The organism is Motilimonas pumila, assembly GCF_003596335.1.
Classification (GTDB): domain Bacteria; phylum Pseudomonadota; class Gammaproteobacteria; order Enterobacterales; family CBDFNC01; genus Motilimonas; species Motilimonas pumila.
Map to the genome: position 1 here is coordinate 172,547 of NZ_QZCH01000001.1, position 415,937 is coordinate 588,483.

Consider the following 415,937-nt stretch of genomic DNA (forward strand, 5'->3'; position numbering starts at 1 on the left):
CGCGTACAATGTACTTTAAGCTGTTGCCGTTGGGCTAAAGATAACCGCAAGCCTGGCTCAGCCAACGCCACTAATTGTGCAGCAGAACTGTGATTAAGCTGCGACTGCAGTAGCAGATTAAAAAGTTGCCATGAGTCTTCCGAAGCCGGCTGCTGCTGCACTCTCTCAAATACTCTTAGCACTTCTTTTTGTTGTAATGGCAGAGTCATAAAGTCATCGCAACCTAACTGTAAATACTCCAACATTTGCCTTTGATTGAGCCCCTCTTTTAACAAAATAATACTTGGCGCAGGCTCTGCCTCTACCGCCGAAAACCCCGCAACAAGCTGTTTAATCACACTGCTGGCATTTTCAGCCGCAGATACCAACACCACTTTTATAGCCTGCTGCGCCAGTAAAGTGAGCGCCTGATCAACTGACGTGACACACGTCAGCTCGATGCCTAATCCCGCAAATTGCGGCGCATATTCAGCCTGAGTCTGCTTACTGATGAGCATCACTTTATTGAGTCCAGCACTTTGCAGGCGTTGTAACTGACAACTCACGCCATGATCTTTGAGCGAGACATTGTGATGGATTTCGCAATCAAACTCACAGCGAATAATCGCGTCATCCAATTGTTGAAACGTTAATTGACCTGGTAATTGGCTAACCAATTGCTGAGCTTGTTTGATGTGGGGGCTTTGAGGCTTGTAACTGTGCTCTTGATAATGCTGTGAATGCACTAATGATAAAAAGTCTGGCATAGACAAACTAAAGATTAAACTCGAGGCTAACTTCTTGACGGTTAACTCTATGATGCTGCCTTTCGCTTTATTGGGGAAGCTTCGCAGCAGCAATAATAACGCTTGGTGCAGTACTGGCGCTTTCACTTTGATGTTCGTATCTGCAGAAAATAAAATGTTTAACGCTACTGCTCTACCACTCATGGCGATGGTTTTACGGCACACATAAGCCAAATCTACCTGCTGCTTGGGTAAATGCTGACTATTTGAGTCCTGCTCAGATAAAAAGCCTAGCATGTAAGCTAAATTTTGAGCATCTTCTAATTCACTGCAAAGCAACCTTAGCTGAGTAGCCAACAATGGAGAGCGGCACTCTTGCTGAATTTGCTCGAGCTTTGTGGTCCAGCTTTGCATCGGCAAATACACGTACTGCGTCAGCTGATGCCGTAAATGGTTTAACTCTTGCTCGAAGTAATTCATCTGAGAACGGTAATGTTGCATTTTGACCAACCGATTTTGAAGTATTTGCACTTCTTGTTGGCTGCTGGCGGCCTCTTGCGTTTTTTCCTGTAACAAAAAACGCTGGCTTTGCTGCTCTGCTTGATAATGACTTTCGACTTGCTTTAACTTCTGCTTTAATGCGATCTGTTGGCTTTGACTGTTGTTAACACTTTGCCAAGCTTGTTGGTAAAATGATTGCAGCTCAGGGGGCGCATCTATACACCTCTCATCTTGCTTTTGCCAAGCTTGCTGCATTAACGCCACACTGCGCTGAAAGCTATGTTGCATAAGATACTGATTAATGAACAAGCAAATCACCAATGCGAGGCACAACATCAACAACATACTGACCAACAATGGCAAATGAGCGCTTAAATCAACCGCTAACAATGGCAACGCCTTGGCCACCCAGGGTGTGCTAAAGTAGGCGAGCGCTAACGCCATTAGCAAGACAAAGGCACTGTATCCAACTCTTTTCATTGCTCATTCCTGTGACCGTTGAGACAAAACTACCACGTCAATAAGTGTAGGTGCTAATGCTGAGGTGAGAGCAGTTACAAGCAGTAAAAAAGTCTGAAACCGCGGCAAGCAAAGATAAATAATCCCTCCCCTATGCCGATATTTCCGTTAAAATGGCGCAGGCTGGCAAGGAAGCTGGTAAGTTTGCAGATTAAGGAAACGATATGTCTTTGGCACAAAACATCAAAGCGGGCTGGCTTAAAAGCCGCATCTGGGTACTGCGCGGTTTATTACTGCTCGCCAGCGCTACCTTCGCGGCAGGTATTTACTTGCCGATGATAACTATCACAAAACTCATGTTTTTTACCAATGAGTTCTCTATTTTATCGGGCATTGCCGAGCTGTTTCGGGAGCAGAAATACTTCGTATTTATCCTGCTGGCAGGCTTTAGCATTGTGCTACCTGTATTAAAGCTGGCAACCCTTTATCGCTATCTATTTAGCCGTAAAGATTTACAACGCCATTGGGTTATCCATTGGATGCACCGTTTTGGCAAATGGTCCATGCTCGATGTCCTAGTTGTCGCTATCATTATTGTGGTGGTAAAGCTTGGCGCATTAGCCACAGTAGAAGTGCACCAAGGTTTATATTTATTTTCAGTATCGGTTTTTTTGATTATGTTAGTCACCAATCAAACCTTAGCCATTATTGCCAACACGCCAAAGTTAGAGCACAAACTTTCTCCAGCCCATCAGAACGGGTGTTAAGGAACTGGTATGTCGAGTTTTCACACGCTTGAACAACTGGGCTGGTGTCAGCCCTTTTGGCAATTAGACCCGGCACTTTACCGCTTAGCTTCCCCCCAAGGCATCACGCAACCGAAATTAATACACGCCAATGATGACGTTGCTCAGTTAATTGGTTTAGACCCTAATCAGAGCAAACGGGCTGCTTTTTTAAGGTTATTTTCTGGTCATACTTTGCTGAAGAATATGCAGCCTTTGGCTATGAAGTATGCAGGGCACCAATTTGGGGTCTATAACCCAGCGTTGGGTGATGGACGAGGGCTATTACTTGGCCAAGTAAATCACCAACAAAGTGTTTGGGATATACACTTAAAAGGCGCAGGCAAGACGCCATACTCACGACAAGGCGATGGCCGCGCTGTGCTTCGCGCTAGCATTCGGGAGTATTTATGCAGTGAAGCGATGCATCATCTTGGTATTGCAACTACCCGTGCACTCTGTTTGATAGACTCCAGCGAGCCTGTAATGCGCGAAGAAATAGAAAACGCGGCAACTTTGGCTAGGGTCAGCCAGAGCCACGTGCGCTTTGGCCACTTTGAGTATTTGTATCACTCTAATCAACACCATCTGCTCGCGCCCTTGTCTGATACGATCATCAAGCAGCACTTTCCAGAGGTAAGTAACGACTTACACCCTTACCTATCAATGTTTAACGCCGTGGTAGCAAAAACCGCAACCTTGATTGCACAGTGGCAAGCTATCGGCTTCTGTCATGGCGTAATGAATACCGACAACATGTCCATCATAGGCCAAACCCTTGATTACGGACCATTCGCTTTTTTAGACCAGTATCAAGCCGACTATGTTTGTAATGCCTCCGATTACGAAGGTCGATACGCTTTTAATCGCCAACCTGATATAGCACAATGGAATCTGTCCGCTTTAGCTTTAGCGCTTACTCCTTTGGTCTGCAAAAATAAACTCAATCAAGCTTTAGCCGAATTTGAACCGTTATTAATCGCGCACTACCGCCACCTTATGCTAGCGAAGTTGGGCTTGTCGCAAGCGCAAGCAGACGACGGCGATTTGATAAGAGCCGTAATGCGCATTATCGCTGACCAGCGACTCGACTATACCTTGTTTTGGCGCCACCTTAGCCATGCTCATACGGCTAAAGACATGCATTTTATGCTGTCGAACACGGCCGAGTTTGATACTTGGTTTACTCAATACAGCGAGCGCAGTGCGCGTGAGCCCAGTAATAAAAGGCAACAGCAGCAGAGAATGCAAGCTAATAACCCCAAATATATATTGCGAAATCACCTGGTTCAGCGTGCGATTGAATTAGCGCAAACAGGGGATTACAGTGAAGTGGTTAAGTTATTTGACCTTTTGCAACACCCCTACGCCGAACAGCCGGAGTTTGAGCAATACAGCCTCGGCCCCAGTGATGCGCGGCGCCTTGCCCCCCTGAGTTGCTCTTCGTAACGCTCTTTCTTTCATCTATTCTTTTAACATTTTCGAAATTCGCGCTACTACCTTGGCTTTGCTGATACAACTTTTCATGGCGCTACAGCCAAGCTTGCTGAATTGAACCCACTTTACATAAAACAGCTTTACTTAAATCAGGTTTGCTCACTATAGACAACGCAGGCATTCACCCAGTCATTTGTGCCATGCAGTGTGACATTTGACTACCAGTAAAAGGCGCCTAACCGAATGAAATGGTGAACTCACTGTTTTCGGGAATAAATACCAACTAATAGAAATAAATCATGATAAAGCCTACAGAAACACTCCCTACAAAGAAATAAAGTACTGATTTTTAGCCTCAAACATAGAGCTCAAGGCTGAGCCTTGCTATATTTTCTAAGTCATTCTTTTATCGGTTTAGGCACTTTTTGGATAACTTTTTCTTTTTGATCGCGCTGCAGTCTATTTTTATCTATATCATGTTTGCGGTGGTATTTTTTTCTTTGCAGCTAAAAGATAAAGATAATCAATCACTGAGCTACTACAGTGGCTATTACATCATGTTATGCGCCATTTGGGCGGTCAATGTCAGCATGCCGGCGCAAAACTTGTTTGTGTCCTTGATAGCAGCACCTTTTACGTTTTGCCTGCTGTACCTTGGCGGGTTAAAAAGAGATAACCCAGCTGCTAAAACTCACTGGATCTATGCCTGGGTAATCACAGCTACATTTATCGTCACCCTCGACAGGTTTCACCCCTCCTACGATTTAAAACTCTGGGTTGCGCTGTTTTATTACCTCCCTATTACCTTGTTGATTGCTAAGGCTGCTTGGCAACGTCAGATGGCAAACACTGGAGATAAGGCGTATGCCATTACGATCATGGTTCTGGTCTTCACCAGTATTGTATTTTTTAGACATGGCAGCCAAGTCTCTTCCGAGTTCAATATCAACCGCTACTTCTTATCACTTGGCAGCTTTGCGTTTGGATTAGCTTTGGTATTGAGTTATATGCAGGACGCCCAGCAAAAATTGATAGATATAGCCATCAAAGATCCCCTTTCTGGTTTGCTGAATCGCCGCGGGTTTGCAGAAGTCTCTTCCCGGCAATTGGCATTATTGGCACGAAACAACCAACACATGGCGTTAATTGTGATCGATATCGATCATTTTAAGAAAATCAATGACCGCTTTGGCCACGGCGGTGGTGACGAGGCCATTAAAGAGCTGGCCAATATTTTAAAACAAAACACCCGTAAAAATGACATTATCATGCGCTATGGCGGAGAAGAGTTTTGTCTATTACTCAGTGATGCCAGTGAAAGCCAAGGCGCCATGTTGGCAGAAAAGTTGCGACATGCTATTGAACACGCCAGCTTCAACTACCAAAGTCATTGTATTCATTTCACCGCAAGCTTTGGCGTCATCAGTCACAGTGCCAAAGACTTAGATATCGACGCCAGTATCGCCCTCGCCGATAAAGCACTTTATTACGCCAAACAAAATGGACGAAATCGCGTTGCCCTTGCCAGCGAGCTCAATCCCTCCCACTCAGGGTGAATAAAGCCAAGCCCGCTAGCTTTAAATGACCATGATTAAGTTGCTTAAATTGGTGGTAATCACCTAAAATGACGGCAACTTTTTCATCATTATGGAATATCAATGGCACAGTTTATCTATACCATGAATCGCGTGGGCAAAGTGGTTCCACCGAAACGTACTATCCTCAAAGACATTTCTCTGAGCTTTTTCCCTGGCGCTAAAATTGGCGTACTGGGTTTAAACGGCGCAGGTAAATCGACCCTACTTCGGATCATGGCTGGCGTCGACACTGAGATAGAAGGTGAAGCTAGACCCATGCCAGGCATTAACATTGGTTACTTGCCCCAGGAGCCACAGCTTGCTTTAGACAAAACCGTCAGAGAAGTGGTTGAAGAAGCGGTAATTGAAGTCAAAAGCGCTTTGACTCGATTAGATGAAGTGTATAACGAATACGCCTTAGAAGATGCTGACTTTGATGCATTAGCCAAAGAACAAGGTGAGTTGGAAGCCATTATCCAGGCCCATGATGGCCATAACCTAGACAACCAACTAGAGCGCGCCGCAGATGCTTTGCGCCTGCCCGCTTGGGATGCAGTCATCAAGAACCTGTCTGGTGGTGAGCGTCGCCGTGTTGCAATTTGTCGCTTACTACTTGAAAAACCAGACATGCTATTACTGGATGAACCGACTAACCACTTAGACGCAGAGTCGGTAGCATGGTTAGAGCGTTTCTTGCATGACTACGAAGGCACTGTGGTAGCCATTACCCATGACCGATACTTCCTTGATAACGTAGCCGGTTGGATCTTAGAGTTAGACCGAGGCCATGGTATTCCATGGGAAGGCAACTACTCATCTTGGTTAGAGCAAAAAGACGCCCGCTTGCAACAAGAAGCGTCTCAAGAAAAAGCCCGTCAAAAGTCGATTGAAAAAGAATTGGAATGGGTACGCTCCAACGCCAAAGGCCGTCAGTCTAAATCAAAAGCCCGTATGGCGCGCTTTGAAGAGCTTAACAACCAAGATTTTGCCAAGCGTAATGAAACCAACGAGCTATTTATTCCAACGGGTCAACGCTTAGGCGACCAAGTCATAGACGTCACAAACTTAAGTAAGTCATACGATGGTCGAGTACTGATTGACGACTTATCATTCAGCATTCCAAAAGGTGCCATTGTCGGCATTATCGGGGCCAACGGCGCCGGTAAATCGACCCTATTTAGAATGATCAGTGGTCAAGAACAACCAGACTCAGGCTCCATTGCTTTAGGCGACACGGTACAGTTGGCCAGCGTTGACCAGTTCCGTGATGAGATGGACAACAGCAAAACCGTATTTGAAGAAGTTTCCGGCGGTCAAGACATCATGACCGTAGGTAATATTCAAATTCCAAGCCGTGCTTACGTCAGCCGCTTTAACTTTAAAGGCACCGACCAGCAAAAACGTGTTGGAGAGTTATCTGGTGGTGAACGCGGCCGCTTGCACCTGGCTAAACTGCTGCAAACTGGCGGTAACGTCTTGCTACTGGATGAACCAACCAATGACTTAGATATCGAAACGTTACGTGCTCTGGAAGATGCATTATTAGAGTTTGCCGGTTGTGCCATGGTTATTTCCCATGACCGTTGGTTCTTAGACCGAATTGCTACGCACATTCTCGATTATCGCGATGAAGGTCAAGTAAACTTCTACGAAGGTAACTTCACCGATTACGAAGCCTGGCTGAAAAAAACATTTGGCGCAGCAGCTGTAGAGCCGCACCGAATCAAGTACAAACGTATCTCGTAATTTTTCAAAGCGTTAATTACCAAGAATAAAGCCACTGTTGCAGTGGCTTTTTTGTGTTTTTATCAAAGTAAATTATGGTGCGAGTTTATGGTTTCCTTAAATAAAGCTCTCGACTAATGGTGACGCCAGCTATGAGTCTTGCTAGCATAGCCGCCATTAATAGCTGCCAACGTGTGAATGTGAACGATGAATGTGCAAGCCGCAATTTTTGATATGGACGGGTTATTACTCGATACCGAGCGCGTCTGCATGACAGTGTTTAAACAAGCTTGCGATGCTTGTGACGTGCCCTTTTTAGAGCAAACCTACTTGAGTGTGATTGGCTGCAATGCCAAAGGTGTAGAACAAGGGCTGCGCGCAGGTTACGACAGCTTGATTGACTATGACACCTTACACCAAGCATGGCGAGAACGTTATGATGCCGTGGTTAAACATCAGGCCATTCCGGTAAAAGCGGGAGTTATTGCATTACTGACTTGGCTACAACAGCAAAGTATACCTATCGCAGTTGCCACCTCGACCGCTAATGAAGTGGCCAACATCAAATTACGTTTAGCGGGACTAGCGCCTTACTTTGTTAATGTCACTACGGGCTGCGAAGTTGCGCACGGTAAACCTGCACCAGACATTTATTTATTGGCAGCTAAACGTCTTGGCGTGTCACCGCAACATTGCATTGCGTTTGAAGACTCAAACAATGGCGTACGTGCTGCTGTTGCTGCGCAAATGACCACCTTTCAAATTCCCGATTTAGTAGCACCAAATGAGCAAGTACTGGCCCTTGGCCACCAGGTGATGCCCTCTCTGGCGCACGTGCTGACTCATTTGCAACAAACGGGGTAAAACAACTGGCTCCCTCATTTCGGCTCATGAGCCGGCAAACTTAGTGTTGGCGCGAAGGCCCATTTCGAACCAAATCTTTGCCATTGTCATAAACGTGTTGCGATACCCAGCGGCCCAGTAACAGTTGGTGCTTACTATCAAGTACAGCAACAAAAGGCTTGCCGTCAGCATTATTAACGGCTAGGGCAATACCCGCCACGTCTTGTAACTTTAGGCTGCCGCTTTCCACAATCAATAAGAATGTTTCTAGCTCCTCGAGGGAGTCGATGACGTTTGGATCTTGGATCATATATTAACTTCCATAAACAATTTTTTGCCTACTATACGGATTTCAGCCAAAGTTAACATACCCAGCCATGAGTTTAACCATCAAGGTCTGAGGTCTTTCGGGTTTATAATGATAGGCGCGGCGAAATAAAATCAATAAACGCGGATATCCGCTTTGCAACAGCAGAAGAGCGGTAATATACGGCGTTTACCGGCTCTCTGCCTGTATTTGTTAACTTCTGCGGTTCCAGTAAAGCCACTAAACGCCCCGCAGTTAAATCTTGTCGAACCATAAAACCCGATAAACAAGCAATGCCATTAGCGGCGAGTGTCAGCTGACGAATAGTTTCCCCGTTGCTGGCGGCAATATTCGGGGTGATGACTTTCGCGGCGGGGAATGGCCAAATGTTAAGGGTTGGCATATCGGCAAAGCCAATCAAGTCATGTTGTAACAAGCTTTGATAGTCTTTGGGATAACCCTTGTTCGCCAGATACTCTGGCGCGGCGACGATGAATAACTCACTTTTTCCTAATAACCTAGCGTGTAAACTGGAGTCCGAAAGCTGGCCAATGCGGATTGCCACATCAGTGTGTTTTTCAAGTAAATCCGTGAAAGCTTCATTAGAGCTAATTTGCAGTTCAATATCAGGAAAGGCTTGCTTAAAAGAGGCAACCAAAGGCACCAATTGATGCAACACAAAGGGGCTTGCGGCATCGACTCGCAAACGGCCTGCAGGGCGCTCACCACGACTAACTATGTCACTTTCAGCTTGGCTAAGTTGATTTAAGCCGGCTCTCACGCTTGCTACAAACTCGCGGCCTTCTTCGGTGACTTCAATCCGCCGGGTAGTGCGATTTAAAATGCTGGCGCCAAGTTGTTGTTCAACCTTAGTCACCGCTCGAGACACCCTGGCGACTTGAATATTAAGGGTGTTCGCAGCGGCACTAAAGCCGCCGCAATCAACAACAGCCAATAAGATGGCAAGATCATCCGAGCGAGTACGCATACTGAATTACCTTTGTGAATTTCACAATAATATAGCTAACATACTCGCTTTTAGAGCAAAAAACTTTCTGATTATATTAACGAGGAGCCTCAGAGCCCGCCATTTCATAAGTCGGGTAATCAATTAACCCTTGTTCAGCCCCGCCAAATAAGGTGTTGGGATCGTGTTGCGCTAACGGCAAGCCGTGCTCCATTCGTGCAGGGAGATCGGGGTTTGCTACAAAAGGCCGCCCAAAACCAACTAAGTCAGCCAAGCCTTCGTCGATGGCTGCTTGTGCTGAGTCAGCTTGGTACCTGCCCGCATAGATCAAGGTGCCTTTAAATGCTTTGCGCAAAGCTTGTTTAAAGCTTTTCGGAGTGTCGGGAGCATCATCCCAGTCCACTTCAGCAATATGCAAGTAAGCAATACAATGGCGATTTAACAATTCAGCAGCTGCCACATAAGTGGTTTCAGGATCATCATCTACCGTGCCATTGAGGGTCGTCAAAGGCGCCAGCCTCACACCAACACGCTCTGCCCCAACGGCTTCCACTAGTGCCCCAACCACACGGTCGAGAAACCTGAGTCGATTATCCAAACTGCCACCGTATTCGTCGTTGCGATGATTGGCTTGCGAGTCAATGAACTGGTTAATTAAATAACCATTAGCACCATGTAGTTCAACCCCATCAAATCCAGCCCTTATGGCATTTAATGCCGCTTGCTTAAACTCAACAATTACATCATTTATATCATCATGGGTCATGGCTCTGGGCTCGGTCACATCAACAAAGCCAGGCTCTGCACTGCCATTATCAATGAACACCTTGACCCCTTTTGCGGCAACAGCCGAAGACGATATAGGTTGTTCACCACCAATGTTATCTGGATGAGTAACACGGCCAACATGCCAAAGCTGAGCGAACATGACGCCGCCAGCTTGATGAACTGCATTGGTGACTTTGCGCCACCCCGCTATCTGCGCTTCCGTATATATACCAGGAGTCCAAGCATAGCCTTTGGCTGTAGCAGAGATTTGCGTACCTTCTGAGATAATTAGCCCTGCACTCGCACGCTGTGCGTAATAAGTGGCCATCATTTCATTGGCTACATCTCCGGGTTGTGATGCCCTTGAGCGCGTCATGGGTGGCATTACAATGCGATTTTTCAATTCAAAGTTAGCCATTGTGACAGGTTGAAAAAGTGAAAGAGACATGTTGCGACCTCCTGATATTTAGGTCAATTATAGTAGCAAGACAGCCCCCTGTAACGAAGACTGAAAATCACAAATAACTTTTGTCAAAAATAGCTATTATTCGTCTCAATTTATTCACCCAGCATTATCATTCGTCATGATGCCTCGGCTTTACACTTGTGCAGAATTTCACAAGTTATCGTAACATTGAAAACAGAGCATGAAATCCCCGCTTAAAACGGCTAGTCTCAAGGTATTGCTAAAATAACAAAAAGAGACTGAATATGTCGGAGTCAGAGCGCCGTAAGTTTTCGCGAATTTTATACCAAGCCACCGCTCATCTCGTAGCAGGAGAGCAACATTGGTCAACCAATCTATTAGACTTATCTCTGAAAGGAGCATTAGTTGAGACACCCACAGACTGGCCTAGCGAAGCGCCGTCATCACTGCAACTGCAATTTAAGCTGGGCGACAGCGACATTGAACTCAATTTAGCGGTTGCTATGTGCCACCAGCACAAAGACCACTTAGGCTTGAAAAATATCAGCACCGACATCGAAACCGCGAGTCACTTAAAACGCTTAGTACAGTTAAATATTGGCGATGAAAGCTTACTGAACCGGGAGATTGATGAGCTCACTCACCACAATCAAAGCTGATCAACTTTCTGTATTTAGCTTTCTTTGCAAATAAAACGCCCACTCACCTAACCCAGTGAGCGGGCGTTTATATACCTAAAAAAGTGTCCGGAAAAACCAATAAGCCTTATGACACAGCCTCACTTTCATCCAAGCAACATTCATCTTGTAAGAATGCAATAACCTGATTAAGCTCTGCAAATTGTGCCACGCAAAACAGCGTACGGCCTTCTCGTCGTTGTTTAATTAAACCAGCAGAGGCCAAACTTGAAATATGGTGAGATAAAGTAGAGCCAGGAATATCAAGTTCCTGCTGCACTTGGCCCACAGCGATGCCTTGGTGACCCGACTTCACAAGGCGCTTAAAAATTAACAAGCGAGTAGGATGGCCTAACTCTTTTAACGCTTTAGCCACACTTTCTATCTGCATTTACTTCACTCCAATCAATAACATTTCGATATTACCAGAATGATATTCTATTTGTCATATCAGGGAATGCGCACTTCACCTAAGTCTTTTCAGTCGACCCAGCACCGGCTTCATTGTCGTCATCAAAGTCATCAGCGTAGCCTTTTGGTGGCGGCGTCCAGTGGCGGTCTGTACTCGCAAATTTGCCAAACCTGTCCTGTTGCACGGCAGACTTAATATTATCTTCAAGATCCATAAACAGCTGGCGGTAATTATTGTCAAAACGCTCACCTTCACTGTCATCCTGCCAAGCATGGTAAAGCACATCAGAAGCTTTATCGTCTAACTCGTGATAAATATTAATTTGTTTCTCGACAAAAAATGGGTGAAAGCCCAGCTCCCGCAGAGCTTGTCCACCCACCTGCAGCGCAGAATGGTAAGTTTCTGACTCAATATAATCAGCCCCTGCGCTACGCAGTAAATACCCATGCCCACGGTCAAACGCACGGGCCAGCACTTTCAGATGAGGATACGTGTGTTTCAAGTACTTCACCAACTCAATACTCGATTCTCGGCTATCGATGGCCACCACCACCATAGCCGCTTCTTCTACGCCTGCGGTATGGAGTAACTCCGGTCGCAGCGCATCACCGAAATACGCTTTTGCGCCATAGCGTCTGAGAGCATCGACTTGATCTGCCTGATGGTCGAGCACCACGGTATGGATGCCATTAGCCACCAACAAACGGTTAATAATTTGGCCAAAACGACCAATACCGGCAATGATTACCGTGCCTTTCTCTTCTATAGTATCGGCTTCTCGCTCGTTTGAGTTGGCTTCAAACTTTGGCAAAATTACCTTGTCAAACAAGATAAATAAGCCCGGCGTTAAGAACATAGATAACGCCACCACTAACGATAACGTTTGCGCTAATTCTAACGGCAACACGTGCTGCTGCATGCTAAAGCTCAGTAATACAAACCCAAACTCACCCGCTTGCGCCAAACTTAATGCAAATAACCAGCGGTCGCTGCCTTTAATGCCGAAAATAAAGCTCAGAGCCAATAACACTAAGGCTTTGAGTAGCATCACCCCTAAGGTCAGTAAAATGATCACTATCAGCTGTTCGGACAAGATGCCAAAGTCGATACCTGCCCCTACTGTGATAAAAAACAGCCCTAATAATAAACCTTTAAAGGGGTCTATATTCGACTCTAGCTCATGACGAAACTCACTGTTTGCTAGCACAACGCCTGCTAAAAAAGTGCCTAGGGCAGGCGATAGCCCGACCAGGCTCATCAGCGCCGCGATGCCTACCACTAACATCAACGCCGTTGCAGTAAAAATTTCCCTTAAACCTGAGCTCGCCACAAAACGAAATAATGGACGACTTAAGTAATGCCCCCCTGCCACCACTACGGCAATCGACGCTAAAATAACAAGTCCGTAAGCCCAGCCCGGCAGGTGCGCTACCAAGCTAAATTCTTCGTGGTGTTCAGCTGCATTACCCACCGCTTGTTGAGCTTTTTCAACCAACTCAGGCAGTGCTAACAACGGAATAAAAGCCAACATAGGGATCACTGCAATATCTTGAAATAGCAAAACAGAAAAGGCATTTTTACCGCCTTCTGTCTTGGTTAGCCCCTTTTCATTAAAGGTTTGCAGCACAATCGCGGTGGAAGACAATGCGAAAATTAAACCAATGGTTAAAGCGATAGAAACCGGTTGTCCAAACGCCAGCGCTATCGCCATTACAGCGGCAGCGCTGCCTACTACTTGCAAACCACCCAACCCCATCAAACGATTACGCATTGCCCATAGCATTTTAGGCTCAAGCTCTAAGCCAACCAGAAACAGCATCATAACCACGCCAAACTCAGCAAAATGCTGAATGGTGGTAGTTTCATCACCCACTAAGCCCGCCACAGGACCAATAATGACCCCTGCGATCAAATACCCCAAGACCGAGCCAAGGCCCAAGCGTTTGGCAACAGGAACCGCAATGACCGCAGCAACGAGGTAAATGAACGCTTGTAGAAAGTAAATGGTCATAAATCCCCCGCCGCGTCTAACTCGGATAAATAATGATTCAGCTTCTCTGCTTTATAGGCTTTTCGCTGATTAATTTTGCCATCAACCAAGGCTTTAAGAAGCTGTTGCCAACGTGTCACATGGGCGCCAATACGCTCCTCTTCAAGTGCCGTTCTGGCACCAAACAAGGCAAACGGCGGTAAATAGCGCATACCCGTTAAGGCTGCCATTTGCTCTAATGGGTACATCAATTCACGCACGGTAAAATGGTTGTAACCTTGGGTTTGATAGGCATCCTCATGCCCCCCTGCGGTTAACGCACACAAAAACAATTTATCGTTTAATTTGGTTCCCTGGGTACCATAAGCAAAGCCATACTCCAACACCAAGTCTTGCCACTCTTTGAGAATGGCAGGAGTGGAATACCAATACATAGGAAATTGAAAAACCACGACGTCATGCTCTAACAAACGTTGCTGCTCGCGGTCAATGTCAATGTTTAACGTTGGATATTGGTAATATAAATCAATGCAAGTGACGCCCGGCACCTGACAAGCCGCTTCGTATAATGGCAGGTTGACTTCCGAGCGATGATTGGCAGGGTGAGCGTATAACACTAAAACTCGTTGGCTACTCATAACGTCCTCAACATTTCAGCGCGTCGAACGCGCAATAAAGACCAAACTATCATCTTGAAATTAAAGCACAAAGCTCGCCAAAAAGAGCAGTAATTCACTGTTTATCTTTTCTCGGAGCTGTCAGTACGTGATTCAGTTTAAGTTCTCAACCAAGCCCTAATGGGTCGGCGGTGGCAACAGCTTCGCTATCTGCTTCGCGCTAGCCATTGTCGTCCCAGCTAGACTTGCGGTAGCGCCGCCGCAGGCCATTGCATACGTAACTGCAGCAGCTAACTCATCGCCTTCACTTAAGCGCCATACCAAACCTGCTACCATCGCATCTCCAGCCCCAATAGGGTTGGCCTCTTTGACCGTGTGCGCCGGATAATGATCAACAGACTCCGCTGTGACCATGAGCGCCCCGTTTGCGCCAAGTGATACTATCGCTTGGGCTGGCCCCAATGTAAGTAAAGTAGGTGCGATACGTGAAATAGCCTCAATGCTTAGCATTGGCTCGCTATCGGCGTTCAAGCATGCATTTTCAGTGCTGCGAATAAGTGAGTTTGCTTGTCCTTGCCCAAGTAACGTTGTCATTTCAGCCAAGTTAGGTTTGATAAGGTCTGGAGCCGCCTGACAACCAAGGGTCAACGCTTCCCCACTGGTATCCAAAATGACTTGGCTCCCCGCTTGCTTTATCTTTACGATCAATTGAGCATAAAAATCAGGCTCAACCCCAACAGGTAAGCTGCCCGCCAGTACCCACCAATCTCCCGCTTTTAAATGTTTATCTAATAACTGGTGTAGCTGAACCATATCCTCATGTGCAATGGCCTCACCGGCTTGGTTTACTTTGAAGTGCTGTTGTTGTTGCGTATTCACCAAGCTCACATTGGTACGAGTTTCTGACGCGACCTTTAACAAGTCAACCTGTACTCCCTGCTGACACAAGCTCCGTTCTGCTTTAGCGCCATTAAAGCCACCCACGATGCCAAGTGCTGTGTTACTTACGCCAAGCTGCGTCAGCATGCGTGATACATTAAACCCTTTGCCACCCACGTCTACTTGGCTGTATTTCGCGCGAGCAACCTCATTTTGCGGCCAATGGTCAATGTGCATTTCAAGATCAAGGGCGGGGTTCATGGTTAAGGTATAGATCATTAATGTGCACTCTTTTTGGGCTAATAGCTGGCGGTCAGGTGATGGATAACGGTAGTGAAAAGCAGAGTGTAATGACCAAGCAAACTCACGGTATTATCACCGCCCAACCAAGTTAGCTATAGTAAAACTAATGCGGTGTAAGTAAAGCTTTGCAAATAGCTTTGAGCAAAGCGGAATATGCTCAGTACAATCACTCAAACACCCTAGGAAGCGTCATATATGTCAGAACCATCCTTGCCTCTTGTGCTTGCAGGGCCTATTTTACGGCGCATCACCAGCCAACGGCTAACGATATGGCTCGCCACTACTGAACCGGTTGAGGTAGCCTTAAACCTGCAACCCGTTGGTGCAGAGCCTAGTACTATCGACAACGCGGCGATGATGAAAAATAGCCACCAGCTGCGCGCAGGAGAACACCTTTTCTTCTATTTGCTGGATATTCCATTAGCCAGCACTTTACCAACACAAGTATGGATAAATTACGACTTACAACTGACACCTAAAAATCAAGTAACCACGTCGCAAGGTTCGTCATCTGAAGCTAAATCGAGCCAAGGTTGGCAAGATTGGGCTGGGCAGCTCAATTACCCTGAGCAAAATAGCCCAGGCTTTGTCATCGCCCCCAACGTTTCTCATATGTTGCATGGATCTTGCCGAAAGCCGCACTTTGACAGTGGCGACGGTTTAGTGATCGCAGATGACGCATTAACCCAGCTTATTCATCAATGGCAAGCACAACCCTCAGACATAGCGGTACCGCAAGATTGGCCGTCACTACTGATGCAAAGCGGCGATCAGGTTTATGCCGATGATGTCGCCACGCCAATGTTAGTGGCGTGTCATCAGCTCATTCAGCGTTTGGGTATATATGACGAGCGTTTTAATGGCGCCAACGTGCTGGACTCCTGCGAGTTACATGAGCAAAAACAGCACTATTGCCAACGAGCAGACTTGCTGCCCGGCTGCGAACACACGAGCACGCATACCAAAAAAGCGGTTAATGCCTTGTTTCGCTCAGTGGAAAAACCGGTATTCACTTCTGATAACGCCGATAATCACCTTATTTCTCTGGCTGAAGTATTAGCTATGTATCTATTGGTATGGTCACCAAACCCATGGCAGTTGGTTGATATACAGATGCCATCCTCACTCACCTCAGAGCAACAACAACTGTTCAATCAAGAACAAGCAGTCATTCGCCAATTCATTGCTGGCTTACCCCAAGTGCAAAGGGTGATGGCCCACTTGCCTTGCGCCATGATTTTTGATGACCACGACGTTACCGATGATTGGAACCTGACTGCGGGCTGGGAGCTCGCGGCATACGGCCAGGCCTTTTCCAAGCGAATTTTAGGCAACGCCATGATCGGCTACCTATTGTGCCAAGGCTGGGGGAATGCCCCAGAGCACTTTTCAGATGAAGTAATGCAACAACTTGGCGAGACCCTTTCCGCTCCCGGAAAAGATAGCCATGACGCCTTTATTCAGCAGCTGATTCATTTTCATCAATGGCATTATCAATGGCCCACAACGCCAGCGCTTGTGGTGCTCGATACCCGCACCCATCGTTGGCGCTCGGAGCGCAATATTCATTCGCCATCAGGCTTAATGGACTGGGAATCATTGACCGATTTACAGCAAACATTACTGGGTAAAGACGCAGTCATCTTGGTTTCCCCCGCCCCCATATTTGGGGTTAAGCTAATAGAAGTGATTCAAAAAGTATTTACTTGGTGCGGCCAGCCATTAATGATTGACGCCGAAAACTGGATGGCGCACCCCGGCGCCGCCAATACCTTGCTAAACATGTTTCGCCATTCAAAAACGCCGCAAAATTTTGTGATTTTATCCGGCGATGTGCATTACTCATTTGCTTACAGCATTCACCTCAAAGACCAGCAGCAAAGTCCGCATATCTGGCAAATTACCAGCAGTGGCATCAAAAATGAGTTTCCAGGGCCCTTGCTCGAAGTGCTAGACCGCCTTAACCGTTGGCTCTACGCACCCTACTCCCCCTTAAACTGGTTCACCCGGCGCCGGCGTATGCGTATTACTCCACATAAGCCCAGTAAAGGTGCCAGTGGAGAACGCTTGGTGAATGCTTCTGGCATTGGCTATGTCAATCTCAGTGACGACGGCTCGCCGATAAAAGTACAACAATGGACCACCCGAGGCGATAAAATCACGTTTGAAATAAAAGAAGACGAGGGCCGCTGGGAGTGATCCTCCTTACCGCTTTAGGCCCCCAAATAGGTGCTCGATTGCATTCATCCACCCGGCTTGATAATTTGTGGAATCAAGCCGTTAGCATGATGAAAAGAAATGGACTTTAGCTTTAGACTGGCGACAAGCGAAGACGCCGCGGTTATCGCAAAATTAGTGTGCCAACTCACGACTGAGATTGGTGAACGAGCCCAAATTGACCACTTTGACAATGATATTAAGGCCACATGCGAGTGTTGCGAACAATTGCTCAGCCAGGGGCAGCTCAACGTCTTACTAGCAGAAACTGATGGTGTTGTGGTCGCAATGGCCAGCTATGCGACCACGTTTGCCCTTTATGTAAAGGGTGAGATGGGTATTATTCAAGAACTGTATGTCGAACCGACTTATCGCAGCCAGCAACTTGGACAGCAGCTTTTAGTCAAGATAGAACAGATAGCCGACGTTCAAGGTTGGCGTGCCATTGAGCTTTGCACACCGCCGTTGCCAGCGTTTGACAACACACTCGCTTTCTATCAACGTCATCATTATCAAGCGGTGGGTGGGCGCAAAATGCGTAAAATGGTTGCCAACAACTAAAGGGCTTTCACGACTCGCGATGACAGTAACACCGGCTTTTAGCTTCGTTATAAACCCGCTCCCCGCATAGTCATCGGCATAGAACTGTCGTTATTTAAAATGCCATAAAATGGTAGCGAGAGATTAACTAGCCATCATCGACTGACTGTGAGCTACGCTATTAACCATCACCTGCGTAGCGCGTAGTATTGGATGTCGTCATTTAACATGCCTTATAAGCAGTTACGAGATGCTTGAGGGGGTAGCTATATATCACCGACTGACTGTGAGCTACGCTATTAACCATCCCCTGCTTACCCTACGTAGCGGGTTAGCATTGAATCACGTCATATAAATGCCTCGAGATACTTGGGGGGGGGTAGCTGGCCATCACCGACTGACTGTGAGCTAAGCTATTAACCATCCCCTGCTTACCCTACGTAGCGGGTTCGCATTGAATCACGCCATATAAATGCCTCAAGATACTTGGGGGTTAGCTAGCCATCATCGCACTGGCTGTGAGCTACGCTATTAACCACCACCTTTCGCACTGGGTTTGCGTCAGGGTGCGCGTCATTTAAAATATCTTGAAAAAAGGTGGCAAGAGACTTTTGCACCGAACTTTGCACTGTGGCATTTTGCAAATACACGTCCGCCGTCTTTTTAATGGCTTTGTTGGCGTGTAATTGGATCCATTTATCCGCCGCAAGTTGGGTTTTTCTGACCCCACCATTTAGAATTTCCATCAACTTTGGCGATGCATCTGACGTATTCAGTTGAGTGACTAAAGGGGCGTTTAAGGTCACCTCTCCTTTTGCTTGGTCAACCTTAATACACCATTGCCAACCTTGCTTAACATAAAAGCCAAAGTGAAAGTTATAACGCCACTTATACAAGGCTTTCCAACGAGCACTTTTACTGACTTTCATGGCCGTTGCCTTCGCGAGCGCTTTGCCTTTTTGGTCCATCAGGTAAACGTATTCATTACTGATTTTCATGAAGGTAAACTCTGTGGTTTCGGTCAACAGTGTTGAGGTAATGGCAATATCATGCAAGCTTTTCACCTCGTCAATGTCTTCTTGTAGCTGACCATTCTGAAGCCAGAAAAAAACACTCAAGGCAGCTAATCCAATGCAAGTAATAAATAAAAAGATACGGTCCATATCATGACCTCCCGTTCAGGCCTCTAAAATAGAGAAACCATAAGGCTGTCTTGTTAGTTTAGCGCTTATATGACCAAGTAGGATGAAGGGCTGCTATGAGCAGCCCATTTACAACGAGAGGAAAGAGGTAAAGTGAGCGTCTACAACACTTCTAAGGCATCGCTGAGCTTTTTCACGCCAATGACTTCCATGCCTTCAATCGGCTTTTTCGGTACATTAGCCAGTGGCACAATGGCGCGCTTAAAGCCATGCTTCGCCGCTTCAATGATTCGCTCTTGACCACTGGGTACTGGCCGAATTTCGCCCGATAAGCCCACTTCGCCAAACACCACTAAATCTTGCGATAACGCTTGATCGCGAAAACTGGACACTAAAGCCATCAGTAGGGCCAAATCGGCGCTAGTTTCGGTGACTTTTACCCCTCCCACCACGTTCACAAACACGTCCTGATCCGCCATTTGCAAACCGCCGTGTCGATGTAATACCGCCAACAAGATGGATAACCTGTTTTGCTCTGTGCCCGCCGCTACTCGCCTTGGGTTACCAAGCTGAGAATAATCAACCAGCACTTGAATTTCCACCAACAACGGACGGGTACCTTCCCAAATAACCATCACCACTGAACCAGATGTATTCTCTTCACCTCGAGATAAAAAGATGGCCGAAGGGTTACTCACTTCGCGCATGCCTTTGTCTGTCATTGCAAATACGCCTAACTCATTAACCGCGCCAAACCGGTTTTTATGGCCTCGCAAGGTGCGATATCGGGAGTCTGCATCACCGTCAAGCAATACGGAACAATCAATACAGTGCTCTAATACCTTAGGGCCAGCCAGCGAACCGTCTTTTGTGACGTGTCCCACCATGAAAATGGCCACCCCAGTTTGCTTGGCAAAACGGGTTAAATAGGCCGCTGCTTCTCGCACTTGCGACACGCTTCCTGGCGCACTTTGCACTTCAGCAACATGCATCACTTGAATCGAGTCAATGACCATGATTTGCGGTTTTTCCTGCTCGGCCAAATTACAAATATTCTCTACGCTGGTTTCTGACAACATTTTTAATTTGTCATTCGGCAAACCTAAACGCTTAGCGCGCATGGCCACTTGCTGCAATGATTCTTCACCCGTCACGTATAGCGCGCTCATGCTTTGCGCTAAATGACACATGGTTTGCAGTAACAAGGTACTTTTACCCGCGCCAGGGTTACCACCAATCAAAATAGCACTGCCCGGTACTATGCCTCCCCCTAACACTCGGTCAAGCTCTTTAAAGCCACTGCTAAAGCGTGGAAGGTCTTCCAAAGAGATGGTATTTAAGGTTTGTACCTGGGTTTGAGTTGCCCCCGCGTAACCTTGGCGAGTCGGCTGATGGCTGGTTTTGGCTGGCGCTAATCTTATTTCAGAAATAGTATTCCACGCTTTACAATCATTGCACTGACCTTGCCAGCGTGAAAATTCTGAGCCACATTCACTACATACGTATGCTGTTTTCGCTTTCGCCATTTTTGTCTCGTTCAGGTTGGGCACGTTTTTTGTATGATACTACGCAATAATCAAAAAAAGCGACTGTCAGCGCCAGAACAAGCAGGTAAACTGACCTAATACGGCAAAATGTGCTGCCAGTTAAAACAATAACAGCCTTTATTAAAGAGCCCATGGATTTAGAATTATATCGACCACAAATTGAGCAGTTAATCTCCTTGATGACAGAGTCAGACTTCACAGACCTGTTGGATCGAGTGCTATTTGGCGAAAGTACCAACACTAAGTTCTTAATCAAAATGGAGCTCAATCGCTTGGCCTCCCCCTGCGCACGAATTATCGACCTCAGAAATAAACAGCCAAGCGCTGCAGAGTACAAACACGGCAATCAACGCCACTTTCTTGACGCTGTCGCGATCAAAACGTTTGAAAAGCAGTTAAAAAACTATCGCGGCACCTATACCATGGGCGTATATGAAGCGGTTGTGAACCAAAAGCGACAAGCAACAACGGCCGCAGCGCCTGCTGCCCATAAAGACATTTTACAAGCGGCCTATTTAAGTTTCGCCCGAACCCATGCCAGAGGTGCAGAGCGCATGCACTTTGCCATCCCTGTGGTTTTACAGCTGGATAAAGAGCAAACTCTCAAGGCTACCACTTTGGATATTTCTACCACGGGCTTAAGAGTAAAAGTACCACTCGACACAAAAGCGGTCACGGGCTCAGATATTCAGATTGTCTTTAAAGGGTTACAAAAAGAATTCAGCGGGCCAGAAGTAAAAACCCCAGTGCCCTATCGGGTGGTCGGCCAAGATAAAACCAAAGAAGTGCTGATTTTACGGTTATGCCGCACTCAACAAGGCAGCCGTTTTGACAACTTCATTGAAGGTTTTATTCAAGGCAACAAGCACAGGTATAAAATTAATACCGACAACCTCACCAAAAGCGTGGTAATGAAAGGTTATGAGCAGTATTACCTGCCTTTGATGCAGGGCCTGCCTGTGTTTTTTAGCCAGCTGCTTGATATCAAACTTGAAAGCGTTTTATACAATAAAAACAACCTGCATATTATTGAGTACTGGCGTGATGAAAACGCCAAGAATTGTTTAAGCAGGCTGTTGTCTCCTGCGCGCATGGCAGAAGTTTTGGCTTTGCCGGGTGACGTCAAAGAAACCTTGATCTACAGCTTCACTCATCGTACAGAAGATTGTGCCTACTTCTTTTCTGCGACCGCAGATGAACTGTTAGCGGCTAACTTACGCACTTTATTTCTGGCCTATGGCGCGCGTAAAACGTCGTGGCGAGTATACAAGCTCAAAGTCACCGCGGCAGATACGCGTATCCTTGGCCAGCAATTCACCGAAAATAACCCGCAAGACGTTTCTCGTATTGCTCTAGAGAAAGCGCAAGAGGTCGATTTTGTGGGTTTATTGACCGACATAACGGATACCCGTCAGCAAAAAAGTTACCAGCAATTACAACCAGACATTAAAAGCGCCAATAAGCTCAATCGCTTTATTAGCAGCCATGACGACAGATTTGAGCAGTTACCGTTTAAGTTTGTACAGCAGCGCCAAGAAAAGCGCTACCACTACAGCACAGACGTCATTGCCAGCTTTAAAAATCAGCACATGGAGGGCAGTACCCAAGACTTTTCATCTCGAGGCTTAAAAATCGCTTTGGCTCAAGCGCTGCAAGTCGACAAAGGTGACAAGGTGCTCGTGAATTTGCCAAAACTGCAAAAACTGACTAAAACCATGACCCTGGATAAAATGCCTTATCAAGTCGTGGGCTTTAACCCAGCGCGTACTATTTTACACTTGAGCGTTGATCATAAAGAGCAAAGCCATACGGGTACTGAGTTCTTTAACCTTTTGATTGAAAGCAACCCAGGCAAGCTCAGTGAATCAGTAGAAAAGCTGCCTAAACCGGGTCTTGAATTGGCCTTACGCCACTTGTGCTGTCACCACTTTCTATCGTCGGCGGCATTTGTGCGGCGCCAGCAAGGGCATTTTGACATCAGTAAACTTGCCATCACCCCGGCAGGAAATAGCCTTACCCCTCTGTTATCTGTGATGAATACGGGTCGAGGCAGTTTCAACTTAACACCTGTCTTTGGCGATCATCATTTGGATAAAGTGGTGATAAATCGCATTAAAGAAATGGAAGAAGAAGCCAGACCACAACAAGTGGAATTATTTATCAGCTTACAGAAAACCAACAAGGTAGAAGCCAGGCGCGCGCTGAGCAGTGCTTTTGCAGATGATAATGAACGCAAAGCATTTGTAGCCAGCGCAATGAAAAATGGTCACTTTTTCTCAGTGCAAGTGCACATTTCAAAAGTAGGTAAACCAGATATCAGCAGTATTTCCAGAGAGCTCGATTACATCGCTCAATACGCTATTCATAAAGCCAAGAAAATAGAAGAAGAATTGTGGGCCATTAATGCCGTGGTTGAGCTTACCGACACCACGACGGCAACTTTACAACGCTTGGGTTTGACCAACCGTTAACATTACCTCTTAAAGGAAGTGACTTACTGCCCACTATGGTTAGCAGTAAGTCAATGCATCAGATTATGCCCACTGACTCGCAGTGGTCGACGTCAAAATGGCTAACGCCGCTTCCAGATCTAACTGGTTAATCGACACTGCCGCTTGTTGTTGCACAATAGGCTTGGCGTGAATCGCAATGCCCAAGGCCGATTTTTGCATCATTTTAAGGTCGTTAGCGCCATCGCCTATAGCGACCGTTTGGCTTGCATCAATGCCATATTGCTCGGCCAACTCGCCTAAAATGCGCGCTTTTACGCTAGCGTCAACCACTTCACCAAGCACTTTACCTGTTAGCTTATCGCCATTCAGCTCAAGCGTATTGGCAAAAACTTGGTCAAATCCAAGTTGCTGTTGCAGTGCCTGCGCAAAATACGTGAAGCCGCCAGAAGCAATACACACTTTCCAACCCGCCGCTTTCAAGCCTGCAATCAGGTCTTGTAAGCCTGGCATCAAGGGCATTTCCGCTATCACTTTATTCAAAATATCCGTTGGCATACCATCAAGCAGAGCCACACGGCTGTACAAGCTTTCATTAAAGTCCAGCTCACCGTTCATGGCGCGCGCGGTTACCGCCGAAACTTGCTCTCCGACCCCATAAAGACGCGCAATTTCGTCAATACACTCAATTTGAATGGTGGTTGAGTCCATGTCCATTAAGACTAAACCGGGCTGGCTAAAATCGGGTAATTGAGCTTGCATGGCAAAGTCAATATCGTTGGCCTGACAAAAATCAGCAATTAAGGCTTTGCTGTCTGAGTGAACTTGGCTCAAGCTCAAACGAATACACGTCACACCGGCAACATGCTTTGGGGCTGCAGCAAATACGCTATCGATATTGTTTTGTTGTAAAATGCTCGCCAGTTGAATAACGGTACCAGCAGACAAGTGTTTACCAATCAATACCAACTCTTGTTGGCTTTGATAATCGTTGTCGGTCACAGCATGAATGGTTTTATTTTGAAATAATAAGCCATCAAACGGACCAAGCTGCTCAACCAATAACGTCTTCCATTGAATAAGGCTTTCTGGCAATTGTGTCACTTTGACTTCTTGTAACTGTTTCACAATACTTCCCTGCTTTGTTGAAAATTGCTGAAATAGAACGCAAAGATACCATTGCTTTTTGCCTTTGCAAGCCCCAATATGAGTCAGCAGCAGTATCGCGAGGGATGATATGGCGATTAAATTTAGACAAAAACACCTATATATATGGCGTGCAATGCAATTATTGTTAGCCTTAGTATTGTTAGGCTACATCATTTATTTAAATGTCGACTTAAACTACCTCGCGTCGAAAAGCCGCACCGAGCAAACCCAAATGTTTGGTTCAACGCTCACCAGCCGCGCTGCTCAAGACGCCGCTACATTTTTACAAAATGAACAAACCGAAGAGCTTGACCGTTTAGTGGCCAGCCTCGCCGCTGACCCTTTGGTCCGAGACGCGACCATTTATAATCACTTGGGGGAGATCATTCATCAATCGGAAGATCCTGCCTCACTCGACCTAGTACTGCATATTAAACCGGTTAAGTCGTCAAGCGACGCTCGAGAGTCCGCGCACAATCGCATTCCTTACGTGGCAGAGCTATACCAAGAAAAACAGAAAATTGGCTACTTAAGGGTGACCCTTGAACAAGGGAAAATTTTGCAGCAAATAAACAACTACCAAAGTCAAGCTCGCAGCTCCACCAAAACCATGTTGGTACTTGCATTCTTGGTCGGTTTTTTAATTACCCGCAACCTTTCTAAAAAACGTCGCTGGTGGCAACAGGTAATGCATAAAGCAGAAATGGCTCGCAAAAGCCGAGCCATTTAAAGAGTGGTTTGACGCGTCAGTTTACCAGGTGCAAGCGCTCGGCTAAACTGCGGTATTGATCAGAAACGGTGCGACCAAACAGTGGGTCATCCGCAGGATCGTGTTGCCAGTTTTGCTCTAAATGGCGCCAGTCATCAGCGGTTAAACTTGCTTTGATCGCAGGCAACACTTCGGACTCTTCATAGTTCAAATGCGCCAACTGCAGACGCGTGAAGCGCTCTAACGCAGCGATGATATCCGCTTTATCTACGATAGCATCAAGTAACACAGTGTCTATTAGCTCTTTAAGATCTGCGCTGACTTGGCTCAATTGCGCATGCTCTTGATGCAGGCGATTAGCCACGCAGTCATCAACTACTCGGTACTTGAGGTAATAATCGTACATCTTATCTTCAAGGGGGTGGTGAAACTTTCCGGAGTAAGTTTTTAGGTAGTGAACCACATCTCTGATCACACGGTAATCAACTTTTTCGTCATGCTTTAACAACTGCAACTTGTCATCCAGCACTGCAATCAACTTAGCGATGTTTTTGTGATCGTTATGTATAGTTTGTAACACGGCGTTCTCCCTGATGAGTCCAATACACTTAGCATATCAAAACCAACCAGAACAAAGGTTGACTTAAAACATAAGCTATTTCATTAGTGTAGTCAGAGAAAACGTCGACATAATTACACTTGCCAATTAATCGTCTTCTGCCCTTGCTCACTTAATAGTTGATTCGCCTGAGAGAAATGACGACACCCTAAAAAGCCGCGGTGAGCAGACAAAGGCGATGGATGCGGCGCTTTTAAAACATGGTGTTTTGCGGTATCAATCATGGCGCCTTTTTTCTGGGCATGCGCCCCCCATAATAAAAAAATCACCCCTTGCTGCTGCTCGTTTATCGCTGCAACCACTTTATCAGTAAAGGTTTCCCAACCACATTTAGCATGGCTGTGGGCTTTGCCGCCTTCCACCGTTAGTACGGTATTGAGGAGCAATACCCCCTGCTTTGCCCAACTTTCTAAAAAGCCGTGTTGTGGGATGGTGAACCCCTCTATATCGCTTTGCAACTCTTTATAGATATTCACCAATGACGGTGGTGTTTTAATGCCGGGCAGTACAGAGAAGCACAGACCGTGCGCTTGGTTAGGCCCGTGGTATGGGTCTTGCCCTAAGATAACCACTTTAACGTCTGCAAACTCAGTCAGCTTAAAAGCGTTAAAGACCTCATTTTGCGGCGGGTACACCACTTTGCCACTGTCTCGCTCTTGTTGTACAAACTCCATGATTTTGTGAAAGTAAGGCTGTTCTTTTTCTACACCTATCACTTGAGTCCAACTGGGTTGTGCCGTCACTTTTCGCTCCTATGCATTAAACGCAACATTAAACCTATTAATAACCAATAAGATAACTTTAGCAATCAGAATAGCACCTGATGAGCAGATTAAAAACCATGAACAAAAGGTAATTTAATTACATAATTTTATTACAAAATATAAAAACAAGATGCTCAGACTTACTTTTAATGCAACCCATACCAAAAAGCCACATTCATTGACCTAGGTCAATCATTAAGGGGATAAAAGGCATAAATCGGATCTGAGATTGATTTACATCAAGCCGTTGCCTACCTATAATGGTTCACAGATTAAACAGCAAAACAAAGTTACTTAATTTCCATTTTGTACTTTTATTTCACCTTTATTATCTATGGAGCGAGACTATGACTGTTGGTGTACAAATTACTAAAGCGAACAATGCCTCTCTTGTGAATTCTTTCTGGCTACTGGACGAAGCCAAACAAGAAGCACGTTGTTTATGTGTGAAAGACGAAGCTTACGCTGAAGACCAGGTAGTAGCATTAAACGAACTTGGCGAAATCGAATACAAAGAAGTGCCAGTACAAGTGGCTCCGCTACAAGAAGGCGGCCAGCACTTAAACGTAAACGTGCTAAAACGTGAAACGTTAGAAGATGCGATTGCTCACCCAGAAAAGTACCCACAGCTAACCATTCGTGTTTCTGGCTACGCGGTACGTTTCAACTCACTGACGCCAGAACAGCAACGTGACGTAATCACTCGTACTTTTACTGAAAGCCTATAAACTTCCAGTAATACTGCGATACAAAAAAGCCGCTGTGGCAACACAGCGGCTTTTTAATTTCCGGTATCTATTTTGATTCTATTGACGAACTCCTGAGTAATACATCGCCCTAAATTCCGCTAGGTAAGTCATACTAGGGGCGATACTTATCTGCATCGCATCAGTTGGATTTACAGGGTTTAAACCTCGCTCTACTTCCCATTGATCAGGCAGACCATCTAAGTCCATGTCTTGACTAAACATAGTTAAAGTTGGAAATGCATCATCTTGATCCAGCCAACCATCTGAGTCGGTATCAGCTAGAGTCGGGTCAGTTTCTCGTAAATATTCTGTATAGTTAGTCAAACCGTCGTTATCGGTATCAAAGCTAGCATCAAAGCTATTCAAATCACTTAGGCTGAAGTTACTCTCCCATTGCCAAGGCAAGCCGTCAAAATCGCTGTCCAAACCCCTTTCAGGATTTAATGGCTCAACATCTTCACCATCCGCAGCAAAGTCCCCATCGGAGGAGGCAAGTCTTGGGTCAGTTCCCAGCTTGAATTCTTGCAGGTTATTGAGGCCATCTAAATCAGGATCGGTCAAAGCATCAAATGCCAACATATCATTGAAGCCATGTTGTCTTTCCCAACTATCTGGCAAACCATCATTGTCCCTGTCAAACTGATAGCGGCTTTCGGTTGGCGCAACGTCTTCACCGTCTATAACACCATCGCCATCAGAGTCGGCCAACTCGGGGTGTGTGCCCACTTTAAACTCTTCTATATTAGTAAGGCCATCTGAATCAAAGTCAGCATCAGCGTCAGTTGGATTTAAATCATCTAAACTGGCAAATAACAACTCCCACTGCAGCGGTAGGCCATCATTATCAGTATCATCGTTAAACCTAGGATCTAACGGCATAGGGTCTTGGCTATCAGGTGTGCGGTCACCATCTGTATCCATGTTGATAGGCGAAGTACCTAATTCAAACTCTTGATAGTTGCTTAAGCCATCGTTATCCAGATCTGATTGGCTATCAACAGCGTCATAATCTTTTAACCCGTGTTCAAGCTCCCATGCATACGGCAAGCCGTCCAAATCATCATCTATAAAGTACTTAGCATTTAATGGAAAATCATCGATATCATCATTGAAGTTATCCGAGTCCGAGTCAGCGGCGTTTGGGTTAGTGCCTAATTTGAACTCTTGCAGATTGGTTAACTTATCACCGTCATTATTCCAAGAAGCATCATACTTATCTAAGTCTGAGTAGCCATAATGCACTTCCCACTCGAGTGGCAAGCCATCTCCATCTTCATCTTTAGTGAAGGTAGAGTTAGTAGGAGCACTATCTTCAAAGTCCCAAACCCCATCTTTATCTGTATCCACTTCTTGTGGGTGAGTGCCTAAGGCAAACTCTTGTAAGTTAAATAAATTATCACCGTCACTGTCTACAAAAGCATCTATACGGTCATTATCAGATAAACCATATTGTAATTCCCACTCCAATGGCAAGCCATCGCGGTCTTCGTCCTTGGTAAAAGCTGCGTTCATAGGGTCTATATCTTCACCATCCCATGCGCCATCTTGATCCGAGTCCGGGTGACGAGGGTCAGTTCCAGCTTTAAACTCTTGCAAGTTCGTTAACATATCGCCGTCATCATCACCTACAGCATCAGGTGCAAAGGTATCAGACAAGCCAAATTGCAACTCCCACTCTAGTGGGATTCCGTCATTGTCTTCATCTTTGGTATACCTTGGGTTGGTTGGCGCAAAGTCTGTATTGTCTCTAATTCCGTCTCGGTCTGTATCACTATCGAAGGGATTTGTACCTAACTCAAACTCTTGCTTGTTACTGAGCAGATCAGAATCGTAGTCATCTTTAGCATCAAACGCATAATCATCATTTAGGTGATTTAATTCTTCCCATTCAAGGGGCACACCGTCCTTATCATAGTCCAGAGTATATGCAGGATTTAATGGCGCAAAGTCGTTACGGTCAGAAACCCCGTCTCTATCGGTATCTAATTGATGCGGGTTCGTCCCTAGAATAAACTCTTCTTGGTTAGTTAAACCATCCATGTCAAAGTCTTGGCTAGCATCTTGAGCGTACTCATCGCTAAACTTGTATTGCAGCTCCCACACCCAGGGAATACCGTCTTGATCTCGATCCCAGCTATAAAGAGAGTTTGTAGGTTCAATATCTGCGCTATCAATCACACCATCTAAGTCTGAATCTGCTTTTCCAGGGTTAGTGCCAAGCTTAAACTCTTGAAGGTTGGTTAAGCCATCATAATCATCGTCTCGTTGCGCATCAAAGCGGTCAGTATCGAGCAACCCATATTGTTGCTCCCATTCAAGAGGTAAGCCATCAGCGTCATCGTCGAAAGAAAACGCAGAATTTAACGGGAAAGGGTCGTCTTTATCAAGCGCGCCATCTTTATCGCTGTCAGCCTCGCGTGGGTTTGTGCCAAGTTGAAACTCTTGGAGATTCGTTAGACCATCTGCGTCTTCATCGCGCTGACTATCTGTCGGGTCAAAGTCGTTAAAGCCATAAGTAATTTCCCAGCGATAGGGTAATCCATCTCTATCGTAATCTTCGCTATACATAGAGTTTAGTGGGGCAACATCCTCACCATCAAGCACACCATCATTATCGCTGTCCGCAACTTTGGGCTCAGTAGAAAGTTGAAACTCTTGCAAGTTTGTCAGGCCGTCTGCGTCTTCATCACGCAGGCTATCCAGTTTATCATTATCGTTAAAGCCATGCTTCTCTTCCCACTTTTGAGGTAAGCCATCGTTGTCAGCGTCAAGGCTATATTTAGGGTTGAGTGGCATGAAGTCTTGGTCATCGGGGACACCATCGTTATCAGTATCAGCGTCTACTGGGTTGGTACCTAATAAAAACTCTTGCCAATTATTAAGATAATCCCCGTCAGGGTCTTCATGCAGATCATTCCTAAACTCATCAAGTCCATAGCGTATTTCCCACTCGAACGGTAAACCATCTCGATCAGTATCAATCGAATAATCAGGGTTTAATGGTGCAATATCATCATCATCTAAAACACCGTCTTTATCGGAATCAGGATCTCTTGGGTTAGTACCTGTGTCAAATTCTTGCTTATTGGTTAAGCCATCGCCATCGGGGTCATCATGAGCATCATTGGCCACAAAATCGTCAAAACCATGCAGCTCTTCCCATTGGCTAGGTATGCCATCTGCATCTGAATCGTAGCGATAATTTGGGTTAAGTGGCGCAAAGTCTAATAGATCTGAAGCTCTGTCATTGTCGGTATCTGAACTGGTTGGAGAAGTACCTAAGGTAAACTCAATAATATTACTTAGGAAATCATCGTCTAAATCTAGCTGCGAATCAAAATAGATAAAAGGGTTAAGTTGTAATTCCGCTTCAAGTTGATCTGGTAAGCCATCTTGGTCGGAATCAGCAATATATCTTGCGTTTAGTGGAAAAGCGTCCAAACCATCGTCAATACCATCGCCATCACTATCGGCTTTTATGGGATTGGTTCCTGCAATAAATTCTGCCAATAAGCTTAAACCATCATGGTCTTCACCATTTTGATCAAACTCTCTCATGCGAAGGTAAGAATCTTGCCATAAATCAGGCGTGCCATTGCCCGTAGAGTCAAAACGGTATAAAGGATTTAACGGCGCAATATCACTGCCGTCGTCGACCATATCGTAATCTGAATCAGGGTTAACGGGAGATAATTTACTTTTAAATTCCTGCAAGTTGGTTAGGCCATCACCGTCAACGTCTTGCTTCGCATCATCTGGGTTATTTAAATCGAACCCAAACTGCAGCTCCCAAGCGTCCGGCATGCCATCTTTATCTTGGTCAAATCGGTATTTTGCATTCGTCGGAGCAAAGTCTTCACCATCTAACACGCCATCGCTGTCTGAATCAGAACTCTCGGGATCGCTGCCGACTTGAAACTCGGCTAATCGACTTAAACCATCACTATCTGGATCTTGGGGGTCAAATGGATTTAATGGATCACCTAAATAGTAATGCTCTAATATGTTCGGGATACCATCATTATCCCAGTCAGCTGAATGCTGGAGTGCTAACTCAGAAATGACTGCAGGGAAAAAGTCTTGCGAAATATGCTCGGAAGGCTCTAAAAGAAAAATATTACCAAGCTTATTCTTTAAAATATCTGAAAACTTCGTGTCATTGTATAACTTAGCTGAAATGCTTTCCCAAGAGTCACCGGCTTGCACTTCATATCGGCGCTTTAAAGTCTCATCTTGCTCAATAATTTTTAAGTTACGAATAATGGCGTCAGCTTGCTTATTCGCATCATCATCCGCAATGATCAATAAATATTTGAAATGCCCTTGTAAATATTGCCCCACATTAATGGTAAAACGATTAGGTTTATCTGGATCTGGTATGGCGGCGCCGCCAATCCCCCAGTTTTGAGTCCCTGCAACTTTAAATACACTGTTGCTCGATACCGACATGTCGTTATCAAAACCTATGCCGTGAATTTCACCTTCTACATTGATATCAATCTCAAACTGAACTTGTGTATTCTCAGTCACCAGGTAGTCGAATGGTAAGGCTATCCAACGGTTACCGACTAAGTGGATACTGTTACCATTATCCAATACGTTCATGCTACCAATATCTGAATCATTTTGATTATCATGAGGGATAAGTGGATACTGAAGGAAGTCTACCTGAAAGGCACCTTGACTTGAAAGGGCATCTAAATTTAGCCTTGCATTTGCCGCAGTAGGGTTGGTCGCTTGCAATTGCTCTTGTGCATTTGTAAAGCCATCCAGATCATGGTCACTATCTGCAGTTGCTGACAAGTCGCCAAAGTGCAGGAGTTCCCAGCTGTCTTTTAAACCATCTTTATCAGCATCTACTGGCTTAGGCAACATGCCAGTTGTCAATACATCAGGTAAATCGCTAAAAGGAATTTTAGTCGTAGGAGTTAGTTGGTACTTATCTTGTAGCAAAAATTGCAAATGCGGTGCTACATCCATCGAGCCATACAAAGCCAACGCGAGTGTATTCCAGCTTTCTTTTTGTGCAACTTGGTAAACCGGCTCGCCAGCGATACCCTTTTCTTTCAAAGTAACATTAGTGAAGGTGATATCACCACTGCTGCCGTTATCGTTATCAGAGATGAAGACCAGTTTATTAAAATCACCCGTAAAGTGTTGTCCAACGTTGATAGCAATGGTTTTAACCACCCCTAACTCAGTGTATCGGTAGCCACTAATACCCCAATTTTGGCTACCGGCCAGTTTAAAGGCAGAAGACGACGTAGGCGTTAAATCATTTTCAAAAGCGATGCCTTGAATTTCACCCGTAGTGTTCATTAACACGTCAAACTCAAGCACAGTGCCAGCAGTAATACGAAAATCACCTTCAACGTATTGCCAGCGATTCATGCCTAGGCTCAATGACTTCCCATCCGCTGATACGCTCACATTGCCCGTTTTATTATTGTCATTTGGGCCAAAAGACAATAATGTCTGCGCATTAAAATCTACCGTTTGTGAGTATTGCTCATCAACAAGTACTGAGCGATCCAACTCAAAGCTGCTAGGCGTTAATATCGCCTCAGCTTGGGTGACATGGGAAAATAAAAGCGGTAGTAAGCTTAAAGTAATTTTATTTACTTTATTCATTAAACCTTCCTTGAGTGGCATGAAACACTGAAAGTTAACGCCTTGTTAACTCTGCTGCATAAATGGCCGATGACGATATCAACAAAAGGTGAATTCATCAACACAAAGAAGGATGATATGGAGAGAAAATGACAAAAATGCGGCTATTTAAACACTACCGCATTGTTATGGAATTGAGACGGTAATTAACTTGCCTTTTTGCGGATCAAACCTTCTTGAATGGTAGATGCTACCAATACACCTTCACGGTTAAATACCTTGCCGCGAACCAGACCTGTGCCGCCGGCGGCTGCCGGGCTGTCAATTTCGTATAATAGCCAATCATCCAGCCTGAAGTCATGATGAAACCACATTGAATGATCAATCGTCACGACTTGTGTGGTGGGGCATAAGAAGGATTCACCATGAGGATACAATGCCGTAGGCAAAAAGTTAAAATCTGACGCATACGCTAACAAATATTGATGCACGCGCAAATCATCTGGCATTTGACCGTTGGCTTTAAACCATACGCTACGCTTTGGCTCTGCAATATCAGGGTTAATAGGGTTATTAAATTGCACTGGGCGCATTTCAATTGGGCGCTCACAAATAAACTTCTCACGAATAGCTTCAGGCAAAGATTCACGGTGCTGTAAGGCTAAGTCTTGCTCTGACTCAAGCTGCTCAGGGGCAGGTACATTTGGCATTTCATCTTGATGCTCAAAACCTTGCTCAGGTATTTTAAATGACGCCGTCATGTAAAAAATGGCTTTGCCATTTTGGATCGCTTTGATTCGACGAGTAGATAATGAACCACCATCACGTAGGGCTTCAACATCGTAAATAATCGGCTGGCTGACATCGCCGGCCAATAAAAAGTAGCAGTGTAGCGAATGCACTTTTCGACTGGGGTCCACCGTTTCTTTGGCCGCAGACAAAGCTTGCCCCATCACCTGGCCACCAAATACCGCACCAAAGCCCAAATCTTGGCTCTGGCCTCGGTACAACGTATTTTCTATTCGCTCTAAATCTAACTGAGCCAATAAATCTTTCAGCACTTTGCTCATATCGAAACTCTATATTGAAAAGATCAAAAAAGGGGCGAAAGCCCCTTTTGCATTGATTGCTTAAACAGCCAATTAGTTATTTAACAGCAGTTCTCTTAATTGTGCAAAGTCTGCTGGTAATTCTTTTGACAAAAGATCCAGGTCAGCGCGGTCGGCTAACTCTTTTGGCAGGCCAATATCTTTACCTAAGATCTCTTCTACGCTTTCTTTGAACTTAGCAGGGTGCGCAGTACACAAGAACAAACCGGTTTCCCCTGGCTGCAACTGCTTCTCTAGTTGATCAAAGGCAATTGCACCGTGTGGCTCACACAAGTAACCTTTATCATCTAGCTGCTTCAAGGCCACTTCAGTTTCAGCGTCGGTCAACATGCCTGAGCCCAGTTCCGACAATGACTTGCCCTTCACTTTAAATAGCTCTTCAATGCGTGGCCAGTTGTTTGGCTGGCTGACATCCATGGCATTTGACAAAGTAGCAACGGTTTTCTTAGGCGCCCATGAACCATCGGCTAAATAACGAGGTACAGTGTCATTTTCATTGGTTGCGGCAATAAAGCGTTTAATTGGTAAGCCTAGCGCTTGTGCCAGTAAACCGGCAGTTAGGTTGCCAAAGTTGCCGCTTGGCACAGAAACCACAACGTCGTTGCGCTTGTCAGCTGGCAACTGAGAAAATGCTTCAAAATAATAGCAAATTTGCGCTAACAAACGGCTAATATTGATGGAGTTCGCTGAGTTCAGGCCAATCGCTTGCTTCAATTCTTCGTCATCAAAAGAGGCTTTCACTAACGCCTGACAAGCGTCAAAATCATCTTCAATTGATACCGTCGTAATGTTGCCACCTAAAGTACAAAACAACTTTTCTTGCAGCGGGCTAATTTTGCCTTTTGGATACAAGATAACCACTTTAATATTCTCAAGGCCATAAAAAGCATGAGCAACAGCAGCGCCAGTATCACCAGAGGTGGCTGTTAAGATGGTAATAGGCTGGTCGCCACCAAACTTAGCTAAGCACTGCGCCATAAAGCGGCCGCCAAAATCCTTAAATGCCAAGGTTGGGCCGTGAAACAGCTCAAGAGCGTAAATATCGTCTTGCACGGCTTTGATTGGCGCCGTGAAATTAAACGCTTTGCTCACCATGTCTTTAACGTCGGCTGCGCTTAATTCATCGCCAATCAAATGATGCAGAATGGCTGCGCTGCGCGTCACTAAGTCTTGGTTTAATAACTCATCAACGTTCGCCAACGGCGTAATAGTGTCAGGAAAAAACAAACCTTGGTTACGGCCTAAGCCTTGTTTTACGGCCTGTTGAAAGCTGACCTGCTCATCGTTTTCTTTTATATTGTATAAGTTCATAACTCAGTTCCTACCACTCTCGCGCCTTTCTCATCTAATCGGCAAATATGACAGAAACCGTCATCATTTTGCACAAAATTTTGTTCTAACCACAGCTTTAGACGCTGGGCTTGTTCTTGTTGCTTCATTACCACAAACACGGTTGGGCCGGAGCCCGAGATACCTGTGGCTAATGCTCCGCTTTGAGCCGCATAAGTGCGAACCTCTTTAAAGCCCGGAATTAACTGAGCACGGTAAGGTTCAGCAATCACGTCTTTTAGCATCGCCGCGGCTAATTCTGGCTGTTTGCTGTAGCTGGCGTGTACAAACCCCGCTAAATGCCGGCCGTATGCTAACACATCGCTGCGGCGGTATTGTGAAGGTAAAATTGAACGCGCTTCTGAGGTTGAAATAGTAATACCTGGGTAAGCCACTACCCAGTACCAATCTTCAAAGCTTGGGATGCTTTGGCTGATTAGCTCACCTTGCTCCAACATCAACTGCATGCCACCAAGGTAACATGGCGCTACGTTATCATAGTGTACGCTGCCACTGATTTCGCCTTCCAGCTTGCCCATCAGCGCCAGCATTTCCATTTCACCTAACGCATAGTCATGCCAAGCATTAAGGGCTTCTAGCGCCGCAACAATAGAGCTGGCACTAGAGCCGAGTCCACTGCCAACTGGCAAGTTCTTTTCGAGCTCCATTGCCACTGGCAAAATCTCTTTGCCTTTTTCAGATAACGCCGTTTTGTACCCTAAGTAACATTGGTAAACGATATTTTCTTTACCGTCTTTAGGTAATTTGTGGGCGAAGCGACCACTGCATTCTAATGAATACTCATAGTCACCCTTTTTAATCAATACGCGGTCCCCTAATAAAGAACCGTCAATCGGCGCTAACGCGCCGCCTAGCACATCAAAGCCCACGCTCACATTGGCAGTGGAAGCAGGTGCATAAGCTACTACGCTCATAAAATTATTTCCTAATCAATCAAGACAACAAGCTTATACTTCTTGCTTCCAGTTAAGCGTTCTGAGTACGTCAGCAAATACACCTGCCGCCGTCACTTCAGTGCCCGCACCATAACCACGCAATACCATAGGAATAGGCTGATAGTATTGGCTGTAGATGGCTAACGCGTTTTCACCATCTTTTACTTTATTCAGTGGATCAGACTCATCACAAGCGATGATTGACACTTTACACTCGCCGTTCTCAATGGTTCCGGCGTAACGTAATACTTGCCCCTTATCTGCTGCGTCTTGTGAGCGCTTAGCAAAGTACTCATCGGCCTCGGGTAAACGAGCCATAAATTCATCAATGCTACCAGACTCATCGAAGCCAGGTGGTAACGCAGCTTCAATTTCAACGTCATCTAACGTCAATTCCATACCTGCTTCACGAGCCAGGATAAGCAGCTTACGAGCCACATCCACACCGCTTAAGTCATCGCGAGGATCCGGCTCGGTAAAGCCATTTTCACGCGCCACTTTGGTTACTTCAGAAAACGCCATGCCTTCATCAAGCTTGCCAAAGATATAAGATAATGAGCCAGATAAGATACCGTTGAACTTCATCAACTGGTCACCCGCGTTAAGCAGGTTCTGTAAGTTTTCGATAACTGGCAGTCCAGCACCTACGTTAGTTTCGTAAAGGAACTTACGGCGCTTGGCTAATGCCGTTAAACGCAGTTGACGGTAGTAGTCCATGCTTGCAGTATTGGCCTTTTTATTTGCCGCGACTACGTGCAGACCCGCGCCCAAGAAGTTAGCGTATTGCTCTGCGACACCATCATCACTGGTACAATCAACCAATACAGGGTTGATGATGTGAGACTCCGCGACCAGCGCTTCAACACGCTCAAGGCTAAATGCTTGCGTCGCATCTTTAAGCTGTTCGCGCCAGTTAGTTAAATCAATGCCATCAGGGTTGGTGATCATTACGCGACGGTTAGCAATACCACATACACGCATAGTGATGTGCTTGCTGGCGAGTTGTTCTTTTTGACGGTGAATCTGGTCTACAAATGCGCCGCCTACGCCGCCACAGCCGACCAAGAATACGTCAATGAATTGCTGACTACCGAAAAAGTTTTGGTGACACGACTTCACCGCTTCATTGGCTTTTGCTTCAGGGATAACAGCAGAAATAGAACGCTCTGATGAACCTTGTGCGATGGCAACCACGTTTACCGAAGGCTCAGCCAATGCATTAAAGAAGCGCGCCGCAACGCCAAAAGACTTCTTCATGCTGTCGCCAACCAGCGAGATAATCGCTAGATTGCTCTTTTGATCCAATGGCTCAATGAGTTGATTTTCAAGCTCAAGCACAAATTCTTGCTCTAAAGCCTCAATAGCTAATGCGCTTTCATAGCTGTGTACACAGAAGCTTACGCTGTACTCTGATGACGATTGGGTAATCAGTACAATAGAAACACCGGCGCGGGATACCGCTGAGAAAATACGTCCTGCAATGCCCACCATACCTTTCATACCCGGACCCGATACGCTGATCATGGTCATGCCTTTTAGGTCTGAAATAGCTTTAACCTCTAGCTCATCTTCACTTGGCTCTGCGCCAATCAAAGTACCAGGTGCTTGTGGGTTGTTGGTGTTTTTGATCAAGCAAGGGATATGATGTTGCGAGATAGGCGCAATAGTCTTAGGGTGCAACACTTTCGCGCCGAAGTACGACAGCTCCATCGCTTCGGCATAACTCAACGAATCAAGTAACTTAGCGTCAGGGACTAAGCGAGGGTCACAGCTGTATACCCCGTCAACATCGGTCCAAATTTCGCAGCACTCAGCGCTTAAACATGCAGCTAATACCGCTGCAGAGTAATCACTGCCATTGCGACCTAATACTAGCGTTTCACCCGCTTCATTGCCCGCGGTAAAACCAGGCATCAAGTAAATGTGGCCCGGCTTGATCGCGTCTTGCGCAAAACGTTGTTTTGAAGCTTCAATATCGACCACAGCTTCAAGGTAACCACCTTTGAAAGATATCAACTTCTGCTGCGGCACTATCACTTCAACTTGCTGCTCTTTTACCGTCAGCAGCTGCGCCATACATGCAATACTGAGTACTTCACCTTGTGAAAGAATGCGAGCTTCGATACTGTCTGGGCACTGCTCGAGTAAACGAATACCTTCAAGTAGTTGACTTAACTTGGCTAACTCTGAAGTCGTTTTCGCCAATAAGGTTTCAGCGTCAAAGCTTGGATACAGAGCCTTTAAACCGTTAATCAAATCAGTAAAGATAGTCTTGATAGCGGCGATGTTCTGGCTGGCATCTTGACCTTGGCTGGTGGTGGTCACAATGTCTACCAGGTTATTAGTGACACCGGCAGGCGCCGATAAAACTAACGCAACTTGAGATTGTTGCTGGTTATTCACCACGATGTCTGCAGCGCGATTAAATCGCTCTGCATTTGCCAAAGACGTTCCGCCAAACTTAAGTACGCGCATCGTACCTCCCCTGATAAAAATGAAAAAGCCCGCTTCAGCTGAGCGGGCTTAATTGAATTCTGTTTTGCTTATCCATTAGCCCACCCCAGCCTGTATCTCGTGCTGGTTATTGTATGGGTGGTAGTAAAACTCATGGACATAGTGCAACCTTTAAAAAACTGCCAACACTAATACTGGAAAACGGTCTCATTGTCAATTTTTGCCGCTCAAACTCTTCCATAAAGAGAGCGTTAAAAGTTCACCAAAACACCTAAAATCAATATAAAAACTTGCAATAACAAAAAATACAGCAGACACCACCACCCTTACAGCAAGCAGTAAAATGAAACTCCGTTTACACGATTCCCTTGGTGCTTTTCACGTTTTTACAGCTAGTCAAAAACGCGGAAGATCGCAAGCATCAACAAAAGCCCTAATTACAAATTAATCATTATATTTTGTACAAATCGACTTTTGCCAATTTTCTCTCTGTAAACTGAACCGTTCACGGGTCATGTGCGTAATCTCTGATAGAAAAAAGTGCCAATTAATGGTTACTATCCGGCAAAAAATGGAACTTAACATTTTCTTTATTGTCATCGCAGTCCATAATTGCAGATACGAAGAAATTAATAGCAGGGGGAAAAATGAAGTTCTGTCGCATTATCTCATTTTGTATGCCTTTGTTATTAAGCGCGCCCAGCCTTGCAGAAACAGATGTTGAAATAGGACTAGGCACTCAAAGTCAGTTAAAAACCACGACCCACATCAGTTCTGATTGGTACGTTAGCAGCTTTGCGGGACAGCGGTATGATGAAGCCGATCCTAACAGCCAAGATGAATCCGAGAGTTTTGATTTCTACTCCTTTAATGGTGGCTACCAATACCAAATTGTAGACAAGCTAAACCTTTTTATGGAGGCTGGTTTGGCGTCATACGTACCAGAGTCTTCACAATCGGTTGACCGAGGCATCAATGTCGCGACGGGTGTCAATTATAACATTACCGACAACTTCAAAGTGGAAACCCGTTTAAGCCATACCGCTACGCAGGAATCTGATTCTAAGCTTGAATTTTCCGGCTTTTATCGCATTTTGGATACTCTCGACGTCAAAGCCTCTTTTGATATGCAAATGGAAGCCAGTAAGATGCAGCTGGGTTTAGGTTACCGTTTCTAGTAAAGCTGTTTTAATTCTTTGCGCCGCTTATTTACCCTACCCACTTTATTTACCGATGAACTATTCGCCGATTGAACGAGCCCAGTTAAGCCCGAGGCATCGATATTAACACGCTATATAAATACAGCTGATTCTGCGCCACCCAATAGATCGCATTTTGTTGCCAGCGGCGAGCCAACTCTAAGGCATAAGGTAAATCACATGCTACCGCCAAGCTCAACTCTCGATGACTGTTATCGGGAGCACACCCAACAATCGGCGCGAAACGTAGATCACCTAACAACAGTTCTTGTAAAAACTGCTGATGTAGCAGCATATTTTCTTCTGCACAGCAGACATTTCCCCGCGGATTGTGCGCAGTAATAATGGCAAAATCGTCGAAATCTGGCGACGAACTCTGCCATTCAAATACAGTGCTTTGGTAGAGCTGCCATAGGTTTTGTTGTAATTTAGACAAAATTTAAGGACCATTTATTAACCATTAACGACAAATATGTTAACACTTAAAGCTCAAAATCTATCAGAAATAGGCTTTGATTTATGTCAAACGAGCATGAAAAAAGATTAATAGCAGTTGTTATATATGTGTTAACTATCTAGAATGCTGAACCATAGCAGTAGCAAATAAAACCAAGCAAAGCCTTATTCGACCTTACTTTCATGGCATTTTTACTCGTCGTTACTAGACTGTAATAGGAAGTCAAAAGCCTCAACATAACTCAATACAAGGTCAAATGGCGACATACTTTTTCATCACTTCAATGCGTGCTAACTTTAGTAGTAGCCGGGTGAAATTTAACAAACAGACTTGGTCAAAAATGAAATATTTTGAGATTTGTAATTTAGACACTTAGGGCCAAACATTATGACAACAGCAAACATCCTCATCGTGGAAGATGAGTTGGTAACAAGAAATACCTTAAAGAGCATTTTTGAAGCAGAAGGCTACAAGGTACTTGAAGCCACTGACGGTGAAGAGATGAATCAAGTACTGCAAAGCCACGCAGTGCACCTTGTTATCATGGATATAAACTTGCCGGGTAAGAATGGTTTACTACTCGCCCGAGAACTCAGAGACAAGCACAATATCGCCTTGATGTTTCTAACGGGCCGTGACAATGAAGTAGATAAAATTCTTGGTTTAGAAATTGGCGCCGACGATTACATTACTAAACCGTTCAACCCAAGAGAGCTGACCATCCGAGCTCGTAACCTCTTGTCTCGAACTCAGTCAGGGGCGGAAGTAGAAGAAAATATCGCTCAGGTAGAGTCTTATAGTTTTAATGGTTGGCATTTAGAAATTAACAGCCGCTCGTTAGTAAGCCCTGAAGGCATTGTCTTTAAACTGCCTCGCAGTGAGTTCAGAGCCATGTTGCATTTTGTAGAAAATCCGGGACAAATTCAGACTCGCGCAGATTTATTGAAGAAAATGACAGGACGAGAGCTAAAAGCACACGATCGCACTGTTGACGTAACCATTCGTCGAATTCGTAAACACTTTGAAAGCCACGCAGAAACGCCAGAGATCATCGCGACCATTCATGGTGAAGGTTATCGTTTTTGTGGTGAATTGGACGCAAGCTAATCAGAGCCACAAACTGCCAATAAAAAAACCAGCTAAAGCTGGTTTTTTTATGCCTGTATAAGTCTCAACTCACTTGTGTTTATGCCCGCACCCGTACAAGCTAATCAACCCACTTAGGCCAGCATGATTATTGTTTGGCATTTCACTGCCTCAAATACAAAAACCCAGCCGAAGCCGGGTTTTAAATCTCGCACGCTTATGTTTAAAGCGTGATGCCCAGTTTTTCTAGGTCTTTCATTACTACCTTAGCAGGCAGTGGAATGTAACCGTCTTTTGCTACGATTTTTTGACCTGATTGTGACAGCACCATTTTCAAGAACTCACGATCTAGCGGAGCCAAAGGCTTGTTTGGGTGCTTGTTGATGTAAACGTATAGGAAACGTGACAGTGGGTATTCACCGCTTACTGCATTTTCCATTGTTGCATCAATGAACTTGTCACCTTTCTTAGCCAGCGCAACCGCACGTACACCAGACGTTTTGTAACCTATGCCTGAGTAGCCGATAGCGTTAAGCGAAGAAGAAACTGACTGTACAACAGACGCTGAGCCAGGCTGTTCGTTTACGCTGTTTTTGAAGTCACCTTTACATAAGCCTTTTTTCTTGAAGTAACCGTAAGTACCTGAAACTGAGTTACGACCAAAAAGCTGAATGTCTTTGTCAGCCCAAGAGCCGTCTAGACCTACGTCAGACCAGCGCTCAGCTTGCTTGTTACCACCACACTTTAGTGTGCTTGAGAAAATTTGGTCAACTTGCGCAATCGTTAAACCTTCAATTGGGTTATCTTTGTTTACGAAAACAGCTAACGCATCGATCGCTACACGAACAGGAGTAGGCTTGTAACCGTAGCGTTTTTCAAATGCTTCGATTTCTTTTGACTTCATCTTACGGCTCATTGGGCCAAACTGAGAAGTACCTTCTGTCAATGCCGGCGGAGCAGTAGAAGAACCAGCAGCTTGAATTTGGATATTTACGTTAGGGTATTGGCGTTTAAATTCTTCTGCCCAGAATGTCATCATGTTTGCAAGTGTGTCAGAGCCTACTGATGATAGGTTACCTGAAATACCGCTGACTTTTGAGTAGCTTGGAAGGTCAGCATCAATGTTGCCTGCAGCCATAGCAGAACCAGTAAAAATTGTTGCTACGCTGAAGCCGATAGCCGTTACCAAGTTTTTCAATTTCATCTCTCTCTCCGATAGGATGTTTTATTTAATTTCCGCGCCAGTATGGCCAGCGATGATGACAAATATAAGTATTAAAGATGACGCTTTAATGACAGCAGAAATTAATGTGTCATTAAAGCGACATTGAAAAAATGGGAGTTAAGCTATTAAAAATCAGTTAATTAGACTGTGAATTTTGCAATATCAGCAGATACCCCGTCGGCCAATTGTTTGACTTTATGACCCGTTTGTAAAGTTTCTTGGCTGCCACTGCCGGTTTCCTGCGAGACGGCACTGATGTTGACCATAGAGCGCGATACCTCCTCTGCTACAGCCGCTTGCTCAGTAGTCGCCGAGGCAATTTGGTTATTCATGTCATTAACCAAAGCCACTTCTTTCACCACTTGAGCAAGGTTGTCACCCGTTTTACCCGCGGCTATCACACTGTTTTTAGCCGCTTCACGTCCCTTCTCCATCACGTTAGCAGCCGTATTTGCACTGGTTTGCAGCTTTTCTATCATTTGCTGAATTTCTATGGTCGAGTTTTTAGTACTGTGGGCCAAACTTCTTACCTCGTCGGCTACGACCGCAAAACCACGACCGGCCTCACCGGCTCTTGCAGCTTCAATCGCCGCATTTAGCGCGAGTAAATTAGTTTGCTCAGAAATGCCTGAAATGACATTCAGTACTTCGCCAATCTCACTCGAGCCTTGCTCCAGTTCAGTGACCACGCCTGCAGCATTCTCCACCTGTTCAGACACCAGGTTAATGGAGTCCAAGGTATCATTGATTAAGCTGCTCGCTTCTGTCACTACATCATTGGTTTGCTGAGTCGCCTGCGAAGCTAAAGCCGTACTTTGCTCAACTTCCTTTACCGCCAGCGTCATTTGCTCTACGGCACTGACCACGGAGTCTACGTCTAGCATTTGCTTTTGCACGCCTTTATCCGTTTGTTCGGCAATGCTACTAAGAGAGTCAGAAGATTGCTGTAAATCTTCCAACGAACGAGTGACTTGTTGTAAAAAACCCTGAAATGCATCAAGCATCACGTTTAATTCTTGCCCCAACACTCCCATGTCATCTTTAGCTGTCACGCTCACTCTTTGTGTCACGTCACCTTGGGCAATCTTTTTGGTCAAGTCTAAGATATGAGTTAAAGGGCTGGTAATTGAGCGAATAATGATAAATGAGATTGCCACCAGCACCGACAAGATCACTAAAAATGTGATGCCTTTATTGACCAAGCGGGCTTCAAATAATGCGTCTACATCATCGAGGTATACGCCCGTTCCTATGATCAAATCCCAAGCCCTAAATTCACTAGCATAAGACAGTTTCGCGTCCGGTTTACCGCCTGCACGCTTTGGAAAAAAGTATTCTAAATACCCTTGCCCACCGCCATATCGCACTTGTTTTAAGATTTCTTGATAAACGTAAGTGCCATAGCTATCTTGAGTACTTGCGACGTTCTCACCAATTTTTGATGAACCTTTTAAACTGGCTTTGAGGGTATAGTCATCATCAAATACAAAGAAGTAACCGTGCTCGCCATATTGCATCTCGGTTAATTGAGCGATGGCTAGTTGCTGTGCTTGCTCTGCACTCAGCTGACCCGACTCTTGTTGCTGATGATAATACTCAAACACGCCTAAGCTTGTCTCAACTTGATATTTTAACTGGCTTTTTCTTTCCGACAACATCGCTTCTTTAAGTTCAGAAGCGCCAAACCAAGCCATCATCAAAATGGCTAAAGCAGCAATAGTTACCAATAAAGTGATTTTAACTTTGACAGACAGGTCGTAGAAATACTGCATCGATCTTCCTTGCATGTGATAATGGAAACCATTTCCATTTATAGTCTTCACAAAAAATATATCAGATCGATTTGTTGACTAAAACATGACCTCATTTTGCCTTTGATAAAATAAGATATTAATTTGATATTTATTTTCAGGAAATCGTCTAGCACTTAGGAAGTACGGCATTACAACCGCCTGTTCATTCAAAAGTATTAAGATATAAAATCGGTATAAAATTGCGAGCCAGCCATTTTAATAACCAATACATCACTATAACTCTATGAAATAGGTTTCAAGTAAAAGGTTAAACGCAATAAGTCGCAGAAAAGCAGAGAAAAAATGAAAGCGCTAAATGGCACAAACCCAACCATTTAGCACAAGAAAATCACCACGCTAATCGGTACTCACAAATTGTGAGGGTAAAACGAAGCCAAACCGACTACCTTGATTTGGCTCGCTGTCGATCAATAATTCACTTTGGTGGTGACTAAGTGCGTGTTTCACAATCGATAAGCCTAAGCCTGAGCCGCCGGTTTCACGGGAACGGGCTTTATCCACCCGATAAAAACGCTCAGTTAATCGCGACAAATGCTCTGGCGCGATGCCTGGTCCATCATCTTGCACGTAAAACTCTGCACCCTCTCGGCAAGGTTGCCACGACACCACAATATTGCCCTCTGCCGGCGTGTAATACACCGCGTTGTATACTAAGTTGGAAATGGCGCTGCGTAATTGATCGCTATCACCACAGGCAAACAATTCAGTGGCAATATTAAAGCTAAATCCATGTTGCTTATCACCCGAAAGCGCCACAGCTTCAGCTTCAATAATATTGAGCATTGCAGGCACATCGACTCGCTCGTCTAAGCTGACATCGGGCGTTGCTTCAATCCGCGACAAGGTTAATAACTGCTCGACTAAAGAGTCCATACGAGTCGTTTGCTCAGCCATCACGTGGTGCGCTTTACCCATCATCCCTTGGTTGGCATCAGGTACATCTTCCAACATTTCAAGGTAACCTTTTAACACGGTGAGGGGCGTTCTCAATTCATGAGATACGCTAGACACAAAGTTTCGGCGCATCGACTCAAGTTGCCGAATAAGTGTCACATCACGGGCCACCAGCATATTCTGTCCTGAGGTATAAGGCATAATACGCAGTTCCAGTAACTTTTCGGCATCCACCGGAGAAACAATTTCTAGTGGCTCACTAAAGTCGCGGCCTTGCATATACTCAATAAACACAGGGGTGCGGATCAAGTTGCCAATATGCTGACCCGAGTCTTCGGGCCAACGAAAGCCCAAAATGGCTTCGGCTAAGCGATTACACCAAATAATGCTGCCGTCGGTTTTATAGACCACCGCCGCATCTGGCAGTGCCTCTGCACCTTCACGAAAGCGCCGAATAACGTTGGCTAATTCTTTGCGTCTGACTCGGTTACGTTTTTGCATCTTGTAGATGCCATTAAAGACGATTTCCCAACTGCCCTTACCGGAAGGAGGGATCATACTGCGATCGTGCCACAGCCAATCGGCGAGTTTCTTTTGGTTGTTGTAGTGCCAAAACAACAAGACACCCGTCGCAACCAAAAGCAATAAAAGGACTTCTCCGGTGAGCAGGCCTACCACGATAAAGGGTAAGTAAAATAAGGCCAGTCGGCCTGCTAATACCATCCAAGAGAAAGGTTGTAACATTAAGCCTATTCCTTAGGACTTACATTCGGGTAGAGAATCGATATCCTGCACCACGAACGGTTTGAATGAGTTTGTCATGGCCATCTTCCGCAACCGCTTTGCGCAGGCGTCGGATATGCACATCAACGGTCCTGTCTTCAACATAGACGTTGGTGCCCCACACATTATTCAGCAGCTGTTCACGACTGTAAACACGCTCTGGGTGAGTCATAAAAAAGTGTAATAACTTAAATTCGGTTGGCCCCATGTCCAACGGGTTATCATTGGTGCTGACACGATGAGAAACAGGGTCAAGTTTTAAACCTTGTACTTCAATCACGTCATCTAACGACGTTGGAGATACCCGGCGCATCACGGCTTTTAAACGCGCCATTAGTTCTTTAGGCGAGAATGGTTTGGTGATGTAATCATCCGCACCCACTTCTAAACCACGAATTTTGTCTTCTTCTTCGCCTCTAGCGGTCAGCATCACCACTGGAATTTGGCGAGTAATCTCATCTTGCTTTAATTGCTTAATAAGCTGAACACCAGATCCCCCTGGCAACATCCAATCAAGCAAGATCAGATCTGGGTACGGCTCAATGACTTTTTCCAAAGCAGAGTCAAAATCTTCGGCTTCAATGGCTTCATAGCCCTTTTGCTCCAAGACAAATGTTAACATTTCCCTGATTGGCGCTTCATCTTCCACTACAAGTATTCTTCTTGGCATCTTTTTACTCTAACATTTCTCAGATGGTGGCATTATTGGGCGTTTGTATGACACTTATATGACATCAAATAGTTTTTTTACACATTTAAGAAATTGATCATTCGCTGACTAACGCCTAGCCAAAAGAATTAAACCGCTATTGAATTATACGTTTAATTGGTAACAAGTTAACCTTTTATTAATGCTATGTGGCTGCCTTCCATGGTTTTATTAATACTGATCCGGGTTGATATTTGTTCTTTCATTTCAGTCACATGTGAAATAACCCCTATCATTTTACCGCTGCTTTGTAGGTCAACTAAGGTTCTAATCGCTAACTCTAGTGATTCTGAGTCTAAACTACCAAAGCCCTCATCAATAAATAAGGTGTCTAGCTTGATGCCCCCCGCGTACGCTTGCACCACATCGGACAAACCTAAGGCCATGGATAATGCCGCCATAAAGCTTTCACCACCACTTAAAGTGGCCACACTGCGCATTTTTCCGGTGTAAGCATCTTCCACTTCTAGCTCAAGACCCGACGCTTTGTTACCTTTGGCTTTGTCATCTTTTCGTAATAAACGATAGCGCCCTTTACTCATTAAGTGAAGGCGTTGCGTGGCAGCCAGTAATACGTCATCCAGTAAAACGCTGAGTACAAAGCGCTGCAAGCTGATTTTATTGCCTGTTTTACCATTGGCCACGTCAGCTAAAGTACCAATCACTTGGTATTGCGCTTCCAGCTCATTTTGCTGTTTCGTCAAATCTTGCAGTTGTTGTTGCGCTTGACTTAGTTGTTGCAGATCGCTGCATGCTTGCTGCCAAGCATTATCAGCTTGCTGTTTTAACGTTGAAAACGAGGCTACTTGCTGGGTTAATGCTTCAATGTCTGGAGAGCTTTGCCCTGACAGCTTGTCTTGCAGCTGACTCAGTTGCGCAGTGAGTTGTTGCCAGTGAGAGTCAAAGTTTGTCAATTCAGCTTTAATGCTTTCAACGTCGTTGTCCTTGGCTAGTAAGCTTTGCAGTTGCTTAATAGACTCCAGCTGATTGCTTGCAATACTTTGCTCTAATGCTGCTTGGCTCAACTCGGCTTGCTGTTGCACGCTTTTCAGCTGACCTTGATGCGTTTCTAGCTGAGCGGTATATCGCGTATGTACTTGCCGCGCTTGTTCAGCTGCTTGCTGCGCCCGAGTAATCTGCTCTTGTCGCTCAGTAATACCTTGGTTTAAGCGTGCTTGTTGCGATAATAATGTTTGCTCTGAACGATAATTTTCAGGCAATTGCTCGCTCATCTGGCTTTGCTTAGCCATGGCCGAAGTGTGCGCGTGCAGACTCGTTTGTTGAGCTTGTTGTTGCGACTTCAGATTTTGCCTTAGCTCGGCTTCTTGTTGCTGACTAGCTGCGAGTGTTTGCGCTAACTGCTGCGCACTTTGATGCGCTGAACGCGCTTGTTGCAATTCATCTTCTGCCTTTGCAAAAGCTTGTTGTAAAACCTCTAAACTCGAGTTAACAGCATCACCGCATTTATCTTTAAAGCCTTGGTTCTGCGTCGCCTGTTGTTGGCATTGTTGTTGCAAAACTTTGTATTGACTGCGCGCCTCATGCAAAGCCTCTTGGGCCATCTTGGCATTTTTTTCGAGCTCATTGAGTGCTGCTTCAGTAATCGCATTCGCCTTTAATTGTGCCGGCTCAGGGTGTTCAACACTGCCGCACACTGGGCAAGCCAAATCGGCTTGTAAGCTTTGCGCTAAAATTGCAGCCTGGTTTTGATGCCACTCCATTTTACCCAGTTGCCACCGCTGATAACTTTGATCCGCTTGTTGTTTCAACGCTTTACCATCAGCTTTAGCTTGCGAGAGCGTTTGTGCTAACTGCTGGTAGGTTTGCAAACCTTGCTGCCACATCGAAAAGTGCTCAAGTTGCTGGCTTAACGCTGTGACCTTTTGTTGCAAAGGCAATTGCTGTTGCCCATATTCATTTAATTGAACGGCCTGAGCCTGATTTTTCATTCTTTGTTCAAGGCATTTTTCCAGACGTGTTTCGGTCTCTACCACCGCCTTTTTGGCCAGTTCAGCTTGTTGCTGACTATCGGCTATTTGTTGAGATAAACTTTGCCATTGAACAATCAGAGGCTGGTAAGTATTGATTTGCTGCAGCTTTGCTTTGTCTTGATCTAACACTTGTTGCCATGTTGGCACCTGTTCAAGTTGAGCTTGCGCCTTGTTTAATAACGTTTGCAGTTGCGCCAATTTAGCTTGCCATTGTGTTTGAGCCTCTTGTAACTCTGCCAGCTCTTTTTGCTTTAGCTGCCACACCTCTAATTCCGGCTTCACTTTTATGGCAACTTCTAACAAAGAAAGTCGTTCTTGCAGCTGTTGCATTGCACCCTGCTGAGCTTGCAAGGCTTGCTGTTGCGTAAGCTTTTTTCCTAATTCAGTAAAGTCCTGCGCTAATATTTTGCCACCCTCAAGCGCTTTAGTTGCTTGCTGTAACGCTTGTTCTTGCTGCTCTTTGGTTTGCTGGCGCTGTTGCATATCATGTTTAGCTTGCTCTACAACTTCAGCTAACGCCTGTTCGGGGGCAAGCTGCAATGTCTTTTCTACCCCGAGTTGCTGCTGCTTTAGTGCGTCCACCTGCTGCTTTATCTCACTGGCTTGGCTTTTCAGTTTTTCTTCAATCAAGCGGTAACTGTGGGTCTGAAATAGCTGACTAAATATCTTTTCGCGTTGCTTGGAATCAGCCATCAAAAGTTGGCGAAATTTACCTTGAGGAAGCACCATTACTTGACGAAATTGATCTGCGTCCAAGCCGGTTAGCGCCTCTATTTCTTGTGTCGCTTGGGACACTTTGGCCGCTACTATCAATTGCTCAGAGCCATCTTCTAATAAGCGGTAAAGCTGGGCTTCAGGCTTTTGTGTCGTCGTTCCGTCACCACTTTTTTTAACCCTTTGCTGCTCAGGTACTCGGCGAATACGATACCTTTTAGTCGCAAGCTCAAATAAAAACTCTACTTCCGTTAAGGTATCAGCTGAAGCAAGATCACTGCGCATATGCCCAGACTCTCGTTCGTCTCCAGTGCTTTTTCCATACATGGCAAAACACATCGCGTCTAAGATACTGGTTTTACCAGCACCTGTTGGTCCATTAAGAAGAAATAATGGATTCTCACCCAGCGCGGAAAAATCTATCTGCTCTGTTCCGGCAAAGGGGCCAAAAGCAGTCATGGTTAAGGTTATAGGGCGCATGGTTTAATCTTTTGACTCGTGAAGGGATTGAATAAGGTTTTGAACGCAATCTTGTTGTTGCACACTCAACGTACTGCCACTGACTTGCTCAAAAAAGTCACAGAACATATTGAGCTCACCTTTTTGAATATGCTCGCGATTTACTTTCACGCTCTGGTTTTGCTGCATTAAACCCATGCGCTCAAGATGCAACACGTTGGGGTAAGCTTGGCGAACTTTTGCCATCGCATCTAAAATGGCGTGGCTATCCGTTAATCGCACCATCACATAATCTTGATTGGCAGGATCGCTTGGGCCTTCTTCTAACAGCGTAGCTAAGTCCGTTTCGATAATACGTACATCACGCGCAGGTGTAAGCGGCAGCAATTGCCAATCCACACCACCATCGGCGTCAAATTCAACCAAGGTAACGCTTTTGTGTTGGTGTTGCTCACTAAATGAATACTTTAGAATTGAACCGCTGTAACGAACGTGCTTTGCGCCTTTGTACTGTGGCCCATGCAAATGGCCTAACGCAACGTAATCAAAATCTTGCAGCAGTTGTGGTGAGATTTTATCGGCGCCACCAATACTCAAAGGTCGTTCAGACTCTGACTCAGAGCCACCATCTATAAAACAGTGACTGATTAATATATTGCCTGCGGCCGAGTTATCTCGTTGACAATGCTCCAACACCGTAGCCATGGCTTGTTCGTGAGAGGCACATTCTGAGCTAAATACCTGGCGTGCGGTAGCGGGGTCAAAATATGGCAACGCCCAAAAGTGGTATTCTGAACCGCCTTGGCCTGGCAACACGATAGGGCAAATCGTTGCACTTAAAGGGCCAACAATATACAAGCCACTGGCCTGCATTTGCTTGGCTGCAAAACTTAACCTTTCGTGGCCATCGTGATTACCCGCAATCATAATGACTTTTACCTTTAGCTCATCCAGTAAGCGCGTCAATACACGGTCAAGCAGAGCCACTGCTTGTGCAGGTGGCACTGAGCGGTCATAAATATCACCGGCAACGATCACCGCATCAACCTCATGCTCAGCCGCAAAGGCAATAATTTGCTCAAGGACGTGGGCTTGATCTTCCAGTAGTGACTGGTGGTGGAGCTGGCGACCTAAGTGCCAATCGGAGGTATGGATAAATTTCATGGGGCAGTCGAGAACGCTCCGTTAAGTCAATGGCAACATGAATGAAATGTGGCGCAGTTCAGTGATTCAAATGATCGCAACAGAAAAGCCAATGCAAATGGCTGCATCTTATAGAAAATAGTTTATCATGGTTTCACTTCGTGCAAGGCATGCGTTCAACGTATCGCTGATTTTCTCCGTTAGCAAATAAGTGAATCAAAACTATGTGGTTTAAAAACCTGCAAATTTACCGTTTTACTCGTCCATTTGAACACTCTATCGAGGCGTTAGAAACCACTTTAGCGGATTTCACCTTCAGTCCCTGTGGTTCCCAAGATATCTCCAAATTTGGTTGGGTGAATGCCATGGGAAAAATGGGTCAAACCTTAACCCATGGCGCCGATGGTCACATTCTTATTTGCGCTAAAAAAGAAGAAAAAATGCTACCCGGCCCAGTAGTCAAAGACATGGTGGAAGAGCGAGCACTCGCGCAAGAAGAGCAAAATGGCCGTGCCTTAAAGAAAAAAGAAAAGGATGCGCTAAAAGAAGACGTGATCATGGAGCTACTGCCACGGGCCTTTAGCCGAACGTCACAAACTTTCGCTTGGATTGCGCCTAAGTCCAACCTTTTGGTTGTTGATGCCTCTAGCGCTAAAAAAGCCGATGATTTACTGGCATTACTGCGCAAAGCCCTAGGTAGCTTACCTGTGGTGCCTTTGTCTTTAACCACTCCACCTGAGCTCACTATGACCGACTGGCTTAACGAAGGAAATATTCCGGCCGGCTTTAACGTTGAAGATGAAGCCGAGCTGCGCAGCGCCTTAGAGCATGGCGGTATCATTCGTTGTAAGCAACAAGACCTTAGCTCAGACGAAATTAAAGCTCACCTGGATGCAGATAAACTCGTGACCAAGCTCGCGCTAAATTGGCAGGAGAATATTTCCTTTATCTTAGGTGAAGACATGGCCGTGAAGCGCTTGAAGTTTTCAGATGTGTTGCGAGAAGAAAATGAAGACGTTGACGCTGACGACTTTGCAGCCCGTTTTGATGCCGATTTTGCGCTTATGACAGGTGAATTATCCAACTTTATCCCCGCCCTAGTGGAAGCATTAGGCGGCGAAGAAACTAAATAGTCTCAGTGACTGCCTTTAAACGGTCGCCGCTATGCCAGCATAACGGTGACCGTTTAAAGTGTTTGTACGCATTCAACCTAACGACCCACCTCTATACCCTCCATGTTTGCTGCCAAGAATTAAGGGCGACAAGGAATAGCAAAGTCAACGTGATAATGCTCATCGTGGCGCACCCAAGAACGTTTCTTAGAAAACTGAATATGCTGCCTTAAGTAGCTGCCATGAGCCGTATTCATCAGGTTAGGTTGCAGTTGCGGGTCAAAAATCACTCGCCATAAGTTATAACCCCGTTGGCGTGCTTGGCGGTGTAAGGCAACAATGTGGGCCGCCATGGCTTCATAATCTATGGTTAAACCATCGTATTGACCTTGCTGGTCAAACTCAATGTTATAGCCAAACTTATTAAATGCATGGGTGGGCAAATGCACCGACTTTCCTTGGTCATTTTGCACTGGGGTCATAAAGTCTACCGACAAACCATTTTGATGGGTTTTATGGGGACGAAACTTGCCCCCTTGTTGGAAGCCTGTTTCAGCATATTTAAATACCTTTTCAGGTGCAGATTTAGCAAGCTCGTCGTAGGCCGCCAGCATAATTTCGCGCACCTGTGAGTGTACATAAGTACGACCAACCCAGCCTGCAACCCTGCTGTAGCTTTCAAAATTTGCCCCAGAAACAGGTAAAGCAACGCCCCCTTGTAACGAGCCATTACTGGTAGTACCAAAGCACTGGCTAGTTGCAGCATGAGCCTGAGCACTCAACAACAAAGTAATAATAAAAACGTATCGAGTCACCTCCCCCCCCTTTAAAAGCCTACTCGGCCCCAACAATATGAGGGAGAGTACAATAACAAACTTTTCCAGCTCATCGGAGCTAGTAGCAACTGCAATAAACAAAAAAATGACGACTGACTTAACCCCAAATAGAAAGCATGACGTTTGTAAGACCTGTAACAAGTATGCGCTCATTCAAACTTCTTAAAGTCTGGCTGTACATTTAATGATTGGGCAATAGAATCACCAAATAAAAATCAAGTAAAGATGAAACCAAGCTGTCTCATGATAAGGGAAAGCTGATATAACAAGGATGTGAAAATGACTACTAAGCTATTTCAGCTTCTGCTTACGTTGAGCATTGCACTTGCAAGCACTCCTAGCCTAGCAAAAAAGATATACAAATGGGTTGACGAAAATGGCGTCACTCATTACAGCGATAGCACCCCGGTAAATGTAGTAAAAACAAAACAACCAATAGATCATGTCAATATTCAAGAAGACCTGCCGTCTTCCAATTTTCAAGGCGTTTCCCGTCATACCAGTAAAACCCGCGTAACCACTGCGCCTAATACCTCAAAAAAGAAAAAAGGCAAAGATCCCGCGATGCAATGCTACAACGCCATAAAAAACCTTACATCTGCTATGAAGTCACTAAAAGCTAAAGCTAAAAAAACTCATATGGCGCGAGGTATGAAAGAAAATGAGTTTGAGAAAAAATATAGCGACGCAATGAAAAAAATTCCTCAAGCTAAAGCGAATTGCGTAAAAGAATATAACTCAGGGAGCAGTTTTGAGATTGATTGCCTCGCAAATCTCAGCGAGCCTGAGGATATGAGATATTGTATGTATAGCCGTCGCATGAGCGGAATGTCAGGATTTTAAGCATGACAGATAAGCAATTTTTATCCTACCTAAAAAAGGTCAAACTCCCTCTTCTTTTGGTTCACACATTGCTATTGATTGGTGTTACAGGGTGTGTCAATTCGTTGTATTTCTCAATACAAGAAAAAGCGGCTTCCTGGCCACTTTATTGTGTGGCAATTGCACTAATTTGTTGGGTATTGCTGCAATATAAGGTCGAAAAAAGCCATGACTAAACAATATGCGCTTAGCTGCAAAGGTGAAATTGTTAAAGGGAAGGATAAAGGGGACGTCATTTTTGCTTTAATGGACAAGCTCAATTTAGCCCAAGATAAGGCCGAACGACTGCTGTCCAACAAGGCAGTAACAATCCTTCGTGCAAGTGAAATGACTCAGTTAAAAGTGACTCAAGAAAGGCTATTAAAGCTCGGCCTCATAACACATATTAGCCTACAACCAACTTCCAACTATCTTCAGGCCCACTTAAGAGATACCAGCAGCCTAGAAGATAATATTTTAAAAAAAGTGCACCAAGCTAAGTACTCCCTCAGTAATGAAGGCTTCAATCAACTCATTTTTAATTCTAAAGCCGAATTTGATGTTAGTTCAGAGCCTCGGAAAAAGGAGCTCTCCTTTAAACTACTACGTAAGACAGCATTTTTCAGTCAAAGCGCGGCTGGGCTTCTCGCCATGCTCTCAAGCTACTTCATTATGCAGCACTTGCTGAAAACATCTATTACGACCATTTTGCCTGCACACATAGCGACCATGATCGGCCTATTATCTCTTGGTACCGTCTTTTTAGTGATTAACGCATTATTCAATGCCAACCATGTGTATGTTAGCAACCATCGCTCAGGTATATGGTGCCGCTCAACTTTTTGGAGCTCCCCACTGCATATGGTTTATCAAGTGTACGACCAAGATGGTGATATTTTGGGCCAGATACGCCATGGTTATGGCCTTAAAACTTGGACTTTTTGTGATGAAACCGGAGTTGAGCTTTATCGCTGTGAATATGAATGGGGCCATGATGAAAAAGTCTCAGAACTGGCTGAAGAAATGCGTGATGAACTTATTGACTTTGACTACTTTACACAATTAGCTGACATCGGGCGACGCTTATTACGCATGGCCGGAATTAATCTAAAAGACGAGCAAGAAAGCAAGGCTGCTTGGGTCGTTCGCGACATAGCAGGCTCAGAGCTTGGTAAGTGGTCTGGACAAGAGGATATTACCATCGAAGCAGGTTGCCTTAACCAACAAGAGCTACACCTGGTTGTTTTTTTTCAGTTACTGATGGCAGGTAAAACAGTATGACCGACGCTAACGACAACCACTTTTGTGTCTTAGCAAGTGGTGAATGCTTACCGGGTAAAACGACTCAAAACGTGCGCCAAAAATTACTGAGCCAATGGCAACTATCAGAGCAAGAGTGTGATCATTGGTTAGAGCAAAAACAAGTATTCTTCCGTCAGGGGCTGACTGAGGATGAAGCTAAAATCCTCCAAAATACATTGGAAAATATAGGCCTACAAAGTGAACGAGTGAGTCAAAGAGAGGTAGATATTGAAGCTCCTCAAGGAAATCAAGACGGACTGCTTGCTCAAAGATATTTATCTATCGCGACCACCTTATTATTACTGACTTATATCATCGATAATACCTTGCTAAAAGCGGCTCTTCCTGGAATTGAAAACTTAGATTTTGGCTTTTTTCCGTACCTCTTTAGCATAGCTCTGATGTGTAAAGGGCTTTACCATTTTGCTCATGTCAAAGGCTATTCTGGTTATCTAGGGCTGCTTGGTTTAACTGGGTTATTTGGCTTAGCCATTACATTATTACTGCCTCATCGAGAACTTAGCAGTCGACGAAAAATATTCCAATCATCAACCATTTTTGCATTTTGCTGCCTAGGTTTTGGCGCCATGAGTTTACACAGTTTATTAGGCCATTACCTCTATCAGGATGAATACGTAGCTATCAGTCGCCAATTAGAAACAGGAAGGAATCAATTTCCAAGTCAACAGTTAGATCAACAAGCAACTATTTTTAATACCGAGTGGCAAGAGCTACAGCTTTTTATCGATACTGGGCTAGATAAAATCAGTAGTGAACAGATGCGCCCTCGTTACCAAGCAGCGATGCTCGAGGCCATTGGTGAAGAGGTTGACCATTTATTTATATGGATAAACTACCAAGAATTTTTACATCAAAAAGTTAAAGTGAGTCAATTCCCTTTACCAGAAAAACAGATCAATAAATGGAAACAAGATGTATTTGATAAACTGTGGGCTTTCAGAGAGAACTTTAAGCCAGGTGAGCAAGTTTACACCAGCTTGAGTAAATATTTAGGCCAAGGTGGAGTTCGTTATGAAGACGTAGAAGCCGCCTCTAGCGTTGGGCAGTATTTGGGGAATACTTACAAAGCTATGCAACAAGCAAGCCTCAATTACCTTGTCAAGCATCAACAGTCAGAACAACCAGAGCCCATTTGGCCACTAGACCTAAAAGAGGTTGCATCTCATCAACAAAGGGCCGATGGCCTCAACATTGAAGTTCACCAAGACTCCTTGACGTTCACTTTTACCAAAGGTCCGCTTGCAGGTTTTGCTCCGCTTCATATTGCCGTCATACACCAATATCGCCCAGCTACAAAATGGCAACGAGCTTACAGTTCATATCAATTTAGACAAATAAGTTCAGGTTTTCCTAACCATTTACTCCACTCGTTTGGAGTGCGAACACTCGATAAGCAAATAAACCTAAAACTGGAAGAAAGAAGATACCGACGATGAGGCATTGTGATAATCACGAAAAGGCATTCCGCCTTTTCGTGATTACTGTGGGCTGGAGATATTAACGACACCTTGACGCTCGCTTTTTGAAAACAGCAACACAGCATTGTGCTCGGGCGCTTCTCCAAAAATAATAGCCACATTCATGCCAGGCCAAGTGCTCTGCTCTATATTCTTCAGCGTTTCAGCCAAAGCAAGAGGTTCACCATCATTCAAGGTCAGCGTAGCAAGGCAGTGACTGGTTTTGCAATCGATTCCAAACAAGGTCAAATTTACTTCGCTAAAATCCAGTTCGGTTCGCAAAGTTTCAGCTAGCTCATAACCATCAAGGTGCGGCTCTTGGTAGACATACTGTTTAAAGTGTTGATAAAACGCTTCATCGCCGTGGTGTTGCATAAGCGTCAGAAAATCTTCAGAAAGATCATCGTAATCTTGGTAAAGAGCAAGGTAGCCGTTGCTGCCGGCAACATCATCCTGAGTAAACTCACTGCCATAAATAGGAGCATTTTGATGGTTATTGGGATGCGCAAGGTCAGAATCGGAGGGCAGACGTTCTAACAACTGAGAGAAACTCATTTGACCTGAATATTGCTCCGCATTAGCGGCAAGTAATTGCTGTTCGCTGATAGCAGTACTGGCACTTAGTTGCAACTGAGTATCAACTACCAGGTAGATACAAGCAGACAACACACTCAGACTATAGAACCACTTCATGGGCGTTAGTTACATCCTTGACCAAATAATACTCAATCCTTGTGAGCATAAGGATATGATAACAAATAATTGATAACTTTATGGCTTATTTGATACAAACCCGTCGTGATTTAGGTCAAGTTTTATTGACTCACTGATTCATTACAAAGTATGCGATAGCGCTCATCATTGAAATGATTTAGTGGGATAAAATACTCAGGTCTTGCGCGGCAGGCTTTATCACTATATTTAGCCTGCGAGTTACGCCTCAAACTATCAGCGACGCAGGCCAGGTAATCACTAAGCTCGTACTACGAAGTCATTCATCTCGCGATGTTTTTGATGCCGCCTGCGCCGACTTAACACTGTGTTTAATTTCAAAACCGCGCACTATCACATACGCTATCAGAGCAAAGATAAATACGATTAAGTACATCCAAGCAATACTTTGCAGCGTTTCAATAATGGTGCGATAGACTTCAATCATCCAGCGCTCCGGGGTGAGTGTTAACAGCTTTTGGTCTTTATTATGAGCCGTAATATAGCGCTCTAACTGATAAATCCTTACGCCCCCTGAGATACCAACAACAAAAGTCGCAAACAGGATGTACTTTTGCCAAGCACTGCTAATGGCGTCTTGAATAATACGTTGAAAAATCGCTTTAAGAGGTCGATAAAAGGCCCATGCCACTAACCCCGATACCAGCGAAGCTAGGCCAAAGGTAACCAAAAGTAAAGTGTAAAACATGCGTGAATATGCTCAATAAGATATTGGTATGTCTCGACTTTAGCGCAGGTTTAGAGACTACGCACGCTTTATTTATCTTATCCAAAACGTCAAATATTACGTATCTTAGGGGCTAATAAGCCCCTAACCGTTACCCCAATACGTAACCTTCAATTACTTCGTCATTCGCGCTAACTCGTAATATTGATGGTTATTAAATTCAAACTCTTGGATAACATCAAGCCCCACCTTACCGGTATGGGCGGAATACGATCTCGGATTTACTTTATTAATAAAAGTCACCAAAATGGGGTATCGCAAGGCCATTTGCGACAGCGAATAATTAAAAACCGTCTCAAATACCCCACTGCCCCGCACGGACTTATCAACGCAAACAGGGCCATAGTGATAACTGTTATCAGTCGTCAGTGTTTGCCCTTGATATTCGAGTTGCGGCAGTTGCTGCATCATTTGTGCAAACATCGGCCAACGCGCCCAAAACTCCCAAGATGCAGCCATGGCGTAGGCCACAATTTTTTTGTCTTTGAGTGCAATAAAGATGCCATTCTCAGCCTCAATTAGCTCCATCAAATGCTCATGATCAAAGGCGGTTGAAATAAAACCGTCTTTTTTGTCTTCTTCATCGATGGTATTCGCCTGATAACGAAAGTGTAAGGTTAAGATTTCATCTATTTCTTCAGTGCGGGCGGTACGGTATTCAATACTCATTGTCTATTTCCAAACCTGTTATTGTCTCTGGCTACAACGAGATGGCCAGTCGTCAAACTGGCAATCAAAACCACTGATATGTTGTTATTCACCACGAATATCGGTTGCTTAAAACTGCTTAGCAGCCCCGCGGCAGGTCCATTGGACAAATAATAGTCAACAAAATGGACTGGATAAACATGATATAGATCAATAAAAAAAGCTGAAAACTATCCCTAATAAGAAAGTTACTTAAGTTTAAATAGGTTACGAATTGCAAGGCGGTAAGATTAATATCAATTATTGTTTAAAATATCATTAAGGAACTCACCTAAAATTTTACCTCACTCAATCGCAATTATGGTTGCTGTATAAACATCAGCGACTTAGCCTTCTCGCTTTAACCCCCCTCACCACCTGCCCTCATACAAACCCCAAGCAAGGGATTCAGTAAAAGGTGATAGAGGTAATGAACATGACCTTAAAAATGACGATTATTTCATCTAGCAGAAAGCGTGACCTAGCTAACGGTTACAGCAATGCATCCGATGTTGCATGCCATGACTGAGAGCAAAATAAACACGAATAGATATACAAAAGAGGGCGTCGTGATAGGTTGAGCAAAAGTGGAGAGCCTGTAGCGCAAATTTATCGCACGGCAGTTTGCAGCAGAGACAATAAAAAAGCCCTGAGCATCAGATGCTCAGGGCTTTTAGCGTAAACCATACTAAAACGAGGTTTAAAGATGATTTAAATGTACTCTACTTCGATGATTTCAAACTCTACCGTACCACCTGGCGTTTGAATATTAGCCACATCATCAAGCTCTTTGCCGATAAGACCACGCGCGATAGGAGAGTTAACCGAAATTTGGTTCTTTTTGATGTCGGCTTCATCATCACCCACGATACGATAGGTCACTTCATCATCGGTTTCAGTATTTAAAATGGTCACTGTGCTGCCAAATATCACCTTGCCATTGTTGGCCATTTTCGTGACATCAATAATTTGCACATTCGACAACTTAGCTTCAATTTCTTGAATACGCCCCTCACAAAACCCCTGCTCTTCACGAGCGGCATGATATTCGGCATTTTCTTTTAAATCGCCATGTTCACGGGCTTCTGCAATGGCTTCTATGATTGCAGGACGTTTAACTGTTTTTAACTGCTCCAGTTCATCACGAAGAAGCTCAGCACCGCGGGCAGTCATAGGAAATTGGTTCATAGTTTACAGCCTATATTTTTAGTAAATTTGTTCTGCTGACAACAAATAAAAAGCTCAGCAAGGCGGGGATTGTAATGCAATTGAGAGAATTTTTCACCCTTGTAAATCAAAAAACAGTACCTTACTGGGGGCATGGATTATAAGAAGCCCGTATAGGGTTATGTGCCCACGGCAACTCCTAAGCAGCAACAGCTCAATACTGTAAAGCAACCACCTGAGGGTGAGATCTTAGTCATTAGATCAGTTTTAAACCTCAAAGGTTGCTCATCTCAGAAATTTACTGCAACAGCCAAAAGGCTTATGTAGTTTTCATCAGTTTTTTGATATTTTTCACCTCAATAAAATCAATTTATTATAAATTAAATATGAAGATCATCATTTTTATCGCCATCATCGCCGCCACTTTTTACCTTCACAAAAATGGCTACCTTTTTAAAGAAGAAGTTCAATTCAGCAATTACAATGAATTACTCGCGAAAGTTGAAGAGCAACCTGTAACCATGGAAGAGGTAAAAAAAGGCTCCAACATGTTGGCAACACGTTTATGTAACGATGAGCACTTCCAAGAGACTGGTGGAAGTTCTGTAAAAAAGTGCTTAAAAACCTACCAAAACTTCAAAGGAATGTGTGAGGAGCGTATTTTCACTGAGTTAGAACAACTCATTACGACCAAGGATGAAATAATGAGAATTGCAAAACGCTACGTAGCTTGTGTCGGTATTGAATAAAAGCCATAAAGTACAAGCAACCGCCAAGTCAGTTTTATCTTGAATAAAAAAACCCGAACCTAGGTTCGGGTTTTTGCAGTTAAACGTTTAACGAGATAACTTAACCGTTAATGCGCTTATGCAGCTCTTGTACAGAAGTAACCGTGCCTCTGTCATCAGCCGTGTGCGCTTGACAGGTCGCAAACGCGCCATTGATCGTAGTGGTGTAGTTAACACCGCCACGCAGTGCTGCACGGCGAAGCTGTCGAGAATCTTCTATCGCCTGACGGCCTTCGGTCGTGTTGACGATATAGGTGTACTCGTCATTCTTGATGCGGTCTAAGATATGAGGGCGACCCTCAGATACCTTGTTGACCAAACGAGGGTTAATGCCCGCTTCACCCAGAACCACAGCAGTACCATGAGTCGCATCAATCTCGTAACCCAACTCAATCAGTTTAGCGGCCAGTTTAGCCACCTTCTTCTTGTCTGAGTTACGAACTGAAAGTAACGCACGACCGGACTTAGGCACATCTTTGATTGAACCAAGTTCAGCTTTAGCATAAGCTTCCGCAAACGTGTTACCCACCCCCATTACCTCACCGGTAGAGCGCATTTCAGGGCCTAAGATAGGGTCTACGCCAGGGAATTTGTTAAACGGCAATACCACTTCTTTCACAGAGTAATATGGCGGGATAACTTCTTGGCTAATGCCTTGTGATGCCAAGCTTTGGCCCGTCATTACACGTGCAGCCACTTTTGCTAGCGGTACACCGGTCGCTTTTGAAACAAACGGTACAGTACGAGCAGCACGAGGGTTTACTTCAATCAGGTAAACTTCGTTATCTTTTACTGCGAACTGAATGTTCATCAAACCAACAACACCAAGTTCAAATGCAAGCTTCTTAGCTTGTTCACGCATCTCATCTTGGATTTCAGCGCTTAGCGTGTAAGGAGGCAATGAACATGCAGAGTCACCAGAGTGAACACCTGCTTGCTCAATGTGTTCCATAATGCCGCCGATAACAAAATCGGTGCCATCACAAATCGCATCTACGTCAACTTCAGTAGCATCATCTAAGAAGCGATCAAGCAGTACAGGAGATTCGTTTGAAACAGATACCGCTTCGTTGAAGTAGCGACGTAAATCTTGCTCATCGTATACAATTTCCATTGCACGACCACCAAGTACATAAGATGGACGAACAACCAATGGATAACCAATGCGTTCAGCAGAAGCAACCGCTGACTCAACAGTTGTTACCGTATCATTTTCTGGCTGCTTAAGGCCTAAACGTTCAACTGCTTTTTGGAAACGCTCACGGTCTTCAGCACGGTCAATTGCATCAGGTGAAGTACCAATTACAGGCACACCTGCAGCTTCTAACGCACGCGCCAGTTTAAGCGGGGTTTGACCACCGTACTGCACGATCACACCTTTCGGTTTTTCTACGTGCACAATTTCAAGTACATCTTCAAGCGTAATAGGTTCGAAGTACAAACGGTCTGAAGTGTCGTAATCCGTTGAAACTGTCTCTGGGTTACAGTTCACCATGATGGTTTCATACCCGTCTTCACGAGCAGCAAATGCCGCGTGAACACAACAGTAGTCGAATTCTATACCTTGACCGATACGGTTAGGGCCACCGCCAATAACCATGATTTTATCTTTGTCTGATGGCTGCGCTTCACACTCGTCATCGTATGAAGAATACATGTAAGCGGTAGACGTCGAGAACTCTGCCGCACAGGTATCCACACGTTTATAGACAGGGTGCAGGTTAAACTTATGACGTACTTTGCGCACTTCTGATTCAGAAACGTCGAGAATTTTCGCCAAGCGTTCATCGGCAAAGCCTTTACGTTTCAGGCGGTATAGCGTATCTGCGTCAAGCGCCGCAAAGCCGCCTTCAGCCAGTGCTTTTTCTTCGTTAACTATGTCTTCAATTTGCACTAAGAACCACAGATCAATCTTAGTTAAATCAAATACGTCTTGCGAAGTCAGGCCTAAACGCATCGCATCCGCTACGTACCAAATACGCTCAGCACCGGCATCTTGTAGCTCATGCTTTACTTTGTTAAGCGCTTCAGGATCGTTGAGGTCAACCATAGAGTCGAAGCCTGTCGCACCTACTTCTAAGCCACGTAACGCTTTTTGCATGGATTCTTGTTGGTTACGACCAATCGCCATGACCTCACCTACCGACTTCATTTGTGTCGTTAGACGATCATTAGAGCCAGCAAATTTTTCAAAGTTAAAGCGTGGGATCTTAGTTACAACGTAGTCGATAGCAGGCTCAAACGAAGCTGGCGTAGCGCCACCTGTAATATCGTTTTGAAGCTCATCTAAGGTGTAACCAACGGCGAGTTTGGCTGCGATTTTAGCAATTGGGAAACCCGTTGCTTTAGAAGCCAGTGCCGAAGAGCGAGATACACGAGGGTTCATTTCAATGATAACCATACGGCCATCTTCCGGGTTAATACCGAACTGTACGTTAGAGCCACCCGTTTCTACGCCAATTTCACGCAATACCGCACAAGATGCATTTCGCATCAGTTGGTATTCTTTATCCGTTAGCGTCTGTGCTGGAGCCACTGTGATAGAGTCACCAGTGTGAATACCCATAGGGTCGAAGTTTTCAATTGAACAAACAATGATACAGTTATCATTTTTGTCACGTACCACTTCCATTTCGTACTCTTTCCAACCGATCAAGGATTCATCGATTAAAAGCTCACTAGTAGGAGATAGATCTAAGCCTCGGGTACAAATTTCTTCAAATTCTTCTTTGTTGTAAGCAATACCGCCGCCGGTTCCGCCCATGGTAAATGAAGGGCGAATAATACATGGAAAGCCTACTTGGTCTAATACACCGTAAGCCTCTTCCATATTGTGAGCAATACCAGCACGAGGACACTCAAGGCCGATCGATTTCATTGCTTTGTCGAAGCGGCTACGATCTTCAGCTTTATCAATCGCGTCAGCCGTTGCGCCAATCATTTCAACATTGTACTTCTCAAGTACGCCTTTGCTTTCGAGCTCCAGGGCACAGTTCAATGCTGTTTGGCCACCCATAGTCGGTAAAACCGCATCTGGGCGCTCTTTCTCAATAATTTTTTCAACTACTTCCCAGTGAATCGGCTCGATGTAGGTTGCATCTGCCATTTCAGGATCTGTCATGATCGTTGCTGGGTTAGAGTTCACGAGAATAACTCGGTAACCTTCTTCTCGAAGTGCTTTACACGCTTGCGCACCAGAGTAGTCGAACTCACAAGCCTGACCAATTACGATTGGTCCAGCACCTATGATTAATATACTTTTAATATCAGTACGTTTTGCCATCTGACTTATTACCCTTCCAGTTACGCTTTATATTTTTCAATGAGTTCAATGAAGTGATCAAACAACGGCGCTGCATCGTGTGGACCAGGGCTTGCTTCAGGGTGCCCTTGGAAGCTAAATGCTGGCTTATCAGTGCGATGGATACCTTGTAGCGAGCCATCAAACAATGAATTATGAGTGGCTTTTAGGCTCTCAGGCAAGGTTGCTTCATCTACCGCAAAACCGTGGTTTTGGCTGGTAATCATGACCACATCGCGCTCTTGGTCTTTCACTGGGTGGTTCGCACCGTGGTGACCAAATTTCATTTTCACTGTCTTAGCACCACTTGCTAGCGCAAGTAATTGGTGTCCTAAACAAATGCCAAATACTGGAATGTCTGTTTTCAGAATTTCTTGAATTGCTTCGATGGCATAAGTACAAGGCTCTGGGTCACCAGGGCCATTGGATAAAAACACGCCATCCGGGTTCATTGCTAATACTTCAGCAGCCGGAGTTTGTGCTGGTACCACTGTCAAGCGACAACCACGGTCAACCAACATACGCAGGATGTTGCGCTTGGCACCGAAGTCATACGCAACTACGTGGAAGCGTAAATCGGTCGCGTCAGCAGGTAAGCCGCCGGTAAGGGTCCAGCTGCCTTGTTTCCATTCATGTTGCGCGTCACAAGTAACTTCTTTTGCTAAATCCATGCCTTTCAGACCAGGGAAGGCTTGCGCTTGTTCTAGCGCTTTCGCTTCGTCTAAGTCGGCACCGGCAATGATACAGCCAGCTTGCGCGCCTTTTTCGCGTAAAATACGAGTCAGCTTGCGCGTATCGATATCAGCAATACCGACAACGCCACGGCTGCTTAAATATTCACTGAGTGATTGTTGATTTCGGAAGTTGCTGGCAAGTAGAGGCAGGTCTCGGATGATCAAACCACAAGCGTGGATTTGAGTAGACTCTTCATCTTCGTTATTGGTACCCGTGTTACCAATGTGTGGGTATGTAAGGGTTACCATTTGACGAGCATAAGATGGATCCGTAAGGATTTCTTGATAACCTGTCATTGAAGTATTAAATACAACTTCACCCACTGAGCTACCTTCGGCGCCGATAGAAACGCCCTTAAATACTGTTCCATCTTCAAGAACCAGTATGGCGGAATTACTCAAGATGACCTCCATAAAGCAATAAGTAACAGAAAAACACAAACTTTAAGCTGCAAAAACACCAACTTGATGTGAATATTCATGCAAAATAAAAAATTTGGCAAATTGCGCGCATTTTACAGCGTATCACCTTTGATGGCTAATTAAATTTGAAGGTTTTTATAGAAATTCAAATCAGGGTTAAATTTCGGAGTGAAAATCTCAATTTCGGGGGTAAATCAAGACAAAAGGCTGCGCAGTAAGTGCCTGTTTGGCGAATGGCGTTTTAAGAGATAGAAAAAAGCCGTTATTTTTGAGTAAAAAAAGCGCCAAGCAAGATAAAAAAACAATAGTTTATAGCTACTTTTAACTACTACAAACAAAAAAGGCGCCTAAAGCGCCATTTTAATAAAAATCAGGCCTAACCGAATATTTTTACCAAGCTCAGGGTCAAGGGCAAAGTTGGAATGCCTAATGCTAAGATAAAACCGAAAAAATATTTAATGTTGTAGACTTCTTTGAAGTTCTGATCTGCCATGACTTGCTTCCCTTTTTTGATCTAAATCAATTTTCGAGCGCATATTAGCAAATAATGCTCAGAAAAAAAGCCAAATTTTAGCCAAGTTAATCAGGCTATCGCACCAATCTTTTATTACCTTACTTAGCAAAACGTTCATCTTAGCGTACAAAATTCAGTCCTTGCGCTCATTTTTCAGCCTTCAAAAACACAAAGTGTTTACATAAATGAAACAAACGGACAGAATAACAGATCGGTTGAGATAATTTTGATTATTGACATACCGCGTTTTAGTTAGCCGCTAGAACGAATCCAGCCAAAAATTAACGTAACTAAAGGATATAGTTATGAACATGAAAAAAGGGATGCTTCATGCGTCCGTAATTGCTGCCCTTGGTGCAATACTTCTCCCTACTAGCGCGATGGCGCACGGTAGCATGGAAAAACCATTAAGCCGTGTATATGGTTGTGCCCAAGGTGATATTGAAAATCTAAAAGATGAAGCGTGTTTAGCTGCTTCTCAAGTCAGTGGTAAATCAACTTTTTACGATTGGAGTGGTGTAGCTCAAGGTGGCGCTGATAGCAATCACCTAGCAGTAGTACCCGATGGTAAATTGTGTAGTGGTGGTAACAGCTACTACGACGGTCTTGATCTTGTTCGTGATGACTGGACTGCTACTCCTATCTATGCTGACGCTCAAGGTAACTTTGAGTTTGTCTTTAACGGTGAGCCTGCTCCACACCAAACTAAAGATTGGATCTTCTATGTTACTAAACCTAACTACAACCCACTTGAACCATTAAAGTGGAGTGACCTTGAAGAGTTTTGTCGCTTAGGTAACGTGCCTACCGATGAAAACAAACGCTACAACCTAACATGTCCATTGCCAGAGCGTGACGGCAAACACGTTATCTATAACGTATGGCAACGTAGCGATAGCCCAGAAGCTTTCTACACTTGTATTGACGTAGAATTTGTTACGCCAGTAACCGGTTGGGAGAACTTAGGTAAACTGGTTGCCAACACAACGCTAGAAGCAGGTGACTACGTTAACTTCCGCCTATTCGACGCAAATTTCAGCGATGCTGAGACTATTCGCGTTGATATTACAGCTGCCAACGTGAACCCTGCCCAGTGGGCTTACGACCTAGCAAACGCGATCAACGCACAATCACAATATGCTAAAGCGGGTGTTCCTGATGCTCAAGGCAACATTGTGGCTGTTGAAGGCGCCAATGCTAACAGCGTTTACATTGCTGAAGGTTCACAGCTGTCGTTCAAGATCGACAAAAGAAAAAGCGGCGAACCAACACAAAAACCATGGAACACAGGCTTAGTTTACAACAAAGGTGACATCGTAAGTCACAACGGTAAGCTATATGAAAGCCAGTGGTGGAACCAAGGCAATGAGCCGGGTGCATCACAATGGGGTCCATGGAAAGAAGTGGATGGTGGTACAACTCCTACTCAACCACCAGTAACGCAGCCTCCTGTGACTGAGCCGCCGGTAACACAACCACCTGTATCTCAGCCTCCAGTAACCCAGCCTCCAGTTACTCAACCACCTGTGACTGAGCCACCTGTGACTCAACCGCCTGTGACTGAGCCGCCTGTGACTCAACCACCAGTAACTGACGCTCCTAGCTTACCAGCTTGGGATGCATCAGCTGTTTATACTGGCGGTGATCAAGTGTCTTTCCAAGGCCAAAGCTACCAAGCTAAATGGTGGACACAAGGTGATGATCCAGCTAAGTCTGGTCAATGGGGTGTGTGGAAAAAGCTATAAGCTAGTTCCCAAACTAACCAATTGATAAAAAGCCCTGCTTAGCAGGGCTTTTTTTGTTAATTGAGCCAAGTAATAATCACTCGACACAAAAAAACCAGCCTGAGCTGGTTTTAATAATGCTTAATTGAAGGAGCAAACCTTCAATTCGAAAGTTTGCAATTAAGCAACAATCTCAAGTAGTTCAACTTCAAACACTAGGGTGCTGTATGGACCAATTGCACCGCCCGCACCGCGCTCGCCGTAAGCAAGGCTGTATGGAATAGTCAATTTGTATTTAGAACCTACTGGCATTAGTTGCAGTGCTTCTGTCCAACCAGCGATTACGCCGTTTACTGGGAACTCAGCCGGCTCACCGCGTTGTACTGAGCTATCAAACACAGTGCCATCAATCAGCTGACCGTGGTAGTGAGTACGAACAGTAGAAGCAGCGGTCGGTTTCTCGCCTGTGCCTTGAGTGATCACTTCATATTGAAGACCTGACTCAGTCACAACTACGCCGTCTTTCTTAGCATTTTCAGCTAGGAATGCTTCGCCTTCTTTTGATAATTCTTTTGCTTGCTCAGCTTGCTTCTCTTGGATTTGCGCCGCAATGATTTGGAATGCTTCACCCAGAGCTTGCTCATCTACTTGGCTCGCTTGACCGCCAAACGCGTCTGCAACGCCTTCTTGAACCGCTTCAATAACTAAACCGTCAAATGGGTTTGCAGCCAGTTGCTCGCCTAGCTGACGACCAATACCGTAACTTACTTTAGCTTCAGTTGAAGCAAATTTATTATCAGACATATCTCTTCTCAGATGATGAAAAAAGGCGAGTCTATCAAAATCCGTAAGTGATAGCGACCGCCAGCCCAGGCTATTAAGTTAAGGCCTTCACCACGGCGCGAATTTGCGTTTCACTGGTCACATTCAAATTCATATCATCTGCACTGCCCATACTGGGCTGCTGCCCTGAAACTGTCATGTAACTTTGTCGCTGACTTTTGCCGGAAAGGTGAACTTCATGCACGCCTGAGATATCGACGATCTGTTTAACGTTAGTACCTGAAACCCCCGCCCCTGCCATAATGCTAATCCGATTATTTGCTTGCACCACCATTTGCTTAAGCGTGTTAACACCAGCAAGCGCAGTTTGCTCTTGACCCGAAGTTAGCACTCGCTCACAGCCTGCTGCAATGATGGTTTCCAAGGCATCTTCCACATTGGCAACAAGATCAATTGCGCGGTGAAACGTCACCCCCATTTGACCCGCTTCAGCCACCAAGGACTTGAGTACTTGGCGGTCTATGTTGGCTTGCTTATCGAGTACACCCAACACCACACCTTGAGCCCCGGCTCTGCGCGCCGCATAAATGTCGCTGAGCATAATCGCCACTTCGTCTTCACTGTAAAAAAAATCACCACTGCGCGGGCGGATCATGACATAAACGGGAATACTGGCGTGCTGGCAGGCTGCTTTAATTAAGCCATAATTAGGCGTAATTCCACCTAAGGCCAACGCGCCGCATAACTCGATACGGTTAGCGCCACCACGCTGTGCGCTGTTAAGAGATTCAAAATTATCAATGCATACTTCTACGTTCATAGCTTTCCCCAGAAAAAAGAAAGGGAGCCATAGGCTCCCTGTTAAACTTGATAATCCCTATCGAGTGTCATCTTAGCTCAATTGCATTCAATCGAACTTATCTTTACTTATCATTACGTAACGATAGTAGTGAATAAATGCCGTGAGCAACACTGCTATTATTGACGGTAATTTAATAATGCCGCGCCGCGCACTCCGCCGGCGCCACCAAACTGTGCTTTACTGATTTTAGGCAATTGCACGTTTGGAATAAGTTTCGCGGGTAATCGCTTTGGCAATTCGCTATAAATATCTTCAAATGCTGCTAATCCCCCACCAAAAACGATGGCTTCTGGATCAAGCACCATAATAGATGTCGACAAACCCGCTGCTAATACTTCTAAATAAATATCTACAGCTTTAAGGGCTACGTCATCTTTTTCACGATACAGCGCAAGGATTTCAGGGCCCTTTTTAGGCTCATCGGCAAAATGGTTGTAAATATTTGCTAATCCAGTGCCTGAAGAATACGTTTCCAGTGACCCTTTATGACCAAGGCCTGAAACAAATAAAGGAAGATCAGGGTACTTCTCAGTCATCGTAGCAGGAATACAGTAATGACCTATTTCACCGGCAAAAAAGTTCAACCCAGAAACCACATTACCATTAACGAATAACGCGCCACCAACCCCGGTGCCCAAGGTTACGCCTAATACATTCGAGCAACCATCAGCCGCGCCGCCGTAACATTCAGAGATCAAAAAACAGTTTGCATCATTTTGAATCGCTACGCGGCGATCAATCAACTGCTCCAAATCTTTTTGCAGCGGTTTACCGTTCATGCCGGGTAAATTTGCACAAATTAAAGTGTCATCTTTGGGGTTAATCGCCCCTGGGAAGCCAATGCCTACCATGCCGCGGCAACCAAACTCTTCATCTGCCTTAAGCACAGTGTCGGTAAATATCTTTAAAAATGCTTGATAATCGTCAGCAGGAGTTTCCACGCGCTGGTTTGCCAGCAGGTTAAGCTTCTGATCATAGACAGAGAATTCAATTTTCGTTCCGCCTAGGTCAAATCCGTACAACATATATCACTCCTGGTTGATTCTAATTTTTTATTGCAAAAGGTCAGCAGCCACAAGGAAACTGCTTCCATAGGGCAATCAAACTGCGCATATTGTATTGATTTACGGCTAAAATAAAAGTGACCTATTTCTAGCTTAAGTCGAAAAATATAGTACGCGCTGGCAATTATGTTGTATTTTTACTAATGTTTTATTTGATATAAATCTATTTTGCTCAATTCAAAGCATGAAATCCCTAAATTTGTTAGAAATAAACCTACCAAGCAAGGCGTTCCCCCTCCCAATGCTTGCTCACACCGCTATAAAAGCAAGTAGCGCTTCTCGTTGATACATCACATTTCCGATTAAAAAAGACTGATTTTTTTTTAACCACCCCAAGTTATTCTTTCTTAGTGACTTTCACTAAACAAAAACACTATCTCAGTGAAGATGTATGGATATGCTTAACTGGCTTGTCAAATTCTCTTACGACAAAAGTCTGGTTCATTATTATTTGATTTACTATTAAATAAAGGCCTGTAAAATAAGAGAAATAAAAAATTAATAAAGCCACCCTCACAGGTGGCTTTTCTATGCAGCAATATTGAGCCTGTGTAAAATTGATACCGTTAACGCTATTACAAGGAATGAAAGTGTTTAAGAAGTTGTTTAATGCAAGCCTCGCAATAGTGCTTGCCTGCAGTGCTTTACTGCCACAAGTAGCGGTCGCCAATGCGACTTCGCTGACCATAGTTTCGGAGCTGCGCCCCGCTTGGAAGCGTAATTTTAACCCATTTAACTCTTCCCACCGACTGCCGACTACAATGCAGTTTATATACGAGCCATTGATCGTATTTAACGAGCTGCAAGGCGGGAAGCCGGTTTACCGCCTAGCCACTGATCATTGGTTTTCAAAGGATCTGAAAACACTGACCTTTGTGATTAGAGAAAATGTAACTTGGTCTGATGGCGAACCTTTCACTGCAGATGATGTTATTTTTTCAATGCGACTTGCAATGCGCAATAAAGCATTGGACGTTCGAGGTATCGCTGAAGACATCGAGAGTGTAAGTCGTGTTGGGCGTCACAAGGTCGAAATTAAGCTGAACAAGGTAGATGCAGGTTTAGATATTCGTATCGTGCGTGCGCCCATCGTCCCTAAGCATATTTTCTCTAAGATAAAGCCCGAAGATATACCTTCATTTGATAATCCGCACCCAGTGGGTACAGGCCCTTTTACGGAAGTGACCATGTTTAACTGGTCTGTTTACGTTCAGTGTCGCAACCCTTATTACTATGACAACAAAGAGTTAGACATAGATTGCTTAAAGAGCCCGGTAGTTAACAACAACGCCGAATTGCTCAAAGCCGCCATTAAAGGTCGCTTAGATTGGACTTCATCGTTTATTCCTGATATCGAAGACGTCTTGCTAAGCAAAAACCAAAGCACAAAATACTGGTTTCCTGCAGCCGGTACTGCTTCATTCATGGTGAACTTTAAAACCCCTAATGCTAACAACCGTAAAGCGTTTAATAACATTAACTTTCGCCGCGCTTTCTCGATGGCAATTGATCGTGAGCGAGTCGTGCAAGAAGCTGGCTCAGGTTACTGGTCGGTCAACCGTTACCCAAGTGGTTTAGGGGATCAGTTTAAACCGTGGGCTAACGGTACAACCCAAAACTTTTATAAAAAGTACAATACTTATGACATCACTGGGGCAAAGCTGCTACTAGCAGAAGCCGGCTTTCGGGATTTTGATGGCGACGGATTTGTAGAAAACCCAGACGGCAGCGCTATTAAGTTTGATATTTTGGTACCAAACGGTTGGTCTGACCACGTAGCCGCAACCGAAATTGGTATTGAAGGCCTTCGCAGCATTGGTATCAATGCCGGCATCGCACTGCCAGAGTTTGGTGAGCTGACTGACTTGGTGAAAGAAGCAGACTACGACGCCCAGTTTACTAACTACTTTGCCGGCGCGACGCCACATCATTATTATCACTCTGGCTTTCACTCAAGCCAAATGAATAAAGCCCGTTTTGCAGGTCACCATAACGTTGACCTCATGCTTGACAAACTGATTGACGCCTTTAACCGCACCACAGACCAGAACAAGCGCGAAGAAGTAATGCACCGTATTCAAGAGCGCATTGGTTCACAGCAAGTGATAATGCCGGTAATTAGCTCTAACTTTAATTACCAATATGATGACATTAGCTTCACAGGCTGGTTTAACGCAGAAAATCCGGGGGGTATTCCAGTTATTCACCCTGATATTCCAGAGCGTCTGTTACACGTACTGTCCTTAAAGCCGGTACCAAAAGAAGAGCAAAGCAAGAAAATCTAATTGAGTTTGCGATAAGACATAAAAGCTGAGCGTATAGCTCAGCTTTTTTTTGCTTTAAATTCTTCCTGCTTGCTCTTCTGTTGGTGTGTGGCTGTGGGCTATCGCAGCGATGTAGGCATCCTAGGAAGGTGTGGATTTACTTGCAGATTAAGCAGCAGCACTCATTAAACAATGGTTGTGGTTAAAAAACATCCAGACATAAAAAAAGCCACTGTCAGCAGTGGCTTTTAACTTGATGAATATAAACGTTACTTAGTCAGGTCATCAAAGAACTTTTTCACGCCGTCGAAGAAACCTTCTTCTTTTGGCTTGTGTTTGTTACCCTTCGAGCCTTGCATGGTTTCATTAAACTCTTTCAGTAAGCTCTTTTGCTTGTCAGACAGCTTGATCGGCGTTTCAACGTAAACTTTACATACCAAGTCACCCACGGCACCACCACGCACAGACTTAACACCTTTACCGCGCATGCGGAACATGCGGCCAGTTTGCGTTTCTTCTGGTATCTTGAGCTTCACCCGACCGTCCAAAGTAGGCACTTCAATTTCACCGCCTAGAGCTGCTTCAACAAAACCGATTGGCACTTCACAATATAAGTTACTGCCATCACGAACAAAGATATCATGTTCTTTAACATGTACTTGTACGTATAGGTCACCGGCTTGCGCGCCACTGTCACCCGCTTCACCTTCGCCAGACAAACGAATACGATCGCCCGTATCTACGCCAGCTGGGATTTTAACGGATAACGTCTTGGTCTTCTCGTAACGACCTTCACCGTGACACTTGCTACAAGGGTCTTTAATCACTTTGCCTTTACCGCGACAGGTAGGACAAGCTTGCTGCACTGCGAAGAAACCTTGGCGCATTTGCACTTGGCCTTGACCATGACAAGTACCACAAGTGGTTGCTTTAGTGCCAGGTTTAGCGCCTGAGCCATTACACTGTTCACAGTGCACTAACGCGGGAATTTTAATTTCTTTAGAAATACCTTTAACCGCTTCTTCAAGGGTTAATTCCATGTTGTAACGTAAGTCTGCTCCACGTTGCGGGCGCTGAGCACCACCACCGCGACGACCACCGCCACCAAAGATATCACCAAAGACATCACCAAAGATGTCACCGAAATCTTGTGCGCCACCATGGCCACCACGATTTGGATCAACACCTGCATGTCCGAATTGATCGTACGCGGCTTTTTTCTGAGCATCACTCAGTACTTCGTAAGCTTCTTTAACTTCTTTAAACTTGTCTTCCGAATCTTTATCACCTTTTGTACGGTCAGGGTGATACTTCATCGCTAGACGTTTATAAGCTTTTTTAATTTCACGCTCGCCGGCATCTTTGCCTAGGCCCAGTACTTCATAATAATCGCGTTTAGACATGATTTTTTCTACTTCCTAGATAAACACATACGGGCGAAGGTTTCCCTTCGCCCGCCATAATCAGTTTGAGTGACGCCTAACTAATTATTTTTTGTCGTCTTTGACTTCTTCGAACTCAGCGTCAACAACGTCGTCGTCTGCAGCTTGTTGCTGCTGCGCACCTGCGTCAGCGCCCGGCGCCCCCTGTTGGGCTTGCGCTTGTTGCTGAGCAATTTCCATCAGCTTTTGAGACGCTTCCATCAGTGCTTGAGATTTTGCATCAATGGCTTCTTTGTCTTCGCCTTTAGTTGCTTCTTCAAGCTCTTTTACTGCCGCTTCGATTTTTTCTTTGTCTTCAGCTGGTAGCGCGTCGCCTGCTTCTTCAACTTGCTTACGTGTACCATGTACCAAAGCATCGCCTTGGTTACGCGCTTGAACAAGTTCTTCGAACTTCTTATCAGACTCAGCATTTGCTTCCGCTTCTGCTACCATCTTGTTGATTTCATCATCAGATAGACCTGAGCTTGCCTGAATCGTAATCTTCTGTTCTTTACCTGTGTCTTTATCTTTAGCAGACACGTGCAAGATACCGTCAGCATCAAGGTCAAAAGTCACTTCGATTTGTGGCACACCGCGTTGCGCTGGACGAATACCTTCTAGGTTAAATTGACCCAGAGATTTGTTGTCTGCAGCACGTTTACGCTCACCTTGAATAACATGAACCGTTACCGCACTTTGGTTGTCGTCAGCAGTAGAGAACACTTGTGAGCCCTTCGTTGGGATAGTGGTGTTCTTTTCAACTACCGGCGTCATCACGCCACCCATAGTTTCGATACCCAGAGACAGAGGTGTAACGTCTAATAGCAATACGTCAGTCTTGTCACCTGATAATACGCCACCTTGGATAGCCGCGCCCATAGCAACCGCTTCATCAGGGTTAACGTCTTTACGAGCTTCTTTACCAAAGAACTCGGCCACTTTAGTCTGCACAAGTGGCATACGCGTTTGGCCACCCACCAAGATAACGTCATTTACGTCGTTAACCGATAGATCAGCGTCTTGTAGTGCAATGCGTAATGGTTCAAGAGTTGCTTCAACCATGTCTTCAACCAATGACTCTAACTTAGCACGAGTTAGCTTGATGTTTAGGTGCTTAGGACCTGTTGCATCAGCTGTGATGTAAGGCAGGTTTACATCTGTTTGTTGCGCAGAAGATAGCTCAATTTTTGCTTTTTCAGCCGCTTCTTTTAAACGCTGCATCGCCAGTGGATCTGTTGTTAAGTCAAAGCTTTGTTCTTTCTTGAACTCGTCAACCAAGTAGTTGATAACACGGTTATCGAAGTCTTCACCACCTAAGTGAGTGTCACCGTTAGTCGCTAGTACTTCAAACGTCTTCTCGCCGTCTACTTCATCAATTTCGATGATAGAAATATCAAATGTACCGCCACCTAAGTCATAAACGGCAACAACATTGTCACCTTTTACGCTGTTCACACCGTATGCAAATGCTGCGGCTGTTGGCTCATTGATGATACGTTTTACGTCTAAACCAGCAATACGACCAGCATCTTTTGTTGCTTGGCGCTGAGAGTCATTGAAGTACGCAGGCACTGTGATAACGGCTTCAGTGATAGTTTCACCGAGGTAATCTTCCGCCGTTTTCTTCATTTTCTTAAGTACTTCTGCAGACACTTGTGGCGGAGCCATTTTCTTGTCTTTAGCACTTACCCAAGCATCACCGTTGTCAGCTTTAACGATTTTGAATGGCATGATTTTGATATCACGCTGAACTTCTTCATCTTCAAAACGACGACCGATTAGACGCTTGATTGCAAAAAGCGTATTTTCAGGGTTAGTAACAGACTGACGTTTAGCAGGTTGACCAACTAACGTTTCACCATCATCCGCGTAAGCGATGATAGAAGGTGTTGTACGATGACCTTCAGCATTCTCGATAACTTTAGCTGAATCGCCATCTAAGATAGCAACACAAGAGTTAGTAGTACCTAAGTCAATACCTATGATTTTACCCATTTGGCTTTCTCCAAAATTGATTCTTTTATTTACCTTGGACAAACATTGAGGCATTTTTGATGCCGTTGTCCGTCTATGCTTCTTATATGGGGCTTAGAAATAAGGCTTCAAGGGTAAAAAATAAAAAAGTTTCATTTTTTATTGCATCTCGGTGACGAAGATGCTCAAGATCGAAATGAGAATTAACTACACAAATGAAATTGCAGTGAGCAATATTGAGCCTCGAACTGCCGCCCACTTGATGTGGCTGCAAGCAGTTTTGGTTTACCCACAAAAAAGCCCGCTATGAACAAGCGGGCTTAAGGCATTTTTTCGCACTCGTGCTACGCGAAGCGCGAAAATTAAGCTTTGGTGTCTACAGCAGGTTCTGCGCTCGCTTTCGATACCATTACCATTGCTGGGCGAATCACACGTCCATTAAGTTCGTAGCCTTTTTGCATAACAGCAATAACAGTGTTAGCCGGTACGCCCGGCACTTCTTGCATGCTCATTGCTTGATGCTTATCAGGATCAAAGCTTTCATCTTTTGGATCAATAGCAAGTACGCCAAATTTTTCTACCGAGCTCAGCATGGATTTTAGCGTTAACTCTACGCCTTCAATCATTGGCTTCAGAGCTTCATCTTCTCTATCTGCGTGGCTAAGAGCTAATTCCATATTATCAATAACCGGTAATAACTCAGCGGCGAACTTATCCAATGCAAACTTGTGCGCTTTCTCTACGTCTTGGGCACTGCGACGGCGCATATTGTCTATTTCAGCGGCAGCACGTACTACAGAGTCTTTTTGATCTGCAATTTTATCTTCTGCTGCAGCTAACTTAGCTTCCAGCTCAGCAATACGGCTTGCTTCTTCAGAAACAATCTCACCTTCCACCGCTTGCGCTTCAACTTCTTGCTCTACGGCTTCATTTACCGCTTGCTCATCAGGCGCGATATCTTTTTGTTCGCTGCTCATGTTTACTCCAATTATTCGTTTAACTAACAATTCATCTGCCTATTATGGGGATCACAGAGTCAGATTCAACCCGGCAAAGGAAAAGCTTTAATTGCAGTTATAATAAATAGTTATAAAATGCCTAAAATACCGGCGAACTGTTTCGCTAAAACATAGAGTTATAAATATGAGCACAACCTTCTCGCGGATTGGACTAATTGGTAAGCCAGATCACTTAGGGGCGAACCAAACGCTCAAAGCTCTTTATCAATACCTCACGGCGCAAGATTACAGCGTAGTGATTGAGACTCAAGTGGCGCAAGAACTGGCGATTGCCGGTGCACGGGCGCAGCCTTTGGTCGAACTTGGCAGTCAAGTCGATTTGGTAATTGTGGTCGGTGGTGACGGTAATATGCTAGGAGCTGCACGTGTATTGTCACGCTTTGACGTCGCCGTCATTGGCGTTAACCGCGGTAACTTAGGCTTTCTTACCGATTTAGACCCCGACTCTTTCGAACAACAACTGTGTGATGTGTTAGCCGGTAAGTACCGCACAGAGCATAGGTTTTTACTACAGGCCGAAGTCTACCGCCATGGCGAGCTCAAAAGTACTAATACAGCAATGAACGAAGCGGTTTTGCATCCTGACAAAATTGCGCACATGATTGAGTTTGAAGTCTTTGTTAACGGAGAATACATGCTGCACCAAAGAGCAGACGGCATGATAGTCTCAACACCAACAGGATCAACCGCCTACTCCTTATCAGGCGGAGGACCCATTCTGACTCCTAATCTCGATGCCATTAGCTTAGTGCCTATGTTTCCCCATACCTTGGGCAGCCGCCCTATAGTGCTTGATGGTAACTCTGAAGTACGACTGGTTGTCGCAACCAGTAATAAAGCCAATATGCTGGTCAGTTGTGACGGCCATGTCTCTTTGCCTGTCATGCCTGGCGATGAGGTGCTGATCAAAAAACACGACAACAAACTGAAACTCATTCATCCACTCGATTACAACTATTTCAATGTGTTGCAGCAAAAGCTCGGGTGGGAGAAAAAGCCGTTTTAAAAAATTCATTCAACGCCACTTTACTGTATAAAAAAACAGTTTATACTGACTTTATATACAGTAATTATGACTTGGATGATTATGCTTACTCAACTCACCGTTAGTAATTTTGCAATTGTTAAATTTCTTGAGCTCGAATTTGCTCATGGCATGACCAGTATTACAGGGGAAACCGGCGCTGGTAAATCGATAGCTATCGATGCGCTGGGGCTATGCTTGGGTGACCGTTGTGATGCCAACATGGTACGCCCCGGTGAGAAAAAAGCCGAGATAACCGCCCGCTTCAATGTAGAAAACATACCTAACGCTCTCAAATGGCTGCAAGAAAACGCCTTAGATAATGACAACGAGTGCATCATACGTCGCACCATTACCCAAGAGGGGCGCTCACGAGCATACATCAACAGCATTCCAGTCCCCTTATCTCAACTTAAAAATATCGGTCAATTACTGGTGCATATTCACGGCCAGCATGCCCACCAAACATTACTGCGCAGTGATGTGCAGTTACAATTACTGGATCAATATGCCGGCCACAAAGCACTACTTCGAAAAGTTAAAGACTGCTATCAAGGCTGGCACTTTCTCAAAAAAGAACTCAACAATGCACTAGCCTTGCAGTCCGAACACGATGCACGCAAGCAATTGTTGGAATATCAGGTACAAGAACTGGACGACTTTGCATTACAACCTGAAGAGTTTGAACAAATTGAGCAAGAACATAAACGCTTAGCCAACAGCGGCACTTTAATATCAGAAAGCCAAGCAAGCCTCACCTTACTAGCTGAAGGCGACGAAGTGAATGCCATCAGTCTGTTACAAGCTTGCTGTTCTAAATTAGAACAGCAAGCAGACAGTGATGAATCTCTGAATGCGATTACTAGCATATTGCACGAAGCCATCATTCAAGCTGAAGAAGCCAGCAGCGAATTGCGCCACTATTGCGACAGTTTAGAAATGGACCCTGAACAGTTTCAGTACCTTGATGAACGATTGGGCATGGCATTACAGCTAGCACGTAAGCACCATGTTGCACCGGAAGAGCTGCCTAAAAAGCACGCCAGTTTGCAAAAAGAACTTAATAATATTTCAGGCACGCAAGCGCGAATAGAAAAGCTGACGCTGGAACTAACACAAGCCCGAGACAGCTATCTAAACGAAGCGCAGAAACTCAGTAAAAGTCGCGGCCGTTACGCCCAAGATTTAGGTAAAAAAATCACCCAAAGCATGCACCAATTAAGCATGCCAGACGGTAAGTTTGACATCGTATTACAAACGGACGAAACACCCGAGATCAATGCCATGGGCATCGACCATATCGACTTTAGAGTCTCTGCCAACCCAGGTCAGCCAATCCAAGCTTTAGGAAAAGTGGCTTCAGGGGGTGAGTTGTCTCGAATCAGCTTGGCGATTCAAGTCATTACATCGCAAAAAGCGTCAACCCCCACCATGATTTTTGATGAGGTAGACGTAGGTATCAGTGGCCCAACAGCTGCCGTAGTCGGTAAGTTACTGCGCCAACTTGGTCAAACCACACAAGTATTTTGTGTGACTCACTTGCCGCAAGTCGCTGGGCATGGCCATCAGCAGATGTTTGTTAATAAACAAACAGATGGTAAAACTACAGAAACTTCCATGTTTCAACTTAAGCAAGAAGATCGCCTACACGAACTGGCGCGCCTATTAGGAGGCAATGAGATAACCGCCACCACTTTGGCCAACGCCAAAGAGCTACTCATCAACTAAAAAATTGTTATCGAAAATGGATTTTTGATGAACTGCTTTTACTTCACCCGCAAGACTGGGTATGATTTGCAACAGTGATGCATTTAAATGAAATGGAAATATGCGATTAAAGAGCTTTTTAACAGCCGGTATACTTGCCTTCTCGTTATCCGGTTGTAGTGCCGCTTATGACGCCATCGTGTTCCAAATTGATGTGGGCCAAGGCAACTTTGTTGAAGAAAAACAAGTACAACAATTAACCTTAGGCATGAACCGAGAACAAGTTAGCTATATCATGGGCTCGCCTATGATGATAGATACCTTCGACGCCGATAAATGGTACTACCTGTATTACTTTAAGCCCGGCGGTGAAAAGGTTGAGCAAAAACAAATTGAATTGGTGTTTAAAGACGAAAAACTGATTCAAGTAAAAGGCGATGACACCTTAACTTCACTCGTTAAAAAGTAGCCACTTGTAATTATTTACCTTGAAGATAAAGCGGAGCTAAGCCTTCGCTTTATTTGTTTTTGCTCGCCCCCCCGTAATTTTATCTGCTCGCCCCTCTTGTTTGGCTTTTTCTGCCCGGAGTTTGCGCATTTCTTTAGGGTCGGCAATCAGCGGACGATAAATCTCTATTCTGTCATGTTCACGAATGGTATCAGAGAGCTTAGCGGGTCGGCTAAACACGCCCACTTTGGCTTTTTCAACATCAATTTCTGGAAACACACTTTCAATGTGTGAACGAATAATGATGTCTTTGATGGTCAAGCCAGGCTCTACGTCTAACGCAATAATTTTTTGCTTCTCGGGGGTCGCGTAAGCTACCTCAACCTTGATCATTTCATCAGCCACGATAAACCTCTTTGGCGCGTTCAGAAAAAGCTTTTATCATAGAGTTACATAGTTCGTGGAACACGCGACCAAATGCCATTTCTACCAGTTTGCTGCTGAATTCAAATTCTAAATCTAACGCAACTTTACAGGCTTTGTCATCGAGAGCAGTAAATGTCCACCCGCCTTGCAAGTGTTTAAAGGGGCCATCAACGAGTTTCATGATAATTTGCTGACCATGTACCAAAGTATTCTCGGTCGTAAAGGTTTTTTTAATGCCCGCTTTTGCGACTGCCACTGAGGCCATCATGGCTGAAGATTCGTGGGATAACACTTTGGTTTCTTCACAACCGGGCAAAAACTCGGGGTAAGCATGAACGTCGTTTACCAACTCATACATCTCTTGAGCGCTAAACATCACCAAAGCAGAACGGGAAATCTGTGCCATTTACTCTCTCACACGCAAACAAAAGAAACATTTTATCACTTTTTATGACAATGTTCAGTCCTCTTAAACGAGCCTTAACATTGTTAGTTAACGCTTAAACTGCAACAAATCCGTCACGTTATTTTCATCCAACTGTCACCTGGCAAAGTCAATATGACGCCGTTTTCTAAGAAACATCACAGATTATAAATAAAGGGTTACGGAAGATGAAAAAAACAATTCTAGCGACGACGGTTTTTGCCGCTTTATCTGCACCAGCAATGGCTATGGAACCTTGGGAACTTTACGGTACAGCTAACATTTCTATCGGCCAAAATAGTGCTGATAGCTACACTGACGCTGACGGCAACAAAGTAGGCAGTGAAGACGAAATGCGTGTTGAGTCTCACACTTCGAAATTTGGTCTTAAAGGTGGCGTTGAAATCAGTGAAGCCCTTGCTGCTATCTACAAGCTTGAATTTGGCATCGATACCACTAATGGCTCAAAAGACAACATCAAAGGCCGTAACCAATACGCAGGCCTGCAAGGCAACTTTGGCCAAGTAGTCATTGGTCGTAACGACACTGCGTTTAAAACAGCTAAAGGTAAAATTGACCTGTTCAGTGACTACGAAGGTGACATGAAGCACACCTTTAAAGGTAACCAACGCGCTGACCAAACGCTAACTTACGCTCTGCCTAAGCTAAGCGGCTTCTTCGGTAAAGCCACTTATGTTGCAGAGCAAGACGAAGATCAAGACGGCGAAAACGGCTTCGCACTTAACATCGGTTACGGTGATGCAAAACTGAAGAAAACAAACTTCTACCTAGCCGCTGCCTACCAAGACAAAATTGCCGGTTACGACGGTTGGCGTTTAGCAGCTGCTGGCTCGCTATACAACTTCAAGTTAGGTGCTATCTACCAACAACTTGAAGATCAAGACAAGGTAGACCGTGATTCATGGTTGCTCAGCGCCGGTTACTCTGCGGGTAACTGGTTCCCAAAAATTCAGTACAGCGTACAAGAAGTTGGTGGTAATGACTACAATGACGTTTTCTCTGTTGGCGTAGATTATAAGCTACACAAGAAGACCAAATTATTCGCATACTGGACAGGCAATGATTTTGATAGCAATGGCAAAAGTGACCTATCTACGATTGCTTTAGGCATTAAACACAGTTTCTAATCCGCCTTCTTAAACAGATTTGTTATTAAAGCCTCCAAATATGGAGGCTTTTTTGATGCTGGCTATTTCTTTCTGAGAGCAGCGGCATATAATAGTTGGCTATGGCTAAAAAGAAATCTAAATCTAAAGTTGGCTCAAATACTATCGCCCTTAATAAAAAGGCGCGACACGACTTTCATTTGAGCGACAAAATTGAAGCTGGCCTTGAACTCCAAGGTTGGGAAGTAAAATCGCTGCGCGCGGGCAAAGTAAACATCGCGGACAGTTATGTTTTTTTGAAAAATGGCGAAGCTTATTTACTTGCTGCGACCATCACACCGTTGGACAAAGCCAGTACTCACAGTATTTGCGAGCCCATGAGAAGTCGCAAGTTGCTGCTTAAGCGAAAAGAGCTGGAAACCTTAATTGGTAAAGTTGAGCGCCAAGGTTTCACCCTAGTTGCTACTGCAATGTATTGGAAAAAGAACTGGGTAAAACTTGAGATTGCTTTGGGTAAAGGTAAGAAAGAACACGATAAACGTTCCGATATTAAAGATCGCGAATGGCAAGTACAAAAAGAGCGCGCCATGAAACATAAGGTTCGTTAATTGATAATCGCAGTTTTAAAACGCTTTATTGCTGTTACAAAATAAAGTACACTGCCAACCATATCTTGGGGCTGATTTAGGATTCGACGGGATTCACGAAACCCAAGGTGCATGCCGAGGTGCGGCTGGCCTCGTAAAAAGCCGCAAAGTTATAGTTGCAAACGACGATAACTACGCTCTAGCAGCTTAGGCTAGCTAGCCTTCCTCCCACGTCTCTTCTATGGGCAGGGTTCAGGAAGGTCATCAACATAGAATAGCGAGGGAAACTTGTCTGAGGTTGAACCGCGAAACAGTATCAGGCTCGCCATCTTAAATCCTGTTAGTCGGAGTTAAGCTGGTTAACCAAAAGACTAACTAAGCATGTAGTACCTAGGATGTAGGCTTTTCGGACGGGGGTTCAAATCCCCCCAGCTCCACCACATCCAAGATAGAAAAGACGCCCATGGGCGTCTTTTTTTTGCCCTCATTTTGACACATGTCTCTGCCACAAGCCTTACAGCAAAAGCTAAACGGTCAGTTTAGAGCCATCTAGGCCGAGCTTTACTATGGCTGCTCCTGGTTTGGCGTAACTTAGGCGGCAGATCCTGTCGCTAGTGTGGTAACTATCTAAACCAGAGACAGTTGCAATTTGCAGTGACTCTAAATCAAGGTACCCGTCAGTTTGCAATGCTTGTGAGGGAACATGAAGCAACTCTATTTCACCTACAATTAACTGCGTCTGATTGCTATTAATGGTGATTTTTTCAACAAGTTTCAAGCCTATTTTAATTGGGCTTTGCGCAACAAAAGGGGCATGAAAGCCATCCAAGTAAATCTCGTTTATGCCTTCCAATTCAAACTCTGATTGCGCTTTGTCAAAGCGTGCCGAAGTTTGGTGCGCAGGGGCTACTAAATCAGCAGTTACCGCGTTAATACTGTAATATTGCGTCGCCAATATATTCTCAAGGGTATGCCTTGCAACTTGGTGGGGTCGCATAATAAATCCAAGCAAAGCAGGATCTGAGCCTAAATGCATCACTGAACTGACAATAGCTAAATTCGTTTGGCCATTGTTGTCACACGTGCCAATCATATTGGCACTCTTAAACCCTGAAACGCTGTTTATCAAACGGGCACGCTGGCGGGTCTCCATTTGCTTGATATCTTGATGTGCAAAGTGTGTTGTTTTATTGCCGTTATTAGCCATGCTGCTGACGCCTCTTTTTGATAGACAATACGTAACTCTTCAATCGCTAGATCATCTAAATCATTGATTTAAAGTCAGGGAATTATAGCGAGAGCCAATGCCTATGAACTTAGCCACTGGCATGTAATAAGGCCAAGATATGCCCAAACTCAAGCAAACTGCCAACTGATAATAAATATCATTAGCAAAATTAAAATTGTTATGTTATAACACACTCATCTTTTATTAATCGATTTAATACCCATGATCAGCACACGCCTCGACAAATTCGCCATCAGCCTTTCTGGCTTATGCCTTGCACACTGTTTACTATTGCCTATCGCACTGACTTTTATTCCTGCACTGACTAGCTTAGGGTTGGCAGACGAGCGTTTCCACCAGCTGCTATTACTGTTTGTCATTCCAACCAGTTTGGTTGCATTAACTCTAGGTTGTAAAAAGCATCAGAGTAAAGTGCCATTTGCGTGGGGGTTGGCGGGCTTAAGTTTATTGATAGCAGGTGCAGTCCTTGGCCATGACCTTGGTGAAATAGCAGAGAAAGGTTTAACTTTTGCGGGTGCCTGCATCATGGCATTTAGCCACTTTAAGAATTATCGCTTATGTCAAAAGCATGACGATTGTAAGTGTCACTCGCAAACAGATTGCTAATTTCTCAGTCATGATGGAAGCGTTGCTTTATCGCTTTTGCTTGCTCTGATAGAAAATAAAAATGCCTAGCTTTGCTAGGCATTTTTATTTCATAAGCACACGAAAAAACATCTAGACCAAAGAGTCCAGAGTCATTACTATCATATCATTAAACGTAGTTTGCCTTTCATCTGAGGTGGTTTGCTCCCCGGTACGAATATGATCTGACACTGTGACTACGCATAGAGCATTTGCGCCAAATTCGGCAGCTACGCCATATAAACCTGCGGCTTCCATCTCTACCCCGAGTACCCCCATCTTTTCCATTACATCAAACATATCAGGGTCTGGTGTATAGAATAGGTCAGCTGAAAATACATTGCCTACTTTAACGGGTATATTAGCAGCGCCAGCTGCGTCTACCGCTTTGCGCAATAATTCATAACTGCCAATGGCAGCAAAGTCATGGCCTTTGAAGCGCATACGGTTAACTTGAGAGTCAGTACAGGCACCCATGGCAACGATAACGTCCCGCACCTTCACCGACTCACTCACGGCGCCACAACTGCCAACTCGTATCAGGTTTTTAACGCCATACTCGGTGATCAGCTCTTTAGCGTATATCGAGCAAGATGGTATCCCCATGCCTGACCCCATAACAGAAACCCGCTTGCCTTTGTAGGTCCCCGTAAAACCAAGCATATTTCGTACATCAGTGACTTGCACCACGTCTTGTAAGAAGGTTTCAGCAATGTACTTAGCCCTCAGCGGATCACCTGGAAATAACACTGTTTCTGCAAAATCACCGGCTGCGGCATTGATATGGGGAGTTGCCATTTTGTTTACCTCAATCACTCAATAAAAAGGAAAATGAACATAATTTATAACTAATAATCGGATTTAATCGTCTTTGTTTCAACACCGATAACCGCCAGCAAATCGCCTAATAAACTAGACGCACCAAATCTAAAGTGGCGACTATTAAGCCAGTTTGGTCCCATTAATCGCTCTGCTAACAGCAAATACTGCTGAGCTTGCTGGGCCGTTTTAACGCCGCCAGCCGCTTTAAAGCCTACATCCTTGCCGCTGGATTTGATAGCATTCAGCATGATTTCAGCAGACTCTAAAGTTGCGTTCACCGCCACTTTTCCTGTGCTGGTTTTAATAAAATCTGCCCCCGCGGCAATGGCAATGTCACTCGCTTGTTGAATAAGCAAAGACGTGTCTAGCTCACCGCTTTCGATAATAACTTTTAGTGCTACAGCTTCGCCACAGGCTTTTTTACACTCGGCCACCAGCTGATAACCAACCTCAACGTCCCCTCTCTGTAAGGCTTTATAGGGAAACACCACATCGACTTCATCTGCACCATAAGCAACAGCAGCTCGCGTCTCTGCCACTGCAATATCAATATCGTCGCCACCTTGGGGGAAGTTGGTTACGGTGGCCACTAAAACTTCCTTGGCTCCCATGTTAGCCAAGGTTTTTTTAGCAATCGGGACAAACCTTGGGTAAACGCACACGGCTGCGGTTGCTCCAACCGCAGTGCTCGCTTGATGACACAAGGCAACGACAATGTCTTCAGTATCATTGTCGTTTAACGTAGTAAGATCCATCAAACCCAGCGCTTGCTGGGCATAGGGTAATAACTCAGACATTTACGCCCACCTTATTGAATAAAAGCTGCATTTAGCTCGCACCTAATGCCATAAATAAACCCGCCAGCGTCGCACTCATAAAATTAGACAAAGAGCCCGCGATGACAGCTCGAATGCCAAACTTGGCGATGTCTGGACGACGGCTTGGCGCAATGGTGCCTAAGCCGCCGAGTAAAATCGCAATTGAAGAAAAGTTAGCAAAGCCACACAATGCAAAAGTCATAATCACTTGAGTCTGGCCAGACAACCCTTCACGAATATCTACGAAGCTAAAATAAGCCACAAACTCATTCAATACCATCTTCTGGCCAATCAAACTGCCTGCTTGAATAACTTCGCCGGCGGGCACGCCCATGACAAAAGCTAAAGGCGAAAAAATATACCCCAAAATGAGTTCTATAGTGATGTCTTGGTAGCCAACTAAGCCTCCGGTCCAACCAACTAAATTATTCAGCAAAGCGATTAAGCCAATAAAAGCCAGCAACATCGCGCCGACATTCAAAGCAAGCTGTAAACCAGAAGAAGCACCCGTGGCGGCAGCATCAATCACGTTAATGGGCTTAGCTTGGTCACCGCCCGCCTCTGCATCGGTTAAATTTTCAATCGGTTTACCGGTTTCAGGCACCATAATTTTGGCCATTAACAAACCACCAGGAGCAGCCATAAACGAAGCTGCGATCAGGTATTTAATCTCAACACCTATGCCTGCTAGCGCGGCCAGTATTGAGCCCGCCACCGAAGCAAGCCCTCCAACCATCACCGCAAACAGCTCTGACTGGGTCATCTTCGCAACAAAAGGGCGCACCACTAAAGGCGCTTCAGTTTGACCAACAAAGATATTCGCCGTAGCAGAAAGTGACTCAGCACGGCTTGTTCCCAACATTTTTTCTAAGGCACCGCCAAAAATTTTGATGACCCACTGCATGATTCCCAGGTAATAAAGCACTGCCATAAAGGCAGAGAAAAAGATAATGACAGGCAGTACCCTAAAGGCAAAAATGAATCCGCCACCGCCAAACAGTTCAAACATTTTATCGCTGACTAAGCCTGCAAATACAAAGTCCATACCGGCTTGAGCGCTGTCGATAACGCTTTGTACCAGGTTAGAAATAGCTTCAAGTACTTGTTGACCAAATGGCACATACAAGACAAACGCGCCAAGGGCCAATTGAATAGCAAAAGCACCGCCTACGGTTCTCAGATTAATAGCCGAACGGTTGGTCGATAATGCCAAGGCGATGGCTAACAACACCACAATGCCAACTAAGCCCATAAATATTTCCATAATGCACCCTATCTGTCAGAAATTGCGCCTCAAGTTAAGCGCTTAACTGATGCTTAGTATAGGCAGCATCTGCTGGGCTTGCCGTGGCAAGCAAGCAAAAAGTAAACATATTTGATCATAAGCAAATTGTTCACAAACAAATACTTATCCGTGAAAGATATGAATTAAAGCATTACAGTAAGGATTTAAGACGCGGAAAAGCGGCGAGCGTATTTTGCCAAAGCGCCTCGCGTATCACAGCTTCCGGCTCAGGTCGTAAGCCACACAAACAGGAAACAATATTGGCCAAACGCTCCGGGCTATTTGCTTGCCCTTGAAACCCATTGACCGGCATATCTGGCGCGTCCGTTTCAAGCACCAGGGCATCTAATGGCAGGGATGCAACCGCTTGGCGCGTTTTATTTGCCCTTGGGTAAGTAATCACTCCGCCAATGCCTACCTTAAAGCCACGATCAATAAAGCTGCATGCCAATTCTTTTGACCCAGAGAAACCATGTAATACACCGCCAAGTTCAAAGCCTTTTAACGCTTGCAATAATTGATGCGCTGTTTTGCGCTGATGCAAGATAACCGGCAACTGAAATTCACTGGCAAGGTCTAATTGTCGTTGGAATATGACTTGTTGTAACGCCATGTCTATATCGATGGCCGCGTCTAAGCCAATTTCGCCAACCGCAATTAAGGTGTTTGTTTTATTCGCAAGGTGCTGACGTAACACATCCAAATCATCGCTTTGCAAACGAGCAAGAAAATAGGGGTGCAAACCGAGGGCATAAAACACTTCAGGGTAGCGCTGGGATAACGTTTTAACTTGCTGCCATCGGCTTCGCTCAGTTCCTGGCACCACTATGGCTGCGAGGGGTAAAGCTTGGCAACGACGTAAAATATTCGTGCGCGCATGATCAAACTCTGCAAAATCAAAGTGGCAGTGGCTATCAATCAGTGCTTTCATTGAACCACCTTTCACCTTATTTAACCTGAACTCGGGATGATGAGTGTCGTAATTATATGATAAATAATAAAACTTTAATTAAGTACAAACTTACCACTCCCGAAATAACCTAATTTTGCCACAATACTGATAGTTTGGTTCCTGTCAAGGCGGAGCCACATGTCCAATAGCCCGCTATTGGCAGTGGCGACAACGCAGAAAGGGACCCAAATAGCTGTGTTGTGAGGCGCTGCTTATCCCGAGTTCAGGTTATTTACACATGGCTATCGCCATCAGGTATTGACCAGATGACCAAAACCTTCGCTTTTCTACTGGCGACCTCGCTTTCAAGCGCGGCACAAAGCGCCGAGCTCACGCTGATTATCAATAATGTCACCGACAACAGTCCATTGTCGATCACTTTTTACGACAATGAAGCTGACTTCTTATCCGACAACGTCGTACACCATTATTATCAAGCAGGCCAAAAAGGTACCACTAAAATAACATTCAACAATCTGCCTGATAACAAACTTGCCTTCACCGTTTTTGCGGACCTAAATCGTAATAATCAGCTAGACCGTTCTTTTTTGGGGATTCCACAAGAGCCTTATGCCTTCTCAAATAATGCCACTGGTACCATGGGACCAGCAGAGTTTAAAGACGCAAAATTTGACCCTAACGCCATGGCAAGCATGACGATCAACTTAATTGACTAGCGCTTTATGATTGCGAGCGCTTAGTAAGGTATAGCCTGCTAAGTACCATTCATAGTACTGGGGTTAAAGCTTTTTACATATGCCCTATTTCGCCTGACCATTCGGCGGATTCATCTTGTGTCTGCCACCTCACTTGAGGGCAGAAACCGTCATAAAACACTCGTTCACCCCATTCTACAGCCGCGCACTCAGCCACGTCGTTTCACCCATCGGCGAAGGCATTGCCTCGACGGGCACTGAAAGCGGTGTTACCTGACCGTCTAGCCAAGGTAGTTCCAAACGTCTGCCCCTCTCATAATCACCACCATCATTACGCTAGCCTGCGAAAGGAAGCGACTAGCCCTGGCTGCAGATTAGAGCGCCAAGACCAATAAAAATGGAGGTCAAGCTAGCCACTTATAGGGTGTTTCACTGTACACACTTGGGTTCTGTGTTTTCCAAAAAGGCTAGCCTTTACAGGTAATGCCCAGACCCTCGCAGCACAACCAGGTGTTAAACTTTGCTGTCAACTACACGCCTCTGGCAAGACAGTTCATTGTTAGGCGCAGTTTTTCAATGCATCCAGAAATAATCCGGATAAAAAAATAGCGCCTTCAAGGCGCTATTAATTTGTTTAACTCTCGGGAATTAATGTTCCCGCGTTTTCCTAAACTCAACGTCAGGATAACGCTCTGTGGCTAGGTTCAAGTTCACCATGGTCGGCGCGATATACGTCAAATTATCACCGCCATCCAAAGCGAGGTTGTCATAGGCTTTTTTCTCAAACTCATTCATCTTGGTGGTGTTTTCGCTGCCCACCCAACGCGCTGTTGCCACGCTAATACTTTCGTATATAGCTTCCACCTTGTACTCAGTTTTAAGACGCGCTGTCACCACTTCAAACTGCAGCACACCTACTGCGCCAACGATTAAATCATTATTTCGCAGCGGCCTAAATACCTGTACAGCCCCCTCTTCAGACAACTGCACTAAACCTTTCAAAAGCTGCTTTTGTTTAAGCGGATCTTTCAGACGAATACGACGGAACATTTCCGGCGCAAAGTTAGGTATACCAGTAAATTTGAGCTCTTCGCCTTGGCTAAAGGTATCACCAATTTGAATGGTTCCGTGGTTATGCAAACCGATAATATCACCGGCAAAAGCTTCCTCTGCCGCGCTGCGGTCGCCCGCCATAAAAGTCACCGCATCAGAAACAGCAATGTCTTTGCCTAGACGTACGTGGCGCATTTTCATGCCTTTTTGGTATTTACCGGACACAATACGCATAAACGCAATGCGGTCGCGATGTTTAGGGTCCATATTTGCTTGAATTTTAAATACGAAACCGGTGAACTTTTCTTCGCTAGCCGCGACTTCACGATCTTTGCTGGCGCGAGACATCGGCGCTGGCGCCCATTCGGTTAAACCTTCCAGCATATGATCTACGCCAAAGTTACCTAACGCAGTACCAAAGTATACCGGCGTTAGCTCGCCGCTTAAAAATAACTCTAGGTCAAACTCACTGGAGGCTCCTTGCACTAGCTCCACTTCATCACGTAAAGTGGCAGCGAGTTCATCGCCTACAGCAGCATCAATCTCTGGGTTATCAATCCCTTTGATGGTTTTGACGTCTTGAATGGTATGACCTTGACCCGTTTGATACAGAATCACTTCGTCGCGGTGCAGGTGATACACGCCTTTAAATTCTTTACCACAACCAATCGGCCAAGTGATAGGCGCACAAAGCATATTAAGCTCAGTTTCAACCTCATCCATCACTTCCATTGGGTCGCGGATGTCACGGTCCAATTTGTTCATAAAGGTCACAATGGGCGTGTCTCTTAATCGTGTCACTTCCATTAGCTTACGAGTGCGGTCCTCGACACCTTTGGCAGCGTCAATGACCATCAAACATGAATCAACCGCGGTCAGGGTACGATAGGTATCTTCCGAGAAATCTTCGTGTCCAGGGGTATCAAGTAGATTAACCAGTCGGTCGTTAAAAGGAAATTGCATCACCGAAGTGGTTACCGAAATACCCCGCTCCTTTTCCATTTCCATCCAGTCAGACTTAGCGTGTTGCGCGCTGCCTCGGCCTTTTACCGTACCCGCAGTTTGGATCGCGCGGCCAAATAATAAGACCTTTTCAGTAATCGTGGTTTTACCCGCATCCGGGTGAGAGATGATAGCAAAGGTTCTTCGCTTATTGATTTCATTAAGAAAATCTTGGTTTGCCATGTATAAATTCTTTTAGTTTGTACACGGATTTGTACACACTTTTGGAAGTACTCTCTTTTCAGTTCTTCGCTTGTCAAATCCGTCGTGTTAATCGTAATTGGCCGCTATTTTCGCTGATCTTGACTTTATAAACAATCAATGGTTATCTAATCGGTTACCATTTACTCTCAGCGTGCGCCAATGCTCAGTTGTAGCTGTTTGCAATCGTTGCTTCTTCAGCTCATGAACAACTGTGGCTAAACCACAAATTCCTTCGCTACCAGAAATCGATGATAGCTTGTCGTACTACACCGATGATGGTGCAGTTGCCGTTGATCGGTATTGCAGGGTATTGCGGGTTCAAAGGTTTTAGGTACTTCTGTTCACCATCAATAACTAACTGCTTAAAGGTTGCTTCTTTCGAATCATCCAAACGCGCAACAACCAATGAACCTGAAGAGTACGGTAACTCAGGATCAACAACGATCACTGCCCCCTCAGGTATGGATTTTTTTCCGCTTGGATTTTCCATACTGTCGCCTTTTACGCGAAGTGCGAAACAACCCTCATGTGCTTTCCCAGTGACTTCACGCCACTCCTCAGCATCTTCATGGGCAAATCCCTCCGCTATTTCAGTCCAATCACCGGCCTGAACCCAGTTAATGAGAGGAATTCTTCCCTTAATATCAGGCCCGACTTCTACATTACCGACCCCCAAGCCAATCTCGCCATCACCTGTGGCGAGCCAATGAGCATTCACGCGAAGCGCCTCCGCGATCTGCATGGTGTAACGAGACCTAGCCGATTTACCAGAGCAAATCTGGCTGATCGACTGCTGTTTGATACCAATGCGACGAGCCAACTCAGACTGAGTCACCCCAGTAAGCTGCAAGGCATGGTTTAGTCGTTCGGATAAAGTTTTCATAAGCCCGTATTCTACAAATAAAACTGTAGCCTTTCAACAATTTTAACTGTTGACTTACCTACAGTTTAAACTGTAACATTCGATCTTGTAACAGTTATTATTGTAACAGGAGACGGTATGGAAGTGTTCAACACGACACAAAAACATCTCCGCCGTGCCATTGACTTGGTCGGCGGGCAATCAGCATTAGCACGAGCCATCAACTCAAAACAGCAAAACGTCTGGTTTTGGTTGAATAAATCAGGGCGTGTTCCCGCTGAATTCGTTTTACCCATCGAACAAGCTACGCAAGGACAGGTAACCCGATCCCAGTTAAGACCGGACATCTATCCCGAATGCCCAAGCGAGCTGAAAGCCAGTAACCAGTAGGATTAAGGGCAAATAATGGTCAGCATTTTACGTAAACACAAAAGCGAGTACCTCCATGCGTGATTATGGCAAGGTCTATACCCGCTTTTGGCTAAAGCAAAACGTTTTGTCCTGGAGTGACTCAGCGAAGTTGCTAGGACTGTATTTGCTTACATGCCCACATTGTAATTTGCTTGGCTGCTTTCGATTGCCGATTGGTTACGTTGCTTCTGACTTGAACTGGGATGAGCAACAGGTTGCCAAGGCTCTTAATGAGTTAGAACAAGATCAGTTCCTCATTCGTTGCGAGGAATCCGGTTGGACTTTGATTCGGAGCTTTCTGAAGCACAACCCAATCGAAAACCCAAACCAAGGTAAAGCAGCCTTTCGGTTGCTTAAAGATGTACCTGCCGACTTCATTGGTATGGCATCGCTTTTGAAATCTCTTGCCGCTTTTCAAGCTCGGCTACCAGAAGAATTTTCATCATTGTTTATGCCTGATGGCAACCCGGTAAGGGACTCTCAACGGTCGGATGACTCTGAGAGAAGCAATAAACCAACAGTTAAAACTGTTGACCAGATACAGTTTGAAGACTTCTGGGATGTACAAATACGCAAAGAAAAAAAAGCAAAAGCCAAAGAAGAATGGCTACGCATGGGCCTCAATGAAGACCATGAACTCGCCTTGGAAGTGCTAACACGCTGGAAAGAGCAACGAGACAACCGATTGCAGTATCAAGATCGGACTAAGACCCCTATGCCACATAACTGGCTTTTAAACCGGCAATGGGAAGACGAGTACGTTCGCATTGATGAAGTACAGCAATCATCGACGAGCCTAAAGGGCAGCAATCACCAATTGAATATTGAAGAAAGCAATCGCCGCATTGCTGAAAGCTGGGCCGGACCAGGTATTCGGGAGGTTCGTTCAAGTGCAGGAGGTTGATAAACGCGAGTTTGCTGAAGTTTGGGGAGCTGCTTGGGCCATGTATGGCAAAAGCGTATCACCACAATTGCTATCCATCGCATTTGAAGCCCTTCGTGCTTATAGCATTGAAGCAGTGAGAATCGGTCTGACTCGGCATATTCAATCACCGGATACTGGGCAATTTTTTCCAAAGCCCGCTGACGTCATCAAGCATATCGATGGCAACTCGGGTTCAAGAGCCATGGTTGCTTGGAACAAAGTTGACAAGGCTGTTCGTCAGGTTGGCGCTTGGACATCCGTGATGTTTGACGATGCGCTTATTCACCGCGTGATTTCAGACATGGGGGGATGGGTTGAACTCTGCAAGGTTGACGACAGGGAATACCCCTTTAAGCAAAAAGAGTTTTTAACACGCTACCAGGCTTACTTACTGCGGGACGAAGTGGGTGAATACCCAAGGCTATTACAGGGTATTGCAGACCATCAGAACCAGCAAAAAGGATTTGATATGCAAGCGCCGGTTGCCGTGGGCGACTGGTCAAAAGCAGCACAAGTTTATACAAGAGGCATCACCGACTTTAGCGCAGTGCCTTTGAAAAGAATAAGCCCGAAAGCCATTCAGGCGCTTCTCGGGAATCAATTAGAGGACAAAAATGAAAACGATTAAAACAAAAACCATTGCCCTAGTGATAGCCATGTCCGCAAGCACTTCAGTCTATGCGTTTCCGGGCTATCAGTGGGAAAAAGCAGCACAAAGCGTTGGTATTGATCCAGTCATGCTCTACGCCGTTGCCTTGGCTGAGTCGGCCTCACATCGTGGTCTCAACATGACCAGTCCATGGCCATACGCAATTCGCAATGGTTCAAACGCAACCTACGCCAAATCTAAGACAGAAGCAGAGCAACTGTTAAACCAGGCACTGCAAGAGAGTGAAAAATATCAGCTCGATATTGGCCTTATGCAAATCAATTTGCATTGGCATGGGCATCGGGTGAGCTCAGCAGCGGAACTGCTAGACCCCATCACCAACCTTACGGTCGGCTCCAGTATTCTGGCCGAAGCAATCAAGTCTTCACCAAATGATTTAGAGCTTGGCATAGGCCGCTATCACAGTTGGAACGAAGAGCGTGCACGCTGGTATGGGCAAAGAGTGCTTTCTATCTATCGCAATATTTTACATGAACTGGAGGTCCGTCAATGACAACCAATCAACAAGACTTCTATCAATTAAATTTGGCGTACCTACACGCAGCACGAGAATTAGCGCGAATTGATCCGCAAGAGGCCGTCTTGCGTTTTGGACTTACACGCGATGTGGTTGATGCACTGATTAATGCCGGTGTTGACGACCTGCAACGAGTGGCGACCTCATCATTCATGCTGTTTCAACCAAGGGGTAACCAAAGCCAACTGATTGAGATGGTGAAGAGCAAAGGCACAGGTATCCCAAGAATCGCTTATTTATTATCAACCCTAAACAACAAGGGGGATGCATGATTGATAACCTGTCCAAAAGTGAGCTGTTTACCCGAGCCTCGCTGCTTATTAAGTACGGATTTCGAACGACCATTATCGCCCTCGATACAGGTTTGCCAATCCACATTATCAGAAGGCTGCACAAAGAAGTCACTGGCAAGTCACCTTGTCCTGGTCAATTGCCAGAATCTGATGCCATCGTTAAAAGTAGAAGAGCCTTGGTTGAAGGCTCCCTGCTGATGGCGCTTTATGTCAATATTGGTGGTGACAATGTCTACAAGCAATTAAATATTGATGCTTTGATGAAGGCTTACGATGCGTACTTGGTTGCAAGAGAAGAAGCAGATCTTCCAGCTGAGATCCCCTGGAAAAAACTAACCATCAATGAAGGTTGGGTTCTAGCTCGTGATTTAAGATCACAGCTTGCATCCTTACACCGGTGTCGATGCGGTAGTCTGTATTTGACGGTATCTCAACAGCGCATTCAGCTTAAATGTCCTGTGTGCGAAATTATGGCCGAGCAAACCACTAGAGCACTTTTTGAGAACTAACATGCTGATACATGATTTGATTGTGCACCGACCGTGCACTTTGAGAGTACTAAGATGACAAACTTACTTAAATCTTTACCAGCACGCTGCTGGGTTATATCACTGGGGCTTTTTCTGGCGACTTTGGCTGCGGCTCATTTTTTTCCATCAGAAATATTAACGGCATCTGCCAAGTTAGCGGCTCTGCCATTTCTGTTCTGCACCGTCGTTTTTTTCAGCTACTTGGGATTCAAAGCGACCTGCAACCCCATCGGCCTTATAGCCATCACCACTATGTTTTTAGCAATCGCATATTGGCAAGCGAGTTGGACAATTGTTGGTTTGGGACTCTTTTTCTTAGCTATTTGTACTGGAATTAGATTCTTGAGTAGCCAAGTTAAAGATTCGGGTAGAACTTTGAGCATTGAAGAAAAATGGTATTGGTATAAGCTCCATTCGTTTTTTGATGGCTTTTATCCAAGGTATCCCAAAAAGCCAAAAAAATAGCCAGCCAACCACAAGCTGGCTACCTTCTATTTTCAGTTCCTTCCTGATGCCTGGTTATAGGCCCTAATATCGATCAAGTTGTTCTGAGCATAATCTCCCGCAAGCGATGCATTTGAGATCACCGCTATCTGCTTATGCACAAATGCTTTATCTTCTTCGGACACACTGTCAGGAATGTAAGCGCCACTCTCATCCTTTTGACGATACTCATTTAGCATTTGCTCCCTTAGACCTAGCATTTCAGGCGACCAACTCGATGAGTCTTCAGAATTGAATACGCGCCCCGCCAAACCTTCATTGAAAGCTTGAGCAAACACTTGACTTTGAATCGGGGTCAATCCCATTCTCTGCCCTTCGCTGTATGCTTCCTGTTTAAAATCATCGGCGTACTGTTCTAAGAACTCACCGTATCGATTGTTAACTGCCGCACCGAATGCCCCAGCCAACATGGCTTCAGACTTAGTGCCCCAGTTAACTTCGGAGGCATACTGCGAACTCGATCCACTGTATGCATCATTAAACGCCGTCAAAGGATTTTCCAAAGAGGTTCCGGCATCAACGGCTGCTTTTAACCCATCCCATGTTGATTTGCTGGCCACAGTTGCATTGTGCAAGAAACCTCGTGAGCCAGGTTCTGCAAGGGCTTGCTCCTTGTAACTCTCATAGTCTTCGCCAAAATGATTCAAGGTATGCAATGCTGCATCAGTATGCTTGCCACTGAAATCACCAATAGCACTGGCGCTGTTGAAGAACATTTCAGCACCAGAGACTCCGCTATCATCAGCCATAATGCGAGATCGCCACTGAGAGCCAGCTTCACTGTTTAGTCCAGATTGATAGGTACTTGTGTCAGAAGCTACGGCCTGCTGGGCTTGTTGCTGATGCGCATTCAGCTGTCCATCTACACCAGAAAGATTGGTTTGGTAAGCGGATTGAGCCGAATTGAACTGCGTTTGAACTGTTGCAGCATCCTCATAGCCTCCCAGAACACCGGATTCAACTTGGCTTTGAGTGCCACCAAAAGTAGGTGCAGTTGATGACAAGCCTTCATTAGAGCGTGGCTGAATAGATCGTAAATCGGCTCCGGTAGCCATGGCCATAACAGTCATTGCTGCTTGATAGTCATTGTCTCGTTCAGCGGGCGTCGAGGAGTTGCTATAGGTTAAAGACTCCATAGCTGCGGCCACGTACGCCTGATTATCATCAGGTAGCAAGCGCTGATACATTGGAAGGTTTTCACGTAATCGGTTACCTGCTTCAACATGCTGGTTCATATAGCGACCTAAATAATCCATGACTTCAGGATTATCCGCTGCTAATCGAGTTAACGTCGCACCATCCGTGTTCCTTTGTCCTGATAGACTGTAGCTGGCCTGATCAAGCTCACTAAAGCGGTTTGATGCCGTGATAACGTCTTGTGCTGAACTCTGAAGTGACTGATAGTCTTGATTAGACAACGACATCTCAACGCCAGAGCGTCTTGAGTCTGAAAGGTCCTTAACCATCGCATCGCGAAACTCAGCACGTCGTGAATCACTTGATCCCAAGCTTTGCATCTCCCCAGTGAGCGTATTTGCGGTCGTAGATCGAGAACTGCCCTCTGATGACTCAACTTGGCCACTAAAGTTACCACCTAAATCCAAGCCTGCTCGTACCCTTGATAGTTTTGGTACACGAGATGAGTCTGGCTTATCGACTCCTGGCAAGTTGCCCTGTGGAGAATCATTGCCGCCAGTACCAAGAAGCCTTCCAAGAAAACCCTTATCAGCAACTTCTTTCTCACCGGGATTAGTAATAGTTCCATCGCCACCGACCCTTAGGCCTCCCGATAGCACGCCCGATACCAAGCCACGTACAGCGTCTTTTTTATCGTCTCCGAAACCATACCGTGTTTGAAGGTCATCAGTGACCTGATTAACAACGGCGCTAGATGCGGAATTAGAAGAACCGATTTGACGTCCAACCGAAGACAGGTTGTCGTAACTTAGCTTTTCACCAAAAGTTCGACTCATGGTATTGCCAACTTGACGGCTAAAGGCTTGAGTTGCCTGAGTCATGGATTCTTTTGCAGAACCGACCATTGAACCCACCGCATTTCCGACAGAGAAACTGCTTAGTAAGTTTGACGCACCGGTCATTGCAGAACCTGTGAGGGCTGAATTTTGGAACATTGACTGTGATTGCATCACCGGGGCATTTTTCGCGACATCTGGACTTGCCATCTTTTCATCAATGGCATCACCGTTTTGAAGACGTCCAGCCAAGTGGGTAGCGGTTATTGCTGAGCCATACACGAGCATGAGCGAAATCGCCGGAACACTCGACGCCAACATGCCGCCAGTAGCTATCCAGGTTTGCAGCACTGAATCCATCTGCATCATCCCAGCAAAAGATGGCACTTCTGTACCTGCAAAGGCATCAAGAGCCGACATTTTCCCAGCAACGGTTAAATGGATATATAGGTTAATGATGGCCATGACAGGCATCCAAAGTTGAATCCAAAGCAGGATTAACAAGTACTTCCCGGCCATTCGCATCCCGATTTGGCCAAGGGCAATCACAAAGGCCATCAATGGGGTGATGGCGTAAATGAAACCCTCAAAAAACGTCATCATCGGACGAACGATACTTTGGAACAGGGTCTGCTCCGCCGCCCATTGTGTATTGCGCTGCTCAATCGCTTGGTTAACCATGACGGCTGCGGTGAAAGCTTGATCATCCATATACTTGCCCGTCACGCTTTGCTCATAAATAGGCAAAAGCACCGACGCGGTCATGTACTCTTGGGTGTTTACTGAAGCCAAACCAAGGTTATTCAGTGCATTTCGGATAACGTCATCAGTGTCCGTTGCAGACGAAGTCCCCAATGAGGCTGACAGAACCTGTTTAAGCCTTGGAATGAAGGTTGATTCTGTCATGAGTTTCAGCTGGCTATAGGCATCGGTGCAGTCCAGATCGCTACTGCTACCACTGAGCATGATGCGCGTGCCATAAATGCGCGAATCAAACCTAATCGCAGTCATCGGGTTGGGGTCACTCAGCACCTGATCGAGGTTCTTTTGTCCAATGTCGATACCAATCAAGGTGCACTCTTTGATGTAGTTAAACCACGATTGCTCGATGTCCGAACCGGCGACACTATTTGCATCACCCAAACCAGAGCGATCCATCACCTGTTTTCTCACTTTAATCAGTGACTGTAAACTGGATGCAAAGCCGTATTCCGTCATGGCGGGAGTTGAGAACGCCGTTTCAAACAATCGCGTGATTTGAAAGCCAACAGTCGAAATCGTACTGCCTGCGGCAGCAACACCGATGGGCACATTATCAACCACTCGAACTTGTCCCGTGTACGCATCCTCAATGCTCACTCGGGTACTGGGTCCAAACATGGTTGCAAAGACTAGCCATGAGACTAAAACGTGTTGAAAGTTAATCCCACGACCGCCTTGCATTAAGGCCTGGACAGAGACCATCAATACCCCAATGAGCAAGCCAATGCGAACCATTGAAGTAAAATCGCCTGTACCAGTGATCATCGCGACAGCGTTCAGGACCTGCTCTAAAAAAGCCGAATCCCCGATGGAATAGATTTCCCACATGACCTATTCCCCCAGCGCCGTAGATTTAACGGTGTAATAACGCTGTTTGCGAATGGTCTGAATCACCTGGTTAAAATGTGCCAGCAACTCTTGCTCTGAGCCGTATCTTCGCTGCAACGCGGCGTACTCCTCATTGATTTGGCGACGTGCACGTTCAAGGTCTTCCGTTAATAACTTCGCATAGGCATGATCTTCCACACCGGAGGTACTTCTAGCTGCATTGAGCATGTCTTCAACCAATGCTCGGGCCATCTCAACAGCAATAAATGGTGCCGCTCGTGAAGCAAACGACCTAGCGGCCCCTTCATTTAATGCAGAAAGAGTTCGAATCATGCCGCCAATGCTCGCGGGAGCCGAGGTCATAAAAGCCTTTTCGGTGGTGCTAGCAGCCCCTGTATTTCGAGCAAACTTAAAAATAATACCGTTACTGGAACCTGTACCAAGAAGTATATTTTCTACCTGGGTTGATAACCCGGTTAGGGTCACGTTAGTGATTGTCGGATTCAGACATCCGTCTTGTGTCACTGTGTCACATCGGTACATAGCGACGTTACCGCCATGAATTAGATGCTCAATAATCACTTTATTGCCATTCAGTCTGGTCAGTTTTGGGGCTTTACCTTGGCCATCAGCGGCATTAGCAAGATCACCAACAATGATCGAACCAGTCACCGACATAACCGCTTCAAGAAAACGGTCATCCCCCGAAGCAAACCAGCTTGATGCCGAGTGACGTTTCAGTGCTCGCCAAACCAAATTACCTTTAATCGTTTTGTTCACATCAGTTGCCGCGACACTCGAAGCGTTCTCATATGGGTTCTTACCATTGGATTCACTCCAACTGGTAAAAACGTCTCCAGCCCCTTTAAGTGAGCTCAACATGCTGGCTTCTGTTTGCCCCTTTTTACCAAAAGCAGCCAGGGTATCGTTCACGACCCCCTGAGCCATTTGACAGGAATTGCCAAAATACTCGTTCAACTGCTGGATTTTCTTTTGCAGTGTCTCCATGTGCTGAGAGCATTTCTCACACATAGCACTGAGCGCTAATTGGAATGCGTATCCCTTGGCGTTTGCAGCAACAGAGCGAAGTAATTGAACAAACTGATCCGCGTTAACAAATGACAAACTTCCAGCGAACATATCAATGCCGCCACAACCAGCTTGGAATGACGGAGGCACCATAGAGACGAGGTTCTCGTTCATGATCCTGTTACGGACAACAACGCTTCCGCCAGATATAACGCCACGCCGCTGACTCTCGAATACACCAGGCGCAGTGGTGTTGGTCATTGAACCAAACAACTGATTCATCTCCTGTTGCAAGCTTGCTTGGCTCATAGATGAAAAACCAATCGCACAGGCGATTAGCGATACTTGGAATACTTTTTTCATCGTTATAACCCTCCTTGTGCACGCAGATAGCGAACAAGGAACTCAGGGTCCTGTAATATCTTCTCGTTAAGCTCTTGGGCTGACATCGCGAGTGACACGCCGGGCTGAACAGGTCTGGTGGCATAGTAAGTTTGATCGTCAATCCAACCGGCTTGATGGGCTGCGAGAATGATTCGATTATTGAGCTCATCAAGGCTCATTGCACCTTGGCCAATTGGAGTAATAACATTAGGCGGGTCTACTAAGAACACAGCTGGAACAGTCGTAACGGACAGGGATTGAGCTTGTCCTGAATCGACTTTGTAGTTTGGAAATTCTCCACCAGGTAAAGGCAAGCCGTCGACAGCAATAGCAAACACCTCGAAACCGTAGTTCAAAGCCATGGACTCAATAATTGGTGCTTGAGCATGGCAGTAAGGGCAATCCGAACGATAAAAGAAGAACAAGCCTGCTCGCTTTGCTACTTCACCTAAAGCTACATCACGTTGAGCGCCAGCTTCTCGATCCATCCGATTGGCGGCATAAGTCGCCAATGGTCTACGACTGATTTCATCCAAAACAGGATCGCCCATGACCACCTGCTGACTAACATCAGCAAACTGTGAACCCTTATCCATCATGACGCGCTGAAGATACAGATAAGCCCTGACATTCTCATTCGTCGGCTCATCAATTGCCTTGTCCATGAACGACTGCATGTGCTCACGAAACCAGGCAGCACTGAAAGGCTTTAGCCCGCTCTGACTCGACTCTGCCGCACCAGATTCCGGCTTTATAAGCTCTTCATCCTCCGCTGGCTCAGGAATGACCTGATACCAAAACCAGCCTTCCTGACCACGCTGATAGAATTGCCCATCACTAGCATGGGCGGGCAAGATGAATAGAAAGAAAATAATGATTGGGATGGTCACCCATAGGATAAACCAAGGTAACAAAGGCGTTCTCATTGTCAGCTCCAGAAAATTTCATAGAGCTAACATGCTAAAGATCCACATTAGAGCGATTGAACAGATAGATGAAGGAATTGTGAGTGTTTCTGACTATCCTGTGTGTTCGACAAAAATAGGTAAAACCTTTAAATTACTTTAATTTGAATCATGGATGAAATTGATGATGATTTTTCTGTGAGGAGCAAATTTCGGACGTTTACCTCAAAAAATCGAATGTAGGCATCACCTGAGTACCAACATTCGATTTTAAACATCAGTCTATCAAAATTATACCCTTGCTAAACAACAGAGTTTTCGTAAGTTAAGGTATTGATAGAGTAACTTTTCCTTTTACATGAGTTATCGACAGCTTAGCCCTCATTTCGTCGCCATCGAAGTCATATACAAGAAGTGCAGGCTGATAGAGATCTAAGGCTTGCCCAACGAATACGCAAGCAGCGTTAGACGCGCAGATCAGCAAGTGAACACGCTTAACAGCAAATTGGTCATGAAGTTTTTGTAGTATTGCGTGAAGCTCGCTCTTTAATTCCAACCCGTTTTCCGGATGTGGGATCGCGGCATTACCCATTTGCTTGGCTATGATTTCTATCTCAGGGTAACCGAGAGCTGTTGCAGTGCCTTTCATTGCTCCAGGAAATTGAGTTAATGCAATAGAGATCGTCACCTCTGATGATTGTCCTATTTCGTTCTTCCAGTTTACCTCGTAAGGTCTTTCAGACCGAGAATCCTGAGGCCAAATCCAGCAGTTTCCATCTCGATATCTGAGCATTGGGGTTATTTCAGATTTATTCCCCAGACTCGCTCCTAATCCTACCAAAGCAGGCATTGGCCCAAATGCGAATAGCGCCGCTCGATATCCATAATTTTTTGTTTGATTGATTATGGTTTCTGCTTCCTCTGTGACAATTTCATCCATTTCTTTGGCAAACCGTTCAGGTTTGGCTCTGTATCGGCGTTCATTGTCACTAAGATTATTCAATGACCCTCTAATACGAGTTCTCAACCTGGATAAGCTTCCTGCAATGTCTCTTGATTCAGGGGGAGAAACAACCTGACCACCTACCGGCCAAAGAACTGAAAATACAGGTATAGGCAGGAAACTCAGTCCTTCGAGTAATTTCTCAACATTGATTGAAAATTCAGATCGCATGTGAGTAAGTCTGGATGCAGGGTAATCAGCACGCGCAACTCGATCTATTAATCGGTGATGTTTGTCGCACAGAAGCAGGATGTTAGCTGGTTCATTAGAAAGTTCTTCGGATAGATAAGGTATACCTCTTGGGCCACTCTCGGAGGACGCAACATTGTGAGCTAAATATGAATAGTTACCAGATTCCCCCGTCAGATCATCAATATCCAACCTATCACCGCAGCCTTCAAACATACAGTAACCATGACTATCACGAATCACTTGATTAATTGTGGGCTGCGTGAATTCTTTACCACGACCTTTATTAAGTCGCTGTTCGATATTCCTGGAGATATAGTCGGCAACGTCATTGACCGACAAGTTTATAGATTGGCCAATACAGGAGTTCCATATCTCGAGTAGTGACTCTATTGTTCCATATTCATCTTGAGTAAGGTTTCGGCCCTGGAGGTGACGAACCTCAATATTGTCCCCACAACCTATTAACGTTAGAGCATTCTTAATCTCTTCATCAGATAGGTTAAGCCGGAAACTGGCTTGGAACTCCTGTGATGACAGTATATATATCTGATTTTTCACACGCTCGTCGGTAAGTAATCCAACATGCTCCCACGCAAAAGAAGTCTTAATACTAGATAAAAACTCTTTGAGCTTGTCTAATGACTCTATGGGATAAAAACATGCTTGATGGAAATGTAATCGCTCGTCAGTCATCAATTTTTTCCTTAAAAATCCGTTTAAATGACCCGTTAATTTCCCGAAAGATACAGACATCTTTTTGACCAACAATCACAAAGATTAACTGTCTGTCAGGGTTACGTTTTATGCATTTCTTCCAATCAGTAATATCAATATTCGATGGGGTAGGTGTTGGTTCGGGATGTGTGTGCCATGTGCCCAAGTAGCCTAGCTTGCCATGCGAACTTTCATAATAAGAATCAACTGATTTTTGGTGGTGAGGGGCACGCATATTAAAGTTAACTCTGGTAGCTGAATCTTCTTTCTGTGGGGTAGTACAGTGTTCCAGCCAAAACTCGTTAGCATCAGCGGACTGAGAGCCAATTAGTGCTCCAAAAGCTTCACTTCTATCACGCGACACCTGTCTGTATGAATACCAAAGAGCAATTAGCTGTTCTGAAAGGTAAATTTTCGTATCTTTGATGCCAGTGTCTTGTTCAATGAGTGCAGACATCGCAGTCCTCATCAACTAAAGGTAAGTATTCAAGCGAACTGCTGAAATTGTAGTAGCGATGAGTCAGCCTGATGCCCTCTGCCATTGCATCTTCATCTAAACCTTTCCAACTGACTTTGCAGGATTTAGTTTGTTTGCCTTCCAAATACCGAATGGCCAAATTTGCTGCCATGACACCAGTTTGAGCCGAACTTGCTGCGCCATATGAAATAAATTGTTCTCCACAGCCAGCAACGCTTTTCATGGTTACCTGGTCAGGTTCGATAAAATTCATATTCGACACCAGACCTCTGCAACCTGTTTCCTGGCAAACGTAAGAGCACAATAGGCAACCCTTAGCATTGGAAATATCCAATGTTGCATGGCCACCTACACCATAACCTTCCAACCAACTGTTAATTACTGCAACTTTTGAGTTGGTATCCAAAAGGTATTGTTTAAACAATCGTTCCTGGGTCGGATTGCCTATAGCAATAACGATCAGGTCAAAATCATTCATACGGCTACTTCGAGCAAACTCCATCAGTTTATCTAGTTTCCATTGTGCACAAGACCAGGGAAATTGTCGTTGAAGAGCTACACTTAAGGCTACGGTTTTAGGTGCTCCCACCCAATGCTGTTCTAAAATATGGCGATATAGATTATTGATTTCATATAAGTCAGGATCTACTAATGTTAAATGCCTAATACCGGCAGCAGACAACTTATGCGCAATTTCACTGCCTACTGAACCAACACCTATCACAGCTACCTTTTTGCCTGCTAACGTCAGAATACCACCACCACGTTCCACAGTATTTTCTTGATTGAAGAGCCGTATAGGTAAAGCTTCTAATTTCCAGTTTTTTAGCTTTTCATCTGATAGTGGTAGCGCTTTTTTGGCTTTACCGCTAAGTTTCAGTGCGAACCAAGTACGTTCATCATTAACAGTCTTGGCGGTAAATACGACCCAATAAGCAGTTTCACGCCATTGACCGTATTTTTGTTGTAATTCAGTTCTAACCTTTATCGGTAGCGAAGATATTGTATGTAAATACCATTCATCGAGAGCATCTGAATGTTTAGGTGCAGGAGTAAGTGTCTCGATTGGAATCACAACCGCTTTTCCTGCTATGCGTCGATTATCTTTCTGTATAGACAGCTGAATATCACTGATACCCGAAAGCGAATCATCAGCCGGGTGAACCATATAGTGGCTTTCGATGCCAAATTGTTTGCCATTTACCGGGCTATATACCGATAACGTTTGTAGGACTGGTCTTGCGATATTTGCCAACAAGGGTTTAAAGCTATCTGGATCACAGATTCGCAACCAGTCACTGTAGAACTCACGAAGCAATTCACTATGGTTCCAATCTGGATTCGTTATGCACTTCTCTAACAATGAGATATGTCTGCGAAGCGATTCCTCTACAACTAATAGTGGTTGTTCGAAATTGACTGATAGGGACTCTGGTGCATTAACACAAACAGCGCCAATCTGAATCCCCGCATATTCATGAACAGATACATGAGCCAGCCTGCCTAAGAAATCAGGGTTAATTAAGAAAAATCCGGGTAGGCTATAGTAAGGAGGATCTTCTACCATCATCAATTGTATGGAGTGATTAAGGATCGTTGTTTCCACTACGATCCTCTCTCCTGCACCTGCTTCAATGGTTGTGCAGTTGAAGCCCTGCTTGATAAGGTGCTGTTTTATTTCGCTTAGCAAATTATGCTCCCTGTGACGTTCCAACTACCCCAGCACTGCTATAAGCCACTTTCTTGGCATTACTGTCTTGCTCCTTTTCTGGCACTTCAAAATCGCCACCGAAAAGCCCCTGCAAAATTTCACATTGTTTACGCAAAGAGTCCTCGTTCAATGCCTGATCAAGTTTAGTCAGCATCGCATTCAGCTTATTATAGAGCTGTGTTCCAGTGTCAATGCTACTGTTTTCAAACACATTTCTGTATGGTTGAACCGGTAACCGCACATTGACTTTGTACTTAGCATCTTCAACCCACTGGAAATAATTGGCATTCAAAATTGCTGAAACAGTGTCGCGCAGCGATTGCAAGTCACTGACTTTGCCGTCATCGCTGATAGATGGACAAAACTTGTCTTTCAGCATTAGTGTAAGTCCAATTGAAAACACTTTTTTGCCAACATTTTGGCCGAACTTTTCGTCGCGCCAGCGTTTTACGTATCTGACCAAGCGTTTAACCTGTCTGATTTTCAGGTCTGCTGATCCAATGTACTGGCTGCTGTCATTAACATGTTGTATCAGTTTTTTTGGCTCGGAAGGAGACCACACGCGGTTTTCTGCATTTGAGTTTAATTTACCCACTGCCAGTTCATACCGCTCATCTCGTTTCCGGTATATGACAATGTCGATATGCAGGTTTAAATTCATGTAGTCAGCAGTGACACAAGGCTTTTTGATTTTTGCATTTTTAAAGCCGCGCTTTTCCAAAACTTTTAGCACAAGCTTTTTAACTTCAACTGGATCATCAGGAGCACTGTCTGCATCAATAACCACTGCTCTATCGATATCAAAGTCAGCTTCAGGGTGTTTTATGCCTGTATACATGCTTAAAGAACCCTGAATAAATGTTTCTATTATTGGATAACCCGCGTTTTTAAATTCGGTTTTGAGTTCGTCCAAGATACTATTATCCTTGGCTCTGGCTTCCCGATAGGCTTCATCCTCTCTGCCGAGTTTTATCTTGTCATGAAATTTTATGAACTTGTTTTGCACAGACATACTTAGATATCTCCAGTTGAAACATTCTAAAGCTTGCCGAAAACTGGCAGACTTCTCGGTGTCGTAGCATCTAGCATCAGGTGGCTTAAATATCCCACAGCAGCGCACAGTGCTAACAGACGGATAGCTTTTTCAGTTCGGTCTTCCGGCTTCCAGTCATATACTTTCTTCAGGCCATACCCAACTAAACCCACAAAGGCCAGACTATGAAAGAACTGCCTGTGATTTGGATTTTTAAATGCAGGCTCGACAATGTCTGGCAGTTTCCCGAACAACGAACCAGCCACCGGGGCGGCCAAAAGTAGTTCGGGCTTATCTTTTATCGCTTCTTTTTCCAATAGCGCGATTGCTAATCCAGATGTAGCGCCTGTTAATGCATGTGCAAAACCATTCAATTTACTTCTCCTTTCTTACACCTTTGAACGGGCGCTTATCAGATGTTTTAACATCCATAAATTGGCCGGTGTCAGCATCTCGTTTTACCCAATGGCCACTATGGGTTTGAGTTTGCGAGCGACTTTTCACCGCACCTATGCGACGGCCATCACCAACAGGGGCATTTTTTGCCATTAGACACCTCATTAACTCTGGTTTAGATTTCAACAACTGTTAATATGCTACATCTTATAGCGAAACAGATCAACAGCTGTTAATATATAAATCAACGGAGGGATATTTTATGGCTGACAAAATTCAACAAGCCGCACTTATCAGTAAAAACATAAAACACATGCGAGAGTTACTTGGTTGGACACAGTCAAGGCTGGCTAGCGAGGCTGGGATAACAGCAGCAGCACTGAGCAAAATAGAAAAAGACGAAGGCCGAATGCCAACTATTGTTGTGCTAAGAAAGATCGCTTCGGCACTAGGTGTAAAGCCCTATGAAATAACCGGAGAAGATGCTCCGGAAGATTCAGGAGATAAAACCACTGAATTCTATCGAAAGTGGGGAGAACTTGATAAGCTGCCAGAACAGGATCAGCGTATATTACGAGAAATGATGGAACGCTTCACCAAGAAGTAAGGAGTTGGTATGGAAGAACAAAAAGGAGCAAAGGAGGCCGAATCTTTACTTGAAGATCTGGGTTTTGATCATTTACCTATAAATGTAAATCAATTTATTAATGCTATTTCGGACGAGAGCTTCCCTGTTAGCATAGAATTCTTTGCTTTTGAATCTGATCAGTTTTTAGGTAAGGCTGTAGGCAATGAAAATGGGGCAGGCATTATTATCAATAGTAATATTCCTGATTCTCGACGACTAAACTTCACTGCGGCACATGAAATAGGACATGTCTGCATGCACATCATGCAAGGCTCTTCTCAGAATTTTGCGTGTGGCAACTCTGAGATGGGTGATTACTTTAAAGATCCACTCGAACGCCAAGCGAATGGCTTTGCATCTGGATTATTAATGCCTAGGCGGTTAGTTAAGCCTTTGACTGATGGCGAAGTAAATTGGCATAACATCAAGCAAATATCTGATTTCTGCAACACATCTTTGGAAGCTGTTTTTAGAAGATTAGCATGGCTTGAGAAAGCGCCAGTAGCAATGGTAATCCACCAAAACAAGCAGTTTAAGCGTTTTGTTCCTACTGCGCATTTTGATTTTTATATTCAAAAGACCAACCTATCTACCGATCAATTAGCTTCTTGTGTAGATGTAAATTACCAAGCTTATCCAAATAAATATGATGTTGTAGATCCTATAGATTGGGTCGTACCTAAGCGTAATGGAATTCTATTAACCGAGTTATACGCCAGCTCAATTCTGTTGAAGGATGGGTTTATTTATACTTTATTAAGCTACGATGATGACTGCTTGGAAGAAGTTGAAGATTTAGATAATCTGGAAATGGAGCACTCTCAACATTTTGGTCGAAAATGAATGAAATAGATCTTTTTAAGTTTTTGACATATAGAGAACATTTTCTATCTGCTAGTTCCAAATATTCTCACTTAGCTACGAAGACAGTAACCAACGTTTTTATTAAACCATTTGGCACAACAACGAAGTGCATATTGCTACCAACATGCTGCCAGAACTCGGCCTCTTGTGCATATTTTTTTGATTTTTGGATAGCGACGCGTCCTGGTAACTGTGCTTTAGTTAGCCCTGAGCATAGCAGCTTTGTGCACAAAGCCTTCCAAGGATGCTTAGGTACACCGTCTGAAAGCCTTTCCACGAATCTTTCTAGCGCGTGACGAGTCACCACGACAGGTCCAATGTTCGGAACGTTGATGACCTCATCGATTTCTCTCACTGAAACATTATCGACGCTGTATTCTTCGAAGGAATGTGAGAGCCAATCTTCCCGTTTTTCTACCGAGATCTGTGCTTCTTGGTAACGGGTGAGCAAAAACCTAGTCAGGCTGTAAAGTGAATGCTGAGTTGAGCGTTGTTTCTGTAACTTTTTGATGGCTCCTTTACTGACTCGGATTTGAAGCCCATTGCCGCTTCGGTTAATGCCCATCACCTCTTTCACTGACAGTAGGTGGTGAATTGCATAGAGCTCAGCGGCAATTGGCTTTTGCTGCTCAGGTAGCATGTCGTATTGCTCACCTAAATCGACCTTTAGCTCACCACCTCTTCGAAGGCCGGTCTTCCAGTAAACCGTAAACTCACCATCAGTCTGCTTTGTTAACAGGGTTAATACCATCATGTTTGTTTCTCCTATTGGTTATCTATTTTTCATTCTCCATGTTTTTTCAAATATGCAAGGCGCAAAAAAAGGGGCCGAAGCCCCTTGGATCAGATATGAACTTTCGGAAAGCCCATGGCACCGTAAACATTCAGCACATCATTCCAATCCCAACTTTTCACGCCAAGTGACGTTGGTATCGGGGGGATCAACACTTGCGTCAGAATGCCTTTCTGCCAGGCTTTTTTCTTGAGTTCATTCGCTGCATTCAGGCCGGTCTCAGAGAGATCGTGGTCTGCCCAGATGTACAGCATTTTCACATTACTTGGTGGTTCAAACCTAGCCAGTAGGGTTGCATTCACAACCGACCAACATGTTTGCCCCGTAGCTCTGGTAACCGCTAAAGCTGTTTCGATGCCTTCAGAAACACCTAATACCTCACCAGGCTCACCTATAGGAATGGCACCACCAGTGATTGTTCTGTCACTGGGTATGGGCATCATCTTTTTTGGCTTTTCAACCGGCGCTTTGAATCCATCTTCACTTAGGTAGATCCGATGGAACGTGGCCGAACGCCCTTGCTGAGTAACGATTTTACCTAGCAGCGCTGGGTAGCTATCGATAAACAGACCATCTTCATCATGGTAAGGCAAGTTTGGATGAAACCTCAGCACCGAATCCCATTCAGGACGAAGCCGCGTAACAATGCCACGACGATGCAAGTAGTTCCAAACTGGTTGCGCACGAGTATCTGCAAGAGATAGCGTTTCTCCCCAGGTTTGATTCAAGCGATGGATAATCGCTTTGTCCTCTTCCTGCTTTTTAGTCTTCCAGTCAACAGCGTTACTCGGTATTACCCGAGTTGGTACTTGTCCGGGTTGAATACCTAGAACTTGACCGATTGCTTCAATAGACTGAGCAAAGTTCCATCCATTAATCCAAGACAACAGTTCAAAGCCATCATGAAAGATACCGCAGGTATTACAAACGCCCCCACCGGTATATTCAGCATCTTTGAACAGCCTAAAGCCATCACGACCGCCATGAACAGGACAAGCCACATGACGGCCTTTTCGAGCAATAGCGGCATCAAGTTCTGGCACCAAAGCCGCAAGTATTTGAAGCCATTGGCCATTAAGATATGGCCTTACTGTTTCAATCTGTAAAGGTAACGCCATATAACCTCCTTAAGTAAAAAGCCGACTATTACCACTGGTGGTAAAAGCCAGCTTGGGTCCTGCATTGAGCCGTTTGGTTAATGCAGGAACGTTAGTCAAGCTGGATACCATGTCGTCTTAATAGCCACATGATGGAATCACGAAGCACATCAGGATCGACAACCGCAGCCATTGCGCAAACACGAAAGCAAAATGGCGTTAATTCGTCATTTTGAATCCACGACAACACATCCTTGCGCAACCGAGTACTAACACGACCGTCCAGCAATACACGGATCGCATCCAATAGAATGCCTTCGCGTAACTGCCAGATTTCCGTGTCAGACCAAGTGACAGGGGCATCATCAAACTCAAATAGAAATTCGAGCTGTAATGACGTGTGTTGATGGGACTGCTTTTGTGATGAAGGAGAATGGGCAATGCGCCCATTCATTAAAGATAACCGCGTTCGGCAAGCGAAACGCAGCCCTCGGATGCGACCACGACATGGTCAAGCGTTCGAATATCAACAAGTGACAAGGCGTCACGGAGTCGATGAGTGATGCGTTTATCAGCTTCACTGGGCTCAGGATCACCCGATGGATGGTTATGAACCAGTATCACTGCTGCCGCATTAAGCTCTAGCGCACGCTTTGTTACTTCCCTTGGATACACGCTCGCCGCATCTAAAGTGCCTTTGAACAGCTCTTCAAATCGAATAACGCGATGCTTTGTATCAAGAAACAGCACGCCAAAGACTTCGTGCTCATACTCGTGCATCAGTGTTTGCAGGTATGAGAACGCCGACGATGGCTGTTCAATTTTGCGACCTTTACTCAATCGACCACGAGCAAGCTTGAGCGCCATATCTAATATATCCGCTTCGGTCACCTGCTCAGGAACGATGTAAGTACCGGCTTCTTCGCCAGCTAAGAACTTTCTGTTTTTCATAGGAGTCTCCAAAAAAAAGCGGAGACGAACCCATGCCCTGACGGAGACGGAATCGTCCCCGCAGGGTGGTAAAATTGATGTGGTTACTGAATTAACAGTTTTTGTGTTACTTCGAATAACTCACGCTTTAGATCTTTGACGTCATTAATCACAATGCTTTGAGGAAAGAATTTTTCAACACTGCGTGTTTGAATCCCGATCCCCAGCAGCTCAAAGCCACTGCGTCTGCACCGGTCAACAATGTCATGCGTGGCAGTCCAATCATCTGGGTCACCATCCGTTAGCACTATCATTAGCTTTCGCTTCTGTTTTTGCGCTAACAAACTGTTTGCCGCAAACCACATCGCTTGCGCCATAGGCGTACAACCTCGTGGTTTTTGGTCAAAACAGGCGGCCCGATGTCGAACCGATTGCTTGGGCAATAACGCGATAGAAACTTCCTGATGAATACCAGGAAAATAACTGACCGCAGGTACAACACCCGGTATGCCTTCCAGTGCCATGGCCAAAGCCAAAGCGGCTTCATTGGCAACATGAAAGTACTTTCGATTACCTTCTCCAATGGGTTTACCCATTGAACCCGATATATCGACCAGCAAGTGCACAGCAGCATTAGGCGCAATGCGAGGTTGCCTTTGAATAAACAATCTCGACTCACCTGCTTGTGAAGCGGCAAGACGATGGGTTGCAACTCGAAGACCGTGCCTCTTGGCATGATTCCGATTGTCCTGACTGGACTGAACCATACCTCTAAGTCGGGCTCGAATTTGAGCGGACTCAGACGCCGACAAGGTCAAGATGGCCTCGTCACCCAACATAGCTTGCTCTGCTTGGGGCAAACTGAGTGGAGTGACGCCCTGATGTCCTTCAGCTTGTTCCGACAACACTTCTGCCACTTGTGCAAAGGTATCGGGTTCAAACTGAGCGGCACTGGCCTCTAGGGCTTGTCGCAAATTGTCAGCTTGATCAGAGTGATCTGAATCACCTGTTTCAGCAACATCCCCCGTTGCAGACGAGTCTGTTTCTGGGGTTTGACTATCACTACTGTTATTGCTGTCATTACTCGCATCTTGTCCAATGTCATCACCGCCATCAGCATCAGACTCATCCTGTGGTGGACGAGATTCTTCTTCCAACATGGCAACGATGGCATCGACAAGTTTCAGCACTTCACCTGTAGACCCTAAGCTAGGCACTGCTGTCAGCATGGCGCTTAACCGGCTCATCGCTGCGGCAGGAAAGAGTTGTCTCACTCTTTCATCAACTGCTTGATACAAAGGCGTCAGCGCTTTCTGGCCCAGAAAATGGCATCTCAAGCGGAACAACAACCAGGCTTGCAAGTTAGATGCAGGCTCAAGCTGTTCAGGTACACACATTTGCTGAGTGTCTACCATGTACTCAATCACTTGCGAAATACTGCGCCGGGTTCCGGGGTAATCCTTTGCCAATTCGTTTTCAATGCGAACGTCCTCAATGATATTGAGAAGTGCCTTACGGATCGGTTTGGACGACGCCTTCTGCACCATGTCAAAATTGGTATGCCGAATATGCGCCGCTTCATGAGCCAGATAACCCCAAGCTATCTGTTGATAGTGTGGGTCGTCTGGGTTTGCTGTTGGGATCACAATCCGCTCACCATCGGTAAACGCATCTTGTCCTTGAATAAGCACCTTCACACCAAACTTTTCGCCATAAGCGGCGGCAACGATTGGCAGTGCATTTTTTAATTGATGATTCATGGGAGTCTCCTAATCATTAGGGGGAATACTCCCTCAGCGGGAGCGTTTCCCCGCTGGGAATATGGATGTTTAAACCTGTGCTTTTAGCTTATCCAGGTCGTATTTTTGACCTAACCAAGCCACCAATTGAGCTGGACTCTCGTGCTGCTCAAATGACGTTTTAAGCTGGTCTAAACTCAGGATGTCATCCAATGTCAGACCGTACTGATCTTGTAACTGAGTAGACACCTCGTGTTGATATTGCAGCCAGTCCCGCTCAAAAGCGGTTTGCTGCAATGCCATGTTTGGAACAAACACCATGGCCGTTACCCAAGCTCCTTGTGCGTCCGCATCTGCGATCAGCACAGGGTTCTTTGGGATCACGACACTATGTGTTGAGTACGACCGTTGTACTAACGTTCGACAACACGCCACTTCTGGTATCGATTCACTTTCAACCGCATCAGTCACACCACGAAAATGTGCTTCAAACTGCTTCAGTTGGCTGGGGTTATGGATGGTTGATTGCATAATTTCCTCTTACATAGTTCAGAGGACATGCGCCCTTCAGGGCAACATGCCCTCAAGGACGTTAAAAATAAAATGAGTTTGGTACAGTCGAACCAAGGTTTGGTCTGACGGTTGGTTGTGGTATTGCACGTAAGTTATCTGGCTGAGCAGATACTGGCTGTGCGGGTTTAGGTTCAGGTTTGGGCATCAGTTGTCTGATATCCAATTGACCTTCACCGTGCATTCTCATCTTGTCTGGATCAGACAAAATTAAAATGGTCGCCATCAGTTCGTGATAGAGATTGTCTGTCACAGGGCCGGTCTTCGGCAGACGAACAAATAAATTGTCCATCGCTTCGACCATCGGCTGGACTCGATGATCCAGGAATGACAAACCATCCAACTTGTCTCTTAACCGCTTCAGAGGATTAAGGGCTCGCTGGCTGATTTGATTCTTACCTGCAACGGAACGCTCAAACAGTTCATTGGCATCACGAGCCACCTCCCTAAAGAGGGTGTGTCCCATGCCATTGACCTTGTCATCTAAGCCACCAGCTTGTTCAGCCGGTTGCATTCGATAGATGGCATAATCGAACTGAAGCCGTTGTTCCACATCTTCAATGGGTGACAGCGCACGCCGGATTGCATCTGCAAATTCCGGGTGTTTTGCAACCCAGTCAAACGTCACCTGATCATAGTTGTCCAAGAACAACTGCTTGCACTGCGCAAACTCCTGACCGATCCGGTCAAGCTCTGGAACAATCTGATCAATTCGGTCCTCAGGGACGGCATAGCCACCTAAAAACCGCACACCGACTTGCTCACACAAGCGCTGCGCTTCTTTCTTAAGCCTTTCAAAGTTCGCCAATGCCTCAGGGTCGCAAATTTTTTTACTCCCTAAGCTGGCAACATCCTTCGGTGGAAGTTGGCTGCCATTGGCTAGTCTGAAATCTTCAGGCCTTAGTTTTTTTCTACCGCTCCAGATGGAACAGTCGATGTGACAAATCAAAAGTTTGTCGAGGGTTTGAATACTCATAGTGCATCCTCATGCGAGATGGGGACGCACCACTCCCAACAGGAGCAATGGCCCCCGTTTGGGTGGTAGTAGTTGACGCGCTAATGGCAATACCACTATCAGAAATAGTAATTTTGCGAATCAGGCGACGATTGGTTGAGATCGATTTTCGCAGGCATTAAGTCCAGTGCTTCAGCTATCGGGCGAACCCGCTCTAAATCACTGCCTAGCAACCGCAATACATCTTTTTCCAACTTCAGTTGGTCTGATACTTCTATCCCTTCAGGACTCGCTACTGTGAGCGAACACAGAGGTGGTAATTGACGCTTAAAGGCCAGTAACAGCAACAATGGCCACGGGCCATCATCCGTGTTAACAATGCCAGCGCCTTCACCTGACACCATGCTGATTTGATTGGTACTAGGTAATCCGCTTTTGCAAAACCCTAATGACCATTCTCCAATCCTGACCTGGTTATCATCAATAACAGCCAAGCCATAGGCTTCAAGCAGCTTTGCCATATCGAATAACGCTTTTTGCGCCAGCGAAATTTGGCCATTGACGTCCTTGCGAGTACGAAACTCCCAACTGACGTTATTGGCGCACGCGACGCTATCTAGCGCATTTGAGAGTTCAAATGGCCGCCCTTGATGATCAATACCGACATGTCCAACAAATCGGTAACCCTTGTTGATTTTCTCATTGATTCGTCGGTCTGCTTCAGCGTTAGGAGCAGTCGAGTCAATCAATCGCTGCTGCGACAATTGACCGGCTTTTCCAAACCGAACTTCAATCTCCTGGTTATCTGATCCAACATAAATGGCCCATTCTTTGGCTGTCCCATCAGAATGACTGTAACGGTAAAGAGCAAAGCACTTTTCCATCATCAATCCTCCCAATGGTCACCGAAGACATCAGCGGCAATACGGTGAATGGCTTCTCGTTGCTCCAACTCAGCACGAGCCGTCAAAGACCGAACCAGTGCATACTCCACTGCGTTAGGAGCACCTTTAAAAGCAAGTGTTAACTTTGCCCAGCGCACCAAGGTCCGAGTGGACATGGTGATACTAAGCTCCGCACCGCCATCCGCGCCCCCAATAAAAAGGCGACGAATGTCACCAGCCACCTTCACCATTTTTTGGCGAAAGACTTCTGGCAAGCCCGGCGCAACGTTCTCCAGAATGGCTTCCTCTACAGATGGCTCTGCATAGGTCGCTTCAATGATTCTAAAGCGATCAAGGAAAGCCAAATTCTGTTGAAGCACGCCTTGATACAAGCCCGTTTGATCACCGCTGCCCGCACTGTTGCCGGTTGCGATAAAACGAAACTTGTTATGTGGCATGATGATCTCACCGCCATTTTGTGCGATGACCAACGGGGCACCTTCCAAAATGTCATTGAGCCCAGCCAGTTCAGCAGGCTCAGCAAGATCCATTTCATTAATGATCAGCAAATGGCCATGCTTTACAGCCAGTGCCAGCGGTCCATACACAAAGGTCATGTTGCCATTAACCAGCGTGTGGTGACCGATAAGATCGGACAACTCCAATCGACCGTGCGCAGTAATTTGCTGAACAGGCCAATTCAATCGAGAAGCAACTTGGCAAATTAGCGAGGTCTTACCGCATCCAGTGGGGCCTGTAATATACAAACCGTCACCGTCTGGGTTAGACAAAAACGCCAATACGTCACGTAAGTCTTCTTTTCTAAAAACATACTCGTCCTTGCGAACGGGAATGTTTGGATGGGTAGTGTCGGCACTAAATCCTTCCAGAACGAAAGCATCAGGAGCCGGGACATTAAACGCTTGATTCAGTTGAACCAAAAATGGAGATTGTTCAGTCATGGTAAACCTCATCTGTTTTGACGAGGCCCCATGCCCCAACAGGGAATGAAGTCCCCGTCGGGTGGTGTGTTGATTGTGGTATGGCTGTGTATGTAAGAGTTCAGCTCGCTCTATCATTCGTACCCAGCATTGGCTACGAGTGAAACTGCTTTCTGATGCACTCGATGTAAGCGCATGAGAAAGGAGCCGAAATCGGCTCCAAGTGAACGTTAAAAATAAAATGAGCTCGGCGAGTCACCTGGCAGAACCAAGTTCTCTTGCTCAAGGCTGATTTTGATTGGTGTTTCAACGGGCTGATCTGGCTTATTGGTGCTGATGCGCAACCGCTCTTGTGGCGCTTTTCGGTAAGCGGCTAAAACCTGTTCATCCAGCTCGCCTAACTTATCGGTGGCCAATTGCTTATAGTCCACCGTGCCCGCCATCATGTAGCGGCTGAGTTTGACCCCAGCATAATCCGCATGAGCGTAGTTACCCATCATGGCGACCAATTTTGACTGAGCGTCTCGCATTTCCTCTTTCAAAGATTTAATGTGATTTTCCAGTCGGACCACTTCGGCATGTGCTGAGCAATACTGTCGAGACAGCGATGTCCAACGGTATTGGGCTTCACCCTTGGGAACAAAACAATCTTGCTCAGGGCATTTTGACGGTTCTTTTTTGGTCTGTACTAACTCCCAAAACTGTAGCGCTGTTTCTTGCAACTCAGTTAAGAACGCCGCGTCTCGTTGTATTTCAAACTCAATCAGTTGATCCTCAAAATAGAATACCAACCAACCACGCGTGCTATTGGCGACCAGTATTTGATGCTGTACTTGTACCCAATACAACTGGTACGCCTCGCTTTGTTCTCGGTGAGCTTGCACATCCTCAAAAACTGACTGGCAAGGACATTTCAGTTCAACGGGTTCGCCCGCATCGTTGATGCCATCAAAGCTGGCTCGAAAGATTGCGTTATGATCGGCTTCTGCACATAACGGCAGAAGAAAGTCATTATGCGCATTCTCAAATGCTCGCCTTGCTTGAGGCTCCAACCGTATACCGCGAAGCACATTTGGATTATTCGACAGGTCTTCCGGTAATACGAATCCAGTTTTTTCTGCCCATAATCGCCAAGGTGTTTTGTAGGGTGAACGCCCCATAATAATTGGGGCTTCAGATGCCGTAACCCCTGCAATGCGCCACTGGTGCCATGCAGGAGTACGTTGTGATAGGTCGATAACCTTCATATTGTCTCCTTTGAGGGGGAGACTCCCCCGAAGGAGAGAACTCCCCTTCAGGGTTAAGTGGTTACTTTGCAGCTTGTGCTAACGCTGTTTGGTGCTGAACAACACTTGCTTGAACCGAATCAATTGCCGCTTTACCGGCTTGAATCGAACCTACGACAAGGGCAACAACCAATACCAAGCGAAAAAGTGAGGCTGATTTAGTCATGGAAGATCTCCAAAAAAAAGACGAGACCTTCCCCCTGACGGGAGAATAATCCCGCCAGGGTTAGTAAAATGAATGCGTGGCGCTAAGAAGCTAAAGGCTGTGTGAGCGCTTTGGCTGCTTGTTGTTGTGCATTAAATATTTCTTGTTTCGCAAACGTCAGTTCAACACCCTGAAAATGTTCATTGGCATATTCCAATGCACTATTCCAAGCGTTTGAAGCTTCTGCCCGCTCGATAAGCTTGTAAACAAGCCCTCGGGTTCGATCATCAACTTGCTCGGGTGGAATCACTGATGGCTCAACAACGTGTGTTGCTTGGCCTTCGATAATTCGCTCCGCTTCGTCTTGATCGAAAATTCCCACAAAGCCAAACGCAATGCGGGAACACTGGATCATGGATTTATGTCTTAGCATTCGCTTAGTGTGCGTCTGCCATGGACCATCTACACGATAAGGGCCATTTTTGCCGTTACCTTCAAAAGGCGGTCGATAGACTTCATCCAGATACTCAGTGATTTTGACTGGGTGCGAACGGTCGCGCCGATAGATGATGCATTCCATCCATTCAGGGCATTCTTTCGCGCCATCCAGTGAGACTTTGTTTTCTGAAGTCTTAAACTCCATGCCATCAAACTGGTCGTGTTGATTGATGATGCGAGACCATCCATCGACACCTACCACTGGAATAATTCCAGCTTGCTTATCAGGGAACGCAAAAATCTCTTTGGTGAAAGGGTTCAAGCCGTACTGATCTGCAACCACCAAGAGCGCCATCATCTGCTCATTGGTCGGTGCACTACCGTCACGTTGCTTGAATGCTGTTGCTTTTAGGGTATCGAACAACTTGTTTGGATCGACACTAAAGCGCTCAGCAAAGCGTTGGATTAGCTTTGGTTTTTCCATTGTGGACTCCGACAATCAAAGTGGGAGTCTGACCCTGACGGGAAAGTACTCCCGGCTGGGTTAAAGCGTTTTCGCTCGGTTAAAAATCTGGTTCAGGATAAGTTTGTGCCCAATTAGTTTGGGAGCCTGCATCATCCGCCGGTGATGGCTCAGATGCTTTGTTCACATTATCAAGAAGCAGAAACTCGTCCGCGTCCACTTCGGTCAATCGATGCTTAATGCCATCTTTCTCCCATGAGCGCGTGCGCTGAGGCCCTTGAACAAAAAGCTTCGCTCCTTTTTGGATTAAATCTTTTGCCCTGAGCCCTAACTTAAATCCACCACGATCTCGAAAAACGACCCGATGCCATTCCGTATGCTCTTTGAGCTCATTGGATTGACGGTCGCGCCATTTCTCAGAAGTGGCCAGCGAAATGCTGGTCACCAAATCACCTGATGGATAGGCTCGCGTCTCTGGCTCAGCGCCAACGTAGCCTATGAGTGTTACTTGGTTTTTCATGATGTTCTCCTCGTCTTAGTTGAACTCTGTGCACACAGTCGTTTCTGCCCGGTTAGGCAAAGAAGACTGACGGCGCAGATAGGTTGGTATTTCGAGTAAAGCCATGTCGTACTGATGTGGCTCTTTGTAAAACGCAGGTGTCAAACGGGGCATACCAGGAGCTTTAGGCACCGCCATTGGACGACGTTTTGGTGTTGGTGTGAGCAATCGCTTGATTTGAGTAAGTACAAATCGAAACGGGCGCACGCTTTGACGAGCAACCAATCGCAAAAGCGACCAGCTCAGTTTTGCAAGCAACATAATGCCTGTGACTTGGATAATAAATCCGAAGATATATTCCATTGGTGACTCCTTAATTAGGTTGTGAAGGAGTCACCCCCAACTGGGGAAAACTCCCCCAGTTGGGTGGTGAAAAGGCGAACCGCAAGGAACGCATGGTTGAGCATGTAAAAACATGCAGGCTATTTGTTTAAGGAGGCTAGCTACCTCTTAGTACCACTGAGAAAACTCAGCGGAGGGCTTCCTTTGAGCTCATGCTCTTAGGCGCAGATATCACTGAAACAGATCAGCAATATTTGATAGTCAGTGTAACCGTCTTATCCAGACAGGATAGTTAGAAAGATGCTCAATTCTTCCACCTAGCTGAAAGGCCATTACCTCACAGAGGATTAGGCTAGGGACTGATTATTGTCATATCAGGAGCAAACTTATGGCCCAAGCAAAACCCAATTACTCAAAACCCATCTTTGAACAATCATTCACAATTAACAGCTTACAGGCGCAACGTGTCGTTGACCGTGTTTTTAGACGGACGGTAAGTGCGCTTTACGGAATCGATGTCATCCTGCGCATCATTGGCGATGAGAACGAAATTGATGAAGTGGAACAGATCATTAGCCAGTTGATCGAAGATTGCGCTAAGGCGGTAGACAGCGAACAAGCTCGTTTGGACAAACTGATGGAGTCCAACGGCATCGATGAAGTACCTGACTACACCGACCCAATTACCTTCAACGCCAAAATAAGCTCGCCCCAAGTTGGCCAGTTTGTTGGCTTAGTGCGCAAACTCGATGCGTTGATGATCTCAATGGACACACTCTGGCTGTCTAGCGTGCTTAGCAACAAGCAACGTGTTGATGGTAACTACGCATGGCAACAGCGCATCATCAAACTGGCTCGACGCATTATTGATATCGAAATTCGAGCTCGAAAATCAGCCCAAGCGAAGGGTAAAGAAGCAGAGGTTGAACAAGCGGCGCCTTCAACCGATGACGATATCACTGAAGAGGAAACAGATACCCCCGCCAACTAGCCAGCTAGGCTCCCATCACACAGCCCCTCTCGAAGGGGCTATTGAAATTTAGTGTTGTGGATTTTGAAACACAGTTTTGGACATAAATGAGTCGCGGTTTCGCCTAATTAGCAGTTAACAATTTAGCAACGGTATCACAAAAAACCAAATGGGGTGGCCAAATTCACTATGACACTACACTTGGTGGAATCACATACTCCTGAACACCAGCGGCTTCCAACAATGCATAGAAGTCTGCGACATTCGCTCTTTGTCCTCTTTGCTGACAATAGGAAAATATTGCTCTTTGTTTTGCACGAGACAGTGCTACAAAAAATGTCGATAACCCTTCGGAATCGCCAGGTCGATAGGACCACCAAGCATTATCATCGATCCCCATGAAAATAGTTGTATCGAATTCCAGTCCCTTGCTTTTATGGATAGTCATCAGAGGAATCTGATTTGTACCTTCAAATTCTTCCAGGAAATTTTCCCAGGAACTCTGGGTATCAACACAGTTTGTAAAAAACTCTTCAAGCGCTGTCAGATTAATTTCAAGCAGATCTCCAGTAGCATAACGAGCGAATGTTTTCCGAAGATCATTCAAATCAATAAAGGTAATAATTCGTTCAAAAACGAGACGAGCATTGTCTGGTGTAAGCGATTGTCGCATCAACTCCTTGAGTTCAGAAATAAATAATGCTAATCGGCGTTCAACCTGTCTCAGTGCTTTGTCATCTTCTGGTGTTGTGTTACGAAGCAGCTGTACATCTGCTGATAATTGATTCCAAACTTGCGCATTTCGATGCCCAAGTCCCAGCCTTAGAAGATTAGTAAACAAAATAGTCAGCTCCTCAGCAAGTAAATCCTGAAGAGTAGTTTTACCTATTTTTACACTTTCATTTCTCAAGCGAAGCCCGTACTGAGTTAAATATGAAGACAGCTGCTCTTCGTAATCCTCAGGTCTTTGACGCACCAGAACGGAATAGTCCCTTGGATTCAATGATCTGCTTCGCATGTCACTCGCAATCCACTGCGCCAAGTAACTGGCCTCATGATCTACGTTACGACTAAAACAAATCCAAGCTGCATCACCAGAGACCTGACTGTGGTTACTTGTTTGAACCTCTCTAACCTCATGGTCAATAGCTTGTGCAATAACATGTTGTATCCTGACCAGTTCAGGAGAAGAGCGGTGATTAAGCAACAGCGAATATCGTTGTGCCGAAAAATCGGCCTCAAACTGATGAAACGCATCACCTCGGGCTCCTGCCCAACCCATGATCCTCTGCTTATAATCCCCCACAACCGTTACAGTTGTTTCACTATAACCGAAGGCTGACAACAGGAAATCATATTGACCATAAGTCGTATCTTGGAATTCATCCACAAAGACATATGGATACGTTGCTCTCAGAGCTCGCCGCACATGGTCATTGGTACGAATTATATATTCAGCCAGCCGATTTATTGTCATAAATGTCAGCTGTGATGGCTCTTCATCTCCGCAACTTACTTGTTCGGATAACCAATTATCATAAAGAGTCCGTTCCCCTATGTCGTTCGAAGCTAGACCAAGTCTCCTTGAGCCAACAAATGTAGACTCAAAAGTTATTGGGTTTATTCTGGCTATAGCATTCAACAATCCAGAGATATGACTATTTTTTTGCCGCTCTCTACCTAAAAAACAGGTTATCTGCTGGCGAGTTGCAAAAGTGACATCATATGGTTTTGTTGGTCTCCATTGTGGTGGCAACGCCATACGAAAACGGTCAACTATATTTTTAGAAAAAGCGTCGAAAGTCATCGAAACAAATCGACTACCTAGCTCTTCTGGACACCGTTTTTCCACCCTATCTGCGAGAATTTTTGCAGCGTCGGTCTTGAATGATATGGCTAGAATTTTCTTGTTTGGTGGGCATAGGCCTGTCTCAAGTAGATATGCAGCCTTTTGCGCTAAAAACTCTGTCTTTCCCGCTCCAGGTCCAGCTATGACGCTTATGGATTCTCTTCGCCTTAGTGCTTGCCATGCATTTGGCTCAAGATCATCGATCCCCTGGGGCTGCCAGTGCTCAGATTGAATAAACTTCACTTTCCCCCCCTATCTCTGAAGGGCTGCGTGAATAGACTGAACCAAAGACCGCAATTCTTCTGGCGCGTTCTGAGCCAACTGAACTGACGGAATAGATCCAAGCACTCGGATGTGCGTGCTAGGCTTACCTCTTCCTAAAAACAGGTACCTGTACCAGCGCAAATTTTGCAGATCATCTGCATAAAATTCAGGACTTCCCTCGTCCCCCATAACTGCATTCCCAGGCTCACCACGATTAGATGGCCCGGTAGAACTTTCGTCTGGAGCAACGCAATATTGGTCAGGAAATGCCTTCAACATCGAATAATCAATATCTAATGGGCTTGAGAAGTAAACACCATAGTGCCTGAGTGCGTTAACCCAAGAGCTAATGCTAGTCCAATCAGCAGCAGACCCGGTATCAAATGCAGCAAGATTATGCTGGTATCCTAACGGGTTGAGGTATTGCCCAAATATCTCACTTGGGTCTACCCCATACTCTATCAACTTGGAGACTGCGTTCTTAATCCTACCCCAGCCACCGCCGTGCCGCCCCCAATCCAGATCGAGTAATGTAATAAAAGGAATCTGTAAATCTGTTAGTAGACGCCACATGTGGTTTACATGGCGGCCCCCTAATGGAACCATGGCAACAAAAGACTTATCAATTGGTATTCCCATCGCTTCTGATATAGCAGGAAGAATTACCTCTTCTGAAGCCCCCTCCCCGAGAACCACGACCTTAGCAAAATACAATTCTGGATAGGCTCTCACCGCCTGCTGAATATACTTTGCAGCTTCATTCTCTTCATCGGGTAAAGTAAGTTGACGAACAACAGTGGTGTTTGATTCTGTTGCTAGCCTGAAGTGTCTTACTTGCGTTGGTTGGATCCTGGCGAGAATACTCGGCGAATGGCTAGATAGTACTGCTTGAGCTCTTAAGCCATGCACTAGGCTGCTGATCTGGCTTATAATTCGAGATAGATAGTATGGGGCTAGGTTATTCTCCGGCTCCTCAAGTGCCAAAATAGTCAATGAGGGCAAGGGCAAGTCTGCACCCAGAAAATCTTCACTCTCTGGTTGGGCTAAGATCTCGGTTTCAACATCAAGAGTGGCTGAAGTCATGGCGATGTGAAACAACGAACTTTGGCCATCACTTAGCTCATCAATGCTCCGATCGCGACCACTTTCATCAGGGTGCAGCAGTACCTCTACCTTACGAACAAATTCTTCAAAACGTAGGTCGACCGGACGAAACTTCGGTGTACTATCAGTTCCAGCAGAATGCAGCTCCTGCCAGCGGCCTGTGAGCTTTTCAGTAACGATACTAATCGCATTTTCACCCTCAAAGGATTCATTCAGCTCTGTAGCCTTTTGAGTAAAAGATGACCGTACTTGTTCTGACCAGTTAATAGCTTTCCAAAGCCGACCTTTCAGAAAGGCTGATACCTGGGAAGCTGCACATCGTGTGGCAGGTACGTAAATTAATTGGATTCGAGAACGATCCGCTGGGCGCACATTGTGAAAATCAGCATCTTCTGGCTCACCCCAGGTTGTAACCGCGCGGAACTGGCTCGTGATGTACCCATCTATTGAACCATCATCTTCCCATTCTGCGTCCAAACGCAAACGGCATTTCAGCTTGCCCCCCTCATCAGTCACGCTCATATGGTGAAAGAAGTCTGGTATCACGGAGTGGTCTCCGTCTTCATCATCCAGTTCAGGAAAGGCGACAATGGCTTCAAGCGTTAGAGTCCGCTTACTGGGGCTATCTTCTTCAGAAGAGGGAATGTGAAAATCCTGACGGCGAATCGTCCGTTGTTCATTTGAGATGCCAAACATGCGCTGTAAGGCCTGCATCAAGACCGTTTTCCCAGCACCATTTGCTCCAACCAAGGTGGTTAGATCCGGATCGACAGCTATGCTCTGGACCTCTGGTCCGAAGCTTCTAAAGTTCTGTAGTTTTATCCTCTCGATATGCACAGCAGATCCTCTCTCCTAAATACCCATATATTAGATGGGGTTTCTATTGCAAACTTTCAACTGACAAAGCACGGCCATGTGATCGCATATGGGTTACTGGATCAAATACGTCCACCTAACCTAGGGAAGACTATAATGAAAGCAACGTTGAAGTCGCTTCTAAGCAGTGTTATCAGGTGAGTTATGTCCCTGACAGCTGTTTGCAAACTTTATGAGAATCATCTTCAGATATCGAAGCACTGACATCGTATGCCAAGCCATCACACTAGCTCTCTCCTAATGGCTTTATCTAGAATTGGCGGCATCAACGCTTCTAGCTTAAATGAAGCGAACATGGGCACCATATTCTTCTCACCAAATATTAGAAAAAGTAAGGCAGACTGCCTAACGCTGTTTGAGAGGTTATGCCTTGCTGGCACGGAATGGGGCAAAAGCGCGTTAGCTGAAATATGTTCGATCTGTGATCACAAAGTGCAAAAATGGTTACTTTAAAGCGGAAAAACACATTAAAGTAACCAATATGGAACATTATTGGCGCAGCTATTTTAGAAGGACGTGCTCAATTATTCCCCGAAATTTCTTCCGTCGCCTCCTGACGCAGTTTCTGGGCATCCATTCCGTTTAGCCGTTCAATGGCTCTGTCTGCGGCACTTTGACGGTTTCCATCCACGTTTAGCGTACTTCCTGAGCCTGTGAGTCGTTCCAGATCCAGTGACGGTACTTCGGGTAGGTTGCCTGTTATTGACAAGATACCTATCCATTCATCCAGATTGACTTGGCTCCAATCTACCTGGTTTAACTGACTCGCGGTCAAACCTTCACAGTTTGGTGACTTCGCACTGCCCCAACCAAGGCCCAATTGTGGACGCACTTGTTCTTGAATGATCCGTGAAAGCGGCGAAGTAAAGCAGCAATATGACTGCCGTTTTTCAACACAGGCACCTAAGAATTTAGACTTGCAGTAAGAACCTACATAGTGGCAACTCTTCAATACCCGCTTGGCGTTCATTTCAAACTCACTCTGCTCACATTTCCAGATAAGCTGAATGAGGATCATGGTGACTGAATAAATCATGTAGGCCGTCATAACCGTACTCAGAACCGCGCCCGCAGCGCCACCCAGCGCAAAGTTACCACCCGAAACGACACCATCGGCTCCAACTGCGCCACCAACGTTACTAAACAGTGCCGATTGCGCCCCTGAACCAAAGGTCGTACCTACCCATTCAGCCGTTTTGTTGGTCAACACCTGCATGAAGCCAGTCGCAGCTTGCTCCGCTCCCGCGCCAGCAGCCGTTGATGGCCCAGCCCCCATGAGAGAGTCCCATGCAGACACAAAGGGCTCTTTGACCGCACTCCAAGTACTGGTGATTGGTTCCCTGAGCGTATTCCACGAACCATAGATTGCCGAAGACGGATTCATAGCCATGACTGCCGTATCAAGCTTGTTAACCGCTACTATCATCGTGATGTAGTCCGATAACGACACGCCACTTGGCTTTTCACAGCAATCCACTATGCCGCCAACGGCTTTTTTGCACTGGCCAGCATTACCTTTAAAGACCGTACACTCGACGTTGTCTTGGCCATCAGCTCCCGTGCATGACATATCATTGGTCATAAACTGCGCCGCATTAAGCATCGCTGCGGCTTCTGCAAAGTTAGCCTGCTTGATTGACTCTGGCTCTAAACAATCTGTGCCCATGCAACGAACTGGCCCCTCACAGTTGTATTGAGTTTCCATTCGTGCATTTTGCACTTCAACGCTTTGTCCGCAGTCATACACCAAACTTTGGATATAGCAGAAACCTTCATGACCAGCCCCACCTTCAGTGCATTCGGTTCTGACATACTGGCAGGCCGGGTTTTGCTCCAGCGCGGAACACGTATTGGTGGTCGTGTTTTGTCCGCTATTGACGATAGTTTGAGTATTACCATTGGCATCTACCCAGCTATCTGAGCTGCCCATGTTGAACTCAGGATGAGCAGTCGAAGCATTGTAGGTCGCTCTTGCCCTCCAGCATGAGAGTCCCAGTCCATCAGAACTGCCGCGACTGGTTAAATGAGCAGGAGACGAAACAACCGCCGGATAAAGGCTTCCAAGATTGGCCAACTCGCCACTACCAACCGTTAACCCGTCGATTCGTTTTGTGCCCGTATCCAAACACTGCCACTGAACCGCAGTAAACTGATCCGTTTGCATCAAGCATTGGTCTATGCCCGGATCACTTGATTGATGAACAATGTCTTGCTCTAAGTATTTGCCAGAGAAGGCCAATGAAGCGCTCAGTTTCGCAGGAGCCAAACACTTCTGAACTTCTCGGCTACAGGTATCAAAATCGACTTTGTTCCAGCCGGATTCACATCTGGAACGAGTGACTTCCTGAGGTTCATGCCACGAAATAATCGAACCATTGACGACTTTACACAATGAGCCAACCAAGGTTCCTTTTGGACAGGTCATTTCAGGGTATTTAATGGACGGTTTCGTCTCAGTCACCGTCTCCTTATTGCCCGTCAATGAGAGTGTCGTTTTCCAACCATTTGCCTTTGACGGCGACTCGGTAATTTTTATCTCAGTATTTTGATTATCAAAAATCCTCAGTGTCGCGTTTCCAGTTTGCATAGTACTGCTGTGCTGTGGAACAAAACTGAGCGTTTCAGAGCTAAAGCAACCGCGCTCAATGGACCAGCTTTGTTGATGGGTTTCAGCGGATACGCGTCGCTCTAACTGACACTGAGTAAGCGTGCTGATCTTCTCGCACACCTGGTAATCCGGTACATGCTTGGTTTCAGTAAATGGCGTAATCGTCTGAGTAGGCTCACAGGCCTCAAAACTACTCGGCATAAGATTGGATACCACGCACTTTGGATCGCTGGTTTGTAATCCACAGTCATAGGTATCGGTAAAACGAATGCATTCACCTTTATCATTGGTCTCGGCACATTCTGACGACATGAAGCCACAGTAAGGGTTTGCTTCAAGCACTTGGCAGGCCTGATTTTCAATCCCCTTATAGCTTTCATCATCCACACTCACTTGTACACGCCGACACAAAGGCGATATGCCAGCCACAGGGCTTGAGGCAAAGTAGGATTCACAAACTGAAACACCATTGACCACCGTACATCCGTTGGTTGAAGAAGGCTGATCCGCGCATTGAATGCTGTAGTCAGAAAACTTAGTCGAGATATCCGCTGCTTGTTCGATACAGGACTGTGGTGACCAACTATCATTCATCACCACTTTGGTTGGATCAAAGCGTACCTTGATGCGTGCATACCCCTCACCACTACCCGTTACCGATACGCGAATTTTTACTGGCACTTCTAAACCAGGCTCTACCGCTTTTAGCTTAGCGGTTAAGTCAGTATTAGGATTGCGTTCCCAACTGGTACTAAGCTCGCAGCGACCTGCCGTTTCTGGTGGAAAGTTATTGTTCGGCCCAGACCAGACTTTCTGATCACCAAGCCACACTTGCATGTAGTCATCCCATTTGGCGTACTCAAGTACGGCTGAGGTAATCGCATCGGGATTCACGACTTTGAGTGTGATGGCCTGTTCAAACACTTTACAACGGCCACTCCAGTAGTTGTCGCCAATACGTCCTATCCAAACTTCAAGACACCCCTCACCACAAGAGCGAAGGTTCATCGGTCCTGAAACATGCTCAATAATGCCTGCCGTGTAATCGTGAGTAATAGTGCAGCTGTTAACCGCTGTATTGAGCCTGTCACATTGCTGATAGTTTGGGCTGCCTTCACCTTGAGACTCACAGCCTGGGAAGCTTTGCGTTAATAGATTGGGGTCAGTTTGAACCGCATCAGTTAATGCCCAAAGCGGATCATTGACCATATCTGGCCGAGACCTGTCTTTGATTTGCTGTAGCGAACGAAATGCTTCACCCGTAGCGCCACTTTCGGATGCCATGCTCTCTTGGCGCTGTGTCCCCAATTGATTCATACTGGCATCAGAGCCATAAACGCCCGTTAAGACATCCAATGAGCCCTGATCCATACCAGGGAAAAGCTCTTGCAAGTTAATCGTCTCATTACCACTGCCATTCGGCACCGACAATGTATTGCCATTGAGTGCGGGCATCGTCCAGTTTTGCAGCAATTGCTTACCTTCTTGTTGTCCGCTTAAGCCGGATTGGCGCTGCACATCAGCGGCGACACCATGTAGGGGCAAGCACGCCATAGTGATTGATAAGACACCCGCTAAAACTCGGGTAAAAAGTGTTGGTTTCATAGTTAACCTCCCGAGTTACAGCAGTCTTGCCAGCGCCACAAAATGTAGAGCGCATCTTCACCGGCACCTGGGATTGTTCGCCACTCTCCCCATTTCATGGTGCTTTCACCGATGACATGCGCACTTTCAGTTTCTGGTACAGGGAAGAACATACTCATCTTGTATTGGGATTTCGGTAGCATGGGTTCGATAACAGGTCGGCATAGCGCACTGTTCCCCATTGTTCGCCTTGCAAGACCACGCCTGTGTTGAGCCGCGATTGCACGCGCCGCTAAATGGCTGGTGTTTTCTGCTAATGAGCCAAAGGCTAAGGTGTGGCCAGATAACGGGTAGAGATGGCCCCAACTGCCAGCACACCAAAACAACTGGTCGATGGGTTTACCAAGCGTTGATGAAGCAGCGTCAGCGGTACAAGCAGATATAGCCAATGGATTGGCAACGGCAGCCGCTTCAGGCTGAGTAAAAAAGGCCAGTTCATCGTTCAGCCATGTTGGGTCCAATTCCGACAAATACATCAAGTCAAAGTCCATGTATCCATCGGCATTGCAATTGCCATCCATGAACAAATCGAGCATGACCAAAAGCGGAAAGGCGTAATAATGGTAATGGTAGAAAGCAAGATCACCGGTATCGTATTCACCCTCGCCATGACCACCTTGCAGTCGTCTATCACCTAACGGTAAACGAATCCCTCCCAGGGAAGGCGAACAACCCGGCGTTCTGACCAGTTCAATCAGACGCGCTGGCTCCCACATGCTGGTAACAATACCTGGCCTTGGCACACCTAAGTTGTCTTCACATAAGCAAAACGACTTGTTTGATGCGCCGCTTGGGACATTGCCAGAGCCAAGAGGAAGACCGGCAACCCGGATAGGAAAAATGCATGACCAGCAAACATCCGTCAGCAACTTGCCGGACAATAACCCCGCGTCTGGGCAAGTCAATTCGGCTTTTGCAGGAATAGATGCGCCCAGGACAAGCATGACAACGAGAGTCCGCATCAGACGATACGTATTATTGAGCTTTTTCATGAACAAGCTCCTTTGCTGGAATTTCTTCTATTTCAAACGCGAGCCCCTTTGCCTGAACAAACGATGGGGTGACTTGCAAATCAAAGCGCTGCTTTAGCGAGGCGTTGAGAAGGTAAACCGGACTATCCAATGTCTTTTCGAGCGCATTGAGGCTATTCCAACCTTGAGTACGGTCGAGCTGCGTGGTGATAAGCGTAATGCGGCGCAGTGTCCTATCTTGCGTCTCAAGCCAATGCGCAACTGCGTCCACTTCTTCAGCGTTCGACGCATTAAACACCACAAGCTGCTGAGTAAACGGCAAGGCTTTTAGCGGGTTAATACGCGTTCCTGCTGGGATCAATGTTCGGCCATTGGCATCCAATAGTGGCCGCTGCATGACGATGGTTGGATCAACCGTTCTTATCCGATATTGCGTGGCTTTGGGTAAGTCAGTGAAAGTTTGGCGAGACCAGAATCGCTCAATGGCTTTTTTCTTTAATGCGCCCAGGTCTATCGACTGTAAACGCTGCATCGCCACTTGCATCAAATCCGGTTCTAAAATCGAATGAATAGGACCGCGTTGACCCAATGAACCGGTATTGCCTGTTTCAATTTGACGCTGCAACCAGTCCTTGCTGTAAACCCCTAGTGCACTTGCAGTCACCTTGTCATCTTCTATGCGGAAAATGGCAGGCACGCTAGTCACCCGCCAGTGCACAAAGGCTTTCGGATCGATTCGAACCTGAGGAACAGGATCAAGCCCTGTCATCAGCGTATGCCAATCACGGATAGCCGCCCCCAAGGTCTTTCCTTCAGGAATTCCCCGAAACAACACAATAGCGCCGGTAGCACTGGCCTCTTTAAATAGCTGCTTCAGTGAGGAATCCCCCAGTGAAGACGACGCAAATATCAACCATTCATCGTTGTGTTTGAGCGACGCAGGTTGTTCAATCGGTGAAAAAGGCTCGATAAATTCAGATGAACCATCCACAGCACTTTGTAAAATGCTGCGGCTCATTTCGACGATCTTTTTGTCTTCGTCAGACAACGGATAAGGCTCTTGTGCCCAGGACACTTGAACCCAAGCCAATGGAGCAACCAACAAAAATAAGAGACATTGTCTTTGCATCATCTACCTCCTACCAAAGCGGCCAAGCGCGACCGACAATCTGCTCGCGCTTTACGGCATTCCAATAGCGGGAGTCGAAACTCGTTTCGGCCTCACCGGAAAACCAATATTCGTTTTCTTGCAGCGACAATGAGCGGCTAAATTGTGATTCAGCCACACCAAGACGCTGGGCTAGTGCCATACCGGTTGAGACTTCAGCACCGTTCACCAGCACATGCTCAGGCGTCACATTGACTTCATCCCCTGGCATCCCTGTTAGGCGTTTCAGCATCCGAGTACCGTCGTTATATAATGGAGAGAGTCCTTTTGAGTGGAAGGCATACAGACCATCCTTAACGGGCTCTTTATTCCATAGGTCAATCAGATATACCGTGGTATCAGGCAGGCAGCGCTCTTGCTGGGTATCAATACCTATTCGGTAGCGCATCATGGCGTAGGTGCCTACCAAGGCCATGATTAACGCAAGAATGGTCAGCCGGATGAGATATGGCCGCCAAGGCATTCTTTTACGGAGTATCTGCATGAGACACCTCCTTTGAGCCTACTGGCACGAATACGGAATCATCTGCACCCACCACCGCTTGGGCATCCAGCACGATAAAACCGGCTGCTTTTAACTTTTCAATTTGCTGATTGGTCTGAAGCAACCTGGATTCGATGTCTTGTTCGCTGGCATTGGAGCCCAGTGACAACACCGCCTCCCCAAAATCGACGACTGCAATGGGCGTACTTAACGCCAACTGGCTGTGGATGGGTTCGAGTGTTTTCATTAAGAGCCAGCTCGTCATTAAACCGCTACCAGCAATAGACAAAGTAATAGAGGCCATAAATGGCCAAAGCGTGGTCTTATTCATAGCCTCGCTCCTTCAACAACTGAGAGATGGCATCAGCAACAGAAAGGCCTTTGCGCGTTAACTGTTTAATCGCGTTTACATCTTCTGCACGGGACGAGTACAACAGCTTGTGAAACGGATCGACGATGAGACGGCCAATCCCGGTGCCCATCTCGGTAATAAAGAAAATTTCGGAATAGACACCAGTGACGGTATGAACCGTTTTCAGGTATTCGTAGCCGCCTTCACCTAGTGGCAAGCGGCCTTCTTTTTTAAGCGCGTTGATGGTTTCAGCTTTTTGGCCAAGCAGGTACATATTGGCCGAGTTTTCAGCGATGGCTTTACCTGTAGGGCTGTCATACAAATCGTTGACCGACTGCGTTACCGTTACAGCACTGCCGCCATATTTTCGAAATCGACGGTAACCCGTTTCGATGAACTTACCGACATCACCTTGAGTCAGCAGATCCCAAGCTTCGTCAATGAACACAATCTTGCGACGATCCCGCTCACCTAAGTACATCTCTTGTTGGATTTGGTAGATAAGCTGAAGCAACACCACTTGTTGTAGGTGCTTGCGCCCCTTGAGCTCTTCTAACTCCAAAACAGTGAAACGGTTTTTGAAACGAATATTGTTGTGGCCATTAAAGAAGCGGCCATATTCGCCTAGTGTCGTAAACGGATAGAGCTGCTCACCCACGTCTTGCACACGTCGGTCTTCATGATTTTTCAAAGCCTCTGCCACATCATCAACCAACATGGCACGACCTTTTTTCTCCCACAGTTCACGGGTCTGACGCTTTAGGTTGGCCATCTGAAAATCGGTTAATGACTGCGTAGGTGCGGCCATTGCGGCCAATAACCCAACCAACACATCCGCTTCTTCGTCATAGTCCTCAACGATTTCAAACGGATTCAAGCAAATGCCACTGTCCCGCCCGAACTGTAAGAACTCACCGTCATAGACTTCACACAGCTTTTCATAAGACCGGCCAACATCAATCACCCAGCATTGCCCGCCTTCAGATAAGTAGGAGGAGATGATTTCGTTCACCAGGAATGACTTACCCGACCCTGATTGCGCCGCGATGCAACAGTTGTAATTACTGCCCGAGTCATAAAGGGACACACTCATGATCTGGCCATTACGGGAAACAAAGTTAATCACTGGCGTGCCCGTGCCTTTCCAATCCGCAAACAAAGGCAACAGTGGGATCACATGCCGTGTCGCCATGGTCTTGAATCGAAACAAGTCGTTCATCGCCTGGCGATCAGCACCAAATGGCAGGGCATTCAGAAAAATGGGCAAACAGAAGTACTTGTCTTCCATCAGCTCAAATCCGAGTTCTTTGAAATAAGTTCGAGCATTTGAAACAGAGCTGATGGACGCTTCTTCAGTTGGTGAAAACAGCGTTAAGGTCATGTTTGCCCGAATAGGACGATCACCTTCTTGCAAGGCTTCAAAAAGAACATCAAATCCCTTTTTCTTGGCTGCAAGCACCGGCACAAACTTGAGCATCGGGCCATAGGCCTGATTGACCGCCCATTGACGCTTCGTCTCTAGACGAGATCGCATCGCCTCGGCTGAGGGAAAATGAATGGTGACATTCAGCAAAAAGCTTCCGCGTAAACCGCGACTACCCGTCATCATATCGCCCGCAAAACTTGCGGCATGACCAAACCAGATCCGCTCAGGCAAGCGTTTAAACGATAAGGTTTTAACTCGGTAATCGCCCAGCATTAGACCTTGGCTATCCACCTTGATAGCTCGGTCATAATCCAACACTTGCTCTCGAAGTGGTTTATCAGCCTCACTTCGAATGGGTGATGGATTGCGCCAGGAAGCATCTTTTCCCCAGTTAAGCTGCGCACTTAATGCCGCGAGCCAGTTTCGGTCAGTCATCTCCGTGACGCGAAAACCAACCGTTGCCAACGCCTGTGAGAAAGAAGCCCGCAGTGCGGATGCTCGACTCAACTCACGCTCCGTCGGTATAGGACTTTCCAAAGGCAATTTGCAGGTGACGATCAGTTGAAAGTTGCGTACCTGAGTCTGGGTCGATTCTTCTATCGGTTGAACCGTGCCCCCATCGAGGAAGTCCGCACGTTTGCGTATCGACGCCCTAAGCAATGGATCGGATTGACGATGCCGTAAGCCCATCATGCGCTGAAGGTCGGTTTGAATATCAGGGGATGCGTACAGGCCAAATTGCAGCAAAGTGTCTTTTGGCCAGTCGTTGTTGAGTAGAACATTAACCCTGTCTGCAACAGACTCATCACCACCCGGCAATGGGTCACATAGAAAGCCAAAGCCAACGCTTTGGTCTTCCATGAAAAACAGTTGCTCATCGTCGGAATAGGCCAATACTGGCAAGAGCTCTGAAGCGCGTTGCCCTGAATACAGAGAGGCTTTCATTAACGCCCCTCCAACCAAGCAGAAAGGTCATAGGGACGGCCTCGACTGATGCGGCCATCATTGGCGACGATGAAAGGTACACCTTGAATGCCCAGAATTTGAGCCGTCACCAAAGTACGCTGCATTGGTTCTAAGTTGCAGGCATCATCCTGTTCTAGGTTACCAATCCGGCCATTGAGCAATGCATCGGTGGCCGCTTTCTTGTCACGCGCACAGCCAAGCTGGCGAACCTGACGCTCTGAATCAGGACCAAGCACTGGCACAGGGAGAATTTGGAAGGTGTATTCTTTGGTTAACGGTAAGGCTTGTTTCAAAAGCTCATGGCAGTGCGGGCATCGTGGATCAACAAAGACCACCACTTTCTTTTTGCCTTCGCCCAGCGTCAGTGGGTTCAAATCATCCATTTTTAAGCCAAGACGACTTAAGTCCAGCGTGTTTCCCGCTTCTCGAATTTCTTCAAGACTGGTAAGCGGCTTTTTGGACCAGGCATCATAGAGCGTGCCATCAATGACGAACCGGCCACTGTCTGACATGAAAACAATACGGCCATTGCTTTCGACCGCTTTCATACCCGTGACAGGTAAAGAAACCATGCCGTCAATTTTGCCAACGGGCGACACTTCAGACACAGGTTCAGCTTGAACCAATGGAGACAGCGCAAGCGCCAGAATGATTGGAGATAGTTTTCGCATGAGGAGTCCTCGTTAATGTAAATCGAGGCTCCAGTCTATGCAGTTGTCCTATGTGGACTCGGTTAGATAGATTGAAGAATTTGTCGTCTTGCTAAGCAGCACCAACACCAAATCTTAATGAAAACAATCACACACTAAAATAACTCAATTGTCTCTCATATACTTTTGCAAAGTTTTTTGATCCACCTTCAATGCTTCTGCGGCTTTAACCCATGTACCGAATTGCTTTTTGGCAGCTGTTGCAAATTCCTTATGAAACGCTTTCGTTAACTCATCCTTAGTTGTCTTGGATAAATCACCAAATGCAAACCTTGTGTCAGGACTATCCTCCTGGATAACAGGCTCGCCCAACGCAGCTAATGAGCTAGAGATTGCCGACTCTGTAGTTTGAGAGCTCAAAAACGCACAAGACATGTATGCCAGCTTTTTTAGGTCACGTAAGTTACCTGGTAAATATGCCGAGTTAAAAAACTGGATTAATTCATTTGACACTGGAGCTTCCGCAGGCAGATTGGGGTTAACATTAACTTCCTGCCAGATTCTTTGCCAATCCGACAGAATATCTTCTCTGCATGCACGAAGTGGAGGTATTGTTATTGTGAGCATGGATACACGATCAAAGAAATCAGCATCGAGTATCGTTGCCAATTGCTCAAGTGATTTATTACTCGCACAAACTAGCTCGAAGTCTGATGCTTCCTCAGTGTCACTTCCAACAGGGCGAAAACTGTGATGGTTATCTTGAAGCACTCGAACCAGCTTTCGCTGAACCGAAGTTGGTAAATCTTGTATCTCATCCAAAAACAAAACTTTTCCATTTGCTTCTTTCAAAAGTCCATTGCGATCCTTTTCCGCCCCAGTGAAGGCACCTTTTACGTGGCCGAACAACATACTATCAACCACTTGAGAATCTAGTCCTCCACATGCAAGCGTAACAACCTGCTTTTGCTTTACCTTACCGACAACGGTTTCAATTAGCCTCGTTTTCCCTGTACCACGTTCACCCAGTACAAGTAACGGAGCTTTGGGAACGCAAGAGAACTGCTTTAACGTTTGTAATGCATCCTGCCTTGCTTTTGATTTAGGGTCTAAATCGTAAAGGGCGTAACCGCCCTCTGAACTTGAAATAGCAGAGATCTCTGCCAAATACGTATTTACACTGAAATCAACTTTGGCAATGCTGGTTCTTTTGGTATCGGGGTTATATTGTGATGACCAGAGGATTGTTTCGCGTGGAAAATGCCCCCGAGCATGAAGAATCAACCAAACCGCATGCATCGCCGGAGTTCCCGGCGATACATTGATATGAAGATTCTGTTCAAGCTTTAGCTCTGGAATAATCTCAGACTCTATTGCGTGATAAATTTCGTTGTGATCAGCTGGGTTCTCGATAGCTACACTTCGAAAAGTAATCTGTATATCGCCAAATTCATGCTCTTTGTACAGACTGTTATCCCCAGCTGACTGAGTAAGAACAATTACTTTGCCAACATAAACTTTACGATTCTTAAGCCGCTTTAACGCTTCGTCTAATACCTCAACCCCAGCTCTTTTTGAGTGCCAACAAAGCAGTGTGTTTTTGTTATCCAAAGTTACGCCTCCAATACAATTCGGGCGTTTGGCAATTCACTTTGCTTCAGCCTTTTTGCCATGGCAAGTTCGTATTCTTGACGAACTGTAATAGCTAACTGTTTTTTTGTCAGTCGAACAACCTTTGGCTCATAACTTTTTCTAGGCGCTCCTGAATCCTGCTTCTTAGAAGTTTCACCCTTAGCCGTTAAAGGTTTGAAATACTCTGGACTGGCGTTAGTGATAACTGGCGGCTCTATACGCCATTTATACTCAATCTTGTGCGATGTTTTTTCCCGCCAGTTTGCATTGGGTATTTTTGGGTGCTTATCCATATCAGACAAACAATCTGCTTTTATAGGAGATAACTCAACAATGTCGACTTCGCTGACTGAGTACCTCTTGAATGTATTATTTTCCCAAGCTTCAAAACCACCAGAAATCATCCCTAGACTCATGTCGATGTTCAATTCATTGTGGCTATTAGTTAAAAACATATCTAAGCAGTTCATCAGCTCTTTTACCTGAGTACCGGTGAGTTTTACGCCTAACTCAAAGCCTTGATCCATACCATGCGCTTGAAAATTGGCCGACATCACCATGCCATGCATTCCATCTACTACAATCGCTTTGGCATGTAGCCATTTAAAACACATCACCGATGCACCAGCCTGTTTCATAGCCAACAACGCTGGCATGGCTGCGGGTCTTTGGCGAGATAGAATGGTGACTTTTAGCCCCGACTTCGCACGTTCACATATTGTTTTTACAAGCTGATGGTCCTCTTGCCATCCAAAACTCGATATGATGAGTTCATTTTCCGCTTGATTGATCAACGCTAATGCGTGTTCCCTAATTCGAGCGTCTTCACTCGATGTGACCAGTATTTCAGTTAATTCCCTTGGATATCTGACATTGCCCGGCGACTTATATGCTGAGAATTCACCACGGCTTGTCATATGGTGCTGCGCACTCTCGAAGATTGCCCAACGGAACACATTCACGATCTCAGCTATTTGATGGCGTGAAAGCGAGACCCCCAGCTCTTCATTTCGTAAAAGTGCTTCTTCTGTAAGGTTTGCCGTTAAAAGCAACCCTTTAGCATTACCAGTTTCATGTAATGCGTCTATAACAACGGCTTTTGCGTGGAAATGCGGCGCAGATGCAAAGTGAACATGTCCAGACAATTTGTTTAACATTTCCTTATGCTGCACAAGACACTTCTTACCAAAGTCATCGTCAGGCACATCGCCATCAAGACGAGTCTCACATGCCAATAGTATGTACACACGAACTTTGCGCTTTGCAGCTTTTAGGACAGCAGATTCGACATTCTCATCAGCAAGCAAAAACGTACTAAGAATAACCGAGTGCTCAGCATTATCGATTAATTCGACAACTCTTGATTGCAGCTCATTGCAGAACAAAGAGCTACCAATATGTTGCGGATCAGATACCTTTTTAGGTAAAACAGGCAAAAGCACTGGGGGCAACTTGGTATTTGATTGATCAACAATCTTAGTTTCAGTCTTAGTAAACTTTTCAATTAGATTCATCACTATTATTCCTTATAGGTTCCAATCATGGGCTGCAATGACATGCCAGGTATGCTGATTTTGCTGGTCTTCTTCAGTCCAAAACTGATTTGCCAACTCAGCCCTATCAGGTAGTGTGAAATTCCAACTTTTAAAAGGTTCGAGTGCTTTCTCTCTCCAAATTTGGTATTTGCTATTAGTGGCATACATATTGATATTTTTCTCTAATCTCCATTCAGCCCACTTTTTAGCATCCAATTCAGTCAATGCTGATATAGAAATATTGTGTAACTTCATCGCATCAAACGAGCCCAACTTGTGAACAGATGGTCTTTTTACGCTTACCGAGCGCTTCATATTGATTCGCTCAGATTCAGTAGTATTTTCGAAAACCACTGACAAGATTTCCGTTTGCTCATCCCATTGTTCAAGCAAGCCCTCACTATGCAGAAGTACTTTCAAAACTTGCTGACGACTGATTGGTTCAACCCGACGTGAAAATATAAGATCCTTTCCGCGCTTCACATCGACATTGCCATCAGTCACATTCCACTCGATGTAATACGGTTTTCCTTGAGGTGAGATGCGCTCACCTTTGAGTTCAATTTTGTCAACGCGTACTTCCGAACCTCCACCTATTGGTTCAACCTTCAGGCCACGAACGTCTTTGACTAGTTGAGGAACCTCAACGAGTCGCTTTGCTCTTTCATTTAACTCATTTCTGTTTTTTCCAAGTCCGATCGAAGCTGCACTAGGCTCTGTGTGCGCTTCAATAGTAAGAAGTGGATGAGGCAATAAAGGCTCATGACAAACGCAAAGGCTCCAACACCCATCTACTGGCACTAGGATTTGATCTTTCTCAAGAGCAATCAGTCCTGATTCAGTGAGCCTATATTGGTCTCGATTAGACTCAGCAAGCCCATATAATCGACATATGTTTAGTAACCTATCAGCAACGACACGACGTCCGATTTTGTCCCCAAATAAATGCTCGGAGCACTCAGCAGAACTCGCATTCGGATAATCTTGAAGGAATTGCAGCACGCAGTTAATTTCTGGACGGCTATCTGCCAGCGCGATTTCACCCTGTATGAGCCAACTTTCAGTCTTAATTTCTCGTTTTAGTATGATGTCCTGGCTCATAGTGCCTCCTGTGATTCAGTCTCGATTGTTGTAGACCAGTAAGAATTGCTGGCAAAAGTACCTAACACACCCGATGCCTTTTGCATTGCAGGGCGGTTTCCGTACACAATGAGCTGATGCTTGGCCCTCGTAATTGCCACATTCAAGCGATTCGGGCTTTCAAGAAAACTCGTGGGATGGTTATTTGCGAAACTAAGCATGACAAAATCAGCCTCATGCCCCTGAAAACGGTCTACGGTACATATCTGAATATCAATATACGGTGAGGATTTTTCACCTCGATAGAAATGCCTTACTCCGTGATGATTTCCCGTCCACTTTCGTAAAGCTCGACGTATAGCTCGCTCTTGAGCCCGATAGAATGCCAAAACAGCAACTTCCCAAGGCTTTTGTTGGTTTTTCTCAACATTTGGGTTTGATTTTGCCCAAGAATCAAAGCGACTTAATTCTTTTAATATTTCTTCTACTTCAGCGGTGATTTCACCTTCTTTGCCTTTTCGACCTTTAACATCGTGCCATATACAACGATGTGAGCCGCTTCGGTATCCCCAGTCCCGCTTTTCAGCTTGGCCATCAGGACTTTGCAGTGCTTTTTCATGGTATATATGTACTCGGGAAAACTCGGCAATGTCTGGATGCATTCTGTGCTGGTAACTAAGCCGTATTTGTCGTTGTTCCAAAACACTGGCTGGAAGTCCATCAGACAGAGCGGTGCCTTGTTTCTGATACTCTGTTCGTTCAAATCCTACTTGCAGTGATTCAAGGATAGAAGGCAGTGCGATCCTACGTACCCTGTCTATTGCAGTGAACGTATCTTTTTCTGAGTCAAATGGTAGTAGCGCTTTGATATCTTCCTCTAACTTATTAACAGTTTTAGAACTTCCGTTAGATTCTGTATTTAGGCGCTGTTCGTACATACGAGCCAGTCGCCACGCTAACTGGGATTCCCAGCTATCGGACTCGGTCTTGATTTTTGTACGAGTTAATCTCGAATGCGCTGCAAGTCGCATTTCTAACTTTTCCGGTAACGCAGGCAGCCCCCTTATGGTCGTCAAATCCAGGGGAAGGTGATTAGCATTCTGAGCGATGAACGCTGACGAACCAAGGACTACTGATGCGTAAGGGAGATCTGTCTTCGGACCTTTAGATGATGCAACCAATACATTTTTGGACTTTGCTTGCTGATGATAAAATTCAATTGTCTTTTCATCGTCAGTGCAAACCAAGGATACTTCTCGTTTCTGAATATTGATTTGTCGAGCAGAGAAAATATCTGCGCATGCTTCTCGCTGATAACTATCCTGTAAACATGGCTGCAAATTTACTTCGGTAGCTTCATCATCAACATAAGGTGAAAGCTGTTTTGGGTCTCCCACCATGACCCAACGCTTGGCAAGTACCGCTGGCACCAAAAACTCTTGAAAAGTTGTTTTTGATGCTTCATCAATAATCATCACATCGAAGATTGGCGATGTTGATTGTTTATTTTTGATATCAGGATGCTGAAGCAACCCAATAGTTGTCCCGCAAACTAAATTCGCCGCTTCAAGAACAAGACGCTCAACAATATGTTTACCTTCACCGACCTTACTTTTAAGTAACTTCTGACTAACTGAAATGTGCGGTTGTTGCTGAAGATGTTTTAGCAATCTTGTGCGTTCAGTTTTAACAAACTCTTCCAATTGCCATGGCTTTGCCTTTTGAGAAACGCTTGATTTATCTCCAATCCGTACAGGTAACACCATGTCGCGATAAATATTTTCTTCAGACATCATTCGTTCAAGAACATTGTCAACAGCAACGTGTGTTGATGCACAAAGTAAGATCCGCTTACCTCGCTTTATTAATTGAAGAATCAGTTCGCAAATGGCTGTAGTTTTGCCAGATCCTGGGGGGCCTTCAAGGAAGGCAAAGTCTGGTGTATTGAGTGCAATATTTACAAACTCACGCTGCTGAGATGTTCCCTCTCTTGCTCCATCGGTAAGAACGTAGTAGTCATCGTTAAATAAGTGCTCATCATAAGGAACATTCGGCCACTTAGCATGATCCTTACCTTCAAACAGCCTCAATAGCGGAAGATGGTGAATAGAAGGGGTGTCTTGTAAGCTTTGTAATGCATTAATCTGACACTTTAACTGGTATGTGTTTGGACGAATAACCAAATAGTCGTGGTCAGGTAAACGATCCAATAACAAGCTGTCATGAGGCTGTAGATAACTTTGTGTAACTGCCACCTTTTTAAATAAAGTCCTGTAAGCGGTCTTCGAACTCAATCATAAACCTGTTCAGGGCCGCTTTCCAATTCCTGATAGGCATCGTCCATTTCTTTGAAGCATCCATTATCGCCAGGTAAATCACCTTTCTCGCGGAGTCATCAGTGGGGAAGAGTTTACGCTTTTTAATGGCCTTACGGATGACACTGTTCAGTGACTCGATAGCATTGGTCGTATAAATCGCTTTTCTGATATCAGCCGGGTAAGCGAACAGTGTGTTTAGATTATTCCAGTGATTCCGCCACGAGCGGCTGATTTGAGGGTACTTATCATCCCAGCGAGCACTGAATGATTCCAGGGCCATCAGCGCCTCTTCCTCGGTCGCTGACTGATAGATAAGCTTGAGGTCAGCCGTTACCGCTTTATAGTCTTTCCACGGAACGTATTTCACCGCATTGCGGACCATGTGAACGATACAGAGCTGAATTTTGGTTTCAGGGAATACGGTATTGATGGCATCCGGGAAACCCTTGAGGCCATCCACGCAGGCTATCAGAATATCCTGCACGCCTCGGTTTTGCAGTTCGGTCAGCACATTGAGCCAGAACTTCGCCCCTTCGGTTTCTGACAGCCACATGCCCAGAAGTTCTTTATGGCCTTCGAGGTTAACGCCCAGAGCCAGATAAACAGCCTTGTTAATGACCTGTTTATCCTGACGGATTTTGACCACGATACAGTCCAGGTAAACAATGGGATAGACGGCATCTAACGGCCGGCTTTGCCACTCAACCACGTTAGCAATAACGGCATCTGTGACACGAGAAATGAGCGATGGAGAAACGTCCGCATCGTACATCTCTTTGAAGGTTTCTACGATTTCCCGGGTCGTCATACCCTTCGCGTAAAGGCTGAGGATTTTGTCATCCATGCTCGTAAAACGGGTTTGCTGTTTCTTTACCAGCTGAGGCTCAAAGGTACTGAGACGGTCCCTCGGAGTCTCAATATCGATAGCGCCATCTTCAGTAACAATGGTTTTATTGGAGTAGCCATTTCGGCTGTTTCGAGAAGTGGATTTACCATTTTTACGATAACCCAGATGCTCATCCAGCTCAGCATTGAGGGCCGCCTCAACGGTCACTTTAGTGAGCATCTGGCTGAATTCGTTCAGGTCTTTCTCAGTTTTGAGTGTTTTGGCTGCTTCGCGAGCGAAGGCTTCAAGTTCTTTCTTATTCATAATCTGCCTGTCTATACCAACACGGTATTAATAACAGGCAGTTACACAATTTTTATTACAGTCTCGCTGTCATTCTCTACATTTCTGTCCAGGACTGAAATTGCGTTGGATTTATTGAATCCAACATTGCTTTGTGATTTCCCAGTCAAATGCCAACCATAACCGTCTGGACACTCATACGACGACAGCCCATTGCCTAATTCACTCGCAATTTCGTCCGCGTGCTCCTCAGTTGCATAAGCCATTTTAGGTTTACCGTGACTTCTACAATTTGGGCATTCTCTAGCGGCACTACCCACGGCTTTCCATCTAGCGGGGCTTGCTTCGTATACCGTGTCGGTACTTTCATCTAAAAAGAGCTTTAAGTTCTTTTCGAAATCACCGCAGTTATCGGCAGGCTCAACTAATTGTATCCATACTCCACTTTGAGCATCGTCCAGCTTTTCCCAAGCTATCGCTTTAACAGCCTTCGTACTTTCTAGGTATTTTCGAGTGGTGTCTAAATACTTATAAAAGTCACCAAGACCACTCACTGCTTTACTAAGCAGGATGTCTGGCCTGTGAATTCCTAAGTTTGCGTATCTTAATAACGCCATGTTTCGTCCTTTGATCGAATAAGTTGTTCATCCTAAATATCAAGCATCGTGCCAACAACCTTCGATTTAAAGGCCTTATTAATTGCGCACCATCGAACAAATAAAGGTTTTTATAGGAAGGTATTTTTCACACCCTCTGGGTAAATTTATAACCCATAAGTACCATTTTGTACATCACATAACTCTCATGAAGCCAAGACAATGAAAAGAACCCAAACAACTTTACTTTGGCTACTTCTAATTGAAACGCCGTCATGATAAACGGGTACGGGGTAGGATGACGCCCAAGCCCGCTTGGGCGTTTTTGTTGTTATAAGGAGCCCAGTAAAACGGCGCTGATTGCTGGAACGGTTGTGCCAATGACTTCTTGAGTGCTGGCAACGATAGATAAGGTTGCGGACATAACACTTTTATCGCCTACTAGCGATGACAGAAGCGCCGTTGCTAGCCAACCGGTTTAGCTGAGCCCGTTTTTTTACACCTATGTGGACTCGGTTAGATAGATTGAAGAAATCGCAATCTAACTAGGGGGCTTATAGCTCGTTGAGGTTTGTTGTAAACGAATTACTCGGCTTTTGCGTTAACAAGCCAATTATCAAGCACTTGCTTCAATTTATCTAATTGCTCTTGATGTTTTGCTTGATTCTTTGCCAATTTGTTAATGTTCTGCAACTTCCAACGAATCGCTGGCAAGTCTGCTGCATTAGGATAGTCAAACAATGCCCAGTCAGGTTGCCCTCTTTTGAATGACATAAGGAAAGCATGATCCCTTTCTGTGAAATGTTTTTGCAGTTCAATTAACATCATGGGCCTAACAGAGGCTAAGTCTTCGCATTCAACTTTTTCAAAAGTCATTCCGTCAAATTCTGCCTGAAATTTCTCATTCAGAGGCTGCCAGTTTGGCGACATGACTTCATTAATAGGCCGAGGGTGACTTAATGTATAGGTTAAAAAACCCACCAAAATCTCTCTCGAAATCCCTTCACTGCCAAGTAACATACGCACATCAAATAAGTCGCGAGGATGTTGGCGATCCATTGCAGCACACAATTTCCCACCATACAGATCGGGAAGACTGACTACCTGAATCTCAGCATAACCAAACTCGCCTTCAACAGACTCTTGAACTGGCATTATTTCTGCACTATGCAATGTACCTCTGGCGACGGGCGACACTTCAATTTTGATCGTCGCAACCGGACTTGATACAACTATTCTCAGTTCATCAGCTTTATTATCCTGAAATGCCGCTCTGATATCTGGTTGAGTATTGATTCTGTCTGTAATGCGCTGCAATGCAGCCCTGACATTAATCAAAGCCTCATCTCTTGGTTCAAGTGGAAGATAAGCAAGATCAATATCTACAGATAACCGAGGAAAATCTCTCACAAATAAATTAATGGCGGTGCCACCTTTAAGTGCAAAAACCGTCTCTGTTGCTACCACAGGCAGCATTCTTATGAGCAAGGAAACCTGTTTGTAATATGGGCTATCTTTATCCATTATGTTGTTCACCTTTTTTGACGCTTAATATCTCTGGCACTGTGATTTGATATCGCTCATCAAAACGTCCTTTTTCGACAACCTGCCGCTTTCCTGCACCCAATTTAATTCTTGTTTCATCTATGCGATTGACCCACTGGTGATCGTAGTATCGACCCAGAAATAGAAATATTCGGTTTGCCTGAACAGAGCTGCTTCGTTCAAGAATATCTTGTACTTTTCTAGGGCTAAGATTGACTAAACCCTGAAATAATTCTGCGACATGCTCAAATGAAATCAGCTTTCCAATCGCGTCTACCACTTCATAGGCAGCAAGTTCTGCACAGCTGACAGTGAGTTCTTTCTCTTTAACCGTGATCCTTTTCAAATCTTTCTCGGGATTCACTTCAAGCTTATGGTTTCCACAGTAAAACCAATTCTGATAAGGGAATTCACGAAACCATTTCGGTAAGGACGACTTGTTTTTAACGCAAATCCAAACTTGCTTTTTGTTCAGCTGTAAATAGTGACTCAGTCCTTGGTGAGTTAAGCTGCTCAATCCAGCCAAATGAACTGAAACGCCCAATTGCACATCCAATGCTTGAATGGCATCAACCCAAGTTGGCTTTATATCGCCCTGCGCATTTGGACGATAGTACACACCAGAACTAAGCTTCTTCAGCCAGCCATTCTGAGCATACTTTTGAGCCAGGGAGTAGCTCACGCCGTTTTCAGTCAGCCATTGCTGAAGTACTAGCGCACCAGGAGAAGTATGAGCAACAAGCCAGTTTATTTTAGATGACATTTTAACACCCAAAGTATGAATATCACGAACAGTATAAACCATACAGTTTATTACGATAAGAATTTTAACACTTTAGGTATTAATATGCTAAATACTGTAAACCAAGTTCGTTAATGTGGCGTCGCTGAAATGAAAAGGTCTACACAACATCACCAATAACCCGATGTTGTGTAGACCTAAGTTTGATTGCCTTAAGTGAACTGCCTACTGTGGCTCACATTCAGGTGCCCAGTAAAACGGCGCTGATTGCTGGAACAGTTGTGCCAATAACTTCTTGAGTGCTGGCAACAACAGGTAAGGTTGCAGACATAACACTTTCAACGACTGTTGGTGTGTTGTAGAGACCCATACCGCCACCAATGCCCAAGGCAAAAGCCATCAAGCTTTGGCGAGCGATACCGCCCACAATACCCACCAGAACCATGGCTCCCGCTACGATCCGTCCCAAAGTACCTTGGGTCCAATCTTTTAGGGTATCCCAAACATCGGTGAAAGCATCACCACCGGTGCCCGCAAATGAGGGCTCCGAAATCATTAACGCCATTAAACCAAGCGCACCAATGGTCATTAGGCGCTGAGTTTGAATGGTGCGAACTGCATTTGTCATTCGTTAGTTTCTCCGTAGATACTCAAGTTATCGCGCTTACCATCAACTCCCGCTGAGGCTGAATCGCTTTGAGTCTGAAGTGGACGTAGCACTGGCGAAACCGTTCGAGGTGCTGACACCCCAATATCCCACCGGCGCGGTTCAATTTCGGTAAACACGTAGCTGGATAAATTCAGATCCCCACGATCATCCTCCCAAGGCGCAATCCAAATCCGCATTACCCTTGAAGGAATGCGAATAGGTGCAGATTGCTGCGTTTCGGGTAATGCTGGATGGCTCAGCAGTCCTGTCTCTAAATCAGTTTGTGAATACCCAGAGGGAGAACCAATTCGAGTCGCCACAGCATCAATCGTCTTGGGTGCAGCGCCATTACTGGTAAGCTCATAGACTTCACGAGCGGATAAACAGCGCACACCGTCAGGCATACCTGGGCATCCATATTCACTACTCCCAAGACCCAATGAACTACAGCCAGACAATAAGGTTGAGCCGACTGCCAATAAGAGTAATCCAGCTTTAGACCACTGTTTTGGCTGGTGCTTTGAGTTGTTCTGCATTGATGTCGTCATGGTTAACTCTCCTCTGGATACACATCTTATTGTCTGAAACGGACTTCGATCGGTTAGCAACATGCAGGATTTTTTCATCTTCTTGCACCTCCCCCTTGCGAAGTGGCCAACGACAACGAAGCACCACGAGTGACTATGACTTCAATTTTCCTTGCAGCGTCTACCTCTATGACTGGGAACATATTTTCAGCCATGTCCAAATAGAACTTGGCCACTCGATCCAATGCTTTACCGGTGCCTTTAATCGCAGCACCTTGTAATGCTTCTTGGCTCATGACTTGCTGGTACAACTGAGTATCACCGGCATTACCCGTCTGAATCGTCGGAACAGGATTCACATCAAATGCGCCTGCCAAGCCCTGAAGGAATCCGGCCATCATCGATTTGGCCACCAGCTGGCCTTGTTTCGACACTAATCGGCCACGAATACCAGCTTTGCCGTCTTCACCTACGGCATAAGAATCCAGTCGTGTTTCAATGACGCCACCATCTTCTCTCACACATGAAATGGTCTCGCCTCGCAAATAAGCACGCTCAGAGCTCAAATCACCGTAACCTGCGGCGATCAAGAAACACTCTTTGATATCCGCTCTAAATCGGTTGGGTAAAATGGCTTCCTTTTGAATCCTCAGCAATGCAGGAAAAGGCTCGCGTCTTGCGGACTCGTGAGTAGGTGCATCCAAACCGGTGATCAAAGTACCTGAGATGATGCTGCCCGCCGGTAGATACAAAGGCGGCGCTTCTTGCACAACAACCTCTGGTTCAGCAACCACTTCAGGCTCAATCATACGAATCGTGATTGGCGGCAATGGAACATCTCGTGCTCGTGTACCTTGGCCATTGGCTGGCTGCTGATAGAGCGGATCAGGCAGCGGCGCATTGGCAAAATAGTCGTCTGGGTTAGACGGCAGTGGCTTTTCTTCTTTAGGCAATTCCATGGCAGATAAAGGCACTTCGAAACGGCTATTTGTGCCTTCAACTGCTGCATCACCTCCTGCGCGAACATCATCAAGTTCCGCTCTAAGGCGGGCCAACTCCGCATTGACCTCACTTGGTATAGAAGGCGAACCAGGGCTTAGCCGTCCTGAATCGACGTCACGACGCAAGCGCTCAACTTCACGACGTAACTGTTCATTGCGCTCACTGAGTAGTTTTACGTTCGCAGCCAAACTATCGACCCCAACATCACGAGTATTGGTATCCGTAAGAATGTGCCGGATCGTTTCCTGCCGGTTCCGACTGCTTGAGCCATCGTCAGGATTAGGTGAAAACACCATCACCATAAGAATGAGACCACCAGCAATACCAGCAACCGATAGGCCCCGCTTCATGTTCGGGCTCATTTGTTCCCATTGTGCTTTCATCGTTATTCACCTCCCACAAGAAGTGAAGGTCGCTGACTTTCCACCGCTTCTTGACGATGATTGCGAACAACCACATACAACTCAGTCTTTTCACCCGGCAACAAGATATTGCGAGGCCAGTAAGCGCTTGCCACTATATCTGGTGCATGACAGGCTATTTCACTGGCTTCTATCGGCTCATCGGCAAAGCTTTCAACCAGTCCTACATAGACGGTGAAGTAATGTCCCGTCACAATTTGCCCCTGCTTAAAACCAAACTTTAAGCCAGGCTGAAAACATTTCGGGCTTGTGTCAGTTTGGCCAGCTAAACGGATGTCATAGCCTTGTGGTAACTCATTTAGTGCAAGGCGTCTGAGTAAGTCACGTAGGTTATCGACGTATGGCTGAGCCGTTTCCCAAGTGGCGGCTTTTCGGTTCACGACGCCCTTAATAGGCCACTGCTGACCATCAATAGCTAAGGTGATTTCACGCGGTGGAATACGACGAGGTACTAAGGTAACAGATAATGCGGGCGCTTCCTGACCAGGCGGTGTGATGTAAAGTGAAACCGGTGATTCTTTGTCCGTGGCCACATATACAACATTCCCCTTGATTTGCGTCTGAGCATCACTGGTTGTTCTCACCTGAGGCGATTCAAACGGCGTTACAATCCGATTCAGATGGCCAAGTGCTACAGGGATCAGTTCATTAACACCCGGTGTCATCAGTAGCGTTGTTGGCACATCCGTTGAAACCGTATTGGTTTTAACCGGTGGATTTGCAGTAGCAGACTGCTTCATCACACTGGCTGGCACAATCGGCAATTCCACGTCTGCATACGACGCTTGAGATAACAGGACGCCACTCAAGCTCATTGCGATTAAGCTTGGTGTCATCCATCGACTAATTTTGGTTCGCATCATTCACCCTCCGGTTTTGCTCTTGGGTCAACTTTTCACGAACGCGCTTCGTTCTAGCTTGCCCCTCATACGTATCCATCCAACTGAGCTTTGGACGGTATTGCTCAATATCGATGTCAAACTCATAGGTGCGAGTTTGGCGCTGCTCATCTCCAGATGGTCCAGAGACCAAGGAATAACCGGTCACAAAGACATGGCCGGTTTCATACTCATACTCCACTTGTCTGGGTTGGAATTTGAGCGTGACTCGGTCTTCCCGGATTTGTCTTGCCTGAATCTCCAGTGCATCGACCACTTGCTGGTACACCGCTGGAGAAAGCAGCGGCTCGATAGCAACCCGGATAAAAGACACATTACCCGGTGTCACGTTGCCCATAAGCTCAGCTAGGTAAAGTCCCCAGGACTCCAGGTAAGGTTGAGTGGCTTGGTTTCGTGACACTTCAGCCGTTTCAGACAAGGTTGGCGGTTGAATGGCCACTACGGTATTACGAGAAAATGCCGCAACCGCAAGCAGCAAGTTAGATAGCAGCAGCACTGCAATCAGAAACCGTTGCCATCGGTTCTCTAATTGCGTGCCTTGCCATGATTTTAAAAACACGTCGAACTTCACGGCAGATAGCTCCTGATAAATGGGTTAGGGATCGTCTTGGCTTTGGTTGGCAACAATCCAGCCCAGTAGATGGCGTGAAGAATAAAACCATCTGGGCGACCATCACGAAAACGCCGATAGAGTTTGGTTGTCACCAACCCCAACAGGCATAAAACCAAGGCATTACCGGTAAAAATGCCGATCACTAGCCCCAACAGAATGGGAGCCATCTCATCGGCACTCCAAAGCAGGAAGTGCGGCGGGTCATCGATATAAGACGGAATACTCACAGGTTCCATAGTCACTCCTCGTTGTTTGAATTGAGAAGTGAAGAATGCCCCGAAATAACTCAGGGCTGTGGTCAGGTAGATATCGAATTCTTGAAGGTTTTGAACTACCGAGCGCTAGTTCATCTGTTTTAGGGAGGTGGTTGTCTTAGAAATTGATATTTCTGACATTTGACTTATTGATTTGCTTAGTCAAATCGTAACTGGTTAACTGAGCAACTATCTGCTCTGAAACACCTAAATCGTTTGCAATATCAAAAATCGAAATACCCAAATGCTCGTTAAGCTGATCTATTGCAGCTGATAAAAGCTCTGGCTGTTCCATTGGTATTTGATCATCTAAGTCTTCTGTTTTCGATTGACCCGATTTATTCAAATAAACATTGGCAGTTCTGTACTGTTGCGACGAAATTAACCCAAGATAATTAGCTCGATAAATTATTGCTCTCGCACTAACACGCCATCTAAGTTTCAATGCAAAGATTTTCTCCCACCTGATTCGAACAGGTCCCACACATTGAGGAAACTCTTTCAGAAAAGCCTTACGTGGAAAAAGAAACGCACTTGCAAAAGCATCAGCTTCTCTCTCTGTTTTAGCACACCCAGTTTCTACACCTTGATGCAAAACCAAATGGCCACATTCATGCGCCAAATCAAAGCGCATTCTACAGCAGCTTTCCTTCGCATTATTTCTTACTATGATGGGTCTTTTTCGATTCATTGATAACGCATCAACTTTATCTGAAACACCATCAAAGCAAGTGATTACAGCGCCATTATTCTCCAGTACTCTTACCATGTTTGTAACTGGTGCATCCAAACCCAGACCCCAGTTAATACGACATTGCTCCGCTGCTCTTTCGATAGCCTCCGCACTCAGATCTGATTCTTCAAAATCAATAAAATTGGCAACAGGCAACTCAAGATGATCTTCAATAATCTCAACTAATAGTTCAAAAATGGTGCCGAGAGCCAATACTCGATTTGCAAGTCCAACTGGTGTTGTTTTGCGCTTGCGAAAGTGGCATTGCTCATACTTAACATCATTTTGTGGTTTCTTAAAAAAGAAATCACTTTTCACTTTTAATACTTCAGCCAATGCCAAAAGCAGGTCTTCAGCAGGTGGTTTAACACCTGCTTCAAGCTGATGTATAAACTGACGACTGACCGCAACTAACTCACCAAGTTCTTGTTGAGTAATTCCGGCCATCAATCTCGCCAGTCTTAGTTTTTCACCAAAAAATTCGTTATTCATGATTTACTGCATTTTTCGACTTTTTCTTAATTTTGATTTTAGAAACAGCCGATTCAAGTTCAACACCATGAGAAACATTCTCATCAGTATCTGTTATTAACGTAACCTTAGAATTCATTGGTACTTCCCAGTTGACTACAATTTCACCAACATCGCTATAACCAACGAAAAAGGCGCGATCTACACATTTAGTTTGATCAGTGCTCAGAACAAAAAACCAAATGATCTCTGACGGACTATCTTGTGTAGAAAATAACTCCATTTGCATCATAGCTTCGTGGGAACGTATCAGTTTCCCTGATGGGAGTTTGTCAGGCTGACCTTTCCAGAAACGAACTGGAACGTCAGCGATACTAAACGTAAACCTCCCTTTCGGGGTCAGTATCTTAAGCCAATCAACTTCAAGTGACTTCCTTACTAAATGTGTACAACAACACTCGTAGGACCTTATGCCCAATGATTTGTTGGTGTCACCCAAATCTCTGTTGTGTAAATCTACAACATCTGCTCGAACATCTGCTAAAAGTTGAGCAACTTCAATCAGCTGACTTTCTTTAAAATTAGGGTTTAGTGTCATCGGTGTGTTCAAATTTGTTACCTCAGGTAGTAAAGCAATAGGATTAGATACCACGGACAATAATATGCTAATTTTAAATTTTGTCAACCTACCTTCAACTTGTTAACCCGATACTAAAATGTAAACTAAATCTTCTTCTGCAAGTGGCTTAACGCCAACCCCGCCATCAATGCCAAACCGATGATCAGCGACGGCAACACCACCGGTGGAATAGCCAGCGGGGCGAACAATCCCATAAACAGCAAGATGACGCCTGAACCCAGAATTATCATGCTGTAGCGGTGAATGATAGGGCTCGAAAAATCAAAGGTTGTCTTCTTGATCTTCCAGGTCATCAAACCGTCCCACAACGCCGGTAACATGAGAATAAGCGCAAAGGGCAACCAGACCATCAGTAAAGCAAATCGAGTGAACACTTGGTACAGCACATCAAAAAATGCCTGAATGCGGTCTTCTACCCACACAAACCAAAAGCCTCCCATGTTCTCCATCCCTTTAGAACGCTGTCGTTGCTCTTCAGTGGGGATTAGAAAATCTCGCACAGATTGCTCCATCTGCGTATCCACAACCCATGACTGATACCAGCGATGGCTAGTTTGACCAATCCAATAGCTTGTTTGAGCGCCCAATTGATTTTGGATCATCTGCTTCTCTTTACTAATGACCCGGCCAGTCCAATCACCGGGCACTAACACGCCAATGGCAATAATCTCCAGCATCAGCGCCAGACACAGCAGCCAAACGGACTTATGCTTGCTCATGCCAAACATCCTCTTCTACTCGCTCCAGCATGGCTGCAACGGTTGGCGTCATAATCCGGGCTTTAATCACTTGTTGAAGCCGCTTTGTCGATGTATGGCCACTGACATAACGCACCTCGATGCGTCCTTCAGCCAGATACGCCATCCGATTTGGACGATTACGAATCCAGGTATGGAAATACACACCATCCACGGCGGCCCACTCGAAATGGTCAGGATCACTCAGCCGAATCCCCGTTAAAGCACTGGCGGCAGTCCAGGTCAGTGCCTCAATGAAATGCCAAAGGCGTACACTGTCATCATCACAACTGACTTCTTCATAACTACCCAAGCCATTGCACAGACACAAATCAAAGATGGAATGGCCATCTAACGTGAACGCATCCGTTAAGTAGTCCGCCAAACAGTGCACTGAAGCCAAAGCATGAGGCCAGTCGGTTTCAAGTAGTCTTAAGGTTTCCTTGAACTGGGGGTTATGTTGCTGCCACTGAGCGAGCATTTCTTTACTGGTAATTGTTGTCATTTTCAGACAGACAGAATGATGCATACAGACTCCTTATGCTGCCTGTGTAGAGCTGGTTAAAATAGGAATGCGGCCTTTGATCACGCGGCCGCCTGAAAGCTTGGCGATGTACTCCAGGTTGGGGAGCTGGCCTAATAACTGCGGTGGAAACATATCGCCTTCTTCCTCCATCAAGCGTTCGCCATGATTGCCGGTAAACAACGCGGGGCTGTCCGAGTTGGACGACATACCTTGAGTTTGCATGATGTACTGCAACCGAGTCTTAGGCAGATTATCAGTAATGTACTGCTGCGTTTCGGCGTCCATCACCCGAAGGGCTATCAGGTTGTTGATGTTACCTAACACCTGGCGAGCCTTAGCTTCACTGCCTGTACGAGCTGCAAAGTCAGCAAAGGTCTGAGTAGCAATCACACAACGCATTTTTGCGCCACGGCCTTTGTTGAGCAGTTGAATGAAGGGATCGTTTACGACTTCAGCAGCCTCATCGATGAAGATATTTACGGGGCGATTTTCAACACCATAGTTATAGCGGTCACCGGCCACGGCGGTGAGATCGGATAAAAGCAACGAACCAATGGCGCTACCAACCATGGCGTCGGTCAATGAATCCAACCCGATATAGGCCACTTGGGCATTGTTGATAATACGGCCAGAATCCGTAATTAACCGGCTGTCATCCACATCGTTTGCAATCGGTGATAGCAATGGGCCTAATTCACTTGATGTGAGCATATTGAGCACCGGCATCAATGAGGCCACCATCTTGGAATAGTGGGTTCTGTCATGCTCAAACATGCTCAAAAGGCCTTCCAAATCAGTATTGGCGGCAACGAGCTGAATGCGTTCGTAGTAGAAAAGCAGCATCGCCATGGCCTGTTTAGCCAAGGTGTTGGCCTTTTCAGTAAAGCGCTTAATCTCCACACTAAAGTTCGGATATACCTGCTCACCCCAGGCCGTGACGGCTTTTACTACCAAGCCTTCTGGGCCACCTTCCAAGAATCGTCTCAGTGTTTTCAGATCAGGACGTTGTGACGTAAGCAACAGACCTTGCACTATGTTATTCAGTGCCATTTGGCCAAAGGCTTTAAATGGATCAGCACCGGTTTCAGATGGGATTAATGCCGCAATTCGGCTGGCAATTTCAGTGCCCCGATTAAAGTTTCTCAGGGGATTAAGACGTACTGAATGCTCTGGAAAACCCGGATGAAAATACACAAAGCGCTCAGGACTACCGGCGGCAATACAAGCTCGCTGTGCATTATCCTTAAGTTCCTTGTCTCCCTTGGGGTCAATAATAATCACGGCTTCATTGCGCAAAATGGCCTGAGTGATCATCGCATCAAAGCATCGGGTTTTTCCCGCACCGGTCGTGCCGACAATTAAGGTATGCCCCTCAGTGTGACCAACTGGCTGGTACACATCTTCTTCTTTGGGCTCGACACCATGAATCCAGGTCGAACCCATTTGTTTGCCGTGACCTTGGTTAAGCAAGGTTTGCTTATCCCTTTTTAGAATTTCATAAGCGCGTTGGGCATGACGTTGATCCCACTCAAAGCCATACCCTAACCACAATTCATCAGGATGTTTTGCCATCACCTTTTGCAAATGCGACAGCGCCATAAATGCCAATGGTTTGCCTTTTAGCCCCTTCTGCAACTTATAAAGACGGTAAGCCTCAGGCAGGCGATACAACGCCATGCCCGAGGAAATCCCTGTCATCCACCAAAATGGTTCAGCTGGTAACTCAGTCAGCATTTCTGCGGCAATTGCCCCAGTTGCCCCAACCAGCCAACCTGCTGCTGCCATGGCTTCATAGTTCGTGCGCCAGGGCATCTCATATGCGTTTTCTTTCATTCATGCTCCGCAAAATAACCGTTTGCAATCGCTTAATTTCAAAAGGATTAACGTTTAGCGTGAGCGGTAAACAAAACCGTTTCCCCCTCATCAAACTGGCATTGGTCACTGGCCGAGATCCCCCGAAGCAGCTGCCCGGCTGGAATGCCATGCTCATTGGCGACTTGGCGTAAGGTTTGAATCGTGACGCGAATACCATCGGCACTATGATCCACGTCTGGGTAATCGCCATCGGTCAGTAAGATGGGCAAATCTTTCACAAAATTAACCATCTGTTGCCGCTGCGCGTGTTTGGGGTCGGTACTTGAGTTCGCATTGGCCGCAATCGGCTTTTGCTTTCGCTCCGTTCTTGTGGCGGGTTCTTTTGCTTGGGCATTAGTTGTCTTAGTTCGACTCGGACGCTGTAAAGCCTCTTCGTTCTGAATTGCTGCCGCCGGCTCTGTGTCTTGTTTGGAGATGTCTATCAGTGCAGTAAGCCTTTTAGAAATCGATACCTTCAGAAGTAACCCTTGCTCCTGAACGCCATCATTCGTAGTCACAGTTCTGGCCTTACGAGTCGGGTTTGCGGGATCTAATTCAAGCCAATCTAATCGACTGAGTTCAGCAAGCAGTTTTCGGGGAGCACACCAATGTCTTACGGCATCGGGATAGCGGATCAGTATCTGTTCATCAACCATAACCAACGCACTACAGGCCTCTGGGAGCCATGCCAAAGATTCAGGCAGATTCAATGCTGCTTCGTTTTGCTGGCTTACGTTATTTGAGATAGCGCCATCATATGAATTGTTAGGCTTTTCGCATTCATCACCTGGAGCATTTTCAGTTGCCTGAAGGTGATTAACATCACTGGCAAGACGAAGTTCATCATCTTGGTCGGACGTTTTTGACGATGGCGGCTCAGCCGAATTACTGAGTTCAATTGATGATGACGCTTCAGGCAAGTCTGAATGCTCACTGGAGCGACTCTGTGGCTCTGCTTGTGTTTGCTGTGTTGCTTCCCACTCAGATTTGCTAAACAGTCTCACGCTACTTGGTACATTCGAGCTGAACAATAAATCGGCCTCAGATATATGCAGCATGGGTAACCAGATTGGCTTGTCGTCTTTGATCAGCACTTCAGGGGCAAGGCTTTCATATCGCTCATTTGAGGCGGATTTAATGGCCAATCCTCGCTCAATGAGGATGTCCGCAAGGGTATCGGGATCTCTTGGGATGCCAGGTATCTTGTCTTTGGCCAACAGCTCAATGATGTCCTTAGCCGCGCTTTTCCAGACTAGGTAAAGATTGGTTGATTGATTCGATTTTCGTAACCAGACTCTGGCGTCTCGCTGATTGACCAGCCACTGGGAACTGGCAAGTAATCGCCTCATGGCATCAAGTAGATAGCGTTCGACTGGGACACCAAGGGCATTGTCGTCAACGGAAATTCGTTGAGCTTTCAGGTCTCGCTGTACACTGGTTTGGTCAGCTTCAATAACCAATTTAGACAGGACATGCTCGGGATCGGTATTGCCAATTGCCTCCAGCATGGCTTGCAAAATTTCAGGACCCGGCTGGGTTAACCAGGCGAGCAACTCAGGTGTCATCACCCGGTTTAATACCAAAATTGAAAATTGCTCGTGCCGCTTGCACCGTCCGTCGCGCCAACGAATGAAATAACGTTCAATGCTGTTAGTAGTAGTCCAATGGGATAAGGTTTCTAAAAAAGGGTTCCACTGATAGCGTCCATCTTCGTCTGTGATGGACAGGTCTGAAACGGGCTTACCAATATCATGGAACAAACCGCCTAATGCCGCCGCAACACGCCACCTTGGCTCTAGCTCTTTTTTCTCAACCGGTGTGCCACTGGCAACAAAGATGATCCCTTCAGCTGCTTGTGCCGCCCAGAAAGCAACTTCCAACGAATGACGTAATAAACCACCCGCGCCACTGTGATGATGATGCTCAGAAGCTGGCAACAAATGAACATAAGCAGCCAGATGATCAATGCAGGGCTGAATCAGCCTTTGAAAGTCACGCAGGTTAAAGCCAAGTACCTGCCGCAGTTTGGCAATTAGCTCGTCTTGTGTGGACTGCAAATCCTCGGGGGACGCAGCTGGCAACCCCTTCAGGAATGGCGGGTAGCGTGGGATTTCTACATCGAGTTGAGATGACAGCTCTGGTAGTGCTTTGGTTTGAAAAAATAGGTTTTTGAACATAGTGAACCTCCGACACGATAGTGTGAAGGTTCTTTAGCAACTGAAGATGTTAGATAGCCGAAAGAAATATGCATTTATCTGTAGTTGTTTTCGTTCTAGTGAAAAAACCGACAGTTACATTACAGTGTGGGGTAAGACAGCTTTTCATTGTAAGACTGGGCATCATCTTCCCAAACTAGCCGAACAACATGCTTTCGTTTCGTTTGCATATGAACAGCGGCTATTAGCTCAACGGCTTGATACTTTTCGAGGCTTTCCATTGGAAATTTGTCAGTCACTTCTGATTCAATAACTAAATCGTTACCTTCGGGGAACTCAATTCTGACGTTTCTTGCAGTAGCAGCTCCTTTATTCCAAATCTTAAGCCGATACTTACTGCTGCCAAGTTTTATAATTGATGCACCAAGGTCAGCTTGCTTTCCTTTCAGAGCATCTTCATTTTCTTTTTCCAAGAGAATGGTGTTTAGCTTTTCCTGGCTTTCGACAAGTGACTTCTGCCTCTTATTAAAGCTGACCGTTTGCCATGTTGCGTAGCCAGATAAAAGGAAAGCTAATCCAGCTATCACATCACCTGCATCAATAGTTACTGGCATTACCTAATCCTTATATTCTTGCTACCAGAAAAAGCCTTTTTCAAAGATTTACGTAGTTCGTCTTGAACGTCTTTTAAAACTTCTTCCTTGATTTCAGAAAGGTGCTCATCAATATTTTCGCTATTCTCTTGAATAAGCTCATCTTTATTGAACTCTCTGCCACAAGATGCACAAGTCATTACTTGTATTGTTTCATCGCAACCGTCTTCGTAGGAAAAGTCTGAACAGCCACAAGTCGGGCAAAGCAATCTTATACTTCTATTGTATTTTTCAGGATTCATTCTAACTTCCCGTTATGTTAGCGGCCGTATTTAATCGCATATATTCAAGAACTAAAAAATGCATTTTGGAATTCTCTTGGTGCTTATTAACAGTTAAAGGCCTAAATACCAGCTAGGATCAACTGTTACTTTTTCAACTAACTCTGTTTTAACGCCTAAACTAAGTTCCTTGAGTTTATCGGCTAACTGATCACCATCGACCAAGTCAATCGGAGCAACGCCATCACGGTTGGCTTCTTCAATGGCAGCTTTTGTAAAGCTACCTGTAGTGATAAACATCCCACGATCAGCTCTACCAACGGTTGCGCCCCTAAAATCACGGATCTCGGGAGCCCCAACGGAACCTTTGTACTTTTTACACTGAAAAGCGATATGAAAGCTCATCAAACCGTTGATTCGGGCAATTCCTTTGCCATCGATACCACCATCACCCGTGCGGCCAGTCACTTCAACATGGATAAAACCTGATTCTCTCAATAACCTCTGTGTTAGTCGCTCAAACGCATCCGGGCTCATTTCTTCAATTAGCACATGGTGCAGTTTTTCACGCCATAGCATAGCCTCTTCTGGGGAGTCATCGGACGACAGTTCTGGAGTAGATGTCGTAGCATTAGACTGTTCAGGCTTGCGGTCCAGAGCTCTAACAAAGTTGACAATTTCTCTGCTATCAATTTCCGGTTCCTGTCTGGCTTTATCTGTGAGTGCCCACACACCACGAGAAGAGTTTTCCAGATAGCCTGCTTTTTTAAGATAGGTTCTAGCCCAAGCCAATCGATAGCCAATCTCTGTTTGGCTACTTTTTTCGGGGTTGTGCAGAACAGCCAAAGTACCCTCATCAAACTTCTCAAGCTCGACAACTTCTTCGTAAATCTCGTCGATACTGCCTGAGCCGCCAAGGTTTACTAATGCCTTTATTAGCGGGAGCATAAGTTGATCGAATGTGACCATTATTTTTTCTCCTGGAAACTCTTTTGTAAAAGAACAAGTAGGCGTTCTCTGATTGATATAGCTGACTCACCTAAATTAACAGTGCAAAACCATATTGGATGACCTTGAATTGTTACCATCTCAGCAACTTCTTTATCTACTGTCGGGTGAAGTAACATGCCAATACTTTCAAGTGATTTGGGGTCTGAAGTGTCTTCCTGGCTTCTAAGGTAAGTATACATTTGGTAGATATAACCACTGCGAAGAGTCTCTTCCCTATGCCAGCCTTTAGTGGTCACTGAATTGAATTTTGTGTCGATTACCAAACGCTTGTCTCGTGAACGATTATCGATAATGATGTCTGTTTTCATGCTGGGTAGAATTTCGTCTATCCCTGAGCTTTTATCTGATATCTGCCAATCAAACTGTTTGCCAGCCAATACTCGCCACTCTCTTTTATCTAGTGCTACGGCATAGAAACCCGCTACAGCTTTTTCAAACAATTTTCTAAGCCACTCTTTTCGAGTGTCAGGAGCTGTCAGATGAAATTGACCGTCAAACTCTGTGGGTATAGCGAGTGAAAAAGCCAAATCGGCTGCAGCAACCATCTTCTGATCGCTAATATCATGGCGTCCAAATCTTTCCGACTTTCCGCTGTAATTTATTGGCTTTGCCTTGCTCACGCCTAGACGTTCCAAACTCAGCATTAAGGCTCGGCATTTATGGGCAAGAGTTGGTTTAATATTCAGCTTTGATAAACGTTCTAATGCAGATCTAACATAACGATTACGGGGAGTGTCTACCGTTAACTCATCAAAGCGACAGCATACCTTACCTTTTTCAAGTAGCCTTTGCCGCTCGGTGGTTAGGGTATCTATGCGTCCACGAACTCGACTGATTACAGCAACTTTCGATTCATACCCATAGCTTAAATTTCGCATCATGCGTTCTTCAACTTGATGGCAGAGAATCTCGGCAACCAAATCTGCGATGTCTTCTGGGTTATCTTCTACGTCGACTTTATTGGCACCAAGGTGACGATAAAGATCTGAAGCATAGAGCATCAACAACCACAAATTACGAACAGGAATATTTCCTAATCGTCGCGACGAAGTGATGAGGGTTTGTGCATCGGCAACAGCAGACATTAGATACCCTCAATCAAAGCATCTTTTGATTTGATAGCGCGCTCTATATCATCAAACCAATATTCTTCTAGAAGCGGTCCAATCTCTGTTTCAACCACACCCTGAAACCATGCTGCAGCATCTTCAATCTTTGTATTTAAAGGTGGTGTTACATAACTGTGGCCGATTTTAAACTGAGGGCCCAAGTTGCGATCTTTTGAAATCTCGTTATTTATTGAGACTATGCGCTGTTCAATTAACTGCAAAAAATCGTTATCAATACCAGCCTTACTATGAACCCAATTGCGCCATGCCTCACCGAGCGTTGGCTTAAGATCAAAAAATGCGAATCGGCGACGTAGAGCAAGGTCAACAAGTGCTAATGAGCGGTCGGCAACATTCATAGTGCCAATAACATAAAGGTTAGCAGGAATATGAATTCTTTCGCCTTCAGATCGACGATAACTAAGCTCCAAAGCTTCACTTGGCGTGCGCTTGTCAGCCTCTAATAATGTGAGCATTTCGCCAAAAATCTGAGCAGGGTTTCCTCGGTTAATTTCTTCGATAACGACTACGTGTTTGATGCTCGCATCTTTTTTGGCTTCATTAATCATTTCCAGAAATGGACCATCAACGAGAGTTAATTTTCCTTCGCCTAATGGCCTCCAACCACGCACAAAATCTTCATATGATAGATTGGGGTGGAACTGAACAGCGCGTAGAGAGTTTTCGTCCTTTTGGCCCATTAACGCATATGCAAGTTTCTTTGCGAGCCATGTCTTACCAGTTCCCGGTGGGCCTTGGAGAATAAGGTTTTTCTTATGTCTAAGCTGAGTAATTATTTTTGCGATGCTTTCTCTTTCAAGAAAACAACCATCGGCAATGATGTCGTCAATTGTATAAGGTTCAATAGGCGCAGTCAGAACAGCAACTTCGTCTTCTTCTGCCGATAGCTCCTCGTCATCAAGGTCAGTAGCATTCGGATGAGCGGATGTGTCGGTATCCTTAAATAGCCAGGCCGAGAGCGACAGTTCTGGAAAAGAGTGCACGGGGTAGGCGTCCTCTTGAAATCGTGTTTCTAGATCATCAATCAGACCGAAGTAATCTCTTGAGCTACAGCGACCTTTTTCGCCATTCTTGCCTATTTCTAAACCCAGCTTTTTAGTAATGTATGTCTGTGATTGGCCATCAAGTGTCAGATACTTCCATGGTCTAATCCAATACAGCCCCATTGAGAGGTTCCAGCCGGTTCCCCAGCATTTAGTCGCAGTTTCATAAGCGTCGTAAAGTGCCTCTGCGGTATCAGTTTCTGAGTTATTAGCGTGTTCTATCGCGGCCTCAAAAAGGTTCCATAATGTATCAATGTCATGTTCACCCCGTCGATATTTGTATCCAAAAAACCAAGAGCGTTGATTATTAACAACAGGGATACCTTCAAAGGAATTAGGAACAGGCGTTTCAACTTTCAAAAAAGCAGCAAGCTGGCTTGCGATGGCTATTCGGTTAGCATCGGTAATGCCCCGGTTAAACAGGCCGAAGACGGTAAACGGGCAAATATCACTTAGCAACTCTTTTGTGCCTTCCTTAGGCTGATCTTGAAGGACAGAAATGCTTTCAATTTTGTTCGGTAAATCGTGGATGGCTGACATTAAAGAAGCACGATCATCCTTGTAAGTTAATAGCTTGTCGGCAAACTCTTCGTAAAATTGGGTCCATTTAAAACGCTGTTTATCGACAGGAGTATCACCAAAGCGCTCCTTCCAATAGGGAGCATTGCGAAAACGATCTATATCCTGGGATTTATTATTGAAAGTGAAGCCAATAAGCCCCTCTGTCATCCAATCATCGGGAGAAACGCGCCAAATAGTGCTGCGATTGGTATAGAAATACCATTCATTAACAGGCTCAAAGCGTGGTTGCCATTCAACGTCGACAAACCGGCCATCGCCATGATTACGGGTAATCACACCAATAGCTTTAATCCCCATTACTGAAACAGTCTGGCCTTTAGTATCAAAAGGGAGCTCTCGCTTTCTTGTATATGACGATTTAATGGCAATCTTGTCGCCCGGCTGCATACTACGGACTACATCGAGATATTTATCTTCATAGCCATTTTGCCAAACGCCATCGTTGAGAAAACGCTCCGTTTGGTCTTCACTACCTTTGCCGTAGGATGCACCCACAAACCAGAATGAATTAGATTTATGTGTTGTCATCTATAAAAGCACCCTTTATTTCGTCCATGAATTCGACAATGACTCTGCCTGTTTTAACACAAGCTCTACAGCTTCAGCGGCTTTGTCAGGTGGATATTTGTAACGCTGTAAAGTGCGGCGCACGAGTATTTTTAATTTAGCTCGAACACTGTCACGAACTTGCCAATCAACCGTGGTCGATTTTCTGAGTTTGTCAGTAATTTCGACGGCAATCTTTTTAAGGATCTCATCACCAAGTTCACGTACAGCGCTTTCATTGTTGGCTAGGGCATCATAAAACGCGATTTCATCTGGATTTAACCCCAGTTCAGCCTCGCGCATCATTTCTTCCTGAAAGTCTTTGGCCATTTGAATAAGTTCTTCAATGACCTGAGCTGTTTCAATGGCGCGGTTATTGTACTTTCTAAGCGTTTCTTGCAAGCGGTCTGCGTATTTCTTCTCTTGCACAACGTTATTACGTGTTTTCGCTTTAATGTCATCTTTGAGTAGTTTTTCAAGTAACTCAACGGCGAGGTTGCGCTCTGGCATCTGTCGCACGTCTTCTAAAAACTCATCCGATAGCAAACCAATATTGGGCTTGTCCAAGCCACAAAGTGCGAACACGTCAGCAACGCCTTCGGCGATCACTGCGTTATCTAGGATCTGTTTCAGTGCCGAGTTCTTTTCTTCCTGAGTACGCTTTTTATCAACGCTGGTAAACTTGCTAATAGCGGCCTTAATGGCTGAGTAAAACGCAATTTCTTTTCGTAACTCTTTAGCCTCATCCAAAGTACTACATAGTGAGTAAGATTTCGTCGCTGCCAACACTAAGTCTAAGAAACGCTTTTTACCATCCTCCAAGCCGAGCACATAGTTAGCGGCAGGCACCAAGAGTTTGTGCGCTTGTGATTCATAACCCGATATGTCCAAACCATCGGATTTTGGTGTTTTCCCGAACATGCCACGGATAGCATCAATTTTTTCTAAAAGAATAGAAAACGCTTCTTCTGCATTGAGTGTTGGCTCGCCTTTACCCTTAGAGTCTGTATAGGTTTTTAATGCTTGCTTAAGTTCATTGGCTATACCGATGTAATCAACAACTAGACCGCCTGGCTTATTTTTAAACACGCGGTTAACCCGAGCAATTGCCTGCATCAGGTTATGGCCCTTCATCGGTTTATCGACGTACATTGTATGACAACAAGGCGCATCGAAACCGGTTAGCCACATATCCCTAACAATGACGAGCTTCAGTGGGTCGTTGAGATCCTTAAAGCGCTTTTCTAAGCGTTTTTTGGTTTTTTTGTTATAGATATGGGGTTGCAGAAGTGGCTTGTCCGAAGCAGACCCTGTCATAACAATCTTAATCGCCCCTTTTTCAGGATCATCCGAATGCCATTCAGGACGCAATGCAACAATCTCATTATAAAGATGCGCACAGATATCACGGCTCATGGACACTATCATAGCTTTACCATCCATAGTGGCATTGCGTGTCTCAAAGTGCTCGATCAAGTCAGCCGCAACTTGGCTTAATCTAGGAGTCGCACCAACAAGCTTTTCAAGACGGCTCCATTCCCCCTTAGTTTTCTCACGGTTGCTGACGTCCTCTTCGTCCTCTACCACTTCATCAACTTGATCGGACAACTCAGCGATTTCAGCATGGTTCAAATCAAGCTTTGCCAAGCGCGACTCATAATAAATAGGAACGGTTGCGCCATCATCTACTGCATCTTGAATGTCGTAGATGGACACATAGCCACCAAATACAGCGCGAGTGTCTTTGTCTTCTTGTGAAATGGGTGTACCAGTAAAACCAATAAAGGAAGCAGACGGTAGCGCATCGCGCATATGCTTGGCGTAACCAAACTTATATTGACCATCTGCACTTAAGGTGGCTTTCAGGCCATATTGGCTGCGGTGTGCTTCGTCTGAGATAACAACTATATTGTGACGCTCATTGAGTATTGGATGATGCTTCTCGTCGTCAAGCAGGGCAAACTTTTGCACTGTGGTAAAAATGATGCCGCCAGACTCTCTTTCAGCTAATAACTGTCTTAACGCATCTCTGTCAGATGCTTGAACAGGCGTTTGCTTCAAGAGCTCAACTGCGTTGCAGAACGTGGCATAGAGCTGACCATCTAGATCATTGCGATCAGTAACGACAATCAGCGTTGGGTTATTCATAGCCTTTTGCTGAAGCAACATACCGGCATAGCAACACATTGAAATACTTTTGCCGCTGCCTTGAGTGTGCCAAACCACACCTGCTTTTTTACTACCAGGTACAACCTCATCACCATAGGTTGCCCGCTTCTCTGTTACGCCATCAATTTGCTGAGCCGCAATGACTGTCGCCTTTACCGCTTCTCGCACAGCATGAAACTGGTGATAACCAGCAATCTTCTTAATGATCGTCTCACCGTCTGTTTCAAACAATACAAAAAATCGTATGTAATCCAGCAGTAACTCACGATCAAAAAAACCACGAACCATGGTTTCTAGCTGCCACTCCAGTAGCGGTTTATCGTTTTCACTTTTAATAGTGCGCCAAGGCATAAAACGCTCTTGGTTAGCAGTTAGAGAGCCTACCCGAGCTGTGTAACCATCACTGACTACTAACGCCTCATTGAAGATGAAAAGGTCTGAGACTTCATCTTTATAGGTTTGCAGCTGATTAAAGGCATCCCAAATATCGGCATTTTCATCGCTTGGGCTTTTCAGCTCAAGCACAGCAATCGGTAAGCCGTTGATAAAACAAATGACATCAGGCCGACGTGGCTGTTTAGTGCCAGTAATCGTGAACTGATTGACGACTGAAAAGGTGTTGTTGTTTAGGTTATCGAAATCAATGATAAAAGCATGGTCTGCAATTGGCTCGCCATCGTCTTTTTTATATTCAACAGGCACACCTTCCAATAACAACCGATGAAATGCGCGGTTATTGGTGATTAAATCCAAACTTTCAGGTTTTAAAACAATCGCTTTAAACTGCTCGTAGCAATGCTCAATCTGTACGGCAGGAAGGTGTTTATTGATCGTTTCAAATGCCGTTCTAAGTTGACCATCCAATACCACTTGCGCGTAGTCATTACGAAGTGGGCTGTCGCTATCTGGGGCAATATCAGGGCCATGCAAAACATCCCAACCACCCTCTTGAAACCAGTCTAAGCAGAGATCTTCTAGTTGTTCTTCGTTCATTTTATACTCCTAGACCTTAGCTTTACCGGTCGCGCAAGCGACCGCGAATTTAATCAAATCTTCCAATTGAGAGTGATTTTGCGTGCCGCAATCATCAATGGCAACTTGATACCAAATAGGGTGAATTTTCGCTTTAGCTAACAAGTCTTCTTTCTCAAGCTTTTTCTGGTGATTAGATGGATCCGGTAAAAACGCAAAATGTGCAGGAATATCGAATGCTTCTGAACTGACAACATCAATAAAAAGTTCTAATGTTTTATCCGTCTCTAAGCTACAACCAAGGAACAAAAGAGAATGACTGACAAATATCTGACGAAGAACTTTTGCCAATGGCTTCGTATAATCCAAGCTTTCTTCTCCGTACGCTTGGTCATACTGTGATTTAGAAAAAATATACGTTTCAGGATCACTATAATTCCCATGTAATTTCAATATGCAGCGTTCGCCTTGTATTAGCTTTGATGCAAATTGATTCCGAGACTGAGTACCATGCATATAGCCTTCGATGGATCGATTTTTTCCCGTATATACTCGCTCAATCAAATTGTCAAAATTGGTTGTTATAATGCATCCATCGCTCAGTTGGGGTAATAAATCTAGGACACCAAAGAATTCCAGCACATTCGAGCCATCGAATGTATTGAGTACAAAACTCTCAAACCGAGTCTTATGGTTTTCGTAAATCAATTGTGCCGCTTCTAGATACTTCCACTGACCTAGTAATTCCTTCACATTTTCAAGATACTGAAGTGCCGGAAGCATCGCTCTTTGGTCAGACTTCGAAGCGCCTTCAAGCTTAGTAACCAGCCGTTCTAAAGCTTGCCCCCATAAAGGTAATTTGTAAGGATATGATAAACCTGCACCCACGAATGGGGCGACGCGTCCACGTTTTATTGCCTCAACAAGGCGAGAGAAAGGGTTTAATTGATCGCTATCATCTAAATACTTTCGAATTTCCAGATGCTCATCCAAGACTTTCTGGCCCTTCCAACGCTCTAGTTCATCTAAATAAGCAGTTGGGTCGTGCCAAAAAAGAACATCACTAGGATCAACTAAATACTCGCTTCTTTCACCCTCAGCCCCTAACCCCTTGAAAGTTATGGGCTCTTCGTCATTTATTGCTTCGTGAAATTCCCCATTTTTATTATCTAGTTCTTTTTTAACAGCATCTTTAAATTTATCGACGGCTGAGGCTAAGCCTGCATATTCATTAGACATTCGCCACCTCCGAGGTTAAACCATCACCAGTTAATAATTTTGGAATTAGTACATCTCTAATATCAGCAAGATGGGTTGATTCACTTTTTAGTGAGCTAATTTGATCGAAGATTGGAACAATTATGTCTGAGAATTTTTTGTTAATAGCTTGATCACCAATTAAGACATGTTGAGATTCCATAATCTTTTTTGTTAAATGGGTGAATATCGACCCGGTGCCTGCATTCTTCATTGCCTCAGTTTTTCTAAACATGCTCAGATACAAAAAATACCGGCTTATTACTGATTCGTCTACTTCCATTTTCCATATGTGGTAATGGTAAATGCTTTTTGGACCTCGCCAGATATGAGGGCCGAATGTGGCAGACCAAGCGTAAATAAAGTCTTCCCGAACAATGTACTTTTCAGGTGGTAGCTCTAAATCTGAATAGACGGTCTTTCCTCCATTTGAAAGGTTCTGGATCCTGACTATCGGTGTGCCTTCAGTTTTGAATTCGGTGTTTTTATATGCCCTACCGTTAATTACTTGGCAGATTTCTGAGAGCGGCTTGACTTCCCACCCCTCTGGTATCTCACCAAGTTCGGAGTCTTGCATTGCCGCAGGAAACAGGGCGGCGGTTTGGGCAAGTTTGTTAAATGCCTCTGAATTGCTGGCTTTTAAACCGTTCAGCTCATCAAATGTTTTGGCAGAAATAACACGCATGGCAGCCAGCTCTGCATCATCAGCGCTACCACCCGTTGCCAAAGTTTCAATCTTGGCTTTGACGGGATCAAAATCGACGAACCAGCTTTTGAAGATGGCTTGGGCGAGATGCTCTAAAGTCTGGTTGATTTTGGTATTTGTTTTCAACTTTAAGTCGTACGTTCTTAAAGCTCCACTAACAGCACGTTGAACATTAGGTTCTGGTACGAATACTTTGTATTGCATCATCGCTGCTTTATCGCCTCTGGGCATCTTCGCACCTTTTGAGGTTAAAACAGTGTATTCAGAGAATTTCTTGTCACTGAGTAGATAGAATAGATAAGCTGGTTCTAATACCTTAGGATCCTTTGTTCTAAATACCAATACATCAGGTGAAGCTCCACCTTCAAACTCAGCGAACCATACCTTTCTAAAATAAGTACGAATATTTGAAAACAGAGTGTCTGTAGGTTTGAAGTGATGAAACTTAGTAGCTGAAGGCAATTTTGTTGCTGTCTCAACACCTCCACGATCAGTAATCATATTATCTGTCGAAATGTACGTATCCAGAGAAATTTTAGTGGAGTCTATTTTTTCATTTACAAATTCAACCAAGTCTGAAAGAGGGTACTCTTTGTTAAATACGAAATCAGAACTCATAACCAATCCCCGCTAGATTATCCTTAATCGCTTTTTCTAAGCGGTCAGATTCTTCAAACTGAGATTTTAATTGCGCGGTTAATCGCTGCATTTTTTCGGGGAATGGCTCCGAATCTTCTTCAGCATCGGCTGCGCCAACATAGCGCCCCGGCGTTAATACATAATCATGCTTTTGCATGTCTTCAAGTTTGGCGCTAAAGCAAAAGCCTTTTTCGTCTTCGTAGCCCGTTCCAGATTGCCAAGCGTGGAAAATATCGGCGATTTTGCCAATATCATCATTGGTAAAATCGCGCAGCACACGGTCTTTCATAAAACCGAGGTTACGCGCATCAATAAACAGAGTTTCACCACGGCGATCACGCTTGCCTTTCTGTGTTGGCGACGTACCGCCTTTTTTGTTTTTGGTTAAAAACCAAATACAGGCAGGGATTTGCGTATTGGTGAATAGCTGTCCTGGCAAAGCAACCATACATTCAACTAGATCAGCCTCAATCAATGCTTTACGGATTTCACCTTCGTTGTTGGTATTGGAGCTCATGGAACCATTAGCGAGTAATAAGCCCATTGAGCCGTTATCGTTAAGGTGGTGCAGCATGTGCTGTATCCAACCATAGTTGGCATTACCTTGCGGCGGTGTGCCATATTTCCAGCGAGTATCGCCCTCCAGTTTGGCGTGCCACCAGTCTTTGATATTAAACGGCGGGTTGGCCATTACAAAGTCAGCACGCAGGTCCGGGTGTTGGTCATCTAAGAAGGTATCCGCATTCTTTTTACCAAAGTTAAAGTCGATACCGCGAATAGCCATGTTCATGGCAGCCAACTTCCAAGTAGTCGGGTTGCTTTCTTGACCATAAACGGAAATATGTTTGCGCTGTTCAGCTGCGTTGTAATGTTTATCAGCAGCATGAGCTTCTATGAACTTATCATTGCTCACAAAAAAGCCACCGGCCCCCATTGCAGGGTCATAGACTCGGCCTTGATAAGGCTGGAGCATTTCAACGATAAGCGTAACAATGCTTTTGGGAGTGTAATACTGGCCACCTTGTTTACCTTCTGCTAGGGCAAATTGGCCCAAGAAGTACTCGTAGACATGACCCAAAATATCTTTGCTGTGTAGATCGAGCTTTTCGCCGTTGTACTCGGGGTTACGGAAGCTGGTATCGGAGAAGCGGTTAATCAACTCCGTAAGGTTGTGATTATCTACCTCGTAACGGCTGATGCGAGGCAGAACCCCTTTTAGCTTGGGGTTGGCTAGCTTGTCGTCGATTTTGTAGCTTTCGATTGCTTCTAGGGCATTGTCGATAAGTTTAGAAATTGAGCTAAGTTTAAAGACTTCTTTTTCGCCATTAGGCCCGGCTGCTTGAATCTCAATTTCTGTACCAATAGGCAGCGCCGCTGTACTTTTAAGAAAATCCCAGCGTGACTGTTTTGGCACCCAAAAAACGTTTTGCTCTTGGTAATATTCGTGCAGTTCTAACTCTGAGTTTACTGCTTCGTTGTATTCTTCGTCCGAGTCATAATCTTCACGAGGCATGTAATAAATATTGTCATCGCTATCGTCCTGAGTAAACAACTGACGTAACTCTTGTTGGCGCTCTTCAAAAGCGTCTGACACATACTTTAGAAAGATGATCCCTAGCACGACATGCTTATAGTTGGCGGCATCGAGGTTGTTACGTAACCGATCTGCTGCCGACCACAACTTTACATCGAGTTCTTTTAAAAACTGCTGTTCTGAATTATTCATGTTCTTCCCTATGCTGTGACGCTATCGAAACCAGGCGCAATCGCAAGGTTACCGACACCGTATAAAGTTTGATAATTTTTTAGCCATAAATGGAATTCGGGTGTTTTTAGCTGAGCCTCTTTGGAGCAATCGACGTTCCAAAGCCGAAGCAAGTACCCAGCGGTTGCAGCTCTAATCTCAACCTTCATCACGCCCTCCGTCATGCCATAGTCAAGCTCTATCGCTTCGCTGTGCTTAATACGTGGATGCGGCACTAACTCTAGCTCTACAAAGCGGTTCCATTGCCGGTCTTGGGTTTCGAGCTCGGTTTCAGACAAAGTGGAATCTTCAATCACAACCGCTGCTTTAATTCTGGTCAGTACAAAGTCACGGAACTCACCATGCTTGCGGTCAAAAGCACGAACGTGCCAACGCAGGCCATTGTCTACAAGCGTATGCGGCACAATTTCACGCGTGGTTTCACCGCTCGATAACGATACATAGGTGATACGCAAGGCTTTGCCTTTGTGTATGGCCTCGGTGACTTTCGCCACTATCGATAGATTCGGTTTGTTAAGGTGATAAGGCGCTTCACAAGCCAGCGGTGGTTTTACCTTTCCAGTAAAGCCATCTCCGTACCCTTGGCTAATCGTCGCCAGCGTTCTCACAACGTCGTAGTCGAACAAGGATTCAAATGCTTCACCACGCTTATGCAACTTGAGCTTTTGGTCATACTCAATGTTGCCTGGTGCAAGCTCTCGGTACATTGTGAAGTCTTTCGTTGCTTGTGCAGCGGCTATGCTGAAGCGATCGACTAAATCTGCCCGTACCGCTTCGCCCTTAAACAATAAGGTGAAATCGATATGGGCAATGCGATCCCTGGTTGCTTGTGGCAACTGCGCTATCTGCGAAAGCCTATCTGACTTCGCCACTACCGTTTGTTTCAGACCATCATTTGTCATGCGTCTTGTTTATCCAATTCAACCAGATTCTTAAAACTCTGTTTATAAAATACGGACCGACATCGCGTAATCACATTGAAAAGCGTCACTCAATGCTGCTCTTCATCCGCAATGACTAATCAATCTCTACCGGTTGAAGCTGGACAGATAGCCATAAAACACTGAATACGCCTCAACCTAATTAATTTTATTAGGTATCATCCTATCACAAATTATTTTGTAGGGAAGACTAAGCGGCAACTTTCTGATCTTGATTGCAATTGCCGCTCAGTTATGGGCGTGAAGGCCTTGTTTTGTGTCATTGCTGATAGCCGCTATCAATGCGCCACCTGAACCAGTGGCACCACGATGTTACCGCGATGAGATACCTCTATGTCCGACTCTGTAGACATCAGGGCTCGTTGCTCACTTTCCCGAATGCGCCTAGCAACTTCTGCCTGGGCTGGTAGCAATGGCAGCATCCCTTCAGCAATCGCGTCCGGTGCAGATTCTTGGCCACAGGACATCAAGTGCTTCCATGGATCTTTAAGAAAGCGCTCGAACGTGATGCCAAATTCAATGATGCGGGCAGAGATGAAGATTTCGCCCCAGTATTCAATGTAGGTGTCTTGGTACATGGAAAGATTCCTCTTGTTGGTTAAACCATGAGTTCACTTTCCATTTTCCAGAGGTTTTCAAATATGCAAGGCTTACCTTGTAGAGAGCTACAAAGCTTTAAATCGATTGCGGGCATCTTTGTAGTCATAGTGGGCATGTTCTGAGCCACGATGATACAAATCATCCAGGTAAGTTTGTTCCTGCGGCAACTCGTCTTCGCTGATTTCGCGCCACCAATGTTTGTTGGCACCTTTAACACCGTCATGCCAGCGGTAACCACGCTCTTTTAAATAGTCCTTTACGTCAAATGGCGCACCAAACGCACGAACTAACACAGTTCGCCTGTCTGCTTCAGACAACAAGTTTGCAACGGACTCGGGCAATAAATAGAACAACCAGGCCATCGCCAAACAATCGGTTGCAGCTCGGTGTCCCTCATAGAACCAACCTAAGCGAAGCAGCAGGTACTCAAGCTTTCGACTTTCAAAACCCAACGCCTTCCAATCTATGCCACTGGCTGAACAGGCCCAAGATAGATGGCCTAATGCAGCAAACCGCTTTTCAAAGAAAGGACGATCAAACTGAGCATTATGCGCGACCACCAGCGGATCATCGGATAACCAACTCGCTACCAGAGCATCATCAATGTGCTGGCCTTGCACCATCTCATCGGTGATACCGGTTAACTCGGTAATCAGCTCGGGGATTGGCTTGCCGGGATCTTCATACAGGCTGATCACATCAACAATCGACACAATCCGCTTAGCCGAGGGGCTGTAAAGCACCTTAACCATACCAAGCTCAATAATGGACTCATCATCGGCAGACAGTCCGGTTGTCTCTGTATCGAGCAGCACCATTGGCTGTTCATCACCGACCATAGCAGAAAGTTCAAGTGGCCAGGACTGCGGTTCACGCGTTAAAGGAATACGCTCCAGCAATCTAAAATCTTCTGGTCTGTCTGGGATATCCGCGAGGCGCTCTAGCGGAAATGGCGCAGGGGCTCTTGTCATTGATGGTTCCTCTTCAATTCTGTTGTTCGCTTTGGGTTATTTCACTGTGCCACAGGTTGTACAAAATGCACCTTGGATACCTCAGCGTTTTTTTAATCTTTCTACTGGGTGAACCCATGTATGAAGGCTTTGGCTAAGCCTTTCAGAAAGTCTTAGCTAAACCGTTTAGGTAACCCTTACCGATACCCTTTACGTATGGCTTAGCCAACCCCTTTTCAAACGGTTGCAAAAGGCTTGAACTGAGTTCGACTGAGCATTTTAATGGTGCTCCTAACTTCGCTTTAAGCCAGTAAATTCAATACGAAGCAGAATTTTACTAACTGTTTTTAAACCCTTTGCAAAGGGTTCAACAAGCCTTGTCTGACGGTTACTTGACCCATGCGTTAACCAGTAGCAGTAACAGGATCAGTAACAGAAACAAGAGCAGTAGGCAGAAGCAGTATTGTCCAAGCCTTGCAGGCTTTGACGAGGGCGAGCGATCCCCCACATATAGTTTTTCAACACAAAAAAGAATTCACCCACGACACAACGTCTTACTCGAACAACTACAGTTTTACCTACAATTTTACTTGTAGAAATCAGCATAGCATTAGATACTGTATAAAAAAACAGTATCAATTGTGATTTTTCGAGGTTCGTCATGAGTGTCTCGCTGATAGGCCGTAGCGGCGCACTTGCCTTCATCAAAGCCAAGCGCCTTCGTATTCCATTGTTCATGGAACGTGTTTCCGCTGGTTTTCCCTCCCCAGCGCAGGATTATGTTGAGCAAACGCTCGACCTTAACGAGCTTTGCATCAAGCGACCGGCTGCAACGTTCTTTGTGCGTGTTGAAGGTGATTCAATGATTGATGCCGGTATTTACCCAGATGATATTCTGGTAGTTGATCGCTCTGTCCAAGCAGAACACGGTGACATTGTCATCGCTGGTATTCATGGAGAACTCACGGTAAAGGAGCTTCAACTAAGGCCATGCGTCAAGCTGATCCCAAGAAACCAAGCGTATGAACCCATCCATATTCCCGAAGGGACAGAGTTAGAGATATTTGGTGTGGTCACCAATGTGGTGCGAAACATGCGCCGCAAGTCGTGACTGTCCCATGCCTGTATTTGCCTTGGTGGACTGCAACAACTTTTACGCCAGTTGTGAGAAGCTGTTTCGTCCAGATTTAAAAAATACGCCGGTTGTGGTGCTGTCCAACAATGACGGCTGCGTGGTTGCACGGTCGCGTGAAGCTAAGTTACTCGGTATTAAAATGGGCGTACCCGTCTTTCAGATCAAATCTGAAATGCAGCGCCATGGCATTTTGGCATTCTCGTCTAACTATGCGCTGTATGCGGATTTAAGCAGTCGAGTGATGCGCACTTTGGAAGAGATGGCACCACGAGTAGAGGTTTACTCCATTGACGAAGCGTTTTTGGACTTAACCGGTATTGAGTCTGCCATATCCCTTTTCGAGTTCGGACAACAAGTGCGAGAGCGCATAGGCCACTGGATTGGGATCACCGTCTGTGTAGGCATTGCACCGACTAAAACACTCGCCAAACTGGCAAACCATGCCGCTAAAAAGTATCCAGCCACTCAGGGCGTTGTAGACCTGACCAATCCAGAACGGCAACGTCGATTGCTCGCATTAGTTCCGGTTGATGATGTTTGGGGCGTTGGTAGACGGCTTTCTAAGCGTTTAAATGCGTTGGGTATCACCACAGCCTTAGACCTAGCCAATGCCTCTCCTAGAGCCATCAGAGACCAGTTTTCGGTGGTTTTAGAAAGAACCGTCAGAGAGCTCAATGGTGAGTCGTGCATTGAACTTGAAGAGATCCCGCCAACTAAGAAGCAAATCGTCTGTAGCCGTTCATTTGGCGTAAAAGTAACGCAATTTGAATTGTTACGTGAGGCCGTATGCGAATACGCAACCCGCGCCACTGAGAAGCTTCGCAAAGAACAGCAGCAAGCCAAAGTGCTGACCGTGTTCATACGTACCAGCCCCTTTAAGGACAACGAGCCGCAGTACAGCAACTCTGCATCGGGTGAATTGCTAATCCCCAGTTGCGACACGCGGGATTTTATCGAGCTGGCCAATCACTTACTCAAGCGGATTTGGAAGGATGGTTTTCGTTATGCCAAAGCGGGCGTCATGCTGTCTGACTTTTACGATCCTGGGATGTTTCAACCAGGACTATTCGATGACGTATCGACCCGCTCCAATAGCCAACAGTTAATGTCTGTATTGGACACCATTAATCAAAGCGGTGCCGGAAAGGTTTTCTTTGCTGGACAAGGTACGAAGAAAGATTGGTCGATGAAGCGAGAGCATTTGTCTCCCGCCTACACAACACGCTGGGACCAGTTGCCGCGAGTGAAGTAGCGCAGTTAACTCAATAGGCATTGACTCTGCGACGTAGCATGTTGAGCTTATCAACCTGGCGTCGAACATCACTGAAGAATTCTTCTTTCTCCATGGCCAGCGCTAACTCCCATTCTTTGGCCAAACCTTGGCAGTCCAAAAATGAGTATCTCAGCTTCGTCTTTGAGATACGCAGCCCCTTGCTAAATACCACGCGTTTGCCTCGTTGACCGTGAAAACTGTTGATGTACCACTCGATGCCAAAGCCATACTTAAAGTCTCTGATACGGACACCAAGCAGCCCCCAATCTTTAAAGGGCGCATTTTCGCGAACCTTGTAATGGGTAACCCAAAAGTCATCAACTTCAGCTCGTGCCAGCGCTTTTAGCCTGTCTGTTTCTTGCTGAAGTAAATCTGATACCTCTGCTTTCCATTGTTCATTGACGATTTCTACCAAACCAATTTCCCCATCCAATTAACCCCAAAAGCCAAAACCACTATCCGTTTGGCTTTTGGATCGAAACGCCAAACGTAAAACTGCCGTAACAATCGCTGTTTGGCGTCTCGATATAAATCAACTCGCTCAATCCCATACCTGACAAGGGATACAGGTCGATTTCACTTAAAAACGCCTAAAAAGACGTATTGCCATGAAAATACAAACCGTTTGGCAAGTTCAGGCCAGAATGCAAACGACGTTTGGCGTCTCGATTTTTTTGGCTAGGTTATCCGCCGCCAAACAAAGCCTATTCTCATACTTTTGCGAAAATGCAATAGGCAGATAGATGAAAGGATTTGTCACCTTTCTGCCCACCGCCAGTGCACCGAATCCTGATAATGACATTTGAGTGAACCGCCAGAGCACTTGGAAATGCCCAAGCATGGCCAGTGCGGTTGATTGAAAACCGTTAGAGCACTTTGAGTGCACAGGAGATAAGTATGTTTGTACTAGGCGTAGATATCGGTTACTCAAACCTGAAGCTGGCAATTGGCCAATCAGGCAGTGAACCGAAAACCATTATTCTGCCTGCGGGTGCCGGTCCTGCGGATCGTATGCCAGAGCGTATCGGTGGAGGCGATGATGAAACTTGTTTGTATGTGTCAGTCGATAATGAGCGTTGGGCCGCTGGTGTTCCTGCTGGACGCCTTCAAGGCTGGGAACGAGAGCTTCACCCGGAATATCCCACCACAAAAACCTATAAGGCACTTTTTCATGCCGCCTTGTTAATGGCTGAAACAGAATCCATCGATTTGGTTGTCACTGGATTACCGGTTTCCCAGTTTCATGAACCACAACGTAAGTCTGACCTTGTACAGCGTTTAAAAGGTGTCCATCAAGTGACGCCTAAGCGCAGCATCACAGTTCATGACGTCAAAGTGCTGCCGCAGCCTGCCGGTGCCTATATGGATCTGGTTCAAACAGGTGGAGATTTGGGCTTGATTGAAGAAGGTCGCGTCGTCGTTATAGATCCCGGCTTTTTTTCTGTTGACTGGGTTGCCCTTGAGGCCGGAGAAATTCGCTACAGCTCATCAGGAACCAGTCTTCAGGCAATGTCCGTGCTACTGGAAACCATTGATAAGCTGATTTCGGAAGATCACGGTGCCAAAGTAGGTATGGATCGACTTGAAAAAGCCATGAGAACCGGCGACTTGCAGGTGCTGCTATTTGGAGAGAAAGTCGATATTTCACCTTATCTGAATGCTGCAATGAAAAAGGTAGCGCCTGTTGCTCTTACAGCCATGCGCCAATCCATGCGTGACGAAAGCATTAATGCGGACTTGGTATTGATCGCCGGAGGTGGAGCCATGGCTTATAAGGAAGCGGCCAAGGAGATTTTTTCACGAAGCAAGATCATCGTGCCGGAACAGTCTGTTTTGGCGAACGTCCGAGGCTTCTGGTTTTATGGGGCCTGATCATGAGAGTTGTCGTCAACATTCCCCCAGGGAGCCACCCTGAACTGCTCAAAGAATTAGAAAAGACGCCGCCACGGGAACGCGCTGAGCGTCTGCGGATGCTGGCCACCTTTGGGTTAATTCACATGAGCCAACCCAATCTATCCACGATATCTGTACCGGTGGATGGCATTGCACCAGATGGTGAAGTGACTTCTATGAGTACAGCGCCAGAACCCAAAGCAGAATCACGTAAACAATCATTAAAATCCAAACTAGGGCTGGGCTTATAACATGGCGTTATCAGTTAGCTGGCTCGATGCCAGGTTAAATAAAGAAGCAAAAGAAACCGTAGTAAAAGCCGACCGAGATGGGCTAAGTGCTCGGGTATCGCCCAAGGGCAAAATTGTTTTTCAGTTTCGTTATCGTTTCGATGGCAAGCAACAGCGGGTAGACATAGGTACTTACCCACTTATGAAGCTTGCTGAAGCCAGGAATGAGCTGGATAGGTTAAGGGCGGTACTCGACCAGGGCAGAAACCCCAAGCTCTACCTACAGCAGGAACGGGCCAAGTATTCTGCCAATCAAAGCTTCGAATCGATTTTTCGAGACTGGATAGACTCTGCCGGTAAGCAAGGACTAAAGGAGAAAACGTGGCACTACCAAAAACGCAGCAGTGAAATATATTTGCTGCCCCGACTTGGCAAGTACCCATTAACTGACATCAATGAATTGTCCTTGCGAAACTGTCTTCGTGAGGTTTCGGAGTCGTCCCCTTCAAACACAGAACGTCTGGTGTCTGTGCTGCACAAGTTTTATGACTGGCTGATTGATGAACAAATTTTGGAAATTAACGCTGCCGCTGGGATCACAGCAAAAAAGGTTGGCGGTAAAAAAGGAAAACGAACTCGGGTGCTAAATGACAACGAGATCAGGATACTTTGGCGCTATTTGCACGAGTCAAAAATCACTGAGAAGAATCGCATCTACATAAAACTGCTTCTGCTATTGGGCGGTCGCAAGGGCGAACTCATTCAAGCTGAAAAGCATCACTTTGACTTGCAATCTGCAATGTGGACAGTGCCCATAGAGATCCGCAAACAAGGTGAGAAAATTGGAGCGCCGATCATGCGGCCATTGATAAGGCCTGCTATTGAGCTGATTGAACTAGCGATGCAGATGAGCAAATCAACTTACTTGTTTCCCGCGAACGGACAAGAAGAGCTTGCCACAAATGGCTTTGATACCACTATTCCTAACAATGTGAAAATCTGGGCTCGCAGGTCGCTTGGTATTGAGATGGAACACTGGTCTATGCATGATCTTCGCAGAACGATGCGAACGCGAATGTCTGCCATCACGACGCAAGAAGTTGCCGAGTTGATGATTGGCCACAGCAAAAAAGGGTTGGATGCTATCTACAACCAATATCAGTACCTGGATGAAATGCGTCATGCTTACGACGTTTGGTATCAACAGCTAGAAACCATCATCGAGCCGACAGGCTTTCCATTCAACTGGCGTTTCGGACAGTAAGAATTTGTCGCTACCGATACCCAGGAGATTGGGATTCCTTATTGTGACCACGTCAAAAACCTTCTCAATGTTGTTTTTTGACTGGTCGCTTTAAAACTAGGCTTAAGCCGCATAGCTATCATCAGGGTTTAATCTGGTCATTTTTCAGCCTGAACGCTTGAGTTTTTCAGTTTGAAACCACATTTAATTTGTAGTGCTTTAGGAAGTGAAACCTTGGGTTCCATTGCTGTTCTTGAATGCACCTCCAGTTAGATTCAATTTATTGAGGATTCCAAATGGCGAAAGGTTCAAGTATCAACGGCAATGGCGGTAAAAATGGTGGAAATGATAGCTACACAATTACAGGGCGCGGCGAAGTAAGTCGAAAAACACTGGTTCGTGAAGTTAAGGAAGGTAAACATCCAGACACGCACATTTACCAGCGTAATGGTGTGGAGTACGCCCGAAACAATCCAAATCACGACAAGCCTGACAACATCAACGAATAATATTGTTAAGAGGTTAAGGGCGGTGCTTTGCCCTTAACGCTTTAAACCCTGCTCAAACTTCACTATTCTCATACTCCTCCAAGTCTTCAATGTGCCACAGCTTGTTTCGTGTATTTCGGTTGATACGAGGTTGCGGCAAGCTGCCATCTTTTATTCTTCGCCAGAGCGTCGTATAGCTAATGTGGTAACGAGCCATAACTTCGTAAGACGTTAGAAAAGGGGTTACTTGGTGAGCTACTGCTGTCATCTGCATTCTCCTGAAAATCAATGTAAAGCTATCATCACCTGATTCATCATTTGTTGATGGTCAGAAAGATGCATGATTTGTTCAGAAGATCAGGTCCATACAAATGAACTTTTAGGACAGCAGGAAAAAACCGGTAACCAACTCAACCGGCAAACAATTAGAGATAATCGCGAACGTCTTACCATCATTTCTCGATTTTTCGCATAAAAAATATAGGTAAGTTTTGGCCAGAACCCAGTAACCACAAGGCCTACAGCTAGGTTTGTGTCATGGAATTTGGCTAAAAACGGTAAATATGGTGATTTGTACTCAAGTTTGTACACACTTTCCGAGGTTACGTTTGAACATCATTGAAAAGCAAAGAAACGAGAAATAGACAAAAAGCCTTTAAATTCAGTACGTAGAGATGTGATTGTGGTGTGCAATGAAAGGTGGTTTTAAGCGTTGAAAGGCTGGGCGGCATCAGGGTGAGAGATAATCGCAAAGGTTCTTCGAGAAGCAACCTCTTGCGCTAGAATTGAATTAGACATAATTTTAAACTTGTATAGGTGTAAATAGGTTCAACGCCAGTTGGGCTGAAAATTAAATATGACAGTTACGCAAATGGTCTTATCTACATTGGCTGATACCTAGTTAACGAATTTGGGGTAAAAGTGCTGAGTTTGGCAGTGCATTGTGAGCCCTGAGCTTGTTGATTATTCAAACAACCATTTGCAAGCAAAGGTTATTGGAACCAAACCATAATGACGGCTATTTTCCACGATCTGGCATCAAGACACAATCTTCCCCCTCGTTAAAATCCTATTCCACACTTAAAAAGCCACTTTTTGCCATTGAATTTTAAATCTAGCACCTCTATTCCCACTGTTTGTTCATCAGTTCGTAAAATTTTGCGGCTAATAATAACGTGTGTTTATCCTGTAAGGTTGGAATATGAGCCAGATTACTCATTTGCACGCGCGTCGCGTATTTGCAGTCGCGCCAAAGTATTGCATCGAAATTACAGTACACCTGAGTAAGCAGCCCTCAGTAAGCGCTATGGTTTACCTTGATCTTCAGCCCTGCTTAGGCAAGAGCCAAGTACAATCTGAGTTATCTCGTATCATCAACATTTTAACAGCTGATTTATCAGCTCTTTTAGCCGGTATGGATACACGTCAACAAGCATACATAGACGACATGCTAACGGCGTTTTTACAACAGCAAGCATTACAAAATCACGTTGCCCCCATCGCCTTTGCAATTAGCAGTGCCATCACCAAAGCTGACGCTAAAATCAATGCGTTACCTTTGCCTTCGTACCTGTCTCAGATGATGCCTAAGCGCCCCCCCAGTAAGCAATTTAAGCCCCCGATGGTCATGGTAAACTTGCTGAGCGGCGGTCTTATTCGTCATTGGCGAGGTTGCGATTTTGCAGAAATCCTTGCGGTACCCGTCGGCGCAAAAAGTGTCTTACAAGGCATTACTTGGTGCCAACAAGTACAGCAAGCAGTAACTGAAAATCTGTTCAAAACATCCACTTTCAATAACGGTAGCATTGATGTTGAAACCCTGCTTGATGGCAACTTTCAAGCTCTCGCGTTATGCCAACAGAGCATTTTTGATGCCGGTTTAGATGAGCAAGACATGATGTTGGCAGTCAACGTCGACGCGCCACAGTTTTTTATCAATGGCGAATATGTTTTACGAAACGAACAGCAAACCTTCTCACAAACTGACTTGGTCGCTTATTATCAGCAGATGTTACAGCGCTTTCCGATTATTTATTTGCAAAATGCTTTTGTCGACAATAACGATCTTGGCTGGCAGCAGCTATTACAAGGTGTGAGAAACCGTGTTTGGCCTTTGGCCGCAGCGCATTTAGAACAAGAGGTATGTTCCGCTTCTCAGTTTAAAAAACGCCTCAAACAGCAAACCATCAACACGTTAGTCATCACCCCCAATAAAACCGGCGACCTAGGGCAAATATCGCACTATATATCGCGGGCGCAACAAGCCAACAAACAAGTGGTGATAAACGTCCCTGAGCAGCAGGTATTTGATGAAATGCTGGTAGCGCTGGCAATCGCTTGGCGAGTGCCTTTTATCAAACTGCCGGCTTTAACCAGTGCAGAACACGTGCGCCATTGTAATCAACTGGAACAATATGCGTGCCAAGCTAAAAAAACCGTAGCCAAGCTGCCGCTAAGGTCTTCGAAAAGTGACAACAAGGTTATCGCCTACTTCCTTTAACAAGGTCGATAAGCAATCGCTAAGCTTATTGTTATAAATGGCTTTTTAGCCTTCAACAAAAGCAAATATTGCGGCAAAGTGACAGCGATAAGCGCGTAGAGGAGAGCCGCGTAAGTTCGCGGCGAAACGAGATTATTCTACTAACACCTCATCGATATCAAAGGCGCGAGATAACAACACATTCAAACTATTTTTATCTAACTTAAACTGCTCAGCATGGCGCATTTCTGCAATGTAGTCAGGCAAAGAGTGCGGCGCCGGCACGGCATCATCTTCAGTGTCGTAGCTTAAATCAGCCTTTAAGACGTCGATGCGATCTGGCACCCAATAATACGCCGTCTCCACCGTTTCTTTAAAACCATCTGCAAGAATTCTCAGGCCTTCGCTAACATCCGCTAACACTTCAGTATCAAACTGCTGTTGCTCACCCACATGATCAAGAATATTAGCGGCCAATAAAGACGTATTGAGCAAGCCGTGACGCAGCATTTGTATGAATTCGGTCGCCGCTATCACCAACAAATTAAACTCACGCTTTTGTGCCAACGTATCTGGCATGCCCATATTACGGGTAACATCATTTAAAATCCGAGTGCGCACCTGTAACAACATGGTATCAAGGGGCGATAACTGGGCGTTGTTTCCACGTAAGTTTGAAAGGTGCTGAGACAAGGTCAGGGTCCGTTGATGCAACCTCTGGTTCAGACTATTTACTTGCGCTTCAAGTTTTTGAATGGTGAGATCTTTTTCGGTTAGTTCATTGGTAAGCTCAGCGTTTTCAGGCTGCGGCGTTATTTCCATGGATTAAAAACCTATTTAAATGGCTAGATTGGGTGGCTTCACAAGTATTTTATGAAGTCTATAGCGGTTCAGCCAACTAAATATTATAAAATGTTAGCGGTATCTAACGCTTTTGGTATTTTTGTTAGGTTTTAACTCTGGCAACCTTTCACTACACTTCAATGAGTGGTATTTATTCCTAATTATCTGATAGAAAATCACTTCTATTCAGCTTAGGTTATGGCAGATGGCCTAAAATATAATTTCTGCTAGTACACGAGGTACCAATGAAGATTCTACTTGTCGAAGATGACCAAATTTTACGCCACCATTTAAAAACACAACTGGAAACAGCAGGTAACAAGGTTTACGACGCTGAAGATGCCAAAATGGGCTTATATTATGCTGGCCAGTACCCCATTGACGTAGCCATTGTTGACTTAGGCTTGCCAGATATGGACGGGTTGGATCTGGTCAAAACTTTCCGTACCCAAGAATTAGGTTTTCCAGTACTAATTTTAACGGCTCGCGGTAATTGGCAGGAGAAAGTCGCGGGGCTCGAAGCTGGCGCCGACGATTACGTCGTAAAACCGTTTCAGCAAGATGAGTTATGGGCACGTCTGAACGCCTTAGTTCGCCGCAGCGCCGGTTTTATCAAGCCTCAAATTGAAGCCGGCCCTTACCTGCTAGACCTGGCAAAAAAAGCCTTAACGGTTGACGCTGCGCCAACTGAGTTAACCGCATTTGAATACCAAATTTTAGAATATTTAATGCGTAACCACGGCCAAGTAGTGTCTAAGCAACAATTACTGGATCAGCTCTACAGTGACAGTGAAGGCGATCCGAACGTGATTGAAGTAATGGTCAGTCGTTTGCGCAAAAAAATGGATAAATCGAACGCTTTAAAACCCATCACTACGGTGCGAGGCCAAGGATACATCTTTAATATTCCATGCAAATAATCCACTCCCTGAAGTTCAAACTGCTTTCCACCAGCATTTTAGTCTTGCTAATTGGTGTATTTATCTTTGCTCAATACCAAGTTAGCAACCGCAGAGTTCAATTGGTGCAGCAGAGCCAAAACATATTACAGAATGTGATTGTCGGTTTGTTTTCTGAAGGGAGAATGATTAAAGATAATGTGCGCTTGCCCGCACGGGTATCATTTGCTGAATTAAACCAAAAAGGTTCAGGCTTAGTCGCTGTGGTCTGTGAGGAGCACAGTAAAACCCTCACATGGCGCTCGTTATCTACCACCGGCATTAAACAAATAGACACCGCCTGCGAAAGAATCAATCACTTTTTAACTAAACGCAACGCAGAATTGGTTGTTTTTAATATTGATGGCATTGAGAGCCGCTACGGTGAAGTTGACTTAGGCAATGTACCATTGTTAATGCAAATGCTGCGAATACAACGTTACCATCAAAAACAAAAAAACAGCTACATCATAGTGGTCGCCCAAACCGCGCAAGAACTGGAAAGTCAGCTGAAGGATTATACCAAACAAGTTTACAGCAGCAGCGTGTTGATTTTTTTATTCTTCACCTTGATTTTATACATCACGATTCAGTGGAGTTTATCCAGTTTAACCAAGCTTACCGCTGAGTTACACGATATAAAACAAGGCGAGCGTGATGCACTATCAGACGGTTATGAGCCGGAACTGCAGGGTTTAACATCAACGTTAAACCAGTTACTTCACAGCGAGCGAGAGCAAAAATTTCGTTACCAGCACTCAATGAATGACTTAGCCCACAGCTTAAAAACCCGCTTAGCAATGCTTAAAGCTGTCAGTGATGAGCAAGACACCAAGACCAATGACTTCAAACAAGTGCTCAATGAGCAAGTTAGTCAGATGGATCAAATCGTTCATTACCAACTAAGGCGAGCGGTTTCAGGCCGTCAAAGCATCAGCAGTAAGCCAGTGTTACTGGCAGAAGAAATCAACAAACTGACGAATACACTCACCAAAGTTTATCGTCATAAAAGCATTGAGTTTGAATTACTTGATCCTGATCGCGCGGCATTTTTTGGGCAACAAGACGACCTCATGGAAATGATGGGTAATTTACTCGAAAATGCCTGTAAATTTGCCATCAGCAAAGTCAGAGTACGTTGCAGCGTCGACAAACAACAAGGCCTTTTCATTTCGATTGAAGACGATGGCCCTGGCGTAGACGTCACTATTCGAGACAAAATATTGCAACGAGGCGTACGAGCCGATAGCTCAGGCGGGCAAGGCATTGGCCTAGCGGTCAGTAATGAAATTATAAACTCATACCGCGGCAATATTCGCATCTTTGACAGTGAACTGGGCGGTGCTGGCTTTGCTTTGCACTTTCCATTGGATTAGTGTCTTTAAATAAGAGTGCCATGAAGGAGTAACCATGGTCGACAGCATCACAGATTTTTCCGTGCAAATAGCGGCAGACAAAGCGTTAGTCGCAAAAAAGCAAGCTTGCCAACAGCTGGTTTACCAGTTCAATCAAACCCGTCCAGATCAGGGTAAAGAGCGTAAGCAACTTCTCAAACAACTGTTTGCTCAATACAGTAATACCCACATTGAACCGCCTCTTCGCTGCGACCTTGGCACTAATGTTTATTTTGGAAAAGGAGGTTTTGTTAATTATGGTTTAATCATTCTAGACATCGCTACAGTGACCATAGGTGATTATGTGTTAATTGGCCCAAATGTGCAGTTATGCGCAGCCAGTCACCCCGAGTTACGAGAGCAAAGAATGGCACCCACCGCTTGCGGTGAGCCTATCAGTATAGGGAATCAAGCTTGGATTGGTGCAGGCAGCATAGTGCTCGCAGGGGTCAATATAGGTGAAAACTGCATTATTGGCGCGGGAAGCGTAGTCACGAAAGATGTACCAGCCAACCATGTCGCGGTGGGCAATCCTTGCCGGGTGTTACGTCCTATTCATCAAACTGAGTTAGACGAACTAAACAGCCATCAAAATTAACGTTAACTGATTTGCCTACGGAATTAAATTTTAGGGTTTAATTAAATGGGATGGTGGCGCTTGGTTTGCTTGTAACTCCACTGAGTAAGGCACTTCAGGTTGATTAAAGGCAGCATACAAAACAAATAAAGCCACGAAGACTATGCCTGCTATACTTTTTATAAACCTTACACAATCCATCGGATGCTCCTCTTTTTGTGAGTGGGCCTATAATTAAAGCACATTATGCTTGATGCTGCCTGTTATCTATCGCCTTATGCTACCACTCGTCGGGTGAGACCTTGTAGTATTGACACAGTAGTGCATAAAGTTCGCTATGCCTTTGTTTTAACTCTGATGGTTTTTCAAAAAAAGTTTCTGTTACCACAGCAAAAAACTCTGCAGGCTCACTGGCACCATAATAATCCATAACGCTGTAAAGATGGTGAATTTGCGCTTGCTGCAGCTGAGCAAACTCCGCCGACATCAAATTAGCCCAAGCGCGATAAGCACCTGCAGAAGGCAGCTCTGGCGCACCGTTGGTCGCACCATCTTCTGAATCGAGTTGGTGTGCAAATTCATGCAACACAACATTTTTTCCGTCATTGATATGCTGCGCGCCCTTGGTGACATCATCCCAAGACAGTATCACTCTGCCATTGCCCCAAGACTCTCCAGCAAGTTCTTTAGAGCTAAAGGAAACCAGTCCGTTGGCATCGACTTGCCGATGAGTCGCAATGAACGCTTCAGGGTATACTAAGATTGCTTTAAGCTTACGAAATTCATGGGTCGGGCGATTCAGCAACAATAAGCAAGCTTGTGCGGCAATGGTTAATTGTATCGTGCGAGTAATGACCAAACCTTGGCAACCGTAAAATTTCTTTCGGTGTAAAAAGCTGTTCACTAAGAGGTGCAACTGTTGTTTTAAATCATCGGGTAACTTCTCGTACAAGGGTACTTGCTGAATAAGAATTTGCTTATCTGCATCACTAAATGGGGCAAAGCGCGCCTTCCGGTCTTTGTACCAAGGCATAATAAGCAATAGTCCTACCACCAATACGCCAAAAAAAATAAAAAGAACTTCCACTATATACTCCTACACCTTAGCCAAAGCTTGCTCGAAATCAGCCAACAAATCGACGCTGTCTTCAATGCCAATGGAACAGCGGATCATATTTTCACTAATGCCCATTTGTTGGCGCGCAGCTAAGCCCATTTCAAAATAAATTGTTTGCGCTACCGGTAAAGCTAAAGTTCTATTATCCCCTAAATGGGTGGCGCCAATGACCCATTGCAAATGATTCAGCAAAGCACAACAATCATGACTAGGCGCCAAATCAAAACTTAGAATGGCACCAAAATCTGCAAACAAACCTTGCGCTCTTTGATGCTGAGGATGAGAACTTAATCCAGGGTAATAAACACGACTGACTTTAGGGTGTTGTGCCAACATGTTGGCTAGCGCCATCGCATTCGAGCACTGGCGTTGCATTCGAAGGGCTAAAGTATCTACTCCAGCGGACAACAAGTGGGCAGCATCGCCACTCAAACTGCCACCCATATCTCTAAGCCCTTTCTTCTTGATTTGATTCAGGCCCCACATTTTAGGATCACCTTTTTGATAACCCGCAAAAATGTTTTCGTACTGAGACCAATCAAACAAGCCCGTGTCGGTCACTGCCCCACCCAGCGCATTACCGTGACCACCGAAGTACTTGGACAATGAATTGATGACTAAGCTGGCTTTTACCTTGGTTGGCTGAAATAAATAAGCTGAAGTCATGGTGTTATCAACCGCATACACCAAGCTTTGCTGTTGACACCAATCTCCAATTTCCACCAATGCTGCCACTTGAGTCACTGGGTTAGCGATTGTCTCTACAAACACCATTTTGGTATTCGCTTGCGTAGCCTGCTTTACCTGTTCAATGTCGGTGGCATCAACAAGCGTCACTGCAATACCGTAACCTTGTAATGTAGCCATAACGCTAGAGGTATTGCCAAACACGAAACGACTGCAGATTAGGTGATCGCCTTGTTTAAGCAAGGTTAAAAAAGTGGCGCATATCGCCGCCATGCCAGTGCCAAATACTAAACTTGCATGACCATGTTCTAGCTGAGTGATTTTATGACTTAAACTGTCGGTGGTGGGCGTTGACTGCCGAGCATAAGCATGGCCCGCTTGTTTGCCTTGAAAGACATCTATTAAATCATTTATGTCATCATAACCGTATGGCACAGAATGGTGCACAGGCGCATGAATTGCGCCGTGTTCCAAGTGGCTTAAACGATCGCAATGCACTAATTGGGTGGTAAAGCCTTTTCTTGCCATTTTTTATACCTTTGACAGTGAGTTCATTTTGAGACGGTGATAAACTCGGGTTTTATTATTAAACACCATACTATGGCTCCCATCATAATCTTAGGGACAAGAGCAAGGAAGCGGTTTTGAAATATCAAGTCGTTGCTTTTTTTATTTTATGCTTTGGCGCAGCCTTATCTGGCTGGTCTTGGCATCACTTAAAGCAATACGAATACAATCAGCTGCAAACTGAAGTTGAGAGTCAAAGCAACAACATTGCCAAAGTGATCCGAGTGCAAATTACCGAGCAGGTAGAGTCCTTAGAGCGTATGGCTAAACGTTGGGAGTACAACAACGGCACCCAATTTGATGAGTGGCATTTTGATGCCCTCAACTTTATGAACTATGAAAAAGCCTACCAAAGTATCGCGTGGCTAAAAAAAGACAACCAAGTCGACTGGTTGGTGCCTCTTAAAGCCCGCGAAGAAACCAAAAAATTAATTCGCGAGAGCCAAGAGCAACGGATAAACCTGTTTGACCAAGCGGTAAAACAGCAAAGCGTGGTTATTTCTCAAAGCGTTACCCTAAACACCGGCGACAAAGGCTTTTTAGTTATTTTGCCCTTATTTCCTAATGGCGTTTTCGACGGCTTTTTGGTCGGCGTATTCAGCTTTGATCGCCTGTTTAGTTTGTTTCTTGATACCGGCTACTTCGACACGCCTGTCACCATGATGGAGCGCGGCCAAATTATTTATCAGCAAGTACCCAAAGGTACACGTGTCACCAAAAACATGCTCACTAAAAAGCTGTCTGTGTACGGCAGCGATTGGGATATTTACAACTGGCCTTCAAGCCGTAGCATAGAGAAAAGCCAAAGTATGTTGCCCAACATGGTGCTGACTTTTGGCTTATGTATTTCGTTACTCTTGTCTTTTTCATTTTACTTCGCGCGCCAAGTAGAACGTAAAAAACAAGAGTTAGAACAAAGCTACGAAGAGCTTGAACAAAAAAATCGAGAAATCGCCAACACTCAATCTCAATTAGTGCACTCTACCAAGCTCGCCTCTTTGGGGGAAATGGCCACCGGAATTGCTCACGAACTTAACCAACCACTGCAAGTAATTAGCATGAATGCTGAAATGGGTCCCGAGTATTTAGCGGAAAATAAACATAACCGAGTGGTTAAAGCATTCACCGACATCATGCAGCAAATAGACCGCGCGCAAGCAATCATTAAGCAGTTGCGATGTTTTGGTCGCGATTCCGCTCATGATGAACACCAAGAGATCAGCTCTGAAGAAATGATTAATAGCAGCTTGCTGTTTCTAAAGCGTCAATTTATGAGTAATAACATAGAAGTAAGAGAAAATATCGCACCCGCACTGCCTAATATCCGTTGTAACAAAGTGCAAATAGAACAGGTACTACTCAACCTGCTGGTAAATGCCAGAGACGCAGTTGAGAACTGCCAAGACAAAATTGTCGGCATTAAAGCGTTTCAAAAAGACAAGCAGCTACTGATAGAGATCTACGACTCAGGTGTAGGCATCGGCGCGGATCAGCTGGATAAAATTTTTGACCCCTTTTTCACCACAAAAGATGTAGGCAAGGGCACCGGGCTTGGCCTATCGATCAGTCACGCCATTATTGAGCAACATAAAGGCTCTATCAAAGTAGAAAGTCAAATCAATAAAGGCACGCAATTTCTAGTGACCTTACCCCTTTAACTGTATGAGGTTTGTCCATGCTATTTTATGTTGGTTGTTATAATACGCCAGAGTCTTCGGCGATTGTTTTAGGCCAAATTACCGTTTCGACCCAAGGTTATCAGTTACAGCTCATTCCCAATGATAAAGAGCCACAGTCACAGGCCACTATAGATAACGCCAGTTTCTTATGGGTAGACGCTTCTAACCAACGTCTTTTTGCCGTCAGTGAACTTGAGCAATACCAAGGCCATGCCAGCGGTTTACTCGCCAGTTTTGATATTACTCAACCCCACCAGCCAACCCTGATTAACCAACAACTGAGCCAAGGCATTGCCCCTTGTCACTTATTGCATTGGCAGCAACGATTGATTAGCTGCAATTACGGCGGCAGTATCATTAACCTTGTGGCCGATGAAAACGGCCAGTTACTTAACGAAGGTTCACAACGGCTGCAGCATGAAGGTAAAAGCGTCAATCCAGAACGGCAAACTCAGTCTCACCCCCATAGCTTAACGTTACACCCTCAGTTACACTTGGCTTACTGCGCAGATTTAGGCACAGATACAATTACAACCTACCGCCTTGATGAACAAGGGCAATTAGAACAACTTCATGTTACGCACATTGCTCCTGGCAGTGGGCCTCGCCATGTCGCCGTCGCTCCTAATGGCGCCACACTGTATGCCGCAAATGAACTCAACAATCGTATCGATGTATTTGCCGTTGAGGCTCAAGGCCAGCTACGTTTAGTGCAAAGCATTGCTGCGACTTCACCTTTGGCTGAAGATATAGATGTTAGCTACCCGGCAGAAATAAGTCTCAGTAAAGACGGTAAATATGCGTATTGCTCTAACCGTGGTCAAGACTCTATCAGTTGCTTTGCCGTCGCCAAAGATGGCCACTTATCACTGGTATCGGTTACGCCAACAGGCGGGAAATTCCCACGACACTTTAGCCTTAGCCCGTGTCAGGAGTATGTACTCGTTGCCAACCAGCTCAGTGATAACTTGGTATTGTTCGGTCGTGACACACAAACGGGAGCGTTAAGCGAGCCGCTAGATACAATAAGTCTTACGGGGCCTGTGTGCGTCGCATTTTATGATCACAAATAAAACCAAGATAACCAACCAGCTTGATTTTAAATCGTACCTTAACGGCTTAGCCAGTTGCGGTACACTAACCCTGTCAAACCTCTATCTTACCCACTTTAATTTAGATTTGGCCGAAGTTGTAGAGCAGGAAAACTATGAAAAAATTATTTTTGATAACTGCTTTATCGAAAACCTGTCATTTTTCAAGTTGGAATGGCAATGTGAGATCCAATTTAATGCCAGTGTGATCAAGCAATTTACCGCCCATCAAACTCAATTTTTAAAGCCAGTATCTTTACAAGGTTTTTACGCCAGTAAAGTACACTTAATGCAGTGTGAATTTGTCCTGTTTGACTTATATCAAATACCTCAATTACAAGTGCACACTTGCGAAGGGGATATTCAACTTAGTACTAAGATGCAATCCTCATTGCGCCACCGTATTCAATTAACCGACTATTTCAGTGGCAACCTGCAACTAAATGCAACCCCTCAAGGCACAGAGTTTGAACAACTTACTCTAGCGGGGAAAATTGGCGCTAGCATCGATATCTGCCATGGCATTTTCGAACAACTGACGCTGTCGCAAACGCAAACCGACGGCACGGTGCACTTTGCACAGTGTCAGGTTAAAAACCTGGCTTTTATAAAACACCATAACTTGGTTGGGCAAAACATGGTGTTTCGCCAGCTAACCCCTCTTCCGGGTAGCCGCATATTAATAGAAAACGCCAGCCTTAACGCCATTCAATTTATTAACTGTTGCACCAGTGAGTTTGACCAACTGCAATATGAATCGGGCGATTTATCAAACATTTTATTGGCAAACTCCAGACTGCCAAAAAAGGTAGTTTTCCCGCACAAAAATAGCAGTTTTGAGCGCCAATATTATCAGCAGTACCGCCGAGCAGTGACCAAAATGGGGGATAAATATGAAACAAAACATGCTCGCCGACAAGAATTAAATGCTTTGTTAACACAACGTCCTCGCACCATCACCTGGCCAACCACTTGCAGTTTGTGGGGTTCAAAGCTCAGTGCAAACCACAGTACTAACTGGCTACAACCTGTCATGATCGCTATTTTTTTCAGCGTGATAATTGCGACGACTACTTTGTACTTAAACCCTCATACTGACCTGTCTTTCAATCATGTGTTGCACGACACTTTTCACTGGCTCAACCCGGCTCGAAAAGCCAGCTTGCTCATCAGTTATCAAGGCATGGAGCAGCAAGCTTGGTTTGAAGCTTTTAACGCTTGTAGTCGCTTGCTATTGGGGTACTTGTATTATCAGACGATCAGAGCCTTTCGTTTATTTGATTAACCATGAACCGATCAGCGACTCCCTACCCAAACTGGCTTGAACAAGTGCTGGCACAGGTTGAAGCCCAAATGCCTTATGGTTGCAGCATTGAAGTTCTCGCCAACCGCGTCGGTAAGTCGAAAGCACACCTGCAGCGAGAGTTTAAACAGCACTGTGGGCTAAACCTTGGCTTATATATGCGCTACCGGCGCCTCAGTGAAGCGGCATTGACCATCGCTCAGACCGATAAGCGCTTGTTTGACGTCGCGTTAGACTATGGATTTGAATCGCAAGAAGCTTTTACGCGGGCATTTCGGCGCTTATATGGCATTAACCCTAAGCATTTGAAAGGTAAACCCGCGCGAGCCAAACATATCCAAATACCGGCTATTTCATCGGATTTTTTACATCTTTACCCTCAACTTGCCAGACTAACCGGACAACCCCATAGGTTTGAACGCTGCCACTTATTAGGTATTAAGCGGCAGTTTTATTCAATTCGAGCAGACTCTAAACAGTTTCTCGGCTTGGTGCATCAAATGTGGCATGACTTTGACCATACGATAGCACCTTATCACTTGCCGGAAAGTGAACTGTATACTTTTGAGTATGTGGACGCTTGCTCACTCCATAATGGCCTATTTACCATGATGGCATTAATCCAAGTCGAACAGCCGGCGGTTATTGATAAAATAGTCTGTGATAACTCTGAAGCCCTAATAAGCTTAACCCAACCAGCGCGAGACATGTTGGCCTTTCACTTACCACAAGGCATGGCCATCAACGTATTTTTACAGTACTTGTATATGGTCTATTTACCCAGCCACAATTTGCACGTAGCGCAATACCCTATCATCTGGCACAGCCATAAGAGTGGTCGTATAAGCTGCTACATATCTGCGAGTCAATGGCAACAATATGACCTGCCTGATGCTCTGAAAAATGAAGTTTTCACCCCGCTCAGCCTCAAAACGCTGCCCATTGTTGCAACTTCTCAGACCTTTTCTGTTGCTTCGTATTCTCTTAGGCAACGCTTAATGACCGCGTTACAACAGTGGCGTAACCTGCTAAAAGATATTCATTCTCCTTGTGACATAAATAAAACAGGCTGTTTTATTGCCCTTGGCGATCTGCAGGCAGCGTCCTTGCAAGAAGCCCACTTTACGCCAGCCCATGAATCACAATACCATTTCATTAAAGTTGTCCCTAGCAGCCGCCATGAGCTCATGTCTTCATACTATTTAGCACTGCATCTTTGTGGCGACATCAACGAAATATCTGACGCTGTTGAAATAGTCAAATACACTGTCATCCCTGAATTAAACTATGAATTAACGCCTGGGGTTGAGCTCATCACTCGAGTAGAAAAACAAGCTAACGGGAAGTGGTTACTGGATTATTATTTACCGGTTAAAAAGCGTTAGTGACTCAGGCTATCTAACGGCATTACAGAGAGTAATTACGCAGGTAAAAGTGAGTGTATGCAATCTTGGCTGCTATGCGCAGCCATTATAAGTGCCAAAGCCATCTACTCATTGTAATTAATGAGTACAACATCTACCTGCTCTGCTTGGCGTAATTCAAAACTCAACATCGCAAAGCTGGGAGGCCCCATTAATCGAGGGTTATTAGAAAACCCCAGCGGCTCTTGTGGTATACCGTTTGAACTGATAGCAAATGCAAGATCATCATCCACATTTTGATAGGCGCCTACTGCGTATTCTCCCGTTGCTAAATTATCGAATACCACCTGGTGCTGACTCCGCTCTACTTGTATGACTTGTTGCGTGAAACCGGTACCGGTTAATGGATCTGTTGGGGAATACAGCGCAACCACAACCTCTTTCTTGGCTGGATCTATGTTTTGCACCTGTACCGTCAAAGAATGCGTTTTGCCATCGTCTTGCACAAGTGGGGGCTTGTCACTGCAAGCACTAATAAACAAGCTAGCGGTTATCAATATTAGCATTTTCATTGAGCAATTTCCTTATCTGGGTGAGAGGGTTGAGAAAGGGGTTGTGATTGACTTCTTTGTTGCCATTTCTGGTGGAGATACGCGACAGGTAATAAAGTCGCCGCACAAATCAATAATACTGGTGTATACCAATCAGTACCGAGTAAGGTGTTCAGCAAAGGTGCGGCCAACGTGATCAGCACTAAGTGCCACGCAAAAACTTGCAAACTGTGACGACCGACTAAGCTTAGCCCCGGTATCGCCAACAACTTGGGAAAGTATCGCAACAAGCAAGCTAAAATGTATGCTAGCAACAATAAATTGATCAGCCGAAGCGTTCCTAATTCAGGCTTATCGGCCAAAGCGTAGAGACGTCCTTGGTGCCAACCTAAGTCTAATAAAAAATGATGATGAGCGAGAAAAACCACACCACACAACCCAACGGCTACCCCTAGAGCGACGCGAGAATGAAAAATGTGTAGCTTACCCTGGCGCCTGAGTACCCCTATAATCACGCCAATTACAAATAAAAACTGCCACGCCCAAGGGTCAAAGTAGCCAGGTTGGAAGGGTAAATGATACGTTAACAGGGCTTGAGACAGCCACTCAGATTGGATCCAATTACTGGCGAACCACAAGCTCATACTCAATACTAAGAGCAGAATGATCTTACCCCGTTGACACGCTCGAATCAGCCAAGGCAAAGTTAGCATCATAAGTATATACAAGGGCAAAATATCAAAAAATGCAGGTCGAGCCAGTAAAGAAGCGACCACAATAAAGCTGGCAATAGGTTGTCGCCAAACATCTGCAAGCTGAACCTGATAAAGGCTTTTGGACGTAGGAAATAATTCACATATCACGCTAGCAACCAGAACCACGAGCAACCAAGCAGCAATATGGTATAAATATATTAACCCCGCTCGGCGCCAGGCTTTTTGTTTTAATTCACTTGCCGAGAGTTTGTCACTGCTATATACCAAACCTGCTAAAATACCGGACAATAAGATAAACGCTTCAGCCGCGCCGACCTGCCCAAGAGGTTGCAGGGTCAGCAATTGCAACGCTGACTGCCCACCACTGCTCCAAACTAAATGGTTGATGGTCATAATAAGTAATAACCCACCTCGTAAACCATCTAGACTGTTTATCCTTACCATTGCTAACACTCCTTGAAAAGAGTTCTTAGACTAAAAGGTTTGACATGGCTAAATTTGATAAAAAGTGCTGAACGTAGGAAAAATCGCCTGAATTCACATTTTCTTTACTTTAATAAGACAATAATGTGATCAGAAAAGCGTAATGATTGTTAATTTATTACTCTCCATTTCCTTCTTATTTATTATCGCGTTTTAGGCCTCCAAACTTAATGGAATCATAATGAAAAATAGTATCGCAAGCGCATTACTGCTTAGTTTAGCTATTTACGGCTGTGGTGGGAGCAGCTCATCTTCGAACTCAACATCTAATACTGAGATAATAGAAGAATCTCCTGTCTCGCTTCACCAAAATTACTCCTGGCAAGGAGAAGAGATCACTTCGTCTATTACAGGAATCAATTACAAGATCGATGTGCTTTATCCTGATGATTATGATGTGAATGAGCCATTACCTGTTGTTTATTACACTGATGCCCAATGGCGCTCTGCGGGCTTTTTACCTATTATGGAAGCTTCTGGAAAACGAGCCGTATTTATTGGTGTTCACCAAGGGCCTGATGGGCGAAGAGGCACCGATTTCTTAACCCCTGGAGTGAACGATTACTTTAGCTTTTTCACGACAGAATTATTGCCATTCATCGAAAGTCAATATTCAGTACAAGCAGAGAATAGAAGCTTGTTTGGGCATTCTTACGGAGGAGCTATGGTAATTGCAGCATTTTTGATTGAAGAGCCTGAAACACGTTTCTTTAAAAATTTCATAGCGGCAGATCCTAGTGTAGTAACGCCAGATGGCATTTTAAATTTAGAAGCTAACCGTTATCAGCAAAGCCAACAATTAAACGCTAATCTTATGTTAACAGGTGCCACAGATGGGGGAAATGCTCAAGGGGTAAAAGAAACCTTTAACTTTTTAGACCAGCGCAATTACACTGAGCTTGAATTAACCTACATAGAGCAAGAGATGAACCATGACGAAAGCGCCTATGAAACCTTTGAGGTAGCCTTAGACACTTTCTTACCTTAAATATCAAAATCTTAAGTTAACGCCATTTAGTCTAAGGTTTTTACCGAACTAAACTGGGTCGCAGTGACAACGCCGAGCTGGTTAAACTCCACAACGAGTAAATCTGAGCTCGGCTGCTCTGACTGGCTTTGATCGGCGAGATACACCCAAGAATAACCTTTTTCATTCGCGGCTAGCGGCGGTAAATAGCCACTTTTGGCTTTACCCATTATTTGCTCAACTTCTTGCTGGGTCAAACCTTGCTGCACTTGTTTCACTTTGGTCAAATCAAACAAGGTACTGTCGGCCGCTGCTGAACTAGAGTACTCTTTCCCGACCAATACATCGTCCTTAAAGATAAAACCTTGCTCACGAGTAGCAATGGCGCCGGTAATGGCTGGCTCAGCGTCGGCTAAAATATAAGAATAGTGCAACACTTCAAGCTGCTCGCCATCAATCAAACTGCTGCGCTTTACATCCGGCTCACCCAATACAGTTACAATATCGGCTTTACTGGTTTTGCCTAGCTCAATCAAAGGCGTGGATTTACTCAACATAAAGTTGGCATTCGCAAAACTTGAAAAAGCACAGGCGCTAAGCAGCACTGCGGTGAACCGACTGATTGATTTCATCTCTATCCCTGATTTAACTTTATTCCTGGATTGATTGAATGCCCCTAAAAAAATGCCCGACGCGAAACGTCAGGCAGTGACAAGCACATTCAAAAGGAATCTATACAATAAGGAGCGCGCTCAACCCTGATAATTTGCATCAGTTTGGGTTGATCACTTTTTCAATTTTTTGTGGCCTAAAGCGCGTCGAATGTCGTTGCTTGCGCCCTGTTATCACTAAAAAGATGGTAGCAATCAATTGCAACCCGATAATAAGCAGCATCACAGGCAAGGCTAAAAGTAATAAGCAAGAAATGATGAATAGGCGATAGCCAGCTTGTCGCTTACTGTCAGTCCCTATTGTTTGAGCTCCGACCCAGCCGTTTCTTAACTTCATAAGTTTCCTTTTTGCCATCCGTTTATCTATAAACTAACAAAAAATCCTCTCCATCTTATAACCCTTTTATTAAACCGTTGGTGTTTATAAGATTAACTATCGTTCACAAAGATAAAAATAAACTCAACGGCCGCTGGCGAATTTTGCAAGCTGTGTTATTGAAGCAGGATCGGTTTATTGCTATAAACAACTAATTTTGATTTTAAGCAGACTTTTATTAGATTAAGTCAAGGAACTACATGGAACTGTTTTTTAATACCACTTTTGGCTTCCCAACCATAGTATTCACCTGTGCGGTGATAATGTTTACCTTATATTGGTTGTGTGCAATTTTGGGCATGGTGGAGTTAGAAATATTAGACTTTGACCTTGATGAAACGGCGCTCGACCTCACTGGGTTGATGCAAAAAATGAAACTAGATGGTGTGCCCGTCACGATTGCCCTATCTTTGTTATTTTATTTTTCTTGGGTAGTCAGTATGGCTATCCAGTACCAGCTACTCAATTTTGATCTGAGTGTATTAGCTAATTTGCTGGTGGGCATCGGCGTGATGATCGTGAGTTTGTTCATAGGCGATATGATTGCCAGTCAAGCAGTTCGCCCACTACGTAAAGTCTTTCGAGACCAAGAAGTACTAAGTAAAAAAGACCTTGTTGGTCAAGTAGCCACTGTGCGCAGTCATTCAGTAAGCCAAACGTTCGGCGAAGCCATTTTCAAAGATGGTGCCGCTGGCATCCAAATAAAAATAAGAAGTTACCAAGAAAACCAACTCACTAAAGGCGATCAAGTCATGTTGCTGGAATACCAAAGCCAGCAAGACACTTATACGGTAGCCAAACACTAATCATTACATTTTTAGGGAAATACCATGTTAGATAGCATTCCTGCTTTTGTTCCACTTGTTATTGGCGCTATCGGCGTCATATTCGTGCTGGTTATGGGCTTTGCCCTATTAGTTAAAGCCTTTTACGTTAAGGTACCTCAAGGCACAGCACTGATTGTCAACACCACCAAGTCAGTACCAAAAGTAAGATTTACCGGCGCCATGGTGATCCCTGTGATCCATAAAATGGAGCAAATGCGCATTTCATTGATCACCCTTGAAATTGACCGTCGTGGTCAAGACGGCTTGATTTGTTCTGACAATATCCGCGCTGATATTACCGTCGCTTTTTACTTACGTGTTAACGAAACCGCTGAAGACGTTCTCAAAGTCGCGAAATCTATTGGCGCCGAACGAGCATCTGATAAGATTGCCGTTAACGAGTTGTTTAACGCAAAATTCTCAGAAGCATTAAAAACCGTTGGTAAGAAAATGGAGTTTTTGCAACTGTTTGACGAGCGCGCTTTCTTTCGCGACGAAATCGTAAAAACGATTGGCGATGACCTAAACGGTTACGCTTTAGAAGACGTCGCGATCGACTACCTAGAGCAAACGCCAAAAACAGCCCTTGATGCCAATAACATCATGGACTCGGAAGGTATTCGTAAAATCACAGAGATCACGTCTCAAGAGAACGTTAAAACGAATGAGTTCTTGTGTGATGAAGAGCGAGCTATCACCAAAAAGAACGTGGAAACCCAAGAGCACTTATTGTCGCTAAAACGACAAGAAGAAGAAGCCAAAGCGATTCAGCAACGTGAAGTCGCCAATATTCAAGCCAGAGAGCAAGCAGAGCAGCTCAGAGTTGCCGAAGAAGAGCGCCTAAAAGCCGAAGCAGCCCGCATCAATACAGAACAAGAAATTGCCATTCAAGAAGAAAATAAACAACGTGAAATTGAAGTTGCGCAACAAAACCGCGAACGCGCAATTGGCGTAGAAGAAGAGCGAGTTCAACGCGCTAAAGACTTAGAAGTGGTTTCTCGTGAACGTGAAGTGGCGCTTCAAGAAATAGAAAAAGAACGTGCATTAGAAGTTGAGAAAAAAGAAATAGCCAACGTCATCCGCGAACGTATCGCGGTTGAAAAGACCGTTGCAGAAGAAGAAGAGCACATCAAAGAAGTGCGCCAAGTTTCGGAAGCCGATCGTGACCGTCAAGTCACCATAGTGAAGGCAGAGGCAAATGCGCAAGAAGTTCTAGTGAAGCAGGTGAAGCAGGCTGAAGCCGATGAAATAAAAGCGAAGCATGAAGCGCAACGCATCATTACCTTGTCACAAGCTGATTTAGAAGCTGCCGCGAAAGAAGCCGACGCGAAGAAAAAACTCGCGGAAGGTATCGAGGCGGAAGAGTCTGCACAAGGCCTAGCCGACGCCCGCGTGAAAGAAGCGATGGCGGATGCGATGGAGAAGCAAGGCATCGCAGAAGCGAAAGTAGAGCAAGAGCGCCTGACTGCCAAAGCCCAAGGTGACGAGCAAGTCGGCCTTGCGCAAGCAAGAGTATTAGAAGCACAAGCCGTCGCCAAAGAGAAAGACGGCCTAGCAGATGCCAAAGTGCTAGAAGAAAAACTGGCTGCTCAAGCGAAAGGCGATAAAGAAATTGGCCTAGCGAAAGCCTTAGCAGACAAAGAACAAGGTTTAGCTGAAGCGCTTGCAAGTAAAGAGAAAGGCTTAGCTCAAGCCGTGGCGAGTCAAGAACTCGGCCTGGCAGAAGCCAGCGTATTAGAGAAAAAATTGGCGGCCCAAGCCCAAGGCGAAGAGCAAATTGGTATGGCTGAAGCTCAGGTTATCAGCGCCAAATTGAAAGCCGAAGCAGAAGGCTTAGTTGAGAAATTCAATGCTATGTCAAGCATGTCAACAGAAGCTCGTGACCATGAAGAGTTCCGCATGCGTCTTGAGAAAGAGTTCGAGCAAGCCATGGCATCGATTGACGTTAATAAAGACATTGCTGTGCAGCAAGCTGAAGTACTGGCCAGCGCACTACAAAAAGCCAATATTGATATCGTGGGTGGCCAAGGTGATTACTTTAACACCCTCAGTAAAGCACTTACTGTAGGTAAATCCATTAATGGCTTAGTGGGCAAAAGCCCGTCTGTATCTGCCTTAGTTGACAAGCTACTGGGCTCTGGCGCAAACAAATCTGCCGACGCGGCTGATGTGCTAGGTAACCTGCTAGATGAGAAAGCTCAAGCCAAAGACAACACGCCAGCTTAATCTCATCCCTGAAACGCCGGCTTGACCCTAAGCCGGCCTTTTCTATTGTCTCCAAGGAATAAAGATGTCGGAACAATCTGCAGCAGAAATTAATCCTGATTCAGCTGCCGTTGCCGAAGGCGGCGCGTATCAGGTCATTCGAAGTCGGTTAGAGTCTCAAGGTCAAGCCCTTGAACAAAAAACCCAACAATTAAACCAAGCCCGTTTGAACGAATTTGGTCGCGAAGACATGCACGTGCTTGGCCGTGTTCGCGTTCGCACCGAAAATAACTGCCAAGCCAGAGATATAGTGTGCGTGGGTAAGCACTTGTTGTTTGGTTATAACGTCTTTATTGGCTTAAAAAAAGAAACCAAAATTGAAGATGTCTTTGGCTTATACGGCTTGAGCCAAAACGAAGATGGTTTTGAAATGCTGCCGCAATCCTTGTCCGGCACTTTTTTACAAGATCCCCGCTTTATTCAAGATTTTACCGAGCTTTACACTTATTACAAAGAAACCCACTTACTGCGTTTAAGTGTGAATGACGACAAATTATTAGCCAGCTTTCAAATTGGTAAAAAGCTCTCTGATATTCGGGTTTTTCGGTGGCGCATTGCCAGCGATGGCCAGCAAGTCGAATACATAGATAACCGCGGTGAGCGAGACTTATTAAACCCCGCTCAGTATGACTTTAGCTGGCAAGAATGTGGCCGCGAAAATGAAGTTGCGGGCCGTTTTCCACACATGAACATTTTAGACACCTTGTTTGTAGAAACAACACAAGGCGATCTAACGGTTAAAATTGAAAACAATACCAACTCCGGCTTAGGCATATACGCAGAAGCGGTAGATGATGATAACCAATCTTTGGATGATGCCAGGTTTTGTTTCGCCGAAGTCGGTGCCCTTATCATTCTAAAAATCTTGCCATACCGTGAAGAGAACTGGCGTTATTTGGTCTTTAACCGCAATACCGAAGCAGTGGTACGAATAGATAACATTGCCAACGGCTGCGTTCAATTGCCAGAAAACCATGGTATCATCTTTCCAGGTGGGTATTACCTGCAAAATGGCGAATATAAAACCTTTGATGACGACATCACGGGGTTAGCATACAAACGCACCTTAAAAAGCCCCAACGGGGAAGACGTACTTTACATGTTCTACGAACCTATTGAAGGTAAAGTGGCGCTGTACTCTTACAACCTGATCAATAAAAGTCTTGAAAACCCCATGTTTGGCCATGGCTATGCCACTTTAGAAGATGGTCAACTGGTGTTATTCCATGCTGAGTCTGAGCCTACGCGAGTACACCCAATGCAAATTTGGCAAACGCCATATTGCAGTGACGAGTTCGCCAGTGCCCAGCCCAGCAAGCAAAGTTTTTATGGCAAAATTGGTAACGCCGAATTAGTTCGTGGTATTTCTGAGCTCTTTAGCGTGGTGAAAGCCATTCAAAATCAACAGGTATCCAGCAAATTATACGGCGAGTTAATTAAAAACGTCAGCCGACTATTTGATGCATACCATTGGCTTAGCGCATCACAGACAGACGGCGTACAGACGTTACTGCATCAAATCACACAAACTTCCGAGTTAGTGTTAGATGAGTTTGAAAAAGTAGAAACCATTCGCAAACAAGCAGAAGCGGCCCTCGCGGAAGCTCAAACTCAACAAGGGAGTATTATTTCTGGCTTAACGCCGAACTCCTGGCATAGCCCAGAACAATTTGTTGCCGGCCTAGATGCTCTGCGCCAGCAAAAAGGCCACTTGCTTACTATAAAGTCAATGCGCTACATGGACTTAAGTGCCATAGAAGCCATGTCAGAAAAGTTGAGCGAGCACGAAGATGAGTTAAGCCAAAAAACGGTTAACTTTTTAGCCCAAGAGGCCTCTTTAGCACCTTACAACGACAAGTTAGCCAGCTTTAACCAAGAGCTAGAAGCGGTGAAATCCGTCGCCGACTTGGCACCCGTCGCCGAACAGTTAGAATTAATGGCATCAGGTTTAGATTTACTGTCAGAACTGATGGCCACACTCAAGGTTAATGACGCAACGGTGCGTACCCGCATCATAGATACTATTTCAGAAATATACGGTCGTTTAAATCAAGCCAAAGCAAACGCCAAGCACAAGCAACAAAGCTTGGGAAGCGCCGAGTCTATCGCGCAGTTCTCGGCTCAATTTAAACTTTTTAGTCAAAGCATCACCAACGCCTTAGGCTTGGCCTCCACACCAGAAAAATCGGACGAACAACTGTCACGATTATTGGTCCAACTTGAAGAGCTTGAAAGCCAGTTTAGCGATCAAGAATCGTTTTTGGCCGACATTTTAAGTAAACGTGAAGAGGTGATTGAAACCTTTGAAAGTCACCGCCAACGCATGGTGGAAGCGCGCCAACGTAAAGCCAGCACCCTAAAAGATGCCGCCGACCGCATATTGTCCAGCATGACACGTCGGGTTCAAAGGTTTAGTGAATTAGACGAACTAAATACTTTTTATGCTTCCGACGCGCTGGCGATAAAAATTCATGACTTGGTTGAACAACTGCGTGAGCTGGATGATTCTGTCAAAGCCGACGACGTTGAAGCCCAGTTAAAATCGAGTAAAGATCAGGCTATTCGCTCGTTGCGAGATAAGTCTGAAATCTTTGAAGACGGCGGCAACGTCATTAAATTAGGCCCGAGGCATAAATTTAGCGTCAACACCCAAGAGCTTGATCTCACCTTACTGCCACGTCAAGACAAGCTGGTATTTCACCTAACCGGTACCGATTACTTTGAACCGGCCAGCGATGCTCAGCTCAATACGTGTCAGGATTTTTGGCAACAAGAGCTAGCTTCAGAAACGCAGCACGTATATCGAGCCGAGTATTTAGCTCAGCAAATACTTGATGCAGCCAACAAGGGCGACTTAGGCGTGGATTTAAGCCAACTTCGCCTTGCTGTAAGTGAGCCAGATGAACTGCAAAACATAGTGAAAGAGTTTGCAGCACCGCGTTATAAAGAAGGTTACGAACGCGGCATTCATGACTATGACGCCAGCTTGATTTTAACCCAGCTATTGCCCGCATTAGAGCGTGCCGACGTGCTTAAATACCCGGCCCTAAGTCGCGGTTTCGCGATGATTTTTTGGGCTAATCAGCAGCAACAAAATCAACTTCAAACTTGGCCGGAGCGCGCAAAATCAGCGTTGCAAATGGAGCAGATATTTCATTCAGACAAAGCCAAAATCTTGCTCGAAACAGAAATAGAACAAGCCCAGCAGGGTTTTGCGAAGGAATACAATATCGAGATTTCAGCAACCGCTATTGGCCTAGGCGCACAATACCTGTTGCAAGAATTGGCTAAAGAGCCGGTGGTATTTACCAGCAGTAAATACGCCGATCACCTCGCTCAAGAGTTAAAGCGTGCGATGGACACTTCAGCTTGGCACGCTTACCAACACACCTTGGAAAAGCTCAAAGGTCAAATTGGCGCGCGCTGGCAACTTACCAGCGCATGGCTTGAAGCCTTGGTGGATAAATATGACTTAGGTAATTACCGCGCTTACATACCTGAAGCTGTGGCTATCTTAAACGGTGAAGGTCGAATTAGTCGCCGAGTGCTCGACTTAGAGCTCGAAATTACTGTAACAGACTTGATGGGGCAACACAGCCGAATCACAGACCGAAAATTACATTTGGCCCTGGATGACTTTTTATTGCGTCTGGCGCACCACAAAGAACATGTGATACCGGGTTACAAAGCATTTTTGCAAGTTCGCAGTGACGTAGTTAAACAGCAGAAAAGCCAACTGCGCTTGGAAGAGTTTAAGCCGCGACCATTATCTTCTTTTGTTCGAAACAAGCTGATCAACGACGCCTACTTACCGATCATAGGTGACAACCTGGCAAAACAAATGGGCACGGTAGGTGATAATAAGCGCACCGACTTAATGGGCTTGCTAATGATGATATCGCCCCCAGGTTACGGTAAAACCACCTTGATGGAGTATGTGGCAAGTCGCCTTGGTTTGATTTTCATGAAGATCAACTGTCCCTCTGTCGGTCACGTAGTGGACTCATTAGACCCAGCCCAAGCACCAAATGCCACGGCGCGTTCCGAGCTGCTTAAGTTAAACCTAGCCCTTGAAATGGGTAACAACGTGATGCTGTACCTCGATGATATTCAGCATACTAACCCGGAGTTTTTACAAAAGTTTATTTCTTTATGTGATGGCACCCGTCGCATTGAAGGTATTTGGCAAGACCAACCCAAAACCTATGACTTACGCGGTAAAAAGTTCTGCGTTGTGATGGCGGGCAACCCTTACACAGAGTCTGGTGAAGCGTTCCAAATACCAGACATGCTGGCTAACCGCGCCGACATTTATAACCTGGGTGACATTCTGGGGGGCATGGACGAAGCGTTTGCCCTCAGTTACCTAGAAAACGCCATGACATCGAACCCGGTACTTGCGCCACTGGCGACCCGCTCGCAACAAGATTTTTATAAACTGGTTGATATGGCCAAAGGTCAGCAAGTAGATAGCAACGACTTAGAACACGGCTATAGCGCCGTTGAGCTCAATGAAATCAGCGACGTGCTCAGTAAGCTATTAAGCATTCAAGAAGTGGTATTAGGCGTTAACCAAGCTTATATTGCCTCAGCTGCCCAAGCCGATAAGTACCGCACCGAACCGCCATTTAAACTGCAAGGCAGCTACCGTAATATGAATAAGATGGCGGAAAAAGTGTCTGCGGTGATGAATCAAGACGAGTTGCTGCAGTTAATAGCCGACCACTACTTAGGTGAAGCCCAAATGCTCGCCGCAGGCGCGGAAGAAAACCTACTCAAGCTAGCAGCCATTCGCGGTAATATGACAGCGCAAGAAACGGCGCGCTGGCAGCAAATTCAGCAAGACTTCCTCAAGCACAAAACCATGGGGGGAGACGGTGACTCGAGCCTCAAAGCCATTGGTCAACTGCTTGATATGAACAGCCACCTCGCTGAAATCAATGACACCTTAAGCCAAACTCGTTATCGCTTTAAACGCACAAAAACGGAAACAGGTAAAACCCAAGTCAGCGTCAGCAAAAAACCAAAGGCCACATCATGAACCAACAAGCAATCATTCAAGCGCTTAGTGAGAGTTTAGAAGACAATAAACTGTCAAATGAAGAAAAGCAGCACTTTGCCAGCGTTGCCTGTGAATTAAAGGGACAAACGGATAAAATTAGCTTTGTTCGCAACAAAGCATTTGCCACTTTATTGGCCCATGGCGATTTTAACGAGCAACAATTTCGCAGCATTAAATGGCTAGAGAATTTACTCAAAACCCTCGATAAAAACAGCCAAAGTGAGTTGGTGGACGCGGATGCTTGTTTTAGCCCGGGCACTGATTGTTTAAACCGGATTTTGACTCTCTGTAACAACGCGCGGGCCCACATTGCGGTGTGTGTATTCACGATTTCCTGTAATGAAATCAGCGCCGCCTTACTGGCCGCCCACAAGCGTGGCATTAAGGTTCGAATTATCACAGATAATGACAAACGCAACGATAAGGGCTCAGACGTATACCATTTGGCGGAAGCCGGCATTCCGGTGACGGTAGACAGAACGGATTATCACATGCATCACAAATTTGCTTTATTTGATAATCATACCCTGCTCAGTGGTAGCTTTAATTGGACTCGAAGCGCCACAAAGTACAACCAAGAAAACATTCTAACCACAGATAACCGTGAACTCGTGTCTGCATTCAGCAAAGAGTTTGAACGTTTATGGCAACAACTTAGCTAACCTCAGTAAGAAATCCCTTGCTTTTGTAGCAAAAGCGAGGGATTTCAATTTAACATCAAAAATACCTTTACTTTTTATTTTTCAGACGCAGAATAACTGCCTGCTGTTTAGCAAGGATGCCAAACAATTCGCGGGATGATAAATGCCTCAAACCAGCTGCCAACACCTGATCCGATATTACTTAGCTTGCTATCAAGCTGATAATCGGGATTTAACATTTTTTAACGTGTTTCACCGAAACTGTGAGCAGGTTAAATTTGTTGCGGGCGAAGAACAGTTGATCACCACCCAACTACCTCGCTTACCTTTGCAACGTAAACACGGAGCCAAGTTACTCGATACCCAAACGCTATATAAGCGGGAAAAAACCCTGTTATACGGCAGTTTTTTAGTGACTGGGAAGCTGCCTGCCAGTTATCAAGGTAATCGCAGCGTTTGTGCCCCTTTAATTTACTATCACGCAGCAGTCAGCTTAGATAACGACGAATATTATCTAAACATTGATCACAGTAAGCCTATCGTCAATTGGCCTTTGCTACGCTGGATAATGGCCGATGGCCAAAATTATTCTGAGCCAGATTTTATTCGCAAAGGTATCAGCGCTCGAGACGTAGCAAAATTCAGCCACTGGCTCACTTCTCAGACCAATGCCATTAATTGCTTAGAGCTTTACCTATACCCTAAGCTGCAAAATGAAGGTGACATCAAAGCCAAGTTAAGTGATATCAAAGACGGCGAGTTTAATCTGACCTCCGCCAGTTGCATCAGCGTTTTAAAATATTCCTTGGCTTCCCGCGGTATTTTGCATGACTTAAAAACCATCGCCGCAGAGGATGTGATGCCCGCAGCTTTTACCGAGTTTCTCACGGGTAAAAAGCCGCCAATACAAGAAACGATCAAACCTCACTCTTACGAAACAACAAAAGTGACGTTAAAGCCGGCGCAAACCGAGAATATTCCAGGGCTATTAAGCCAAGCGCAAAGTCAGGCCATTGAAAATGTTGCGCAATACCCTGTTAGCCAAATCATTGGCCCCCCGGGAACAGGCAAGTCTTATACTATTGCCTGCCTAGCGCTAGAGCGATACTTACAAGGGGAGTCAACCCTCATAGTAGGGCAAAACAACGACAGCGTGAACGTCGTTGCGGATAAGCTAGAAGCCTTGCTGGGACAAAAAGACTTCGTAATGAGAGTCGGCAACGCCAGCTACCATAAAAAGCTCAAAGCCTACGTCGATGACTTACTCAACGGCTTTTTTAGCGCCAGCGAAGAGTCGGTGCAACAAAGGGAGCAAATCCAGCAGCAGAAGCGGTTACTGGATAAATTAGAAAAACGCTTTGCGAAACGTTGTCACAAAGCCATCCGTTATGGCAATGCAACATGGCAAGCAAATCAACGAGGCACCTTGTGGAGCAAGATTAAAGCTTGGTCAGCTAAGCGAGCGACGCTGCGACATGATTCCTTGTATGAAATATTTGGCCAAATTACCCAGCAGCATAAAGTGAAAGACAAGCTGCTCAGTTACTATATTAGCCAAAGTAAACGAGAGCGCTTATTTCAGGTATTACAGGATCACAGGCTTCAGCTGCAGCAATTTCAGCGCGCGATAAAAGCGCAAAACTCAGCCAAACAAGCCGCTAACTTTGAAAAAATCGACTTTTCTATTTTACTGCAAGCAATGCCGGTTTGGCTTGGCACTTTAGGGGATTTGCATCGCAGCATTCCTTTACAACAAGAGTTGTTCGACCTTGTGATCATTGATGAAGCAAGTCAATGTGATATTGCCAGCGTATTGCCCGCGATTTATCGCGCCAAACATGTTGTGGTGGTTGGCGACCCTAAACAGCTACGCTTTTTATCCTTTCTATCCAGTCAAAAACAGGCGCAGTTGCAATATCGCCATTATTTAGATGCCACCACAGACGAGCATAATTACCGCACTAAAAGTGCGTTAGATTTAGCCGGCCAACATATCCACCAGCAAAGCGCTATCTCAGTATTAGACGAACATTTTCGCAGTAAATCTGCGCTGATTGATTTCAGTAACCGTAAGTTTTATCACAATCAACTGAAATTAATGCGTCATAAACCTGGCTACCAAGAATCCTCTCCATTGCACCTTCAGTTTGGTGAGGGTCAGTATCAAAATGGCCGTAATCGTGAAGAAGCGATCAGGTTACTCAGCCATCTAAATCAACAACTGAAAGATTATCAGCAAAAGGGCTTATGCCCCAGTATCGGCATTTTATCGCCTTTTCGAGAACAAAGTTTATTGCTGCATAAACTGATTCACCGCAGCATGGACCCACAAGACATTAAACGCTTTAATATCAAAGTCGCGACGGCTTATGGTTTTCAAGGCGATGAGCGTGACGTGATGTACCTTAGCATGTGCGTGGATAAAGCCTGTAAAGGCGCACAATATCGCTATATGAACCGGGAAGACGTGTTTAATGTGGCCATCACAAGGGCGCGAGATGAACAGTTTGTTTTTCTATCAGTGCCTGAGCATAAAATTCACTCCCATTCGTTATTGTTTGACTATGTGCAATCTGCGTTGCGCCAAAATCTTAATGACCTCAATGAGACCTCTAGCTTTGACGCCTTTCAAGGTGAAGTAGAGCGCTTACTGACATTAAAAGGGGTGCAAAGCTGGAAGAACTACCCAATCGCCGGCGCTGAGTTAGACCTGGTATGTCGCTACCAAGACAGGGTGATTGCACTTGATCTCATTGGTTATCCAGGCGAGTCACAAGATTACTTTCACTTATCACGCTACAAGATTTTCCAGCGTGCTGGTGTGCTGGTTTACCCTCTCACTTACACCCGCTGGTATTATCAAAAGCACAGTGTGGTAAAAGAGATCCTTACCTTATTGGCAGCCCAGCAAGTCAATACACCTGAAGAGTTAGTGCAACCTGAAACAGTCGCCATCGAACAGGAAAGTGCAGACGCAACTTCTTCGCCGCAGCCCGCGCGTGAAGAGAAGGCAGCCAATCACCCAAATAACCAGCTGGAATCACAACGCCCAACACCAAATGAACAAAAAGATATGACCGCTAAATTACCGCATGGGTTAACTGGCAGCGTCCCAGGTAAACGGGTGTCGAAGCAACAAGAAAAAGCGGCCGATACAGTCATCGAAAAAGGGACAAATACCCTAGAACCAATCAAAGAAGTAGCAAGGGAAGGTATCATAACGGATGATAATACGGCTTTTACTGAACGAGGTAAGCATAAAAGCCAGCACGAAGTCGCCTCCCCCCAGGTCAATGACGCCCCCACAAGCCTTGGGAAGGCAATGTTAGAAAAGTCTTTAGACAAAAAAGGGCCATAACACTAAGCCCTCCCCTTTCGCGCAAAAAAGGCAACTGACAGTCGCCCTAGCTACCTCAAAGCTTGATTACGTTTTATCTGACGCATACACAACGCCTGTTTGGCGGCGTATCTCGTCCAACACTTTCGCTGTGCGAATTGAGCGTTGCACCCATTCCTCGCGCATGGTGTTAATATCAATGCATGCCGCTAATGCTTGGGCTTCTTCCACCATCGGATTACTGGCTTGAGGATATGAAATATCTAAGTCCTCCCCTACTCTCTGCTTTAACTCAACCTTCTCGCACAAAGATAGGGGATGCGAAATCACCAAACACGCTTCTTCACCTTGAATATCACTGGCCAAATAAGAGTCGCACACTTTCGAATGAGCAATGTTAACGTCAAAACCCTCGTAACTTAAAATCGCGCTGCCATGACCATCCACTCCTGAATCTAGTAAGTAAGCACTAGCTTGAATCGCTTTCGGTTCACCAAATAACGCCACCGCACTGGCAACGCAATAGTAACCAATGTCCATTACCGAACCATTGGCGAAGGCAGGATTAAAAGTATTTGGGTTTTCGCCATCAAGATATTTTTGATACCGAGAAGAATACTGGCAATAGCTAAAGTTTGCTTTGCGCAAAGCGCCGAGTTGACTCAAGTGCTTTTCAAGTTGTTTAAAGTTAGGTCTGTGATGAGTCAAAAATGCTTCAAATAAAACCACATTACAGTCTTTTGCTGTTTGATAAGCGTGCTCAACCTCAAGGGCATTAGCCCCAAGTGGCTTCTCTGCGATAACATGCTTGCCCTGCTGCATTAATGCAACCGCCTGAGCACAATGAAAAGCGTTAGGGCTAGCAATGTAGACGAGGTCGACCTGTTCACATTCACCTAACGCGGTAAGTGAGTCAAAATACAGTGACGCTTGATAAGGCTCTGCAAACACTTCTGCACGTGACAGTTGCCGAGAGTAAACAGCGGTTAATTCAAATAGTCCCGTGCTCAGCGCAGCGTCAACAAATTGTGCGGTTATCCAGTTGGTCCCGACCACAGCTAATCTAATCACACGTTCTCCTTATCCGTTACAATTGAAATACCCAAGGCACTAAATAATAACTTATCACGGTAATAAGAATAATGGCGATAATGTTAAGGGCAAAACCGGCTTTAATCATGTCTTTAATTTGTAATTGACCCGAAGCAAACACCACACTATTAGGCGGTGTGGCCACTGGCATCATAAAAGCGCAGCTGGCCGCTAAAGCGGCTGGGATAGTCAGCAATGCAGGACTTTCTGCCATCGCAATAGCTATTGGTCCGAGCAGGGGTAAAAAGCCTGCCGCAGTCGCAGTATTACTGGTTATTTCGGTTAAAAAAATGATTGCACATGTCACGATAACGATCACCCACAACAAAGGAAAGCCTTGTGCCGCACTCAAATTATCGCCAATAAAGCTGGCTAAACCTGAGCTTTTTATTTGCGCAGCTAAACTTAGTCCCCCGCCAAATAATAATAATACTCCCCAAGGCAAACCTTTGGCTGCAGGCCAGTCCATCACAAATTGATGGCGCTTAATATCCACGGGGATAACAAACAATAACGTCGCAGCAAACATGGCAATGCCCGTATCGGTGATCGCTAGACCCGACCACTTTGCAAGCCAAGGCCGTGTTACCCAACTGATGGCCGTAACAATAAAAACCCAAGCTACCCACTTTTCGCCTTTGCTCATGCGACCTAATTGAGTCAACTGTTGGCTTAGTAAGTTGCGTGAGGCGTGGCACTCTTCGCTAGGCAAACGATAATGCACCTTTGTTAACCAAAACCAGCAAATAACCAACATCACAGCACTTAAAGGAAGACCCACTAACATCCACTGACCAAAGCCAAGTTCGATGTGATAATTCTCAGATAGGTACGCCGCTAATAAGGCATTCGGAGGCGTCCCAATTAACGTTGCTAAACCGCCTATGCTGGCCGAGTAAGCTATCCCCAGTAGTAAAGCACAAGCAAAATCAGAAGGTTGCTCTGGTTTGTCTTTACTCACCAGGTGAATAATGGATAAGCCAATAGGCAGCATCATCACCGCGGTAGCGGTATTGCTCATCCACATAGATAAAAATGCGGTAATGAGCATTAAACCACCAATTTGATGGCTGGGTTTATGGCCTACCGCAAGCATTGCGGTTAAGGCAATACGCTTATGCAGGTGCCACTTTTCCATGGCTAATGACAGTAAAAACCCACCCAAAAACAAAAAGATCAGCGGATGAGCAAAAGATGCCGTTGCGGTTTTGATATCCGCAATGCCCAATAATGGCGATAATACCAAAGGTAAGAATGAAGTCACTGGGATAGGCACCGCTTCACTGACCCACCAAATAGCCATCATAGTGGCAAGCCCTGCGGCATGCCAAGCCGCAACGGGCAAGTCAGTAAAAGGCGGCGGCAATAGCACCACCAAACACATAACAACAGGGCCAAGTAAAAGCCCTGCTAAGCGAGATTGTTCAGTCGCAAGCTGGGAAGTGCTAAGGGGCATAAACGTCTACTATCAATATCACAATACAGATAGCATTGGCGAAAATTGCCAAAATAGACAGTAAGTAAAACTAAAGTCTAATTTCGTCCCTAGGCAAAACAGTGAGGTTATTTGAGCGCCAAAGGAGAAATATCTACCGCGCCCAATTCAGAGCTCACCATCACTTCACCATCTTGAATAGAGACCTGCAACGCCATATTTTTTTGTAATAGCTCAGCCAATGCTTGCGTTTGCTCGTGTGGTAACTGATAAACGCTCAACTTGGCCATATTTTGTAACTTAGCGCCTTGTTGCGACCACCACACCTCTGCAGTGCCGCCTCCATAGGTATACAAAATGACTTGCTGAGATTTTGAACAGGCCTTTTTTAATCGCTTTTCGTCCGGCGTGCCCAACTCAATCCAGAGTTCAATTTCATCGCTCAGGCTGCGACGCCATAACTCAGGCTCGTCATCGGCACACAGCCCTTTGGTAAACGTCAGTTGATCGCTGGCATTCAATGCAAATGCCAATATTCGAATCATTAGACGCTGCGCGGTTTCTGAAGGGTGTTGAGCGATGGTAAGGTTAAAATCTTGATAGACATGGTTATCCATGTCTGCCAATTGCAATTGAGTTTTAATAATTGTGGCGCTAATAGCCATCGTAAAGCCTTATAAAATAAAGCCATGCTAGCATATTTTTTACTGAGGCCAATACACCCTATAAGGTCAACCTCAACCACGGCTTCATGACTGCACTCTGTGTTTGTGAACGCAGATATGATGAGATTTTAGCCTATTGACAAAATCAACCGCTAACAGAATTTACTTTGGTGAATTTTTAACCTTTATAATTGAAAAAATAAAAGATAAAATAGCGGGGTTATTTTCCCGTAGTTTTTGGAGCATATATGCCTGCACTGTTTGTTAGCGATCTCGATGGCACCTTATTACAAGAAGATCATTCTCTAGCCGAAGAGACCATAGCTGCAATTAGGAAGCTACACGATTCAGGACGAACTTTCGCCATCGCCACTGGCCGTCATCAAACCGATGTCGCTGACCTGGCAAAAAAAATTGACCGCCCGATTGGCATGATCAGCAGTAATGGCGGCATGGCAATGGCCCCTTGCGGTACTGTTATTGCCAGTGATTACATCGACATAGCGATTTCTTCAGAAATCGTTCATCACCCTATGCCTGCGGGGGTGTTTTTAAACATGTACACAGACACTCGTTGGTTTGCCACAGAAACCAACCCCAAACTAGAAGCTTACAGCGAAAAAGCCGGTTTTAAATGTGAGCTTGTGGCGCCTCAAGAAATTGAAAATATGCAAGCCATTAAATTTTTCCTATGGGGTGACCGCGCTGGCTTACTGACTTTGCAACAAGAGTTAACCGAAAAGTATGCTGGTAAGCTCGACTGCTTATTTTCGCTACCTCACTGCCTTGAACTCATGCCAACAGGGGTATCAAAAGCCAGTGCTTTGGACGCATTATGTCAGCACTTAGGCCTCAATGAACAGCAAGTAGTGGCTTTTGGTGATGGCGAAAATGACATTGAGATGTTACGTTTTGTGAAGTTTCCTAAAGTGATGGAAAATGCAGCTGAATCCGTTAAAGCGGCGTTGCCTAATGCCGAGATAATTGGCCATGCTCATCAACTTGGCGTAGCAAATTACCTAACGACCAAGGTCTTGAGCTAATCGGTATATCACACCTTATATGTGAGAAGAGCGCTGCGGCGCTCTTTTTTTTCCGTTATCGAGTCGCTATAGTGGCTTTATAACCTGTTAAGTTCACCGATTATGTTGAAATGGACCCTGCGTATTGGCTTGCAGCTACTGCTCGTCTGTTTAGCCTTTAGCTTGCTTATCACTTTACCACTCAAATGGATGAACCCCATTTTCTGGAGCTGGCAACTGCAGCGAGAGTTTTCTCCCCCGCCCGCCTATCCAGAGCAAAGTGCATACCACTGGCGTAACCTAAGTGAGATTTCGGCCCCAATGCAACTGGCTGTCATTGCTGCAGAAGATCAAAAGTTCAGTCAACACCGTGGTATTGATACTGAGTCAATGCAACAAGCCCTTGCCGACATTCGCAGTGGTAAACGGTTTCGCGGTGCCAGTACGATTAGCCAACAAACGGTCAAAAACTTATACCTATGGGCAAGCCCCAGCTATGTCCGTAAAGCGCTTGAGATCTGGCTTACCTTATGGATTGAACAACTCTGGTCGAAAACAAGGATCTTAGAAATTTACCTCAACATTGTTGAATTTGGTCCCGGAGTGTATGGTGTAGAAGCCGCCAGTCAGCACTTTTTTAACCAGCCTGCCAGCAAGTTGACTCAACGCCAAGCAGCGCAACTGGCAAGCGTACTGCCAAACCCCTACAAGTTTGACGTCGCAAACCCTAGCGCTTATCAACATCAGCGCGTGCAATGGATAGAGCGACAAATGCGACAATTAAGTATGAATTATCTCACTCAACTAACTCCAGCAGCAAAGCCTTAGCACATATCGCAGCATTCTTTTATTTTCTAGGAGCAAAGTTTGTCTAACCTTAATAATGCCGAAAAACTGCTGTTTATCGAGCAAGATGAATGGGGCCCGGTAATAGTGACCGAGCACTGCGATACCCGTTATTTGTCGTTTGGCCCTGGCGATGAGCAAAGCCGCCAAAATAAGCACCACCCGGCTCTGCCTGAACATGAATATATCCAAGCCATGTGCTTAATATTATTACTCGTCAAGCCAAAGTCGGCATTAGTCCTTGGCCTTGGTGCAGGCTGTTTGGTATCGGCATTACATCATGCAATTAAAGGCGTACGCATCTCTGCGGTAGAGTTGCGTCCCTTGGTTATAGAGGTAGCAAAACGTTTCTTTCGCCTGCCAAGCAGCAAAAAAATCACGCTTATCCCGCAAAATGCCAATCACTTCATAGCACAAAAACCGGACAGAAAAACGGATATCATTTTTGCCGATATTTACGGTTTTAAAGGCGTCGACTTGTACCAGTTAAGGCCCGAATTTATCGACGATTGCTGCATGCACCTGAAAGAAGGTGGCAGCCTGGTACTGAATTGCTGGTTAGAACACCAAACCCACACCGCCTTATTGCCTTTTCTAAGACGTAAATTCAGCCAAGTATGGCAATGCGAATTGAGTTCAGGAAACTGGGTTATCCTGGCGACCAATACGCCTTTCCTTGGCAATAAAAAACACCTCAAGCAACAAGCGGATGCTTTACAACAAAGCACACAAATTGACCTTTTCCGTGCTTTAAATCAGCTTGAATTGGTTGAATAAAAAAAATTGCGAAAAAAGATCAAAAAGTTTGAACCTTTAGCGAAAAGGTCAGTCTGACCTTATAACTTGCTTAATAGACTCAGCACCTAACAAGCAAATTTAGCTAACAATTTTAGCTCTCTCGTATAGAAAACACTCTGACCATGTCAGATATTTAGGCCTCATTTGAGGCCTTTTTCTTACCTTTTGATCTGCGATAATATACAAACATACCTTTTTCAGGCATATTTCAAGCAATGGGCTTGTAATCTACTTCAGGCTGAACATCATTTTACACAAGGGGAATAGTATGCACCGTTTACGCGTTTGCGCCGCCTTATTATTACTATTACCTTGGGCAAGTTGGGCTGAGCCTCAATTAACTATTCGCTATCGCCATTTTGGCTTTTACGGTCTAAATATCGAAGCTATTCGCGATCAACTCGGTAAGCAAAACCCTGAGTTTGCCATCGACAATATTTTTCATACCGACGTCGACTGGGAGCCTAGTTGGAGCTTGGTTTATCATAATGATGATGCGGGTTGCAAAATCGAGCGTATTCATACCAAACTAAAAATGGAATACCCTCTGCCTCGTTGGCTTAATGAATTTGATGCAGAAGAAGAACTAAGAAGTCGCTGGCAAGACTTTTACCAAGCGTTACTCGAACATTTAGACGGTCATAAGCTGATCGCCATTGACGCACTCAACGAAGTAGAGCGACAAGTATTAACATTGCCCCGTTATGAAAATTGCGAAACTGCAGATATTGAAGCAGAAGAAGTGGCTCAAGCGGTTATTGATGAGTACCAACAGAAACACCAAGAATACGATCAAACTACACGCCTAGGTTTTACTCAGGGCGTACATTTCTAAACTTTTGCGGTAAGCTTATCAGGTAAATAGCGGTCTAGTATTGCCATCGCGATAAATATATACCCCATGGCCGCGCTAATTCGCAGCAAAATTTTGCCTTCCGCATCGTTCATTAACGGACCAAACGACACACCGCACACTACGGTGAATGCCGTCATCGAGGTAGGAGCAAGTGTATTGCCTAACAGTAAGCTCTTAGATAAAGACCCATAAGCCACTAGCAAGAGTAAAATAACCAGCGGTAAAAAAGGCGCTATTACCGTCATTTCATACAAGCAAACGGCCATAACCCCACCGGCAATATTTCCCAACATCGCTTCTTTAATCATGTTTGGGCCATGATTATGACTGGCCGCAAACTGGGTTACCTGCACGGCTAAATAGGTCAACGTAAAAGCATTCACATTATCAGTAATAAACGCAAAGGCTACAAAAGGAAGAAAAGCCAATGACAGTCTCAACCAGCGCCGCTGTGCGTCAAATACCGGTTCCTCTTTTTTGTCACTGCCTTCAGGTTGAGCAACGCCGGGGAAAAGTTTAAACATCAAGCAGCTCACCAGCCAGGCAATCACCAAGTTATGTGGTAACCATAGCGCTAGCTCCCAAGCAACACCTGGATCACTTCGCATTTGCAAAGGGATAAGCAATGCCCCTAACAGCGCCATTACCACCGTTAGAATGTCCTTTCGCGTCACCAAGATGTAATAGCTTAAGCATACGGCGACAAACACTAACAAAAAAGTGACACCAGAATATGGCTTTATGACGGCAAACAGGCACCAGGCGCCAAGCATATAAACATAGGAAGAGATAATTAAGCGTATCGCATACTGCTTAGGAACGGGGTTTGGGCTTAAAACAAACAAGCTGGTGAATACCGCGCCAACGAAAGATAACTTCCAATCAATCAAAAGACCTGCCACAAATACGCACCAAGGCGTAAGTGCAACCCTTAAGCCATAATGAGGCAAGCCAAACCAAGTCCCCTGTCTTGCCTGCAGAGAGGAGCTGCGCTTGCTGTCTTTAACAGTCAAAAGGAGCCGCCTTAGTAAAGGTAACTAAAGTAAGCTAAAGCCCTAATATAGGCCGCACCCAGTATATTCAGCACATTGCTATCGCCAGTGTAAATAATCACATCAGCCTGACCATTAACAAACAGCTTCACGTCATCGCTAGCATCAGCAGAGCGAAAATCGGGTAATACAATGCACACAGGAAAGCGCTGCGGGTCACGTAACCACGTTGTGGCAGGCTGGGGATTCGGTAAGCCATCAGCCCCATTACTATCATGAAAAGCGGCGGAAACCACTGACTCAACTTCCCCCACAAACACTCGCCCAGGGTGAGTATCTAATACCAAATCAACTTTATCGCCCACGTTAATTCGACCAAGATTATTCTCGGTCATATAAGCTTCTACCCTGATGTCTCTACCATCGATAAATGTCATTAAGGTTTTACCTGGCTGAGCTTGCGCGCCAGGGGCGATTAACAGGTTAACCACGCCACCATCAGCTGGCGCAAGGAGCTGAGTGAAGGTTAAATTCAACTCAGCCTCTGCCAGATTAGCCAGCGCTGACTTTATTTTAGGGTTATCTTGACCTTCGTTACCTAGCCGTTGCTTCGCGCTGTCAAATTCAGCTTGCGCCACCTCAACACCACTTTGTGCATCCCGTAACGCTGCTCTGGCCTCGTCTGCCTTGGCTTTAGGTATTAACCTTTTTTGCTCTAACGCCAGCCAACGGGCCGTTTGTACCTTGATATTATCAAGACTGGCTTGTGACCGAATCAATTCAGCTTGCGCCTGTTCAACTTCTGAAGAGCCGGCTCCCACTTCTTGGGTTGCCGCTTCTAACTCTGCTTTGCGCTTTGCGCTTTGCGCTTTGCGCTTTGCAAGTATCAGTTCATAAGGACGAGGATCAATTTGCGCAAGCTTGGCACCCGCAACCACACCTTTGGCGTTAACAGCTTGAACTTCTGTCACCATGCCTGACACTTGCGGCACAATCGGAGTTACCACAGCCTTAACCCTGGCATTAGTAGTAAAAGGCGTGACTCGGTCTGCCACTACGTACCAAACAAACACAATAAGAGCTAAACAAAAAGTAACTCGAACAAATTTATCCATAAGCTAGTTAATCACTAAAAAGCATCCCTTTAAATCATGAAACAGTGAACCAAAACAGCATCTACCAAGAAAAATTAATCTGCACTGTCACTGGATACTTTTTCAGCTTGGCTGACGGCATCGTCGAAAGCGCCCTCCACCCAGGCCATAAACACCTGATAGCCGGCAGACAAAAATGCAGCGCCAATAAACATGCCTAAGATTCCGCCAGACATCATGCCACCAAGGGCACCAATTAATACCACCGGCATCGGGACTTCCAAACCACGACCTAAAACCAATGGCTTTAAGAAGTTATCAATTAAGCTAGCAGCAATCATTAAAATGGTAAAAATCGTATTGTGCACCGCTGAAGCCTCACCAGACCAAAGAAGCGCTGCCGCTACCAAAGCAACAATCGTGACTGGCACCTGACAGATAGCAAAGATCAAAGCGATAATGGTTAACAAAGGCGCCGCGGGTACGCCAGACAGGCTGACCGTTACGCCAAAAACAGCAGCGGTAAGAAATGCAATACCGATAATGCCAATGGCAACCTGACGAATAGTCGCAGTGGTAAGGGTATGCAATTCAGCACCGCTTTTTTCACTGGTGAAGCTGATGAATATTTTGCGGATAGAGTCTGTCGCAGGCTGGGCCCATGCCAACATAATACCCGCAATAATGATGGCACCAATCAACAAGAAGACACTTTTCGCCGCGCCGCTAGCAGCATCAACAAACCACCCTAGCAGCCCCTTAACTTGAAGCTGCCTCGCTTCGATAAAGCTAGCTAAGTCTCGGGTAGCCTCTTGCCATAATGAATACACATTACTGCCAATCAATGGCCAATCTTTTACCGACTCTACAGGCTCAGGTATCACGAGTTTACCCGACTGATACACTTCGTAACCTTCCATAATATTAATGGCAAAAGAGTTTCCTACCATGGCCGTCGGCACGCCTAACAGAAGGACTCCCAATAAAGCAATAAGGGTGGAAGCGCGGGCAGAAGAAAGGCCCGTTTTTGCTTGTAAGAATAACCGTACAGGATACAGCGCTATCGCTAACACTAAGGCCCACAATAAGATGGGTAAGAATGGTAAAAACGCCCAACAACATACCAGCACCATAAAAGAGATAGTAGAAAAACGAATCAGGGAAGTGGTAAAGGCTTTGGTTAATACCTTTTCTAACTCTTCGTTATTATTCAATTTAGTCTTCCTTAGTTAAACCGAGTCCGGCGTTATAGTAGCCAACTTAAATGACACTTAATAGTTAAAAACTACTCTAAGCTCATAAGGTTATAGTTAGCAAGCTCAGTTAAAAGTAGCACAAAATAAATCACCCAGTGAAAGGTTGGCTGGGGGGCTAACAAGATGGTGATGCACTGAATAGGTGACGTCATTTCAGGGGCAGCGTTTAAATAGTCAGCAAGCCTTGCTGACTATTTGTCAAAATAGCAATGATGAGGAGCGGTTAACGCTTAAAGTTATCCAAAATAATGGCGCCGGCCATTGCTACATTTAAAGATTCAGCTTGGCCAAAGTTTGGAATGGTAATTTTGCGATTCACATACCGGGCTACTTCAGGTCGAATACCATGGGACTCGCTGCCTAACACAATAAAGCCTTGCGGGCTTAGTTCAGCGCAGTGAAGATTTTCCCCTTCAAGAAAAGCGCCGTACACAGGCATTGACTGTAAACTGAGAAATTCAGCAAGTCCTGTGTAGTGAATATGCACTCTGGCAAATGATCCCATGCTGGCGCTAATCACTTTCGGATTAAAGCAATCGGCACAATCCTCACTGGCAATTACTTGCTTAATACCGTACCAATCAGCTAGGCGGATTATGGTGCCTAAATTGCCGGGATCAGACACCCCATCTAATACTAACGTCAACTCGCTACCAGAAATAGTCGGCGCTGTTGCATCAGGAGATTTCACTAACGCCAACACGCTATCGTTACTTTGTAATGTCCCTGCTTTTTGCAAGAATTCAGAGGTGGTAATCACACAGTGTTGGTGTTTAAGGGCTTGACTGTGACGCTGATAAAAATCCTCGGTAGCGAAAAGTTGGTGCAACTCAAAGCTCGATTGCAATAATTCCAATACGTTCTTTTCACCTTGCACCAAAAATAAATTATGTTTGCGGCGATATTTTTTTTGGGCCAGAGAATTAATCAGTTTTAACTGATTTTTAGAAATCATCGCGATCGGGTCCTTATGGTATAGATATCAAACGCGAGCATTATACACCACTGCGTAAGGTTAAACCCGACTCCGGAGAAACAACACCTTTTTCAGTGCGTAATACAAAAGGAACAGAGGTCAAAACATTGCTCTCATTGACCTGCACTGCAAAGTGCAAATGAGGGCCAGTACTGAAGCCGGTATTACCAGAAGAGGCGATGTGTTGACCTTGGCTGACTTTTTGGCCCACTCGGACTTTGGCTGAAAGCTTTTGCAAATGGGCATATACCGCCATTGAGCCGTCATCATGAGCAATGCGTACAATGTTGGCCTTTGTTTGAGCGAAATCGGCAATGGCGGCGCCTTGATTATTTTCCACCACTTCAACCACTACCCCACCTCTTGCCGCAAGAATCGGGGTACCTTCAGGCATTGGAATGTCAATCGCGTACTGACTGTAACTGTCTTGATGACTAAAAGTACCATTGAAACTTTGCGAAATACGGTACGCTTTTTCACCGCCGAAAGGCACTATGTAAGGAAAGTCTTTGTCGTAATTAGGGTCTAACTCTCCAGGGGTGTATTGGTATTTTATTTGAAACTGCCAAGGCCCGACATTTTTAGCCGAAATGGTAAAAAGAGGCTCACGACTGTTGGGAGGCAGTGGTAAAAAAGCCGGCACAGGCTCTGAAAAGCGCACATTTTTCTGCTTTGGAAAATCAATGCTAACGGTAACAGGAATATGATAATTGTTGACGCCATAAATCTGCGCTTTTTGATGATCGGCTTGATGGATGATACGAACAGGCTCCACCTTTTCTTCAGCCACGGTGTCAACCATGACGTTTTCTTGTGCAGTAGGCTCTGTACCTGAGAACACCCAGTTACCGTTTTCGTCTTGGTATTTATAAATATCTCTTGCGGCCCAAGCTTGGGAGAAACATAGACTTAATAGAATAACCAACACGGACGCTTTCACTGTATTACACTTCCTTGTCTAAGTAACAACACATGATCACCGCATCTTCTCGGCCATCAGCGCTTGGGTAATAGCCTTTGCGGCGATCAACTTCCACAAAGCCGCCCCCTAAATATGCGGTTATCGCAACTCGGTTGCTCACCCTGACTTCTAACCAAATTTCGTCACATTGCTTATGGCTAGCTTGCTGCTTCAATAACTCAAGCAAACGTTTACCGAGCCCCTTGCCCTGATGCTCAGGGTGTACAGCAATGTTCAATAAAGTGACTTCACCGCCCGCTTCACTGGCAACCATATAGCCTACGATTTGCTCTTGGTAAGTGATCACAGAATTAAAATATCGCTGGCCAAAATTACTGGCAAATAGTTTCACACTCCAAGGGTGGCTGTGACACAAGCGTTCCACTTGGTGCACTTTAGCAATGTCGTCCAAACACATAGTATTAGTAACATAGCCATCAGGCCAAGTGGGAGCATCTTTGTATAGATTTACGTTCGTCATTTCGCCTTTTTAACCTTTTCCATGACCGCCTTACTCCGGCAAACAGCTATTCCCGATAGTAACGCTCAAGCGTCTTTATCATCTTGGATGAACGAAGGCGCCGCATGTCACAATTTGCTTTGCTGGCATATTTGCTGCCACAGGTGCTTTTTTGCTGCGCCATCATTGGCCAAAGCGGACAATGACGGGCTAGTAATCACATGATGGCCAGGCAATTCCGGCAGTTGGCAATCGATGGCCCATAATAGTTTTGGCAACGGACAGGTAAGCTGCTCAAACTGCTCAACCGTAAGCGACTGGCACTGATTGGGTTGAAGATGCATGGCTTTCAAGATGCTATGAAATAAAGTCGAAGCCGGCATAGACTCTGGACGAACGACTAATAATGCAACGTTCGTTAAATCAGGCATGAATGAAGCAATTGGCGGCTGTGCTTGTTGCTGTATCATATCGCCTTGTCGTAATTGCCAAGGTGTGATGCCCATTTCATAGAGATAATTATTGTGCAAATGTTGCATGGAAAAATAAATCAAATAAAGAAAGGATATCAGAAATTGATGCTGCCAGCACGAAAGCTAGAAGAGAAAATGGCAGGGGTGGAGGGACTCGAACCCCCAACCGTCGGTTTTGGAGACCGCCGTTCTACCAATTGGAACTACACCCCTGCTGAAAGCGAGGCGAATAATAGCAAATGTTTTTCAAAGGTAAAGCCTTTTATGAGAAATAATGTTTAACTGCTGAGATATTAACCGACCACCGCTTTTTTCATGATCCAGATCACTTAAAAGTCCACTGCTCTGTGGCTTGATATCTTTCTGTTTATTTTGCAGAAATCAAAAATACGCTAAGATAAACCCGATATTTTTATTTCATGATTAAAAGGGAACACATGACGCCAGCTAACAAACCCATTAACCCCAACTTTTCCTCGGGGCCATGCAGCAAAAGACCTGGTTATGACTTAGCCAAGTTAGATACTCGCACCTTAGGCCGCTCTCATCGTGCAGCTGTCGGTAAAAATGCGCTTAAGAAAGCCATTGATGACACAGCCTCGTTACTAGGGCTACCTGAAGGCTATCGAGTGGGCATAGTGCCAGGTTCGGACACTGGCGCGATGGAAATGATCATGTGGTCAATGTTAGGCCAACGCCCTGTTGACATCGCAGCGTGGGAGTCATTTGGCCAAGAATGGTTTACCGACATCACCAAGCAATTAAAATTAGAACAGGTTAACTCACACCTTGCGGACTACGGCGAACTGCCAAACCTTAACGCTATCAACCAAGATAACGACGTTGTCTTTACATGGAATGGCACCACCTCGGGTGTCAAAGTGCCTAATGGCGATTGGATCAAAGATGATCGAAAAGGCCTTACTATTTGTGACGCGACCTCGGCGGTGTTCGCAATGGAAATGCCGTGGGAGAAACTCGATGTCATTACCTTTAGCTGGCAAAAAGTACTTGGCGGTGAAGGCGCGCATGGCGTCATTATCCTAAGCCCTCGCGCAGTTGAACGACTAGAGAGCTACCAACCAAGCTGGCCCATGCCAAAGATCTTTCGTCTAACAAAAGGCGGTAAGTTAATTGAGGGGATCTTCAGTGGCGCGACCATTAATACCCCGTCGATGCTGTGTGTGGCTGATTATCAAGATGCCCTAGACTGGGTAGCCTCAATTGGCGGCTGTAAAGCTGCAATTGCTAAATCAGCAGCAAATCTGGCCGTGCTATCACAATTTGTGGCAGACAATGATTGGATTGATTTTCTAGCCAAAGATAAGACTACAGTTTCCAATACCAGCGTGTGTTTAACCCTGAAAGCAAGCGAAGATCAGGTTAAACGAGTTATCCGTTTGTTAGCCGAGCAAAACGTTGCTTACGATATAGGTGCTTATCGTGATGCTCCTGCGGGCTTGCGTATTTGGTGTGGCAGTACGGTAGAAGCCAGTGACTTAACGGCATTATTGCCTTGGTTAAGCTGGGCTTGGGCACAAGTGCAATAGTAGCTTTCAAGGCATTACTTTCATAATGACGTTGGTTATCACAAAAATAGCAGCCCATCGGGCTGCTATTTTTTTTTCCACTAGTTTTATAACAGGAGCCTTTAGCAAGTACCGTTTACCAGGAGGGTGAATGTTTAAAATTAGAACGCATAATACCATTGCAACCAGTGGCTTAAGCCAGTTTGATCAACAAAGCTATCAAGTTGAAGCAGAGCTACCCGCTGCCGACGCAGTATTGCTGCGCAGCCACTCGTTACACACAAAACAATTCGAACCAAGCGTCAAAGCCATAGCACGTGCTGGTGCAGGAGTGAATAACATTCCAGTGAACCGCTGCAGTGAACAAGGTATCGTGGTGTTTAACACCCCAGGCGCCAATGCTAACGCGGTAAAAGAGTTGGTCATTTGTGCCTTGCTACTGGCAAGTCGCGGCATAGTGCAAGGCATTGACTATAGCCAGCAGCAAGCTCAAAGTAACGATAACCAAGCTTTGTCGGTATTACTCGAGCAGCAAAAAAAGCAATTTAAAGGCTGTGAAATTAAAGGTAAAACCTTAGGGGTAATAGGTCTTGGCGCGATTGGCGCTTTGGTGGCTAGCGATGCTATAGCTTTGGGTATGAAAGTGGTTGGTTATGACCCCGCAATCTCTGTCGAAGCTGCGTGGCGCTTACCTGCCAGCGTCGAAAAAATGGAGAACATTAACGCCCTGTTAAAACGTTGTGATTACGTCACACTGCACGTGCCCTTCTTACCACAAACAGAAAACCTGATTAACAGTGATAACCTCAGCAAAATGAAACCTGGAGCTTGCTTACTTAACTTTTCCCGCTCTGAAATTGTCGACAGCGATGCTGTGCTGACGGCATTAGAGCATCAAGTGCTGCAACAATACTTGTGCGATTTCCCTGACGTTAATCTCATTAACCACCCCAAAGTCACCATGATGCCCCACCTGGGTGCTAGCACCCGGGAAGCGGAAGCAAATTGTGCAGACATGGCCGTTGCACAGTTAAAAGACTTTTTAGAAAACGGAAACATTAAGCACTCGGTTAACATGCCTGACATAGCCTTAGAGCGTACAACCCAATACAGACTGACGTTTATTAACCACAATGTGCCGGGTGTTTTAGGGGAAGTATTGTCTATCTTAGCCAAAGTGAACGTGAACGTCATTGATATGCTCAACAAGAGCCGTAACGAAGTAGCGTATAACATCTTAGACACAGAACAAGCATTAACAGATGAGACGTTACAACAAATAGAACAACTCGAACATGTTACACAAGTGCGCCAGCTATCATAGCTTAGGTCGACTCCCTAGCGCCCACCGCACTAGCAAGGCTTAAAAAGCAACGGCCACCTACATGGGTGGCCGCTCGATGGTGATTTAGTTGCTGGCTGAAGCAAAGAAGAGTGTTAAAACTGACTTAATGCGCTTTCTTCTTTTCTTCAAACTGAGCAAAGTATTGCGCCAGTACTTCAGGGGTCAGCTCCCCTTTTTCTTCTAACTCTTTCAATTTGGCAGCAATCGCTTTCTGCTCTTCCAAAGACGGCAATGGCACATCACTTTCACTTTCTGGCTCCACTTGAGACAGCATTTCATCTAATTCGCTCATTAATAACTCCTAGAATGAATAATCGCTAATATGACGTATATCATACGCTCAGTTGACGTTTCTCGCTAGCCATGCAAATTGAGAGGAGTTTAGCGGATGCTCATGCTTAAACAACAAACTCACTTCAGTCGTGTCTTCAATACGGCTTGTAAATACTTAACTTCGGGGCACAAAAAAGGCCTGCAAAGCAGGCCTAAAAAGCAACAGCTTGGTTAAACAATAAGCCTTACGAGACTTTGAATTTGTTAATTTGTTGTTCTAAGTTATCGGCTAAATCAATAATGACATTGGTTGAGTCACGGTTTTCACGAGCAAGCTCAGCAGCTTCATGGGAACTCTCAGCAATTGAGTTGATACGATGTGAAATATCATCACCCACTTTAGTCTGCTCGTCTGCAGCACTGGCGATTTGATGATTCATCTCGGTAATCGTACCCAGTGAGTCTGCTATTTGTTGCAATGCTTCGGCAGCTTCTTGAGCGCCGGTCACGGTTTCAACACTTGACGTTTTTGAGCTTTCCATTGAATGCACTGCTTTTTGAGAGCCACTTTGCAAACGTTCAATCATTTGCTGAATTTCAGCAGTGCTGTCTTGGGTACGTTTGGCAAGATTACGAACTTCATCTGCTACCACCGCAAAGCCTCTACCCTGTTCACCAGCACGTGCTGCCTCAATGGCCGCGTTTAACGCCAATAAGTTAGTTTGCTCAGCGATGCCACGGATAACGTCCAATACCGACACTATGTTATCAACATCACGACCTAGCTCACCAATGACCTGCGCCGCTTCATCAATCTGTGTCGCCAGGCCTTCAATAGAGCTAACCGAAGTCAGTACGATATTTTGAGCACGTTGACCTTCTGCATCCGCCTCTTGAGTAGAAGCCGCCGCGCTATTTGCACTTTCCGCTACAGTACGCGCTGAAGAAGACATCTCTGTCATTGATGTCGCAACCATATCGGTTTCAGAGCGCTGGGTATCAGACACGCGGTCAACTTGACTTGAGCGTTGGTCTGCACTGCTCGCTTCACGTCTTAGCTCCTCTGCTGCCGAACTCACGCTGTGCATAATTCCACGCAACGAGGATTGCATCTTAATGACCGAACCATAAATACTGTTTTCATCGACGTCTTCTAACGACAGCGAACCTTCTTTGGACAAATCACCATCAGCCACCGCTCGAACCATCGCCAGTACCTCTTCGGGCTCACCGCCCAGGTCGCTGATAATTTTGCGGATAGTCGTAATAATGAAGAAGCCAATCAGAACCGCCATCACAATACAGATAATTAACTGGTGCCTTGCTGATGACCAAAATCTGGCATCCACTTCTGTCGAGCGAATACCTGTGCCTACCACCCATCCCCAACGTTTAGAGACTTGGGCTATCGATAATAGGTCTGCAATCTCGCCATCAGGGCCCTTAGAAGTCCACTCGTACTCTACGACACCGTTAGGATTCGACGCCACTGCATTTTGCAATATCTGCCCCACGCTTTTGCCGTAGCCATCTTTGAAGTCATGAAAGCTAGTGCCATGTAATTGAGGGTCATGAGGAGCGGCAATGAAGTTCATGTCGCTATCAGCCACATAAACGTATTCAGAATCTTTATATTTATTTTCACGCAGAATTTGCGCGGCTAATTCTTTAGCTTGCTCATCTGTCATTTTGCCATCGGCAACGTATTGCTCAATTTGATTGACAGTTGAGAAGGTACTGCGTAGCAATTGATAAATGCGATCGCGGTTATCTTGGTCACTGGCGGCGCGCATGGTAAACAGCCCCACCAACATCATGCCCAGTAAGGCGGCTAGGGTAAGTGCAGCCATTACCCAGACTTTAAGCTTTAACGTCATTATATATCCTTATTATCCTATATATACAACCGATGATAAGTGTGTTGCGTGCGGTCTACTTACTATAAGTTATAGAGGTCATCGGCGATTTGACCAGTTCCTTGAACAATATATTGATAACGATCAGCAAAACTCTAACTAAGTCACATCAGAGCATTATTTGACTCCGTTTTACGATCATAAAAAAATCAAACAAATAGGAGCATTATTGATAATTTTATTTTAACATTAGGTTCATATTTATATGCGATGGTAATCTTTCAGTAGAAAAGTGCCCGTTTTAACGAACAGGGAGAGCGATTGAACTGATAAGCGTGATAAGTGTAACTAAAACCCAAAAACAATATTGGTTTCATGATATTGCGTACTAAGTGTTATACATCGCACAATAAATATGAAATTTTTGTAGATATTTGTTTGAAATATTTGCATATATGAAATTGCTGGCCTAAAACTTTAAATAGCCAGCTCTTTTTGTCAGAGTGGTGAGATGTCAGTCTGGCTAATAAATGGTTCCAATAAAAAATTTGAAGGGAAATACAATGAAAAAAGTCATCCTAACTGCTGTATCTGTTGCTGTACTTGCTGGTTGTTCTACTGCACGCAGTGTTGAGCCAATCCAACAAACTGTAAACACTTTCGAGTCAAGCAACGAAGGTAAATGTATTATTGCTGTGCACAAAGGTGCTCAAGCGAATGAAAAAGCACATTACCTACTAGACGGTGCGCCAAACGGCAAACTGCGCTCAGCAGACTACGCTGCAGCAGAGCAAGCAGCTAACGATGCTGAAATGTACCGTCAAGAGTACGCAGAAAACTGTACTCCTAACCTAAGCGAGTTCAAAAACGACCTATCAGACATCTACTCTAAAGTTCAGCACATGCCTGGCGTTGTATTCAACGAAGGTTCTGCAGCACTAACTGGTGAGTCAGTAACTATCCTAGAAGCGGTAGCGACTCGTCTAGTACAAAACGACGCAAACATCGAAGTTGCGGGTCACACTTCAAACACAGGTAGCGCAGAATTCAACCAAACTTTGTCTCAACAACGTGCTGAATCTGTTAAAGACTTCCTAATTTCACAAGGTGTTGAAGCACATCGCATCACAGCTGTAGGTTACGGCGAAGACCAACCTATCGCGACCAACGACACTAAAGAAGGTCAGCAAGCAAACAAGCGTGTTGAAATTCGTTACCTAAAATAATCTTACGAGATTAAGGTAACAAAAAGGCCTGCTATTGCAGGCCTTTTTTGTACTTGTCAGTTAATCGCTTAGGCCACTTAAGAGTAAGCCAAATATCCACTTCTACTTATTGGCGAATATGGCCATCACCTAACACAATCCACTTTTGGGAAGTTAGGCCTTCTAGCCCTACAGGGCCACGGGCGTGAATTTTATCGGTTGAGATACCAATTTCAGCGCCTAAACCGTATTCGAAACCGTCAGCAAATCGCGTTGATGCATTTATCATTACTGAGCTTGAGTCAACCTCAGTAATAAAGCGGCGCCCCGTTGAGTAGTTTTGCGTAACGATGGATTCTGAGTGGGCTGAACTGAAGTGCGCAATGTGGGTCATGGCTTCATCAATATCGGCAACAACCTTAATCGATAAAATAGGCGCTAAGTACTCTGTCGCCCAGTCTTCTTCTGTCGCGGATTTACATTGAATAATATTTTGAGTTTGTGCGCAGCCTCTTAGCTCCACGCCTTTTTCACCATATCCCTGTGCTAAACGCGGTAAAATTTGAGCCGCAATGCCTTGATGCACCAGCAAGGTCTCCATCGCATTACAAACACCATAGCGATGGGTTTTTGCATTGATTGCGATATCGTATGCCTTGTCTAAATCCGCTTCGTCATCAAGGTAGACGTGACAAATACCGTCCAGATGCTTAATCACAGTAACTGATGCATCCCGTGAAATTCGCTCAATCAAACTTTTACCGCCCCGAGGTACAATTACATCGACGTAATCTGGCATTGTAATTAACTCGCCTACAGCCGCGCGATCTGTGGTTTTAACCACTTGCACTGTCGCGGCAGGCAAGCCTACCTTAGCAAGCCCCACTTCAATGCATTTTGCCACCGCTTGATTAGAGTGAATGGCTTCACTGCCCCCGCGTAAAATCGTAGCGTTGCCAGATTTCAAACATAGGCTGGCAGCATCAATCGTAACGTTAGGACGTGACTCGTAAATAATACCAATCACCCCAAGAGGAACACGCATCTTACCCACTTGAATCCCCGAGGGCATGTATTTTAAATCTGTGGTTTCACCACAAGGATCTGGCAATGCCGCAACCTGACGCAGGCCTTCAATCATGCCATCGATACCCGCATGAGTAAGCGCCAACCTATCGACCATGGCATCGTCTAAGCCTTTTTCTTTTCCCGCAATAAGATCTTTGCTGTTTTCAGCAATCAAATAATCACGGGTTTCATCCAAGGCTTTTGCGATTTCAAGTAGCGCTTGGTTTTTTACTCCAGAGCTTGCCGCTGCGATATGGCGAGCTGCTTGGCGGGCTTGCTGACCCAAGGTTTGCATGTATTCAGATACATTCATTGCCAAACTAGTCCTTTCGTTAGTTGCAACACGTGTAACAAGACGTGCTTTTTGGCAGAATAATGAATAAAGCCAAGGAGAGCAAGTGAACACTCACAATTGCTTACTTAGCTTATTTATCCCAGTTGAATAACGAGGTCATTTATGCATTTTTCTCTTCCCAAAACCGCAAATAGCTCTTTGGATCTGTTAATTGATCAAATGTTTGAAATAATAGAAAGTGGGCAAGAAATAGACCAAATAGTATTGAAAAAAATCTTAGATCAAGCGTTCTCTCAAGGTGAGTCGCTTGATAAGATAGAGCAAGCATTAGGCGTTGAGGTCGATATGTTGGAATCATCCTCTACAAACGGAGTCAAAAATTTACTCAATTTGTTAGCTAAACGTGAATAAAAGATAAAGCAAAAATACACGGCGAAGCCTTTATTTGCTAGAGCTCACATAGCGCTAGGCTGACTCTAGGCATTATCTATTGGTCATGTTATGCTCCCCCAACTTAAAAGGACACTCTTAATTAACTCATAGTGAAGTCGCTGTTTATTAAGAGATTATCCATACTTGGTAGTTTATATAAGGAAGTCAAATAATGCTGTTGCGCGATTTGGGTAAATATCGCGGCATTGTTGCTGCAATTGCTCTATTTCTTGTCTTGGACGTCTGTGTATTAGCACTTAACTTCATAGTTTCTAAAGAGATCCAGTCAGAAACAGAAAGTGTTAACTTAGCCGGCCGACAAGGGATGTTAACTCAGCGATTACTGAAATCGCTATACGAATTACAAGACGATTTAGCCGTAAACCTTGAGCCACAAGAAAACTTCAAAGAGTTTGTTGATACTTACGAGTTATTCGACGTTACCTTGATGGCGTTTAAAGAAGGCGGCGAAGTGCCAAAAAATAACGAAGGCGACCTAATGACAGTATCGCCTGTATCATCAGAAGCGGGTATGGCTGCGGTTGATGCTGGTTTGACAATTTGGCAACAATATCGTGAAACTTTGGGCCCAATTATTCAAAATGGGGATGAAGATGTATCGCTTCTCGATATTCACGAATCTATCGCTATCGTAAAAGAGACTAACAGCTTTCTGCAAAAAACCATGGATGACTTGACTAACTTCATGGAAAAACAAGCGAACGAAAAGACGCAGATGCTACAGTATGTGGAATCTGGCGCGACACTTGCCGCACTACTTAACTTCTTCGTTATCATCTTTATCTTCATTCGAAGCCTAAAATCGAACGATGAACAGTTAGAATTAGCACAAAAAGAAAATGCTGAAATCCTAGGTACAGTAAAAGAAGGCCTGTTCCTACTGGATGAAAAACTGATCATTGGTTCGCAATACTCTTCAGAGCTGGTTAGCATTTTTGGCCGTGAAGATTTAGACGGCAAAAAGTTAGCGGTACTATTGAAAGACATGGTTTCAGACAATGAACTACAACTTTCGGAAGACTACATCGCCCTTCTATTTAAAGAGCACGTTAACGAGAACTTAATTGACAGCTTAAACCCTCTTAAGCAGATCGAAGTTAACCTTCTTGGTAGCACTGGCTTATTTGAAACCAAATATCTATCCTTCCAATTCAACCGTGTACGCGTTAACAAGCAAGTATCTCACGTACTGGTAACGGTAATGGATCGTACTATTGAGGTTGAGCTAGAGAACCAACTTGAAGAAGCGAAGACAAAAGCAAAAGGTGAAGTAGATAGCCTAGTGAGCATCTTGAGCATAGATAAGTCTTCTTTCAACGACTTCCTTGATAAAGCCAATGACGGTATTAACTTGATTAACGAAGAATTAAAGTCTTCAAATCAAGACCACAAGGCTTACATGAATAATGTACTGCAGTTCCAACGTATTATTCACTCAATCAAGGGTGATGCAGCCGCACTAGACGTTACGCCGATTGAGAAAAAATCCCATGAAATGGAAGACGTACTGACGGACATCCGTAACAGTGATGAAATCACAGGTAACAGCTTCCTACCGTTTACCGTAAAACTGGATGAATTGATTACGCAAATCAGCAGTCTAAGAACACTGAGCGAGCAAATAGCCAACATCAGTGGTCAGCACGGTGAAGCGGCTTCTAGTAACAATAACGAGATGCAATCATTCTCTGAAATCTCAACATTGGTTAAACGTGTTGCCGATGATGAAGAGAAAATGGTTAACCTTGTTATGCAAGGCCTGGATAGCCACACAGTACCACCGGCTTATACTCGTAAGATCCGCGAAGTTGCAGTGCAACTGGTACGTAACGCTGTAGTACACGGTATTGAGCAACCGAGCCAACGTGTTGAGCTTGGTAAGTCGCCACAAGGTACTGTGAAAGTCAGCTTTAACCAAACTGATGCTGGTCACTACTCACTGGTTATCATTGATGACGGTGCCGGTTTATCGGTTAATAAGATCAAGCGCCACGTTGTGCAAAACGACTTGATGTCAGCTGAAGAAGTTGAAGCTCTATCAAGCGGCGAGATCTTAAACTTAATCTTCCACCCTGGCTTCTCTACAGCTGGCAGCGTTTCGATGCATGCGGGTCGTGGTGTAGGCCTAGATGTTATCAAGCAGTCGGTTATCGATGCTGGCGGTAAGATGAAGTTAAGCTACAAACAAAACAAAGGTTGTCGTTTTGAAATTATCTTACCAGGTAAGGTAACTTCGACGACTAAGACATATTCTGAAGACAAGATTGGAGCAGATCAGGTTGAGCATGAAGTTGTTAATAGTTGATGATTCTAATATCATTCGTCGCAAAATAAGACGCAGCAATAAAGTTGGCGATCTTGATGTAGTAGGCAGCGCTTGTAATGGCCTTGAGGCTGTAGAATTAGTTAAACAGACTCAGCCTGACTTAGTGACAATGGATTTAACCATGCCAGAAATGGATGGTATCGAGAGTATTGAAAAAATTCTGGAAGTAAAGCCAGATACTCGTATTTTAGTTGTTTCGGCCCTTGCTGATAAAGCCACTGCTATTAAGGCCTTAACAATCGGTGCTAGAGGATTCATTTGTAAACCATTTACGGAAGATGAACTCAATAATGCATTTGAACAATTGCTAGAGGATATTTAATTAGGATGAAAGAAGAACAGTTACAGGTATTTATTGAAGGCACTAAATATTTCTTTAGCACATTTGCGGGCCAACAAGTGGATGTTGGCGTACCGTACCTTATCGAAAACAACACCAAAGTTGCTTTTGATTACACGGGTATTATCGGTATCGCGGGCGCTCGTAAAGGTTGTGTTTACTTCTCTGCGCCAGGCCGCCTGTTAGCAAAATTGCTACAAGCGCTGGGAGAAGATGATTTAGAAGACGACAACCTATGTGACGTAGTAGGTGAAGTAGCTAACACAGTATCTGGTAACGCTCGTCGTGATCTAGGTCCTGAGTTTGTTATCTCGGTACCTGTTATTGTCAAAGGTCAGCTTGAAGATATTAAACTGCCAAAAGATATCCGATCTTTTGTTATCCCTATCACATGGGGACAAGATAAAGCAGCATTGGTTATCTGTTTAGAGTAATCTAAACCAAGTCAAAAAAAGCACAGCACATGCTGTGCTTTTTTTTCCTTTGTAGATACTTAAATGACGATATGAGGCGCTGATGTTAAATATTGAATTTAAAGCTCTTCCTCACACAGATCCCAAGCCACTAAAAAGTCTTATTGCCGACTTGCATCGGATGCATTGCCAAGCCAAACTTTTGACTTACTGCCCGACCGGCGTGTTAGCTCGACTTGACTGGCTACTGCCTACCGGCGTGACGATGGAACTCATTAAACCCTTTTATGAAACCCAAGTAGAAAGCAGCGATGAAGCTTTTGTGCAGGCATTTCGTGGTTGGGTAGAAGAGCAACTATATCAAGTCATGATAAAAGCTGAGACGCCGTTTCAGCTAATGAACAAAGATGGCACGCCAAAGCATACTATTTTCACCATGCATTGCAGCGTGGTGTATACCCTTAAACGCGGGGACGACAGTATCAGGCTCAAGCTGATGTTGCCCATGGATTGCACAGCGCAATATTTTAGTGAAGCGATTTTCTCATTTATGCAGATGCTCGAAGACATCTACTTAGCGCAATCAGAAGCGGTATTTTTTGACATGCTCAAGAAAACCTGTAATCAAGGCTACGGCACACGTGTTCTCTGGTATAACCAAGACATTGGACGCACTGAGTTTGTCGATGTTGAAAAAAGTCAGAAAACCAATACTGTCATTAAACAGCAAATAGCTTAACCACCGTAATGACCTCAAATAAAAAGCCAAGCATTGCTTGGCTTTTTGATAATGACAATTTGGCTGATATAAAATATTAATTTAAGTCGATTGACGCTAAATTTTTCTTAAGGATATCAGCTGATTGGCGAAGCTTTTTCAGTTCGTCTTTCGACAGGTTAAGTTCCACTAACTGTTCAACGCCACCGATACCAATTTTAGCTGGCACGCTGATGCAAACGTCTTCAATACCATACTCACCTTGTAAACGCACGCTAATAGGGTGAATGGATGCGCGATCTGAGAACAATACTTGTACAATTTTAGCGATGACAACGCCAATGGCCCAATTGGTATAGCCTTTACCTGCAATGATCTTATAGGCAGCATCTTTCACTTCGTGATAAAGCGTTTCAATGACTTGTTGGTCATACGCTTTGCCCAGCACCTCATTGCCCACCACTGGCACGCCACCAATATTAATGGTACTCCAAGCTGCAAATTCAGAGTCACCGTGTTCACCTAAGATATAACCATGAATAGACGTTGGATCAACGTCATAATGTTCACCCAGCAAGGTTTTTAAGCGGCTGGTATCCAGCACAGTGCCGGTACCAATGACTTTGGAATGAGGTCGTGAGGATAACTGCTGGAAAATATAAGTGATCACATCCACCGGGTTAGACGCTATCACTATCACAGCATTAGGAGCATGTTGATCTAACTCTGCGGTGATAGTTTTGAAAATGGCGGCGTTTTTATTTAGCAGATCTAAACGCGTTTCACCCGGTTTTTGCGCCGCCCCTGCGGTCACGACAATAACGTCACAAAGCGCTAAATCAGCAAACTCACCGGCTTTTACTTTTACTCGTCCCGTCACACCCTGGCCATGCATTAGGTCTAACGCCTCGCCTTCCGCTCGCGCTTTATCCAGGTCTACCAATACAATCTCACTGCACAGCTGTTGCAAATAAATCGCAAACGCCCCTGCAACACCGACGTTCCCCGCCCCTACTATGCCTACAGATTTCCGTTTCATACATTCGCCTTAAAGTTAATTAACTATTTGTTCGGTATAACCTAAATCTCTTAATGCTAAATAAGATTGCCAAGCATTTGAAGGAATTTCTAACGCCATTTGATGGCCTAGTTCAGGATACAGTTTCATGCGCTGCATATCCCCGACTAAAGTATGCAGAAACAGTTCACGACTGATAATAGCATTGGGGTAAGTTTGGTAAGTGAGACTCGGCCCTGTCACCATCACTTCAATGCCATCAAAATGTTGTTTAAAGGTAGCGTAAGCACGTTTGGTGGCGAAATTCTTATGTACCAAAATAACGCTATCAACGGCAATGCCCTTCTCCGCTAACAATGCCATTGCAAATTTCACATTCTCACCAGTATTGGTGGCCTTAGGTTCAATCAATACCTGACTGGGATCTACGCCAAGAGAGACGGCTTTTTCGGCAAACAGCTCGGCCTCTGTTTGCTGAAAAAGTCCTTCGGTATTACGACCACAATTACCTGAAAACACAACCACGGGCGCCAAGCCTGATAACATACACTGCGCAGCTCGTTCAGCGGTGCGAGTGTCAATGGAGCCCATCACTATGATACAACTGGCAGGTTTGAGCTCACTTTCTTCGGATAAAAAGTCCCATAAAATCTGACCGTGTTGGTCTACTGTTTGAGTCATCTGGTACCTCGGTTACTCGACAAGCAGTTATGCTGCTTGATTACGCCTGTTTACAAGCCTATCTAAACCATAAACCGGCGTTGCTTGAGCAATAAAAATATAAAAAATGGAGCACCAATTAAACCCGTGATTACCCCTACAGGTAATTCCGCCGGCGCAATCACAACACGAGCAGCTACGTCGGCTAATAGTAATAAGCAAGCTCCCAACAAAGCAGAAAGTGGAAGTAAGTAACGATGATCCGCGCCTAGCCAAAGCCTGATTAAATGTGGAATAACTAAGCCAATAAAACCGATCATGCCACTGGTAGCCACTGCGATACCAACCGCTAAAGCCGTTATAATAATTAAGCGTGTTTTCACTTGTTGCACGTTTACCCCTAAATGACGAGCTTCCGACTCCCCCAGTAAAATGGCATTTAACGCTTTCGCGCTATAGGGCACGCTAAGCAACAATAATAAACTCGCAAAACCACTTAGCAGCACCATTTGCCAATTCGCCCCGGCAATACTGCCCAATTGCCAAAAGGTAATATTTCGCAGCAAAGCGTCGTCGGCTAAGTAAGTCAGAATGGCAATGCCTGCAGCAGCCAGCGCGGCAATAGCAACCCCCGCAAGCAACATCACCACCACCGAAGTGCCATTGGCGCCGGTTCCAATTCGGTATACCGCAAAAGTGGCCAAACACCCTCCTGTAAATGCAAAGCTGGCCACCCAGTACTCTTGCCATAAAGGAGTCAACTGTGGCACAACAATGCCCGCCAGAAACATGGCAATAGCGGCGCCAAAGGCGGCCCCACCTGAAACACCAATAATGCTCGGGTCGGCAAGGGGGTTACGCAGTAACCCCTGTAATAAAGCGCCGCACAAAGCCAAATTGGCTCCCACAAATACGGCTAACAAAGCTCTCGGCAGGCGCAGGTTCTGCAGCACCATTAATTGCATATTAGAAAGATCGCCAAATTGCCAAGGGGTCAGTAGCGTTGCTAAACCTTGGCCGCTTTGCCATAAGCTCAAACTCATAGAACCAACGGAAAGCGCAGCAAGAAAGCTGAAAAATAAGCAGAGACTGGCCGCCAAAATTAACCATTTAGGCTGCTGTAGGCGTGGCATGTACCATCCTGTAAGATTACGGAATTTAGAGTGCTATCATAGCATTAAGGAATGAGTTTTGTTGATGTTGCGGCAGTATGCGGTAAGCAACTCCCTTCCGTGGGAGTAGTGGGGTGCCCCCGAAGTGAAAAAAAGAGCCGCTTAACCAGCGGCTGGGTTAATCTCTCTCACTGCTTACCCTAAACCCAGTGAAATTTCGGACACGAACTTACACGCAACTATAAGCAATTTTTTAGATGCCTTGGCTTCAACCGGGACTTAACTTTAACTCAGTTAATCGTTTTAGATTGTGCACTTTGCACAATCTGCTTTAATAAAGCATAAAAATAGCTATTTTATGATAAAGCTGTGATAACTTGCGGCTCGACGTTAACCAGCTTTTTTAGCTACAAGAGTCCGAGGTTTGATAAATAAAGTCTTGGCTATCAGCAAACTGCAACAATTTATTCGGCTCTAAAATCTCAATGGTGCCATATCGGCTCAAAATCCAACCAGAAGCAATAAAAGGCTTTAATTCACGCTGTACTTTAAATCGCGACACCCCTAACAAGTCAGCAAGATTTTGCTGGCTGAGCTTCACTTCTGCCACCCCAGCACTGTTTTTAACCGCGAGGCTAACCAGTTGTAAAGCTAATTGCTGTGGCAGGCTGGTTAATCGACTGGTCGCTACCTGGTTAAAACAAGTACGTAGCCGTCGCGCCATAATCTTAGTCATAAACACTGCAAAGTCATGCTCTTGTTGTAGCAGTAACTGAATATTTTTAGCCGGCAAAAAGGCCACTCTGGCAGTTTCAAGGCACAAACAAGTATGTGCCTGAGGCAAGCCATCATGCACACCGAGATCCCCAAACCAGCTACCTACACCTAAGCTGTTAATGGAAGAATGCGCGCCATTCGCCGACTGCACTGACAATGAAAGTAATCCCGACAATACAAAGTATAAGCCTGTACAGCTGTCTCCCTGACGATACAGTGTGGTGTTTTCAACAACATGACACACTTGAAACTGCGGTATCAATAAAGGACCTAAAGCTTGAGGCAAAGCCAGCTGCTTAATCTCATGCACCGCTAATCCTGCTTTCATTCAAGGCTCTCGACTGGTTAATTTATAGACTAAAATGCTACCAATTAATGAAAATCAATAAATCCAAACTCTATCAAATATATATAAAATATCAGTCTTTACTACTACTTTCCATTATACAGATCAAATTAAAGTATTAGTTATATTTTACCAAGCCAAAATTTCATCTCGCAATATCAACTTTCGCGTCAAGAATCCACTCTTTACCAATCTTGTTAAGGAGTCGTTCAGCTTGCTTATCTATGATCTAGCGTTACCTGGGGCAATTTAGCCTTGATCATTTAAGCGCTGCACTGGGTTTTTTTATGCTTACTTTTGGAGCGTGTTATGAAAAAGTGGTACGTATTCTCTGTACTCTTGTGCGTCTTATTATTTGGTAGCGTGTTTGGCTTTCACCTTTTTAAACAGCAAAAAATTGCAGAATTTATGGCGCAGCGCGAACTGCCTGCTTTACCCGTTGAAGTGACCCAGATCAATCCCCAGAGCTGGACTCCACAAATACCCGCCATCGGTTTTATAGAACCCTATCAAGGGGTCACGGTCGCGACTCAGGTATCAGGGATCGTCGACAAAATCCACTTTGCTTCCGGTGATACTATCGAGCAAGGCCAATTACTGCTGGAACTGGAAACCAAGGTAGAAAAAGCGAACTTAGCTGCCGCTGAAGCAAAATTACCGGCAATCAGTAATACCTTAAAGCGCACACGCTCTTTGTATCAGCAAGGCTCTGTCTCGAAAGGGGCATTGGATGAAGCAGAATCTAACTTTAGTTCACTCAAAGCTGAAATTTTGGCGCTGAAAGCGACCATAGAGCGGCGCGAGATCCGCGCCCCCTTTGACGGCGTGATCGGCATTCGCCAAGTAAATCTCGGGCAGTACCTCCAATCGGGTGATGAAATAGCTCGGTTAGAAAATTTAGACCGTATGCTGATCCGCTTTATTGTGCCGCAAAAAGAACTGGCAAAGCTGACCATTGGCGCAACTATAGACATCACAACAGATGCTTACCCTGAACGTGCTTTTGAAGGCGCTATCAGCGCCATCGAACCCACGGTTGATATCGACTCCGGAGTGATTCAGTTGCAGGCTGAAATCCCTAACGCAGATCAACTGTTGCGCTCAGGCATGTACGCAGAATTAAACGTCAGGCAGCCTGAGTTAGTCAATCAGGTCGTGATTCCACTCAGGGCCATTAGCTTTAGCCTTTATGGTGAATCAGTTTATGTGGTTGAAACCTTGCCTGCTGAAGGTGATGAGGATGATGAAACGCAATATCAAGTGCGACAAAAAACCATCAAAGTGGCTGAGCGACGTGGCGATTATGCCTTGGTCGCTAGTGGTGTAACAGCCGGTGAAACCTTGGTAACAGCGGGTCAAGTTAGGCTGCAAAATGGTGCCAAGGTGAAAATTGTTGAAGACAGTTTTATCAACAATAACGCTGAGTTTTCAAGAGACTAAGGCAGGCTGATGAAATTTACCGATATTTTTATTCGCCGCCCAGTTCTCGCGGTATCTATCAGCTTATTGCTGCTGATTTTAGGCTTACAAGCTATCAGTAAGCTACAAGTTCGTGAATACCCCGAGCTGACCAACACCACCATTACAGTGTCTACCGCTTACTATGGTGCGCCAGCAGAGGTAATCCAAGGTTTTATTACCCAGCCATTGCAGCAAGCGATTGCTGAGTCTGACAACTTGGACTTTTTAGAGTCCAAAAGCCAAATGGGCAATAGCACTATTACGGCTTATATGAAAATAGGCTCCGATTCTGACGCCGCCCTTTCCGAGATTATGTCGAAGGTTAACAGCGTGCGTGCAAGGCTACCAAAGGAAGCATTAGATCCAAGCGTAAGCCGCTCTACCGGTTCATCAACGTCGATCATGTACATCTCATTTTCTTCAGATAGCTTGAACCAAGCCCAGATTGCCGATTACCTAAAGCGGACCGCGCAACCTAAAATGGTGACGGTAGCCGGAGTGTCAAAAGCCAATGTTTGGGGCCCAGAACTTTCTATTCGTGTGTGGCTTGATCCTAATAAACTGGCTGCTCACAACTTGTCTGCAGCAGAGGTAACCAGTGCGCTGCAAGCCAATAACTTTCGCGCAGCACCTGGTCAGGTGAAAAGCCGCTTCAAAGCCATTAACGTAGAAGCCAATACCAGTTTGGTCAGCAAACATGAGTTTGAACAATTAATTGTCGCAAGCCGCCCGCAAGGAATCGTCCGCTTAACCGACATAGCAGAGATAGAAATTGGCGCGTTAAGGCAAACCAGCAAAGCGCGTTCTGATGGCAGTAACAGCATCATGATGGCCATCGATCCTACGCCAACGGCTAACCCACTAACCGTCGCTAAAGCGATGCGAGACATCTTACCTGAAGTAGAAAACAGCTTACCTGATAACATCAAAATGATGCTCGTATATGACTCCACGGAATACATCGAGTCTTCCATTAATGAAGTTCTGTTTACCATCTTAGAAGCCACATTTATCGTCGTCGTGGTGATATTCTTCTTTATGGGCTCATTACGGGCAGTCATTATCCCCGTGATCGCAATTCCATTGTCTTTAGTCGGCGTTTGCTTAGCCATGCAAATGCTTGGCTTCTCAATCAACTTATTGACCTTGCTGGCGATGGTTTTAGCAATTGGCCTAGTGGTCGATGACGCCATCGTTGTGGTTGAAAACATCGACCGTCACTTACGCCAAGGCGCAAGCCCTTTTAATGCCGCGATTGCCGGCACACGCGAAATCGCCGTGCCCGTCATTTCCATGACGGTAACGCTGGCAGCGGTGTACTCTCCTATCGCCTTACTTGGCGGTTTGACTGGGGCACTATTTAAAGAGTTTGCGTTAACCCTTGCCGGAGCCGTAGTCGTATCCGGCATCGTCGCGCTGACTTTATCACCTATGATGTGCGCGCAAATTTTAAAAAGTCAGCAAGGTAACCACAATAAACTTGAGCAAGGTATCCATCACTTTTTGGACCGCCTCGATCACTACTACCTCAAAATGCTTGATGGCACACTTCGCAACCGTGGCGCAGTCATTTTATTCGCTTTGGTCGTGATGGCTAGCTTGTACCCCTTGTTTAGCATCAGTAAGCAAGAGCTGGCACCGGCTGAAGACAAAGGTGCGGCAATGATGATCGCAAATGCGCCGCCCAGCGTGAACATTGACTACCTAGATGCTTACTCACAAGAGATCAGCAAGCGCGGATTAGCACACCCTGACGTAGCCGGCACCATTATGATTTCGGGTGTGCCCAGTAATACTCAATCACTTGGTATTTTCAGAATGGAGCTATGGGAAGATCGTGAGCAAAGCCTTACGCAAACCATGAATGATCTCAAAGCAGCCACGCAAGACATTGCCGGCGTTAACGCGATTGCCTTCCCAATGGCGGTGTTACCAGGCGCTGGTGGTGGCTTTCCCATCCAGTTCGTGATCAAAGGGGTCAGCGACTATGAAACCTTGCAAGCCTTGGCGCAAACCATTCAACAAAAGGCCATGGCCAGCGGCTTATTAGTGTTTTCAGACTTAGACTTAAAATTCGAAACCGGCCGCTTAAGTATCAGCGTGAACCACGACAAAGCCGGCGCTTATGGCGTAACCATGCAAGATATCGCCAGTACGTTAGCCAGCTTAATGGGTGACGGCTATATCAATCACGTTAACATTGATGGTCGCAGCTACGAAGTCGTGCCTCAAGTGGCTCGAAAAGACCGCTTAACTCCCGAGAAACTGGACCAATATTATGTTCGCACTCCTAAAGGTGCATCGGTGCCTTTAAGTAACTTAATTGATTTTTCCATTAATGGCGAACCTGCAGCGCTCGTGCAAATGGATCAAGCGAATGCGGTGACACTGAGTGCAGTCATGATGCCGGGTAAAACCATGGGGGATGCCATTGCCTTTTTACAACAAACCGCAGACGAAGTATTGCCCCGTGGATTTGAAATAGACTTCAAGGGTGAATCGCGTCAGTACATTCAAGAAGGCAGTGCGCTATACATGACTTTTGTGCTGGCATTAGCCATCATCTTTTTGGTATTGGCTGCGCAGTTTGAAAGCTGGAAAGACCCTCTTGTGATCATGTTTACCGTGCCATTGGCAATTTGCGGTGCACTCTTGGTGATGGGCTGGGGCGTGAGCAGCATGAACATCTATACCCAAATCGGCTTGATCACCCTAGTGGGCTTGATCACTAAGCACGGTATTTTGATGTGTGAAGTGGCAAAAGAGCAGCAAATTCAACACGGCGATGACCGCACTCAAGCGATTCGAGTAGCTGCTAAAGTCCGCTTACGGGCCATCTTAATGACCACTATTTCAATGGTTGCAGGTCTTGTTCCTCTGCTGCTGGCAACAGGTCCTGGCGCCGCTGCACGCTTTGATATAGGTATCATTATTTGTGCCGGCCTAAGTATCGGCACCCTGTTTACCTTGTTTGTATTACCCACTATTTATACTTTGATGGGCACGCAACATAAGCCTTTACCTGAAGTCGCCCACTAGCCTTCACTATAGCTCTTGCACTTAAGCGTAGAAAACCGCAGACTCAGTTCTGTGGTTTTTTTTGAGAGCCTAATCATGCCCCAAACAAACGATACACAGTCCATTGTGGTGGTTGGACTCGGCGACATTGCGCAAAAAGCTTGGTTGCCGCTAATTTGTCAACATCCTGACATCTCACCTATTTTCTGTACCCGCAACCCTGATACCCTTAGTCGTCTTGCTAAGCAATATCGGGTATCCCATTGCTACCAAGATTACCAGCAAGCGTTGGCAACAGCCCCAGACGCTGTGATGATCCACAGTGCAACAAGCAGCCACTTCGCCCTCGCAAGCCAAGCTATTTCACTGGGCATTGCAACTTTTGTGGACAAACCTTTGGCTGATAACTTTATGCAATGCCAGCAACTTGCAGCTCTCGCCAAAGCCCATAATGTACCTTTATTTACCGGCTTTAATCGCCGTTACGCTCCTTTGCTTCAGCCTTTAAAAGCACAACCTCTGCAGCAATTACAATGGCAAAAGCACCGCCATGATTTAGTCGGTAACGTACGCGACTTCATCTTTGATGATTTTATTCACGTTATTGATAGCCTACTACATTACAGCCACACTCAAAGCATGCCTGATTTATCAATTAGTTACCGCATGCAGCAAGACAGTTTGGCCCAAGTTCAGATCCAGTGGCAACAAGGGGGAATGCAAGTGAGTGGCGTCATGAACCGCACCGCAGGGCATACCTTCGAACGGGTGGAGGCATTTGCACATAACCAGTATTGGCAACTGGATAATTTGCGCCAAGGCTTTCATAGTCAAGAAAATCGACTGCAACCGATAGGGTTTGATGATTGGCAACCCACCCTCACCAAACGGGGCTTTAACGCATTATTAGCGGATTGGCTAAATCAAGTAAAACATGCGCAGTACCAACCCAAACAGCTCGACAGCATGCTGCTAAGCCATCAAGTGGCAGAGCTCCTCGTGCAGCACATAGAAAGCCATAATATCTAGCCAATAGATGCAAAGAGTGACAGCTATCAGTTCACTTGCCAGAGGCAAAGTTATGCGCGTTTGCAAAAGCTGTTTCTTGGTGTTGCCTCAGGTATACTAGCGCCAACATTTACCGTTTAAGAATATTCTATGTCTGCAATCAGCAATACTGCGCTTCCCCCAAGCCAAGTGGTCGAGAGAAACTTGGCCGAATTTACCGATAAGCACGTCTTAGTGGCCGGCGCCATTGAAGACACCTATTGCCAACAACTGGCGCAGCATACCGCTTCTTTGCAAATATTTACCACCGACTATCCAAGCTTTCAAGCTCTTCAGAAGCTAGAGTTAAAGGTACAGTTTGAGCATCAATATAACGCTACAAGCAGTGATAAAGTCGACGCAATCTTACTTTATCTGCCCAAAGCAAAAGCTGAAATTGCTTATTTACTGGCCAATATCATGCCGCACTTAAAAGCCGATGGTCACCTATACATTGTTGGTGAAAATCGCGGCGGAATAAAATCTGTTGATAAACTTCTGGCTGGATACGGCGGTAAAACGGTAAAAATTGATAGCGCTCGTCGATGCAGCTTGCTCGTTCAACAGTTAACGCAACCTGTACCAGAATTTACCTTAGAGAATTGGTTATCAGAATACGACATCAATATTAAAGGGTGTGCGCTCACCGTGGTGAGCTTGCCTGGGGTATTTAGCGCCAATGAACTAGACGTCGGTACCCAGTTGCTACTGGAAAACATCGCGCCATTAAAAGGAAATGCATTAGACGTTGGCTGCGGTGCTGGGGTAATTGCCAGCTTCTTATTACGCCAAAATGATAACCTTACGCTGACTCTCGCAGACGTCAGCGCCCTTGCATTAGAGTCTAGTCGAAGAACGCTAGCCAAAAATCAGCTCAGTGCCGACGTTATCGCGTCTGACGTTTTTTCAAACGTCACAGGGCGTTTTAACACCATCGTCTCAAACCCGCCCTTTCATGCTGGCCTCAATACCCACTACGGCGCGCCGGAAACCTTGATTAAACAAGCTAGGGAGCACTTAAAAATCCGCGGCCGTTTAATCATAGTCGCGAATAAATTTTTACGTTATGAAGGGCTTTTTGAACAAGCTTTTAGTCACTGTGAGTGCTTGATGGAAACCAATAAATTTAAACTCATTAGCAACTATCCAGACTAAACCTTATCCATATTGATATCGATTTAAGCTAACTTAGGTAAATACTTGAGTTAGCTTAAAATTGTTGACTTTGACCCGCGTCATCTTTTTGCCAGCCAGTCGTTACTTATATTGCTTTAGCTATTCACAAAACTGTTAAAAGCCGTTAAAACTATAAAACCTTAGTATGACTATTGGATTTCATAGAAGTGTAACTTTGTGAAACTGTAATAGACCTCTATCGCACATCATATTAAATACATAAATCGGAGATACAAATGGCAGGCGTACTCGCAATGGTCCTAGCTGGAGGAGAAGGCAAACGGCTTCATCCCCTAACGGAAACTCGGTCTAAACCCTCCGTGCCTTTTGGTGGCAGTTATCGCTTACTGGACTTTGCTCTCAATAACTTTGTTAATGCCGATATTCTACAAATTTACGTATTAACCCAATTCAAATCCCAATCGTTAAACATTCATTTACGTCAAGCATGGCACTTATCGGGAATTACCAATCGCTTTATTGACCCAGTGCCAGCGCAGCAACGTTTGGGTAAACGCTGGTATGACGGTACCGCGGACGCGATTTATCAGAATAATAAATTCATTGAAATGAATGAGCCTGAACAGGTCTGTATTTTTGGCAGTGACCATATCTACAAAATGGATGTGCGACAAATGGTCAACTACCACAAAGAAAAAGATGCACACCTCACGGTGGCGGCGATCCAAGTGCCTAAAGATCAGGCTTACCACTTTGGTATTATCGAAGTCGACAAAGAAGGCCGCATGATTGGCTTTCAAGAAAAGCCGAGCGTAGAAGAAGCGAAAACCATCCCAGGCGATCCAGAGCATGTATTAGCGTCGATGGGTAACTACACTTTTGACACCAAAGTACTGTTGTCTGAACTCAGCCGCGATGCCGAAGATGAAGACTCTGAGCATGACTTTGGCAAAAACATTATTCCTCACCTATTCCCACAGGGTAAGGTGTTTGTGTATAACTTCAACAGCAATAAAATTGCTGGTGAACCTGATGGCGTGTACTGGCGTGACGTTGGTACCCTTGACGCCTACTGGGAAGCGCACATGGACTTGTTGGCCGATGAGCCTCCGTTTTCATTGTATAACCGCAAATGGCCACTGCATACTTATTACCCGCCTTTGCCACCAGCAACTTTTAAAGACAGCGAAAATCACAATACCCGGATCAGTAAATCACTGCTGTCAGCCGGTTGCTATGTACTGGGCAGCCATGTGCACCGAAGTGTAATGGGGTTCCATTGTCATATTCGTCCTGGCACAGAGATATCTGAAAGTGTCTTATTAGGTGAAGTTAAAGTGGGCGAAAACTGCCGTATTCGCCGCGCTATCATAGATAAAAACGTGGAAATCGCGCCAGGAACAGTCATTGGTGAAGATTTAGCTGCGGATAAAGCCCGCTTTGACGTGTCAGAAAACGGCATAGTAGTCATTGCAAAAAATACTAAAGTAGGCTTTTAAGCCTTCGGCCTGAGAAATAACTTTAACCGCTGAATGTGAACAACAAGCGTCCATTTATGGGCCGTCAGCAAAGCAAAAACTTGCCGTTTTCGGCCAATTGCTACTAAGGTTATTCCTCAGTCCTCGCGCCTTCAACGCGCAACAAAGCAACTCGCTTTAAGAACAAGAAGCAATTTTTATGATGGGTCAAATCGGGGCTACGCCCCATGGTAAAACAATAATCAACATGACTTTAAGGATGTATTGATGGCACGAATTCTCTCTATGGTGCTTGCCGGTGGTGAAGGTACAAGACTGTACCCTCTTACGCAATCTCGCTCTAAGCCTTCAGTTCCATTTGGTGGTAGCTATCGTTTGATCGACTTTGCATTAAACAACTTTGTAAACTCCGATTTCCTGCGGATTTACGTATTGACTCAATTTAAATCTCAGTCACTCAACATTCACTTGCGTAAAGCATGGCATTTGTCGGGCATTACCGACCGTTTCATTGACGCCATACCTGCGCAAATGCGAATGGGTAAACGCTGGTACGACGGCACGGCTGATGCTATCTATCAAAATATTCGTTTCATTGAGATTGATGAACCGGATCACGTGTGTATTTTTGGCAGTGACCATATCTACAAAATGGATATTCGCCAAATGGTCGATTATCACCAAGAGAAAGAAGCGCAGCTGACCGTGGCTGCAATTCAAGTACCGGTTTCCGAAGCCCATCACTTTGGCATTATCGAAGTAGATGAAGAAGGACGCATGATAGGGTTTGAAGAAAAGCCAGAGTCTAACCCAAAAACCATTCCAGGCGATCCTGATCATGTACTCGCTTCTATGGGTAACTATGTGTTTGAAGCTAAGACCTTGATGCGTGAACTCGAGCGTGACGCCCAAGATGAAAGCTCAAGCCATGACTTTGGTAAAGACATCATTCCGGAGCTTTACCCACAAGGTAAAGTCTACGTTTACAACTTCAATGATAACAAAATTGAAGGAGAATCAGGCCCTTGTTACTGGCGCGATGTGGGAACCATTCATGCCTACTGGCAAGCTCACATGGATTTGCTAGCGGATGAACCCGATTTCTCTTTATACAACCGAAAGTGGGCACTGCATACCTACTACCCACCTCTGCCACCGGCAACCTTTAAAGACTTTGGCGACCATGAGACTCAAGCCAGCCAGTCGTTAATTTCTGCCGGCTGTTACATTCTTGGTACACAGATCAGTAAAAGTGTATTAGGTTTCCGCTGTCATATACGACCTGGATCATCCGTTAGCGGCTGTATCATGCTGGGTAACGTAAAAATTGGCGAGAACTGTCGTATTATTAATACCATCATAGATAAAGACGTGGAAATTGCTCCAGGCACTGAGATTGGCGTTGATCTTGAGCAAGACAGAAAACGCTTTACCGTATCCGATGAAGGTATCGTGGTTATACCTAAAGGCTCAAAAGTCGGTTTTTAAACCGGCCATAAACGAGGCGGCGTTGGCCGCCTTTTTTATCTTTTTTGCAATCTGCTGCATTTGGGTGTTGTAATATGCCCAAAATGGACTTTTTTAGTTTTCTGTATTGCACTTATATTGGCTGCCATTGCACCAAGGAATGAATTTTGAGTAACCACAAATTAAAGATATTATTCGTCGCTTCCGAGGTTGAAAGCTTTGCTAAAACCGGCGGTTTAGCTGACGTTGCAAAAGCCTTGCCGCTGGCTCTTAAAGCCCGTGGCCATGATGTTCGGATCATGATGCCTTTTTATCGCACCATTGCGGGTGGCGACCAAGCTGAGTTTATCTGTAACCAAACGTTGAATACAGAGCAATGCGGCGAAGTGAATTATGCCATCAGAAAGTTGCACCTTGAAGAAGTCCCCGTATATGGCGTTGACAGTATGCATTACTTCGACCGAGCCGGTTTATACGGTGAAGGGAACCATGCTTATGGCGACAATGGCGAACGTTTTGCTTTCTTCTCTGAAGCCATCTTGCACAGCTGCGACGCATTAGACTTTACCCCTGATATTATTCACTGTAATGATTGGCACACCTCGCTAGTGCCTTACTTATTGAAAACCCGCTACCAAGATCACCCTAGATACAGGGCTACAAAGACGATTTTGAGTTGTCATAATGCTGCCTACCAGGGTATTTTCAATAAGTCTCAATTAGCTATTACGCCAGAGCTACAACATTGCAACGACAGCCGTATGTTGGAAAATTTCAGCTACGTCAATTACCTGAAAGTCGGTGTGCTTTACGCCGATAAAGTCAACGCGGTTAGCCCCAATTATGCCACTGAATTATTAACACCCTTGGGCTCTCACGGTATGTCGCATATCTTTGCCGAGCGCAGCGCTGACTTTGAGGGCATCATCAATGGTTGCGACTATAATGACTGGAGTCCCGCAACTGATAGTTATATTCCCGCTAACTATGATGCCAATGACCTGTCTGGCAAAGACAAATGTAAAGCCGCGTTACAACAGGAAGTGGGACTGGACCAAAATCCTGATTTCCCCATCTTTGGCATGGTCTGTCGCCTTACCGAACAAAAAGGCTTTCAAATACTGGTGCCCGCATTAGAAGCCTTTTTAGTGCACCAAGTACAAGTGATCATCGTTGGCACGGGTGACCCGATTGTCACTAAGCAATTGCAACAACTAGAGCAAAAATTTGCTGGCAAGTTTAAGTTTATTAACGCCTACAGTAATTCACTGTCACACTTGGTTGAAGCGGGTGCAGATTTCTTCTTAATGCCTTCTTTGTTTGAGCCTTGTGGTTTAAACCAGTTATACAGCTTGGCTTATGGCACCTTGCCTATTGTACGGGGCGTAGGTGGCTTAAAAGATACGGTTAATGACTACGACGAAGATCCACAGCGAGCCAATGGCTTTATTTTTTATGAGCCTGAGCCCACGGACCTTCTCAACATATTACGCCGTGTTCTATTGTTATACATAGAGCAGCCGGCAGAAATGCAGCGTATTAAACAACAAGCCATGGCGTGTCACTTTTATTGGTCAGACTCCGTGGTAGATTACGAAAGATTATACGCAAAAGCGCTGCAACTTTATGCCTTATAAGGCAAGGTTGCACCAGTCACAGTAGTGGGAGAACACCATGGCTTTAGGCATAGATGTACACAACTTCACCGAAAAATACGTCAGCGCGAGGTTTACTGAACTCGATCTTTATCGTCGTTTTGACAGCGAGTTTTTGCAAGATTTAGCCTGTATTGTTTTAAACAAACTGCCCGTGCATTACATTCGTTATGACGTGGATATGCTTTGCTTTATTTCTGACGAAGAAAAAAGCACAATGAAACAACAAGTTGCAGATGTGGTAGACGAGTCTATTGCTTTCTTATTTGACGAAAAACAAATGAAGTTTAACCGCCAAGAACACAAAGATTAGTGCAACCTACCCCCTCCAATAGAGCCAAAGCACTAAAAACTGCTTTGGCTTTTTTGATCCCGTGTTAATTTATTGTTAAAAACCTTAACCTTACCGCTTCCTTCGTCTATCCTAACAATATGGCCAAAGAAAGCAGCCTTGGCTTCATAATCTAACGTCTTCTTATTGATTTTCTGTATTTTTTAGGGGGTGGGTTTATGTTCATAGTTTTGTATCGCTGGCAATTAAAGCCGGAACAAGTAAAAGAGTTCAAGGAAGGTTGGTCTGAAATCGTTCATCGCAACATAGAGAAGTATGGCGCGTTAGGATCACGCTTACACCGAGCCAGTGATGGTAGCTGGTATTCTTACAGTCAGTGGAATAACCGTAGCTGCTGGCAATCCGCCTTTAATATGGATGATTCAAACCAACTGGCTCGACAGAAAATGGCCAACGCCATTATCAAGTCTTACGAACCGGTCACCATGGCCCCTTCGCTGAATCACTTACTGAGCGATGAAATGGTGACCCCAGCATTCGGCTAAACCTCCAAGCTTAGCCCCCAACTCCATTTCGAAAGATGGCTGCCAAGGTAGTAGCCATCAGCCTAAAACTGACTATTGCGACAAGATAAACCTCTTAAATGGGCTCACTCGCCCATGATGATGAACTCTATAAGCCGAGAGTGCGCTGCAACTGCTCGGCTTTTTCAACTGCCAATTCAAAATCATAACTGTCTATTGCATTCGCCAACTCATCTAATTGAGGTTGATACCCTTGCAGCTGGGGCGCAGGTAGCAGTTGCGCCACTACATCACTGGCTTGAGTATCATCATCAGCAAGTAACGCTAACAGTTGGTTAAACACTAGCTCAAAAGCTTCTTGAGAGAGCTCGGATACCGGCTCGTCCCGTTGGCTGAGCGCCAACTTTTGCTGAATTTCAGTACTGACCGCCTCTAGCTCAGGTAACAGCTGTTTGAGTTGGGCCTGTAACTGCTGCTCATTGATTCCATCATCACAATCACTTTCTAGCTGCTCGGCTTGCTGCGCTATGTCCATCGCGCCAATATTGGCTGCGACGCCTTTTAAACTGTGCGCGCAGCGACTGCTTGCGGTTGCATCGTCACTGGCCATAGCTTGAGAAAAGTCGCGGGCGAATTGCTGACTAAACTGGGCAAACTTTAGTAACAGCTTACGATAAAGCACTGGATTACCTTGGCAAGTTGTTAGGCCAAACTGTGTATCGATGCCGTCGATGTTCAAAAAGCTGTCAATATCAGACTGACTGGCGCGAGTATTACTGTCATTAACCGCGTCGCGACTGCCTTCATTGTTTGGTTCAACCACTAGCGGCTGCGCAGTAATAGGCTGACTTGGCTTTATCCATTTCGCCATGGTCACAAACATATCAACCACGTTAATGGGCTTAGCAATATGATCATTCATGCCTGCGCTCAATACTTTTTCTCGATCTCCAACCATGGCATTCGCGGTCATGGCGATAATGGGCAATTCGATCTCTGCCAACTCTTGCCTAATGAAACGAGTCGCAGCAAAACCGTCCATGATAGGCATTTGGCAATCCATCAAGACGCCGTCAAATGCTTGTTGCTGAATCAGCTCCACCGCTTCTTGACCATGGTTTGCTAATACCACCTCAATGTGTTTACCACTGAGTAGTTCGACCGCCAACTCTTGGTTTATTTCATTGTCTTCGACCACCAGCACTCGGCAACCAGCCAATAAGTGTTGCGCTTGCGCTAATTCAACCTGTTCGGACAGCTGTTCGGAGCTAAAATCATCCTGCCCCACCATCTGAGCCAGAAACTGAGAAACTTGTAAGCTAGTCGCAGGTAAATCTAATTGCAGAGTCTTGGTAACCCCATTTAGTTTTTCCATTGGCGCTAAACGCTGACTTAGCTGAGCAAGTGTCAGACCGGTTAACGCAATACCACTATCGGTTAAATCATTCACCGCGGTAGAATCAGCAATAATAAAGCCAATGTCCTTTCTCGCGACCAGCGACGGTAAACTTCCCCAATGCTCCAAAGAAATGGCTTTTAAGCCCATTTGGCTCATTTGATTGAGATAAATTTGTCGCTCCAACGGGCTCGTCACCATTACCAGCGCCGTGTTTTCTTGGTCAAAACGGGGCCCACTCAACTTGTGATACGCCTCGCCCTCAAACGGCATGAGCAGCACGGTAAAGTGAAACTCGCTGCCTAACCCGGCCTGACTTTTAGCCCAAATTTTACCTTCCATCATTTCGACCAATTTCTTACTGATGGCCAACCCTAAGCCCGTGCCGCCAAACTTTCGCGTCGTAGAAGCATCTGCCTGGCTAAAAGACTGAAATAACAAATCCAATTGTGACGGGCTCATACCTATGCCAGAGTCAGACACCGAAAAATGCAATTCCACCTTGCCATCATTTAAAGGGGCTGTAGAGACGCGCACTACAATTTCCCCTGAGTCGGTAAACTTCACCGCATTGTTGCCAAGGTTTACCAATACTTGACCTAATCGCAGCGGGTCGCCAATCAACTGACTTGGAGTATCAGAAGCGATATCAAATAGCAGCTTAAGAGACTTTTGTTTGGCGTTCAGGCCCACCAAATTATTGAGCTGCACAAAGACGTCTTCTAAATGAAACGGGATACATTCCATATCCAGCTTACCCGCTTCAATTTTAGAAAAGTCTAAAATATCATTGATGATGCCAAGTAATGACTGCGCCGATACGTTGACTTTTTTAATGTAGTTTTGTTGTTGCGGGTCCAGATTGGTTTCCAACGCCAAGTGCGACATCCCTATGATGGCATTCATGGGGGTACGAATTTCATGGGACATATTAGCCAAAAAATTCGACTTGGCCTGATTCGCCTGCTCGGCCATCTCTTTGGCTTGGAGAATGTCTTGTTGCAGCTTTTTACGCATGCGAATATCCCTGACAAAACAGGTAAATAATCGCTCGCCCCCCACAAACGCTTCCACCAGCGAAATCTCCATAGGGAACTCAACGGCATCGCTGCGCAGCGCCATGGCTTCTTGCGCAAACTCTGACACCGAATACTTATTACCGACTTTGTCACCCAAAATGTATCGCCTTAATACGCGCTGCTCGTCCTCAGGTAATAATTTATAAATAGATTGCCCCAGCATCATGGGTTTGGGGTAGGCAAAAATTTGCTCTGCAGCTGGGCTAAACTCACGAATTTCACCATGCTCATCAAACACTATGATACCGTCAGTCGCAGTGTTTATGATGCTGTGCAAGCCAGCGGTGCGATCTTGAATGCTGCTGGCCATGGTATTAAAAGCTTGCGCCAACGAACCAATCTCATCGTTACTTTTAATGTCTATATGGTAGCTGTAGTGACCATTGGCCAGTTCTTTTGCACCTTGCTCTAAACGCACCAATGGACCTATGATCCGTCGCCTTAACAAGACAAAGAAATAAATCGAAAAGGCGATGGTCAACAATGACAAGATAATAATGCTGATCATGATGCCACGATTACGTTTTTGAATTTCCTCCAGCTGCAAGTCCAGCCGAGAGGTCATCAAAGAGATGACTTTATCGAGCGGTTTCATAACCCGTGACACGGCTTCTAAATAATCTCGACCGTATAAAAGTTCACGGGCAAATGCTTGGTCGGGTTCTGCTTTTCGTTGTAATTCACCTTCGCTGTCAAGATAAATACCGTCGACTGCAGCGTTCATCGCTATCAGTTCAATATTACTGAGCCAATCGGATTCTTTTTTAGCTAAAGCCAACTGGTCAATCTCAGCCTGACTTAAATCTAAACTGCTAAAGCGGTCTTCTAAATGGTAAATTTCGCCCTGATGATCGAGGGGTTTGTCCCCTGCAATAACATGATCCCAGTATGACAAGTCATACTCTAAAGGGTGCGCGAGCTGACCATCACGGATGGCCAATACCGCGTTAAAATAGGTTTTATACCGGACGTCGCCAGTGACAGAAAATGCCCGAGCGAATCGGGTTAAGTCCTTAGAAGACTGCTTTAGCTCTTGAGCAAGTTGTAACGAAGAGTTAGCGCTGGCTTCTAGCTTGGTATACTCGCGAATGCCCTCATTAAGGTAAGTCACACAAAAGCCTATGCCGAGCACCATACCAGCAATCGCAAATGAAATTAAAAACAGCATTTCCTTTACCGTCGGGATCGTCGGAAGACCGCGGTAGAACCACGCCGCCAACACTAAACTGGCTATAATCACAAACACCAGCAGCAAGGCTTTCAATACATAATCATAGGCTTGATCATCATGGTCTGTCGGCTTGCTTTGCAGCGCTTCCAGCCGTTGTTCCGGCTCTACGAGCTTCTCTAACGCAGCTTGGATTGCAGCTTTGTCGTGTTCGCTACAGCTGAAACAAGCCGTTACTAAGCTTTCAAGGCTGGGTAAGCTCAACACTTCATCCGTTAACCGATAATGCACTTTAATGGTGCCTACGTCCGACAGCAAACCTGAAATGGTCTCTTGCTCACTGAGGCGGTATTCAATGACAAAGCTTGCGCCCTCACCAGATAAACGCTCGGTGCGATATTCATGCTGGTTAGTAAACGCGTCTTCCACTTCAATCCGCTGAATATTAGGCATAGCTAAAGCAAAAATTTGCAATAATTCTTGTAACTGTGCACTTTCATTGTTCAACACCAAACTTTTAATAATATTGCCAATGTTTTGAGTGTATTCCGTTAACACATAAAAATTTGGGTCGCGGTATTGCGATACCAAGCGAGCAAACTCTCCAGACGTCTTAACCTTTGCCAGTCCTTGGTTAAACACCTTTTGCTGTTCCGCATGTTGGAAAAATAAGTAGGTAGAATATTCACCGGGAAAGATTTCGTAACTGTTGACTAAAACCTGCTCACCGCTTTGATGAAGCTCAGTTTGCATCAGCCAGTGCATTAAGTGTGGCTCCATTACGATGGCATCAACCTCTCCCTTGCTAAGGGCTAAAAGGCGTTGCTTAGGCTCAGCTATATGCACTACATTGGATGGAGAGCCTGCTTCAGCTAGACTCATAAACTCCTCACCCAGCACAGCTGTATTTTGGCTAAATACACCAATCTTGTATGGCTTCATGTCTGCAATACTGGTTATCTTTAACGGGCGACTGCGCAAACTGTATAAACGCAGGGAGTAATGCAGGATAGGATCTGAGCGGTAAGCCTCGACCTTTTCAAGACCCGCATCGCTGACCACCGCATCCAACCCTAACTTATGAACCTGTTCAAAACTAAAATCTTGTGGTTCAAATTGCACCGGCTTTAACCTGGCACCTTGGCTCACTAATGCCGCTTTCACCAGCTCAATTTCTAACCCACTGCTACTGCCAGCAGAAAAAAGGTACGGAGGTCTGTTTGAGTTAAAGCCGATCCGTAATTTAGCGCTTGCGTTTGAGTTGTGGTCATTTTCCAAAGCAAGGGGCGCCTGCCATAATGATTGAAAAAAGAACCTGTCATTGATCTCAGACTGTTCTACCAGGCCAAGCCAATGGTAAGTTTCGGCAATTTTTTGGTATCGCTGTTTATCAAACGAGCCGATAGCGATAAAGTCAGCTTGAACAAAGCGAGACAATTGTTGTGCTTCAAATAATAGCCGCTCTTTTGAAATGCCTTCATGGTGATAGTACGACATGATATGTTGCACTATTAGCTCAGGGTTTCGCAATGCAAATTGCCAACCCTTTTCTACCGCTCGCTTCACTTTTTCTACCCGTTCAGGGTGGTTTTTCACCTCTTGCTCTGTGGTAAATAAGTTATCGCCGTAGAAGTTCACCCCATAGTCAGCGGGATCAATAATATTCACATCGTGGTCATGCGACTTAAAATCGAACAAACTACTGGTCACGTAACCACTCATAGCATCGACCTCCCCTGCTAATAAGGGCGCATGACTAAACTGATGAGGTACCACATCGATGGCGGAGCGACCGACGGTTTTTTGCAACAAACTTTCAATTTGGGCGCTGTTAAGGCTGCTCTTGCCAAGCATCACTGTTTTACCGGCTAAATCATAAGGGGTCACGATATTGTCTGTCGTCAAGCCGTTGCCCGCCAACGAAAAGAGTACTAAGGGAGATTGCTGAAAGGTTTGTGACACTAACACCAAAGGCTGCCCTTGTAAGTGCGCGATGACCACCCCAGAATCCGACACACCGTATTCGGCAGCGCCAGACAAAACACTTTCTTCAGGTGTTTGATCGCCACTGCGAGGACGTAGCTCTACCTCTAAGCCCTCGTCTTTAAAATACCCTTGAGATAACGCAGCGTAATAACCGGCAAACTGAAATTGGTGTAACCATTTCAATTGAATTACCACTTTTTCATTCGGCTGAGAAGGCGCTTCTTCTGCCCAAGTTAAATGGCTCTGCGCCACTAATGACGTCAGTAATACAAAAAATAGTCTTTGCAAAAATACCTGCATATCACCCTTAGCCGATGGCATTTATCAACACTGGAAATAGGTCACCCTATTTAAGTGTAAGCAACTCCACTGAGCTTGCCGGTTTTAGTTAGACGCAGCCAAAAAATGACCACCACCAAACGAGGTACCAAAAGGGAAAATGATATGTGATATGGCGCAATCACAACAATAGGGGGATTCCCCTTTTAATTAATCGTATCGACAACTCTGATCTAATACTCTGTTTGCCTAAGGGATGCGTTACACTGAGCAACATACCGTTTCAAGATGACAGGAAAGCCGCTTTATGGACCTTAATAATATCGCCCAAGCCGCCGCCGAATTAGCACAAAGACGTAGCCTTAAGACTAACGTCACAACGCCATTAGCCCCAGCATTGACACCGCTCAACCTAGATCACGCCTTAGCAATTCAACAAGCGACAGCCTCGCTGCGTAACGATGACATAGCAGCCTGGAAATGCTTGCAACCCCTGGCCCAAAACAAACCTATTGTGGCGCCGATATTTGCCGATACTTTACAGCAAGGTGAAGCATGCCAAATCATCCTATCATCGCAGGGCCAAGCGCAAATTGAGCCTGAGATAGCATTCATATTAGACCAAGATTTTGCGCCGAGAGGCACGCCTTATACTGAACAAGAAGTGTGCGATGCCATTAGCCATTGTCATATGGCGCTGGAATTAATGCAGTTTCGCTTCGATGAAACTATCGACTTTTATACCAAGTTGGCAGACTGTTTAGTCAATCAAGGGCTGTACCTGGGCCCGGTTATCGACACTAAACAAGCGCTTCAAGCGAGCAAGATTGACATCATTTACCAGCAAGGCAGTGACAGCCAGTGCGTTAGCGGTCAGCACCCCAACGCTCTGCCCCAACAACCTTTATTTTGGCTAGTGAATCACTTAACCGCACGAGGCATCACTTTGCGCGCCGGGCAAGCCGTTATTACGGGCTCTTACGCTGGCATCATTAACGTTAAGCCAAATCTCACAACACGCATTGAATATCAAGGCTTAGGCACCATAGAGACCTGCTTTGTCCCGCTTAAGAATTAATCATTATTGAGTCAGCGCTTGCACGGCTTGTTGCAAAGCTTGCAATAAGTCGGCATTAGTAAGCTCTTGATTAGCAACGTCAAAATTATCGAAAAAGCTGGGCACTGACAGGCTGGCTTTTACATCAGCGGCAAAGTATGGCGCAGAGCCAGTCGCAGCGGCTAACACAGAGCTAGCACCACCAGGCCCTGGAGAGGTCGCCAATAACAACATAGGTTTATTTTGATACACCTTCATATCGATCCGTGAAGTCCAATCAAATAGGTTTTTATAAGCCGCAGTATATGAACCATTATGTTCAGCAAAAGAAACGATAACGGCGTCTGCTTGGCCTATTTTGTCGAAAAACTGCTGCGCTTGAGGTGGTTGGCCAGCCAATGCGGCTTCTCTTTCCGGGCTGTAAATTGGCATTTCGTAGTTATTTAAATCTAAGACTTCAACCTCAGCATTGGGCACCATAGTAGCAGCGTAGCGCGCAAGCTGTAGGTTAATAGACTGCTGGCTATTGGTTGCGGCAAATGTAAGAATTTTCATAATGGGCACCTTATCGCATCAAATTAAGTTATTTACGGGTCGTCACTCGACTGTGTTCACAGTGTATATTAAGCTTTATATGTAATTAATAACCTTAAAGTGAAATCACTTTTTCCATATGACTTCTAATATAACTTTATTTGATGGCATGGTCATTTTTCACCATGTTATTCAAAGTGGCGGCTTTAGCGCCGCAGCCAACCTCACTGGCCACTCAACGTCATATATCAGTAAAGAAATCAATAAACTCGAGCAAAGGGTGGGCGCAAGGCTATTGCATCGCACGACCCGCTCCATAGGGTTAACGCCAGAGGGGGAGGTATTTTGGCAACATTGCCAGCAGCTGATTCAAGATGCAGAGCAGGCTCTGGCACAAGTTCGCCAAGCGGAGCTTGAGCCCAAGGGTAACCTCAAGATCAGCTGCCCCTTGGGGTTTGGCAGTAATTACTTAAAGCCTATATTGTCAAAATACCTGAGTCTTTATCCCATGGTGAATTTGCAGCTCGATCTTAATGACAGAAAGGTTGATTTGGTTCAAGACGGCTATGATTTGGCTATCCGTGCCACTATGGAGCTTGAAGCCTCTCGCTTAGTTTGTCGTAAAATTTACACTTGTAAAACGTATACAGTAGCCAGTAAAGCTTACCTTGCCAAACACGGTACACCGCGCCAGCCACAAGATTTACAGCACCATGATTGTATTTGTTACGCCAACTTAAAAACCCCTAATCGCTGGGTCTATCAAGACTCAAAAGGCAAAGATATCAGCGTCAACGTGCGCAGCAAAATGACCTGCAACAACGCCAGTATGGAGCTCGCGATGGTCATGGAGCACCACGGTATTTGTCGTTTGCCAGCATTTCACATGGAGCCAGAGTTACTTGCGGGTCAAGTTGAAGTCATTCTGGAAGACTACACCAGTCCAGAAATCAATGTTTATGCTGTGTACGTCAGTCGCCAGCATTTGTCCCCTAAAATTCGTCGCTTGATTGATTTAATCAGTGACGAGCTTGATCCTATGCCTCGCTTTAACCGCTAATACAGGAACGTAAAAATGATAGAGCAGAACTTATCTCGCGTTGATTTAAACCTTTTAGTTGCGTTAAGTGTGTTACTCAAACTGCGTAGCGTCAGTAAAGCGGCAGATACCTTGTACTTGTCACAATCGGCGATGAGTCGCACCCTAAGCCGACTCAGGGAAACTTTCGATGACCCTTTGTTTTATCGCACGCCGCACGGTATTCGACCAACCGAAAAAGCGCTTTTACTTGAGCAGCAGCTGAACCATACGATAAGTCAATTGAGTCAACTGTTTGAGCCTGAGAAATTTGATCCAATGCTATGCGATAAAGCCATGTCTATTTCTGTGCCGAGTTTAATGTCTCATGCAGTGTTGCTACCATTGCTCAACAAGATACATCAACAAAGTAATATCACACTGACCGAGTACCCGGCTAAACAGGACGCACTAAAACCCCTTGAAGCAGGTCTATTTGATTTTGCATTTTCCGTTATTCCAACCCAGCAACCCCATTTTTGTTGCCAGCCACTGACGAATATAGATGTCACTATTTTTGCTCGTCCTGAACATCCTTTATGTTCGCAACAAGCCGATTTAGATGATTGCTTAGCATACCCGTTCGTAGACTTATTGATTGACAGTGAAGCCAATTTAACGTTTCAAAACCCGTTGCAACAGCATTTAGTTCAGCAAGATAAGGCGCGCAACGTAATCTTTCGCACGGGGCAGCTAAGCTTGTTACTTGAGATGTTGGCCACTTCAGACAGCTTATTAATGGGGCCGTCTATTTTGGCCGATGCAGCGCACCTGCGCCCGTTATTACGACCGGTACATCAGTACAAGAGTAAAGAGCCCATGATGCTGTACTTGTTACAACACGACAGAACCCAAAACAGCCAAGCGCATCAATGGGTAAAGAATATCGTATTGCAGCAATTTAGTTAGCTTCGGGTAAGTGGCCCGTTTTGACCAATATCGTGGTCGCCCGCTCTACATAAGGACAATGTTCACTCAGGTGTGGGCGCCTCAGCCAAGTGCCAGAAGGGTAGCGCCCATGTTCATCGATAAACTCGCCAGACAAAACCAATATTTCTTCTCCACCAAAATGTCGATGAGGCTGAAAAATCTCGCCAGCAGGCCAATGTACCAAGGCGGTATGCTGGGTCGCAAAGCTGTGCAGTGACATCACTTTCAAGCCGCCAATGCCCGGCCTCCACACTTGTTGCTCAGTATTGATGCGAACGGCTTGGCTATCGGTCGCTAAAAACTGGTTCAACTTAACAAATATGGTGCATCCCTGCCGACTGAACGGTGCATGGGACGAGCCCGGCGGGTTACGCAAATACGAGCCTGCGGGATAGTCCCCATCTTCATCAGAAAATACACCGTCAAGTACCCAAATCTCTTCCCCGAGAGGATGCTGATGAGTTGAAAAGGTCGCGCCAGCTTCGTACTTAACAATGCTACTGGTCCAGCCCGCTTCAGCTTCAAGGCGCTCTAACGGTTTACGCCATACGCCTGCTTTAGGGCTTTTCAGCCACGCTTGCTGCTGGCTAAAAATAGTTACAGCTTGAGTAAAGTCCATATTTAGATTTTGTGGCATCGCCATCATGATACTACTCACTTCCAATTATCTTATTGCATAGCATACGCCGAAAGTATGCTTGTGGCTCAAAAAGACAGCAAAGGTTATTAAGCAGACCCGGCAACATAATCGTGAAGTTGATCGCTGCAAGCATGATTTCAAATCAAGCACCCAAGTGCGTTTTATGCTAGTTTGGCTGCAAAGTCACTTATTGAATAGATAAGGAGTGCCAAGAAATGGATTTCTTCGCCACTTGTTGTTTGTTATGGGCTATTCATCTTGCAGCTAAACAGGGTGGATTAAGTCGCTACCGTCACACAAGCTTTGTCCAAGTAAAGGCAAATTGTGATGAATGAAAATATCGTCACTACGATCACTTTAACAGTGTTAACTTTAGGGGCAATACAAGGTGTGGTGTTTGCCATCACCGCGTTTTGTAAAAAAGAACTCCTATTAGCCAGCTGGCTCGGTTTGTTTTCTTTTGAAGTGATCAATAAAATACTCTTAGCCAGCCAAATACTGCCTAATGCCACGCAATGGTTAGGCTATTGGTTTAGCCTAGACTTACTCTATGGCCCCCTGTTTTACCTCTGGGTTGTAAAGTTGCTCACCGGTAAGCTGCTTGCGCGTTGGCAGTATTTACATTTCGTTCCTTTTGTCGTCTTCCTAGCATTCAAACTTACTGCAACCTTAAGTTGGTCTGGAGCAGAGCGCTTACATGCTATCCATCAAGCTTTGTCTTATGGTAACTGGCATAGCCCTACTTCAAGCATCGATTTTCTTAATGGTTACATCATTTACATTCCCCTTATCTATAGCTTACTCGCGGGGTACCTGTTAGCCATGCGAAAAAACCTGCCACAGCAACCGTTATCCTCCATTGCGAAGGTGAGAGTTAACTGGTTGCTTGCCATGGTGGCATTACAAATCGCCATGTGGTTTTTTGTTATTTTCTTGCTACATTATTTGCCGGTTACGCCTATCAATGGCTTTTTAATCAGCTATATCCCAGCAGTCCTTTGGCTAAATGCCTTGGCTTGGCTATCCATGTTATATCAGCCTATTGTGGTTCAAGCAGTAAAAATACGAGACGAACACCCAGTTACAGATACCGGCCTAGCCAACCTTTCTAAAGCAGACAATGAAGCAGCTAAAGTCCCTCTAGAACAAGCAGAACAGATTGCACAGAAGATTGAGCAAGCGATGAAACAAGGCCTATTTAAGCAACCCAAGTTATCATTAGACCAACTGGCTAACGATATTAAAGTGGCCCCATACCGGGTCAGCCAAGTATTGAATGAGCATTTAGCCATCAGTTTTTTTGACTTGGTCAATGGTTATCGCATCAAAGCCGTGCAAGAGAATTTGGCTGACCCGCAAAACCACCACACTATTTTAGATATTGCTTTTTGTAATGGATTTAACAGTAAATCAACCTTCAATACCTGTTTTAAAAAACAAGTAGGTTTAACTCCTAGCCAATACCGGTTACAAAAAAAGCGCGATCCAGTTAACGATTTAGCAGGTTCAGAGGTGCAGATTAGCTAAACCGGACGATAAAACTAAAGTAAATTCAAATAATTACCCTTAGATTTAATCCATTAAACTAAAACTAAGGGTGAATTATGAAAAGGACGTTATTATTCATTGCTGTCGCTGCTGCGATCTCAGGCTGTCAGGTTGATTCAAGCGACATTCAATTAGCGCAAGCTGTTCCAGTGAGCGAACAAGTGCAATTTAACGCGACCGATACGGGGCTGCTGATCATTGACTCTCAGCAATCTTACGTCATGGACAGTGACGCTTTTTGGACCAAAGTTTGGTATCCAGACTTGCCTATCCCAGCTGAAAACGTCGATCCTCAATTACACCAAAATATCGACCGCATCGCTTCACTCGCTAAGCTTGCCAATCAGCTGAACTTCCCGACAACGATTACCTATGAAGCATATAATACGGAGTGGGGCTTGGAGTACTCGCCCTTTATTAGTCGTATTGAAGAGGCGCTGGATGAAGATACCCAAGTATTTTTCAAGCAAACTTTTAATGCCACATTGGAAACAGACATAGAAAACGCTATGACCAGCTGGCTCGCAAACGGCATTAACCGGGTGATAGTCGCTGGCGCAGAGACCGATGTTTGCGTAATGCAAACCGTACTGGGGCTGAAAAAGATGGGCTTTGAAGTCTACTTAGCCAGTGACGCCACGTTCTCAACAGAGATATACAAAAGGCCTACCTTTAAACGGCTGCAACAAGCCGGGGTAAAACTCGCAGCTACATCGGAAGTCTTAGAGTCCATGCAAGCCCAAGATGAGTTGATATACAGCCCAAGGTATGCGGTAGGAAACCGTGCCGAACTGCATCAAGCTGACCGAGCGCAAATGGCGTACATAAACTTTAATATGGACCCGACCAGTATTAATAAAGCCGTTCATGACAATAAGACTGCGGTTGACTATCGATTGACCTCTTTAGGTTTAGAGCAAGAGTTTTTATTTCAATCTTTACCTAGCTTTCATGTCAATGCAAAGACCGAAGCTTATACCGATAAGTATCGCCAAAATGCTGATATGATTCATCATGAAAGAATCAACCAAGTGATCAGAGATATGCGTGACATGGGCAAAGATCAAGCCATGATATCTGGGGTAGTTTCGCAAAAAGAGCTGATCACCACAGTAGTGAAGCTTAACTCGGCCCAAATTACGCCGATTATATTAGAAGACAGCCTATTGGGCGCTGATGTTGACCCTGTTCACTACTTAGATTTAGTCTATCAGCTTGGCGCTATTCCAAGCACTCAAAAATCGAATGGCTATGAAATGTATGTAGAGGTACAACTGGGTGACTTTAGTGAAGACGAAAAAGCAAGTTATTGGCAGATGAATGGCTTGCAGGAATCTGTGATACCTGAGCTTTATCCCCGACTACGTTAGTAAAAAATCAATAGTTTTAAGCACCAACAGTGGAGTATTCAACGCTGAGGGTGCTTTTTGCATCCCTAACAACCTGTATTTACCTTAACATAGCATCGACTGTGCTTGTATCGCAGTAGTTGGTAACTGGGTGAGTAAATAAAGGATAAAACAGGTATTTCAGACATAAAAAAACCGACATAAAGTCGGGTTATTATAAGGTGTAGATGGTGCCCGAGGGCGGACTTGAACCGCCACTTCCGAAGAAACCTGATTTTGAATCAGGCGTGTCTACCAATTTCACCACTCGGGCTAAATAGCTGCAAACCCGTCGGCTCACTGCTAAGTGGGAGTGATTATACTCATCGCCATGTCCTTGGCAAGTAGTTTTAGTTCAACTGCCTAGGATTTAAACAGATATCATAATATATCGCGCTTTAGGGTGATTTTGTTACAATCTCAGCACGATGTTCATATCTGCAGCAGCTAAAACAGAGAAAAATAATCAATATGAAAAATACCAAGACTGCCCCAACTGCAAACCCTTATGTAGGTCTACCTCCCGCAGGCGTATTAAGAAGGTTCGGAGCCCTAATTTATGACGCCTTATTGGTCATGGCCTTGATGTTATTAGCAGGCGGTGTGGGCGCTCTCGTCGCAGCGCTATTACTGAATTTTAATCTTATTTCTATTGCCGGCTACCCAGACATGGCGGCTTACCTCAGTCAAAATATGTTATACCAAATTTGGATTTGGTCTGTGTTTGTGGGCTTTTACGCCTTCTTTTGGAGTAAAGCGGGGCAAACATTGGGGATGCGAGCTTGGAAATTAAGGGTTCAAAATGAAGACGGCACCAATATCAATAAAACCCAAGCCGTGATCAGACTATTTACCGCCATATTTGGTTTAGGCAACTTCTTCGTGCTTATCAATAAACCCAAGGGCCGCAGCTTTCAGGATCACTGGGCTGATTGCGAAGTGGTATTACTGTCGAAAGAGCTTAATCAGCAAGTCAAACTCAAGGGTGTGAAGTGGCCATAAACGCGGTCTGAGCTTGAATACTAAGACTCAACAAAAAAGCCCGTGCAGGATCCCTGCACGGGCTTTTTTAATAGTAGTCAATCGTGACTTTAACTATGGCGCTTAAGCAAGTAAGCCGACAAGAAAATAAAGACCAAACTAGGCGTTGTAGCGCCAACCAAAGGCGGCAGTTTAAAGACTAAGCTCACTGGACCAAACATTTCATTGGAAACGTAAAAGGTAAAGCCCGCGACAATACCCAGCATCAGCCTTGCCCCCATTGCCACCGTACGTAATGGCCCAAAGATAAAAGAAATGGCTAATAGCATAGTAACTAGCACGGTAAAAGGCACCATCACTGCACGCCATAAGGCAAGTTGATATTTGCTACTATCTTGTTTGTTACTCTCTAAATAACCAATGTAAGCCCACAAATCTCGCATCGACATATCTTCCGGCTTAATTGCCACCACGCCCAGCTTACTCGGCGTCAATTCCGTGTTCCAGAGCTGAGAGGTTATTGGATAGACCCGAATAGTATCTTCTTTAAACTGGGTAATTTCTATATCGTGCAGTACCCACTTACCATCATTAAACTCCCCTTTTTTTGCGAATAGCTGCTTCTTTAACTCCGTTGCACCTTCATAGAAATATATACGAACATCATATAACTCTTCTTTGCCTCGCACTTCGCCTATGCTGACAAACGCATCACCGTCTTTAGCCCAAACACCAAACTGTGAGCTAATCACATCTCCACCATGACGAGCAGATGTACGAAGCTGTTTAGCTGATTGCTCGGAATATGGCGCGACAAACTCGCCCAATAGCATGACAACAATCATAATGGGCACGGCGGTTTTGAGCACCGAAAGCGCGATGCGCAACTTCGAAATGCCCGCAGATTGCATCACGACTAACTCACTGCTACTGGCCAATGAGCCTAGGCCGATCAAAGATCCTAGCAAGGCTGCCATCGGAAAAAATAATTCTATTTCTTTTGGCATTTTCAATAACACATACATGGCAGCGGCCAGTAAATCGTATTCCCCTTGCCCTACCTTACCAAGCTGCTCAACAAACTTAATAATGGCGCTCAACCCCACTAACGTCAGCAAACAAAGCAAAGTGGCAGCAATAATGGTACGGCCAATGTATCTATCTAGAATGCCCATTACTTTGCTCCGCCTGTGGCTGACTGACTTGGCTTGGATGCCTGTTTGTTGAATTTGGCGCTGTCTTTAATATTGAGATAAACGCCAAAAGTTAAGAAAATGGCTTGAATTGACCACATGGTGAACAACGGGAAGCTGCCGTCTTCGATGCCACTACGACTCGCCGAAAGCAGCAAGAAGAAAGAAAGGTAGAGCAATAAAGCTGGCAGCAATTTGGCGTACCGCCCTTGGCGGGGGTTAACCGAAGCCATAGGCACAACGACAATCGTCAGCACTAAAATTGAAATTGGTAGCGCCATGCGCCATTGCAGTTCAGTTTGGTGACTTAAATCATCAGAACCGATTAATTCCAAAGTTGGAATAGTATCAACTTTACGCCGAGCTTCTTTGACATCTTTGTTTTCTAGGATCAACGAAAAAGACTCAAACTGAGTCACTTGGTAATCTTTACGGCCAGACTCTCCTTCGTAGCGGTAGCCGTCATACAAGGTTAATATCTTTGCGCCATTTTCTTCTGTTACTCGACCGGATTTAGCCGTTATCGTCGAAGGTCTACGATCTGGGCTATTTGGCCAATGAGCCGCAAATAAGTTTTTGAGCCGAAAGCCTTTTTCATATTTTTCAACGTATACGACTCCAGCATTGTCAGGTAAAGAGTGAAATTGTCCTTCAATCAGGGTCGCCAAACCGGCATCCGCTTCAGCCTCTTCAAACACTTTACGCTCTTTTTCATTGGCCATCGGCGAAATATAGAAAGTATTGAAACCAGCTGCAATAGCGGTGCAAATGGCCAATGCCATGGTCGCGTTTAGAATGCGCCTAGGACTGTAACCACAAGCCGTCATCACCACTATTTCGCTTTCTGCGTGTAGCCTGCCGTGGGCAAACAATACGCCAATAAACAAACTGATAGGAATCATCAAGGTGGCTAAAGAAGGCAGATTCAGCCATAAGATAGTGAAGACTAAGTCATGAGGAATATTTCCACTGACCGCATCAGCCAGCACTCGCACAAACTTTTGGCTAACAAATATCAACAGTAAAACAAACAAAACCCCCATCTGCGTTTTGAAGGTTTCTTTAAAAATATATCGAAAAAGTATCACTTTAGTCCTTAGGTAAACTTTTCTTTTAGGTGGCGCTAACCATTATTTTAGGTAAACTTATTGTTTTTAACACTTAGCATTTTATAAAACTAAAGCTGGCGTGGTGTATTGCGCCATAATTATAGAGAAAAAATAACAGCTTTTGCCCTCAGAATGAAGGAGAGACCATGGAGTTTAGTGTAAAAAGTGGCAGCCCAGAAAAACAGCGCAGTGCATGTATTGTGGTTGGCGTATTTGAACCAAGGCGTCTTTCTCCTGTAGCGGAACAACTGGACAAAATCAGCGACGGTTACCTGAGCGCCCTGCTTCGCCGCGGCGATTTAGAAGGAAAAGCCGGCCAAGTGCTGCTTTTACATCATGTGCCAAACGTATTAAGTGAACGTGTTCTATTAGTTGGCTGTGGCAAAGAGCGCGAACTCGATGAACGTCAATATAAACAAATTATTCATAAAACCATTAGTACCCTGAATGAAACGGGTTCAATGGAAGCGGTATGCTTTTTAACCGAGCTTCACGTTAAAGGTCGCGACACCTATTGGAAAGTGCGTCAAGCGGTTGAAGCTGCCGATGACAGTTTATACACTTTTAACCAGCTCAAGAGCAATCCGGGAGAAACCCGCAGACCATTGCGCAAGTTGGTTTTTAACGTGCCGACGCGCAAAGAGCTCACCCTCAGTGAAAACGCTATCAATCATGGTCTGGCTATCGCCAAAGGGGTGAAAAAGTGTAAAGACCTTGGCAACTTGCCGCCAAATATCTGTAACCCAGATTACCTGGCCAGCCAAGCTAGGCAATTAGCCGACAAATACGACACCATCACGACTAAGGTGATTGGTGAGCAAGAAATGGCAGAGCTCGGCATGAATTCTTACTTGGCCGTTGGCCGAGGCTCAATCAACGAGTCTAAGATGTCCATCATAGAGTATAACAACGCCCCAAATACCGAAGGCAAGCCTATCGTGCTTGTGGGTAAAGGCTTAACCTTTGACTCCGGTGGTATTTCTCTTAAACCCGGCGCTGGCATGGATGAAATGAAATACGACATGGGCGGCGCAGCCTCGGTATTTGGCACTATGCGGGCATTAGCCGAACTTAACTTACCCTTACATGTTATTGGTGTGATTGCTGCCGCAGAAAATATGCCCGATGCTAACGCTTATCGACCCGGCGACGTACTGACAACCATGTCAGGGCAAACGGTGGAAGTACTAAACACCGACGCCGAAGGCCGCTTGGTATTATGCGACGCGCTTACCTATGTTGAACGCTTTGAGCCAGACCTGGTGATTGATGTAGCGACCCTAACGGGGGCTTGCATTGTTGCCCTTGGTCACCACACTACGGGTTTACTCAGTACTCATAACCCGCTTGCTCACGAACTATTGAATGCTTCAGAGCAAGCAGGCGATCGCGCGTGGCGTTTACCTATGTCAGATGAATACCAAGAACAGCTAGAAAGCCCATTTGCGGATATGGCTAACATTGGCGGAAAGTCAGCAGGAACGATCACCGCGGCATGCTTTTTGTCGCGCTTTACCAAAAAATATCACTGGGCTCATCTAGACATTGCCGGAACAGCCTGGCGCAGTGGCGGTAAAAACAAAGGCTCAACGGGGCGCCCAGTGCCTATGCTCACGCAGTTTTTGATTAACAAAAGCGGCATTAACCTGGAAGAATAAATGCGCCAAGGGCTATTTTATATTCTCAGCCAAGAAGATGAGCCGCAAGCCCCCCTTGCGGCTCATTTTGCTGTTGCTTGCCAATTGGCCGCTTATCACTATCAACAAGGCCAGAAAGTCTTTATCGCAACCGACGATCAAACCCAAGCGTTTGCCATTGATGAATACCTTTGGCAGTTTGATGGCGACAGCTTTATTCCTCATAATTTAAGCGGTGAAGGCCCAAAATACGGCGCTCCGGTAGAAATTGGCTGGCAAAAACCAAAACAAAGGCGACAAGTGCTTATAAACTTGCGTAAAATAGCGCCAGAATTTGCAACAGAGTTTGCCCAAGTGGTCGACTTTGTGCCTTGTGCTGAAGATCTCAAAGCGGCAGCAAGGCTTAGGTACCAAGCATACCGCCAACAAGGTATCAACTTGGCAACCAAGCCACTGGGGCCATCGAGTGATGCGACGCCAGTGACCAAGTAAGTTATCACTTACTTGAAGAATTACAGTGCCATGACAATGGTGTGGACCAACCGAATATTGGCATACCGCCAATATCAGACAACGCAGAAAGCTAATTAGATATGGAAAAGACGTATAACCCTCAATCAATTGAGCAAAAGAGTTACCAACACTGGGAAGAAAAAGGTTACTTTAAACCCCATGGTGACACCACCAAAGACAGCTACTGCATCATGATCCCGCCGCCGAATGTCACCGGCAGCTTGCACATGGGTCACGCGTTTCAAGATACCATCATGGACACTTTAGTTCGCTACCAACGCATGTGCGGTAAAAACACTTTGTGGCAAGTGGGTACTGACCACGCCGGTATTGCGACTCAAATGGTAGTTGAGCGTAAAATTGCCGCAGAAGAGAACAAAACCAAACACGATTACGGCCGTGAGGCTTTTATTGATAAAATTTGGGATTGGAAAGCGGAGTCTGGCGGTACGATTACCAAACAGCTTCGCCGCCTAGGCGCATCGGTAGATTGGGATCGAGAACGTTTTACTATGGACCCAGGCATGTCTGCCGCGGTGCAAGAAGTATTCGTAAAACTGTTTGAAGAAGACCTGCTTTATCGCGGTAAACGCCTGGTTAACTGGGATCCCAAGCTGCATACCGCCATTTCTGACCTCGAAGTTGAAAACAAAGACAAAAAAGGCCACATGTGGCATTTCCGCTACCCCTTAGCGGACGGCGTAAAAACAACAGATGGCAAAGATTACATCATTGTTGCCACCACTCGCCCTGAAACCATGCTAGGTGATACCGGCGTAGCGGTTAACCCTGAAGACCCCCGCTATCAAGACCTTATCGGTAAGTTTATAGACTTGCCAATAGTTGGCCGCCGCATTCCTATTGTTGGTGATGAACACGCCGACATGGAAAAAGGCACAGGTTGTGTAAAAATCACCCCAGCTCACGACTTTAACGACTATGAAGTCGGTAAACGCCACCAGCTGCCAATGATCAACATTCTTACGTTTAACGGTGACATTCGTGACAGCGCAGAGGTGTTTGACACTAAAGGCGAAGCTTCTGATGCCTACGGCACTGAGTTGCCGGCAGAGCTGCAAGGCTTAGAACGTTTTGCCGCCCGTAAAGCCGTAGTCGCACAACTTGATGAGCTGGGTCTATTGGATGAAATCAAAGATCACGACCTAACCGTGCCTTATGGCGATCGCGGTGGCGTTGTGATTGAGCCAATGCTTACTGACCAATGGTATGTTCGTGCTGACGTCCTTGCTGAGCCCGCGTTAGAAGCGGTTGAAAATGGCGATATTCAATTTGTCCCTAAGCAATACGAAAACATGTATTTTTCGTGGATGCGTGATGTGCAAGACTGGTGTATTTCTCGCCAGCTTTGGTGGGGCCACCGCATCCCTGCTTGGTACGATGAGACAGGTAAAGTCTACGTAGGCCGCAGTGAATCTGAAGTTCGCCAAGCGAACGGCTTAGGCGAAGACGTCAAACTGCGCCAAGATGAAGACGTGCTAGATACTTGGTTCTCATCTGCATTATGGACCTTCTCCACACTTGGTTGGCCTGAAGATACCGAAGCCCTTAAAACCTTCCACCCAACCGACGTGCTCGTGACTGGCTTTGACATTATATTCTTCTGGGTAGCCCGCATGATCATGATGACCATGCACTTTAATAAAGACGAAAATGGCAAAGCGCAAGTACCGTTTAAAACCGTTTACGTTACCGGCCTTATCCGTGATGAAAACGGCGATAAGATGTCGAAATCGAAAGGTAACGTGCTTGATCCATTAGACATGATTGACGGCATTGACCTAGAGTCTTTGGTTGAAAAGCGCTGCGGCAACATGATGCAGCCACAACTGGCCGCCAAAATTGAGAAAAATACCCGTAAGGCCTTCCCTGAAGGCATTGAATCTCACGGTACCGATGCATTGCGCTTTACTTTAGCGGCGCTGGCTTCTACTGGCCGTGATATCAACTGGGACATGAAGCGCCTTGAAGGTTACCGTAACTTCTGTAACAAGTTATGGAATGCCAGTAACTATGTGTTTATGCACACAGAAGAATTTGAGCTTGCAGGTGAAGCGCAATACAGCCTGGCGGATCGTTGGATCCAAGGCCAATTGCAACAAACCATCAAAACCTACCGCGAGCACATCGATAACTTCCGTTTCGACCTTGCGGCGAATACCTTGTACGACTTCACCTGGAATGAGTTTTGTTCTTGGTACTTAGAATTAACTAAGCCGGTTCTGTTTAAAGGCACTGAAGCGCAGCAACGTGGTACCCGTCAAACCTTGGTAGACGTGTTAGAAACGCTACTGCGTTTGGCTCACCCTATGCTGCCTTACATCACCGAAGAAATTTGGCAACGTGTTAAACCATTGGCGGGTAAAACCGGTGAAACCATCATGCTAGAGAGCTTCCCTGAGTGTGATGAAAGCAAGCTTGACGCAGACGCCATTGCTGACTTGGAGTGGGTCAAACAAGTTATCTTGGCCGTGCGTAATATTCGCGGTGAAATGGATATCAGCCCTAACAAACCACTTGATGCATTATTGAAAAATGCTTCTGAGCTTGACCAACGTCGCTTCAACGATAATCAAGCCTTCTTAAACTCTTTAGCTAAATTAGAGTCGGTTAAGGTACTTGCAAAAGATGAAGCTGCGCCAGCCAGTGTGACCAATCTAGTAGGTGACATGGAGATTTTAATTCCAATGGCTGGCTTAGTGGATAAAGAAGCTGAACTGGCACGCTTGAGTAAACAAGCGGAAAAAGTTGAAAGAGAATTGGCCAAAGTCACCGGCAAACTGAGTAATGAAAAGTTTGTAGGCAAAGCGCCTGAAGCGGTGATCGCTAAAGAACGCGCAAAACAAGCCGAGCTACAAAGTAACTTGGACAAGCTAAAAGAGCAGCAAGCCGTTATCGCCGCTCTCTAGTCTCATTTCTTTTGTACCTGACAAAAACCAAGGCTTATGCCTTGGTTTTTTTTCCCTTTCCGTCTATTGGCATGCAGGCCCGCGTTAACACAGCTTTAATAGTGCCAAGCTATGCCAAGACTGCCATAACCGTTCCACTTTTCTTCATCAGTCTGAAAATCACGATGATCGAGGTGCATGGTGACATCAAGGCGCCAGTTTGAATATTGCCACCATGCACCAACCTTTGCTCCAAGGCGAACTGACTCAAACTCTACGTTTGAGGAATAGGGTAAATCACCGTCTATGGTCAAGTCATTAAAGCGGTAGCCAAGGTGCAACTGGCTATACACTTGCCAACAGCTGCTTTGCTTTGACTTTTTAACAAAACCTAAATGGCCAGCACGATGGCTAAGTAGCCCAAAGCTGAAGTCAAGTTGTTGACCATAGCGAAAAGTCAGCCCTGTCATTAACTCGCTGCGTAAATTTCCCACATCAGCATAAACAAAAGTCGACCAATCCCAGCCAAATGCTTGTTTGGGACTGCGGAATATCAACTTATCGACCTCATAGGCGTATTGCACAACAAACTCATCTTCGATTTGGTATTGCCAACCTTCTGGCGGGGTAGATCCTGTCCACTTATGCACGTGTCGCTGTAAACTCGCGGTGCCAGATGAAGGCCCAATAACCCCAAGGCTTAACCAACTTTTTTGAGCGGTATCGGCTTGATACAAAGCCAAATGATGACTCAGAGTTAATACCCCAGCATAAGGCCTATCGCTGGGTTGTGGCATATTGTAAGCAATGTCTTTGGGTGTCCACATGCCTTGTTGCAGGCTCACTCCCCACTGCGCCTTGATGCCAGATAAAGGAAACAAAAGGTAAGACTGCCACTGCGCGGCTTTAGGCGTATCCGCCAACTGCATTTGCTCGCTAAGCCAACTGATCGCTAAACCACTGGTGTAGCCGCCGTCTTGTCCTAACACAATGTCATTATCGACTTGTAAGCGCCACTGAGAGGCAAAAATCTGAGGGCTATATATCAAAATAGATAATGTAAAAACCAAAAATTTCATAGCTTTATATCAGCCTATATAAATAAAACTAATAGCGGGATTTATCTCAAGGATCAGCGTTTCTTGCCGATATGTTGATTTAATAAGCATTAATAAAACATGCTATTGACGACATAATATACAACATAAAAACAAACACTTTTTGAGAGCTGCAAATGAAACTGACCGTAAAGCAAAAGATAACCCTATCATTCTCTAGCGTTATTGCCATCATGGTAACCATAGCTGTTTTGCTCTGGCTACAACTCACCGAAGCACACAGTCTAGAAGATGAAGTGCGCAACGACGACGTACCTGGCTTAACCCTGTATCTAATCCTAATTGATGAAGCCGGAGATGTATTTCGTGACGCGTTGAAAATGGTGAATCAGTTTGATAACGCCGAGGCAGACTTTCGCAGTAATGTGACGGGTTTTGCGCAAGCGTTATCAGATCTCAAGGTGATCGAAAGTAATTCGCAAAGCAATCGCAACAACATGCAAGCAATTGACAACCACATGGAGCAGTTTGTAGCCGGGGTCGATCGCGAAATAGTGCCCCACTTAGGCAGCGACACGGCTGTACTCGTGAAAAAACTCGCTCAGCTTGAAAAAAACCACCTAGAGCCGCTAGAAGAATTACTCGACAAACTGACTTTAGAAGAAAAACATGAAGCGGAAACCTCACTACAGGCTCTTGCGAACTCTTTTACCTCAATGGAAAACCAAGTTATTACGCTTACCATTATAGGTACACTCGTGTCTTTGGTGGTGGCGTACTTATTGTCTAAATCATTGATCACTCGCATCTCTAATCTTGAACAAACCGCGCAGCAAATTGCTCATGGCGATTTAACATCCACTCCCATCGAGGACAATGCCGGTGATGAGCTCAGTAACCTCGCAGTATCGGTCAACCAAATGCAGTCATCGTTACAAGATTTAGTCGGCTCAATTAGCTCTGTAGGCCACCAAGTACAGCAAGTCACTCGCGATTTGGCACAAAATGGCGATGAAATTGTAGAAGGAGCAACCGAACAGGCCAACAAAGCCAACTTAATCGCCACGGCGTCTGAAGAACTGAGTCTTACCATTGCTGAAGTCGCTCAACAAAGTGTTACCACGTCAGATCTTGCCAGCGACTCCGGTACTGCCGCTAAAAATGGCCGCGATATCATAGTAGAAATGGTTGAAAGTATTGGTCAGGTATCTACTCAAATGGAGCAAATGTCAGGGCAAATGAACACCCTAGGCGAGCGCAGTGACGAAATTGGCAGCGTGATTAAAGTGATTGAAGATATCGCCGAGCAAACAAATTTATTGGCCCTTAACGCAGCGATTGAAGCCGCGCGCGCCGGTGAATTAGGCCGTGGTTTTGCCGTTGTTGCTGACGAAGTACGGGCGCTGGCAGAACGCACAACACAAGCGACCAATGAAGTAGGTGGTATTATCCAAGCCATTCAAACTGGCACACGTGAAGCCGTCAACGTCACCACAGAAAGTCGCCAATTAGTTGAAATTGGCGTGTCTCAAAGCGCAGGAGCAGGCTCAGCTCTCGAGCAAATTGTGACCAGTGCTCACGAAGTGCAAGAGATGATCCACAGTATTGCGACTGCAACAGAAGAACAGACGGCGGTAACTCGGGAAATTGCGACCGATATTACCGTTATCAATGACATCTCAGAGCAATCTCTGCAATTGGCGTCACGTAGCGCTAATCACATTCAAGAATTGGAAGGTAAAGTACAAGAGCTCGAAACCTTACTGGCGAAGTTCAAAGTGTAGTACTTAGCTCATCTTCGTTCCCCTTTACCTTCGAGGGCCAGCCTGTTTGCTGGCCCTTTTTCGTTTCAGTAACACTGAATGCACGTCGACTTTTAACGTTAACTTTCCTTTAGTTCAGCCCTCTTGTTAAAACTTTCACAGCCGGTTTTTTTACCACTACACTAATCATTAACGCTTAATTTTTATCCCGTTATACAAAGGACCCTACATGTATTCCATTGCAGTACAAGGTAATCACCGTGTTGACATTGAAATCAGCGGTAAATTTGACAGCGAAACAATGAAACAAGCCCTTAGTGAATTAATAGAAAAGTCCCATGATGTGCGTTATGGGCAAATGCTCTACACCATTCATAATATTGAAATCCCAACGTTGGGTGCCATGGGCGAGGAGCTAAGTAGAATGCCGGAGCTAGTTAAATTGATTGGCCACTACAACGATATTGCAGTGCTCACGGATAAAAAATGGATCCAAGTGCTCAGTGAATTAGAAGGCATGGTTATCCCGGGGTTATCCATCAAAGGCTTTGAACTTGGGCAGACCGAACAAGCAGAAGCTTGGTTAAGGGCCCAAAAATCGAAAAGTGAGTAAATACCCACTTTTAAAATTAACGCTACCCGCAACGTCAGTTAATAACTATGAGTGTTAGCCGTGCAAAGAGGTTTAAGATGAAATTAACCGTAAAACAAAAAATATCGCTAGCCTTTATCAGCGTCATCAGTTTAATGCTGCTGATTGCAGGCGTTATTTATACTCAACTGGTATCCGCCGAAAAGGTCGCCAGTGAAATTCGCAACGATGACGTGCCCGGCGTCACGCTCTATTTAACCTTAATTGATGAGTCGGGTGATGTATTTCGCGATGCCCTTAAAATTGTGGCTGGCTACGACAATGCCGAACAAGACTTCTACGCCAATCTTGGAGAATACCGAGATGCGTTAGATAAACTAATTCCCCTAGAGAGTGCCACGCAATCCGATCGCGAAAACATGAAAGCCATTGCCCGTTACATTGACTTATTTCAACAAGACGTAGAGCAAAAAATTATTGCCAAGATTAACAGTGAGGACAAAACGCAACTTTTTGTGACCTTAGGAGAGCTGTCTGACCAACATTTAAGTGCCCTAGAGAAATTACTCGACGCTCAAAGCGCGTCGGAAAAAGCGGAAGCAGACCAGGCTTTAGACTCATTACTGGAGTCCTTTAGCACGATGGAAAACGTCGCCATCATTCTCACCTGTGTCGGCCTTATCTTCTCTAGCGTGGTAGCTTACATTTTGTCTAACTCCATTACGTCAAGGTTATTAGTCTTAGACGCGGTGGCTCAAAAAGTGGCGGAAGGCGACCTCACCGCCCCAGCAATTGTCGATAATAGTGGCGATGAACTGAGTAACTTAGCCGCTTCCATCAATGCGATGCAGTCATCCTTAAAAGAGTTGATTGGATCTATTTCTCAGGTCGGCGAGCAAGTACAGGCAGTCAGCCGAGATTTATCACAAGTAAGCCAAGAAATAGTCGACGGCGCTTCAGAGCAAGCCAACAAAGCCAATCTCATCGCCACCGCCTCTGAAGAGCTCAGCTTAACCATTGCCGAAGTCGCGCAGCAAAGCGTATCAACTGCTGACATCGCCAGTGATTCGGGGGATTCAGCGCAAAGCGGGCGCAATATCATTCTCGAAATGGTAAAAAGCATTCAGCAGGTTTCGTTACAAATGGAAGAAATGTCAGGGCAAATGGGCAAACTTGGCGATCGCAGTGATCAAATCGGCAGTGTAATTAAAGTAATTGAAGATATTGCCGAACAAACCAATTTGCTTGCGCTTAATGCCGCGATTGAAGCAGCCCGAGCAGGCGAGCTTGGTCGCGGCTTTGCCGTAGTGGCTGATGAGGTGAGAGCCTTAGCTGAGCGCACCACTCAAGCGACTAACGAGGTCGGCGGTATTATTCAAGCCATTCAATCAGGCACGCAAGAAGCGGTGAGTGTCACTACTGAGAGTAAGCAACTGGTAGAAGTAGGCGTCTCACAAAGCTCTGGCGCGGGTGAAGCACTGGAGCAAATTGTCACGAGCGTGCAAAACGTGAAAGACATGATCCACACCATAGCCACAGCCACCGAAGAACAAACCGCCGTGACAAAAGAAATAGCCACAGACATTACGGTTATCCATGACATATCAGAGCAATCGCTCAAACTGGCGTCTAAGGGCTCCGACAGCACCATGATCTTAGGACAAAAAGTGAATGAACTAGAACAATTGCTCTCCCGCTTCAAGCTAAGCTAGGCAGTCACTACGCACAGCTATCGAGTGTGTTTACCTTGACGCAGATAAAGCTGTTCATGGTAATCACACTCGAAGGTCATCAACCGATAAATGCTGGCTTACTATTGATAAAAAGGGTTTACGTAAGCTTAATCGCGGAAGTTATTAAACTGAAACGGCTGGCCTAGTTCAGCTTCTTTTACCAAGCGCATCACTGCTTGTAAGTCGTCTCGTTTTTTACCAGTCACGCGTACCTGCTCACCTTGAATTTGCGCTTGTACTTTTATCTTGCTTTCTTTAATGGTTTTTACCACTTTTTTAGCCGTGAGGCTGTCTATGCCTTGCTTAAAGGTGGCGTCTAAGTGCCAAGTTTTCCCCGTGTGGATAGGTTCGCCAGCTTCCATTGACGCGGCATCTACGTTGCGTTTGGCAAGACATAAACGCAGCATGTCGAGCATCTGCTTAAGTTGGAAGTCATTTTCCGCAGCCACTTTAACGTTAAACTCTTTCTTTTCGAAGCTGGCTTCTACACCGCGAAAGTCAAAGCGAGTGTCTAATTCACGGTTAGCATTGTCTACCGCGTTTTTTAGTTCAACCGCGTCAACTTCAGAAACAATATCAAATGAAGGCATCAAAGATTCCTATCTGTTAGTCAGTATCATAAAATAGTGCATCAATGTAGCAGATCTCAAGGTAAGATGCCTTGCAGATTTATTCAAAAGGAAAGGTATTCGTGCTTCAGCCTCGTTATCTCAAACCCCTCTTTTGTATTATGATTGCCGCCATCAGCTGGTTAGCGTTTACCCCTAAAGCCCCTGGCTTGGATATTCAGCATTTTGACAAAATCAACCACTTGGCCGCTTTTTCTAGCCTAACGCTGATTGCCTTATTGGCATTTTCAGTGCCGGCGTCTCGCATTTACTTGGGCTTACTCGGCTACGGTATCACCATCGAACTGGTACAATCTCAACTGCCAAACCGTTTTGCCAGCGTTGCAGATATTGCCGCTGACGGCGTTGGGATTATACTCGGAGCAGGGCTCTACTGGATCACCGAAAAATGGCTAATGAAGAAGTGGCAATGGCTCAGATAACGTGGCAAATATTGGGCGCGGGCGCAATCGGTTGTTTATTTGCGGCTAAACTCAAACAGCAAGGGGAGCAGGTCCACCTGGTACTCAAACCCAACAAATCAACCTCGTCGCTCACGCTTGTCAATCTCGATGGCAAGACACACAGGTTCGAGGTTTCTGCCAGTGACAAGTTACAGCGCCAAGCTAGTGTAATTTTGGTTTGCCTCAAAGCTTGGCAGGTTACTGACGCCATCAAGCAGCATCTAACGAATATTCATCCTGACAGTATTGTCGTGCTACTCCATAATGGCATGGGGACCTTGGCACCATGCCAAGCATTATTGCCCCACCACCGAATTTGGCAAGCTAGCACGACGCACGGCGCATTACTAGAAAGTGCATTTGCCGTGAGGCATACAGGGCAAGGTGAAACCCTCATCGGCCACTCCCAACTTCAAAGTTTAATCGAGTTAACACCAGCTGAGCAACCGCAAACCCTCAACCAAGCTGATGTGGTAACAGCCCTTGATGATGCCCTGCCTGCCAGCCGTTGGAGCTTAAATATTGGTCACGCTATTTGGACTAAGCTGGTCATTAACTGTGCTATCAACCCACTGACAGCGTTACAACAAGTGCGCAATGGTATACTCGCTGAAGCGCATTATCGCCCATCATTGCAACGTATTTGCCAAGAGTGCTGTGCGGTGGCTAATGCGGACGGCGTGGCGTTAAAAACCGACGATTTATTAGCAAAAGTTGAACAGGTCATTCATGCGACGGCTAACAATTATTCTTCAATGAATCGCGATTTTTTTTACCAACGCCCCACTGAAAACGACTATATTCTTGGTTATGTGATCGCCCGAGCCAAGGCACTAAAAATCACAGTATCAACCTGTCAAACATTGTATCAAGAATTACAGCATCGGGAGCATACCTTATGTCAGCCACCGTCTTAGTCGCCATTGCATCTGGCTCCGAAGAGCTTGAAACCGTTACCATTGTCAATGTACTACGCCGAGCCGACATGGAGGTTGAGTTGGTTAGTTGTGAAGTCGCTCCGCAACTGACCATTCGTTGCGCCAGAGGCATGAACTTAGTAGCAGACAAACACATCAGCGAAATCAGCACTCAAGCATACGCTGCTATCGTATTACCCGGCGGCATGCCTGGCGCAGCAAACCTTGGTCAGTGTCAACCTTTAGTGGCGTTATTAAAGCAGCAACAAGCTAAACGACAATGGTTGGGAGCAATTTGCGCCGCGCCGGCGCAAGTTTTGGCAAAAAATGACTTAATTCTAGCTGCGAAAGTCACTGGCTACCCAAGCTTCCAAGACCAATTACCGGCCGCTCAACTGCAACAAGACTCAGTCGTCGTTGACGCTCAGCATAAGCTTATCACTAGCCAAGGGCCGGCTACCGCATTAGAGTTTGCGTTACATTTAGTGGAACAGTTAGTCGGAAGTGAGCGCCGCCAACAAGTAGCAGACGCCATGTTAGTAACCGCTTCAGAAGCTTAACCACCTCATTCTAGGCACAAAAAAACGGCTGCTTTGCTTTGATGTTAAACTTGTCGCTTAACTCAAACAAACACAGCCGTTATCATCACTACTAGCCTTTATGGGCGATAAACCTTCACATTTTCAAAACCGGCTTCATGTAAGTAAAGGGCTTGCAGCTTACTCATAACGCCACGATCACAATACAACAGATACGTCTTGCTTTGATCTAAAGTGTCGAAACGCGTTGCCAGTTTGAAAAACGCCATTTCAGCCACTTCAACGCCTTCAAGCTCAAGCGGTTTATCTTCCCGCTCGTCATCCGAGCGAATGTCTAACACCACTTCGTTGTCAGCAAACTGCGCTGTAGTTTCTACTTCAGTGACTTCTTGCTGAGTTTGATCACCAATATCACGAATATCTATCACGTCAGTCTGGCGTACCACCTCATCGATTAAGTCCATATTGAATTTGGCTTCTTCGGCTTCAATGGTAGACATAACCGCTTTCACGGTGGGTTTTTTAGAAATCACGCCGCAATATTCAGGAATCGTTTCTGAGTATTCCTGGGTGCCAATTTCCCGCGCCGTGTTGATGATGTCTTGCTTATCCATCGCAATTAAAGGACGTAAAATTAGCGCATCCGTTGATTTATCAATGACCGACAAGTTACGCAAGGTTTGGCTTGAAACTTGACCAACCGCTTCACCGGTGACCAAAGCGTCAATGTCTAAACGCTCAGCCAATTTAGCGGCGGTGCGCATCATCATGCGTTTTAAGATGACCCCCATTTGGCCATCGTCGACCTTTTCTAAAATTTCAGCCACGATAGGCTCAAACGGCACAGCATGAAACTTCACTCTATGCGAAGAGCCAAAGCGATCCCATAAATGGTAAGCCACTTGGCGAACGCCAATCTCGTGGGCTGCGCCGCCTAAATTAAAGAAGCAATAGTTAACCCGAATACCACGTTTGATCATTAAATAGCTGGATACACCAGAATCGAAGCCACCAGAAATCAATGACAATACGGCTTCTTGTGAGCCCATAGGGAAACCACCTAAACCTTGGTGATGATGCTTCACTATGTATAAATAACGATCGTCTATTTCGAGTTTTATGGTCACGTCAGGATTGCGTAAGCTCACCCCTGTCGCTTCAGTATGTTGATTTAAGCCACCACCCACATAACGCTCAACTTCCGTAGAAGTAAATTCTTGCTTGCCACGACGCTTAACCCGCACACAGAAGGTTTTTCCGATTAAACGGTCTTTCACCACCGGCAAAGTTTGCTCGTAAATGTCGTGCAGGTCATCGTATTCGGTTTGCTGAACTTCCAGAAAAAATGCCACGCCGGAAGTACTGCCAAGCAGTTCAATTAATTTCTGGCGGTTTCTCTCAGAGTCGTTAGCGGTCTTCACTATGATGTGATCCCACTCGAGTATCACCTTCACTTCTTCATCGTGACGGCGCAGCACATTGCGAATATTACTTTGCAGCATCTTGCAAAAGCGTTTACGTACACTTTTGCTTTTCATGAGGATTTCGGGAAAGAACTTAACAACAAATTTCATGGTGTTCACTTAGCTGCAAAAATAAAGACGCGGATTATACCTTGAGACTAGCAGATCTTAAAGTGAGCAGATCAGTGCCACGTTTTAATTTGGAAATACGCTAATTTACCAGCTACAAGTTTGCCTTAGCGGTTTTATAGCGTTACCTAAACCCGTCGTATTAAAAATAGCAGTTACGGGGTTTTCGTTATAAGGTGTTACTTGAGCAACCAGCTTATCGGAATCCAGTAGCTTTTTAAGAAAATTAACTGGTTTAGGATGAAATGAAGCTTTTTTATCTGTAGATAACCCCCATTCTCTTGCTGCAGCCTTGCTTTCACCAACTCTCGTTAAAACCTCAACCTCGCTACCGAGATAATCATTCCAGCTTATATACAAGTTTGTTTCATTACTTTTGCACCTAGCAACAATAAAAATAGGGTCTCCCCAGCGGCTGGTACCTGTTTCAGCTTTCAAAGCTAACGTAACAGTTTTTGAGTCATCTATAGGGTTCAAACCAACTGATACATCCCAGTCACCAGTATCCTCGATCGTTTGAGGAACATTTTGAATTCCTCTTAAATCATTATTCTCAGCCAAACGGTCGTAACACTCTAACCTTGAAAGGTCCCCTTTTATTACGGCGCACTTAGCAATATCTTTAGTATCTAAATCAGCATTTACATTGCTAGAAAAAGCAAGAACAAGTAATACAAGGAAATATGATTTTTTCATTACTTCACCACTTCAATGGTATCGGACTCTTGCGCTTCACCTTGCATCACTGATATTTCTACCCGGCGATTTTTGCGGCGATTGGCTGGGTCATTGTTTTCAAATAACGGCTGGGTATCTGCGTACCCCACCACCATCAAACGTTTATCTTCAAAGTCCTTCACCTTAATCATCTCATGGGCGACGGCCACTGCTCGTTGGGTGGATAGATCCCAGTTAGATTGATAGAGCTCAGACTTAATATTTTCATTATCACTGTGGCCCGACACCGTAATTTTACCCGGCACGTCCTTTAAAATATCAGCGATTTGACGAATAACGGGACGAAACTTAGGCTGTAAAAACGCCGAACCGGAAGGAAAAGCACCGCGTTCTCGCACACGAATCACCAATTGTTGCCCCAGCGCTTCAATTTCTATCGCGCCGTCTTCTATTTGCTCACGCATTTTGTGAGCAATCGTTTTTGCCAGCTGGTTTTGCGCCGCTTGCTGCTTTTCTTCATTTTCACTTTTGTCAGAGCGGGTATCCGCTAAGCCGCCGTCTTTTTGCCCTTGGTCTTGCTGCTTCCCTCCCACGCTGTCAGACTCTCCGTCCTGAAAATCAAGCTTCGCTTGGGTCATATCTATGGTCTGCTGCATGATGGTTTCAATCGGCGTCGGCTCAGGTCGCCCAGGGCGAAATTCTTGAGCAATCACCGAGGTTCCTTTTGGAATATCTTTCACTTCTAGCAGGTTTTGTACACCAAAAGCGTATTTCATTGAGCCCGCAATCTGCTTGAACTTCATCACGTCCATTTCTGAAAACGCCAACAAAAGTACAAAGAAACACATCAATAATGACATTAAGTCAGCGAACGTTCCCATCCAGGCGGGTAAGCCCTCGGGCGGACATTTACACGGTTCTTCCATCTTCGTCTCCTACTCGGTGGTATCCACCGCTCGTTTCGACTCAGCCAGATAGTTCTTCAACAAACCTTCAATGACCCTTGGGTTTTGGCCGTCTTGAATACCCAGTACAGCATCCATCACCAAGGTTCGGTTTAGCTTTTCTTCTTCTGCTCGAAGGGTTAACTTTTCACTGATAGGGATCGCGACCATGTTCGCTAATATGGCACCATACAAGGTAGTTAACAAAGCCACCGCCATCGCAGGGCCAATTGACTTGGGATCATCCATATTCGAGAGCATGGCAACCAAGCCAATCAAGGTACCTATCATGCCCATCGCGGGAGCCACATCGCCTAAACTTTTAAAGATACCGGCGCCCGCTTCATGGCGCTCAGAAGTAAGCAGTATATCCTTTTGAAGCGTAGCCCTCACAACATCGGCGTCATGTCCATCCACCAGCATGTCGATACCTTTTTGCATAAAAGCATTTTTTATTTCCGCTTCTTCTAACGCCAAAAAGCCGCCTTTACGGGCCGAGTCAGCCATTTCAACGGAAGTGGCAATAAGCTCTTCTGGCTTTTCAATTTTAAACATAAAGGCTTTGATGCCAATTTTCACTGCGCCCAGAAATTGTCCCATGTTGTATTTCATCAATACCACAAACAGAGAGCCCACGAATACAATCAATACCGACGGCACGTCAATAAAGGTACCCAACTCCCCACCCATCAGCATTGCCATCAATACGAAGGCAAATGCTCCAATAATTCCTATCAGGGTTGCTAAATCCACTTCATCTATCCTCAGTGAAAAAACAAAATAACGATCTGGTTCTACTTATATTATTTTCTGCTATCAAACTGATAACAGCAAGTCGAAGGTTGTGACCCACTCGACTTATATGCTATCGGCAGCGTTTCCAATATATTTATAGTAGGCTTAATTGACCCTTGTGCTCAGCACAGGTAACCTTGGCGCCGATCTGGAGGATATGATGGCGATAAAAAAACCTGAGAACATGAATTTTGAAGATTCATTGGCTGAATTAGAGCAAATTGTAAAGCACTTAGAGCAGGGAGATATTGCCCTCGAAGATGCTTTAAAACAATTTGAGCGTGGTATCGCTTTAGCAAGGAGCAGCGCCGGAAAACTGCAACAAGCGGAGCAGCAAGTGCAAATCTTAACGCAAATGGATAAAGATGCAGAACTCGATCCGTGGCAAGGTGATGCTTAACCATGAGTGAGCTCGCACAACAGGTTGACACCTATCGCCAACGCGTGGATACATACCTTGCGCAAACGTTTAATCAACGCCCAGGCTTAAGCCAATCCCTTAATGCAGCGATGACCTATGGCAGCATGCAAGGGGGTAAACGTATTCGACCCTTTTTGGTTTATGCTACCGCCGATCTATTTAATATTCCTTTGTGCGATTGTGACGCCTTAGCCGCTGCGGTGGAGTGCATTCACGCCTACTCATTGATCCATGACGACTTGCCGGCAATGGACGACGACGATTTACGCCGCGGCCAACCAACCTGTCACATCGCATTTGATGAGGCGACTGCCATTCTAGCCGGTGACGCTTTGCAAACGTTGGCATTTGAACTATTGAGCCAAGTTGACTCGCCTTTTAATGCACATCAACAAATCGCTATGATCCGCACTCTCGCTGACGCTTCCGGACAAAATGGCATGTGCGGCGGTCAGGCACTCGATCTAGCGGCTGAAGACCAGCAAGTTACAGTAGCCGAGTTAGAGCGAATTCACGCAGGAAAAACCGGCGCCTTAATTCGCGCGGCGGTGAAACTTGGCGCGCTCAGCCATACTGAAATCAGCCCTGAGCAACTGACTCATCTCGATCAGTTTGCCAGCGCTATAGGCTTAGCATTCCAAGTTCAAGACGATATTTTGGATATCATCAGCGACACAGAAACCTTAGGAAAACCGCAAGGCTCAGATCAAGCTAATAACAAATCAACTTACCCCAGTTTATTAGGCTTAGACGGCGCCCAACAAAAAGCGCAACAACTTTATCAAGAGTCGCTACAAGCCTTAACCAAGTTAGATTACAATACTGAGTTATTAGAGCAGTTTGCGCACTACATTATTGAACGAAAAAAATAAGCACTTATGAGTCTGGATCTAAAACATTACCCAACGCTAGCTTTAGCCAACTTCCCAGAAGACTTGCGCTTATTGCCAAAAAGCCAACTGGCCACACTGGCCGATGAGCTACGCCAATATTTATTAAACTCGGTGAGTCAAAGCAGTGGCCACCTTGCTTCAGGCCTTGGCGTGGTTGAACTCACGGTTGCCCTGCATTATGTTTATAACACGCCGTTTGACCACCTCATTTGGGACGTAGGACACCAAGCTTACCCTCATAAAATACTGACAGGTCGCCGTGAGAAAATGCAAACCATTCGCCAATATAAGGGCCTACACCCTTTCCCATGGCGCGAAGAGAGTGAGTATGACGTACTCAGCGTAGGTCACTCGTCTACCTCCATTGGCGCCGCCACAGGTCTCGCAATTGCCGCAGAAAAAGAAGGTAAAAACCGTAAGGTCGCGGCCGTCATTGGTGATGGCGCATTAACCGCGGGCATGGCTTTTGAAGCATTAAATCACGCAGGTGCTCTGCATAACGACATGTTGGTTATCTTAAACGACAATGAAATGTCGATTTCAGAAAATGTAGGCGCACTCAACAACCACTTAGCTCAATTGTTATCCGGAGACTTATACACCAGTTTTCGTGAAGGCGGTAAAAAAGTCTTGTCTGGATTGCCACCAATTAAAGAGCTTGCCCGGCGCGCAGAAGAGCACATTAAAGGCATGGTGGTACCTGGCACTTTATTTGAAGAGTTTGGTTTTAACTATATCGGCCCTATTGATGGCCATGATGTCGAAGGCTTAGTCGATACATTAAGAAACATGCGTAACCTGAAAGGGCCGCAATTTCTTCATATCATGACCAAAAAAGGCAAAGGCTATGCTCCCGCCGAGCAAGATCCTATCGGCTATCATGGCGTGCCTAAGTTTGACCCCAACAAAAACAAATTACCCAAGAGTAAAGGTGGCCTGCCCACTTTTTCGAATATCTTTGGTCGTTGGCTATGTGATACAGCCAAGCAAGATGACAAGCTTATGGCAATCACACCTGCCATGCGTGAAGGCTCAGGCATGGTGGAGTTCTCCAAACAATACCCGCAGCAATACTTTGACGTCGCCATTGCCGAGCAGCATGCTACTACCTTAGCAGCAGGTTTAGCCATTGCCGGCCTCAAACCCGTGGTGGCTATTTATTCAAGCTTTATGCAACGCGCGTACGACCAAATTATTCACGATGTCGCCATTCAAAACCTGCCAGTGTTATTTGCTGTAGACCGTGCTGGCATTGTCGGGGCTGACGGTCCGACTCACCAAGGGGCGTTTGATTTAAGCTTTATTCAAACCATTCCGAACATGGTGGTAATGACGCCAAGTGATGAGGATGAATGTCGCAAAATGCTGACCACAGGTTACCATTTAGACCAACCAGCGATGGTTCGCTACCCCCGAGGCTCAGGCACTGGCATCACGCCCACCATTGAGCTAAGCAAAATTGAATTAGGCAAAGGCCGCGTCATTCGCCAAGGCCATCGCATCGCCATTTTATGTTTTGGCACCCTGCTTAATGCGGCCAAAAAAGCCGCTGATTCGCTAGATGCGACCTTAGTGGATATGCGCTTTGTAAAACCGTTAGACAAGGCGCTATTAGATACTTTGGTAAAAGAGTGTGATTATTTGGTGACGATAGAAGAAAATGCGATTGCTGGCGGAGCTGGCAGCGCGGTATTAACCTACCTGGCTCAGCAAAATACTCTTAAGCCGACGTTAAACTTAGGCATACCTGATGCTTTTATCGAACAAGGCAGCCAAGCCGAAATCTACCAGCAACTGGGGTTAGATGAAGACGGTATTTTAGCCAGTATTCGTCAATTCACCCAAGCTTAAGCGGCCACTAAGCGATTAACGTCACTCTTTGCTTCTTCTGAAACAGCAAAGGGTGAACCTAATCTAATCAGCGTCTTGATGCGGCAGGTTCAGCTCGCCCAAATACACAATCCTTTTTGCATTAACGATATTTTGCAGGTTAGAGTTCATTCTTACTCCCCACGCTAAATGCTGCCAATGCAAAGGTACTATCGCGCCCTCGTCATATAAAATCCGTTCAATTTTTCGCAACAGTTTAGAGCGGTAGTTAGGATCTATTTCGCTATTCGCTGACAATACTAAGCTGTCGACTTCATAATTAGAATAATGGCCGCAGTTATACTGCCCTAAACCTAACTCTTCATTGCGGGTCATAGCCAAAAACTCGTACAAGTTAGCGCTGTCTTCAGTATCCGCATTCCAACCTAGCATCAAAATATCGGCTTCGCAGCGATCAAATGCTGGGCCATACTCGGCTTGAGTGAGTAGCCTTAGCTTCACTTTAATGCCTATTTTCGATAGCATCGCTGACGCCGCCAGCGCAACCTTGGTATCATTTTCATAGCGAAACGCAGGGGCTACCATAGTGAGCTCTAAGCCTTTTTCATAACCGGCCTGGCGCATTAACTCACGGGCTTTATTAAGGTCATAACGCACTAAAAGATCACTATTATGACCACTGTAACCTGGAGGGCTGAGTTGCGAAGCGGGCGTGCCAAAGCCCTCTAAAATGGCATCAACAATACCTTGATTATTAATGGCGTGAATAATGGCTTGGCGCACACGAATATCTTTCAGCGCAGAATGGCTTTGCTGGTTCAACTGCAAAGACATTAAACGTGTACTGGGCCAGGTAATCAGTTCAATATCTTGGTAAAGATGCACTCCTTTAAAGTCCGCAGGTACCACAGGAGCTATCATATCCACATCGCCCGAAATCAATGCCGCCACCCGTGTTGAAGCTTCGCCAATAGGGATAAGGCTCAAGCTATTAATATTGCCTTGACTGTTTTCGTCCCAGTAATGAGGGTTGCGTTTAAAACTGGTTTGAATGCCTTTTTCCCGGCTTACCAGCATAAACGGGCCGGAGCCCGAGATATGGCGGGAAGCAAACGAGCTGCCAAAGCGTTCTATTTTCGATTTGTCGTTACCGGCGGCATCAACTCCCGAGTAAAATTCAGAATCCATCGGGAAAATGTACGTCATTAATTGCAATAGTAACGGATAGGGCTTATGGGTATGAATATCAATAGTGTAATCATCTACCGCCGTAATATCTTTGATTACGTACATCACCCCCTTAAAGTCCGGGCTCTGTTTCAAACGTTGAAAGGTCCATATGACGTCTTTAGCTGAGAAAGGGTTGCCCGAGTGAAATTTAACGCCTTCTCGCAGTGAGACTCGCATGGTTAAACGATTGAGCTGCTGCCAGTTTGTCGCTAAACGCGGTTCAAACGACAAATCTTGACGCCAACGTACCAAGGGATCGAAACTGGCGTGAGATAACTGTAAAATGCCCGAGCTTAAACGTTCATGAATATCCAACGACACAGGGTCACTGGCATAGGCCACTCTGACTTCCTTCGCTTTAACACCAAATGACAACACTAAAAATATCAATAGGCTTGCTAGATGAGCCAGTTTCATGCAATCTCCCGCACCAGAAAACAATATGTTGCAGCCTGAGACTTTATCAGGTTGCACGGATTTAATAAAATCTGCCTATATTAGAATATGACTCGTGCAATTGAAAAGCACACAAACGGATATCATTTAGCACCGCCTTAGGTGATACCAGGTGGGAATCGGTAAAAATAGGGAATGTTATGTTTAAGTTTGTTATAGCAAGCTGTTTGCTGTTGCTACTTAGCGGCTGTAGTACCTTTAGAAATACCAATTTTGATGCGATTTACGGCCCCGCAGCGGTACAAGATCGTTTGGTTGATAATACCACTGCCGCAGCGGCGTTTTATCATGACTCGGTTCAGCCGATATTAAACCAGCGCTGCGTCGTTTGTCATGGCTGTTACGACGCCCCTTGCCAATTAAAACTGACTTCTCCAGAAGGCATAGATCGAGGCACCAGTAAAGTGAAGGTGTTTAACGGCACTCGGTTACTGGCAGAGGCACCTTCACGTTTGTACCAAGACGCTTTTAGCACTGCATCTTGGCGTGAAAAAGGCTTTAACAGCGTGTTGAATGAGCGTGAACAAAGCCCTTCAGCCAACCTAGCCGCCAGCGTGCTATACCAAGCGCTACAACTGAAACAAGCCCACCCGAACCTTGATACACGCGAGCACGCGCAAGCCTTTGACTTTTCGTTAGATCGTAACCAGCAATGTTCAAGCATCGAAGAATATGGCCACTTTGCCAAACAAAACCCATACGCGGGTATGCCTTATGGCTTACCCGCTATTTCTGAGCAGCAATTTAACACCTTAGAGATCTGGTTAGCTCAAGGCGCTAAAATGGCCGCACCTACGCCACTACAGTTAGGTTTAATCGCTGAAATTGACTTATGGGAACACTGGCTCAACCGCGATTCCTTAAAATCCCAACTTGTTTCTCGCTATATTTATGAACACTTATTTTTGGCGCACCTTCATTTTAATGCATGGCCAGGGCAATATTTCTATTTGGTACGCTCAAAGACCCCACCCGGACAGCCTGTAGAACGCATTACGACCTTGCGCCCTTATGACGACCCGCTGGTCGATAGGGTGTACTATCGCTTAGTACAAGAACGGGAAACCATTCTGGCTAAAACACACATGCCCTATGCCCTTAACTCTGAGCGACTAGATACTTTCAATCAGTTATTTTTTACTCCTCACTATGAAGTCAATCAACTTCCAAGTTACGAAGTTAGCATTGCTGCGAACCCTTTTATTGCCTTTGCCGATATTCCAGTGTCGTCCCGTTACGACTTTCTTAGAATGGAAGCGCAAAACACCATCATGGCATTCATTAAGGGGCCTGTATGCCGCGGCCAAATTGCTCTGAATGTCATCTATGATCATTTCTGGGTCTTTTTTAGTGAAGGCAATTGGGAAAAAAGCGAAGGTTTAGGCGCGTTTCTGGTGCAGCAAAAAGAGCATTTACGCTTGCCTTCGGAATCTGCTAGTAACTCCAGTATTCTCACTAGCTGGCTCACTTATTCTAAAGCACAGCAAAAATACCTTAGCGCTAAACAACGTCACCTGCAGCAAGCCCTTGATACCGAGTACGTCAATCGGCTGAACTTAAGTTTGGTGTGGGATGGGGAGCACAGCAACGACAATGCCGCATTAACCGTGTTTAGACACTTTGACAACGCCAGTGTTGTCAAAGGGCTCATCGGACAAAAACCCAAGACAGCATGGTTAATTGATTACCCTATATTAGAGCGGATCCACTATTTATTGGTCGCAGGGTTTGATGTTTATGGCAACTTAGGCCACCAACTTAACACCCGCCTTTACATGGACTTCTTACGCATGGAGAGTGAGTTTAACTTTTTAGCGTTGTTGCCAACTCAAAGCCGTCAACAAGAGCGCGACTTTTGGTATCGCGACGTAAACAAAGACATAAGACAATACATTGAAGCCGAACAACATCGCTTTCAATACCCTACCGGCATTCACTACCAAACCGAGCACCATAAATCAGAGCTATTTGATTTGCTCAAGCAACATTTGGCTGGCGCCTTAAACCAACAATATGATTTTGTGAAAGACGATGCGCCAACACAAGAGATTCGAAGCTTAAGGGGATTACAAAATCTTAATAGCCAAGCGGTTAACTTATTGCCTGAAGTCAGTGTATTAGCCATACAAGATGGCTCGAATCAACGAGTTTATACCTTGCTGCGCAATACTGCTTACAGCAATATGTCGAGTTTATTGCGAGATGCTAATTACCGCATGCCAAAAGAAGATAATCTGACCATAGTGCGGGGTGTCATTGGTGATTACCCCAATTTGTATTTATCCATCAACGCCAAGCAAATAACAGCATTTGCACGCACCTTTCACCAAATGGAGCAGGAGCAAGACTACCGTTTAATGCTGGATCAGTACGGTATTCGTCGCTCAGACCCAAGATTCTGGGCTTTCAGCGACAACATTTTAACTCACATAAAACAACAATCCCCCGTTACCGGCGGTCTACTTGATTACAATCGTTTAGAAAATCGCTAGTTCAGTTTGTTTAAACAAAAAAGCAGGCCGTTGGCCTGCTTTTCTCGGAAATGAAACGAAGGGATTAATTTAACTTATCATTTTTGTAGTACTTGGTGCCTTGTAAAGTTGCTTGAAGCGCTAAACCTTTCTCAGTGAGTTGGTAATACTTCACATTCGGCGCAATGCTCATCGCTTCGTCAATGGCTTCACCTTCATCGCCTTTTTTGGCGGCAGCATCGGCTTGGCCAGAGAGATCCCAACCATTATTCACAAAATCTTCAAAAGCAGATTTAGTTTCAAAAATGAAAATGCCGCGAAATTCTTTCACCCCAAGGCCAATGCCCGCACCGGCGGAAAACATGTCCATGTAAATTTTCTTGCCTGATGCCTTTTCAAAGGCAATGCCGCCCCCACGCGCCGTTGACAGTAAAAATAGGTTCATGCCTGTATTCGAGAACACCGCGTAGCCGTATGACTTGTTAATATCGTTTTTAGCTGCTGGGTGGGTTTTATAAAGATCACCGAGCACATCCTGAGTCATGGTTTGCAGCTCTTTACGTTCTTCTTCTACTGAAGCGGCAGCGGCCGAATTGATAAAGCCAAAACTGGCGAGGCATAGGCTGGCTGCAAGCAAGAGTTTTTTCATATCTTCTCCAATTGTTTTAAATCTTTATACATCTATTTGAATGTTCCTCATTCAGTGTAGACAAGATTTGAGTTAAGCATCAAATTGTCTATTGATTGAGTAAACATCTGATTAATGTCTATGAACAAAACTATAACGATATGATAAATAATAAAAATATATATGAACCCTAACCCTGTTAGGCGATACCCTGTAAAAAGGCATCCGCTATTAATCAAATGAAAGAAAATGTTTAATTGTCGCGAGGTAAAGTGGAATAAAAGCAGAGAAGGCGGTTATTTTTCCTGATTGTCGTTGTACTCAAGGGCATCTTGCCAGCGTACGGGTTTGCTGAAATAGTATCCTTGGATCATATCGCAGTCGGCTTGATGGCAAATGCTAAGCTGCTCCTCGGTTTCAACTCCTTCAATGACTAACTTCAAGTCGAGGGCTTTGCACAAGTTAACAATCGAACTGAATAAGCGATCCCCTGGCTCTGTTTGCTGGATGATACTGCGATCAAACTTCACCACATCCATCGGTAAGTTTTGTAAGTAACTTAATGATGAGTAGCCAGTACCAAAGTCATCCAGATAAATAGTAAACCCCTGCTTTTTAAAACGTTTCATCCCTTCAATAGCACTGTCCATATTACGGATCATACTGGTTTCGGTGACTTCTAAGGCTATCTGATTGGCTGGTATCTTAGCCTGATGAACAATGTCTATCACGCCATCATAAAAGTGAGGCTGGTCAATCAACTGACCCGAAATATTAATCGATACTTTGAGGTGCATATCAGGCTGTGAAGCGATGTCCTCACATACCATGTGAAACACCTGATACGTGATGTCTTCAATAATGTTCATTTTTTCAGCCAACGGAATAAACTCCGCAGGAGAAATAAACGTTTCACCCACCCCAAGCCTCACCAGCGCTTCAAGCCCTAAACATTGTTGAGTGTGCGCATCAATGATTGGCTGATAATTGAGGTAAAACTGCTGCTCTTTGATGGCCGTAGTTAAACGCTCACGCAACGCATATTCATCAAGCACAACCTGTTGTAAGCTTTGATTAAACAGCACTGCCTGTTGCTTACCCAGTTCTTTAGCTTTATACATGGCCATATCGGCATTAGATAACAGCTGACTGCGATTATCCGCGTCCTGAGGGAAACGGGCGACCCCGACACTCATGCTCAGTTGTAGCTCAAGGTTACCGACTTTGATTAAGCCGCATACTTGCTGGCAAAATTGCACCGCAAAAGACTGAATGCCAGTCGCAGAAAAATGCTCAGCTAGAATAGTCAAACTGAGCTCATCACCGCCAATGCGAAACAGCTTAAATGGCTGACTGGTTTTAAAATAATCTTGGCAATATTGCGCGATGACCCGACAACTTTCTTGCAAATATAAGTCACCGACTTCATGACCAAATTGATCATTAATGTTTTTAAAATCATCCAGGTCAATATAAAGCAGCTCGAAGGCTTGTGATTGGGCAATATAATCGTCAACAGATTGGTTAAAGTTATGTCGATTTGGCAGGTTAGTCAGTTCATCAATGTATGCTTGCGTTTGAATTTTTTCGACTTTTTGCTGCAAGCTAATGCGCATTTGATCTAAGTTTTCGGCCAGCTCTCCCAACTCACTGTTTTGGTTTATTTCTATTTTATGGTGATAATTACCCAGGCCGATAGCACGAGCTAAGGAAGATAAGTGACGAATAGGCTGAGTCATTTTCTGGGCTATAACCCAAGACGCGAAACATGCAATTAAGGCAAAAAATACAAACATGTAGAAGTTGTTTTGCAGCATCTCTTCGCTGATTTTTTCATGCCCGGCTTCCATCGTTTGATTAAACTCTGCGATGCCTTTTTCTAACAAAGGAAACCGCATGCCTAAGCGTACTAAACCGATAGGCACATCGTTATCCGCTAAAATTGGCTGGGTAACATGGACCTCATTTTGGTGAATGATGTGATAAGCGAGCAAAATACCGTCTGGATGCAAGTATTCCGCAAAACGTTTACTGGCTGACTCACCAAAATTAAATACATTGTCTGAACCGTCGTGAATCAGCTTTCCTTCATCGTCATAAACCAATAAATACACGACTTCGTGATCCGCCATCACTTGTTTAATGAGATCGCCGATTTCACTGTAATTGTGGTACGCCATTGGGTTAATTAAACTGTCTGACACTGTCGTCGCTAATAGACGCCCAGTTTGAGTTAACTGCTCTTCAAGGTTGTGTTGCAGTGAGATGCTAAAATATTCCAGTGCTTCATCACTGGCTTGGTGTAACTTATTGCTGTAAAGATGGGTTAAGCTTAACGCTAACGCCATCAATAACAGGAATAAAGTAAAGCCATAACGAACATTAAGACTGACGCGGTTGGCTTTCTTCTGCTTCATAGAGATAATTGTTGTGACGAGGTTTTAATGCGTTCTAGCCAAGCACGATCTGTTGGTGTTAACCGATCAAACTGAGTGGTCCCCTCGTACTGCTGCGCTAAATCAGGCATAGCTTCAGGCACCGGCAGCATCAGCGTTTTGACCGCTTCTACCAGCTCAGGAGATAAATGCTTTGGAGCCAATTCAAACGCTCTGGGCATAGGCGCACTCTGGGCGATAATTTTAAAGTGCTCTTTGTGGTAATTGCTGTAACGGTCACCGTGCCAATCTTTGGAACTAATAGCGATGGCAGAAACAATGCCTTTATCAAGCCAAAATGCCCCATTGGACTCTTTGTGGTAGAAGCTGTAATGCACTTTTTTATCATCAACTAAGGCTTCGCTCGGGGAGCTAAGTTGTACCGCTTCGAGGCCGTTATCATCAAGCATGATAATCGGCATAAAAAAACCGCTCATCGACGAGTCATCTTCCAAGCCAATCACTTTCCCTTGTAAGCTTTTGAGCTCCAATATCGGTGAGTCGTGCTTGACTAAAATATAACTTTTGTATTCTCGGTGACCTTTTTTCCACTTGATCAGCTCTGCGCTGGCTAAATTGGTCAACTCTAACTTTGTAGCCATCCAACCCGATTCTGTAATCCAGTCTATGCGCTCTTGCTTCACCAAAGTTTGTAAATGAGAATAGTCTTTTGCCACTATCACCTTGCCTTTGCTATAACCGTAATCGCCTAAGTGCTCGGCGAGATAATCCGCCATCGGCTGCAAACGAGCTATGGTTTTAGCTGGGTTATTACTAATACGAGCAATAACAAATGGCTGCGCAATAACCGAAGAAGACAATAATAAGGTGGCAATAAACCAGCAGAATGGCAATAAACGACGCATAGATTCTCCTGCGGCAAGGAAAAAGGAATAAGGCTTTCAGTCATTATAACTAGCCACTTTTTTATTATTCAGCACTAAATCACGATTAACCAGTAATTGGTTGGAAAAATGCCAAAATAGTGAACTGGTTATAAATAATACTAATATGCGATATGAGGAGTGTAGGTGAGTTGAATAACGATTCACGACACCTTTGCTAACGCGTGTGACCAAAGCCAAGGGCATGATGCCCCTCGTGACAGAAGTTAGGAGAGATGAACCGCCAACACAATTAAGTAAAGAGCAAACAAGAGCATCCAAATATGTCACCAGAGATGCGACGCAGGCATGCAAGGAGCCATAAACTTAAGCTGACTCCCTCTCACAAATTGAAGCTTCTTGCTTATAACCACCACGCCAATAACTGAATACAACCAAATGCCGCCAACCCTGCTAATACGTCATCAAGCATAATGCCTAAGCCGCCGTGGAGGTGCTTATCTAACCAGCTGATAGGCCAAGGCTTTAATACGTCGAAAATGCGAAACAAAATAAACCCGAGTAGAATCCACATCCACCCGGCAGGCGCGGCAATCATGGTTATCCAAAAACCGACAAACTCGTCCCAAACGATGGCTTTATGATCGTGCACCCCCATATCTTGACTGGTTTTGTGACACAACCAAACCCCGACCACGCCACTAATGATCACCACTGCCAAATATAGACTTAAGGGCAAATAGGCTAAAGCCAAGTAGAGTGGTATAGCGGCCGCAGTACCAAACGTACCTGGCGCTTTTGGCGCGAGGCCACTGCCAAGGCCTACGGCTAAAAAATGTGCTGGGTGAGATAAGCGAAGGCCTTTAAGATCTGGTCTATTTTTCATTCGTTACCTATGAAGTGAAGTGATCCCAGCCAGCTAAATTTAGCTGTTGCGGTTGGCCGAGATGTTTGAAGGTAAGTGTAGGCGCTCCGGCCTGTAAACGGCCAATACAAGTCAGCGGCACACCCGATTGTTGTTGCACACTTTGCAATAACGATTTCTTTTCTTCGGGGACGCTAAAAAGTAATTCGTAGTCATCGCCGCCCGCTAATGCCAACTGTATTTGCTGCTCAAAACTCAAGTCTTTCAGATGCTCATGAACAGGAATTTTTTCAAGATCTACCACTGCACCGCAACCGCTACTGTCGAGTATGTGTTGTAAATCTTGAGCTAGGCCATCTGAAATATCAATGCAGCTTGAGGCTATGGGTCGCAGCGCCGCTCCTACCATAATTCTCGGCGACGGCTGTTGCAGTCGATTGATAAAATACTCCGGCTGAACTAACTGTAGCTTTTGCTGTAGCTGGGCCAGCCCTGCAGCAGCATCGCCAACCGTGCCACTGACATAAAGCCAATCACCAGGTTTGGCTTGATCACGGCGTAAGCTTTTACCTTGTGGCACGTGGCCATGAATGGTAACCGTAATACTAAGAGGCCCCTTGGTGGTATCACCGCCTATTAACTGTAAATCGTAATACTCAGCCAACCCCATAAAGCCGTTAGCAAAGGATTCTAACCAAGCCTGTTCAGCTTGAGGTAGGGTGATAGCCAGTGAAACCCAAGCAGGAATGGCTCCCATTGCCGCTAAATCGCTGAGGTTAACCGCTAACGCTTTATGACCAAGGGTAAACGGATCTACATCGGCAAAAAAATGCACGTCAGCCACTAACGTATCGGTACTCACGGCGAGTTCTGTATTGACGGGCATCGTCAACAAGGCACAATCATCACCAATGCCCTTATTGACATCTTTTCGAGAGACCGATTGCTGTTGAAAGTACTGCTTAATTAAAGCGAATTCTGATAAAGGCATAATATAAAAAAGCCAGCTGGACGCTGGCTTATATCTGGTATTAACGCAGTCTAATTTGACTGACGCATTTTTTGGCTAACAATGAATTTATCCAACACACCGTTAACGTATTTGTGACTGTCCTCAGCAGCAAACTCTTTTGCTAGCTCAATGGCTTCGTTGATCACCACTTTGTAAGGCACGTCATCACGCTTACTTAACTCAAACATGGCTAAACGTAAAATGGCGGTATCAACCAAGTCCATCTCTTCTCGCTTACGGGCAAGATAAGGGGCCAGTTTAGTGTCAAGTTCTTCACAGGTTTGACTGACTCCGGCCACTAGGCCACGGAAGTACTCAACGTCTGTTTTTGACAGGTCCTGATCAACCATGAACTGCTCTACAATCTCGCCCACGTTAGCTTGGGTCATTTGCCATTGGTAAATGGCTTGTACAGCAAATTTTCGTGCGCGACGTCTTTCTGCGGGTTTCACAGGCAGCTCCTTAATCTAGCTGAGATAGCACGTTAACCATTTCTAAAGCACCAAGAGCAGCTTCGCTACCCTTGTTACCCGCTTTAGTTCCAGCTCGCTCAATCGCTTGCTCTATGGTATCGGTTGTTAATACACCAAACGCAACAGGTACGTCGTAGTCCATCGCCACTTGCGCTAATCCTTTGTTACACTCTCCGGCAACAAAATCAAAGTGTGGCGTGCCGCCGCGAATAACACAGCCTAAAGCGATAATTGCATCATACTTTTTAGCTGCTGCAACACGCTTAGTTGCCAATGGTAACTCAACAGCACCAGGTACACGCACTAGCGTAATATTTTCTTCTTTAACTTGACCTGAACGTTTCAGCGTGTCCAGAGCACCGGCTAATAAGCTATCATTGATAAAGCTATTGAAGCGAGAAATAACGATGGCTACTTTGGCATTTGGCGCAGCAATGGCACCTTCAATCACTTTCATTTCAGATCCTGTTTAATGTGTAAAAAACCGCGCGATTCTATCATAAACCAAAGCCAGAATTCTGGCTAAATATTAAATTATTGCCGCGATTATTCAGAAATATACTCAACCACGTTCAAGCCGAAACCTGATAATGCATGGTACTTCTTAGGAGAGCTTAGCAAACGCATGTCTTTAACCCCAAGGTCGGCAAGAATTTGCGAACCCACCCCAACTCGGCGACTGGCACCTTGAGGCTTGATTCCAGGGGTCGCTTCACCGCAGTCTTCTGCTTGGAATTGTTTCATTTTATCAATCAACTGAGCCGAACTTTCTTCATTGCCCAAGACCACTAAAATGCCGCCTTCGTCAGCGATTTTTTCCATTGCTTTAGCAATCGGCCAGGTTTGAGACGCTTGTCGGTCAGACAATAACAAGTCTCCCAACACACTTTGCAAGTGTACTCGTACCAAGGTCGGCTCGGAATCTGAAACGTCACCTTTCACCAATGCAAAATGCGCTTGATTGTCGATAGTGTCTTGGTAAGTAATGAGGTCAAACTCGCCGTATGCGGTTGGTAATTTACACTCTGCAACACGCTCGATAGTTGTTTCATTGTTATTGCGGTATTCAATTAAGTCAGCCACCGTACCTAATTTAAGGTCGTGTTTTTCTGCAAACACTTCCAAATCAGGGCGTCGAGCCATAGTCCCATCTTCATTTAAGATTTCAACAATAACGCCAGCAGGAGAGTAACCGGCTAAACGGGCTAAATCACAACCTGCTTCAGTGTGACCCGCACGCGTTAGTACACCGCCCTCTTGAGCCTTCAACGGAAAAATATGACCAGGCATAACGATATCTGCCGCGGTTGCATCTTTAGCGACGGCAGCCTGCACGGTTACGGCACGGTCAGCGGCACTAATACCCGTGGTGACGCCTTGCGCCGCTTCAATCGATACGGTGAAATTAGTGGAGAACTGTGCGCTGTTATTATCCACCATTAATGGCAGGTTCAATTGCTTACAACGCGCTTCTGTCAAAGTTAGGCATACTAAGCCACGGCCATAAGTCGCCATAAAGTTGATTGCTTCTGGAGTGACAGCATCCGCAGCCATGATAAGGTCCCCTTCGTTCTCGCGGTCTTCATCATCCATTAAGATGACCATCTTGCCAGCACGAAGATCTTCAATTATTTCTTCTATGGTATTAAGCGCCATGACGACTTTCCTTTATTTTAAGAAACCTGACTCTGCTAATAAACTCATGGTCACCCCTGAGCTCGCTTTTTCTGCTGCACTGTCACCTTGCAATAAGCGCTCTAGGTAACGTGCTATCACATCTACTTCTAAGTTTACTTTGGTCCCAGCGACAAACCGTGTAATGGTGGTCTCATCGCTCGTGTGAGGCACGATAGTCAACTTAAATTCCGCGCCATTTACTTCATTAACGGTTAAACTGATACCGTCTACCGTAATCGAGCCTTTATGAGCCACATACTTTGCAAGGGCTGGCGGGCATTTTACCCAAAATTCAATCGCTCTGCCCAGTTCTTGACGTGAAATGATTTCACCCACACCATCCACATGACCGCTGACAATATGGCCACCAAATCGTGTGCTCGCTTGCATTGCCTTTTCTAAGTTAACGGACGACCCTACGCTGGCATCAGCAAAACTGGTTAATTTAAGCGTTTCAACGCTCAAGTCAGCGCTATAACTACGAGGCCCCAATGATGTCACTGTTAAACAGACGCCATTGGTGGCAATACTGTCGCCCAACTTAACATCTGACAAATCCAAACCTTGGCTGTCGATGGTTAAGCTAATATCTTTTCCTGTAGGGGTAATTTTGGCGACTTTCCCTACCGCTTCTATGATTCCGGTAAACATAATCTAGGTCTTATTTCAGTCGACTAATAATACGAATGTCTGTGCCTATCTGACAGACATCTCTGATAATTAACTCGGGCACTTGCGACATGTCGCTATACTGGGGCAAAGTCAGCAAACTGCGGCTATCTTGCCCCATCAATTTCGGTGCCTGATATAAAATGAGTTCATCCACCAACTGAGCTTGAAATAACGCTCCAGCCAGTGCTTGTCCAGCCTCAACCCAAACAGAATAGATGCCAAGCTGTTCGCTGAGGCGCTGCATCATATCAGACAAGTCAACATATTGACCGCATTTGTTGACTTCAAGCACCGCCCCCGGCCCATTAGCGTCACCCTTTTCGCTCACCAAATAGGTTTCACCAGGCAGGTGAAAAACTTGATAGCTATTGTCTAAACGATGCTTGTTATCAATGATAACCCGCTTTGGCTGTCGTACTTGGGACTCCGCAATGGCAAGTTGTAACTCTGGGCAGTCTTGCCAACGCACATTCAATGATGGGTTATCGGCAATCACGGTGCCAGAACCAGATAAAACACAGCAACTTTGGGCCCGAAATGTTTGCACATCTTGACGCGCTTTTGGCCCCGTAATCCATTTGCTTTTACCATTATTGAGTGCGGTTCGACCGTCTAGGCTTGCGGCCAATTTGAGACGAATGAAAGGTCGTTGCCAATGCTTACAAAAAAGATAGTCGTGATTTAATGCTTGTGCATCTTTTGCCAGTAAACCCACTTCTAGGGTAATCCCGTGTTGACGAGCTGTATTTTCCCAAGACGTGTCTTGGGGCTGCAATAAGGTTGCAACAAACAGCGCTTTGCAGCCTTTTCGGTGAAGTAATTCAACGGCTGCTAAGCTGGGCTCAGAGCTGCAATAAACCGCTGCTATAGGCCCATCTATCGAGCCCAATGCGTCTTGAAGTAGGCAACCTTGCGCCGCTTCCATTCGGTGCACATGGTGCTCACCCGATGGTGTTTGCAAATAAGCACCAAACATAGGCGCAGGCGAGCAGGTAAAGCGGCCCCGCTTCGCCGCTTGTAAAGCATGAGACATTGCCTTTTGGTGTTGGCTTAAATTACTTTTCAAGCTTCGCTATCTCTTCACCAAACTCTTTTAAATCTTTGAATGAGCGATAGACGGATGCAAAACGCACATACGCCACTTTATCTAAGTTTTTTAAAGCTTCCATCACCAACTCACCCACCATTTTTGAAGGCACTTCTCGTTCACCGGTTGCTCGCAGCTGAGACTTTAAATGGTTAATCGCTTTATCGATAGCCTCGGTTGATACCGGCCTCTTTTCAAGGGCTCGATGTACTCCACCCAGTAACTTGTCTTCATTAAACGGCTCGCGGCTGCCATCGGATTTGATAACCCTTGGCATCACTAACTCGGCAGATTCAAAAGTCGTGAAACGCTCTTTGCATTGATTACATTCGCGGCGCCGGCGAACCTGATGGCCATCTGACACCAACCGGGAGTCAATTACTTTTGTATCTTGAATACCACAAAATGGGCAATGCATAAGCTCTCCCTTGAAACCAAATAAAAGCCAATTTTATCCCTTTAGCCACTGAAAAACCAATCTATTCCCTAGCTAAAGAAAAATTGATAACTCACTCACAACCCCATATTGACAACTCAGTAATTAATCTGAAATGACTGACTTAAAATTGATTTCAGCCTGACATTTTATGTCACCCCTCGCTAATCTGTTCTCGCTTCACCGAAGCACTATAAAAATCAATAACAAACAACTCAATCCCATACTTATTCAACTTCCCAATATATAAGGAAATGTATGTTTAAAACGTCAAAAAATGTCCTTACTGCAACCAGTGCTTCTTTATTATTTTCAGCCGGTCTGCAAGCTGCAAACCTGATGGACTGGAACGAAGACACAACTTACGATAAGGGCCAAAAAGTTAACTACCATGGCCTTACGTACCAGGCCAAGTGGTGGACAGAAGATGACATGCCATCAGCAGATGCAGCGGGGCCATGGCGCCTTGTTGATGATGGGAAAAATTCTGCTTATAACGAAGATTTTGAATATAAAAAAGGTCAAGTGGTTCGCTTTGATGGTCAATTATGGCAAGCCCAATGGCATATCAACGAGGATACGCTTCCGGGCAGTAACAACTCAGGCTGGCTTAACCAAGGACCTTCAGATCCATTACTGGAGAACTTAGTTGAAGTAGCAACAGTCGACTTTGAAGAAGACGATTTTGACGACCTTAAAGCGCTTAAGTCATATATAGGTGATTCGAAAATCGTATTCTTAGGCGAGCAGACACATGGCGATGCGACAACACTTGAGGCAAAAGCACGCTTAGTGAAGTATTTGCACCAAGAAATGGGCTTTGAAGTACTGGCGTTTGAAAGTGGCTTTTATGATATGGCCAAAGTTTGGACAGATATTAAATCAGGCCAACCTGCATCAACGGCTGTGCTCAACAAAATGTTTTACATGTTTGCCCAAAGCGAGCAGCTACAACCTTTATTCGAATATATTGATGAACATGCTGGCACAGATGAAGAGCTTGCCCTAACGGGTATTGATAACAGACACTCTGGTTACTACGCCGTTAATCACACCTTGTCTGGTTTAGTTGAGTTTTTAGGGGAAGAGACAGTAAACCAACTTCCTCAGGTAGATATCAAACGCTTTGAAGAACTAACTTGGCTTATCATGCAAAATACTGTGGAGCTATCGGATGATGAGGACGCTCATAATTTTCACTTTAACGCCATAGCGACACTCAAAGGGTTGGTGTACCAAGCTCGAAATAAAGGGCAAGAGCTCCCCGAGCTAAGTGAATTTTGGCTTTATTACCTTGTGCACCTAGAGAATCAGTACTATGTGAAACGAATCGCCCCTGGTGCAGGCACATACGTTAACGCAAACTTAATGGCTTATAACGTCCATTGGTTACAACAAACAGCATACAGCGGTAAAAAAATGATTGTCTGGGGCCATAATTACCATGTAAAGAAAAACCCCTGGGCAAGTATTCGTGGCCAGCTTAAAGGTATTAACCCTGAGTTAGATAGCAATAGTTACACCATTTTATTTACTCATAATCAAGGTGAGTATGCAGACTATGGCGAGTTCAATATCGAACCAGTGCCACAAACAACTCCACAATCTCTCGAATCGAGACTCTCTTCTGGTACACAAAGTTTTGGCTTCATTGCAGCAGACAAAGTCAGCGATAGCGTACCTGTTTATCTAGAAAATCATTCTTCAATCTCTGCTGAAACTTATTACAACTATTGGCAGCCGAACGATACTTCGCTTTCAAAAGATTGGTCAGGGATAACAGATGCCTTTTTCTATGTTAGAGAAGAAAAACCTGTCACCTTCAACTAACAACAATCCAGCCACGGTTTTGTGGGGTTAAATATGTGACTCATCCTGATATGGGTTGACTTTTTTAGTAACAGTGCCCAGTGTTTTTCATCGGGCGCTTTATATTTTTTAGGCTACAAATACGTTTTATAAGAGTCGCCTTTCTCGCAGCCGTTATTTCACGGAATCGCTCGGTAGATATTTGCTTCTTCTGTAATGTTCACCTTAGTATTCCTTATTTAATTATCGATACTCTGCTTGACAATGTTTCACTCTCACACCTGCATGATGAATAAGCGAGCATTGCGCATTTTGAGTGCAATCAGCTTCGCTAGCGCTGTTTTTATATTTCATCTAGGTGTTAGCCTTTGATGATACGTAACTTGGTAACTAGGCAATATCGGCTGCTCACAGTGTTTTGGGGTTGCCATTTCAAAGCTCGGCTTGACAACAATCGAATGGCAATGGATGTAACGAATCTGTTTGAGGAACGGTGTTCTGCTCGCTTTAGTGAAATTAACGACCGGTTAGCTTTCTTCCAACAGCGAGAACAAACTGTATCGCTCAACTGTTAACAGGTGTTGAGACAAGAGGTATTTGAGTTTCTGGTACCGATTCTCGGATAACTAAGGCGAGTTCTTCTTTACTGATATCAACACCTGACTCTCATTAGTAACGTGTATTTCGCCGGTATGACCCGCTTGAACGATACTTTTCGAAAAAGCTCGTTTAATGCGTAAGCCTTAATAATACTTACCTTGGAGAGCTTTATAGAGGTGTTTATTGAAAAGAAGATAATACCTGAAAAAACGGCCTTTGCCCTTCAAACTAGATTTACCCTTAGAGCAATCTCGTTGAAAATACTTGCGAAGCGAGGCTAAGCCAACACAGTAGAGCATTCTTGAATATCACAGAGCTTTGCGGCCTGATTATATGCCATCTTGCTTCATCCACTTGCTCAACAACGGCAAATTCAAAGGCAAGGAAGCCCTCTTGTTGAGTTCATTCATAGGCTGATTTGATAACCATCTCCGAATAAATGTTGGAGCAGTGTCAATCACATTTAGGAATGGGTCAATCGCAATAAAAAAGGCTCGCGATGCGAGCCTTTTTTATTTTACTTCTTAGCAAGCTTCTCTTTGATACGAGCCGCTTTACCAGTACGTCCACGCATGTAGTAAAGCTTAGCTTTACGTACGTCACCGCGACGTTTAACTGTGATGCTATCTACAATTGGGCTATGAGTTTGGAATACACGCTCAACGCCTTCACCGCTAGAAATCTTACGAACAGTGAAAGAAGAGTGTAGACCACGGTTACGTTTAGCTAGTACGAAACCTTCGAAAGCCTGAAGACGCTCTTTGTCGCCCTCTTTAACTTTAACTTGAACTACTACAGTATCACCTGGAGCGAATGCTGGTAGATCTGTTTTTAACTGCTCGTCTTCGAGCTGTTTGATGATGTTGCTCATTTTTAAACCTCTGCCTAGGTAAACTGTATCGTGCGCTGCTATTCGGAGTCACCGAGATATTCAGCTAACAAGCGTGCTTGTTCGTCAGTCAGAGCTAGGTTGTTAATTAGTTCTGGTCTCCGCTCCCAGGTACGGCCTAAAGACTGCTGTAAGCGCCATTGGCGGATCTTTTCATGGTTTCCACTGAGTAATACAGCGGGTACCACGCGATCATCCAATACTTCAGGACGAGTGTAGTGAGGGCAATCCAACAAGCCATCTGCAAAAGAGTCTTGTTCAGCGGATGCGGCTTTACCTAAGACACCGGGTACAAAACGTACCACTGCGTCAATTAAGGTCATAGCGGGTAACTCACCACCCGTTAACACATAATCACCGATCGACCATTCTTCGTCGATTTCGGCTTCGATAATGCGTTCATCTATTCCTTCGTAGCGTCCAGCAACCAAAATCAAAGCTTGATTTTCGGCTAACTCTTGTACGCCCGCCTGGTCTAGCTTACGTCCTTGCGGCGAAAGGTAAATGACCTTTGCCTGCTTACCTGCCTGTTCTGCTGCTGCTTTGGCTGCGTGAATAGCTTGGCGCAATGGCTCAACCATCATCAACATGCCAGGTCCACCACCATAAGGTCTGTCATCGACAGTCTTATGTTTATCTGTGGTGAAATCACGTGGATTCCAGCAGTGGAATTCAAGCAGTTGCTGTTTTACAGCTCTACCTGTTACTCCGTGTTCTGTAATGGCCCGAAACATATCCGGGAAGAGGCTAATAACCCCTAACCACATAGAATGACTCCTCGGAGTAACTTAGAATCCTGGATCCCAGTCAACTTCAATAAATTTGTTGGTTATGTCCACTTGGGTAATAACCTGTGTTTCAAGAAACGGAATTAAACGTTCCTTTTTACCAAAAGCATCTGTTGGGTTTGATTTTATCACCAGCACATCATTAGAGCCGGTTTCCATTATGTCAGATACCACACCTAGGTCGTAACCTTTGGTTGTTTTCACCTGACACCCTACGAGGTCTCGCCAATACACTTGATCATCAAGTTCTGGAAGTTGGTCTTCAGAGACCTTAATTTCCAACCCAACGAGTGCTTGAGAGTTCTCTCGCACATCATACCCTTCGATTTTAGCAATCCAGCTTTTACTGTGACGACGGTATTCGGTGATACTCACCGCTTGTAGTCGCCCTTTTTGCTCGATCATCCAAGGTTGATATTCAAATAAACTTTCGGGTTCATCTGTATAGGAATGAATTTTTAGCCAGCCTTTAATGCCGTAAACGGCACCAAACTTACCCACGATGATATGGTTTGCTTGTTCACTCACTAAATATTGCCCCCTATAACAGCTTGATTAAGCAGCTTTAGCGCCGTCTTTAACCAATTTAGCAACACGGTTGCTAAGCGTTGCACCTTGAGATACCCAGTGCTCAATGCGTTCGTTGTTTAAACGAAGGCCTTCAGCATTACCCTGAGCAGTAGGGTTAAAGAAACCTACTTTCTCGATGTAACGACCAGTTGCTGCAAAACGGCTGTCAGCTACTACAACCTGATAAAATGGACGCTTTTTTGCGCCGCCACGAGCTAAACGAATGGTAACCATATCGTCCTCATTTGAGTTAATTACAACTGAGCCCGAATCTATTTCGGACCCCCCACTTTGTAGAAAGCCGCAAAATTGTACTCTTATTCTCTATAAATGCAACCAATACATTGGCTGAATCACAATTTTTGGGTTTAGTAATAGCCACCATTAAAATAGAAAAAGGGAGCTAAGCTCCCTTTTTTAAATTCATGGGAAAACAAAGCGCCTAGAACGGCGGCTTACCTTTCATCATGCCTGGTGGCATCATGCCTTGCATGCGGCCCATCATCTTACGCATGCCACCTTTACCCGACATTTTTTTCATCATTTTTTGCATTTGGGTAAACTGCTTCAAGAGTTTGTTGACCTCTTGAATCGTGGTACCAGATCCTGCCGCAATCCTTCTCTTACGTGAACCTTTGATAATTTCAGGACGCGCTCGCTCGCCAGGAGTCATCGAGTTGATGATGGCTTCCATTTGCACGGTAAGCTTGTCATTCACTTGGTCCTTAACACTGTCAGGCAATTGCCCCATACCTGGCAGTTTATCCATCATGCCCATCATGCCGCCCATGCTTTTCATTTGCACCAGCTGCTCACGGAAATCTTCTAAATCAAAGCCTTTGCCTTTTTGTACCTTTTTGGCCAACTTGGCAGCTTTGTCTTTATCAACTTTTTGCTCGATTTCTTCAATCAGCGACAATACGTCGCCCATACCCAATATTCGAGAAGCAATCCGGTCAGGGTAAAACGGTTCTAGGGCGTCGGTTTTCTCACCCATACCAATAAACTTGATTGGCTTACCGGTGATTTGACGAATCGATAATGCCGCACCGCCACGGGCATCACCATCGGCCTTGGTTAAAATCACACCGGTTAAAGGCAAGGCTTCATTGAAGGCTTTAGCTGTATTTGCCGCGTCTTGACCTGTCATGGCATCCACCACGAATAAGGTCTCTACAGGGTCGATAGCTTGATGCAGGTCTTTGATCTCGTCCATCATGCTTTCGTCAACGTGCAAACGACCTGCGGTATCCACAATTACTACATCAATAAACTGCTTTTTAGCATGTTCTATGGCTGCGGTAGCAATATCAATCGGTTTTTGCTCAATCGAGCTTGGGAAAAATTCAACCTGGATGTCGTCAGCCAAGGTTTCTAGCTGTTTGATTGCCGCTGGACGGTAAACGTCAGCACTCACCACCAGCACAGATTTACTTTCTCGCTCTTTTAAAAACTTAGCCAGCTTACCAACAGAGGTGGTCTTACCCGCACCTTGCAAACCTGCCATCAACAATACCGCAGGTGGCTGCGCGGCTAGGTCAAGCTTTTCATTAGCTTCGCCCATCGACGCTTCAAGTTCAGTCTGAACAATCTTAATAAAAGCTTGGCCAGGACTAAGGCTTTTTGAGACTTCTTGACCAACCGCACGTTCTTTAACCTTTTTTACAAACTCACGAACCACAGGCAGGGCAACGTCAGCTTCTAACAGCGCCATACGCACTTCACGCAGGGTATCTTTTATGTTGTCTTCAGTTAAACGGCCACGCCCACTGATGTTTTTCAGGGTTCGTGACAACCTGTCGGTCAGATTCTCAAACATGCTTTTTCTCAATCAATGTCCACAATTGCGCCGATTATACCTTATCTGGCCGATGACAACACATCAGCATAAAGATCTTTTCGCGATTTCAGTGTTTTGCTCACTCCCCGAGCCCTTTGTTGAGAAATCTCGGTCTGTAACTGGCTCTGCCAAATCCCACAAGGTATACTGACAACCTACTATAAATGAACAGATTACCGCATGGAATTGATGTCGATATTCGCCCTAGCCTGCTATTTGCTGGCCATTGGCGCGTGCTTAAGCAGGCTTTTGCATCATCAAGGGCCAGACAAAAGGTGGGTATTGGGTAGCGCATTAACCGCGATTGCCGCTCATGGTGTTTGGCTATATCAAGATATCTTTATTTCCTCAGGTCAAAACCTGTCACTGATGAACGTCGCCGCCTTGGTCAGTTTAATCATTAGCTTAGTGCTTACTTTAGCCACCTTTAAACTGCGTACCTGGGTCATTTTGCCAGTGGCATATGGCTTTGCCATCGTCAACTTAGCAGCTGCGACACTGTTACCAAGTCATTATATCACCCACTTAGAAACCCGTCCTGAAGTGGTGGTGCATATCAGCATTGCGCTATTTTCATACTCTACGTTAATGATTGCCGGCTTATTTGCGCTGCAATTGGCTTACCTGGATTACCAGCTCAAGCAAAAGAAAAAGCCGTTATTTCACCCTGCACTGCCCCCTTTGATGACAGTCGAGCGTCAATTATTCCAACTGATAGTGATCGGTGCTATTTTACTGAGTTTTTCATTATTGACTGGTTTTGTGTTCTTACAAGACATGTTTGCTCAAGGCAAAGCCCATAAAGCCATTTTATCAATGATTGCTTGGCTGATGTATATGACGCTGATTTGGGGTCATTATATTAAAGGCTGGCGTGGCAAACCCGTTATCTACGCCACTGTAATTGGCGCATTTATACTAACGTTAGCCTATTTTGGTAGCCGTTTTGTCAAAGAAATCATTCTTACGTAACGCTCAGCCTACAGGCTGAGCGTACTCATTTATAACTTCCACTAGGACGTGTTTTGGACTCAATTTCACTAGAAGCATTGTTTGCTATTTTAGCGCTTCTTATCTGTATTTCTGCGTATTTTTCTAGCTCTGAAACCGGCATGATGGCACTTAATCGTTATCGATTACGCCACATGGTTAAACAAAACCACCCGGGCGCTACCCGGGTAGACAAACTGCTGCAACGCCCAGATCGCTTAATTGGCTTAATCTTAATCGGCAACAACTTGGTCAACATTCTTGCCTCAGCCATCGCCACTATTATAGGCCAGCGCATGTTTGGCGACGCAGGCATTGCTATTGCGACGGGGGTTTTGACCTTGGTGGTGTTGATATTCGCGGAGGTTACCCCCAAAACACTGGCAGCCTTGTACCCCGAAAAAATAGCCTTTCCAAGCTCTATTATTCTAACGCCGATGCAAAAGCTATTCGCGCCTTTAGTCTGGCTCGTCAATAAGTTTTCAAATGGTTTGCTGCGCTGTTTTGGTATCAATAGCCAACACAATGGCGAAGAAAACCTGTCACGTGATGAACTGCGCACTATAGTGCATGAAGCCGGCAACTTAATTCCTGATCGCCACCAAGAGATGCTCGTCAGTATTCTTGACCTTGAACAAGTCGTTGTAGAAGACATCATGGTGCCACGGAACGAAATTGCAGGCATTGATATCAACGCCGAGTGGGAAGTGATCATGAAACAATTGATGCAATCGGCCCATACCCGCATTTTGCTTTATCGCGATAATGTCGACGATGCCATCGGTTTTATTCATGCCCGCGATACATTGCGTATGATATTAAAAGAGCAACTGGATAAAACTAGCCTATTGCGCAGTGTTAAAGATATTTACTTTATTCCTGAGGCTACTCCTCTTAATACCCAGTTGCTTAAGTTTCAACGCCGAAAAGAGCGGATTGGCTTAGCGATTGACGAATACGGCGATATCCAAGGTTTAGTCACGCTAGAGGATATCTTAGAAGAGATTGTAGGAGACTTCACAACTAGCATTGCTCCCGAAGCTTGCGACGAAATTCATCCGCAAGAAGATGGCAGTATTGTCATAGATTGTGGCATCAGTATTCGAGAATTAAACAAAGAGTTATCTTGGAAGCTACCAACAGACGGACCGAAAACTCTCAACGGCTTGATCTTAGAATATTTAGAAGAAATTCCTGAGCCTCATATCAGTATTCGCCTGTTTGGTTATCCTCTTGAAATACTTGAAGTGGAGAAAAACATGGTGGCAAAAGTCAGGGTTTTTCCTGAACTATATCGTGACGAGCAACAAAAAGCTGAAGGCTAACCCAAAAGAAATACATTCGATTGATTTAATTGGTTTTGTAATATTCACCTTTAGTGCTTTGCAGCCGGCAATTGCGGAAGTGAACAGTGATGCACGAGCGGTGTTAAACAGCTCTGGTTATGACCTTTGCATTGCAGCAGATGGCTCGGCTGAACTGTGTTGTGACTTGTTGGGTAACTGTAACCCGAACTATTACTGATAATAGTAAAGCGACGTCATTGAATGTTGAGCAGGGTTATTCACCTGCCCAACCTTTCAGCGCTTAAAGCTTTTCTAGCAACTCTTTTGGTAACGCTAATTCGTCATTGCGGTTTACTTGAATGCCCGCTGCAATGATGTTGTTTGCAATTTGCTTTGCTTCATCAAGTGAGTGCATGGCATAAGTACCACACTGATATTCGTTAAGTTCAGGGATTTCGTCTTGAGTAACCACCTCTAATACATCTTTCATTGCCGCTAACCAACTGTCAGCAACCGTTTGCTCAGAAGGGCTACCAATTAAGCTCATGTAAAAGCCGGTACGACATCCCATCGGCGATACGTCAATGATCTCAACACTGTCACTGTTTAAGTGCTGGCGAATAAAACCGGCAAATAAATGCTCTAAGGTATGAATGCCCTTTTCTGACAATATGTCTTCGTTAGGTACACAGAAACGTAAATCGAACACAGTAATGGTATCTTTGCCCGGTGTGGTCATGGTTTTGGCTACGCGCACTGCAGGTGCATGCATTTTGGTATGGTCTACCGTAAAACTGTCTAATAGTGGCATGGTGAAACTCCCGTAAAATTGCTCACTCTGTATTGCGCCCAAGTATACCTTTGTCTTGGGATAATGTAACGACTAGCTAAAAAAGGTACGCCGAAACCAGCTGGCATCTAAATCAGAGCGACACTGTTTAAGCTGGCCAGCATAGTGCTTAGAGCGTTGCTCAACCTTGCGAGACACTTTTATTAGCCAAGGTTTTTTATTATAAGAGCGCTTTTTATAGCCACCCCAACCTTCATGGTAATTCAAATACTGATTGTAGGCATCCCACTTCGAAATGCCATTTACCTTGTGGGTTTTACTGGTAAACCAGCCCATAAAGTCGATTGCGTCATCAAAGTTATCGCGGCTCGCCCAAGAGTTACCCGTTTCCCTTTTGTAATCTTTCCAGGTCATGGTTTTAGCTTGGCTATAACCATAAGCGCTGCTGGCTCTACCAATGGGAATAAATAAAAAATACTCCATCGGCGGCGCAGCGTCGTGACGAAAACTGCTCTCTTGGTACATCATGGCCATAGGTACATGAATAGGGGTGCCCCACTTTTCCTGCATCTTTTTGGCTGATTTATACCAACTGCGCTTTTCTTCAAAAATTTCGCATAAGTTTTCAGGATTACGTGGCGGGGTGGAACTACAAGCAGCGAGTGCAGATAGACAACAACAGGTTAATAATAATTTTAAAAATTTATCCATTTAAATTGAACTCTTTGAGGAGGCTGTTGCCTTACCATTGCAAGAATTGTTTTTTTCATTGTTTTCAGGAGCCTCACGGCTCCTGTTTTTTTAAGTTCTAGCTATTGAAATAGTCTTGCAAGAACGTGTCGAAGTCTTTGTCATCACTGCTTTCTATTTGTCTCTGAGCCAGCTCTGAGTCCAACTTAAATTGCTCAAAATCTTGTGCTTGCCAATACTGAAAATCACTGGCTAATAATTCTTGTTTATATTGTTTCGCTAAATCCAACGCGAACTCACCGTTGTCTTTACCTGTTGCCTGCAATTGAGACAAAAGTTGTCCTGACAAGGTACGGCCAGGCTCGGCAAAAGAGAGGTTAAAATCATTGACCGCTTGACTAAATTTATCCGTGTTATTGTCTCGGTCTAACATTGTTGCAACGGCTAACCACTCTTGTGTTAGCTCATCGCCCCACTGAGCAATGGTCATTTCTTGACGACTGATTTCTAATTTTAACGCCGGGTTGCGCCCTTCCAACACCACTTTAGTGAAGTTTTCTTTGTATTCACTACAACGACTAGTATCAAACTCAGCAGAAGGTTTTAACGCACACCAGGTTAAGAAAGTATCAAGAAAATAAGACTGCTGTTGACTGATGCCAATAGCCGCAAACGGGTTCACATCTAAAGAACGAACTTCAATGTATTCAATGCCACTACTGGCAAGAGCTTGGCGCGGTTTTTCACCAGACTTGGATACTCGCTTTGGCCTGATAGGCGCGTAGAGCTCATTTTCAATCTGCAACACGTTATCATTTAGCTGCTTATACTCACCATCAACTTTTACGCCAATCTTGGCAAACTCATGCGCATGAGTATTAACCGCTTGTTGCACTGAGTCTAAATATTGGGGTAATGAGTTATAACACACACACAAATCTGCTTGCGCGCTATTGGTGTACCCTAAGTCGCTTAAACGCAGTGACGTTGCGTGTGGTAAGTACACTGTGCCTTTGCCTAATTCTTGAAACGCTAAACTGGACTCTTTGCCTTGTAAAAACGAGCGACATAAGGCTGGTGAGGCACCAAATAAATAAGGAATGACCCAGCCATAACGGTAAAAGTTTCGGATCAGAGCCATATAGCCAGCTGATATTTTGTCTTGCTCCGACAGGCCTGGAGCCTTTTTAATCTGCCAAAACTGAGTAGGTAGCGAGAAGTTATAATGCACGCCTGAGATAATCTGCATCATACTGCCATACCTGTGATGCAAACCTTGACGATAAACCGTCTTCATCTTACCTATATTAGAGCTGCCGTACTGTGCAAGCTGAATATCTGATTCATCGTGGCAATAACACGGCATACTCAACGGCCACAGCTGTTCATCGCCTAGCCGAGTTGCAGTGTAATGGTGAATATCTTCAAGCTGTTGAAACAATACTTGCGTGTCTGTAGATACAGGGGTAATAAACTCTAATAAACTTTCGGCAAAATCTGTAGTGATAGTGCTGTGAGTCAACGCTTTGCCAAGCTCTGTTGGGTGAGACGTCTGCGCGAGCACCCCATTGGCTTGAGTACGTAAACTTTCGCGTTCTATGCCTCTTTGGATTCCTGTGAGAGCACCCGGGTGTTCAGCCAATATATTCAGCTGGGTAGTAAAGTCAGAGTTCAAGATAAAACCTTAGTATTTTTATATACAAAGAAGCAAAACAGTCAATAAAATAAGTGTACCACACTTGCTATCGCCTGCTTATGTTAAGCCGCTTTAGGACAACTTTAGTCTAATCATATGGGGGCACTCTATGACTTTTACAATGCCTAATTAACCAAACACCCCTAACGCTAGCCACGCGACCAAATAATAACGTAATAACTTGCCAACAAATATCAGCAACATACTCAATGCAATAGGTAACCTTAACCAACCGGCGCAAAAGCACAAAGCGTCTCCGACCACGGGTAACCAACTCAGTAACAAGCTCCAACAGCCATACTTTTGACACCAAACAATGGCTTTTTTATATTTCAGCTCTAACTGGGTGCGCCGCCGGTGAGCTAATGCGCCTAAACCAAATGTGGTGGCTGCGCCCAATACATTGCCTAAAGTTGCGATCCACACAAAAGTCGCGATATCCATTGGCGTTTTGACAACCAACGCCGCCAGTAAAGCTTCAGAGCCACCCGGTAAAATGGTTGCAGAGATAAAGCTAGAGCTGAACAATAACCATAATTCCATGCTCACTTACTCGCAGCGCAATAAAACCTTTCCTTGAGTCCGCCCAGTTTCAATTTGTTGATGAGCCAAGTGCGCATCTTGTAACGCAAAGGTGTGGGCAACCTTTACCGTCAAAGAGTCACGATTAAACAAATCAAATAACTGCCTCAAATCGGCTTGGTTAGCTTGCACTAACATGCCACAGGCGTTTACACCTCGAGCTGTCGCTTGTTCAATGAGACTTGCCGCGCTAAGCGTCGGCACCGTCACGAACCGAGCACCGGAAGGCAAATTTTGCGCTAATTGACTGCCGCTGTCTCCCCCCACAAGATCAAACGCTAAATCGATGGCAGGTAGACATTTAGCCCAGCCTGCTTGCTGATAATCAATCACTTTATCTGCGCCCAAAGAGGTTAACAAATCCTGATGCTTTGCAGATGCCAACGCGATAACGGTTGCTCCCTGCTGTTTTGCTAATTGCACAGCCAAGTGCCCTACTCCCCCAGCTGCGGCGCTGATAAGCACTTGCTCACCCGCTTGTAATTGGCCGTGCTGAAACAAACCTTGCCACGCAGTTAGCCCGGCCAACGGCAGCCCTGCCGCTTGCTCTAAAGGTGCCCCCTCAGGCAATAATACACATTCTTTTGCGCTGGCTATTACGTGTTCACCATAACAGCCCCCTTGAATAGGAAAGCCAATCATGCCGGCTACTAACTGGCCGGGCTTAAACAGCTCTGAATGACTTGCCACCACAGTGCCAGCACAATCATAGCCAGGCGTCCAAGGTAAGTTGTCTTTATTTTGTTCTGCCGCCCAACCTAACCCAGCCCGCGTTTTAGCATCTATCGGGTTCACCCCAGCGTAAGCTGTTTTTATCAGCACCTGATCATTTTGCAATTCAGGCATAGGTAATTGATTAATGGTAAGCTTAGAAGGATCGCCAAAGGCAGCAATTTGAATTTGGGTAGATAACATAATGCGCTCCAGATAAACGGAGTCACAGCTTAACAAAGATATTGGCTGGGCGTTAGACTCAAATCACACACAGAAGGTGAACTATGACTCGACTATTTTTAATCCCCCTTGTTATCTCTCTGCTCTGGTGGGGATTTTTGCAGTATCACGGCTTTACCCTTAAACAAGGTGCAAAAGGCTTCTATTTTATTATTGGACTTTCCGCGTTAGTGTTAGGTTTTTTTAGCTTGATGATACATCTCACTCGATAAAGGCAATGGTCAACAACGTATAATCAGCGTTTTGCGGATAATAAAAAAAGGTGGCCTAAGCCACCTTTTTACAACGTGTAACTTAACTCATCGGTTAACCAACCAATGCCAGCAACACACCAGCTGCAACTGCACTACCAAGTACACCCGCTACGTTTGGCCCCATCGCGTGCATCAAAAGGAAGTTTTGAGGATTAGACTCAAGACCGACTTTGTTAACCACACGGGCTGCCATTGGTACCGCTGATACACCCGCAGCGCCAAGTAGAGGGTTCACTTTACCACCCGATAGGCGACTCATTACTTTCGCCATCATTACCCCTGAGCCAGTACCCACTGAGAATGCCACAGCACCCAAAGCTAAGATACCCAGCGTTTCAACAGATAGGAACGCTTCAGCAGAAAGCTTAGAGCCTACCGCCAAACCAAGGAAGATGGTTACTGTGTTGATGATTTCATTTTGAGCGGCACCGCTTAAGCGATCTACCACGCCAGATTCACGCATCAAGTTGCCTAAGCAGAACATACCAACCAACGGCGTTGCTGATGGTAAGAACAAGATACACGCAAACAAGACCAGCAGAGGAAACAGGATTTTCTCAGCTTTGCTTACAGGGCGAAGCTGTTCCATTTGAATGGCACGCTCCTTCTCACTGGTCAGTGCACGCATGATAGGTGGCTGAATCAAAGGCACAAGTGCCATGTAAGAGTATGCAGCTACCGCAATGGCACCCAACAAGTCCGGCGCCAGTTTCGATGCTAAGAAGATAGCGGTAGGGCCATCCGCACCACCGATAATGGCAATAGCCGATGCGTCCTGCAAGGTAAACTCAAATCCTGGGATCAGGTTTAGCGCAATAGCACCGAACAAGGTAGCAAAGATACCAAACTGCGCAGCTGCGCCTAAAAATAGCATTTTAGGGTTAGCAATTAGCGCCCCAAAATCGGTCATTGCACCTACGCCCATAAAAATAAGCAAAGGGAACACGGTAGAACCAATGCCTATTTCATAGATGTAATACAAGATACCGCCTGGATCAGTAAATCCAGCATTTGGAATGTTGGCTAAAATAGCGCCAAAACCAATTGGTAATAATAATAAAGGCTCAAACTTCTTAACTATCGCTAAGAATAGCAACAAAGCACCTACAGCCATCATAACCAGCTGTTTCCACTCAAAGTGGTAAATGCCTGTATCGTGCCAAAGTGTAATTAAACCGTCCACTGGAACTCCTTAAGCCAGCGCAAGTAGCGCGTCGCCGACAGCTACTGAATCGCCTTCACGAACATGAATTGTTTGCACGACGCCCGACTTGATGGCACGAACTTCTGTTTCCATCTTCATCGCTTCCATGATTAGAATAACGTCACCTTCTTCAACTTGTTGACCCTGTTGGGCCACAACTTTAAAGATATTGCCCGCTAGTGGAGCCGTGATGTCTTCCGCAGGTCCTGCCGCGGCTGCAGGCGCAGCAGCACCGCCCGAAACGACCGTTGGCGCGCCGCCAGCCGGTGTGATGGTCTCAATGCTACCCGCAGGACCAACTTGAACTTCAAACACTTGACCTTCAACTTTCACTGCGTACGTCTCAGGACCTTTGTCTTTGGCTGCAGCAGGCGCTACATCATCGGCCGAAGGCACGGGTTCAAATGCGTCTGGGTTATCACGATTTTCAAGGAACTTAAGGCCAATTTGAGGGAATAACGCGTAAATGAGCGCGTCATCAATCTCATTATCAGCCACCTTGATGCTTTTCTCTTGTGCCAGCTTGGCAAACTCAGCTTGTAAGCTTGCAAGCTCTGGCTCAATTAGGTCAGCAGGACGACAAGTGATAGCCTCTGCGCCGTCTAGTACTTTCGCTTGTAATTCAGCGTTGAAAGGAGCAGGTGCTGAGCCATATTCGCCTTTTAGTACACCTGCCGTCTCTTTGGTGATGTTCTTGTAACGCTCACCCATTAATACGTTGATAACCGCTTGGGTACCAACAATTTGTGAGGTAGGTGTTACTAGAGGGATAAAACCAAGATCTTCACGAACACGTGGAATCTCTTTTAGCACGTCGTCAAGTTTGTCTGCAGCGCCTTGGTCTTTCAGCTGGCTTTCCATGTTAGTTAACATGCCACCAGGTACCTGAGCAATAAGAATACGCGAGTCAACACCTTTTAAAGCGCCTTCAAATTTTGCGTATTTCTTACGAACTTCACGGAAATGCGCCGCAATTTCTTCAAGTAGGTTAAGGTCTAAACCGGTATCACGCGGCGTGTCTTCAACAATTGAAACGATGGTCTCTGTTGGTGAATGACCGTAAGTCATACTCATTGAAGAGATAGAGGTATCAAGAATATCTACACCCGCATCGATGGCTTTTTGGTGTGTCGCCACACTCAGACCCGTAGTTGCGTGACAATGTAGTGCTAACGGTAAGTCTACCGCTTCTTTAATTTTGCTTACTAGCTCTTCTGCAACATAAGGCTTAAGTAAGCCCGCCATGTCTTTAATACAAATAGAGTGGCTGCCCATATCTTGCAGGCGCTTAGCCATATCAACCCAAGTATCAATGGTATGAACCGGACTGGTTGTGTAGGAAATGGTACCTTGAGCGTGACCACCTACTTTAACGGTCGACTTGATCGCTGTTTCAAAGTTACGTACATCGTTCATTGCGTCAAAAATTCGGAACACATCGACACCATTGGTGTGCGCGCGCTCTACGAATTTTTCAACAACATCATCTGAGTAATGACGGTAACCCAATAGGTTTTGACCACGAAGTAACATTTGATGCTTGGTATTTGGCATCGCAGCTTTTAGTCGACGAATTCGCTCCCAAGGATCTTCCCCTAAGTAACGAATACATGCATCAAATGTGGCGCCACCCCAGGTCTCTAAAGACCAAAAGCCGACTTTATCCAGTTTCTCTGCAATGGGTAGCATATCTTCTATACGCATACGGGTTGCAAATAGCGATTGATGGGCATCGCGTAAAACAACTTCTGTTATAGCAAGAGGCTTAGACATGACGTTGTGCTCCTTTAAAAAATCCTTGAACCATCTTAGTTGTTATTACGGTACTGCTGTACCGCGGTGCTAATGGCTGCAATTAATTTTGGGTTAACTTGGTTGGATGCTTGCGCTGCAGGTGCTTGAGTTGTGGGTTTGTTTGAGGCAACAGGTAGTTCATCGGCAGGTACGAGTTTTGCCACTGACTGAACAACCAGGACTAATAAGCCTAAGAACAAAAACACCGATACCATTCCCACGAGCATCAGGTTGCCGGCTTGTAATAATAGTTCTGAAATATCCATAATCTACAACATCCATTCTGGCTAAATTAAATAATGTTTATGCATTATCTAGTTAGCTGTGTAAAAGTCAAACTCAGATGAATAAATATTCAATACTGATTCATTTTTATTTTTCACTGATGACCGACAAAACGTTAGTGGGTTACATACTCCGATTGCGACCGTACTAGCGTATTGCTATCAAGCGTTTAAGCTCAAAAAAGGCTCAGTGCGAGATTAAAATAGCCGAAATTGGCGATAATTTTCTCGTTGGCTTTTCACAAAAGCCACTAATTCTACTGAACCCAGCAATTTTTTAAAGCCCTTAATGATCAAAATCAAACAAAATAAGCCAATCAAACTAGCGATAAGAATTTGGGCGAGATAAAAAACTTTTAATTTAAGTAGTTAAAGCACAATAAACACAACATAACTGTAACAAATGAACGGCAGGGTAAGCGGGTTAAAAAAACCTTAATGAAGCCGTCAGAAAAAAGCCTCTTACAACGCAAAAAGAAAGACTAATCTGGCTTTAAACGACAGGAATAAATATTCAGAATATGGGTAAAGATTGAATAATTTAAAATCTTGAAGAAGAAAGATGGCGCGCATGGAAGGAGTCGAACCTCCGACCGCCTGGTTCGTAGCCAGGTACTCTATCCAGCTGAGCTACATGCGCGTTATACCAGAATGGCGGTGAAGGAGGGATTCGAACCCTCGATGGGGCTACAAACCCCATACTCCCTTAGCAGGGGAGCGCCTTCGGCCACTCGGCCACCTCACCGTTCTGGTGGCGCACATATTACCTTCAGGCAGAAATATGTCAAACAGTTTTTAATAAAAAACTTCTGTTCGCACAGTTCTTATACAACCGACACTTATGTTGTTATTTTTTCGTCAAATATGACTCAAATCACAACCAAAAATACAAAAAAAGGGAGCTTACGCTCCCTTTTTTTATGAAATTCTTTATTAGAAATTTCCGCCTACCGCTGAGCCTTTCTCAGCTTGAATGCGCATATAAATTTCTTCACGGTGAACCGATACCTCTTTAGGTGCATTTACACCGATACGTACCTGGTTACCTTTTACTCCGAGAACAGTCACTGTCACTTCGTCACCAATCATCAAAGTCTCACCAACTCGACGAGTCAATATTAGCATTTCCTGCTCCTTGTTATCCTATTTCTTGGTCATTGAGTATCATTATGCATAATTTCTGGCATAAGGTAATACCCAATGTCCTGTTAAGTATAAGGGAATACGCCTACTTCTCTTCTTGTGGCTCAGCATCTAAGCCAAACGCAGTATGTAATGCGCGTACTCCGAGTTCCAAATATTTTTCGTCAATTAAGACTGACACTTTGATTTCTGAGGTAGAAATCTGGTGCATGTTGATGTTTTCGCTGCCGAGCACCTCAAACATGGTTTTTGCTACCCCAGGATGATTCCACATGCCAACGCCAACTATAGAGACCTTAGCAATAAATTCATTGCCTTGCACTTCTCTTGCGCCAACTTCTTGAGCGACTTGGTTTAATAACTCGGTCGCACGGCGGTAATCATCGCGATGAACAGTAAAAGTAAAGTCTGCTTTACCGTCACCTAAGGTGTTTTGCACTATCATGTCGACGTCGATACCCGCTTCGCCAATCGGTGACAAAATTTGCGCCGCGATGGATGGAATATCGGGTACGCCAGAAATGGTTAATCTTGCTTCATCACGGTTAAATGCAATACCCGAAACGACCGGTGATTCCATGCTTGCTTCCTCATAACTAATCAGTGTTCCTTCGCCTTCTTTAAAGCTGGACAATACGCGAAGTGGTACATTGTATTTGCCTGCAAACTCAACAGAGCGAATTTGCAAGACCTTGGCGCCTAAGCTGGCCATTTCTAACATTTCTTCAAATGTGATGGTTTCCAAGCGTCGAGCTTGTGGCACAACGCGAGGATCCGTGGTGTAAACACCGTCTACATCGGTATAGATTTGGCACTCATCAGCTTTCAGTGCTGCTGCCACGGCCACCGCAGAAGTATCAGAGCCGCCGCGACCTAAAGTGGTGATGTTGTTATTTTCGTCGCGACCTTGGAAACCCGCCACGACCACAACCTTACCCGCTTTAAAGTGATTTTGGATATTGTCTGTTTCAACATCTAAAATGCGTGCTTTACTGTGGCTTGAATCTGTTTTCATGCGCATTTGATCGCCGGTCATGGAGACCGCGTCCACGCCAGCTTTCAAAAGCGCAATGGTTAGCAGCGCAATGGTTACTTGCTCACCGGTAGACACCAACACGTCCATTTCACGGCGGCTAGCATCTGCGTCTAAGTCTTTTGCCATGGCAATCAAACGATTGGTCTCACCAGACATCGCGGATACTACCACTACGACATCATGGCCTTGCGCTCTGGTCTTTTTCACTCGCTCAGCGACAGCTTCAATTCGTTCTAATGTTCCAACCGAAGTGCCACCGTATTTTTGAACTATTACACCCACAAATAATTCCTTTTACAAACGTTCTTCTAACCAAGGCTGAATGGTCTTCATCGCCTCAGGTAAAGCATCAATATCACTGCCGCCGGCTTGAGCCATATCTGGACGACCGCCGCCTTTACCACCCACTTGCTGAGCGACAAGGTTAACTAGCTCGCCCGCTTTTACTTTTGAAGTCAGGTCTTTGGTTACACCCGCAATCAGGCTTACTTTACCGGCAGAGCCAGTCGCTAAAAATACAATGCCTGATTTTAGCTTGTTCTTCAGTTCATCTACCGAGGTACGAAGTGATTTAGGGTCGGTACCATCTAAGAATGCCACCAATACGTCTACGCCATTCACCTGCACCGCTTGACCAATCAAATTGGCCCCGGCTTGGCTGGCTAATTTCGCTTTCGCTTGAGCCAACTCTTTCTCTATTGACTTAGAACGATCAAGCAGTTGTTTAACCTTATCACTGATCGTGAACTGATCACCTTTTACTAGGTCCAGTGTTTGCTGAATTTGTTCACCAATACTATGAATAAAGTTGATAGCAGCAGGGCCTGACACAGCCTCAATACGACGCACCCCTGCAGCAATACCGCCTTCAGAAATGATTTTGAAAAAGCCGATATCTCCCGTGCGCTTAGCATGCGTACCACCACAAAGCTCAGTTGAGAAGTCGCCCATTTGCACCACGCGCACCATCTCATCGTATTTTTCACCAAACAAGGCCATCGCGCCAGACGCTTTCGCTTCTTCGATGTTCATCACTTTGGTAATCACTTCATAGTTGTCGCGAATGGCTTGGTTCACCAAGAATTCAACTTGACGAATGCTCTCAATACTCATGCTTTCAAAGTGAGAGAAGTCAAAACGCAGCTTATCTGAGTCGACTAATGAGCCTTTTTGACCAATGTGTTCGCCTAGCGTTTGGCGAAGCGCAGAGTGTAATAAATGAGTCACAGAGTGGTTCAACGCTATCGCTTGGCGCTTATCAGCATCTACCACTGCAACCACAGGTTGGCCTACTTTTAAACTCGTGCCGCTCATGTAACCTTGGTGAATAAACGCATCACCCGATTTTTGCGTATCAGTGACGATAAACGCGCCATGTTCAATTTGAAGCTCACCGCTATCGCCTACTTGACCACCTGATTCAGCATAAAATGGCGTTTCGTTCAGTACCACTACGCCCTCTTCACCTTCTTTTATGCTATCAACGGCTTCGCCTGCTTGGTATAAGGCGACGATGTTGGCTTTAGAGTCCGTCAGGTTATAACCAAGAAACGCCGTTTTACCTTCCACTTTGATGGCATCGTTGTAATCGGTGCCAAAGTTATTCGCTTTTTGCGCGCGTTCACGTTGCTCTTGCATTGCTGCTTCAAAGCCCGCTTGGTCAATCTCAAGGTCGCGTTCACGGGCGATGTCTGCGGTCAAATCCGCTGGGAAACCGTAAGTATCATACAGTTTAAATACCAACTCACCCGGAATAACCTTGCCTTCCAAGCTTGTCAACGCGTCATCAAGAATAGACAAACCACGGTCTAGGGTTTTGCCAAACTGCTCTTCTTCTAGCTTAAGCATTTTTTCAACAATGGCTTGCTGCTTAGTCAGCTCAGGGTAAGCTTCACCCATTTGCTGGTTGAGCTCTGCAACCAGCTTGTAGAAAAACGCGCCTTTCGCACCGAGCTTGTTGCCGTGTCGTACCGCACGTCGAATAATACGGCGTAAGACGTAACCGCGGCCTTCGTTTGACGGCATAACACCGTCCACAATCAAGAAGCTACATGAACGAATATGGTCAGCAATGACTCGCAGTGATTTATTCTCTAAATCGTTTGTGCCAATCACTTTAGCGGCATCTTTAATTAACGCTTGGAAAATATCAATTTCATAGTTCGAATGTACGCCTTGCAAAATCGCAGAGATACGTTCAAGTCCCATACCCGTATCCACTGACGGTTTAGGTAAAGGCTCCATCGTGCCATCAGCATGGCGGTTATACTGCATGAATACCAAGTTCCAGATTTCAATGAATCTGTCACCGTCTTCTTCCGGTGTGCCAGGAGGACCGCCCCAGATGTGCTCGCCGTGGTCATAGAAGATTTCAGTACAAGGGCCACAAGGACCGGTATCGCCCATTGACCAGAAATTGTCTTTCGCACCAATGCGCGCAACTCTGTCTTTAGGAACGCCAATCTCGTTCAGCCAAATCGCTTCTGCTTCATCGTCTTCTTCAAACACAGTAACCCAGAGCTTTTCTTTTGGCAGTTTCACGACTTCCGTTAAAAACTCCCACGCAAATTGAATCGCATCGCGCTTGAAGTAATCGCCAAAGCTGAAATTACCCAGCATTTCAAAGAAAGTATGGTGCCTTGCCGTATAACCTACATTTTCAAGGTCATTGTGTTTACCACCTGCACGCACACAGCGCTGGCTTGACGTTGCCCGTGTATATGGGCGTTGTTCCATGCCCAAAAATACATCTTTAAATTGCACCATACCGGCGTTGGTAAATAACAAGGTAGGGTCGTTACCAGGTACCAAGGGGCTACTGACAACGGATTGATGTCCTTTGCTTTCAAAGAATCCAAGAAACGCGTTGCGGATCTCAGCGGTGGATTGGCTCATGAAGTTGATTCCGAGTTAGCTTAACAGTGTTTTATTTGGCTATAAGGTACTAGCTAAATAAAATGGCAAAAATAATCGGCACAATATACCACGTAGCCCCCCCTTATCAAATATGCAAATTTATCTGACAAACAGAGCTGGCCAACCCTCATGACGGGGGCTGGCTAGATGACGCTAATCACGCTGCATTTTGTGGCAGAGCCAAAAATTCATTGAGCCTCTGCTTGGCTTGGTTTAACGCCTTTAAACTTGAGGTAATGTCTTCGTCACTTTGACGCTTACATATTTGCTCAATAGCGTAACAGGCGTTAGACAACTCTGCGGCGGTAATCATGCTGGCCGCGCCTTTCATACGGTGAGCAATGAGCGCCATCCCTTCATAATCTCTTGCTATCTTAGCTTGCATCATTTCTCGCATATCTTGCTCTAAGGTCACCTGAAACTCGTCTAACATTTGCTTTACAACGACTCGCTCGCCAAACATTTCGAGTAACTCAAGTTCATCAACAGGTTGCAACACTTGAGCCGCTTGCCAAGGCATATCACTCACAGGCAATGCATTTTCCTCGGCGGATACCTCTGATAATAAGCATTCGTCGTCCGTCTCAGCTAAAATGGCCGCCATATCGGTAACTGGTTCGACCAATGACGCACCTCCCTCAGACTCCGTAATATACTGCAAGATCTTTTCTTTTAAGTCTCCCATCGATGTAGGCTTACTCAAATAATCGTTCATGCCTATTTCAATGCAGCGCTCAAGTTCTCCCGATAAGGCATTGGCAGTTAATGCTATGATTGGCAGTTGTTGATCAAACTCTCGCACTTTCTCGGTCAATTGATACCCATCCATCTCTGGCATATGGCAATCGGTAATAAGTAAGCTGTAAGGGGTTTGCTTTAACGCTTGTAATGCTAACACTCCATTTTCAACAATGTCGCAGGTATAACCCAGCATATTAAGCTGGCGCCTAATCACTTCTTGGTTGGTGGGGTGATCTTCGGCCACTAATATCAACTGACCTTCAACCAAAGCTTGCTCTCGGGTTAATAGCGGCTTGTGTTTATTCTTTGAGCCAAATTTACTTACTTGCTTGTAAAGACCATCAATGTCAGTCAAACGCTGCAGAATGGTTTCTATATTACGTGGCAATAAAGGGTTGGTCGGCAAACACAACGCGCCCAGAGCGGGTGAAAAAATCACTTTACTCAAAATCACGAGCTGACTGCTGTTCTCCGCACAAACAGGCCCTAAGTTATGCTGTTCAACTAACTTTTGAGGACAGAAAATAACCGCCTCTTTCATGGTTAATACCGACTGTGCTAAGTAATCGGGGATCACAACCAAAGGGTATTGCCAAGCTTCAAAATACGCTTTAATTCGCAGGCAATGCTCCGAGTCATTATCCACTAACACTACCGCTTTTTGCTGCTGCTTTTGCGGCATCTCTGCGGGTATGAGCACAGGTAACGTCAAGTCAAAGTATATGGTGGTGCCATTACCTTCTTGGCTCGTCAATTGAATATCACTGCCAAGTCGTTGCGCTAACATTTTTGAAATGGTTAAACCTAAACCTGTGCCGCCATATTTACGGCTAGTAGACGCTTCAGCTTGAACAAAAGGCTGAAACAATTTCTTTTGATTCTCAGGTGAAATGCCAATGCCCGTATCCGTAATTTGAAAACGTATGGTTTGTTGTAGCTCCCCATTGGGCGCTTCAACTTGTTGCAATAAGGTGAGGCTTAATTTGACTTGGCCGCGCTCGGTAAACTTGATGGCGTTGCCTAAAAAGTTGGATATAATTTGTCCAAGACGGTTACCGTCGGTGAGTACTTTGGTGGCAATTAATGGATCATGCCAATAGTTCACATCGAGCCCTTTACTGGTGGCATTATTGGCATGGGTCGTTAGCACATCTTGCGCAATGCGCTTAACGTTAGTTTTTACCGCCGTAACCTCTAGTTGCCCAGCTTCTATTTTCGACACGTCCAGAACATCGTTCAAAATATGCAGCAGATTATTGGCACTGCTGTTAATGCTTTGCACGTATTCCATTTGCTCTGGTTCTTCGACACTTTGCGTCAGAAGTTCTAACATGCCAATCACACCATTTAGCGGGGTACGAATTTCATGACTCATCATCGCTAGAAAGTGCGATTTAGCTTTGGTGGCTTGGTGGGCTTTTTCCATTGCTTGAGCGAGCGCAAATTCTTGCTGTTTACGCTCACTGATATCGACCAATACGCCGTTCCAAGAAGTATTACCACCACGGCGAGTAACCTTGGCTAACACCTGGATCCAAACAGGTTGATCAGCGCTTTGACTGAGCTGAAATTCAATGTCAACCGGGCTAAGATTGGCGGCCGAATCATGCATCGCTTGCATTACTTTAGCGCGTTCATACGCAGGTGCATCACGCAGAAATAACTGCGGCTCGCGCATCATGTCTTTCACGTCATAACTGTATAGCTTGTCGATCCCTTTACTGATAAAAGTAAATACGATCCTTTGATCCACGGTTTGATGAAACTGAATGACCGCGCCAGGAATATTATCGGCAATCGACTGAACTTTACGCTCCGCTTCTTTGGCCCGAATTTCCACTAGGCGGCGTAAGTTCACTTCACTTTTTAAGCGATAATTGGAATATAAAATGATTCCCAAAATCAAAAGTATGGGAACAATGATAACGCTGGCGTACAAATAAATATCGGCGTATTCCACACCTTGATTCACTTCTACTACCAACCATTTATTGTGAATATTTTCTAGCTCAGCCTGAGAAATACTGCCCAAAGCTTTATTCACCAGATCTTGCAAAATAGGCTCATCTAATTGTACGCCTACTTTGATGTTCACCGATTGAGCCTGGCTGATTTTATTAACAATTTTCAGCTTACCTGCAAACTCCTCTTGCAGCATATTGGCGGCAATAGATAAGTTTGAAAAAGCCACGTCCGCGACGCCGCTTTGGACCTTATCCAGCGCATCAATCAGCCCTTCGCTGGCGATGATGTTGGCTTTGGGAAAGTGCTTTAAAATCTCATTCTCTGCAAAGCTGTTTGGTTTAACAGCTACGCGCAGTTCACCGCTTGCCACGCCTTCAACATCGATATTACGATTAGATTGGCTTAATAACACCCAAGGGTCAGAGTAATAAGGCTGACTAAATAACATGAAGTCACGACGCTTTGGCGTTTTCACTACCGCTGGCAATATACTTACTTGTTTGTCTTTAAACAAAGCCATCGACTCACCCCATGAGTCGCTCGCAACATGCTCAAATTGGATGCCGGTCTTTTCACTAATAATGCCTAAAATATCTTTCGCCATGCCATCGGGTTTACCCTGACCGTTGATATAGTCTAAAGGCTTCCACAAAGGATCGACCGCATATTTCACCACAGGGTTCGCATTGATCCACGCTTGCTCCGCTTGGTTTATCAAAATAGGCGTGTCGCCCTCTTGATTAGCGCTATTTAACCAACGGTTAATAATCTTCTTTCCCGTTAAAATATCAATGTCTTGTATCGCTTTATTGATGATATTAATCAGATATGTTTGCTCATATGCGGTACTAAACCTAAGACTTGAATTGCCCAGCTCTGAAAACTGCTTGATAAGAAGAGGAAGGTCTGTCGCTTGGCCCACCAAGTATTGTAGGGTGATGTGATCCCCCACGTAAGCATCACTCATGCCGTACTTAATAGTGGTTACAGCTTCTTGCACGCTGTCAATCAACAAGTAGTTGGTATCAGGTAGCGTGCGCTCTATCATCTCTTGGTTTGCAAACCCGACTTCACCCGCAAATGTTAAACCATCAAATTGCTCCCAATCCGTAAGAGCACGTCGGTTTTCATGCACCATTATGGCTTTTGGCACTTGTAAAAAAGCTTGTGAAAAACGCTGCTGCTTGACCCGCTCTGGCGTTTTCTCAACGCCGGCAATCAAGTCAATTTCACCGTTTAGCAGCCCCTGCTCTAAGCTTGGATAATCCGGGTAAAGCTGATACTTAACTTTTAAGCCTAATTTATCCATCACTAAGTGGGTAAAGTCATCCAAGATGCCGGACACCTTTTGGTTATCGCTAATTTTATAATATGGCTGATATGGCGTTGTTAACACCCCCACAATCACTTGGGCTTTACGGTCAATCCAGGCCTCCTCGGCTTGGCTCAAATCGCTGACCTGAGCGGCAAGCTGACCACAACTAAAGGCAGTAAATAACAAAATGAATAGGCCATGAAGAAGAGTCGATTTAATTATTGGCATAGTCATTTTTATCCTTTGGCAATAGCAGCAAAACTGCGATTGACTTCTCTTAACGCCGGGCGATACCACACCGGTAACTCGACACTTTCTCGCTCAAGATCTAAGGTAGTTTGCACTTGCGAAATAGTGGTTTTTAATTGCGAGATGGGCACATTCATCGGGATCGCTTTGGTGAACACCTTGAGTAAGTTCAACGCAATATCGCAGTCGTATGGCTTCACTTGCCACGCGCTCAAACCATAAATAGCGGCATCCATATTAGCTCCGCGCTCGATAGCACTTTCACTAGCATGTTGCAGCTTTTGCGCTTTTTCTTGGCGCTCTGATACTCGCTCTAACATGCTGCGAACCATTAACTGTTCACTCGCAGCTAAGGTAGGATCGGGGCTTAGCATAGACAACACGTGCTGAAGCTTTTGCATCGCTTGTTCCAGCTGACCTGCGGATAAATATGCGCAAGCTAAATCAAGACACAAATAAAAGTGAACAGGCGCAGACAGATTATTTTGCGCGTGCTTCTCTGCTTCTTGGACTAATGCCAGCTCGACACCTTCTAACTCTTCAAAACTGTCTTTAATATCCCCTTTAATAATATTGAAGTGTGCGCTTAACACTCGTTTATGTAACTTGTGTTCTGCGCTCGCAAAACGCTGCTCAATATTACGCAGCTGCCTTATCATTAAGGTCATTAAAGGGCCACTCGCCTGACTTTGCTGACATTTTCGAAAAGCCGCCCTAAGCGCAGCGGCATAAATGGCCACAGACTCCCAATGGGAGTTCACCACCTTGCGACTAATTTTATCGCCGAGTTCAAGCAACTCATCATAATCTTCGCGCACTTCAGCCAAATTAAACTGCACCAGCAGGCGTTCAATATTATTCGGGGCTAATTCACTGGCTTTCGCAAAAATTTCCGATGCTTTATCAAAGCGCTTTAGGCTCATGTAACACTGGGCTTTCATCTGCAAAGCCTGAATACGAATTTCGGGGAGCTTGATTAACTTTTCTAGGTATTGCACCGCCAGCTCATAATCTTCTTGATCCACCAGCAGCTGAGCAAAATACAGCTTCGCCTTATTATTATTTTCTTTTACTAAGCATACGCATGCAGCTTTGGCCTCTTGCAGTTGGTGTTGGCGAGCAAGTAGCTCTGCTTGCTTTAAGCGGATCGCGCTATTTTGTGGGTACCTTAAAGCATATTGCTGAGCAGCGCTGAGGCCTTCAGCTTGATAAGTATTCTCAATGCCAATTAAGGCTTGTCGCTGGGCATAGGCTTTCATCAAACGTGCCGCAATTTGTTGAATTTTCACCGGTTTTATTAAATAGCCGTCAGGTTCATATTCTGAAAAACCATAAAAAACCGAACGCGCAGCTTCTGCGGTTACCACAAACACCACGGTTTTTTGGCTTAGTAAGGCGCTTTGCTGCAAGATTTCTAATAGCTGTAAGCCATCTGTGCCTTTACCTAAGTTGTAATCACAAATGATAAAGTCGTATTGCCTGGCTTTGCATAGTTCTAGAGTACGCTTGGCATCGCCGGCATTGTAGATATGTTGGCTATCACAACCATTATTAATCAGCATGGTGCGGGTGGCGCTGACAATCATTGGGCAATCATCCACCAGCAAGATTTTTTTACTCTGAAAAAATTTACTGTATTTCATCATTTTGATTTATTCCCTTAAACGGCATGTTGTTGCTTGAGCCAAAAATTAAAATGAGCGGCATCTGTCGGTTTATGGATCAAATAGCCCTGACATAAATCGCAATCTAACTTTTTCAATAAGCTCCATTGCTTCGGCGTTTCGATACCTTCTGCCACCGTTTTTAGATTCAGTTTTTTCGCTAAACTTAAGCTGGACTCGACAATGGCCATAGCTGAAGGGTCTTGCTCCATCTTGGCGATGAAGCTGCGGTCAATTTTAAGCTCGGTAAACGGATAATTATGAAGCTGTGTTAACGAAGAGTACCCGGTACCAAAATCATCAATGGCCAAGGCAAAACCGTGCATTCGAAAGCGGTTTAATTGCTCCATTGCTTCTGCAATATTTTCAGCTAAAGCGCTCTCCGTCACTTCCAGAGTTATACGTTCGGGTTTGACACCGAAGCGCTCGCAAGCCAGTAAGAGGCCGCGAGTTAACTTATCGCTGCCAAAGCTGCTCGCTGACAAATTAATGGACAGCTTGATATCGGTGCCTGCACTCTGCCACTTCGCCAATTGCCGCGCGGAGGAAAAAATCATTTGTTCAGTCAACACGTCCATCAAACGGTGAGACTCAATCAAGGGCAAAAAGTGAAACGGGCTCAGTAAGCCATACTTAGGGTGTTGCCAACGCACGAGTACTTCGGCCGACAGCACAGCTTGGCTTTTAAAGCAGGTTTGCGCCTGAAAGTAAGGAATAAATTCGCCCCGTTTTAAACCGGCGTGAATATCAGCTAGCTGAATATCAAGTGGATTAGCCACTTGCGGGCTCGCAGTTATGGGGGTTCTGGCTTGATTGATATATTGCGCCAATGAGTCGAGCTTAGGTGGCTTACCTATTGAGCCTAAAATACTGAGCCCAAGTGCTTTGCCCATTTTCTCAACCGAGGCGAGCAAATCCGGCGCCAGAGCGCTGGAAATAATAATGCAGCCTTTAAATTTCATTTCTGCAAAATTACGTAACATGGCTAAGCCGTCCATGTTGGGCATGCGTAAATCACAAATAATTAAATCAAACGAACGTTGCTGCACTAAGTCCATGGCTTTTTCACCGTCGCAGGCTTCTTGAACATCACTGATGTCCAATCGCTTCAACATGCATATTAGTGCTTTGCGTTGAAAGCTATGGTCTTCAACCACTAACAGTTTTGTTTTTGCTATTCCCATGAAAACGCCAACCCTCGTTGCCTGAATGAGCCAATAGCAGCGATAGGGGGCTGCTCAGAAGTTGTTCAAGTTTGTACCAATGAGGCTGAACTTAACCTGAACTCACCTGAGGTTAACTTTGCTAGATGAGTAAAAAACGCCACTCCATTAAAGCCGCAAATGCTTCGCAACGTTTAAATAAAGCAAGTAAATACTTGTTTCCTGAGTGTGAATAACGGTAAGAGATAAAGTCGAAATCGTTGACTAAAACAGCGAAAAAACTGCGACAGATCAATCTCAGCATGAGTTTTTACTGGTTTAAATCAGTGTTTATTGCTTTTTTAATCAGTTTTATTTTAGATCTTATGGCTTATGTTTCATTAAGCATTATTTCAACTCAGTGGATACAGCTAGAGGCTCATCACAACAGAGCCCGGTTTAGCAAGGATTGCTAAATGAAGGCACGAGCCTCACTGTTCCACCCGCTAAATAGGTTTATACCATGGAAAAATTTAAGCTAAAGCCCCTGTTGGCAGCAACAGTGCTTGGGTTATGTAGCATGCAAGCCCAAGCTGCAACCAATGTTTGGCCCGCCCAGGAAGTTGGCGTTCTGACTTATCAGCTAGATCAAGCGACCTTTATGCCGACGGGTAAGATCCGTTTAGGGCAAATGGATTTTGAACTATCACAAGCTGAGATTGATGCGGTTGCGGCGCAATACAAGGATCAAGGTCAGGAAGTTGTTGATCAGCAAATTCGCATTTTAAAGCTCAAACGCTTGGTATGGTTAGCACCATACTCTTTTCAACTGCCAAATGAGCGTGCTCACTGGGCGATGGCCATGGCACACGCCGCGTCGTTGTTTAAAAACGTAACGGGTATTGATGACCCTTACCACGATGCAAACTTGTATGCAGCCAAATCTTTGCAAGAAGCGGGTATGGGCGCAGACTACGCCAACGTTCCAGGTTTTTTCACTTACCCAGTGAAGCCTAAATATCAAGATGTAGACGCAAACCAAAGGGATTTGTGGGGTATTTGGAACACACTTCGCGGTGGTCGTACCAAGTATGATGGCTTTTTTCAGTTAGAAGGCCACATGTATTCTGCCTTCGGCGAACTGATGCGTATGTTCCCTAACCGTTTCTACAAAGGTTTAGCGCCAACGGACGATTACAACGTTGTTACTCCAGCGGAAAAAACATCGCCTATCTACAATCAAGTATTTAAGCCAGAGCCAGGTAAAAATAGCTTTGTACCAAGTGCCATTGGCGCTTCTTACTACAATATATTTGCTTACTACACGGTTGCCCGCTCAGCTAATGAGTTCGGCTTATTTGTAAAAGATGCGAAAGATCCACAAGCGCTGACTAAAATTATTTCTGTAGGCTATAACCGTGGCCTGAGCTCAGAAAGCCTTGCGTTATTCCCACTGAAGGATGTGCGCCGCGACGCGTGTATGCAAAAAGAGAATATCGACTCATGTTTCGACCTTACCGGTGACGGTTCTGGTGGTTTTGGTATCAACTACCTCTATCAAGTACCTTACAAAGCAAAAGCCTTGAAAGAAGTCGCTGACAAAGGTGTTGCTGGTTACCCGGGCTACTACACCTCTGATATAGCTTGGTCTGATGTTTCGACTTATATTGACGCCCTTGGCCCACTTTACACTCAAGAAGAGCTCGTCGCTGCAGAAGACGCTGCTTTTGCTGTATTTAATAAAATCAGCAGCAATGGCAGCATTGATTTTGCTAACCAATTTGGCGAAGTCTTAGACGCGATCTTATTGGTACTACCAGTTGATACGCCATGGAGCCAATTGTGTAATAAAGACGGTAGCCTATACGACGCGTTTGATCGCAACGGTCAATTTAAAGGCCAGGAATCAACATACAAGTGTTTACCTGAAAGCGTGCAAAAACCGCTTTACCTTGGCCAAGGTGGCGGCGTAACGCCAACTCAAGGACCGGTAGAGCCTACACCAGAGCCAACTGCTGGACCGACCCCAGAGCCTATTGCACCCACCCCTTGGGATCACGGCTTTAGCGTGCCAAAAAATGGCGAACTCTTTATCAATAAAGGTAAGTGTTTTATCGCTAAAAACGACCCAGGTATTTGGGAAGAGCCATTAGCAAGTAACTGGTTCTGGGACGAAACACCGTGTCCACAGATTACTGAGCCAACACAAGCGCCGACCGAGGAGCCAACGCAAGCACCGACACAAGTACCAACGCAAGTACCAACGCAAGTACCAACGCAAGTACCTACTCAAGTGCCCACTGTGGTGCCTACAGTACAGCCATCGGTGACACCAACTGTGACTCCTTCCGTAACACCGTCAACGCTGCCTTCAATACCACCTAGCACACCACCAACTCCAGAAGTTACGCCTACCCCTGTGCCAGTAACTGCACCGGCTTGGGTAGGTGGTCAGACACAAGTCAGCAATGGCGATGTTGTTAGCTACCAAGGCGCATGTTATCAAGCGCAAAATAACCCTGGCGTATGGGAAAGTCCGGCTAAAGGCGGTAACTGGTTCTGGCAAGAAGCCAGTTGTGGAGCAGGAGAAGTGCCAAGCGTGACTTCCGAGCCAACGCCACCAGCAACGGGGCCAACTGAAGCACCTTTACCACCTGCAGGCGATGCTTGGCAGGCTGATAAAGTCTACAACACGGGCGATACCGTAGTGGTTAAAGGTGTTAAATACACCGCCGGTTGGTGGACAAAAGGTGACAACCCAACTCAATCAGGCTCATGGGGTGTATGGCAAGTAAAGTAATACTGCCAAATTAGCCATGAAGTAATATGAAAAAGCCACGGCATCCTTGCAGTGGCTTTTTAATTATATACCCTACCATGAAACGAAAATGCTGGGTGGTGGCTGATTAAACTGCGCAATTAGAACTGCGGCAGTAACACGCTATCGATGATCCAAACCGTACCGTTGTCCGTTTTCACCGGCTGGCACGCAATCTCAGATTGGTTAACGTGTGGTTTACCTTCTGTTCTGCTTAAGAACAGCTTTTGTCCCACCAAGCTGGTCTTTGCTTTTGGGAAATAAGAGCGCCTGGCATCAAATTTGCCGTCTACAACGTGGTGCAGTAATACTGCGCTGAGCACATCAGTATCCCCGAGGATCTCACCTAATATCGGCGCAGGTACATTCTCAAATGCAGCGTTAGTGGGGGCAAACACCGTTAAATTGCCATCGCCATTCACTGCGTCAACCAAGTTCGCAGCACTCAGAGCGGTTACCAAGGTGCTCAGTTCAGGCGTTGCAATTGCAGCTTCAGCGATGGTGCCATCAAATACGGCGGGTTTGGTTTTTAAACACTGGTAGGAAGCTTTATTCCAACCTGCACTGGCGTTGCTTGCAAATAGAAGTGCCGCGGCAGACGCTAATAAAGTAATTTTTTTATTCATGATATAACCTTTCTTTTCCATAAGTTGTGTATTTCTACATGAAGTGATACTGCTCTATTCACACCATTGAGCACTACGAACGCAAAGGCAAAAAAAGATCAATGGAAAATAAAAATAATGCCTTGGCATGAGCCATGAACTAAAAACTGCAACCTAGGACTGAGCACAAATGAAAGTGATAGCGTAAAAAAACTATCAAACCGCTTGCTGCACTTTAAATTGCCTGCAAGAGGCGCTATAACTGAAACCAGAGTATTGTGAGTAAGAGTGATAGATTGAAAACCAACCTAATAACCCCGCAAGGGCTTGAAAAGCTACAAGCAGAATTAGATTACTTGTGGCGGGAATACCGCCCAGAAATCACCCAAAAAGTCACTTGGGCAGCAAGCTTAGGAGATCGCAGCGAAAACGCAGACTACAAAGAAAATAAGCATATTCTGCGGCAAATAGACAAACGCGTGCGGTTTTTACGTAAACGGATTGAGCAATTAACCGTGGTTCACCCCAATGCACAGCAAGCAGGCAAAGTATTTTTTGGCGCGCTCGTCGAAATTGAAAATGACCAAGGTGAAACCATGAAGTTTCAAATTGTTGGCCCTGATGAAATTTACGAAAATAAAGGCGCGATTTCAATAGACTCTCCCATGGCTCGAGCGTTACTCAAAAAACAAGTAGACGACGAAGCCATCGTCAAGACGCCAAACGGTGAAGCAGTATGGTATATCAATCACATTGATTACCTACTTTGACCTTTTCATACCCTTTACAACACACTGAGATTACTTTGACAGCCATAAGCCAAATCATCGCTGCAGAAATTGCCGCTAATCGCCCACAAATTGATGCCGCGATTCAATTACTCGACGAAGGGGCAACAGTACCTTTCATCGCCCGTTACCGCAAAGAAGCCACAGGCGGCTTAGATGACGGCCAGTTACGGACCCTTGAGCAAAGACTTACTTACCTTAGAGAGCTCGATAGCCGTCGTGACACCATTATTGCCAGCATCCAAGAACAAGAAAAGCTGACCCCAGCTCTGCGCCAAGCGATCTCCGATGCTGCAACCAAAACAGAACTCGAAGATTTATACCTACCCTATAAACCAAAACGCACCACCAAAGGGAAAATCGCCATAGAGGCGGGATTAGAGCCGTTAGCAAATAAGCTGCTGAGCGATCAACACTGCGACGCCGATTCGGCAGCCGCCGCTTTTGTGAATCCAGAAAACGGCATCGCAGACGTGAAAGCCGCCCTCGAAGGCGCGAAGTTCATCCTTATGGAACGTTTTGCACAAGACGCAAAATTACTGGCCAAAGTACGTTCTCATTTGCAACAAAATGCCACCCTAGACGCCAACGTGGTCACAGGACAAGAACAAGCTGGCTCCAAATTCAAAGATTACTTTGATTACACTGAAAAGCTCAGCAAAATTCCATCGCATCGTGCCCTTGCCTTATTTAGAGGCCGGAATGAAGGCACTTTACAACTGACGTTAAACCCTGAGCCAAGCGTCGAAGAAGGTCGAGAGGCCAGCATTGGAGAAGTATTATTAGCCCAGCACCTTGAGCTGACGTTAACTGGAATCAGTCGCTGGTTACGCACCGTTTTACAATGGACTTGGCGTATTAAACTCATGATGCAGCTTGAAAATGAACTGTTATCACAATTGCGCGAACAAGCTGAAGAGGAAGCCATTAATGTTTTTGCAAAAAACCTTAGTGACTTACTTATGGCAGCTCCAGCAGGCCCTAAAGTCACTCTCGCGCTGGATCCAGGGCTGCGAACAGGTGTGAAAGTGGCGGTGGTTAATCAGACAGGTAAGCTGCTTGATTACGACACCATTTACCCCCATGCCCCCAAAAAGCAATGGCAACAATCATTAGCCAGCTTGGCGCAGCTTTGTCACAAGCATCAAGTCAACCTTATCAGCATCGGTAATGGCACCGCGTCCAGAGAAACGGATCAATTAGTGGCCGATTTGATCAAAGCCAAACCTGAATTAAAGCTCACTAAGATTATGGTCAGTGAAGCCGGCGCCTCTGTTTACTCGGCATCTGAACTTGCGGCCAACGAGTTTCCAAACTTAGACGTGTCTATTCGCGGTGCGGTCTCCATCGCTCGTCGACTACAAGATCCATTGGCCGAATTGGTAAAAATTGAGCCTAAAGCTATCGGTGTAGGGCAATACCAACACGATGTCAGCCAGCACTTATTAGCGAAAAAGCTTGGGGGGGTGGTAGAAGATTGTGTTAACGCCGTAGGCGTTGATGTAAACAGCGCTTCTGCTGCTTTATTGACCTACGTGGCAGGCTTAAATGCCACCATTGCCCAAAACATCGTTGATTACCGTGATGAAAATGGCATTTTTGTTGATCGTAAACAGCTCAAAAAAGTCGCCAGATTAGGGCCCAAAGCATTTCAGCAATGCGCCGGCTTCTTGCGGGTTAATGGCGGCAAAAACCCCCTTGATAGCTCAGCGGTTCACCCGGAAGCCTATAACCTGGTAAAAAGCATGGCCAGTCAGTTGAATCTACCCATTGAAAAACTCATAGCCAACCAAGCAGTATTAAGTCAGCTACAAGCAAAAGAGTATGCTAATGAAGAATTTGGTATTCCCACTGTCACGGATATTATCACCGAACTTAACAAGCCAGGCCGAGATCCAAGACCCGAGTTTAAAACTGCTCATTTTAAAGAAGGGGTTGAAACCCTTGCAGACCTAAAACCGGAAATGGTATTGGAAGGCGTAGTAACCAACGTAGCAAATTTCGGCGCTTTTGTTGATGTCGGTGTTCACCAAGACGGCTTAGTGCATATCTCTTGTTTGAGTGACAAGTTTGTCTCCGACCCAAGAGAAGTGGTAAAGGCAGGAGAAATAGTTAAGGTAAAAGTGTTAGAAGTGGATATTCAACGTAAACGAGTCAGTTTAACCATGAAGCTTCACGATAGCGCGCCGAGCCAAACTAAACCAACGACTGCTCGCACCAAAAGCAAGCCGGCTCAGCGTCAAACGAAAGCACAAAGCAATGCTCAACCCCGTAATTCAGGTAATAGTGCATTTGCTGACGCATTTAAAAATGCTAAGCAAGGGCGATGAAACAACACATTCAAAACCCCAGGTAATCATTATTGGAAACAGGGTAATACACACGCATTAAAAAGGCGCCTTCAGGCGCCTTTTAAGTGATATTTGTTTTGTACTGAGTTACACACGATACAATAGTTGTTGTGCTTGATTCGGGACAACAGAGCCAAAATAACGCGATTCTATCGCTCTATCCGCTTCTAGGCTCATTCTGGAGCGAGCTTGTGGTACATAGCGTGCATTGGGATCAAATTGGCTAGGGTCAGTACTTTCAGCCCCAGTAGTTTGCATCACACTGGAAGTACGCTTTTCGTCCTCAGCATCTTGATCCGGGTTTTGCAGAAACTCTGCACCCACCGACTGATTCAGCTCCGCGTAGGCAGCATTTAACTGACGCGTCGCTTCTGCTGCAATTTTGCGATCCGCTATCGAAGGATTCTGGGGCGCCAAAGCCGCGGATCTCACTTGACGCATTTTCTGTATGGTCGCTTCGGGATCGCCCGATATAGGCGAAACGCTGATGGGTACTTCACCTGAAACCGCATAGCGCTGACCATCAGGCCCTCGCTCATAGCCATAGCTGGGTTGGCCGGCGTATTGGCCACCAACAGAAGCATGCGCTTGCTCATGGATCACCACTTCACGATGGCGAGCCTGCATTGAATCAAGCACTATCTCCTCTTCAGGCGTCAGCTCTCCCGGTTCTTGTCGGGCAGAATTAGGCCGGCCATCTGCAGACTGGTTTTGTGCTTGTTCTTGCTGGTCTTGAGCTTGATTGTCTTGTTGAGAGCCTTGCTGGCCTTGGCTTTGCCTTTCCTCAACGCGACCATTTGAGTTGTTTTGTGAGTTGCTTGACTGCGCCTGTTGCGACTTAGCCTTGTCTTTTTCAGAACCAACTTCAGACTCGGCAGGATAAGCTTCTGCTTGAGTGGTTTTGGGAATTAACTCACGATGACGCGCATCTTGACGAGCGGCATCAATTTGTGGGTGCATAGCATTGGGAATAACACTGGGTAACTGAAAATTAAAATTCATATCGGCTGCCCTCGCAATACTGGTTAATAGTACAAGAGCAAGTTGATAACTCGCTCCCCCCAAATGCACTCACCCTGTGCGTTAAACTTTGATATCTATGATACTGCCAAGCATCTCATCTGCCGCGCTGATCACTTTGGCGGACGATTTAGCTTGCTGCTCTGCGACATTTAAATTGACCAGTTGCGTATTCAGTGACTCTTCGCTGCGGTATGGCGCCGCGGTGGCACCTAACTCTTGCGCCCCATCACTGACGTTACTGGTTTGTCTGGCAATGTTATTAGCGCTATTAGACGCTAACTGCTGGGCTTGTTGAAAGCCTTGCACTCCAGCACTGAATGCAGAATCCACTCTCATTAGCCTTCTCCGAGCTTAAATATTTGTTTAATTATCGCTCATTATAGCTCAAATTAACAGCAATTTTACATAACTACACAAGGCAACGTTGAATGATTTCACTGGCAAAAAGTTCTTTTTCCGTAACAAAAGGGGCATGAGATGACTGCTTAAACTCTAGGATGTTGATTTCATTATTTAATGCCAACAGGTCATGACTTACCTTAATAGGAACCAAGCTGTCTAAACGGCCCATCATAGCAATACAAGGCTGAGTTAAATTCACCACTTCACGGCGTAAATCTTCGTTGTAAAGTAAATCTAACCCTGCACTCAAAGCCTCAGGTTGCGGCAGTGGCTTCGCTCTCAGCCAAGCTCTTAGTTGCTTAATGTCTTGCTTTGCACTGTGGCTACCCATGGCCTGAATCGCCAGAAACCTGTCAATGGTCTTTTTAAAGTCCTGCCCTAACGCGTCGATAAATTGCGCCAACATATCGGGCGCAATGCCATGCCATTCGGTTGACTCGGTAAATTTAGGATTACTCGCCACTAGCACTAACTGACGCACGCTTTCAGGGTATAAACTGGCGACCTTGGTGGCAACCAGGCCGCCCATCGACCACCCTAGCCATACCGCGTCATCGGTCAATTGTGAAATATTAGCCGCGACAACGTTTGCTATGCTCTGTAGGTCTTGTTGTGGCAACTGTTCGCTGTCGCCAAACCCAGGCAAATCAACCATGTGTAAACGAAAGTATGGGCTAAGTAAAGGCACCAACCCTTGCCAGACGGCATTGTTTAGGCCCCAACCGTGCAGTAATACTAAATCACGACCTTGTCCTACACTTTCAATATGTATTGCGGCTGCCATGGAGTTATCCCACTGTAAAAAATCGCTATGTTAACTCAGCCTATTTTTGATGCAAGCACCAAACTCTTACAGTGGTTAGAAGCCTGTTTACCACTGAGCTGCCTCTTGTGCCAACAAGGAATAACACAAGGGTTAGTATGCTCAACGTGCCAGCAAGACTTGTTACAATGCCAACATTATTGCCTGCAATGCGGTTACTTGCTACAAGACCCCCATTGTCAGCGATGTGGTCCATGCAGCCATGACCCAAAGCCCGTCATTCTTCGTCATGGCGGACTATTACAACCGCCGCTGAATCAGATGATTTATCGCCTTAAATACGACAAACAGGCGCTGTTTGCCCCCATTCTCGCGCAGCTTTTGTATCAACAATTACGCAGTCAAACACCGACGTCATGGCCACAGGTGTTAATCCCAACGCCCTTGCACCCTATTAAACAATGGCAACGGGGGTTTAACCAAGCCAGCTTATTGGCTTTAGCATTAAGCAAGCAACTAAGCATTCCGGTTCACCACTCACTGTGTAAAAAGGTAAAACATACTCCAAGCCAAACTCAGCTTTCTAAGCCCCAGCGAAAACAAAATATGCAACATGCCTTTCGCTGTCAGCGCCATGATTATCAACGCCTGGCCATTATCGATGACATATATACGACAGGCTCTACCTCCCTGAGCCTCGCAAAAGCAATTACTGCGCAAGCATGTTATCCAGATGTAACAATAGAAATCTGGACTATTGCCCGCACTGATTTACAATGCTCACATTGACCTAGGTCGATAGCATTTATTCATAAAAAAGCCAAAAATGCCGTTTTTTGATACAAAACGACAACGAATTGGCGTTATAATGCCTGAGTAAATTAGTCAGGTTTTGAGGAAAGTGATGATTAGTATTTCTGAAGCAGCACAACAGCACTTTGTGAAGTTGTTAAGCTCACAAGCTGAAGGCACCAATATTCGCGTGTTTGTGGTGAACCCTGGTACCGCTAATGCAGAGTGTGGGGTGTCTTATTGCCCGCCAGAAGCAGTAGAAAAAACCGATATTTTACTGCCTTTCGATGGCTTTGATGCCATGGTTGATGAGATAAGCGCGCCGTTTTTAGAAGAAGCCACGATTGACTTGGTAACAGAAGAAACCGGTACTCAGCTGACACTAAAAGCGCCTAACGCAAAAATGAAAAAAGTCGCCGACGATGCACCCTTGCTCGATCGCGTGGATTACATGATTCAATCAGAAATCAACCCAAGCTTAGCCAGCCACGGGGGTTTCCTTAAGTTAATGGAACTGACCGAAGACGGTTATGCCATCGTACAATTTGGCGGCGGCTGTAATGGTTGTTCTCAGGTAGACTTAACGCTAAAAGATGGCGTTGAAAAACAAATGCTGGAGCAATTTGCCGGTGAACTTAAGGGTGTCAGAGACATCACTGAGCACGAAAGTGGTGAACACTCTTATATGTAGCGTGTAAAGTACTGTGAGACAAAAAAAGGGCGTAAAGCCCTTTTTTACTATTGGCGATTAAGAGCAAGCCTATTCACCTTTCTTACTGCGAGCGAGTAAGGCGACAGCAGCAGCTTTAGGATCTTTACCTTGATACAACACTTGGTAAATCTGCTCTGTGATTGGCATTTCTACTTGGTGCCTTTGTGACAACATGTACACTTCTTTGGTATTGCGATAGCCTTCAACCACTTGGCCAATTTCTTGTTGCGCGTCAGCCACCGACAAACCACGACCTAACGCTAACCCAAAACGTCGGTTACGAGACTGATTATCGGTACAAGTTAATACCAAATCACCTAGCCCAGCCATGCCCATAAAGGTCTTAGGATCGGCATTGAGTGCAGCCCCTAAACGGCTTAACTCGGTCAAACCTCGAGTAATTAACGCAGTTCTGGCATTCGCGCCAAAGCCCAGGCCGTCAGCCAAGCCTGCGCCAATGGCAATAACGTTTTTCACCGCACCACCTAATTGCACACCAATAAAGTCATCATTGGTATAAACTCGAAAGCTCTGTTCATTGTGCAGCAAGTTAGATAAATCGGTCACAAAATCAGGGTCAGTTGAAGACAAAGAAATTGCGGTTGGTAGCCCCATCGCTAATTCTTTTGCAAAAGTGGGTCCTGAAATCACCGCCAGAGAAATATCTTTGCCAAGCGCTTCAATGGCGACATCCTGTAGCAATCTACCGGTTTCAGGCTCCAAGCCTTTGGTCGCCCATGCAACTCGGTGTTGCTTGGTCAAGTATGGCTTAATTTGTTGCAACACTGAGGCAAAAGCATAGCTAGGTACCACCAGTAAGATATTGCGACTGGCTCTGACACAGCTGGCTAAATCAGCTTCCAGCGCTAAAGTCTCAGGAAACTCCACCCCAGGTAAAAACTCTTCGTTACAACGTGCGGCTGCCAAAGTAGCAACATGCTCAGGATCATGACCCCATAACAATGTTGAATGGCCGTTTCTGGCTAGAGAAATAGCAAGGGCGGAGCCATAAGACCCCGCCCCTAACACAGAAATGGCTGCTGAATTAGCCATCTAGATTATGAATCCAGTTTTTCTGGTTGTGCTTCTGCTTCACCAGAACGCTGCTGCATTGCTTGTGCAAACAAAGCGTCAAAGTTAACAGGCGCTAGGTTAAGCTGTGGGAAAGTACCACGAGTCACCATGCTTGTTACCGCTTCACGAGCGTAAGGGAACAAAATGTTTGGACAGAACGCGCCTAGGCAATGCGCCATTTGTGGATCTGGCATTTCACCTACCGTGAAGATACCCGCTTGCTGTACTTCACAAAGGAAAGCGGTTTCATCGCCTACTTTAGCGGTAACAGTTAAAGAAAGCACCACTTCGTATACGTGGTCAGCTAGCTTAGCGCTCTTAGTATCTAGGTCCAGTTTTACTTCTGGCTGCCATTCTTTTTGGAAAATAGTTGGCGAGTTAGGGCACTCAAAAGAAATATCTTTTAGGAAGATACGTTGAATATTAAAATCAATCTGTTCTTGTTGTGGTGCGCTTTGTTGTTCGTCAGCCATGGTAAAAATCCTTAAAAATAAATTAAATCAATAAAATGAGTCTTCGGCGAGGCAAAATCAATGCCTTCCTTTGGCGTGATGCCACCTGACCACTCAATAAAAACGTATACAGTCTAATCTTGCCTGGAGAATCGGTCTAGATTAGTTTTTTGTTAACGGTAAATGTGCGTTTTTCCATTCGGAAACGCCACCAGAAAGATAAGAAACCTTGTCATATCCGGCTTTATTAATCTTGTTTGCCGCCGCTGAAGCGCGCATGCCCGTTGAACATACCACTATAATGGGGCTATCTTTATATTTTTCAATGGCAGATAAACTTCCATCGTTAATTTGTGACTCAGTTATATTTTTTGAGTCCACTATATGACCTTTTCTGAAGTCATCTTTACTACGCATATCAACCACAACCGCATCTTGCTTGTTGATCATTTGCGTGGCTTCTTGATGGGTTACCGCATTGACTGGTGACATTTTACTTTTCACCGTCGTGAAAATCAGGACAGCAGCTAAGCCAAACCAAGCGGCAACAAGCATCGGAGTGGTGGCGGCAAATTCGATATACTCTTGCATTTTTTATCGCTTCATTCTCTGGAAAAAAGCCGAGTATACCTGTGCTGAACAAGAATATCAGCCTTGAGTAAAAGGAATGCTTCGACTTTTTGAGCCATATAAACAAAATTGAACAACAAAAATACTAGATTGCAGCGAAAGCTTTGCGCCAGATCTATAACAAACTGCGAAACTGTAGTAAAATTACGTTAATTTCAGTTTTAAAAATCGACTCTAAAAGAGGTAAACAAGATGGCTAAGAAGCCTTTAGTACTTATCATTATGGACGGTTGGGGCTACCGCCCAGATATGCCTGATAACGCGGTATCCAACGCAAACACTCCGGTATTAGATGGCCTTTGTAAAGATTACGCTAACTCATTAATCTCAGCATCTGGCATGGACGTAGGTCTACCAGACGGTCAAATGGGTAACTCTGAAGTGGGTCATACCAACATTGGCGCCGGCCGTATTGTTTACCAAAACCTCACTCGTATCTCAAAAGATATCAGCGACGGTACCTTTGCTGAAAATGCCGCTCTGACGGGTGCCATTGATAAAGCAGCGAAAGCAGACAAAGCCGTTCATATCTTTGGTTTGCTGTCTCCTGGCGGCGTACATAGTCACGAAGAGCATATTTTAGGTGCCATTGAACTTGCGGCTCAACGCGGCGCAGAAAAAGTGTACCTCCACGCTATCACCGACGGCCGTGACACGCCACCTCGCAGCGCACAAGGCTCAATCGATTTATTTGAAGCCAAATTTAAAGCGCTGGGTAAAGGACGTTTTGCCTCTATGGTTGGTCGCTACTTCGCCATGGACCGTGATAATCGTTGGGAGCGTGTTGAAGAAGCATACAACCTAATGACCTTAGGCCAAGGCTCTCACCAAGCAGAATCTGCTACTGCAGCGCTAGAAGCCGCTTACAGCCGCGATGAAAACGATGAATTTGTAAAAGCCACCAGTATTGGTGACGCAGTACAAATCGAAGATGGCGATGCCGTTATCTTTATGAACTTCCGCGCCGACCGCGCTCGTGAAATCACTCGTGCATTTGTTGAGTCTGACTTTACTGGTTTTGAGCGCCAAGCAACGCCAAAACTGGCTGACTTTGTGATGCTGACTGAATACGCCGCAGACATCAATACTGCGTGTGCTTACCCGTCTGAGTCATTGTCAAATACCTTAGGTGAATGGCTGGCAGACAGCGGCAAAACTCAGCTACGTATCTCAGAAACTGAGAAATATGCGCACGTTACCTTCTTCTTTAATGGCGGTGTAGAAGATTGCTTTAAAGGCGAAGAGCGTGAATTAATCGCCTCTCCTGCTGTTGCTACTTATGACCTACAACCAGAAATGAGCTCACAAGAGCTAACTGATAAGTTAGTGGGTGCGATTAAGAGTGACAAATACGACGTGATTATTTGTAACTATCCTAATGGCGACATGGTTGGCCACACTGGCGTATACGATGCAGCAGTGAAAGCGTGTGAAGCGGTTGACTCAAGCATCGGCCAAGTTGTTGCAGCGCTTAAAGAAGTGGGCGGTGAATGTCTTATCACAGCTGACCACGGTAACGCAGAGCAAATGATTGACCCTGAAACAGGTGGTATTCACACTGCGCACACCAACTTGCCCGTACCATTGATTTACTTCGGTCGTGAAGCAGAAATGCTAGAAGGCGGAAAACTCAGTGACTTAGCGCCAACAATGCTAAATTTGATGGGCATGGAAATTCCAGCTGAAATGACTGGTAAGCCATTAGTGAATTTGAAATAATCTCGGCCCATGAACGGGCTAAATTTTTCTCTATTAAAAAGCAAAGCGTGCAGTGTTTTCACTGCCGCTTTGCTTTTTTTGTGGTTTTTTCCTGCTGTCGCCCAACAAACAGAGCTGGAAAACGTTAAAGAACAAATCAAAAGCCATCAAGCGAATATCAAGAAACAAAACGAAGCAATCCAAGCTATCGAAAAAGAGCTGGAAGTAGCGGAAAAAGAAATCTCAAAATTTGCCGCTAAATTGAACGAATTAAACCAAGAAAGTAAGCAAGCCACCTCAGCTCTACACCAATTAAAATTATCGGCGCAAACCTTAGAAGCCGATAAACAAAAGCAACAAAAGTTACTCGCTAAGCAAATTGCCAGCGCTTACCGCACCGGTAAACATGATTATTTAAAAGTATTGCTCAACCAAGAAGATCCTACCCAAATTGATCGTGCAATTAGCTACTATCAGTACCTCAACGACGCGCGGGTTAAAAGTTTAAAACGCATGCAGTTTACTATGACTGAGTTGAGTAAAAACCAACAAGCCCAAGAGCAAAAGCTGGCCGAGTTAGACAACTTAAAGCAGCAGCAAAAGCAGCAGCAAAAGCAGCTAAGCAACCAACAAAAAGAGCGCGAAGCAGCGGTCACAGAACTTAACAATACGATTAAGGGTGAACAGCAGCAGCTGCACCAATTGGCGGAAGCTGAAAAGCACCTGTCTTCAAAAATTAAGCAAACCCGTAAAAAGCTTAAAAAACCTAAACTAGAAGGCTTGGGCAAATACAAAGGTAAGCTTAGGTGGCCAGTGAAAGGCAAGGTGTTGCACAGCTATGGCAGTCACCGCCGCGGCCAAGTTCGCTGGAAGGGCATATTAATATCGGCCAGAGAAGGGAATAATATTCGCTCTGTTTCTCACGGGCAGGTAATATACTCAGATTATTTAAAGGGTTACGGCATGGTCATGGTCATAGACCACGGCAATGCTTACATGAGTTTATATGGACATAACCAAACCCTGTTAAAAGCCGTTGGCGATACGATTCAAAGAGGGGAAGTCATTGCCTTAGCGGGCCGCAGTGGTGGTCAAAAGCGCAGTGGGTTATATTTTGAGATACGTCACAAAGGTGAACCTCAAGACCCTGTTAAATGGTTGAAAAAACGATAAATAAAATCAAAACCAGTAATTAAAGACTATGGTTTGTTAAAGCGATTTGCTGGTTATTTTTTAGGGTGCTTTGCACGTTTGTAATGGATTATTTTAAAACTTTTTGGGCCGCATTATGCTTGGCCTTTAGCAGCGTCTGTTTTAGCGCTGAGATAGCTATCATCATTGATGACATAGGGAACAGTGAATCAGACCAGCAAGCTCTTAATTTGCCTCCTGAGGTAGCCCTATCTTTATTGCCTTTTACTCCCCACGCTCAGCAGATTGGACATCATGCGCTGCAACAGCAGCGAGATTTATTGCTGCACGTGCCAATGGAAGCACACTATAAAAATCACTACCTGGGCCCAGGCGCATTAACCGCGCAAATGGATGAGCAAGCGCTCAAACAGCAATTACAGCAAGCCATAGTCTCTTTGCCTTTTATTCAAGGCATGAATAATCACATGGGCAGCAAGTTAACCAGTATGGCTGAGCCAATGCGCTGGACCATGGAGACCTTGGCACAACATGAATTGTTTTTTGTCGACAGCCGCACCACCAAACATACCGTAGCTGAAGCAAAAGCTAATGCAGTGGGTGTACCCGTGCTGAGGCGCCATGTGTTTTTAGATAATATTCGTAGCTCGGCCGCAATAGCAAAGCAATTTGAGTTTGCCTTGAAGCTGGCTCGTTCAGGAAGATCCGTGGTGATCATCGGCCACCCTTACCCAGAAACACTCGACTACTTAGAGCAAAGGCTAAGCCAACCGTTAGCGGCGGTTAACTTAGTGCCAATTACCAGCTTAGTTCCAATGAGTGAAGGAGCCCTTGCCCGGCAAAAGGCCCTTAAGTCAGGCGCTCTAACTCAGTAATGTTAAACATAGCTTGAGCTGAAGTGTCGCCACACACATCAGGGCAAGCTTTAAACTGTTCGCACACCTTAGGGCGAGAAGGATCGCCAAATAGCTTACACAAATTATTGTCGTCAAGCTGAACACAGCGCACTCCAGCCGGCTTGCCTTGTACCATTCCTGGAATTTTTGAACTAATACTCGGGGCGATACAACACGCGCCGCAGCCTAACCGACACTGCATAGTCTGTTTGCTCTTATGGGTAATGCTTTTATAATGGCGCTATTCTACTCTCTCTGCGTTCAATCGCATAATTACAGTCATACGGAGTTTGCATGCGTTTAAGTTGTTTTCAAGCTAATCAAATAGAGCCACAGTTACTTATTGATTTAACTAAAATTTATAATATTAGCTTGGTACAAGCCCAAGACTTAGTCGAAGACGCTAACCAGGCACTTTTTGTCGCTATGTTTAACGATCGCCACATTGCGGCATGCAAAATAAAGAAAAGCGGGGCCACCGCTCAGCTAGTGGATTTTACCGTGCGAGACTTAACGCGTCGTCGTGGAGTGGGAAAGTTCTTATTGTCACAACTAGAGCAAACGTTGGCTGCCGAAGGCATCCGCCAAGTTGAACTAACGGATCCAAACCAGGCAAGCATAGCTGCATTTGCAGCAGCCATGGGATACACCTTTGACCAACACGTGTGGACAAAGGCGCTGTAACTAGTCTGCCAGATTACTTGGCTTGCTTGAGTGAACGCAAAAACAGTCCAAGACCACCAATAAGCAACACCAAAATGGTAATAAGCTCAAACGATGTCATGGTTTTGAGTCGCATACTGATTGAGCTTATCACGCCAAAAAACAACATGGTTAAGCCGCCTAAGGTTAACAGCCACCCAAGCCAATTTTTGTAGTTATAAAAAATAATGCCGATACCAAAAATGAAAGGCACTAGCACCATACCCGAAGTTAACGAAAAGCCACCAAAACTATATAGGCTCATGCCTAAGTGAAAGTGATGACTGACAATAATGGCATTGAGTAAGAGGTAGCCGCCACTTATTAGCATAATCAAACCGATAAAAAAACTGCCTATGCCACCTTGGGTTCCGCCTGCTCCTTGCACCTTATTGCCCCGCTTGTGGAAGGTTTTCTAACATCTTGCCAACAACGGCATCAGCCCGGCCCGTTTTATCTTGTTTAGGCTTTTCAAAGTCCGCAAAACCTTGCACCATACTTTTCCACAGGAGCTGCTCAGTATTCGGAGACATAACGCCAAGCACTAACGTGGCTTTCTCGTAGCGACCTTCTGAGCCAATACCAACCACACCTGCCGACATACCAAATAGGCGCGTTAGGTCCGCATCAGCCAGACCTGACTCAAGTGAGAACAGAAACCCCATCACAAGGTCAGCATTTTCAGATTTGGGCTCATAGCTGTAGCCTTTGGCTTGCATGACCAAAGCAATGGCATCACGCACCTCTTGTTGTACCTGCTTAGTGTCAATACGGGGGTCGTCGATAACCACATTCACTTTATCGACAAAGCTGTAAGTGTTAAATGCCGGAATGGTTTGACCAGGTTGAGCATCGCTAACGATCGTCACGCGCTGCATTTGTTGATCTTTTTTCTGAGCTTCGCTCATTGGCTCTGCAGAAGGCTCTTTAGAGCAAGCGGCGACAAGCGATAAAGCGCACACAGAAGTGGCAAGCTTGTGAAGTGTTTTCAATCTAGTATTCCCTCATGTATAGCTAAACGTTCCTACTAATAACCATATAACAAGGACAGACAAAATTATACTAGGGGGTACCAGTAATCAGCTGTAAACGATCATTTTTTGAAGCCAGTCATTACCAGCCGAAGATTTCTTTATGGTGAGTGCAATAAACGATTAAGGCCAGTAATAAGAATAAGGCGTTGATTTGAAAGCCCAGAACAGCAGTTGTCCCAAAAACAACACGAACCAGTGCGAGCTTTGTCCACGAAAGTGCCATAATAACCACCACCTTTTTGCATCAATATTAAAAAGGTAGTGGATATTAGACTAAAGTCGTAGTTGAATAAATGCTTTATAAATATCGATTGGTTATATCCAATCTGGTTTATAAAAACTCATGCCAATAACTTTCACAAGCAATTGAATTGTATTGTTATTTTTATTCGGGCTGGCGATATTCAGTGACGAGCTTCAAGGCAGCAATCACTACATCTAAAGTCGCATCCGCCTTAGGAGCTCGCTCACTTAAGTGTCGACGGTAAGCTCGGCCATTCGGTAAGCCTTGAAACAGCCCTAACATGTGGCGAGTGACATGAGACAGCTTAGCGCCAGAAGCTAAGTGTTTCTCAATATATGGATACATGGCCTCAACGACTTGCGCCCGAGTCATAATGTCAGCATTAGACCCAAAGAGGTGTTGATCTACTCCTGCTAACAAATAAGGATTGCTATATACTTCTCGCCCCAGCATCACGCCATCAAGGTGCGCTAAATGTTGTTCGCACTCCGCCAATGTTTTGATACCGCCATTAATCGCCAGAGTTAAATGAGGGTAATCCTGCTTAAGTTGATAAACACGCGGGTAATCAAGAGGCGGGATCTCACGGTTTTCTTTTGGACTCAAGCCACTGAGCCAAGCTTTGCGTGCATGAACAATAAAAGTATCGCAGCCTACATTCGAGACCGTATCAATAAAGGCGGTTAAAAAGTCGTAGCTGTCTTGGTCATCAATGCCAATGCGAGTTTTCACCGTGACAGGTATATCACATGCATCTCGCATCGCTTTTACACAATCGGCAACGAGCTCAGGCTCGGCCATTAGACAAGCGCCAAATCGGCCGTTTTGTACCCTATCAGAAGGGCAGCCCACGTTAAGGTTCACTTCCGAATAGCCGCGCTCCTGCGCTAGCCGCGCACACTGTGCCAGCGCAATAGGATCACTGCCACCTAATTGCAACGACACTGGCATTTCTTCTTCGTTAAACAATAAATAATCACCTTTGCCATGTAAGATAGCGCCCGTGGTAATCATCTCGGTGTAGAGCAAGGTTTGCTTACTCATTAAACGGTAAAAATAGCGGCAATGTCGATCGGTCCAATCGAGCATAGGGGCAACGGAAAAACGCTGATTATGTATTCTGTCTTTAGATTCTTTCAAAACTCAAATCTTACTCATAGATACTACAAATTAAAGTAGCTTTAAGATACGGAACATGATTGCATAAATTGCTTGCTGCAACGAATACTGGCTGTTTACTATTTTGCATCAGCATTATACACCCCAAAGAAGAATAGTTGTAACAGTAAAGGTAGGGGCAGATATCTGACAAGAAGCGATGATAGCGCAATGTAAAAGCCATAATTTCTATGCAAAGTTCCTTCTAGCGATGAATAAGACGAGTGCTAAAACTTATGTTAATTCTTCTTAATGCATCAAAGTATCTCAGGGGTGACCTTTTGAGCTGACTTTTCAGTAATTTGTTGGTGGTTATACAAGAAGGGTGGTTATACAAGAAAGAAGCTGTGTGAGGTGTTGTTCCGAAGAAAAACCCTAAAGCAGTAATAATAATCGGCAAACTCTGCCAAAGGTTCGGCTAACACCTTTTTTACTCTTTATTTGATAGTGTTCGCTTAGATGACTAGACCAGATATCGCTCACCGTAAATAAAACGATTGCCCTTCAAGTGAGATTCAACCGTGCAAGATCAGCTCGCCCAATTGAATATGGATAAAAGAGAGCATCGACACGCTATGACTAGCGGGCCGTATCAGAAATCAACCTTTTCATTTCGCTCGAAGCACCGATATGCGTCAAAAGCCGAATGTTGAGCTCTGGGTATGCAGTCTCAACTTTTTCTATGATGCCAGGGATGTCTTTTTTAACGTGCACACCAGAATTTAGAAAATAAGGCAGTACCACAAGCTCGTGGCAACCATTGGCAATGAGCTCTGCAATGGCTATTTCTATAGAAGGCTGAGCAAGCTCTAAAAAAGCCGCTTTCACTTCATCGTATTGGCTCAGCATAGATTCATCTACCATGGCTCTAGTCATGTTGACGAGCTCTTCATTAGCGAGGGCATTACGGCTGCCGTGGGCTGCAATTAATAAAGCTTTCATTTAATTGACCAGTGAGTGTTAGTGGTGACAGTTACGATAAATAGCAGAAGAAAGATCACCTGAAGCGATGGCAGACACGCTTCAGGTTCTAGATCATAGTGTTATTACGACTCTAAGCTTGCTGCTGGCGCTTGTTCGGTTTGCATTGGTTCGGACTTTGACATGCCAAGTCGGGTAGCGACAAAGAAACTTAAGCCCAAACAGATAAATATTTGTAGCAGGTTTTCACCGATTGCAGGATACTGAGCGCGAATAAACGCAGAGTAGCCAAAGGCGCCAATAAAGAATAATGCTAACGCGCAATTACCCGTGTTATCGCTTAGCGGTCCATCAACATAGCGCTGCCACAAAGACGAAATAGCAAACGCAAAGGCGATAATAGGGAATATCGAAAAAGCGACGTATGATGAGGTCAATACCGCCAATGTCGCGTTGCCACATAAGCCGGTTAAAAAAGCAAATAAAAGGGTTTTACGGTCGATAGCTTGGGCCATAGTTAATTCCTAAAAATCAAAAAGTGGATATAATTTCGTAACATCAAGCCGCGGGCTGATACTACACATTCAGCGTTGGTCCAGTGCAAATTGCACCCATAGATAATAATAGATAGGGGCTGCCAACGCTATCAATTCTACCTCAAATCGACTCATACCTTAGGTTAATTTCTCCCCACTCGTTAGCCTGATACACTGTGGCATAAACTCGTTAATCGGTCACAAAATTAATGTTAATATTTTGCTATCTTATTTGCGCCTGAAGATGGCACAAAAATAGCCACACAGATAAAAATAACAAGTATAAAACAAGGAATTCCAGTGAGTAAAAAAGAACCCGCTACGCCGCAGTTAGACATTTCTGCTCATTACGATGCCATCATTATTGGCACGGGTCCGGGCGGCGAAGGTGCCGCGATGAAACTGACTAAATCAGGTAAAAAAGTCGCCATCATAGAAAAATCCCACTCTGTCGGCGGCGGTTGTACCCACTGGGGAACCATTCCCTCAAAAGCATTGCGTCACTCCGTCAGCCGCTTGATTGAATTCAATACTAACCCGCTCTTTGGAGAAGACCAAGCCACCAAACACCTCACTTTCTCAGAGATTTTAAGCCACGCCCAATCGGTGATCCGCAAGCAAGTTAACATGCGCAAAGGCTTTTATGACCGTAACGACTGTGATTTATATTTTGGCAAAGCCAGCTTTAAAGACAGCCATACCATTGAAGTGCGCAAAAACGACGGGTCTTTTGAATATCTAAGCGGCGACAACATCATTATTGCGACGGGGTCTCGACCTTACCGACCTACGGATATTGATTTTAACCACGCTCATGTTTATGACAGCGATACCATTTTATCCCTCGATTATGAGCCCAACAGCATTATCATTTACGGCGCGGGCGTCATTGGCTCTGAATATGCCTCGATTTTCCGTGGTCTTGACGTGAAAACAGACCTCATCAATAACCGCGAGCGTTTATTGTCTTTCCTTGACGCTGAAATGTCAGATGCCCTGTCTTACCACTTTCGTAATTCTGGCATCATCATACGCCACGATGAGCAATATAAGAGCGTCGAAACCCACGATGACGGTATTGTAATGACAATGCAATCTGGCAAACGCATGAAAGCAGACTGTTTGTTATTTGCCAATGGCCGCACAGGTAACACCGACAAGCTCAAGCTAGACAGCGTAGGACTATCGCCAGATGGTCGCGGTCAGTTGAAAGTAAATGAGAGCTACCAAACCGAAGTAAAACACATCTACGCGGTGGGCGATGTGATTGGTTATCCAAGCCTTGCCAGCGCCGCTTACGACCAAGGACGCATTGCAGCTCAAGCTATCGTCGAAGGGAAAACCAAAGAAAAATTGGTGGTGGATATTCCTACCGGCATTTACACCATTCCTGAAATTAGCTCCGTTGGCCGAACCGAGCAAGAGCTCACGGCGCAAAAAGTGCCTTATGAAGTAGGGCGCGCGCAATTTAAACATCTGGCCCGTTCGCAAATATTAGGCTCAGACGTGGGCAGCTTAAAAATATTGTTTCACCGTGATAGCAAAGAGATATTAGGTATTCACTGCTTTGGCGAACGTGCGTCTGAAATCATCCACATTGGTCAAGCGATTATGGAACAAAAAGGCAAAGGCAATAACATTGAGTACTTTGTTAATACAACCTTTAATTACCCCACCATGGCAGAAGCATATCGGGTAGCGGCATTAAACGGCTTAAACCGTTTGTTCTAAGTCTGAAAACAGAACTCATACTTGCGTCGTATAAATTCGTTATACGACGCTAATTATCACAATAAAGCCATGTCTTTTCATGCCAGTTGCGTTATTTTAAGAGCCAGAATTATTTAAACTTTGGTTAATATTTGCATGCTTTCTCTGAAACACCTTTCTCTTTGCGCCGCATTTGCGCTTATCGCTGGTTGTAGTCAAAACTCAGCTCCTGCCGACTCAGGCACAACCGATGCCACCACGACGGTAAATGGCGAGACAGTGCCTTTAACCGCGTTTGAAGATATTCCAGCCGCGCAAAACACCAGTTTAAACGTCAATGATTCTTTGATTATCAGTCAAGGAGAAGATTGGTTAGGCCGCTTGGTATTATCGAGCAAAATGAACAATGCGGACGCGTTCACTTATTATCGTGAAAACATGCCTAAAATGGGTTGGCAACAAGTGGCCCAGGTACAAGGAAAAAATGCCGTGATGACCTTCATTAAACCAAAACGAGTGGCTACCTTACAATTTGAAGCGAGCTCGCTCACTGGCAGTAGCACTATTCGGATTACGGTGTCTCCCCACAACCTGTCTCCAGGCCAGTAATGTCCAAGGTCAAATGTCTGAGGCTTGCTTGAGCCTCAGTCTAGAATAACAGCGGCACAATTACGCAAGATTGATCAGCTTAAGTATTTGCTGTCGATTAAAGCGTGCCACGACACCTTGTTTATTGGTTGCTGACATGGCCTGCTGTTGCCGCAAATCTATTAACGCTAACATGGCTTGAGCTATCTCGTTTCCATTGATTGGTTGGTAGTTTGCCAAAGGTCCTATCATTACAGGTGCAATGCACGCCATTGCGCGTTGTAACCATACTTCATCACGGCGAATTTCATCACGCAGCCCTTTTAACGGGCCGGGTTGCATAATATCTAAATAAGGAAAGCCCAACTCAATCAGCCCCTGCTCCATATCACCTTTACATCTCAGGTAATGAGACATAGCCTTTACGGATGCGCCGATACTTGAGACAACCAACAGATGCGCTACCCCATGACTTTTCATGGTGGTCGCCACTTGCAGTACTAAATCGACGTCAATGGCTCTCAGCTTGGCTCTACTGCCGGCCTTTTTTAAAGTCGTGCCCAAAGCAATGATACCAACTTGTACTTGAACCTTTGCATTAGGCTCATCCATTACCGGCAACCCCAAATGCGGGTGACAATGTTGACGCAGTTTTTGATGCGAAATGGAAAGCGGTTTACGGCACAAATGGTGAATGTGATGAACACGGTGTGAACCTAGGCTTGCCTTTAACACTGCAGAGCCCACTAGACCACTGCCTCCCGCTAAACATATAGAAACCGTTTCAGGCATGAGTTACCTCATCAGTGATTGCCGCCAGTGAGAGTGAAAGGCTTTTGATAAGTCGACTCAGCCTGTGTATTGATTACATTGTTGCGAACATTACAAGCTCGAGCGAACCATCACTCCGGAGCATAAGCCTTTAAAAAGAACTTCACCGACGCCCGTAAATAATCGTCGCGCTCCTCGGCGGTTTGCGTGTCGGGCACATTCAGCTCGGCCCGCATATGCGCTTCTCCCATCATAATAGATAAAAACTGACACGCAGCCCAACGCGGCTGAGGCACTGTGAGCTCACCTTGCTCGTCTTTCGCGGCTAAATAATCCGCCAACATGTTAATTAGCTTGTTAGGGCCAGCCTCAAAAAACACCACCGCCAGTTGCGGCACATTTTGCGACTCAAAGGCACATAGCGTATGGGTTTTTACCGCATCTTCACTGGTAATGAATTGACCAAAGTCTAACGCCAATTGCAGTAAACGGCTCGCAGCCGGTTGCTCTGGGCTGAGGTCTTCTTCCCCTAAAATCAGCCCCATGCATTTATCAGACATCGCGGCGGTGAACAATTCTTCTTTACTGCCAAAATGGCTGTAGACCGTTTGCTTCGACACCCCGGCTTGATCCGCTATTTTTTTCATGGTGATGTTATTAAAACCATATTGAGTAAATAGCTTCATGGAAGCGTTAATGATCAGCTCACGCTTATGTTCACTTTTTGTTCTATTATTATTCATTGTGCTTCTATGTTCTGCTTAACTTTCCAGCATAGGTAAAAATATCAAATTAAAACTAGACTCTTGAGTCTAACAAAAATAAACTAGACCCAGTAGTCCAATTTAAATTAATGGAATAACGCATGGGCCAAAATTTCGTACTACCCCACTTTAATAAGCTCTTCATTCTGCTTAGTTTTATTATCTTATCGAGTCAGTCAGTCGGAGCAGAAACCAAGCTCCACTTGGCTGAAAGCATCGCCTTAAAAGCTGAAACTCAATTTAATATTGAGCGAAAATTTGTGGGCAGTGTGTTTGCTCAGCAAAACGCAAACCTCGGGTTTGAACTGGCTGGCAAGGTGTCAAGTTTACTCGCAAACACCGGAGATATCATTGCTAAAGGCGACATTTTGGCAAAACAAGATACCGAACTACTGGAAATTGAACGTAAGGAACTTACTGCGCAACTGAGCCAAACCGAGGCAGATATTGTGCTAGTGGCAGCTAATCTGAAACGACTTTCTTCATTAAAACAAAAAGGCTATACCTCAGACCAAAGTGTGGATGAGTTACAAGCCCAACGTAAGTCCTTGAACGCCAATAAAGCCCGTGTTGAAGCTTCATTGAACGCCAACCAAGCCAAGCTCAATAAATCCCAGCTAGTGGCACCGTTCGCAGGCCAAATTGGTGCGCGAAACGTAGCAGAAGGGCAAGTCGTCAATGCTGGCGAGCCGGTATTCCAAATTTTGCAGCGAGATAAACAAGAGATAAAAGTCGGGATCCCGGTCAGGGTGATCCATAAGCTGGATAAAAATGCGCCAGTCAGTGCCACCATAGGCACAAACCACTTACCTGTTTCTCTTATTACTCAAGGCGCACTCGTTGATGCCAACACACGCACCGTGCAACTGCGCTTTGCGCTACCGGCAGATAAAAGCTTTATTCCAGGCCAATTGGCCTTTATTCACCTGCAAGAGCAACAACAGGAAGCTGGTTTTTGGGTACCAATGACGGCTCTTACTGATGGCGTGCGTGGCTTATGGAATGTCTTTGTCGCAGTGAAACAAGGAGATAGTTGGTTGCTAGAAAGGCGGGATATTCGCGTAGCATATGCCGACAAAAGCGCTGCTTATATCCACGGAGCGCTCGCGGCCAATGAGCGTATTATTACCAGTGGCGTGCATAAACTGGTTCCCGGTCAAGCCGTTCGCTTAATTGACAGTGATTGGAGTCGATAAGCCATGATCAATGCATTTGTCACCAACAGCCGGCTACTGATATTGATGCTGGCGGTCATTATTGTATCTGGGTTAGGCGCACTGCACACCTTGCCGCGCACCGAAGATCCCCGCATCACTAACCGCTTTGCGTCAATACTGACGGCCTTTCCAGGCGCTTCGGCGGAGCGAGTGGAAGCGTTAATCAGTGAAAAAATAGAAACTAAAATTCGCAAATTGCCAGAGATAAAACTGCTAACTTCTACGTCTCGTCCGGGCATGTCTGTGATTCAGGTAGAGCTCAAAGACGACGTCATGGACGGTACGCCGGTATGGTCTAGGATCCGTGATTTGCTCGGTGACATTGCCCCTGAATTACCTCAAGGCAGCGCGTCGCCGGTGCTTGATGACGATCGCGGGTACGCGTTTAGTCGTATTATCGCGTTGACTTGGCAAGGCGCTGGCGAGCCAGACCAAGCCATTTTAGCCCGCTACGCCAAAGAGTTGTTAAATCGATTTCGCCTCATTCCTGGAACCGATTTCGTTGAAGTGCAAGGGGCACCTGAAGAGGAAATTCTGGTTGAAGTGGATATCAATACAGCATCAGCTCTTGGCTTAACGCCGGCGCAGGTTTCTCAGCTTATCGCGGGGGCCGATGCGAAAGTAGCGGCTGGCGAAATCAACAATAGCTTTAACCGTATGCAACTGGAAATCACAGGTGAATTAAACTCCGTTGAGCGCATTCGTGATATTCCCATTGTCAGCGACAGTAATGGCTTTGTTTATCGAGTAGGCGATTTAGCACAGGTAAAACGTCAAATTAAACAACCACAAAGTGACTTAGCCATTATCAATGGTGAACAAGGTATTACAGTTTCTGCCCGCATGCTGCACGATATTCGTATCGACCAATGGAGCGCAAAAGTAGACCAAGACTTAGCCGAATTTAAGCGCATCTTGCCGGCAAATATTCAGGTCTCTGACATTTTTGACCAAAACGGCTATACCCATACTCGCCTGACCGACTTAATGGATAATGTGTTACTCGGGTTTGCGATTATTTCCGTGGTGCTATTGATTACACTGGGCTGGCGTTCTGCACTGATTGTGGCGTTATCACTGCCTATTACTGTGCTTTTTACCCTGAGTTGTATGAATTATTTTGGCCTACCAATTCATCAAATGTCAGTCACAGGTTTGGTGGTGGCACTTGGGATCATGGTGGATAACGCCATTGTTATGACAGATTCCATCGGCCAAAAGCGCCACCAAGGCATGTCCCCTATTTACGCCATTCAGCGTTCAATTAAGCATTTATGGTTGCCATTGCTGGGATCAACCCTAACCACCATTTTGGCCTTTATGCCAATTATTTTAATGCCAGGGCCTGCTGGCGAGTTTGTTGGCGGTATCGCGCTCAGCGTAATCTTTTCGTTAATTGGCTCGTATTTTATCTCTCATACCTTACTTGCCAGCGTGGCCGGGCGTTTTCTATTACAGCGTGAAAACAATCATCGCTGGTATCAAAACGGTGTTGCGTTCCCGGCGCTTGGCCGAGCCTTTCGTGCCACGCTAAAATTATCTTTACGTTTTCCGAAGAGCAGTGTGATACTGGTGTTTGCTTTGCCTGCATTTGGTTTTTTCAGTGCCGGAAAACTGACCGAACAGTTCTTTCCACCGTCAGATCGTGACATGTTTCATATCGAAGTCTTCTTAGCGCCGCAAACAAGCATCGAACGCACTCGCGCCGTCACGGCTGAAATAGACCAAGTGCTGGCTCAAGAAGCTACCATCAACTCAATTAATTGGTTTATCGGTAATAATGCGCCCACCTTCTATTACAACTTAATGCTACGCCAGCAAGGGGCGCAAAACTATGCGCAAGCAATGATAACCAGTACTGACTTTGAAGAAGCGAACCGTTTAATACCTGTGTTGCAAGAGCGACTAGACCGGGAGTTTCCAGAAGCACAAATTATCGTCCGCCAATTGGAGCAAGGCCCTCCTTTTAACGCGCCGATAGAAGTACGCTTGTACGGCCCGAACCTCGACAAGCTGAAAGTATACGGTGATGAAGTACGCCGAGTGATGTATCAAACACAAGACATGCTGCATACCCGCTCGACCTTACTTGCGGGCACGCCTAAGGTATGGCTCAACGTAAACGAAGAAGCCAGCCGCGTCATGGGATTAGGTTTAACCGAACTGGCATCGCAACTTGAAACTAGCACCCAAGGTCGAGTCAACGGTTCGGTATTAGAAGCTACCGAGTCTATTCCCGTGAGGATCCGCATTGCTGATGATCAAAGGCAACAATTATCGGACTTGGCGAGTTTGAATTTCACGAGCCAACAAGCCGGCTTCATTCCTGTCACAGCGCTGTCGGAAGTTGAGCTCAAACCCAGTCGAGGCGCCATCCCAAGACGCGATGGTAGCCGTGTCAATGTGATTGAAGGCTATATCACTCAAGGAGTACTGCCAGCCAAGGTGCTGACCGATCTCAAGCAACGCCTCGCTGATGAAAACATCGAACTGCCCGCGGGTTACCGATTAGAGTTTGGTGGTGAAGCAGCCAAGCGAGACGATGCCGTAGGTAACCTGCTGGCAAGTATTGGTTTGGTGATGACCTTGTTGGTGACAGTTATTGTGCTGTCGTTTAACTCATTTCGTTTGAGTTTGCTGATCATGCTAACAGCGGTGCAAGCTGCAGGTTTAGGTTTACTGAGCGTGTATCTAGGGGGTTACCCTTTCGGCTTTACCGTGATCATCGGCTTACTGGGCTTAATCGGCCTTGCCATTAACGCAGCCATCGTGATTTTGGCCGAGCTAAAGTCCACTCCCGCTGCTTGCGCCGGAGATAAAGAGGCGGCTCTCGAGTGTGTACTAAGTTGTACCCGCCATATTACTTCTACCACCATTACCACTGTAGGTGGCTTTATCCCGCTAATCTTAGCTGGCGGTGGTTTCTGGCCGCCATTTGCGGTGGCGATTGCTGGCGGTACTGTGATGACCACTTTAGTATCATTTTACTTTGTTCCGGCAGGCTTTATGCTCCTTAAGGGTCGTAAACACACCCCCTTGTTTATGAAGCAAGCTGCCACTGTGAGTGAATAATAAACTCACTCCCTATGAGGTAAACAAAGTCTAGGATGCTGCCAGGCTTTGCCGTCAAATCTGACTGGTAAAGCTTGGCGCATTGTTCCTGCTTCTGTTGCCCTTTATACTGCTTTAATCAAATCGCTTTAGGAGTTAACTCAATATGGACTTATCCAACTATCTCAAGATGGATATCAATATCTTGTTCAGTATTATTAATATGAAATTACGCGATGAAGAAGGCGATTTATCAGCACTGTGTCAACGCTATCAATTAGACGCTGAACTATTAGCCCAGCGCCTAGCCGAGAAAGGTTGGAACTACCATCAAGACGTCAATCAGTTCAAAGTCGGCTAAGAGCGCCGCCTCAATGAAAACGGCATTGCGTTTATGAAACTCAAAGCGTGCAAGTTACCATTCGCACCGCATACTTAGGCAATACCAGATTGCGTTAACCATTGACGAAATTGGTTAGCAGGCAGCGCTCCCGCGACTCTTGTCTGCTCCTTGCCCGCTTTTAACACCATTAAGGTAGGAATACTGCGTATTTGAAACTGTCCCGCCAATTGTTGCTCGGCTTCAGTATCCAGCTTTAAAAAGATAGCTTTACCAGCCAGTTCAGTGGCCACTTGCGAGTATGTCGGCGCAAATTGTTGGCATGGTCCACACCAGCTGGCCCAAAAGTCAATGACAATAGGTAAGCCTGCTTGCTTGAATGCCTCAAAATTGTTGCCCGTTGCGTTAACTGGGCCACTTAATATGGCTTGCTTGCATTTACCACATTGCGGGTCTGATGCTATTTTGGCCACGGGGATACGGTTTTGAGTGTGGCATTGGCTACAACGAATAATACAAGTTTCCATCACGCCTCCATCCTGTAAGATCTTATATTATGGTTGATATGGGGACTGTCAGCTTAAATTCCAAACACCAACCATGCTCCTCAAGCTAAAACGTACGTCATTATTAAACTTCGCCCAATCGCCTTATGACACAGCGCAATTAAAAACTTAAAACACATGGCCAAACCCTATAAACGTTTGACATTGACGCCTCAGTTGGCACACTTATCTGTATCATTTATTTCCTTCGTTCGTAGCAGATTTGACCTATCGGTTAAGCATTGTTGCAAACAGTAAAACTATCTTGTAGGTAACCATGACAGAAGACAGAGGTCAGTTTAGCTCTCGCTTGGGCTTTGTAATGGCGGCGGCCGGCTCTGCGGTAGGCGTTGGTAACATTTGGGGCTTTCCGACCCAAGCAGCTAGCAATGGTGGCGGTGCATTCCTTTTGGTATACATCATCTTAATTTTTCTATTGGGTTACCCCATGCTGGTTGCAGAGTTGCTGATTGGCCGTCACGGCCAGGCTAACCCAATGAAGTCGATGCAAAAGGTCGCGAGCTCCCCTGTCACGCGTAAAATTGGAGCTATCGCCGGCGTTGCTTCAATACTCGTGGTGACCTTAATTTTCACCTTCTATGGCATTATTTCAGGCTGGTTCATGAGTTATACCCTCGCCCCCATCGCAGAAGCGTTTGGCGCTCAAGATAAAGCCCAATGGTTGACAGACTTTTCATTGAGTCGAAATTTGGTCTTTACCTTACTGTTTGGCTTAGTCACTGTAATTGTGGTTAAAAAAGGCATTAAAGACGGTATCGAAAAATGGTCTACGCGGTTGATGCCTTTGCTGTTTTTATTGTTAATCGTCAGCGCTATCTACATGATGACGCAGCCAGGGGCAATGGCAGGCCTCAAGGTTTATCTTATTCCCGACTTTTCTAAAGTATTAGAGCCAAGTCTACTGGCCAGTGCTTTAGGGCAAACTTTCTTCTCTTTGTCCCTCGGCTCTGGCGCTATGATGGTGTATGGGTCTTATTTGAGTAAAAAAGACAGCGTACCTAAACTTGCCGTGCAGGTGACGTTAGTCGATACCGGAGTAGCCTTATTGGCCGGCTTATTGATAGTGCCAGCTATGTACGTGGCCATGCACCAAGGCGTGGAAATTTATGACGCAGCCGGTAATTTTCTAAAAGAAGATACGTTAGTCTTTACCGTATTACCGGCGCTCTTTGACACCATGGGCAGTGCTAAGTATGTGGTCAGCAGCGTATTTTTCTTTTTGCTGGTCGTTGCAGCTTTGACGTCCTCAATCGCCATGCTTGAAACCCCGGTTGCGTTCGTGTGTGAAACCTTAGGCATGGTACGCAACAAGGCGGTTTGGCTTGCCGGAGCCATGGCGACAGCCACCAGCTGCATCATAGTATTTAACTTTGAAACCTTATTCTCATTGGTAATTAAGATTTCGACTCAATACGCACAGCCACTTTCCAGCTTAGCCGTATGCGTATTTGCCGGTTGGGTATGGCATAGAAATCAAGTACTGGCGGAGATCAAACAAGGAGATGAGCAAATAGAGCACTCCCTGTTCTGGAGAGTTTGGCCAGCGTACGTGAAATACGTTTGCCCGATTTTGGTCGGCTTTTTAGTGATCCGCTCTATTACTGCTTAACCCCCTTTTATACCGCGCGGTGTTATTAACAAACATCAGTAATACCGCGCGCAGCTTTAAGCCGCTACTTTTCACAAAAGGGCTAATCTGCTCACTGAAATTTTTATAAAAAATGATAATTTAAAATACATCTTAATCCCCCCTATTTTCGCAAGGAGAATAACGTGCAGTGTACCAGTTGTGAACAAGGTCAATTAGTTGGCAGCCACCTCGCCCCTTTATTACCAACAAAAAGTTGCTCACATTGCGGTGGCCACTTCTTTTACCTCGCAGATTATCTTCGCTGGCTAGAGCAAGCGCCAAAGCCTACAGCGATAGACTCAGAGATCGAGGCTAACGAAACCAATAAAGCCATGTTATGCCCTGTATCTGGGCGCCTTATGCGTAAATACCGCATCACTCACACTCAGCCCCACAAGGTAGACTTGAGCACTTCTGTGAATGGTATTTGGCTAGATAAAGGCGAGTGGGAGTTGCTAGAGCAAGAGGGATTAAGCTTGGTTCTGAATAAGATCTTTACCGACCCATGGCAACGTAATATTCGTTTGGGTAAAACATCTGAAGTGCTCAAAGCTCAATATCAAGCCAAGTTTGGTGATCAAACCTACCAAAAAATGCAGGCGCTTCGTCAAGAGATCCACGACTCAGAGCAAAAAGCCGAGTTATTGGCTTACCTAGTCGCTGAAGACCCTTACTCTGTGACCTAACCTCAGCCTGCTATTCGTGTTTGCTTTGCGCTTTTGCATGACAATCAAGGCTTGTTTTACAAGCCTTGGCTATTTAACCAAGTTGAATAGCTGACACCGAGTCTTATACCTCTATCAGGCAAGGTAAGGCTTAGTTTGAGTAACCCAGCGAAAATGCCCAACATTCCCTTCTTAAACTCTAAAGCTTAAACCCTTAAACATCTAAGCGCCCACAAACTCATAAGCTCTTAAGCTCTTAAGCTCTTAAGCTCATTAGCTCTTAAGTACTAAGCCTTTGCCATGTTAAGAGGCTGCACCTGCCATCTCATTAACACACCTTGCTTTAGCTTTGCCAAACCAAGTGAGCCTTGAAAAACCAATGAAACAAAATTAAAAACCAACAACCACACCAGTAGCAGACAAATAGTTCAAATTACAAGCCATTAACAAACAGGTAAGGCTAAATTGATCGCATTTATACGAAATATAGTTTCAATAAAAAGTATTTCATGGCGTCGATAATTTTGCAGTAAAACCAAAAGAGATAAAGATCACAAACTGATTTCAATACACACAGCCAACTTACACAAAAAGAGAGCTGTATCACCTTTTTATTTTAACTAGAGATTATAAAAACGAGATGTGTGTCAGTTTAAAATTATTGACTTGTAGTTTTTAGATCAATTGTAAAAAAACAATCAGTGATATTTGTGAATAAGAGCAACAAAAAAGAGAAAGGTTATATGAATTTCGTGAGGGAAATCTAAAAAGCCCGTCATCGGCTACATTTAATAAAAATGTGTTAAATTGAGCCTGTACTAAAAGACAACTTAACTCGGTTTTGGCGAACCGTTTTTAAAAAAAACAAAGCAAATAACGGGACTCATTATGATATCACCAGATGCTAAGATAAAGATACAAAATTTTGGCCGGTTCCTCTCCAACATGGTCATGCCCAACATCGGCGCATTCATCGCCTGGGGCTTTATAACTGCACTATTTATTCCAACAGGTTGGCTGCCAAATGAAACGTTAGCGCAACTGGTTGGCCCTATGGTGACTTACTTATTACCACTGCTTATTGGTTATACGGGCGGTAAATTGGTTGGCGGCGAGCGCGGCGCAGTCGTTGGCGCAATCACGACCATGGGTGTGATTGTCGGCACTGACATTCCTATGTTCATGGGAGCCATGATAGTCGGCCCTATGGGTGGCTTAGCCATTAAGAAGTTTGATCAAGCCGTAGATGGCAAGGTCAAAAGCGGCTTTGAAATGTTGGTTAACAACTTCTCGGCCGGTATTATTGGTATGCTGTGTGCCATTCTGGCGTTCTTCTTGATAGGCCCTTTTGTAAAAGTCATTTCTGGCGGTTTAGCAGCAGGCGTTAATGCTTTGGTAAACGCAGGTTTATTGCCTCTTACCTCCATTTTTGTTGAACCAGCGAAAATCCTGTTCCTCAACAATGCTATTAACCACGGTATTTTCTCACCACTGGGCATTCAACAAGCCAACGAAATGGGTCAATCACTGTTTTTCTTGATTGAGTCTAACCCAGGTCCTGGTTTGGGCATTTTGCTGGCCTACATGGTTTTTGGTAAAGGCACAGCGAAACAAACCGCGGGCGGCGCTTCTATCATTCACTTCTTTGGTGGTATTCATGAAATCTACTTCCCGTACATTCTAATGAACCCACGTTTGATTCTGGCTGCTATTGCCGGTGGTATGACAGGTGTATTTGTTATCACTGCTTTCAACGCTGGCCTTGTTTCTCCTGCTTCACCGGGCTCTATTTTTGCCATCCTACTGATGACACCTAAAGCTTCAATCATCGGCGTGGCACTTTCAGTTATCTCAGCAACGGCGGTATCATTCGCTGTTGCAGCTTTGCTGCTCAAAACCCAAAACGTACAAGACGAGGACGAATCAACAACGCTGGCAAAAGCAAAAACCAAAATGCAAGGTATGAAATCAGGCGGCAATGCAACCACACCTGCTGCACTGGTAAACGAAGACAAAAACGATATCAACATGATTGACGTAAAACGCATCATAGTAGCGTGTGATGCGGGCATGGGCTCAAGTGCGATGGGCGCAAGCTTACTACGTAAAAAGGTCAGTAATGCTGGCTTAGACATTCATGTTACCAACTGTGCAATCAATAACTTACCAGAGGATGTAGATATCGTGATTACTCATAAAGACCTAACAGACCGCGCTCGTAAACACGCCGCTAATGCCAAACACATCTCTTTGGTAAATTTCCTAGACAGCGACTTATACACTCAACTGGTTGCGCAAATGACACCCGAAACCGCCCTTGATGCGGCCAACGATGACCAATACGAGCCAATCAAAGCCGCCAATGACGACAACTTTGAAGCAGCTGAAACTGCGCAAACACCTGTTTTTCAAATTGAAGCGAAAAACATTCACCTTGGCCTGACAGCCACAGACAAACAGCAAGCGATTCAATTTGCAGGCGAGCAGCTAGTTGCCCTTGGTTACGCAGAAGAAGACTACATTCCAGCCATGTTTGAACGTGAAGCCATGGTACCGACTTACCTTGGCGAGTCTATCGCCGTGCCCCACGGCACCATCGAAGCCAAAGACCGCGTTAAGAAAACGGGTATTGTGATTTGCCAATATCAAGCCGGAGTAAAATTCTCAGACGATGAAGATGACGTTGCTCACTTAGTCATTGGCATCGCCGCCAAAAACAATGAACATATGGATGTGATATCTACCATCACTAATGCCTTGGACGACCCCAACGCTATTGAGCGCTTGAGTAACACCAATGACATCAACGAAGTACTCGAAATTTTAGCTGGCAAGCAAGCAGCATAAATCAGCACTAAAACATCCATCACGGTTAATTATGTGTCAGGCCACTCCTTTCCATTAGGTCTGGCACACCCTAAATTTGAGGTAGACATCATGAAAGCAGTACATTTTGGCGCAGGCAACATTGGCAGAGGTTTCATTGGTAAAGTATTAGCAGACGCTAACGTGGCGGTGACATTTGCAGACGTCAACGCACCACTAATAGACCAACTCAGCCACGAGCAATCGTACAAGGTCAAAGTCGTTGGCAGCCACTGCCAAGTAGATACCGTGACCCATGTAACGGCGGTAAACTCGGCCAGCCCAGCACTGATTGAACAGATTGTGAAAACGGATTTAATCACCACTGCCGTTGGGCCCAACGTGTTAGACCTCATTGCGCAAACGATTGCCCAAGGACTGACTAAACGCTTTGAAGCCGGTAATCTAACTCCTCTTAATGTGATTGCCTGTGAAAACATGGTGCGCGGTACCAGCCACCTAAAAGCAGAGGTAATGAATTACTTAAGTTCAGAACATGCAGAGCAAGCAGAGCAACTGATAGGTTTTGTTGATTCAGCCGTCGATCGTATTGTGCCGCCTTCGGCCGCTGCCAACGAAGACCCTTTAGAGGTTACGGTAGAAAGCTTCAGTGAATGGATTGTCGATAAAGGTCAGTTCAAAGGCAGCGTACCGAAAATTCAAGGCATGGAAACCACAGATAACCTGATGGCGTTTGTGGAGCGTAAACTCTTCACTTTAAACACTGGCCACATCATTACGGCTTATTTAGGCTCGTTAAAAGGCCATGTCACGATTAAAGAAGCCATTGAAGATGAAGATATTCGCCAGCAAGTACGCACCGCAATGCAACAAAGTGGTGAGGTACTGATTAATCGTTACGGTTTTGACCGTGATATGCACCATGCATATATCGACAAGATCATCAGCCGTTTCTCAAACCCATACCTAAGAGATGAAATCGAGCGGGTTGGTCGCCAACCTATTCGTAAGTTAGGCGCTAATGATAGGTTAATAAAACCACTTCTTGGCACCTTAGAGTATGGCCTTGAGAACAGGGCTTTATTAAAAGGCATCGCTGCAGCATTTAAATATGTTAATGAAAATGACCCTCAAGCAGTTGAATTACAGGCGCATTTACAACAACATGGGCTGCGCGCAACGCTAGCACACTATTCAGGCCTTTCTGAAAACAGTGTTATTGCCATCAAAATTGAAAATATATACAACAGCTTATAGAACAGCCAAGCCTGAAGAGGAGCCAGCTCCTCTTCATTTTCCTTGTGCCGACTTAAGAGCAAAGATATGACAGAACAACAAGATACAGACCTATTACAACAATTGTACGACGCCACGTCGCTGCGCAGCTTTACCTTGATGACAGTGACTGCCATTGAGCAAGCGGTAGATGGTTTGATCAACCGCGTATTCCGTAAAGATGATTTTATGGTGAAGTCAGTAGTAGGCCCGCTGCTAGATAGCTCGGGCCCGCTGGGTGATCTCAGTATTCGCTTGAAGGTTTTGTTCAGTCTTGGCGCTATTGATATCAAGGTGTATCAAGATATTGAGCTGCTGACGCAACTGAAAGACTTTTTGAACCAATCGAGTAATGAGTTTCAATTTACTGATCAAGAGATCGTAAAGAAAATTGCCAGCTTGAATTGTATTTGCGACATGACGCTATCATCACTCGAACTGGCAAACCCGGACGATGATTCAGACCGCGCGTTATATGAAATGCAACTCGCTCGCCAACAACAAATCATTAAATCCGCTTTGATCCTAGCCATTGAGCAATTATGCCAAGGGCTAGCCAAAGACAGCCCTTTCTAAGCTACTGCGCTACGATAATATCTTGCCAAGGTAAACTGGCATCCCCCATCACAATAAAGTTAGGGTTCTCTAAGCTTTCACGCTTGTTATAACTCAGGGCATTAAGCTGCAAACAACACAAACTGCCACCGGCTTCAGTGACAATACATTGCGCACCTGCCGTGTCCCACTCTCCCGTAGGGCCAACACGGATGTAGCAATCTGCCGCTCCTTCTGCAACCAAGCAGCTTTTTAACGAACTCGAGCCTAATGGCAGCATAATGTAGTTCATAGCTGGTGCAAGTAGGCTGCTGATTTTACTCAATGATTGTACTTTACTGACCGCAATAGTGAGCTGTTTAGGATTGGCTTTATCACGCATGCTTGAGATAGACACTGGCGCAGCCACACCCACTTGCTTAAACGCACCATGGCCTTTTACGGCGTAATAACAAACATCAGAGATAGGCGCATAAATGACCCCAAGAATCGGTTCATTGTTATGCACCAGGGCAATAATGGTGGCAAAGTCGCCGCTGCGAGAAATGAATTCTTGGGTGCCATCAAGTGGATCTAACAGCCAATACGTTGGCCACTGCTCGCGCTGTGATAGCGGGATGTCAGCCGCTTCTTCAGATAATACCGGAATGTCAGGGGTAAGCTCTGTAAAAGCTTTGACCAAATATTCGTGAGCGGCAATATCAGCGCTAGTAACAGGGGTATCGTCGTACTTGGTCAGCGCTTCGTAATTCTTTTCAAGGTAGATTTTTTTGATTATGGCGCCCGCTTGACGCGCAAATTCACAAGCCGAAGGTAATAAATCAATTGCTTGCATACTGTCTCCTCACCACAAAAATCAATGCCTTAAACAAGCGCTTTACTTGCTTAAATAACTATAACTTATAACGAGCCCGATTGTGGCAACCAATTTAGTGCTAATAACAAAGCCGCAACACTGCGCGCTTCGGTAAAGTCATCTTGCTGTAATAACTCGTTTGCTTGGGCTAGTGGCCAACGAATCAGTTCTAGCGGCTCAGGCTCATCGCCTGCAAGTTGCTCAGGGTATAAGTCTTGGGCCACAAAGATGGTCATGGCGTTGGCAAAATAAGCCGGTGCTAACTCTAGCACTTTTAATTTCGTCAGTTGCTTAGCGCCAAAACCCGCTTCTTCTTTTAGTTCGCGGTTAGCGGCTTGTTCCGGGCTTTCTCCCGGGTCAATCAAACCTTTTGGAAACCCTAACGTGTAACTATGGGTACCAGCGCAGTACTCTCTCACTAACAATAACTCTTGATTATCAATTGGCACTGTCATAACAGCGCCATGCATTCTGCTTACCATTCTTTCATATTGGCGCTCTGCACCATTGGTAAACTTGAGATCTAACGATTCAATTTGAAAAAAACGACTTTTTGCCACGACTTGCCGCTGCACGATTGTGGGTTTTTCTGGCTCAGGTTTGCACCCTTGCGGGTCGGTTTGAGATACTGTCATTGGCTCGCCCTATTGAATAACAAAAGCTACACTAGCGCTAAATGTATTTCCATTAATATCAGATATTAACAAGGAACACCATGATTGACTGGCAGAACATTGATACCGTGTTATTGGACATGGACGGCACTTTATTAGACTTGCACTACGATAACCATTTATGGAATCACATCGTGCCGCAAGAGTATGCCAAAGTAAATCAGCTCAATTTGAGCCAAGCAAAAATCGCCCTTGAGCAAAAGTATAATCAAGTAGAAGATAGTTTGAGTTGGTATTGTTACGATTTTTGGACCCACACCTTAGGGCTAGATATCTACCAGATACAACACCTAAACTCTGACAAAATTGCTTGGCGTAAAGACGCCCTGTGGTTTTTGCAACAATTAGGCTCAATGAACAAACGCCGCGTACTGTTAACCAACGCTCACCCTGAGGGCGTAAGGGTCAAGAACGAAAAAACTCAGCTTTGTGGTTACCTTGATGACGTCATTTCTACCCATAGCTTTGGTCAACCTAAAGAAGAGCAGAGTCTGTGGCAACAGGTGCAGCAAGCGTTAGGTTTTGATCCTGCTCGCACCCTTTTTATTGATGACAACGAACTGATTTTACAAGCCGCGCAAACGTTTGGCATTGCACACTTAATCGCTATCAATACGCCCGACTCATCACTCGTGGCCAAGAGCTTTCAACACTTTGCCAGCATCGATGAATTCCAAGCGTTAATCAACCCGGCAAATAACAACGACAAATAAAATCATGGTGTCATAGGCCAGTTTAATAAAGACAAAAAAAACGCCGCGTTCATCGCGGCGTTGGTATAGGGTAAGCGTTGCATTTTTTATCGCTTTGCTTAACCCTTAATCGTATTGAGTTTAATCAAGAAGCTGCCAGTTTTGGTTTTCTCACCAATAAACGGTAAGCCTTGAGCAATCTTTGGATCTAAGCTTTTGCCTGGCGTTAACTCACCTTCTACACGGTACTGCGCAACATCAGCCAAAAAAGCCTTGGCATTCAAATTTAAGTGGTCTGATTTTTGATCGATAATGCCCGTTAAACCGCCTTGGTCACAACCTAGCTTAACTTTTGGATCGCCCAAAGCAATTTGCCCCATCGGCCCTTTAACATCAGCGTCTGTCCAAAATAAAACGCCGTCTAAATCGCTGCAGAAAGGCGTGCCTTGAGACGCGGAATGCAAGGTTAAATCCAGCATGCCAGAAGCTTTGATTGGCATAGGTAAAGTGATGTATTTCATTGCTTTGCTAGCCGGCATAGTGATATTAAGATCGCTGGCAGATGCCCCACTTAAACCGTAACTGACGCCGCCTTCTCCGGCAATGCCTTGTCTGCTGCCAAACTTAACGTCTGCTGCCAAAGAGCCCCAAAACAAATTAAACGGTTTGATCTGCCACTCTAAGCCGTCAATGGTCTCACCGCGAATAAACGCGCTGCTGGCTCGCCCTTGCCAAATAGAACCAGATACATTGGATAACTTGACGCCAGAGGACTCAGGCAAAAACTGCAGTGCAAAGCTTGCCGGCATTTTCACCACGAGAAACACCAAGTAGGCGACAATACACATTAGGATAAGTTTAATTTTCATCCCGCGGCTCCTAAGTGCAATTTACGCACTTTCACTGTGCCCGGCGCATCGCCCGTAGCTAAGTCAGTATTAATGACCTTGACCCCGTAACGGCTGCTTAACTGATCTAACCAATGTAACAGCTTATTGAACTCGATATTGTCAATCCACACTTCCAAATCTTTGCCCTTAGGCTGGATCCGGCTGAGGGTGATACTGGCATTACGTGCGCTTTGTCCCACCACCTGATTCAAGTTGACGTTGCCACTCGGGCGACGGTTTTGCGCTTTTGACTCTGCCACTTTCTGGCCGTTCGCTTTCATCCAAGTTAACGTTTTTTGATGATTGGCAACTTTCTTTTCCATCAAGGCTACTTCTTCACTCATCGGAGCGTAAAGGCCCCAGTAAAGCCCCGCAGCAAGCAACACGATGGCTGAGATAATCGCCAGGGCTTGCTCCCTAGGTGCAAGCTCGTTCCATTTCTCCATCATCCTTTACCCCCTATGGTCAAAGTGCCTGTGACCATGCTGCCTTTATTGCTCATCGCGCCTTGTTTGACGGTGAAACTATCTGGAATAGAAGCTTGAAACGTTTCAAAGTCAGAATAATTCTTCGCTTGAACTTGTAGCCTTAATTCAGCTTTATTGGCGTCAAAGCGCAGTGACACAGGCTTAAAGTTAGGAACTTTTTTAAATGCGGGCCTAACTTGATCTAACATGCTTAAAAAGCTTAACTGATCAGAACCGCCGCCCAAGTTATTTAAATGGCGTTTAAATGAAGCTTTAATACGTGCGGAGCGAATACTCTTCTCTTCTGGAAATAGCTGCACATAGACCTGTTTAATTTGCGCTTGTAAGGCTTTTTCTTCTGCTTTGAGTTGTTGCAACTGGAGAAAGTTAATTACTAACGCCAGCACTAAACAGGCTGCTAGAGCAATACCTGTATTGCGCCACAATCCCCAGTTACGAGAAGATTCTTTTTGCGGCTTGTAATCACCAGTAAGGATGTTTAGCTTGCTACTTAGCGCACCTTGAGCAAGCAACTGCATTGGCAGCTCAATCTGGCCTTGGCGCCATTCGCCTGCGACATTGGCTGGAAGATCAGAGTGCGCAACGATTTCTTGCGATTCATCTTCTGGTAACAACTTGCCCAAAATAAGTGGTAACAAACCATCATCGGCGCTAAAGCCGGTGTATTCATCTTGGCGAATTAACCACTCATCCTCTAACTTAACGCTGCTCCATTGTCCTTCTTCGGTTGGCAATGTAAGCACGTCAGGGATAAATTGACGACAATTCAGCTCAGCTTGATCCAGCCAATCTAACCACTTGGCCATTTTGACATGTTCGACAATAGCCAAGTGCGCAAAGCCATTGTCCACCGCCAATATTGAGAAATGCAATTGGTCAACATCAGTCGCTAGCTCTTCTTCCAACATATAAGGAATGGCTTGCTGAAATTGGCGCGTCACTTTACCGGGCACTTCGACCTTAGTCAGTAACACGTCATTACTTGGCACCAAGATTAAAACAGGGCGACCACCGACTTTTTCATGCAACTGCTCTAGCTGCTTAGCACTGGGCAATACACCCGATGCTATAATTTCATGTTCGCTTGTAGACCACACTAACCAACTAACAGGGTGATTGGCTTCACTGCCTAAGCGAATGACTAATCGTTCACTCACTGAACGCCTCCATATTGACGCCTTAGCGTCACAACTTCTTGTTTTGTAGCTCTAAATAAAGCCTGTAGTGCCACTTGGGTAGCGTCAAACTCAGCCACCCCTTGCAGTTCAAAATACTGGCTTTTTACATCCACTTGTTTCTTTATCTCATCGGGGAAATCGATGCCAGCTAAAGATGAAGCGGCAAAGAAATCCTCTTTCGTCGACCAACCGTTTTGCGGTCGCTCGTCCAATAAGCCTTGTGCTTGCTCAGCACTTAAACGAGGCGTAAACATGGCTTGGAAAATAGCCGGTTGCTCTGGCGACACCGTGTTCACATTTAAAATCCAATCTTTGTCTGGTACTACGCATAAATATGGGCTTACTCTGTCATAAACTCCGGCGCTTACGGCTTGAATCGCGCGAAACTCAGACACATGGGCCATGGCGGCGTTGGCGGCCAAGTGAGGCACGCCCCGCGCTTCGTAAAAACTGTCCTCAGCCCCTTGACTGCTCACCACTTGGTCATTTTTATCAACCCAGTCTCGCACTGAATCCGTGATTTGCTCAGCGTAGTAGCCTTCCACTCCTAGGGTTTCTAATAAGGCTTGAAATTGCTGTGCTACCAATGCCTTATTGCCGTCTGTTTTATCTTCCACGTCCAGCGCATTGAGATTAAAACAGCTTTGCATGTCGGTGATTTTTCCCGATATGTTGCCGCCATCCAACGGAAAGCTCATGCCTGAGGTCGCCCATGCTTGGCTTAAGCTCACGACGTCATCATCGTTTAACGTACTTTTGAGCGTCATGCCCACAAAAGCTTCCGCAGCTTGACCGTACCAATAAGCTTTTTGACTTAACACTTGTCCTTCTGTGCGCATCAAACCAATTTGCAAACGCGAAGTCATATTCGTCGCGACGATGACCATCACCGCTAAAATCAGCAGTACTGTGATTAATGCAACTCCAGACTGTTTTGTTTTAAACTGCTGCATTAGCGCCTTCCTAGGCTTCCCCCGCCGGTACCATTGTTACCACCAGAAGAGTCGTTGCCATCGTTATTCTCTGAGCCCCCGTTTTCTTCATCAGGATCTTCAACCCGAGATGGATCATCAGGTACTTGGGGCTTCTCTTTCACAATACTGCCCACAGGGGTTAAGAATAAACGGCTAATCTTACCGTACTTCTCAAGCTCTAGCTCAAACGCTACGCCTGCAGGTAAAGTGTCTTTTTCGGTCCACGTTTCTTGCCAACTGCTTTTCCAATAACGCAGCTTTAAGCTATTAACGCCTTCAATCAACACCTGAGATTCCGGTTCTTGACCAGAAATGCTGTCAGGGTATAAAAAGTACAAACGCTCTAGCTTGTCTTCTCTGACGCGATACGCCACCCGTAATAAATTAGAGCGTGGCAACTGGCCTTTCGGGTTCGACCAGCCCAAACGAACAAAATCTATGCCATCAGATTCTGATTCAGCGATGTATTTACCCGCCCGGATCACGCTTTCTCCTGGGCCACCGCCATTGCGTATGGTTCGTGCAACCATCTGCGTCATGTCTTTTTCGATGATCAGCATGGCTCGTTGTAGCTGTTTAATATCATCGCTGTGGTTACGCGACAGCTCATCACTGCGCATTACCCCTTGTAATACTTGGTATGCCGCCATACTCAACACTGAAAAAACAGCGATGGCGATCATTATCTCTAATAAGGTAAAACCTTTGGCTGGTTTAACGGGCAACATAGGTTCTAATTTCAGTCACGTAAGACTCAAAGTCTTCGTCCTGCCCTACTTGTATGTCTAATGCTTTAAAAGCAGGATCCCCTGTTTCTACGCCATGCCATTGCCAATACCAGTCTTGCCCGGCCATTTCTGATTTGCCCTTTATCCAAGTGCCTGAAGGCCATTTTTTTTCTAGCTTAAGTTGCACCAGCTGATTACTGGCAACCCAAGTAGCAAATGTCTTTTCCTGTAGATAGCTCAAGCTACGTACGTGCTCACTGGCTGTATTCATAATTGCTAAACCAGCCGCAGCAAATACCGCCAGCGCAACCATCACTTCCAATAAAGTCATACCCGTTTGCTTAGCGAGTCTCATGCGTCTTCCTCATCTTGCTCAAGGATCTGCAAAGCACCCGTCACTTTTACATCTACGTCTAACCACAGTTCTTTATCTTCAGCGGACTGAAAACGCAGTTTAAAAGGCGTTACTTCACCGCTAGACATAATATAAAGCTGCGGCTCTATCACCTCTTCGTCTTCATCAAATGCACTTTCTGGCTCGTCAAATAACTCTTCTTGCTCGTCTTTTTGATCCCAAGCGAAGCCAGATAGGGTGAGCTCTAATTGCATTTCTTCAGGTAATTCTACTTTGGTATTAAACTTGCCTCTTGGTAATGGCTGCCATTTTTTGCTTTTCGGCTCGTAAAATACAAACTCGTATGTGCGTTTATCGACCAAAATACCCAGCTCACGACTGGTCATTAAGGCTTGATCATTCAGTAACTCAACAAATGAACTGAACCTTTGCGCTTCGTGTTTCAGTTCCTTATAACCGCCGTTACTCGGCAGGGTCATCACAACCGCGCTGGAGGCTAAGCCCATAAGCACGATCACCAACATAATTTCTAGTAGGGTAAAACCCGCTGCTTGTGTGATTGGTGAACGTGCCATAGCGTCAACTTACTTATCCATGTTCCAGTTACCAATGTCATCATCAGTACCTTCTTCACCGTCAGGGCCAGGAGAGAAGATATCGATTTTGCCATTTTCACCAGGACTGGTTAACAGGTAATCATTACCCCATGGGTCTTCTGGTAAACGTTTGATGTAACCGTCTTCACGATAGTTACGCGGCTCAGGGGAACCGTCCGGCTTGTTTACTAAAGCTTCTAGACCTTGATCCGTTGATGGGTAGCGACCATTATCTAACTTGTACATATCCAATGAATTTTCTAATGCAATAATGTCAGATTTTACTTTCTGCTCATCGGCCTTTTCTTTATTACCCAGTAAGTTTGGTACTACCATTGCTGAAAGTACGCCCAAAATCACGATAACAACCATGACTTCAAGTAAGGTAAAACCTTGTTGCTTGTTAGACTTAATTTTCATTAAGTTATCCTCTTAAATAACCTGTAAACAGGTGTTGCCCATATAAAAAAACGTAATTCGATTACGATATAAACGCTTAAAACAATTAACCGCCAACCATGTTATTCAGTGCTAGCATAGGTTGCAAGATAGCGGCGACAATAAACAATACCACCCCCGCCATTGTGACTACTAGCGCAGGCTCAAACACCCCTAATGCCACGTTTACTTGTGCTTCAAATTGCTTATCTTGGTTGTCTGCCGCGCGCTCTAACATGGCATCCAACTCCCCGCTTCGCTCACCACTGGCTATCATGTGTAGCATCATAGGTGGAAACAGCTTCGTATTCGTCAAGGCAGCGCCTAAGCTGGTACCTTCACGCACAAAGTCGGTAGCTTCGCCCACTTTTTCCCGTGCAAATAAGTTGCTGAGCACTTCACCAGATATTTGCATGCCCTCTAGCAAGGGCACCGCGCTGGCGTTCAAAATACTCAACGTACGGGCAAATCGAGCGGTATTTTGTTCTTTACTTACTTTGCCCACAACAGGTACCGTCAGTAATAAACGATCAAATTTGAGCTGATTCTTTTCACTGCGAAGGTATTGCTTTAAACCGATAATGCCGCCAATAACAGCAATGACGATAAACAAACCAAAGTCGCGTAAGAAGTCACTGCTGGCGATCAAGAACTGAGTCGAGCCTGGAAGTTCTTGACCCATGTGCTCGAATTGTCCAACAACTTGCGGCACAACAGACGTCAGTAGAATGGATACCACGCCAACCGCTACTAAGGTCAACATGATGGGGTAAATCAGCGCTTGCATCATTTTGCTGCGCATTTGTTGCTGTTGCTCGGTGTAATCCGCTAGTCGGTCGAGCACTTTTTCAAGGTGACCGGATTTTTCACCGGCGGCCACCATGGCGCAAAAAAGATCATCAAAAATATGGGGGAATTCACGCATACTATCGGCTAAGGTGTAGCCTTCTAAAACACGTCCGCGAACGGCCAATACCATGGATTTCAGCTTAGGTTTGTCGGTTTGCTCCCCAACTGCTTTTAAGCTTTCTTCAATTGGCATAGAAGAAGCGACCAGCGTCGACAACTGACGCGTGATAAGCGCTAACTCAGACGTAGAGATTTTTTGTTTGAATGAAAAACCGCGACTTTTGCCGCCTGATTTAACCTTTTCAGCGCTGGCTGAGACTTCAATTGGCGTTAAGCCGCGCTCACGTAAAATTTGGCGTACTTGCCTTGGCGTATCAGCTTCTTGGATACCCTTGGTCTGTTTGCCTTTTTTATCTATGGCTTTAAATTCATAAGCTGCCATGGTTAACCTTCCCTTGTCACCCTAAGCACTTCTTCAATGGTGGTCACACCCGCCAACACTTTTGATAAGCCATCACCACGAATACTCGGCGTATGCGCACGAATCGCTTTTTCAATTTGCGGCTCGCTGGCACCTTCATGAATCAGTTCCCGTACTTCGTCATCCATCACCAGTAACTCATAGATACCAGTACGGCCTTTATAACCAGAGTGGTTACACTCTTCACAGCCATTCGCACGAAATACTTGAATATCGTCGTCTTCCGGCAAACCCATCATCGACTTTTCTTTGCGTGTCATATCGTGTGGCTCACGACAAGTAGGACACAGGGTACGCACTAGGCGCTGGGCTAAAACACCCAGTAAACTGGAAGACAGTAAGAAAGGCTCAACGCCCATATCTTGCATCCGCGTGAGGGCACCGATAGCGGTGTTGGTATGCAAGGTAGATAATACTAAGTGACCGGTCAAACTCGCTTGCACCGCGATTTGCGCGGTTTCAAGATCACGGATCTCACCAATCATAACAACATCGGGATCCTGACGTAAAATGGCTCTTAAACCGCGAGCAAAGGTCATGTCTACTTTGTTATTAACTTGCGTTTGACCTATGCCTTCAAGCACGTACTCAATCGGATCTTCTACGGTTAAGATATTACGGTCTTTAGAGTTGATATCAGAAATGCCCGCGTACAAGGTGGTACTTTTACCCGAGCCCGTTGGGCCTGTTACCAAGATAATGCCGTGAGGCTTACGCAACAACCCTTTGATGTTTTCTAGGTTGCGCGTTGTCATGTTCAGCTCAGCTAACTGCTTCACCGCATTTTTATCTAACAGACGTAAAACGACGCGCTCACCATGGCTAGAAGGCATGGTTGAAACACGTACATCTACTGCGCGACCACCGATACGTAAGGCGATGCGACCATCTTGTGGAATACGCTTTTCGGCAATATCCAATTTCGCCATAACCTTGATACGCGATACCAATAACGACGCAAGTTTACGCTGCGGGGTAAGGATTTCACGTAATACGCCATCAATCCGAAAACGAATGACCAGGGACTTCTCAAACGTCTCGATGTGAATGTCCGAGGCGCCTTCTTTAATTGCTTCACTGAGCATGGCATTGATCAGCTTTATGATAGGCGCATCGTCGTCTGATTCTAATAAGTCTTCGTCGCTCGGTAACTCTTCCGCTAGCGCAAAAAAGTCCTCATTGCCTATGTCTTCCATAAGCTGGCGGGCTTCTGACGAGTCACGCTGATACGTTTCGGTTAACGTAGCTTCAAATTTGTCATCCGGCAAAACTTCCACTTGGAAGCTTCCACTGGCTCTGCGACGCACTTCTAGCAAAATGCTAGGGCTAACGCTTTGCTTGCAATAAAGCACGGTACCGGACTCTTCGTTAGCTAACACCACACCATGGGTGTTAGCAAACACAAATGGCAGCAAGCCAGAAGTTACCTCTTCCTCTTCGGTGAGAGGTACTTCATCCGCTAAAGCTGCATCTTCAGTTAGCGGAGTATTCATTAGCGAGCTCCCTGTTGGAAATTACGTGGATCAGGCGTTGGTACTCTTGTCGGTACTGGCGTTGCGATAGGGTTCGCTTGCTGAGTTTCTTCTGCTTTTTCGTTAAACGCTTTTTCCGGCGCGCGGCGGTTCTTACGCGTGAAATCAAATGCTTCAGGGTTTATTTCAGGGCTTTGGCCCCACTCAGGTAACACAGGTACATCAGTGTTTGGCATCAAGTTAACACCGTCTTCTTGCTGGCTCAGTTGCACCGCACGCATCAAGCTGTACTTGCGTGAACTTAGGCTCGCCATCTTGTTACTATCACGAATGATGGTAGGACGAATAAAGATCATCAAATTACGCTTTTTGGTTGAGCTACTGGTCGATTTAAACAAGTTACCTAGGTATGGAATATCACCCAGTAGTGGCACTTTATCGACACTTTCTTGAATACTTTCATCAATCAAGCCGCCAATAACGATGGTATCGCCGCTGTCTGCCAGTACCGTGGTTTTCACAGCACGTGTTGCAAAGGTGATATCAACGCCGGTGTTACCGTTCACGTTAGAAACTTCTTGTTCAATAATCAGCTGCACCGCATCACCTTCGTTGATTTGCGGCGTCACTTTTAACTGAATACCCACTTTCTTACGCTCAATCGTGGTGAATGGGTTGTCGTTGCCTGAACTTGCGGCAGAGCCCGTTTTAACAGGTACTTCGTCACCCACAATAAAGCTGGCTTCTTGGTTATCCAAGGTTGTAATACTTGGCGTTGCTAGGATGTTGGTGCCCGTTGACGAAGCAATGGCTTGTAACACTACGCCCCAATCGTTGCCCACATAACCCACAGCCATCCCGCTGATTTGCTTTAACACACCCGCCAATGCTGATACATCGCCTTTAGTATCAGGGTTTTGGGTAGTCGTACCGTCACTGTTAATGATGGTAGAGCCTTCTTCAGGTCGCGCTTCGTACACACCCGCTGCAATATCCCCCAAAGACGCACCGTTGTTTTGGAACTGGGTACCACCGGCCATTGTGGCCCATTGTACGCTAAGGCCAATACCGTCGCCTTCTGCAACTTCCACGATAATAGCCTCAACCAAAACCTGAGCACGGCGAATATCTAGCTGGCGAATAACATTCTCAAGAGATCCCATGACATCCGGTTGGGCGGTAATAACAATCGCATTGGTGCCTTCATGAGCTTCAATGCTTAGACTGGATTTACTGGTACTCTTAGTTGCCCCTTTGCCGCCAGCCGCTTTGGTTTCTACTTCAATCGACTTACTGACGCCTTTTAATACGTCCACCATTTCTTTAGCTTTGGCGTACTTGAGGTAAAACACACGGGTATTACCGCTGGTTTCTAATTCGCTGTCTAGCTGACGCACGAGTTGTACCGCGCGCTGACGAGCCTTTGGCTCACCACTGATAATGATTGAGTTGGTGCGTTCATCCGCGACCATTCTTGGCTTTAATAAGTTGGGGGTAGTGTTTTTACCGCCTGATGCAGGTTTTTGAATTGATTCCAAAATGCGTACCATTTCACCCGCACTGGCAAAACGTAATTTAACAATATCCACTTCTTCGTCACCGGCTTTATCAACCCGGCGAACAATCTCGACTAAACGATTTACCACCGCTGCGCGGCCCGTAATCATGATCACGTTAGATGGGTCGTAGTGCACCACGTTACCGCCGCCAGCGTTATCGTTTAGCTGGCGTAGCAAGGGCGCTAATTCACGTACCGAAACGTTACGAACGGGGACTACTCGAGTGACCATTTCATCACCCTGACCAGGGTTTTTGCCGTCTACGACCGGAATGGCCGATACTTTTGCGTCTTTCGCTTTAATTATCTTAAGGATGCCATTGTCCATTTTTACAACGGCAAAACCGTACACATCCAGTACGTTTAAAAAGAATTGGTAGTATTGTTCATCATTAAGCAAGTCATAGCTGCGCACATTAATCTTACCGCGTACAGCAGGATCTATAATAATGGTCTTGTTGAGGTTCTTACCTACAATATTGATGAACTCATGAATGTCGGTGCCTTTAAAGCTGGCAGAATACTCAGCAGCAGATAAGTTGGCACTTGCTGCGAGTATAATCCCCGCAAATAAGGCCTTCAATGTACGGCCTTTCCCTGAAAATTTCATAATCCCAAATTACTCCAACTTTTCTTATTATTCCGGCAGACTAAAATATAGCTCGTGCAATTGGCCCGCACGCTCTACCGACAATGTTATATCTGTCATCTGAGGCAATTGTTGCATCAATGCCATCGATTGTTGTAAATCCGTTAAATCTATACCGTTTAAAGCAACGGCAAGATCATTAGGTTGCAATCCAGCAGCTTTAAACAGCTTCGATTTTTTTCCTGGATTGACCCGGTAACCCATTAAAACACCTTGCTTACGAACCGGAGAAATGGCGATATAATCGGTAATTTTACCTGGGTCAGACAATAACTCTTCGCGACTCACACCAACGTCAATCTTTTTACGCTGACTGGCAGGCATCGGGCGACTTAAGTTACGCTTATTGGCTTGAGAAGGTTGGCGCGCAGGTTTCTTATTGTAAGACTCGCCATCGAGCATCAAGGTTTCACGTTTACCGTTGTATTCGATTATCACGCGGTCTTTATATATCTCTTTTAAGACTGCGCCCGTGCGGGCAATCTTAGAACCAATGAAATAGGTGTTTTGTGAACCTCTTTCTTCGATGATTGCGATCGCGTTAGCCGGCACGGTTGATGCCAATAAGCCAGTAAGCTTAAGGTTCAGACGTGTTTTCGGGGCTGGAGTATTGGTGGCTTTTTTGGGCGCGGCTTTTTGTTGGTTAAATACACCAAACATATTTATCGAGCGAAGTGCAGCCACGTCAAATCGTTGGCTCGATTGCGTAGTTCTGACTGGCTCAGGGCGCCATGGGGCGGCTTTTTGCTCAGGCGTTGGCATCAACAACCAAGTCAAATTAGCCATCTGATAACATAGCAGCAACAGCAAAGTCATAAAAGCAATGGAAGAAAGCTTTTGCTGAGGCAAGCTATTTAAACGCTTCAGCGCTTCGGATAACTTATCCATTTACAACATTCCTAATTTAGTACAACACAGCATCCTGCCGATAGCCCGATACTACCGCGAGTAAATACAAAGACTCAAGGTGAATAACTGGGTAATGAGAGATCGCAGGCGAAAAATAAGAAATAATAGCTAAGTTTTCAGTAAAGCTATTGTGATTGAGTGTTTTTGCCGAACCATCTTTAAGATACTTATCAATAACCCGAGTTTAACATGATGTAAAAAACATAAAAGCCCTGGGACATTCAGACTTGATAAAAAGTGAAGAAGACACCATATCTAACCGAAATATTCATACTTAGTTACTAGCTTATGACACAAGAAACAACAGTCAGACTCGATAAGTGGCTTTGGGCCGCTCGCTTCTATAAGACCCGAGGTATGGCTCGAGACATGATCCAAGGCGGGAAAGTGCATTATAATGGCCAGCGCGCAAAACCCAGTAAAGTGGTAGAGGTTGGCGCAACAGTATTACTGCGCCAAGGCAATGAAGAAAAACAAGTTATCATCCAAACCATTAATGATAAACGCCGCGGCGCACCTGAAGCACAACAAATGTACCAAGAGACTGAGTCCAGTATTAAGCGCCGTGCTCAACACGCCGAACTCAGAAAACTGAGTGCGCTCAATGCACCGCACCCAGACAAGCGCCCGGATAAAAAACAGCGCAGAGAATTAATTAAAGCCAAATCACAGCACAACGGTGGTTAACACACCTTGGAGAGCCTAATGAGCCAAACAGATTTACTACATCGCTTTTTATTCGAAGAATACGAAGTACGCGGCGAACTCGTGCAGCTGCAACAAACCTACGCAGACATTCTTCGCAACCACCAATATCCTCCGGCCATCGAGCAACTGATGGGAGAACTGCTGGTCGCCACAAGCCTATTAACCGCTACCATCAAGTTTGATGGCCATATTAATGTACAACTACAAGGTGACGGTGACGTCACTATGGCGACGATTAATGGCGATAACAAACAGGCTCTGCGAGGCGTAGCGCGTTACAAACAAGCGCCGGCAGACGATGCCACATTACAGCAAATGATTGGTAAAGGTTTCTTACTGATCACCATTACGCCGAACGAGGGGGAGCGCTACCAAGGCGTAGTGGAACTGACCGGAGATACTCTGGCGCAATGCCTAGAGAATTATTTTGAGCAATCAGAACAACTTGGCACAAAATTAATCTTAAAAACCGGCCTTGAAAACGGCCAAAAACAAGCGGCTGGTCTATTATTACAAAAGCTACCTGCAGCAAGCGAAAGTCATGAGCAAGATTTTATTCATGTGACGACTTTGGCTGAGACGGTGAAAGCTGAAGAGTTATTTTCATTGGATGCAGAATCGCTACTTTACCGGTTGTACCATCAGGAAAAAGTGCGTTTATTTGAACCACAAAATGTCACGTTTGTTTGTGGCTGTTCACGGAGCAAATGCGAAAGCGCCCTGATATCAGTAGCCAAGGAAGAGTTACTAGACATCATTAAAGAAAAAGGTGAAATCGCCATGGATTGTGAGTATTGCCAAAGCAGTTATCACTTCGACGCTGTTGATGTCGAAGGTTTGTTTACTGCAGAAAACCGGGTGGAAACAGATGAAAATATAAAGCACTAGGAATTTTTCAGCACAGTCATCGTTTTCTGGCTATTTATCCCTACTAAATATATTGGAATTTGATTTGCATCCACTTTTTCTACCTCCAAGGGAGTAGAATGAGAAATAGACAATGCAGCCAATTTAAAGTAGCCAGGAGACATGATATGACAGTTATCGATGCTGAAAAGACTCTATTAAGTGCAACAGACTTAGCGCAATATGGCATTACTGGTGTAGTTGATATTGTTCACAACCCTTCTTACGAGACTTTGTTCAAGGAAGAAACGAAACCAGATTTAACCGGTTTTGAACGAGGTAAGGTAACCGAATCCGGTGCCGTTGCTGTGGACACAGGGATTTTCACAGGTCGCTCTCCGAAAGATAAATACATTGTTAAAGACGAAGTCAGCCAAGACACTATTTGGTGGTCTGACCAAGGCAAAAACGACAATAAACCAATTTCCCCAGCGGTGTGGCAAGATCTTAAGCAGTTAGTTACGAGTGAGCTCTCCAATAAACGCTTATTCGTGGTTGATGCTTTTTGCGGAGCCAACAAAGACTCGCGCTTAGCGGTGCGTTTTATTGTTGAAGTAGCGTGGCAAGCCCACTTTGTTACCAACATGTTCATTCGACCCAGCGCTGAAGAGCTGGAACAGTTTAAACCAGACTTTGTGGTCATGAACGGCTCGAAAACGACCAACCCTAACTGGCAACAGCACGGCCTGAACTCAGAAAATTTCATTGCTTTTAACCTGACCGAAAAAGTGCAAATTATTGGTGGTACTTGGTATGGCGGGGAAATGAAAAAGGGCATGTTTGCCATGATGAACTACCTTTTACCGCTCAGAGGTATGGCATCAATGCACTGTTCTGCCAATGTAGGAGAAACAGGCGACACCGCCATTTTCTTTGGCTTATCAGGGACCGGAAAAACCACGTTATCCACAGACCCTAAACGAGCCTTGATCGGGGATGACGAGCACGGCTGGGACGATGATGGCGTCTTCAATTTTGAAGGAGGCTGTTACGCCAAAACTATTCGCTTGTGCCAAGAGGCTGAACCAGATATTTACAATGCCATAAAACGCGATGCTTTACTGGAAAATGTAACGGTAAATGATGACGCCAGCGTCGATTACGATGACGGCAGCAAAACAGAAAACACTCGGGTCTCCTACCCCATTCACCACATTGCTAACATTGTTAAACCTGTCTCTAAAGCTGGTCACGCCAACAAAGTGATATTTTTAACCGCCGACGCCTTTGGCGTCTTACCGCCGGTTGCCAAATTAACCAAGGCGCAAACTAAATATCATTTTTTGTCAGGCTTTACCGCTAAACTTGCCGGCACTGAGCGCGGTATCACCGAACCTACGCCTACCTTTTCTGCGTGTTTTGGCGCCGCATTCTTAACCTTGCATCCAACCAAATACGGTGAAGAACTCGTTAAACGTATGGAGGCAGCAGGCGCGGAAGCCTACTTGGTAAATACAGGTTGGAATGGCACAGGTAAGCGCATTTCAATTCAAGATACGCGCGGCATCATTGATGATATTTTAGATGGTTCAATCGAATCAGCTGAAACCAAAATTTTGCCTATCTTTAACCTTGAAGTACCGACCTCATTGCCCGGAGTCGCGCAAGAAATTCTAGATCCAAGAGATACCTATGAAGATCCTGCGCAGTGGCAAGCAAAAGCTGAAGACTTGGCTGGCCGCTTCATTGCGAACTTCGAGCAATACACTGATAACGAAGAAGGTAAAGGCTTGATAAGCGCAGGCCCACAACTGTAACTCATCACCCTTAATCAATATAGCAAGCCGGCTTACGCCGGCTTTTTTATGAAAAAATATGTTTATTTAAGTTAAGCATTTCACAACTTGCCACACCAGCCTGAAACCTACTCGCCAAAAGTACTAATACATCTATAATTATTCATATCAGTATAAGAAACTAAAAACAGGGATAAAAATGATTAAAAGCATGAGATTCGCATTCATACTCATCGCTTTCATTTCAGGCTGTAATGATAGCGACTCAAACAACGAAGTAGCAATACCAGACCCAAGCTCTCCGGTGATAGATGAGCTGCCAGCACCCGCTCCCGCTCGCCCAGTTCTTGCAGAAGGTGTGCCAGAACATAACGTCAAAGCACTTAGCTTCGGTTTGATCCCTGATGATCAAAAAGATGATACCGCTGCTATGCTTGAGCTGCTTGCAGGAGTAAGCGAAGGTGACATCGTCTACTTTCCTCCTGGAGAGTATCATTTTGAACAAGAGATCATTTTTGATTCATCTTTTCCTGAAAATGTTACTTTAGTTGGTTCAGATAAAACATTTATCAGCAAGCGAATCGTACCTGAAGAACAACAATTTAACGGCATAGCTCTGTGGCGCTTACAAGGTGTAAAAAAAATGTCGATTGTTAACTTCAGGTTTCGAAATCAAATGCAAAGTGCGGAGTCATTAAATGAATATGATGATGGCATTTCAGTATTCGGTAGTACCAACATAAACATCAGAAGAAATGATTTTTATGGCTTTAAAAATGCTTGTTTAAGGGTGACATCTTCAATCGATGGTGTATTAGCATCAGAAGATGTACATGTATATAGAAATAACTTTTATAATTGTACTTCTGTGACAACACATAATGAAAGTGATCAAGGTATAACAGTTGAAGATATTGAGTTTAGTGAAAACACTTTCAATAATATGGAAGTAGGCCTTGACGTTATATCTCATGGATTGGCGAGAGGTGTTAAAATAGTAAAAAACTCATTCTTCGATGGAAAGTATGAAGGTATAAAGTTAAGTGGGTTTGATAACATCTTAATTAAGTATAACTACTTCAAGGATATAACAGGATACAGTGTTCATATACTTCCTTTCACGTTCACTTCGGAAGAGAGAATTTCTAGCTACATAATTAGAAACAATGTTATGCATAACAACAGATATGGTATACGTTTAAAACCCTTCGATCAAAATTTAGTACCTAACCCTATATCTAATCCGATCTTTAACTTTGAAATTGTCGACAATTACTTTGAGGGAATTTACCACTCATCGGCAGATAATCCTGACCCAACATTTTTCCAAGTTATCAGGGTAAACCCGTACACAAGAGAGATGATTAATAACCTAACATTATTGAATAACACATATTTTCGAATTGCAGAGGAAAAAGGGGGGATCTTTTACGATCAAGAAATGATTGATGATACTGTGATAAACCAGCATTTTTCTGGACAAAGAAATATGCAGAAAGATCTATCAAGTCTACCTTTTGAAGTAATTACAAAAAAACCAGAGTTTAAATCCAAGCCTGCAATACTTAGGGCCATTGACTGGGATTATTACTTCCCATTTCCTCATGAGTATGAAGTGGCGTATCCAGAAGAGGTTGAATACTCAATAAGTAAAATTACTTCTCCGGGTTATTCAAGGAATGGAAAAGCATCCGCGGCCTTTGAGCTTGTCGATATAAATGACCCACTTGTTAACGGATCATATCGAGTAGAAATAAAAGATGATGTAGTCAAAGAAGATAATGCTATTCGCTGGTATGCCTTCTCTATTCGGCTCAGTGGCGATTGGAATTATAGTGATGGAGAAGAGAGTTTATTTCAAGTACATACAGCCCCAAATGATGGAAACTGGGAGCGAAAAATCTCCGTGCCTTATGCTTTGACCACCATATCCGGTAACTTTAGATTTTTTGTATCCGGTAGTAATGAGACTCCTATCCCTTTAGTCAATAAAACCTACTTTCCTCTTGGTGAATATGAGAGGAATAAATGGATTGATTGGATAGTATATGTAAAGCATGACTCGGTTAATGGTGAGTTAAAGGTATGGAAAGATGGAGAGCAAGTCGTTGATTATGAGGGAGCTGTTGGGTATGCAGTAGACTCTACCAATCACTGGACATACCCTAAATGGGGAATATACCGTTGGAGTTGGGCTGAGTACCCGCACATTGAATCAAGAAAGGTATTCATAGATAAAATCAAAGTGGGCAGTGAAGAAGCAAGCTTAGAGATTATGAAGCATTAATTAAATAAGGCTAACCAGACTTAGTTTGGTTAGCCTTGTAAAAGAGCAATACAATAGTCGAAATAAAGACCCCTAATACACTCACCAATGCATCATAAATATCTATTTGTCTCACAGGAAGAAAATGCTGCAATAGCTCATCAAGTATGAAAATGGACATTACCAAAAGGCTGATAAACAAAGAAACTTTATAACTTTTATGTTTATCAAAAAGTAAATTTTGAAATGAGAAATTCAAACTAAATGAGGCAATAAAGTGAAGCACTTTATCACCACCAATCAACCATTGAAACAGGTAGAAGTAGCGTGCACCAATACCGCTAGTCTTGCTGATTGAGAGGGCAAGAAAGAACATTAGTAAACCAATGAAAATGGCACACTTGAGTCTATTACACGACAAATAAATATACCATTCCCTAAAGTAACTATTGAGCATTAGGCTAGTTTTGCTTTTAACAGGTACCATGCAAATTTTGAGTTAGTTACTAGATAGCGTTTCCACATTCTACCCGGCTCTTGAATGACACGGTATAGCCATTCTAATCCCGCTTTTTGCATCCACACAGGAGCCCTTTTAACTTTACCGGCAACAACGTCAAATGTACCTCCCACTCCCATCACAAAGTCAACGCCTAACTCATCTTTCCATTTGTTAATGAAGTTTTCTTTCTTTGGCGATGTTATCGCGACAAAGAGAAGCTTTGCGCCTGAGCTCTTTATTTTCTGAACCAGCGCTTCTTCGTCATCCCAAAAATAACCATCATTATAGCCGGCAATATTAAGGCCTGGATACAAAGACTCTACCGTCGACTTGGTCTTCTCAACCACATCATGTTTTGCGCCAAGTAAAAAAACAGGAAGGTTATTTCCAGCACTCATTTCAAGTAGTCGATGAAATAAGTCTACACCAGAGACGCGCTCGGGAACTTTATGACCAAGCAGTCTTGCTCCCCAAACCACTCCCATACCATCAATATTAATGACATCACACGCCGTTACAGACTCAGCGAGCTGAGGGTCCTTTTTCATATTGACAAGCTTTGCAACATTTACCACAACATGTTGCTGAAACTGACCTGAAAGTGCTTTCTCTTTAATGTAGTGAACCGTCTCATCCATGGTTGCAACATCCATTGGCGAGCCAAGAAATTCTATACGCTTCATGTTTTAATCCTGTAAGTGTTGTAAAAAGCAAACGAGTAATAAACCCAAGCTTGTGTCCAGCGGATATAGTTTATTTTATTATCGAATTTCGCTGTTTTTTGATAACTGAAAGATTTTCGACCTTTATCAAATAGTTCTGAGATCGAAGCATCTATGACTTTATCAATAAACTCAACATCTTCCCGAGTACCGCCAACTTTTAAAAAGGTAAAAATGGCTTGAGATACACAATGCATATCGAGAGGATATTTATTGGTGTTATAATATTTAGCTAAACCTGAGTCTTCGAACAGCTCTTTTCGGTAGTATTCAAGACCAAGCTTTATCGACTTGTCAAAGTCATCAATTTTTAATGCCGTTTTTATGGTATGAAGCGCTTCTAAATTATATCCCGTATGAAATCCGTCAATAAACTGGTGATGATGCCTAGTACCGTAGACCCATGAGCCATCATTCTTTTGAGCGCTTACCGATTGATTTGCTACCTTGATAGCGAGCTCTCTAAACTCATTGTTATTGGTTTCGCTAGCGACAACAGCAAGCCACGCAGCCCCCCATAAGCTAGCGTTATGAACAAATGCCTCTTCTCCTGGAATATACGCAAAAAATTCAAAGTCCTGATTCTTGGTATATAGTGATTTTGTAATAAAGTGCCCGGAGTCAAGAGCAGCATCAATATAGTCTTGGTTATCTAGTGTTTTTCCTAAAGCAAGCAAAGCTTGAGAAACATAGATAGTAGTAATAATATTTGGTTTGCCCTTTGGCACATAAAAAGCCCGAGCATTCCAATCAAAGTGGTATCCCCAACACGAGTGTTCCCATTTCGTCTTATCGCATTGTTGTTGTAATAACCAATCTGCGAGTTCAATCGCAGTATTTAGAGTCTCTTGCTTGGCCTCTACTTTATACTCCTCAAGCAAGCCTAAAATAAATAAGCCAATGCCTTTAGGGTTACGTTTTTTGGGCACGCCAAGTACAGGCCTGAAGTTAATAATACTGCGCTTATGAAGCTGAATCCAAGCTAAACCAAAGAAGCCCTTCTTCATACTTGGAAAAAAATCAAAGACTTTACTATTTAGCCCATCAAATGGATCGTAGCCAGCAAAGCCGTCAGCTTCAGCAGAGCGGTAAATCTCATTAATGATATCGGGTACCTTATCGCTTACCTGCATTATCTTTTTCTCACTTCCTTGTAAATTTCATCCAGCACTGGAAACACAGCCTCTTGACTAAAATGCTTATCGAAACGTGATTTAGCATTACTTGCCAGGGTTTTATTTAACTCTCTATCATTTATGAGTGAAGCAATAGAGCGAGACAATTCAGCTAGATTACCCGCTTCAATTAAGCACCCATCAACGCCATTGGTAATAGCGTCAGGAATACCTCCGACGGTGGTTGCAACTACAGGAATTGAAGAAGACATAGCTTCAAGAACCCCCATAGGAAAACCTTCCCGGTAACTTGGCAAACAATAAACATCGGCGCGGCGTAGCCAATCAACTTTGTCTTTACCACTCACCCAACCGAGGAACTCTACATGGTCAGTTAGACCGAGTTCTTCGACTAATTTCTGATATTTCTCAATATCGCCATCGCCGCCTAAAGCAAGTTTTGCGTTGGCATTAGTTGCTACAACGTCAGCAAAACAGTGAATAAGATCATCAACGCCTTTTGCAGGTCCCAATTTCCCCAGAAATAGCACTAGACCAGGTTCGACACTTTGAGTATCCAAGTTTAAAGAGGGTACAGCATTATAAACCACGTGAACCTTAGCTGGATCTTTCACTATCGTCTTAGCCCAAGTCAACCATTGGGAAGAAAGTACAATAACAGCATCAGCCAAGTTGTACGTTTTACGAATATGAGCTTGCTTTGCAGTTGAAGACTCAGCATAAAACTGTTGAAACTTGCCACCATGTAAATGAATAATTACACGCCCTGATAGTAACTTCACAAGCCTTACAATCAGCGATTTGCGGGTGTAACTGCCTTTCGAAGACATATGAATGTGAACCACCCCTACTTTTCTAAAAGTAAGGGAGAATGCTAATTTAACTAAGCACTTAATATATATAAAAACTCGGTATAAACCACCTAAGCTTTTGCTATTAGTGTGTGAAACATAGTGTCGTACATTCCACTTACTAAAAAATCCACCTTCGTTTAAAACGTTAATCACAGTCGCTACGCCACCCATTTCGTCTTTACCCGTAGCGACCGTAATATTTATTTCATTACTCATCTCATCCCTCAACATTACAGATTGCCAACTTGACTTTACCGTTCCTTGTTTTTGGTATTTCGTTGACAACCGTTACGATTATGTTCATTGATTCCCCTAATCGAGCTTTTGCATTTGCAATTAATTTCGTTTTCTCTACCGCAACAAACAGCGATACATCAGCCACAACCTTAATCTCGATGCTACTTTTGCTCTCTTGTAAGAATTGCCCAGCTATAATGCCTTTTACACCTGCAAAGGTATGGCTCAGAATGAATACCTTCTGGCCACCTTCACTTATGAGAAAGTCATTTACTCTCCCTTCAATTTTATCAATGATGGGAAATACACGACCACATTTACAAGTTTGTTGCTCTGATAAACTTACAAAATCACCTGTTTTATATCTTATTAATGGCGTTAAGTTATTGTTAAAATTAGTTCCAACAATTTCATGTTTACCGTTTTCATGCTCTATTAGTTCGACATGAGAATAATCGGTTAAAATATGATAATTACCGTATTCACAACTGCCGATTGCCGCCACCCGCTCAAACAAACCATACCAGTCAAAGACGGTACACTTGAACCTCTCTTCAACAAGCCTCTTATCTTCGGGACTGAAAGATTCTGACGATGTGATAATTGATTTAAGTTTTCCTTGATAGAAATCATTATTTACTTCAAGGTATTTTGCTAACATGATTATCGATGAGGGATTAGCTTGAATTATATCCACTTGATAATCGACCATAGCATCGAGATAATCTTGAAGCACTTCTTTTTTCATGTGGTAAGAAGAAAGCATTATCATATTCTCAAACCATGAATAACGCCAATATGGGCCTTTTTTTTGAGATAAAGGAACAATAATGTCACCTCGGATCCATGCTCTCTTGTCGCCCGGTTTATAACCAGCCCAGTTTAAGTGCCGACTGACAAAAGCTTGCTCACGTACGACTGAATCCATGCTTTGTTTTATTTTAAGGGGAGAGCCTGTTGTACCACTTGTCGACCCGTTTACTACAACCCCTTTATGGCTTTCATTATTGAATGCAGAACCTAATTCACTGACCAAACTTTTATGAATTATTGGGAAGCTGTTAACATCGTCAACATCTACTCCATCTAGATTCTTATAAAATGGAACATTATCCTTCGCCGAACTTAAAACATCTTTCATTTTTTTTGTAACGAATGAGTCGAGGAAATTCTGGTCTCGTTCATTTTTTTCAATTTCTAAAAGTACAGCTTTTTGCTTTGGCGTCTCGCGTAATTTTTTTCTAACTAAAGCTCTTAACGACAACAGCGTATTTTGCACCAATATAGGTGACTTTTTATATATGGAGAGAGAAAACATGGAATACCTTTCTTTTTTATTTGTTGCGTGTATCTACTAATTCTTTCGCCCAGCGATCATCACCCTTTTCATTGACCAAGATGTCATATTCCAACTCATCTATATGGCCAATAATCTTCGCTGGGATACCAGCGACAATAGCACCATCAGGCACGCTTTTATTTACTACAGCGTTTGCTCCGATAATTGCTTTGTCACCAATTTTCACAGGCCCCATAATGACAGCTCCAGGACCAATAAAAACTTCATTACCAATCTGAGGTACATTACTGTATGGACCTTGACCTACAATTTTTGAACCTATGCCTATACGGCAGCGCTCTCCAATAACCGCTCGATCAATAATAACGACTCCAACACCTTTAACTACAAGGAAAGAACCCTTACCAATTTTAGCCGTGGGGGGAACTTTGGAGTTATAAAGTAAAAAGATTATTAATTGAAAAATCTTTGGTATGAATGGAATCTTTTTGTCGTAAAAAAAACGAGAAATTCGATAAAAAAAGATAGCATTTGGCACAATGTTTTCCTTTATTCTTTATTTATAACGCATGAATACAACTCTTCAAATTTTGGCATAATGACTTCAGGAGAAAAATTCTCATCAAACTTTTTCTTTGCCTGCATGCCTAATTCATAACTCATTTCAGGGTTAGATAATAAACTAATTAATGCAGAAGCTAATCCAGAAATATCTCCAGCTTCTACAAGTAATCCTTCTTTTCCAGACTCAACCGCTTCTGGGATCCCGCCAACACGACTTCCCACTATTGGCATACCTACTGACATTGCTTCTAGAATTCCCATAGGGAAACCTTCGTTATAACTTGGTAAAGTATATATTTGAGCACGAGCAAGAAGATCTAGCTTATCTTGACCTGAAACCCATCCGGTGAATTCGATATTATCAATAACTCTTTTCTCTTTGGCTATTTTTCTGAAAGCATCAATGTCACCATCGCCAGCTAAAATTAACTTAAAGTCTGGTACTTTTTCCTTTATCATTTCACAAGCAGATATTAAATCATAAACTCCTTTTCTTTTTCCAAGTCTTCCAAGAAACAATATACTTCTTGGCTCAACATTATCTTTAATTAACTTGACCCTACTAACAGTGTTGTATATAACGACAACTTTTCTAGGGTCATCCACAATTCCATCAACCCAGCGTTTCCAGCTTTGAGATAAAACAACAACTCTATCGCAATTCGAAAAAACAGACCTAATTCGTTTTTGCTTGTTTAATGATGATTCCTTTTCATAAAACTCAACAAACTCAGATCCATGTAGGTGCAAGACTGTTCTCAGACTCATCCATTTACACATTCTTATAATCACAGACTTACGTGTAAAACTGCCTCTCGATGATAAATGAATATGCACAACACCTACTTGGTAGAATAAAGTACAGAAAAGCAGTTTAATAAGAGCCATGAGAAATATAATAAACCTCTTCGCCCCCCAAAAAGTATGGTCATGAGTATGAGTTCTTATCAACTTTATATTTTGATTCTTAAAGAATTTTTCATTTTCAAAAACTGACAAAACAGTTGCAATCCCACCAGACTCATTAATACCAGTTCCGATTACCAAGTTAATCTTTTTCACTCGAGCCTATCCTTAAAAATCATCAACAGAACAAATTGAATATTTAACTTTTCCACTTTTAGTTCTTGGAATACTACTTACTTTAAAAAATTCAACTTCGAAGCTATTGCCCAACTTAAGTCTTATGTTGGATAAAAATTGATTCTGACTCTCAGCTGTATAATAAGCTTCGTTTATGACAATAAGTACATCGAGTTTACAATAAGACTCTTGGATGAACTGAACAGCAACCAAACCCTCTACATTCGCGTAGAGTTGGCTTACCATAGTTAGGCGAGGACCCGACTCGGTAACTAAGTAGTCTCTTTCACGCCCTATAATTTCATCAATCACGGGATAATGACGTCCACAAGGACATTTTTGGTTTGATTTTTTCACATAGTCATTCGTTTTATATCGTAGAAAAGGGTAAAGAGGGTTATTAAAGTTAGTTCCCACTAACTCATAGCTGCCTTGCTCATTTGCATGGTATTCAACATGACTGTAGTCTGTTAATTGATGGTAACGTCCGTATTCACAGGTACCAATTGCCGCAACCCTTTCAAATAGACCATACCAATCAAACACTTTACATTGGAAAATATCTTCAAGTAGTAACCTATCCCACTGACTGAGTATTTCTGAAGAAGTAATAATTGATTTAACTTTTCCAGGATATTTCATGCCGTTTAGCTTTAAATATTTAGCGATGGCAACGATAGAAGAGGGGTAAGCTTGAATAATATCGCCACCAAAACGCACCATTTGTTTTACATACAGTGGAATATTAGTTTCATCTAGGTGAAAAGATGATAAAAGCAACATATTTTCAAAATATGAATAACGCCAGTACGTCTGCGATTTCTGGTTTAGGGGCACAACCATATCGCCCCTAAGCCACATTCTTTTATCCCCTTTTTGATAGCCAGCCCACTTCAGTTGCCGCCAAACAAAGGCGCTTTCACGAATAACAGATGATAGTGATTGAGGAACTTTTAGTGGAACGCCTGTGGTACCACTGCTAGCACCATCGATAATTAACCCTTTATACTTCCGGTTGAAAAACTCTCCGCCATGTTCGAGATAAATGTCTTTATCCAATAAAGGAAAGTGTTCCAGTAGTTGAGTGGCAGAATCATATTTATCTACATCAATTTTCACTGATTTATAATAATCAATATTTTTCAGTGCACTTGCTGTTACTTGCAATATACGAGTGTCTACATACTTTTCCAAAGCTTGATGATCGAACTCAAGGGCCTCTATCTTCTGTTGTACTTGTTTCATTTTTGAGCCTTCCCGGAGAAAGGCTCGAATACTCCCTCTTGTGCTTAAAAGTAAATTTTGCACAAGTATTGGCTGGTGAGTATATAAAAAGGAGTCAAACATTATAACGCCTTAGATAAAACATGTTTATCTAAGTTCTCCGCAATACTCTCCCAGTATAAATCTTTAATGCCTGACTTTAGCTCTTCAGAGCAATATTGATTACTTCTTTGCTCTAGTTCAATTAATCCAGTTGCAAATGACTCCGCCGTATCACTAATAAGCACACCATTGGCATCGCTTAACACTTCTTTCTGAGCCTTCGTTTGAGTACCTATTGTTATCATGCCTGCCGACATATACTCTAATGTTTTGGTAACTGGTTGGGCATCAAAGTGTTTATTAATAGGGACAAAAGATACCCCTACGTTCGCTTCGTCATAATATGGCTGTAATTGATTAAAGGGGATCCGACCAAGTACTTTGACTATTCCATCCAACTTATGTTTCACAACGAGTTGTTTCAAGTCTTCCACTTCATTTTTGAAACCATCACCGATGATAGTATACGAAACTAACTTAGGATTTTTTGATAGCTCTAGGTATCGCGCGATGCCTTCAACAGTTTTATGAATATCTCTATTAGATAATGTACCAATATATAACAATGACAAGTTATCGAAGGATTTACTATCACAGCTCAACTTAGGACAACCTAATGGCACAATGCAATATTTTTTAATACCAAGAAAATCTGCTACTGACTTTGATATAACGGTTTTACTTTTGAATAAGAAAGATTCAAGATAGAGAACTTTATTAAAAATTAAACGCTCTCTTTTACTCTTACTAATAGAGCTCGTTCTAACATCCATGATATATCGATTTTTCCCACCGAACAGTCTTATCAAACTGCAAAATCGAAAATACTTTATAAAAATAATTGAATCGGAGTTCTTAATAAAACCAACAACAAACCATGCAAAGTATAGCCATTTCTTAAAGCCACTATTTCCGGATGGGGCTTTAATAATTTCAACACCCTCTTCGGTTATCTCCGGTTTGGTATCATCAAAACAGATATAGCTCACATCATAATCATTCTTTAGATTGATAGCGTGCTGATACGTATCTATCAAATAACCAAATGGGCTAGAGCATACTACGAATAACTTTTTTTTAGCCATTCTGCCGGCCTCCATTATTAATAAATCCAAAACATGTGGACATAGCGAATGCAAATACAGTGAAGGATACTGCATTAACATGCATCGAAGCTGAGTACAAAGAGTATAAAAACATCGATATAAATATGAACATTGCGCCGCCTGAGAAGATTGACTCGTACGGTAAAGGGCTTGACTTACCTTTCATTGCATAATACAAAAGAGACAAGAGTAGAAACGCTAATATTGTCACACCAAATATTCCAGTATCCCAAAGATAAATAGCAAACTGCGTACTCGCAAAATATAAATACGAACCAAATATTGCAGCTTCTCTTACATACTCATTAGAACCTTTCGACGATGTTAAACCATGGCCAAAATATGTTTTTTCATTTTTTTCAATAAGGTTACCTTGCGCCCATATCTTGATAGCGAGGCCACGACTTACTTCTGTGCTTTCAAATGTTCCAGCTTCCTCTTCAACAAAGTAGGATTCGTATATATCAGTAATATACTCTTCCATCCCCCGACCTTCACGGTCACCGGTAGAGTAATTTGCGTTATAATTGTAAAACACAAGAAATATAAACCCTAAGGTAAAACCGAAAGAGCTGAGCACCACCTTGATATTCTTCAAATCTTTCAAACCAAGAATAGATGCAAGCATGAAGAAAACTAAAGCTAAGATAATTTTCACTTCAATAAAAAAGATAGTGGATGTCGTTATTATAATTGCTAGGATATCTAGATTGTCGCCTAGACCCTTTCTTAATTTAGTAATACAAAGTGTTGCAAAGTAACATTGAAAAAGTAAAAATCCAGCACTGTTGCCTCCCCCACCTTGGTATACAAAGCCGAATGTACCAACTAAAATATCCCAATCAACTTCTCTTCCTGAAAGAGAATTATGCGCAAGAAATAAGAACTGGTGCAATAAAAATGGAATTTGCAATAGTGCAATAACCCTAATTAGCTTATAAAAATACGAATAATTAGCTTCTGTGAACTTAACTTGCGTCAATGCGCATAGAAAAAGCGTTGGAAAGATGTAATCTTTTACGGCAATTTTTTGTAAAATTATAACTGGCGTAATAAAAGTAAAGTTAACTAATAGGTACAACAACCAGAGTATAAGAATGCTAGCGGGTACAGATATATTCATGCCTTTCTGAGAGTGGTATAAAAAAAACCAACCACCAACGCAAACACACAAAATATTAGCGAGCCAGTAAAACTCAGGGAAGTTAAGGTAGCTGGCGATGGTTCCAACAATTACTAAATTAAATATTAATAAAAATGCCAGAGGCAATTTATCAAGCCCGAACCCAAACTTTTGCTCTGCAGGCACTAACACTGGACAACCTCATGCTCACTGATCAATTTATAACAAATTAGAAATGATACCAGCATCATAGCAGCAGCCGTTACTGAGTACATTTTGACCGCCATCAAGAAGCCGCTATTGATGGCGACTAATACTGCACATGAAATAGCAATTGCATTGAATACTTGCCAGTAAAAGTCGATGTCTTGCCGCTTAAGAATCACATAAGTATGCGTAATGGGACTAAAAATAAGGATAACGAGGAAGTAGGGTAATAATGCTACGGCATAATCAGCGACCCCAATCCAAGACTCACCAAGAACGAGTGCCGCTATTGGAGCTCCTAAGAAGTACACGACTCCAGAAACGACTGCGCCAATTGAAACAGTAAATAAGGATATTTTTTTGAAGTTCTTTAGTGCTGCTTTTGGATTTACGAGAACTTCACGTTTGATAACGTCTGATGTAGCACTAATCACAATATTTGCCGGCGCGACTAGGAATTTTACAGCAATAGCATAAAGCGCTATTTCAGCCGCATAACTTTCATCATAGAAACCTGCGATCAAAATTATCGCACCGGAAGTATAGCGATTTAAAAAATGGGCTGGCGTCAGGTACAATACCGTTCTTTTTACTTTAGGCCAAAGATGTCGAATAGATGCAATGAAAGGTAAAGTGCTGTGTTCTGCCTTTTTGTTGTTTAAAAAAACAATGTCCGCAGTGAGATTAGCACACGCAAACGCGATGATAATGCTGTGAAATGTGGTAAAGTCAATGAAGTAAAAGAATCCATAAAACAATGGAAACAATGCCGCTCGACATACCCTGCCTTTGGCATTCCACATAAACTCACCGAGTTTAATATTCTTTTGAATTCGGAACTCAAAACCACAAATAGCAAAAAAACTAAAGAAAAAGCTGAGAAAAAGAAGTATATCGGCCAGATCACCAGAGTAATAAATAGCGGTAAATGCACTCGCAATCAAACCACCACACAATAATATATGCTTAAAGAAAAAAGACTCTAGTATCTGAATATCTTTATCATTAAGCGTAAAAAATGAAAGTTCTAGTTTAAACGAACAAAAGACGCAAAGTACCGTAATCAAGGAGAAGTAGTAGCTATATTGACCAAAAATCTCAGGCCCTGATAAGCGTGCGATGAATGGAATGCTAGCAAATGAAATAAGCTGCGCGGCTGCAACACCTCCCCCGGTAGTCAAATATGCACCAAGGTTATCTATCTTCAACGAGCTAATTTTCATTTACTGCAATTCCATTTACAAGATTATTTTGCGGTTATTATTAAGCCACGATACCACGCGTATCAATAACAACCTTTGTCGCCAATTGTGTTTTGTCGGCTGACTTAAACTCTTGGTGATCAACAAGTACTACTACAACATTCGCTTTCTCAAGCGCTGCTTCTAATGAAGCCAGCTCTACTCCTGATGTTACTAAGTTATCTGGCAAAGCGTGAATATTTGGCTCAACAGCAATGATTTGGCCAATATCGTTACCAGCTAATTCTTCTACAATTTGCAGTGCAGGACTTTCTCTTAAGTCATCAATGTCAGCTTTGAAAGCTAAGCCTAAGCATGCGATTACAGGACGTTTAAATTCATCTGCAGCAGCTTTCACTTGATCAATAACATAATGAGGTTTTGCATCATTTGTTAAACGTGCTTGGCGGATTATTTTCGCTTCATCTGGGCAGCTATCGACGATAAACCATGGGTCAACTGCAATACAATGTCCACCCACACCAGGACCTGGGTTTAGAATATTCACACGAGGGTGACGGTTTGAAAGCTTAATGAGTTCCCATACGTTGATCTTTAGCTTGTCACAGATAACTGACAGTTCATTCGCAAATGCAATATTCACATCACGAAATGAGTTCTCAGTTAATTTTGCCATTTCAGCCGTTCTTGCGTGTGTAATAATACACTCACCACGTACAAATGTTTTATAGAGCTCAACCGCTTTCTCACTACATGCTTTTGAGAGACCGCCGATTACTCGGTCGTTAGAGACTAGCTCTTGTAGTACGTAACCAGGTAATACTCGTTCAGGACAATGGGCAACTTTAATATCAGCAGCATCGCCTTTGTCTTGTGGGAAGGATAAGTCTGGTCTTGCTTCTTTTAACCAACCGGCTAATTTCTCGGTAGCACCAACGGGTGATGTTGACTCCAGAATAACCAAGTTACCTTTTTCTAATACTGGTGCAATCGCGTTAGCTGCAGCTTCAATGTATTTAAGGTCTGGTGCATTGCCTTCTTTAAATGGAGTGGGTACCGCAACCATAAAGGCTTCTGCAGCTTCTGGCTGGGTAGTTGCGCGAAGGTTACCCGTACTGACAACACCCCGAACAACGATATCCAGATCAGGTTCAACAATGTGTATATTACCTTCATTGATGGTTTTGACGGCGTCTTCATTAACGTCGACCCCAACAACTTCAATTCCACGAGAAGCGACGACCGCAGCAGTTGGTAGGCCGATATAACCTAGGCCAATGACAGAGACTTTTTTAAATGACATGTTTCATTCCTTAAAACGAACTTAATATTTATTGAAAGTGTTGTTTGATTTTCTCGATTATGCGGTCACAAGCCTTACCATCGCCATACGGATTGTGGGCTTTGCTCATCGCTTGATACTGAGTTTCATTGGTTAATAAGCTTTGAACCTCAGAGATAATGGTCGCTTTATTTGTGCCCACTAATTTCACTGTCCCAGCCTCTACCGCTTCAGGTCTTTCTGTGGTATCGCGCATTACCAGCACGGGTTTACCAAGAGAAGGGGCTTCCTCTTGAATACCGCCCGAGTCCGTTAAAATAATGTTTGCTTGATTCATAAGATAAACAAAAGGGAGGTAATCTTGAGGCTCTATCAAATGCACATTATCTACACCCTTTAAGATTCTATTAACCGGCTCTCTCACATTCGGGTTTAGGTGAACAGGGTATAATACTTGTGATTCAGGGTGCTCTGTTGCAATTTCCACTAAAGCTTCACAAATACGTTCGAACCCGCCTCCGAAACTTTCCCTACGATGCCCTGTTACCAGAATGAGTTTTTTAGTTGCATCTAACTCTGGAAAACGAGAAGCCAGCGTAGCATTTAGGTCTTCATCTTTTTCTAGCTTATCTTTAATCAGAAACAACGCATCGATGACTGTATTACCGGTGGTTGCAATGCTCTCTTGCTTGATTCCTTCGTTTAGTAGATTCTGCTTTGAAGTATCAGTCGGTGCAAAATGGAGTTCTGCGATGGCACCGGTCAGTTTGCGATTACCTTCTTCCGGCCAAGGAGAATATATGTTGCCCGTTCTCAGACCTGCCTCAACGTGACCCACCGGAATTTGTTGGTAATAAGCCGCTAGGCTGGTAGAAAGTGTTGTTGAAGTATCACCATGCACTAATACTATGTCTGGTTTGAACTCTTCTAAAACAGGCTTTAAACCAGACAAAATATTAGCCGTCACATCGTACAAGGTTTGACCTGGCTTCATAATATTAAGATCAAAATCCGGTTCGATTTCAAACAAATTCAAAACCTGATCAAGCATTTCACGATGCTGCGCTGTCACACATACCTTAGCGTCAATGCCCTCTGCCTCATTTAACTTGTGAACCAAAGGTGCCATTTTAATTGCTTCTGGACGCGTGCCAAAAACAGAAAGAACTTTAATCATTTACTCTAAATCCCTTACTTTTTGAATATTTTAATAATGACACATCAAAGATGCAGCACCGTATTTGCCTGTGAGAGCGGCATTTGGCGTCTCTTAATAGTTTCAGGAAAGGAACAAGATGGTGCCTAATTAGGCAAAACAATGTTCACACTTCCTTGCGTGAGACTGTAGTAATACACTTTTTTGAGAGCTTGATCTAATTTTGAGCTCAGACATTGTATTTATTGTGGATATTTTATCAATAGCTACTAGACACTTTTATTACAAAAATTATGCAATTTAAGCATATCGTATTGATTTTATGTTCATAATAAAGAGATAAGAGTGGAGAACTCTTATCTCTTTATTTTTAGCGGTTCAGGGACTGGCGACCAATGGAAAAGTAATCAAGGCCATACTTTTCTACCGTTTTTGGTTGGTATAAGTTGCGACCATCAAATATAACGGGATATTTCAGTTGCTGCTTTATTACCTCAAAGTCCGGGGCTCTGAAGTTTTGCCATTCAGTACAAATAATAAGCGCATCGGCCTGTTTCAGCGCTGCTTCCTTGGTGCCCATTAAGCTCAGATGCTCTCGACCTTGATAGATTCGTTGAGCTTCTTCCATGGCTTCAGGGTCAAAGGCATGAACCCGAGCCCCCATTTCCCATAGTGCTTCCATAATCACTCTGCTAGGAGCTTCACGCATGTCGTCAGTATTTGGTTTAAACGCTAATCCCCAAAGTGCGAACGTCTTGCCTTGCACGCCATCTTTGAAGTAGTGATTGATGTATTCGATTATTTTGTATTTTTGCGCGGCGTTAACAGCTTCCACTGATTTCAGAATTTGCGCTTCATAGCCAATTGAGTTAGCAGTTCGAACTAAAGCTTGAACATCCTTTGGAAAACATGATCCCCCATAGCCACAACCTGGGTAAATAAAGTGGTAGCCAATTCGCTCATCTGCACCTATGCCTTGACGAACCATCTCAATATCAGCTCCCAGCTTTTCTGCCAAGTTAGACATTTCATTCATAAAGCTAATTTTTGTCGCTAACATACAGTTGGCCGCATACTTTGTAAGTTCCGCGCTGCGTACATCCATCACAATTATTCGGTCTCTATTGCGATTGAAAGGCGCATACAACTCTCGCATGGCATTTTCGGCATGACTACTGTCGGTTCCAATGATGATACGGTCGGGTTTTTTACAGTCGTTAACCGCTGCACCTTCTTTTAAAAATTCTGGGTTAGAAACAACGTCAAATTCAAGCGCCGCTTTATTACCTTGGATTAAGGTGGCTTTAATTTTCTCTGCGACTCTATCTGCAGTGCCAACAGGAACCGTGGACTTATCAATGATTATCTTATGCGACTTCATGTGCAGAGCAATAGTTTCAGCTACAGCGAGTACATATTGTAAATCCGCAGAGCCATCTTCATCGGGCGGCGTACCCACTGCTATGAATTGTAATTCTCCAAAATCAACGCCTTGTTCAGGGTCTGTTGTAAAAACGAGCCTACCCGCTTGATAATTTTCTTTAACAATCGCGGCTAAGCCGGGTTCAAAGATTGGAATAACCCCTTGCTTCAGGGCGTCAATTTTACTTTCATCGATATCCACACAACACACGCTATGCCCAGCATCAGCTAATACTGCGGCTTGTACTAAACCAACATACCCAATACCAAAAACAGTTACTTTCATTCTCTTTTCTCTGTTGGAGTTTTAACAAGATATACAATTTATTATTGAACAAGATACTACAGATAGTAAAGCATACCTAATCACATTAAAGACGTCGTTTGCTTGCGTTGCGTTCTTTCGTATTTGTTTCAGGCACAAAAAAGGGCGGTATAAACCGCCCTTTTGTATCAATCAATTAAAAATTGATTATTTAACTTCTTCAGTACGACCGTAAGTTTTACCACCTACAGTGAATGTGAAGTTAGTTGGTACAGGAATAGGCATGTACATACGGATAGCGATGTCAATTGTTTGACCTGGCTTCCATTCTACCGCGCCCCAACCTTCAGCTTTAAGCTGTGCACTGTAACGGTGGAAGTCGTCAGACAGACCGCCCGCGTTGCCCATGCTAGAGCCAGACTGTGCGATGTTGTCTACAGACCATTTAACACCAGAGTACATGTCTACTAGGTTAGTGATACCGTTACCGCTTGGTACTGCATAAGGTTTAAGCGTATCAGCAATTTGCGAGTTCATCGGCATAGCTGGTGATACGTTAAAGGCAATGTTAGCACCTGATAGGTCAACGTTAGAGTTGTTAGTCAACTTAAGCGCAACCTGGATTGGGTAGTTATCTTCACCTTTTGGTAAGTAACCAACTAGATCCACATCTACGTCTACAGTTTCAGCTGGAACAACGAAGTTTTCGTCAGCTGGTTTAACACCGTAAGGAGCTGCAGTCTTAATCATGTTGTATGCAGTGTCAGTTAACGTGCTACCGAAGTAGTGGTAACCTAGACCGTTTTGCTCAGGAGTCGAGTAGTCACCCGCTAGTTCCCAGAACATGATACCACCAGCGCCTTGGTCAATAGCGTATTGAACCTTAGCTTTGTACGACTTCATGTTTTCAGTAGAAAGGAATACTTTCTTCTGATCGTTCCACAACCAAGAAGCTTGTGCTACGTCATCGTAATGCTCGGTGTAGTCGCCTACGTACTTAGAAGAATCTTTAGTCATGTCATGACCGTAGATTTCTACGTAAGGAGTCGGTAGGTTGTCACGTAGGTTGTTCGCGTGCCACATTGGGCTCGCACCAGCAAACATTTCAACACCGTCAGCGCCTAGGTCGAACCATAGGTTATCGATACCTTGTGCACCGTAACCACATGGAGCACCAGCTTTCGGAGAAAGTGCGTCTGGACCTAAGTTACCACCAGTACCTAGGTAACACTCTTTCTGGTTAGGAAGAGCTGCTAGACCATTGTAACCGTTAGTACCGCCAGAAACTTGCTGCCAACCACGAGTGTAGTATGGTAGACCGATGTTGATACGACCGCCTTGTAGCGCAGTACGGAAGTATTTGTAAGACCAGTCAATGTTCAAGTAACCTTGACCGTTGTAGTACTTAGCGTCGCCGCCAGAGTAGATACCCGCATCAGCGATTTCAGCGTCAACACCGTTGTCGTAAAGTGCAGCGTTGTGACCAACGAAGTGGTTCCATGCACCGTGCAAGTCGTAAGACATGATGTTTACGTAATCTAGGTATTTAAGTGCTTGGAAGCCCTCGAAACCACGTAATAGGTAACCAGAAGATGGAGACGCAATCGTCAACATGTAGTGTTGGTTATCTTTAGCACCTTGCTTATCAAGCTCAGCACGTAACGCTTCCATTAGCGCCATGTAACCAGCCCAAAGTTGACCACGGTTCTTGTTAGAGATAGCCCAATCTTCTGGGTGACCAGCATCAGACATTGAAGATGGGTATTCGTAATCGATGTCGATACCATCGAAGCTGTATGTATCTACAAATTTAGCAGCAGACTTAGCAAACTTAGCGATTGCTTCGTGGTTCACAGAACCGTCTGGCTTAACTGTCATGCTGTAGAAACCACCGTCAGCTACACGACCGTTGTCGCCGAAGTAACCGCCTGTTTCAGCCCAACCACCAACAGATAGTAGCAATTTAACATCATGCTTCTGTGCGTATTGGTTTAGTAGGTTGAAGTGACCTTTGTATGGTAGAGATGGGTCCATCGCATTTTCAGCGCCTTCCCAAGTCATGCCAGTCGCAGGGTTGTTTGGATCGTTAACGTCACCGATAGAAACTTCACCGTTTGCATCAATGTGCGCGAACGCGTAGTTGATGTGCGTTAGGCTGTCCCAAGGAACATCAGACGCTAGGTAAGAAGGTTGACCGTTAGCACCGTTTCTCCACGAAGTGAAGTAACCGATGATACGACGAGGGTGATCAGCACCCATAAGTTCACGACCGTCCGTGTCGTAAAGTGTACAGTAAGGTGTTTCAACACCAGGAGTTTGGTATAGACCAGCTGGACGACACTGCTCGTGCTCACCTGTTACAGGTGGAAGAGTAGGTTCAACTGTTGGTGCTACAGTAGGCTCAACTGTTGGTGCTACAGTAGGTTCAACTGTTGGTGCTACAGTAGGTTCAACTGTTGGTGCTACAGTAGGCGCAACTGTTGGTGCTACAGTAGGTTCAACTGTTGGTGCTACAGTAGGTTCAACTGTTGGTGCTACAGTAGGCGCAACTGTTGGTGCTACAGTAGGTTCAACTGTTGGTGCTACAGTAGGTTCAACTGTTGGTGCTACAGTAGGCGCAACTGTTGGTGCTACAGTAGGTTCAACTGTTGGTGCTACAGTAGGTTCAACTGTTGGTGCTACAGTAGGCGCAACTGTTGGTGCTACAGTAGGTTCAACTGTTGGTGCTACAGTAGGTTCAACTGTTGGTGCTACAGTAGGCGCAACTGTTGGCGCTACAGTAGGTGCAACTGTTGGCGCTACAGTAGGCGCAACTGTTGGTGCTACAGTAGGTGCAACTGTTGGGTTAGTACCACAAGATACTTCTTCCCAGAACCAGTTACCGCCAGCTGCTGGGGTTTCCCATGAACCAGGGCTGTTCTTCGCAACATAACAAGCGCCGTTGTGAGAAACAGTGTCACCGTTGCTCACTTTAGTAGAACCAGCAACCCAAGGCGTAACATCAGATGGTACTGATGGACCTTCAGTAGGTGCTACAGTAGGTACTACGGTTGGAGTAACAGGACCTTCAGTAGGCTTAGTTGTACCGTCACACTGGTCAACTAGCTTCCACTCTTGCCATGGGCCAGAGCGCTCAGCAGGGTTTTGACCTTGGGTCCACCAGTTTGCTTGGTATACCGAACCTTCGTGTTGAACTTGAGTACCGCCACCGAAGCTTGCGCCAGCAGACCAAGTATCTAGATTTGAACAATCAGCTGCTTGAGCATTAAATGCCATTAAACATGCAGCAGAAAGAGAACTAAGCGTAAAACCGCGCTTAGCAAGAGAAGATATGCTCATCTTGTTCTTCCTTAAACCTTTTAAATTTTGATGCAGGAAAGCTTCCTGCGTCCCTGTGCTAGTTTTCCTAACTAGTCTTTTAAATATACGTATAAATCAAAAAATACAGAAGTCGAAATAAACAAAACGTGATCGAACCCTACTAAAATCATTACTTACCCGACAAAAACTCATACTAAACGATTAAACCAAAACATATTCAAATAGATGCAACAACTAGCCCCATTTATTCAAACCTTTATTAATGACTTTTTTGTTTTTATGAAAACTTCATTTACTTTTTTAAGTCGTAAGGAAACAAGAATTTCGGGCCGGATACAGTTTGACAGTCAATAGAAATGACGCAGGGTATGAAGGTTCAGAAAATGGCTTATGGCGAGCCCCGCAGCAAAGCAGGCTTAACACACATCAGATACAAAAAAGCCCCGTCAATACCGAGGCTTTCAATTCTACCGCATTATAGCAGCATGGTAAGGCAGAGCTTACATCATACCGCCCATGCCACCCATGCCGCCCATATCAGGCATTGCAGGCGCTGCAGCAGCGTCTACTGGCTTATCTGTCACCATGGCTTCAGTGGTGATCATCAAGCCAGCAACAGAAGCTGCGAACTGGATAGCACTACGCGTCACCTTAGTTGGGTCCAAAATACCCATTTCAATCATATCGCCATACTCTTCAGTAGACGCGTTGTAACCGTAGCTGCCTTCACCAGAGCGAACATTGTTTGCAACTACTGATGGCTCTTCACCTGCGTTGTCTACGATTTGACGCAGCGGCGCTTCCATTGCGCGTAATGCAACGCGAATACCGACGTTTTGGTCTTCGTTATCACCCGTTAGGCCAGATACTTTGCTTGCCGCACGTACAAGGGCAACACCGCCACCAGCAACCACACCTTCTTCAACCGCAGCGCGAGTTGCATGAAGTGCATCTTCCACACGGTCTTTCTTCTCTTTCATTTCAACTTCAGTGGCAGCGCCCACTTTAATTACCGCAACACCACCAGCAAGTTTAGCTACGCGCTCTTGCAGTTTTTCTTTGTCGTAATCAGAAGAAGACTCTTCGATTTGGCCACGGATTTGCGTCACGCGGGCTTCAATCGCAGCTTGCTCGCCAATGCCATCAATAATCGTAGTTTCATCTTTGTTGATGATCACACGCTTAGCTTGGCCTAGGTCTTCCAGTTGCGCTTTCTCAAGCTCAAGGCCTACTTCTTCAGAAATAACCGTGCCCGCTGTCAAAATAGCAATGTCTTGTAGCATAGCTTTACGACGGTCGCCAAAACCCGGTGCTTTTACCGCGGCTACTTTAACAATGCCGCGCATGTTGTTCACCACTAGCGTAGCCAGAGCTTCACCTTCTAAGTCTTCCGCAATAATCAGCAATGGCTTGCTGGTTTTAGCCACGGCTTCTAACGTAGGTAACAACTCGCGAATGTTTGATACTTTTTTATCTACTAATAAGATAAATGGGTTTTCTAGCTCAACCGTGCCGGCTTCTTGGTTGTTGATGAAGTAAGGCGATAAGTAACCGCGATCAAACTGCATGCCTTCAACAACGTCTAGCTCGTTCTCTAGACCTTGACCTTCTTCAACCGTAATAACGCCTTCTTTACCTACTTTCTCCATCGCTTGGGCGATGATCTCGCCTACTGCGCTGTCAGAGTTAGCTGAAATGGTACCTACCTGGGCAATTGCTTTGGTATCAGCACAAGGTACAGAGATAGCTTTTAGCTCTTCTACTGCTGCGATAACCGCTTTATCAATACCGCGCTTAAGATCCATTGGGTTCATGCCTGAAGCAACTGCTTTTAGGCCTTCAGTCACGATAGCTTGCGCCAATACTGTTGCTGTAGTCGTACCGTCACCGGCCGCGTCATTGGCTTGAGAAGCAACTTCCTTCACCATTTGCGCGCCCATATTTTCGAACTTGTCTTCTAGCTCAATTTCTTTTGCAACAGAAACACCATCTTTAGTAATGGTTGGCGCACCAAAGCTTTTATCTAAAACTACGTTACGGCCTTTAGGGCCCAGTGTCACTTTTACCGCGTCAGCAAGAACATTGACACCTGCTAGCATTTTGATGCGAGCGTCATTACCAAACAATACGTCTTTTGCAGCCATTGTGTTTTCCTTAAATCTGTTTAATTAATCAACTAAAATTTATGCTTCAACGATAGCTAGAATATCGCTTTCGCTCATGATCAATACTTCTTCGCCGTCCAGCTTCTCAGTTTTTACGCTGTAGCCTTCGCTGAAAATGACCTTATCGCCAACTTTCACATCCAAAGCTTTCACTTCGCCGTTTTCAAGGATGCGACCATTACCTACAGCAATCACTTCTCCGCGAGTTGACTTTTCAGCCGCAGAGCCAGTTAATACGATACCGCCAGCAGACTTAGACTCTTGCTCTTGACGCTTAACGATAACGCGATCGTGTAAAGGACGAATGTTCATTAAAGTACTCCTGATAGTTTTGAAAAATGTACGAGGCCCTGTTGGGCTTAGTTCCATGTAATCTAAGATGGGGTTAGCCAGAGATTTCTCAAGGGCTGAAGACATAAAATTGCAGACTTTTTTGTTTCGGGCACAAAAAAAGGAGCTTAAGCTCCTTTTTTCATTCCTAAGTTACGCTTAGGCGGCCACGCTTTGTTGCATCTGCATGGCTTTTATAATTTGGTTTACTTCGCTCATCACAGACAATGCTTTGCGATCAGCGTTTTTGTACGCCACCATTTTGCCATTAATGACGCGAAAACGCCCAACACCAACAATAAAAACACGGCCGTTGAAAAAGGCCTTGATATGCTTGGCTACTTGGCGCGGATGGTATTTTTTAAATGTTTTTAAAGATACAGCAACATTCATACAGAAGTCTCCCTGGTAAAATTGTTCTCGCCAACGGGGCGAGCATTTCCCATATAAAACAGCTAAGTCAAAAAGTGTGACTTGCTCAATAAGCTCCCTGCTAATACTGCTTCACTGCCGGGATAATCCTTAACCCGAAAGCTATTAACACAAGACTCAACATCTTTAATTATTTCAATCATGTTGGCTTGAAATTGTGACTTTTATATAGACAGTTTAGTCGCTAAAAGTTCATTATATTATTATCAAATTTTTCGCCGGCTAACTTACCGATTTATGTTTTGCTTTACAAGCCCGGCTATAGGCAATAATCAAATAGTGTGACCTGAATTCACACTATTTTATAACAATTGTGAAATATAATTCAGACGATCCATTGGCACTCACAAATCAGTCTTTTCGCTCATATTCCCCTTCAATCGTGCTCTTATCATTGCTGTTTTGCTGTGGCTTTGACGTTGGTTGCTCGTCAGACGGTATATGTTCGGCACTAAAACCACCTTGAAATCCACCGTTAGAGAACCCTGATTGATGAAATCCACCATTAAACCCCGCACCAGCTACCATATTCACCGAAAGCTTAGCTAACGCCTGTTCGGCTAATTTACCTCTAACACTTGGCTGTAATAGCATCAAACCACAAAAATCGGTTACAAAGCCTGGGGTAACTAACAATACGCCAGCAATGACCAGCATCATGGCCTCAATCAGCTCTTTGCCTGGCATTTCACCTTGCTGCATACGTGATTGCACATTAAACATGGTTTGTAAGCCTTGGCTTCTGACTAACGATGAGCCAACCAAAGCGGTAATAATCACTAAGCCGATGGTTGGCCATACGCCAAGTAAACCACCCACTTGTACTAATACATAAATTTCCAGTAACGAGGTAAACGTAAATAATAAAAATAATCTTGCGAACATCGGGCACCTCTCAAATTTTTGTCAGCAAAGCATAGCATTTTGCCGCCATAAGACTATATATACTTGCCCCAATGTCACCTATTAAGCGTGTAAATAAAGGTAAAGGCAGTAAGGTACCCCGCCGTTAAAAATCAAAAGAGAGTGCGTTTGCACTCTCTTTGAATAAGTTGAAATAGACTTACTCTAAGCCGTTATAGCACTAGGTTCGCCACCACAAAACCTAACAGCACGGAGACAGTAATCGTGACGACACCTGGGATGACAAACGGATGATTAAACACAGCTTTACCGATACGTGTAGATCCTGTGTCATCCATTTCTACCGCAGCCAGTAAAGTAGGGTAAGTAGGCAATACAAACAATGCACTGACCGCAGCAAAAGACGCCAATGCTGCCTCAGGGCTAACTCCCAGAGCCAGCGCCGATGGAATGAGCGCAGCGGTGGTGGCGGCTTGAGAATACAGCAGCATACTGGCAAAAAATAACACTACGGCTAAGGTCCACGGATGATCCGTTAAAATGCCACCCGCCAACTCTTTAATGCCATCGATATGATTAGAAACGAAAGTGTCTCCTAGCCAAGCCACGCCTAATACACAAATACAAGCGCTCATGCCCGACTTAAACGTTGCCGCGTTAAGTACGGCAGAAGTATCAATTTTGGTCCAAAAAGCAATGATGGTAGCAGCAGTGAGCATAAACACCATAATGGCTTCATTACGCGGCAACACTGGGTTTTCAATCAGCCCCACGGTGTCGCTAATAGCCGTGGCGTATATCACGACGGCAAGAATCGACAGTAAGAAGATCACAACTGACGTTTTTGCCCCAGGCTTTATCTCAACCTTCTGATTACCTTTAAGTTTAACCAGCCCCTTTTCGAGACGCGCTTGATAAACCTCATCGTCCGCTAACTCTTTGCCCATAAATTGAGCGACAAAAGCGCCGACCATACAAGCGATAAAAGTAGTGGGGATACAGATCAGCAAAATTTGCAGATAACTCACCTGATACTTCTCCAGCATGCCACTCATCATCACTAATGCCGCTGAAATAGGAGAAGCCGTAATGGCGATTTGCGAGGCAACCACGGCAATACTCAGTGGCCGCGATGGACGAATACCCTGCTCTTTCGCGACCTCAGCAATCACGGGTAAGGTAGAAAACGCAGTGTGGCCCGTGCCCGCAAAGAGTGTCATGACGTAAGTGACCACCGGCGCTAAAAAGGTCACTTGTTTGGGATTGCTTCGCAGCACCTTTTCCGCTAGCGACACTAAATAATCAAGCCCACCCGCCACTTGCATCGCCGCAATAGCCGCGATCACCGACATGATAATTAAAATCACATCAATGGGTATAGTGCCAGGCGTCATACCAAACCCTAAGGTCAGTACCAATACGCCTAACCCACCCGCAAAGCCAATGCCAATGCCGCCTAACCGCGCGCCAAGGAAAATCGCCGCCAGTACTACCAACAGCTCAATCATGACCATAATGGCCCCCTTTAATTAGTCAGTTAAAATTGCCCGTTTCTTTGCCCGTTACTTGTGTAATTTCGCGGTGTATTGTGGATGTTTTAAATTTTCCACCGACAAGATTTGGTCCAGTTCTTGCTCGCTTAATAAGCCTAGTTCAAGCACCACTTCACGCACAGATTTGCCCGATTGCGCGCAGATTTTACCCACCTTATCGCCATTGTGATGACCAATAAACGGGTTCAGATAAGTCACAATGCCAATCGAGTTTAAAACATAAGACAAACACACTTCTGGATTGGCAGTAATGCCCACCACACATTTATCTCGTAACGAATAACAGGCGTTTCTCAGTAAACTGAGTGACTCAAACAGTGATTGCGCGATAACAGGCTCCATCACGTTTAACTGCAGCTGGCCACCTTCTGCCGCCATGGTAATGGTTAAGTCGTTACCACAGACTTTAAAACACACTTGGTTCACCACTTCAGGGATCACGGGGTTAACCTTAGCTGGCATAATCGACGAACCGGCTTGCATTTCAGGCAGGTTAATTTCGTTAAAGCCTGCTCTTGGGCCTGAGCTCAGCAAACGTAAGTCGTTACAGATTTTAGAAAGCTTTACAGCACTGCGTTTGAGGGCGCCAGACAAAATGACGTAAGCGCCGCAATCTGATGTCGCTTCGACCAAGTCTTCGGCTGCAACAAACTCAAATCCGGTCACTTCAGCCAGCTTATTAATGGCCAACTGAGAATATTCTTTTGGCGTATTTAGCCCAGTACCAATCGCCGTTGCGCCTAAGTTGACTTCTAGCAGCAGCTGCTGACATCGACAAATGGTTTTAATTTCTTCGTTTAAGGTAACGGCAAAGGCGTGAAACTCTTGACCTAGCGTCATCGGCACAGCATCTTGCAGCTGAGTTCGTCCCATTTTAAGCACGTCATCAAACTCATGCGCTTTTTGATTAAGGCTGTGTTGCAAGTCTTTTATGGCCTCCAACAAGCTCTGAGTGTATTCATACAAGGCGACACGAAAACCGGTAGGGTAGGCATCGTTGGTAGACTGACACTTATTAACGTGATCGTTTGGGTTAATAAAGTCATATTCGCCTTTTTCACGCCCGGCAATCTCCAACGCAATATTGGCAATCACTTCATTGGTGTTCATGTTCACCGAAGTACCCGCCCCCCCCTGAAACGCGTCCACTTTAAACTGGTCAAATCCAAACTGGTGCGTCAGCATATGGTCACAAGCTCGCACAATATAATTCGCAATCTCCTGAGGAATGGTTCCTAACTCACCATTCGCCAACGCCGCGGCTTTTTTTGTTTGCACCATGCCAACGATAAACTCCGGCGTATCGGAAATGGTTTGGCCACTGATTGCAAAATTATTCATTGCTCGCTGAGTGTGTACCCCATAATATGCCTCATGAGGGATCTGTAATTCCCCTAATAAATCTTTTTCTACACGAAACGAATCAAGTGGCGATGGGTGTTTATCTATATGCTGACTCATACAACTAACTCCTTGCTCACAGAAGAAAAAATTCGACTTTACTGGCTCAGCCTAGCCCAGTAAGTTAGAAACTGACATAAGTATTTACCCTTACAAATTAAAGGGCTTTAAAAGTTTGTTAACTCGATCTATTTTCGCCCAAGGCAGGTAACAATGAACGAAGACTACATCATGGTTTTGTGCAGCGCGCCAGACAGCACAGAAGCAGAAAATATCGCCGAGCAAATACTAGAGCAAAAATTAGCCGCCTGCATTACAATGCAACCCAATGTGTACTCGTTTTATCATTGGCACGGTGAAGTACAAAAAGATCGTGAAGTGTTAATGATGATAAAAACTCGCGGCCAATTATTTGATGAGCTTAATCAAGCGATTAAACGTATGCACAGTTATGAAACGCCAGAAATCATCGCTTTACCTGTTAAAGACGGTGACCGCCAGTACTTATCATGGATAGACCAGGTAACCTAAATATGCGCAGTTTGCTTATTTTTCTTTTTGCTTGTTGGGCCAATATCAACCAAGTGAATGCCGCGGATCCTTTCGCAGCTAAAAGCCAAACCCCGTTTGACCAAGGCCAAACCGAATTTCTCAGCGTCGAGCAAGCATTCGAGTTTTCTTCTTTACAGCAAGGTAATCAACTTACTTTGTTTTGGCGTGTGACGCCTGAACACTACTTGTACCAACACCAATTTGAATTCAGTGTAAACGGCGCGCAATTTACCCAGCCAACATTACCCGCAGGTAAACCTTATCAAGACGAGTACTTTGGCGAAGTAGTGATTTACGATACAGACGTCAGTATCACGGTAGACATTAGCCAAGTCAGTGACAATGGTACGTTAGCCGTCACCTATCAGGGGTGCGCAAAAGCCGGTTTGTGTTACCCACCCGAAACTAAAGACATTCCGCTAGACCCTATCTCTGGTGAAACCGTAACGTCCTCAAGCAATACTGCAAATACGACGGCGACTGGCAGTAGCCAAGCCTCAGAGCAAGGCCAGTTAGCCGATTTACTAAGCGAACAAAGTTTAGCCATTAGCTTAGCGTTATTTTTTGTGCTTGGGCTTGGGTTAGCATTTACTCCCTGCGTATTCCCTATGTACCCCATTTTGTCCGGCATTATCGTCGGCCAGAAACAACCGTTGAACAGTCGTCGTAGCTTTTTATTAGCCATGAGCTATGTGCAAGGCATGGCACTCACATATACCCTACTAGGCTTAGTCGTTGCTTCTGCTGGAATGCAATACCAAGCCGCGTTTCAACACCCGGTGGTGTTAATTGGCTTAGCCATCTTGTTTACCGTGTTGGCCGCAGCCATGTTTGGCGCCTTCAACCTACAACTGCCCAGTACTCTCACCAACAAGTTGAATCAATTAAGTGGTCAGCAACAAGGCGGTAACAGCAAAGGCGTGTTTGTAATGGGCATGATCTCGGGTCTCGTCTGCTCACCTTGTACGACAGCACCGCTTTCTGGCGTACTCTTGTACGTGGCAAGCTCAGGCGATCTCGTCATTGGCGGCGCAGTCTTGTATGCCTTGAGTTTAGGCATGGGATTGCCATTATTGGTTCTTGGCGCTTCCGGTGGCCGCTTCTTACCAAAAGCTGGCGTCTGGATGCAGCACATAAAAGTGGTGTTTGGCTTCCTCTTACTCAGCGTGTCAGTCATGATGTTAGGCCGCTTTATTGCTGACGAGATAAGTTTACTGCTTTACGCGGGCCTCGCCTTGGCCCTGCTGGTGTATTTGGCGATGGCGAGTCGTCGTAGCCAGAGTAAACATAAAACTTGGCACGTACTGGCGCTTATGTTGGCCTTAGCCGCTACAGCAGGTGTGACATATCAACAATGGCCTTCGGCAGAGCTGCGCAATATTAAACAGCGCTTCGTGCAGGTAAACAATACCGAGCAGTTAGCAGCACAACTTGCCCTCGCTAAAGCCAACCAACAAGCGGTAATGTTAGACTTTTACGCGGATTGGTGCGTGGCCTGTAAAGACTTTGAAAAAGATGCGTTTGCCAACCTGCAAGTACAAGCGCAACTTGCCAATGTGGTGTTGATCCAAGCCGACGTGACTAAAAACAATAAAGCGCACCAAGCCATGTTAGCTGAGCTGTCGATCTTGGGTTTACCGAGCATCTTGTTTTATGACGCTCAAGGCCAAGCATTAGATAACGCGAGGGTGACTGGCTTTATGCCAGCGGCTGCGTTTTTAGCTCACCTAAAACAGTATCAGGTGCAATGACCGACAAACTCAGACATATCAACCTGAACCTCGTCGTTAGCTTGCATTTACTGCTGCAAGAGCGCAGCGTTACTCGGGCTGCTCAGCGTCAACACATAACGCAATCGGCCATGAGTAAAAACTTGGCTAAATTGCGACAAGCGCTGAATGACCCGCTATTGCTAAAAGACGGCAATGACTTAATCGTCACAGACAAAGCCCTAGCGCTGGCGCCAGAAGTTGCCCATGTGGTGCAGCGACTTGATGTATTGTTTAGTCCGACACAATTTTCGCCGGCGGACTGCCGGCAAGAATTCACCATTGCTGCGACAGATTACGTCAGCGAATACGTTTTACCAAAAGCCCTGGCGTGCATTTATCAAGAAGCGCCTCACATCAGTATTGATGTCACGCATTGGGATCAACACACTTACCAAGCACTGAAGCAAGGCAGCGTAGATTTGGGCACCACGGTACAAGATCATCAACTTGCCGATATTCACGCCAGCCATATTAATCGCGATCATTACGTTTGCATCATGCGCCAAACTCACCCTTTGGCACAGCAAGCGAGCTTATCACTGAGTGAATTTACCGCCTATCACCACGCACTCATTACCACCGGGGCCGACAAGGCTCAAGCTATCGATAAAGCTTTGCATCAGGTAGGACACCATCGCAAAATTCGATTACGAGTAAGCTCTTATCCCTCTGCCTTAAATATGGTGGCGCAAACCGATTTGTTGCTCACCCTTCCGGCGCATATTGCAGAGCGCTTAGCCGCAGAACACCAAGTCGTGATCAAGCCACTGCCAATAAAAGTGCCCGAGTTTGATTGCACCTTACAATGGCACCACCGTAACCACCAAGATCCCGCCCATCGCTGGTTTCGTCAGCGCTTATACCAATTAATCAAACAGCAAGCGGATTAGCTGATAATTGCGCCGCGCATTTAAACCGAGTTAAGCCTTTAACTAACACATTCCAAATAAGACTCAGCCTAAGTCTTAATAGTCATTTTTGAAATACCCTATCTCCCACTACACTTGACGCTAATTCCTATTTACCGTTACCCGTCAATGAGCGAAATTTTACTGACCCTGTTACTCGTTAATTTCATCGGCATGATGAGCCCAGGCCCCGACATGATGATGATCATCCGTTATGGCAGCACAGGCGCTAAACGCGCCACATTTTGCTGCTTGTTTGGCATCATGACAGGCTTGTGCATTCATTTACTGCTGGCAATATTTGGCGTGTCACTCTTGATTTCACAAAGTCCATTGCTGTTTAGCGTGGTGAAATACACCGGCGCGGCTTACCTTATCTACCTCGGTATTAAAGCTTGGCGCAGCCAGTCTCAAAATATTAGTAACGTCACTCATGGCCCGGTCAAAGCCAGCAGCGCATATTTTGAAGGCTTATGCTGTAATTTGCTCAACCCAAAAGTATTGTTGGTGCTTGTGGCCATGTTTTCGCAGCTGATTGCGCCAGATACCTCAACCGGGAATAAACTCATTATCGCTTTCAGTTTGGCCTTAGAAAGCATCGTGATATGGGCATTATTTGTGCGCTTATTGTATTCCGGCTGGCTCAACCAGTGGTTACAAAAACACCAAAAGAGAATTAATAAGGTGGCGGGTGGAGCCTTAGTGAGCCTAGGCTCTTTGGTAGGGATACAATTATCTTAACCGAATAATGTGACCTAAGTGCTATACCAAAGTCTTATAGCTACTGACTCAATTGACCAAAAGTTCAGTTGGTGTTAGCGTGAGTTCAGTCTATAGAAGCATGGAACTCACCATGGAGCCGAGCTACAACATCGTCATTGCTGACGACCACCCTTTGTTTCGAAATGCCTTATACCAAGCCGTGCATATGGCAGTCAGCGATGCCAACTTGCTTGAGGCCGATACCATAGATGGTTTGTTGCAGTTGCTGGAACAAAGCGCTGAGGTAGACTTGCTTTTGCTCGACTTGAAAATGCCTGGCGCCAACGGCTTTTCTGGCTTGACTCACTTACGCGGTTTATACCCAGACTTGCCAATAGTGGTTGTGTCTGCCAGCGAAGAAGAGTCGGTGATAAAAAAAGCCATGCAACTCGGGGCAATGGGCTTTATTCCAAAATCCTCACCGATGAAGCAGTTGGTCACCGCGCTCAATCAAATTTTAGACGGTGAAGGTTGGTTGCCAGAAGGCATCGATTTATCAGCCTCTAGCCCGCAAGAGCCCGGATTAGCGGAAAAGATATCTTTGTTGACGCCGCAGCAATATCGCGTGTTAGTAATGCTCAACGAAGGGTTGTTAAATAAACAGATCGCCTTTGAGCTAGGCGTGTCAGAAGCCACAATCAAAGCCCACGTAACAGCCATTTTCCGTAAGCTAGAAGTCAGTAATCGCACTCAAGCTGTGATTGCGTTGCAACAATTGGAAGTGGATTAACCTTCATGCCAAAAGCCATGTGAAAAACTCGGCGACCCAAGCTTCAATCCACTATATTATTACCCCATAAATGAGGTTAATAAAAAGGTAACTATTCACCCGCGAGCTATTGACGTCTGTTTATGCTAAAAATGCTGGCGTCTGATAATCCACTTTGAGCATATGATGCTCAACAATTTCACGCAGCCAGCTATAGGCAGAAAGCTGCTGAAGTTT

Annotated in this window: 361 protein-coding genes, 4 tRNA genes, 1 other RNA gene and 1 pseudogene (1 of these 367 cut by a window edge); 133 read left to right on the forward strand and 234 right to left on the reverse strand. The window is 45.0% G+C overall.

The window, feature by feature from the left end; all coding sequences use genetic code 11:
- On the reverse strand, window positions 1-1,706 hold the 5' portion of the coding sequence (locus D1Z90_RS00850; protein WP_119908860.1) for a DNA-binding transcriptional response regulator. Its footprint begins 214 nt before the window's first position; only the first 1,706 of its 1,920 coding nucleotides appear in the window; the start codon lies at window positions 1,704-1,706; the stop codon falls past the left edge of the window.
- A gap of 203 nt (window positions 1,707-1,909) precedes the next feature.
- Between D1Z90_RS00850 and D1Z90_RS00855 the strand changes: the two genes are divergently transcribed.
- The 5 genes from D1Z90_RS00855 to D1Z90_RS00875 all read left to right on the forward strand — a co-directional run bounded on the left by D1Z90_RS00855 (window position 1,910) and on the right by D1Z90_RS00875 (window position 8,073).
- Window positions 1,910-2,452 carry a paraquat-inducible protein A gene (locus D1Z90_RS00855; protein WP_119908861.1) on the forward strand — a complete coding sequence of 181 codons (543 nt, stop codon included), beginning with the start codon at window positions 1,910-1,912 and terminating at the stop codon, window positions 2,450-2,452.
- A 9-nt stretch (window positions 2,453-2,461) separates the two neighbouring features.
- The gene (locus tag D1Z90_RS00860) at window positions 2,462-3,919 is read left to right on the forward strand and encodes a protein adenylyltransferase SelO (protein WP_119908862.1); all 1,458 of its coding nucleotides are present in this window, start codon (window positions 2,462-2,464) and stop codon (window positions 3,917-3,919) included.
- A 413-nt stretch (window positions 3,920-4,332) separates the two neighbouring features.
- On the forward strand, window positions 4,333-5,463 hold the full coding sequence (locus D1Z90_RS00865; protein ID WP_119908863.1) for a GGDEF domain-containing protein: 1,131 nt from the start codon (window positions 4,333-4,335) through the stop codon (window positions 5,461-5,463).
- Window positions 5,464-5,565: 102 nt separating this feature from the next.
- A complete protein-coding gene (gene ettA, locus D1Z90_RS00870; RefSeq protein WP_119908864.1) occupies window positions 5,566-7,230 on the forward strand; it encodes an energy-dependent translational throttle protein EttA in 1,665 nt (554 codons plus the stop codon).
- 186 nt (window positions 7,231-7,416) lie between these two features.
- Entirely contained in the window at window positions 7,417-8,073 is a 657-nt protein-coding gene (locus tag D1Z90_RS00875; RefSeq protein WP_119908865.1) for an HAD family hydrolase, read from the forward strand.
- Between the two features lie 40 nt (window positions 8,074-8,113).
- Here the strand turns inward: D1Z90_RS00875 and D1Z90_RS00880 are convergent, their stop codons facing one another.
- The 3 genes from D1Z90_RS00880 to D1Z90_RS00890 form a co-directional block, all read right to left on the reverse strand.
- On the reverse strand, window positions 8,114-8,362 hold the full coding sequence (locus tag D1Z90_RS00880; RefSeq protein WP_119908866.1) for a hypothetical protein: 249 nt from the start codon (window positions 8,360-8,362) through the stop codon (window positions 8,114-8,116).
- Between the two features lie 103 nt (window positions 8,363-8,465).
- Window positions 8,466-9,347 (reverse strand): LysR family transcriptional regulator, encoded by an 882-nt coding sequence (locus D1Z90_RS00885; protein ID WP_119908867.1) that lies wholly within the window; start codon window positions 9,345-9,347, stop codon window positions 8,466-8,468.
- Window positions 9,348-9,423: 76 nt separating this feature from the next.
- Window positions 9,424-10,542, reverse strand: a complete 1,119-nt coding sequence (locus tag D1Z90_RS00890) for an alkene reductase (protein WP_119908868.1) — start codon at window positions 10,540-10,542, stop codon at window positions 9,424-9,426.
- Window positions 10,543-10,805: 263 nt separating this feature from the next.
- Between D1Z90_RS00890 and D1Z90_RS00895 the strand changes: the two genes are divergently transcribed.
- Complete coding sequence (locus D1Z90_RS00895) at window positions 10,806-11,180, forward strand: PilZ domain-containing protein (RefSeq protein ID WP_119908869.1); 375 nt, start codon at window positions 10,806-10,808, stop codon at window positions 11,178-11,180.
- A gap of 106 nt (window positions 11,181-11,286) precedes the next feature.
- On the opposite strand, the gene D1Z90_RS00900 is transcribed toward D1Z90_RS00895, so the two are convergent.
- From D1Z90_RS00900 to D1Z90_RS00915, 4 genes are all read right to left on the reverse strand, one after another.
- Window positions 11,287-11,589: an ArsR/SmtB family transcription factor gene (locus D1Z90_RS00900; RefSeq protein ID WP_119908870.1), complete on the reverse strand. Its 303-nt coding sequence runs from the start codon at window positions 11,587-11,589 to the stop codon at window positions 11,287-11,289.
- 79 nt (window positions 11,590-11,668) lie between these two features.
- The gene (locus tag D1Z90_RS00905; RefSeq protein WP_119908871.1) at window positions 11,669-13,621 is read right to left on the reverse strand and encodes a monovalent cation:proton antiporter-2 (CPA2) family protein; all 1,953 of its coding nucleotides are present in this window, start codon (window positions 13,619-13,621) and stop codon (window positions 11,669-11,671) included.
- A complete protein-coding gene (locus tag D1Z90_RS00910) occupies window positions 13,618-14,238 on the reverse strand; it encodes an NAD(P)H-dependent oxidoreductase (protein ID WP_119908872.1) in 621 nt (206 codons plus the stop codon). Before D1Z90_RS00910 ends, D1Z90_RS00905 begins: the two co-directional genes overlap by 4 nt.
- 156 nt (window positions 14,239-14,394) lie before the next feature.
- The gene (locus D1Z90_RS00915) at window positions 14,395-15,375 is read right to left on the reverse strand and encodes a 1-phosphofructokinase family hexose kinase (protein WP_119908873.1); all 981 of its coding nucleotides are present in this window, start codon (window positions 15,373-15,375) and stop codon (window positions 14,395-14,397) included.
- A gap of 219 nt (window positions 15,376-15,594) precedes the next feature.
- On the opposite strand from D1Z90_RS00915, the gene D1Z90_RS00920 reads away from it, so the two are divergent.
- Window positions 15,595-17,598 carry an alkaline phosphatase D family protein gene (locus D1Z90_RS00920; RefSeq protein WP_119908874.1) on the forward strand — a complete coding sequence of 668 codons (2,004 nt, stop codon included), beginning with the start codon at window positions 15,595-15,597 and terminating at the stop codon, window positions 17,596-17,598.
- Between the two features lie 99 nt (window positions 17,599-17,697).
- Window positions 17,698-18,177, forward strand: coding sequence for a GNAT family N-acetyltransferase (locus tag D1Z90_RS00925; protein WP_119908875.1), 480 nt, complete (start codon window positions 17,698-17,700; stop codon window positions 18,175-18,177).
- Between the two features lie 476 nt (window positions 18,178-18,653).
- Here D1Z90_RS00925 and D1Z90_RS00930 read toward each other — a convergent pair whose 3' ends face one another.
- The gene (locus D1Z90_RS00930; RefSeq protein ID WP_119908876.1) at window positions 18,654-19,319 is read right to left on the reverse strand and encodes a hypothetical protein; all 666 of its coding nucleotides are present in this window, start codon (window positions 19,317-19,319) and stop codon (window positions 18,654-18,656) included.
- A gap of 140 nt (window positions 19,320-19,459) precedes the next feature.
- Window positions 19,460-20,824, reverse strand: coding sequence for a DNA repair protein RadA (gene radA, locus D1Z90_RS00935; RefSeq protein WP_119908877.1), 1,365 nt, complete (start codon window positions 20,822-20,824; stop codon window positions 19,460-19,462).
- A gap of 152 nt (window positions 20,825-20,976) precedes the next feature.
- Between radA and D1Z90_RS00940 the strand changes: the two genes are divergently transcribed.
- Window positions 20,977-23,316, forward strand: a complete 2,340-nt coding sequence (locus tag D1Z90_RS00940) for a PilZ domain-containing protein (protein ID WP_147378718.1) — start codon at window positions 20,977-20,979, stop codon at window positions 23,314-23,316.
- 63 nt (window positions 23,317-23,379) lie between these two features.
- Here the strand turns inward: D1Z90_RS00940 and serB are convergent, their stop codons facing one another.
- Window positions 23,380-24,423, reverse strand: a complete 1,044-nt coding sequence (gene serB / locus D1Z90_RS21600) for a phosphoserine phosphatase SerB (protein WP_232525174.1) — start codon at window positions 24,421-24,423, stop codon at window positions 23,380-23,382.
- 154 nt (window positions 24,424-24,577) lie between these two features.
- On the opposite strand from serB, the gene D1Z90_RS00950 reads away from it, so the two are divergent.
- Window positions 24,578-25,174, forward strand: a complete 597-nt coding sequence (locus D1Z90_RS00950; RefSeq protein ID WP_158587024.1) for an AhpA/YtjB family protein — start codon at window positions 24,578-24,580, stop codon at window positions 25,172-25,174.
- A gap of 16 nt (window positions 25,175-25,190) precedes the next feature.
- Here the strand turns inward: D1Z90_RS00950 and D1Z90_RS00955 are convergent, their stop codons facing one another.
- Window positions 25,191-25,733 carry a hemerythrin domain-containing protein gene (locus tag D1Z90_RS00955; RefSeq protein ID WP_119908880.1) on the reverse strand — a complete coding sequence of 181 codons (543 nt, stop codon included), beginning with the start codon at window positions 25,731-25,733 and terminating at the stop codon, window positions 25,191-25,193.
- A gap of 113 nt (window positions 25,734-25,846) precedes the next feature.
- Window positions 25,847-26,515, reverse strand: coding sequence for a uracil-DNA glycosylase (gene ung, locus D1Z90_RS00960; RefSeq protein WP_119908881.1), 669 nt, complete (start codon window positions 26,513-26,515; stop codon window positions 25,847-25,849).
- 368 nt (window positions 26,516-26,883) lie between these two features.
- On the opposite strand from ung, the gene grcA reads away from it, so the two are divergent.
- The gene (gene grcA / locus D1Z90_RS00965; protein WP_119908882.1) at window positions 26,884-27,264 is read left to right on the forward strand and encodes an autonomous glycyl radical cofactor GrcA; all 381 of its coding nucleotides are present in this window, start codon (window positions 26,884-26,886) and stop codon (window positions 27,262-27,264) included.
- A 78-nt stretch (window positions 27,265-27,342) separates the two neighbouring features.
- On the opposite strand, the gene D1Z90_RS00970 is transcribed toward grcA, so the two are convergent.
- The 5 genes from D1Z90_RS00970 to thrA all read right to left on the reverse strand — a co-directional run bounded on the left by D1Z90_RS00970 (window position 27,343) and on the right by thrA (window position 38,764).
- Complete coding sequence (locus tag D1Z90_RS00970; RefSeq protein WP_119908883.1) at window positions 27,343-32,916, reverse strand: hypothetical protein; 5,574 nt, start codon at window positions 32,914-32,916, stop codon at window positions 27,343-27,345.
- Window positions 32,917-33,101: 185 nt separating this feature from the next.
- Entirely contained in the window at window positions 33,102-33,965 is an 864-nt protein-coding gene (gene tesB / locus D1Z90_RS00975) for an acyl-CoA thioesterase II (protein WP_119908884.1), read from the reverse strand.
- A 72-nt stretch (window positions 33,966-34,037) separates the two neighbouring features.
- Window positions 34,038-35,315, reverse strand: a complete 1,278-nt coding sequence (thrC, locus tag D1Z90_RS00980) for a threonine synthase (RefSeq protein WP_119908885.1) — start codon at window positions 35,313-35,315, stop codon at window positions 34,038-34,040.
- Window positions 35,312-36,268 (reverse strand): homoserine kinase, encoded by a 957-nt coding sequence (thrB, locus tag D1Z90_RS00985; RefSeq protein WP_119908886.1) that lies wholly within the window; start codon window positions 36,266-36,268, stop codon window positions 35,312-35,314. Before thrB ends, thrC begins: the two co-directional genes overlap by 4 nt.
- Before the next feature lie 33 nt (window positions 36,269-36,301).
- Entirely contained in the window at window positions 36,302-38,764 is a 2,463-nt protein-coding gene (gene thrA / locus D1Z90_RS00990; protein WP_119908887.1) for a bifunctional aspartate kinase/homoserine dehydrogenase I, read from the reverse strand.
- A 626-nt stretch (window positions 38,765-39,390) separates the two neighbouring features.
- Here thrA and D1Z90_RS00995 point away from each other — a divergent pair.
- Complete coding sequence (locus tag D1Z90_RS00995; protein ID WP_119908888.1) at window positions 39,391-39,921, forward strand: outer membrane beta-barrel protein; 531 nt, start codon at window positions 39,391-39,393, stop codon at window positions 39,919-39,921.
- A gap of 85 nt (window positions 39,922-40,006) precedes the next feature.
- On the opposite strand, the gene D1Z90_RS01000 is transcribed toward D1Z90_RS00995, so the two are convergent.
- Window positions 40,007-40,378 (reverse strand): DUF3293 domain-containing protein, encoded by a 372-nt coding sequence (locus D1Z90_RS01000; RefSeq protein WP_158587025.1) that lies wholly within the window; start codon window positions 40,376-40,378, stop codon window positions 40,007-40,009.
- Window positions 40,379-40,786: 408 nt separating this feature from the next.
- On the opposite strand from D1Z90_RS01000, the gene arcA reads away from it, so the two are divergent.
- Window positions 40,787-41,506: a two-component system response regulator ArcA gene (arcA, locus tag D1Z90_RS01005; RefSeq protein WP_119908890.1), complete on the forward strand. Its 720-nt coding sequence runs from the start codon at window positions 40,787-40,789 to the stop codon at window positions 41,504-41,506.
- A gap of 202 nt (window positions 41,507-41,708) precedes the next feature.
- Here the strand turns inward: arcA and D1Z90_RS01010 are convergent, their stop codons facing one another.
- From D1Z90_RS01010 to D1Z90_RS01035, 6 genes are all read right to left on the reverse strand, one after another.
- Entirely contained in the window at window positions 41,709-42,689 is a 981-nt protein-coding gene (locus D1Z90_RS01010) for a PstS family phosphate ABC transporter substrate-binding protein (protein WP_119908891.1), read from the reverse strand.
- Between the two features lie 161 nt (window positions 42,690-42,850).
- The gene (locus D1Z90_RS01015; RefSeq protein ID WP_158587026.1) at window positions 42,851-44,482 is read right to left on the reverse strand and encodes a methyl-accepting chemotaxis protein; all 1,632 of its coding nucleotides are present in this window, start codon (window positions 44,480-44,482) and stop codon (window positions 42,851-42,853) included.
- 378 nt (window positions 44,483-44,860) lie between these two features.
- Window positions 44,861-46,162 carry a phosphate regulon sensor histidine kinase PhoR gene (phoR, locus tag D1Z90_RS01020; RefSeq protein ID WP_119908893.1) on the reverse strand — a complete coding sequence of 434 codons (1,302 nt, stop codon included), beginning with the start codon at window positions 46,160-46,162 and terminating at the stop codon, window positions 44,861-44,863.
- Window positions 46,163-46,181: 19 nt separating this feature from the next.
- Entirely contained in the window at window positions 46,182-46,871 is a 690-nt protein-coding gene (gene phoB / locus D1Z90_RS01025; protein WP_119908894.1) for a phosphate regulon transcriptional regulator PhoB, read from the reverse strand.
- Between the two features lie 167 nt (window positions 46,872-47,038).
- On the reverse strand, window positions 47,039-50,095 hold the full coding sequence (locus D1Z90_RS01030; protein ID WP_119908895.1) for an AAA family ATPase: 3,057 nt from the start codon (window positions 50,093-50,095) through the stop codon (window positions 47,039-47,041).
- A 3-nt stretch (window positions 50,096-50,098) separates the two neighbouring features.
- A complete protein-coding gene (locus tag D1Z90_RS01035; protein WP_119908896.1) occupies window positions 50,099-51,238 on the reverse strand; it encodes an exonuclease SbcCD subunit D in 1,140 nt (379 codons plus the stop codon).
- Window positions 51,239-51,441: 203 nt separating this feature from the next.
- On the opposite strand from D1Z90_RS01035, the gene rdgC reads away from it, so the two are divergent.
- Window positions 51,442-52,350, forward strand: coding sequence for a recombination-associated protein RdgC (rdgC, locus tag D1Z90_RS01040; protein WP_119908897.1), 909 nt, complete (start codon window positions 51,442-51,444; stop codon window positions 52,348-52,350).
- A gap of 119 nt (window positions 52,351-52,469) precedes the next feature.
- On the opposite strand, the gene D1Z90_RS01045 is transcribed toward rdgC, so the two are convergent.
- Window positions 52,470-53,144: a penicillin-insensitive murein endopeptidase gene (locus tag D1Z90_RS01045; RefSeq protein WP_232525175.1), complete on the reverse strand. Its 675-nt coding sequence runs from the start codon at window positions 53,142-53,144 to the stop codon at window positions 52,470-52,472.
- 300 nt (window positions 53,145-53,444) lie between these two features.
- Between D1Z90_RS01045 and D1Z90_RS01050 the strand changes: the two genes are divergently transcribed.
- Genes D1Z90_RS01050 through D1Z90_RS01065 form a run of 4 tightly spaced genes read left to right on the forward strand, consistent with a single transcriptional unit; the run spans window position 53,445 to window position 56,785 of the window.
- Window positions 53,445-54,008, forward strand: coding sequence for a DUF4124 domain-containing protein (locus D1Z90_RS01050; protein ID WP_119908899.1), 564 nt, complete (start codon window positions 53,445-53,447; stop codon window positions 54,006-54,008).
- Between the two features lie 2 nt (window positions 54,009-54,010).
- Window positions 54,011-54,223 carry a hypothetical protein gene (locus tag D1Z90_RS01055; protein ID WP_119908900.1) on the forward strand — a complete coding sequence of 71 codons (213 nt, stop codon included), beginning with the start codon at window positions 54,011-54,013 and terminating at the stop codon, window positions 54,221-54,223.
- Window positions 54,216-55,307 carry a hypothetical protein gene (locus D1Z90_RS01060; protein ID WP_119908901.1) on the forward strand — a complete coding sequence of 364 codons (1,092 nt, stop codon included), beginning with the start codon at window positions 54,216-54,218 and terminating at the stop codon, window positions 55,305-55,307. Before D1Z90_RS01055 ends, D1Z90_RS01060 begins: the two co-directional genes overlap by 8 nt.
- Entirely contained in the window at window positions 55,304-56,785 is a 1,482-nt protein-coding gene (locus D1Z90_RS01065; protein WP_119908902.1) for a hypothetical protein, read from the forward strand. Before D1Z90_RS01060 ends, D1Z90_RS01065 begins: the two co-directional genes overlap by 4 nt.
- A 42-nt stretch (window positions 56,786-56,827) precedes the next feature.
- Here the strand turns inward: D1Z90_RS01065 and D1Z90_RS01070 are convergent, their stop codons facing one another.
- The 4 genes from D1Z90_RS01070 to greA all read right to left on the reverse strand — a co-directional run bounded on the left by D1Z90_RS01070 (window position 56,828) and on the right by greA (window position 60,140).
- Window positions 56,828-57,499, reverse strand: a complete 672-nt coding sequence (locus D1Z90_RS01070; RefSeq protein ID WP_119908903.1) for a hypothetical protein — start codon at window positions 57,497-57,499, stop codon at window positions 56,828-56,830.
- A gap of 298 nt (window positions 57,500-57,797) precedes the next feature.
- On the reverse strand, window positions 57,798-58,226 hold the full coding sequence (locus D1Z90_RS01075) for a hypothetical protein (RefSeq protein ID WP_119908904.1): 429 nt from the start codon (window positions 58,224-58,226) through the stop codon (window positions 57,798-57,800).
- Window positions 58,227-58,379: 153 nt separating this feature from the next.
- Entirely contained in the window at window positions 58,380-58,934 is a 555-nt protein-coding gene (locus D1Z90_RS01080) for a GNAT family acetyltransferase (protein ID WP_119908905.1), read from the reverse strand.
- Window positions 58,935-59,663: 729 nt separating this feature from the next.
- Window positions 59,664-60,140: a transcription elongation factor GreA gene (gene greA / locus D1Z90_RS01085; protein WP_119908906.1), complete on the reverse strand. Its 477-nt coding sequence runs from the start codon at window positions 60,138-60,140 to the stop codon at window positions 59,664-59,666.
- 365 nt (window positions 60,141-60,505) lie between these two features.
- Between greA and D1Z90_RS01090 the strand changes: the two genes are divergently transcribed.
- The gene (locus D1Z90_RS01090) at window positions 60,506-60,868 is read left to right on the forward strand and encodes a hypothetical protein (protein WP_147378719.1); all 363 of its coding nucleotides are present in this window, start codon (window positions 60,506-60,508) and stop codon (window positions 60,866-60,868) included.
- Window positions 60,869-60,968: 100 nt separating this feature from the next.
- On the opposite strand, the gene carB is transcribed toward D1Z90_RS01090, so the two are convergent.
- Complete coding sequence (gene carB, locus D1Z90_RS01095; protein ID WP_119908908.1) at window positions 60,969-64,190, reverse strand: carbamoyl-phosphate synthase large subunit; 3,222 nt, start codon at window positions 64,188-64,190, stop codon at window positions 60,969-60,971.
- Between the two features lie 20 nt (window positions 64,191-64,210).
- The gene (gene carA / locus D1Z90_RS01100) at window positions 64,211-65,356 is read right to left on the reverse strand and encodes a glutamine-hydrolyzing carbamoyl-phosphate synthase small subunit (RefSeq protein WP_198419028.1); all 1,146 of its coding nucleotides are present in this window, start codon (window positions 65,354-65,356) and stop codon (window positions 64,211-64,213) included.
- A gap of 828 nt (window positions 65,357-66,184) precedes the next feature.
- On the opposite strand from carA, the gene D1Z90_RS21900 reads away from it, so the two are divergent.
- A complete protein-coding gene (locus D1Z90_RS21900; protein ID WP_119908910.1) occupies window positions 66,185-67,624 on the forward strand; it encodes a lytic polysaccharide monooxygenase in 1,440 nt (479 codons plus the stop codon).
- Between the two features lie 159 nt (window positions 67,625-67,783).
- Here the strand turns inward: D1Z90_RS21900 and bamJ are convergent, their stop codons facing one another.
- The 3 genes from bamJ to D1Z90_RS01120 all read right to left on the reverse strand — a co-directional run bounded on the left by bamJ (window position 67,784) and on the right by D1Z90_RS01120 (window position 70,273).
- Complete coding sequence (gene bamJ / locus D1Z90_RS01110) at window positions 67,784-68,407, reverse strand: BamJ family beta-barrel-assembly machinery protein (protein WP_119908911.1); 624 nt, start codon at window positions 68,405-68,407, stop codon at window positions 67,784-67,786.
- Window positions 68,408-68,480: 73 nt separating this feature from the next.
- A complete protein-coding gene (locus D1Z90_RS01115) occupies window positions 68,481-69,206 on the reverse strand; it encodes a copper homeostasis protein CutC (RefSeq protein WP_119908912.1) in 726 nt (241 codons plus the stop codon).
- 158 nt (window positions 69,207-69,364) lie between these two features.
- The gene (locus tag D1Z90_RS01120) at window positions 69,365-70,273 is read right to left on the reverse strand and encodes an ROK family protein (RefSeq protein ID WP_119908913.1); all 909 of its coding nucleotides are present in this window, start codon (window positions 70,271-70,273) and stop codon (window positions 69,365-69,367) included.
- Between the two features lie 629 nt (window positions 70,274-70,902).
- Here D1Z90_RS01120 and D1Z90_RS01125 point away from each other — a divergent pair.
- Window positions 70,903-72,597 (forward strand): ABC transporter substrate-binding protein, encoded by a 1,695-nt coding sequence (locus D1Z90_RS01125; protein ID WP_198419013.1) that lies wholly within the window; start codon window positions 70,903-70,905, stop codon window positions 72,595-72,597.
- Window positions 72,598-72,845: 248 nt separating this feature from the next.
- On the opposite strand, the gene dnaJ is transcribed toward D1Z90_RS01125, so the two are convergent.
- The 3 genes from dnaJ to grpE form a co-directional block, all read right to left on the reverse strand.
- Complete coding sequence (gene dnaJ, locus D1Z90_RS01130) at window positions 72,846-73,979, reverse strand: molecular chaperone DnaJ (protein WP_119908915.1); 1,134 nt, start codon at window positions 73,977-73,979, stop codon at window positions 72,846-72,848.
- Between the two features lie 84 nt (window positions 73,980-74,063).
- Window positions 74,064-75,992, reverse strand: a complete 1,929-nt coding sequence (gene dnaK / locus D1Z90_RS01135) for a molecular chaperone DnaK (protein ID WP_119908916.1) — start codon at window positions 75,990-75,992, stop codon at window positions 74,064-74,066.
- Between the two features lie 341 nt (window positions 75,993-76,333).
- Window positions 76,334-76,960: a nucleotide exchange factor GrpE gene (gene grpE, locus D1Z90_RS01140; RefSeq protein ID WP_438941733.1), complete on the reverse strand. Its 627-nt coding sequence runs from the start codon at window positions 76,958-76,960 to the stop codon at window positions 76,334-76,336.
- Window positions 76,961-77,114: 154 nt separating this feature from the next.
- Between grpE and nadK the strand changes: the two genes are divergently transcribed.
- The 3 genes from nadK to D1Z90_RS01155 all read left to right on the forward strand — a co-directional run bounded on the left by nadK (window position 77,115) and on the right by D1Z90_RS01155 (window position 80,190).
- On the forward strand, window positions 77,115-77,996 hold the full coding sequence (gene nadK / locus D1Z90_RS01145; protein ID WP_119908918.1) for an NAD(+) kinase: 882 nt from the start codon (window positions 77,115-77,117) through the stop codon (window positions 77,994-77,996).
- Between the two features lie 81 nt (window positions 77,997-78,077).
- Window positions 78,078-79,742 (forward strand): DNA repair protein RecN, encoded by a 1,665-nt coding sequence (gene recN, locus D1Z90_RS01150; protein WP_119908919.1) that lies wholly within the window; start codon window positions 78,078-78,080, stop codon window positions 79,740-79,742.
- Between the two features lie 100 nt (window positions 79,743-79,842).
- Entirely contained in the window at window positions 79,843-80,190 is a 348-nt protein-coding gene (locus D1Z90_RS01155; protein WP_119908920.1) for an outer membrane protein assembly factor BamE, read from the forward strand.
- 36 nt (window positions 80,191-80,226) lie between these two features.
- On the opposite strand, the gene D1Z90_RS01160 is transcribed toward D1Z90_RS01155, so the two are convergent.
- Window positions 80,227-80,574, reverse strand: a complete 348-nt coding sequence (locus tag D1Z90_RS01160) for an RnfH family protein (protein WP_119908921.1) — start codon at window positions 80,572-80,574, stop codon at window positions 80,227-80,229.
- Complete coding sequence (locus D1Z90_RS01165) at window positions 80,567-81,001, reverse strand: SRPBCC family protein (protein WP_119908922.1); 435 nt, start codon at window positions 80,999-81,001, stop codon at window positions 80,567-80,569. Before D1Z90_RS01165 ends, D1Z90_RS01160 begins: the two co-directional genes overlap by 8 nt.
- Window positions 81,002-81,207: 206 nt before the next feature.
- On the opposite strand from D1Z90_RS01165, the gene D1Z90_RS01170 reads away from it, so the two are divergent.
- The 3 genes from D1Z90_RS01170 to ssrA all read left to right on the forward strand — a co-directional run bounded on the left by D1Z90_RS01170 (window position 81,208) and on the right by ssrA (window position 83,173).
- Complete coding sequence (locus D1Z90_RS01170; protein ID WP_119908923.1) at window positions 81,208-82,167, forward strand: porin; 960 nt, start codon at window positions 81,208-81,210, stop codon at window positions 82,165-82,167.
- Between the two features lie 101 nt (window positions 82,168-82,268).
- Window positions 82,269-82,754 (forward strand): SsrA-binding protein SmpB, encoded by a 486-nt coding sequence (smpB, locus tag D1Z90_RS01175; RefSeq protein WP_119908924.1) that lies wholly within the window; start codon window positions 82,269-82,271, stop codon window positions 82,752-82,754.
- A gap of 67 nt (window positions 82,755-82,821) precedes the next feature.
- Window positions 82,822-83,173, forward strand: a transfer-messenger RNA (tmRNA) gene (ssrA, locus tag D1Z90_RS01180).
- An 86-nt stretch (window positions 83,174-83,259) separates the two neighbouring features.
- On the opposite strand, the gene D1Z90_RS01185 is transcribed toward ssrA, so the two are convergent.
- Window positions 83,260-83,940 (reverse strand): flavin reductase family protein, encoded by a 681-nt coding sequence (locus tag D1Z90_RS01185; protein ID WP_119908925.1) that lies wholly within the window; start codon window positions 83,938-83,940, stop codon window positions 83,260-83,262.
- Between the two features lie 243 nt (window positions 83,941-84,183).
- Between D1Z90_RS01185 and D1Z90_RS01190 the strand changes: the two genes are divergently transcribed.
- Window positions 84,184-84,588, forward strand: coding sequence for a MerC domain-containing protein (locus tag D1Z90_RS01190; protein ID WP_119908926.1), 405 nt, complete (start codon window positions 84,184-84,186; stop codon window positions 84,586-84,588).
- A gap of 111 nt (window positions 84,589-84,699) precedes the next feature.
- Here D1Z90_RS01190 and deoD read toward each other — a convergent pair whose 3' ends face one another.
- The 4 genes from deoD to D1Z90_RS01210 form a co-directional block, all read right to left on the reverse strand.
- Complete coding sequence (gene deoD / locus D1Z90_RS01195) at window positions 84,700-85,404, reverse strand: purine-nucleoside phosphorylase (RefSeq protein WP_119908927.1); 705 nt, start codon at window positions 85,402-85,404, stop codon at window positions 84,700-84,702.
- Between the two features lie 50 nt (window positions 85,405-85,454).
- Window positions 85,455-86,225, reverse strand: coding sequence for a deoxyribose-phosphate aldolase (gene deoC, locus D1Z90_RS01200; RefSeq protein WP_119908928.1), 771 nt, complete (start codon window positions 86,223-86,225; stop codon window positions 85,455-85,457).
- A 31-nt stretch (window positions 86,226-86,256) separates the two neighbouring features.
- A complete protein-coding gene (locus D1Z90_RS01205) occupies window positions 86,257-87,510 on the reverse strand; it encodes a NupC/NupG family nucleoside CNT transporter (protein WP_119908929.1) in 1,254 nt (417 codons plus the stop codon).
- Between the two features lie 172 nt (window positions 87,511-87,682).
- Window positions 87,683-88,462: a TatD family hydrolase gene (locus D1Z90_RS01210; RefSeq protein WP_198419014.1), complete on the reverse strand. Its 780-nt coding sequence runs from the start codon at window positions 88,460-88,462 to the stop codon at window positions 87,683-87,685.
- Between the two features lie 287 nt (window positions 88,463-88,749).
- Here D1Z90_RS01210 and D1Z90_RS01215 point away from each other — a divergent pair, with 287 nt between their 5' ends.
- On the forward strand, window positions 88,750-89,160 hold the full coding sequence (locus tag D1Z90_RS01215) for a DUF2141 domain-containing protein (protein ID WP_119908930.1): 411 nt from the start codon (window positions 88,750-88,752) through the stop codon (window positions 89,158-89,160).
- Between the two features lie 627 nt (window positions 89,161-89,787).
- On the opposite strand, the gene prfC is transcribed toward D1Z90_RS01215, so the two are convergent.
- Both prfC and D1Z90_RS01225 read right to left on the reverse strand, forming a co-directional pair.
- Window positions 89,788-91,377, reverse strand: a complete 1,590-nt coding sequence (prfC, locus tag D1Z90_RS01220; RefSeq protein WP_119908931.1) for a peptide chain release factor 3 — start codon at window positions 91,375-91,377, stop codon at window positions 89,788-89,790.
- A 256-nt stretch (window positions 91,378-91,633) separates the two neighbouring features.
- On the reverse strand, window positions 91,634-92,281 hold the full coding sequence (locus tag D1Z90_RS01225) for a LexA family protein (RefSeq protein ID WP_000854920.1): 648 nt from the start codon (window positions 92,279-92,281) through the stop codon (window positions 91,634-91,636).
- A 117-nt stretch (window positions 92,282-92,398) separates the two neighbouring features.
- Here D1Z90_RS01225 and D1Z90_RS01230 point away from each other — a divergent pair, with 117 nt between their 5' ends.
- The 7 genes from D1Z90_RS01230 to eexS are packed head-to-tail and all read left to right on the forward strand — an operon-like array spanning window position 92,399 to window position 96,071.
- Window positions 92,399-92,650 (forward strand): helix-turn-helix domain-containing protein, encoded by a 252-nt coding sequence (locus D1Z90_RS01230; protein WP_000451746.1) that lies wholly within the window; start codon window positions 92,399-92,401, stop codon window positions 92,648-92,650.
- Between the two features lie 55 nt (window positions 92,651-92,705).
- Entirely contained in the window at window positions 92,706-93,575 is an 870-nt protein-coding gene (locus tag D1Z90_RS01235; protein WP_119908932.1) for a hypothetical protein, read from the forward strand.
- Window positions 93,562-94,224: a DUF6475 domain-containing protein gene (locus D1Z90_RS01240; protein ID WP_119908933.1), complete on the forward strand. Its 663-nt coding sequence runs from the start codon at window positions 93,562-93,564 to the stop codon at window positions 94,222-94,224. Before D1Z90_RS01235 ends, D1Z90_RS01240 begins: the two co-directional genes overlap by 14 nt.
- Window positions 94,211-94,759, forward strand: a complete 549-nt coding sequence (locus D1Z90_RS01245; protein ID WP_119908934.1) for a lytic transglycosylase domain-containing protein — start codon at window positions 94,211-94,213, stop codon at window positions 94,757-94,759. The genes D1Z90_RS01240 and D1Z90_RS01245 overlap by 14 nt, the downstream gene beginning before the upstream one ends.
- The gene (locus D1Z90_RS01250; RefSeq protein ID WP_000210563.1) at window positions 94,756-95,055 is read left to right on the forward strand and encodes a flagellar transcriptional regulator FlhD; all 300 of its coding nucleotides are present in this window, start codon (window positions 94,756-94,758) and stop codon (window positions 95,053-95,055) included. Before D1Z90_RS01245 ends, D1Z90_RS01250 begins: the two co-directional genes overlap by 4 nt.
- The gene (locus D1Z90_RS01255; RefSeq protein WP_000566753.1) at window positions 95,052-95,585 is read left to right on the forward strand and encodes a FlhC family transcriptional regulator; all 534 of its coding nucleotides are present in this window, start codon (window positions 95,052-95,054) and stop codon (window positions 95,583-95,585) included. Before D1Z90_RS01250 ends, D1Z90_RS01255 begins: the two co-directional genes overlap by 4 nt.
- A 54-nt stretch (window positions 95,586-95,639) precedes the next feature.
- The gene (gene eexS / locus D1Z90_RS01260) at window positions 95,640-96,071 is read left to right on the forward strand and encodes an entry exclusion protein EexS (RefSeq protein WP_115389963.1); all 432 of its coding nucleotides are present in this window, start codon (window positions 95,640-95,642) and stop codon (window positions 96,069-96,071) included.
- 32 nt (window positions 96,072-96,103) lie between these two features.
- Here eexS and D1Z90_RS01265 read toward each other — a convergent pair whose 3' ends face one another.
- The 9 genes from D1Z90_RS01265 to D1Z90_RS21460 form a co-directional block, all read right to left on the reverse strand.
- Window positions 96,104-99,673: a conjugal transfer protein TraG N-terminal domain-containing protein gene (locus D1Z90_RS01265; protein ID WP_119908935.1), complete on the reverse strand. Its 3,570-nt coding sequence runs from the start codon at window positions 99,671-99,673 to the stop codon at window positions 96,104-96,106.
- Between the two features lie 3 nt (window positions 99,674-99,676).
- Complete coding sequence (locus D1Z90_RS01270; RefSeq protein ID WP_119908936.1) at window positions 99,677-101,065, reverse strand: conjugal transfer protein TraH; 1,389 nt, start codon at window positions 101,063-101,065, stop codon at window positions 99,677-99,679.
- Between the two features lie 2 nt (window positions 101,066-101,067).
- On the reverse strand, window positions 101,068-102,012 hold the full coding sequence (locus D1Z90_RS01275; RefSeq protein ID WP_096036073.1) for a thioredoxin family protein: 945 nt from the start codon (window positions 102,010-102,012) through the stop codon (window positions 101,068-101,070).
- A gap of 304 nt (window positions 102,013-102,316) precedes the next feature.
- Window positions 102,317-103,879: an SAVED domain-containing protein gene (locus D1Z90_RS01280; RefSeq protein ID WP_119908937.1), complete on the reverse strand. Its 1,563-nt coding sequence runs from the start codon at window positions 103,877-103,879 to the stop codon at window positions 102,317-102,319.
- A complete protein-coding gene (locus D1Z90_RS01285) occupies window positions 103,872-104,357 on the reverse strand; it encodes a Mov34/MPN/PAD-1 family protein (RefSeq protein ID WP_050503333.1) in 486 nt (161 codons plus the stop codon). The genes D1Z90_RS01280 and D1Z90_RS01285 overlap by 8 nt, the downstream gene beginning before the upstream one ends.
- The gene (locus D1Z90_RS01290; protein WP_119908938.1) at window positions 104,341-106,068 is read right to left on the reverse strand and encodes a ThiF family adenylyltransferase; all 1,728 of its coding nucleotides are present in this window, start codon (window positions 106,066-106,068) and stop codon (window positions 104,341-104,343) included. The genes D1Z90_RS01285 and D1Z90_RS01290 overlap by 17 nt, the downstream gene beginning before the upstream one ends.
- A gap of 1 nt (window position 106,069) precedes the next feature.
- Entirely contained in the window at window positions 106,070-107,101 is a 1,032-nt protein-coding gene (locus tag D1Z90_RS01295) for a nucleotidyltransferase domain-containing protein (protein ID WP_119908939.1), read from the reverse strand.
- Window positions 107,102-107,127: 26 nt separating this feature from the next.
- Window positions 107,128-107,496: a metal-dependent hydrolase gene (locus tag D1Z90_RS01300; RefSeq protein WP_119908940.1), complete on the reverse strand. Its 369-nt coding sequence runs from the start codon at window positions 107,494-107,496 to the stop codon at window positions 107,128-107,130.
- 1 nt (window position 107,497) lies between these two features.
- Entirely contained in the window at window positions 107,498-107,671 is a 174-nt protein-coding gene (locus D1Z90_RS21460) for a hypothetical protein (protein ID WP_193239125.1), read from the reverse strand.
- Between the two features lie 109 nt (window positions 107,672-107,780).
- Between D1Z90_RS21460 and D1Z90_RS01305 the strand changes: the two genes are divergently transcribed.
- Both D1Z90_RS01305 and D1Z90_RS01310 read left to right on the forward strand, forming a co-directional pair.
- Window positions 107,781-108,125 carry a helix-turn-helix domain-containing protein gene (locus tag D1Z90_RS01305; protein ID WP_119908941.1) on the forward strand — a complete coding sequence of 115 codons (345 nt, stop codon included), beginning with the start codon at window positions 107,781-107,783 and terminating at the stop codon, window positions 108,123-108,125.
- A 9-nt stretch (window positions 108,126-108,134) separates the two neighbouring features.
- A complete protein-coding gene (locus tag D1Z90_RS01310; protein WP_119908942.1) occupies window positions 108,135-108,989 on the forward strand; it encodes an ImmA/IrrE family metallo-endopeptidase in 855 nt (284 codons plus the stop codon).
- Between the two features lie 67 nt (window positions 108,990-109,056).
- Here the strand turns inward: D1Z90_RS01310 and D1Z90_RS01315 are convergent, their stop codons facing one another.
- From D1Z90_RS01315 to D1Z90_RS01375, 14 genes are all read right to left on the reverse strand, one after another.
- The gene (locus D1Z90_RS01315; RefSeq protein WP_119908943.1) at window positions 109,057-109,764 is read right to left on the reverse strand and encodes a hypothetical protein; all 708 of its coding nucleotides are present in this window, start codon (window positions 109,762-109,764) and stop codon (window positions 109,057-109,059) included.
- A gap of 89 nt (window positions 109,765-109,853) precedes the next feature.
- The gene (locus D1Z90_RS01320) at window positions 109,854-110,921 is read right to left on the reverse strand and encodes a DUF7146 domain-containing protein (RefSeq protein ID WP_119908944.1); all 1,068 of its coding nucleotides are present in this window, start codon (window positions 110,919-110,921) and stop codon (window positions 109,854-109,856) included.
- 91 nt (window positions 110,922-111,012) lie between these two features.
- Window positions 111,013-111,354: a plasmid-related protein gene (locus tag D1Z90_RS01325; protein ID WP_119788454.1), complete on the reverse strand. Its 342-nt coding sequence runs from the start codon at window positions 111,352-111,354 to the stop codon at window positions 111,013-111,015.
- Window positions 111,354-111,851 (reverse strand): RadC family protein, encoded by a 498-nt coding sequence (radC, locus tag D1Z90_RS01330; protein WP_000797298.1) that lies wholly within the window; start codon window positions 111,849-111,851, stop codon window positions 111,354-111,356. The genes D1Z90_RS01325 and radC overlap by 1 nt, the downstream gene beginning before the upstream one ends.
- A gap of 83 nt (window positions 111,852-111,934) precedes the next feature.
- Window positions 111,935-113,590 carry a VWA domain-containing protein gene (locus D1Z90_RS01335; protein WP_119908945.1) on the reverse strand — a complete coding sequence of 552 codons (1,656 nt, stop codon included), beginning with the start codon at window positions 113,588-113,590 and terminating at the stop codon, window positions 111,935-111,937.
- A 69-nt stretch (window positions 113,591-113,659) separates the two neighbouring features.
- Window positions 113,660-114,100, reverse strand: a complete 441-nt coding sequence (locus D1Z90_RS01340; protein ID WP_119908946.1) for a hypothetical protein — start codon at window positions 114,098-114,100, stop codon at window positions 113,660-113,662.
- A gap of 61 nt (window positions 114,101-114,161) precedes the next feature.
- Window positions 114,162-115,115, reverse strand: coding sequence for a DUF3150 domain-containing protein (locus tag D1Z90_RS01345; protein ID WP_085627050.1), 954 nt, complete (start codon window positions 115,113-115,115; stop codon window positions 114,162-114,164).
- A 98-nt stretch (window positions 115,116-115,213) separates the two neighbouring features.
- On the reverse strand, window positions 115,214-115,978 hold the full coding sequence (locus D1Z90_RS01350) for a hypothetical protein (RefSeq protein ID WP_438941734.1): 765 nt from the start codon (window positions 115,976-115,978) through the stop codon (window positions 115,214-115,216).
- Between the two features lie 2 nt (window positions 115,979-115,980).
- The gene (locus D1Z90_RS01355; RefSeq protein ID WP_119908948.1) at window positions 115,981-116,940 is read right to left on the reverse strand and encodes an AAA family ATPase; all 960 of its coding nucleotides are present in this window, start codon (window positions 116,938-116,940) and stop codon (window positions 115,981-115,983) included.
- Window positions 116,941-117,149: 209 nt separating this feature from the next.
- A complete protein-coding gene (locus tag D1Z90_RS01360) occupies window positions 117,150-118,166 on the reverse strand; it encodes a YqaJ viral recombinase family nuclease (RefSeq protein ID WP_119908949.1) in 1,017 nt (338 codons plus the stop codon).
- Window positions 118,167-118,227: 61 nt separating this feature from the next.
- A complete protein-coding gene (locus D1Z90_RS21465; protein ID WP_000167275.1) occupies window positions 118,228-118,371 on the reverse strand; it encodes a hypothetical protein in 144 nt (47 codons plus the stop codon).
- Between the two features lie 82 nt (window positions 118,372-118,453).
- Window positions 118,454-119,272 carry a phage recombination protein Bet gene (bet, locus tag D1Z90_RS01365; protein WP_000414662.1) on the reverse strand — a complete coding sequence of 273 codons (819 nt, stop codon included), beginning with the start codon at window positions 119,270-119,272 and terminating at the stop codon, window positions 118,454-118,456.
- A gap of 79 nt (window positions 119,273-119,351) precedes the next feature.
- Window positions 119,352-119,771, reverse strand: a complete 420-nt coding sequence (locus D1Z90_RS01370; protein WP_119908950.1) for a single-stranded DNA-binding protein — start codon at window positions 119,769-119,771, stop codon at window positions 119,352-119,354.
- Window positions 119,772-119,786: 15 nt separating this feature from the next.
- Complete coding sequence (locus D1Z90_RS01375; RefSeq protein WP_119908951.1) at window positions 119,787-120,113, reverse strand: plasmid-related protein; 327 nt, start codon at window positions 120,111-120,113, stop codon at window positions 119,787-119,789.
- A gap of 367 nt (window positions 120,114-120,480) precedes the next feature.
- On the opposite strand from D1Z90_RS01375, the gene D1Z90_RS01380 reads away from it, so the two are divergent.
- Complete coding sequence (locus D1Z90_RS01380) at window positions 120,481-121,083, forward strand: hypothetical protein (protein WP_119908952.1); 603 nt, start codon at window positions 120,481-120,483, stop codon at window positions 121,081-121,083.
- Window positions 121,084-121,249: 166 nt separating this feature from the next.
- Here the strand turns inward: D1Z90_RS01380 and D1Z90_RS01385 are convergent, their stop codons facing one another.
- The 41 genes from D1Z90_RS01385 to D1Z90_RS01585 form a co-directional block, all read right to left on the reverse strand.
- Window positions 121,250-123,154 (reverse strand): UvrD-helicase domain-containing protein, encoded by a 1,905-nt coding sequence (locus D1Z90_RS01385; RefSeq protein ID WP_119908953.1) that lies wholly within the window; start codon window positions 123,152-123,154, stop codon window positions 121,250-121,252.
- 9 nt (window positions 123,155-123,163) lie between these two features.
- The gene (locus tag D1Z90_RS01390; protein ID WP_117286409.1) at window positions 123,164-125,116 is read right to left on the reverse strand and encodes an ATP-dependent nuclease; all 1,953 of its coding nucleotides are present in this window, start codon (window positions 125,114-125,116) and stop codon (window positions 123,164-123,166) included.
- A gap of 559 nt (window positions 125,117-125,675) precedes the next feature.
- Entirely contained in the window at window positions 125,676-129,368 is a 3,693-nt protein-coding gene (traN, locus tag D1Z90_RS01395; protein ID WP_119908954.1) for a conjugal transfer protein TraN, read from the reverse strand.
- A 2-nt stretch (window positions 129,369-129,370) separates the two neighbouring features.
- The gene (locus D1Z90_RS01400) at window positions 129,371-130,369 is read right to left on the reverse strand and encodes a TraU family protein (protein WP_438941730.1); all 999 of its coding nucleotides are present in this window, start codon (window positions 130,367-130,369) and stop codon (window positions 129,371-129,373) included.
- Window positions 130,370-130,382: 13 nt separating this feature from the next.
- On the reverse strand, window positions 130,383-131,510 hold the full coding sequence (locus tag D1Z90_RS01405; RefSeq protein ID WP_438941731.1) for a TrbC family F-type conjugative pilus assembly protein: 1,128 nt from the start codon (window positions 131,508-131,510) through the stop codon (window positions 130,383-130,385).
- A 7-nt stretch (window positions 131,511-131,517) separates the two neighbouring features.
- A complete protein-coding gene (locus D1Z90_RS01410) occupies window positions 131,518-132,030 on the reverse strand; it encodes a S26 family signal peptidase (protein WP_198419015.1) in 513 nt (170 codons plus the stop codon).
- Window positions 132,014-132,361, reverse strand: coding sequence for a plasmid-related protein (locus D1Z90_RS01415; protein ID WP_119908956.1), 348 nt, complete (start codon window positions 132,359-132,361; stop codon window positions 132,014-132,016). The genes D1Z90_RS01410 and D1Z90_RS01415 overlap by 17 nt, the downstream gene beginning before the upstream one ends.
- Window positions 132,354-134,753 (reverse strand): type IV secretion system protein TraC, encoded by a 2,400-nt coding sequence (gene traC, locus D1Z90_RS01420; RefSeq protein ID WP_119908957.1) that lies wholly within the window; start codon window positions 134,751-134,753, stop codon window positions 132,354-132,356. Before traC ends, D1Z90_RS01415 begins: the two co-directional genes overlap by 8 nt.
- Window positions 134,753-135,445 carry a DsbC family protein gene (locus D1Z90_RS01425; protein WP_001228924.1) on the reverse strand — a complete coding sequence of 231 codons (693 nt, stop codon included), beginning with the start codon at window positions 135,443-135,445 and terminating at the stop codon, window positions 134,753-134,755. The genes traC and D1Z90_RS01425 overlap by 1 nt, the downstream gene beginning before the upstream one ends.
- Before the next feature lie 144 nt (window positions 135,446-135,589).
- On the reverse strand, window positions 135,590-137,035 hold the full coding sequence (locus D1Z90_RS01430) for a sigma-54-dependent transcriptional regulator (RefSeq protein ID WP_119908958.1): 1,446 nt from the start codon (window positions 137,033-137,035) through the stop codon (window positions 135,590-135,592).
- 2 nt (window positions 137,036-137,037) lie between these two features.
- Entirely contained in the window at window positions 137,038-138,570 is a 1,533-nt protein-coding gene (locus D1Z90_RS01435) for a phospholipase D-like domain-containing protein (protein ID WP_119908959.1), read from the reverse strand.
- Between the two features lie 12 nt (window positions 138,571-138,582).
- Window positions 138,583-139,692: a hypothetical protein gene (locus D1Z90_RS01440; RefSeq protein WP_119908960.1), complete on the reverse strand. Its 1,110-nt coding sequence runs from the start codon at window positions 139,690-139,692 to the stop codon at window positions 138,583-138,585.
- A complete protein-coding gene (locus D1Z90_RS01445) occupies window positions 139,689-141,965 on the reverse strand; it encodes a DEAD/DEAH box helicase family protein (RefSeq protein WP_232525176.1) in 2,277 nt (758 codons plus the stop codon). Before D1Z90_RS01445 ends, D1Z90_RS01440 begins: the two co-directional genes overlap by 4 nt.
- Window positions 141,931-143,139: an IS256 family transposase gene (locus D1Z90_RS01450; RefSeq protein ID WP_119908961.1), complete on the reverse strand. Its 1,209-nt coding sequence runs from the start codon at window positions 143,137-143,139 to the stop codon at window positions 141,931-141,933. The genes D1Z90_RS01445 and D1Z90_RS01450 overlap by 35 nt, the downstream gene beginning before the upstream one ends.
- A gap of 41 nt (window positions 143,140-143,180) precedes the next feature.
- Window positions 143,181-143,735 carry a hypothetical protein gene (locus tag D1Z90_RS01455; RefSeq protein WP_232525177.1) on the reverse strand — a complete coding sequence of 185 codons (555 nt, stop codon included), beginning with the start codon at window positions 143,733-143,735 and terminating at the stop codon, window positions 143,181-143,183.
- Between the two features lie 564 nt (window positions 143,736-144,299).
- Window positions 144,300-145,238: a nucleotidyl transferase AbiEii/AbiGii toxin family protein gene (locus D1Z90_RS01460; protein WP_119908962.1), complete on the reverse strand. Its 939-nt coding sequence runs from the start codon at window positions 145,236-145,238 to the stop codon at window positions 144,300-144,302.
- Entirely contained in the window at window positions 145,231-146,022 is a 792-nt protein-coding gene (locus tag D1Z90_RS01465; RefSeq protein ID WP_119909190.1) for a type IV toxin-antitoxin system AbiEi family antitoxin, read from the reverse strand. Before D1Z90_RS01465 ends, D1Z90_RS01460 begins: the two co-directional genes overlap by 8 nt.
- Window positions 146,023-146,242: 220 nt before the next feature.
- Entirely contained in the window at window positions 146,243-146,629 is a 387-nt protein-coding gene (traA, locus tag D1Z90_RS01470; RefSeq protein WP_000180225.1) for a TraA family conjugative transfer protein, read from the reverse strand.
- Complete coding sequence (gene traV, locus D1Z90_RS01475) at window positions 146,626-147,198, reverse strand: type IV conjugative transfer system lipoprotein TraV (RefSeq protein ID WP_147378720.1); 573 nt, start codon at window positions 147,196-147,198, stop codon at window positions 146,626-146,628. Before traV ends, traA begins: the two co-directional genes overlap by 4 nt.
- Before the next feature lie 74 nt (window positions 147,199-147,272).
- The gene (locus D1Z90_RS01480) at window positions 147,273-148,562 is read right to left on the reverse strand and encodes a TraB/VirB10 family protein (protein ID WP_053410659.1); all 1,290 of its coding nucleotides are present in this window, start codon (window positions 148,560-148,562) and stop codon (window positions 147,273-147,275) included.
- A 2-nt stretch (window positions 148,563-148,564) separates the two neighbouring features.
- Window positions 148,565-149,461 (reverse strand): TraK domain-containing protein, encoded by an 897-nt coding sequence (locus D1Z90_RS01485; protein WP_119909191.1) that lies wholly within the window; start codon window positions 149,459-149,461, stop codon window positions 148,565-148,567.
- A complete protein-coding gene (locus D1Z90_RS01490) occupies window positions 149,445-150,071 on the reverse strand; it encodes a TraE/TraK family type IV conjugative transfer system protein (RefSeq protein WP_119908964.1) in 627 nt (208 codons plus the stop codon). Before D1Z90_RS01490 ends, D1Z90_RS01485 begins: the two co-directional genes overlap by 17 nt.
- Complete coding sequence (traL, locus tag D1Z90_RS01495) at window positions 150,068-150,349, reverse strand: type IV conjugative transfer system protein TraL (protein WP_000433891.1); 282 nt, start codon at window positions 150,347-150,349, stop codon at window positions 150,068-150,070. Before traL ends, D1Z90_RS01490 begins: the two co-directional genes overlap by 4 nt.
- A 136-nt stretch (window positions 150,350-150,485) precedes the next feature.
- Window positions 150,486-151,592 (reverse strand): helix-turn-helix domain-containing protein, encoded by a 1,107-nt coding sequence (locus D1Z90_RS01500; protein ID WP_031500457.1) that lies wholly within the window; start codon window positions 151,590-151,592, stop codon window positions 150,486-150,488.
- Entirely contained in the window at window positions 151,585-152,181 is a 597-nt protein-coding gene (locus tag D1Z90_RS01505; RefSeq protein WP_129980172.1) for a hypothetical protein, read from the reverse strand. The genes D1Z90_RS01500 and D1Z90_RS01505 overlap by 8 nt, the downstream gene beginning before the upstream one ends.
- 113 nt (window positions 152,182-152,294) lie before the next feature.
- On the reverse strand, window positions 152,295-152,930 hold the full coding sequence (locus D1Z90_RS01510; RefSeq protein WP_025516101.1) for an IncC plasmid conjugative DNA transfer DtrJ family protein: 636 nt from the start codon (window positions 152,928-152,930) through the stop codon (window positions 152,295-152,297).
- Window positions 152,917-153,477 (reverse strand): conjugative transfer protein, encoded by a 561-nt coding sequence (locus D1Z90_RS01515; RefSeq protein ID WP_119908965.1) that lies wholly within the window; start codon window positions 153,475-153,477, stop codon window positions 152,917-152,919. Before D1Z90_RS01515 ends, D1Z90_RS01510 begins: the two co-directional genes overlap by 14 nt.
- A gap of 9 nt (window positions 153,478-153,486) precedes the next feature.
- Window positions 153,487-155,307, reverse strand: coding sequence for a conjugative transfer system coupling protein TraD (traD, locus tag D1Z90_RS01520; protein ID WP_119908966.1), 1,821 nt, complete (start codon window positions 155,305-155,307; stop codon window positions 153,487-153,489).
- A 47-nt stretch (window positions 155,308-155,354) separates the two neighbouring features.
- The gene (mobH, locus tag D1Z90_RS01525) at window positions 155,355-157,505 is read right to left on the reverse strand and encodes a MobH family relaxase (RefSeq protein WP_119908967.1); all 2,151 of its coding nucleotides are present in this window, start codon (window positions 157,503-157,505) and stop codon (window positions 155,355-155,357) included.
- A gap of 119 nt (window positions 157,506-157,624) precedes the next feature.
- Window positions 157,625-158,098: a hypothetical protein gene (locus tag D1Z90_RS01530; protein WP_119908968.1), complete on the reverse strand. Its 474-nt coding sequence runs from the start codon at window positions 158,096-158,098 to the stop codon at window positions 157,625-157,627.
- The gene (locus tag D1Z90_RS21620) at window positions 158,098-158,379 is read right to left on the reverse strand and encodes an ECs_2282 family putative zinc-binding protein (protein WP_119908969.1); all 282 of its coding nucleotides are present in this window, start codon (window positions 158,377-158,379) and stop codon (window positions 158,098-158,100) included. Before D1Z90_RS21620 ends, D1Z90_RS01530 begins: the two co-directional genes overlap by 1 nt.
- A 93-nt stretch (window positions 158,380-158,472) precedes the next feature.
- Entirely contained in the window at window positions 158,473-159,327 is an 855-nt protein-coding gene (locus D1Z90_RS01540) for a restriction endonuclease (protein ID WP_119908970.1), read from the reverse strand.
- The gene (gene mcrC / locus D1Z90_RS01545; RefSeq protein ID WP_119908971.1) at window positions 159,327-160,454 is read right to left on the reverse strand and encodes a 5-methylcytosine-specific restriction endonuclease system specificity protein McrC; all 1,128 of its coding nucleotides are present in this window, start codon (window positions 160,452-160,454) and stop codon (window positions 159,327-159,329) included. The genes D1Z90_RS01540 and mcrC overlap by 1 nt, the downstream gene beginning before the upstream one ends.
- Window positions 160,454-162,652, reverse strand: coding sequence for an McrB family protein (locus D1Z90_RS01550; RefSeq protein ID WP_119908972.1), 2,199 nt, complete (start codon window positions 162,650-162,652; stop codon window positions 160,454-160,456). The genes mcrC and D1Z90_RS01550 overlap by 1 nt, the downstream gene beginning before the upstream one ends.
- Before the next feature lie 15 nt (window positions 162,653-162,667).
- Window positions 162,668-165,832 (reverse strand): type I restriction endonuclease subunit R, encoded by a 3,165-nt coding sequence (locus D1Z90_RS01555; RefSeq protein WP_119908973.1) that lies wholly within the window; start codon window positions 165,830-165,832, stop codon window positions 162,668-162,670.
- Between the two features lie 9 nt (window positions 165,833-165,841).
- A complete protein-coding gene (locus D1Z90_RS01560) occupies window positions 165,842-167,050 on the reverse strand; it encodes an SIR2 family NAD-dependent protein deacylase (RefSeq protein ID WP_119908974.1) in 1,209 nt (402 codons plus the stop codon).
- Complete coding sequence (locus tag D1Z90_RS01565; RefSeq protein WP_119908975.1) at window positions 167,043-168,392, reverse strand: restriction endonuclease subunit S; 1,350 nt, start codon at window positions 168,390-168,392, stop codon at window positions 167,043-167,045. Before D1Z90_RS01565 ends, D1Z90_RS01560 begins: the two co-directional genes overlap by 8 nt.
- Window positions 168,382-170,139, reverse strand: coding sequence for a class I SAM-dependent DNA methyltransferase (locus D1Z90_RS01570; protein WP_119908976.1), 1,758 nt, complete (start codon window positions 170,137-170,139; stop codon window positions 168,382-168,384). Before D1Z90_RS01570 ends, D1Z90_RS01565 begins: the two co-directional genes overlap by 11 nt.
- A gap of 8 nt (window positions 170,140-170,147) precedes the next feature.
- Window positions 170,148-171,080: a WYL domain-containing protein gene (locus D1Z90_RS01575; RefSeq protein WP_119908977.1), complete on the reverse strand. Its 933-nt coding sequence runs from the start codon at window positions 171,078-171,080 to the stop codon at window positions 170,148-170,150.
- Window positions 171,081-171,397: 317 nt separating this feature from the next.
- Window positions 171,398-171,697, reverse strand: coding sequence for a hypothetical protein (locus tag D1Z90_RS01580; RefSeq protein WP_119908978.1), 300 nt, complete (start codon window positions 171,695-171,697; stop codon window positions 171,398-171,400).
- 87 nt (window positions 171,698-171,784) lie between these two features.
- On the reverse strand, window positions 171,785-172,690 hold the full coding sequence (locus D1Z90_RS01585) for a 3'-5' exonuclease (RefSeq protein WP_119908979.1): 906 nt from the start codon (window positions 172,688-172,690) through the stop codon (window positions 171,785-171,787).
- 640 nt (window positions 172,691-173,330) lie between these two features.
- On the opposite strand from D1Z90_RS01585, the gene umuD reads away from it, so the two are divergent.
- Window positions 173,331-173,780 (forward strand): translesion error-prone DNA polymerase V autoproteolytic subunit, encoded by a 450-nt coding sequence (gene umuD / locus D1Z90_RS01590; protein WP_108717265.1) that lies wholly within the window; start codon window positions 173,331-173,333, stop codon window positions 173,778-173,780.
- Window positions 173,781-173,787: 7 nt separating this feature from the next.
- Window positions 173,788-175,056: a translesion error-prone DNA polymerase V subunit UmuC gene (gene umuC / locus D1Z90_RS01595; RefSeq protein ID WP_119908980.1), complete on the forward strand. Its 1,269-nt coding sequence runs from the start codon at window positions 173,788-173,790 to the stop codon at window positions 175,054-175,056.
- 10 nt (window positions 175,057-175,066) lie between these two features.
- Here umuC and mobI read toward each other — a convergent pair whose 3' ends face one another.
- On the reverse strand, window positions 175,067-175,510 hold the full coding sequence (mobI, locus tag D1Z90_RS01600; RefSeq protein WP_029627953.1) for a conjugative transfer protein MobI(A/C): 444 nt from the start codon (window positions 175,508-175,510) through the stop codon (window positions 175,067-175,069).
- Window positions 175,511-175,974: 464 nt separating this feature from the next.
- Here mobI and D1Z90_RS01610 point away from each other — a divergent pair, with 464 nt between their 5' ends.
- The 4 genes from D1Z90_RS01610 (at window position 175,975) to D1Z90_RS01625 (ending at window position 178,952) form a co-directional block, all read left to right on the forward strand.
- The gene (locus tag D1Z90_RS01610; protein WP_001963822.1) at window positions 175,975-176,949 is read left to right on the forward strand and encodes a ParM/StbA family protein; all 975 of its coding nucleotides are present in this window, start codon (window positions 175,975-175,977) and stop codon (window positions 176,947-176,949) included.
- Between the two features lie 2 nt (window positions 176,950-176,951).
- Window positions 176,952-177,221: a hypothetical protein gene (locus D1Z90_RS01615; RefSeq protein ID WP_119908982.1), complete on the forward strand. Its 270-nt coding sequence runs from the start codon at window positions 176,952-176,954 to the stop codon at window positions 177,219-177,221.
- Between the two features lies 1 nt (window position 177,222).
- The gene (locus tag D1Z90_RS01620; protein WP_008305558.1) at window positions 177,223-178,464 is read left to right on the forward strand and encodes a tyrosine-type recombinase/integrase; all 1,242 of its coding nucleotides are present in this window, start codon (window positions 177,223-177,225) and stop codon (window positions 178,462-178,464) included.
- A 275-nt stretch (window positions 178,465-178,739) separates the two neighbouring features.
- On the forward strand, window positions 178,740-178,952 hold the full coding sequence (locus tag D1Z90_RS01625) for a hypothetical protein (RefSeq protein WP_023584020.1): 213 nt from the start codon (window positions 178,740-178,742) through the stop codon (window positions 178,950-178,952).
- A 52-nt stretch (window positions 178,953-179,004) separates the two neighbouring features.
- Here the strand turns inward: D1Z90_RS01625 and D1Z90_RS01630 are convergent, their stop codons facing one another.
- Window positions 179,005-179,199, reverse strand: coding sequence for a helix-turn-helix transcriptional regulator (locus D1Z90_RS01630; protein WP_119908983.1), 195 nt, complete (start codon window positions 179,197-179,199; stop codon window positions 179,005-179,007).
- 933 nt (window positions 179,200-180,132) lie between these two features.
- Here D1Z90_RS01630 and D1Z90_RS01640 point away from each other — a divergent pair.
- Entirely contained in the window at window positions 180,133-181,431 is a 1,299-nt protein-coding gene (locus D1Z90_RS01640) for an enolase-like domain-containing protein (protein WP_119908985.1), read from the forward strand.
- 132 nt (window positions 181,432-181,563) lie between these two features.
- Here the strand turns inward: D1Z90_RS01640 and D1Z90_RS01645 are convergent, their stop codons facing one another.
- Window positions 181,564-182,232: a hypothetical protein gene (locus D1Z90_RS01645; protein ID WP_119908986.1), complete on the reverse strand. Its 669-nt coding sequence runs from the start codon at window positions 182,230-182,232 to the stop codon at window positions 181,564-181,566.
- 266 nt (window positions 182,233-182,498) lie between these two features.
- Here D1Z90_RS01645 and D1Z90_RS01650 point away from each other — a divergent pair, with 266 nt between their 5' ends.
- From D1Z90_RS01650 to D1Z90_RS01660, 3 genes are all read left to right on the forward strand, one after another.
- Window positions 182,499-183,173, forward strand: a complete 675-nt coding sequence (locus D1Z90_RS01650) for a response regulator (protein WP_119908987.1) — start codon at window positions 182,499-182,501, stop codon at window positions 183,171-183,173.
- A 164-nt stretch (window positions 183,174-183,337) separates the two neighbouring features.
- On the forward strand, window positions 183,338-184,567 hold the full coding sequence (locus D1Z90_RS01655; protein WP_158587027.1) for an ATP-binding protein: 1,230 nt from the start codon (window positions 183,338-183,340) through the stop codon (window positions 184,565-184,567).
- A gap of 34 nt (window positions 184,568-184,601) precedes the next feature.
- Complete coding sequence (locus D1Z90_RS01660; protein ID WP_119908989.1) at window positions 184,602-185,183, forward strand: sugar O-acetyltransferase; 582 nt, start codon at window positions 184,602-184,604, stop codon at window positions 185,181-185,183.
- Window positions 185,184-185,442: 259 nt separating this feature from the next.
- Here the strand turns inward: D1Z90_RS01660 and D1Z90_RS01665 are convergent, their stop codons facing one another.
- Window positions 185,443-186,249, reverse strand: a complete 807-nt coding sequence (locus D1Z90_RS01665; RefSeq protein WP_198419016.1) for a M90 family metallopeptidase — start codon at window positions 186,247-186,249, stop codon at window positions 185,443-185,445.
- Window positions 186,250-186,258: 9 nt separating this feature from the next.
- The gene (locus tag D1Z90_RS01670; protein ID WP_119908990.1) at window positions 186,259-187,494 is read right to left on the reverse strand and encodes a cystathionine gamma-synthase family protein; all 1,236 of its coding nucleotides are present in this window, start codon (window positions 187,492-187,494) and stop codon (window positions 186,259-186,261) included.
- A gap of 116 nt (window positions 187,495-187,610) precedes the next feature.
- Here D1Z90_RS01670 and D1Z90_RS01675 point away from each other — a divergent pair, with 116 nt between their 5' ends.
- Genes D1Z90_RS01675 through D1Z90_RS01690 form a run of 4 tightly spaced genes read left to right on the forward strand, consistent with a single transcriptional unit; the run spans window position 187,611 to window position 192,991 of the window.
- A complete protein-coding gene (locus D1Z90_RS01675) occupies window positions 187,611-189,191 on the forward strand; it encodes an ATP-binding protein (protein ID WP_119908991.1) in 1,581 nt (526 codons plus the stop codon).
- Between the two features lie 17 nt (window positions 189,192-189,208).
- Complete coding sequence (locus D1Z90_RS01680) at window positions 189,209-190,285, forward strand: lactonase family protein (RefSeq protein ID WP_119908992.1); 1,077 nt, start codon at window positions 189,209-189,211, stop codon at window positions 190,283-190,285.
- Window positions 190,272-191,588 carry a hypothetical protein gene (locus D1Z90_RS01685; protein WP_119908993.1) on the forward strand — a complete coding sequence of 439 codons (1,317 nt, stop codon included), beginning with the start codon at window positions 190,272-190,274 and terminating at the stop codon, window positions 191,586-191,588. Before D1Z90_RS01680 ends, D1Z90_RS01685 begins: the two co-directional genes overlap by 14 nt.
- A 2-nt stretch (window positions 191,589-191,590) precedes the next feature.
- Window positions 191,591-192,991: a helix-turn-helix transcriptional regulator gene (locus D1Z90_RS01690; RefSeq protein WP_119908994.1), complete on the forward strand. Its 1,401-nt coding sequence runs from the start codon at window positions 191,591-191,593 to the stop codon at window positions 192,989-192,991.
- Window positions 192,992-193,095: 104 nt separating this feature from the next.
- Here the strand turns inward: D1Z90_RS01690 and D1Z90_RS01695 are convergent, their stop codons facing one another.
- Window positions 193,096-193,542: a DUF2141 domain-containing protein gene (locus tag D1Z90_RS01695; protein WP_119908995.1), complete on the reverse strand. Its 447-nt coding sequence runs from the start codon at window positions 193,540-193,542 to the stop codon at window positions 193,096-193,098.
- On the reverse strand, window positions 193,539-194,681 hold the full coding sequence (gene opgC, locus D1Z90_RS01700) for an OpgC domain-containing protein (RefSeq protein ID WP_119908996.1): 1,143 nt from the start codon (window positions 194,679-194,681) through the stop codon (window positions 193,539-193,541). Before opgC ends, D1Z90_RS01695 begins: the two co-directional genes overlap by 4 nt.
- A 220-nt stretch (window positions 194,682-194,901) precedes the next feature.
- Here opgC and D1Z90_RS01705 point away from each other — a divergent pair, with 220 nt between their 5' ends.
- Window positions 194,902-195,708: an alpha/beta hydrolase gene (locus D1Z90_RS01705; RefSeq protein ID WP_119908997.1), complete on the forward strand. Its 807-nt coding sequence runs from the start codon at window positions 194,902-194,904 to the stop codon at window positions 195,706-195,708.
- A gap of 26 nt (window positions 195,709-195,734) precedes the next feature.
- Here the strand turns inward: D1Z90_RS01705 and bamE are convergent, their stop codons facing one another.
- Both bamE and D1Z90_RS01715 read right to left on the reverse strand, forming a co-directional pair.
- Window positions 195,735-196,319, reverse strand: a complete 585-nt coding sequence (gene bamE, locus D1Z90_RS01710; protein WP_119908998.1) for an outer membrane protein assembly factor BamE domain-containing protein — start codon at window positions 196,317-196,319, stop codon at window positions 195,735-195,737.
- Window positions 196,320-196,458: 139 nt separating this feature from the next.
- Entirely contained in the window at window positions 196,459-196,695 is a 237-nt protein-coding gene (locus tag D1Z90_RS01715; RefSeq protein ID WP_119908999.1) for a hypothetical protein, read from the reverse strand.
- A 239-nt stretch (window positions 196,696-196,934) separates the two neighbouring features.
- On the opposite strand from D1Z90_RS01715, the gene D1Z90_RS01720 reads away from it, so the two are divergent.
- From D1Z90_RS01720 to D1Z90_RS01740, 5 genes are all read left to right on the forward strand, one after another.
- Window positions 196,935-197,540, forward strand: a complete 606-nt coding sequence (locus D1Z90_RS01720) for an OB-fold-containig protein (protein ID WP_119909000.1) — start codon at window positions 196,935-196,937, stop codon at window positions 197,538-197,540.
- Between the two features lie 24 nt (window positions 197,541-197,564).
- A complete protein-coding gene (locus D1Z90_RS01725) occupies window positions 197,565-199,787 on the forward strand; it encodes a flotillin family protein (RefSeq protein WP_198419017.1) in 2,223 nt (740 codons plus the stop codon).
- A 64-nt stretch (window positions 199,788-199,851) separates the two neighbouring features.
- Window positions 199,852-204,867 carry a DNA repair ATPase gene (locus D1Z90_RS01730; RefSeq protein ID WP_119909001.1) on the forward strand — a complete coding sequence of 1,672 codons (5,016 nt, stop codon included), beginning with the start codon at window positions 199,852-199,854 and terminating at the stop codon, window positions 204,865-204,867.
- The gene (locus tag D1Z90_RS01735) at window positions 204,864-205,550 is read left to right on the forward strand and encodes a phospholipase D-like domain-containing protein (RefSeq protein ID WP_119909002.1); all 687 of its coding nucleotides are present in this window, start codon (window positions 204,864-204,866) and stop codon (window positions 205,548-205,550) included. Before D1Z90_RS01730 ends, D1Z90_RS01735 begins: the two co-directional genes overlap by 4 nt.
- A 142-nt stretch (window positions 205,551-205,692) precedes the next feature.
- Complete coding sequence (locus tag D1Z90_RS01740; protein WP_119909003.1) at window positions 205,693-208,887, forward strand: DEAD/DEAH box helicase; 3,195 nt, start codon at window positions 205,693-205,695, stop codon at window positions 208,885-208,887.
- Window positions 208,888-208,953: 66 nt separating this feature from the next.
- On the opposite strand, the gene D1Z90_RS01745 is transcribed toward D1Z90_RS01740, so the two are convergent.
- The 3 genes from D1Z90_RS01745 to D1Z90_RS01755 form a co-directional block, all read right to left on the reverse strand.
- A complete protein-coding gene (locus tag D1Z90_RS01745; RefSeq protein ID WP_119909004.1) occupies window positions 208,954-209,937 on the reverse strand; it encodes a Gfo/Idh/MocA family protein in 984 nt (327 codons plus the stop codon).
- A gap of 16 nt (window positions 209,938-209,953) precedes the next feature.
- Window positions 209,954-211,414: an SLC13 family permease gene (locus D1Z90_RS01750; RefSeq protein WP_119909005.1), complete on the reverse strand. Its 1,461-nt coding sequence runs from the start codon at window positions 211,412-211,414 to the stop codon at window positions 209,954-209,956.
- A gap of 107 nt (window positions 211,415-211,521) precedes the next feature.
- Window positions 211,522-212,058, reverse strand: a complete 537-nt coding sequence (locus D1Z90_RS01755; RefSeq protein WP_119909006.1) for a YaeQ family protein — start codon at window positions 212,056-212,058, stop codon at window positions 211,522-211,524.
- 248 nt (window positions 212,059-212,306) lie between these two features.
- Between D1Z90_RS01755 and D1Z90_RS01760 the strand changes: the two genes are divergently transcribed.
- The 4 genes from D1Z90_RS01760 to D1Z90_RS01775 all read left to right on the forward strand — a co-directional run bounded on the left by D1Z90_RS01760 (window position 212,307) and on the right by D1Z90_RS01775 (window position 215,559).
- Window positions 212,307-213,101, forward strand: coding sequence for an HAD family hydrolase (locus tag D1Z90_RS01760; RefSeq protein ID WP_119909007.1), 795 nt, complete (start codon window positions 212,307-212,309; stop codon window positions 213,099-213,101).
- A gap of 102 nt (window positions 213,102-213,203) precedes the next feature.
- Window positions 213,204-213,908, forward strand: a complete 705-nt coding sequence (gene mtgA, locus D1Z90_RS01765) for a monofunctional biosynthetic peptidoglycan transglycosylase (protein WP_119909008.1) — start codon at window positions 213,204-213,206, stop codon at window positions 213,906-213,908.
- A gap of 39 nt (window positions 213,909-213,947) precedes the next feature.
- Window positions 213,948-214,703: a spermidine synthase gene (locus D1Z90_RS01770; RefSeq protein ID WP_119909009.1), complete on the forward strand. Its 756-nt coding sequence runs from the start codon at window positions 213,948-213,950 to the stop codon at window positions 214,701-214,703.
- Window positions 214,704-214,992: 289 nt separating this feature from the next.
- Window positions 214,993-215,559 carry a DUF922 domain-containing protein gene (locus D1Z90_RS01775; protein ID WP_119909010.1) on the forward strand — a complete coding sequence of 189 codons (567 nt, stop codon included), beginning with the start codon at window positions 214,993-214,995 and terminating at the stop codon, window positions 215,557-215,559.
- Here the strand turns inward: D1Z90_RS01775 and D1Z90_RS01780 are convergent.
- The 8 genes from D1Z90_RS01780 to D1Z90_RS01815 all read right to left on the reverse strand — a co-directional run bounded on the left by D1Z90_RS01780 (window position 215,556) and on the right by D1Z90_RS01815 (window position 222,005).
- Window positions 215,556-216,593 (reverse strand): DUF2955 domain-containing protein, encoded by a 1,038-nt coding sequence (locus tag D1Z90_RS01780; RefSeq protein ID WP_119909011.1) that lies wholly within the window; start codon window positions 216,591-216,593, stop codon window positions 215,556-215,558. The genes D1Z90_RS01775 and D1Z90_RS01780 overlap by 4 nt on opposite strands.
- Before the next feature lie 11 nt (window positions 216,594-216,604).
- Window positions 216,605-217,687 carry an HlyD family secretion protein gene (locus D1Z90_RS01785; protein WP_119909012.1) on the reverse strand — a complete coding sequence of 361 codons (1,083 nt, stop codon included), beginning with the start codon at window positions 217,685-217,687 and terminating at the stop codon, window positions 216,605-216,607.
- A gap of 74 nt (window positions 217,688-217,761) precedes the next feature.
- Window positions 217,762-218,880, reverse strand: coding sequence for an AI-2E family transporter (locus tag D1Z90_RS01790; RefSeq protein WP_198419018.1), 1,119 nt, complete (start codon window positions 218,878-218,880; stop codon window positions 217,762-217,764).
- Window positions 218,881-219,145: 265 nt separating this feature from the next.
- The gene (locus tag D1Z90_RS01795) at window positions 219,146-219,877 is read right to left on the reverse strand and encodes an RNA methyltransferase (RefSeq protein WP_119909013.1); all 732 of its coding nucleotides are present in this window, start codon (window positions 219,875-219,877) and stop codon (window positions 219,146-219,148) included.
- A 40-nt stretch (window positions 219,878-219,917) separates the two neighbouring features.
- Window positions 219,918-220,838 carry a M23 family metallopeptidase gene (locus D1Z90_RS01800; RefSeq protein WP_119909014.1) on the reverse strand — a complete coding sequence of 307 codons (921 nt, stop codon included), beginning with the start codon at window positions 220,836-220,838 and terminating at the stop codon, window positions 219,918-219,920.
- Window positions 220,839-220,842: 4 nt separating this feature from the next.
- Window positions 220,843-221,340 (reverse strand): ribosomal protein S18-alanine N-acetyltransferase, encoded by a 498-nt coding sequence (gene rimI / locus D1Z90_RS01805; RefSeq protein ID WP_232525178.1) that lies wholly within the window; start codon window positions 221,338-221,340, stop codon window positions 220,843-220,845.
- 107 nt (window positions 221,341-221,447) lie between these two features.
- Window positions 221,448-221,858, reverse strand: coding sequence for a DNA polymerase III subunit psi (locus D1Z90_RS01810; RefSeq protein WP_119909015.1), 411 nt, complete (start codon window positions 221,856-221,858; stop codon window positions 221,448-221,450).
- Between the two features lie 70 nt (window positions 221,859-221,928).
- Window positions 221,929-222,005: transfer RNA gene (locus tag D1Z90_RS01815), tRNA-Trp, on the reverse strand.
- Window positions 222,006-222,229: 224 nt separating this feature from the next.
- Between D1Z90_RS01815 and D1Z90_RS01820 the strand changes: the two genes are divergently transcribed.
- Window positions 222,230-223,342 carry a phosphoserine transaminase gene (locus D1Z90_RS01820; protein WP_119909016.1) on the forward strand — a complete coding sequence of 371 codons (1,113 nt, stop codon included), beginning with the start codon at window positions 222,230-222,232 and terminating at the stop codon, window positions 223,340-223,342.
- A 130-nt stretch (window positions 223,343-223,472) separates the two neighbouring features.
- Window positions 223,473-224,645 (forward strand): phosphoglycerate dehydrogenase, encoded by a 1,173-nt coding sequence (locus tag D1Z90_RS01825; protein WP_119909017.1) that lies wholly within the window; start codon window positions 223,473-223,475, stop codon window positions 224,643-224,645.
- Window positions 224,646-224,769: 124 nt separating this feature from the next.
- On the opposite strand, the gene D1Z90_RS01830 is transcribed toward D1Z90_RS01825, so the two are convergent.
- On the reverse strand, window positions 224,770-224,958 hold the full coding sequence (locus D1Z90_RS01830; RefSeq protein ID WP_119909018.1) for a restriction endonuclease subunit S domain-containing protein: 189 nt from the start codon (window positions 224,956-224,958) through the stop codon (window positions 224,770-224,772).
- A gap of 226 nt (window positions 224,959-225,184) precedes the next feature.
- A complete protein-coding gene (locus D1Z90_RS01835; RefSeq protein ID WP_119909019.1) occupies window positions 225,185-226,816 on the reverse strand; it encodes a methyl-accepting chemotaxis protein in 1,632 nt (543 codons plus the stop codon).
- Window positions 226,817-227,358: 542 nt separating this feature from the next.
- Here D1Z90_RS01835 and D1Z90_RS01840 point away from each other — a divergent pair.
- A complete protein-coding gene (locus D1Z90_RS01840) occupies window positions 227,359-228,021 on the forward strand; it encodes an OmpA family protein (RefSeq protein ID WP_158587028.1) in 663 nt (220 codons plus the stop codon).
- A 106-nt stretch (window positions 228,022-228,127) separates the two neighbouring features.
- On the opposite strand, the gene D1Z90_RS01845 is transcribed toward D1Z90_RS01840, so the two are convergent.
- Window positions 228,128-229,381 carry a glutamate-5-semialdehyde dehydrogenase gene (locus tag D1Z90_RS01845; RefSeq protein WP_119909021.1) on the reverse strand — a complete coding sequence of 418 codons (1,254 nt, stop codon included), beginning with the start codon at window positions 229,379-229,381 and terminating at the stop codon, window positions 228,128-228,130.
- A 144-nt stretch (window positions 229,382-229,525) separates the two neighbouring features.
- On the opposite strand from D1Z90_RS01845, the gene D1Z90_RS01850 reads away from it, so the two are divergent.
- The 5 genes from D1Z90_RS01850 (at window position 229,526) to D1Z90_RS01870 (ending at window position 233,634) form a co-directional block, all read left to right on the forward strand.
- The gene (locus D1Z90_RS01850) at window positions 229,526-229,774 is read left to right on the forward strand and encodes a hypothetical protein (protein ID WP_119909022.1); all 249 of its coding nucleotides are present in this window, start codon (window positions 229,526-229,528) and stop codon (window positions 229,772-229,774) included.
- A 193-nt stretch (window positions 229,775-229,967) separates the two neighbouring features.
- Entirely contained in the window at window positions 229,968-232,121 is a 2,154-nt protein-coding gene (locus D1Z90_RS01855; protein ID WP_119909023.1) for an ATP-binding protein, read from the forward strand.
- Window positions 232,102-232,464, forward strand: coding sequence for a response regulator (locus D1Z90_RS01860; protein WP_119909024.1), 363 nt, complete (start codon window positions 232,102-232,104; stop codon window positions 232,462-232,464). The genes D1Z90_RS01855 and D1Z90_RS01860 overlap by 20 nt, the downstream gene beginning before the upstream one ends.
- A gap of 5 nt (window positions 232,465-232,469) precedes the next feature.
- The gene (locus D1Z90_RS01865; protein ID WP_119909025.1) at window positions 232,470-232,916 is read left to right on the forward strand and encodes a chemotaxis protein CheX; all 447 of its coding nucleotides are present in this window, start codon (window positions 232,470-232,472) and stop codon (window positions 232,914-232,916) included.
- 82 nt (window positions 232,917-232,998) lie between these two features.
- Complete coding sequence (locus tag D1Z90_RS01870) at window positions 232,999-233,634, forward strand: hypothetical protein (protein ID WP_119909026.1); 636 nt, start codon at window positions 232,999-233,001, stop codon at window positions 233,632-233,634.
- A 76-nt stretch (window positions 233,635-233,710) separates the two neighbouring features.
- Here D1Z90_RS01870 and D1Z90_RS01875 read toward each other — a convergent pair whose 3' ends face one another.
- From D1Z90_RS01875 to D1Z90_RS01890, 4 genes are all read right to left on the reverse strand, one after another.
- A complete protein-coding gene (locus D1Z90_RS01875; RefSeq protein WP_119909027.1) occupies window positions 233,711-234,652 on the reverse strand; it encodes an L-lactate dehydrogenase in 942 nt (313 codons plus the stop codon).
- A gap of 15 nt (window positions 234,653-234,667) precedes the next feature.
- Window positions 234,668-235,312 (reverse strand): YdcF family protein, encoded by a 645-nt coding sequence (locus tag D1Z90_RS01880; protein WP_119909028.1) that lies wholly within the window; start codon window positions 235,310-235,312, stop codon window positions 234,668-234,670.
- 62 nt (window positions 235,313-235,374) lie between these two features.
- Window positions 235,375-236,424, reverse strand: coding sequence for a FecCD family ABC transporter permease (locus tag D1Z90_RS01885; RefSeq protein WP_119909029.1), 1,050 nt, complete (start codon window positions 236,422-236,424; stop codon window positions 235,375-235,377).
- A 382-nt stretch (window positions 236,425-236,806) separates the two neighbouring features.
- On the reverse strand, window positions 236,807-237,508 hold the full coding sequence (locus tag D1Z90_RS01890) for a Crp/Fnr family transcriptional regulator (protein ID WP_119909030.1): 702 nt from the start codon (window positions 237,506-237,508) through the stop codon (window positions 236,807-236,809).
- A 327-nt stretch (window positions 237,509-237,835) separates the two neighbouring features.
- Here D1Z90_RS01890 and D1Z90_RS01895 point away from each other — a divergent pair, with 327 nt between their 5' ends.
- From D1Z90_RS01895 to D1Z90_RS01935, 9 genes and pseudogenes are all read left to right on the forward strand, one after another.
- Window positions 237,836-238,966 carry an efflux RND transporter periplasmic adaptor subunit gene (locus tag D1Z90_RS01895; RefSeq protein WP_119909031.1) on the forward strand — a complete coding sequence of 377 codons (1,131 nt, stop codon included), beginning with the start codon at window positions 237,836-237,838 and terminating at the stop codon, window positions 238,964-238,966.
- Window positions 238,967-238,975: 9 nt separating this feature from the next.
- Entirely contained in the window at window positions 238,976-242,026 is a 3,051-nt protein-coding gene (locus D1Z90_RS01900; protein WP_119909032.1) for an efflux RND transporter permease subunit, read from the forward strand.
- Between the two features lie 75 nt (window positions 242,027-242,101).
- Window positions 242,102-243,034 carry a Gfo/Idh/MocA family protein gene (locus D1Z90_RS01905; protein ID WP_119909033.1) on the forward strand — a complete coding sequence of 311 codons (933 nt, stop codon included), beginning with the start codon at window positions 242,102-242,104 and terminating at the stop codon, window positions 243,032-243,034.
- Window positions 243,035-243,163: 129 nt separating this feature from the next.
- A complete protein-coding gene (rsmC, locus tag D1Z90_RS01910; RefSeq protein ID WP_119909034.1) occupies window positions 243,164-244,207 on the forward strand; it encodes a 16S rRNA (guanine(1207)-N(2))-methyltransferase RsmC in 1,044 nt (347 codons plus the stop codon).
- A gap of 257 nt (window positions 244,208-244,464) precedes the next feature.
- Complete coding sequence (glgC, locus tag D1Z90_RS01915; protein WP_119909035.1) at window positions 244,465-245,688, forward strand: glucose-1-phosphate adenylyltransferase; 1,224 nt, start codon at window positions 244,465-244,467, stop codon at window positions 245,686-245,688.
- A 234-nt stretch (window positions 245,689-245,922) separates the two neighbouring features.
- Window positions 245,923-247,155 (forward strand): annotated as a pseudogene (gene glgC, locus D1Z90_RS01920) (glucose-1-phosphate adenylyltransferase); the annotation flags it as partial.
- Between the two features lie 146 nt (window positions 247,156-247,301).
- Window positions 247,302-248,771: a glycogen synthase GlgA gene (glgA, locus tag D1Z90_RS01925; protein ID WP_119909037.1), complete on the forward strand. Its 1,470-nt coding sequence runs from the start codon at window positions 247,302-247,304 to the stop codon at window positions 248,769-248,771.
- 37 nt (window positions 248,772-248,808) lie between these two features.
- Window positions 248,809-249,102 carry a late competence development ComFB family protein gene (locus D1Z90_RS01930; protein ID WP_119909038.1) on the forward strand — a complete coding sequence of 98 codons (294 nt, stop codon included), beginning with the start codon at window positions 248,809-248,811 and terminating at the stop codon, window positions 249,100-249,102.
- A gap of 197 nt (window positions 249,103-249,299) precedes the next feature.
- Window positions 249,300-249,626 (forward strand): antibiotic biosynthesis monooxygenase family protein, encoded by a 327-nt coding sequence (locus D1Z90_RS01935; RefSeq protein WP_119909039.1) that lies wholly within the window; start codon window positions 249,300-249,302, stop codon window positions 249,624-249,626.
- Between the two features lie 127 nt (window positions 249,627-249,753).
- Here the strand turns inward: D1Z90_RS01935 and D1Z90_RS01940 are convergent, their stop codons facing one another.
- Window positions 249,754-255,534 carry an ABC transporter substrate-binding protein gene (locus tag D1Z90_RS01940; protein ID WP_158587029.1) on the reverse strand — a complete coding sequence of 1,927 codons (5,781 nt, stop codon included), beginning with the start codon at window positions 255,532-255,534 and terminating at the stop codon, window positions 249,754-249,756.
- Window positions 255,535-255,820: 286 nt separating this feature from the next.
- Between D1Z90_RS01940 and D1Z90_RS01945 the strand changes: the two genes are divergently transcribed.
- Window positions 255,821-256,591 (forward strand): hydratase, encoded by a 771-nt coding sequence (locus tag D1Z90_RS01945; protein WP_119909041.1) that lies wholly within the window; start codon window positions 255,821-255,823, stop codon window positions 256,589-256,591.
- 3 nt (window positions 256,592-256,594) lie between these two features.
- On the opposite strand, the gene D1Z90_RS01950 is transcribed toward D1Z90_RS01945, so the two are convergent.
- The gene (locus D1Z90_RS01950) at window positions 256,595-257,125 is read right to left on the reverse strand and encodes an NADPH-dependent FMN reductase (RefSeq protein WP_119909042.1); all 531 of its coding nucleotides are present in this window, start codon (window positions 257,123-257,125) and stop codon (window positions 256,595-256,597) included.
- 118 nt (window positions 257,126-257,243) lie between these two features.
- Here D1Z90_RS01950 and D1Z90_RS01955 point away from each other — a divergent pair, with 118 nt between their 5' ends.
- Window positions 257,244-258,164 (forward strand): LysR family transcriptional regulator, encoded by a 921-nt coding sequence (locus D1Z90_RS01955; protein WP_119909043.1) that lies wholly within the window; start codon window positions 257,244-257,246, stop codon window positions 258,162-258,164.
- A 15-nt stretch (window positions 258,165-258,179) separates the two neighbouring features.
- Window positions 258,180-259,091, forward strand: coding sequence for a LysR family transcriptional regulator (locus D1Z90_RS01960; RefSeq protein ID WP_119909044.1), 912 nt, complete (start codon window positions 258,180-258,182; stop codon window positions 259,089-259,091).
- Here the strand turns inward: D1Z90_RS01960 and D1Z90_RS01965 are convergent.
- Window positions 259,084-259,758 carry a cupin domain-containing protein gene (locus D1Z90_RS01965; protein WP_119909045.1) on the reverse strand — a complete coding sequence of 225 codons (675 nt, stop codon included), beginning with the start codon at window positions 259,756-259,758 and terminating at the stop codon, window positions 259,084-259,086. The genes D1Z90_RS01960 and D1Z90_RS01965 overlap by 8 nt on opposite strands.
- Window positions 259,759-260,079: 321 nt before the next feature.
- Here D1Z90_RS01965 and D1Z90_RS01970 point away from each other — a divergent pair, with 321 nt between their 5' ends.
- On the forward strand, window positions 260,080-261,279 hold the full coding sequence (locus tag D1Z90_RS01970; RefSeq protein ID WP_119909046.1) for a helix-turn-helix transcriptional regulator: 1,200 nt from the start codon (window positions 260,080-260,082) through the stop codon (window positions 261,277-261,279).
- 77 nt (window positions 261,280-261,356) lie between these two features.
- Window positions 261,357-262,670 (forward strand): isochorismatase family protein, encoded by a 1,314-nt coding sequence (locus D1Z90_RS01975; RefSeq protein WP_119909047.1) that lies wholly within the window; start codon window positions 261,357-261,359, stop codon window positions 262,668-262,670.
- Between the two features lie 207 nt (window positions 262,671-262,877).
- Here D1Z90_RS01975 and D1Z90_RS01980 read toward each other — a convergent pair.
- Window positions 262,878-262,962: transfer RNA gene (locus D1Z90_RS01980), tRNA-Leu, on the reverse strand.
- A 197-nt stretch (window positions 262,963-263,159) separates the two neighbouring features.
- On the opposite strand from D1Z90_RS01980, the gene D1Z90_RS01985 reads away from it, so the two are divergent.
- Window positions 263,160-263,690: an RDD family protein gene (locus tag D1Z90_RS01985; protein WP_119909048.1), complete on the forward strand. Its 531-nt coding sequence runs from the start codon at window positions 263,160-263,162 to the stop codon at window positions 263,688-263,690.
- A gap of 89 nt (window positions 263,691-263,779) precedes the next feature.
- Here the strand turns inward: D1Z90_RS01985 and lptG are convergent, their stop codons facing one another.
- Together lptG and lptF are read right to left on the reverse strand one after the other, a co-directional pair.
- Window positions 263,780-264,844, reverse strand: a complete 1,065-nt coding sequence (lptG, locus tag D1Z90_RS01990) for an LPS export ABC transporter permease LptG (protein WP_119909049.1) — start codon at window positions 264,842-264,844, stop codon at window positions 263,780-263,782.
- A complete protein-coding gene (gene lptF, locus D1Z90_RS01995; protein ID WP_119909050.1) occupies window positions 264,844-265,950 on the reverse strand; it encodes an LPS export ABC transporter permease LptF in 1,107 nt (368 codons plus the stop codon). Before lptF ends, lptG begins: the two co-directional genes overlap by 1 nt.
- A 167-nt stretch (window positions 265,951-266,117) precedes the next feature.
- Between lptF and pepA the strand changes: the two genes are divergently transcribed.
- From pepA to D1Z90_RS02010, 3 genes are all read left to right on the forward strand, one after another.
- Window positions 266,118-267,629: a leucyl aminopeptidase gene (pepA, locus tag D1Z90_RS02000; RefSeq protein ID WP_119909051.1), complete on the forward strand. Its 1,512-nt coding sequence runs from the start codon at window positions 266,118-266,120 to the stop codon at window positions 267,627-267,629.
- Window positions 267,630-268,100: a DNA polymerase III subunit chi gene (locus D1Z90_RS02005; protein ID WP_119909052.1), complete on the forward strand. Its 471-nt coding sequence runs from the start codon at window positions 267,630-267,632 to the stop codon at window positions 268,098-268,100.
- Between the two features lie 101 nt (window positions 268,101-268,201).
- A complete protein-coding gene (locus D1Z90_RS02010) occupies window positions 268,202-271,048 on the forward strand; it encodes a valine--tRNA ligase (protein WP_119909053.1) in 2,847 nt (948 codons plus the stop codon).
- A 95-nt stretch (window positions 271,049-271,143) separates the two neighbouring features.
- Here the strand turns inward: D1Z90_RS02010 and D1Z90_RS02015 are convergent, their stop codons facing one another.
- Window positions 271,144-272,106 (reverse strand): lipid A deacylase LpxR family protein, encoded by a 963-nt coding sequence (locus D1Z90_RS02015; RefSeq protein ID WP_119909054.1) that lies wholly within the window; start codon window positions 272,104-272,106, stop codon window positions 271,144-271,146.
- Between the two features lie 155 nt (window positions 272,107-272,261).
- On the opposite strand from D1Z90_RS02015, the gene D1Z90_RS02020 reads away from it, so the two are divergent.
- The 3 genes from D1Z90_RS02020 to D1Z90_RS02030 all read left to right on the forward strand — a co-directional run bounded on the left by D1Z90_RS02020 (window position 272,262) and on the right by D1Z90_RS02030 (window position 276,152).
- The gene (locus D1Z90_RS02020; RefSeq protein ID WP_119909055.1) at window positions 272,262-273,869 is read left to right on the forward strand and encodes a methyl-accepting chemotaxis protein; all 1,608 of its coding nucleotides are present in this window, start codon (window positions 272,262-272,264) and stop codon (window positions 273,867-273,869) included.
- A 208-nt stretch (window positions 273,870-274,077) separates the two neighbouring features.
- The gene (locus D1Z90_RS02025; RefSeq protein ID WP_119909056.1) at window positions 274,078-274,461 is read left to right on the forward strand and encodes a SpoIIAA family protein; all 384 of its coding nucleotides are present in this window, start codon (window positions 274,078-274,080) and stop codon (window positions 274,459-274,461) included.
- Window positions 274,462-274,538: 77 nt separating this feature from the next.
- On the forward strand, window positions 274,539-276,152 hold the full coding sequence (locus tag D1Z90_RS02030; protein ID WP_119909057.1) for a methyl-accepting chemotaxis protein: 1,614 nt from the start codon (window positions 274,539-274,541) through the stop codon (window positions 276,150-276,152).
- Between the two features lie 128 nt (window positions 276,153-276,280).
- Here the strand turns inward: D1Z90_RS02030 and D1Z90_RS02035 are convergent, their stop codons facing one another.
- Window positions 276,281-276,763 (reverse strand): YajQ family cyclic di-GMP-binding protein, encoded by a 483-nt coding sequence (locus tag D1Z90_RS02035; protein WP_119909058.1) that lies wholly within the window; start codon window positions 276,761-276,763, stop codon window positions 276,281-276,283.
- A gap of 101 nt (window positions 276,764-276,864) precedes the next feature.
- Here D1Z90_RS02035 and D1Z90_RS02040 point away from each other — a divergent pair, with 101 nt between their 5' ends.
- The 3 genes from D1Z90_RS02040 to D1Z90_RS02050 are packed head-to-tail and all read left to right on the forward strand — an operon-like array spanning window position 276,865 to window position 278,722.
- Window positions 276,865-277,224 (forward strand): VanZ family protein, encoded by a 360-nt coding sequence (locus tag D1Z90_RS02040; protein WP_147378721.1) that lies wholly within the window; start codon window positions 276,865-276,867, stop codon window positions 277,222-277,224.
- Complete coding sequence (locus D1Z90_RS02045; protein ID WP_158587030.1) at window positions 277,212-278,162, forward strand: ketopantoate reductase family protein; 951 nt, start codon at window positions 277,212-277,214, stop codon at window positions 278,160-278,162. The genes D1Z90_RS02040 and D1Z90_RS02045 overlap by 13 nt, the downstream gene beginning before the upstream one ends.
- Window positions 278,144-278,722 (forward strand): DJ-1 family glyoxalase III, encoded by a 579-nt coding sequence (locus tag D1Z90_RS02050; RefSeq protein WP_119909060.1) that lies wholly within the window; start codon window positions 278,144-278,146, stop codon window positions 278,720-278,722. The genes D1Z90_RS02045 and D1Z90_RS02050 overlap by 19 nt, the downstream gene beginning before the upstream one ends.
- Before the next feature lie 98 nt (window positions 278,723-278,820).
- Here D1Z90_RS02050 and thiI read toward each other — a convergent pair whose 3' ends face one another.
- The 4 genes from thiI to pomA form a co-directional block, all read right to left on the reverse strand.
- Window positions 278,821-280,275 (reverse strand): tRNA uracil 4-sulfurtransferase ThiI, encoded by a 1,455-nt coding sequence (gene thiI, locus D1Z90_RS02055; RefSeq protein ID WP_119909061.1) that lies wholly within the window; start codon window positions 280,273-280,275, stop codon window positions 278,821-278,823.
- A 105-nt stretch (window positions 280,276-280,380) separates the two neighbouring features.
- Window positions 280,381-280,989: a type VI secretion system-associated protein TagO gene (locus D1Z90_RS02060; RefSeq protein ID WP_119909062.1), complete on the reverse strand. Its 609-nt coding sequence runs from the start codon at window positions 280,987-280,989 to the stop codon at window positions 280,381-280,383.
- Window positions 280,989-281,897 carry a flagellar motor protein MotB gene (locus tag D1Z90_RS02065; RefSeq protein WP_119909063.1) on the reverse strand — a complete coding sequence of 303 codons (909 nt, stop codon included), beginning with the start codon at window positions 281,895-281,897 and terminating at the stop codon, window positions 280,989-280,991. Before D1Z90_RS02065 ends, D1Z90_RS02060 begins: the two co-directional genes overlap by 1 nt.
- A gap of 9 nt (window positions 281,898-281,906) precedes the next feature.
- Window positions 281,907-282,668 carry a flagellar motor protein PomA gene (gene pomA / locus D1Z90_RS02070; RefSeq protein WP_119909064.1) on the reverse strand — a complete coding sequence of 254 codons (762 nt, stop codon included), beginning with the start codon at window positions 282,666-282,668 and terminating at the stop codon, window positions 281,907-281,909.
- A gap of 202 nt (window positions 282,669-282,870) precedes the next feature.
- On the opposite strand from pomA, the gene xseB reads away from it, so the two are divergent.
- From xseB to dxs, 3 genes are read left to right on the forward strand one after another with little or no spacing between them, the layout of a single operon-like run.
- Complete coding sequence (xseB, locus tag D1Z90_RS02075; protein WP_119909065.1) at window positions 282,871-283,110, forward strand: exodeoxyribonuclease VII small subunit; 240 nt, start codon at window positions 282,871-282,873, stop codon at window positions 283,108-283,110.
- A gap of 2 nt (window positions 283,111-283,112) precedes the next feature.
- Window positions 283,113-284,003: a (2E,6E)-farnesyl diphosphate synthase gene (ispA, locus tag D1Z90_RS02080; RefSeq protein WP_119909066.1), complete on the forward strand. Its 891-nt coding sequence runs from the start codon at window positions 283,113-283,115 to the stop codon at window positions 284,001-284,003.
- Window positions 284,004-284,009: 6 nt separating this feature from the next.
- Window positions 284,010-285,875, forward strand: coding sequence for a 1-deoxy-D-xylulose-5-phosphate synthase (dxs, locus tag D1Z90_RS02085; RefSeq protein ID WP_119909067.1), 1,866 nt, complete (start codon window positions 284,010-284,012; stop codon window positions 285,873-285,875).
- Window positions 285,876-285,938: 63 nt separating this feature from the next.
- On the opposite strand, the gene D1Z90_RS02090 is transcribed toward dxs, so the two are convergent.
- A complete protein-coding gene (locus D1Z90_RS02090; protein ID WP_119909068.1) occupies window positions 285,939-287,501 on the reverse strand; it encodes an ABC transporter substrate-binding protein in 1,563 nt (520 codons plus the stop codon).
- Window positions 287,502-287,680: 179 nt separating this feature from the next.
- On the opposite strand from D1Z90_RS02090, the gene D1Z90_RS02095 reads away from it, so the two are divergent.
- On the forward strand, window positions 287,681-290,032 hold the full coding sequence (locus D1Z90_RS02095) for a fatty acid cis/trans isomerase (RefSeq protein ID WP_119909069.1): 2,352 nt from the start codon (window positions 287,681-287,683) through the stop codon (window positions 290,030-290,032).
- A 64-nt stretch (window positions 290,033-290,096) separates the two neighbouring features.
- Here the strand turns inward: D1Z90_RS02095 and D1Z90_RS02100 are convergent, their stop codons facing one another.
- From D1Z90_RS02100 to nrdR, 11 genes are all read right to left on the reverse strand, one after another.
- Window positions 290,097-290,660, reverse strand: coding sequence for a lipid-binding SYLF domain-containing protein (locus D1Z90_RS02100; protein WP_119909070.1), 564 nt, complete (start codon window positions 290,658-290,660; stop codon window positions 290,097-290,099).
- Between the two features lie 275 nt (window positions 290,661-290,935).
- Window positions 290,936-293,056, reverse strand: coding sequence for a bifunctional diguanylate cyclase/phosphodiesterase (locus D1Z90_RS02105; RefSeq protein ID WP_119909071.1), 2,121 nt, complete (start codon window positions 293,054-293,056; stop codon window positions 290,936-290,938).
- Complete coding sequence (locus D1Z90_RS02110) at window positions 293,053-293,940, reverse strand: phosphate/phosphite/phosphonate ABC transporter substrate-binding protein (protein ID WP_119909072.1); 888 nt, start codon at window positions 293,938-293,940, stop codon at window positions 293,053-293,055. Before D1Z90_RS02110 ends, D1Z90_RS02105 begins: the two co-directional genes overlap by 4 nt.
- Before the next feature lie 382 nt (window positions 293,941-294,322).
- Window positions 294,323-294,805 carry a phosphatidylglycerophosphatase A family protein gene (locus tag D1Z90_RS02120; protein WP_119909074.1) on the reverse strand — a complete coding sequence of 161 codons (483 nt, stop codon included), beginning with the start codon at window positions 294,803-294,805 and terminating at the stop codon, window positions 294,323-294,325.
- A gap of 7 nt (window positions 294,806-294,812) precedes the next feature.
- On the reverse strand, window positions 294,813-295,775 hold the full coding sequence (gene thiL, locus D1Z90_RS02125) for a thiamine-phosphate kinase (RefSeq protein WP_119909075.1): 963 nt from the start codon (window positions 295,773-295,775) through the stop codon (window positions 294,813-294,815).
- Window positions 295,776-295,825: 50 nt separating this feature from the next.
- Window positions 295,826-296,248 carry a transcription antitermination factor NusB gene (nusB, locus tag D1Z90_RS02130; RefSeq protein WP_119909076.1) on the reverse strand — a complete coding sequence of 141 codons (423 nt, stop codon included), beginning with the start codon at window positions 296,246-296,248 and terminating at the stop codon, window positions 295,826-295,828.
- Window positions 296,249-296,258: 10 nt separating this feature from the next.
- A complete protein-coding gene (gene ribH, locus D1Z90_RS02135; RefSeq protein WP_119909077.1) occupies window positions 296,259-296,726 on the reverse strand; it encodes a 6,7-dimethyl-8-ribityllumazine synthase in 468 nt (155 codons plus the stop codon).
- An 89-nt stretch (window positions 296,727-296,815) separates the two neighbouring features.
- Window positions 296,816-297,925, reverse strand: coding sequence for a bifunctional 3,4-dihydroxy-2-butanone-4-phosphate synthase/GTP cyclohydrolase II (ribBA, locus tag D1Z90_RS21475; protein WP_198419020.1), 1,110 nt, complete (start codon window positions 297,923-297,925; stop codon window positions 296,816-296,818).
- A 12-nt stretch (window positions 297,926-297,937) separates the two neighbouring features.
- Window positions 297,938-298,597 (reverse strand): riboflavin synthase, encoded by a 660-nt coding sequence (locus tag D1Z90_RS21480; protein ID WP_198419021.1) that lies wholly within the window; start codon window positions 298,595-298,597, stop codon window positions 297,938-297,940.
- Between the two features lie 10 nt (window positions 298,598-298,607).
- Window positions 298,608-299,684 (reverse strand): bifunctional diaminohydroxyphosphoribosylaminopyrimidine deaminase/5-amino-6-(5-phosphoribosylamino)uracil reductase RibD, encoded by a 1,077-nt coding sequence (gene ribD, locus D1Z90_RS02145; RefSeq protein ID WP_119909078.1) that lies wholly within the window; start codon window positions 299,682-299,684, stop codon window positions 298,608-298,610.
- Entirely contained in the window at window positions 299,674-300,123 is a 450-nt protein-coding gene (nrdR, locus tag D1Z90_RS02150) for a transcriptional regulator NrdR (protein WP_119909079.1), read from the reverse strand. Before nrdR ends, ribD begins: the two co-directional genes overlap by 11 nt.
- A gap of 276 nt (window positions 300,124-300,399) precedes the next feature.
- Here nrdR and D1Z90_RS02155 point away from each other — a divergent pair, with 276 nt between their 5' ends.
- Complete coding sequence (locus D1Z90_RS02155) at window positions 300,400-301,971, forward strand: erythromycin esterase family protein (RefSeq protein ID WP_119909080.1); 1,572 nt, start codon at window positions 300,400-300,402, stop codon at window positions 301,969-301,971.
- Between the two features lie 1,096 nt (window positions 301,972-303,067).
- Here the strand turns inward: D1Z90_RS02155 and rplS are convergent.
- From rplS to ffh, 5 genes are all read right to left on the reverse strand, one after another.
- A complete protein-coding gene (rplS, locus tag D1Z90_RS02160) occupies window positions 303,068-303,421 on the reverse strand; it encodes a 50S ribosomal protein L19 (protein WP_119909081.1) in 354 nt (117 codons plus the stop codon).
- 38 nt (window positions 303,422-303,459) lie between these two features.
- Window positions 303,460-304,206 carry a tRNA (guanosine(37)-N1)-methyltransferase TrmD gene (gene trmD, locus D1Z90_RS02165; protein ID WP_119909082.1) on the reverse strand — a complete coding sequence of 249 codons (747 nt, stop codon included), beginning with the start codon at window positions 304,204-304,206 and terminating at the stop codon, window positions 303,460-303,462.
- Window positions 304,207-304,227: 21 nt separating this feature from the next.
- Window positions 304,228-304,755: a ribosome maturation factor RimM gene (gene rimM, locus D1Z90_RS02170; protein ID WP_119909083.1), complete on the reverse strand. Its 528-nt coding sequence runs from the start codon at window positions 304,753-304,755 to the stop codon at window positions 304,228-304,230.
- Window positions 304,756-304,782: 27 nt separating this feature from the next.
- A complete protein-coding gene (gene rpsP / locus D1Z90_RS02175) occupies window positions 304,783-305,031 on the reverse strand; it encodes a 30S ribosomal protein S16 (protein WP_119909084.1) in 249 nt (82 codons plus the stop codon).
- 208 nt (window positions 305,032-305,239) lie between these two features.
- Entirely contained in the window at window positions 305,240-306,616 is a 1,377-nt protein-coding gene (gene ffh, locus D1Z90_RS02180; protein WP_119909085.1) for a signal recognition particle protein, read from the reverse strand.
- A gap of 210 nt (window positions 306,617-306,826) precedes the next feature.
- Between ffh and D1Z90_RS02185 the strand changes: the two genes are divergently transcribed.
- Genes D1Z90_RS02185 through D1Z90_RS02195 form a run of 3 tightly spaced genes read left to right on the forward strand, consistent with a single transcriptional unit; the run spans window position 306,827 to window position 309,151 of the window.
- Complete coding sequence (locus D1Z90_RS02185) at window positions 306,827-307,609, forward strand: cytochrome C assembly family protein (protein WP_198419022.1); 783 nt, start codon at window positions 306,827-306,829, stop codon at window positions 307,607-307,609.
- 53 nt (window positions 307,610-307,662) lie between these two features.
- Window positions 307,663-308,952 carry an HlyC/CorC family transporter gene (locus D1Z90_RS02190; RefSeq protein WP_119909087.1) on the forward strand — a complete coding sequence of 430 codons (1,290 nt, stop codon included), beginning with the start codon at window positions 307,663-307,665 and terminating at the stop codon, window positions 308,950-308,952.
- Complete coding sequence (locus D1Z90_RS02195; protein WP_119909088.1) at window positions 308,924-309,151, forward strand: hypothetical protein; 228 nt, start codon at window positions 308,924-308,926, stop codon at window positions 309,149-309,151. The genes D1Z90_RS02190 and D1Z90_RS02195 overlap by 29 nt, the downstream gene beginning before the upstream one ends.
- Before the next feature lie 63 nt (window positions 309,152-309,214).
- Here D1Z90_RS02195 and luxS read toward each other — a convergent pair whose 3' ends face one another.
- The 5 genes from luxS to D1Z90_RS02220 form a co-directional block, all read right to left on the reverse strand.
- Window positions 309,215-309,724: an S-ribosylhomocysteine lyase gene (luxS, locus tag D1Z90_RS02200; protein WP_119909089.1), complete on the reverse strand. Its 510-nt coding sequence runs from the start codon at window positions 309,722-309,724 to the stop codon at window positions 309,215-309,217.
- Window positions 309,725-309,796: 72 nt separating this feature from the next.
- Complete coding sequence (locus tag D1Z90_RS02205; RefSeq protein WP_119909090.1) at window positions 309,797-310,414, reverse strand: transglycosylase SLT domain-containing protein; 618 nt, start codon at window positions 310,412-310,414, stop codon at window positions 309,797-309,799.
- Between the two features lie 97 nt (window positions 310,415-310,511).
- On the reverse strand, window positions 310,512-312,068 hold the full coding sequence (gene gshA / locus D1Z90_RS02210) for a glutamate--cysteine ligase (protein ID WP_232525179.1): 1,557 nt from the start codon (window positions 312,066-312,068) through the stop codon (window positions 310,512-310,514).
- Between the two features lie 150 nt (window positions 312,069-312,218).
- Window positions 312,219-312,632, reverse strand: coding sequence for a YqaA family protein (locus D1Z90_RS02215; RefSeq protein ID WP_119909091.1), 414 nt, complete (start codon window positions 312,630-312,632; stop codon window positions 312,219-312,221).
- 6 nt (window positions 312,633-312,638) lie between these two features.
- Window positions 312,639-313,586, reverse strand: coding sequence for an NADP-dependent oxidoreductase (locus tag D1Z90_RS02220; protein ID WP_119909092.1), 948 nt, complete (start codon window positions 313,584-313,586; stop codon window positions 312,639-312,641).
- 83 nt (window positions 313,587-313,669) lie between these two features.
- On the opposite strand from D1Z90_RS02220, the gene D1Z90_RS21485 reads away from it, so the two are divergent.
- Window positions 313,670-313,837 (forward strand): hypothetical protein, encoded by a 168-nt coding sequence (locus D1Z90_RS21485; RefSeq protein ID WP_198419023.1) that lies wholly within the window; start codon window positions 313,670-313,672, stop codon window positions 313,835-313,837.
- Between the two features lie 94 nt (window positions 313,838-313,931).
- On the opposite strand, the gene D1Z90_RS02225 is transcribed toward D1Z90_RS21485, so the two are convergent.
- From D1Z90_RS02225 to D1Z90_RS02275, 11 genes are all read right to left on the reverse strand, one after another.
- Window positions 313,932-315,062 carry a sodium ion-translocating decarboxylase subunit beta gene (locus tag D1Z90_RS02225; protein WP_119909093.1) on the reverse strand — a complete coding sequence of 377 codons (1,131 nt, stop codon included), beginning with the start codon at window positions 315,060-315,062 and terminating at the stop codon, window positions 313,932-313,934.
- A gap of 9 nt (window positions 315,063-315,071) precedes the next feature.
- Window positions 315,072-316,856 (reverse strand): sodium-extruding oxaloacetate decarboxylase subunit alpha, encoded by a 1,785-nt coding sequence (oadA, locus tag D1Z90_RS02230; protein ID WP_119909094.1) that lies wholly within the window; start codon window positions 316,854-316,856, stop codon window positions 315,072-315,074.
- Window positions 316,857-316,891: 35 nt separating this feature from the next.
- Window positions 316,892-317,143, reverse strand: coding sequence for an oxaloacetate decarboxylase subunit gamma (locus tag D1Z90_RS02235; protein ID WP_119909095.1), 252 nt, complete (start codon window positions 317,141-317,143; stop codon window positions 316,892-316,894).
- Between the two features lie 581 nt (window positions 317,144-317,724).
- A tRNA-Arg gene (locus tag D1Z90_RS02240) sits at window positions 317,725-317,801 on the reverse strand.
- A gap of 12 nt (window positions 317,802-317,813) precedes the next feature.
- Window positions 317,814-317,906 (reverse strand) — tRNA-Ser (locus D1Z90_RS02245).
- Between the two features lie 188 nt (window positions 317,907-318,094).
- On the reverse strand, window positions 318,095-318,286 hold the full coding sequence (gene csrA, locus D1Z90_RS02250) for a carbon storage regulator CsrA (RefSeq protein WP_119909096.1): 192 nt from the start codon (window positions 318,284-318,286) through the stop codon (window positions 318,095-318,097).
- A 103-nt stretch (window positions 318,287-318,389) separates the two neighbouring features.
- Window positions 318,390-319,622: an aspartate kinase gene (locus D1Z90_RS02255; RefSeq protein WP_119909097.1), complete on the reverse strand. Its 1,233-nt coding sequence runs from the start codon at window positions 319,620-319,622 to the stop codon at window positions 318,390-318,392.
- A 12-nt stretch (window positions 319,623-319,634) separates the two neighbouring features.
- Complete coding sequence (gene alaS / locus D1Z90_RS02260) at window positions 319,635-322,235, reverse strand: alanine--tRNA ligase (protein WP_119909098.1); 2,601 nt, start codon at window positions 322,233-322,235, stop codon at window positions 319,635-319,637.
- Window positions 322,236-322,413: 178 nt separating this feature from the next.
- The gene (locus D1Z90_RS02265; RefSeq protein ID WP_119909099.1) at window positions 322,414-326,511 is read right to left on the reverse strand and encodes a transporter substrate-binding domain-containing protein; all 4,098 of its coding nucleotides are present in this window, start codon (window positions 326,509-326,511) and stop codon (window positions 322,414-322,416) included.
- A gap of 2 nt (window positions 326,512-326,513) precedes the next feature.
- The gene (locus D1Z90_RS02270) at window positions 326,514-328,172 is read right to left on the reverse strand and encodes a response regulator (protein WP_119909100.1); all 1,659 of its coding nucleotides are present in this window, start codon (window positions 328,170-328,172) and stop codon (window positions 326,514-326,516) included.
- 14 nt (window positions 328,173-328,186) lie between these two features.
- A complete protein-coding gene (locus D1Z90_RS02275; RefSeq protein WP_119909101.1) occupies window positions 328,187-329,374 on the reverse strand; it encodes an EAL domain-containing response regulator in 1,188 nt (395 codons plus the stop codon).
- A gap of 481 nt (window positions 329,375-329,855) precedes the next feature.
- On the opposite strand from D1Z90_RS02275, the gene D1Z90_RS02280 reads away from it, so the two are divergent.
- Window positions 329,856-332,132, forward strand: a complete 2,277-nt coding sequence (locus tag D1Z90_RS02280) for a carbohydrate-binding protein (RefSeq protein WP_119909102.1) — start codon at window positions 329,856-329,858, stop codon at window positions 332,130-332,132.
- A 119-nt stretch (window positions 332,133-332,251) separates the two neighbouring features.
- Here the strand turns inward: D1Z90_RS02280 and D1Z90_RS02285 are convergent, their stop codons facing one another.
- Window positions 332,252-332,776, reverse strand: coding sequence for a fasciclin domain-containing protein (locus D1Z90_RS02285; protein WP_158587031.1), 525 nt, complete (start codon window positions 332,774-332,776; stop codon window positions 332,252-332,254).
- A 275-nt stretch (window positions 332,777-333,051) separates the two neighbouring features.
- On the opposite strand from D1Z90_RS02285, the gene greB reads away from it, so the two are divergent.
- Complete coding sequence (greB, locus tag D1Z90_RS02290; protein WP_119909104.1) at window positions 333,052-333,525, forward strand: transcription elongation factor GreB; 474 nt, start codon at window positions 333,052-333,054, stop codon at window positions 333,523-333,525.
- 35 nt (window positions 333,526-333,560) lie between these two features.
- Window positions 333,561-335,873 carry a Tex family protein gene (locus D1Z90_RS02295; RefSeq protein ID WP_119909198.1) on the forward strand — a complete coding sequence of 771 codons (2,313 nt, stop codon included), beginning with the start codon at window positions 333,561-333,563 and terminating at the stop codon, window positions 335,871-335,873.
- Between the two features lie 108 nt (window positions 335,874-335,981).
- Here D1Z90_RS02295 and D1Z90_RS02300 read toward each other — a convergent pair whose 3' ends face one another.
- The 3 genes from D1Z90_RS02300 to bioH form a co-directional block, all read right to left on the reverse strand.
- Window positions 335,982-336,896 (reverse strand): putative metalloprotease CJM1_0395 family protein, encoded by a 915-nt coding sequence (locus D1Z90_RS02300; protein WP_232525180.1) that lies wholly within the window; start codon window positions 336,894-336,896, stop codon window positions 335,982-335,984.
- Between the two features lie 81 nt (window positions 336,897-336,977).
- Window positions 336,978-337,253, reverse strand: a complete 276-nt coding sequence (locus D1Z90_RS02305; protein WP_119909105.1) for a flagellar biosynthesis protein FlgE — start codon at window positions 337,251-337,253, stop codon at window positions 336,978-336,980.
- Window positions 337,254-337,326: 73 nt separating this feature from the next.
- Complete coding sequence (bioH, locus tag D1Z90_RS02310) at window positions 337,327-338,103, reverse strand: pimeloyl-ACP methyl ester esterase BioH (protein WP_119909106.1); 777 nt, start codon at window positions 338,101-338,103, stop codon at window positions 337,327-337,329.
- Between the two features lie 27 nt (window positions 338,104-338,130).
- Here bioH and D1Z90_RS02315 point away from each other — a divergent pair, with 27 nt between their 5' ends.
- Both D1Z90_RS02315 and nfuA read left to right on the forward strand, forming a co-directional pair.
- Complete coding sequence (locus tag D1Z90_RS02315; RefSeq protein WP_119909107.1) at window positions 338,131-338,871, forward strand: ComF family protein; 741 nt, start codon at window positions 338,131-338,133, stop codon at window positions 338,869-338,871.
- A 115-nt stretch (window positions 338,872-338,986) separates the two neighbouring features.
- Entirely contained in the window at window positions 338,987-339,565 is a 579-nt protein-coding gene (nfuA, locus tag D1Z90_RS02320) for a Fe-S biogenesis protein NfuA (protein WP_119909108.1), read from the forward strand.
- A gap of 69 nt (window positions 339,566-339,634) precedes the next feature.
- Here the strand turns inward: nfuA and gpsA are convergent, their stop codons facing one another.
- The 3 genes from gpsA to D1Z90_RS02335 all read right to left on the reverse strand — a co-directional run bounded on the left by gpsA (window position 339,635) and on the right by D1Z90_RS02335 (window position 341,703).
- Complete coding sequence (gene gpsA / locus D1Z90_RS02325) at window positions 339,635-340,639, reverse strand: NAD(P)H-dependent glycerol-3-phosphate dehydrogenase (protein ID WP_119909109.1); 1,005 nt, start codon at window positions 340,637-340,639, stop codon at window positions 339,635-339,637.
- Window positions 340,640-340,644: 5 nt separating this feature from the next.
- Entirely contained in the window at window positions 340,645-341,133 is a 489-nt protein-coding gene (secB, locus tag D1Z90_RS02330) for a protein-export chaperone SecB (RefSeq protein ID WP_119909110.1), read from the reverse strand.
- A 141-nt stretch (window positions 341,134-341,274) separates the two neighbouring features.
- The gene (locus D1Z90_RS02335; RefSeq protein WP_119909111.1) at window positions 341,275-341,703 is read right to left on the reverse strand and encodes a rhodanese-like domain-containing protein; all 429 of its coding nucleotides are present in this window, start codon (window positions 341,701-341,703) and stop codon (window positions 341,275-341,277) included.
- A 231-nt stretch (window positions 341,704-341,934) separates the two neighbouring features.
- On the opposite strand from D1Z90_RS02335, the gene gpmM reads away from it, so the two are divergent.
- The 3 genes from gpmM to D1Z90_RS02350 all read left to right on the forward strand — a co-directional run bounded on the left by gpmM (window position 341,935) and on the right by D1Z90_RS02350 (window position 345,467).
- Window positions 341,935-343,461, forward strand: a complete 1,527-nt coding sequence (gene gpmM, locus D1Z90_RS02340; protein WP_119909112.1) for a 2,3-bisphosphoglycerate-independent phosphoglycerate mutase — start codon at window positions 341,935-341,937, stop codon at window positions 343,459-343,461.
- A gap of 9 nt (window positions 343,462-343,470) precedes the next feature.
- The gene (locus D1Z90_RS02345) at window positions 343,471-344,613 is read left to right on the forward strand and encodes a murein hydrolase activator EnvC family protein (RefSeq protein WP_119909113.1); all 1,143 of its coding nucleotides are present in this window, start codon (window positions 343,471-343,473) and stop codon (window positions 344,611-344,613) included.
- Window positions 344,614-344,696: 83 nt separating this feature from the next.
- A complete protein-coding gene (locus D1Z90_RS02350; RefSeq protein ID WP_119909114.1) occupies window positions 344,697-345,467 on the forward strand; it encodes a divergent polysaccharide deacetylase family protein in 771 nt (256 codons plus the stop codon).
- Here the strand turns inward: D1Z90_RS02350 and D1Z90_RS02355 are convergent.
- The gene (locus tag D1Z90_RS02355) at window positions 345,442-345,690 is read right to left on the reverse strand and encodes a YkgJ family cysteine cluster protein (protein WP_119909115.1); all 249 of its coding nucleotides are present in this window, start codon (window positions 345,688-345,690) and stop codon (window positions 345,442-345,444) included. The genes D1Z90_RS02350 and D1Z90_RS02355 overlap by 26 nt on opposite strands.
- 92 nt (window positions 345,691-345,782) lie before the next feature.
- On the opposite strand from D1Z90_RS02355, the gene panM reads away from it, so the two are divergent.
- Complete coding sequence (gene panM, locus D1Z90_RS02360) at window positions 345,783-346,172, forward strand: aspartate 1-decarboxylase autocleavage activator PanM (protein WP_119909116.1); 390 nt, start codon at window positions 345,783-345,785, stop codon at window positions 346,170-346,172.
- A gap of 13 nt (window positions 346,173-346,185) precedes the next feature.
- On the opposite strand, the gene D1Z90_RS02365 is transcribed toward panM, so the two are convergent.
- The 5 genes from D1Z90_RS02365 to D1Z90_RS02385 form a co-directional block, all read right to left on the reverse strand.
- Window positions 346,186-346,578 (reverse strand): hypothetical protein, encoded by a 393-nt coding sequence (locus tag D1Z90_RS02365; RefSeq protein ID WP_119909117.1) that lies wholly within the window; start codon window positions 346,576-346,578, stop codon window positions 346,186-346,188.
- Between the two features lies 1 nt (window position 346,579).
- The gene (locus tag D1Z90_RS02370; protein WP_119909118.1) at window positions 346,580-347,182 is read right to left on the reverse strand and encodes a DUF4136 domain-containing protein; all 603 of its coding nucleotides are present in this window, start codon (window positions 347,180-347,182) and stop codon (window positions 346,580-346,582) included.
- A 427-nt stretch (window positions 347,183-347,609) separates the two neighbouring features.
- Window positions 347,610-348,608 carry a tRNA dihydrouridine(20/20a) synthase DusA gene (gene dusA / locus D1Z90_RS02375; protein WP_269777021.1) on the reverse strand — a complete coding sequence of 333 codons (999 nt, stop codon included), beginning with the start codon at window positions 348,606-348,608 and terminating at the stop codon, window positions 347,610-347,612.
- A 597-nt stretch (window positions 348,609-349,205) separates the two neighbouring features.
- The gene (locus D1Z90_RS02380; RefSeq protein WP_119909119.1) at window positions 349,206-349,568 is read right to left on the reverse strand and encodes a sirohydrochlorin chelatase; all 363 of its coding nucleotides are present in this window, start codon (window positions 349,566-349,568) and stop codon (window positions 349,206-349,208) included.
- A gap of 104 nt (window positions 349,569-349,672) precedes the next feature.
- Window positions 349,673-350,062, reverse strand: coding sequence for a YijD family membrane protein (locus D1Z90_RS02385; protein ID WP_119909120.1), 390 nt, complete (start codon window positions 350,060-350,062; stop codon window positions 349,673-349,675).
- A 321-nt stretch (window positions 350,063-350,383) separates the two neighbouring features.
- On the opposite strand from D1Z90_RS02385, the gene sthA reads away from it, so the two are divergent.
- Window positions 350,384-351,814: a Si-specific NAD(P)(+) transhydrogenase gene (gene sthA / locus D1Z90_RS02390; RefSeq protein WP_198419024.1), complete on the forward strand. Its 1,431-nt coding sequence runs from the start codon at window positions 350,384-350,386 to the stop codon at window positions 351,812-351,814.
- Window positions 351,815-351,949: 135 nt separating this feature from the next.
- Complete coding sequence (locus D1Z90_RS02395) at window positions 351,950-352,402, forward strand: hypothetical protein (protein WP_119909121.1); 453 nt, start codon at window positions 351,950-351,952, stop codon at window positions 352,400-352,402.
- Between the two features lie 60 nt (window positions 352,403-352,462).
- Here D1Z90_RS02395 and D1Z90_RS02400 read toward each other — a convergent pair whose 3' ends face one another.
- A complete protein-coding gene (locus D1Z90_RS02400) occupies window positions 352,463-353,173 on the reverse strand; it encodes a Rossmann-fold NAD(P)-binding domain-containing protein (protein WP_119909122.1) in 711 nt (236 codons plus the stop codon).
- Window positions 353,174-353,283: 110 nt separating this feature from the next.
- Window positions 353,284-353,895 carry a TetR/AcrR family transcriptional regulator gene (locus D1Z90_RS02405; protein ID WP_119909123.1) on the reverse strand — a complete coding sequence of 204 codons (612 nt, stop codon included), beginning with the start codon at window positions 353,893-353,895 and terminating at the stop codon, window positions 353,284-353,286.
- A 122-nt stretch (window positions 353,896-354,017) separates the two neighbouring features.
- On the opposite strand from D1Z90_RS02405, the gene D1Z90_RS02410 reads away from it, so the two are divergent.
- The 3 genes from D1Z90_RS02410 to D1Z90_RS02420 all read left to right on the forward strand — a co-directional run bounded on the left by D1Z90_RS02410 (window position 354,018) and on the right by D1Z90_RS02420 (window position 358,545).
- Window positions 354,018-355,112, forward strand: coding sequence for an efflux RND transporter periplasmic adaptor subunit (locus tag D1Z90_RS02410; RefSeq protein WP_119909124.1), 1,095 nt, complete (start codon window positions 354,018-354,020; stop codon window positions 355,110-355,112).
- A 3-nt stretch (window positions 355,113-355,115) separates the two neighbouring features.
- Window positions 355,116-358,205 carry an efflux RND transporter permease subunit gene (locus tag D1Z90_RS02415; RefSeq protein ID WP_119909125.1) on the forward strand — a complete coding sequence of 1,030 codons (3,090 nt, stop codon included), beginning with the start codon at window positions 355,116-355,118 and terminating at the stop codon, window positions 358,203-358,205.
- Between the two features lie 145 nt (window positions 358,206-358,350).
- A complete protein-coding gene (locus D1Z90_RS02420) occupies window positions 358,351-358,545 on the forward strand; it encodes a DUF4250 domain-containing protein (protein WP_119909126.1) in 195 nt (64 codons plus the stop codon).
- A gap of 74 nt (window positions 358,546-358,619) precedes the next feature.
- Here the strand turns inward: D1Z90_RS02420 and trxC are convergent, their stop codons facing one another.
- Entirely contained in the window at window positions 358,620-359,051 is a 432-nt protein-coding gene (gene trxC / locus D1Z90_RS02425) for a thioredoxin TrxC (RefSeq protein ID WP_119909127.1), read from the reverse strand.
- Between the two features lie 295 nt (window positions 359,052-359,346).
- Here trxC and D1Z90_RS02430 point away from each other — a divergent pair, with 295 nt between their 5' ends.
- The 5 genes from D1Z90_RS02430 (at window position 359,347) to D1Z90_RS02450 (ending at window position 366,062) form a co-directional block, all read left to right on the forward strand.
- Window positions 359,347-360,699 carry a sodium-dependent transporter gene (locus D1Z90_RS02430; protein WP_119909128.1) on the forward strand — a complete coding sequence of 451 codons (1,353 nt, stop codon included), beginning with the start codon at window positions 359,347-359,349 and terminating at the stop codon, window positions 360,697-360,699.
- A 164-nt stretch (window positions 360,700-360,863) separates the two neighbouring features.
- Window positions 360,864-361,406 carry a zf-TFIIB domain-containing protein gene (locus tag D1Z90_RS02435; RefSeq protein ID WP_158587032.1) on the forward strand — a complete coding sequence of 181 codons (543 nt, stop codon included), beginning with the start codon at window positions 360,864-360,866 and terminating at the stop codon, window positions 361,404-361,406.
- Between the two features lie 867 nt (window positions 361,407-362,273).
- Window positions 362,274-364,232, forward strand: a complete 1,959-nt coding sequence (locus tag D1Z90_RS02440) for a PTS mannitol transporter subunit IICBA (protein WP_119909130.1) — start codon at window positions 362,274-362,276, stop codon at window positions 364,230-364,232.
- Between the two features lie 90 nt (window positions 364,233-364,322).
- Window positions 364,323-365,468: a mannitol-1-phosphate 5-dehydrogenase gene (locus D1Z90_RS02445; protein ID WP_119909131.1), complete on the forward strand. Its 1,146-nt coding sequence runs from the start codon at window positions 364,323-364,325 to the stop codon at window positions 365,466-365,468.
- Between the two features lie 66 nt (window positions 365,469-365,534).
- Window positions 365,535-366,062 carry an MltR family transcriptional regulator gene (locus tag D1Z90_RS02450; RefSeq protein ID WP_119909132.1) on the forward strand — a complete coding sequence of 176 codons (528 nt, stop codon included), beginning with the start codon at window positions 365,535-365,537 and terminating at the stop codon, window positions 366,060-366,062.
- A 1-nt stretch (window position 366,063) separates the two neighbouring features.
- Here the strand turns inward: D1Z90_RS02450 and cysQ are convergent, their stop codons facing one another.
- Both cysQ and nudE read right to left on the reverse strand, forming a co-directional pair.
- Window positions 366,064-366,876, reverse strand: a complete 813-nt coding sequence (gene cysQ / locus D1Z90_RS02455; protein WP_119909133.1) for a 3'(2'),5'-bisphosphate nucleotidase CysQ — start codon at window positions 366,874-366,876, stop codon at window positions 366,064-366,066.
- A 65-nt stretch (window positions 366,877-366,941) separates the two neighbouring features.
- Window positions 366,942-367,532 carry an ADP compounds hydrolase NudE gene (nudE, locus tag D1Z90_RS02460; RefSeq protein WP_119909134.1) on the reverse strand — a complete coding sequence of 197 codons (591 nt, stop codon included), beginning with the start codon at window positions 367,530-367,532 and terminating at the stop codon, window positions 366,942-366,944.
- Window positions 367,533-367,612: 80 nt separating this feature from the next.
- Here nudE and yrfG point away from each other — a divergent pair, with 80 nt between their 5' ends.
- Window positions 367,613-368,284 (forward strand): GMP/IMP nucleotidase, encoded by a 672-nt coding sequence (gene yrfG, locus D1Z90_RS02465; protein ID WP_119909135.1) that lies wholly within the window; start codon window positions 367,613-367,615, stop codon window positions 368,282-368,284.
- Window positions 368,285-368,382: 98 nt separating this feature from the next.
- Here the strand turns inward: yrfG and D1Z90_RS02470 are convergent, their stop codons facing one another.
- The 12 genes from D1Z90_RS02470 to gspC form a co-directional block, all read right to left on the reverse strand.
- Window positions 368,383-369,132: a type II secretion system protein N gene (locus D1Z90_RS02470; RefSeq protein ID WP_119909136.1), complete on the reverse strand. Its 750-nt coding sequence runs from the start codon at window positions 369,130-369,132 to the stop codon at window positions 368,383-368,385.
- A complete protein-coding gene (locus tag D1Z90_RS02475) occupies window positions 369,129-369,602 on the reverse strand; it encodes a type II secretion system protein M (protein WP_119909137.1) in 474 nt (157 codons plus the stop codon). Before D1Z90_RS02475 ends, D1Z90_RS02470 begins: the two co-directional genes overlap by 4 nt.
- Window positions 369,599-370,798, reverse strand: a complete 1,200-nt coding sequence (gene gspL / locus D1Z90_RS02480; RefSeq protein WP_158587033.1) for a type II secretion system protein GspL — start codon at window positions 370,796-370,798, stop codon at window positions 369,599-369,601. The genes D1Z90_RS02475 and gspL overlap by 4 nt, the downstream gene beginning before the upstream one ends.
- Window positions 370,795-371,772, reverse strand: coding sequence for a type II secretion system minor pseudopilin GspK (gene gspK, locus D1Z90_RS02485; protein ID WP_119909139.1), 978 nt, complete (start codon window positions 371,770-371,772; stop codon window positions 370,795-370,797). The genes gspL and gspK overlap by 4 nt, the downstream gene beginning before the upstream one ends.
- Window positions 371,772-372,521: a type II secretion system minor pseudopilin GspJ gene (gene gspJ, locus D1Z90_RS02490; protein WP_119909140.1), complete on the reverse strand. Its 750-nt coding sequence runs from the start codon at window positions 372,519-372,521 to the stop codon at window positions 371,772-371,774. The genes gspK and gspJ overlap by 1 nt, the downstream gene beginning before the upstream one ends.
- Complete coding sequence (gene gspI, locus D1Z90_RS02495; protein ID WP_232525181.1) at window positions 372,508-372,876, reverse strand: type II secretion system minor pseudopilin GspI; 369 nt, start codon at window positions 372,874-372,876, stop codon at window positions 372,508-372,510. Before gspI ends, gspJ begins: the two co-directional genes overlap by 14 nt.
- The gene (gene gspH, locus D1Z90_RS02500; RefSeq protein WP_119909141.1) at window positions 372,873-373,451 is read right to left on the reverse strand and encodes a type II secretion system minor pseudopilin GspH; all 579 of its coding nucleotides are present in this window, start codon (window positions 373,449-373,451) and stop codon (window positions 372,873-372,875) included. Before gspH ends, gspI begins: the two co-directional genes overlap by 4 nt.
- 9 nt (window positions 373,452-373,460) lie before the next feature.
- Complete coding sequence (gene gspG / locus D1Z90_RS02505; protein ID WP_119909142.1) at window positions 373,461-373,892, reverse strand: type II secretion system major pseudopilin GspG; 432 nt, start codon at window positions 373,890-373,892, stop codon at window positions 373,461-373,463.
- Window positions 373,893-373,977: 85 nt separating this feature from the next.
- Window positions 373,978-375,201, reverse strand: a complete 1,224-nt coding sequence (gene gspF / locus D1Z90_RS02510) for a type II secretion system inner membrane protein GspF (protein WP_119909143.1) — start codon at window positions 375,199-375,201, stop codon at window positions 373,978-373,980.
- Between the two features lie 2 nt (window positions 375,202-375,203).
- On the reverse strand, window positions 375,204-376,733 hold the full coding sequence (gene gspE / locus D1Z90_RS02515; protein ID WP_119909144.1) for a type II secretion system ATPase GspE: 1,530 nt from the start codon (window positions 376,731-376,733) through the stop codon (window positions 375,204-375,206).
- Complete coding sequence (gspD, locus tag D1Z90_RS02520; protein WP_119909145.1) at window positions 376,733-378,880, reverse strand: type II secretion system secretin GspD; 2,148 nt, start codon at window positions 378,878-378,880, stop codon at window positions 376,733-376,735. Before gspD ends, gspE begins: the two co-directional genes overlap by 1 nt.
- A gap of 27 nt (window positions 378,881-378,907) precedes the next feature.
- Window positions 378,908-379,807 (reverse strand): type II secretion system protein GspC, encoded by a 900-nt coding sequence (gene gspC / locus D1Z90_RS02525; RefSeq protein WP_119909146.1) that lies wholly within the window; start codon window positions 379,805-379,807, stop codon window positions 378,908-378,910.
- A 309-nt stretch (window positions 379,808-380,116) separates the two neighbouring features.
- Between gspC and hslR the strand changes: the two genes are divergently transcribed.
- From hslR to D1Z90_RS02545, 4 genes are all read left to right on the forward strand, one after another.
- The gene (hslR, locus tag D1Z90_RS02530) at window positions 380,117-380,515 is read left to right on the forward strand and encodes a ribosome-associated heat shock protein Hsp15 (RefSeq protein WP_119909147.1); all 399 of its coding nucleotides are present in this window, start codon (window positions 380,117-380,119) and stop codon (window positions 380,513-380,515) included.
- 18 nt (window positions 380,516-380,533) lie between these two features.
- Window positions 380,534-381,424: an Hsp33 family molecular chaperone HslO gene (gene hslO / locus D1Z90_RS02535; RefSeq protein WP_119909148.1), complete on the forward strand. Its 891-nt coding sequence runs from the start codon at window positions 380,534-380,536 to the stop codon at window positions 381,422-381,424.
- 146 nt (window positions 381,425-381,570) lie between these two features.
- Window positions 381,571-383,199, forward strand: coding sequence for a phosphoenolpyruvate carboxykinase (ATP) (pckA, locus tag D1Z90_RS02540; RefSeq protein WP_119909149.1), 1,629 nt, complete (start codon window positions 381,571-381,573; stop codon window positions 383,197-383,199).
- A 178-nt stretch (window positions 383,200-383,377) separates the two neighbouring features.
- Complete coding sequence (locus D1Z90_RS02545) at window positions 383,378-385,465, forward strand: heparin lyase I family protein (RefSeq protein WP_119909150.1); 2,088 nt, start codon at window positions 383,378-383,380, stop codon at window positions 385,463-385,465.
- A 10-nt stretch (window positions 385,466-385,475) separates the two neighbouring features.
- Here D1Z90_RS02545 and D1Z90_RS02550 read toward each other — a convergent pair whose 3' ends face one another.
- The 21 genes from D1Z90_RS02550 to aspA form a co-directional block, all read right to left on the reverse strand.
- Entirely contained in the window at window positions 385,476-385,820 is a 345-nt protein-coding gene (locus D1Z90_RS02550; RefSeq protein WP_119909151.1) for a VanZ family protein, read from the reverse strand.
- Window positions 385,821-385,900: 80 nt separating this feature from the next.
- Entirely contained in the window at window positions 385,901-386,629 is a 729-nt protein-coding gene (locus D1Z90_RS02555; protein WP_119909152.1) for a WecB/TagA/CpsF family glycosyltransferase, read from the reverse strand.
- Window positions 386,626-387,801 (reverse strand): prenyltransferase/squalene oxidase repeat-containing protein, encoded by a 1,176-nt coding sequence (locus D1Z90_RS02560; protein WP_119909153.1) that lies wholly within the window; start codon window positions 387,799-387,801, stop codon window positions 386,626-386,628. The genes D1Z90_RS02555 and D1Z90_RS02560 overlap by 4 nt, the downstream gene beginning before the upstream one ends.
- The gene (locus D1Z90_RS02565) at window positions 387,801-388,874 is read right to left on the reverse strand and encodes a glycosyltransferase family 4 protein (protein WP_119909203.1); all 1,074 of its coding nucleotides are present in this window, start codon (window positions 388,872-388,874) and stop codon (window positions 387,801-387,803) included. The genes D1Z90_RS02560 and D1Z90_RS02565 overlap by 1 nt, the downstream gene beginning before the upstream one ends.
- A 1-nt stretch (window position 388,875) precedes the next feature.
- Window positions 388,876-390,213, reverse strand: a complete 1,338-nt coding sequence (locus D1Z90_RS02570) for a phenylacetate--CoA ligase family protein (protein WP_119909154.1) — start codon at window positions 390,211-390,213, stop codon at window positions 388,876-388,878.
- A 16-nt stretch (window positions 390,214-390,229) separates the two neighbouring features.
- Window positions 390,230-390,733 (reverse strand): serine O-acetyltransferase, encoded by a 504-nt coding sequence (locus D1Z90_RS02575; RefSeq protein WP_119909155.1) that lies wholly within the window; start codon window positions 390,731-390,733, stop codon window positions 390,230-390,232.
- Between the two features lie 11 nt (window positions 390,734-390,744).
- A complete protein-coding gene (locus tag D1Z90_RS02580) occupies window positions 390,745-391,821 on the reverse strand; it encodes a glycosyltransferase family 4 protein (RefSeq protein WP_119909156.1) in 1,077 nt (358 codons plus the stop codon).
- Between the two features lie 12 nt (window positions 391,822-391,833).
- Window positions 391,834-393,087: a phenylacetate--CoA ligase family protein gene (locus tag D1Z90_RS02585; protein ID WP_147378722.1), complete on the reverse strand. Its 1,254-nt coding sequence runs from the start codon at window positions 393,085-393,087 to the stop codon at window positions 391,834-391,836.
- 101 nt (window positions 393,088-393,188) lie between these two features.
- A complete protein-coding gene (locus D1Z90_RS02590; RefSeq protein WP_158587034.1) occupies window positions 393,189-394,253 on the reverse strand; it encodes a glycosyltransferase in 1,065 nt (354 codons plus the stop codon).
- Window positions 394,246-395,589, reverse strand: a complete 1,344-nt coding sequence (locus D1Z90_RS02595) for a hypothetical protein (protein ID WP_119909159.1) — start codon at window positions 395,587-395,589, stop codon at window positions 394,246-394,248. The genes D1Z90_RS02590 and D1Z90_RS02595 overlap by 8 nt, the downstream gene beginning before the upstream one ends.
- Window positions 395,583-396,827, reverse strand: a complete 1,245-nt coding sequence (locus D1Z90_RS02600; protein WP_119909160.1) for a lipopolysaccharide biosynthesis protein — start codon at window positions 396,825-396,827, stop codon at window positions 395,583-395,585. Before D1Z90_RS02600 ends, D1Z90_RS02595 begins: the two co-directional genes overlap by 7 nt.
- Before the next feature lie 40 nt (window positions 396,828-396,867).
- Window positions 396,868-398,109: a UDP-N-acetyl-D-mannosamine dehydrogenase gene (wecC, locus tag D1Z90_RS02605; RefSeq protein ID WP_119909161.1), complete on the reverse strand. Its 1,242-nt coding sequence runs from the start codon at window positions 398,107-398,109 to the stop codon at window positions 396,868-396,870.
- Window positions 398,110-398,137: 28 nt separating this feature from the next.
- Complete coding sequence (gene wecB / locus D1Z90_RS02610) at window positions 398,138-399,262, reverse strand: non-hydrolyzing UDP-N-acetylglucosamine 2-epimerase (protein ID WP_269777022.1); 1,125 nt, start codon at window positions 399,260-399,262, stop codon at window positions 398,138-398,140.
- Window positions 399,263-399,614: 352 nt separating this feature from the next.
- Complete coding sequence (locus D1Z90_RS02615; RefSeq protein ID WP_119909163.1) at window positions 399,615-400,952, reverse strand: UDP-glucose dehydrogenase family protein; 1,338 nt, start codon at window positions 400,950-400,952, stop codon at window positions 399,615-399,617.
- A gap of 186 nt (window positions 400,953-401,138) precedes the next feature.
- Window positions 401,139-404,270: a glycosyl hydrolase family 18 protein gene (locus D1Z90_RS02620; RefSeq protein ID WP_119909164.1), complete on the reverse strand. Its 3,132-nt coding sequence runs from the start codon at window positions 404,268-404,270 to the stop codon at window positions 401,139-401,141.
- Window positions 404,271-404,752: 482 nt separating this feature from the next.
- Window positions 404,753-406,396 carry a chaperonin GroEL gene (gene groL / locus D1Z90_RS02625; protein WP_119909165.1) on the reverse strand — a complete coding sequence of 548 codons (1,644 nt, stop codon included), beginning with the start codon at window positions 406,394-406,396 and terminating at the stop codon, window positions 404,753-404,755.
- A 39-nt stretch (window positions 406,397-406,435) separates the two neighbouring features.
- Window positions 406,436-406,729, reverse strand: coding sequence for a co-chaperone GroES (locus D1Z90_RS02630; protein WP_119909166.1), 294 nt, complete (start codon window positions 406,727-406,729; stop codon window positions 406,436-406,438).
- A gap of 177 nt (window positions 406,730-406,906) precedes the next feature.
- Window positions 406,907-407,140 (reverse strand): DUF1107 domain-containing protein, encoded by a 234-nt coding sequence (locus D1Z90_RS02635; RefSeq protein WP_119909167.1) that lies wholly within the window; start codon window positions 407,138-407,140, stop codon window positions 406,907-406,909.
- Window positions 407,141-407,530: 390 nt separating this feature from the next.
- Window positions 407,531-408,064, reverse strand: a complete 534-nt coding sequence (locus D1Z90_RS02640) for an FxsA family protein (protein WP_119909168.1) — start codon at window positions 408,062-408,064, stop codon at window positions 407,531-407,533.
- A 191-nt stretch (window positions 408,065-408,255) separates the two neighbouring features.
- Window positions 408,256-409,557, reverse strand: a complete 1,302-nt coding sequence (locus D1Z90_RS02645; protein WP_119909169.1) for an anaerobic C4-dicarboxylate transporter — start codon at window positions 409,555-409,557, stop codon at window positions 408,256-408,258.
- Between the two features lie 48 nt (window positions 409,558-409,605).
- Window positions 409,606-411,057 carry an aspartate ammonia-lyase gene (gene aspA / locus D1Z90_RS02650; protein WP_119909170.1) on the reverse strand — a complete coding sequence of 484 codons (1,452 nt, stop codon included), beginning with the start codon at window positions 411,055-411,057 and terminating at the stop codon, window positions 409,606-409,608.
- 153 nt (window positions 411,058-411,210) lie between these two features.
- On the opposite strand from aspA, the gene cutA reads away from it, so the two are divergent.
- From cutA to D1Z90_RS02675, 5 genes are all read left to right on the forward strand, one after another.
- A complete protein-coding gene (cutA, locus tag D1Z90_RS02655; RefSeq protein WP_119909204.1) occupies window positions 411,211-411,528 on the forward strand; it encodes a divalent-cation tolerance protein CutA in 318 nt (105 codons plus the stop codon).
- A 2-nt stretch (window positions 411,529-411,530) separates the two neighbouring features.
- Entirely contained in the window at window positions 411,531-413,300 is a 1,770-nt protein-coding gene (locus D1Z90_RS02660) for a protein-disulfide reductase DsbD (protein ID WP_158587035.1), read from the forward strand.
- Entirely contained in the window at window positions 413,297-414,211 is a 915-nt protein-coding gene (locus D1Z90_RS02665; RefSeq protein ID WP_119909172.1) for a LysR family transcriptional regulator, read from the forward strand. Before D1Z90_RS02660 ends, D1Z90_RS02665 begins: the two co-directional genes overlap by 4 nt.
- Window positions 414,212-414,358: 147 nt before the next feature.
- A complete protein-coding gene (locus D1Z90_RS02670) occupies window positions 414,359-414,970 on the forward strand; it encodes a LysE family translocator (RefSeq protein ID WP_119909173.1) in 612 nt (203 codons plus the stop codon).
- Between the two features lie 112 nt (window positions 414,971-415,082).
- Window positions 415,083-415,721: a response regulator gene (locus tag D1Z90_RS02675; RefSeq protein ID WP_119909174.1), complete on the forward strand. Its 639-nt coding sequence runs from the start codon at window positions 415,083-415,085 to the stop codon at window positions 415,719-415,721.
- Window positions 415,722-415,937: the final 216 nt, after the last annotated feature.

Bases quoted from the DNA above. Each gene is read 5' to 3' on its own strand.
- D1Z90_RS00855 (WP_119908861.1), top strand. From the start codon at position 1,910: ATGTCTTTGGCACAAAACATCAAAGCGGGCTGGCTTAAAAGCCGCATC.
- D1Z90_RS00860 (WP_119908862.1), top strand. From the start codon at position 2,462: ATGTCGAGTTTTCACACGCTTGAACAACTGGGCTGGTGTCAGCCCTTT.
- ettA (WP_119908864.1), top strand. From the start codon at position 5,566: ATGGCACAGTTTATCTATACCATGAATCGCGTGGGCAAAGTGGTTCCA.
- D1Z90_RS00875 (WP_119908865.1), top strand. From the start codon at position 7,417: ATGAATGTGCAAGCCGCAATTTTTGATATGGACGGGTTATTACTCGAT.
- D1Z90_RS00880 (WP_119908866.1), bottom strand. From the start codon at position 8,362: ATGATCCAAGATCCAAACGTCATCGACTCCCTCGAGGAGCTAGAAACA.
- D1Z90_RS00885 (WP_119908867.1), bottom strand. From the start codon at position 9,347: ATGCGTACTCGCTCGGATGATCTTGCCATCTTATTGGCTGTTGTTGAT.
- D1Z90_RS00890 (WP_119908868.1), bottom strand. From the start codon at position 10,542: ATGTCTCTTTCACTTTTTCAACCTGTCACAATGGCTAACTTTGAATTG.
- D1Z90_RS00895 (WP_119908869.1), top strand. From the start codon at position 10,806: ATGTCGGAGTCAGAGCGCCGTAAGTTTTCGCGAATTTTATACCAAGCC.
- D1Z90_RS00900 (WP_119908870.1), bottom strand. From the start codon at position 11,589: ATGCAGATAGAAAGTGTGGCTAAAGCGTTAAAAGAGTTAGGCCATCCT.
- D1Z90_RS00905 (WP_119908871.1), bottom strand. From the start codon at position 13,621: ATGACCATTTACTTTCTACAAGCGTTCATTTACCTCGTTGCTGCGGTC.
- D1Z90_RS00910 (WP_119908872.1), bottom strand. From the start codon at position 14,238: ATGAGTAGCCAACGAGTTTTAGTGTTATACGCTCACCCTGCCAATCAT.
- D1Z90_RS00915 (WP_119908873.1), bottom strand. From the start codon at position 15,375: ATGATCTATACCTTAACCATGAACCCCGCCCTTGATCTTGAAATGCAC.
- D1Z90_RS00920 (WP_119908874.1), top strand. From the start codon at position 15,595: ATGTCAGAACCATCCTTGCCTCTTGTGCTTGCAGGGCCTATTTTACGG.
- D1Z90_RS00925 (WP_119908875.1), top strand. From the start codon at position 17,698: ATGGACTTTAGCTTTAGACTGGCGACAAGCGAAGACGCCGCGGTTATC.
- D1Z90_RS00930 (WP_119908876.1), bottom strand. From the start codon at position 19,319: ATGGACCGTATCTTTTTATTTATTACTTGCATTGGATTAGCTGCCTTG.
- radA (WP_119908877.1), bottom strand. From the start codon at position 20,824: ATGGCGAAAGCGAAAACAGCATACGTATGTAGTGAATGTGGCTCAGAA.
- D1Z90_RS00940 (WP_147378718.1), top strand. From the start codon at position 20,977: ATGGATTTAGAATTATATCGACCACAAATTGAGCAGTTAATCTCCTTG.
- D1Z90_RS00950 (WP_158587024.1), top strand. From the start codon at position 24,578: ATGCAATTATTGTTAGCCTTAGTATTGTTAGGCTACATCATTTATTTA.
- grcA (WP_119908882.1), top strand. From the start codon at position 26,884: ATGACTGTTGGTGTACAAATTACTAAAGCGAACAATGCCTCTCTTGTG.
- D1Z90_RS00970 (WP_119908883.1), bottom strand. From the start codon at position 32,916: ATGAATAAAGTAAATAAAATTACTTTAAGCTTACTACCGCTTTTATTT.
- tesB (WP_119908884.1), bottom strand. From the start codon at position 33,965: ATGAGCAAAGTGCTGAAAGATTTATTGGCTCAGTTAGATTTAGAGCGA.
- thrC (WP_119908885.1), bottom strand. From the start codon at position 35,315: ATGAACTTATACAATATAAAAGAAAACGATGAGCAGGTCAGCTTTCAA.
- thrB (WP_119908886.1), bottom strand. From the start codon at position 36,268: ATGAGCGTAGTAGCTTATGCACCTGCTTCCACTGCCAATGTGAGCGTG.
- thrA (WP_119908887.1), bottom strand. From the start codon at position 38,764: ATGCGCGTACTTAAGTTTGGCGGAACGTCTTTGGCAAATGCAGAGCGA.
- D1Z90_RS00995 (WP_119908888.1), top strand. From the start codon at position 39,391: ATGAAGTTCTGTCGCATTATCTCATTTTGTATGCCTTTGTTATTAAGC.
- arcA (WP_119908890.1), top strand. From the start codon at position 40,787: ATGACAACAGCAAACATCCTCATCGTGGAAGATGAGTTGGTAACAAGA.
- D1Z90_RS01010 (WP_119908891.1), bottom strand. From the start codon at position 42,689: ATGAAATTGAAAAACTTGGTAACGGCTATCGGCTTCAGCGTAGCAACA.
- D1Z90_RS01015 (WP_158587026.1), bottom strand. From the start codon at position 44,482: ATGCAGTATTTCTACGACCTGTCTGTCAAAGTTAAAATCACTTTATTG.
- phoR (WP_119908893.1), bottom strand. From the start codon at position 46,162: ATGTTACAACCTTTCTCTTGGATGGTATTAGCAGGCCGACTGGCCTTA.
- phoB (WP_119908894.1), bottom strand. From the start codon at position 46,871: ATGCCAAGAAGAATACTTGTAGTGGAAGATGAAGCGCCAATCAGGGAA.
- D1Z90_RS01030 (WP_119908895.1), bottom strand. From the start codon at position 50,095: ATGCGCCCTATAACCTTAACCATGACTGCTTTTGGCCCCTTTGCCGGA.
- D1Z90_RS01035 (WP_119908896.1), bottom strand. From the start codon at position 51,238: ATGAAATTTATCCATACCTCCGATTGGCACTTAGGTCGCCAGCTCCAC.
- rdgC (WP_119908897.1), top strand. From the start codon at position 51,442: ATGTGGTTTAAAAACCTGCAAATTTACCGTTTTACTCGTCCATTTGAA.
- D1Z90_RS01050 (WP_119908899.1), top strand. From the start codon at position 53,445: ATGACTACTAAGCTATTTCAGCTTCTGCTTACGTTGAGCATTGCACTT.
- D1Z90_RS01055 (WP_119908900.1), top strand. From the start codon at position 54,011: ATGACAGATAAGCAATTTTTATCCTACCTAAAAAAGGTCAAACTCCCT.
- D1Z90_RS01060 (WP_119908901.1), top strand. From the start codon at position 54,216: ATGACTAAACAATATGCGCTTAGCTGCAAAGGTGAAATTGTTAAAGGG.
- D1Z90_RS01065 (WP_119908902.1), top strand. From the start codon at position 55,304: ATGACCGACGCTAACGACAACCACTTTTGTGTCTTAGCAAGTGGTGAA.
- D1Z90_RS01070 (WP_119908903.1), bottom strand. From the start codon at position 57,499: ATGAAGTGGTTCTATAGTCTGAGTGTGTTGTCTGCTTGTATCTACCTG.
- D1Z90_RS01075 (WP_119908904.1), bottom strand. From the start codon at position 58,226: ATGTTTTACACTTTACTTTTGGTTACCTTTGGCCTAGCTTCGCTGGTA.
- D1Z90_RS01080 (WP_119908905.1), bottom strand. From the start codon at position 58,934: ATGAGTATTGAATACCGTACCGCCCGCACTGAAGAAATAGATGAAATC.
- greA (WP_119908906.1), bottom strand. From the start codon at position 60,140: ATGAACCAATTTCCTATGACTGCCCGCGGTGCTGAGCTTCTTCGTGAT.
- D1Z90_RS01090 (WP_147378719.1), top strand. From the start codon at position 60,506: ATGAAGATCATCATTTTTATCGCCATCATCGCCGCCACTTTTTACCTT.
- carB (WP_119908908.1), bottom strand. From the start codon at position 64,190: ATGGCAAAACGTACTGATATTAAAAGTATATTAATCATAGGTGCTGGA.
- carA (WP_198419028.1), bottom strand. From the start codon at position 65,356: ATGGAGGTCATCTTGAGTAATTCCGCCATACTGGTTCTTGAAGATGGA.
- D1Z90_RS21900 (WP_119908910.1), top strand. From the start codon at position 66,185: ATGAACATGAAAAAAGGGATGCTTCATGCGTCCGTAATTGCTGCCCTT.
- bamJ (WP_119908911.1), bottom strand. From the start codon at position 68,407: ATGTCTGATAATAAATTTGCTTCAACTGAAGCTAAAGTAAGTTACGGT.
- D1Z90_RS01115 (WP_119908912.1), bottom strand. From the start codon at position 69,206: ATGAACGTAGAAGTATGCATTGATAATTTTGAATCTCTTAACAGCGCA.
- D1Z90_RS01120 (WP_119908913.1), bottom strand. From the start codon at position 70,273: ATGTTGTACGGATTTGACCTAGGCGGAACGAAAATTGAATTCTCTGTC.
- dnaJ (WP_119908915.1), bottom strand. From the start codon at position 73,979: ATGTCTAAACGCGATTATTATGAAGTACTGGGCCTAGGCAAAGATGCC.
- dnaK (WP_119908916.1), bottom strand. From the start codon at position 75,992: ATGGGTAAAATCATAGGTATTGACTTAGGTACTACTAACTCTTGTGTT.
- nadK (WP_119908918.1), top strand. From the start codon at position 77,115: ATGAGCACAACCTTCTCGCGGATTGGACTAATTGGTAAGCCAGATCAC.
- recN (WP_119908919.1), top strand. From the start codon at position 78,078: ATGCTTACTCAACTCACCGTTAGTAATTTTGCAATTGTTAAATTTCTT.
- D1Z90_RS01155 (WP_119908920.1), top strand. From the start codon at position 79,843: ATGCGATTAAAGAGCTTTTTAACAGCCGGTATACTTGCCTTCTCGTTA.
- D1Z90_RS01165 (WP_119908922.1), bottom strand. From the start codon at position 81,001: ATGGCACAGATTTCCCGTTCTGCTTTGGTGATGTTTAGCGCTCAAGAG.
- D1Z90_RS01170 (WP_119908923.1), top strand. From the start codon at position 81,208: ATGAAAAAAACAATTCTAGCGACGACGGTTTTTGCCGCTTTATCTGCA.
- smpB (WP_119908924.1), top strand. From the start codon at position 82,269: ATGGCTAAAAAGAAATCTAAATCTAAAGTTGGCTCAAATACTATCGCC.
- D1Z90_RS01185 (WP_119908925.1), bottom strand. From the start codon at position 83,940: ATGGCTAATAACGGCAATAAAACAACACACTTTGCACATCAAGATATC.
- D1Z90_RS01190 (WP_119908926.1), top strand. From the start codon at position 84,184: ATGATCAGCACACGCCTCGACAAATTCGCCATCAGCCTTTCTGGCTTA.
- deoD (WP_119908927.1), bottom strand. From the start codon at position 85,404: ATGGCAACTCCCCATATCAATGCCGCAGCCGGTGATTTTGCAGAAACA.
- deoC (WP_119908928.1), bottom strand. From the start codon at position 86,225: ATGTCTGAGTTATTACCCTATGCCCAGCAAGCGCTGGGTTTGATGGAT.
- D1Z90_RS01205 (WP_119908929.1), bottom strand. From the start codon at position 87,510: ATGGAAATATTTATGGGCTTAGTTGGCATTGTGGTGTTGTTAGCCATC.
- D1Z90_RS01210 (WP_198419014.1), bottom strand. From the start codon at position 88,462: ATGAAAGCACTGATTGATAGCCACTGCCACTTTGATTTTGCAGAGTTT.
- D1Z90_RS01215 (WP_119908930.1), top strand. From the start codon at position 88,750: ATGACCAAAACCTTCGCTTTTCTACTGGCGACCTCGCTTTCAAGCGCG.
- prfC (WP_119908931.1), bottom strand. From the start codon at position 91,377: ATGGCAAACCAAGATTTTCTTAATGAAATCAATAAGCGAAGAACCTTT.
- D1Z90_RS01225 (WP_000854920.1), bottom strand. From the start codon at position 92,281: ATGAAAACTTTATCCGAACGACTAAACCATGCCTTGCAGCTTACTGGG.
- D1Z90_RS01230 (WP_000451746.1), top strand. From the start codon at position 92,399: ATGGAAGTGTTCAACACGACACAAAAACATCTCCGCCGTGCCATTGAC.
- D1Z90_RS01235 (WP_119908932.1), top strand. From the start codon at position 92,706: ATGCGTGATTATGGCAAGGTCTATACCCGCTTTTGGCTAAAGCAAAAC.
- D1Z90_RS01245 (WP_119908934.1), top strand. From the start codon at position 94,211: ATGAAAACGATTAAAACAAAAACCATTGCCCTAGTGATAGCCATGTCC.
- D1Z90_RS01250 (WP_000210563.1), top strand. From the start codon at position 94,756: ATGACAACCAATCAACAAGACTTCTATCAATTAAATTTGGCGTACCTA.
- D1Z90_RS01255 (WP_000566753.1), top strand. From the start codon at position 95,052: ATGATTGATAACCTGTCCAAAAGTGAGCTGTTTACCCGAGCCTCGCTG.
- eexS (WP_115389963.1), top strand. From the start codon at position 95,640: ATGACAAACTTACTTAAATCTTTACCAGCACGCTGCTGGGTTATATCA.
- D1Z90_RS01265 (WP_119908935.1), bottom strand. From the start codon at position 99,673: ATGTGGGAAATCTATTCCATCGGGGATTCGGCTTTTTTAGAGCAGGTC.
- D1Z90_RS01270 (WP_119908936.1), bottom strand. From the start codon at position 101,065: ATGAAAAAAGTATTCCAAGTATCGCTAATCGCCTGTGCGATTGGTTTT.
- D1Z90_RS01275 (WP_096036073.1), bottom strand. From the start codon at position 102,012: ATGAGAACGCCTTTGTTACCTTGGTTTATCCTATGGGTGACCATCCCA.
- D1Z90_RS01280 (WP_119908937.1), bottom strand. From the start codon at position 103,879: ATGACTGACGAGCGATTACATTTCCATCAAGCATGTTTTTATCCCATA.
- D1Z90_RS01285 (WP_050503333.1), bottom strand. From the start codon at position 104,357: ATGTCTGCACTCATTGAACAAGACACTGGCATCAAAGATACGAAAATT.
- D1Z90_RS01295 (WP_119908939.1), bottom strand. From the start codon at position 107,101: ATGTCTGTGCAAAACAAGTTCATAAAATTTCATGACAAGATAAAACTC.
- D1Z90_RS21460 (WP_193239125.1), bottom strand. From the start codon at position 107,671: ATGGCAAAAAATGCCCCTGTTGGTGATGGCCGTCGCATAGGTGCGGTG.
- D1Z90_RS01305 (WP_119908941.1), top strand. From the start codon at position 107,781: ATGGCTGACAAAATTCAACAAGCCGCACTTATCAGTAAAAACATAAAA.
- D1Z90_RS01310 (WP_119908942.1), top strand. From the start codon at position 108,135: ATGGAAGAACAAAAAGGAGCAAAGGAGGCCGAATCTTTACTTGAAGAT.
- D1Z90_RS01315 (WP_119908943.1), bottom strand. From the start codon at position 109,764: ATGATGGTATTAACCCTGTTAACAAAGCAGACTGATGGTGAGTTTACG.
- D1Z90_RS01320 (WP_119908944.1), bottom strand. From the start codon at position 110,921: ATGGCGTTACCTTTACAGATTGAAACAGTAAGGCCATATCTTAATGGC.
- D1Z90_RS01325 (WP_119788454.1), bottom strand. From the start codon at position 111,354: ATGAATGGGCGCATTGCCCATTCTCCTTCATCACAAAAGCAGTCCCAT.
- radC (WP_000797298.1), bottom strand. From the start codon at position 111,851: ATGAAAAACAGAAAGTTCTTAGCTGGCGAAGAAGCCGGTACTTACATC.
- D1Z90_RS01335 (WP_119908945.1), bottom strand. From the start codon at position 113,590: ATGAATCATCAATTAAAAAATGCACTGCCAATCGTTGCCGCCGCTTAT.
- D1Z90_RS01340 (WP_119908946.1), bottom strand. From the start codon at position 114,100: ATGCAATCAACCATCCATAACCCCAGCCAACTGAAGCAGTTTGAAGCA.
- D1Z90_RS01345 (WP_085627050.1), bottom strand. From the start codon at position 115,115: ATGAGTATTCAAACCCTCGACAAACTTTTGATTTGTCACATCGACTGT.
- D1Z90_RS01350 (WP_438941734.1), bottom strand. From the start codon at position 115,978: ATGGAAAAGTGCTTTGCTCTTTACCGTTACAGTCATTCTGATGGGACA.
- D1Z90_RS01355 (WP_119908948.1), bottom strand. From the start codon at position 116,940: ATGACTGAACAATCTCCATTTTTGGTTCAACTGAATCAAGCGTTTAAT.
- D1Z90_RS01360 (WP_119908949.1), bottom strand. From the start codon at position 118,166: ATGAAGGTTATCGACCTATCACAACGTACTCCTGCATGGCACCAGTGG.
- D1Z90_RS21465 (WP_000167275.1), bottom strand. From the start codon at position 118,371: ATGACTAAATCAGCCTCACTTTTTCGCTTGGTATTGGTTGTTGCCCTT.
- bet (WP_000414662.1), bottom strand. From the start codon at position 119,272: ATGGAAAAACCAAAGCTAATCCAACGCTTTGCTGAGCGCTTTAGTGTC.
- D1Z90_RS01370 (WP_119908950.1), bottom strand. From the start codon at position 119,771: ATGAAAAACCAAGTAACACTCATAGGCTACGTTGGCGCTGAGCCAGAG.
- D1Z90_RS01375 (WP_119908951.1), bottom strand. From the start codon at position 120,113: ATGGAATATATCTTCGGATTTATTATCCAAGTCACAGGCATTATGTTG.
- D1Z90_RS01380 (WP_119908952.1), top strand. From the start codon at position 120,481: ATGGCCCAAGCAAAACCCAATTACTCAAAACCCATCTTTGAACAATCA.
- traN (WP_119908954.1), bottom strand. From the start codon at position 129,368: ATGAAACCAACACTTTTTACCCGAGTTTTAGCGGGTGTCTTATCAATC.
- D1Z90_RS01400 (WP_438941730.1), bottom strand. From the start codon at position 130,369: ATGCGGACTCTCGTTGTCATGCTTGTCCTGGGCGCATCTATTCCTGCA.
- D1Z90_RS01405 (WP_438941731.1), bottom strand. From the start codon at position 131,510: ATGATGCAAAGACAATGTCTCTTATTTTTGTTGGTTGCTCCATTGGCT.
- D1Z90_RS01410 (WP_198419015.1), bottom strand. From the start codon at position 132,030: ATGCAGATACTCCGTAAAAGAATGCCTTGGCGGCCATATCTCATCCGG.
- D1Z90_RS01415 (WP_119908956.1), bottom strand. From the start codon at position 132,361: ATGAATAAGACCACGCTTTGGCCATTTATGGCCTCTATTACTTTGTCT.
- traC (WP_119908957.1), bottom strand. From the start codon at position 134,753: ATGAAAGCCTCTCTGTATTCAGGGCAACGCGCTTCAGAGCTCTTGCCA.
- D1Z90_RS01425 (WP_001228924.1), bottom strand. From the start codon at position 135,445: ATGCGAAAACTATCTCCAATCATTCTGGCGCTTGCGCTGTCTCCATTG.
- D1Z90_RS01435 (WP_119908959.1), bottom strand. From the start codon at position 138,570: ATGAATCTAATTGAAAAGTTTACTAAGACTGAAACTAAGATTGTTGAT.
- D1Z90_RS01440 (WP_119908960.1), bottom strand. From the start codon at position 139,692: ATGAGCCAGGACATCATACTAAAACGAGAAATTAAGACTGAAAGTTGG.
- D1Z90_RS01450 (WP_119908961.1), bottom strand. From the start codon at position 143,139: ATGAATAAGAAAGAACTTGAAGCCTTCGCTCGCGAAGCAGCCAAAACA.
- D1Z90_RS01455 (WP_232525177.1), bottom strand. From the start codon at position 143,735: ATGGCGTTATTAAGATACGCAAACTTAGGAATTCACAGGCCAGACATC.
- D1Z90_RS01460 (WP_119908962.1), bottom strand. From the start codon at position 145,238: ATGGATAAAGATAGCCCATATTACAAACAGGTTTCCTTGCTCATAAGA.
- D1Z90_RS01465 (WP_119909190.1), bottom strand. From the start codon at position 146,022: ATGTCATCTAAAATAAACTGGCTTGTTGCTCATACTTCTCCTGGTGCG.
- traA (WP_000180225.1), bottom strand. From the start codon at position 146,629: ATGACAAATGCAGTTCGCACCATTCAAACTCAGCGCCTAATGACCATT.
- traV (WP_147378720.1), bottom strand. From the start codon at position 147,198: ATGACGACATCAATGCAGAACAACTCAAAGCACCAGCCAAAACAGTGG.
- D1Z90_RS01480 (WP_053410659.1), bottom strand. From the start codon at position 148,562: ATGAAAGCACAATGGGAACAAATGAGCCCGAACATGAAGCGGGGCCTA.
- D1Z90_RS01485 (WP_119909191.1), bottom strand. From the start codon at position 149,461: ATGCGAACCAAAATTAGTCGATGGATGACACCAAGCTTAATCGCAATG.
- traL (WP_000433891.1), bottom strand. From the start codon at position 150,349: ATGGAACCTGTGAGTATTCCGTCTTATATCGATGACCCGCCGCACTTC.
- D1Z90_RS01500 (WP_031500457.1), bottom strand. From the start codon at position 151,592: ATGAATAACGAATTTTTTGGTGAAAAACTAAGACTGGCGAGATTGATG.
- D1Z90_RS01510 (WP_025516101.1), bottom strand. From the start codon at position 152,930: ATGAGCAAGCATAAGTCCGTTTGGCTGCTGTGTCTGGCGCTGATGCTG.
- D1Z90_RS01515 (WP_119908965.1), bottom strand. From the start codon at position 153,477: ATGCATCATTCTGTCTGTCTGAAAATGACAACAATTACCAGTAAAGAA.
- traD (WP_119908966.1), bottom strand. From the start codon at position 155,307: ATGAAAGAAAACGCATATGAGATGCCCTGGCGCACGAACTATGAAGCC.
- mobH (WP_119908967.1), bottom strand. From the start codon at position 157,505: ATGTTCAAAAACCTATTTTTTCAAACCAAAGCACTACCAGAGCTGTCA.
- D1Z90_RS01530 (WP_119908968.1), bottom strand. From the start codon at position 158,098: ATGCCAGTAACTATTGATGCAGGTGATGTGATAGCTGGATTAGCTTTC.
- D1Z90_RS21620 (WP_119908969.1), bottom strand. From the start codon at position 158,379: ATGAATCCTGAAAAATACAATAGAAGTATAAGATTGCTTTGCCCGACT.
- D1Z90_RS01540 (WP_119908970.1), bottom strand. From the start codon at position 159,327: ATGGTCACATTCGATCAACTTATGCTCCCGCTAATAAAGGCATTAGTA.
- mcrC (WP_119908971.1), bottom strand. From the start codon at position 160,454: ATGTCTGCTGTTGCCGATGCACAAACCCTCATCACTTCGTCGCGACGA.
- D1Z90_RS01550 (WP_119908972.1), bottom strand. From the start codon at position 162,652: ATGACAACACATAAATCTAATTCATTCTGGTTTGTGGGTGCATCCTAC.
- D1Z90_RS01555 (WP_119908973.1), bottom strand. From the start codon at position 165,832: ATGAACGAAGAACAACTAGAAGATCTCTGCTTAGACTGGTTTCAAGAG.
- D1Z90_RS01560 (WP_119908974.1), bottom strand. From the start codon at position 167,050: ATGTCTAATGAATATGCAGGCTTAGCCTCAGCCGTCGATAAATTTAAA.
- D1Z90_RS01565 (WP_119908975.1), bottom strand. From the start codon at position 168,392: ATGAGTTCTGATTTCGTATTTAACAAAGAGTACCCTCTTTCAGACTTG.
- D1Z90_RS01570 (WP_119908976.1), bottom strand. From the start codon at position 170,139: ATGAATAATTCAGAACAGCAGTTTTTAAAAGAACTCGATGTAAAGTTG.
- D1Z90_RS01575 (WP_119908977.1), bottom strand. From the start codon at position 171,080: ATGACAAATGATGGTCTGAAACAAACGGTAGTGGCGAAGTCAGATAGG.
- D1Z90_RS01580 (WP_119908978.1), bottom strand. From the start codon at position 171,697: ATGTACCAAGACACCTACATTGAATACTGGGGCGAAATCTTCATCTCT.
- D1Z90_RS01585 (WP_119908979.1), bottom strand. From the start codon at position 172,690: ATGACAAGAGCCCCTGCGCCATTTCCGCTAGAGCGCCTCGCGGATATC.
- umuD (WP_108717265.1), top strand. From the start codon at position 173,331: ATGAGTGTCTCGCTGATAGGCCGTAGCGGCGCACTTGCCTTCATCAAA.
- umuC (WP_119908980.1), top strand. From the start codon at position 173,788: ATGCCTGTATTTGCCTTGGTGGACTGCAACAACTTTTACGCCAGTTGT.
- D1Z90_RS01610 (WP_001963822.1), top strand. From the start codon at position 175,975: ATGTTTGTACTAGGCGTAGATATCGGTTACTCAAACCTGAAGCTGGCA.
- D1Z90_RS01615 (WP_119908982.1), top strand. From the start codon at position 176,952: ATGAGAGTTGTCGTCAACATTCCCCCAGGGAGCCACCCTGAACTGCTC.
- D1Z90_RS01620 (WP_008305558.1), top strand. From the start codon at position 177,223: ATGGCGTTATCAGTTAGCTGGCTCGATGCCAGGTTAAATAAAGAAGCA.
- D1Z90_RS01625 (WP_023584020.1), top strand. From the start codon at position 178,740: ATGGCGAAAGGTTCAAGTATCAACGGCAATGGCGGTAAAAATGGTGGA.
- D1Z90_RS01630 (WP_119908983.1), bottom strand. From the start codon at position 179,199: ATGACAGCAGTAGCTCACCAAGTAACCCCTTTTCTAACGTCTTACGAA.
- D1Z90_RS01640 (WP_119908985.1), top strand. From the start codon at position 180,133: ATGAGCCAGATTACTCATTTGCACGCGCGTCGCGTATTTGCAGTCGCG.
- D1Z90_RS01645 (WP_119908986.1), bottom strand. From the start codon at position 182,232: ATGGAAATAACGCCGCAGCCTGAAAACGCTGAGCTTACCAATGAACTA.
- D1Z90_RS01650 (WP_119908987.1), top strand. From the start codon at position 182,499: ATGAAGATTCTACTTGTCGAAGATGACCAAATTTTACGCCACCATTTA.
- D1Z90_RS01655 (WP_158587027.1), top strand. From the start codon at position 183,338: ATGATTAAAGATAATGTGCGCTTGCCCGCACGGGTATCATTTGCTGAA.
- D1Z90_RS01660 (WP_119908989.1), top strand. From the start codon at position 184,602: ATGGTCGACAGCATCACAGATTTTTCCGTGCAAATAGCGGCAGACAAA.
- D1Z90_RS01670 (WP_119908990.1), bottom strand. From the start codon at position 187,494: ATGGCAAGAAAAGGCTTTACCACCCAATTAGTGCATTGCGATCGTTTA.
- D1Z90_RS01680 (WP_119908992.1), top strand. From the start codon at position 189,209: ATGCTATTTTATGTTGGTTGTTATAATACGCCAGAGTCTTCGGCGATT.
- D1Z90_RS01685 (WP_119908993.1), top strand. From the start codon at position 190,272: ATGATCACAAATAAAACCAAGATAACCAACCAGCTTGATTTTAAATCG.
- D1Z90_RS01690 (WP_119908994.1), top strand. From the start codon at position 191,591: ATGAACCGATCAGCGACTCCCTACCCAAACTGGCTTGAACAAGTGCTG.
- D1Z90_RS01695 (WP_119908995.1), bottom strand. From the start codon at position 193,542: ATGAAAATGCTAATATTGATAACCGCTAGCTTGTTTATTAGTGCTTGC.
- opgC (WP_119908996.1), bottom strand. From the start codon at position 194,681: ATGGTAAGGATAAACAGTCTAGATGGTTTACGAGGTGGGTTATTACTT.
- D1Z90_RS01705 (WP_119908997.1), top strand. From the start codon at position 194,902: ATGAAAAATAGTATCGCAAGCGCATTACTGCTTAGTTTAGCTATTTAC.
- bamE (WP_119908998.1), bottom strand. From the start codon at position 196,319: ATGAAATCAATCAGTCGGTTCACCGCAGTGCTGCTTAGCGCCTGTGCT.
- D1Z90_RS01715 (WP_119908999.1), bottom strand. From the start codon at position 196,695: ATGAAGTTAAGAAACGGCTGGGTCGGAGCTCAAACAATAGGGACTGAC.
- D1Z90_RS01720 (WP_119909000.1), top strand. From the start codon at position 196,935: ATGGAACTGTTTTTTAATACCACTTTTGGCTTCCCAACCATAGTATTC.
- D1Z90_RS01725 (WP_198419017.1), top strand. From the start codon at position 197,565: ATGTTAGATAGCATTCCTGCTTTTGTTCCACTTGTTATTGGCGCTATC.
- D1Z90_RS01730 (WP_119909001.1), top strand. From the start codon at position 199,852: ATGTCGGAACAATCTGCAGCAGAAATTAATCCTGATTCAGCTGCCGTT.
- D1Z90_RS01735 (WP_119909002.1), top strand. From the start codon at position 204,864: ATGAACCAACAAGCAATCATTCAAGCGCTTAGTGAGAGTTTAGAAGAC.
- D1Z90_RS01740 (WP_119909003.1), top strand. From the start codon at position 205,693: ATGCCTCAAACCAGCTGCCAACACCTGATCCGATATTACTTAGCTTGC.
- D1Z90_RS01750 (WP_119909005.1), bottom strand. From the start codon at position 211,414: ATGCCCCTTAGCACTTCCCAGCTTGCGACTGAACAATCTCGCTTAGCA.
- D1Z90_RS01755 (WP_119909006.1), bottom strand. From the start codon at position 212,058: ATGGCTATTAGCGCCACAATTATTAAAACTCAATTGCAATTGGCAGAC.
- D1Z90_RS01760 (WP_119909007.1), top strand. From the start codon at position 212,307: ATGCCTGCACTGTTTGTTAGCGATCTCGATGGCACCTTATTACAAGAA.
- mtgA (WP_119909008.1), top strand. From the start codon at position 213,204: ATGTTGAAATGGACCCTGCGTATTGGCTTGCAGCTACTGCTCGTCTGT.
- D1Z90_RS01775 (WP_119909010.1), top strand. From the start codon at position 214,993: ATGCACCGTTTACGCGTTTGCGCCGCCTTATTATTACTATTACCTTGG.
- D1Z90_RS01785 (WP_119909012.1), bottom strand. From the start codon at position 217,687: ATGGATAAATTTGTTCGAGTTACTTTTTGTTTAGCTCTTATTGTGTTT.
- D1Z90_RS01795 (WP_119909013.1), bottom strand. From the start codon at position 219,877: ATGATTTCTAAAAATCAGTTAAAACTGATTAATTCTCTGGCCCAAAAA.
- rimI (WP_232525178.1), bottom strand. From the start codon at position 221,340: ATGACGAACGTAAATCTATACAAAGATGCTCCCACTTGGCCTGATGGC.
- D1Z90_RS01810 (WP_119909015.1), bottom strand. From the start codon at position 221,858: ATGCAACATTTGCACAATAATTATCTCTATGAAATGGGCATCACACCT.
- D1Z90_RS01820 (WP_119909016.1), top strand. From the start codon at position 222,230: ATGACGCCAGCTAACAAACCCATTAACCCCAACTTTTCCTCGGGGCCA.
- D1Z90_RS01825 (WP_119909017.1), top strand. From the start codon at position 223,473: ATGTTTAAAATTAGAACGCATAATACCATTGCAACCAGTGGCTTAAGC.
- D1Z90_RS01830 (WP_119909018.1), bottom strand. From the start codon at position 224,958: ATGAGCGAATTAGATGAAATGCTGTCTCAAGTGGAGCCAGAAAGTGAA.
- D1Z90_RS01835 (WP_119909019.1), bottom strand. From the start codon at position 226,816: ATGACGTTAAAGCTTAAAGTCTGGGTAATGGCTGCACTTACCCTAGCC.
- D1Z90_RS01840 (WP_158587028.1), top strand. From the start codon at position 227,359: ATGAAAAAAGTCATCCTAACTGCTGTATCTGTTGCTGTACTTGCTGGT.
- D1Z90_RS01845 (WP_119909021.1), bottom strand. From the start codon at position 229,381: ATGAATGTATCTGAATACATGCAAACCTTGGGTCAGCAAGCCCGCCAA.
- D1Z90_RS01850 (WP_119909022.1), top strand. From the start codon at position 229,526: ATGCATTTTTCTCTTCCCAAAACCGCAAATAGCTCTTTGGATCTGTTA.
- D1Z90_RS01855 (WP_119909023.1), top strand. From the start codon at position 229,968: ATGCTGTTGCGCGATTTGGGTAAATATCGCGGCATTGTTGCTGCAATT.
- D1Z90_RS01860 (WP_119909024.1), top strand. From the start codon at position 232,102: ATGAAGTTGTTAATAGTTGATGATTCTAATATCATTCGTCGCAAAATA.
- D1Z90_RS01865 (WP_119909025.1), top strand. From the start codon at position 232,470: ATGAAAGAAGAACAGTTACAGGTATTTATTGAAGGCACTAAATATTTC.
- D1Z90_RS01870 (WP_119909026.1), top strand. From the start codon at position 232,999: ATGTTAAATATTGAATTTAAAGCTCTTCCTCACACAGATCCCAAGCCA.
- D1Z90_RS01875 (WP_119909027.1), bottom strand. From the start codon at position 234,652: ATGAAACGGAAATCTGTAGGCATAGTAGGGGCGGGGAACGTCGGTGTT.
- D1Z90_RS01880 (WP_119909028.1), bottom strand. From the start codon at position 235,312: ATGACTCAAACAGTAGACCAACACGGTCAGATTTTATGGGACTTTTTA.
- D1Z90_RS01885 (WP_119909029.1), bottom strand. From the start codon at position 236,424: ATGCCACGCCTACAGCAGCCTAAATGGTTAATTTTGGCGGCCAGTCTC.
- D1Z90_RS01890 (WP_119909030.1), bottom strand. From the start codon at position 237,508: ATGAAAGCAGGATTAGCGGTGCATGAGATTAAGCAGCTGGCTTTGCCT.
- D1Z90_RS01895 (WP_119909031.1), top strand. From the start codon at position 237,836: ATGAAAAAGTGGTACGTATTCTCTGTACTCTTGTGCGTCTTATTATTT.
- D1Z90_RS01900 (WP_119909032.1), top strand. From the start codon at position 238,976: ATGAAATTTACCGATATTTTTATTCGCCGCCCAGTTCTCGCGGTATCT.
- D1Z90_RS01905 (WP_119909033.1), top strand. From the start codon at position 242,102: ATGCCCCAAACAAACGATACACAGTCCATTGTGGTGGTTGGACTCGGC.
- rsmC (WP_119909034.1), top strand. From the start codon at position 243,164: ATGTCTGCAATCAGCAATACTGCGCTTCCCCCAAGCCAAGTGGTCGAG.
- glgC (WP_119909035.1), top strand. From the start codon at position 244,465: ATGGCAGGCGTACTCGCAATGGTCCTAGCTGGAGGAGAAGGCAAACGG.
- D1Z90_RS01930 (WP_119909038.1), top strand. From the start codon at position 248,809: ATGGCTTTAGGCATAGATGTACACAACTTCACCGAAAAATACGTCAGC.
- D1Z90_RS01935 (WP_119909039.1), top strand. From the start codon at position 249,300: ATGTTCATAGTTTTGTATCGCTGGCAATTAAAGCCGGAACAAGTAAAA.
- D1Z90_RS01940 (WP_158587029.1), bottom strand. From the start codon at position 255,534: ATGCAGGTATTTTTGCAAAGACTATTTTTTGTATTACTGACGTCATTA.
- D1Z90_RS01945 (WP_119909041.1), top strand. From the start codon at position 255,821: ATGGACCTTAATAATATCGCCCAAGCCGCCGCCGAATTAGCACAAAGA.
- D1Z90_RS01950 (WP_119909042.1), bottom strand. From the start codon at position 257,125: ATGAAAATTCTTACATTTGCCGCAACCAATAGCCAGCAGTCTATTAAC.
- D1Z90_RS01955 (WP_119909043.1), top strand. From the start codon at position 257,244: ATGACTTCTAATATAACTTTATTTGATGGCATGGTCATTTTTCACCAT.
- D1Z90_RS01960 (WP_119909044.1), top strand. From the start codon at position 258,180: ATGATAGAGCAGAACTTATCTCGCGTTGATTTAAACCTTTTAGTTGCG.
- D1Z90_RS01965 (WP_119909045.1), bottom strand. From the start codon at position 259,758: ATGATGGCGATGCCACAAAATCTAAATATGGACTTTACTCAAGCTGTA.
- D1Z90_RS01970 (WP_119909046.1), top strand. From the start codon at position 260,080: ATGAATGAAAATATCGTCACTACGATCACTTTAACAGTGTTAACTTTA.
- D1Z90_RS01975 (WP_119909047.1), top strand. From the start codon at position 261,357: ATGAAAAGGACGTTATTATTCATTGCTGTCGCTGCTGCGATCTCAGGC.
- D1Z90_RS01985 (WP_119909048.1), top strand. From the start codon at position 263,160: ATGAAAAATACCAAGACTGCCCCAACTGCAAACCCTTATGTAGGTCTA.
- lptG (WP_119909049.1), bottom strand. From the start codon at position 264,844: ATGGGCATTCTAGATAGATACATTGGCCGTACCATTATTGCTGCCACT.
- pepA (WP_119909051.1), top strand. From the start codon at position 266,118: ATGGAGTTTAGTGTAAAAAGTGGCAGCCCAGAAAAACAGCGCAGTGCA.
- D1Z90_RS02005 (WP_119909052.1), top strand. From the start codon at position 267,630: ATGCGCCAAGGGCTATTTTATATTCTCAGCCAAGAAGATGAGCCGCAA.
- D1Z90_RS02010 (WP_119909053.1), top strand. From the start codon at position 268,202: ATGGAAAAGACGTATAACCCTCAATCAATTGAGCAAAAGAGTTACCAA.
- D1Z90_RS02015 (WP_119909054.1), bottom strand. From the start codon at position 272,106: ATGAAATTTTTGGTTTTTACATTATCTATTTTGATATATAGCCCTCAG.
- D1Z90_RS02020 (WP_119909055.1), top strand. From the start codon at position 272,262: ATGAAACTGACCGTAAAGCAAAAGATAACCCTATCATTCTCTAGCGTT.
- D1Z90_RS02025 (WP_119909056.1), top strand. From the start codon at position 274,078: ATGTATTCCATTGCAGTACAAGGTAATCACCGTGTTGACATTGAAATC.
- D1Z90_RS02030 (WP_119909057.1), top strand. From the start codon at position 274,539: ATGAAATTAACCGTAAAACAAAAAATATCGCTAGCCTTTATCAGCGTC.
- D1Z90_RS02035 (WP_119909058.1), bottom strand. From the start codon at position 276,763: ATGCCTTCATTTGATATTGTTTCTGAAGTTGACGCGGTTGAACTAAAA.
- D1Z90_RS02045 (WP_158587030.1), top strand. From the start codon at position 277,212: ATGGCTCAGATAACGTGGCAAATATTGGGCGCGGGCGCAATCGGTTGT.
- D1Z90_RS02050 (WP_119909060.1), top strand. From the start codon at position 278,144: ATGTCAGCCACCGTCTTAGTCGCCATTGCATCTGGCTCCGAAGAGCTT.
- thiI (WP_119909061.1), bottom strand. From the start codon at position 280,275: ATGAAATTTGTTGTTAAGTTCTTTCCCGAAATCCTCATGAAAAGCAAA.
- D1Z90_RS02060 (WP_119909062.1), bottom strand. From the start codon at position 280,989: ATGAAAAAATCATATTTCCTTGTATTACTTGTTCTTGCTTTTTCTAGC.
- D1Z90_RS02065 (WP_119909063.1), bottom strand. From the start codon at position 281,897: ATGGAAGAACCGTGTAAATGTCCGCCCGAGGGCTTACCCGCCTGGATG.
- xseB (WP_119909065.1), top strand. From the start codon at position 282,871: ATGGCGATAAAAAAACCTGAGAACATGAATTTTGAAGATTCATTGGCT.
- ispA (WP_119909066.1), top strand. From the start codon at position 283,113: ATGAGTGAGCTCGCACAACAGGTTGACACCTATCGCCAACGCGTGGAT.
- dxs (WP_119909067.1), top strand. From the start codon at position 284,010: ATGAGTCTGGATCTAAAACATTACCCAACGCTAGCTTTAGCCAACTTC.
- D1Z90_RS02090 (WP_119909068.1), bottom strand. From the start codon at position 287,501: ATGAAACTGGCTCATCTAGCAAGCCTATTGATATTTTTAGTGTTGTCA.
- D1Z90_RS02095 (WP_119909069.1), top strand. From the start codon at position 287,681: ATGTTTAAGTTTGTTATAGCAAGCTGTTTGCTGTTGCTACTTAGCGGC.
- D1Z90_RS02100 (WP_119909070.1), bottom strand. From the start codon at position 290,660: ATGAAAAAACTCTTGCTTGCAGCCAGCCTATGCCTCGCCAGTTTTGGC.
- D1Z90_RS02105 (WP_119909071.1), bottom strand. From the start codon at position 293,056: ATGAAGCAGAAGAAAGCCAACCGCGTCAGTCTTAATGTTCGTTATGGC.
- D1Z90_RS02110 (WP_119909072.1), bottom strand. From the start codon at position 293,940: ATGCGTCGTTTATTGCCATTCTGCTGGTTTATTGCCACCTTATTATTG.
- D1Z90_RS02120 (WP_119909074.1), bottom strand. From the start codon at position 294,805: ATGAAAAATAGACCAGATCTTAAAGGCCTTCGCTTATCTCACCCAGCA.
- thiL (WP_119909075.1), bottom strand. From the start codon at position 295,775: ATGCCTTTATCAGAATTCGCTTTAATTAAGCAGTACTTTCAACAGCAA.
- ribH (WP_119909077.1), bottom strand. From the start codon at position 296,726: ATGAAAGTGATTGAAGGTGCCATTGCTGCGCCAAATGCCAAAGTAGCC.
- ribBA (WP_198419020.1), bottom strand. From the start codon at position 297,925: ATGGCGCTTAATACCATAGAAGAAATAATTGAAGATCTTCGTGCTGGC.
- D1Z90_RS21480 (WP_198419021.1), bottom strand. From the start codon at position 298,597: ATGTTTACCGGAATCATAGAAGCGGTAGGGAAAGTCGCCAAAATTACC.
- nrdR (WP_119909079.1), bottom strand. From the start codon at position 300,123: ATGCATTGCCCATTTTGTGGTATTCAAGATACAAAAGTAATTGACTCC.
- D1Z90_RS02155 (WP_119909080.1), top strand. From the start codon at position 300,400: ATGTTTAAAACGTCAAAAAATGTCCTTACTGCAACCAGTGCTTCTTTA.
- rplS (WP_119909081.1), bottom strand. From the start codon at position 303,421: ATGAGCAACATCATCAAACAGCTCGAAGACGAGCAGTTAAAAACAGAT.
- trmD (WP_119909082.1), bottom strand. From the start codon at position 304,206: ATGTGGTTAGGGGTTATTAGCCTCTTCCCGGATATGTTTCGGGCCATT.
- rpsP (WP_119909084.1), bottom strand. From the start codon at position 305,031: ATGGTTACCATTCGTTTAGCTCGTGGCGGCGCAAAAAAGCGTCCATTT.
- ffh (WP_119909085.1), bottom strand. From the start codon at position 306,616: ATGTTTGAGAATCTGACCGACAGGTTGTCACGAACCCTGAAAAACATC.
- D1Z90_RS02185 (WP_198419022.1), top strand. From the start codon at position 306,827: ATGTCGATATTCGCCCTAGCCTGCTATTTGCTGGCCATTGGCGCGTGC.
- luxS (WP_119909089.1), bottom strand. From the start codon at position 309,724: ATGCCACTATTAGACAGTTTTACGGTAGACCATACCAAAATGCATGCA.
- D1Z90_RS02205 (WP_119909090.1), bottom strand. From the start codon at position 310,414: ATGGATAAATTTTTAAAATTATTATTAACCTGTTGTTGTCTATCTGCA.
- D1Z90_RS02215 (WP_119909091.1), bottom strand. From the start codon at position 312,632: ATGGAATTATGGTTATTGTTCAGCTCTAGCTTTATCTCTGCAACCATT.
- D1Z90_RS02220 (WP_119909092.1), bottom strand. From the start codon at position 313,586: ATGTTATCTACCCAAATTCAAATTGCTGCCTTTGGCGATCCTTCTAAG.
- D1Z90_RS21485 (WP_198419023.1), top strand. From the start codon at position 313,670: ATGACTCGACTATTTTTAATCCCCCTTGTTATCTCTCTGCTCTGGTGG.
- oadA (WP_119909094.1), bottom strand. From the start codon at position 316,856: ATGTCTAAGCCTCTTGCTATAACAGAAGTTGTTTTACGCGATGCCCAT.
- D1Z90_RS02235 (WP_119909095.1), bottom strand. From the start codon at position 317,143: ATGGATATTTCAGAACTATTATTACAAGCCGGCAACCTGATGCTCGTG.
- csrA (WP_119909096.1), bottom strand. From the start codon at position 318,286: ATGCTAATATTGACTCGTCGAGTTGGTGAGACTTTGATGATTGGTGAC.
- alaS (WP_119909098.1), bottom strand. From the start codon at position 322,235: ATGAGCCAATCCACCGCTGAGATCCGCAACGCGTTTCTTGGATTCTTT.
- D1Z90_RS02265 (WP_119909099.1), bottom strand. From the start codon at position 326,511: ATGACTATGCCAATAATTAAATCGACTCTTCTTCATGGCCTATTCATT.
- D1Z90_RS02270 (WP_119909100.1), bottom strand. From the start codon at position 328,172: ATGATGAAATACAGTAAATTTTTTCAGAGTAAAAAAATCTTGCTGGTG.
- D1Z90_RS02275 (WP_119909101.1), bottom strand. From the start codon at position 329,374: ATGGGAATAGCAAAAACAAAACTGTTAGTGGTTGAAGACCATAGCTTT.
- D1Z90_RS02280 (WP_119909102.1), top strand. From the start codon at position 329,856: ATGGAAAAATTTAAGCTAAAGCCCCTGTTGGCAGCAACAGTGCTTGGG.
- D1Z90_RS02285 (WP_158587031.1), bottom strand. From the start codon at position 332,776: ATGAATAAAAAAATTACTTTATTAGCGTCTGCCGCGGCACTTCTATTT.
- D1Z90_RS02300 (WP_232525180.1), bottom strand. From the start codon at position 336,896: ATGAATTTTAATTTTCAGTTACCCAGTGTTATTCCCAATGCTATGCAC.
- D1Z90_RS02305 (WP_119909105.1), bottom strand. From the start codon at position 337,253: ATGAGAGTGGATTCTGCATTCAGTGCTGGAGTGCAAGGCTTTCAACAA.
- bioH (WP_119909106.1), bottom strand. From the start codon at position 338,103: ATGGCAGCCGCAATACATATTGAAAGTGTAGGACAAGGTCGTGATTTA.
- D1Z90_RS02315 (WP_119909107.1), top strand. From the start codon at position 338,131: ATGTTAACTCAGCCTATTTTTGATGCAAGCACCAAACTCTTACAGTGG.
- nfuA (WP_119909108.1), top strand. From the start codon at position 338,987: ATGATTAGTATTTCTGAAGCAGCACAACAGCACTTTGTGAAGTTGTTA.
- gpsA (WP_119909109.1), bottom strand. From the start codon at position 340,639: ATGGCTAATTCAGCAGCCATTTCTGTGTTAGGGGCGGGGTCTTATGGC.
- secB (WP_119909110.1), bottom strand. From the start codon at position 341,133: ATGGCTGACGAACAACAAAGCGCACCACAACAAGAACAGATTGATTTT.
- D1Z90_RS02335 (WP_119909111.1), bottom strand. From the start codon at position 341,703: ATGCAAGAGTATATCGAATTTGCCGCCACCACTCCGATGCTTGTTGCC.
- gpmM (WP_119909112.1), top strand. From the start codon at position 341,935: ATGGCTAAGAAGCCTTTAGTACTTATCATTATGGACGGTTGGGGCTAC.
- D1Z90_RS02345 (WP_119909113.1), top strand. From the start codon at position 343,471: ATGAACGGGCTAAATTTTTCTCTATTAAAAAGCAAAGCGTGCAGTGTT.
- D1Z90_RS02350 (WP_119909114.1), top strand. From the start codon at position 344,697: ATGGATTATTTTAAAACTTTTTGGGCCGCATTATGCTTGGCCTTTAGC.
- D1Z90_RS02355 (WP_119909115.1), bottom strand. From the start codon at position 345,690: ATGCAGTGTCGGTTAGGCTGCGGCGCGTGTTGTATCGCCCCGAGTATT.
- panM (WP_119909116.1), top strand. From the start codon at position 345,783: ATGCGTTTAAGTTGTTTTCAAGCTAATCAAATAGAGCCACAGTTACTT.
- D1Z90_RS02380 (WP_119909119.1), bottom strand. From the start codon at position 349,568: ATGAAAGCTTTATTAATTGCAGCCCACGGCAGCCGTAATGCCCTCGCT.
- D1Z90_RS02385 (WP_119909120.1), bottom strand. From the start codon at position 350,062: ATGGCCCAAGCTATCGACCGTAAAACCCTTTTATTTGCTTTTTTAACC.
- D1Z90_RS02395 (WP_119909121.1), top strand. From the start codon at position 351,950: ATGCTTTCTCTGAAACACCTTTCTCTTTGCGCCGCATTTGCGCTTATC.
- D1Z90_RS02400 (WP_119909122.1), bottom strand. From the start codon at position 353,173: ATGCCTGAAACGGTTTCTATATGTTTAGCGGGAGGCAGTGGTCTAGTG.
- D1Z90_RS02405 (WP_119909123.1), bottom strand. From the start codon at position 353,895: ATGAATAATAATAGAACAAAAAGTGAACATAAGCGTGAGCTGATCATT.
- D1Z90_RS02410 (WP_119909124.1), top strand. From the start codon at position 354,018: ATGGGCCAAAATTTCGTACTACCCCACTTTAATAAGCTCTTCATTCTG.
- D1Z90_RS02415 (WP_119909125.1), top strand. From the start codon at position 355,116: ATGATCAATGCATTTGTCACCAACAGCCGGCTACTGATATTGATGCTG.
- D1Z90_RS02420 (WP_119909126.1), top strand. From the start codon at position 358,351: ATGGACTTATCCAACTATCTCAAGATGGATATCAATATCTTGTTCAGT.
- trxC (WP_119909127.1), bottom strand. From the start codon at position 359,051: ATGGAAACTTGTATTATTCGTTGTAGCCAATGCCACACTCAAAACCGT.
- D1Z90_RS02430 (WP_119909128.1), top strand. From the start codon at position 359,347: ATGACAGAAGACAGAGGTCAGTTTAGCTCTCGCTTGGGCTTTGTAATG.
- D1Z90_RS02440 (WP_119909130.1), top strand. From the start codon at position 362,274: ATGATATCACCAGATGCTAAGATAAAGATACAAAATTTTGGCCGGTTC.
- D1Z90_RS02445 (WP_119909131.1), top strand. From the start codon at position 364,323: ATGAAAGCAGTACATTTTGGCGCAGGCAACATTGGCAGAGGTTTCATT.
- D1Z90_RS02450 (WP_119909132.1), top strand. From the start codon at position 365,535: ATGACAGAACAACAAGATACAGACCTATTACAACAATTGTACGACGCC.
- cysQ (WP_119909133.1), bottom strand. From the start codon at position 366,876: ATGCAAGCAATTGATTTATTACCTTCGGCTTGTGAATTTGCGCGTCAA.
- nudE (WP_119909134.1), bottom strand. From the start codon at position 367,532: ATGACAGTATCTCAAACCGACCCGCAAGGGTGCAAACCTGAGCCAGAA.
- yrfG (WP_119909135.1), top strand. From the start codon at position 367,613: ATGATTGACTGGCAGAACATTGATACCGTGTTATTGGACATGGACGGC.
- D1Z90_RS02470 (WP_119909136.1), bottom strand. From the start codon at position 369,132: ATGAAAATTAAACTTATCCTAATGTGTATTGTCGCCTACTTGGTGTTT.
- D1Z90_RS02475 (WP_119909137.1), bottom strand. From the start codon at position 369,602: ATGATGGAGAAATGGAACGAGCTTGCACCTAGGGAGCAAGCCCTGGCG.
- gspK (WP_119909139.1), bottom strand. From the start codon at position 371,772: ATGCAGCAGTTTAAAACAAAACAGTCTGGAGTTGCATTAATCACAGTA.
- gspJ (WP_119909140.1), bottom strand. From the start codon at position 372,521: ATGTTGCCCGTTAAACCAGCCAAAGGTTTTACCTTATTAGAGATAATG.
- gspI (WP_232525181.1), bottom strand. From the start codon at position 372,876: ATGAGACTCGCTAAGCAAACGGGTATGACTTTATTGGAAGTGATGGTT.
- gspH (WP_119909141.1), bottom strand. From the start codon at position 373,451: ATGGCACGTTCACCAATCACACAAGCAGCGGGTTTTACCCTACTAGAA.
- gspG (WP_119909142.1), bottom strand. From the start codon at position 373,892: ATGAAAATTAAGTCTAACAAGCAACAAGGTTTTACCTTACTTGAAGTC.
- gspF (WP_119909143.1), bottom strand. From the start codon at position 375,201: ATGGCAGCTTATGAATTTAAAGCCATAGATAAAAAAGGCAAACAGACC.
- gspE (WP_119909144.1), bottom strand. From the start codon at position 376,733: ATGAATACTCCGCTAACTGAAGATGCAGCTTTAGCGGATGAAGTACCT.
- gspD (WP_119909145.1), bottom strand. From the start codon at position 378,880: ATGAAATTTTCAGGGAAAGGCCGTACATTGAAGGCCTTATTTGCGGGG.
- gspC (WP_119909146.1), bottom strand. From the start codon at position 379,807: ATGGATAAGTTATCCGAAGCGCTGAAGCGTTTAAATAGCTTGCCTCAG.
- hslR (WP_119909147.1), top strand. From the start codon at position 380,117: ATGACACAAGAAACAACAGTCAGACTCGATAAGTGGCTTTGGGCCGCT.
- hslO (WP_119909148.1), top strand. From the start codon at position 380,534: ATGAGCCAAACAGATTTACTACATCGCTTTTTATTCGAAGAATACGAA.
- pckA (WP_119909149.1), top strand. From the start codon at position 381,571: ATGACAGTTATCGATGCTGAAAAGACTCTATTAAGTGCAACAGACTTA.
- D1Z90_RS02545 (WP_119909150.1), top strand. From the start codon at position 383,378: ATGATTAAAAGCATGAGATTCGCATTCATACTCATCGCTTTCATTTCA.
- D1Z90_RS02550 (WP_119909151.1), bottom strand. From the start codon at position 385,820: ATGTTCTTTCTTGCCCTCTCAATCAGCAAGACTAGCGGTATTGGTGCA.
- D1Z90_RS02555 (WP_119909152.1), bottom strand. From the start codon at position 386,629: ATGAAGCGTATAGAATTTCTTGGCTCGCCAATGGATGTTGCAACCATG.
- D1Z90_RS02560 (WP_119909153.1), bottom strand. From the start codon at position 387,801: ATGCAGGTAAGCGATAAGGTACCCGATATCATTAATGAGATTTACCGC.
- D1Z90_RS02565 (WP_119909203.1), bottom strand. From the start codon at position 388,874: ATGAGTAATGAAATAAATATTACGGTCGCTACGGGTAAAGACGAAATG.
- D1Z90_RS02570 (WP_119909154.1), bottom strand. From the start codon at position 390,213: ATGTTTTCTCTCTCCATATATAAAAAGTCACCTATATTGGTGCAAAAT.
- D1Z90_RS02585 (WP_147378722.1), bottom strand. From the start codon at position 393,087: ATGAAACAAGTACAACAGAAGATAGAGGCCCTTGAGTTCGATCATCAA.
- D1Z90_RS02590 (WP_158587034.1), bottom strand. From the start codon at position 394,253: ATGGCTAAAAAAAAGTTATTCGTAGTATGCTCTAGCCCATTTGGTTAT.
- D1Z90_RS02600 (WP_119909160.1), bottom strand. From the start codon at position 396,827: ATGAAAATTAGCTCGTTGAAGATAGATAACCTTGGTGCATATTTGACT.
- wecC (WP_119909161.1), bottom strand. From the start codon at position 398,109: ATGTCATTTAAAAAAGTCTCTGTCATTGGCCTAGGTTATATCGGCCTA.
- D1Z90_RS02615 (WP_119909163.1), bottom strand. From the start codon at position 400,952: ATGAAAGTAACTGTTTTTGGTATTGGGTATGTTGGTTTAGTACAAGCC.
- D1Z90_RS02620 (WP_119909164.1), bottom strand. From the start codon at position 404,270: ATGAGCATATCTTCTCTTGCTAAGCGCGGTTTTACGCTTAGTTCTCTT.
- groL (WP_119909165.1), bottom strand. From the start codon at position 406,396: ATGGCTGCAAAAGACGTATTGTTTGGTAATGACGCTCGCATCAAAATG.
- D1Z90_RS02630 (WP_119909166.1), bottom strand. From the start codon at position 406,729: ATGAACATTCGTCCTTTACACGATCGCGTTATCGTTAAGCGTCAAGAG.
- D1Z90_RS02635 (WP_119909167.1), bottom strand. From the start codon at position 407,140: ATGAATGTTGCTGTATCTTTAAAAACATTTAAAAAATACCATCCGCGC.
- D1Z90_RS02640 (WP_119909168.1), bottom strand. From the start codon at position 408,064: ATGTTCGCAAGATTATTTTTATTATTTACGTTTACCTCGTTACTGGAA.
- D1Z90_RS02645 (WP_119909169.1), bottom strand. From the start codon at position 409,557: ATGGTCATGATTGAGCTGTTGGTAGTACTGGCGGCGATTTTCCTTGGC.
- aspA (WP_119909170.1), bottom strand. From the start codon at position 411,057: ATGAGTCAGCATATAGATAAACACCCATCGCCACTTGATTCGTTTCGT.
- cutA (WP_119909204.1), top strand. From the start codon at position 411,211: ATGAACGAAGACTACATCATGGTTTTGTGCAGCGCGCCAGACAGCACA.
- D1Z90_RS02660 (WP_158587035.1), top strand. From the start codon at position 411,531: ATGCGCAGTTTGCTTATTTTTCTTTTTGCTTGTTGGGCCAATATCAAC.
- D1Z90_RS02665 (WP_119909172.1), top strand. From the start codon at position 413,297: ATGACCGACAAACTCAGACATATCAACCTGAACCTCGTCGTTAGCTTG.
- D1Z90_RS02670 (WP_119909173.1), top strand. From the start codon at position 414,359: ATGAGCGAAATTTTACTGACCCTGTTACTCGTTAATTTCATCGGCATG.
- D1Z90_RS02675 (WP_119909174.1), top strand. From the start codon at position 415,083: ATGGAGCCGAGCTACAACATCGTCATTGCTGACGACCACCCTTTGTTT.